Source organism: Vibrio xiamenensis (assembly GCF_900100015.1).
In the GTDB taxonomy this organism is placed as follows: domain Bacteria; phylum Pseudomonadota; class Gammaproteobacteria; order Enterobacterales; family Vibrionaceae; genus Vibrio; species Vibrio xiamenensis.
The window spans coordinates 1-373,410 of sequence record NZ_FNDD01000001.1 but is presented as its reverse complement, the minus strand read 5'-3'; the positions used below and the strand labels follow the sequence as shown (position 1 = coordinate 373,410).

Here is a 373,410-nt window from a genome sequence, read left to right as displayed (position 1 = left end):
ATACTTTCGGTGGGACTATCACAACCAAGTGAACGTGATCTGGCTGAATATTTAATTCCAAGACTTCACAATCTTTTATATTGCACAAAATGTAGATCGAGCGGTAAAGCTCCTTACCTACATTACCTTTCAAGATCTTAAATCTATACTTCGGCGTCCATACTATGTGGTATTTACAACGCCAATATACATGTGATGAACTTCTGTAGTCGCCCATGTTTTTAGTTTCCTCTTACTTGTGGTGAATAAGAGACTTACTTCTAACATGGGTATTCCTTCGGGCAATAGCCCCAAGGGACAATCACCACCGCCCTAGGCGGTGGTTTAGAGCTGACAATAAAAAGCCCAGCATTGCTGGGCTTTTTGTCATTAACCGATAGATTAACCAAGTAGACCAAGAGCCGCGTTTGGCGCCTGTTTCGCTTGAGCCAATACCGAGCTTGACGCTTGGCTTAGGATCTGCGCTTTGGTTAGTGCAGTCGTCTCTTTGGCGAAGTCGGTATCTTTGATACGGCTCTTCGACGCATTGACGTTTTCGTTAATGTTATCCAAGTTGTTGATCGCGTGGCCAAAACGGTTTTGGAACGCACCGAGTTCTGCACGGTGACTATCAACAAACTTAAGCGCTGCATCGACAACCGCAACCGATTGTTGTGCGCCGCCCACAGACGTTACATCTAGAGTATCAACGGTCACCGCAGAACCTTCACCGATACCTAATTCACCGGCTAGGCTACCACCAAATGTGGCGGTTCCATCGACTTTGTTGCTGTCTGTGAACAATTGCAACTTACCGTCTTCGTCGACTGACGCTTTCACCATATCGGTTTGACCGTTGATGTAAGTCGCGAGCTCTTCGATATCATCTCCTGCTTTCGCATTGATTGAGATGGTTTTCTCGCCGTCAAGTTTGTCGTTTAACGTGATAGTCAAATCGTTAGAACCAGACTGAACAGACCAATCTTTATCTTTGCCGTTTTCAGCTTTGTAGCTTGTACCACCCATCAATGCGTTATCACTACGCATATTATTGAGCGTAAGCATTACCGCTTCGCCGTTATCAGCACCGATTTGGAACGATTTAGTCGCGAACGTGCCGTTAAGTAGCTTGTTACCACCAAAAGATGTGGTTTCAGCGATACGGTTTAGTTCGTCGTTCAATGCGGTCACTTCTTCTTGAATCGCCACACGTTCAGACTTAGAGTTTGAACCGTTCGCCGATTGTAGTGAAAGATCGCGCATACGCTGTAGAATGTTAGTGGTTTCGTTCATCGCACCTTCAGCGGTCTGAGCCATTGAGACGCCATCATTCGCATTTCGTACTGCGACATCAAGACCACGGCTTTGGACGTTCAAACGGTTCGAGATTTGCAAACCTGCAGCATCATCCTTCGCGCTATTAATCTTAAAGCCTGAAGATAGACGTTCCATAGAAGCTTGCTGAGCACTGCTCGCACTATTTAAATAGCGTTGAGCGGTCATTGCTGAAACGTTTGTATTTACATTCACTGCCATAGTGATTCTCCTGTTGATTCTCCGACGAGTCGGAATTTATTTTGGTTTTCCGACGTCTCAGATCACCACGTTCTCTCAAAGTATCCTTATTAGCGACTCGGTTGAGATAAGCTTTAGAAGAATTATCGGCTGTAAAAGAAATCCTACGAATTTTCACCAATTAAATGAAGCGGCACACATATCACAACAATACCGCTAAAGTTTTCGCTCTTGCTGTCGGGGCAAGATTGTTAATAATCATCACAAGTTATTGCATGTTCTTAACAATAAGCGACACGTTTACCCATAATCTTGTTTTCAATCAGTATGCATGCCCTTTTAAAATGATAAAACGCCTCACTTCGAAGTCACACAGAGCGTAAGAATCATTAGCTCGACTTCATAACCAAACGGGCATCCAAACTCGCTTTGGCTAGGCGTTACACTAGAAAACATAATAAGGAATAAGGTATGGATTGGTATCTACTCGCGTTTAAGAATTATCTTGGCTTTCACGGCAGATCGAGACGTAAAGAGTTTTGGATGTTCGTGCTGTTCGATACTCTGATTCGCATCGTACTTGGATTGGTAGAGCACCGCTTGCAGATTAGCTTTTTAAGCCCTGTTTATAGCTTAGTAGTGTTCCTGCCTTACGTTGGCGTTTCGATGCGTCGCTTGCACGATACAGAGCGCAGTGGTTGGTGGTTGTTATTGAGCTTGATCCCGGTGATAGGAACATTAGTGCTGCTGTTCTTTATGGTTTTAGAGGGCACTCAAGGCGACAATGCCTACGGCTCGGCTCCTAAACATTTAGCCTAAACAACACAAAGCCCGCAGCACATGAAGTGATGCGGGCTCGAAAATCACCCTTGCAGGGTTTAAAGAACACAAACGAGTCATTCAGCCGTTTCTATTCTCGAAAAAAGAAAGCCCCTTTCCTTTGAGAGAACCGGGGCTAGGCGGTAGTTAAGCCAAATGTGGAGATCGAGAGAAATGACACATTTTAACTACCTAGGGGTCGCGAGGATTAATCTCGAAGTATAAAGCAGGTTTGAGAGAGAACTTTATACTCGATAATAACCAACTCGCTTGCCAAGAAACCTTTATTAACCTCACGTCTGAGACAACGTCAATAAAGGTTCTTTTACTACTGCAGCAACGTTAGTGCAGAGTTTGGCAACTGTTTTGCTTGGGCAAGAATCGATGTCCCTGCCTGTTGCAGAATTTGTGATTTCGTCATCGCAGTGGTTTCTTTGGCAAAGTCCGTATCACGGATTCGGCTATTTGAAGCTGCAACGTTTTCTTGGATGTTCGCCAAGTTATTAATACTGTGGTTCAAACGGTTTTGAATCGCACCAAGGTCGGCACGTTGTGAATCAACGTATTTCATTGCCGCGTCGATAACACCGACAGCATTTTGCGCGCCACCAACGGATAACACATCGATGTCCTGAACCGTGGTGTTCTTACCTGGGCCGCCTTCAAGGCCAAGCTCACTTGCCAAGCCACCTGAAATATTCAGCTCACCGCGAATATTTGGCTCAGCAACAAATACTTGTAACTGTCCTTTCTCATTGACTGACGCCTGAATCTTGTCATTTTGACCATTGATGTAAGTGGCTAACTCTTCCACGTCGTCGCCAGGTTTAGCGAGCAGATCAAAAGTGACTTCCTCACCTTCTTTGGTGGTGAATTCAAACTTCATATCTCTGGCATCAGGTGGTACCCCCCAATCTTTGTTCTTGCCGTTTTCGGCAACAAAGGATTGGCCACCCATTTGGAAATCGTCGGCACGAATACTGGTTAGCGCAACAATCATTGCCTCACCTGAGCTGGCACCGATTTGGAAAGAGGACTCACCAAACGAACCGTTAAGTAGACGGCGACCACCAAACGATGTGGTTTCTGCAATACGGTTCAATTCGTCTTGCAGTGCGGTCACTTCCTCATTCAACGCTTCACGCTCTGATGTTGAGTTGGTGCCGTTTGCCGATTGCAGCGCAAGGTCACGCATACGTTGCAGAATATTGGTCGATTCGTTCATCGCCCCTTCTGCGGTTTGCGCAATCGAAATACCATCGTTGGCGTTACGCATTGCCACATCAAGGCCTCGAGACTGCGCGGTTAAGCGGTTCGAGATTTGTAGGCCTGCCGCATCGTCTTTCGCACTGTTGATCCGCGCACCTGATGACAAACGTTCCATAGAGGTGTTTAAGTCACCAGTTGCTTTGTTTAGGTAACGTTGAGCGGTCATCGCTGAAACGTTGGTATTTACGTTAATGGTCATAGGTTGCTCTCCTAGTGAGTTCGCAAGTGCTTTGCGAAGCGGCCAGCTTAATCTCATTTGGAAGCACTGACCGAAATATGCCTTGCTTAAACCTAGCTATTGCCGGTTTACGAACTGTCTGTTCACACAAAGGTGGTTAATCAAGTTACGTATTACCTATATCAATATGCGTGCCAAGTTTTTAAAAATATTTTTTAACTTTAAATTTCAGTCACTTATAGATATTTAAAGTTATATTCCACACTGTATACATCTTTGCCAAACTATTCTTTTTAGCTATCGGCAACAGTGTTTGCCGCTTATTTTGCCGCCTATTTGCCAGCGGCATCCCTAATCATCTTTTGCCGCTCACACTCCGCACATATGGCAACAGCACATAAGGCAATGGAGTGTGGACTGCAATTAGATATAGTTGAAAAGGGTCAAGTCTTTGGTTTTACCAAATGCTTGTTGTGATGCTTGCAGTGCACGTGAATTCTCATTGAACTCAATCACCGCATCGGCATAGTCCAAATCTTCGAAGTTACTCTTGGATTTGGCCAAAGTGAGTTTGAAGTCTTCGTGTTGCTGCTCTTGAATATCAAGTGTACTTAAACGCGCACCGACATCAGAACGTGCTTTGTTTAAATGAATAAACGCCGCATGAAATTCTTCCGTCACCTGGTGCAGCTTGGCGGTGTTCGATAGATCCGATACTGAACCGTCGGTGTACTTCATCGCATCTTTGAACGTGTCAAAAATGCTAAACGTCTTTCTTGGCTCAAGCGAAATCTCATCGCCTTTGTTGATTTGACCTTTAACATGAATGGTCAAGCCTTCATATTGAATGCCTTTTTTCGGATCGAATACATCCGCATCAACGATCGAGCCATTACGCTCAAGTTGATAGCCGTATTTATGATCCGGCATATCGACAAACGTCACTTTATATGACGCATCATCATCGGCATCAGAGTTGGTCGCCCGTTCTAATAGCAATTCAGAAGCGCCTTTCAAATCGTAATTCGGTTCGTAATCGCCAAATGGGTTATCAATTTCCATAAACAGCTTGCTGCCTGGATCATTGATGGCCATTTCCATGCTATTGGCAATTTTCATCTTGCGCTGATAATCATCGCCTGCGTATTCAACGTTACCATCACGGTCGCGAAAGAACGGTTGGTTTTTCGGCTTAGTCCCGGCAAAGATGTAGTTGCCTGACTCATCCTGAACGTTAGCCAAACTTAAAAAGTTATTGGCAAGTTCTTCCATTTCACGTTTCTTAGCTTGACGGTCTTCGACCGATAACGAACCATTGATGGTTTCCATCACTGTTCGTTTTGCTTCATCCGCATAATCTTCAGCGTTAGCAATGATCACTTCATGGTGCTCAAGACGATTTCGCGTTAACACGATGGCGTCCATATACTGGCGAAGTTGCTCAGATTGCTGACCAATATTTTGAATGTAATGGGTCGCTAGCGGATCATCGGCCGCCTGCATCAACTTCTTACCAGACGCCAATTGAGCCTGATTGTGATGAATTTTACCTTCTTGACGACGCAAGTCATTTTGCACCGATTGATAGTTATGGAAGCTGGCAATACGATTCAACATGATTTATGCCTCCCTACTTCAATGCCAAAATGGTGTTAAACGTATCGTTGGCCGTCTGCATGATGCGCGAAGACGCCATATACGCTTGTTGAAATTTCATCATGTTGGCCGCTTCTTCATCGAGGTTAACGCCGGAAATCGATGCAATTCGTTCCTGAGCGGCCTGTTTTTCCAAGCGAGCCACATCGGTAAGACGCGACGCAGTCGACTTTCTCAACCCCATTTCAGTATTGAGGTCGTGGTAGACGTCTAAAATCGTCGACTCACCATTATTTAGCTTTTTATCTGTCTGAATATTCTGCATTTTGATCAAGTTGCCGTTATCACCTTCAGAGGGGACAAGGTTTGCCGTAAATTTGTCATTCGGCAATGCCCCTTTGGTGAGTTCAAAGGTGGTTCCTTGAACGGTCACCGGACCATCTGGCGGATAATCTTGTGGCTGCATCAGCACTTTGCCTTTTGGATCGGTCACGGCAAATTGTTTCCCATCCGGCGAAATCACCACGGCAAACTCGCGCAGGTCTCCGGCATCTTTAATATGGAACTGCGCTTTACCTTGGGCAAACGTGGTCGATGCTTCATAACTTTGTGCGGCAATCGCTTTGGGATCATTGGTGGCCATTTTCATCTGCGCTGCGCCAAGGCGAGTTGGACGAATCATCACCCGTTCGCCGTCCGCCAAATCTTCACGAATCTCGATACGTAGGCCATCAACCACAATATTGCCGTCTTCCATTGGCGCTTCAAAACGGTCGCCATTTGGTCGTGTGACATAGTAATCGCCGTCAACATATTGCAGGTCATATTCGCCGGCCACCATTTTTGAGGTGTTGTCGATATACACGCGCAGCTCGGCCTCAGAATTAGAGTGCGCAATCACCCTTGATTTGGTGGCAATGTCGGAGTTGATGTCGGTAAAGATATTGCCGCCGACTTCACCGTTAAGATCTAAGCCTTGTGATTGCAACACGTTCACTTCCTGAGAAAACGTGGTTGCCATTTTGCCGAGTTGATCCATCAGATACGGAATTTGCTTGTCTCGCATATCCAACATCGCACCGATTTTGCCGTCGATGTCTTTGCTGGTAATCGGCTTGATGCCCTTGCCTTCAATCATTGCCAAACGGCGCTGATGAACATCAGGATAACCATCGATCATTTTCAGCTCACTGGCTTCGGTACCCGACACCAAGGTGTGGCCGTTACCAATATGAACGTTGAAACCTTCAGCGTTTTTACGTGGCGTCACAGTCACTTTGGTGTACTCAGAAAGCTCGTTCACCAATTTTTCGTGTTTATCCATCAGGTCATTGTGAGGGCCTGGAGTACGCATCATTAAACGGTTTAAATCACGAATCTCAATCGCTAACTGGTTGATTCGCTTAATACCTAAATCCAACTTACGGTTGGTCACTTCGTATTGGCCACGAATGGTCTCTTGGAAGTCGTTCATGTTTTTGGTGATTAGGTCCGCTTTTTCAAGCACCACTTTACGTGCGCCGACATCATTTGGGCTGTCGGCTAATGACTTGACCGAATCAAACCATTCGTTGAGGTTTTCAGGAATTTTTTTCGACGCAACCGACGATAGCATGTTAGAGAGCATCTCTAGATTCTCTTCAACATCGACCTTACGTGCGTAGTGAGTCGTGGAGGTATCCAGCTCTTTGACGGCAAACTGATCCCACGAGCGGCGAACATTTTCCACATGCACACCCATACCAAACGTCTGACCACCATACTGACGCGGCATGTTTGTGCCTTGTATTACAGACTGGCGGCTATAACCTTCTGTATTAACATTAGAAATGTTATGACCTGTGGTGTTTAACTGTCTCTGAGACGTAAGCACACTTTGTGCACCTAAATTCAGAAGATCCGACGCCATACTGCCCCCGAAAACCTTTAAAAATCAGCTGTTACTGAATCACTAAAGTTAATTGAGCAATATGCGTGCCAAGGAGAGTTTTTTGTGGTGAAAGAAACAAAAAAGCTTGCTGAAAAGCAAGCTTGATGGATTACATGTTATCGATTTTCTGTTTCACTTTGAGTACTTTATCTGCATAGCTTGGGTCGGTTGCGTAACCTGCGCGATGAATCCCATGGATAAACTGCTCAGAATTGCCTTCATGACGAAGTGCGGTGGTGTATCTAGGGTTTTGCTTAAGAAAACGGACATAGTCGTTAAAGCTGTCTTGGTAGCTGTCATAAGAGCGAAATGCCGCTTTTTCTTGCACCGGAATACCTTGATGATATTCCAGGGTTTGCGTGGCCATCTTATCACCGCCCCAACGCTTGTCCGCCTTAATATTAAATAAGTTATTGCTGCTACCTTGGCTATTGTGAATCACTTTCTTACCCCAACCGGTTTCAAGTGCAGCTTGCGCTAGCAATAGCGAGGAATCGACACCAAGCGCTTTTGCCGCTTTTTCGGCATAAGGTTTCATCGATGCCACAAAAGCTTCTGGAGAATCAAAACGGCTTGGTTGTGCCGGTTGATTTTCCTCTACCGCTTGAGGGACATTTTGTGCCGCTTCAGATTCGGCATTTGCCGCTTTTGCGCGTCGGCCCGCATCGATTTTCTCCATCAACGCACCGAAATCTTTTTCACGCGCCGCAGCACTTGGGTTCTCAATCTTACCAGAACCAAGCTGTGCGACGATCATATCAGCTAGGCCCAAAGAGCCTGAAGCACTCAATTCACTGGCGCGCTGTTCATCCAACATTTGGCGAAAAAACTGCTGATTCTGGCTATCCATGAGACCCGATTCAAAGGTGGCATTGGCATCACGCATCGACTTAAACAACATGGTAGTAAAAATGGCTTCAAATTGCTTCGCTGCCGCTTTTAACGCTTCATGTTCTTTGTCTTTATCGCTGCCCACCGCTTGGCGACGCAGCGTATCTAAACTGGCAAGGTCGTGAATAAATCCAATATCGTTACCGTTATTCATGCCGCCTCCTTAAATAATGATCAGCTGACCTTCAATCGCGCCCGCTTGCTTAAGCGCTTGAAGAATCGCCATTAAATCCGAAGGTGCTGCGCCCACTTCGTTAACCGCACGAACCAGATCATCCAGCGTTAAGCCAGGTTCAAATTTGAACATTTTGCCTTTGGCTTCAGAAACTTCAATTTGTGAATTAGGTACAACCGTGGTCTGGCCGCCAGAAAATCCATTCGGTTGGCTGACATTCAAGTTTTCTTTGATTGCCACCGTCATGCCGCCGTGGGTTACCGCTGCCGGTTTCAAACGTACGTGCTTACCAACCACAATGGTGCCAGTGCGAGAGTTGACGATAATTTTTGCCGCGCCATCTGCCGGGTTGAACTCAAGGTTTTCTACTGCAGACAAAAAGGCGACGCGCTGACTGATATCACGAGGCGCACGTACTTTTACTGAGGTGGCATCGACCGGTGAAGCCATTTGCGGGCCAAGGAAGTTATTGATCGCATCAGCCATACGCTGCGCAGTGGTAAAATCGGATTCAAGAAGATTAAAAGTGATGTAATCACCACGGCTAAATGGGCTAGGAATCTCTTGCTCCACGATTGCGCCGTTGGAGATCATGCCTGCCGCTGGGTTGTTACCGACAATTTTCGAGCCATCGGCGCCGTTGGCACTAAAGCCGCTCACCACAAGGTTACCTTGGGCAATCGCGTACACTTTGCCGTCTAGACCTTTAAGCATGGTTTGCATTAAGGTGCCACCGCGCAAACTCTTCGCCGAGCCGACCGAAGAGACAGTCACATCAATAGTTTGACCTTGTTTCGAAAACGCTGGCAAGGTTGCTGTCACGATAACTGCGGCGACGTTTTTGGTTTTTGGCTTAGTGCCTGGCGGCAATTGAATGCCGAAATTACGTAGCATCGCGTTAAAGCTTTGATCAGTAAAGGGCGTAGACTCGCCGCTACCCGGCAATCCAGTCACCAAACCGTAACCGACCAATTGGTTACTTCTGACGCCTGCAACCTGCGAAACGTCTTTAATTCGCGCCGCATTCGCTTGGCAAGCAAGCACTAGCAGGCCAGTAAACAACAGAAGTAGCTTTTTCATGGTGGTAACCTTCACTCTCAAGTCGAGCGCCAAAAGCTCGACTTTATTAAACTCTATAGAGCGACATTAAAGAATCGTGCCAAGAATCCAGGTTCTTGCATATCTTGGTTGGTTCCAGTGCCTGAATATTGAATTCGAGCATTGGAAATACGGGTTGATGCGATGGTGTTGTCGTAATCGATATCTTGTGGACGGATGGTGCCGCTTAAGCGGATATACTCGTCACCAGTATTCAATGTTAACCATTTTTCACCGCGAATCAGCAAGTTACCATTAGCAAGCACTTCAATCACTTCGACCGAAATCGAGCCACTGATGCTGTTGCTTTGATTCGCTGCTGCACTGCCTGAGAAATTGTTGTCGTTTTTCAAACCGTAAGAGAAGTTATATTCTCCAACCGTCAAATCTTTACCACCAACACTTAACGGGTCCATCGATGCATCATTAGACTTAGACAAATCCGCATCGGAACTTTTCGCCGCTTTGGTCGCTTCGTCAAGGGTTACCGTAATAATGTCACCAATACCACGAGGCTTAGAATCGTCGTACAAACTGGTGGCTTTATCTGCATTAAACAGCGATCCAGTTTCTGCGGCGTAGTGCTCAGGTTGATGTTTAGGGTGAATCGGCGCCCAAGCCGGATCGTCAGCCACGGGATCTGTACGGCCACGTAGGGTATCAACAGTGCCTGTAGTATCTTGGCTAGTTTTATCCCCTTCCACCGCATCCACCGTCGTGGTGCCCTGCTCAACATTAGCAGTATCAACTGGCGGCTGTAACAGAGCACAACCTGACATCATGGATGCAAATACTAAGGCAAGTAAACGCTTCATAACCCTATCCTCAAAACACGCTTAGAGCTGCTGATTGACAAAACTCATCATTTTGTCGACCGCTGAGATCACTTTGGAATTCATTTCGTAGACTCGCTGAGCTTCGATCATATTTACCAGCTCTTCGGTCACGTTGACGTTAGACGTTTCCAACATCGATTGGCGAACTTCACCAAATCCATCTAGGCCAGGGACCCCTTCTTGTGGGTCACCACTTGCGCCAGTTGGCAAATACAAGTTCTGACCAATGGGTTCAAGGCCGCCAGGGTTGATGAAATCAACCGTGGTGATTTGCCCCAGTACTTGGTTATTTTGTTGGCCACGAATACGCACTGACACTTCACCATCATTACCAACGGTAATGCTGGTCGCATCATCAGGAATGGTGATTTCAGGTTGCAGTGGATAGCCCGAACCTGAAGTCACAATCACGCCTTCATCATTGACCGTGAACTGACCATTACGCGAGTAACCGATATTGCCATCAGGCATTAGGATCTGGAAGAAGCCATCACCTTCGATCATCATGTCCAAGCTGTTGTTGGTAGTCTGAGTATTACCTTGGGTATGGACCTTTTGGGTTGCGACAACCTTAGAACCTGCACCAAGCATCAAACCACTTGGTAACTCAGTGTTTTGCGACGACTGGCCGCCAGGTTGGTTAATATTCTGATAAAACAAATCTTCAAACACCGCGCGGCTCTTTTTAAAACCGACGGTGGAGGCGTTCGCCAAGTTGTTCGAAATCGTGGCGATGTTTGTTTGCTGGGCATCTAAACCCGTTTTACTTACCCATAATGCTGGTTGCATAATCTTCTCCTAAACCTTTATCAGCTCATACGAAGCAATGTGTCTGATGATTTATCCATCTCTTCAGCGGTTTTCATCATCTTGGTTTGCATTTCAAATTGACGTTGCAGGTCAATTAAGCTGGTCATTTCGCCGACAGCATTAACGTTACTGCCTTCGAGTGCACCAGTAAGCAACTTGACGTTCGCATCAGCATCGTAGGTTGCATTAGGATCTTTAGAACGGAATAAGCCGTTCGCATCTTTATACAGTGATTGATTTGGCGTGCGGGTCAGTTTGATTCGATCAACGATCTCCATTGCATCTGCCGGGGCTCCCATTGGCACAACCGAAATGGTTCCGTCATGGCCGATTTCCACTTTACTGATCGGGATCGGTAAAGTAATTGGGGCACCCGTTTCTCCGAGTACAAGATTGCCGTTGCCGCTGGTTAGTAAACCAGTAGGACCGATATTGAAGTTACCATTGCGGGTTAAACCTTCTTTACCTGTCTTATCCATCACCGAAATCCAGCCGTCACCTTCAATCGTGGCGTCAAGATCGCGGCCAGTGGTGATCACACTGCCTTGAGCAAAATTATGTCCCGGACGCTCGGTCATACTAAACACGCGGCTAGGTAAACCTTCGCCGTACGCTTGCATAGAACGAGCATGCTCAAGGTCGGCACGAAAACCCGTCGTACTAACGTTGGCAAGGTTGTTGGCTCTAAGTTGCATGGCTTGCATATTTTGCTTGGCGCCACTCATAGCCAGAAACAGTGCACGATCCATAATTTGCTCCTAAAATCATTCTTCGAAGCTAATAAAGCAAACTGTGTGCCAATATATTTTTTTGTTACAAATCAGATAATTATTAAAAAAACGAGAAGAGTGCTGAAGGGCTTGCCGCTAGATCGGCAAAGGCAAACCACCAGCTTTTGCCGCTGATGATTTGCCAGAAGATCGTTGATTAACGAATTTGCAGGATGTTTTGTTGTAGCTGGTTATGTACTTCAAGCGCACGCGAGTTTGCTTGGAAGTTACGCTGAGCGGAGATCAAGTCCACCAGCTCTTGAGTCATATCAATGTTCGATTGCTCAAGCGTACCGCTACTAATGGTGCCGTAAGAACCTTTGTTAGACTCACCCCAGATTTTATCACCAGAGTCTTGAGTCGCATCCCATTGGGTGCCACCTTTTTTATCCAAGCCTTGTTCATTGGCAACACGAACCAATGCCACACGGCCAAGAGTGACTGCTTCACCGTTTGAATAGGTACCTAACACACTCCCTTCTTCATCAACGTCAACTTTGGTCAAGAAACCAGTTGTCGCACCGTCTTCATCAAACTTAGTCAATTCAAACGGAGCGGCAAATTGGGTTGCCGAATCCAGTTGGAAGCCTAGCGTTTGACTGACGTCCGCACCGTTAAGGTTGATTGGATTGGTACCAGAACCCAGTGGCTCAGACACAATCGGGTTACCACTGTTTAAGCTTGCCAACGTACCATCATTGTTAAACTTCATGGTGATACCGGTTTGCCCGGTTGGCGAAACGGCATCACCACCAGCGATATTAATCGGCTTTTCACCTTCTTGGTCGGTTACTGTGTAGTACGTTTGCCAAGTGTTGGTCTGGGTTTGATCTTTCAGGTAATACGTCGTCATCTTGTACGACTGACCCATAGAGTCGTAAATCGTTGAAGATGTCGAACGGTTATAAGTTTCAGGATCTGTGTAGTCAAAAAGAGCAGGATCCTTAATATCACCGTTCGCTGGTAAGTTCACACCCACTTCAATGGTTGACGTTTGTTTAGGCTTACCAAATTCTGCCGGAATATTTATCGGTTGAGGCTCGTAAGAAAGCACTTCACCGGTATCTTTATTCACGTCATAACCCAACAAAAATTCATCGGTAGAGGTTACCATATAGTTGTTTTTATCTATATGGAACGCACCGTTACGTGTCAGCTCGTTTTGCTGCGGAGTTAGGCGATCCTTAGAGACCGCGAAGAATCCGGTGCCCGAGATACGCAAATCCATTGGGTTATTAGTATAAATACTTGAACCCTCATGGAATTGTTGCGCAACTTTCTGAGCTTGAACACCTTGTCCAGGGGTGGTTTTTGCGTGAGTAAACAGTGAATTTGAGTACACATCACCAAATTCAGCACGAGACTCTTTAAAACCAAACGTGTTGGCGTTCGCCAAGTTGTTACTAGTGGTATTCAAGTCTAATTGAGCAGCGGATAAGCCACTAAGTGAAATATAAGACATTCCAAATCTCCTATCTAGCTAGCGTGTTACGCTTTGCCAACTTCTAGTACTTCAGCAAGTCGAACTGGCGATTCAAAGCCAGCCAGATTGAGCAGTACGTTGCCATTGCCTTTGCCAAGTAGCACACTGTTTACGTTTGCATACGTTGATACAGGGAACTCTTTGCTCTCGCCATCAAGCAAACCCGAGGCTTTCACCTTGTATTTGCCTGCCGGCAATGGATTACCGTTTTGATCTTTGCCGTCCCATTCAACACGGGTATCACCGGCTGGTTTTGCACCTTCAGTAAAAGTACGCACCAACTGACCAGCTTCGTTTTCTACTCGAACAAACAAGTTGTCGAGTGCTTGCGGAAGCTTAACCATTGCGGCCATGCCCGCGTTGTCTTTCTTGATTCCTGCGGCACCAGGAACCAGAACATCGCGGCCAACCAGAGAAGACGCTTGTAACGCTTGGTTTGACGTCATCGACGTGTTCAAAGTCTCGAATTGATTGTTCATCTTTCCGATACCATCAACGGTCGCGAATGAAGCCATTTGCGCAATCATCTGGTCGTTTCCAACCGGCTTAAACGGGTCCTGTTGGGCCAATTGCTTGGTGAGCAGAGATAAGAAATCTTCTTGCTTAAGATCTTGCTTACCTGTGGTCTCATCGGGCTTTTTCTGGTCTTGCAGTTGTTTAAGCTGGTCGATATAGGACAAGCCGCTTTGACCAACGTTATTGATACCAGCCATACGCTATCTCCTACCCTATTGACCCATCTGCAGCGTACGCAGCAGCATTTGTTTACTGGCCTCTGCAATCTGAACGTTGGTTTGGTACGAACGTGATGCAGAGATCATATTTGCCATTTCTTCCATTACGTTAACGTTAGGTTTGTAGATATACCCTTCGTCATTCGCAAGTGGATGATCAGGGTTGTACTCCGCAGTTAGCGGTTTATCGCTTTCCACAATGCCCAATACTTTGACTGGAACATTGTCGTCACGGTTGTAGCGCGCTTTACTTAACTCAGCACCGAACACTGCATGGCGAGCTTTATAAGTATCTTTCGCAGAGCTTGCGATACTGTCAGCGTTGGCCAAGTTGCTCGAAGTGGTGTTTAGACGAACAGATTCAGCACTCATTGCAGAACCAGTTACATTGAATACATTAAATAAGCTCATCTAATTAATCCCCTTTGATTGCTTTCGTTAAGTTCTTGAATTTACCGCCCAAGAAATCAAGTGAAGCCTGGTGTCTGAGCTGGTTTTGCATAAACAAATTACGCTCTACATCGACATCCACCGTATTGCCGTCACCGGTATCCGGTTGAGTTGGAACTCGATATAGTACTTCCCCTGTCACATTGGTAGAGGCAGCAATATGCCGCCCATTGGTACGGCTAAGACCAATACTTGCCTCCGACGTTGCCGCCTGCAAAGCTTTCTGAAAGTCCATTCCTTTGGCTTTGAATCCAGGTGTGTTCGCTTGCGCAATGTTAGTTGAAATCAACTCACTATTGCGTTCACGCACGCCCACCGTGTATTGGTGGATACCTAAAGCATTGTCAAAAGAAATGGCCATAATTGCCTCTACACTATGAACTGACTGTTACTAACGATAACAAAGCAACTAGCGTGCCAATATATAAATGTCACATCAAATTGCTTTTGACTCGAGGAGTGGAGCAAATTCTGCGCCAACGGTAATTAAACGCTTTTGCTCCGAAGAGATTGGAATGTCTCATTGCTATATATAGCGCAGACCCAACAAAAAGCCCAGCAATGAGCTGGGCCTATGAATAGCGAAGAGTGGACTACTTTTTCAGTTTATAAATAATGCCTGGATTACAGCGTACCATCTCAAATCGGTCGGTTAAGCCAGTCAGTGACTCCGATGCACCCAGCAGTAAATAACCACCAGGGTTTAAGCTGCTCGCCATTTGATTGAGCACTTTCGATTTCATATCCGGTGAGAAATAGATCAAAACGTTGCGACAAAAAATAATGTCAAACTTACCAAGTAGTGCGTAGCTTTCCATTAAGTTTTGCGGGCGAAAACTGACTAAACGCTTAACGTTATCTTTCACTTTCATGCGGTTATCGCCGGCATCTTCAAAAAAAGTGCGGCGACGCTCAGGAGACAAACCACGCCCAAGCGCTAAGTTGTCGTATACACCAGCGCGGCACATTTCAAGCATATTGCTCGAGATATCGGTGGCGGTAATCGATACGTTAGGCAATAAACCCGGTTTCTTTTGCTGGGTTTCAAGAATCGTCATTGCCATAGAATACGGCTCTTGGCCCGAAGAACTTGCCGCTGACCAAATTTTAATAGGGCGCTTGCTTGCCGCTATTTCCGGCAACAGTTTGTCAGATAGCACGGTAAACGGGTAAGTATCACGAAACCATAAGGTTTCGTTCGTGGTCATCGCATCAACAGCGGCAACACGAAGATCGCGATTTCTGCCAGTCACCACATCTTTCAATAAATCAGACAACGATGCTAATTTAAATTTAGTCACAAGAGGACTAAGTCGGCTTCGAACAAGATATTGTTTACTGTCTCCCAGCACGATTCCGCACTGGGATTCCAAAAAGCGGCTGAAATCGCGATATTCTTGATCGCTTATTGTTATCGCTGTCATTGATATCTCTTTATTTGGTTAGTGCAGCTTTCACCGCATTCCCTAGCTCGTCCGGATTAAACTTCGCAATGAAGGAGTTAGCTCCAACACGTTCAACCATGGCTTGGTTGAAAACACCACTAAGTGAAGAGTGAAGAATAACATATAAATTCTTTAAATCCGCATTTCGTCGAATTTCTGCAGTCAGAGTATACCCATCCATCTCTGGCATTTCGATATCGGAAATGACCAACGAAATTTGATCGTAAATGCTTCCCTCTTCTGACATTTCAATCAGTTTGTTATAAGCCTCTTTACCATCTTTCACCGAAATGACTTCAAAGCCAATTCCGGTAATCGCTCGTTCAACTTGTTTACGTGCCACTGTTGAATCATCGGCAATCAAAATGCGGCGTACAATTGGCTTTTCAACTTCCGCTTTGGCGATCTCTTCACCAATGCTGCTGTCCATGGTTTCATCAACTGGCGCAATTTCTGCAAGGATTTTTTCAACGTCGAGTATTTCAACCAGCTCATTATCAATGTTGGTTACCGCTGTCAGGTAGTTCGATTTACCCGCCCCCTCTGGTGGCGGCAAAATTGCTTCCCAGCGCATATTGATAATACGCTCGACCGACGAGACCAAGAAAGCTTGAATGGTACGGTTAAACTCCGCGATCACGACGAAGCACTTATCGATGTCTGTGGTGGCACGACCGCCAACCGCGAGACTAAGATCGATAACAGACACAGTATGGCCGCGAATATGTGCCACCCCTTTAACTAAACGGTGTAGGTTTGGCATCGACGTTAATTTTGGGCATTGAAGAACTTCTTTGACTTTAAACACGTTAATTCCATAACGTTGTTGTCCCATTAGACGAAACGTCAATAGCTCTAAACGGTTTTGACCAACCAGTTGTGTGCGCTGATTTACGGAATCCATGATACCCGTCATAAGCTCATCTCCATGAAAACTTTCTTATAAAAAATGGTAACCTACCTTCAGTAATAAAATCAGAGACAAAGAATGATGTTGAACGAATCTATCTCTAAAATAACTTTCCAACCTAAGTGTAGAGCTTTCTATAAACTTTTTTCTAAGTGTATCGGATTTTTATTAATTTTCTTTAGTACTTGTGCGCTAAGCGCAACTGAAAATCAGATCCATGCGATCCAAACCGCGGCGCAAGATTACATATTAGACAATATTGATTGGCCAGAAGGCGGAACACTCGAGGCCAGTGCGAACGATCTTGACTCACGAATCTTAGCCACCGACTGCCCAACAGCGCTTGAAACATCCTCGTCGTCACTCAGTTCAAGTGCCAGCAGCATTACCGTTTTAGTCGAATGCCCAGCAGACAACTGGCGCATCTATGTGCCCGTTAAACTGACACGAACTGGGCCACAAGTCACCCTAGTCACCGCACTGAACCGAGGTCAGACCATAGGCCCTAACGACATCACCATCAGCATGGTCGATTTGCTGCGTCAACGGCGGCAAGGGTTTACCAGTGCCGAGTCCGTCATCGGCGCAAGAGTTAAGAAAAACCTTCGTCCAGGCGAAGTGTTAGAAAGCAACGATATATGCGTTGTGTGTCGTAATGAAACCGTCTTGATTAAAGCGAATAAGCTCGGCATGACGATCTCAACAAAAGGGGTCGCATTAAGTGATGGCGCCCAAGGTGAACAGATTAGAGTGAAAAATAGCAAATCCAATCGTATAATTGAGGCAAGAGTCACAGGGATTGGTGAAGTCACCGTTCAGTTTTGACGCAAAATAGGCGAGGATAATAATTAGTAAAAAAACACTAAAGTTATTCACATTTACGTCGATATTGACAGTACAGGTTTTTCACTCTTTTTGTTAAGAAGGCAATTATGGCAGGCATAGACAACATACGTAGCGGACAAACGTTGACAACCTCAACGCGCAATACGTCACGTACGACAGACAGTAACTCATCAAGCAACACTGAATCGGCGAAATCGACCTCTTCAGCAGCGCAAGATGCCGTTTCACTGAGCTCGCAAGGAAAGGCGATTGGTGAAATGCATAATCAAATGGCCTCTCAACCGGCTTTTGATAAAGCGAAAGTTGCGGCAATCAAAGAAGCGATTGCAAATGGCTCATACTCAGTTGATCCGGAAAAATTGGCTGATAACATGGTCAAATTCGAGAAAGAACTGGGCGGGTTATAACCGGATTTAATCTATGGCAGCGTTAAAAGATTTAGTTGAGTTTCAATTACAGAGCGCAAAATCGCTCTCTTTGCTTCTGGAAAAAGAAAAAGAAGCCATCACTCAACGTATCTCAAAAAACATCGAAGCCATAGCGCATGAAAAGATCACTTTGATCTCTCAATTACAAACCACTGACGAACGGATCAAACGCCATCCTGAAGTGAAAAACCTGACTGACGATCCTGAACTGAAAGTCTATGTTGATGAAATCCGTTCGGTTGTGCATGATTGCCAACAAGCCAACGACGTCAATGGTGAAGCGTTGAGAAATGCCCAATTGAGTTTTAATAAACTCAATAACCTAATGAAACAGAGCCAAGGCAAATTGGGAATGACCTATAACTCCGACGGCCAAACGCAGAATGTTTCAACCTTAGGTACAAATGTGAAAGCCTAAAAACGGCAAAAACATTCAATAAAAAAGCGGCAATCATTGCCGCTTTTTTATTATCAGAGAGATTAAGAGTTATCGATTCAAAACAAAATCAAAATAGCGTTTGCTGGCGCTTTTCAGGAACTTGCTGAACCTCACCGTAATCGCGTAAACGGTTCATTTTGTCGATGCTTAAACGCAGCTCGGTTACGTAACTATCGCCCACTTTATAACTTCTCACCACCTCAGCACCACGAATGACGCCATCCACAGCCCCCGAGGTTAATTCGGTACCTAAGCGCTGATCGCGTAAATCTGCTCGGCCACTTACACGCATGCCATACACTTGTTCCGCCAGCTCACGATAGGCATCGATTTTCGATGCGCGCATCGCACGGACTTGCTTCTCTTCATCGTTACTGCCTTTTTGCTCACTAATGCTGGCATAGCCAACAGAAGTCAACCAATCACCGGTTCGCATCGTAGTTAACGGCTGGCAACCCACCATAGCTAACGCAGCCGCCAGAAGTAATAGTATTCTCATCTCGGCTCCTATGGTCGCAAAATCACAGTGTAAGGTTGTGTCATGGTTGGATCCGAACGAATCAACACACCATCTTCAGTACGCATACTATTTAGCGTATCAAGATCGCGACCAATGCGATCCGCAGGTAAGAAACCTTGCGCTGAAGCCACTACGATTCTTGACTGCATACCGACCACTCGAGCATTAACCAGTACACCACCTTCTTGGCGCAGCATAGTACCGGTGAGTACATACTGAATATCCTGCTCTTTGGCGAGATCTTTCCAATCACGGCTAAAGGCGAAATCCCCTTGCTGAGTGACTTGAATAGAGCCTGTGGTTTTGTAGTCGACGACTTTAAAGCCGCGGCGTTGGAATTGATAAATAAACCCTTCCGAAACCGAATTGCCCAGCCAGTTAGTCGCATCCATATTTTGCAAATCGACAAACGATGTGACAGCAATTGGCGTGCGCGCCGATACACTGGTATTCGACACCATTAAGTCATCCGTCAGACTTTCGACGAAAAAGTCCAAAGTATGACGCGGACTCTGCATCAACATAAACTGCGAACCAGGATAGGCCGCTTTACCATTATAAATGGGAGCATAGGAACAAGCAGTAAGAAGCACTGCTGGCACTAAGGTTAGCCACTTTTTCATTCTCTTAATCTCCAGAAATTTCGGCATTTTTGCCCCACCCTTTTTCTCTCTGTAAAAAAGTGGAACACTCTTTGCTTTTCTAAATCTGCTACCACTTAGAAACGCATTGCCTAAATCAGCTAAGACAAAACTAGCAAAAACCGTACCCAACTGGTAAAGATGTCATGAAAAAACTGTTTGTTCCCTTATTATCAGCGTTTGTCTATTTAGCGAGTGCGCCCTTTAGCCAAGCGGCTTGGTACGAAGTGACGGGTACATCGACCGTCGTTTCATCAGAAGCCAAAGCACGCAGCGATGCGCTCGAAGATGCCATCTTTAAAGCGGTGAGTTTTGCCGGAGCCGATGTCGGCAGCATCAGCAATTTGCGCCAATTCCTGCAAGTCGGCCGTAAGGAATATCAATTCAGTAACCACGAAGTCCACTCAATTGTGATTGAACAAGAGCGCATTCGCGGCAACACCGTTGTGGTGACCGCACGTATTGATATCTACCCATCGGCAACAGGTTGCCACGTTAGCCAGTACAAAAAGACATTTTTGGTCGGCAACATTGATATCGCTTCGCCGCAACAGGCGGTGATGGGGCAAATCTACGATGTTGGTGATGACTTTGCTGAAGTCTTAAACCGCCAGCTTGATGTGGAATCCAGCAGCTTTATCTCGGTGGGCACGACCGATTTCGCAATAGATAAACGCTACCCAGAGCGATTAAAAATGATCGCCCAAGATAAAGGCGCGCAATACATCATCGGCGGTGTGATTAACGATTTAACCGCGACCATTGAGCAAAACGCGCTTTCGGAAGATGTTATTAATCGCCAATTTGCGCTTGAGATGACGGTCTTTGACGGCAAAACCGGCAATGCCGTTTATAACCGCAACTATCGAGAAGTCGCTCGATGGCCATTTGCAAAAACCAGTAAAGTCGATACTAAAAGTGCGCGTTTTTGGGCATCGACCTACGGCGATATGCTGTTAAAAGTCAGCCGTAACATCATGCTCGATTTAGAAGCCGAAGTATCGTGTAAAGTGACCTTACCCGAAGTGGTCGCCAAATGGGGCAAAACCATCACTATCGATTTAGGTCGTATTCACGGCGTGAAACTTGGCGATAAACTGCAGCTTTGGCACACAGGATCATTTATCGACCAACGCGGTATTCCACGTAATAAAGTCGCTCAGACCGATGTTACCCTCACCGTATCTCGCGTATATGAAAACGAAGCCGAAGTCACCGTTGATCAACCAGAACTGACTGGCGCCATTCAAATCGGCGATGTGATGCACAAACTATGACCGTTCGAACGCTCAAGACTTAACTTTAAACCAAAATTCAGTATGATAAGCCCATTGCTCCCATGGCACAGCTGGATAGCGCGGCCCCCTCCTAAGGGGCAGGTCACAGGTTCAAATCCTGTTGGGAGCGCCATATACAATAAGGGCTAAGCGGTTAATACCTGCTTAGCCCTTTTGCTGATTGAGATATCTATGTAGCAAATGTGTAGCATTTTAATTGATGCTACACGAATTTGTGTTCTAGATTAGTTTTGGACAGAAGTCATTTTCGGAAAATTGAACATTAGCAATACATGAATAACTATGGGTATGGAAAACTATTTCCGAACTCATGATTACGGTTGATTTAAAACACCGAGACCCCATATTCTCAAATTTCTAAGTGGTTCAGTTCTGGACGCAACTTAACACCCTGAGTTGTTCGGCGTAGTCGTCTTGGTCGTTATCATCAAGAGCTTCAATAATTTCCTCAATTGGTAATTCAGCCCCCTGAGAAACCAAATTTTTCAATTCGGTGAGGTGGTATTTATCAAACTCCCCTTCGCAAACGACAAAGTCCCAATCCATCCCTTCCATGGCAGATTCAGATGGGACGTAATCAGGGTACCATCTAATTAACCATTCAGGCTTAAGACGAAACAGCAAACCAAACAGGGAATAATCATCACGATGCCAGTTTGCCCAATAAATATTCTGATCAAATACCGTGTCTAAGGAGTGAATTTTTCCAAGCAGCGTCTTAATCGCATTTTGGTCGCTGAGCTCCACCCGGAAGGCTGTCTCAGACAAAATACAGGCACAAGCCGATACTAACGCCTGCTCTGAAAACACTTCATAATGGCCTAGCAGAAAATCCAGTAAACTAAACTCGCGATTGTGGTCACCAGCAAAGGTATTGGCAAGCAATGCATTATGGTCAATCTCCGCACCAATCGCCAGCAGCTCCCTGATTAACGGCAGGGAGTAGTCATTGGCTATATGCCAGATATCTTCACTGTCATCTATCACTAAACTTCCGTCTCGAGGGAATGTTTTTAGTAGCGATAAAATCTCGTGAGTCCGCCCGGCCTCAAGCTCCCATATGACTTTGTTGTGATCCAGCTGCTGGTAAATATCTAGGTCGCTGATCACATTGTGACGCCTAAGCTCTTCAAACATGGGAAGACAGCGTTTGTGCTTGGCGATATCATTCACCCAACGACTGACATTATTCGCTTTCAAAAAGGCAAAATGCTGATTCGAAAAATGATGTTCGACATCCCGCATATTTCGGATCAGCGTGCCGTCTGGGACTATATCCGCAAGAAGCAACAGAACATGTCCTACGTAGTCACAATGCGTTACCTTGGCCTTTACCTCGGGGTCAATCTTGCTCGCTTCTATCAAAGTAAACAAAGTATTGAAGTCTTCTATAGGGCCAACGCTTTGAAGCTCAATCATCAAGAGATTAGCACGATGATCACCAATACGGGTTTGCTTTGAGCGAACCGCAAGTCTCTTAACCAGCCACGAATATAGATCCAGATCAGAAATAGCGCCGCCTGCTCTCAGGTCGTTAATCATGCTGATACCATTATCTTCTTTCACTAACTGAGTTAACCAGGATGCAATTCCGTCTGCTTTGAGCATGCCAAAATTACCCTGTGCAAGTTTTTGTTTGATATCCATCATGTTTTTAATCACCACAACGCCTCCTTACATTACGTATTTAATTACGGGAGTAGTAACCAATGTTTTCGGTCACCGTACATTATTGCCATAAAGGATGGTAGCTAACGTTACACTGAGTATGCAGGAATCCCGTAATGATTTAGTAAAAATCGTCAAGTAAAGAAGTTTTTGGACAGTTTCAATTTAGAACATGAGGAAAGTTACCAATTTCCAGATAACTTTAGGTATTGTAAAGTGAGTCGAGAAAAGCAAGCGAGGTGGGTAAGGTTGCGCTAGTTGAAAGGTTTGATTGAAGTGCGCTCTAGTTTCGTCAAACAGCACAAACAAACCATAAATAGCTAAAGATAAATCTCCCTTACATTCCGTTCTAGCTGTATAAATATGAGTTCCAAGAGAGCCATACTACGCGTCAAGCTAATGCGCTATAAACCATCCTCACCAACTTGAGATTGATGAGAACTCGTAAAATCCAGCACCTCTAGTAGGCACTGCCACATGTTAAAATACGACAGTACTCAAAACAGTATTAATTCCGCTTAATTGTTACACTTACATCAAACGCATGATACCCAACGCTGATTACCGAATCTGGAATGATCACGCTAGTGAGTGCTCTCGAGTTGTTACTAAACGCCTCATCCCCAATGGTGGTCACCGAATCTGGAATGGTCACGCTGCCGAGCCAGTTATCAGCAAATGCTTTCTCGCTAATTGTGGTCACCGAATCTGGTAGGGTCACGCTGGTGAGCCTGTTGTTTTCAAACGCCCCATACTCAATGGTGGTCACCGAATCTGGAATGGTCACACTGGTGAGCTCGTTGTCACGAAACGCCTCATATCCAATAGTGGTCACTGAACCTGGAATAACAATCCCATGTCTTACTCCACCATAAGAAATGATTACCTTCTTGTTCTCAGAGCCATCACTATTACGAGCAAAAATAAATCCATCTGATGGTGCATCGTTAAAGGTGGATAGTCTATTATTATTAAATACACCACTACCAATGGTAGTCACAGAATTTGGCAGGGTCACGCTGGTGAGTCTGTTGTTTTCAAACGCCTCATCCCCAATGGTGATCACAGAATCTGGTATGGTCACGCTAGTGAGCTGATTTTCACGAAACGCAGAATCCCCAATGTAGATCACCGTATCTGGAATTGTCACGCTGGTGAGCTTGTTGGTACTAAACGCCTCATCCCCAATGGTGGTAACCGAATCTGGAATGGTCAAGTTGGTGAGCTTGTTGCCTCGAAACGCTCGATATCCAATAGTGGCCAATGAATCTGGCAGGGTCACGCTGGTGAGCTGATTTTCACGAAACGCAGAATCCCCAATGTAGATCACCGTATCTGGAAGGGTCACGCTGGTGAGTCTATTGTGATTAAACGCCTCATGCCCAATAGTGGTCACCGAATCAGGAAGGGTCACACTGGTGAGCTTGTTGTGACTAAACGCCCCATACCCAATAGTGGCCAGTGACTCTGGCAGGGTCACGTTGGTGAGCTTATTGCCATAAAACGCGTCACTCTCGATGAGTGTTACCGAATCTGGCAGAGTCACGCTGGTGAGCTTGTTGGATCGAAACGACGCACTCCCAATAGTGGTTACAGAATCTGGAATGGTCACGCTGGTGAGCTCGTTGTCACCAAACGCATCATACCCAATGGAGGTTACCGAATCTGGTAGGGTCACGCTGGTGAGTCTATTGTGATTAAACGCCAGATCCTCGATGGTTGTTACCGAATTTGGCAGGGTCAGTTTGGTGAGCTCGTTGCCATTAAACGCATACGCCCCAATAGTGGCCAGTGAATCTGGCAGAGTCAGGCTGGTGAGCTCGTTGCCTCGAAACGCATGGCTGCCAATGGTGATCAACGAATCTGGAAGAGTCACGCTGGTGAGTCTGTTGTATTCGAACGCCGACTTCCTGATGGTGGTCAACGAATCTGGAAGGGTCACGCTAGTGAGCTGATTGTCACGAAACGCAGAATCCCCAATGTAGATCACCGTATCTGGAAGGGTCAAGCTGGTGAGTCTGTTGTATTCGAACGCCCGCTCCCTAATGGTGGTCAACGAATCTGGAAGGGTCACGCTGGTGAGCTTGTTGGTACTAAACGTCTCAACCCCAATGGTGGTAACCGAATCTGGAATGGTCACGTTGGTGAGCTCGTTGCCTCGAAACGCATAGTTGCCAATGGTGGTCAACGAATCAGGAAAAGTCACGCTCGTAAGCTTATTTCTACGGAAGGCATTCTTCTCAATGGTGGTAACCGAATCTGGAATGATCACATCGGTCTCTTCACCTCTATACGCTACAACTATTGCTTTGTTGTCCGAACCATCAGGATTTCTAGCATATACCAACCCTTCCGTTGGATGTTCACAGCCAGTAAGAAGAGCTAGACCAATTAGACTAACAAGAAACCGGCCAGTTGATCTCGTGAATTGTTTTTTTGATAATGTCATTGTTACACTCGATTTAGATTATCATTCTCTTTTCTCTGCGAGCGCATAAAAAACGCTTACAAACAGTATCTACAACGACCTCAACCTGGCCTCAATTAAGCATCTTTTACAATTCTCGATCAAAAGGTTACAGTGGCTTTTTCGATCGTCTTCTATTACAAAACATTTGGCATTTTCTGTTTAACTTAACGTAGGCTCTTTTGGGGCTTCTGGTCTTTCTTCTGAAATGATAGGAGCAGAGTCGTATCTCGGGGAGTCAAGTTTACTGATGAATAAAAGGACGATAACAATATTTTCAATGATTTATCATCCCTAAAAGGACGTTAGGATGATTTCACTACCCAGAAGGTTACTTTGACTAGAAAAATGCCCACAATGAAGGCTTAAATTGCTTGGCTTGCATTCTATAGGATAACTTTTTATTGGGTAAAACTAATGCTCGATGTTGTAGATTATTTAACCTAACGCGTTTTGGGGCAAAACCTTGTTACCCCCAAGCATAAAAAACACCCCACTTGCCCCACTTTGTATGGTATTCAGTGGAGCAAGTGGGGTGAGGATTTTAGGATGCAGAGGTTAGATAGGAACGATAGTTGGAAAACAGTAACGATTGATACCGTCGAGCATTTTCTTTTCTAGAATACCCTCCTTGCTAAGTAGTGAAAGAGCCCTCCCTACCGTATTCGCTTTTGAATAATCGATATGTAAATACTCACAAATTTGCTTAGTGGTCATCCACTCTCTTGCTTTATCTTCACATGTCGTTATGTGCTCTAGAATAACCTTATACCAAGCGCCCTTATCAACGTATTTAGCCGACTCCTGAGCTACTAACGCTTGCTCTTTGGGTGAAAGCATCCAAGCGTAATTTTCAATTACAAGCAAGTGCTTTACCTCTAGCCAGAACTGCCGCAATTTTTCCGGTTCAACCAAAGAAAGTTCCCCTGTTGATTGATAACGCCAACCCAAAAGCTCGTTGAGCATATCCATATCAGCGGCACCTTCCAGTTCAATAACGGCATAACGTGAATTGCCCGTTTCATCTCTTAAGAAGTCCATACCATTCACGGTTGCTATCAAGTTAGTTTGGCGTGGCTTTTTAATATCATTTCTTGCATAGGGCGGACGAACCGTGTCGCAAGAGCGGCTAATAAATGCTTTTAATGCGCCTTGACAGTTTTTCGTTGAACGCTCTAATTCTCCCAGCTCGACAATCCAAGAGCGAATCACTGAAAGTACACTATCTTTGTTATCAGGATTGAGTTCAGCCCCTTCCAAAAATGCCCCAGGCATAACCGTCGCAATACGCTCAACAAAAGCGGTTTTCTTAAACGACTGCTCACCTTGTAGGACAGGTACCAGCTTAGATTTAAAGTTAGGTTTAATCAGTGATGCAACACACCCCACTAACCAGCGCTTTAATACGATGGAAGCAAGCTGTGGATGTTTCGCCTTAACGCAATTTAGCACCGCATCGACTCTTAACTTTCCATCCCAAACACCATCCAACCAATTAGCTATCGGGTGATAACTTATCTCGGCGGCAATTGCCGAGAAATGATCATCAATTGCCGCTTTAGGCACGCGGTGAATTGAAGCAAGTGAAATAAGTTCGCTGCGAATAATGTCAGGCGAGCCAATTCGTTCAGCACCCCGAAAAATATCTTGCTCAAGCGTCATTTGATTTACTCTAGCTTGGTAACCAGAGCACTCTAGGAGTGCTCTTAAGTTATCGGCAGTATTCAAAACGATAGGTTTTCCTGATTCCGAATATCGAAGATGAGGAAATTCAGGTGACAGGGATTGTTCAGCCATTAAAACCACCTCTAATCGGCAAGTGATCAAGTTTAGTGTGGTTCTCTAGCCAGCGATCCAAGTCTTCTTTTAAGTAACGAACCGCTCGGCCAATTTTAATAAATGGCGGGGCGACCGTTCTGTTACGGCGTTGCCCCTCCATTCGAGCTTGACGTAGAAAAGAACGGCTCATACCAATATAAGCGGCGGTCTCTTGTTCCGTGTATGCGCGTTTCTCAACGGTAGCGATAGACATATTATTGTTCCTCATTGTTGGTTGAGCTTTCATTCAACACGAAGAAACTTGTCTGTGCAGATTACCGTGCAGCTATACGTGAAGCTTTTTCCTCACCTCACTAAGTATGTTTTGAAAACGTCGATATGAGATTGATCTCGTTGTATCTCCGCGACCAAAATAATGCAGGTCGTCCGCTGTGATTTCAAAAATCAGTGCATCGCAATCGAATTGTCGGGTTTGCTGCGTAACATCCAGTTTGAGTAAGTGCCATATTTGGCGAGATTCATATTCGGGATAGTGTTGCAGAATGTCATAGACCATTTGCTTTATCGGATGAGTAAATAACAGGGGTTTAACCGAACCTAACCGAACATCAGTACTACTAGTAACCGAATCTAACGGTACAACAGCGTTAGAAGTAACGCTTGATACGCATTGGTCAACGCTATTGGTAACCGAACTTAATACTAAACCAGTGCTTTCGGTAACCGAAGGTAACGGTTGACCACTAGTACTCTTAACCGTTGCATTGAGTGTTGAGTTTTCGGTTTCTTCAACACTTTCAACCGAAACATAACGGTTGAAGTTAATGCAATTCGTACCAAAAGCACTCATTAACTCTTCTATATCAATTCTTAATTGCCCTACTTCAACCTTACATGACGCCACTTCAAGCTGCTGAAAGTGCGTTGAAGGATAACGCTTCCTCATCTCTGAAAAATCGGCTTGTGGAAAAGTCCGTGAAAACAGGTTAACCATACTTCCAGCCAGTTGCTCAACCGTTGAAGAAACCGTAATTCCAGCGTATGCAGCAAGCTCTTGCTTCGGTTGGATGGGAGCTATTTTTAGGTACTCGAAACCTGCAACCTCAACACTTGGAAATGCATCAGATATAGAACGCCAACGGCAAATCGATTTCGGCTCTAGAATGGTAAAAAACTTATTACTCTGAGGCGCAAGTGTTAAAGCAAATTTTTCGGACACCAGCGGGCTGAGCCTAACCATCCCTTTGTAATTAAAGATAGAAACTACTTTAAGTGAATCTTGGTACTGAGCGACCGCACCTAAATTCTTGGTATCGATGTAAGCACAGAAATGAATCTTATGGTGTTCTATCGCGTCTAATACTTCCCCTTTGGATAAACAGGTTTTATCCGGTATATCGTCTAATCGTAGAAATCTTCGCTGATGCTGAATCATTACTTCCCTGATAGGCTTTGATGTATATGGATGAACACAATTAAACACCAAAATACTGTACAAATAAACAGTAAAAATTTAACTTTATAGCTCGCTATAGTTACTGAGTATGAGATCAACACCAAAAACTGATGTTTCTTCAAAACCTTCAAAAACACTATAAATTACGGCAAGTTAACTACCACTACAGTCAGACTAAACTTTTATAACAATGCTAAAATCGAACGATATTTATCCATTAATGGTGCATCGATGACATCACAAAGCATTTTTCCTGTCGGTTCTATCGCGTATGAAAACGAGCAACACGACAAACCCAATACCGTAGAAGAAACTCAAAATACGGAAAGCTTCTTTCCCAAAACCTCAATGGCTTATGAAAGTGACGTAAAAGAAGGAAATATATGCCCTGCCGTAGGCGCGGGTCATAGAGCACCAAGGGTAAGAGACGGTGTAGTCAACTACTTTCAAAATGAAGTTTGCCAATATGATGAACATTTTGTAATCCAATGCTCAGAAACGAAAACTCCCTGCCAAGAATTCGCTTACGGAATTAAAACAGCATCAGGTTTAATCGAAGGAAAAACGTCTAGTGATGGAAAAACATCACTCGTCACAAGTGATAAGCAAGAAAGCGTAGAACTCGAATATCTATGCCAATTAAAAGTAGGACTACGATAATGGCTATAGCAACATCTAAAACGTCACCTCAAAGTAACACCATTGGCAAAATCTTCGATTGTGAAGTATTTCATATTGATCAAATTCCAGATGCGATGAGAAAGATGGGTTGGGAAGTCTCAGCCCGAATCATGGAACACTGGTTTAGCATATCTCCTGCGTATAAAATGAATATAGATGATAAGAGAGCCTATTTAACAGGAGATCCAAGATTAATACCCGAAAGTGTAGTCGATAAGTCAATAATAAAGATGCAATGGGCTTTACAGTTTGTGCAAATCCAAGATGGAATACAAAGTTTATCAAAAGAATGGAATAGTCCAAGCGGGATAAATGAACTACGAACAAAACTAAAAAATGCCGGTTGGAATGGAAATAATTCAGTCAGAATTGGTGATAGTAATGACACACTTGAATTAGAAGCTACTGCCCAAGTTAATCGTCTTAAGGTTGGTGATTATTTGGATGACCTAAATGATTGGTATGGAGCAATTGGAAATGCCACACTGAAAATAGTTGTTAGAGGTCAGACTCAAGTTAAAAATGATGGTTCAAGCATATTTTTAGTTGAAAAGTATGGATATTATATTAAAGATACGTATGACTTTTTATCTGCTAGAAAATGGAGCTTCTGGGGAGGTTCTGAACCTTTAGGAATCTGGAGTAAAAATGGAGCACTAAATAAAGTAGAGAGCGCAATCTACTTTGAATCCTATAGCCTTCTCCACTATGGATACTTAGCCAGAAAATTCTCTGGTTACGTACCAGTGTTTAATAGTGATTTTAGAAAATGGCAAGACAAGCATAATAGCGGTGGCGACTTTTTCGTTTTTTCAGATGTTTACTGGGTAACGGCACCAAGAGAACAAAATATCATAGCGATAGAATATAAATGACGGCAAAAAAAATCTTAATCACCTTAATTTCATTACCAGTGCTAGCCTACTGGCTAGTTCTTTCGCCAGTTATACCGAATAAAAATATTCATAAAGGTTACTATACATATAGTTACGATGGAAAATGGAAAATAGCGGTCTATGACGTATCACCAACCACTCCTATTTCATTAGTTCAATACATACAGGAAAAGCGATACATTGTATTATACAATAAAAACGATGAATACATCGGACAAAGCACACCATTCTGTTATCAGTCGTTATTTGACTATAATGTAGCATTTCCGGGTAGCAACCTTGACGACCTGACCTTCCTTCCTGATGAATGTGACTATAGTATTCCAGCCAAGAACCCAAGATGGTGGAGCAAAATCATTAAATTTAGATTGAGCTTATTATAGGTCTAACGCGCAATGTATCGAGTTATTTGGGCGTTTGTTGGTCCTGCGTTCATTCTTGGTTATGCATGGATATGCTCGACTTTCCTTCCCTTCCCAATAGGTTCTGTTGAAAAAGTTCTCTATGAACCTATTGGATACATTCCCGCCGTTCTATTTGGTGGTTTCTTTGGTTTAATCCCCATTTTTTATCACCGTTTGATCGAGGTTGCTTTTCTAAAAGAAAGTAAACCTGACAATAAGCTGCTAGCAGTATTATTTATTATCGGTTTAGTGGCAGGGCTAGTGATCAATCAGGCTAATTATTTCCTCGTCATTCAACCAAACCATATGATTGAGTGCCCGAAAGAGCTTGGTTATAAAAACAACCTTATGAGCTTCTTTGTAAACGACTTATCACTATGTAAAGAGCTATAAGCACTAACCAATAAGGTTAACTGCCGCCGCTTTATGCTCTGGCGCTAAGTGGGCATACCTTAGGGTCATTTTTAGATCGGAATGACCCAATAATTCTCGAACTGTATTTAAATCAACACCAGCCATTACCAGTTTGCTAGCAAAATGGTGGCGCAAATCATGGAAACGAAAATCCTCAATAGCAGCGTCACTGAGTAGCTTCATCCATGGCTTTTTAACATCTGTTAGCGGTTTGCCCTCACTGGAAACAAAAACGTATTCCGATAGAGGGTTTTGCTCTTTCCAATCAGAAAGCACATCAATCACTGTGTTATTCAAAGGGACGGTACGTGTCTTTTTGGATTTGGCATTCTCGGCTTTTACTGTTAGATAACCACGCTCAAGCACTACATCTTTCCATGTTAACCCCAACAGCTCGCCACGCCTTAAGCCCGTATTCATGGCTGTGATGACTAAAGGTTCCAGATAATCGACAAACCTGACATTCTCAAATGTCTCGAACAACGGCATATTTCTCTCTAAACGATGAAGATTTGCCGAAATGCGTTTGTTTCGAACCAATACATCCCGCTGCTTTACCGCGCCCAATAGAGCATTTTCTTCATCAATTGATAGATAGCGAATACGAGTATTGTCTTCTCGAATCAACTTGATGTTATGTAACTGGTGAGATTCAATAATCTCCCACTCTACCGCTCTTGTCAGCGCCGCTTTAAGCCGATTGATAGAGTAAGTCAACGTTGCGGGTGATCGCCCTAACTTACGTCTTTCTACGATCCATTGCTGGATATCCCACGAAGTAATTTCAGTGACATTACGATCAAGAAGGTGATGAAAACTACTGCGTATATTTCGGTAAGCTTTATGTGCCGTCTTAGGATTTTGCGAGATCAAATAAGGTAAATAGGTTTGCTCTAAGTAAGTGCCAAGCTTTAGGTTATTAGCAATCTCAGCTTTCTGAACTTCTTTTCTATCAAAGTGAACATCAATACCTTTTGCAACCAAGCCTGCCTTTTCTTTGGCTAAATCGCGAGCTTGTGCGGGAGTCATTGAAGAAGCTGCGCCTAATAAATAATTTCTCTGCTTTCCGTTGAACCGATAAAAGAAGTAATACTTAATAACGCCCTTAGGTGAGATACGCGCATGAAAACCACTGACTTCAGTATCATTAATTCTTTGGTCGTCGATAGACAGGCCCTTGATCGATGAAGCCGTAATTTTTTTCTTTAGCGCCATACACCCTCCATTTGTGTAGCAAATATGTAGCTAAAACATTGTACTTACGCATTAGACAATGAACAACAAAACACAACAATTAAATAAAAAATCATTTAAATACAATACATTAAATCACAACGAGATTCATCAACGTTCACTACCGAACACAATAAAAACGAACTCTTAAGGGGCAGGTCACGGGTTCAAATCCTGTTGGGAGCGCCATATACAACAAGGGCTAAGCGGTTAATACCTGCTTAGCCCTTGCTACATGTGTCCACATAATGACCATATAATTGAGGTTGCTCCCTTTTAAAAGGCCAGACATCAACACTGTAACTATCACCACCAAATCTGACACCCATTCAAAACCTTCTAAAACGCTATATATTAAGTCGAGTTACCTAGTATTACGGTCAGAAAGATTCCCCCAACGGTGTTAGCATCAAACTAAATTTATCCATTAGTGATTAAGCAAAGTTATCAGATTCGGATTAAGTATTTAGGCGCGAAGATGTTTAAACATATAACAGCAACCTTAATTTCATTACCAGTGCTAGCCTACTGGCTAGTTCTTTCGCCAGTTATACCGAATAAAAATATTCATAAAGGTCACTATACATATAGTTACGATGGAAAATGGCAAATGGCAGTATATAGGGTATCACCAACCACTCCTATTTCATTCATTCAGTACTTACAGGAGAAGAAATATATTGTTTTATACAATAAAAACGATGAATACATCGGACAAAGTACTCCATTCTGTTATCAATCGTTATTTGACTACAATGTAGTATTTCCGGGTAGCAGCCTTGACGATCTGTCCTTCCTTCCTGATGAATGTGACTATAATATTCCAGCCAAGAACCCAAAATGGTGGAGCAAAATCATTAAATTTAGGTTGAGCTTATTATAGGTCTAACGCGCAATGTATCGAATTATTTGGGCGTTTGTTGGTCCTGCATTCATTCTTGGTTATGCATGGATATGCTCGACATTCCTTCCCTTTCCAATCGCTTCTGTTGAAAAAGTTCTCTATGAACCTATTGGATACATTCCTGCAGTTCTATTTGGTGGCTTCTTTGGTTTAATCCCCATTTTTTATCACCGTTTGATCGAGGTTGCTTTTCTAAAAGAAAGTAAACCTAACAATAAACTGCTTGCGGTGTTATTTATTAGCGGTCTAGTGGCAGGGCTAGTTATTAATCAGGCTAATTATTTCCTCGTCATTCAACCAAATCATATGATTGAGTGCCCGAAAGAACTTGGTTATAAAAACAACCTGATGAGCTTCTTCGTAAACGACTTATCACTATGCAAAAAGCTATAAGCACTAACCAATAAGATTAACCGCTGTAGCTTTATGTTCTGACGCTAAGGGGCAGGTCACAGGTTCGAATCCTGTTGGGAGCGCCATATAATAACCATACAATTGAAGTTGCTCCCTCTTAAAAGCCCAGAAATCAGCACTGTAACTATCACCACCAAATCTGCCCCCACCCAAAACCTTCCAAAACTCTATATATTATGTCAAATTACCTAGTATTACGTTCAGAAAGATTCCTCCAACGGTGTTAGCATCAAAATAAATTTATCCATTAATGATGAAGCAAAGTTATCAGATTCGGATTGAGTCTTTAGGCGCGAAGATGTTTAAACATATAACAACAACCTTAATTTTATTACCAGTGCTAGCTTACTGGTTAATTTTATCACCAGTGATACCGAATAAAAATATTCATAAAGGTTACTATACATATAGTTACGATGGAAAATGGAAAATAGCGGTATATAACGTATCACCAACCACTCCTATTTCATTCGTTCAGTACTTACAGGAAAAACGATACATTGTATTATACAATAAAAACGATGAATACATCGGACAAAGTACTCCATTCTGTTATCAATCGTTATTTGACTATAATGTAATGTTTCCGGAGAGCGACCTTGACGATCTATTATTTCTTCCTAAAGAATGTGACTACAGCATCCCCGCGGTAAACCCCAGATGGTGGAGCAAAATCATTAAATATAGATTGAGCTTATTATAGGTCTAACGCGCAATGTATCGAGTTATTTGGCGTTTTTTGGTCCTGCATTCATTCTTGGTTATGCATGGATATGCTCGACATTCCTTCCCTTTCCAATCGCTTCTGTTGGAAAAGTTCTCTATGAACCTATTGGATACATTCCTGCAGTTCTATTTGGTGGTTTCTTTGGTTTAATCCCCATTTTTTATCACCGCTTGATCGAGGTTACTTTTCTAAAAGGCCAGACATCAGCACTGTAGCTATCACCACCAAATCTGACACCCATTCAAAACCTTCCAAAACGCTATATATTACTTCAAGTTACCTAGTATTACGGTCAGAAAGATTCCCTCAACGGTGTTAGCATCAAACTAAATTTATCCAATAATGATGAAGCAAAGTTATCAGATTCGGATTGAGTATCTAGGCGCGAAGATGTTTAAACATATAGCAGCAACCTTAATTTTATTACCAGTGCTAGCCTACTGGCTAGTTCTTTCGCCAGTAATACCGTATAAAAATATTCATAAAGGTTACTATACATATAGTTACGATGGGAAATGGAAAATAGCGGTATATGACGTATCATCAACCACTCCTATTTCATTCGTTCAGTACTTACAGGAGAAAAAATATATTGTTTTATACAATAAAAACGATGAATACATCGGACAAATTACTCCGCTCTGTTATCAGTCGCTATTTGACTATAATGTAATATTTCCGAATAGAAACCGTGATGACCTATTATTTCTTCCTAAAGAATGTGATTACAGCATCCCCGCGGTAAACCCCAGATGGTGGAGCAAAATCATTAAATTTAGGTTGAGCCTTTAATTTCATCATAAAATTAAATTAATTGCCGCTGCTTTATGCTCTGGATCTAAGTGGGGATACATTAGAATCATTTTCAGTTCGGAGTGACCCGATAACTCTCGAACCATATTTAAATCAACACCAGCAATTATGAGTTTGCTAGAAAAATGATAGCGAAAATAATGGAGACGAAAACATTTAATAGCAACATCACTGAGTAACTTCATCCATGGTTTATTAACGCCTATTAGCGCTTTGCCTCACTAAAAAAACATCTCTCGCTTGGAAATTTAGCTCTTTCCAATCAGAAAGGTCGGCAATCACTGTGTTATTCAAAGGGACGATACGTGTCTTTTTGGATTTTGTATTCTCGGCTTTTACGGTTAGATAATACTAGTGCTTCGAGTTACCACTAGAGGGTCTATCCCCTCCAATGATGGTTCAATCGGGTTTAAGTGCTATAAATATAGTGGAATAACGTGAAAATTTGGATTTGTAGTCAACATTATATTTTCCATAATTTTCAAAGTAGTGGATGTAATTTATTCTAGGTAATAGAACTATGTATGACCTATTTCCCCATTCAGTGACTGATATAGAGAATAGAACACTTTAACCAAAGCAGCTCTGTTACAATCGTAATTGGTGTATCTCTAGTCTCAGCTGGAGTATTATTTTGCACAGTGTCTCTTGGAACAGGTTGGTGGCTAGACACCGCCGACAATGAAGACTATATATCTGACAATTTGTTAAAAATGAAAGAGTCTATGCAATGATACTAAAACGCACATTGTTTATTAGTTTATTTCTATTCCTTCTCTATGGATTTCATCAAGCAGGATTCTACGAGGTTTTGTGGTCTCCATTTACGGAATTACCAGAAAAACTCCGAGTGTGGCCTTATATAAATTATGCTCTTTTGATGTTTTGTTTTGTCTTTTTTGTAGGGATTGTAATTATTGCCACTCATCAAACATTTTACACAATCAAAACGGGAGACATGATATCTCCCATGCATTCAAAAATGTATTTATATCTTATGTTCATTAGCATCGCGTTGGGAATAATGGCACTTATTCCAAGATACTATCTGAGCAACAAACTTGTTGACTCTCATTACGTACAATGCAAAACAGAATCATATACATCTAGGAAAAGTAGTTGGAATACTTACGCAAAAGATCTCACATTATGCATATCAAGCGCAGAATAAATTCAACATATACTCTGCGTTTAATGTAGTCAACCTAGCACCTATCTTTTCGATCATCAGACGTAACGACTTCAGAACAAACTCTCTTCATTTTAAATTGAAGTGTCAGATATAGTACGAACTAACTAACACACCTAAAGTTATCTTAGTCCCAATCTTCTCCCCAGTCATCGAAATCGATATAACTCAATATTTCTTTAACTAAGGGTAACTCTTCATCGTATGCCACTCGGACGGTTGGAGCGATATTTTCGTTCATAAAGCAATCGTGGTCAGAATCATGCTTTGACACATATTGAAGAAGCAGTGGTAGAAACTCAACATCGCCAGTTGAAGCTAACGCATTCGCTAAATGACAAAGTGAACTACCTTCCCCATTTGTTTCCCAAAGAGTCTCTTCATCACATTCGGTTTCGATATAATGACAATAATTAGCCAGAATTTGCTTCATCAAGCCAATATGCTCACCGATGTGTGCTTTGTAAAATGTTTTTTGTTCAATTATGTTGTGCTTAATATCGAGTAGCATAAAAGAGAAGGTATTTCCTCTTCGCGCAGATTCAATATCTTGTGACACAGTAAGCATCTGTTTGAAAGCTTGCTCTGGATCATCGACAAAAACAGCAACATTGGCGCCTATTTTTTCAGCAAGTCTAGCTTCTGGTAGCCAAGTTCGAGTAACTTCCGTTTTGGTATTAATCTCTTCTGATTGGCCATCAATGTGTAACAACAGTGTCTTATCAGCAAACGTGAGTAAAAGTTTATCTTCTTGCCAGTCGATCGCTTTTAACCAACTATATATGTGCGTAAGCTGATGGTAATAATCATCGATATCATCGTCTTTGCCGAATTGAATAATTTCAGCATCGACACCACAATGTTTAAGTTCAGAAGCTGTGTAAGTTCGGACAGGGAGCTTACGAATGATCTCCGACTTATCTATATCAAATAGGCATAGTTGAAAAACAAAAGTAGATTCATCGTCTTGGATAATGACAGGCATCTCATCCCAACACAGCATGACACCTAAATTCAGCTCCAAATTAAGGGCTGGTAAACAGAAGTCTTCATCATGGTTTCCGATATGGGGTAACTCGATGATTGATTCTTGCTTTGATAATAGATTTAAACGATAAAAACTATGCGGTTCTGGTTCTTTGTAACTAGAGCATATGTATAGCCAGAGCTCATTCGCGAGGGGACTAAAGGGACGACGAACGCATAAGTCATACCTATCTACGTAGACGTCATCACCATAAGGAAGACGATGTTCAGATAAGATAGATAAATTTTTAGAATCTAGGCGAACTAGCGTTGGTGTATCATAGTCATTTTTATCGATGAAAGTTACTTCAATCATAAAAAGTCCTAATCTCGCACCAATACTAATATATGCCTCTACCTTTTGGGTATGGGTCAAGGTTTGTGAAGGAATATGATAACGGCAAAATTTACCTTGCCAATCAGCTAAGTAAAGGTAATCGCCCCAAGTCTCTTTAAGTATCAGGCGGCTAAGTTGCGCTTGTAGATACCAGATAACAGTTTCATTACCATCACCATGAGTTTCAATAATTATTAGACCAGGGCTAAGATCTGCGCTGATTTTTTCAACACGATAACGGGATTTTTGCATCTTAATATATTTACTAAAGATAAAATTAGTTATAAATTAGCAAAAAACGGTCATACAGTGCAATATTTAAAGAGATAAAAATATTTATTGAAATAATTCAACAGAAAAACTCTATTAGCACTGATTTTGATTTTTAAGTACTTAATTTTAACCAAATACCAGATACAACAAGCTTTAAATATGGAATAAATGGCATTTTAGATAAATCCCATCACATGAATCATACTAACTCTTATTGATATAACTCCCGTAAAGATTCATAAAAATCTTATTACTGTGTAACTGTATCGAATAAATATTTTAGAAAATGGCAAGATAAACACAATTCAGGAAGAGATTTGGTATTATTCTACGATGTGTACGGGTTATCACCATTAAACGAGCATAAAGTTATTGAGATAGAATGTAAATGATAATGAAAAAAGTATTGTTAACCTTACTGTGTTTACCAGTGTTCGCCTACTGGCTTGTTTTGTCTCCAGTTATCCCAACAGAAAAATGAGTGTCGGTCACTATATATATAGTGAAGATGGAGAATGGAAATTACGAATATATAGGGTATCTGTATCTACTCCTGTATCATTTATTCAGTTCTGGCAAGAGAAGAAATATATTGTACTGTACAAAAAAAATGGCGAGTACATAGGACAAAGTACACCTTTCTGTTCTCAATCCTTTGATGATTACAATATATTATTTCCAGATAACTATCATAGTGATCTATGGTTTATGCCTGAAGAATGTGACTTTACTATTTATATCGACAAGCCTAAATGGTGGAGAAAAATCATTAAATTTAGGTTGAGCCTTTAGCTAATAAAATTAACTACTAGCACGGAGTGGACATAGATTACTTAGGTCATTTTTAGATCGGAATGATCCAATAACTCTCGAACAATGTTCAAGTCAACACCAGATATTACAGCTTACTAACAAAATAGTGGCGAAAATCATGTAAACGCAAATCCTCAATAACAGAGTCACTGAATAGCTTCATCCATAGATTTTTAACGTTAGTTAGTGATTCCTTACTGAAATTCCAATGAGAAAATACATTAACCAATACGTTATTCAAAGGGAATGTAACTCTCTATTTAAATTTGGCACTCCAACTTTTACGGTTAGATCACCACACTATCGCATCACATCTTTTCATGTTAATCCCAACAACTCGCCACGACGTAACCCCGTATTCATTACTGCGATGACTAGAGGCTCTGGATAACAGGAAAACCTGATGTTCATTCTCTTTCCAAATCAACTTGATGTTATGTAACTCATAAGGATATATAATCCTAACCCTGTCACTTGCGTCTGAACAGCTTTATTGAGAATAACTTTTTAGACCGTGGCCAATTTCAGTTGACCGCTGCAATGAGTCTTACTGTGAAGATTTCGATGTAATAACTTTTACCACAAATACATTGAAAATTAGTTGAAACCAAAATATCGTCCAATAATCGGAAGGTATATTCTGTTCACTATATTCATAAATAGGGTAGATGGCGTCAGCCAGCGTGATGAAAATAAACACCCCAGAAAAACACTTGATCGCGTTACTAGAAAAAAACTATACACCTTTATAATGGGCAAAAAGCATAACTATACAGATGTAACCAAGCAACGAGTTAAAAAACTCGATCACTCTTTCAACCGAGTTACCTACTTTGGACATTGCAGCGAGAGTCGAACCACCAATGATAAGAAACGAAAACAATACCAACGCTTGTTTTTTCATAAATACCTTTATTATGGGCAAATAAAAGGAAGGCATACCCCTCCTTTCTTCATGCTGGTAAGATCGACTCTATTCCTGCTTTCTATAACGCGTAATAAATGGAATACCATAACCGACAACCAGTAACAATGCCAAGCCATAAAACGCATAGACTTGTAGATAATAGAAACATATCCATGCTGCCGCAGCAAAACTGATCCCGAAAATCAGTAGTAATAACTTATCCATTAGCCAAACAGTCACATTCTTATTTCCAAAATTATAAAATCGTATATTACCAAAAATCCGAGTGATAACTTAATATTTAAACATTTCATGCCTACACATCACTAATTTTCCCAGCCAAGCAGTTAAAATCTGATTTTCTTAACCATTACCGGTCTCTCATCCAAGCAGCATTTTACCGATTTTTCACTTTATCGAAAACCAGTTCGGCAATGTCATTAATGATTTAGGAAATCCTAAGGATTGTAGACTACAGTAAGAAAATGCATTATCGAAAATTCCTTTTACATCGAATTTTATAATTAACCCTCCACCATCTAAAGTATACCTTTCATTTAAATTCATCAAATTAAATATCTAAAAAATAAATCACCCACCAATAACAATTACATTAAAAACACTAACAAACATTCCACAAAATCAATAAAAACCAGAATGTTACAAAATAAGCTTTATATCATGATATTTAATTAGTCATTGGAAAATTAATATAGATAATAAAAATTCGAATTAAAACTTATCAGAAACCTCAGAAAATGTATTTTATATACAAAAATACCCCCTATAGATAATATTGATATAAAACCATCAGACTCTATTGAACATAAGTTCTATATTTTATTTCTATGGAGTAGTTTCACCAAGATATAAGTCACTCCACCATAGATTAACACCATAAGTATAATACTGTTGAAAATGAACATGCTCGACATATACATAAACGAATCTTTTAGTTCAATGATTTCAGGGATAATACCGATAACAGGAACAAGTATCATCAAAACATAAAGCATTGGTTTGGAAAAATATTTTTTATCAAATGCGTAACTATAGAAGGCTAACAAATAAAGCAGTTCTACCAACGAGGTCAACCAATCAAATGGGCTTTGGTACATCTCTTTTAGAGCAATAGGGTCGCTGGTAGACATAACCCCTAAACAGCCAATAATAATGGCCACTGTCAAAAAGAACATAACCTTTCTCAAAACCATATCTACCGCCAGTATCCATGCATGATGTTATTTGATACATATATAAACGTATAATAAGATCAATGCTATCAACATATTTTCGCTCAAAAGTTTTGCGGAACTTCGCGTCTGACGAATCCTGTTCAATCGCTTTATGCATCCGCCGTCGAAACTAAGAATCGCTTAAAACTTTTTATTTCAATCGATTATTTAAATTTTCAACTAAGAAGTGAACGAGTTCGTTCGCGTTTATTTACCTAAAATCTTACCTTAGTTCTGGCAACTTACGCCTTTTCATAGACTAACCACTGATATTTCACCAGCCCTATCTTATATCAATCAATTGTATATAAACAGTATTCTTTCATTTTTATAAATTAAATCATCTCGTTACACTCAGCGAAGATACATTTTAATAAAACCAAGATAAGTAATGGGGACTAAAATCATCCATAATAATACATTATCTCACTAAAAATTTTCGATTAAGTCAGTAGTTATTAAAATGCGGCACTTATTCAAAAAAATACATTATGTTAATGATATACTAAAAAACACACAATAACGTTAATATTAAATCACATTGATGAACTCATTTATGATGAAGTAAAATCATCAAATTCGAATTGATTATTTAGGCATAAAGATGTTTAAACATATAACAGTAATCTTAATCTCATTACCCGTGCTAGCCTACTGGTTGATTTTTTCGCCAATCATACCAGAAAAAAAGCTGGATAAGGCATTTTATACATATAGTGACGATGGAAAATGGAAAATTGCGGAGTACAGAGTACAACCAACCACTCCTATTTCATTTATTCAGTACTGGCAGGAGAAAAAATACATTGTCCTATACAATAAAAACGATGAATACACCGGGCAGAGTACACCATTCTGTTATCAATCGTTATTTGACTACAATGTAGTATTTCCGGGTGACAACCTTGACAAAATGTCCTTCCTTCCTGATGAATGTGACTATAATATTCCCGCCAAGAACCCAAAATGGTGGAGCAAAATCATTAAATATAGGTTGAGCTTGTAATAGGTCTATAACACGCAATGTATCGAGTTATTTGGGCGTTTTTTGGTCCTGCATTGATTCTTGGTTATGCATGGATATGCTTGACATTTCCTCCCTTTTCTATGGGCTCTATTGAGAAAGTTCTCTATGAACCAATTGGATACATTCCCGCTTTTTATCACCGTTTGATCGAGGTTGCTTTTCTAAAAGGCCAGACCTCAGTACTGTAGCTATCACCACCAAATCTGACACCCATTCAAAACCTTCCAAAACGCTATATATTACGTCAAGTTACCTAGTATTACGGTCAGAAAGATTCCTTCAACGGTGTTAGCATCAAACTAAATTTATCTATTAATGATGAAGCAAAGTTATCAGATTCGGATCGAGTATTTAGGCGTGAAGATGTTTAAACATATAGCAGCAACCTTAATTTCATTACCAATGCTAGCCTACTGGTTAATTTTATCGCCAGTTATACCCAATTCTGAAAATCACCCCATCTACTATAAATATAGTGATGATGGGAGATGGAAAATTGCTATATATGATATAAGTGCAACAACACCTATATCATCCATACAATATCTTTTAAATAGAAGATACGTGGTTTTATATAAATCTGATGGAGAGTATATTGGTCAAAGTACCCCTTTCTGCTTTCAAAGTTTCTGGGGATTTAGCGCATTATTCCCAAATAACACACATAACTCTTTACTATTTATACCAGAATCTTGTGACTACACGATTCCAACGGATAAACCTGAATGGTGGAGTAAGATCATCAAATTTAGATTAAGTATTTAGGTGCATAGATGTTTAAAAAAATGATCCTGACTTCCCTGACTATACCGGTAACGGCATACTGGTTTTTATTATCACCTGTAACCCCAAGTATAAACGATGAACATACGTTTTATGTTTATAGTGATAATCGCAATTGGAAAGTTGGAATATATCGAGTATCACCAACAACACCTATTTCGTTAATACAATACTTTCTACAAAAAATATATAGTTCTCTATGATAAGGATAATAATTATATCACCCAAAGCCCCCCTTTCTGCTTACAGTCTTTTGAGGATTTCAACGTAGTATTTCCTATACATACAGATTTTATTAATACCAAGGATAATGTTTACTTTATACCTGAAGAATGCGTTTACACTCTATCAACAACCAAAAGCAATTGGTGGAGCAAAATTATTAAATTTAGGTTGAGCTTGTAATATATGACATTAAAAAGATTCATTATCGCTTTACTTTCAATACCACTACTCTCCTACTGGTTAATTTTATCTCCAGTGATACCCAATTCTGAAAATGATTACGCCTACTATACCTATAGTGATGATGGGAAATGGAAAATTGGTGAATTCCCGGTTTCAGCAACAACACCGATATCATTTATACAATTTCTTTTCAACAAAGAGTACATGGTTTTATATAACGACAAAGGTGAATATATCGGACAAAGCACGCCTTTCTGTACGCAGTCGGTTCTAGACCCAAATATTTTATTCCCAACGAAAAGTGATTTATTTGTTCGTTTTATTCCAGAGACATGTGACTTTAGCATCCCTGTAGAAAACCCCAGATGGTGGAGCAAAATCATTAAATTTAGATTGAGCTTATTATAGGTCTAACGAGCAATGTATCGAGTTATTTGGGCGTTTGTTAGTCCTGCATTCATTCTTGGTTATGCATGGTTATGCTTGACTTTCCTTCCCTTTCCAATGGATTCTGTTGAAAAAGTTCTCTATGAACCTATTGGATACATTCCTGCAGTTCTATTTGGTGGCTTCTTTGGTTTAATTCCCATTTTTTATCACCGTTTGATCGAGGTTGCTTTTCTAAAAGAAAGTAAACCTAACAATAAACTGCTAGCTGTATTATTTATTATCGGTTTAGTCGCAGGGCTAGTGATTAATCAGGCTAATTATTTCCTCGTCATTCAACCAAATCATATGATTGAGTGCCCGAAAGAGCTTGGTTATAAAAACAACCTTATGAGCTTCTTCGTAAACGACTTATCACTATGTAAAGAGCTATAAGCACTAACCAATAAGGTTAACTGCCGCCGCTTTATGCTCTGGCGCTAAGTGGGCAGGTCACAGGTTCGAATCCTGTTGGGAGCGCCATATACTACAAGGGCTAAGCGGTTAATACCTGCTTAGCCCTTGCTGCATATGCTCGCATAATGACCATACAATTGAAGTTGCTCTCTTTTAAAAGGCCAGACATCAGCAATCCCCCCAAAAAACTGACACCCATCCAAAACCTTCCAAAACACTATATATTACGTCAAGTTACCTAGTATTACGGTCAGAAAGATTCACTCAACGGTGTTAGCATCAAACTAAATTTATCCATTAATGATGAAGCAAAGTTATCAGATTCGGATTAAGTATTTAGGCACGAAGATGTTTAAACATATAGCAGCAACCTTAATTTCATTACCCGTGCTAGCCTACTGGTTAATTTTATCACCAGTTATACCTGATGCTAAAAGTGATAACGTTTACTATACATATAGTGACGATGGGAAATGGAAAATAGCAGTATATGACGTATCACCAACCACTCCTATTTCGTTAGTTCAGTACTTACAAGAGAAAAATTACATTGTTTTATACAATGAAAACGATGAATACATCGGACAAAGCACTCCATTCTGCTATCAGTCGTTATTTGACTATAATGTAGCATTTCCGGGTAGCAACCTTGACGACCTGACCTTCCTTCCTGATGAATGTGACTATAATATTCCAGCCAAGAACCCAAGATGGTGGAGCACAACTATTAAATTTAGGTTGAGCTTGTAATATATGACAATTAAAAGATTCATTATCGCTTTACTTTCAATACCACTACTCGCCTACTGGTTAATGTTTTCGCCAGTCATACCAGAAGAAAGTCTTGATAAGGCATTTTATACATATAGCGACGATGGAAAATGGAAAATTGCGGAGTATAGAGTATCATCGACTACCCCTATTTCATTTGTTCAGTACTGGCAGGAGAAAAAATACATTGTTTTATACAATAAAAACGATGAATACATCGGACAAAGTACACCATTCTGTTATCAACCGTTATTTGACTACAATGTAATATTTCCGGAGAGCGACCTAGACGTTCTCTTATTTGTCTCTAATGAATGTGACTACACCATCCCCGTAGTAAACCCCAGATGGTGGAGCAAGATCATTAAATTTAGGTTGAGCTTGTAAAATATGACATTTAAACGATTCATTATCGCTTTACTTTCAATACCACTAATCGCCTACTGGTTGATTCTGTCTCCTGTAATACCTAATTACACAGATGAATATACTTATCATTGGAACAGTAAAGATGGAAAATGGAAATTTTCTATCTATCATATTTCTGTAACCACTCCCATTTCATTCATTCAGTTCTGGCAAGAAAAAAAGTATCTTGTATTATACAATTCAAAAGATGAGTATATAGGACAAACGACTCCTTTTTGTCTGCAATCATTTATGGACTTTAATATTCTACTACCTAACAGAAGTCATAATTCAATATGGTTCCTTCCGGATGAATGTGACTATAGCATTCCTATAGATAAACCAAACTGGTGGAGCAGAATTATTAAATTTAGATTGAGCTTGTAAAATATGACATTTAAACGATTCATTATCGCTTTATTTTCAATACCACTACTCGCCTACTGGTTAATTTTATCTCCAGTAATACCGAATAAAAATATTCATGATCCGTACTATACATATAGTGAGGATAGAAAATGGAAAATAGCAGTATATGACGTATCACCAACCACTCCTATTTCTTTAGTTCAATACATACAGGAGAAAAATTACATCGTTTTATACAATGAAAATGATGAATACATCGGCCAAAGCACTCCATTCTGTTATCAATCGCTACTTGACTACAATGCAATATTTCCGGATAGCGACCTTGACGATCTATTATTTCTTCCTAAAGAATGTGACTACAGCATTCCAGAGGTAAAACCAAGATGGTGGAGCAGAATCATTAAATTTAGGTTGAGCTTGTAATATATGACATTGAAAAGATTCATTATCACTTTACTTTCAATACCACTACTCGCCTACTGGTTAATTTTATCCCCTGTTATCCCAAATTACGAGATGAGCTCTTTCCGTTATACATATAGTGAGGATGGGAAATGGAAGATTGGCTTATATGACGTTTCGGTAACAACACCTATTTCATTCGTACAATTTTGGCAAGAAAAAAAATATCTCGTCCTTTATAACTCAAAAGGAGATTATATAGGGCAGACCACACCTTTTTGTCTTCAGTATTTTGAAGAATTTGACATCTTGCCGCCTAACAGCAAACACAACTCAATGTGGTTTATGCCAGAAGCATGTGATTACAACATCCCCATAGATAAGCCCCGATGGTGGAGCAAAATCATCAAGTTCAGATTGAGCTTGTAGAAAACGACGGTTCTAACTCTCTCTTTCAAAGCTTCCCCGATCATTTTTACCCATATCTGCGCTTGTCATATCTGGTTTATGCTTTGGCACTGATCTTGAAACTGACCTAAGGAATTGGTCAACGTTTGTCGGTTAATGGAGTGATTGAGCCTGTGACATACAGCCGTCATTTGCTGAAAAACGCAGGAACTTGATAAATTTTACCAATTTCATATAGGGAAAAATTTCAGTGAAATAGGGATAATTTCGATGAAAAAGGCGCTAGATTGGTCTAACTACCACGATCAAGGCATGGGCGATGCGTATGCCGACATTCCCAAACATGGCGGTAACTTTGCGAAAGCCGTTTCGGTATGTATTCGTAGTGGCGTTTGTCAGCAACCCGACAACAAAGGCGTGATGTGTCCGAGCTTTCGGGTTACTGGTGACCCAAAACTCTCACCGGGCGGACGAGTACAACTATTAAAAGCGGTACTTAATCAAAGCGAAGATGCGATGCTTTCTGATCATTCGCTCGCCACCTCGCTTGAACACTGTGTATCTTGTAAAGGCTGTAAACGCGACTGTGAAAACAGCTTAGATATGGCTGCAATCAAAGCAGAATATCTAGCGCAAAAGCGTCGCTCTGGCCACCGCTCACTGCGTCAATGGTTGTTCGCCGAATTTCCCTATCTCGCCTATCGTTATCCAAGTTTGCGCCACATGATTGCATTTAGAAATCGCAGTTCAATACTAAAGCGAGTTTGCGCGAAGTTACTTAATATCAATCCCAATATCGATCTGCCCTTACCGGCAAAAGCGCCCTATCAAGATTCACGCTTGCAAGCCCAGCGTAATCACAGCGCGACACCAAAACGGCTAGACTCACGCGGAGTGGTTTTACTGATCGATAGCTTTACCGCCTTGTTTCATCCACATATCGTCACCGACGCGCTGAAAGTTCTGCATGCCGCTCACTATCACGTGATTACGCTTCATCCCACTTCACAGTCAAACGCACCTATTTTAGACAGTGGGCGCAGTCTATTTTCTCAAGGCTATACCGGACGAACCACCAAACAGGCACGCGCGCTGATCGACAAATTACAACCTTATCTGGCATTAAACTATCGAGTAGTTGGACTAGAGCCATCGACACTGTTGATGTTGCGTGATGAATTTTTAATGCTCAACTTAGGTGAGCAAGCCAAAACTCTGGCGCAAAATACGCTGTTGTTTGAAGAATTTGTGGCTCGGGAAAGCCATGTCGGTCGTTTGGCGCTGGATTTTACGCCTAGCGAAGGGCAGCAAGTCATGGTTCATGGTCATTGCCACCAGAAAGCGGTGGGCGCGCTTAAATCGATGCGTAAAGTGCTGCGCCTAATTCCCAATTTAAAGTTTGAATTTATCCAAGCCAGTTGCTGCGGCATGGCCGGCAGTTATGGTTTGGAAGCTGAGCATCACGAACTGTCGCGCAAAATGGCGCAACTTGAGCTGCTACCGGCATTGAATGCTCATCCCGATGCGACCATTGTGTGTAATGGCTTTTCGTGTAGTGAACAAATCTACGCGTTAACCGAGCGTAAACCGCTGCACCTTGCAACTCTGCTTGCCAGGCATTTAGTACACCAGTAATTGCCCCACCAGCCTACAGCCTCATTCTGAACCAGCGGTGCTCATGGCATTAGATAATTAACGCCATTATTTGCCATGCGAATGTTGCCTCTTGCTGCGACAACTTAACTTGCTGCGTTGCCAATCTCATTCATCACACCAATAAAAAAGCGCCGATTCTGCGCGTAATTTATCGCTCATTCTCAACTCTAAAACCGGTTGTGACCCCATTCAGAATTTAAAACCAAAGATTGCAAAAACAGAATGAAATACCATTAAATGGTGTTAGCTTGTTAGTCATACCAAAGAATGATTAAGAGCCAAATTGGGGCATAGCACTCAGTTGAGCTCACTCCAATGACTTTAACGAGAATCCGCTCATGACCCATAAACGACTATTTGATGAACTCACAATTGAAAGCATGGAAAGTGGTGATTTTATTTGCGCTGTCGACAAAAAGGAAAATCGGCTCTGGCCTATTGAGATCGATGCACTGTGGACGCAACCCAAAGGCAACAGCTACTTGTTTATGATCAAAGCCCATCACGGCGATGATTTCTTCTACCGTCAGGCATTTAAGACCGAACAAGAAGCGATGAATTACATGACAACCGTGAGCAGCTTAATGCACGAGCTCGGCCGAAAAAAAGTCGAGCGCCAACTAAGACGCTAAATGGCTGTTTATGCTTTACGTTCAGCTAAGCGATACGTGCATATAAACACTACATCTACTTGAGCAATACATTGACTTAAGCAGTACCTTTACGCCAATACAACACATAACTATATGGTCAGCATCTCAACAACTAAGCAGTGGTTCATACCTGCCGTTGCGGGTTTCATCATTAGCAGCAGTGCTTTTGCTAATTCGCAACCAACGCCAATCGATAAGCAAAATCGCCTGTATTTCGGCGTCGATTGGGTGACAAACAATCAGATCGCACTGGAAGCAAGCGGTACAACCATTGAGGAGGATAGCGAATTTGGTCATTTTGGATACAACCTTGCCCTTGGCTATGAACTCGCTTTGCATCGCGGAGTAAAACTCGGCGTCGAAGCGGAATATCGCTCTTTAGGCCAGGTGAGTTATCAAAATGTCTTAGATGTCGATGGCTCTGGCGTATTTATTAACGCCAAGCCAAGATTTATCGTCGACTATGATTGGGGCGATATGTATATCGCGCTATTAGCCGGCATGGGACGCCTAGAACTTGAAGCTGAATTGCCGGTAAGCGGTCTTTCGGGCTCTCAAACCGAATCGGCTTACCAGTTTGGTGCCGAGTTAGGCGTGGAACTTAACCAACAAATTCTTGTACATCTAGGTTATCGCGCCGCCTACGTTAGCGTTGGCGATCTTGATGTGACCGTCGATGGTGCTTACATCGGCGCGCGATATTTATTCTAATTCGATTCAGCCCATGGCATGAGGGATTTAGCTTAGCGTGAGATCCCTTATGTCATCACTATTACCATTTTCCATCACTGAGCGAATACCGTTATCACGTGCCGACGTGCTTGAATACATCTGACTGGTACCAATGATCTGATGATTCGCCGCTACTAAGTTGAAATATGGCTTGTCGTTCGTCGAGATTTCTTTGGCAAACTGCGCCTCTTGCTGCGAATTCACCTGTACCGATTCGATACCGTTTTGTGCGCCGCTTTTTGCTTCGTACATCTGACTAGATAGAATAATTTCGCCGTTGCCCGCTTTTAATACGAATTTAAATTTGTCATTGGTGCTTTTGTCGATTTCAAACCAACCTGCCATGATCGTTTCCTCAATATATTTTGCGTTACCGACACAGACGTCTATGTCGAAATAAATGACAGTTTGAAGTCTAAGTAGATAACTCAAATCAAAATTGAGAATTGCCCAACCTCTCTATGTGCTGGACTCGATAAATACTCGCCAATAATCAACAGGCTGGATAAAACACCCAGACAAAAAAAGGCTAAGCCGCTTGCGCGCTTAGCCAAAATACACAAAATATCAAAACACAGGAAAGAAAAGATCAGTAACCTACTACCGCGCCATCGGTACGCGACTCAGTGCCGCCGACCAGTACTTGGCTATCGGGGTCACGCAATATTGCTTGACCGCGACCAAAACTGCCGCGATCTGGAGCAATCGTGACGTCGTGACCAAAAGCTTGCAGCGATTGAACAATATGAGCTGGCATTTCTTGCTCAACCGTGACTTGATTGCCTTTAAGCCACTGCCAGCGTGGTGCATCCAACGCAGATTGCGGATTAAGCTCAAAATCGATTAAGTTCATCGCCACTTGCATATGTCCTTGCGGCTGCATAAAACCGCCCATCACTCCAAATGGCCCAACCGCTTTGCCACCTTGGCTAATAAAGCCAGGAATAATAGTGTGGTAAGTGCGCTTACGCGGCTGTAGATAATTAACATGGGTTTCATCGAGTGAAAACGTATGGCCGCGGTTTTGCAGACCAATGCCAGTGCCAGGAACCACCACACCAGAACCAAAGCCCATGTAGTTACTTTGAATAAACGACACCATGTTGCCTTGGTTGTCGGCAGTCGCGAGGTAGACAGTACCGCTGGCTTTGGGTTCGCCAGGACAATGCTGCTGCGCGTAACAAGTAATCAGTGCCGCGCGCTGCGCCGCATATTGGTCACAAAGCAAAGATTCAGTGCTGACTTTCATGTCGCGCTCATCGGTGATGTAGTGCAAGCCATCAGCAAAGGCGAGTTTCATCGCTTCAATCTGCTTGTGCATGTTTTCGGCATCATTATGTTTGACGGCATCAAACTGTTTCATGATATTAAGCGCCATCAACGCAATCATGCCTTGGCCATTTGGCGGAATTTCCCACACATCATAGCCACGGTAATCCGTTTTCACCGGTTCAACCCACTCGACTTGGTGCTCAGCCAAATCTTCATACGCCAAGTAGCCACCCGCTTGCTTGGAAGCCTCGGCCATTTTTTTAGCCAGTTCACCTTGATAGAACGCCTTGGCATTGGTTTCCCCAATCGCGCGTAAAGTGACTGCGTGATCGGGAGAGCGCCAAACGTCCCCAAGCTCAGGAGCACGGCCATTAGAAGTGAAGATTTTTAGCCACTCATCAAACACTTCGCCTTGCTCGCTTTCACGTTTCAACTTGGCAAATTTCACTGCCGCTTTGCCCCAGTTTTTAGCCAAAGTCGGGCTGAGCGGATAACCGTTTTCAGCGTATTCAATCGCCGGAGTTAAACATTCGAGTAAAGACAATTGACCCCAGCGCTCATTAAGCGCGGCCCAAGCAGACGGCGCGCCAGGTACCGTGACTGGCGTCCAACCGTAAGTCGGCATTTCACTCTCCCCAGCAGCACGCACTTTGTCAGCGCTGATCGCTTGTGGCGATAAACCGCTGGCATTTAAACCGTGCAGCTTGTCTTTAATCCAAACCAGCGCAAATGCGTCACCACCGATCCCATTAGAGGTTGGCTCGACCACAGTCAACGCCGCTGCCATCGCAATGGCGGCATCAACGGCGTTACCACCCTGTTGCAAAATTCGCAACCCAGCTTGTGAGGCCAGCGGCTGAGACGTCGCCACCATGCCATTGGTGCTGTACACCGCGTTACGCTGCGATGCATAAGGGTAAGAGGTTGAGTGAATTTTCATAAATTATCCTTCTTATTACTTTGGATCGAACGCATCACGAAGCGCATCGCCAAATAAATTGAATGCCATCACTATGATGAAAATGGCCATTCCCGGCCAAATCGCCATCCATGGCGCTTGTGTCAGGAAGCCTTTGGCGGCATTCAGCATACTGCCCCAGCTTGCAGCTGGCGGTTGCTGACCTAAGCCAAGAAACGACAAGCTCGATTCGGCAATAATCGCGCTCGCCAGTGATAAAGTGACTTGAATAAACAGTGGTGCCAAAATATTCGGCAGAATGTATTTGAGCAAAATACCAAAGTGGGAAACCCCAACCGAATTCGCCGCTTCGACGTATTCCATGTATTTCACTGACAATACTTGCCCACGCGTTAAACGAATAAATAGCGGCACATTGGCAATACCGATGGCGATCATGGCATTGGTCAGGTTAGCCCCCAGCGCTGCCGCCAGAGCTATCGCCAAAATCAGCGATGGCATCGCCATAATTGCTTCGGTGCAACGTGAAATCACCGCGTCAAAATAACCACCGAAATAGCCGGCTACCATGCCAAGTGGCACGCCGATAATGAAAGCGATAAACACCGAGAAGAAACCCGCCATCAAGGAGGCACGCGCGCCATAAAGCAAGCGGCTGTAAATGTCGCGGCCGATTTCATCGGTACCGAGCCAGTACTGCATTGACGGCGGTTTACGCACCGCCATCCAGTCGGTTTTGGTCGGGTCATAGTGCGCCAGTAGCGGCGCAAACACGGCAAGCAAAACGAAAATAACGATGACGCTCAGACCGATCCAACCAATCGGATTAGCGCGAAATTTTTTCCACGCTCGATTTTGTGACCATTTGGCCCACCAGCCCAATTTCGCGTCGCTGACGTTGGAATAAACAGCAGTGGTCATTAGTACACCTCTCTGTGGCGCAGTTTAGGATCAAGCACGTAATAAGCGATGTCGGCGACGATATTGCTGACGATGAACATCAACGCAGAGAACATCACCACACCTTGAACGACTGGAAAGTCACGGTTAAATACTGAGTCGACAATTAATTTGCCAAGCCCCGGAATGGTAAATACTTGCTCGGTTAATACCGCGCCGCCTAGCAGTTCGCCAAACTGAATGGTCGCCATGGTCACAACCGGGATCAGCGCGTTACGCAGCGCGTGTTTTAGATAAATGACTTTTCGCGATACCCCTTTAGCGCGGGCGGTGCGAATGAAATCAGCGGCCAACACTTCCAGCATGGCGCCGCGTGAGTGGCGAAACAGCGTCGCCGCTAACCCAGTGCCGAGCACGAATGCGGGCATAATCATGGTTTGTAGGTTTTGCACTAAGCTTTCGGTCGGCCCTACATAGCCTGAGGCAGGAAGCAGCCCCCAGCGTACCGAGACCAAAAGGATCATCATAAACCCGAGCCAAAAGTTAGGAATCGATTGGCCCGCCAGTGCGACTAAACTAGAAGAAAAGTCCCAGCCAGAATTTTTCTTAACCGCCGCAATCACACTCATTGGAATACTGATGACAATCGCAAACAGCATGGCAAAGATACTCAGCTCGATGGTCACAGGTAATTTTGTCAGCAGCAGCGAAGTCACCGATTCATCACTGCGAATCGAAGTGCCTAGATCGCCTTGCAACGCATCCCCCAACCAGTAAAGGTATTGGTTGATGATTGGCTCATTGAGGTGATAAGCATCGCGAATATAAGCAATCGCCTCTAGGCTGCGATCTTCCCCAGCCAGAATCAGCGCCGGGTCGCCAGGAATCAGTTTTTGCAAACCAAAAATAAACAGCGAGATCAAAAACAGAGTCGGTATCGCGGTATAAATACGCTTAAGAATAAATTTCAGCATAGGACTTTCCTTGTCTAAGAGGGAGCACACTCCCTCTTAAGCGGTAGAGCGGTTACTGCACATCACGAAGACGTGGCATGCCGTCTCCATACGGTTTGAAACCAGTGATGTCTTTCGATACACCCCATTGCCATTTCGGGTGGTAGAGATAAAGTTGAGGACGAGTCTCAAGCACTTTCTTCATTGCACTGGCGTAATATTGCTTACGTTTTTCAATATCCGCTTCGCTTTGCGCTTTAATCAGCAAGTCTTGAACTTCTTTATCATCAAAGCCGTTTTCGTTAAGCGGCGCGCCTTCGCCGTAAAACGAGTAGATGTTGCCATCTGGGTCAACACGGCCACTCCAACCAAGAATGTAGGCTTCGTATTCACCTTTGCTTTGCGCTTGCAGTGAGGTGGCGAATTCCATGGTTTTCAGCTTGATGTTGATACCAGCTTCAGCAGCCATGGCTTGAATCACCTGGCCAATCTGTGTGGCTTCAGTGGTATTGGCGATCATCAATTCGATGTTCACTGTTTTCAAACCCGCTTGTTTGAGCAAAGCTTTGGCTTTTTTGATGTCGCGTTTTGGCACTGGCAGGCCTGGCGCGTGGTATGGGCTGTCATTGCTCACCCATTGGTTGTCGACCAAATATTGGTTGGCAAACACCACTTGATTAATCACGTTACGGTCGATGGCGTACTCAAACGCTTCACGCACCAACGGATTTTTCACCGCCATGTCTTTATCTTTGTTCGCGCCGTAGCCAAGGTTAAAAGTAATACCGTTGTAACCGATGCCGGTCGCTTCCACTAGGCTAAGCTGTGAATCTGCCTTTACGCTGCCCACATCGCTTGGCGCGAGACGCTCTGCGATATCTAACTGGCCCGCTTTCAAGTTCGCCAAACGAATGGTGGAATCTGGCAATGGCAAAAAGGTCACTTTGTCGAAGTGATAATGATCCGCTTCCCAGTATTTGTCGAACTTGTCGAGCACGATGCGGTCTTGAGAAACGCGATTATCAAATTGGTATGGGCCGCTGCCAACTGGGTGATGGCTAAAGTTTTTACCTTCAGCTTGCGCCGCCTTTGGCGACACCATCATACCGGCGCGGTCCGCCAGCGCAGCAAGCAGTGGAATGTATGGCTGCTTGAGCAAAATTTTGACTGTGTATTCGTCAATCACTTCCACGCCAGACACCATGTTAAGCTCACCTTTACGACGTGAACCTTCGATGGTCATCGAACGATTGATGTTGTATTTCACCGCTTCAGCGTTAAATGGTGCGCCATCATGGAAGACCACGTCTTTACGCAGTTTCATCACCAAAGCTTTGTTGTTATCTACCCATTCCCAGCTGGTCGCCAGCATAGGTTTGAGGTTCATCTGCTGGTCGATGTCGATAAGCTTATCAAACAGCGAAGTGTAAACTTCACGACCCACCATAGTGCGGCTTAAGTCTGGATCAAGCGCATCTGGGTCGGCGTTCAACCCGATGGTGATGTCTTTAGCATTCGCTAACGGCGCAAGGAGCGCCATCAACAACAGCGTTGCTTTTTTCATTTTCATACTATGTCCTTATTGCGATGGTATTAACCTTCGTGGTGATTCCATGCTGCTCTTCACGATGAAGAGACGCATTTATCATGAATAAAGCTGATAGAGCCGACGTCGAGTCTGATAGTCATCAGACTCCAACTCATCGAGCTGAACGGGTATAAATTCAGGCACTTGCTTGTGCTGAAAACAGGCGACTTGATGGCTGCTCAGTGACTCACTAGCCGCAACTTTCGCCACTTGAGGATGCTCCTGCCCACAGCGCAAGCCAGCGTATTGACAGCGCGAACGGAAATAGCAGCCTTCAGGAAGTTGTTTCGGGTTGGGAATTTCGCCTTGCAAGGTTTTCAGCTGATTCGACCCCGGCACTGGATGGGGAATCGAACTCAGCAGCGCTTGGGTATACGGATGACGCGGATGATTGAACACCTCTTCGGTAGTGCCCATTTCAACGATCTGGCCGAGATACATCACGATCACGCGATCCGCCATATGCTCAATGACCGATAAATCATGAGAGATCAGCACCAAGGTCAATCCAAACTTGGCTTTAAGTTCGTTCATCAAGTTAATGACTTGCGCCTGAACTGACACATCTAATGCCGAGACTGGTTCGTCCCCGACAATCAAAGTCGGCTCACTCGCCAGTGCGCGCGCAATGGCGATACGCTGACGCTGACCACCACTGAACTCCTGCGGATAACTGTTAGCGTGAGTGCGCGCTAAACCTACAAGTTCAAGCAGTTCATACACCGCATCGTCCAATGCTTGGCCTTTGAGTTTTTGATGAATCTTGAGCGGCTCGGCCAGAGTTTTAAACACCGTCATACGCGGGTTTAACGAGGCAAACGGGTCTTGGAAAATCATTTGCAGCTCTTTACGCAGCGAGCGCATTTTTTGGCTGCTAAGCCCGGTTAAGCTCTCCCCTTGGTAGATCACATCACCAGAGGTTGGCGCGTGTAAATTCAGCAGCATACGACCTAATGTTGATTTGCCACACCCCGACTCACCAACAATCGCCAGCGTTTCGCCTTGTAGCACATCAAAGCTAACATTGTTGACCGCGTTGACCACATCCGCACCGCTTTTAAACTGTTTCACCAAACGTTTGGCAGACAGGATCACCGAAGGGGTAGTTTGCTCAGCCGACATGACGCATCTCCTTGCTGTCGTTGCTCTCATTGGGTAACGAGAAATGTTGCTCAAGCGGCGTAAACCAGCAGTGGCTCACATGGCTTGATTGATGGCTGACCGCAGGAGGCAAGCTCTCACATTTTTCACTGGCAAACGGGCAACGGGTTCTAAAGCGGCAACCGCTTGGCATCGCCGTCACCGCTGGAACCATGCCTTTGATGGTTTGCAATGTGTCGCGGCGCTCGCCGATGCGAGGAATCGAGTTTAAAAGACCGATCAGATAAGGATGCTGCGGGTCACGGAAGACTTCTTCCACCGGACCACTTTCGACCACACGACCGCCGTACATCACGATCACATCGTCAGCAATTTCAGCCACCACGCCAAGGTCATGAGTAATAAATAAAATCGAGGCTTGATGATTATCTTGCAGATCTTTCATCAACTTAAGAATTTGCGCTTGTACAGTGACGTCCAGTGCAGTGGTCGGCTCATCGGCAATCAGCAATTTCGGGTCATTAATCAGGGCCATCGCAATCATGATGCGCTGGCGCATGCCACCGGAGAGTTGAAACGGGTATTCGCTAAGACGGCCTTGCCCAGAAATGTTGACCTTTTCCAGTGTGCTGAGCACTTTCTGTTCCACTTGCTCAGCAGATAAGTCGCGATGATGGGTGCGCACCGCTTCAGCAAGTTGCTCGCCGATGGTCAGCACTGGATTGAGCGATGTCATCGGTTCTTGAAACACCATGGCCAATTGGTCACCACGTTTGGCTTCCATCTGGCTATCACTCAAAGCAAGAAGGTTTTCACCTTGGAAAAGGATTTCTCCGCTGGCTTGCAGCTGATTTTTCTTGGTCGACGACAAAGGATGCTGCAACCCCATAATGGTTAACGAGGTGATGCTTTTACCACAACCACTCTCTCCCACTAAGCAAGTCACTTTGCCTTCACGCAGTTGAAAACTGACGCCATCCAAAATACTGGCTTGTCCTTGGTGAGTATTGACGCTCAAGCGCAAATCACGCACTTCGAGCAGTGGCTCCTGTTCCATGTCGTCTCCTATCGCTATTCCGTTGCTAAATGATGACAAAAATCAAAATATCGATATTTTTATATATCGTCAACTTTTTATTTATATGCATATATATTTATTTTTATGATATATTCCCCACAATATTGATATTGATAAACAGTAGGTATCGCTATGAGTAATAGCAGCAGTGAACCGTTAACCACCTCAGAAATGATTTACCAAGCGCTCAAGCAAGACATCATTCGCGGCGTCTACCCTAGTGGTGAAAAGATCAAACTCGAAAGCATTAAAGAGCGTTATAACGTCAGTTATAGCCCATTGCGCGAAGCGCTATCGCGTTTGGCAGAAAGTCAGCTATTGATTAACTCTGGCCAACGCGGGTTTCGTGTTCCAGAGATGTCGCAAGACCAATTTGAAGACATTACCGAAACACGGATCAAACTTGAGTGCATGGCACTTGAGATGGCGATGACCAAAGGCGATATGGAGTGGGAAAGCCGCATCGTTGCCGCTTATCACCTGCTCAGCCAACAAGAAAAGTGCGTGCATGAACAAGGTGATACCTCGCAAGAGAGCCGTGACCGACTCGATACGGTGCATGAAGCTTTTCACCAAGCATTATTGTCAGGCTCACAATCTGAGTGGCTGCTGTTTTTTGTTAAAAGTTTAAATGCCCAGTTTGACCGCTATCGCCGCTACAGCGTGACCTTTCAATTTACGCAAAACAAAAGCGTCGCTTATCACCAAAAACTCAAAGACTTAGTGCTTGAGCGTAATATTCCTGAAGCAATCAAAGTGTTGGAAGAGCACATTCGCCATTCAGCCAAAGCAATTACAAATCAAGGCATCAACAACTAACACGTAACTTTAATAACCAATACTGAGCGTTAAACATAAAACGCTGCACCATCTAACTAACGCGGAATTTAGCGCGTTAATTTCACACCTTGGGAAGGGATACCATGACCACCTTAATTGATGTTTTTTGTGCGTTTTTTCGCATCGGCCTCTTTGGCTTTGGCGGCGGACCAACCATGATTCCGCTGGTTCACGCCGAAGTCGTCAATCGCTATCACTGGATGAGTGATGACGAATTTTCAAATGTGCTGGCGATTGGCAATACGCTGCCTGGCCCGATTGCCACCAAAATGGCCGGTTACATCGGCTATAAAGTGGCCGGCTATACCGGCATGTTACTGGCGGTGATTGCAGTGGCGGTACCGCTGGTGATTGTGATGGTCGCCGGGCTATCGCTGCTTAATCAATATCGCGATATGCCTTGGGTATCCGGCATGGCGAACGGAGTGATTCCGGTGGTGAGTTGGATGCTTGCCAAACTGACTTGGGATTTTTTCGCCAAAGGTTATAAAAGTTTGGGGATTACCACCGCTTGCATCATGAGTGTAGCGGCGTTCGCGCTCATCAACCTTGCGGGTATTCACCCGGGCATCATCATCGCGGGTATTTTACTCGCGGCCATGTTTAAGCCGGCTCAACCTGCCACTCAAACGGAATCGTAATCATGATTTACTTAGATATTTTTCTAGCGTTCTTTATTCCCAATATCGTGGGTTACGGCGGCGGTCCGGCGATCATTCCGCTGATTGAAGATCAAGTGGTTGGCAACTACCACTGGATGAGCACCACTCAGTTCTCAGAAGTTCTGGCGCTTGGTAATGCTTTGCCAAGCCCGATTGCGACCAAAATGGCCGGCTATATAGGCTATCAAGTCGGTGGCAGTTTAGGGGCGATAATTGCGCTGTTTGCGACGATTGCGCCGACGCTTATCATCATGTTGCTGGCGCTTAGGCTACTTTACCAATTCCGCGATTCACCAAAAGTCAAAGCCATGAGCCAATGGGTACTGCCGGTCGTTACCGTATTAATGGCGGTATTAACCTATAAATTATTTGCTCACGGTGTGACCAGTTTCCCTTACCACTTTGCGCTGCTATTCGTATTCGCTGCGGTTACCTTAGACAAATTAAAATGGCATCCGACCTTAGTCATCGCAATTAGCTTGGGCTATGGCGCTTTTTTGCTATAAAGCAAAATGGTATTTATAAATAACGTTACTTTGCCCCAATCTTTTATGATTGGGGCTTTTTCTTGACGCTACACAGACAAAGCTGACATTCCATTCATCTATTCTTTCCTTTTATAGCTATTTATCTAGCGCATTTATTAATAAGAATGTTGAAAAGCAAACAATGAAAAAGAGCAACCTGGTTACCAATACTGGCCATCGCTTTATTTCTAAAGCTAAGACTGCATTTAAGATACATATCCACACACCCGACGATACCGTTTTGCACCGTTCGGTAGGTTATATTCGCATTGGGGAAGAGAGAGGATTAAAAAAGGCCATCAAGCTTCGCAATGAACTTGGAAGCGAAATGTGGGGAAAATTTTGGCGCCGCCTGTTAAAAGATCCATATCTGATGACCCGTCTTCCACACTCTCTAGAGCCCAAGATTATCTATAAACCTCGCCCAACGAAAGATGACCCAAATGCCAAAGATGAATGTTATATCGCGGCATGGCGTAATTACGACGAAAACGGCAAGTTGATATATAAAAGTGTGGTGTGCTCTATCAAAAAGCATGGTCGCCTTGGAGCCTATACCAAAACCAAAAAAGCGTTATTAGAAGCGAATAAAGAGAATCTGGAGATCCTTGAATTCATGGGAAGGCTATCCAGTATCGATTTGAAATAGTCTTTATTAAATCGCTTTTGCTTCCTTTCTAAATAGACAAAGCCCTGACCAAATGGCCAGGGCTTTTAATTACCAACTGATGTTGTTTTTATTTTTTTATTTAATCAAGCGTTCGATTATTGTTGAACTTGGTAATCAAATTCAGGAACGATGATTTCTACACGACGGTTTTCAACACGACCTTCGTGAGTTGCGTTTGAAGCGATTGGGTTTTTCTCACCTTCGCCAGCAGTAGTGATACGTGAAGCATCGATACCTTTTGCAACTAGAGCGTTAGCAACTGCGTCTGCACGTTTTTCAGACATCACTTGGTTGTAAGCTTCAGTACCAGATGCATCTGTGTAACCGATAACTTGAACATTTGCTTGTGGGTAAGTGTTCAAGAAGTCAACTAGCTCGTCTAGTTGCTCTAGGCTGTCAGCTTTTAGTTCTGCGCTGTTTAGCTCGAAGCTACCAGTGCCAAGACGTTGGGTTTCGAAAGTCTTAGTGATAACTTCTGGTTCAGCTGGCTCTTCAACAACCACTGGCTCTTCTTCAACAACAACTGGTGCTGGTTCAGCAGTTTCGCCAAATTTGTAAACAACACCGATAGTTGCAGAGTTGCCCATTGCACGAACTTGGTCGTTGTTGATGTCAGTGATTGCTTGGTATTCTACGCGAACAGCTACGTGCTCGTGAGAATCAAATTCGATACCAGCAGCACCTAGGTATGAGTAGTCATCTTCGTCACCGTAGTTTACGAATGCGCCACCGAATTTACCGTAAAGAGAGATATCTTCAGTAATTGGTAGGTTTACTTTTGGTGCCAAAGTGTAAGCTTCTACTTTGTCGTTGTTTAGACCTTGGCCGTCAAATTTACCTAGGTAATCGTAACCCGCTTCGATTGATAGGAAATCCCACATTTCGTAACCGATGAACGCGCCAACTGTTGAATCATCTTTATCACAGTTAACTGTTGCACTTGTACATGCGTCATCTAACCAAGATTTACCTGCTTTAGCACCTACGTAAACTTCTGCCATTGCTGAAGTTGATGCTGCCATTAGAAGTGACGCTGAGATTACCGCTGCTAATTTTTTCATTTTGATTCCTCTGAAATCCGCTAACTGCTCGCGCAGTCAAAATCGTTGGGTTGGTTAGCACAGGAGTTCATTCCGACCTCGTTTATGATTAAGCCAACGAGCATGGTTACCGAACACCTAATTGTTTCACTTCCGTTTGATTTTCTTTTCCGACCTAGCCACTGCACTCAGCGGCTGACGGGGAAAACTATAATCAATTTTTGGCGACTTTGAAGACGAGAAATGTCAATAAAATGTCATGACAATTTAGTGACGAAGCTCAAAATTAGCGCTCAAGCCTTATGTGAAAAGGGTTGCAGAAAAAAATCATCAAATTGAACTTCACCGTCAAACCATTGTCGGCGTACGGTAATTCCAAAAAATAAGACCGAATGACGTAGGATTTAACCGATAAATTTCCAAAAAGGCAGCGGCAGAACATAAAAAAACCGCGACTTGAAGCCGCGGTTTTGTTCGAGAAAAGCAAATTTTTACTGTGCGTTTGCTTCACGCTCAGCGATGAAATCCAGCGCCATCTTAATACGTGAGATAACGCGATCTTTGCCAACTAGTTGCATAACAGCATCAACAGACGGTGATTGACCGCCACCCGTCACAGCGACGCGCAGTGGCATACCGATTTTACCCATGCCGATTTCCAGCTCTTCACACACTTGTGCAATCACAGTATGCAAACCTTCTGTGCTCCAATCGCTCACAGCTTCAATTTTGCTCAGTGCTAATTCAAGAGGCTCTTTCGCCACGCCGCGCAGATGTTTCTTCGCCGCGCCCGCTTCAAACTCAGCGAAATCTTCGTAGAAGTAACGAATTTGCTCCACCAACTCCACTAGCGTATTGCAACGCTCACCGACCAGTTTAATCACCTCAGTGATCGCTGGGCCATTTTCAGTGCTGAGTTTTTGGTTATCTAAATGCCACTCAAGATGTTTTGCCACGTACTCAGGATCAGAAGTCTTGATGTAGTGGTTGTTTAGCCAGTTGAGTTTATCGGTGTTAAACGCAGATGCCGATTTTGAAATCGCCGACAAGCTAAAGTGCTCAATCATCTCTTCGCGCGAGAACACTTCTTGGTCACCATGAGACCAACCTAGGCGCACTAAGTAGTTATTCAGTGCATTTGGCAAGTAACCTTCGTCGCGGTATTGCATCACAGACACAGCGCCGTGGCGTTTTGACAGCTTGGCACCATCATCACCAAGAATCATTGCACAGTGTGCAAACACAGGAACCGGAGCGCCCAGTGCTTCATAGATGTTGATTTGACGCGGCGTGTTGTTGATGTGGTCTTCACCACGAACCACGTGAGTGATGCCCATATCCCAGTCATCAACCACAACACAGAAGTTGTAGGTTGGCGAACCGTCGGTACGGCGAATGATCAAATCATCCATTTGCGAGTTACTGATTTCGATACGACCACGAATTTGGTCATCAAAAACCACACTGCCTTGTTTTGGATTGCGGAAACGAACTACACATGGGTCGCCATCTTTCGCTGCGTCATTGACTGCTTTAATTTTTGGATGGTTAGCATCGTAGCGTGGCATCTCTTTATTCGCTTCTTGCTCAGCGCGAATTTCATCCAACAACTCTTTTGATGCGTAACATTTGTAAGCTTTGTCTTCAGCCAGCAGCTTATCAACCATCTCGTTATAACGATCAAAACGTTTGGTTTGGTAGTATGGACCTTCATCCCAATCCAAACCCATCCAAGTCATACCCTCAAGAATGGCATCAACCGCCGCTTGAGTTGAACGCTCTAAATCTGTGTCTTCAATACGAAGTACAAATTCACCGCCTTGGTTCTTTGCAAATAACCAAGAGTAAAGCGCAGTACGCGCACCACCAACGTGAAGGTAGCCAGTTGGACTTGGAGCAAAACGAGTTTTAACCGTCATTATGATATTACCTTTGTTTGACACTGCCGCTTATTAAAGCAATAAGCGAGCGCTAAATTTTGGGCAGTATTCTATCACTCACAGCACGCAACTCCAACGCCACAAAACATCTTTCTATGGTACCAGTTTAGATTGTTGGCTTGATTTGGCTGTGTCTAAGTTTTGAAGAGCAGCCACCCTTGACCTTGACCTTGCGGTAAGGTTTAAGCTCTGCAGTAATTCAAGTTTTCATGGAGGTCATCAATATGGCAGCGATGAATATTCCACTGCGCGGGCTACATTGCATGGGCTGTGCACGTAAAGTAGAGAAAGCCCTTAACGCCGATCACCAGGTCGAGATTCATCAGTTAACGCCCGAGGCGGTAACCCTAGACAGCGATGTGAGTTTCCGCCAACTGGCGCAAAGCATTGAGCAAGTCGGTTACCACGCCGGGCATCACTACGAGTTGTCACTCAGCGGCCTGCACTGCGGCAATTGTGTCAATAAACTCAAAACTAAGTTGGATGAGCAAGACGATATCGGTGAATACCAAGTCTCCACCAGCGAGCTGAGTATCGATACCCTACTTTCTGAGCCGCAAGTGATTGAGTTGGTTGAAAGCGCCGGGTTTAGCGCCATAAGTAAAGATTCGCTCAACGATACTCCAAAAACCGAACACTATCAGTTCGCTCTGAGCGGCCTGCACTGCGGCAATTGTGTCAATAAACTCAAAGCTAAGTTGGATGAGCAAAGCGATATCGGTGAATACCAAGTCTCCACCAGCGAGCTGACTATCGATACCGCACTTTCTGAGCCGCAAGTGATTGCTCTGGTTGAAAGCGCCGGGTTTAGCGCCGTAAGCAGCAATTCGGTTAGTCAACCGATGGTCGCTGATAACCCTTCCGTTGAATCCACGCAGCAGCAAAGCGCAGAACACCAGAGCGAACAAACGCGCCCGCAACTGATTGGCTCCAACGACGAGCTATCTCAAGTAAGTGCTGACTTACAAACCGGCCATCTGCTGATTAAAGGCATGACTTGCGCCAGTTGCGTTTCTTCAGTAGAGAAAGCGCTGGCATCGGTGAATAACGTCGAAAAAGTCCAAGTCAATTTGGCCGAACAATCTGCACTGATTAAAACTCGCGTTGCCATCGAAGAGCTTGAGCAAGCGTTAACTTCGGCGGTTGAGAACGCGGGTTATCAAGCCAAAGTGGTTCACGACCCCGCCACTCAGCAACAGCAGCAACTTGAGCAGCAGCAAGCACTTAAAAAAGAGTATCGCCGCGGTGCGATTGCAGGCCTTGTCATCGGTATTCCCCTGATGTTGTGGGGCGTATTGGGCGGCAATATGATGATTCAAAGCGGCCAACAACAGATGATCTGGGGGCTGGTAGGCATGGTATGTTTGGCGCTGCTGGCTAGCGCAGGACGCAGCTTTTTCGCCAATGCCTGGCAAGCACTGAAGCATAAACGCGCCACCATGGATACTTTGGTGGCGCTCGGTACTGGCGCAGCTTGGCTGTATTCGATGGCGGTGGTGATTACGCCAAGTTGGTTCCCTGCCGCTTCCCGCCATGTGTATTTCGAAGCCAGTGCGATGATTATCGGCCTGATATCACTGGGCCACTATATTGAAGCCAAGGCGAAGGCGAACACCACTCGCTCGCTGCAATCACTGATCAACTTACAGCCTCAGCAAGCCACTTTGGTGACCGCAAGCGGCGATCAAACCATCGATGTTGCCGATATTGAACTGGGCATGAAACTGCGCATCAAACCAGGGCAGAAAGTACCTGTCGATGGCAAAGTGCTACAAGGCGAATCTTATGTCGACGAGTCGATGCTCACTGGCGAGCCGATTGCGGTGAATAAATCGCTCAATGACAGCGTTGCCACCGGCACGCTCAACCAAGACGGCAGCTTAGTTATCGAAGCCACTGGCATTGGCAGCGATACCATGTTGGCGCGCATCATTCAGTTGGTGCGCCAAGCGCAAAGCAGTAAACCTGCCATTGCTAAATTGGCTGACCAAATCTCCTCTGTATTCGTACCTGTGGTGGTTGCCATCGCCATTTTCTCGGCGCTGATTTGGGGCTGGCTCGGCCCTGAGCCCAAAGCCAGCTATATGTTAGTGATTGCAACCACGGTGCTGATCATCGCCTGCCCTTGCGCTCTGGGATTAGCAACACCACTTTCGGTAACGGTTGGCGTTGGCAAAGCGGCAGAGATGGGCATTTTGATTAAAGATGCAGACGTACTGCAATCGGCCAGCAAAATCGATACGGTGGTGTTTGATAAAACCGGTACGCTGACCGAAGGCAAACCGACGGTTAGGCAAGTATTTAGCTTTACCGATGACGAGGCGCATTTGCTGAGCATGGCTGCAGGTGTTGAGCAACATTCGGAACACCCACTGGCTAAAGCCATCACCCAATACTCTGCGCAGAACAAGATCGCGCCGTTAAATGTCAGTGACTTTAACAATCAACGTGGCCAAGGCGTAAGCGCCAACTATCAAGGCTCAGCGCTGCGCGTGGCGTCGATTCCCGCACTTGAGCAAGACAATATTGATCTCAGCGTCGCCAGAGAAGCACTACAAACCGCGAGCTCACAAGCGTGGACGCCGATTGGCGTGGTCCAAGACCAACAACTGATGGGGATCATCGCCATCGCCGACGGCTTAAAAGCCGAAGCCAAGCAAGCCATTCAAGCGCTTAACGCGATGAAGGTGCGCTCGGTGATGCTCACTGGCGACAACGATGCCGTGGCGCAAACCCTTGCCAAACAGCTCGGCATTTCTCAGGTCATTTCACAAGTATTGCCCGATGAAAAAGCTCAGCATATTGAAGCACTGCAAAAACAAGGCGCCAAAGTCGCGATGGTCGGTGACGGTGTCAACGACGCACCCGCGCTGGCGCTGGCGGACATTGGTATCGCAATGGGCAGTGGCAGCGATGTGGCGATCGACAGTGCGCAAATGACGTTACTCAACACCTCACCACTCGCGGTGGTCAAAGCAATTCAGCTCTCGCAAGCGACGGTAAAAAATATGCGCCAAAACTTACTCGGCGCGTTTATTTACAACTCACTGGGTATTCCGATTGCCGCTGGCGTGCTCTACCCGGCGTTTGGCTTTTTGCTCAGCCCCGTGGTTGCAGGCGCAGCAATGGCGCTGTCATCCATTACTGTGGTCAGTAACGCGAATCGCTTAAGACTGTTTGAGCCACAGCTAAAACATCATTAAATACACCATCGAGGGCATCATGAAACGATTTGCTATTTCCTTATCTCTGCTGGCATTTGCATCTGCAAGTGCTTTGGCCGAGGAGGTCATTAATCATAAATCCCCTTACTGCGGCTGTTGCAGTGAGTGGGCCAAACATATGCAGCAATCCGGCTTTACGGTCAAAGAAGTACCTCATCAAGACATGGCACCGATCAAGGCCAAACTTGGCGTGCCGAGTGATTTGGTGTCTTGCCACAGCGCTGAAATTAACGGTTATGTGTTTGAAGGCCATGTTCCAGCACAAGACATCAAAACCTTTTTGGCGTCACCACCTAAAGGCGCAAAAGGCTTAGCCGTGCCGGGGATGCCGATGGGTTCTCCAGGAATGGATTATGGTGATAACCGCCAAGCCTATTCCGTGATGATGTTTGATGAAAACGGTCATCATCAAGTGTTTAAGCACTATTCGGCAATGTAATTCAAAAGTTTAATTGCACACTTGCTAATCAAAGTCACCTAATTACCCACTTTTTCAGGGGCTTTGGTTAGCACATCTCTATCATAACCTTCCATTCATGGTATAAACTAGCTGGCGTGATTTATTTGCTATTGTTATTTTGCTGCTGTTGATTTTTATATTCTGCGCATGCAATCCCCAACCAAAGGGACTAATCCATGATACGTGTTGTCGCACTCATCCTCTGTTTGTTTTCCGCCGCTCTCAAAGCGCAACCCATGTACTGGATGGCTCAAAAAGGTGAATTAAAGCTGATGCTACTGGGCTCAGTCCATGTCGGAGACGATAGCCTTTACCCACTTCCCGATCCGATTAATCAATTCCTTACTCACAGTGATGGCCTGATCATCGAAACCGATGTACGCAAGTCTTCTGGAGTGAACTATCCCACTTCTGACGTCTCTGCCAGACAAGTCCTTAGCGAACAGCAAATTACCGAACTAAGCGGTATTGCCAAGCTGTTTGAACTCGATGCAAAAACGCTACTTGATGCTCCACCTTGGGCGGCAGCATTGAGCCTGCAGATGAAGCAGCTCGAATACTTGGGCTATCGCAGCGATGACGGCGTCGACTTGCGTTTGGTATATCGCGCGACCACCAAAGGCATTCCGGTACTCAGCCTTGAAACCTTGCAGTTTCAAGTCAATTTGTTAACCAGCCAGCAAGATGCGGGCAAAGAGATGCTGACCAGTTTTATTGATGAATTTGACGGTGCAGAGAAAGCGATCAAATGCCTGCTCACCAGTTGGAAAACCGGCGATATTAAAAGCTTAGAGAAGTTTGCCGAATTGTCTGAAATGTCGCCTGATTACGAACAACAGTTTATTACCCAGCGCAATCACGATTGGGCCAATAAGTTGGCCAACAAATTCGTTACGCAAAGTAAAGGTAACTATTTAGTTGTGGTGGGTATGTTGCATTTGGTTGGTCAAGATAACCTGCTTAGCCTACTACGCCAACAAGGCTTTGTTATCACCAAACTCAGCGAAGACGGCCAAGCCAACTGCCAGTTTGAATAACCTTATTTAGCACAGCTCATAGCCAATAAAGCCTCGACAATCTCGAGGCTTTTTTATTTGTGAACGCAGAAAAATAGAAAAGAGCATCGACTCTGGCCAACTGTTTCAGGCGCAACTGGCGAACTAGCCCTCGACCCGCTATATCCCGAATACAAATTTCTCGACGAGTAAACGTAAAAAGCCGCAGTATTGCTACTGCGGCTTTTTTAAATGTGGTCGGTGAAGAGGGATTCGATCGGACTGGCGTTCCAGCCCTCGACCCGCTATATCCCGAATACAGATTTTCGACGGGTAAACGTAAAAAAGCCGCAGTATTGCTGCGGCTTTTTTAAAAGTGGTCGGTGAAGAGGGATTCGAACCCCCGACCCTCTGGTCCCAAACCAGATGCGCTACCAAGCTGCGCTATTCACCGAAATCGTTGCAACATTCGCTGCCAACGGAGGCGTATAATACTGATTCTCACTATGAACGCAAGCCATTTACTGAAGTTTTTTATTTTTTCATTTCATTCGCTCAAAACTCCAGCACTTTTCCCAAAGTGTGACTGTAAACACAGGCTTGCAGCACCAAACGCATGCAATTGCGTAGCCTTGATCCAGATCAGAGTTCATTTTTTAACCAAGTCGTATTTTAGCCTTGTCTTCGATGATTTTGGACCAGAGATAGCGTCTTATTTATTGCCCTATTCGGTAATGCGTAGAGCAAGGTTGATGCAATGACCAACCACTAATAAGACGAGAATGTACAACGGGTTTCTCTTCAAAGTTCAAAATCATCAACGGCAAATCTCCTCACTAAATCGCTTAGCGTTCATTAGCGAATAATGAACTCTCGCTATGCACCGGATTAGATGACTTATCTAATCCGGTTTTTTATGGTTTAACACTTCACCACAGATTCAGCCCTGATATACTCACAATATTGTTGCCACTTGTTGAGAAGCCGTTATGTCTCAAGACGATGATTTTTCTCTCTTTCAAGAGATGATGGGGGATGTAAAACCGCTCCATCATGACACCGCCGAGCACCAAAAGTCTCATTCAGTAACGGAAGCCCAGCTCGCAAAACGCGAAGCGGCGATTTGGTTAAACGAAGATAATCCAGAATATCTCTCGACCGATCACGCAGAGATGATCAAACCTGAAGATGTGATCGAATTTAAACGTGATGGTGTGCAAGACGGCGTGTACCGCAAACTGCGCCTAGGCAAATACCCGATTCAAGCGCGCCTCGACTTGCACCGCAAGACCATCAAGCAAGCACGTGATGAGGTGGTGCGTTTCCTCAAGCAGTGCATTGAGATGGACATTCGCACCGTGGTTATTGTTCACGGCCGCGGTGAGAAATCCAATCCGCCAGCATTAATGAAAAGCTATGTCGCCGCATGGCTAGCACAGATAAAAGACGTGCAATGCGCGCACAGCACCCAACGTCATCACGGCGGCACTGGCGCTGTGTATGTGCTGCTTCGAAAAAGCAGCGATAAAAAACTTGAAAACCGCGAGCGTCATCAAAAACGCATGGGCTAGTGACGGGTTTGGTGCTAATATCCACGCCCCGATAAAAGCAGCTGTAGGCTGCTTTTTATGTCAACAGCCGTTGTGAAACGTAATAAAGAGCATGCTATGTCACAAGAATCAGCCAAACGTCTCAATAAATACATTAGCGAAACGGGCTTTTGTTCGCGTCGCGAAGCCGACAAACTGATCGAGCAAGGTCGCGTTACCATCAATGGTCGCATTCCAGAAATGGGCACCAAGGTGTTGCCTGAAGATGATGTGTGTGTCGATGGCAAGCCCGTTGCCAGCAAAGAAAAACCTATCTATATCGCCCTGAATAAACCCACCGGCATCACCTGCACCACCGAGCGTGATATTCCGGGTAATATCGTCGATTTTATCGGCCACAAAAAGCGCATTTTTCCTATTGGGCGTCTAGATAAACCGTCAGATGGTTTGATTTTTCTGACCAATGATGGCGACATCGTCAACAAAATTCTGCGCGCCGGTAACAACCACGAAAAAGAGTATGTGGTTCGCGTCGATAAACCAATCAGCGATGAATTCATTCAACGCATGAGCTCGGGTGTGCACATTCTTGATACCGTAACCCTGCCGTGTGAAGTCAAAAAAGAGACCAAATTCTCGTTTCGAATTGTGCTCACCCAAGGGTTAAATCGCCAGATTCGCCGTATGTGTGAAGCGCTTGGTTACGAAGTGTATAAACTGCGTCGAGTGCGCATTATGAACATCAGCCTGGATGGCATTCCTAACGGCGAATGGCGCTATCTCACCGATGCCGAAGTGGCTGAGATTTTGGCGATGTGTGAAGACTCAAGTGGCACCGAAGAAGCGTCTAAAACCGATGTGAAAGGGCGCAAAATTCGCAAAGCCACCGATGCGAAACTGTTTGACAGCCGCGAAGAAAATCAAAGCTCAACCGCCAGACGTAACAGCACTAAACGCACCTACAAAGGCAACAATGCCGAAGAGTTTCGCCACGCGCCTAACTCGAAAAAATCGCGCGGCGAGCAGCGCAATAGTGGTGGCAACAATAAATCCAAACCGGCCACCAAAGGCCGCGGTGGCAAACCGAATTCGCGTCCAGCCGATACCCAGCGCCCAGCCAACAAACCGCGCGTTGGCGGAACGTTGAGCTTGAAGAAATAACCCTGAACTCGTTGACACATCGTTAAGTCAACCATCGTCCAGATCAAAAAAGGGAGCCTAAGCTCCCTTTTGTCATCTTCGGTATCGGTGAATTATTTAGTACCGAAGATTTTATCACCAGCGTCACCGAGACCTGGGACGATGTAACCTTTATCGTTCAGCTTTTCATCGATTGCGGCGGTGTAAAGCTCAACGTCTGGGTGGGCTTTTTCTAACGCCTCAATCCCTTCTGGTGCAGCAACAAGAACCAACACTTTGATCTGCTGACAGCCTTGTTCTTTAAGAAGATCAATGGTTGCGATCATCGAACCGCCAGTGGCTAGCATAGGGTCAACCACGAGCGCGATACGCTCTTCGATGTTAGAAGTCAGCTTGTTAAAGTACGGTACAGGTTCAAGCGTCTCTTCGTCGCGGTAAATACCCACCACACTGATACGCGCACTCGGCATGTGCTCAAGTACACCGTCCATCATGCCAAGACCGGCACGTAGAATCGGCACAACCGTCACTTTCTTACCTTTAAGTTGGTCAACCTCTACCGGGCCATTCCAACCATCAATCGTGACTTTTTCGGTCTCAAAATCAGAAGTCGCTTCGTAAGTGAGCAAGCTACCAACTTCAGTGGCTAATTCACGAAAACGCTTAGTGCTGATATCACCCTCTCGCATAAGACCCAATTTGTGTTTTACTAGCGGGTGTTTTACTTCAACAACTTTCATTTTGTTCTCCGACAATAGGCAAAATTTAATCAAACCTGCTGATTATATACGATATCGCTGCAAATATCTTGAACTATCCCCGCCTCACTCGGCGATGAGACGAATTACCTTTTTAGTGCGCTAAAAACCCGCTGCCACGCTCGATATCAGCGCATATTCTTCGCTCAATTTTCACTACAAAGCGTACTTAAAAGCGCCAAAAACTAACGATTGCTGACACTCGCTGGGTACGAAACTTCCTTTTGACGAAAGGAGAATAAAAAAACTCGCGCAAACGTTTGCTCTTTAACTTTATACACTGTTAGAATAGCGCCGTTTTCATATCCACAGATAACCGAGGACTTCCCTGTGAGCGGTAATAACTCTTCACTTAGTTACAAAGATGCCGGCGTTGATATTGATGCAGGTAACGCGTTAGTCGACCGAATTAAAGGTGCTGTAAAACGCACTCGTCGCCCAGAGGTCATGGGTGGTTTAGGCGGATTTGGCGCCCTATGTGAAATCCCAACCAAATATAAGCACCCGGTACTGGTTTCAGGTACAGACGGCGTAGGAACCAAACTTCGCCTTGCATTGGATATGAAAAAACACGACACCATTGGTATCGACCTTGTCGCTATGTGTGTCAACGATTTGATCGTTCAAGGTGCAGAGCCACTGTTTTTCTTAGATTACTACGCAACAGGTAAACTGGATGTCGATACGGCTGCCAACGTGGTTTCAGGTATCGCAGAAGGCTGTATTCAATCTGGCTGTGCACTGATTGGCGGTGAAACTGCCGAAATGCCTGGTATGTACGAAGGCGAAGACTACGACGTTGCCGGCTTCTGTGTTGGCGTCGTTGAAAAAGAAAACATCATCGATGGCAGCAAAGTTCAAGCCGGCGACGCATTGATCGCCGTTGGCTCAAGCGGCCCACACTCAAATGGTTACTCTTTGATTCGTAAGATTCTAGAAGTGTCTAACGCGGATAAAAACGAGCAACTTGAAGGTCGCAGCATCGGTGAACACCTACTCGAACCGACAAAAATTTATATTAAATCTGCACTTAAAATGATTGCAGAACACGACATTCACGCAATTTCACACATCACTGGCGGCGGTTTCTGGGAAAACATTCCTCGCGTACTGCCAAAAGGTACCAAAGCGGTTATCGATGGTAGCAGTTGGGAATGGCCAGCGATTTTCAACTGGCTACAACAAAAAGGTAACGTCGATACACACGAGATGTACCGTACCTTCAACTGTGGTGTCGGCCTTATCGTTGCATTGCCAAAAGCGCAAGCAGACGCAGCCGTTGCTCTGCTAAAGCAAGAAGGTGAAAACGCTTGGGTTATCGGTGAGATTGCAACCGCACAAGATGAAGAAGAACAAGTAGAGATCAACTAAGCATGAAAAGTATTGTTGTTTTAGTTTCAGGAAATGGTTCCAACTTACAAGCCATCATTGATGCCTGTGAAACCAACATTAGCGATGGCAAGGTAACGGCTGTTTTTTCAAACAAGGCAACAGCTTATGCATTAGAAAGAGCCAAAAACGCTGGCGCGGCTGGCGTGGCTCTTGATCCAAAATCGTTCGATACTCGCGACGCATTTGACCACGAATTAATGCGTCAAATCGATGAGTTCAAACCTGACCTTATCGTGTTAGCCGGTTATATGCGAATTTTGAGTAATGAGTTCGTGCGCCACTACATGGGCCGTATGATCAACATTCACCCGTCGCTACTGCCCAAATATCCAGGTCTCAACACTTACCAACGTGCGATTCACGCGGGTGACGAAGAACATGGCACCAGCGTACATTTCGTGACTGAGCAGCTTGATGGCGGCCCGGTGATTCTGCAAGCCAAAGTGCCTATCTTTGATGAAGATACCGTCGAGACACTGACAGCAAAAGTTCAAACCCAAGAACACAAGATCTACCCTTTGGTGGTGAAATGGTTCGTTGAAGGGCGTCTTGAAATGAAAGAAGGTAAAGCGTTTCTGGATGGCGAATTGCTGGGCATTCATGGTCACGCTGGTGATTAACCACTGAGTTAAATTCGGCATAATCGCCGCAGTTAAATGGTTTCGAAAAGCGAGCTTGTTGCTCGCTTTTTTATTGCCTCAAAAACCTTATCGATATTAAAGCAATCATAGTTTTCGCTGCTTTGAACATCAAAATCTACCCCCCATACTTTGATAGTGACGGTGGTGATAATTCCACCAAGCAGTTCGCTTATTTGAGACAGAACAAGCTCACACTTTGTGTTTAACTAGAGCAATGTGTATATTTGAGAGTAGTTATCATTTAGTAGTAGGAATTATCCATGCAAGTATACGATTGTTGTGACCTTGTCCGTGAGTTGTACGCTCAGATTGGAAGTGGTGATCAAGGCTATGTCCCTAAAGCGATTGGCTGTGCGCTACGCGCGCTTAACGACATCGCATCTGACACCTCACTCCCTCAACCGACACGCGAGAAGGCCGCTTTTGCTGCTGCCAATCTATTAATTTCTGACTTTGAGGATAAGTAATGAATCTGGCCAATTTTGAAAAAATGGACCCAAATATGCTGATGAGCATAGTGAACATGAAGCTACGTGATAACTTCTCAGGTGACTTGGACAAACTGGTGAACTACTTTGACATCGACAAAGAATCATTGGAAACCAAGCTCAATAAAGCCGGTTACGACTTTCTCCCAGAAGCCGGACAGTTCCGCTAAGCGCATCAAACCTTAAAAACACAAAAGCCGTGGCAACTGCCACGGCTTTTATTTATCTACGAAAAGAGGTTTATCTGCTAATCAAGATTAACCTAGGTTCTTACGTGCGTTTTGGAACATACGCATCCAAGCACCGTTTTCGCCCCATCCTTCTGGATGCCAAGAGTTAGCCACTGTACGGAACACACGCTCAGGGTGTGGCATCATAATGGTTACGCGACCATCTTGAGTGGTTAAACCGGTGATAGCATTTGGCGAACCATTCGGGTTGTTTGGATATTGCTGAGTTGGGTTACCCAAGTTATCCACGTAGCGAATCGCCACCGTACCCGATTGCTCAAGCGCGGCAAGATGCTCGGCATCGCGCACTTCAACGCGGCCTTCACCATGTGATACCGCGATCGGCATACGCGAACCTTGCATGCCATCAAAAAATACCGAATCCGACTTTTGCACTTCAACTAAGCTAAAGCGCGCTTCAAAACGCTCAGATTCGTTGCGCACAAAGCGTGGCCATAAATCAGCACCAGGAATCAGTTCTTTCAAGTTGGACAGCATTTGACAGCCGTTACAGACACCAAGTGAGAATGTATTGTCACGGTTGAAGAAGCCTTCAAACTGGCTGCGAGCTTGTTCGTTAAACAGAATCGATTTCGCCCAACCTTCACCAGCGCCAAGTACGTCACCGTAAGAGAAGCCGCCACATGCAACCAGGCCGTGGTACTCATCAAGTACAGCTTTACCGGTTAGGATGTCGCTCATGTGAATATCCGTGGCTTCGAAGCCAGCGCGGTCAAACGCAGCAGCCATTTCAACGTGCGAGTTAACGCCTTGTTCACGCAGCACAGCCATCTTAGGTTTCGCACCTTTGGCAATATACGGCGCTGCCACATCTTCATTGACATCAAAGCTGAGTTTGACGTTCAAACCTGGGTCTGAATTGTCTTGCTTAGCCGCAAACTCTTGGTCCGCACAGCTTGGGTTATCACGCAGCGCCTGCATTTTATGCGTGGTTTCAGCCCAAATCGTGCGTAGCTCGCTGCGAGAACGTTCAATAACAACGTCGTTCGCAGCAGTAATAACAAAAGTATCGCTGTCGTTAACTTCACCGATGACGTGTGAACATGTCTCAAGACCATATTGCGCCAAGGTAGCATTCACTGCATCTAAATCGCTGTTGCGAACTTGAATCACAGCGCCAAGCTCTTCGTTAAATAGTGCCGCGAGGGTATCTTCGCCAAGCGCTTCAATATTAGCCTTAACACCACAGTGACCAGCAAACGCCATTTCAGCGAGCGTCACCAATAGACCGCCGTCACCTTTATCGTGGTATGCCAGCACTTGATCGCTTGCCACCAACGCTTGAACCGCATCAAAGAAGCCTTTTAGCTGCTCTGCGTTATCAACATCAGCCGGTTTGTCACCAAGCTGTTTGTAGACTTGCGCCAGCGCTGTCGCGCCAAGACGGTTCTTACCATTGCCTAAATCGATAAGCACTAGGCTGGTATCGCCTTTGTCAGTCAGCAGCTGCGGAGTAATGGTTTTACGCACATCTTCAACACGAGCAAACGCAGTGATGATCAGCGACAGTGGCGAAGTCACTTCTTTTTCAACGCCATCCTCTGACCATTTGGTCTTCATCGACATTGAGTCTTTACCTACTGGGATGGTCAAACCAAGCGCTGGACATAGCTCTTCACCCACCGCTTTTACTGCTTCATAAAGACCAGCATCTTCGCCTGGGTGGCCGGCTGGAGACATCCAGTTTGCCGACAGTTTAATACGTTTGATATCACCAATATTGGTTGCTGCAATGTTGGTTAACGCTTCACCAACCGCTAAACGCGCAGAGGCGCCGAAATCAAGCAGTGCCACAGGCGTACGTTCACCCATCGACATCGCTTCGCCGTGGTAAGTGTCATAACTTGCCGCAGTTACTGCGCAGTTGGCCACAGGAACCTGCCAAGGGCCAACCATTTGGTCACGCGCAACCAAACCCGTTACCGAGCGGTCACCAATGGTGATAAGGAAAGTTTTTTCTGCCACGGTTGGCAGACGCAATACGCGCTCAACCGCGTCGTTAAGCTCAATACCGTCACGATTAATCGCTGGGTTATTCACTTTTAGAGACGTCGCTTCACGATGCATTTTTGGTGTTTTGCCAAGCAGAATGTCCATTGGCATATCAATTGGTGTGTTATCAAAGTGCGAGTCTTCTAGCACTAAGTCACGCTCTTCGGTTGCGATACCCACGACCGCATACGGCGCACGTTCACGCTGACAGATAGCATCAAACACGTCCATTTGCTCAGGCGCAACAGCAAGCACATAGCGCTCTTGCGATTCGTTACACCAAATTTCAAGCGGGCTCATTCCTGGCTCATCGTTTGGTACATCACGCAGTTGGAAACGTCCACCACGTTCGCCATCATCCACCAGCTCAGGCAATGCGTTTGAAATACCGCCCGCACCGACATCGTGAATAAACGCAATTGGGTTATCGTTACCCATTTGCCAGCAGCGGTCGATAACTTCCTGACAGCGTCGCTCCATTTCTGGGTTTTCACGCTGCACAGAAGCAAAATCAAGATCTTCAGCCGATTGACCAGACGCCATAGAAGACGCCGCGCCGCCGCCAAGACCGATATTCATCGCAGGGCCACCTAACACAATCAGTTTGGCGCCAACCGGAATTTCTTTCTTCTGTACGTGCTCGTCACGAATGTTACCCATACCACCAGCGATCATAATCGGCTTGTGGTAGCCGCGAACTTCTTCGCCAGCGTGAGAGTTCACTTTCTCTTCGTAAGTACGGAAGTAACCAAGCAAGTTTGGACGACCAAACTCGTTGTTAAAGGCAGCGCCGCCAAGTGGGCCTTCCAGCATAATATCCAGCGCGTTAACGATGCGACCTGGTTTGCCAAAATCGGTTTCCCATGGTTGCTCGAAGTTTGGAATACGCAAGTTAGACACAGTAAAGCCAACCAAACCTGCTTTCGGTTTGCCGCCGATACCAGTTGCGCCTTCGTCTCGAATTTCACCGCCACTACCTGTGGATGCGCCCGGCCAAGGAGAAATGGCAGTTGGGTGGTTATGGGTTTCCACTTTCATCAAAATATGCGCGTCTTCTTGATGATATTGGTATTGACGCGACTGTGGATTTGGGAAGAAACGCCCCACTTTTGAACCTGTCATCACCGCAGCGTTATCTTTATATGCCGATAACACGTGATCTGGCGTGGTTTCAAAGGTATTTTTGATCATTTTGAACAATGATTTTTCTTGCGCGACGCCATCAATGGTCCAATCGGCATTAAAAATCTTATGACGGCAGTGCTCTGAGTTTGCTTGGGCAAACATCATTAGCTCGATGTCATTTGGGTTACGACCAAGCTTGGTGAAGTTCTCAACCAAGTAGTCAATTTCATCTTCTGCCAGTGCAAGGCCAAGGGAAACGTTTGCTTTTTCAAGCGCGCTACGGCCCCCGTTTAACACGTCAACTGGGGTCACAGGTGCAGGCTCTGCCTGAGTAAACAGTGCTGCAGCCGCATCGAATTCAGTAAATACCGTTTCCATCATGCGATCGTGAAGTAAGCCCTTCACAATTGACAGTTGCACGTCGCTTAAAGGAGAAGAAGATTCAAGGTAATAAGCCGTTCCGCGCTCGAGGCGCTTCACTTTGGTTAAGCCACAGTTGTTAGCAATATCAGTCGATTTTGAAGACCAAGGCGAGATAGTGCCTGGACGAGGCGTCACTAGAAGTAGCAAACCTTGCGGTTCGTGTTCTTCAATAGTTGGGCCGTAGGTTAGAAGTTTCTCTAACTTCTCTGATTCTGTTTGATCCAAATCAGCCGTTAGATGAGCAAAGTGCATAAACTCTGCGTAAATTCCCGTAATCGGGAGTGCTTGTTCACGACACAGTTCCAACAGTTTACTTACTCGGAACTCAGAAAGAGCTGGGGAGCCACGCAAAATTCTCATGTGCTTAGGTCTCTTATACGATTGATTAAGGTAATATTGGAATAAATTCAGTTAGTTATGAACAAAAAACCAAGAACTCATACCGATTTCACCTTGTATTTCGGGCGCATTATATCGGAATTATTTTTGTGATGTAACACCAAACGCAACCGTTTGCGTCATTTTTTTTGTCAAATTTGAATTGCGGCAGGTTCGGCTAACAGCTTGGACAATAAATCACCACAGAGAGAAGTCTTACTTGCGATGTGAACTGGCTCTGTTATAAATGCCCTACCGGATAGTGAGAATCTCTTGATGAATACCCATTACCAAAAATTTTTACGCTGCAGTCTGAGCATTTTTGCCACTTTACTTTTCCTGACGGGCTGCCAAATTGAATCGAACCCAAAAAGCGCTCTCGACAAGATTCGCGAACGCGGCGTATTGCACGTCGGTACCCTAAACAACCAACTCTCTTATTACATTGGTCCAGACGGCCCTGCCGGTCTTGATTACGAAATCGCGCGCGAGTTCGCCAACCAGCTTGGCGTTAAGCTGGAAATGAAACCCGCGTATCGTATCTCTAGCCTTTACCCTGCGCTGGAAACTGGCGAAATTGACCTAATCGCCGCTGGCCTTAGTCAGTCGGAAGATCGCGTGCGCCGCTTTCGCACCGGACCTGCGTATTACTATGTCAGCCAGCAATTAGTGTACAAAAAAGGCAATTGGCGGCCGAGAAACATTGAGCAGTTAGTGGCTAGCCTGCCTGAGCTAACCGCCGCTAACCAAGGCCACTCAGTACTGAATATCGTTGGCGACGCCCACTTTAATCGCACACTTTCAGCGATTCAGTTCCAAAACCCTGATTTTGAATACAAAATTTCTCCAAATGCCGATGTTAATGACTTACTCAAGCAAGTCTCTGAGGGCGATCTGATGTTTACCGTGGCGGATTCTGTGGAAGTGTCACTTTCCCAGCGCGTCTACCCTGACTTAGCCGTGGCGTTTGAACTCACCGAAGACCAACCCGTGTCTTGGTTTACTCGTCGCTCTGGTGACGAAAGCTTGTATGCTTTGATGATCGAATTCTTTGGTGATATGAAGCAATCTGGCCGCTTAGCCAGCCTTGAAGAGAAATATTTAGGCCATATCGGTACGTTTGATTATGTCGATACTCGCGCCTTTATTCGTTCACTTGAAACCCGTCTACCGAAATGGTCTCCGCTGTTTAAAGAGTATTCTGATGAATTTGACTGGCGTTTAATTGCCGCGTTGGCTTATCAAGAATCGCACTGGAACCCGCGCGCCAAATCACCAACCGGTGTACGTGGCATGATGATGTTGACGCTACCAACGGCGAAAAGTGTTGATGTGACTAACCGCCTTGACCCTGAGCAGTCAGTACGCGGCGGGGTTGAATATCTACGCCGCATGGTGGCACGTATTCCAGACAGCATTAACGAGCACGAAAAAATTTGGTTTGCTTTGGCATCCTATAACGTGGGTTACGGCCATATGATGGATGCGAGACGTCTGACCAAAAAACAAGGCGCCAACCCAGATTCCTGGGGCGATGTGAAAGATCGTCTGCCACTGCTGCGCCAACGTAAATACTTCAGTCAGACTCGTTATGGCTATGCACGAGGTGATGAAGCGCGTAACTATGTCGAAAACATTCGTCGCTATTATCAGAGCATAATTGGCCACGTCGAGCAGCAATCACCCGATAGCAGCGATGTGGACGTCAATGATCTTACCGTGATTACGCCTCCGCAAAGCGTTATCTCAGCTGCAGAAGCCGTCAGTGGCGCGCAAAGCCTGATTGAAGAAGAGTCACCGGAAGTGCCACTGGTCGATGAAGAAGCGCTTGATAGTGATGACCAAGATCTGGAAGAGAATGGTGAAGTTAATCCTGATGAAAAAGACACTCCAGTCTCACAACCGCAGCCAAACAGCCATGTATCGGGAAGTTAAAGGGAAATTTCACTAACTCGCCGATAACCTGCAAAAAAATGAGGGGAACATGCGTTCCCCTCTTGATATTCACAGCCAATATCCCTACATTATTCTGCGCCTAACCAATGGCGACAATTAGCCATAACAGCCTTTCTTTTAGAACACGATTCTGCGTCAAACTTCGATACCACTTAACTTAAATTCCATTGAGTGCTGAAGTGCGAGCGAAACACAACTAAGTTGAAAGGACGGGCTAAATCTAAGATGGCGCAAACACTAAACGCCATTTTACTGATTGGTTGAATATTACGTTGGAAACTGGGAGGAGCTCGATGAGAACTCGTCGTGTACAAGCAAAACGCTTGTATAAAACCGTCTCTGCTAACCGTCGTAAACGCAAGCTAGCCAATAATAAAAAGAAAATTATTTGGCGACACAGAGCCTTTATGCAGTTGTTAGCTTAAATTAAAGGAAAGTAAACACCAGCGCGGTGTTTACTGACCTTTATTATCCCGCTTGGCTTTAGCATCTAAATTCGATTGCACTTCACTTTCATCACTCGCTTGTTGCGCCTGACGAGCCGCTTTGATCTCTTTACGACGACGCTTAAAAAACGCTTGCAACTGCTCACGGCACTCTTGCTCAAGTAATCCTGCTTCCACGCTCGCATAATGAAATGCCGCATCGCTGGCAAACAAATTCAACACCGTACCGGCAGCGCCAGCCTTTAAATCCGGTGCACCGTAGACAATGCGTTTGACTCGGCTATGCAGCAAAGCGCCCGCGCACATTGGGCACGGCTCTAAAGTGACATATAAGGTCGTATCAAGCAGACGATAGTTTTGCAGCACTTGCCCCGCCTGGCGCAGAGCCTGCATTTCTGCATGCGCAGTGGCATCGTGGTGAGAAATAGACTGGTTCCATCCTTCGGCAATCACTTCACCATCACGCACTAACACCGCGCCAACCGGCACTTCGCCTTGTTGTTCGGCTTGCGCCGCAAGCGCCATGGCTCGGCGCATAAATTGGTGGTCTTGCTGGCTAAAGTTGACGTCAGACATGTGGCTATCAATTCAATCTATTTGGCGAAAGTTGACGCGAAGTATACCGTTTTCGCAGGTCTAGCTTAAGCGCTAAATCATCAGCGCCCTTTTAAGCCTTGAACTAAATGTTCCAGCAGCATTTTGGTCTTGTGGGGCAAAAAACTTTTCTCCGGATACAACGCCCAAATGCCCTCTTCTTTTTCACGAAACGGCAACAACAGTTCGACTAAGCTACCTTGCTGCAAATCTTGGTGAACATACACATCCGGCAACTGGGCAATCCCGACCCCTTTACGCGCCGCCATCGCGAGAAAATGACCGCTGTTACAGCGAAAACGGCCATCAACACGAATTTGGCGATGCAAACCTTTTTCACTAAAACGCCAATAGGGTTGCGAGCCGACCAAGCAGTGATGGGAGGCAAGCTCTGCCAGCGAGTGCGGTTGACCATATTGCGCTATGTATTCTGGGCTGGCACAAACATGCATTTGGCGCGTACCGAGTTTTTTAGCAACCAAATTGGAATCAGATAAATTGCCAAGGCGAATCGCCAAATCAAACCCACCTTCGACGATATCGAGCTGGCGATTGGTCAGTTCAATATCAAGTTCCAGATCACTGTGCTGAGCGGCAAAATCGGTCAGCAGTGGCGCCAACTCGTTTTCTCCAAAATAGACCGGCGCGGTAAGGCGAATTTTCCCTTTGACCGCCGATTGCAGCTCAGTTAACGCGCTGTTTGCGGTCTCAAGCCCAGACACCAATTGCTTACAATGGTGGTAATAAAGTTGGCCAGCTTCAGTAAGCGCGACTTTACGTGTAGTGCGTACAAACAATTTCACCCCAAGGTGGGTTTCTAACCGCCCGATCCGACGACTCACCTGCGCAACGGAAGTTGAAAGCTGCTGCGCCGCGCGCGTAAAACTCTCAAGCTCTGCCGCCGCAACAAATTCTGAAATGCCTTCCCACTGACTCAATTGGCCTCCGATTATTACAAATACGTAATAGTGTTTTGCTTTTGAGGCGTATTATAAAACGATAAAAAATAATTAAACTAGTCTTGTATTATTCAGCCAACAACACGAAGGAAATCCAATGACTGATAAATTCATCAAATCACGCGCGGCGGTGGCTTGGGGACCAAACCAACCTCTGAAAGTCGAAGAAGTCGACGTTATGCTGCCAAGAGCGGGCGAAGTTCTGGTACGAATCGTGGCAACTGGCGTTTGTCATACCGATGCATTTACCTTGTCTGGTGACGATCCTGAGGGTGTATTCCCGGCAATTCTTGGTCATGAAGGTGGCGGTATTGTCGAAATGGTTGGCGAAGGCGTCACCAGCGTTGAAGTTGGCGATCACGTGATCCCGCTTTACACCGCCGAATGTGGTGAGTGTAAGTTCTGTAAATCAGGTAAAACCAACCTATGTAGCGCAGTACGCGAGACGCAAGGTAAGGGCCTAATGCCGGATGGCACCACGCGTTTTTACAAAGATGGCGAACCCATTTTCCACTACATGGGTTGTTCAACCTTCTCTGAATACACAGTACTGCCTGAAATTTCACTGGCTAAAGTGAACAAATCAGCACCGCTTGAAGAGGTCTGCTTACTCGGCTGTGGCGTGACGACAGGTATGGGCGCTGTGCTAAAAACCGCGAAAGTGGAAAAAGGCGACAACGTGGCGATCTTTGGTTTGGGCGGCATTGGTCTGTCTGCCATCATTGGTGCGCGTATGGCAGGCGCAGGTCGCATCATTGGTATCGACATCAATGAGAGCAAGTTTGACCTCGCCAAACAGCTTGGTGCAACCGATGTCATCAACCCGAACGACTACGATAAGCCAATCCAAGAAGTGATTGTTGAAATGACCGACGGCGGCGTTGAGTATTCGTTTGAGTGTATCGGCAACGTCAACGTGATGCGCAGCGCGCTTGAGTGCTGTCACAAAGGTTGGGGCGAATCCGTGATCATCGGTGTCGCTGGTGCTGGCCAAGAAATTTCTACGCGTCCATTCCAATTGGTAACGGGTCGTGTATGGCGCGGCAGCGCATTTGGCGGCGTTAAAGGTCGCAGCGAACTGCCTGGTATTGTTGAGCAATACTTAGCTGGCGAATTTGGCCTGCAAGAGTTTATCACTCACCGCATGGGGCTAGAGAAAATCAACGACGCGTTTGACTTGATGCACGAAGGCAAAAGCATTCGCAGCGTCATCATGTTCGATCAGTAATTAGCCAACCGAAAAGGTCACAGACCAAAGGCCCGTTATACGGGCCTTTTTATCAAGGAGCCATGTATGAGTCTTGCTTTACATAGCCAAGCCAAAGTGTTTTCCGGCTGGCACAAACAATACACTCACACCTCAGATGTCCTCAATTGCGATATGCGCTTTGCGATTTTTCTTCCCGAAAGCGCCAGTTTTGATAGCCCAGTTCCGGTACTGTATTGGCTGTCTGGACTGACCTGCACTGACGAAAACTTCATGCAAAAAGCCGGTGCGTTTCAAAAAGCGGCCGAACTAGGCATTGCGATTGTCGCGCCAGATACCAGCCCACGCGGCGAAGGCGTGGCTGACGACCCTGAGCAAGCCTACGATTTTGGCCTCGGCGCAGGGTTTTACCTCGATGCCACTCAACCGCCATGGAATCAGCACTACCACATGTATTCTTATGTGACCAAAGAGCTGCCAAAACTGATTGAAGCGCATTTTCCTGTCACCCAAGTGAAGTCAATTTCTGGCCACAGTATGGGTGGTCATGGCGCGCTAAGTATCGGCCTGAAAAACCCGCAGCAATATCGCTCGATTTCAGCATTTTCGCCGATTGTGCATCCAAGCATTTGCCCTTGGGGCAACAAAGCCTTCAGCCACTACTTAGGCGATGATAAAGCCACTTGGCTGGCTTATGACAGCTGTGAACTACTGAAAAACAGCACACAATCTGTGCCAATTTTGATTGACCAAGGCGAAGCCGACAACTTCCTTGCTGAGCAGCTTAAAACTGAATATTTTGTCGCGATTGCTGAGCAAATGGATCGTGATATCGAAGTGCGCATGCAGCCCGGCTACGACCATAGTTACTTCTTTATTCAAACCTTTATCGCCGAGCATTTGGAATTCCACGCCCGTTACCTCAAATAGACGCGGCGATCCCAGATGATGCGATAAATGCAGCAAAAAAAGCTTTTGGTCACCAGTAGGCCAAAAGCTTTTTAAGGTTCAAACTCACTAAATTGCGACAGCAACGTTTGCGCTGAAATATGTTGCTGCGCGCCGTGCCTGTCCTGCCACCACGCCTCCATTTCAATCACTTTCAACGACCCTGACAGCGCGATTGTCGGTACGCTCCAACTTAACTTATAGACGGGATGAGTAGCATCTTGGCCATCTCGCACATCACTGGCAAAGTCGGCAACGCTGATAGATGACAGCGCCGTTGAAGCGCCGCGCGAGGTAAACCACTTAAGCTTGGCATCCATGACTCGAAGTGCCGCTTGGCTATGCTCAGCAAACTCAGCGCGCTTGGTTAACTCAGTTTGCATACGCATCATAGCCAGCCCAGATATCGCGATGAGCAGCATCGCAATCAAGACTTCAACCAAACTAAAACCGCCTGCTCGAACAGGGTTACGGCAATGGCTTCGGTCACGAAAATGGAAATTACCTTGTCTATTTGGCATACCAACTGCCCTCGCGCCACTTAGCATCAATCAGTCTTGATAACGGCGCATTCAGCAAATCTTTGTCTAACGTCACGGTTAAAGGCTCTGCGTATAACGACCAATAGCTCGGCGTGTCGAGCACCAAGCCACCACGCACATTCCACTCACCATTCGAAAAATACGCCACGTTATCAAGCGCAAGGCTTTCCTCACCGCTGACCAAACTTTCAAGCTGGGCGTATTGCTCTGCCGCCATCCGTTGCCAATCGTCAGCGACTTGGGCGTCAAATGCTGCGCTGTCTTCCACTAAGTGATAGAGCAAACCATAGAACTGACCATCACCGCTTAAAGAAATAACGCCGCCGTGCACGACTAAAATCACGCCATGTTCTGCGCCGCCAAGCGCTTGCGATGCTTGCTCAAGAGCAAAAAGATCATCGTTGTCCAAATGACAACTTCCGTACACCCAAATCAAGTTTTCGCCGCCTTGCAGCGCGGCTTCAATGCGCTCACCGCAGTCACTGACCAAGCTTGGTTCAGGCAAGGTTTGCGCGCTAAACAGCATATCACCACCGCTAGTCGTCAGTGGCGTGACGGCAATTTTGAAAAACTCACGCTGCGCCATGACCTCAAACCACTGCGCTCTTGGCACACCAAACAGCGATTCAAAGCTCGCTAAATTGGGCTCGTAGCGAATGTCTTGTTCTAGTTGAGTGGAAGTGGTACCTACCTCAAGATGCAAAGGCGTTGTAAGAGACAACTCGGTTTGATACTCACTGCCGCAGCTTTGCATTAACCCAAAACCAGTATACGGACTATCGATGTCACTTAAGCCAAGGTTTTGTACTTCACCATGCATGAAAAGCGCGCCGCGATAACGCAATATCGAACACGCCCACTCGCTATCATCAAGCGGTAAATGGGGCTCTGGGCTCACCACCAGCCCATTGGCTAAATACAGATGGGAGCTTGCCTGCACGGCACTCGGGTTGGACGGCGTCGCAAGCTGCAAGGTTTTACTTACAGTGGCAAAACTGGATTTCGCCACGATTGAAAAGACTTGATGACTCAGTTGAGTGACTTCAATTTGGCTTTGCCCCAGTACTTGGCATTCAGCTAAGCTCTCTTGCCACAATAACGGCGCCAATCTGGCAGCGCTAAATACACACTCAAGCGCGCCTTGCGCTTGCCAAAACTGCTGGCGAGCAGACACCTCATTGTTGGCGCGCTTGATTTGATACAACACGCTTTTATAACTGGCCAATGTCAGCAATAACGCCGCCGCCAGCAGCATACTGGTAATGAGTAGCGTCGCAATCCCCCTTTGCCCTCGCCTCATTGCCAATTGTCACTATGAATCTGCAGTGATAGTTGCTGCGTCACCTGCGGCCATTCGGTCAAAGCTGCGTTAAGGGAAAGCTCAACACTTTGGCGTTTAGCGTTCTCACCGACGAGCGATCCGCTTGTGACGCTAAAGCTGGTGATATTAATAAGATTGGGATCAAATAGCGCGTAACAATATCCACCAGATCCTGATGCGGCGGCGGATACCATGGTCAGCAGTTGTGCAGACGATTTCTCGCAAATTTTAAGGCTGTTGTGTGTGCTAGATAGCGCCTCTAGCCGATACACCACATGAAATAAGGGGTCACTTGTGGGCTCAGGTTGGCGATACACAAAACCTAAGGCGCCAGAGCTAACCGTGAGAATATCACTGGCCGCCGATAACTTGAGTGAGTACGCTATCTGACCGTTATAGCCCGCGCGTTCGGCATCTTCTTTCAGCTGCGCCATGGCTGAGCTTAGATTTTGACTCAGCATCAACTGACGACTGAGCGACAAAGCAGAATTTTGGCTACTGATAAACATACTGCCGATCACACCAATAACCAGCAAAGAGAGCAACGAAGCGACCAATAACTCGACTAGGGTGGCGCCGCGCTGAGCAAGCATCACGTGGCAATTAAGAGGCGCAGTTTGGGTAACCGTAAGCCGCACCGTGTTCTCCGCAAATTTTAATTCGGCTCGCACCGTAAGAGGTCGACAACTTCAGCGACTTAGTTTGCAAATTGACTTGATGAAACTCGATTGAACCATTGTTAATTTTGCCGCGTACACCATCAAACTTGATTTGGTCAGCAGCAAAGTTAGGAATGACTTCAATTTGCGCGTATGGCGCGCCAGAAAAACGCATTAGAACTTCACCATCTTCGTCTTGAGAATCGGTGAGCTGAATCTCCCATTGCCCTTGTGTAGCCTCAGAGTTGGGCATCACAAAATGCGCCCACAAGTCTTGGTTACGATAAATCGCTTCGGATTTGGCTTGGTAGAGAAAGCCTTGCAGTGAACTGGCTAAGCTGGTCATCTGCGCTTGGCCTGACAATGCAGAAAAGTTAGGCAATGACACGCTGAGTAAAATCGTCATCACCGCAATACTGATAAGTAATTCAAGTATGGTAAACCCACGACTCATTCCCAAAATCCTTTTCAAACAATGAGCTGTCTATAACTTTGATGCTTTAATCCTACCAGTAACTCGCAATCACGTCGCACATTCGCGTCGACAACTCGAATAATTTCGAAAAAATAGCTGCAAGGAAACAGTGATGAAGAACAAAGGTATGACCTTGGTCGAGTTAATTATAGCGGTGGCGATTATTGGTGTTCTCGCATCCCTTGCCTACCCCAATTACAGCCGCTACGTACTCGAAAACCATCGCAAAGCGGTGCAAACCGATATGGCTAGAATTCAACTCCAACTTGAGCAAAACTACTTAGCTGGCTATCAGCTCAGCGGCATTATCTCCTCTGGAGAGTGTATGATTTGTGCCGGCGATGCCAGTCGCTATCAGATTAGCGTTTCAGCCAGTACTCACAGTTACACCATTCTCGCCAATCCTAAAATCTCAAGTGGCCAGCATCTCGACCGCTGCGGCGAATCGAGCTACCAACAATTGACGCTCTCCCACAACGGATTATCCACACCGGATGAATGTTGGCGCTGAACATCGCGCGTAAAAAAGCCTGCTTAAAGCAGGCTTTTGGCTGACTCATCGTATCCGTTATGCGGGATTGGGCACCCAAGCACCTGTCACTTCTGGCTGAGGAAAGCCGCTAGTAAGCACACGTAAATAAGCGTCTTTTGGCGTGTTATCGCCTTGGCCTTGAATGCTGACAATATCTTGTGGGCAAGCGGAAAACGCCACATAGCAATCCATCTCGGCGCGCAGTGTTATATAATCACCAGGACGCGTCACTGTTGGCAAAGTGTTTAAGGTAATACCGTCTGGCTGGACTTGAATATTCATGAAAATATTCAACGACGCCAAATTACCATGTGGCAATGTCACGCCCAGTTCTTGCATCGCTTCATGCAAATTATCGTGGCAATTACGGTGTGGTTCAGTACAACCCAAAAGCTCATAACGTCTTGCATCACAAGCCGCCATAAACGAATCATGAACACCGGGAGAAGTGTCTTCAACCAAGGTTAGAATCGGATGGCGTTGGTCGGTAATAAAGCTATCTCCAACCACTGGATTTAAACGCTGATTCCACACCCGAGTCGCTTCCATACACATGTATTCGTTTATATCAGCGGCGTTATATGCCCAGCAGTCGACCACTTGAGTGCCATGCACATTCACTACTTGAACTGCTTCGCCTTTGGCTAAGCGCACCGCTTTGCCATAACGAGCAGGAATCGTCATTTCTTGACGACATACTATTTCATTACTCATTCCATTCTCCTAGGCGCCCGCGTTGAGATAGCGAGTCATACGAGACTCAGTACGACGGGCAAGCCAATCAATAAGGCTGTTTAAAATCCAATAAATGACCGCGACAGTGAGGTAAATTTCCAGCGGTGCATAGGTATCTGAGATGGCCTGTTTAGCGGCATACATAAACTCCTGCACGGAAATCACCGACAGCAGTGCCGAGTCTTTGATTAAGCCAATCAACAATCCGACCAATGGGGAAATCATCTGCGGCAAACATTGCGGCAACACCACTTTGCCAAGGGTTTGACGTCGACTCATGCCAAGTGAATGACACGCCTCCCACTGACCACGTGGCAAATTCATAATCGCTGCGCGAATGACTTGTGCAACATAAGGCGCGTAATAAAGCGTTAACGCCACAACCCCAACCGTTGGTGAGGACCAAACAACGTTGTATTCAGGAAGGACGAAATACAACACATAAAGCACAATCAGCAATGGCAAAGTTAGCGTGATATCCGAGTAGATTTGCGCAACTCGGCGCAGCCTTAATGGATTACGTAGCAGCACAAAGGCGATAAACGCGCCGAATAACAGCGTCAACGTGGCGGACAATAAACACAGCTGTAAGGTGTAAATAAACCCATCGGTTAACGTCGGCAGTGAGCTGATGACAGAAGACCAATCCATTCGCTTACCCTCTCTTCAACTCAAAATAACGAGCGCACTTAATTAGCGGAAATGCGATCAACATGTAGCCGAGTGCCACTATGGTCATCACCGTGCTAGCTTCATAAGTTCGCGCAATCACAATTTGCCCTGAATAAGTGAGCTCAGTCAGTGCCACAACCGAGGCCAGTGGCGTAGTTTTCAGTAGAATGGTGAATTCGTTGACCAGCATAGGTAAACTGGCGCGCAGTACTTGCGGCGTCGTGATATACCACCAAGTCATTCTGCGTGTTAACCCTAACGTTCGCGCGGCCTCAAGCTGACCTGCGGACACCATCGAGTGGTTAACGCGCAATATTTCACTCACATACGCGCCGCTATTAAGGCCAATGGCGATAACGGCGGCCAGCATTGGCTGACCACCAAGTCCAATCGTCGGCAGGGCAAAAAACACCACAAACAATTGCACAATCGCTGGCGTACCGCGCATAACACTGACATAACAGCGGCCTATAAAACGCCAGAAACGATAGGAACGAAGTTGTAAATAGCAGCCTAATTGCCCCATACATAAACTCAATAGCGAGGCCATCACCGTCAATTGCACCGTGAGCCATAATCCCTGACCAAGTTCAGGAAGCGCCGCTAGAACCTGTTCACTTATCCCCATCGTTGCCTCTATTACGCGTTAAAGTCGAATAAATCTTCGGCGACCGATAACTGCACTGCGCCAGGTTTGTCGTTGCCTTCAATGCCAGTGTTGCAAGTCGAAACGATAAACTGAGTATCGCTCACAACGCGGCACGTCAGGCTGTTTCCGGCCTTGGTTAAATTTGGCTGAGGAACAATATTGCCTTCACGGGTCAAATCGACATGCATAAATAGATTGATGGGATCCGGTAACTTAGGCACCGACATACCCAGTGCATTCAACTGCTCCTGCACCGATTCCACACACCCTTGCCCCTGATATCCATTTTCAGCAAGCCATGAAGTGGTCGAACCCGGAAGCAATAAATCATGACGTTTCACGTCGTCTTTACCCAGCACCATGACCGGACGACGACGATTGTTGACCATACGCATTCCCGAACCGAGCAAATAGCTATTACTAAACACACGGGTGTGGTGCACCGACAACCATTGATTCGGCTCCGCTAGACTAAAGCCAAATAAAGAGGCCACTGCACCATCTTCCAGCGCCGTGATGCGAAGTAATTGGCCACGTAGTACTTTAATCGTACCCGCCGTACCCGCCTCAACAGTCACCGACTCGGCCAACTCTCGGGCTCCAGTTTCGCTAAACGCTTCTCGCATTAACAACATGCTATTCTCCTGGTTCTAAATCGGTTGGTTATCAACGCGAACGTCAATAGGGGTCACTTGTAGGCCATTGCCTGGAATGATGTCTTGAGGACATGAAGAGACCGAGCACACCAAATCACACAAAGCTTCAAAAGTAATGGCATCGCCAGGCTTACTATTGGGGTCAGTGACTTCCATTTTGCCATCAGCGGTAACCGGACCGTTTTGAAACAAGTTAAACGGCTCAGGAAGGCTGTAATAGGTCACGCCAAACTCGCGCATTCCTTCAAGCAAGTTATCAACGCAGTTACGATGCCCTTCTACCGCGAAATCAATGCTAAAACGAGTACGGTCACAAGCCGGTACGTTGGCATCATGAATACCAATAGTATCGGAGACGATTTTCAACATCGGACGATTGTGACTCGACCACAGCTCATCTCCTGGTTTAAAAAACAGTGAGCGAAGATGCTGGCGAGTATGCACCGGCGATAACTTCTCATTGATATCATTGGCGTTCACCGCAACAAAATCTGCAGCTTGCTGCCCTTCACTATCAATCACGGTAATGTGCTGACCTTTACGCACGGTAAAGGTTTGGCCTTGACCAGCAGGTACATGAATATTCTGGCACATCAATTTTACTCCTCAGAAATAAAGTTATCGGCGGGTACGGTGAATGTCGCACCGAGGAACTGCTGCTGCAATTTGGCCAACTCACCACTTTCTTGCATTGCCAGAATGTGTTTACTAATTGCTTGGTTTAACGCTGTATCTTGTTTGCGAGTTGCCCATCCCATCCACTGTGTTGGGCCGAGTTCGCCAACTTTCTTAAGCCGATTTGGGTATTTGCTAAGCAGAGGAGCCAGCACAGAAATGTCATCCATCACAAAGTCAGCACGTTTGGTCATTAAAGTCGAAACAGTCTGATCGAGCGTATCAACACTGATGATGGTGATGGGCTTTTTGCCCGCTTTAGTAAGGGTTTGGTTAAACTGTTTGAGTAGTTTTTCTGGAACACTGGTGCTTTTCACTGCGCCGCGTAAACCGGATAAATCGTCGACCGAAAGCGTTTTAGTCGCGAGTTTTTGTGCCAGTTCAGCGCGCATCATGACACCATTGACGGTTTTGCTGTATGGAACTGTGAACGCGACTTTTTTCGCTCGTTCAGGCGTGTAGTTAAGTGAAGAGCCTTCCGCATCAAACGATCCAGAAATAAGCCCAGGTAAAATGCCACCAAAGGACATTTTCTGCATTTCCAGTTTAACGCCAAGCTCGCTGGCAAATGACTTCATGATCTCGACACTGTAGCCGACGATCTCACCACTGCTATTGGTAAACTCGTAAGGAGGGAACGTTGGGTCGATCCCCACTGTCATTTTTCCGCTACTTTTGATATCCGTAAGGGTATCCGCATTGGCGGTGGCGACCGCTCCAAGCGTTAACGCCGCCATCAGTAAGGTGGTGACTTTTTTCATCTCTAGATTCCTTTACTTGCATAAAACACCTCTAGAGATAGAGCAGTTATTGTGCCACAAATGAAAACCACTCGTTTAAATAACCACCAAAAACACAAAATTAACCTTTAAAATCAAATGGAAACATTTGTTTCAAAATTTATTTTTATTGTTTCACAATTTTCTTAATCAGTAAAAAGATACTCAGAAATAATGATAAATTGCACAATAAAGGGGAGTTTTGTGAGCCAAGTCGCACCAAACTAAAGCATGAATTAGCTCAATTCATCGATCCATTGATGCGTTAATTCAATTCGCGAGAGCAAATCTTTGCCACTTTTTTCAACTTTCTGGCCAACTAACGAGGTCAACAAGTTACACACCCCAGACAAGGATGCGGTACTGTCAAACATCATGCTACTTTCGGTGTGACAACGAAGAATCCACTTAGCATGCTTGACTGATTTACCAGACAACGAGTCAGTGATGTAAATCATCGGCACATCCAATTCACTCAACGCTCCCATCGCCGAATCTAGAATGGCCATGCGACGTCTTAACCCCACACAAATAGCAATATCTTGTGGATCCAAAGCGGCAAGATGCTCAGCCAACGAATCTCCCGTACGCGGAAGCAGACGTACATCCTGATGCAAATTGATCAGGTCACGATAAATCACCGTGGCGATAGCGTAGCTGTGACGCCAGCCCAAAACCACCACACGCCTTGCTTTAGCGATGGCCGACGCCATTTCGTCAAGCTGCTGGAGATCAATTAGCCGATAGGTATTGACTAAGTTCGCGATCTCTTTTTCTAGATGAGATTGCACGATGTGCTCGATGCTTGGAGAATCAGCCAATGGCTGGAGATAAAGCGGAGATCCACTGTTTTGCATCTCGCGCGCCTGACGACGAGCTTCGTCATAACTTTCATAGCCTAGGTGTCGAAAAAATCGCGATGTGGTGGCTTTGGAAACCCCGGCACTCTCAGCTAATTCTGTTGCCGTATTGGTCGCAAGTTTTCCCGGCGCTGCTAGTAGAACGTCAGCGAGTTGCTGCTCGTAGCTCGACAGCTTATCCCAGTCTTGGCGAATTCGATTCTCTAGTGAGAGTGATTTTTTAGGCATTTCTCGTTCCCCTACTACCTTATTTCCCTTGCCTTAAAATAAAACCCCACATAAAAGCAGAGCATGCTAAGCCTACACTACAATAACTGTGCCAGTCATCAGACACTTAATCAAAGCCAAAGCAAGGCTGGTATTTTACCAGACATAAAAAAAGTGGCCCTTGTTTACCACAAGGACCACTTGATAAGTCGTTATTAACGCTTGATTAGCTAGTTAAATCGTCAAAGAACTTCTTCACACCTTGGAAGAACCCTTCCGACTTGGGTTTATGCTTGGTTGCCGCATCACCGCCGCAGGACTCTTCAAATTCGCGCAGCAGTTCTTTTTGACGCGCGCTTAGGTTTACTGGAGTTTCAACGGCTAATTTCACAATCAAATCACCCACACCACCGCGAACGCCTTTCACACCTTTACCACGCATACGGAACATGCGACCGGTTTGAGTTTCAGCTGGAACTTTGAGGTTCACGCGGCCATCAAGGGTTGGCACTTCCACTTCACCGCCAAGTGCCGCCATTGAGAAACTCACTGGCACTTCACAGTGCAGGTTGTTACCGTCACGGTCGAAAATATGGTGCTCCTTAACATGGACTTGCACGTACAAGTCACCGGCTGGTGCGCCCATTTCCCCAGCTTCGCCTTCGCCAGAAAGACGAATGCGATCACCAGTATCAACGCCAGCTGGAATTTTAACGTTAAGGGTTTTGGTTTTCTGTTTGCGACCTTTACCGTGGCACACTTCGCAAGGATCTTTGATGATTTGACCCGAACCGTGACAGGTTGGACAAGTCTGTTGCACCGCGAAGAAACCTTGACGCATCTGAACTTGGCCATGGCCATGACAGGTAGGACAGGTTTGTGGCGATGAACCTTTCTTCGCACCGCTACCATTACATGAATCACAGTGAACCAGAGTCGGTACTTCGATCTCTTTTGACACACCACGAACCGCTTCTTCAAGCGTCAGTTCCATGTTGTAACGTAAATCGGCACCACGCTGAGCGCGCGCTTGACCGCCACCACGGCGTCCACCGCCGAAGATATCGCCAAACACATCACCAAAGATATCGCCGAAATCTGCACCGCCACCACTAAAGCCGCCGCCACCGAAACCACCGCCGCCTTGTTCAAATGCGGCGTGGCCATATTGGTCATAGGCTGCACGTTTTTGTGAGTCGGTCAGAATTTCATACGCTTCTTTTACTTCTTTAAATTTATCAGCCGCTTGCGCATCATCCGGATTACGGTCCGGGTGATACTTCATTGCAAGGCGTTTGTACGCCTTCTTAATATCACGCTCTGAGGTGTCACGGCTGACACCTAATACTTCGTAAAGATCACGTTTAGACATGTTGCTCGTCACCAATTGTTACTGCAAACGGCCCTGTGCCGCTTGGTGGTTATATATCGATATAGATAAAGGATCGCCTTAGCTATACGGACACGCTTTACACATAGACGGGCGTATGAGTTTCCCCAAACGCCCGCGCAAATGAAGCATTTCAATGTTATCTCTTCATTTAAGAAGTGCGGTAAGACTATTACTACCGACACTTCCTATATCAAATCAAGAGATCAAACCAAGAAATTATTTCTTGTCGTCTTTCACTTCTTCAAACTCGGCATCAACAACGTCGTCTTCTTGAGCTTGTTGTTGGCCTGCATCAGCGCCTTGAGCTTGCTGTGCTTGAGCTTGTTGCTGAGCGATTTCCATCAGTTTTTGAGCAGCAGCCATCAGAGCTTGAGTTTTCTCATCGATAGCAGCTTTGTCGTCGCCATTCTTCGCTGTTTCTAGCTCAGAAATTGCAGCTTCAATTTTCTCTTTCTCGTCTGCTGGTAGAGCATCGCCTGCTTCTTCCACTTGCTTACGAGTACCGTGGATCATTTGGTCAGCTTGGTTACGTGCAGTCACTAACTCTTCGAACTTTTTATCCGCTTCTTTGTTGGCTTCTGCTTCTTGAACCATTTTCTCGATTTCTTCGTCGCTTAGACCACCAGAAGCTTGGATAGTAATCTTCTGCTCTTTACCGGTGTTTTTGTCTTTCGCTGACACGTTCAGAATACCGTCGGCATCCAAGTCGAAAGTCACTTCGATTTGTGGCATACCGCGTGGCGCAGGCTGAATACCTTCTAGGTTAAATTGACCTAGAGATTTGTTGTACATCGCTTGCTTACGCTCACCTTGCAGAACGTGAATTGTTACTGCGCTTTGGTTGTCTTCAGCAGTCGAGAACACTTGGTTCGCTTTAGTTGGGATAGTGGTGTTCTTCTCGATAAGTTTGGTCATCACACCGCCCATGGTTTCAATACCAAATGACAGCGGAGTCACGTCAAGAAGAAGAACGTCTTTCACTTCACCAGCAAGTACGCCACCTTGAATTGCAGCACCAATCGCAACTGCTTCATCAGGGTTCACGTCTTTACGAGCATCTTTACCAAAGAATTCAGCAACTTTCGCTTGAACCATTGGCATACGAGTTTGACCACCCACTAGGATAACATCGGTGATGTCACCAACGGTTAGGTCAGCATCCGCTAGGGCAACTTTTAGTGGTTCTAGAGAACGTTGAACTAGGTCTTCAACTAGAGATTCTAGTTTCGCACGCGTTACTTTAACGTTCATGTGTTTAGGACCAGTTGCGTCCGCAGTCACGTATGGCAAGTTAACGTCAGTTTGAGAAGCAGATGAAAGCTCAATTTTGGCTTTTTCTGCCGCTTCTTTCACACGTTGCATTGCAAGTGGATCTGTTTTTAGGTCAATGCCTTGCTCTTTTTTGAACTCATCAACCAAGTAGTTGATCATGCGGTTATCAAAGTCTTCACCACCTAGGTGAGTGTCACCGTTGGTTGCTAGAACTTCAAACGTTTTCTCGCCTTCAACTTCATCGATTTCGATGATTGAGATATCAAATGTACCACCACCAAGGTCGTAAACTGCGATAGTGCGGTCGCCGCCTTTTTTATCCAAACCGTAAGCAAGTGCAGCCGCTGTTGGTTCGTTGATGATACGTTTAACTTCAAGACCTGCGATACGACCAGCATCTTTAGTTGCTTGACGCTGAGCATCGTTAAAGTAAGCAGGAACAGTGATAACTGCGCCAGTTACTTCTTCACCAAGGAAATCCTCAGCGGTTTTTTTCATTTTCTTCAGTACTTCAGCTGAAACCTGAGGAGCTGCCATTTTTTGGCCTTTCGCTTCTACCCAAGCATCACCGTTGTCGGCCTTAACGATTTTGTACGGCATGATTGAAATATCACGTTGTACTTCTTCGTCTTCAAAACGACGACCGATTAAACGCTTAATTGCAAATAGCGTGTTAGTTGGGTTGGTTACAGCTTGACGTTTTGCAGGCTGACCAACTAGCGTCTCACCATCTGTATATGCAATTACCGATGCTGTTGTACGCTCACCTTCAGCATTTTCAATAACGCGAGGTTTGTCGCCATCTAATACAGCAACACATGAGTTAGTAGTACCTAAGTCAATACCAATGATTTTACCCATCAGGCTATCTCCGAATAAATTCTATTTTCGTTTGGTTATATCCCCAATGTGGGGATGGAGAATTGGGATTCAACCCTGCTCACAAACAAAAACAATAATGTTTGCTTCTCTTATGCACCTTAGATAAGGGCGGCAAATGTGTTTTCAAGGGCGAATGAAAAAAAAGTTGAGGTTTTTATTCGTTTCGCTGTGTATTTGTACAAATCCGCTGTTTTCAACCATCAGGGTTAAAAACTCGGCGCAATAAAAAGGAGGCTACAAAGGCCCCCTTTATCTCTAACGAACACCCAAAAGCTTATTTAGATACCATTACCATGGCAGGACGAACCACTCGACCATTGAGCTCGTAACCTTTTTGCATCACGAACATCACGGTATTTGGCTCGTGATCTGGGCTTTCCTGAATCGACATGGCTTGATGAAGTTCAGGATTAAACGCTTCGCCTTCAGGGTTAATTTCTTTAAGGCCAAACTTAGTCACTACATCAATAAAGGTTTTGTGCGTTAACTCAACACCTTCAAGGATTGGCTTCACCAGTTCGTTTTCAGCATCTGCAGCTTGAATTGCGCGCTCGAGATTATCGATAACTGGTAATAGCTCTTCAGAGAACTTATTTAGCGCGTATTTGCGCGCTTTATCAATCTCTTGCTCAGAGCGACGACGCATGTTTTCTACTTCTGCGCGAGCGCGAAGTACACTGTCTTGTTGCTCTTTGACTTTCGCTTCGCTCGCCAGTAGCGCCGCTTCTAACTGAGCAATTTTGCCATCTACGTCATCGGATTCTTCATTCCAATCGATGTCCGCTTCCATACCTACAGCATCAACTTCCGCGTCTTGTTGCTCGGCTTGCTGCTGCAGCTCTTCTTCGTTCAATTTATTTTCTTCGTTGCTCATGAATATCTCCGAGAATTCAACCTTAAAGTGGTCATCACTGATACCTTCAGCGTCAAACACATAAAAATTCGCATAAATACGTAACTTGCCATTATTATGGGGATGACGAGACTCGATTCAAGCCCAATTAGTGCGGAAAAGTTATGAAAACACCTTTTGACACCATCGCCATCATAGGCAAGCCAAGAGATCAGCAAGCAATTCAAACTCATAAAGAGCTTTATTGCTGGTTATCCGAACAAGGCTATTCGGTGTTTATTGATGATAGATTGCGCGACATTCTGGCGGATATTCCGGCGGAACACTTCGCTAGTTTGCTCGAACTGGGCGAAAAGGCCGATTTAGCCATCGTAGTGGGTGGTGATGGCAACATGCTTGGCGCAGCTCGGGTACTTTCCCGTTTTGATATCTCAGTGATTGGCGTCAACCGCGGTAATTTAGGTTTCCTCACCGACCTCGACCCAGAAGAATTTCGCGTCACGCTGAAAAACGTGTTGCAGGGCGCATATATAGAAGAAGAGCGTTTTCTATTGGAAGCAGAAATTCATCGCCACGGACAAATCAAAAGCCACAATACTGCGCTAAATGAAGCTGTACTTCACCCTGGAAAAATCGCCCATATGATTGAATTTGAGGTGTACATCGATGACAGCTTTGCGTTTTCTCAACGCTCTGATGGCCTCATAGTATCAACGCCAACCGGTTCAACTGCGTATTCCCTTTCTGGTGGCGGTCCGATTTTATCGCCAAGTCTAAACGCAATTTCCTTAGTTCCGATGTTTCCACACACTCTGTCTAGCCGCCCGCTGGTAGTGGACGGTAATCGCAAAATAAAGCTGATTGTTTCTCCTTCTAATCGCGGCACTCAAGAGGTGAGCTGCGACGGACAGATCTCTCTTCCCGTTTCACCGGGAGACGAAATCCTTGTTTACCAAAGCCCTAATGTACTGCGCTTGATTCATCCTCAAGATTACAGCTACTACCATGTTTTGAGGAGTAAGCTCGGTTGGTCAAGTAAGCTGTTTTAGTACCAAAGATACTTTCGGCCTAGAGCGGTTTTCGGTCCCAAAAAATCAATCGAACAAAAAAAAAGCATTTAAGCATCTTTACTGTATAAAGAAACAGTATATACTGTCTTCTTATACAGTATTGTTTAATTATACAGGTGCAAAAATGCTGGCTCATCTTAGTGTTAATAATTTCGCTATAGTTAAGTCTTTACAACTTGAACTGCCTAAAGGCATGACCACAATTACCGGTGAAACCGGTGCAGGTAAATCAATTGCAATTGATGCTCTTGGCTTGTGTTTAGGCGGCCGCGCTGAAGCGGGAATGGTTCGCCCCGGTGAAGAAAAAACCGAGGTCAGCGCTGCATTTTTGCTCGATAACAATACCCATGCTACCCGCTGGTTAGAAGACAATGAACTGCTTGATGGCAGTGAATGTATTTTACGCCGTATCATCACTAAAGAAGGCCGTTCACGCGCCTTCATCAATGGTAGCCCCGTCCCTCTTTCACAACTTAAAGCCTTAGGTCAGTTGCTGGTGAACATTCACGGTCAGCACGCTCATCATCAACTGATGAAAGCTGAACATCAAATGTCGATGCTTGACCAATACGCAGGTCACCACAATTTGTTAGACGCGACCCGTAATGCTTATCAAAAGTGGCGCCAAGCGGATAATCAACTCAAGCAATTGCGCGAAAACAGCCAGCAAAACCAAGCTCAAAAACAGCTACTTGAATACCAAATCAAAGAACTCAATGAGCTGGCGATCGGTGAAGAAGAATTTGCCGAACTTGAGCAAGAACATAAACGTTTAGCCAACAGTGGTGAATTGGCCTCAACCTGCCAGCAAGTCATCGAACTGCTTTACGAAGGTGAAGACGTCAATGCGTTAGGCATTTTACAAACGGCAAGCCAATCCTTGATCGACATCGCTGAAATGGATAAATCGCTCAGTGAACTGCCTAACCTAGTCGCTGAAGCCATGATTCAAATTGAAGAAGCCAACAACGAACTGCGCAGTTACTTAGAAGGGATCGATGTTGATCCTGCGCGTATGGCGTTTGTCGAAGAACGTTTTTCAAAAGTAATGTCGGTTTCGCGCAAACACCATGTGATGCCAGAGGAACTGTTCCAACATCACCAAAACTTGCGTGAACAAATTGAACAACTGGATTGCTCTGACGAACGTCTGGATGCCATGGCCGCAGAAGTTGAAGGACATTACCAAGCATTCTTAGTCACCGCAGAGAAGTTGCACAAGTCGCGCAGCCGTTATGCCAAAGAGCTGAATAAGCTAATCACCAAGAGCATGCATGAACTGAGCATGGAAAAAGCGCAATTTTCCATTCAAGTCGACAATCAAAGTGACCACCCTACTCCACTTGGTACTGATTCGGTGTGTTTCTTAGTCTCGACCAACCCAGGCCAACCACTGCAAGCAATTTCTAAAGTTGCGTCTGGTGGTGAACTATCGCGAATTTCTTTGGCGATTCAAGTTATCACGGCTCAAAAAGTTGATACTCCAAGCCTTATCTTCGATGAAGTGGATGTCGGTATCAGTGGTCCAACCGCAGCGGTTGTCGGAAAAATGTTGCGTCAGTTGGGCGAATCAACACAAGTACTGTGTGTTACCCACTTGCCACAAGTAGCTGGCTGTGGTCATCAGCAGTTGTTTGTCGCTAAACAAACTAAGAAAGGCCATACCGAAACGCAAATGCATCGCCTTGACCAAGACCAACGAATTTCGGAACTGGCAAGATTACTTGGCGGCAGTGAGATTACAGAATCAACGCTGGCAAACGCCAAAGAGTTATTGATTGCAGCTTAGATTAAGTAGAAATATTCGCTCAACTTTGCAACCAAATTCAAAAATCATGGTCTGAAACAATTCAAAAGGTGGGCATGTTTTTACTTTAGTGCCCAGCTTGTTTATCATCACCGCAGTTTTATGATTTCTTAGCAACAGAATTTGAGTATGCAAATTAAAAAGTGGCTTGTCGCCCTACCACTCGCGATGACAATGCTTACGGGCTGTTCTCTATTAGAAAAGCTCGTGTATCGCATCGATATCAATCAAGGAAATTATGTTGAGCAACAAGCTGTAGAACAGCTCAAGTTTGGCATGACCAAGGAACAGGTTCGTTATGTGATGGGGTCACCAATGCTCATTGAAAATGGCTATCCGGATACTTGGTATTATATCTACCACCATACTGAAGGCCATCATGACTCGATTCAGAAAAACCTGGTTGTGAACTTTAACGATCAAGGTCAACTGGTTAACGTGAAAGGCGATTTTGACGCCAGCGATAAATTTTTCGAGCGCCTAAACTAGTTAGCAACCAGCAACAGTTATCTATTTTATCCAGATAATCGCTACGTGATAGAAAAAGGCTCGCTTAATGCGAGCCTTCTTTTTTACGTAAAGCGTTAGGTTTGCCACCGGTAACAGGATCCGCTGTCCCAGCCGCTTTGGCTTGCTCAGCCCGTTTACGCCGAATATCTTTAGGATCCGCAAGCAGCGGGCGATAAATCTCAATTCTGTCGTGATCGCGTACCGTCGCATCGAGTTTTACATTACGGCTAAACACGCCCACTTTATTCTTATCAAGGTCGATTTCTGGATACAGTTCCAAAACGCCAGATTGAGAAATAATTTCTTCGACTGTCATGGCCTTGTTGACCACTAAGGTGAATACTCGCTGTTCCTCAGGAAGCGCATAAACAACCTCAACATGAATCATGTCTGACTCAATACTCATAACACTGATATACCTGTTTCGCACGTTTAGTAAAAGCATTGACCATATTATTGGTCAACTCACTAAAAATCTTACCAAACGCAAGCTCAATCATTTTGCTTGAAAATTCAAACTCTAGTTTTAGCTCGACTTTACATGCCTGTTCATCCAGAGCAGTAAAATACCATCCACCGGTTAAGGTTTTAAACGGACCGTCGACTAAGTTCATGATAATCGCTTCACCAGCAATCAGCGTATTCGAAGTAGTAAAGGTTTTACTGATCCCCGCTTTTGATACATCAACCGATGCCACCATAGTTGAAGATGTCGATTCAAGGATCCTCGAACCAGAACAACCGGGTAAGAAATCGGGATACTTAGCGACATCGTTTACGAGATCAAACATCTGCTCAGCACTAAAAGAAACTAACGCAGAACGACTGACTTGTTTCATACAAACTCCTATTACTACAGCCCGATTCTCAAGCTTTGGTTAATTTTACTGTTATTCACGTTTTGCGCAAACAAAAGCATTTCCTAAGCCGCATTCGATCCGTATAATGCACCCACTATGGCAAAGAAGAATTCAAAACAAAAAGCGGGTAGCAATACCATCGCTCTCAATAAAAAAGCTCGTCACGAGTATTTCATCGAAGATGAATATGAGGCGGGTCTTGAGTTACAGGGCTGGGAAGTTAAATCACTTCGCCAAGGCAAAGCGAATATCGCTGAAAGCTATGTTTTCATGCGTGACGGAGAGGCTTTTATCAGCGGAATGACCATTACGCCGCTCACACAAGCGTCAACCCACGTGCTCTGTGAGCCGACGCGCGTGCGCAAACTCCTATTATCGCGCCGTGAACTCGATAACCTATTCGGTCGAATTAACCGTGAAGGCATGACGCTAACTGCACTATCACTTTACTGGTCGCGCTCTTGGGCAAAACTAAAGATTGGTGTGGCGAAAGGTAAAAAACTTCACGATAAGCGTACTGATCTCAAAGATAAAGATTGGCAACGCCAGAAAGCTCGCGTAATGAAGAGCTCACTGCGTTAATCTTAACCAAACGGTCGCATAGAGCTAGACAGCGTCAACTTATCTGGTACTATGCATCCACAACCTTGGGGCTGATTCAGGATTCGACGGGAATTTTGCAGTCTAAGGTGCATGCCGAGGTGCGGTAGGCCTCGTTAACAAACCGCAAAAAAATAGTCGCAAACGACGAAAACTACGCACTAGCAGCTTAATAACCTGCTCAGAGCCCTTCCTCCCTAGCTTCCGCTTGTAAGACGGGGAAATCAGGAAGGTCAAACCAAATCAAGCTGGCGTGGATTCCCCCACCTGAGGGATGAAGCGTAAGAGATAATTCAGGTTAGCTATTCGTTCGCGTGTCGGTTCGCAGGCGGTAGTGAAATTAAAGATCGACTAAGCATGTAGTACCGAAGATGAATGGTTTCCGGACGCGGGTTCAACTCCCGCCAGCTCCACCAATTCATAGTTTAAAGACGCCCTAGGGCGTCTTTTTTCTTGCCTTTAACAACATAAAATCAATAACTTAGCGTATTTTAACATTAATTAGCTTCCTAGGACTTCTTTGCTTTTTAGGTACATCAATAGGTACACTATCAAAGCTCAATCACTTTCAGAACTGATTAAAATAATCCAATAATCAACCTTCCAACGATGACTATATTTCTAGAATTGTAAATTATGTCTCATTACCTAGATAATTAAAAAATGTCTTTCTACTTAGCTAAGATAAAAATTTTATTTCTATAGTATCTTATGGTGACCAAGATAAAACTTCACGCCATCTTTAAAATTATCAATAAAAATCACATATCTAATCTAATAAATAAATAAGAGATATTAAAAAGATCAAAGGTAATTAATACCCACAGACAAAGTTAATATATTAGCTTAGATACTAATATATAACGCTCCACTCTGTCGCAACTTCCCTCCTATTTATAACTAAACCTATATATGAAAAGCGTTCCGGTGTCATGCTGCAACTTTAAGTTTCATATTCGAGACTCATGATATGTTGGAGATCACACTTCAAAAATCTATGGTATGTTACTCACAAAATTGTGCTCATTTTAGGAACAGATACATGAGCCATTTCTATCGAGATTTATTATCTACGATTCTCATAAATTTTACATAACATGTAGATAAAGAGTGTTTAAAACTTCCTATTTGCATCATTTTAGTAAAAGCATTCAGAAAAACGCATTGAGGGCGCGGTGAACCTTAGGGCGGTAGCGTGTATTCGGTAATTTGTTTCTTGGAAAATTTTCAAGATTTAGGACCTACCGCTTGAGAGTCATAAATACGAAATTAGTTAAATCATTAAGCTCTGATCTCGTTCATTTTAATGATGATTAAACAGAATGATTTTTTAAATCATCATAGTAAGGAAAATATACTTAAATGATAGGTAATATTTTAAAGTGGCAAACCATGTCAAAGGCCTTTATTTTCATAACCTCAATGGGCCAGGTTGCTATATTAGCTCGACTACTAGAATTATCTGATTTTGGTGTCGTTGCTATCGTTATGGTGGTCATCAATATCTCACAGATATTAGCTGATCTTGGCATGGCGAACTACCTTGTCCATCGTCAAAAAATCTCCGACACTTTAAACTCTACTGTGTTTTGGTTTTGTGCATCATCAGGCATATTACTTTTCGCATTTCTATGTGGAATAACTCCTTTTGTCTCTGATATGTACGATAACGCAGAAATAATGTCTTTATTGCCCTTGGCAGCGTTAACGTTTGTTCCTCTTTCTCTTTCAGCTCAACTCCAAGCTAGATATGTTTGTGATTTCAAACTCAATCAGTTAGCCAAATATGATATGGTCTCAAGGTTTGCAGGGACAGTAATGACCGTATCCACCGCTTATTTTGGCAGCGGAGCGGCTTCTATCTTCTACGGTTCCGTTTTCACAAGTTTTGTACGTTGCGCATTAATTTGGTTTTATGCCGATAAAAGCTGGTATCCAAAATTCACATTCTCTATGGAGGATGCGAGAGGAGCTTGGAAATACGGCATCTATCAGATTGGATCTCAGCTAATCAACCAAACCATCTTAAACTTAGATACCTTACTGCTTGGTTTCTATATTGATAGCAATCAACTGGGTGCGTTTAACCTTGCAAAACAATTAACCCGTAAACCGTCAGAATTCATACTGCCGATTGCAAGAAGTGTTAGCTTGCCTCTGTTTGCTTCATCTCAAACTGATATGGCGAAAATGAATTCTTTAGCAAGAAAGGCTCACACTTACGTTTCTGCAGTTTTGATTTTTCCATACGCAATAATGTGCCTTTTAAATGAGGAACTTATCTCATTTGTTTATGGTGCAGGGAAGATGGAAGTTGCTTACTTCATGATACCTCTTGCCTTGTTCTGGGGCTTCCGTTCTGTAGGCGGAGCGTTAGTCGGAGTGCTTACCCAGGGGTTGGGTAAGACCAAAATCGACTTTTACTGGAACTTGTTCGGATTATGTATATTCAGCCTTATGTACGCGATCATCGCTCGTTTCGGTGCATATCAATTAGCTTGGGCAAGTGCCATTCTTCAATTGGTATTAATGAATATCGTATTCCTGGTATTCTATAAAAGAATCATTCAGTTTAAATACCCATGGTATATTTTGCCAATATTGACATTTACGGTCATTTCAATTGTTTCAATTTATGCAGCCCATACCCTAACTAGCATGTTTGGTTCGGTTGTTATGAATAACAATTTCATTTATTTGGCTTTGGTATCTCTGATTTCAATCAGTATTTACTATATCGGCTGTTATATAACTTATAACAATTCCGCACCTATGCCTTCTCCAATGAAAATTTTTAAGAGAAAAAATCAAATCAAAAAGAAAGCACTGTAAGGTCAAAAAATGAAGATAGCTGTTTATTCAAATAACTTTCCAAACATATCTCAAACATTTGTTATTAATCAAATCATTGGATTAATTGATCTTGGTGCTGAAGTCGATGTCATCGCTAGTACCATTTTAGAAAACGCTGTCATGCACGACAGCGTTGATAAATATGGTCTTATGGAAAAAGTCATATGCCATAAAGTGTCGGACAAGCCGAAATTATCTCGATTTATATCAACGCTAAAAAACTCAATTAAACTACTATTTAAGGGACAAACAAAAAAACTGTTCAGTGTACTATCTGACGAATTGTTAACTAACGACCAAAAAGTAGACTTAATCTATTGGGCAAGTATTAGCCAAGCCCCCATCAAATATAACAATGTCATTTGTCATTTTGGAACAAACGGATATTACGTATGTAAGATGAGAGAAATAGGATTGATTGAGGGCCCTATTTCAACCGTGTTCCATGGGTATGAATTAAGCCGCTATAATGCTCTAAGAGATAACTCACGCCAATACAAAAAACTGTTTGAACTCGGTGATGTTATGCTCCCAATAAGTGAGTTATGGAAAAGCAAGTTAATTGAGCTAGGCTGTCGCCCTGACAAAATTAAGGTTCACAGAATGGGAATAGATGTGAACGATTTTCAGGTTAGAGATGTCAAATCAGAACTGTCAAATCCACTAAAAGTTATCCAAGTTGGACGTCTGACAGATAAAAAAGCGATTCTAGATTCAATACATGCGGTGATACTCGCTGCAAAAGAAATCGCGATCGATTTTACAGTCATTGGTGAGGGTGAGCTATACGAACAAGCAAAATCTCTCGTTGAGAGCTCAAATGCGAATGGCTTTATTCACCTGCTAGGCAGACAACCCCAACAAGTTGTTAAAGAAAAACTCGATGAATCGGATGTTTTTATTTTACCTAGTGTCAGGGCTAAAGATGGCGATATGGAAGGCGTTCCAGTTGCTCTAATGGAAGCCATGGCCAAAGGCTTAATAGTATTATCAACCTATCACTCAGGTATACCCGAATTAATCGAAAATGGCGTTTCTGGCTATCTAGTGCATGAGTCATCAGTAAATGAAATTACTGAAACTCTAGTAAAAATAAGATCTCTATCTAATGACAAAATTGAAAAGGTGAGATTAAACGCCAGAAACAAATGTGAAAAAGAATTTAATAACGCAGTTCTAAATCAGCAGCTTTTCGATTACTACAACTAATTAAATAGTAAAGTGATTTTATATTTAAAAGATATAATAACTTTGGAGCTTAGGTTTCAACAAGGTGATAAATTAAAATGAAGTATTCAATTATTATCCCCCACTTTAACGACTTCAAATCTCTAGAAAGACTATTAGATAGCATTCCAAAAAGAGAAGATATTGAAGTAATCGTCGTAGATGACAAAAGCACAGAGACATATGACTTAACCAATATAAAGTCTAAGTGTAACTTTTTGAATAATACTTCAGGAGTTAAAAGTGCTGGCACCTGCAGAAACTTAGGATTAGATATCGCCCAAGGAGAGTGGCTACTATTTGCAGATTCAGATGACATCTTCACTCCAAATGCATTTGAATATTTAGATGACGCATCAAAGCGAAACGATGATGTTATCTATTTTAAGTCGACCAGTTTAGTAGAAGGTAGCGAAGAGACTTCTGACAGAAACTTATATTTGTTAGATATGGTAGAAAATAACTTAAGAGATGGAGACCAATCGATTAGATATCGATATTACCCACCTTGGGGTAAATTAATCAGACATCAATTAGTTATAGATAATAATATACGATTCGATCAAGTTATGGCCTCTAATGATGTGATGTTTTCAGTAAAGACCGGATACTACGCAAAAACAATCTCATCTGTAGACAAAGCGATTTACTGTGTTATGCAAAGGGAAAATAGCTTAACAACAAAACCTTCTAAGAAGAATCAGAAGATCAGGCTTGTAGTCGATTTGAATCGCAACGACTTCTTGAATGAGCGCAACTTAAAGTATTATCAAACATCGGTAATATCGCTAATTTCAATGTATAAAGATGTGTTTTCTTTTGACACTTCAATGCGACTAATTAAATCATTTTTACTTTTCAAACAAAGAGTAATGCCAAACAACCTATACAACAAGTTAGTAAAATAATTTAGACACCATCAACCAAATCTCAAATCATCAGCTAACAAAACGTTTAACAAGAGTTTGCCTATTCATAACTAAAAATTACAATTTAAATCTAAAATATAGCCCATAGAAAATTTATAAATCTGAATAAAAGTTAAATTCAGAACCTGCAACTATATGTTATTATTGAGTTAACTATATGAAAAAAATACTAGTCGTCGGTAACCACTGCTGCTCAAATAGAGGTGATGCGGCAATTTTGAGAGGATTAATAGACTTTATTGATGATGAGTATCCAGAATACAGAATTGATATAACATCTCGTTATGCTGATGGGGCCAAATGGTTTTTTGACAACGACGTTTACCCTGATATATTAGCTAAAGAGAAGAATAGACCAAGATCAATACTAGGAAGATTAGAAAAGAGAATATCGAACAAATGGCTATTGCCTTTATATATTGACGGTAAGTTAAATAACAAAAAAATTACACCTAAACAATATTCTGAATTTGCTAGTTTTATAGAAAAGTATGACTTAATCATTCAAGTTGGAGGTTCATTTTTTGTTGATTTATATGGTATTGGTCAATTCGAAGCTGCCGCAGTAGCCATAAAAGAAAAGAAACCTATTCTTATGATTGGCCACAGTGTTGGGCCATTCAAAGATCTCAATGTAGCTAAAATAGCAAACAAAATCTTTGCTAAAACCGATTCTCTGATATTAAGAGAATCAGTCAGCGAAGAACACTTAGATGAAATCGGGCTAAATAAAAGTAATTATGTTTTAGGTAGTGATACTGCATGGTTAATTGATCCTGAAAAATACCCATCAGATATTGCTCACCTAGAAGCTAAATATATTAAAAATCGCCCAACTATCGCAATCACTATGCGAGACTTGGCTCCATTTGATGTCAGACTTGGTGTTTCACAGTCAGATTATGAGCAAAATATGGCCTCATTGTGTAGATTCTTAATCGATAGCGGCTACAATATCGTGGCAATGTCGACCTGTACCGGGTTTGACAGCTATCACCGTGACGACCGTATACCGGCTTTACGTGTCAAGCACTTGCTTGACGATTGTGAAAACTTCTCGGTTGTTATGGAAGAGCTTACCGATGTCGAGCTGGGTAATCTACTGTCTAAGTGTGTACTGACTATCGGAACAAGACTCCATAGCGCGATCCTGTCGATGCGATTTGGTACGCCAGCTTTTGCGATTTACTATGAGCACAAATCGCTGGGTATCCTGAATCAAGTTGGTATGGCTGAGTATTCTGTTGAAATCAAAGATATTGATACTGATGACTTTAAGTCGTTAGTGCTTGAAAAAATATCGAATATTGATTCTGAGAAAAAAACGATGCAGGAAAAACTGAGTATTGAATTTGAGCGTTGTAAAAATGTCATTAGACATGAATTTTCTAAAGTTCACAGCAGCCAATGTGAACAAGTAAAATTTGTTCAAACTGCCACCGCCTCAGTGTGACGTACTCAGTTCAGCACAATAGCACGCCGATATTATAGCCAATATATTGCTATCACTCGGTGAGTAAAAGGACGCCAATCGGCGTCTTTTTTATTTAATTCTTCCATTTCCTTCTTCACCAACCGTCTAAAAGCAAATCTCGCTGTCAGATTTACAAAAAACCTTACTATTCATAAATTCCATATATTCATTCAATTTCCTTTTCTATATAGTAATACTCCCATTCAACCTAAAGATGATGTTTTCACTGTTGGTTAGATGATTGTTAAAGGAAATTGGAGCATAAGGAAATCATGAAAAAATCTTCACTAGCACTTGTATTAGCGCTGCTTAGCAGCGGCTGTGCCACCACTCTCTCGACTTCTGAGTCAACGTCCGCTCTTCAGCCTAAAGTACTTATCGTGACTATGTTTGGCGGCGAAGCCAAACCTTGGTTAACCACCAATCGTTTTACTCATAGCTATTCTTTAGCAGGCTTAAGCTCTGAGTATCCAGAGCTTAAATGTAGCGATGATGATGTTTGTGTGGTGACAACCGCGATGGGCTTTGCCAATGCAGCAAGTACGATGAGCGCTATCGCTCTCAGTCCAAAATTAGATCTCACGAATACTTACTTCATCATTTCAGGTATCGGCGGTGTTGATCCCAATGATGCCACCTTAGGTTCAGCAAACTGGGCCCGTTATGTGATTGACGGCGGACTTATTCACGAAATCGACTCAAGACAAATTCCAAAAGATTGGCCATCTGGCGCATTGGCCCTTGGCGCAAGCAAACCGGGTGAAAAAGCCAAATGGAGCGCAGGAACTGAAGTTTACAAACTCAATGACGCTTTGGTAAAAAAAGCCTATAACCTGACTAAAGATGTCGAATTGGCCGATGGTGAACAAGCTCAGAAATATCGTAAGCAGTACCCAGCAGGTACGCCTGGCAGCCAAAAACCGACTGTCGCGATTTGCGATACACTGTCAAGCGACACCTATTGGCACGGCTCGATGATCGCTAAATCGATGCAAGACTACGCGTCAATGTTAACCAACGGCGAAGCCAACTACTGCACCACTCAAATGGAAGATAACGCCAGTTTAACTGCGCTCAAACGCGGCGCAGAGGCAGGCAAACTGGACTTTAGCCGCGTGCTTGTGATGCGCACGGGTTCCAACTTCGATCGCGAAGCGCCAAAACAAACGCCAGCCCAGTCGTTATCATCAAAATCCGGCGGATATATGCCAGCCGTGACCAACGCGTACCGCGTCTCTAACACCCTAGCTGAAAAGATTGTCAGCGATTGGGCTCAGTGGAAAGACGGCGTTCAATAGCGATTACTTCCCTCGCCCAAGCCGCTAGCTGATTCGTCCTAGCGGCTTGATTTCCTCGCCTTGAACACTCTGAAATCTCGTCCAATCGTGATTCAACACGCCCTTTATCACACTTTTATCACTTGCTACCAAAAGCTAAATAATCGCACCGAGATGAAAAGTGCAGCCATTGAAAACGGCATAGTATAAACGCGAATGACCTCTCAAGCTGGAAGCGTTTAGTATGCAAACCATGACGTCGAAAGCCCTTCCAATATTGACTCGTCATGAAACACCTGACAAGGAAGGGAGAAATCAACTATGCACACGCAATTAACGCGCTTTGCCCAGCGACCGCTTAGAGAGTTGCTCATCGCTGCCAGCCGTATCGCTCTGATTCTATTTATGGGATTCACTATCTCAGCCTGTAACGATTACGATGATACCTATCAGCTCACCATCTCTTCGGAAAATGGTAGCGTTAGCGTTTCACCAGAGGCCGACAGCTATGCGGCAGGCACAACAGTCACAATAACAGCCACTGCCGATAGCGGTTATATTTTTAGCGGTTGGAGCGGTGACAGTAGCGCCACTGACACCAGTATTACTCTGGTGATGAATGAAGATAAAACGCTCGAAGCCAACTACGATGTCGGCGTGGTAATCGAACTAGCCGAGGCCACTAACGGTCAATATACCGTAGAGCCGGAAGTCAGCTCTGGTGATACGGTTGCGTTTGGCACCGAATTTACCATCACTGCCACGCCCGATGACGGCTATATCCTCGATTCGGTATACAAAATGATGGAAGTCGTCAGCGGCTGGGAAGATTATGTCGATGAATCATTTAGCTCCCCATACACCATCACGACTGATGCCGATGACGCACGCTTTAAAATCTATGGGGGCGATTTAGATAAATACGTCATTGGTGCAGGGTTTGTCGCTGAAGACACTTGGGGAGAGCTACAAGAAACCCTGAATGTTGTCTATGCCACACCGGGAAGCAAGTCGCTTAAATACGATGTCTATGCGCCGCCGGGAGCAAGCGATTTACCAATCATCATCATTGTTCACGGCGGAGGCTGGAGTGTAAATAATGAAGACATTATGCGCGGCCAAGCACGTTACCTTGCCGAGAGTGGTCGTTATGTTGTCGCCAGTATTGATTATCGCTTGCTTACTGATCTTGATGATCCTGCGCCAACCAAAGCAGACATGATGGAAGATGTCTACGGCGCCATTGCCCACATTCAAGAAAATGCCGAAGTCTATGGTGGTGATCCAAGCCGTTTGATTCTGACCGGTGACAGCGCTGGCGGTCAATTATCGGCTAATACCGCCCTACTCGCCCCTTATATTGGTGATGGCGATTATACCGGAGAAATTGGCAGTTCTTACTTTTCGCCGAGTTATGTTCCTTCTGGCATGAGCGTTGAAGACCTAAAAACTCAAATCAGCGATTCGATTATTGCGGTTGCCCCAAGCTACGGTGCATTTGTTAGTAGTGATGGTATTGGTGAAATGGACCCAGCGGTCGAGCCGATGAGCAATATTCCAGATGCCAGCGAGCGAGTGTTGCCGCCTTACTATGTACAAGTTGGTTCAGAAGACACAACTGTCGGGACTGAGAACGTTCAGGCCTTTGCGACCGCTCTTGAAGATGCGGGTCAAGAGGTCACCTATGTCGAATATGAAGGCGCGAGCCATGCTTACTTTGACTGGAAACCAGCCCCAGATGTACAAGAAGTATTTAACACCGTCGGTAAACCTGCGCTGGATGACATGCTCACCTATCTCGATGCCATCGTCGACGCGCTTGATAGCGACGAATAACCTAACGAAGATTGCTGCATTTACAATCACAAAAGCCGAGCACTACACTCGGCTTTTTATCGCATGTGGCTGTTCAACTTTGATTAAGGTTGAATCAAACGAAATTCTGATTTGGTTAAAATCGCATCTTCAATATCCACTAGGCTTAAACGGTTATAGCCGTAAAAGTTAGGGGTAAAGTTTTCTCTGAGATCTTGCGCCGCTTCCACAATACCTTCACCCAGCATCAAGTTATCAACCAAGCGAGTCAATAACGTGCGCTGCTGAGGAGCAAGCTCTTGTTCAAATTCAGAGAAACCACTGATTGAAGTATAAAGGTTGCCAAATACGCCATCGGTATTCTCTTCAACGTAATAAGAAATTGAACGCGATAGAGACGCTCTTAAATCGGTCACATTTTCTTGCGCGCTGAATGGACGATTCAACAGTTGCTCTCCACCAGCAGAAAGTGAAGTATCAGGTGCAAATCCTGCTAATGGAAACACCAAGTAAGCCGCAATCGCCTCATCTTTAACCACTGCGGAAAGAATAAACCGATCATCGCGATAGTATTTAATCGTGTCTCCAGCGCTTGAGCGTTTGATGTAAATTGGCGCGCCAAATGTCTCATCTAACACTCCCGACGACCCTCGAATATAAATCTGCGATAACTTATCTTGGGAAGGAATATCGGTAAATTGCGACAGTGAAAAATCGTAAATTTTTTCGAGCGCATCCATACTGTCATTAAAACTGCCCAGTGCAATCGCAACTAAAGAAACCAGAGCAATCAGCTTGCCCCACTGCTCTTTGAGCGTTAGCCGAGTTCTCGAAGTAACGGGTTCGGCTTGTTGATTGAGCGATTCGATATTATCCATTACAACTCCTTAAACTCGGCAATCATATCGTGGGCAAAGGCTTTGATCGGCGCGATCACATCGCTAAGTTGTTCAAACTTCTCCTCGCCAAAAAATTCAATTAATGGTTCGTGGTATTGCACACTAATAACAATACCCGCTCCTAACACGATCAAAAAAATCAATCGAATCATTATGCTTCCTTACATGGCAATTTTGGGTTGGTATAAGGCAATACGAGAAGAGACTTTCTTGAGATAGTTCTTGGTCTCATCATAAGGTAAATGCGTAATTAGACGCTGATACACTTGCTCTGGGGTCATGGTATTAATCACTTTTGCAGCGATACGAATATTGGTCGAGCGATCAGAGTTAAACGCCTTGGCGACATTACCAGCCCCAGTGTTGTATGCCGCAATCGTGCAATACAAGCGGCTTTGCTCGTTGGTAATGCTCTTTAAATACTGGCTATCAAGAATGTGCAGGTATACCGTTCCCGCTTCAACATTGACCCCAGGACGATACAATTCCGCCTCAAGCATAGGTTCATCGCGATTATTGACTTTGCGGTTGACGTCACGACCCGCAGTGGTTGGCACAATTTGCATTAAACCAAACGCCGGAATATGCGACTTGGCTTGCGGGCGAAAAGCCGATTCACTGTGCATGATGGCCATCACCAATGCCGGATCAATCGACCATTTTTCACTCTCTTGCAACACCAATGGCTGATACTGATTCGCACGTTTAGATAAGCTGTTATTCGGTAAGCTTATTTTATAGCTCACCACCTTTTTAACCGCTGGCGTACTGCTGTTACTCAAAGCCGCTACTTTTATCGGCATCTTCGTTTCTGGCGTGTTTTCCGCTTGCGCTTCAACTTTCGCCACCTCAACTGGCGTTTTTTGTAACGGCGCTGTTTTTGCCAGCGAAGCATCTTGCTCCGCTTTAGCAGAAGTTGCTAAATCCTCGAGTGGTGCCTGCACTGTTTGTGGTTCTGAGGTATTCAGATTAGTCATGGATGCTGGTTCAACGAATGCTTCAAGCTGGGCGGTTTTGTCTGTAACGGCATCACTTTCGACCGGAAGTACAATCTTTTCTGACTCTGCACTTGCTAATTGTGGTTTAGCCTCAACCGCAATTTCTCTCGAGGCAACGGCAGGCGTCGACGTCTCTGCTTCAATAACCTTAGGAGCATGATTGGCATCTAACTGTGCAACCTTAGGCTCAACGATACCAAGCTCTTGACGTTTGTGCTCAAACAACTGAGTCATAGCCGCAATACGCTGTTTAGCTTCTTCGACCAACGCCATTTTCTTAGCATGAGCGCGCTGGTAGATAAACTTGTCGGGAATCCCGGTTTTCGCTGCAATCAAGCGCTCTGCTTGAATGTCGTATTCGTTCATCTGCTTTTGAGTCTGCTGCACAATAAAGGCTTTTTCGACACTCTGTTGCTGGAGAGAATAATCCACAACTTGCTGTGAAATTTCGGCATCGACTAAGCTATCTTGCAACGTGAGTTGCTGATGTTGTTTTAGCGTTTGCTGAATCTGCTCTTGTGTTGCTTGTGCATCAACCAACACGGATATCGTACTGGTGTTGTTTTCGTAGTCGACCACCTTGCGAACAGTATCGTCAGCGCTGTATTCAACTTCGAGGGTATTGTCAGAGACCTGAGCACTGCCCCAGGTACTAATCTGGCTATGACGAGTTTGATCCAGCTGTTTCGTGTATTGCTCTCGCCAAGATTCGTACTCGTCTAAACGAGCATTAATATAATTAACAAACTCTTGATAACGTTGTTCTTTAGACGGTTTTTGCGTCGCCTTTTTTAGCTCATCAAAAGCGTCATTACTCACAGAGGGCGGCGCAGATAAAAGGCCTGCGAGTGTCATCGCGACTAAATGTCGTTTGTGTAAGCGCATAGATATTCCTAGCCACAAAAAAAGAAGGAGAGCAACGCCTCCTTCTTTTTTGATTGATTACATTGCTTTGAGTGAATTCAGAGCATTAGTCAGATCTTCAGTGGCTTTCTCACCATTGAACTGATGCCATAACTTTTGCTCTTGGCTTGCTGCATCAACGACTTCATTGATATTGGCTTGATACGCTTGTTTATCCATACCAACCAAAACGTAAAGTCCACCAGCAGGGCTAACTTGGCTCACAATCAATTTGCTGTCCGTTAAACTGCGCGACACCACATTTTTGGTTACACTCTCAAATGTTTCGACAACATTCTCAATTGCGCCTTGTTCCGTTGAAGTGTTAACTGAACTCTCCACCGCTTGTTTAAACATATTGCTGACGTCGGTTTGGAATTGAGCCGCCAATTGCACGCGCGCATCATTCACGGCAACTTTGCGCATCACGCCAATGCCAGCGGCACTTTTCTTCGCGTAACCTAGCGCGCCTGCGGCGAGATCGGTGGGGATTACATCACAGACCCAAGCTGGCGCTTCTGAAGTCGGCGAATCCGGGAAGGTACATGGCGCGAATTGCTGCGCTTGTTCAACCGTTTGAGTACTTGAACATGCCGCCAATAGCGACAACGAAGTAACAGCTAATAGTGTTTTTTTCATCGCTTACAATCCCAATTGCTCGCCAAAACCTTTCGCTTGGCATTCTAAATCCAACAGACTAGTACACTTCTTAGGTACGATTTGCGCGACATCACCTTTACGAACTTTCAATGCGGTTTCTTCGTCGATACCAACCCAAGAATATTTCGCTTTGATGCCGTGGTTTGGAATATTCACAACCTCACCTTCACCAACAGCGAAAGTTTCTAGCTCACCCTCAGAGTTTTTCATAATGGTTGAGAATGCGACGGTATCGTTCGGTTGAACGTTCTTATCAGAACCAATTGCAATTTTTACCATATTGCCAGCTTCACATTGGCGCAGTTCAAGAATTGAAGCTTTAGCGGCAAGTAACGTTTTGATTTCGTTGTTATGTTCAGAGGCTTCTTCACCAGCTTTGCTGGCAAGGCCTTGGTATTGCGCTTCAGAAATTGGGCAGCTGGAGTTGCTAGTTTCAGTGGTAAAAGAGTGATCACCTGAAAGCTCAATGCGTTTAACTAAGCCCATATCCGGTAAGCTGACGACTTTGACAACCGCGGTCACATCAACTTCATACGAACATTTCGCTGGAACGTTAACCGTTTCGCCTTTTTTGTTTTTGTAGCTGTAAGCTTTATCATGGCTCTTAGATAAATCGCTGCTGGTGACCTCAGTCAGTACCGCGTAATCAGCGATTGGCACCCCTTTACTATTGTAACGGCCACTTTGCTCCGCTAGTTTGATTTCGCCTTTAAGTTTGTTCGCCAATTTACGGTCAACCAGATGGGTACCAGTACTGGTTACATGGCTTTCTAGTGAATTACGAATAACGGTTTGCAATTTACCTTTCGCTGAATCTTTAAACTCAAAATCCACCGGTAAAACAATAACTTTCTTATCTTCGTTTGACGTTGCTGGTACTTCTGCCGAAGCAATCGGAACCGTAGTATCCGGAGTACAAACCGCATCAGGTCCTGTACTAATACACCCGGAAAGCATGAATGAAACACCTAGCGCCACCGCTGATTTATTGAACATAATAGACAACTCCATATTGTTTTTTGTTATTAAAATCCAAGGGACTCCCATAGCCCTTGTTTATCGATAATTTCTGAAAAGTTTCTCTCTGCCGCTTCTTTCGATAAGGCATAATTAGAAATGGAATTGCCGCTAGAAATAATTTCCTTATTAGCTAATGTATTTCCTTTTCTTCCTTTAAAATTCAAAGTGGTGAATTTCGTTGATATATACGCATCACCAACTTTGCTCTGTCGAAGTTCAGAGTTAAGTTTCAAAACATGAGTCACAGACGAAGACTTCCTAAATGTCGTTTTCACTTTTTGATTAGAAAATTTGTCTGCTAACAATTCGGCACTTTTATTTTCAGATTTATCAATAACAAACTGAACAACAATATTTGATTGTACTTTTGATAATGTGGAAATTAATTTATCAAGCTCGGGAGCATTAGGAACGGCTGTTGGATTTAATGCGCGCAGCATCGCTTGACGCACCAAAACTTGCTGGGTTTGCGATTGTTGATTTTGGTTTTTTAACCACCAGATTAAAGGGTCTTGATGGGTAAGAGCATCAAGCTGAACTTTGGCTTGACGATCAATTTCTTGTATATCATTAATTAATTGATTTTTAACAACTTCACGGTCAACCTCAGCCTGTACATAATAGCCAATATCGTTATTTTCAACCTTGGTGTAGCGTACACCAGCAAAAGTCACCGAGGCCGTTTTACTATTCACTCGGTCATCAAAAAAAGAATGCGTTTTCGAACTAGTGTTTTGGCTTTGAACGAGCTCACGCGACGCTGAACTGGAGTTAATTTCAGTCCAAAGCTGAGCGTTAATCTGGCTGAGAGCGGCTTGTTTCGCTTGAGGTAGGTTTCTTCCTTCACCTACCGACTTAAGCACCAACTCATTACTCATTTGTGGTTGGTTATACCAATTAGGTGCCTGTGTCGATTGGCACGCGACTATCCCCATAAGAATAAATGGAATAGATAATAACGGTGTGTTTTTTATCATAAGGAATATTCGAACTTAGTTATTAGCCACATCAGAATGATGTACTATATGTCAGAATATTCCTAAAAAAATGACTTTATGAAACAAGATCACATTTATATGAAGATGATCTACTTTTTATTTGTCGTGCGTCATAAAAATACAACACAACTCCTCTAAATTTATAAATAAAACCAAATTAAACACAAAAATAATAATAAATTTAAAAACATAAAATATATAAAACGACAAACATTAAAAAGATAAACTTGAAATAATAAAAACGCCTTTACTAATTTTATAGTAAAGGCGTTTAACGATATTAATTATTTAATGGGTCTTAAGCATCCATATACTGACGCCAGCCACCAAACTGGGTTATTTCAGTGGCGCTGTTTAAGCCTGACGGCTCGCAAATAAATCCGCTCACCCATTCGCCGCAGGCGAGTTCAACTTTACCTAAACCCAATGGATGAGGAATTTGCGCCAGCAGTTTGCCTACATTGGCAACGGGGAGTTGCCATACTTCAACATCAATGGTCGAGTCTGAGGATTCATCTCGCACAAGTCCAGGGCGTGCAATACCCTCCCCGCCAAGTGCATAAAAGCGGTAATTGGCTGAAGTTCGAGTATGGCTTTTTAATACGCCGCCAAGCTCTAACAATTGGTGGTTGAGCGCGAGCCCTTGCATATGGGCACCGCACACCAACACATCCATGACATACTGCTGGGGCAGATACTTCCCAGTCGCACCAAGTGGCAAACCACTTTGTTGCTGCCACGCATCGGCCAGCGCAATTAAAGCGCTATCACTGTGCGCTGGAGCAAACAAAGTAAATCCAAATGGCAATCCAGATGGGCAGAAACTGCTTGGTATCGCGAGCGCCGCGTAATCCAATAAGTTCATAAAGTTGGTGTAATAGCCCAAGTTACTGTTGAGCGTGATGGGGTCAGCGTTAACGTCAGCGATAGTATAAGTACTGCCCGCCGTTGGAGTTATCACCACATCCACACAGGATAATCGCTCATCACAAATCACTTTGTACGCTTGAAGTTGGTACATGGCGTTAAAGGTATCGGCGGCAGAAATTGACTTCGCGCCACCAATAATAGTTTCAATCACCGGCAGACAGCGTGAACTATCTTGATCAAAAAACGCTTGGATGGCGGCGTAACGCTCAGCCACCCAAGGGCCTTGATATAAAAGCTTGGCCGCTTGCAAAAACGGCTCAAGGTCAAATTCCACCAGTTCAGCGCCAAGCGCAGCAAGCTTAGCCACCGCCGACTCAAAACCGGCCTGATACTCGGCGTTACCAAAAAACTCAAGCTGGCTGGCACTGGGGACGCCGACTTTTAATCCACTAAAAGCGTTTGGCACTTGGCTGCTACTTGGCAGATACGGACGCGCATAACAATCTTGGTTGTCATACACAGCAACCACTTTGTGCAAAATCGCCAAATCACTGGCCGCGCGCGTAAATAAGGTCACGCAATCTAGGCTTTTACACGCCGGGACCACACCGCTGCAGCTGAGCAAGCCTTTGGTTGGCTTGAGACCAAATAGGTTGTTAAACGCCGCTGGCACACGCCCCGACCCTGCGGTATCCGTACCGAGCGAAAAGAACACTTGATTGGTCGCAACACTCACCGCGCTACCCGCGCTTGAGCCGCCAGAAATATACTCTGGATTAAAACTGTTACGCGTTTCTCCCCATGGGCTGCGGGTACCGACTAGACCGGTCGCAAATTGGTCAAGGTTGGTTTTGCCAAGCGGCACTGCGCCAGCTTCAATCAGCAGCGCTACCACAAACGCGGATTCATCAGGCGCATAGCTGTATTCGCGGCAACCGGCAGTGGTATTAAGCCCGGCAAGATCGATATTGTCCTTGATAGCAAAAGGCACACCATAAAGCGGCAGATCCTCAACGCTAAATTGTTCAAGGTGAGATAAATAGTTTTCCAATTGCTGCTCAGAGATCAGTGAAATCCAGCTGTGATGCTCATCTTGCTTAGCCTGCTGCCACTTTTCACTAAGCAGGGTTCGCACTGAAACCGTACCGCTTTGATACGCCTGCAGTAACTGTTCTATGGTTAAAATGTCGTCCATGTTAAACCACTCCTTGGGGTTGTAATTCACTATTAATAATCATCAATGGCTGGCCGGCTTTGACTTGCGCGCCACGCTCAGCGCAGTGGATTTCGACCACACCATCACACGGAGCCACCACTTCTAATTCCATTTTCATTGCCTCTAAAATCATCACCACTTCACCAGCTTTGACCGTTTGGCCGGGCATTTTCACCATTTGCCAAACATTGCCAGCGACATGACTTTCAATCAGGGTTTGCGTTTCGCTCAGCTCAATTGCGGCGTCATCGACCTCTTGGCTTTCTTCGATGACAAAGTTCGCCTGCCCAGACTCAACCCAGCGCAAACGCTCAGCTTCAAACGCTTGCTGCTGACGCGTTTTACATTGCTCAATCTCTTGGTGATGATTTTCCAGTAGTGCTTGGTAATCACTGAGCGAGAAAGTGGTATGTTCTATTTTGAGTGGATATTGACCAAGCGGATGACGCTCGCGAATCTCTAGTAGTTCCTCGGCGCTAACTTCGTAGAATCGAATTTGGTCAAAGAAACGCAGTAGCCAAGGCTTTTCAAATTCGGCGGTTTGACGGTAGCGATTCCACATTTGCAACGTTCGACCGACGAACTGATAACCACCCGGCCCTTCCATGCCATATACGCACAGATATGCGCCGCCGATACCCACCGCGTTTTCGGGAGTCCAAGTCCGCGCTGGGTTGTATTTGGTGGTCACCAAACGGTGGCGCGGGTCAAGCGGCGTTGCCACCGGCGCGCCTAAATAAACATCGCCTAAGCCAAACACTAAATAGCTGGCATCAAAGACGATTTTTTTAACCTCATCGACACTGTCCAAACCGTTAATACGGCGAATAAACTCGATATTGTCCGGACACCAAGGCGCATCTTTACGCACCACTTCATCGTATTTGCGAATCGCCAAACGTGTGGCTTCATCGTCCCAAGACAGCGGTAGATGTACCACTCGCGCAGGCACTTCAAGCTCATCAATGTTGTCCATTTCAAGCTCTAAGCGCTCAAGCAGTGCAAGTAGCTGCTCGCGCGGCAGTTGCAAGTTGTTGTAGTGGATCTGTAGCGAGCGAATACCCGGTGTTAACTCAAAAATACCGTCAACCTTAAGCGCTTCAAGCTTGAGCATTAATGCGTGAACGCGAAAACGCAGCCGAATATCCAGCACTTGTGGGCCATACTCGACCAGCAAAAAGTCTTCACCGCTTGGCCGATACACCACTTGCTCGCCAACCTGCGTTGCAGCAAGAGTTTTGATGACTGGAGTGCTAAGCGCGCATGGCGCAAGCGGCGTTTCACACATATTAAGGCTGGCGATTTGGCCAAGCTGCGCTCGCTCAGCAAGCTCGGCCTGCTCTAAGCTCACCGGAATAAAGCGAATTTGGTCGCCCGCTTTGAGCTGACCCATTTTCCACAAATCGGCTTTGATGATGGTTGCTGGGCAGACAAAACCGCCAAGGCTTGGGCCGTCTGGGCCAAGGATGACAGGCATATCGCCAGTAAAATCGATCGTACCGACCGCATAAGCGTTGTCGTGAATATTGGAGGGATGCAGCCCGGCTTCACCGCCATCTTGGCGTGCCCAGTTGGGTTTCGGGCCAATCAAACGCACTCCGGTGCGGCTGGAGTTAAAGTGCACTTTCCAGCGCGCAGCAAAAAATTCGTTGATGTCTTGATCAGTAAAGAAATCCGGCGCGCCATGCGGACCATACATCACGCGAATTTCCCACTCAGAAGTGAGCGTTGGCAGCGTTGCGCTCAAGCCAACCCGTTTTTGCGATGCGCTTGGTTGGCTAAAATTCTGTTGACTGTAATTCTGTTGACTAAAATGCTGCTGGCTTAAATGCAGCACGTCGCCAGCGCAGATTGCGCGCCCAGCGTGGCCACCAAATTGCCCCAGCGTGAATGTGGATTTGCTGCCCAGATAATCTGGACATTGCAGCCCACCTTCCAATGTCAGGTACGCTCTTGCGCCAGCGCCAATCAGTTTACCAATACTGAGCACTTGGCCGGATTTGGCAAATGTCACCACGCCATGCGCAACAGGATCGCCATCCAGTTTTGCCTCAGTCAGAGCGCCGGTCAGCACAAAGCTCTTATCTTGGTTAAATTTAAGCGTCGGGCCGCTTAAGATCATCTCAAGCCCAGCGCTCTGCTCTGAGTTACCCAGCAGTTGGTTGCCGAGGCGAAAGCTCAGTGAATCCATTGGCCCCGAAGGTGGCACACCGATATTCCAATAACCTTTGCGCCCTGGATAATCTTGAATCGTGGTTTGCGTGCCGCCACTGATGACATCTAGACTGCACGGCTGATAAACAAAGCTGTTTAATGTTTGGGTGATAACCGTGGCATTTTGCACGGGTTCACTGGCAAGTAACTGCTGCAGGTACGCCTGATTATGTTCGATACCGTAGATGCTGGTGTGTGCTAATGCTTGCTGGAGTTTATCCAGCGCCTGTGCTCGGCTTGGCGCGTGAGTAATGATTTTAGCCAGCATAGGATCAAAAAATGGCGACACGTCAACGCCTGCTTCAATCCAATGTTCAATACGCAACCCATCGATTTGCGGCCACTGCACATGGCTGAGCAGCCCAGCGCAAGGCTGAAAAGCTTTGTTGGCATCTTCAGCATACAAACGCACCTGAATCGCGTGGCCGGACGGCTGATAACTGCGAGCAAAAATGCTTGGGTCGAGATTGCCAGCGGCAAGACGCACCATCCACTCAACCAAATCAACGCCAAACACTTCTTCGGTCACGCCATGTTCCACTTGCAAACGGGTATTCATCTCAAGGAAATAAAAGGCTTGGCTTTGTTGGTCAAACACAAACTCCACGGTGCCCGCGTTGCGATAGTGAACTTTCTTAGCCAGCGCAATTGCCGTAGCATGCAGATCGATGCGCGTCTGCTCATCTAAATTTGGCGCCGGCGTCTCTTCGATGACTTTTTGATTGCGGCGCTGCGCCGAGCAATCGCGCTCCCCTAGCGCCACTACCGCCCCACGGCCATCGCCAAAAATCTGCACTTCAATATGGCGCGCTTGCTGAATAAATTTCTCGACAAAGACTCCGCTGTTACTGAAATTGTTTTGGCTAAGGCGCTTAACTGAATCAAACGCTTGGCTTAGCTCACTGGCGTTAAAACAGCGCTGCATACCAATGCCGCCGCCGCCCGCCGTGCTTTTTAGCATCACCGGATAACCGATTCGCTCAGCTTCTTCGAGCGCATTTTCAAGGTCGGTCAGCAAGCCACTACCGGGAAGAAGTGGCACGCCAGCCGCCAGCGCTAGTTCGCGCGCGCTGTGTTTAAGGCCAAACTGACGCATCTGATCGGCAGTTGGGCCAATAAATTCAATATTTTTCTCGCTGCATCGCTCAACAAACTCGGGATTTTCACTCAAAAAACCGTAGCCGGGATGAATTGCCTGCGCGCCGCACTGGTTGGCAATATCAAGAATAAGCGTTTGATTAAGATAAGTATTGGCAGCAGCGCCAGCTCCTAAACTGTATGCTTCATCAGCCATTGCCACATGCAGGCTTTGCGCATCAGCCTGGCTATAAACGGCAACGCTGGTGATCCCCAGTTTTTTCAGCGTGCGAATCACTCGACAGGCAATCGCACCGCGGTTGGCGATCAGCACTTTATTGAAAAGTGGTTGCGACTGAGGTTGAGCACCTTGGCCTTGAGCGACCGCGTCACGGCTCAGCGCTTTATGACTAAGCGGATCATTGTTCAACTGTTTATTGTTAAGCATCGACGAATCCAATCCTTCGGGTCGTCCCGATTGTAGAAATTGAGCGCGATTGGGGTCGTCCCCTGCTCAATGATTGGCAAGTTACGCGTCCCACACAATGACTTCAACCGGTGTTGGGTTGTAGGCATTACAAGGGTTATTCAGTTGTGGGCAGTTGGAAATCAGCACAATCACATCCATCTTGGCAGTCAGCTCGACATATTTGCCCGCACCACTGATACCGTCTTCAAACGTCAGGCCGCCTTGCTCGGTAACCGGCACATTCATGAAGAAGTTAATATTGTGGGTAATATCGCGCTTGCTCATACCAAACTGTTCATTTTCCGCCACCGCGAGCAGCCAGCTATCACGACAAGCGTGCATGCATTTTTTTTCTAGCGAATAACGCACCGTATTACTTTCCGTGGCACAAGCACCGCCAAGAGTATCGTGGCGTCCGCAAGTATCGGCGACAATTTCCAGCATCTCGTTGCCTTGGTCCGACAAAATTTTTGTGCCGGCGGTGAGGTAGATGTTGCCCTGTTCGCGAATGGTGTCGATAGCGCTATAGCGTTCGCCGGGATCATTGGCGTTATAAAACAAGGTATCTGCGGCTTGGTTGCCTTCTAGATCCAAAATACGCACCGTCTGGCCTTGCTTAACCACTTGCATGTAATAATCACCAGCGGGAACCACATCACTGCGCAGTGCATCTTGTGGGTTTAATCGACTTTCAACAATCATGGTTATCTCCTTAATGCTGGCAATCGTTGTTAAGTAAACAATCGCTGTGAGTAGAATGAAGGTGGGTTAAATGCATGCGGCGGTTATTTTCAAACGCGCGGCCATTTTCTGGGCGCGAGGTTAAACACGCGTCATCAGCGCCAAGCGGCTGAGCTTCCAGCATTTGCAGTTCAACGGGTTTGAACGGGTATTCTGTGGCAGGATTCATCGGGTGTGGGCAAGTAGTTAGCACCACAAGCGTATCCATTTCAAAGCGCAGTTCGATGCAATCACCAGGTTTGCTGTGCTCTGTTTGATAGAGCAAATCACCGTTTTGCGCCGTTTTAACGCAGCTAAACAAGTTCAAGTTAGCGGCAAGATCGCGCTTACCCAAACCGTATTTGGCGACTTCCACCAGCAAGGCATCATAGCCATTTTGCTTCCATTGGTTACGGTCGTGCTGATAGTCGCGCGCGCCCCATTTACTCTCAACTTTGTGTTTGTTCGCCACGCCGCACACGGTATCGATCCACGCGGTGTCGTCGCGCACAATCGAGCAAAATACATGGCCCATATCCGAGTACAAACAGTGGCCTTGCGTCAGTTTAAAAGTGTGCTGGCCTTTGAGGGTATCTGGTGCGTTGTAGCGTTCCAGCAAGTTGACGGGGTTATAAAACAACATGCTGACGTTGGCGCCACCTTCAAGATCGATAAGGCGTAAAACATGGCCTTTTTTTACCGTCAGTGACCAGTGCGCAGCGCCGGGAATCACATCACTAAATATCGGTTGTTGAGAAGAGCTTACTTTTTGAAAATCCATAATTAAATCCTTTTGCTTAAGCTATTTTTTGCCGAAACACCGAATGAACATCGGCAAGCTTGTCGTGTTTATCCTCGTCATGGTTGCCGATAGCAATATCAAACGTCACTTGCGCGCCAAAGCGCTCAGGAGCTTGAGTGTCTTGGCGTACATGGTCAAACACCCATAAACGGTTACCAAGATGGAAACCTTCGCTGAGATCATGGGTGATCATAAACACCGTCAGTTGCTGCTCGCGCCACAGCTTTTTAATCAACACATGCATGTCTTTACGAATGCCGGGGTCGAGCGCGCCAAACGGTTCATCGAGAAGTAAAATGCGCGGTTTTTTAATCAAAGCTTGGGCAATGGATAGACGCTGGCGCATACCGCCAGACAGCTCATGCGGATATTTGTGCTGCGCTTGCGAAAGTCCAACTTCGTCTAGCATCATCAGCGCCTTATCGCGCGCCGCTTGCTTGCCTGCACCCACGCAGCGTCCAAATAGCGAACTGGTGAGTGAGTTGCTAGCAAACTCAAGTCCGAGCATGACGTTTTCAAGCGCGGTTAAATGAGGAAAGACGGAGTACTTTTGAAACACCACGCCGCGCTCAACGCTTGGCTCCGCACTTAATGGCTCACCATCAAGCAAAATCGCGCCGCGCGAGGGCTGCTCAGTACCGAGCAGCATATTAAGCAACGTGGTTTTACCGCAGCCAGATGCGCCAACAATACTAATAAAGTCACCGGGATAGACATCCAGATTGAGCCGCTCAAGCACAATGTTATCGCCGTACTCTTTCCATAACTGTTTGATTTCAATAAGAGGCTTGGTCGACATATTATTCTCCTTGCGCTTGGTGGTACCAAGGGCTGACTTTGCGTGATAGCTGTTTGAGCAGCCAATCCATGGCGTAAGCCAATATGGTGATCCACAACACGTAAGGCAAAATCACATCCATCGACATATAACGGCGCACCAGAAAGATTCGATAACCCAGACCTTCGGTCGCGACAATCGCCTCAGCAGCAATCAAAAACAGCCATGCGCTACCTAGAGTGAGTCGAATCGCATCAATCAGGCGCGGGAAAATCTGTGGCAACACCACTCGCACAATGATTTGCCAACTGTTGCCGCCGAGAGTTTGCGCTTTAATCAATTGCTCTTGCGGCAAACTTTGCGCGCGCAACTGAATATCGCGAATGATGATTGGGCAGATGCCGATAAAAATCAGCACCACTTTGGACAGTTCGCCAAGGCCGAAGCTAATAAACAAGATCGGCAAAATCGCCATCGGTGGAATCAAAGAAATCGCCGTCACCACGGGTGCCAGTGACGAGCGAACCAGCGGAATCATGCCGCTTGCCACCCCAACAGACAGCCCAATCAACGCGCTAAAACCCACGCCGAGCGCTAAGCGCTGCAAACTCGCTAGCGTGTCAACCCACATTAAGTACTCGCCGGTGCGTTTGCTGGGCGTTAACGCCATACGATCAATGGCATCCCAAAACGAGCTAAAGGCTGGCAGCAGTTTATCGGCAGCATTGGCCGCCAAACGGGCATCGGACGCACTGATGTAAACCACCAGCAAAATCACAAACGGCAGTAGCCCGAGCATCAATTTGCCGTACTGCGACGGCTGGCGGTTGATCAATTTGGTCATAGCCACTCCAATCGGTTGTCGTCGGTTCCCTGAACGCTTGCGATGCGCCTTTTCTCACTAGCAGAGCGCAAGCGATTCAGGGATTGCCTATTTACAGCTCGCCTTTGGCTGCCATGGTCATGTATTTGTCGGTAAAGCGCAGTTTGATGTTGCTTGGATTACCAAATACGCCCGATGGAGTTTCAATACCGATGAAAGATGCATCTGGCGCACCTTCGCCAAGCAAGCCGTGGTCAAAGGAAAACTCCGCCACTTTTTGCATGGTTTTCTTCAAATCACTACTTTGAGTGAACTTAACTGCTTCACTTGGGCTGTAGAACATTTTGGTGTCGTCAAGTTGAGCGTTAAAACCAGCCAAGTCGGTACCTTCAGCTTTCGCCATATAGGTTTTTGCTACATCGGCTTTGGCTTGGTCTTTAGACGCCATAATGCCCATAATTTCGTACCAAGCGCCGGTTAACGCTTTACCAAATGCAGGGTTGTCTTTGAGGGTTTGGCTATTCGCCACTAGCAAATCGATGATTTCGCCAGGTGTTTTTGATGAGTCAAACACTAAAGAAGTATTCGGCTGGGATTTGATTTCGGAGAGCATTGGGTTCCACGTTACCACGGACGAAACATCATCCGTGCTAAACGCAGAGACGATATCGGCATCTGAGGTGTTAACGACTTTAACGTCTTTCTCGCTCAAACCGATGCTTTCCAGCGCGCGCGCCATTAAGTAATGGGATACGCTGAGCTCAACCAAGTTAACGTTTTGGCCTTTGATGTCTTGAAGGGTTTTATCGCCTTTAAGCACAATACCGTCGTTACCATCAGAGAAGTCACCGACCACTACCGCCGTTGAATCCACGCCGCTGGCCGCAGGAATGGTAAGCGCATCCATATTGGTCATTACCGTTGCGTCAAATTGACCAGCGGTGTATTGGTTGATTGACTCAACGTAGTCATTGACCTGCACGACGTTAATATCAATGCCGTATTTGTCAGCCCATTTATCCAAAATTCCGGAATAGTCGGCGTAATCCCACGGCATCCAGCCGACATAAATCGACCAAGCTAAGGTGAATTCTTTTTTCTGTTCAGCGTGCGCTGCTGGAGTAAAGAGAGGAGAAATAACAAGGGTTGCCGCTAGGCTAATCGCAGATAACAGTTTTTTACTGCTTGTTTTTTTACTGCATTGATTGGTATTCGAGTTTGTGGAAAAGAAAAGTTGTTTAAATGGCTGCATAGACCACCTCCGCTGTGTGTCACTGGAATAAGTAAACGAGAGAGCATAACCAATGAAATTGGTTGGCCTCCCGGGCTTTTATCCCGCCGTGTGACCTCAGAAGAGGTTGACAACTCTTGGACCAGCGCTGCACATGCAGCCGGAACCCTAGATGTCTATTAATCAAATTGTATCAGTGGTGCTAACATCACTGAGTTATGCTCATCGCAACTAACTGCAAGTTAGAAAGCAATGTGTATGCCATCATTAAATCCCATTGATTTTTATTGAATTTATTACTTTTAACGGTATAAAAATAATTTTTTTGCACCAAGCTCAAACAAACCTGTCCCCATATTGATGCAATTCACGCCGCCGTCATTAGCGGTCTAGAAAACAAAAAAACCAGCCCATAGGCTGGTTTTTCTCTTGTTGACAAAGATGAGCTTAGATTAGAAATCGTAGCTGGCGGAGATAACCACCGTTCTTGGATTACCTAACACGAGGTAACCAGAACCTGGGTAGCCACCAGCCGAAGCCCAGTAGTCTTTGTCCAATACGTTTTCGACACGTGCTCGCAGAGTCACATCATGTTGATCAAGCTTCATTGAGTAACGCGCACCTAAGTCAAAACGAGTCCATGATGGCACTTTAAGCGTATTGGCCTCATCTGCGTATTGAGAGCCTGTATAAACAGTGCGCTGCTCCAATGTTAAACCTTCAACAAAGGGTGTTGCCCACTCAAGGTTAAGGTTGGCTTGTATTTCAGGTACAGAAATAGCCGTTTTTCCTTCGTTGCTGCCATCCGATGTTTTGCTCAACTCAGCATCGGTATACGTCACACCGCCCAAAACCTTAACGTTTTCAATCGGCATACCATATACCGTCAGTTCAGCACCTTGGTTAATCTGTTCGCCATCTTGTGTCACGGTATTATTGACCACTTGCTGGCTCGCTTTATTGGTTCTAAATAAGCTAAACGTACCGCCGTAATAGATGTTGTCATACTTAATCCCGGTTTCAACTTGAGTTGAGACGTAAGGATCAAGGGTTTTTCCTGAATTACTATAAGTACCGGAAACAGTAGTACCTGGAGTTAGCGCTTCTGCGTAATTCGCATACAAAGAAATTGAATCCGACGGTTTGTACACAATACCTGTGTAGGGAGAAATCGCTGAATCGTTGTATTTCGAGTCTGATGCACCAGTAGTATAGTCATAAGTATTGGTTTCCATTTGTTGGAAACGAGCACCCAAGGTGACCAATAAGTCATCGTTTAATAGTGAAAGCGTATCCGAGGCAGCGATACCAGAGAACTTATTTCGGTTAGTGACGAGTGGATTGTCTAAATCTCCTGCATAGGTGGTCGCATTTTTACTTTTCAGGGTGTAGTAAGAGCCAGAAAGCACTAAGGTGTGGCCAATAGGACCGGTTTCAAGTTGGTGACGTATACCTGTGTCCGCAGAGAAAATCTCATCTTCTCGAACATTTTCCCATGGTCCCCAAGTGGTATAGTTCGAGAAATCACTATCGGTCGCGTAGATGTACTCGAGTACATTGTGCTCTTTGCCTTTTCGAGCCCCTGTTGCAAGCCACACTGTGGTATCGGATGAAATGTCATACTCACCGCGGATAACACCAAAAAGTTGCTTTTCATCAGTATAAGTCCAGTCTGATACGAAATTTTCCGATGCATCTGGAGCTGAAGGAATGGCGGTTGCTGAGGTGGTTAATACACTCGCGCGTGGCGAATCAATGTGATGATCTTGATACCCGGCATCAGCAGAAAAACGGAAACGCTCACCGCTGTGGTCAAAACCAATTGAAATCACACCAAGCTCTCGGTCTTGATCTTCAACCGATGTTTCGCCATTGCGGCCCACTAAGTTAACCCGAATACCATTTTCTTGGTCATCACCAAAACGGCGACCGAAATCCAATGCTCCGTATGCTTGTCCACCGGTTTCTGTCCCTACCGTCACGCGAGTCAACGGATCTTTCTTCGCGCGCTTAGGTACGATATTGACAGAACCACCTATGGCACTTGCAGAATCAGAAACCGATGCGCCATTGAGAAAAGCACTTGCTCCGCGAGAAACTTCCACGCGCTCAATCATCTCTGCCGCAATAAATTGGCGAGGGACAATGCCATAGATTCCATTCAACGTCATATCATCTGAATAAACATTGAATCCACGAATCATGTAAAGCTCTTGAAAGTTACCAAAACCACGAGAGACACGTACAGTCGGATCATTTTGAAGTACATCAGCAACACTTTGTGCTTGCTGGTTTTCAATCAACTCTTGCGTGTAGTTGGTGCTGGAAAACGAGGTATCCATAGTATCTAGGTTACCCAACATACCCGCGCGACCCGTCGTCGCAACTTGGCCACCTTCGTAAGCATCACCCAACTCAACCTGCGAACCAATAACGGTCACAACCTCAGTTGTATCATCTTGTGAAGTGGAAGTGGTTGAGTCTTGTGCGAAAGACAATGTGGAATGTCCGACACTGAGCGCGGCGATCACGCTAAGTCCGACTTGAGAAAGGCGATACGGTGCCATATAAACCCCTGCTATAAACGATAAATTAATCAATAATTATTTTTTATGGCAGGAATGATATTGCTAATGATAACGATTTTCAATAATAAACAAGTGGAGTATTGACCGTAAATCAACAAATTAAGACAACTAATTAATTGTTTACATAGAATAAAAACAAAATATAAAACAATCTAAACGAGCTTTTACACCCGTTTAGATATCAAAATGACGCTTATTGAGCGTAAGACACACGCGACGTTATACGATTAAAAATCAGTAAGCCAAGAAAATACAGCGCACCGATAATCGCCACTAAGGTGCCGGCGGCAACTTGGTTTGGATACAGCAATACTTGGCCAAGCCAATCGGCCCACAGCATGGTCGCCCCACCAATTAAACTGCCTAGAATAAGCTGCTGCTTGGTTTGCTGCGCGCCCAGCATGCGAGCTAAATGCGGCGCGACTAATCCCACAAAAGACACCGGCCCCATCGTTGCGGTGACGACAGCGCACAGCATGGCGACCAAACCGAGCAGCAATAGCGACATCAGCGAAGTATTTAAACCACGTGCTTTGGCAAACGGTCGGCTAATCGACAGCAGTGTCAGTGCTCGCGATGCGGTCAAACTCAAACCAAACATCACCACCACTAACGCGCAAAGTAGTAAAGCTTGTGAGCCAGTCACGCGATAGGTAGACCCCGCCAACCACTGCAAAATGGTATAACTGTCTTGTGAACCTTTAGACAGGCAAAACTGAACAAAAGATTGCAACAAAGCACTGACTGCAATGCCGGTCAAAATGACGCTCGATGGCGCAAACTGCTGCTTTCTACCCAGTAAAATCAAGACAACGAGAACCGCCATACTGCCAACGAATGCGGCGCCCCACTGACTGGCGACCAGAGACTGACCAAAGAAAATGCTGGCAAATACTAGTGCAAAAGTGGCACCAGAAGAGACACCAAGAATATCCGGACTCGCCAGCGGGTTATAAATCAAACGCTGTAAAATGGTTCCTGCGAGCGCAAGACCAATTCCGGTAAACAGCGCAGTGACAGCGCGCGGCCAACGCAGCAACCACTGATATTCATTTGGCCATGCCCACTGCCAGCTGTTATCGCTTGGTTGAAAGCAGAAATAGACGCCAATCCCCACCAGCAACAGCAGCACTAAGCTACTGCCCATGACTGGGCTAACGCTAAAACGCGAACCTGGCAACGCCACCGCAATACCGTCTTGGGCTTTTAGTTGGCGGCGACTAAACCAAATAAGCGCAGGCGCGCCAATCGCAGCGGCGGTTACACCACTTGGCACTATCTGCCCAGCCCATAAGGTAAGTAACTGAGCCAAAATATCGGTCACCAAAAGCAGCAAAGCGCCAAAGATCAAACTGGCGATAAGCTCTAAGCGTGGCGTTCTGGTGCCCAAAGAGCGCACAATATTTGGCGTTAGTAAGCCAATAAATCCGATCAACCCAACAGCGGTGATCGATGCCGAAACCAGCCAGATCCCCACCACCATTAAAGCGAAAAATGCTGGAACCACCGACAGACCGCGCGCCTGCGCGCCATCATGGCCCAAACGCAGTAAGGTCAATACTCGCGGCGCGAATGTCAGCAGTAATACCAAGGGCGCCAATCGTGGCACAAGCCATTGAATGGTTTCCCACCCGTTTTGTGCCAAGTCTCCCGCGCCCCACATAAAAATGTTCTGCGCGTAATCTTGATGCAGTAATACGACTGCGCCCGCGATCGCTCCGAGCAAAATATTCACCACCATGCCAGAAATCACCATTGGCAGGCCAGTCATGTTATTGAGTCCGGTGATCAATAAAATCAATGCAAATGCCAGTAAAGAACCGGACATTGCCGCCATCGCGCTGTAATCGGTAATTGCCTCGGGCCACCAGATGCTGACGATAATCAGCGCCAACCAAGCCCCTGAAGAGGTGCCCATGGTTAATGGTGAAGTGAGAGAGTTTTGCGTGAGTTGCTGCATTAAGCTGCCGACCACGCCAAGAATGGCGCCGACAACAAGGGTAATCACCACTCGAGGCAGCTGCGCATAAGCAAAATTAAAATCATCAAATGATTGCGCGGCCTCTGGGCTAAGCGCTAAATGCCACTGGGAACTTAGCGCTAGAGGTTGATTCAATTGCAAGCTGGCGATCGCGGCAAGCAGCATCACCCCGACAGCCGTCGCTAAGGTTTTCCAACTCATGAGTTCGGCGCCACCTCAAGCAAAGCTTTGGTAATCGCCTCTGCGGTATATTGCAGTGACATGGCGCCGCCATAACTCCAAACCGATTCAACCGAATTCACTTTATGCATGCGCACAAAAGGCATTGCGCGCCACAACACTGATTTTTGCAGCTTTTTCTCTTCGTTAAATGGCAAAATGTACAGCACGTAGCCATCAACATTTTTCAGATCTGAGATCGGCTTTTGCACAATCCCCCACTTACTGGCAGGCAATGGCATCGCAGGCGTTAACCCTAAACGCTGAATCACATAGTCAGCCATCGATTTGTCGGTATAGATGAAGGTCGAGGTGGTATTGGCAAATCGCATCACTAGTGTCTTCGGCATGGTTTGACCAAACTTATCCTGCAGCTGAGCTTTAAGTTCGTCAAAGCGCTTATCCAACGCAGATAATTTTTGCTCTGCAACGGCCTGTTTACCAAAGACTTGTGCTAGTTGCTTAAACTGCTGTATCGCAACTTCGGCTTCGTCATCTTTGGCACTGAAGTTGGTATAAAACAGTACCGGGGCGATTTGTTTCAGACGTGGAATCAAATCTTGCTGAGATTTGGTCACCAAAATTACATCGGGCTTAAGCGCGGCAATCTTTTCTAAATTCGGCTCACCGCGAGTACCGACTGGTTGCGTGGCTGCTGGAATTGCCGGTTTCACCACCCAATCTTGATATGAGTCCATATCGGTACCAGCAACAGGGGTTACCCCTAATTCGACCACTTGCTCAAATAAATCCCAATCCAGAACCGCAGGGCGAGTCGGCATCGCGGGCAACATCTGCTCGCCAAGAGAATCAACCACTTTAAAACCATCAGCCTGAGCAGATAGAACCCAACAAAACGCCAAGACAAGGCTAGTGACGGCTTTTCCTAAAAACTTGACTGTTATGCGCATACAACCGCTACCTTGTTGTTGGATGAATTTGAAGAATCTGGATGGTCAATTAATTTGATTGGAGTCTGATACAGACTTGACAGTTTTTGTTCGTCCATTTGCTCACAAGCCGGACCAGAGAAAGCCACTTTACCTTGCTTAAGCGCGACGATATGGGTGGCGTAGCGCAGTGATAGATTGAGGTCGTGCAAAATCACTATCACGCCACAGCCTTGCTGTTTGTTGAGCTCTTCAAGCAATGCCATCAACTGATATTGGTGCTGAATGTCGAGCGCTGATGTCGGTTCATCTAAAATCAATACCGGAGACTCTTGAGCCAATAACATGGCAACCCAAGCACGTTGACGTTCACCACCAGAAAGCTCATCGACTAGCGTATCGGCAAAATCGCTGACCCCAGTCTTCGCCATTGCATTTTCAATCACCTCAGCATCTTCTTTGCGCCAACGCCCAAGCGCGCCGCGCCAAGGAAAACGGCCTAAACGTACTAATTCACGTACCGTTAGCCCCGCACTGGCTGGCAATTTTTGCGGTAAGAAAGCCACTTGTTTAGCCAGAGTTTTTGCATTGTAGTGGCTGATATTTTGCTGATTGAGCTCAATACCGCCTTGATCGGGGGCTTGCTGGCCCGAGATGAGGCTCATCAAAGTAGATTTTCCTGAACCGTTATGGCCGAGCACTACAGTGAGCTGATCCGTTGGAATCGAAAGCTGATCAATGTCCAAAATAGTTCGTTGGCCACGAACCATTTTGATTGCGGATAACTCAAACATGCACTGCCCCCTTTGGCTCTTCCAACTCTGAGTTGAGAACCATTTTAATTATCATTTCCAATTCAAGATTGGCTATTCTACTGATTATTGCGTTGATGAAAAGCCAATAAAACTAAAGCAACCATCGCTTATTGGTGTTTTTATCACCCAGAACAGCGTTATTAAATAACGCCAAACCCTTAGGAATTCTATAAATCATCTTTGATTACCCACGCTACGGGTGGGAATTTAAGCGACACAAACAACCAAGTCGGGTATTGAGACTTAATTGCAACACCATTGCCATGATGTGCGACAGGTTACGAGAAAAAACACTTCAACTGCTTAGCATTTGTTCACGACAAGTAAAACGGATAGCGAGCAGAGCTAGCCAGCCGAAACAATCCAGTAGGATAAGAGATAGATCGGCAGGAAACAGAAGCAATAAACCACATGGCAAAGCACTTTTTCCTAGTGTATAAATCGCCTCTAACAGAACGTCAAATGGTATAACTCCCACTAAAGAACGATTAAAAAACCAGCACACCACCCAAAAACTAAACTTTTAATAATCCTTTTGATTACACAAAAACCAGAAAATACCACCAAAATAGTTATTGAAATCAGCAATAAACATCCAAAAAACATAAAATATTCAAAAGAAATATTTGGATACACATCAGGCCGATTGAGCTAAGTCATTAGAAGCATTCAACTTATTTTCTAAAAATAATAAACTTCAATTTTTTCCAACAAGATCCATCAAATTTTGATATGGATTGAAATGTGATCTATCTCTAATATTGTCCGTAAGCACTGAGGTGCGACACACTTAAATAATGACAAATTGAGGTATTACCATGACTAAATTAGCCACTGCTATTTTTACTGCTGTTCTATCAACTACTTTCGCTGCTGGTGCACTAGCATCAGACATTCAAGTCAAAGCTGAGCACAACGGTCCATCAACTGTTTTTCGCGTAACAAAAGCTGGTGAGCCTTTAGCTAACTACCCTGTCGAGATTTCTGGTATTGATGCAGACCAAAACATGACCTCTGACAACGGTAGCGTTTACTTGCGCCCTGACGTGCTTTCGCCACGTAAAGTGACGTTGACTGTGATCGACGACAACGGCGAAAGCGTATCAGAATCAACCTTGGTTACTGTTGACCGATAAACACATGAAGTATTTTAAGGATTAAAATTCAAATGGATGTGAATTTCTCAACGCAAGATCACTAACAAGGCGGTTATTTGTACACAAATGGCCGTCTTATTTTTCGACTAACACAAACTTTACAAAGTACTCGTCCTAATCTTATTCCCGCCTCTCCTCACTCATTTTTTTCATCCCTCTTTGAGCACTGTTTTAGCTTTGAGAAACTCGACAATAAAAACCTGCTTATTTGATTAAATGCCTATATTTATCAAGGGTTAGGTACTAATTCGTGCCTTTTGTAATGCGTTCAATCTTTACACAGGTCTAACACTTGTAAGCGGGGTAAAACCTATATTTTTCGTCCCTAAAATTGGTGGCGAATCTTTCGCCAGAAATCGAATGACTTGTTTAACGACAACGAGTTATCACAACTGGTAGTCAGCATGGTATTAAGCAAAATCAATCAGCAAAATAACCTCATTTATTTGACTCTGGCACTGACTGCGTTGCTGATCAGTAGCGCAATTATGCCGATGCTCAGTGATGGCGTGCTGGATACCATGTTTAAGGCCTTTATCGCTATCACTCTTAGTGTGTGCTTATTTAGCCTACGTTTTGACAAACGCTGGTTTCGATTGCTGCTATCTGTGCTGGTGATCTGGCTGGCGTTATTTGTGCTGGGAACATTTGGCGCGCGAAGTTTTAGCGAGAGCATGATTTTGCCCCTCACCTTCCTATTTTTTCTCGGCACGTTTCGCGCAATAGCTCGCCAAGTACTGTTTAGTAACCAAGTGACCACCAATCAGATCATCGGTTCGGTTGCGTTATTTTTACTGCTGGGGCTAATGTGGGCACTCGCTTACCTGTTTTTGCTGCAGTTTTCGCCCCATGCCCTCTCTGGCATACCGGAGCAATCTTGGAGCGCCAATTTTTCAGCCGCTGCCTATTTTAGCTTTATTACTCTGACCACCCTCGGCTATGGCGACATTTTGCCAACAACACCGATAGCGCAAGTGATTGTCTATTTAGAAGCCATCACTGGCGTATTTTACATGGCAATCGTGGTGTCGAGCTTAGTCAGCACTCATATTGAACATCAAGGTAAAACAAATGGATAAGCAATCCGAACTTCGTCAAAACAAAGTTTTCGTCAACAACATGGTCGAATCGGCCATACGTATCGGCCTATTGGTTGTCTTACTGGTGTTCACCTATGACATCATCAAGCCGTTTATTATCCCTGTGCTTTGGGGCGCGATCATTGCCATTGCGTTACTGCCCGTCACCAACTGGCTTGAACCACGTTTGGGTGGTCGACGAGGATTAGCCGCTGGGTTAGTGGTGTTATTAGGGATACTGATTCTGATGTCACCATTCCTGACCGTCTCTGGGTCAGTCTATGATGGCGTCACGCATATCGCTGATGCTCTGCAAGAAGGAAATGTCGCCATTCCGCGCCCAACCCAAAAAGTGGCGGACATTCCGCTCATCGGTAATAAGCTATTTGAAGTGTGGCAGTTGTTTGCGACCAACATGGAACGCGCCATCACCAAATTCTTGCCAGAAATTAAAACTGTGGTTGGAACCCTAGCCACCATTTTAAGTAGCGCGGCAGCAAGCTTTGCTATGTTTATTATCGCTCTGATGATTTCCGGCGGCTTTATGGCGAAATCTGACACCGTATCGCAAACCCTACAGGTGGTCGCGGTACGCACGGTGGGCGAACAAGCCGAAGAGTGGACCACAATGATTGCCGCAACCATTCGTAGCGTTCTGGTTGGCGTGATCGGTGTGGCCTTTATTCAATCGATGATCATTGGCACATCGTTCTTTGTGTTTGGCGTCCCTGGCGCAGGTATTCTCACCTTGCTAGTGCTGATTTTATGTATCGCACAAATGCCGGCTTTGCTCGTTGTCGCTCCGGTCATGTTTTATGTTTACTCCACTGCAGACACTGTACCAACGGTGATTTTTGTCATTTGGTCTTTGATTGGTGGCTTATCCGATAACTTCCTTAAGCCTATGCTGATGGGACGAGGCGTCGATATTCCAATGCCAATCATTTTGGTCGGGGCGATTGGTGGCATGCTGTTTTCCGGTATCATCGGCCTGTTCTTAGGCGCGGTCATTCTTTCGATTTGGTATGAGCTGTTTATTCTTTGGCTCAACAAAGCTCCGGAAACCAAAGCCGCACTTGCCACTATCGTGAGTGAAGAAGAAGCAAGTGACTGATATTTAATATCCCACTCATTCGCTATAGGCCAGCCAACACGCTGGCCTTTTTATTTTCCGCCTTTCAAGCCATTTCCCTCACTATCCGTTCGGCCTAAAACGCTCATGCTCTTTTAGGATGAATCCGCTGAAATTTCACTCAAAAGCCAACAGTTAAACTGAACGTTTTATATACAGAGCATTTGCATTAATTCACTTATAAAGCGAATATTTATATTTAAATAAAGAAATATAAGCATTAACTAATAAAACCATCTAATCATAAGCTTAAATAAAGAATTTTGCGCCATTCATCACGAGAGAGTAGATAAACAGACAAAACCATTAACAACAGCATTACAAAAAGGGTAATATTCCGCTGCAATAACAAACACAACATACAAAAATAACAGGGAATATACTTATGCAATCATTCGTTGATTTTCTTAACGGAATCATCTGGAGCCCAGCACTGATTTATCTGTGCCTTGGCGCCGGACTATTCTATTCAATGATGACTCGTTTTGTACAAGTTCGTCACTTCTTTGAAATGTGGCGCTTGCTTTTATCGGGAAAAAGTTCAACTAAGGGCATCTCATCATTTCAAGCCTTAGCCGTCTCGCTGTCAGGCCGTGTCGGTACAGGTAACATCGCAGGTGTTGCTGCTGCCATCGGTTTTGGTGGCCCTGGTGCTATTTTCTGGATGTGGACCGTGGCGTTTTTAGGCGCAGCAACAGCTTATGCAGAATCAACGCTAGCGCAGATCTACAAAGAAGAAGACAAAGGCGAATTTCGCGGCGGTCCAGCCTACTACATAGAAAAAGCCATGGGCCAGAAATGGTATGCGTGGATCTTTGCTATCGCGACCATTTTCGCATGTGGCGTATTGCTACCAGGCGTACAATCAAACAGTATCGGTAACGCAGTAGAAGCGGCTTTTGGCTCTGGCGCAATGATTTCAACGGCGATCGGCACCTTTAGTTTCGCGAAAATTTTCACCGGCACCGTTATTTCGATCATTTTGGCGTTCATCATCTTTGGTGGCGTGAAGCGTATTGCCAACTTTACTCAAGTTGTGGTGCCATTTATGGCGCTGGCCTACATCGTAACCGCGTTTATCATCATTCTGCTCAACATCGCTGAACTACCACGCATCTTCGCGATGATCATTGATGATGCATTCACACCAATGGCAGGCTTTGGCGCAGCAATTGGTTGGGGCGTAAAACGTGGGGTTTACTCCAACGAAGCTGGTCAAGGTACCGGACCACACGCAGCAGCGGCAGCAAACGTTGACCACCCTGCACAGCAAGGTCTGGTGCAATCTTTCTCGATCTACATTGATACCTTGCTAGTTTGTTCAGCAACAGCATTTATGATTCTGATCACTGGCTCCTACAACGTGCAAGGTGAAGACGGTTTTATCATCCAAAACCTTGCAGCCAATATCGGCGCAAACGGACCTGTGTTCACTCAAATGGCGATCGAAAGTGCCCTACCTGGTGTTGGTAAGCTGTTCATCGCAGTCGCACTGTTCTTCTTCGCTTTCACCACCATTCTGGCGTACTACTACATTGCTGAAACCAACATTGCTTATATTCGCCGCACGGTAAAAGTTAACGGACTAGCGTTCTTACTCAAGCTAGTTATTATCACGGCAGTCTTCTACGGCACCATCAAAACCGCTAACTTGGCGTGGGCAATGGGTGATGTGGGTGTTGGCCTTATGGCTTGGCTCAATATCGTGGGTATTCTGATTCTGTTCTTTATGTCCAAGCCTGCCATTGTTGCGCTTAAAGATTATGAAGAGCAACAAAAGCAAGGTGTCACCGAATACACCTTCAACCCAGTTAAATTGGGCATCAAAGGCGCGAAATACTGGGAAGATAAGTACTTACGTCAAACTGGCCAAGCACCACAACAAGAGGCTACCCAGCAAGTCGAAGGCGACGCTGAGCGTGTTACTTATTAATACCTAGACGAATTAAATTCACAGATTAATCTCGAGATATAAAAAAGGGTTAGCCAATGGCTAACCCTTTCTCATTGATAGCGGTTTAACTATTTATCGCTTGGGTAGATCTGTTTCCAATCGTTTTTCATATCGGCAATCAACCAGCCTTTGCTTTGTGCTTCATCAAGTCCTTTATCAAGCTTGCCAACTGATGAGAAGCGATCGTACTTCCATTCACGCTTATCATCAGTGTGGTGAACATACATCGCAAGACGAGCACCGTCACCCGACATCGTCCATTGCAGCATCGCTAAATCACCGTCAGAGTTCCCAAACGCTGCCACCGGGCGACGACCAATCGCCTGATAGATCTCAACCGGTTTGACTTCTTTATCGTTATTCACGCTGACTTCAGGCAAACGCCACATCTGCATCTTGCCATCCACTTCACGCATCTCTGCCGAAAGACGAGTGCCAATCACCTGCTCTGGTGGAATATTGTAAACAGGCGTCACCCAAGCGCGCATAAATGCATTGCCGCCGCCCGAAACGATGTAGGTTTTAAAGCCATTACTGCGAAAATAATTCAACAGCTCCAGCATTGGCTGAAACACCATATCGGTATACGGTTTGCCGGTTAACGGATGTTTAGCGGTAGCAATCCACTCTTTCACTTGCTTGTCGAACTCATCACTGGTCATCCCGGTATGAGTTGCAGCGACAATTTTAAGCGCATCTTCGCCAGTGAGTTTGTCCAACTCATTATTCAACACCAGTGAAAAGGGTTTGGTGGTTTTCCACTCAGGGTGTGATGGTGCAAGTGCTTTTACTCGGTCAAAGGCAAACAAAATTTGAAAATACATCGGCTTCTCAGACCACAAGGTACCGTCGTTATCAAACGTCGCAACACGTTCATCAAGCGGCACATATTGGTCGGAGTGCTCATCGGTCACTTTATCCATAAACTGCAAAATTGCCGTTTTGGTCGGGCCATCATTCCAAGAAGGTAGTGGGTCACTGGTTTTTGCCAGTGCAAACTGAGATGCCATTACAGAAAGCATCGCAAACAGCAGAACGCTCTTTAGCGCATGTATGATTTTCATTCGGCAATTCCTGTGCTTAGCGAATTAGGAGGTTAGATGCGAGTGTAAAATAGAACCTCGAACGAAAAATTAGATAAGCGTGAATTGCATGCGGTTAGGGTGAAAAAGCGTAGATGATCTCAACAATAAAACGCGCAAACACTGCGTCAACGCCTCACAGTGACAGCATTAAACAAAAACCTACGCGCAAAAAAAGCGAGCCTAAGCTCGCTTTAAGTATTGATGCTGATAACACGTTGATACGCGCTATCGAAATGCAATTATGCAGTAACCGTTTGTGCGTTAACTGCAGCTGGCTTCTTAGCGCCAACAGGCAGAACGGTACGGCCAAATTCATTGTTTAGTACTTGCGCCATTGCAAAGTAGATCGCACTTGCACCACAGAAGATACCGACGATACCCGCAGTAAAGCCAATTGCACCGCTACCTGTAAAGTCACGAGCTGCAAGTAGCGCAAATAGAATGGTCAGTGAACCAAATACCACGCGCTTTGCCACTGGGTAGCAGAAAGTACCAATGAACATAAAGCCAGTGAAGATACCCCAAAGAGCTAAGTACCAACCCATGAAGTGTGCAGGGCTTGCAGGAAGACCCATGTATGGCATAACAATCAAGCCAACCAAAGTCAGCCAGAACAAGCCGTAAGAAGTAAACGCCGTAGTACCGAAAGTATCACCACGCTTAAAGCACATGATACCGACAATCACTTGGCTAAGGCCGCCGTAGAAGATACCCATTGCAAGGATCATTGAATCCATTGGGAAAAATCCAGCGTTGTGGATATTAAGTAGAATGGTAGTCATACCAAATCCCATAAGACCTAGCGGTGCTGGATTGGCCAGTTTAGTCGACATCGATTGAGCCCTTTTCAAAAATGTGGATAAAAATTACGCGCGAATTTTAATCAAGGTAAAAATAAAAGATAGCTCTCATTTTCAAAAACTAAGTTTTCACTTTTAAATAATTAAAAGCATAAAAACCACATAAAAAACTTTGTCGCTCAATCAATACAAAATCACTGAAAAAGCCTACAAACTCAATGAATTTTGATGTTTTTTAGCCACAAAAAAGCCTCGACTAGCGAGGCTTTTATTTATACGGTTAGGAAATTATTCCCACTCAATAGTCGCTGGTGGCTTACCAGAGATATCGTAAACCACACGTGAAATACCATCGACTTCGTTGATGATACGGTTCGATACACGACCTAAGAAATCGTATGGTAGGTGTGCCCAGTGCGCGGTCATAAAGTCGATGGTTTCCACTGCGCGCAGTGATACAACCCAATCGTATTTACGGCCATCACCCATTACGCCAACCGAACGTACAGGCAAGAACACAGTAAAGGCTTGCGATACTTTGTTGTACAAATCAGCAGCGTGAAGCTCTTCGATGAAGATCGCGTCAGCGCGACGCAATAGATCGCAGTACTCTTTCTTGATTTCGCCAAGTACACGTACACCTAGGCCAGGACCCGGGAACGGGTGGCGATAAAGCATGTTGTATGGCAAACCAAGTTCAAGACCAATCTTACGCACTTCATCTTTAAACAGTTCGCGTAGCGGTTCAACCAAGCCCATTTCCATATCGTCTGGCAGACCGCCAACGTTATGGTGTGACTTAATCACGTGCGCTTTACCAGTTTTTGATGCTGCAGATTCAATCACATCTGGATAGATAGTACCCTGAGCTAACCATTTCGCGTTCTCCAGTTTCTTCGATTCTTCATCGAACACTTCAACAAACACATGACCAATGGTTTTACGTTTGACTTCAGGGTCAGATTTGCCTTCAAGCGCTTTCAAGAAACGCTCTTCTGCATCCACGTGAACAATATTCAAACCGAATTTATCGCCGAACATGTCCATAACTTGCTCAGCTTCATTTAGACGTAGCAAGCCGTTATCAACGAATACACAGGTTAGGCGATCGCCAATCGCGCGGTGAACCAGCATTGCCACAACAGACGAGTCAACACCGCCTGACAGACCAAGAATCACTTCGTCATCGCCAACTTGCTCTTTAATACGAGCAACTGCATCTTCGATGATCGATTCTGAAGTCCAAAGACGCTCACAACCACAGACGCCAAGAACAAAGTTCTCCAGCATTTGTAAGCCTTGCTTAGTGTGAGTCACTTCTGGGTGGAACTGAACGCCGAAGTATTTTTTCTCTTCGTTGGCCATTGCCGCGTAAGGACAAGTGTCCGTTGAACCCACTTTGATGAAATCAGCCGGAATCTCAACCACTTTATCGCCGTGGCTCATCCATACATCTTGTACGCCTTCAAGATCTTTAAACAGCGAACATTCGTTTACTTGTACTTGCGCGTAACCAAATTCACGCTCGTTAGAACCAGCAACTTTACCGCCAAGCTGTTCAGCCATGGTTTGCATGCCGTAGCACACACCAAGTACAGGAACACCTGAGTCAAACACGTATTGAGGTGCACGAGGTGAGTTAAGTTCAGTGACACTTTCTGGACCGCCAGAAAGGATGATGCCGTCTGGATTGAATTCACGGATGTCCGCTTCTTCTACGTCCCAGCTCCAAAGTTCACAATACACACCGATTTCACGAACACGGCGAGCAACAAGCTGCGTATACTGAGAACCAAAATCAAGGATCAGAATACGTTGGTCATGAATATTTTTCGTCATTTTGGGCAATCTTATTAGCTAAGTGATGAAAACGGAGGCGAGTTTACCCGCCTCACTTTAAGGCTTCAAGAAAAAGCAAACGTTTACGTTGGCTTTATTCCTTAGCCCAAACGGTAGTTCGGTGCTTCTTTGGTAATCTGAACATCGTGGACATGCGACTCTTGCATGCCTGCGCCAGAAATACGTACGAACTCCGCTTTGGTGCGCATAATTTCAATCGTAGCAGAGCCAGTAAGACCCATGCTTGAGCGTAGACCACCCATTTGTTGGTGAACGATCTCTTTAAGACGACCTTTATAAGCGATACGACCTTCAATACCTTCAGGTACCAATTTGTCTGCCGCGTTATCGGTTTGGAAGTAACGGTCAGAAGAACCTTGAGACATAGCGCCAAGTGAACCCATGCCGCGGTATGATTTGTAAGAACGACCGTTGTAAAGAATAACTTCACCTGGTGCTTCTTCGGTACCAGCAAACATAGAGCCAACCATCACACAAGATGCGCCAGCAACGATCGCTTTACAAATATCGCCAGAGAAACGGATACCACCGTCAGCAATAACTGGAATATCAAATTCGTTTGCAACTTCAGCCGCATCCGCAATCGCAGTGATTTGTGGAACACCGACACCTGTAACGATACGAGTAGTACAGATAGAACCAGGGCCGATACCCACTTTAACAGCGCTCACGCCCGCTTCGATCAACGCTTTCGCGCCAGCGCCAGTTGCAACGTTACCACCGATGATATCAAGGTTTGGATACGCTGCGCGAGTATCACGGATACGTTGCAGCACGCCTTCTGAATGGCCGTGAGAAGAGTCGATTAACAGTACGTCAACGCCAGCTTCAACTAGAGCAGCAACGCGCTCTTCGTTACCAGCGCCTGCACCAACGGCAGCGCCAACACGAAGACGACCACGCTCATCTTTACATGCGTTTGGCTTACGTTCTGCTTTGTGGAAATCTTTTGCGGTGATCATACCGGTCAATTGGAATTCATCATTCACAACCAGTACTTTCTCAACGCGAGCTTCGTGCATTTTTTCCTGAACTTCTGCGCGAGTTGCCCCTTCATTTACTGAAGCGAGGCGCTCTTTTGGCGTCATCACTGAAGAGACTTTCTTGTTTAGGTCAGTCACAAAACGTACGTCACGACCAGTAATGATACCAACAAGCTCATTGCTTTCAGTGACAACAGGGAAACCTGCAAAGCCATGTTTTTCGGTAAGGGCTACCACATCCGCGATGGTCGCTTCAGGGTTAACGGTAACCGGATCAGTTACCACACCAGCTTCGAATTTCTTAACTTTACTGACTTCAGCCGCTTGTTGTTCAATCGACATGTTTTTATGAATGAAGCCAATACCACCTTCCTGAGCCAGTGCGATAGCAAGGCGAGCTTCAGTCACCGTGTCCATCGACGCAGAAATCATTGGAATATTCAGAGAAATATTTTTGGTCAGCCGAGTGCGAAGATCAGCTGTATTTGGGAGAACGGTGGAGTGTGCTGGTACGAGTAGGACGTCGTCGAAAGTCAGCGCTTCTTTGGCAATTCTTAACATTTGCAATATCTCACAACAAGAGTTTAAAAGAGTTAACCCAAGCTTTATCGTTTCGCATAATAAAGACATTTGGATTAGATATTGCGGTGGGATTATACGGCGAACGCAATCGCTTGGCTACACATTTTTGTAGATTTTATTTGCATTCTACCCCTTGATATGTATTATATTGCCGCTAATTTCCATACTCACGTCTTCGGAATTAGCCCATCATATTATGACCAATCAAAATATCTTCACCGTTTCGCGTTTAAATGCCGAAGTTCGCTTATTGCTAGAGAATGAAATGGGAATTGTTTGGTTGGTTGGCGAAATCTCCAACTTCTCTGCGCCGGTTTCTGGCCACTGGTACTTCACCCTCAAAGACAGCCTAGCACAGGTCAAATGTGCGATGTTCAAAGGCAATAATCGTCGTGTCACTTTTAAGCCCAAAGCGGGCAATCAAGTGTTAGTCAAAGCGCGCTTATCCTTGTACGAACCTCGTGGTGACTACCAGTTAATTGTCGAATCCATGCAACCGGAAGGTGACGGTCGACTGCAGCAGCAATTTGATGAGCTAAAGATGAAGTTGGCAGCAGAGGGTTTATTTGCCCAGGCGAGTAAGCGCCCTCTTCCAGAGCATCCACAACGTGTTGGCGTCATTACCTCCAAAACCGGTGCTGCGCTGTATGATATTTTAGATGTACTCAAGCGCCGCGATCCGAGTTTGCCCGTAGTTATCTACCCGACCATGGTTCAAGGTGAAGAAGCCGCAATTCAAATTGCTCAAGCGATTGGACGCGCTAACGCACGCAATGAGTGTGATGTGTTAATCGTTGGTCGTGGCGGTGGTTCACTAGAAGATTTGTGGTGCTTCAACAACGAAATCGTTGCCCGCACCATCGCCGCCAGCCAAATTCCAATTATCAGTGCTGTGGGTCATGAAGTGGATGTCACCATCGCCGACTTTGTCGCTGATATGCGCGCGCCAACACCTTCGGCGGCAGCAGAACTGGTCAGCCGTGACAATAGCCATAAACAACAGGCTTTTAGTCAACGACAACAGAATTTAACCAGCAGTGTATTGCACTATTTTTCTAAGCAGCAACATCGCCTAGACATGTTGTCGCATCGCTTGGAGCGCCAACATCCTAGTCAGCGCTTAATTCAACAAGCGCAGCAACTTGATGAACTGCAAATCCGTTTGTCACGTGCGATGAACCTGCGTATTGAACGGCAACGCCAAAAAATTCAGCGTCAGGAGCACGCGCTGCAACTGCACTCCCCTGTCCATCAGCTCAATCAGCAGCATAATCATCTAGAGCGTAGCCAGCATCGTCTGCAAGAAGCGATTAAGCGCCAATTGCTCAATCGTGAACATCAACTCGCTTTGGCCGCAGAAAAGCTTGATGCCGTCAGCCCACTGGCAACCCTCAAGCGTGGCTATTCAATCACCCAAGATAGCCAAGGTAATGTGATCACCGATGCGAGCCAGTTAAGCCGCGGAGACCACTTGGTTACTCGCCTAGCAAACGGTGAAGTACGCTCGACCGTCGACTGATGTATCGCAGCTACTCGCTTAGCGCAACAAATTCAAATTGCAGCCGAGATTTAGATTTCAGCTCATTACAGGTATTGCAGAAATAACTCGCCGCTCCGCACGCTTGCAGCTTTTCAAGTTCATGACCGCATTCTGGGCAATGAGCGATTTTACGATAGCGCTGGTCACATTGACGGCAAACATACCCCGAATCCCACTCAAGTTCTTGGTTGCAGCTTGGGCAAATGTTGTCACTCATGTTTTCTCTCCTCAATACAACTGACACGATCGTAAACGCGTGACCTTCTGCATCACATTGATCTTAATCACACTCACGTCATGATCACCTATTCAGCCGCTATAATTCCCAGTAACTTACACAGTAATGCCATCGCGCCAATTTTCACTCTTCGATTATTGAGATCAAAAAAGATCATTTCCAGATCGAATGCAAAAGACTCCGTGTTCAGCGATCACCCCTTAAAAGAATTTTTATATAACCACATACCGAAAGCATAAGTTACATGTGCTGTCTTTGGATTTTAAACAATATAAAAAACCAATTTTTATATTTTTAGGTAAGAAATTAGAATTTAATAAAAAGATCACTTAATGCGATGAGCCATTTACATGGGTGTGCATTTCGATAGTTTGGTCATCTATTCGCTTAAGTTCAACTTGGTACTCACCGAGCTCAGCAAGGGATTCAATGTGAGTGCCACCGCAAGGAATAATCGCTTTACCCTCAGTCCCCAAGTCACATTCCCAATAGCGTGAATCGGTCAAACACTCCCCTTCACAGCGCATATTGACTGCCGTACCTGATTCAACCCAAGACTTAAACTGCTGATTTAATTCGTTTTCAATCAATGGCAATTGTTCAAGCATCTCTGCTGTATTGAGGCCACGCTTACGTAGCGTCTTACCTAAACGGTAATTATCAATACAACAATCTGCGCTCACAAAGCTGGTTTGCTGAGCATAACTGTTGAAATCCCGGTGACCTAACGTGTCTTTTCTATCAGCATCTTTGCGCCAGAATGACTGTTCAAGTACTTTGTTGAGCGCCAAATAAGCAATGTGCCCAGCGCTATGACCGCGACTCAGTGCCTGTTGGTAGGGTTTCTCCACAGTCAATTCTACTTCATCACCTACTTTAATAGCACAATCTACTATTTCGATACGATGTACCACCAAAAACGCCCATCCCGGTGTATCTCTTTTTACACTGATCTGTTCACCGACTTGGAACGTCGCGCTGTCGGAGTGATAAGCACCAACCAGACAATCTGTGACCGAATAAGCTTGTGTACCTAAAGAGATGGTTCCTTTGTCTGCCGGATGATCAGGCCAAATATGGCTCACAGGATGAAATGGCGTAATATCGGTAACCACATCACAATAATTTGGCTGACGATCAATGTATTGAACCTTAGCATTGAGTTGCCACGTTTGGTGACAAAATCGAACTTGGGTCGGTGTGACTGTCATCGTAAATTCCTTTTTCTAAACATCATCTTATAAGCTACAAAAGTCAGCTGACATAAAAAAGCGCCCGGTAGAAACCAAGGCGCTTTTTTTTAATGCTAAGACTATTTCTTGCGGTTTTTCATCATGCTCATCAAGCGCTTACGCTTTCTGTCTTGAGACAATGTCGCTTTGGTGGTCTTTTTCTCAAACGGGTTTTCGCTGCTTTGGAACTGAATGCGAATTGGCGTACCCATGATATCTAATGACTTACGGTAATAGTTCATCAAATAACGTTTGTAAGAGTCTGGAAGCTCGTTAACCAAGTTACCATGAATGACAACGATTGGTGGGTTATACCCGCCCGCGTGGGCATATTTAAGCTTCACACGGCGACCACGTACCATCGGCGGCTGGTGATCTTCGGTTGCCATTTTCATGATTCGCGTCAGTACTGAAGTTCCAACGCGAGTGGTCGCAGATTTATACGCTTCTTGCACAGATTCAAACAAGTGCCCAACACCGGTACCGTGCAGCGCAGAGATAAAGTGAATACGAGCAAAATCAACAAAGCCTAAGCGGCGGTCGAGCTCTTTCTTCACATGCTCTTTTACATCGAAATCCAAACCATCCCACTTATTCACCGCAAGCACAATTGAGCGACCAGCGTTAAGTGCAAAACCAAGTAAGCTTAAGTCTTGGTCTGAAATGTTCTCACGGGCATCAATGATCAGCATCACCACGTTAGCGTCTTCGATCGCTTTTAGTGTTTTCACCACCGAGAATTTCTCAACAGTTTCGTTGATACGTTTACGGCGACGAACACCCGCTGTATCAATCAAAACGTATTCACGACCATCACGTTCCATTGGAATGTAAATCGAATCACGCGTTGTGCCCGGCATGTCATAGACGACCACACGCTCTTCACCCAAAATACGGTTGGTCAGCGTCGATTTACCGACGTTTGGACGGCCGATGATCGCCAGTTTAATCGGTTGATCTTGCAGACGCTGGAACTCTTGCTCCGCTTCTTCTTCGCTGTATTCAAGCTGTTCGTCTTCTTCAACTTCAATATCAGTGAGATCTTCCAACTGGCCAGTTTCTTTAAGGAACTGCACAGCAAATGGATTCAGCACACGGTCAATCAATGCACCTACACCACGGCCATGTGCCGCTGCGATTTGGTACATGGTTTCCATGCCAAGCTGCCAAAATTCGGCGCTTGCCGCATCAGAATCAATGCCATCAACTTTGTTGACCACCAAGTAGCTTGGCTTTTCAACTTTACGCAGGTGATTCGCAATCGCTTCATCAGCGACAGTCAAACCCGCACGGCCATCAACCAAAAACAGCACTACATCGGCTTCTTCGATCGCCGCCAGTGACTGTTTCGCCATTTCGGTTTCTACACCTTCTTCACTGCCATCAATACCGCCGGTATCAATCACAATAAATTCGTGTTCACCCAATTTCGCTTGGCCGTATTTACGATCTCGCGTTAGACCAGGAAAATCCGCCACAAGCGCATCACGAGTACGAGTTAGGCGGTTAAATAATGTCGATTTACCCACATTCGGACGCCCAACGAGGGCAACAACAGGTAACATAGCAACCTCTACAATATTTCTTTTATGTAGTTATAGGTAATCATAGAGCGCTTTGCTCTGTCTTTACCTATAACCACATGACTTAAATTTGACTCAATAAAACGGCTCCTAGCTGTTACCAACCAGGAGCCGAATGAGAATTGTATCACGTTATTATTTGTGGATCGTTAGTTTCTTTACTTCGCCATCGCGAGTTACCAAAACGTAACCACCGTCGACCTCAATTGGTGCGACTGCAAAACCGCTGTCATCAACCAATTGTTGCGAGACAAACTCACCAGTATCGCGCTCTAACCAGTGCAAGAAACCTTCGCTATCACCGACAACCAAGTAACCATCGATGATGGTTGGTGCAGTCAGTAAGCGGTTTTCCAGCTTATCGTTGGTCCAAATCTCAGTACCACTACGAGCGTCTACAGCGGCGAGATGATCGTTTTGGGTCACAACAAAGATGCGACTGCCATCTGTCGCCAGATCGTTTGCTGAAGAGTATTGGCGTTTCCATGCAGGCTTGCCTGAACGTAAATCGATCGCCGTTAATTGACCGTTATAACCCGTGATGTAAAGGATTGGCCCCATAACAAGCGGAGTGGCATCCACATCGACCAAGCGATCAATCTCAGTTGCGCCTTTTGGTGAGCCGATTGGCTGTTGCCAAATCAGTTGACCTTTATCGACAACAGCGGCAGCTAAACGTCCATTGGCCGTGCCCCAGAACACACCACCACCAGCAGCAACCGGTTGGCTGTCACCACGTAGCGTCAAATTCGGAACTTCGGTACTGATGGTCCATTTTTGCTGACCCGTTGCTTGGTCAAGGGCAACCAACATACCACGACTGGTATTCACGATAACCAGATTGCTGTCTGTGGTTGGCGCAGCTAGCACCTCACCTTCAACATTCGTGGTCCAAGAGACTTCACCTGACTCTGCATCTAACGCAACAACTTGACCGTTTTCGCTACCGATAAAGATCTTGTTATAGCCAGGAGTGATACCACCAGACAAACGTGCAGGAACATCTTGTTCAAGGTCACGTTGCCAAACGGTTTTACCATCTTCAGGATTTAATGCTTTCACAAGGCCGCTGCGACTTGCAACAAACACTTTATCGTAAGCGTAAGCAGGTTTTAGCTTTGAAAAATAACGGCCAACACCATCTGCGATAGAGGTTGTCCATAACTTTTCAGGTGTAAATTGATTGGTGACTGTCGGCACTGGGGCCATTACAACGGTGTCTTCTTCACTAGCACAGCCAGCAAGCGCACCCACAACAACAGCCGAAATCAGAGCCCGACGAAGCAATTTATTCATTCAATTATGCCTTTTTATTTGGCTAAATCATCCAGTTTCATTTGAAGAGCTTGGCTCGCGTCTTTATCTTGCTGAGCTTCAGTGTAGGCGATATATGCCGCATCTTTGTCGCCTTGGCGAAGTAAGATGTCACCACGAAGTTCTGCTACACGGCCTTGCCATGATTCATCTGTAATGGATTTAAGCGTATCAAGGGCAACTTGATAATCTTGCTTTTCAGCGTGCAAACGAGCGAGACGATAATTAATCACGGTCGACAACGCATCATCTTTGGTTGCGCCTTTAGCCCCTGAAAGTTGCTCGATGGCTTGGTCAAGTTGACCCGCTTCGACTTGAACTTTTGCTAGTTGTAATGCAGCCAATACCGAGTATTCGGTATCTTTGTTCGCATCAATAAAGCTTTGTACAGCCGATTGCGCATCTGCGCCTTGATTTTGAAGAGACGTCATAGTCGCTGTATAAGCTTTTGACGCAGCTTCTTGTGCTTCAATTACAGAATCTTGGTAGAAACGCCAGCCAAAAATGCCGCCCAAACAAATTACTAAGCCTGCAACAACGGGTTTACCGTTCTCTTTAAACCATTCTTTAATCTGTTCGACTTGCTGTTCTTCGGTATCGTAGAGTTCCACTTCCTGTCCTCTTAAATTCTAAAAAAATGGTGACGTCAACATCACCATTTAATATTTGGTTTTTGAACTTAAATCAGTTCTGCGAGTTTCGCTGCTACTTCACTTTGTGGGTATGTCGTTTGCTCACCACCAGCGAGGTCTTTAACCACGACAGTGCTTTCAGCAACTTCATTTTCACCCAAAACAAGAGCCACAGCCGCTCCGACTTTGTCGGCGCGCTTGAATTGTTTTTTAAAGTTACCGCCGCCGAAGTGATTCATCACTCGAAGACCAGGAACTTGTTCGCGCAACTGTTCGGCCAGTTTCATACCAGCCATCATTGTACCTTCTCCGGCTGTCACAACGTAGACATCAACGCTACGACGAACCTCGTTTAGCTCTAAAGTTTCAAGCATGAGAACCAAACGCTCTAATCCCATTGCAAAACCGACCGCTGGTGTTGCCTTACCGCCAAGCTGTTCAACCAGCCCATCGTAACGGCCACCACCACACACGGTACCTTGCGCACCTAGGCTTTCAGTAATCCATTCAAAAACAGTGCGGTTATAGTAATCGAGTCCACGTACCAAGCGTTCATTTACTGTGTATTCGATACCTGCAGCGCTAAGAAGTTCACACAAACCGGTAAAATGTTGTTTAGATTCATCGTCTAAGTAATCAGATAGACGCGGCGCATCACCCAGAATCGCTTGAACATCTGGGTTTTTGCTATCCAAAACACGCAACGGGTTGGTGTGCATACGGCGTTTGCTGTCTTCGTCAAGAACATCCATATGTTGCTCAAGGAACGCAATTAAAGCGGTACGATAATTTTGACGCGCTTCAAGCGAACCGATCGAATTGAGTTCTAAACGAACGTGTTTATCAATACCCAGTTCACGCCATAGACGAGCGGTCATCATGATAAGTTCAGCGTCAACATCCGGACCGTCAAGGCCAAACACCTCAACACCACACTGATGGAACTGACGATAACGACCTTTTTGTGGACGCTCATGACGGAACATTGGACCCATGTACCACAGGCGCTGTTCTTGGTTGTACAACAGACCGTTTTCAATTCCTGAACGCACGCAGCCTGCGGTGCCTTCAGGGCGCAATGTTAGGCTGTCGCCGTTGCGGTCTTCAAAAGTATACATCTCTTTCTCAACCACATCGGTCACTTCACCAATCGCACGGCTAAATAGATGAGTCATCTCAACGATTGGCATACGCACTTCATTGTAACCGTATGCGCTGATTACATTTTTAGCTGTGTTCTCTAGCTTCTGCCAAAGCGGAGATTGAGTTGGGAGGCAGTCGTTCATGCCTCGAATTGCTTGAATAGTTTTTGCCACAATACTTACCGAAATTCTGGTTGAGATGAATTAGTCTTTAACATCGATGTTGATACGGTTATTGTCGTCCATCATCGCTGCTTTGGCTCGAATTTTTGCTTCGAGTTGGTCGATCAAATCATTGTTATCGAAACGCTCTTTTTGGCGTTTGCCATCTTCGTAAAAAGCACTTTTCTTAGCGCTACCAGCCAGGCCAAGATGCGACACTTCCGCTTCACCAGGGCCATTAACTACGCAGCCAATGATCGACACATCCATCGGCGTCAAAATATCTTCAAGCCGCTGCTCGAGTGCATTTACGGTACCAATCACATCAAATTCTTGGCGTGAACAGCTTGGGCACGCGATAAAGTTAATGCCTCGTGAGCGAATACGCAGTGATTTCAAGATATCAAAACCGACTTTGATCTCTTCAACAGGGTTGGCCGCCAAAGAGATGCGTAGCGTATCGCCAATTCCCTCTGCCAGCAACATGCCTAAACCAACGGATGACTTGACCGCACCAGCTCGAGCACCACCCGCTTCGGTGATCCCAAGGTGGAGAGGCTGATCAATCTGTTTGGCGAGCAAGCGGTAAGAGTCAACCGCAAGGAAGACATCTGATGCTTTAACGCTGACTTTAAACTGATCAAAGTTCAGGCGATCAAGAATATCCACGTGACGCATTGCCGATTCAACGAGAGCTTCTGGCGTCGGTTCGCCGTATTTCATCTGGATGTCTTTTTCCAATGAACCGCCGTTTACGCCAATACGAATAGGAATATTTTTATCACGTGCGCAATCGACCACCGCGCGAATTCGGTCTTCTTTACCGATATTGCCAGGGTTGATGCGTAGACAGTCAACACCGTACTCCGCCACTTTCAGTGCGATACGGTAGTCAAAGTGAATATCTGCAACCAGCGGTACTTTGACTTGCTGTTTGATAAGTTTGAACGCTTCTGCCGCTTCCATGGTAGGAACGGAAACGCGGACGATATCAGCGCCCACGTTTTCAAGAGATCGAATTTGCGCAACCGTCGCTTCAACATCGGTTGTACGCGTATTGGTCATGGACTGCACCGCAATCGGTGCGCCATCACCAATAGGAACGTCGCCCACATAAATACGTTTAGATGGACGACGTTTAATCGGGGATTCGTGTTGCATAGTCTTTTCTAAGGTAAGGTGAATCTAGCTACTTTGCCGGAAGTATACCCAGAAAGGTCAACAGGTTCACTTGCTAATGTCATGGAGACGTTTTCTGGAGCGCCTAAAACGACACGATACGGCTTAGTGCCTAGCAATTCTACACTTTGACCGGCTTTTTTTACGCCTGTCGCTAAAGTTTTACCTGAAGCGTCTTTGACTTGAATCCAGCAATCGGCGTCAAACGACATCACGAGGTGATTTTCTGCCACCGCAGGGGTTGCTGGTTCAGCCGCTTCAGGCTCTGTAGGCTCTTGAATTTCTGCGACTTCGTCTGCTGGCTGTTCAGCATCTGCTGCTGGTTCTTCGGTTGAATCTTCTGCTGCAGAGGCTTGCGTTTCGATCTGTTGATCTTCGGCATCTTCCAATGCTTCAAGAGAGGTGAAATCGGTCGTGGTTGGTGACTCTTCGCCTGCAGCGCTTGCTGGCGTTTGAGTTTGCGCTGCGCTATTGAGTTTCTCAGCCGCTAAATCGTCATTCTTTTGGTTTTGCCACCACCATACCGAGGAGATACCAATAATAATGGCAAAAATCCCCCAAGTGAGTAGCATGATGCGACTGTCGTGCTTTTCTTTATTCGTTTTGCGAGAAAAGCTCTGCATTTCATGATCTTGCGGCTTAACACCACCGCTCACATCCAATGCCCCCAACACCTCAGTTTCATTTAAACCGACCGCTTTCGCATACGAGCGTAAATAACCACGAGTAAAAGTTGCAACTTGACCATCTTCAAAATTATTGTCTTCAATATTTTGAATGATGGCTAAACGCAGGCGAAGTCTGTCTGCAATTTGTTTTTGGCTAAGTCCTAATTGTTCACGTTTTTGTTTTAAAAGTGTACCTGGCTGCAGTAATGGAGAGGTTTCGTTCTGTTCTAGTTCGTTTTCAATACTCATAAGGAGTGATATCTCTTTAATTTGTAGCCAAACCTAATGCCACTTTTGTTTTTGTTCATTTAGTAGTGACACTCATTCAGGCGTAATGTTTGGAAATTGAATCATAAAGATCTGCCTATTTTGATGAAATCGTCTCAAATAGGATAAATCAATTAGTTAATTCAACATTCTAATAGATATTAGTCAATACACAACACGACGAAGCTTTAGAAATCGCAGACGGGTCAAGCTTTTTCCCAAAATTAACAAACGAGTGACCTCAACCTGTCGTCTTGCAAATAAAAAAGCCGAAGTTATTACTTCGGCCTTATGAATCAGGTCTTACTGCATCGCTTTGACCGGGATAGCTTCCCCTTTGGCAGCAGCGAGCATTTTTGTACGTTTGGTACGGTCGATAACATCACCCACAAGTTGACCACAAGCCGCATCAATATCATCCCCACGGGTCTTACGTACCGTGACGGTATGACCCAGTTGCATGAGCGTCTTTTGGAAACGGTCGATGCGAGAATTGCTCGGCTTTTTATATGGCGAACCTGGATATGGGTTAAATGGAATCAAGTTGATTTTACACGGCGTGTCTTTCATCAACTGAGCCAATTCGCGTGCGTGGTCCATGTCATCGTTAACATGATCAAGCAGCACATATTCGACAGTAACTTTGCCGCGGTTGGCATTGGAGGAGGCGATATAACGACGCACTGAAGCAAGAAAGTCTTCGATATCCCAACGGTCATTAATCGGCATGATTTCGCTACGCAACTTGTCGTTTGGCGCGTGTAAAGAAATCGCCAATGCGACATCAATCTTGCCAGTCATTTGGTCAAGACCAGAAACCACGCCTGAGGTAGAAACCGTCACGCGGCGTTTTGATAAACCAAACGCGTTGTCATCAAGCATTAATTCCAGTGCTGGGAGCAAGTTTTTCATGTTCAACAGCGGCTCGCCCATACCCATCATTACGACATTAGTAATTGGACGGCGACCGGTCTCTTTCTCAAGCCCGATTTCGCGAGCAGCGCGCCACAACTGGCCGATGATCTCTGAAACTTTTAAGTTACGGTTAAAGCCTTGCTGAGCGGTTGAGCAGAACTTACATTCCAGCGCACAGCCGACTTGCGATGAAATACACAAGGTCGCGCGGTCATCTTCAGGAATGTAGACGGTTTCCACGTCTTGATCGCCAACACGCATCGCCCATTTGATGGTGCCATCAGACGAATGCTGCGCTTCAGAGACAAACGGCGCTTTCACTTCACAGCGTTCGATCAGCTTAGCTTGCAACTTCTTATTGATGTTGGTCATTTTCTCGAAATCATCAACACCGAAATGGTAGATCCACTTCATGACTTGATCGGCACGAAACGCTTTTTCACCCAGCTCTTCAGCGAAAAACTCACGCAACCCCTTGCGATCAAAATCGAGTAGATTGATTTTCTCAGTGGTCATGAAACCTCACAAATGACGGAACAATAATTAAGGGCGCGAATTGTACAGCCTTTACTCAGTGACAACAAGAGGTGTAACACCCTGTAATTACTAAGGCATTAAAAACGCAGTGATTAAAGTTTATACAGTAAAAATTCTCTGTAAAGCGCAATAATAAGCGCGCTTCAAGTCTAGGCGGTTTGCTGTTTGATTTGCTCGACAATGGCTTTTAAGCCATTACCGCGCGATGGGCTTAAATGCGTAATTAACCCCAGTTGATCAAAGTAAGTGTCGATATCAAAGTGCTGAATTTGCTCGGCGGTTTTTCCATTGAACGCGGCCATCACCAATGCAATCAGCCCGCGTACGATACGCGCATCAGAATCTGCGCAAAAGAACCACTGCCCATCGACACATTCACTCACTAACCAAACACTGCTTTCACAACCCGCAACCGAGACTTGATCGCTTTTTAACTCGTTTGGCATGTTCGGCAATTGCTTACCCCACATGATGACTTGGCGATAACGCGCTTCCCAACCAGCCAATGGCTGCATGGTGGCAATCACATCGTCAGCACCAATCTGCTGACCAAACGGAGAACTTGGCAATGAACTCATAAATTAAGCTTTGGTGTGTTTTTGAATCAATTTTTCAATGATACGGGAAACGGCGACAAAACCAAATGTCGCGGTCACGACAGTAGCGGCGCCAAAACCGCTGGCACAATCCATGCGTTTTGGTCCTTCAGCGGTGGCTTTTACGCCGCACACACTACCATCCGCTTGCGGATATTTAAGCTGCTCGGTCGAAAACACGCAGTCAATGCCAAACTTACGCTGCGGATTGGTTGGAAAATTATGGTGACGACGCAAAGTGTCTTTGATTTTCTTGGCCAGCGGGTCTTGGATAGTTTTGGTCAGATCGGCGATTTTAATTTGCGTCGGGTCGGTTTGACCACCTGCCCCACCAGTAGTAATAACTTTGATTTTGTTACTGCGACAGTAGGCCAACAACGAAGCTTTCGCGCGCACGCTGTCAATCGCATCCAGCACATAATCATACTGTTTCGACAAATATTCGTGCTGATTGTCAGGGGTAATGAAGTCGTCAATCAAATTGACTTTACACTCTGGGTTAATCAGACGGATGCGCTCCGCCATGACTTCAATTTTACTCTGGCCAACACTGCCGCTCATCGCATGGATCTGACGATTGATATTGGTGACGCACACGTCGTCCATATCGATCAAGGTCAGTTCACCGATACCGCTGCGCGCCAGAGCTTCCACCGCCCAAGAGCCAACACCACCAATACCGATCACACATACATGAGCTGCGCGAAGAATCTCGACCTGCTGATCACCATACAAACGGCGAGTGCCGCCAAAACGCTGGTTATAGCTGTCAGAAGCTGGAGTCTCAAGTTCACGCATAATGATGTCCAATCGGTACAAAAACAAAGAGTGCGATTTATACGCACTCTTGGGGAAAATGTCTAGGTTTTGCCAAGCCAGGCTACTGTTTCTTTTCTGGCGGCATTGCCCAAGGCGCTTGGGTTGGTGAATTTTCTAGGCCCAACTTCCACACTCGGCCAAAATGCTTATAGTGGCCTGCATCAGTACCAGCACGCGGCCCCATACCATGGTAAAGATCGAGGTGATTTTGTTTCACCGCACCGCCAGTATCGAGCACGATAAGCAAACGCAGTTGGTGCGCGCCGCTCCAAGTGCCATCGGCGTTCAGTAGCGGTACTTCGGCAAGAATCGGGGTTCCCATTGGAAATACGCTTCTATCGCCCGCCACCGATGCCATTGGCAAAAGTGGAATACCCGCCGTGCCAGTCACCGGCGCGGCTGCGCGCGGCTCAAAGAACACAAACGATGGGTTTTGCTCAAGCAGTTCTTTTACCGTTTGCTCATCATGAGCCAGAACCCACTCTTTGATCGCTTTAAGCGACATATCTTCACGCGCGACTTCGCCGCGATCAATCAGCACCTTACCGATACTGATATACGCTTTGTTGTTTTTGCCCGAATAGGCGAAATACTCCAGAGTGTCATCTTCATAATGGACGAAACCGCTGCCCTGCACTTCCATAATAAAAGGGTCAATCATGTTAGCGGCATAGCCAAGTTCTAGTCCTTGGCCGGTTAAAGCACCGTCATAGATTTCTTGGCGTGTCGGGCAATCTTGGTCGCATTGCGGTTTAGCATACACTGGGTACTTAAACTGGCTATCAGCAGTATGACGTAACTCCATCACAGGGGAAAAGTAGCCGGTAAACAACACATTGCCTTTGCTGTCACCACCACCAAGTTGCGCCGCTTGCACGCCGTATTTTTCTAGCTCTTGCGGATCGCCACTTTCTAAAATCCAATCATTAAGTTTTTGATACAGAGGTTGATACATGCTCGCCATTGAAGGCGAGTTTTCAATCACTTGCTCGGCTTGATTGTAAAAAGTGCTGTAATCGCGGGGTTGGTTCGATTCAATCGACGTCACCGGATTCAAAATTTGTTGGAAGTCGCCATCTCGGTATTGTTGGGCACGTTCGGTTGGCTGCGCGCAACCAAATAATAACGCTAAGGTTGCGAAAGGAATGCATTTTTTGAACACAGGAATCATCCTCAATTTTAGTTGGCTGCAGGATGACAAACTCTGTTTCAAATCTCAATCACCAAAGGATCATTCATCGCCATTTTTGTGTTTTTCTGACAATTGAAAAACAGGCTGATAATAAGGCTCAGAGACCAGTTTCATCTCTGTGTTGGTATGGTCTTTCATTTTGTAACGAAGTGTTCGATTGCCAAAGGTATAGCTGATTTCGCTACCATTAAATCGAAAATGTGTTGCAACCACTCGGCCTTTGATGGTCACCCCATACTGATTCAATAAGATGCGCTCAGCAGAGTATGACGGCACGTTTTGTTCAACCCACACACCGTAAACACTAGAGTTAGGATTGAGTAGTGCGTTGAGCTTATCGGTGATATTGCCAAAGACAGAAATTAGAACCAAGGTACCAACGACAGCAATTGCCACCACTAAGCGCTCAACGCGTTTTCTTTGCGGGTTTCTCATGCCCTCATTTTCCTGATTTTCTGCTATTACTTTACTCACTAAGTCTTTCCTAAGTGTTGTCTCTATTTTCATACAGTCAATAAATCTACTTAGGACAAAAGTGCTCAACAATAACGGCAGTAGCAATTTGGCGTGCTAATTCCAAATTTAACTTGCTCTCGGGTGAATAAAATAGCACCATTTATACATACAAATTCAACCAACTAGGTATCTATCTTGTGAAAATCAGAAGCACTGCACTGGTCAAAGGCTTTCGTCAATCCGCGCCATACGTCAACGCTCACCGTGGCAAGACTATGGTCATCATGCTCGGCGGCGAAGCGGTAGCCGACAACAACTTTGCCAATATCATCAGCGACCTGTCTCTTCTTCATAGCTTAGGCGTGAAACTGGTTGTTGTGCACGGTGCTCGACCACAGATAAATGAACTACTGGAAGAACATAATTATTCAACTCCATACCATAAAGGCATTCGCATCACTGACGAAAAAGCACTTAATTTTGTCATGCAAGCAGCCGGTAGGTTGCAATTAGCCATTACCGCACAGCTGTCGATGAGCCTCAACAATACACCGATGGCGGGCACTCAACTCAATGTCGTCAGTGGTAACTTTGTGATTGCCCAACCCCTTGGTGTGGATGACGGTATCGACTATTGCCATAGCGGTAAGATTCGTCGTATTGATAGCCAAGGCATCAAAAGCATGCTTGATCACGGCTCGATTGTTTTGCTCGGTCCGATTGCCAGTTCCGTCACCGGAGAGTCGTTCAATCTGACCTCTGAAGAAGTGGCAACCCAAGTCGCCATTAAACTCAAAGCCGACAAGATCATTGGTTTTTGTTCTGAGCAAGGGATCATGAACGATGATGGCCACGTCGTCGCGGAGCTATTCCCACGTGAAGCCGAAAAAGTACTACAAAAGCTTGAGTCTCAATATGATGGCGATCTTGAGCAATCATCCGGTACGGTGCGCTTTATTCGCGCCGCCACCAGCGCTTGCTTATCTGGCGTGTCACGTGGGCACTTGGTCAGCTACAAGGAAGATGGCGCGTTAATTCAGGAGCTGTTCTCTTTTGATGGTATCGGTACTCAAATCGTGACCGCCAGCGCCGAGCAAGTGCGCCAAGCCGAGATCGATGATATCGGGGGGATTTTGGATCTGATTCGCCCCCTCGAAGAACAAGGTATTTTGGTGCGCCGCTCCCGTGAACAGCTCGAGCAAGAAATCACTCTATTCACCATCATCGAGAAAGACGGCTTAATTATTGGCTGCGCGGCGCTATATCCTTACAAAGAAGACAGCATGGCCGAAATGGCGTGTGTTGCGATTCATCCCGAATATCGTGACGGTGACCGTGGCGTGCTGCTGCTTAATCACATGAAGCAACAGTCGAAAGTACAAGGCATTGGCCGTATTTTTGTGCTCACCACTCACAGCCTGCATTGGTTTAGAGAACAGGGTTTTACTGAGATTGGCGTCGACGGTTTACCGATGAAAAAACAAAGTTTGTACAACTATCAACGCAAATCGAAAATTCTCACCCTAAAGGTGTAAGGTTAAAATTAATACTAATACTCTTGCATAATCAGGAAGTTAGTTTGGTTAAAAAATCACCTTTTATTTGTGATCTAGATCATATAAACTAAGCGACTGATTCCTAGGGAATATAGAGCAAAAACTCAGGTTGAGTTGGCTAGAACTGCAAGGATTGCTTTAAGCGATAACACATCACTAAGAGCAACGAATAAATGAAAACCATTATTTGTAATTCAATACAAAGTTTTTGGGACATGGCTGATAACGAACTTTTAAACGGGCAACATGTTCACTGTGTTTTTCCGGTTACCGATACTTTGAGAAGCTTCATTCTCAACTATCAAACCAAATACAGCATCGAAAAAATCTCATTTAGCAGCTTATTCAACACGGTCGGTTAATCCGACCGTGGGTCGTTTTGGCCACTGTAATTTTAACTTAGTCTATCGACCAATCCACTGGCACGCTCAGTACGAATTTTCACTCCGCGCTTCATCAACTGAATATCGGCATAAATCGCCAAGCGTTTTTTCGCTCGAGTAATGCCCGTATAGATAAGCTCTCGCGTCACCAGCGGCGTAAAGTCCGGCGGTAAAATCATCAAGGTAAAATCAAACTCACTGCCTTGTGATTTATGAATCGTCATCGCAAATGCAGTTTCATGTTCTGGCACTCGACTTGGCAACACAGACTTGATCGAACCATCCGACTGCTCGAAATACACTTTCAGTCTGCCGCCCTCACCGGGCTCGCGAATGCAAATGCCAATATCACCGTTGTACAACCCCAGACCATGATCATTACGAGTGACCATAATGGGTCTACCGTGATACCAAAGTTCATCTTGAGTGTGGATTAAACGCCGCGCAGCAAGCGCTTTCTCGATGCGCAGATTTAGCCCGCTCACACCAAAATCCCCTTCACGAATGGCGCACAATAAACGGCACTGGTTAAACCGATTCAACGCCTGTTTAGCGGCGTTTTCCAAACCGAGCTGCCCATTGTCTACACCAATAATTGGTAATTGTTCTGGCTTAAGGCATTCAAGATAGCGGCGATACTCCCCCACCAAAGTTTGAATCATTTGATTGTAATGCTGGCTATTGAGCGCGAAGTGCTCGATATCACTAAAGTCTTGCTGATAGACCGCATCAATTTTCGCACCGTCACCGGCATTCACCGCTTTGGCTAATTGGCCGATACCCGAACGTGCGTCAAAGCGATAACTTTTTTGCAGCACACATAAGCTATCGGCGATATGACTCGCGCCGCCTTGCTGGTAAGTTAAGCTTTGATAACCGGTCAGCTTAGCCAGACGTTCTCCTTGCTCTGCACTATAGCCAAGGGCGTGGAACGAACAAATGTCACCCAGTACCGCGCCCGCTTCTACAGAGGAGAGCTGATCTTTATCACCGAGCAGAATCAAGCGCCCGTGTTTAGGCAGCGCGTCGACCACTTTATACATCATCGACAAATCCACCATTGAGGCTTCGTCAATCACTAAAATATCCAAATGCAGCGGATTGTAATGATGATGACGAAACTCTGCGCTGCCGGGAATCACGCCCAACAAGCGGTGTAAAGTGCTCGATTCGGTCGGAATTTGCTGCTTGAGTTCAGGGCTGATTGGCAACGACTCCACCGCTTTACCAATCGATTCGGTCAACCTTGCTGCCGCTTTCCCCGTTGGCGCCACCAACTTAATGCTTGGCGTATCACCCATTTGCCGTGACTGCTCCACCAGCGCCGCCAGCAGTTTCGCCACCGTGGTGGTTTTGCCTGTCCCCGGCCCACCAGAAATCACCGCAAAACGTCGAGTCAGCGCCATAGCGGCCGCCACTTTTTGCCAGTTAACACAAACAGATGCAGGCACAAGTTGCTCAAGCGCCGTTAAGTCTTGGGCGCGCTGCGCGCTGGTGAGCACTTGATCAATCGCTTGCCAGTCCAGTTGATCACTGGCAACAACATCGAGCATATCGCACACCTTTTGCTGGCGAACAACCTGAGTATCCTTACCATCAACTTGGCCCTGTTTAAGGGCGCTAAACAGAAATGAGTAGTCGCGGGCAAACAGATGGTCGAGCAGTTCTGAAAGCTTTTGGACATCAGTAGGCTTTAAGCTCACAGGTGTCCCAAAGCTTAATAATCGCTCGGAAAGATGCAGTTCATAATGCCAATAACGATTTAAATACAATCGGTTACCATCAAACACCAAAGGCAGCGCTTGGTTACCATCCGCCGACACTAATGGCGACTGTTGCAGCTCTGCTGGCCAATCCTGTGTCAGCCAGGCGCTGCGTAATTCCAGCGCGGCATCAGCATACAACCCCAGCTTTTGCGCCGCATCGATAGCCTGCCCTTGTGAATCATGCAGTGGCAAACAGATATGCCCTTTGCCAAGCTCAGAGCTCAATAGCGCGGCAATAAACGCCAGCGGTTCACTCGCGCCCTGCTCAAGCATCCAACGCGCAAACTGGTAATCGAGTTGGCGTAAATTGCCCTTATCAGCCAATGTTTGTAAGCATTTTGACCAACCAAAATCACTCATAGTCCCAGCTCCATTTGGCCATTGGCGTTACTTTGCGGCGCGACTTCTTGGCCATCAATCAACTTATCCATTTCCGTTAAAAATGCCTCACTCGGTTTGGCGTTAAAAATACCGTGCTCGCTTTGCCCATCAATACCACGCAAAAACAGGTAATAGACACCGCCGAAATGGCGCTGGTAATCGTAATCGGCCAAACGGCTGCGCAGAAAACGGTGCAAGGCTAACGCGTAGATTTGGTACTGCAGATCGTAACGGTGCTCAGCCATCGCCGCGTTAAGCGCTTCGCCATGATAATGCTTAACGTCGTCGCCAAGATGATTCGACTTCCAATCCAGAACGTAATATTTGCCTTGATGAACAAAAACTAAGTCGATGAAACCTTTGAGCATCCCTTGCACAGTGTGAAAACCAAGGTCACCCGCTTTCGCCGATAAACTATCATGACGCTGCACCACGCGATTCAGCGCGCTACTTGTAAGTACTTGGATCGGCAGGAGAAACTCCATTTCAACCAACTTGTCTTGCGGCCCTTTTTGATTCAAACATAGCGATTGACCATCAAGTGGCGTGCTGAGCACGGTATCGACTAACGCTTCAAGAACCGCGAGCCAGTCGGCTTCTAACTGCTCTTGCTCAAGCAATTTGATTAAGATTTCACGGTTGGCAGGGCTTGAGGCAGGCTCTGTGAATTCGACCTGCTCAAACACGGTATGTAAAAAAGTGCCGGGACGAGCGCCTTTAGGAAAAGTAAAAATGCTTTTTTGCGGCTCAACAAGCTCAGCCTCGCCATGCTCGTCAGCAGAATCAATATCAAAGCCGCCAATTTCTAGGCTGGCATCATACTCATTATGATGGCCTTGTTTAATCAAACCGGAGTAACTGGTAATGCGCCAAAAACGGTCAATGCTGCTACTGAGCTCTTTCGCGATGAGCGCCTGTTGTGAATCCACTGGCGGCTGATATTTTTCATCGCTTAATGTCGGTGGTTCAACCTCGTCAACACAGTCAAGCTTTTCAGTGTGCTTACTTACCGAAGCCGCCAAATCCGCAATGCTCCCCTGCTGGCCGTTTTGCAATAAATAGCCCATCGCACTTAAATGCACACCAGTGGGTTCTTTACTTGAGCGCCCCAAACGAATCGGCGCTAAACCGATATAACAGCCATAAACGGCGCGAGTCAGCGCCACATAAATCAAGCGCAAATCTTCGGCTAAACGCTCTTTATCGGCTTGTTGTAACGAGGTGGAATCTGCCGCTAAATCCAAAACAATTCGATCGCTCGTTGGGTCGTAATATTTGGCTTCGCTCGCCTCGCGATAAGCGCATACGAACGGCAAAAACACCAAGTCATATTCCAAGCCCTTAGATTTGTGAATCGTGACGATTTGCACCAAATTTCGCTCCGATTCAAGGCGCTGAATTTCCTCATCGCTACCCCCTAAACCGTTTTGTGCATCGCTTAGCGATTGGGCAAGCCAGCGCAGCAAACCGTGGTCGCTTTCCAGTTCGGTACTGGCTTGCTGCAATAATTCGCCAAGATGCATAAAGTCGGTCAGTTGACGCTCGCTCTCTTCGGCCAGCCAACGTTCGGCGATATGGCGTTTGCTCAGCACGCTGCGCAGCATAGGTAGCACGCCGCGTGCTACCCACAGCTTGCGATACTCTTTAAACTCATCAACCGCATTTTCCCAGGCGTTTTCATCATTGTTGAGCGCATCCAACTGCTGAGCATTGAGAGCAAACAGTTCAGAAGCCAAACACGCACGCAGGGCGCGATCTTGCTCTGGGGTTAACACCGCTTGCAGTAAGCGCTGTACATCCTGAGCGATCGGACTTAAAAACACACTGTCTCGGTTGGACAAATACACGCTGGCAATGCCTTGCTCGGCAAGCGCCTGCTTCACCATGCGCCCTTCACTGCCGGTACGCACCAGCACAGCAATATCGCCAGCCTCAATGGGCTGACGCTTTTCGCCACTGCATAGCTGCGCCTTGCCTTGCAGTGAGGACGTTAAAATGTGTTGAATTTGGCTAGCGGTGGCTTGAGCCATCACTGTGGTGTATTCACCTTTGCCAAGCGGTTTTTCGACGTCAGTGGGCAGCCAATAAGTCAGCGCAGGTTGCTTTTGGTCACCGATGATCCAAAAGCGCTGGTCGGCATTGGGGCTCGCATTGACAGGATGAAAAGGAATGTCGTCATCATAAATAAATGGGCTGTCAGCCTTTTCGAATACCTGGTTCACCGCCGCGACCATCTCGGCACTTGAACGCCAGTTGGTGTCCAAGGTGTAATGGTCAACCACCTGATTACGCGCTTTGATGTAGGTAAAAATATCCGCGCCGCGAAATGCGTAAATCGCCTGCTTTGGGTCGCCGATCATAAATAGACCAGACTGCGGCGAATCGAGATACACGCGGCTAAAAATCGAATATTGCAGTGGATCGGTGTCTTGGAATTCGTCGATCATCGCCACCGGATACAGCTCGCGAATTCGGTTTACTAATTGCTGCTCTTGATCCATATCGATGGCGGCGGACAATTGCGACAACAGGTCATCAAACGATAGCCATTGCTTTTGCTGCTTAGCTCGCGCCAGCATACCGCGACACTCTTCAATCGCATGTGCCATCAACGGATTTTTCAGCGAGACTGGCTGATTGATAAATTGATCGATCTGTTCAAATACCGGATGTGTAGGCGCATCGCCGCTCGGCGTTTTATCGTTTAATACACTTTGGGCGAATTTTTGCAACGCATCAGGAATTTGGTAATCACGGGTTTCGCTTTGCGCCCAAAGATCAACGCTTTCCAGCCAATTCGGCAGCGATTTTTTACTGTAGCTGCGTTTATTGACATTCGACTGGGAAATCAGCGCCAGAAAATCACTGCTGTGCTGCTTCCAACTGTCTTTAAGGGTTTGAATTTGAGTGAGGTTGTCTTGATGTTGCTGATCAAGAGAGGTTTGCAAGGCTGGCGTTGATAAATGCAGCGGCGCACCGGTTAAGTAGCGGCCAATATCTTGTAGCAGCGCCTGCGGCGAAGACCATATTTGGCGGACTTCTGCGGCTAAATTGAGGCCAAGCGGATAAAAATGACGGCGCCAGTAATCGGCCACCACTTGCGATTTAAGATGGCTTTCATCAGTGACAAACTCGTTGTTAAAACGGCTGCCTGACTCAAACGCATTTTGCGTTAGCATGCGCTGACAAAAACCGTGAATGGTGTAGACCGCCGCTTCATCCATCTGCCGTTCCGCTTGCAGCAGAATCGAAGCCGCTTGAGCGTGATCGGTCACTTGTTCAAGCAGTGGTTTAATCACCGGATCGCGACTTTCGCCGCGAGCAAACGCTAAACGCGCATCGTGAATACGCGCGCGAATGCGATCTCTAAGCTCGGCGGTAGCCGCCTCAGTAAAGGTCACCACTAAAATTTGGTCTACCGTGAGTGGCACAGCATGGCGCTGCCCCTCTGCACCATGACCAAGCAACAGCCGCAGATACAATCCGGCAATGGTGAAGGTTTTCCCCGTTCCCGCCGACGCTTCGATTAAACGTGCGCCGTGAAGTGGAAATGTCATCATATTCAAGGCACTAGGCTTAGCCTGAGCTGTCATATCATTGAGACCTTTTTGTTGCGATACACTGTACGTATTGTGAGTTAGATCTGATTATTGAATAACTCATTACGTACTGAGATTGAATTTACCAAGTAGTGAGATCTGACTCACGGACGATTTTGGTGCAAGGCCTTACTATCCCCGCATCTTCGGTGGGCAAACAACCACCAACCCCGAATTATGGTCCCTCTGACCTATGGCCGCACAGCAAACGCCCTACACACAATAATGATTTTCTGGCGGCCATCATTCCCTTACGACTCATGACTACTTTGCACACCAGCGCCTTGTGCATAATCTTCAGCGGTTTTCATCGCCAATCGCGGCGTCTGCAATACTTGAGCAGCAAGTAAATGAACCCGCTGGGCAAGCTGTTCATCCCAACTCGGCCAAATACGCTGAATGTAGCTGTTGTTTCCTTCACCCGCGAATAGGTAACTGTCGTTAAACGTCTCCGCCATTTTCTTGAGCGATTTGTCTTTATCCTCAACCCACTTGCCACGACTAAAGCCCGCATCAATCGATGCAAGTGCGGTTTTAGGAAAATATTCCAGCGGCGTGGTCATGCCAGCAAAAAACAGACGCAACAACTCAGTGAGTAAAGAGTGGGCTTGCTGGGTATTGCCGAGCGGCGGATAGACAAAGTGTTCCACACCCTCTTTACGTGAATAGCCAAGCATGTGCGTCGGTTTATGCACTCCGCTCGCTGCCATACACAGATGATCAATCCATGCAGCCAACAGATCTTGCGCCCGCAATGAACCGGTGCGATAGCGAACCAACCCGGATTGATAATGTTGCGTCAGCCAACCGACCAATTGCACTGGTTTGCCATCGCCCTGCTGACTGTCATTAAGGAAATCAAATTGCAGGTTAACATCGATATCATCCAGAGGCGTCGCGGTGACAAAACTGAGTTCTTGCAGTAAATCGTGGGTTTGCACTTGGTTAGCGGCAAATTCGATTTCGCCAAACGCACCAAACGGCAACTTACCCTCGGCGCGTTGCTGTTCAACATAGTTTTTGGCAATGGCATCTAAGGCCTCTTGGCTGTGATCGCGACTGTGCAAAAATGCCTCAAGCAGGCCATCGCGTAGCTGGTAACTTTCTAATCCGCCCAGCGCAAACGGCTCATCGTCTTGCATCACAGGAAGTGGCGGTTCAAACACCACTTTCAAGCGGCGGTTGAAGAAATACTGCACCGGCAAGCGCCAAAATCGCTGTAGTTCAACCAAATCGAGCTCAACAGGAAAGCTGACATCACGCAGAAAATCATCAAGTGGCTGAGCAAATTCGCCACTTTTCATGCCGGCGCGATTGGCAGCGGGCAACCACTCTTTCGCATAACTCGGCTGCGGCAAGAGAAACGCATTCGGGCTAAATGGCGTCATCGCATGATGAGTCGTCAACACATCGAGAAGACGCTGGCCGGAATCATCGACTGCCAGAGCGTCATCCCCTTCTAAGCAGTAATTTTGCTGACAGTATTCCATCAGCTCAGTCACCAGCACCGACGGTACGCGCGGCGTATTGTCTTGAATCGAACGTCCCACGTAGCTGATGTAGAGCGACTGCTGCGCTGAGAGCAGCGCTTCCAAAAACAGGTAACGGTCATCATCTCGACGTGAGCGATCGCCAGGGCGAGTGCGTCCGGTCATCAAATCAAAACTTTCTGGCGGCATTGAACGCGGATAGACGCCATCGTTCATTCCCAGCAGACAAACCACTTTAAACGGAATCGAGCGCATCGGCATCAGAGTACAAAAATTGACTTGTCCGGCGAGAAAACGCTGACTTACTCGCGTACCGGAGAGTTTATTTTGCAGATACTGAGTGATGATCTCTGGAGAAATCGGCGCCTTAAAACCGGCATCATCAAGCTGCTCTTTTAGCTGAGTCAGAGTATCCACAATCGACTTCAGTGCCATTTCACCTTCAAGTTCGACAGCGAAGAAATCATCCAACAATCCGAGTAATAACTCGCGCCATTGCTCAATTTCTTGAGTGTTGGCAAACGCTCGGTGATAAAACGCCACTTTATCGATGAAACTGGCGAGCTTGCCAGCGAGCTCTGCGCCAAGCCCTTGCACTTCGTTATATGGGGCAATGTAGTCCCCTTGCTGGCGCTGAAACAGCCCGGCATCATTTGGCATCGCGTAGCCAAGTAGCATGCGCTCAATACCAAATTGCCAAGTGTTATGACGGTTGGCTGGCAGGTCAAATTCGGTGGCGGTGTGCTCATTCAGCCCCCAGCGAATCCCCGACTCTTCAACCCATTGCTTAGCCAGTAAAAACTCGCTGTCATCCAGTTCAAAGCGTTTCATGACCGCCGGAATTTCCAACAGCTCCAGTAACTCTGATGCCAAGCAGCGGCTTTGTGGCAGTGCCACCAACTGAAGAAAAGCGTTGAGAATCGGGCTTTCTTGCGCGGCGCTGCGATCGGAAATCGAATAAGGAATAAAACGTTCACCCGGGGCATTACCAAACACCGCCTGAATCGCTGGACTATAAGCGTTGATGTCCGCCACCATGACGATGATGTCACGCGGCTTTAACTCGGGGTCACGGTCAAACATCGCCAGCAATTGGTCGTGCAACACTTCCACTTCTCGCATTGGCGAGTGGCAAGCATGCAGAGTTAACGAGCGATCTGGCGCTGCGATCATCGGTTTGTGCTGACTTGATAACAGCTGATTATCGTTTTGGTGCTCTTCCAACGCCAAAATATCGGCTTGCAGATGATGCAGCAGGCTGTCGCGGTCGATATCAACAAACGCTTCGATTTCGCTTGATTCCAACTGCGACAATAAATACATGTTGTCGCGTCCAAGTTTGCCCATCGACGCCAGTAAGCTATTGCCTACCACATCGGTGTGCAGCTCATCACTGAGGTTATCTTCAACACTGCCTTTAAGCTGCTCGCTGTGACCATCAAACTCAGAGTGATTGTTTTGCCACACCAAATGCTGGCGATGTTTGGCGGCTAAGCGCGCCAAATATTTACGGTCGCGCACCTCGCCCCAGTAATAACGGCATGGGTTGGTAAACATTAGATGCACATCAACATGCTCGCCGATGGCTTTAAGTGCGTCCATATAACGTGGCGGCAGCGATGAAATACCAAACACGAACAAACGTTTAGGAAAATGCTCAGCTTGATCGATTCCGCTTTGTAACGCATCGATAAAGTGTTCGTACAAATTGGCGCGATGATACGGTGACTGGCCAAGCGCGACCGTGTGATCATACAGCGCTTGCCATAAAATCGGCTGCCATGGATGTTCATCACCAAGCTCGGCGACAGGCTGGCCACTTTCCCAACTGGCAATCCATTCCGGGCGATACACCAAATAGCCATCAAAAATATCCGCTATTTTCTCAGCTAACTGAAAAAGCTTGGCACTATGATTGTCGTCGGCGAGGTAACGCTCAAGAGGGGCAAATTCCGCACGCGGCAGCAAATCAGGGAGCACCTGCATCAACTTCCAAGTCATCGCCTCTTTGTTAAACGCGCTGCGGGTTGGCACATCGGGCAGAACTTGAGTAAACATCTGCCAAATGAAGGTGGCAGGTAACGGAAACTCAATATTGGCGGCAACGCCGAACTCTTTGGCTAACTCCATTTTTAGCCACTGTGACATTCCCGGGCTTTGCACCAGAATCTGCTCAGCTTCAAACGGGTTTTGCAATGGATTGAGACGAATCAATTCCACCAGCAGAGATTTGAGGATGTCGACTTGATTTGAGTGATAAACCGTAAACACAGTAGCCCAATGTCCATTTGCCAAAAGTAGCTCAAGGTTAGCATAGTGGCCGCCGTTTCCGGAGCAAAAACAGCGGTCTAATGTGTCAAAAGGTTAAGCAGCGCGCAGGGGTTTGGGCTATAAAATGAAACAGTACAAATAGCGTACGGTTACTTTTAAACACGACGCTGCATTTTCCAAGCTCCAACCTAAACTTGCGATACCAAGCACCGGCCCAGCCATTGGTGTGGAAGCCAAATTACGCTTGCATCATGTTCTTAAATATCTAATTATTCAGAACAATCGTTAAGTAAAGTTGAACACTATGGCCAGTAATATTTCGTTAAAGCAGCTCAATGTCTTTATGGCGATCACACAAAATAATACCTTAACCGCAGCGGCTGAAACTTTGTTTTTATCCAAAGCCGCGGTCAGTATGGCGCTGGGCGAACTGGAAAAGCAGATTGGTCATGCGCTGTTTGATCGAGTCAATAACCGTTTGATCCTCAATCAAGAAGGACAAAAACTGCTGCCACTTGCCGATGAGTTACTGCAACGCAGCGATGATATTCGCCATCTGTTTGATGAACAGCAAGGCTTGTCTGGGCAGCTGCATGTTGGTGCCAGTGACACCATAGGTAATCAAGTCGCGCCCTATTTGCTGAGTGACTTTCGCCGCCAAACCCTGCATTTATCGCAAAGCCTGTTTATTTCCAACTCTGCGCTGATCTGTCAAAAGCTGGTCGACTACGAGCTGGATATCGCTCTTATTGAAGGGAAAACGCTGCATCCCGAGCTGATTTCAACCCAGTTCAGCAGTGATGAAATGTGCATCGTCTGTAGCCCAAGTCACCCGCTCGCTCAGCAATCCTCGGTTTCGATTGGCGCGCTGGAACAGAGCCAATGGATACTACGCGAACCCGGCTCTGGCACTCGGGAATTTTTCCTTCGCACCGTTGCGCCGCGACTTGAACACTGGCATGAAGCGTTTGAGCTCAACACCACCGAAGCGATCATCAATAGCGTCAGTGCCGGACTTGGGCTGGCGTGTTTATCCCAATTAGCGGCGCAAGCGGCGCTCAATGATGGGCGCTTAACTCAACTGCATTTTCCCCTTGATATGAAGCGTCGCTATTGGTTACTGGTGCATAAAGAAAAATATCAAAGTCCACTGCTCAAACAGTTTATTCAGTTTTGCCACCAATGGCAGCGCACAGATTGAGCATTCGACGTCAGACGGTTCTCATAATTCAGACTTCAACTGGACAGCGGCCTGCGAAAACTGTATAAAAAGACAGTGATTAACGTAACGAATTCAAACACAGAGGATGCACCATGGCTGTAATCGTCAAGTACGTGGTAGAACGTAACGGAGAAGAAAAAATGACTTTTACCTCAAAAGCGGAAGCAGATGCTTACGATAAGATGCTGGATATGGCAGATGAGCTTTTTGGCTTGTTAGGTAAAAGCGAACTGATCGAAGACGAAGCTAAGCAAGAAGATTTGGCCATGTTCCTCGCTCAAAATAAAGAAGAATTGTTGTTCGCACTCGGCGCTAAACGTCGCCCAGCGCCAAAGAAAGCGAAGAAAGTTGCTGCGGTTGAAGACGCTGAGCAACAAGAAGACGCGGCGTAACTCGCACTGCCGCGTGATGATATTAAGCCCTCAAATGAGGGCTTTTTTATTGCGCATTTTTAACTTTTTATTGCGCATTTTTAACTTTGCTAAGCGCTATGATAAGCAAGATATCCCCCTCCACAATCGGCTACAATGATGCGAATCCAATCCAAGGTGCAAAGCATGAATTATCAAATTGAAGTCTGTATTGATAACTTAGAATCGCTGTATTTGGCGATCGCAGGCGGCGCAACTCGCATCGAACTGTGCTCATCACTGACACTGGGTGGTTTAACGCCAAGTTTTGGCATGATGCAACAAGCGGCCAAGCAATCGAGCGTACCGATTTACGCCATGATTCGCCCGCGCCAAGGCGATTTTCTCTATGACGACGACGATATTGCAATGATGGCAAGTGACATCCAAGCCGCAGCAACAGCAAACTTACAAGGCGTGGTGTTAGGGCTGTTAACCGCCGATGGCGAAATTGACGTCGTGCGTGCCAAGCCATTGATTGATTTGGCTCATCAACTGGGTCTTGGTGTCACGTTTCATCGCGCGATTGATCAAAGCCGTGATGCGCTTAAGTCTTTAGAGCAAGTGATTGAACTGGGTTGTGAGCGAGTACTGACTTCGGGCTTAGCCGCGGATGTCGTCTCTGGGATTGAGACGCTTAAGCAGATGCAAAGCTTGGCGGCTGGGCGAATCACCATTATGGCGGGCGCTGGACTTAACGCGCAAAACGTTGCGCAAATTGTCACTCAATGCGCTATTCGCGAGGTACATTTATCGGGGAAAACCTCTCGCCCTTCTTTGATGAACAAGGCGGCAAACCAAGCCCATATGGGCAGCAAAAACGTCAATGATTTCGTCGTCCCTATCACCAGCAGCGCAGCAATTCAGTCTGTGGTCGATGCGCTTCAAGCGCTAAAATAGCATCCATCAAAAACGCCGAGCAAGCTCGGCGTTGGGTGTTTATTCACTCATCATCGATGTGTGTGTCATCAGGATTTTAATGCATCATCAATCGTTTGATGGCCACTTAAATGGCGAACATCTTTACCCTTCACAAAGTAAATAATGTATTCACAGATGTTCTGACAGCGATCGCCAACCCGCTCTATGGCACGTGCAGACCACATCACTTGCAAAATATGTGGAATATTTTTCGGGTCATCGGCCATAAAGGACATTAGCTGGCGAATCACCGCTTCATATTCGGCGTCGATTTTATCATCCAGCTTATACACATGAGCGGCAGCATCGACATCCATACGCGCAAACGCATCGAGAACTTGATGCAACATGCTGATGGCTTGGCGGCACAAAGGTTCGAGCGAAATATTAAATTCACGGTCTTGGGTCGCAGGGCTTTCAATCGCAACGTAGGCGATTTTGGTTGCTACATCGCCGATGCGCTCGAGGTCAGTAATGGTTTTGATGATCGCGATAATAAGGCGCAAATCTTTGGCGGTCGGCTGGCGCTTAGCGATAATTCGCGTACAGGCTTCATCAATCGACACTTCCATGCTGTTGACTTTATGATCATCACGCACCACTTTTCTGGCCAGCTCGACATCGTCTTTGTGCAGAGCTTGCATGGCAAACGACAATTGCTGTTCGACCAACCCACCCATGGTCAATACATGGGTACGAATCGATTCCAATTCGACGTTAAATTGTCCAGAAATGTGACGACCAAAATTCATTCTACTTCGCGACTCCTTCGGTATATGACTTGCGTTTGGCTAACCTTATCCTTGATCAACCATACCGCCCTGTAATGTAGTCTTCTGTCTGTTTTTTCAATGGCGAGGTGAAAATTGAGTCAGTATCTGAGTACTCGATCAACTTTCCCATATGAATAAAGGCGGTGTGGTCACTGACTCGCGCCGCTTGTTGCATGTTGTGAGTAACGATCACCACGGTGTATTTGGTTTTAAGATCGTTGATCAACTCTTCAATGGTCAAGGTTGATATCGGATCCAGCGCCGATGTCGGTTCATCGAGCAGCAGCACCTCTGGCTCAATCGCAATCGCTCTGGCTATCACCAAACGTTGCTGCTGACCACCCGATAAACCAAACGCATTTTCATGCAGACGGTCTTTCACTTCGTCCCAAAGCGCCGCTGCGCGCAGCGAACGTTCCACCGCATCATCAAGCGCTCGGCTGTTCTTTATTCCTTGTAAGCGTAAGCCATAAACTACGTTTTCGTAGATCGATTTAGGAAATGGATTCGGTCTTTGGAATACCATACCCACTCGACGTCTTAAGGTGGCGACATCGACCGTCGGATCATAAACATTTTTGCCGTGCAGTTTGACTTCACCCTCGACATGACACCCTTCAACCAAATCGTTCATGCGATTAATACAGCGCAGCAAGGTCGATTTACCACAACCTGACGGACCGATAAACGCCGTCACTTGGCCTTTAGGAATGCGCATGGAGATATCCGTCAGTGCCCGACTGCTTTTGTAAAACAGATTCAAATGCTCAATCGCAATCGCGGTCTGGTCATCAGTTAAATTATTAACGTCTAATAGGGCGCCGTAGCCCAATGCTTGATTGACAGAAAACATGGTTAATCTTGCCCTAAAGTTCGGTATTTCTCGCGCAAGTTATTGCGAATACTAATGGCGGTTAGGTTAAGGCTAATAATCACCGTCACCAGCAAAAACGAGGTGGCGTAAACCAGCGGTCTCGCCGCTTCAATATTAGTGGTTTGAAAGCCAACATCGTAAATATGAAAACCTAAATGCATGAATTTACGTTCTAAATGCAAATATGGAAATTGCCCATCCACGGGTAAGTTCGACGCCAATTTCACTACCCCTACCAGCATTAATGGAGCCACTTCTCCAGCGGCGCGTGCCACCGCAAGAATCAACCCGGTAATGATCGCCGGACTTGCCATCGGCAACACAATTCGCCACATGGTTTCAAACTGGGTCGCACCGAGCGCAAGTGATCCATGGCGTACCGACGACGGAATGCGAGTTAAACCCTCTTCGGTTGAAACAATAACCACTGGCAATGTCAGCACTGCCAGTGTCAATGCTGACCAAAGTAGCCCTGGCGTACCGAAGGTCGGCGCAGGTAAACGCTCGGCGTAAAAAATCTGATCGATACTGCTTCCTAAGGTATAGACGAAAAAGCCCAGACCAAACACGCCGTAGACAATCGATGGCACACCTGCAAGGTTGATGACCGCAACGCGAATAATGCGTGTCAGCAGCGTATTACGCGCGTATTCATGCAGATAAATCGCAGCGATCACGCCAAGCGGCATCACGATGATCGACATGATCAGCACTAGCAGCACAGTGCCAAACATCGCCGGAAAAACACCGCCTTCGGAGTTGGATTCACGCGGCGCGTCAGATAAGAATTTCCACACCTGTTTGCCCCAATGGGCGAACTTATCCATGGTCGACATTTGGTTGGGAAACCAGATATCGAGAATGTTTTCCAGCGTAATCTCAACTCGCTGCCCAGACATGTCTTTGACCACCAGAACCTGATTTTGCAGTTGGTGACGTAATCCATCGACCTGCGCTTCGACTTTAATCAACTGCTCAGTCTGAGTTGAAAACTCTTTCTGATAGCGAGTCAAAAACGCCTCATCGAGCTTATTGTTGAGTTCGCGGCGACGTTTTTCTAAACGCAAATTTTCCAGCTTGTTACTAACAACTTCAATATCTTCAGTGATCAATCGGTCGATTTCACTGCGCACCACCTCGGCATACGCCAAGCCGGAAGTCATCGCTTGACGAATGTCTTTTTCGACATTGCCGTTGGCATCACGATATTCAATCGGCTGGCCGTAAAAATCGCCGTCTCGATTACGCTCAATCACCGCCCAATTGGCTGGCGTAGTGACTTGATGAACTTGAAACTCCAGCAGCGAAATGAAATCCGAAGTATAGAGCTCACGGTTGGCAACTTTAATACTTAAACGGCTGACCAAGCCTTTGTCTTCAACATCTTGCGGCAATTTGACTTTCATCTCGCGCAGATGGCTTATCGGCACATCTTCTTTGGCGTACAGCTGACCAATCAAAATGTCACCATCTTGTGTTTGCCACTGGTAAAGAGGTGCAGGCCAGAAGAAAGACAATCCCTTCCAGCCTATCAGCAGAATCAACCCCATGACCGATAGCAAACTAATGCTGACGGCACCACCTGTCAGCCAGATCCAAGGCGCGCCGGATTTCAACCAATTAGACACAATAACGCGCTCCAACATTCAAAGAGAGTTCACTACAACGCACGGTATTTCTCTCTCAATCGTTGCCGAACCCACTCCGCCAATGAGTTAACGGCAAAGGTAAACATCAACAATAACAGTGCGGCAAAAAACAGAATGCGAAAATGCGAACTGCCAACTTCAGACTCGGGCATTTCGACCGCAATCGTGGCGGACAGCGTGCGCATACCTTCCAAAATATTCCAGTCCATGATTGGCGTATTGCCGGTGGCCATTAACACGATCATGGTTTCACCAACCGCGCGGCCAAGCCCCATCATAATCGCCGAAAAAATACCTGGACTTGCGGTAAGAAGAACCACCCGAGTTAGCGTTTGCCATGGCGTGGCGCCAAGAGCTAAAGAGCCATCAGAGAGATGTTTCGGCACCGAAAAAATCGCATCTTCAGCAATGGTAAAAATGGTTGGAATGACCGCAAACCCCATGGCAAACCCGACCACCAGCGCATTACGCTGATCAAAGTTGATGCCGTGCTCAGCCAAAAATACCCGCACATCACCGCTGAAAAACGCGTACTCAATATCGCCACTATGAATCACAATCAAAGCGGTCATGATTAAAATGACTGGCATCAACACCGCTGCATGCCAACCTCTGGGTAAACGGTTTAACCACGCGTTAGGCAGCAAGCGCCAAATACCACCGATGACGATGGTTGAAAGTGGCAGTAGCAACAACAAAGCCACCACCGCAGAGAGGTGGTTTTCAACAAAAGGCGCAAACCATAATCCGGCCAGAAAACCGATGATCACCGTTGGCAACGCTTCCATCAGCTCAATCGATGGCTTAACCACGCGGCGCATTTTCGGGTTCATAAAATACGCGGTATATATCGCGCCAAGCACCGCAATAGGAACCGCAAACAACATCGCAAACAGCGCAGCTTTAAAGGTACCAAAGGCGATTGGCACAATACTAAATTTGGCTTCAAACTGTTCGCTCGCCGATGAGGTCTGCCACACGTATTCTGGCTCTGGATAACCTTCATACCAGACTTTTTGCCACAACGACGACAACGACACTTCCGGGAACGGATTATCAATGTAGGCAACGTTCAGTTTGCTGTCGGAGAACGTCAGCAAATACTCTTCATTGCTCGACATCGCCGCGATGTCCGGTGCTTTTTGGTAAGCACGTTTGAATATCACCAACTTTTCACTGGTGGTGTAATGACTTTGTACCGTGCCGTTGGAATAAAAAGTGTAAAAACCTTTGCGATAGGTATCTGGCAACAGCAATTGAATGTTGGAAGCCAAAGAAAACTCGCGAATCTGAGTAAGCTTACGCTCACCGTGCTTAAGCACATCAAACCATTGTGCAACCAAACCATCGCTGTACGTCACCAAAAGTGAATACGCCCCAGCAAGCAAGCTGATATTGCTAACGTTGTGCTCGCCATTTCCGCGGCTCAAATCAACAACTTCGCGCACTTGGTAACGGTCGGCGACACGTTTGGCGACAACCAGATCGCTGCCTGATAGCGCGTATAAGGTTAAGCCATCCGGCGTGATTAATAGCTGCTTAAGAAGCGCGATTGGCGATTCAAAACTAAAGCTGTGAAAGTCTTGAGATTGATCTTGCCACTTAAGCCGCACACGCTGATCGTCATACCAAGCGGCAAATGTCAGTTGGCCGTTATTGAGTGCAAACACGAACTTCTCAAGCGTGCGCCCAGCCACCTGCATCGACATCGCTTGTGGCGGCGTAAGCTGCTCAACACTTGGCGAAAACTGCCGAGATTGCTGATGAATCACGCTGCTTAAGCGTGGATGAAACAGCTGCACATCCCCCTGTTTGGATGCAAAACCATACCAACCTTGCGCGGCTGGCGTTTGACTGAATAAGTCATGACTGCCAGGGATCTGCTGGGTTTTTAACGGTGTGCTGGCAACGCCAGTTAAAGGCCAAAATTGCACTTCGCCTTGCGGTGAAATGACGAACGCGTTTTCACCATAATCGTCAACGCCGATAGCAACAGGCGCAGACGTTGAAATCGCTCGCTTAGCTTGGCTGGGCGTCAATGACGCATCGCCAAACAGCGGAAGTACCATGATGATGAGATAGATGAAGATCAGCAGCAGCGCACCTAGCACACCGACTCCGCCCATAGACACAGCAATTCGCACCAGCCGATCTTTGATTAACCGCTTGCGATCTTTTTCCTGCAAAGAAAAGTTGGCTTGTGCCATGAAACTGCGTTACCTCAACAATACTGTAAGAATGCACACCCTGTCTTATACCTGAGATTCAATAAACCTGAGACAGACAAGGTGAAAAACTGCCTAGAATATATTATGTCGGTTAAATGACAAATATATTACAGATAACAATAACCGACTGAAACTAGTGACATAATTTTGAAATATATTTGTCATACATTGCTCTTAATTTGATATCTCTATTCCAAAAAATTTATAAAACCCTGGAGGGCAATCCTCCTTGACAGCGGTAGGCAAGGAACGGCATGAACACTGAAAAACTCTATGTAGAAAAAGAGCTTAGCTGGCTATCATTTAACGAACGTGTCTTGCAAGAGGCGGCAGACAAAACTGTCCCTCTTATTGAGCGTATTCGTTTTCTTGGTATTTTCTCCAGCAATCTCGACGAATTCTATAAAGTTCGTTTTGCCGATGTGAAACGCCGCATCATGATTAGCCAAGAAAGTGGTGGCAGTAATAGCGCCAAGCATTTGCTGGGAAAAATGCAGTCAAAGGCATTTAAACTCAACGAACGCTTCGATGAACTTTATGCCGAACTGATTCGTGAAATGGCGCGGCGGCGAATTTTTTTAGTCAACGAAACCCAAATCAACGACTACCAACAAGAGTGGATTCGTAATTATTTTCGCCACGAAGTGATTCCTCACATCACGCCATTACTGCTCAACAAAGACACTGATGTACTGCAGTTTTTAAAAGACGAATACGCCTATATCGCCGTCGATATGAAGCAGCAAGACACGTCCAAATACGCGCTGGTCGAAATTCCAACCGATCACCTACCCCGTTTTGTAATGGTGCCAGAGCCGAAAGGCAAACGGCGTAAAACCATTATTTTGCTCGATAACATCATTCGCTACTGCTTAGACGAACTATTTAGCGGCTTTTTTGATTATCAAGAGCTCAACGGTTACGCGATCAAAATGACGCGCGACGCAGAGTACGATTTAAGTAATGAGGTGGAGCACAGTCTGCTCGAGCAGATGTCGGAAGGCCTTAGTCAGCGCTTAACTGCGATGCCGGTGCGCTTTATTTACGAACGCGAAATGCCCAGCGAAATGCTTAACTTTCTGTGCGAGAAACTGCAGATCTCTCACTACGACAGTTTGATCCCCGGCGGCCGTTACCACAACTTTAAAGACTTCATTGGCTTTCCCAATGTGGGTCGCGACTATTTGGAAAACCGACCATTGATTCCACTGCGCTGCAGTGATTTTGTCGGTTACGCCAACACTTTTGACGCCATAAAAGCGCGTGATATTTTGCTCCACTACCCGTACCACACCTTTGAGCACATTACCGAGCTCGTGCGTCAGGCCTCATTTGACCCTAAAGTGCTCGGTATCAAGATTAACATCTATCGCGTCGCCAAAGATTCACGCTTGATGAACTCGCTGATTGATGCGGCGCACAATGGTAAAAAAGTCACCGTAGTGGTTGAGCTGCAAGCGCGTTTTGATGAAGAAGCCAATATTGAGTGGTCACGGATTTTAACCGAAGCGGGTGTGCACGTTATCTTTGGCGCGCCGGGACTGAAAATTCACTCCAAACTGCTGCTGATAAGCCGCCGCGAGGATGAACAAATTAGGCGTTATGCCCATATCGGCACCGGTAACTTTCATGAAAAAACCGCGCGTATTTATACCGATTTTTCATTGCTGACCGCTAACCATGAAATCACCACCGAAGTGCGCAATGTGTTTAACTACATTGAAAACCCCTACCAACCGGTGCATTTCAATCATTTAATCGTCTCGCCGCGTAACTCACGCACTCAACTGTATCATTTAATTGATGCCGAAACCTCCAATGCTCAAGCCGGTAAAAAAGCCGCTATCACCTTGAAAGTGAATAACTTGGTCGATAAAGGGCTGATCAACAAGCTCTATCGCGCCAGCAGCGCGGGAGTGAAAATAAAAATGGTGGTTCGCGGCATGTGTTCGTTGGTGCCGGGCATTGAAGGCATCAGCGAAAATATCAAGATCATCAGTATTGTCGACCGCTTCCTTGAGCATCCACGCGTATTTATTGCTCACAATAATGGCGATCCGATCGTATATATCTCATCGGCTGACTGGATGACGCGTAACATTGATTATCGAATCGAAGTCGCAGCTCCGATACGCGACCCGCTTCTAAAGCAGCGTATTATTGATATCATCAACTTACACTTTATTGATACCGTCAAAGCTCGCTATATCGATAAAGAGATGAGCAACCAATACGTTCCTCGCGGTAACCGAAAGAAAGTACGCTCACAAATGGCCATCTACGACTATCTTAAACAGGTAGAGAAACAAACCTTAAAACTCAGAGAGCAATCCGCAGCGCATGACATCTGAATCTGAACCTCGTGATATCGCCGCCATTGATTTGGGATCAAACAGTTTCCATATGGTGGTCGCCCGCATTGTTGGTCAAGACCTGCAACTGATCAGTCGCCACAAACAGCGAGTTCGCCTCGCTTCCGGTCTTGATGCACAAAATAATCTCGATAACGCCTCGATGGAGCGCGGCCTTGAATGCCTAGCGATGTTCGCGGAACGGCTTCAAGGCTTTGACCCGGAGAACGTGCGTATTGCCGCGACTCACACTCTGCGCCAAGCCAACAACACGCATATTTTCTTGCAGCGAGCCCAAGAAGTCTTGCCGTTTGCCATTGAGATCATTCCTGGCGTCGAAGAAGGACGGCTTATCTATTCCGGAGTGGCGCATACTCAGCCAGAATCGGATTCCAAACTGGTGATTGATATCGGCGGCGGCAGCACCGAAATCGTCATCGGCAGCGGGTTTGAAGCAGAGATCGTCAACAGCAAACAGATGGGTTGCGTCAGTTATACCAACCGCTTTTTTGCCAATGAAAAGCTATCCAAGAAAAACTTTGCCAAAGCATCACTCGCCGCTGAGCAAAAACTCGAACCGCTGGCTCAACAATATCGCAAGCGCGGCTGGGACATCGCATTTGGTTCTTCCGGTACCGCCAAAGCAATTCGTGATGTAATGATAGGGCTTGGTCATGACGATGGCTTAATTACCGCCAAACGCCTTGATGAGTTAGTCGATAAACTGTGCGAATGGTCGACCATCGATGAGATCAATCTCGACGGTCTCACCGACGACAGAAAACCGGTGTTTGCCGCTGGCGTTGCGATTTTGCAAGCCATCTTTAGCCGCTTAAAAATCGATACCCTGCACTTTTCAGAAGGGGCGCTGCGCGAAGGTTTACTGTATGAAATGGAGGACCGCTTTAAGCGCACCGACATTCGTATGCGCACCACTGAAGCGCTGGCGAATAAACACTTTGTCGACCTAGAACACGCCGCCAAAATCAAAGGCCAAGCGCGCGAGTTCTTTGAACAAGTGCATAAGAAAATTGGCATCGGCAAAAAGAACGAACTGTCTGCCCTTCTAGAATGGAGCGCGCTGCTACACGAAGTCGGCCTAAGTATTAGCTTCCAAGCGTTCCATCGCCACTCAGCGTATATTTTGCAGCATACCAATATGCCGGGCTTTAACCGTGAGCAGCAACGAGTGCTTTCAACTCTGGTACGTTTTCAGCGCAAATCATTGAAACTCAAAGAGATGGAAGATTTCTCTCTGTACAAGAAGAAAGACATCATCAATTTGATTCGCATTTTACGCTTAGCGATTTTGCTCAACGGCCAACGCAATGACGATCCACTTCCTGAGCTGAGTTTAGATGTTGATGGCGATAAGTGGAGCTTGAGCTGCCCTGATGAACATTGGTTGGAAAACAACAAGCTGTTAGCGGCTGACTTACAAACCGAGCAAGAGTATTGGTGCAGCGCCGATTGGCAACTGAAATTCTAATTTAACAGTCAATTTCATTTAACAATCAGTCCAATTTAGTAATCAGTCCAATTTAACAATCAGTTTAATTTTACAATCAGTTAAAGTCGGCTATTCAATGCCGACTTTGGCCAATTCCTCGCGAGCAAAATCCCCAGATACCGAGACATAACCGTCTTTTTCCACCAGCTTTTGTCCCTGCTGGGAAAAAATAAAGCGAATAAATTCCCGTTGAATCGGCATCAATGGCTGGTTGGGATGTTTGTTAACGTACACGTATAAATAACGCGCCAGCGGATAACGCCCAGAAAGAATATTGCTCCGCGTCGCTTGCACATAATCGTTGCCCGACTGAGCAATCGGCAATAATTTCACGCCAGTGACTTTATAGCCAACCCCTGAATAGCCAATGCTATTGATCGAAGACGCCACCGACTGAACCACAGACGCCGACCCCGGCTGCTCATTGACGTTGGCTTTAAAATCGCCGCCACATAGAGCGTGTTTTTTAAAATAGCCATACGTACCGGACACCGAGTTACGACCAAACATTTGAATGCTGCGTTTTGCCCACTGATGTTCAACGCCAAGCTGTGACCAACGCGTAATCGAGTGCGTCGCGCCGCAGCGCAAAGTTGAAGAAAACAGGCTATCGAGCTGTGAGAAATTGAGCCCTTGTATCGGATTATCGCGATGCACAAACACGCCAATTGCATCAATTGCCACTCGCAGCGCCACTGGCTTGTAGCCATGTTCGCGCTCAAAAGATTCAATTTCGCGATGCTTCATTGGCCGACTCATCGGCCCAAACTGGGCAGTCCCTTCGGTAAGCGCTGGCGGCGCAGTGGAAGAACCGGAGGCTTGAACTTGACCATTAACACTTGGGTAGAGACGTTGAAACTCTTCCACCCACAGAGTCGTCATACCGGCTAGAGTATCTGAACCCACACTGGTTAAACTGCCAGAAATACCTGGCACCTTTTGATAAATCGGCAACAATTTGGCTTGCGCAACATGAGGCAACACTGCACCGAGCATCCAACTGACTGCCAATGTTTTCCACCTCATGCTACTCACCTTTGGAAATCAAGCGTGCGGGTAACACAAAAGAGAATTGGCTGCCAACCCCCACTTCACTGTGGATTTCCAGATGCGAATCATGGTGTGAAAGCGCATGTTTGACGATCGCCAGTCCAAGACCACTGCCACCAGTATCGCGAGAGCGGGCTTTGTCGACGCGATAAAAACGCTCGGTGAGACGATGAATGTGCTGCGGTTCGATTCCCTCGCCGCTGTCTTGTACTTCCAGACACGCACCTTGAGGGGATCTAAACCAACGCACATCCACTTTCGCGCCAGGCGGGGTGTATTTCACCGCGTTGTACACCAAGTTGGAAATGGCACTGCGCAATTGATCTTCATCAGCCAACACTTTGAGTGAGTCATCGACTTCAAAATGAATTTGATGCTTATCGTCGCCACTTAAACTGAGCGCTTCTTTTTCCAACACCTCCAGCATGCTTGGTACATCAACCACCTCTTCAAGCTCATGCATTGGCGCCGCTTCAATCTTAGATAGCGTCAGCAATTGATTGACTAGGCTATTCATACGGTTGAGCTGCTCGGTCATCACGCCATGAGCTTTTGACCACATCGGCCCGACGACCATATCCGGATCTTCGGTCATTTCCAGATAGCCTTGCAGCACCGTCATCGGTGTGCGCAGTTCATGAGAGACGTTGGCGAAGAAGTTACGTCGCATGCCTTCAAGCTGTTTAACCTGAGTGACATCGCGCACCACCATCAAGTGTTCACCTTCGGTGTAAGGCACAATTCGCAATTCCAGCGAACGCTCAACATTAAGTGGCGAGCGCATTTCAAGCGGCTGAGAATAATCTTGTTTGCGAATGTACTTAATAAAGTCTGGAGTACGAATTAAGTTTGAAATCGGTTGCCCCGCATCGTCGGGCCAACGAAAACCAAGTAGATGCTGCGCCAAGCGGTTACACCACACGATGTTGCCTTCGCTACGAAACACCACCACCGCATCGGGAAGCGATTCCGCACCGTTACGGAAACGGCGAATCAGATTGGTGAGTTCTTTACGTTTGCGACGTTGGCGCTGCTGCAGGCGATAAATGCCGTTGAACAAATGTTCCCAATTACCGCTGCCAGAAGGTGGTGTAAGACGTTTTTCATCCCACAACCAAGCCGACAATCGTACTTGATTACTTAAGTGCCAAACGAGTTGGATCACCGTTGCGGCCAACAATAGCCACGGCATATAACCAAATAACCAACCGACGATTACCCAAGGGGTGTAAAAAAAAGCCAGCTCCCAGGCCAGCCTTTTCCAAGTTAACCTTTCAACCACTTACCTCTCCATTGATGGTTAAGCTTTTGTCGAGAAACGATAGCCTGCACCGCGTACTGTTTGAATCAGTTTATGATGCCCAGCGGACTCTAACGCTTTACGCAGGCGACGAATATGTACATCGACGGTGCGATCTTCAACGTAGACATTGGTGCCCCACACATTGTTCAGCAGTTGCTCGCGGCTATACACGCGCTCTTGGTGAGTCATAAAGAAGTGCAGCATTTTGAATTCGGTTGGCCCCATATCTAACGGCGTATCATTGGCTGTGACGCGGTGAGAAACCGGGTCAAGCTTTAAGCCTTGTACGTCAATCACATCTTCAAGGGCGGTTGGCGTGACGCGACGAATGACGGCTTTGAGACGGGCGACCAATTCTTTGGGTGAAAAAGGTTTGGTGATGTAGTCATCCGCGCCCACTTCAAGGCCGCGAACTTTATCTTCTTCTTCACCACGAGCAGTAAGCATCACAACCGGAATGTTGCGAGTCAGCTCTTCACGTTTCATGTGTTTAATAAAGTTGATACCGCTGCCACCTGGCAACATCCAATCAAGCAAAACCAAATCAGGGAAAGGTTCAGCAAGTTTCGTCACAGCCGTATCGTAATCTTCCGCTTCAACGGCGTGATAACCTTTCTGTTCAAGAACAAAGCAAAGCATCTCGCGAATTGGCGCTTCATCTTCAACGACCAGAATCCTTCTAGACATAATTGGGGAACCTTTTTAAGTTACGTTTTCTGACTTTGTTATCAGATATAAGCCTTTATTAACACTACGCATTATTACTAGTGATTATGACACTTTTGTGACCTTTGCAAACAAATTTTCATATAACTTTCGCCTTTTATGCCATTAAATTTCATATCGGCAGATGCTTTGTCTGCGAACCTTTTTAGCCCACCAACAAGTTTGAGTGTTGAGCCCAGAATTTGAAATTCCATTAACACTTAAGCGGCAAAATTGCCTATGATTGCGCATTCGTATTTCGCAATGAGAAGAATTATGTGGTTTAAGAATTGTCTGGTTTATCGTTTTAACCGTGAAATTGAATTCAACGCTGAGCAACTAGAAACCCAGTTGCAAGAGTTTCGCTTTACCCCGTGCGGTAGCCAAGACAAACAAAAATTCGGCTGGGTAACTGCCATGGGCAAACATGGCGATATGATGACGCACGTTTCAGAAAACCGCATCCTTATCTGCGCTAAGAAAGAAGAAAAAATGCTTCCGGCTCAAGTCATTAAAGAGTCTCTAGCCAGCAAAGTCGATGCGATGGAAGAGCAGGAAGGTCGTCCGCTGAAAAAAACCGAAAAAGACAACCTCAAAGAAGACATCATCATGGATTTGCTGCCACGCGCATTTAGCCGCAGCAGCCACAGCTATGTGCTGATCATGCCTGAGCAAGGCTTCATTTTGGTTGACGCTGGCAGCTTTAAAAAGGCCGAGGAAGTGTTGGCGCTACTGCGTAAAACTATGGGTAGCTTGCCAGTTGTCCCTGCCATTCCTGAAATTGCGATTGAAACGACGCTAACGCAATGGATCAAAACCGGTAATACTGCAACCGGCTTTACCATGCTCGATGAAGCCGAATTGAAATCTGTGCTTGAAGATGGCGGCGTTATTCGTTGTAAGAAGCAAGAGCTGACCGCTGACGAGATCATCAGCCACATTGATGCTGACAAAGTCGTGACTAAGCTGGCGCTGAGCTGGGAAGAGCGTTTAGAGTTTATGATCACTGAAGATGGCAGCATCAAGCGTCTGAAATTCTCTGATGACCTACGCGATCAAAACGAAGACATTCCACGTGAAGATCAAGCTGCGCGCTTTGACGCTGACTTCTCGTTGATGTGCGGTGAATTTAGCGCATTTCTACCAAGTTTGTATGAAGCGCTCGGTGGTTTACCGGCACAAAGTGAGTAATCGCTTACCATTACCAAAGCCCGCGATTGCGGGCTTTTTTACGCCTGTCGCTTGCCATTCGCTATTCCCATAAAAAGACTAAGCGTTTATTTCTAGTCACCGCTCACATTTTCGCGTAAAATTTGCGCCCTTCTAATCCCATAAGGTGGGGTTAGCCTGACTTGTGATCAGATTAAGAGAAACAGCAATGACAACCAATACTCCTTTTGTGCCTGAGCTTTTATCTCCGGCAGGTAGCCTTAAAAACATGCGTTACGCTTTCGCCTACGGTGCGGATGCAGTTTACGCCGGTCAACCTCGTTACAGCCTGCGCGTACGTAACAACGAATTCAATCACGAAAACCTGCAAATCGGTATCGATGAAGCCCATGCGCTGGGTAAGAAATTCTACGTTGTGTGCAACATTCAGCCACACAACTCAAAGCTCAAAACCTTCATCCGCGACCTCAAACCTGTGGTCGATATGGGCCCTGATGCGCTGATCATGTCAGATCCAGGCCTTATCATGATGGTTCGTGAAGCCTTCCCTGATATGTCGATTCACCTGTCAGTGCAAGCGAACGCTGTCAACTGGGCGACGGTAAAATTCTGGGCCGCTAATGGCGTTGAACGCGTGATCGTCTCACGTGAATTATCACTCGAAGAGATCGAAGAAATTCGCGAGCACTGCCCTGAAACAGAACTGGAAGTGTTCGTACACGGCGCACTATGCATGGCTTACTCAGGCCGTTGCCTGCTGTCTGGCTACATCAACAAACGTGACCCGAACCAAGGCACTTGTACCAACGCGTGCCGCTGGGAATACAAAGTTGAAAAAGGCAAAGAAGACGACGCGGGTCAAATCGTTGAACAGTTTGATCCGGCAGCAGCTCAAGCGATTGAAGTGCAAGAAGAACGTCCAGATAACACTATCGGCCTTGGCAAGCCAAGCGACGAAGTGGTGTTGCTGTCTGAAAGCCACCGCCCAGAAGAAAAAATGGCGGCGTTTGAAGACGAACACGGTACTTACATTATGAACTCCAAAGATCTGCGTGCCATCCAACACGTTGATCGTTTGACCAAAATGGGCGTGCACTCACTGAAAATCGAAGGTCGTACTAAGTCGTTCTACTACTGTGCACGTACTGCGCAAGTTTATCGCCAAGCGATCGATGATGCTGTGGCGGGTAAACCGTTTGACGAGAGCTTGATGACCACACTTGAGAGCCTGGCTCACCGCGGTTATACCGAAGGTTTCTTGCGTCGTCACACTCACGATAGTTACCAGAACTACGACTACGGTTATTCCGTGTCTGACGCGCAGCAATTTGTCGGTGAATTTACCGGCAAACGCCGTGGCGATTTAGCCGAAGTTGAAGTGAAGAACAAGTTTGTGCTCGGCGACAGCCTTGAGCTTATGACGCCAAAAGGCAATGTTGTCTTCACTCTTGAAGCGATGGAGAACCGCAAATCACAGCCAGTTGACGATGCCAAAGGCAACGGTCACTTTGTGTTTATTCCTGTGCCACAAGAGATGGATTTAAGCTACGCGCTACTGATGCGTAACCTAAACTCAGGCCAAGACACGCGTAACCCAACAGGCAAATAATTATGGCGTTGTTGATTACCGATAAGTGTACTAACTGCGATATGTGCGATCCGGAATGCCCAAACGGCGCGATTTCAATGGGAGACTCCATTTTTGAAATCGACCCTAACCTGTGTACTGAGTGCAAAGGGCATTACGAAAAGCCGACCTGTCAGTCGGTGTGCCCAATCAGTAAATGCATTATCACTGACCCAAATCACATTGAAACCGAAGAGCAACTTCTGGAAAAATTTGTGATTATTCAAGGCCTCGCCTAATGGTCAATCAGCAAAGCTGAATACGTAAAAAGCGCCGCAAGGCGCTTTTTTTATGCTCGTGATTAAGTTCGCTATGCCATCAATCAGCCGTGCACGCGATCCAGCAGCGCTTGACACATTGATGGCAATACTGGCTCCGTTTTTTTCGGTTGTTCTACCGCTTTTGGTTGCTCAGACTCAGGTTTCGGTCGCCAACTGGCAAGCTCAGAGCCGCAACCGTCCCCTCTTGGTGGCGGCGCTTGATCATGACACAAAAAGTCACCTTTCGGGCAGGTTAAACGAACGTGAAAGTGATAATTATGCCCCCACCACGGGCGCACTTTTCGCAGCCATAAACGCGCTTTACCGCGACTGCGCTCTTCCATACACAACTGCTCTTTAATCACTGGGTGAACAAAAATTCGCGCCACTTCAGGTGAGCTCGCCGCCATCTTAATCAATTCAAAATGACGATTGTCCCAACGCTCCGAGCGCATTTGATAGCCTTGCATATCAACAACGCTATACGGCGTCGGTAACTTAAGTTGATCGTCACTAAGCGGAGTATTGGCAAGACGCAGCCAAATATCGACATCGAGCCCCGATTGATGGCTAGCATGGCCGGAGGAAAAACGTCCGCCTTGCGGTAGCGCCATATCACCGATCAGCAATTGAGTACCACGTTCACTCTGCATCTGCTTGGCAAGGCGTTCAACAAATGCCACCGTATTAGGATGGCCGTAATAGCGATGATTTTGCGGGCGCAAAACTTGATAACCGTCGCCGTCAAGTGGCAATGCGACTCCGCCAGCAAGGCAACCATTGGCGTAGCCGCCAATGGCTTGCGGCGCATCGTCGGAAGGCGATGTCATGTGCTCCCACGGCGTATCCGCTGCCTGAGCGCTAAAGATACCTCCGCTCATACTTAATAAAAAGGACCCTAATACCAAACCGATGTGTCGCGCCCTTTTCATTCACCCTTCCTTCTTGCTAGTAGTGTTGGCCGTTATCGTAGTAATCGTTCGGTTGCAGCGCAGTAAAAATCACCGCAACGTCAGTGTCTGCACCAATCGCGCTTCGCACTTGGCGAGTAATGATTTCAGCCACCGCATCTTTGGTTTCTTGGCCGCGATCAAACCACAACACTTCAACAAACGGATAGGCTTGAGTGACCTCGCCTTCATGGTAGAAAGTAGTGTAGAGATATTCAAAGGTGAAGTCTTCCCGAGGGCACTGCATATGTCCTTCAAGCTCATCAATGAGAGGCTTGGACAACATTTGAACCAGCTGCGGCTCAACAGCGCGAAAACGAAGATGTGGCATGGTCGGCTTCCTTTATGTTTTTGAGTTTTATCGCTGGCAACGCGATAGCTAAGGCAAATAGTAACAATCACGTATTGACGCGAGAAGAGGCAATAAAAAATAAGGCTCTAAAAACAGAGCCTTATTACAAATATCTATGTATCACCAAACTTAGTCACTGCTGGCTTGCAGCAAGATATGCGATTTGTATTTAAATAGATTTTGCTGCGCTGAGTGATCTTTAAAACTACTTAGCATTGGAATTGCATCCTGAAATGACGAAACGGATGGTTCCAAACGAGCATTTAGATCTTGATGGTTGTATAAAAACGCATCATTCAGTGTTGAGCCATTTTGAGCGAGTAGAGAAAGATAAATCTTTTGCGTCGAACCACTAACTAAAATACTCGAAACTTCCTCATTACTACCATCAAATGAGAAGATTGGCACCTGATCGCTATAATCGGAATAAATAACCTGATTAACCGAACCACTATCAGGTTTATTTGAGATTTCGACACGTTGTATTGCCTTGCTAAAATCGGGAGCATCTGTCGCGATATCAATGCAACTGCCATAAGCCGATAAACTACATGAGGCGATACTCAAAGTCACTGAATCCGAAGTGACTACATCACTGATTGTACTCGTAGCGTCTTCTTCAATTCCTGGATTTGACATGACATCTGCATAACTAAAGCTCCAGTCACCATATGTCCCTTCAAGATTAAGGTAATAGTTACTGTCGCCAACTGCCGTTGCATAACCATACGTACCATCGGCACTTGTCGTAAGCGGTTGCCACAATACTGCTCCTGTCGTTGATTTATACACGTGGATATTGGCTTGACTTAATGTGACGGTTGAAGTGTCAGGAAGAGTCCAATCTAACGTGTCGTCTACATCAGTAAGTTCGACCGATGTTGTGGCTGATATGTCTGATAATGATAGGAACTTGTATCCCACCAAGCTATCAATATCATCACCATTTTTACTATATTCAACACCCAATACAGCCTTATCTTGTGGTGCGTAGAATGAGATACCGCCATCAGCCACATAGTAAAGGCTGCTGTAATAATTAGTCAGATCATCCAGATCCTGTCCATAAGTATTAAAACCGTATAAATCACTGGTTCCTATAGGAAGGAAATTACCGCTTTCACTGCCGTAAGTAGTATTGCCGCCAGTGATACAGCTAGTTGATGCGCTGCTATAGTTACCACCGGTATAAGATCCACCAGCGTACATCGAAAAAGTATCTGGCAATAAGTCTTTACTGTACGTTGATATTTGATAACTGTTGCCGTCAGTCTTTACTACAAAGCTCACGTAGCCGCCTGAAGGAACCTCAGATTGTTTGATGCGGTAAAAGTTTGCCGTTCCCCAGTCACTCTTTGTGTAGGTTGATACCACAGAACCATCACTGTCATGGACCACGATCGAATATCCCGTAAGTGGACTTGCCGTGTACCCAATAACTTTATATGTCGGAATTTCTGGCGTTTCAGATTCTGAATCGTAGTCATAGTCATAAACTCGACAGTTACCCTTACCGTTTTGGTCTTTAGCAACAGAATCTAGGTATACAAAGTTAGCTTTAAAGTAAGAAACAGAAGGTGTGCTGCCACCACCGCCTCCACCGCCGCCGCCACAACCGGTCAACACTAAGGCAACGGTACTCGCCAATAAAGTCGGTTTGATCATCATAAGCCTCAAATTAAATGCATGTTCAAAAAGTTTAACCGTATGACTTATAGCAATTTCGGCGCCAACAATTTAACTTTGGTTCCAGTTTCATGAAAAATGAGAACTAATCCTTAATTCGATATCGCTATCTGTCGTATAGCAGATACAAAAAAGCCGCGGTAATCACCGCGGCTTTGGGAATGAATGCTGACCAGTGCCTATGGCATTTCGTCAAATTCAGCGCCTTCTTTTTCCACTTGAGGTGGCATCAGGTGCTCTTTGGTAATACCCAGTTTCAATGCCAATGCTGATGCAACATAGATAGATGAGTAAGTACCGACTGTGATACCTAGAAGCAAGGCAGTTGCGAAACCGTGAATCATAGCGCCGCCTTGAGCGAACAGCGCGATAACCACAAACAAAGTCGTACCTGAAGTAATCAAAGTACGGCTCAGCGTTTGGGTAATCGAGTTGTTCATGATCTCAGCCGGCTCACCTTTACGCATTTTGCGGAAGTTTTCACGAATCCGGTCAAACACCACTATGGTATCGTTGAGCGAGTAACCGACTACCGTCAGCAGCGCCGCAACGATCGTGAGGTCAACTTCAATTTGCATGAAAGAGAATACGCCCAAGGTAATGATAACGTCGTGCGCCAGTGCCAATACCGCACCTGCTGCCAAACGCCATTCAAAACGCATTGAAACATAAATCAAAATACACAAAAGCGAGACCAGAATCGCTAAGCCGCCAGCTTCCGTAAGCTCGTCACCAACGTTTGGACCGACGAACTCAATACGACGCATCTCAACGCTTTTACCTGTGCCTTCTTTAATCGCACCAATGATTTGGTTGCCAAGCTTTTCGCCTTCCACATTTTCACGTGGACGCAGACGAACCATAACATCGCGCGCAGAACCGAAGTTCTGTACCGTTGCATCGCCAAAGCCTTTAGCGCCAAGTGCGCCGCGGATATCTTCTAGCTGCGCCGGTTGATCAAAGCGAACTTCAATCAGAGTACCGCCCGTGAAATCCAAACCCCAGTTCAACCATTTGGTCGAAAGAGTGAAAATCGAGGCAGCGATCATCAACAAAGAGAAGATGAAAGCAAACTTAGACCAACGCATGAAGTCGATCATTTTGCCCGGTTTTAGAATCTGAAACATAATAATTCCTAGCCTTAGATCGACAGTTTATCGATGCGTTTGCCACCGTAAATGAGGTTCACCACACAACGGGTGCCCACAATCGCGGTAAACATCGAAGTTAAGATACCGATAGACAGCGTGACTGCGAAACCTTTGATCGCGCCAGTACCGACAGCAAACAGGATGATCGCAGTAATCAATGTCGTAATGTTCGCATCCGCAATGGTGCTGAATGCGTTCGCATAACCTTGGTGAATCGCTTGTTGTGGGTTACGCCCCTCACGCAGCTCTTCACGAATACGCTCGAAGATCAGTACGTTCGCATCGACCGCCATACCTACGGTTAATACGATACCGGCGATACCTGGCAGCGTCATGGTCGCACCTGGAATCATCGACATCACACCAATGATCAACACTAAGTTCGCCATCAATGCCATGTTGGCAATCAGGCCAAACTTGCGGTAGTAAAGCAGAGTAAACAGCATAACCGCCACCATACCCCATACACAGGCTTGAATACCCATATCGATGTTTTGTTGCCCCATTGATGGACCAATGGTGCGTTCTTCAACAATCGAGATTGGCGCAATCAAAGCACCGGCACGAAGTAGCAATGCAAGGTTGTGCGCTTCAGAAACAGAGTCGATACCTGTGATACGGAAGCTGCGACCAAGAGCAGACTGAATGGTCGCTTGGTTGATCACTTCTTCGTGTTTCGACAGAATCACTTTGCCTTCTTTGTTGCGCTTGCCGCTGTCTTTGTATTCCGCAAACACCGTCGCCATTAGCTTACCGATGTTCTTTTTCGAAAACGCGGCCATCTTGTTACCACCTTCACTATCGAGCGAGATGTTAACTTGTGGACGACCGTATTCATCAGTGCTTGAGCTAGCATCGGTAATGCTTGAACCACCAAGAATAACGCGTTTTTTCAGCACAACAGGGCGACCATCGCGGTCTTGCTTGATTTCGCTCCCCGCAGGCGCATGGCCGTTAACCGCAGCAGAAAGGTCGGCTTTCGAGTCAACTTCACGGAATTCAAGCGTTGCCGTTGCGCCCAAAATTTCTTTCGCACGCGCAGTGTCTTGAACACCTGGCAGTTCAACCACGATGCGGCTTGCACCTTGGCGCTGAACCAGTGGCTCAGCCACACCCAGTTCGTTCACACGGTTACGCAAAATAGTAATGTTTTGCTCAACGGCGTAGTTACGGATTTCTTGTAGGCGCTGCTCAGTAAAGTGGGCAATCAAACCAACGCGACCTGAGGTAGAAACTTCTTCAAACGTCATGTCTGCGTGTTTCTTGACCAGAATCGCTTTGGCTTCTTCAAGTTGTTTTTTATCACGTAGCACCACTTCGACAGCATCGCTGCCAGAAGGACGAATCGCACGGTAGCGAATACGCTCATCACGTAGTTCACTTCTAAAGGCTTCTTCTTGCTGGCTGACCAGTTTTTCCATCGCGGCGTCCATATCCACTTCCATTAAGAAGTGAACACCACCACGTAGGTCAAGACCGAGTTTCATCGGCGCAGCGCCAATGGCTTCAAGCCAGTTTGGAGTAGAAGGTGCTAGGTTGAGTGCCACAATGGTGTTTTCACCAAGGGCTTCGCTAATCACATCACGGGCACTGATTTGAGTGTCGGTGTCAGTAAAGCGAATCAGAATCGATCCATTTTCAAGAGCAATGGATTTATGAGAAAGGCTCTTTTCATCAAGAGCTTTGGTGACAGCATCCAGCGTTGACATATCTACAGAGGCGCCACGCGCCCCTGTAACTTGAATTGCCGGATCTTCACCGTAGAGATTTGGAAGTGCATATAATGCGGCAATAGCGATGGCAAACACCACCATCAAATACTTCCACAACGGATAACGGTTTAGCACAGCGAGGATCCTCTAGCTGTTTTATAGAGATTTAAGCGTACCTTTAGGTAACACTGCAGTAACGAAGTCTTTTTTGATTACAACTGCATTGTTAGCGTTTAGCTCAATCGTTAGGTAATCGTTGTCTTCTGCGATTTTAGTGATTTTACCCACTAGACCGCCAGTGGTGAGAACTTCATCGCCTTTAGACATGGAAGCCATCAGGTTTTTGTGTTCTTTAACGCGCTTAGCTTGTGGACGGTAAATCATGAAGTAGAAGATCACGGCAAACATACCTAGCATGATCAACATTTCAAAACCACCACCTGGTGCAGCACCCTCAGCCGCTGCATGAGCTTGAGAAATAAACATTAAAACATCCTCTATTATTTATTGATAATCCAACAAGTTGGGGGTTAGCGCGTTAGTTTCAATCTCAAATATGAGTAATAGAGATCGAACTCTCAAAAATAACGCGCTATCGGTTAATTATTTGCCTAACGGCGACACTTCTCGGCCACGGCGTTCATAGAACTCAGTGACAAAATCATCGAAGCGATCTTCATCAATGGCCTGACGAATACTTTCCATCAAACGCTGGTAGTAGCGCAGGTTATGAATCGTATTGAGGCGAGCCCCTAGAATCTCATTACAGCGATCTAGATGGTGCAGATATGACTTAGAGTAATTTTTGCAAGTGTAACAGTCACAGTGCGGATCCAGTGGAGAAGTATCGGTTTTATGTACCGCATTACGGATCTTGATCACACCGCCAGTCACGAATAGGTGACCATTACGCGCGTTACGAGTTGGCATTACGCAGTCAAACATGTCGATACCGCGGCGCACACCTTCAACTAAGTCTTCTGGTTTGCCTACGCCCATCAAGTAACGAGGCTTGTCTTCTGGTAATTGCGGGCAAGTGTGTTCAAGAATACGGTGCATGTCTTCTTTCGGCTCACCAACCGCCAAACCACCAACGGCATAGCCATCAAAGCCAATTTCAGTCAGGCCTTTTACCGACACGTCACGTAAGTCTTCGTAAACGCCGCCTTGGACAATACCAAACAAGTTATTTGGGTTTTCCAATTTATCGAAATGATCACGTGAACGCTGAGCCCAACGCAGTGACATTTCCATCGATTTTTTCGCTTCATCGTGTGTCGCTGGGTACGGCGTACACTCATCGAAAATCATGACGATGTCAGAACCTAAATCTTTTTGAATCTCCATGGATTTTTCAGCATCCATAAAGATTTTATCGCCGTTGACTGGGTTGCGGAAATGCACCCCTTCTTCGGTAATTTTACGAATATCACCCAAGCTAAATACTTGGAAGCCGCCTGAATCGGTCAGAATCGGACCTTGCCAGTTCATAAAGTCGTGTAGGTCGCCGTGCATTTTCATCACTTCTTGACCTGGGCGTAGCCACAGGTGGAAAGTGTTGCCAAGCAGGATTTCTGCACCCGTCGCTTTGACTTCTTCTGGCGTCATACCTTTGACTGTACCGTAGGTACCCACTGGCATAAACGCAGGCGTTTGCACTGTGCCACGCTCAAACGTCAGTTGGCCGCGGCGCGCATTGCCATTCTTTTTATTCAGGTTAAATTGTAACTTCACGAAGCCTCCAATGTCAGAGAAACAGTCTGACAGTCAATTTTGTGAGCCTATCGGCTTATGGCCAATGGCTCGATGGAGAGCGGTCGCATACTCCTTGCGAAGAAAGGCAATGCCTCTCCCTAGCCTACTGCTAGCACTCGTAATAATTTGATCCAGTAAAACGCTTAGCTAATGCGCCTAGTTAGTGCGCTTAGTAATAAACATCGCATCGCCGTAACTAAAGAAGCGATACTTCTGCTCTACCGCGTGATGGTACGCCGCCATGGTGTGATCGTAACCTGCAAACGCACTCACTAGCATTATCAGTGTTGATTCTGGCAAGTGAAAGTTGGTGATCAAGCAATCAACCAGCTGGTACTCATAACCCGGGTAGATGAAAATTTCTGTGTCATCAAAAAATGGCACCAGTTCCGTCCCATTTTTCAGCGCGTTTTGCGCCGCGCTCTCTAGCGAACGAACCGACGTGGTACCAACAGCAATAATGCGTCCGCCGCGCGCTTTGGTGGCGTTAATCGCATCCACTACTTCTTGTGGTACTTCCACATATTCCGCATGCATGTGGTGATCGTTGATATTCTCAACGCGAACCGGTTGGAACGTACCAGCACCAACGTGCAGGGTCACGTACGCAAATTCGACACCTTTGGCTTTAATTTGTTCAAGCAATGCATCATCAAAATGCAGCCCTGCGGTTGGCGCCGCAACTGCGCCTGGCTTTTGGTTATAAACCGTTTGATAGCGCTCTTTATCGGCATCTTCATCAGGGCGGTCGATGTATGGCGGCAAAGGCATGTGGCCAACATGATTAAGAATGTCGAGCACCGGTTTATCGCTGCTAAAACGCAGCTCAAACAGCGCATCGTGGCGCGCGACCATTTCGGCCTGATATTCGTCATTTTCGCCAATCAGAATCATCGAACCCGGTTTTGGCGATTTAGAGCAGCGCACGTGAGCAAGAATTGAGTGCTCATCAAGCATGCGTTCAACCAACACTTCCAACTTACCGCCAGACGCTTTACGACCAAACAAGCGCGCAGGAATCACGCGAGTGTTGTTAAATACCATCAAATCGCCAGGCTGAACTTGGTCCAACACATCTTTAAACGTCCCGTCGACCAGTTGGCCGCTATTGCCATTCAATTGCAGTAAACGGCTCGCAGTACGTTCAGGTTGAGGGTAACGAGCAATCAGCTCATCAGGGAGTTCAAAGTGGAAATCTGAAACTTGCATTGTTATTAATCTTGTTTGGTTACGATAAGTGGGTCTGACAAAAGCGCCAGACAAGGTTGAGCGATACTTTTTCGCAGCCGACTAGTATAGGCGTGCCGCTTACAATAGCAAGAATCCACTGCAGATTTATTGTCAGCCAAATGGAAAATTGACCCACCTCAATCAAGGCGGATTTTCACTGCCTAATTGGCAGCAAAAAAGAACCAAGTCCCATTCTTACTCCCACTTCACGGCTATATTAAAGAAAAACAAAGAAGCACGTAGGAGTCTGCCATGATCAAAGTCGAAGACATGATGACCCGTAATCCACACACGTTATTACGCTCTCATACTTTAGAAGACGCCAAGCACAAAATGCACGACTTGGAAATTCGTCATATCCCCATTATTGATGCCGATAGAAAACTGCTCGGAATTGTGACCCATCGTGATGTGTTGGCTGCGCAAGAATCGAGCTTACACAAACTGCCACAAAGCCAGTCCTACACGTTGAGCACGCCGCTTGGTGAAGTAATGCGCAGCAAACTGATGACGGTCACACCGCAAGCGGGGCTCAAAGAGAGCGCCGTGTATATGCAAAAACATAAAATCGGCTGCTTGCCGGTGGTCGAGAACGGCGAATTAGTCGGCATCATTACTGACAGCGATTTTGTCGCCATTGCGATTAACTTATTGGAATTACAAGAAGAAGTGGAACCTGAAGAGGATACGTTAGATTTCTAATCACGCGGCTGCCGTGGTGCAGCCCGTGCAATTGCTTGTCAGTTAATTGCCATTCCCCTATCGGATATCTCTGAAGGTATACTCAGATGCGCCGTTAATTACGCGCCCTCAATACCTACACAAATAAAACCTTTAAAATCAAAATCTTAAATCACAAACAAAAACCCATCTTTTTGGTCACTCAAGCCGAACACGATAAAATTCCAGCCCATATTCAAACACTCATTTTTCAACCTTGATGGATGGCTATCGTGCTATGTTAAACAGAATTCCCAAAGTCTCGTATAAGATCTACCTGATCATCTTCGTGGCGACTCTTTCCACTTTGACCATTTCCGCGATCGCTTGGTTTGGTATCCAATCGATTCAGCGCAACTTTGAGCACTTTCAAGCCGTCAATCTTGACGCGTTGAGTGCTTCAGACATTCAAGAGAGCTTACTCAACTCTCGCATTCAAGCACTGACCTTTCGCTCCACATCACTTGAGAGCGATTACGATATCTCGCAAACCTCTTTAGATGAGACACATCAACGTCTGGTCGACCTTATCGACTCAAGTCAAAACCCTTCGCTTAAAGCCATCTTTACTCGAGTCGATCAAGATATTACGTCTTATAAAAATAAACTGGCTGAAGTTCACTCCTTAATGATTGAACGTAACCGATTGGTTGACCAGCAAAATCAATTAACGAATAACATCGACAACACCATTCAAAGCTTGGCGGATATCGTCGAAGACAGCACTCAGCAACACATCGATTATGTCGTGAAAGTTCGAGCCCTGTTTAACAACACGATACAAGAAGCAACCCTGTACTTGGTGCAAAATTCAGAAAAAAACTATCAAGATTTTCAGGTCAATGTCCAAACGCTCACTCGACATCTCAGCAATTCCAGTAACCAAGACTGGAGCTTTAAACGCAATCTCAATCAGCTTACGGAATATGTGAAAACGCTGGTTGGCGTAGTCGATGGAATTCACAGCACGATTGCGGCGCGCAATGTTATCTGGAATTCAGACTTAGCCGGGCTTGGCACCTCGATTACCGATCAGTTGCAGAGTATTAAAGCCGATTCATTTACAACCCAACATCGCCTAGAGGCGCAGGTGGCTTCAATTGCCGACAGCGCACTGCTAACAGTACTGATTGCCTGGGCCGTATCGCTGCCAGTCATTTTGCTACTGTGCCACTTTATTACCAAGAACATCACCACGCCGCTGTCGCAAGCCAAAGATAAAATTGAAAGCATGGCACGTGGTGAGTTGACCCAACAAAACCTCGATATTCATGGCAAGGATGAAGTCGCACAGATGCAGAGCTCCTTAGCGCAAATGGAGTTAAAGTTCTCGGCCACCATTCAGGAAATTGCCCAGTGCAGCGACCTGCTCGCTTCGGCTTCTGAAGAGCTTTCTTCAATTAATAACGAAGTGCTGCGCGGCGCGATGAATCAACAGCAAGAGACAGACCAAGTGGCCACCGCCATGAATGAAATGTCTGCCGCTATCAGCGAAGTGGCGCAAGGTGCCAATACCGCCTCTCTGGAAACCGAATCTGCCACTCAAGATGCTGCGCAAGGCAACGATGTGATGCAAAACGCCATGGAGAAAATCAGCGCACTGGCCACTCAAATGGGCGACTTAAGCTCTGAGATTTCAACCTTGCGTACCGGCACCGAACAAGTCAGCGAAGTGATGAATGTGATTCAAAAAATTGCCGAGCAAACCAACTTACTGGCGCTCAATGCCGCCATTGAAGCCGCGCGCGCTGGTGAGCAAGGACGTGGCTTTGCCGTGGTTGCTGATGAAGTACGCCAACTGGCGCAGCAAACCCAAAAAGCGGTCGAGCAGATTGCAGGGCAAATTACCACGCTGCAAACCAACACCATTCAAGTTGTGGAATCGATCGACGCCAGCCAAATTATTTTGCAGCAAACTGTCGAGCAATCCGATTCGGCGCGCACCGCATTCGCCACCATTAATGACAGCGTATCGAAAACCAACAATCTCAATACTCAAATTGCCACCGCGACCGAAGAGCAAAGTTCCACTGCCGAGATGATCAGCGAAAGCATCACAACCGTTCGAGATAACGTTGACCAAACCGTGGCGATGATTACCGACAGCAATCAAGCCTCACAAGAGTTAGCCAGAATGTCGACCACATTGGCAGAACAAGTGAGCTTCTTTAAAGTGAGCTAATCTAAATCATGCCTTGGCTCTTGGGTGCTAGGCATGATTCAAACGACAAAAAGGCAGCCAATTGGCTGCCTTTGCTATAACGAGTAAACCCGATTTAACTCAGTTGGTGCAACATTAAACTGCCTAAAACCACCTTAAACTCAGTAGACCCATGAACTCAAAGCGTGAACGATGATATTGATTAAGAGTTCGCATCAAGTGTTCCATGCACTCGTACTGATTTAAATCCCGCACCGCCCTCGCCTTTACGCTGACCTTTTTCTTCATAGAGCTGCTCGTCTGCTCTAAGTAACGCTGACTTAATGCTTTCTGAATCGCGCTTTTCAACCACCCCGGTGCTGATACTAACGCTGACTTGATAAGGGTGAATCACATTATCGGCGATCAGGTTCTTCAAGTTTTCAGCCAAAACATTTGCGCGTTGCAGTTGGCAGCCTGGCAAAACCACCACAAATTCATCCCCACCACTGCGAATCAAGAAATCGGAACTGCGGAAGGTCTTTTTCATGCCATTGGCAATATGTTGAATCGCCAAATCTCCCACCGCATGGCCGTGAGTATCATTGATCTCTTTAAGGCGATTGCCATCAATCACAATGACGCTCGCGCCTTTTTCTGCCACCTCATTGAGAAACGCTTCATCTTTGAAGATCTTACGATTATACAGCGATGTTAATTCATCGCGATTGGCCGCAATCATCGCTTGCTGAAGTTTTAAGTGGCGCAGTTTGGATTCTTCCCATTTCCAAACAATTAAGCTAATAAGTAAGAAAATGACCCCAAACAGCCAACAGTTATGCAGAAATACACGAATAAAAGAGAGCCTTAAAATGAATTTACTTCGGTTATCTGCCACATACTCTTTAGAGTAAGCAAAATTTTTAAATGGGTAGTTAATATCTTCTAATACGTTGTTTTTGTAACTGCCAGAGCGGTAAGTCAGCATGCTTTTGCTTGCCACCAAACTGTCAGGCAGATGAACGTCAACCACAAAATCGCCAATGATTTTGCCTTCGTTGTACACCGGACTGACAATCGAAATTGTCGGTCTTCCGGTGTACAGATCGTCATAAATCGGCGAAATGATCAGTCGATCTCTCAGTTGATAGTCTTTTGAATAAATAGAGCACGACTCATGTAATAAGCAGCGCTCTTTAGATAGGATATTCGAGGAAGCCGGAAAGTTAGGCAGATCCTCGCCAGAAATAATACTGCCGCCCAAATACGAGCGATAGTACATAAACACTTCATCGGATGAAAACAGGGATGGAATGTATTTTTGCGATATCTTCATTAAATCAGCAATGATATTATCGCTGTGAGACGCGACGTACCCGTCGTTATCGGTATAAGTAAACACATCGTAACTCGACACATTTTCATGCACCGTCATCACTGGCAGTTCCGTCTCGGATTCAGCAAGCATCGCCATCATCAATATTTTTTGCTTATTGAGTTCAATAACCCGTGTGAGCGAGTCAAAATCTCTCGATAACATCGAAATACTGCGTTCTGTCGAAGACGTGCTGTAAACGTAGTAAAGAAACATGCTTAAAAATAACGATTTCAATACCACTTTGGACACCTTGTAAAAGGTGCTCAAGTTGCAGCGATTTTTAGATAAAAACATCAATCAATCCAACTCAATTTGATTTAAAACCTCAACCGACACAGGTTTACCTGTGAAGTATCCTTGGCAAACATCAACGCCATAGCTCTGCATTAATGCCCATGTATCGCTATCTTCGACCCCTTCAGAAACCAACTTAACATCCATACTTTTTGATAACGTACACATCGATTTAATAATCGATTTCTTCTTTTCGTTTTGATAACAGTTCGATACAAAGCGTCGATCAATCTTAATTTCGGTAAACGGCAACTGAGACAGCTTCAAATAAGAGGAATTGCCGGTACCAAAATCATCAATTGCAAGACCAACCCCATTGATCCTTAAACGCGATATATTGGTCACTAGCTCGACCGAGTCGGTATAAATACCGGTTTCAGTGAGCTCAATGGTCAACATTTTCGGTTCAACGCCAAACTCACGGCACAGTTGCAGCAGTTCATCGGTAAACCCTTGTTGCTCTAGCTCTTTTTGCGTGACGTTGATTGACACCTTGCAGCTAATTAAACCTTTCGACAGATCGTAAAGCGCATTACGCAGCACCACGCGATACAGTTCATACTCGAGCTCAGCTTCAAGCATCATAGGAAGAAAAGCATTGGGATACAAAATGCCAAGCTTAGGGTGAATCCAACGAGCAAGCGCTTCCACACCACTCATCTGATTGGTGGCATAATCAATTTGCGGCTGATAGTGATTTTTTATCTCACCGTTTTTCAGTGCGAATTTAAAATCATCTAGCGTGACATGTTTCTGTTTATCGCTATTTAATATTTTTTCGTAGATAGACTTATCATCGAGTATCTTTTGAATACTCTCATGACTGGCTGGCTTTTTTATTTCATAAACATGAGAAAAACCAAGCTTTAAACTCATGTGCTTCACTGTTGAAATTAAATTCTCATCAGCGCCACTTAAAATAACCAGTACGCCTTTATATTGATATTTAGATAAATTTTTTATTAATTCCACACCATCCATATCTGGCATGATTAAATCACAAAAAATAATATCGACATGTCGATTATTAATTGCTTCCACCGCGTCCTTGCCACTCATACAACTAATCAGGTTGGTAATACCAAGATGTTTTAATTGGACGCCCATCGCTGCTAGTTGCAGTTGATGATCGTCGACAATCATAATAGTTAAATTTTGCATCAGCTTCTGTATTGTTGTTTGCGGTCATTAAAATCAATTGGAGTAAGCTCTAATTATGTACGGATAAATTCGACATGTAGAGTAATAACTCTAAAATTAAAGTCAAATAAAACCGTGGTGACCAATTTATAATATCTTGAGAAAAATAAGCTTGATGACTTCTTAGACAAACCTTTAGCCTATATTAGACTTTTCTTACGTGTTGAGAGATAAGCCCCTACTCATTTAATAAAATATTGTCGATCTAATAAAATAAAGCGGCTTACGCCGCTTTATTTGGTTACGTTTTTTGACAATTTAATTGGTTATCAAAATTGCTCTTCTTCGGTGGAACCGGTTAATGCAGTCACCGATGACTGCCCACCTTGAATGGTATTGGTCATTTTGTCGAAATACCCCGTTCCCACCTCTTGTTGGTGAGCGACAAAGGTGTAACCTTTTTCGGCAGCGGCAAATTCTGGGCGCTGAACTTTTTCAACATAGTGACGCATCCCCTCACCTTGTGCATAAGCGTGGGCAAGTTCAAACATGTTGAACCACATGTTGTGAATGCCCGCCAGAGTGATGAATTGGTATTTATAACCCATATCTGCAAGCTCTTGTTGGAACTTAGCGATGGTGTCGGCATCGAGGTTTTTTTCCCAGTTAAAGGATGGCGAGCAGTTATACGCGAGCAGTTGCTCTGGATACTCGGCATGAATTGCCTCGGCAAATTTACGCGCTTCTTCCAAGCACGGTTTTGCCGTTTCACACCACACCAAATCCGCATACGGTGCATAAGCAAGTCCGCGGGCGATGGCTTGATCTATCCCTGCGCGTACACGATAGAAACCTTCTGCGGTACGTTCGCCAACAATAAAGTCTTTATCGTACGGATCGCAATCAGACGTTAGCAAGTCTGCAGCATTGGCATCAGTACGTGCAATCACTAGGGTTGTGGTACCGGCCACATCTGCGGCTAAACGCGCGGCAATCAGTTTTTGTACCGCTTCTTGGGTTGGCACCAACACCTTGCCACCCATATGGCCACACTTTTTCACCGAGGCCAGTTGGTCTTCAAAATGTACCCCAGCCGCGCCCGATTCAATCATCGATTTCATCAGCTCATAGGCGTTGAGTACACCGCCAAATCCGGCTTCCGCATCGGCGACAATCGGTAGAAAATAATCGATGCCATTTTCATCTTGCGGAGTCACTCCCGCAGCCCACTGAATCTGGTCAGCGCGACGAAAGGCGTTGTTAATACGTTTGACCACCGAAGGCACCGAATCAACCGGGTACAACGACTGATCCGGATACATAGTGGAGGCAGTATTGTTGTCGGCCGCGACTTGCCATCCCGAAAGGTAAATAGCTTCAATCCCCGCTTTGGCTTGCTGCACCGCTTGCCCGCCGGTTAAAGCGCCCAAACAGTTGACGTAGCCTTTTTTGGCCTGGCCGTTGACTAAGCTCCAAAGCTTGTCAGCGCCTTTTTGGGCGATGGTATTGGCTGGAATCATCGAGCCACGCAGCTCAACGACTTCTTCAGCGCCATAGGTGCGCTTGACGTTTTTCCAGCGTGGATTGGTCGCCCAATCTTTCTCTAAAGCTTCAATTTGTTGACGGCGAGTTAAGGTCATGGTCAATCCCTCTTATTATGTGCGCGTGCGCAGTTTCTTCCTTTGATAGGCAGTACTTCCCTCTCCGCCTAGCAAACGTTCACGTTATTAATGGATGTATATGGATTAAGTAATCGATATTGATAAGTTAAAATTGTTGGTCTGCTACAGGGCTTTCTTCTGTGCTATACAAGGTAGTCATAACCTGGAATCGTAAGAAAATCGCATAATTGGTCGCTTGTGGTCAGTTCGCTCATCAGCTTGGCCGCTTGATCAAAGCGTCCTGCGTTAAATCGTGCCGCGCCCAACTCTTGCTTCACCACTTGAATTTCTTCATCTAAATACTGCTGAAATAGTGCTTTAGTGACGACCGCGCCGTTATCTAGCGTTTTACAATGTTGAATCCATTGCCAGATGGAAGCGCGAGAGATCTCTGCGGTTGCGGCATCTTCCATCAAACCGTAGATCGGTACACAGCCATTGCCACCAATCCAGGCTTCGATGTATTGCAGCGCGACGCGAATGTTATGACGCATGCCTTGTTCGGTTCTTGCGCCGCCGCAGGGTTCGAGCAGTTGCGCAGCTGATATCGGCTCATCCTGCTGACGACTGACATCCAACTGATGAGTTCGCGCCCCTAATACTTGGTCAAATACCGCTTTGGCTGTATCAGCAAGCCCAGGGTGAGCAACCCAAGTTCCATCGTGGCCGTTAGTCGCTTCAAGCAGTTTGTCGTGATGAATTTTGTCGAGCACTTGCTGATTTTGCTCAGGATCTTTAGCTGGAATAAACGCCGCCATGCCCCCCATCGCAAATGCACCGCGGCGATGACAGGTTTTGATAAGCAGCCGAGAATAAGCGCTAAGAAACGGCTTATCCATGGTCACAATCTGGCGATCAGGCAACACGCGATCAGGATGTTTTTTCAACGTTTTGATATAACTGAAAATGTAATCCCAGCGCCCGCAATTGAGCCCAACAATGTGCTCTTTAAGTGCAAATAGAATTTCATCCATTTCAAACACAGCAGGCAGAGTTTCAATCAATACCGTGGCTTTGATGGTTCCGGTATCGAGGCCAAAATAGTCTTCAGTAAAGTGAAACACGTCGCTCCACCACTGAGCCTCACGGTGTGATTGCAATTTGGGTAGGTAAAAATATGGACCGCTGCCTTTCTTTAGCAAGGCGTCGTAGTTATTGAAAAAGTACAACGCAAAATCAAACAGCGAACCGGGAATGGCTTGCTTGGCAAACGTCACATGTTTCTCTTTAAGGTGCAAGCCGCGAACTCGGCAAATAAGCACCGCAGGATCGGGATTCAAGCGGTAGACTTTGCCATTTTCAGGATTGGTATACTCGATATCACCATTCACCGCATCACGAAGGTTGATTTGCCCGTCCAGCACTTGATTCCAGCCCGGCGACATCGAATCTTCAAAGTCCGCCATAAAGACTTTCACGTTAGCATTCAGCGCATTAATCACCATTTTGCGATCCGTTGGGCCAGTAATTTCTACTCTTCGATCAAGCAGGTCGTCAGGAATACCGAGAATCTTCCAACTGCCCTCACGAATCTCGCGAGTGTGAGGGAGAAAATCCGGAAGCTGACCGCTGTCGATGCGTTGCTGCTGACCTTCTCGAGCACCAAGCAATGCATCCAATGCAGGGGAAAATTGTTCGCATAATTTGGCTAAAAAGCGCTGTGCTGCGAGAGGAAAAATGGCACTTTGAGCCGTGCTCATCGGATGGGTAATGTGTAGCAATTCTACAGCATCACTGGGTGAGTTGCGTCGAATTGGCGTAACAGTTTCATTGAGTGGTGCAAGCATAACTCTTCTTCCTTGACGGTATCTCGGAGAAGGTTTAGAGCATCAAAGTTACATTTGTAACTATAAAACCACATAACAACTTTAAAATATGTGTTGGCCCTAGCCTCTCTATTAATTAAATTTCGCAGATATTATTATTGGCAGTTCAATTAAGTAATTATCAAAAAGCCTTTAAATAACATATACCAGCGAAATTAAATTCGAAATAGAAAAACCGCAATAACACTAAATTCAAAGTTTTATTCGGCAGTAAAATTACACTTAACCCTCAACCTTAAGATGTAAGTATTTACGTAATTTAATTACAGTAAAATTTGCAATGTCGAAATAATAAAAACCAGATCAACATCGTTCCCTTGCCAATCAAAGTTTATATACATCAATAAGATAAAAATAAAAAAGCCCACACTTAATGCGCAGGCTATTCGCTTCGATTGTAAAATTAACATTGTGAAGTTTTACTATTTAATGAAAGCTTCACCCAAATATGTTGTGTAAAATTTTACAAGTCAAAAAACACCAACAGTGTAATTATCTATACAACAGCAGAGAAATTGCTAAAAATTAGAATAATTCACTAGTCAGTAGTCATAAGCAGGCTTCACAACAGTTCGGCAACCAAATCTGCAAGCTGTTGGAAGGTGTTTAAACGTGAGGAACTTGGTCGCCAAACCAAGCCAATATTGCGATAGGCTTTTTGCCCTGGCGGCTCTACCACCAGCAAATTCTGGTTATCAAGTAAGCCGTGCTCAATCGCCATTTGCGGAATAAAAGTCGTACCGAGACCATTCGCCACCATTTGAACTAAGGTATGTAAACTGGTCGCGGTAAACGGGTTGATTTTTTCTTTACCAGTTAATTCACAAGCCGAGACGGCATGTTCAGTCAAGCAGTGTTCACGTTCGAGCAGAAATACCGACTCATCGGGCAGATCATCGTATTTGATGGGGACACGAATACCATCAGCTTGATGACGACTGATCACCATTTTAAATGGATCACGCCCCACAATGCAGCTTTCCATGCCATCGATATCCACCGGTAGCGCCAGAATCAACACATCGAGTTCGCCATGACGTAGCGCACTCAGTAGATTGGTCGTGGTGTCTTCACGCAGCAATAAATGCAGTGCTGGAAAACGAATATTGACCTCTTGAACCAAATCGCAAAGCAGAAAGGGAGCGATGGTTGGTATACACCCGACTTTTAACTGCCCTTCCATTTGATTAGCCTGGCAGGTGCGACCCAGTTCAACCAGATCTTGCCCCATCGCCAGAAGATGCCTACCTTGCTGAACGACTTTTTCGCCGGTTAAAGTAAATACCAGAGGACTTTTCTTATCTTTTTTCTCATAAAGAGGACAGCCAATCAGCGCTTCTAAGGTCTGAATACCTTTACTTAATGTGGACTGACTCACATAACAGCGAGCGGCTGCTTCATTAAAGTGGCGGGTTTCGTGCAAGGTAACTAAGTAGTGTAACTGCTTCAAACTAGGCCACTTATTCATAATATTCCATTCATTTCTTAGGGTTTTATAACTCGCACCGAACAAAATTCACTCATCGCTTTATTCGATTAAGTTAATCTATTTATTTCGCTTTTTTCTATACTAACGCCTGTAATATAGTTTGTCTCGTATCAACACGGACCGGGCTCAATTTTGGATTGGAGCCTGACTAATTACTATTGATTTAGGAGCAATAAAAAATGGTACTAGTAGGTCGTCAAGCCCCTGATTTCACTTCTGGAGCAGTTCTAGGTAACGGTGAAATCGTCGATAACTTCAACCTAAAAGAGTTTACTAAAGGTAAGAAAGCCGTTGTATTTTTCTACCCACTAGACTTCACATTCGTTTGCCCATCAGAAATCATTGCCTTTGATGAGCGTCTAGCTGACTTCCAAGCGAAAGGTGCTGAAGTAATCGGTATTTCTATCGACTCAGTTTTCTCTCACAATGCATGGCGTAACACTGCAATCGAAAACGGCGGTATCGGTCAAGTTAAATACCCATTGGTTGCAGATACTACTCACGACATCGTTAAAGCATACGACGTTGTTGATCCAAACGGCCCTGGCATCGCGCTACGTGGTTCGTTCCTAATTGACGAAGAAGGTGTTGTTCGTCACCAAGTGATCAACGATGGCCCTCTTGGTCGTAACATCGACGAAATGCTACGCATGGTTGACGCACTAAACTTCCACCAAACTCACGGTGAAGTGTGTCCAGCGCAATGGGAAGAAGGTAAAGCAGGTATGAAAGCGTCTCCAGACGGCGTTGCTGCATTCCTATCTGAGCACTCAGCTGACCTAGCGAAAAAATAAACCACTTTCCACCTCGCTCAACAGGTGAATGGTTGGATATAACATAAAGCGTATAAACGCATCGCCAATCAGTTGAAAGTAAAGTATTCAAAGCCCAAGACTGCGGTCTTGGGCTTTTTTATTGGCTCGATGGTGCGTTATTTCTGTATTTCTGAATAGAAAAATATATCTCTTAAAAGACAAAACATATCGTCTTACAGACTTTCTGCTCATTTGCTCTTTTATCTCAAACACCCTGTCATTATGATGGCTCTCAACATAAAGAATATCCGCCGCGCGGCGGCTCATGCCCAATTTAAATGGAGATAGAATATGGCTTACTTTTCTTTGGCCTTTGGTAGCGCAACTAAAAACCGTGATGGCAAAATCATCGAAGCGTTTTTCCCAACCCCAATCCTCAATCCAAGCGATGAGTTGGTAAAAGCGCTTGCTGAAGTGGTTGATTACCAACAAGGTAACCAAGCTATTGAAGTGCAAGCCGCGCAAAGCGCCGCACTAAGCGAAGTTTTTGCCGCTCATCAACAACCAGCAAGCGCATCATTCGCTGCTAAGGCCGCCAATTCGGCGCAGCCGCTAGTCCTTGTGATTCTTGAAAATGACGAGCAACCTCAATCTGTTGCGGAAGGCTTTCTGAAGTTACAACTGATTTCTAACCGCCTCGTTAAACCTCACGGTACGGTACTTGATGGCATCTTTGGTCTACTGCACAACATCGCATGGACCAACGAAGGCCCAATCGATCTACCAGAACTGGCCGATCGTCAAATCGAAGCTCGTCTTGCTGGCCGTGCACTGAGTGTCGATTGCGTGGACAAATTCCCTAAAATGGTTGACTACGTGGTGCCAACTGGCGTGCGTATCGCCGACACGTCTCGCGTGCGTCTTGGTGCTCACGTAGGTGAAGGCACAACAGTTATGCACGAAGGCTTTATCAACTTTAACGCCGGCACCACTGGCGTCAGCATGGTTGAAGGTCGTATTTCAGCGGGCGTGATGGTCGGTGATGGTTCAGATATCGGTGGCGGTGCGTCGATCATGGGTACGCTATCTGGCGGCGGTAAAGTCGTTATCTCTATCGGTGAAAACTCACTACTTGGTGCAAATGCTGGTCTTGGCTTCCCACTTGGTGACCGCTGCACGGTTGAATCAGGCTTATATGTGACGGCAGGTACTAAGGTTCGCATGCTGGATTCTGATGGCAACGAAGTTGAAATCATCAAAGCCCGCGATCTTGCCGGTGTTTCTGACCTACTGTTCCGCCGCAACTCGGTAACTGGTCAAATTGAATGCCTAGCGAACAAAACGGCGGTTGAGCTTAACAGTGAATTGCACAGCAACAACTAATACGCTCTACGCATAGCCATTAAAGCCTCAACTTCGGTTGAGGCTTTTTGGTTCTAGCGATAGATGAAAGGTTATAACGCTGCACTTTTCTTTTGTGTCAAAAGCGATTAGTTTGAGATGAAACAGGTAGGGAGAACCCAATGACGACTTACATCTTTGGCTATGGAAGCCTAATGAATTCTGCATCTAGACAACTTACAGGCCAAACGGCAGCAGCGATTCCCGCCAATGTAAAAGGCTTAGTACGCTATTGGAGTAAAATCGACGACTCTTATACCCTTTCACCACTGGTTGTCACCCAAGGTGATGGCGAAGTCAACGGAGTGTTGCTCGCGATTGATGATTCTGCGCTGGCCGATTTTGATTATCGCGAACGCGGCTATCACCGCATTGAAGTCGCGCTTGAACATATCGACTGCCAAACTCCTCTTGATGAACAAGATTGTGTCTGGGTCTACGTCAAAGATGCCCCGGAGCCACCATGCAGTTTAGCCCCGATCATGCAAACTTACGTCGATACGGTTCTTTCCGGTTGCCTTGAAGTTTCCGAGCAATTTGCCCGTCAATTTGTTGAGCAAACCATCGGCTGGCATTTTCCGCGCGAAAATGATCGCCACGCGCCAAAATATGGCAATTTTGCCGGGGTTGAATCAAGTCATCAACATCAAGTCGATAACCTGCTCGCCTTCATCAAGGCCTGAGGATTCCTAGCGGCTAGTTCGGCGCAATGACCTTATGTATCAAGTCTCGAATCCAAATGTTGCGCAAATCTTGGCGTTGTGACTTGAGGTAAAACATCTGAATATCGAAATCTTCGATCATCACTGGGGTCGGCAGCGCTTTTAACCCCTGGGTAAATTCAGGATGACGGGCAAAACGTTTCGGCAGAGTACAAATCAGTTTTCTGCCTTTAATCAAACGCCAAATCGTGAGGAAATTACGCGAGACCACGCTGACTCGCCGAATTGCCCCTAATGCTTCCAAGCTATCATCAAGTTGAGTCTGCAGCGCGCCATCCGGGCTCACCACCGCGTGCTCGACACTGACAAACTGCTTTAAGGTAATGGAAGTCGTGAAAGGCAACTGTTGCGGGTCGAACAAACTCAAATGCTGCTCGGTATAAAGCTTGTCGTATTGAAAACGGACGTTCGGCACCTTTATGCTGCCAATCAACACATCCAGCTGTTCGTTCTCGGTCAGTTCAACATAATTACTGCGATTTACGTGATAAAAACTGATTTGCGACTCCGGAGATGAGCGCTTTATCTGGTCATAAAGTTCAGGAGCAAACAGTTGCTCGGCATAATCGGTTAACCCAATTCGCCATACACCATCGTACAGCTCGGCAGAGAATGCTCTTTTGGAGAGAAGTTCGGTTCTCACTGTGGCAAGAATGCTATCCACCCAACCCGCCATTTCTTGCGCGCGCTGAGTCGGCTCCATACGCGCACCAACCCGTTCAAACAGAGGGTCGCCAAATAATCCGCGCATTCTTTGCAGCGTATGACTCATCGCAGATTGACTGACACTGCATGCTTGAGCCGCCATACTGACACTACGAGTACGATATAAGGCTTGAAATGCGACCAGCAAATTGAGGTCGACGTTTTTCCAGTTAAATGCATTCATGCTGACCTACCTTATTCATACTTAGTATTAATACTATTAATTTGAATAATAGATAATCATTGCATAGAGTATTCCTGCCACTTTATTCCATACGATAACCTAATCATGTTTTCCATCTTTAAGATTTTCTTTGCTTTGGGCTGGGTCAGTTTTGGTGGACCCGCTGCGCACATTGGTTACTTTCGCCACTATTTTGTTGAAAACAAACAATGGCTCAGCGAAAAAGAGTACGCGGATTTTGTCGCATTAAGTCAATTTCTACCTGGACCTGGGTCTAGTCAGGTGGGGTTTGCGATCGGTTATCATCGCGGTGGATTAGTTGGTGCAGTCAGTGCTTTTTTAGGCTTTACCCTTCCTTCGGTGATCTTAATGCTAGTGTTGGCCGCATTGAGTCATCATTTTATCGATGCTCCACTATTCGACAAATTGGTTCACGGACTCAAACTGCTTGCGGTGGTCGTGGTTGCTGATGCCGCGCTTGGCATGTATAAAAATTTTTGCCGTTCCAATATCACCATCATGTTATGTGTTATCAGTGCGGTCTTACTGCTTATCTTCCCATCTATGACGATGCAAATAACGGTATTAATCGGCGCAGCGATAACCGGAATTCAGTTTATCGCGTCCAAGGAACCTCAAGCCAAATTGCGCTTTAAGCCTAACTATTTCGCCTTAGTGATATTTATTCTGTTACTTATCCTTCCGGTCATTTTCGCGCCCCATTTCGTTGCCGCGCAAATATTCAATGATTTCTACCAGACAGGCAGTTTGGTGTTTGGTGGCGGACATGTCGTGCTGCCACTACTGCAAAATACATTAGGTGAACAATTAAGCGGCGATGCGTTCATTACTGGCTATTCAGCAGCGCAGGCTGTGCCTGGCCCCATGTTTAGCCTAGCGACATTTTTGGGCTACCAGTTATCCTCTCAATCGCCATTACTAGGCGCCTTAACCGCAACTGTAGCGGTTTTTCTGCCGGGATTTTTACTGTTGTTAGTGGTGCTGAAAGATTGGGCGTCACTGGCTCAGCACAACAAAGTCTCGGGAGCACTACAAGGGGTCAACGCCGCCGTGGTTGGGCTGTTAATCGCAGCGCTTTATCAGCCGATATTTGTTAGTGCTGTCTCTACCCCTCTAGACATGGCGCTAATAGTGATAGGTTGGTATTTACTCAAACACCTCAAGTTACCGATCTTAGCCTTGGTGACGTTTTACTTAGTCTCTGGTTTGGTATTACTGTGACAACATTGAATGAAAACAGGGGAGCTATGCTCCCCTGTTTTTATGCGTTTATCTGGTCACTTACTGCCCCGGCTCTTCTTTGACGAGTGCCAGCGCGCGTTCCAAATTCTCATTGGCCACTTTATAGTAGCTTGGCTTCATATTGATCGCTTGCTGCAAATAGGGAATCGCTTGATCCGGTTTTCCCTGAATCATCAATATATAACCGACATTATTGAGTGCCTCTGGAGTATCCATCTGCTTTTTGAATACGCCTAGACCACGTCTTACTTCACCTTTGGCTAAATAAATCAGAGCCAAATTGTTTAAGGCTTTACTGTTGTCTGGTGATTTGTCTAATGCTGCCAAAGTGAAACGCTGAGCGGTGGTGTAATCCCCGGACATGTAGTAGGAATAGCCCAAATTCATCAATGTCTTGACGGAGTCACCATCGACCATCAAAGCCTTGCTATACCATGCTTGAGCAACATCGTGTTGAGTCGCCACATCCTCTAATACTCCAAGCGCCATTAACGCTTCTGCTGGTGATTGATTATCAACCAATAACGCCAATACCTGCTCTTTGTTCTGTGAATCACTGGCTTGCAACCTAATTTTACTGTTCAACCTCACTTGATCGGCATTAACAGCACGTAACATATATTCTCGACCTTGCTGAGTGTTACCGGCCTTGCTGTATTCCACACCTAGTTGCGTTAATACCTGGATGTTGTTGGGGTTGTAATCCAACGCCAATAAATAAGCTTTTTCAGCAAGGGCGATATTACCCCGCGATTGGTGAATACGGCCGATGTTATACAGAGACTTATCTTGAAAGCGCGCGGTCGGAAATGAAAGAGAACGTATGTATTCATACAGTGCCAGATCATAATTATTATTTCGAAGCGCAACATCACCTCGTGAAATCGCTTCGGTTTCATTGAGAGGAGGCACATCACTAGACAGAGTATCAATCGGTCGCCCTTCATATAGACTGGCATCAAAAGTGTTTTGCACGGGCTCTGAACTCGAACACCCGCCTAGTCCAATCATTCCACAAAACAGAACGGTTTTAAGATAATGATGCATAGCAAATTCCTTATTTTCCGAGCGTTGCAGAAAGGCTCAGCATGGCGGGTCCAATGGCAACGATAAAGAAGCATGGCCAAATAAAAATCAGCAAAGGAAAAATCATTTTGGTCGGAATTTTGGCGGCTATTTCTTCTACTTCTTGATTACGTTTATCACGAAAATCTTCGGTATATTCGCGAAGTGTTTGTGACAAGCTCCCACCAATTCGCGATGCGTGGGCGAGCATACTCACGAGTCCTTTAATCTCAACCACACCTGTCCTTTTGATCAAATCATCAAACGCATCCGACATATCAATGCCGGCTTTGATTTTGGCGCACACAGTATCGAGTTCATCCGCAAAGTCAGGATGAGAAATGGTCAGCTCATCCGCAACGCGGCGCAGTGCGGCACTAAAACCAAGCCCTGATTCGGTACAAACGACAAGCAAATCGAGCGCATCTGGCACCCCACCTCGAATACGAGATTGACGTTTCGCGATGATTTTACGCAGTAGGATATTAGGTAGGAATAGTCCAGCGGCAATCGCCCCCACAATCAATAGCGGGATTTTTCCCTCAATCGATGGGTTTAAGAAATAGACGGTCGCACCAATCGCCACACCTAACGCCAATGAACAACCTTTCAGGGCATAAAATGTCGTCAACGCACTCGCATCATGATATCCCGCATGCATTAATTGATGACGAATACTTTCCCGCTCTTTAACATTTTTCGGCGTCATCACCGGCGCTAACGATTCTAGCGTATGATCTAAGCGCTTAGATTTCCTGATTTGAGCTGGTTCTTGGCTAGTTTTGATTTGCTCTAATTTCACTTTAAGTGGCGAACGACGTCCAAACACTAATAGCACAACGGCTAACAACATGAGAGTGCTTGAAATAAGGATCATCCCCAAGAACACCATTCGACCGTCGAGTTGCAAGCTGTCTAGCCAATTTAGCAATATGTCCATATCACACCTCGAAATTGATAATTTTTCGAATCCAAAGCGACCCAATAAATAAAGAAACTATGCCGCCGGCGACTAAATTGGGGCCACGTGGATCGGTATATAAATTTGCCGCGTATTTTTCATTCGTCATCCAGATAAAGAAAAACAGCACAAATGGAGAAAGAACAAGAATCCAAGCCGACAAGCGACTTTCGGCGGAAATCGACTTAATCTTGCGCTGCAATTTAAATCGTGAGCGAAGAATTCGAGACACTTTTTCCAGGTTTTCGGAAAGATTACCGCCGGTTTCTTTTTGCAATAATACTGCACTCGAGAACGCCAGCATCGCCACCGTCGGCGTACGTTCCGCCATCTGCATGATCGCTAAACGCATGTCATAACCGTAATTAAGCAAGTTAAAGGTATTTTTGAATTCAACACCTATTGGGTCTGGCATTTCATCCCCGACTTCCTTAAAAGCCTGAGTAATCGGCTGACCGGCTTGCAACATACGGCGCATAATATCTAGCGCGTCGGGAAGCTGCTCTTCAAATTGAGCTAAACGACCAGAAATACGTTGCTGAAGCCAGAAATGGACTGAAACCCAAATACACACGAATGCGATAATCGGCAAATAGAAAGGCTGCCCTAAAATAATTAATATCACCGCCACTGAAGAACTGATGATTAAAGTCAGCGTGAGCATTTGCGACAATGTCCAATCGAGCCCAGACAGTTCAATGGTTTTTTTCAATGATGAAAACCATTTAATTTTCACCAAACGCCTATCCATTGGAGAAAGACTTTTCAGGTAATGCTCATTAAGAAGGGAGCGAGCTTCTTCATCTAAATTGGTTTGCGTCTCTTTTAGTCGTTCAGACAACTGTTTATGTTTCGCCTTGCTCCCCGCGGCAGGTAAAATCAGCGCTTGTGAAATAAACACCACCGCAAAAAATAGCAGTACAAAAAACAGTGTGGCATCTTGCGGCATAACGAATCTCCTTACTGGTAGGTTTCGTTAAAAATATCGAAGGGCAAGTGCATCCCGCGCTTACTCAATTGGTCATGACAGGCAGGAATAACGCCCGTCGCCGTGTAATAGCCAATAACATTGCCGTCTTCATCCATCCCTTGACGTTGAAAGCGAAAAATTTCTGACATGGTAATGATCTCTCCTTCCATGCCGTTAATCTCGGAAATGCTGACCATACGGCGCTTACCATCTTCTTGGCGATCCATCTGAACCACAAGATGAATCGCAGAGGCTATTTGCGCTCTCAGGTTTTTGGTCGACATATTCCAACCAGCCATTGCGAACATATTCTCGACACGGCTCAGCGCATCACGTGGCGTATTAGCGTGAATGGTTGCCAACGAACCATCATGGCCGGTATTCATTGCCGCTAACATATCCACCGCTTCACTACCACGAACCTCCCCCAGCACAATTCTGTCAGGGCGCATACGCAGTGAGTTTTTAACCAAATCGCGCTGAGTGATTTCCCCTTTTCCTTCTAAGTTTGCAGGGCGCGTTTCCAAGCGAACAACATGGGGTTGCTGAAGCTGAAGCTCCGCGGAATCTTCGATGGTAATAATGCGATCATCGGACGGAATAAAACCGGAGAAAATATTTAGCGTGGTGGTTTTTCCAGAACCGGTACCACCAGCAATAAGAATATTGAGCTCACCTTTTACCGCGGCTTCTACAAATTGCGCCATCTGAGGAGACAAGGAGTTGTAGCCCAATAGATTTTCCATGGTGAGCTTGTCGACAGCAAAGCGACGTATCGACACCGATGCGCCATCAAGCGCTAAAGGTGGAATGATCGCATTCACACGAGAACCGTCAGCCAAGCGAGCATCAACCATGGGTGACGCTTCATCAATACGACGGCCAACCTGGCTAACAATACGATCAATAATATTTCTAAGATGGCGACCATCTAAAAAAGTGTAAGGTGTTCGTTCTAATTTTCCTCGGCGTTCAACGTAAACGCTTTTAGGACCATTCACCAGAATATCGGACACGGTAGGATCGTGAAGTAACGGCTCAAGTGGACCAAGGCCAAATACTTCGTCTTCGATTTGTTGGATCACTCGGCGGCGACCTTCCGCACTTAGCGCATGAGCTTGATCTTCGGCCATCAACTGGACTATCGCATCGTGAAGATCTTTCTTAGCGCGATCTTTCTCTAAACTCGCTAAAAGCCCTAAATCCAAGGTTTCAAGCAAGCGCTGATGGTAATAGTGTTTAGTCGCAAGTTCCTGCTCGAGTTGTTTCCTCGCTTCATCAACCGCTTTTTCTTTCGCATCAGATTCCATTCGCTTACGTTGCTGGACAGCTTGGATATCCGCCTGAGGATCTCTAGCCGGATGACTCTCAACATCACTGACAGCAACTTTTTGCTCTCTTTGAGTCGCTTCATCAACCTTTTCCTGCAATTCAGGATTGATATTTTTTCGTTTAAATAGCATGACTCCTGATCCTTGTTATTAGGTGAATAGGCGTTTTAGCCAACTCGATTTTTCTTCAGCTTCAGGAATAAGCGCATGAGTAAAATCAATGACAGCTTTTGCCAGCGGACCACTTTTTTTCGCCTCTACAAACGGGCGACCGAGGTTGGCACTTTCAACTGCGGCTTTAAAATCGTTAGGAATCATGTGGAGCACAAGACCTGGCAAGGTTTCTTCGATATCTTTGAGTTTGATGGACTGACGCTTTTCGTAACGATTGACCACCATTTCCATTTGTTCTTTTGCAAGACCAAATTCAAAGGTCAACAACTTCACGAGCCGAGAGGTATTTTTGATTGCGACTAAGTTTTGTTGAGTCACTAAAAAAACTTTGCTCGCCGGACTGATTACAGAGGTAAACATGCGATCTAAACCTCTTGATAAATCAACAACAACGTAAGGGTAGTAATCACGCAAAATGGGCAAGAGCTTGCTGAATTTATGCGCTTTTTCGTAATTATCGTAACTGTTTTCCGGTTTAAAACTCAGCATGTGCAAGCCAGATTTATGTTTGGTGACATACCCTCCGAGCGACATTTCATCGAGGTCAGCGACATTAGCTATCGCATCCGCGATACCATATGCAGAGTTGGTATTAAGATAATCGTTGATGACACCAAACTGTAAGTCTAAATCTAAAAGCAACACTTTCTCAGGGTGCACTTTTGCCAATTCCATTGCCGTATTTACCGCGAGCATTGAAGCCCCGGCTCCACCTTTGGTGTTCAAAAATACGTACAACTCACCAATGCTGCGGTTAGCCAATTTCTCTTCAACCACATTCTTGAACATCGGTATCAGCTCCGATAATTCAACTTTGTCTGAAATGAAATCCGCAGCACCGATTTTCAGCGCAATTTTAAGTGCACCATTGTCGTTTTCATTGCCAAAGACAATTAAAGAAGCCTCATGGGCATCTTGATCCGAAGGCGCCTCATAGTGTTGAAGCTCCATCACTTTTTGCGCCCAGTTCGGCCCTGTTTCCACAAATATCAGATCTGGAGGAGTGAAATGTGTAAGGTTTGCAACCACTAAACTATGGAATGAAATAGTTTCAAAACTGATATTGGGGCACTTTGCCAACTCTTGGCTAATATGCAGATGAAAGCGATCACTGGAGTAAAATACCCAGATAGTTAAATTGGTTTTTAAACGAAAACCGCCGCTGTCATTTCTGGTTAGTTTTACCGCTTCACCCATTTCTTCTCCTTAGCATTCTGTATAGTCAGAGGTTGTATCGTCACCATCAGCTCTTAGATAACCAAGGTTCTCTCGAGGTCTTACCGTTTCATAATTAGGTATTGATACCCCTTCTCCTAAAAAGCTTAGAACACCAGAAAATTGATAGACAAAATTAGTGACTCTTGCTCTCACATAATAAATTTTAGAATACGTATCCTTTTCTGCGTCATCTGAAGACACATCAATATCAACAACAGCTCCGTTTTGGTCTAAATAGTCGATGCTAAGATTGCTGGAACTAAAACCTCCAGCCAGTGGCGTAGGTACTACCAACGCTGGAATGTTGTCGCGTTCTTTTACTCGACATACCACGCCAAGCCTTGCAGCAATTCGTGTTGCTTCATTGATCAATTGCAGCGAATACATATAGCGCCCTACTTCAAACACACCAAAGATGATCATCAGTAACACCGTTGACACTAAAGTAAATTCAATAATGCTAAGACCTGCCTGGTGTTTCGATGCATTTCTCATGGCAGAGTCCTCATCACGGCGGAAGTATCGAGCGGGAAATAGAGATCTAAACTGGTCGGTAAAAAAGAAGAAATCGGCGAATAACTGTAATCCACGCTCACAGTGACGTAGCCACTACTATGAGCGACCGAAACATCATCAACCGATAGGCCTTCCACAAGGACACTATCGCCATCAGTAGGAGCGGATTTGCCATACACAACAATGTTTTTAATTTTGCTCACATCAGCGATTTGGTCATAACTGGACGTACCCTGAATATCGCTAGTTGCGTAACGAACGCCATTGTGCACAAGTTTATTCAAGGTATTAAAGGTAATAAATGCCTGACCAAACTCAGTCACTGCTAATAAAATAGTCAGCAACAAAGGCAACACAATCAAAAATTCGACTGCAGCAATCCCCCTTTGAGATGACAAAACTTTCATCATGAATCCTCCGAGTAAGGGTCTTCATATAGAACGATTTTGTATGGACCATCGCTATTAGGATTGTTACCAGAAAGCCCTCCTGTTACTTCACACTCTTCGACAAACTCGCCATAAACAGCAGATTGCCCACTATTATTAGTCGGCGCTTGTTGCAACATAAAAAAACATCCCACCGCCACAATCTCATAGCTATTCGTTCCACCACTGACATCATCACAATCTAAGATAGGAATAGGTAACATTCGCCGATTAGGTTGACCATTTAACGGGCAATCGGTACTGCCTTTAGTACACGGCAGGGAAGCCAAATAATCGGCATAACGCCAATCATCATCTCCATAAACGACGTTACCATCTGCATCTAGGCTTGCGGGTGTGTCTGGCTCTTTGGTGTATTCATCTGGTGGGTAATCATCGGCGCTTACGCCACCACCGCTATAGTCACCAAAACGTGTATTTAAACCTTGACCAACTGGGCCTGCGCTGACCCCAGGTTTTGTGTCAACAGACTCTCCTATGGTCACTGGATACTCATAACTCCCCGCTAATGCAGAACGTACCGTATCAGCGCCAGAGCCAAAGTCGAGCAATTGATAATTACCCGGCCCCATTTCAGACAAGCTGCCATCACCAAGTTTTAACGCATAGATTTGCTCTTTATTGTAACCATAGAGATCCCCCTCACTTCCTTTGCATACCGCCATAGGTACAACATTGGAAAACACAATACCCGGACTTGGGCCCGCGACGGCACTCGCCTTTAACACCTTATTGATGCCGAACAAATCAATAAAAAAGTCTTCGAGTGCGTAATTAGTCACTGATACACGTGCGTAAGAGTCTTTGCTGCTGTCGTAACTCGCATCAGGGAATACTTTCGGGTTATTGGAGATTTGAACGGTAATCGTCGCACTAGAAAAATCGAGTTTGCTATTACCACTGGCGTTCGACATTTGGGTAATCGTCTCAATCGCTGCCGCTTCAGCATCCGCCGCGCTGCCCTCATCATCTAAAACAATGGCGGCCGCTAACGCTGCCGAGTCGACAGAGTTCTGCAGCCGAGTTTTGTTCATCAAAGCATGGTTAACGTCGATTGCGAGTGCTGTGATACCGATCAGTGACAGCATTGACATCGTCACTAAGACTAAAACTAAACCTGCTTGGCGGCGGACCGTCTTGGGTTGGTTTGGATTGAAGCCCATACCATATCCTTAGATTTACTCAGTAAACCCTTCTAAGAATTGACTATCAGTGCCAGAGAGATCTTTGCTCTGTTTTCCGGTATAGATCTGATAGGCACCTTCCATTCGTTCACCGCTCCCTGTTGGGATATATCCTATATTTTCTTGCGTTGCATTTGGGTTGAAGGTTTGCTCTGCTCTCAACTCAGCGTTATACATACCCAAGCGATGTTGATTCGATGCGCAAGCCGATAGCCCTAGAACCAAGCACACAAAAACTAGTGGTTTAAGTAAATAACTCATCTGTCTGCTCCTATAAGCTATGACCAAAAGTGCCTTCAGTTCCGCCTTTACTGCCACTCAGGTACTGGCTCTCTTCGCGCATTGGTTTTTGCTTGGGATGCGGAGCCAAATAGGCACCGCGTCCTAACAAGTAATATTCAAGATCGTTGGGTTCAACAAAAGCATCGGTTGGAAGGTTAATACGACGACGGTCGATAGGCTTAGCCAACCTAGGAGTGACTAAAATCACCAGTTCCGTCTCTCCAGACACATACTCTTGGCTATTAAATAGTTGGCCGATAATAGGGATATCGCTAAAACCAGGCATTTCAGCTATCACATCACGAACATTTTCACTTAATAGCCCTGCGATACCAATAGTTTGCCCATCAGCCAGTTCTAACGTTGACGAAGCGCTACGACGAGTAATGGGCGGAATAACATAGGTGCTGTTGGTTGTACTCGGCGTTAAAGTTAACGAACTACTATTGGCGATTTCGCTGACGTCTACTGCTAAGTTGAGATTGATTTTTTTGTCACTCAGGACGGTGGGAATAAACTTAAGCCCCACCCCATATTCTTTATACTCAATGGTGATGCCATCTTTATCAGGCACAGGAATAGGAAATTCACCACCAGCCAAGAACTCGGCTTTTGCACCACTAATCGCAGTTAGATTGGGTTCTGCCAAGACTTTTGCAGTGCCGTTTTGTTTGGCAATATCGAGCGCAAAGCCAAATAAGGTGTCGCTGTCGATAAAAGAGCCAAGAATCCCAGTATTCGAAACGCTGGATGTATCAAATATCGGCGTGACAATTCCTAACGCTGTATCTATAGAAGCTCCCGAAGACGATCCGCCCCAAGAGAAACTACCGTTCTGTTCAAAAAAGTGAAAGTTGGCGTCAAACTTTCTCACTAAACTGCGTTGCACCTCTGCAACCGTAACTTCTAGCATTACTTGCTGCGCGCCACCTATCGTCATAAGGTTAATAACCCCGGTTTGCCCAACCTGCTCACTTAGCGATTCGGTTTGCTTGTCTGCTGCTTGCCCCGATGCATAAGTCTCCGCGACACGCAGGGCAATGTTCATTGCTGACTGACTGCTGATTTGCCCACTTAAAATCAATCGCTGTTGAGCGCTGTGAACCTTGATGACTTCATCAGGTAAAAACTCATACAGTTTGGCTTTGAGACTATTCAAATCGTGGGTTACTTGAATATTAATTGATTCGATCAAACGTCCGTTACGATCCCATGCCATTAGATTCGTCGAACCAAGCTTCTTACCGATTAAAAACAGTTCATCGGATTTCAGCATCACAATATCTAACACACTTGGATCACCCAAAGAGACTCGTTTAGCTTTCCCCACCAAGGTTACATGAGTCGATTTATGATGCGGTACAGTAACGATTTTTCCTGTCTGAGTAGCGGCAACACTGGGTAATGACAAGATAAACAAAGCAGACATTAGAATAATTATTTTCTTCATGTTTCACCTCAATCCGAGACTCGAATACTGGAAGATTCAGTACCTTTAATGATGGTGACACTTGGAGCCACATATCTACGCACTACAGGTTGTGGCTTTTCATGAGGGTTACGCAGGGTAAGTTGGATTTCACCGCGACTGCGTGCAGACAATAATTTCTCCGCATCAGTTGGCGACACTTCCAAAGTGACAGCGCGAACGATAATCGGCTTGTTTTCATCGGTTTTTGCTGTTTGGTCAACGGCAAGTACCTTAATGTCTTTGAGTACGGTTCGAGTCGACGCCGATGTTTTACTGTATTGAATCGTATTGAGTACATCGACACGGTTACCCGGCAATAAAAAACCGGCAACGCCTATGACGTCATTAACACGTATCGTCACAGCCCGCTTATTCTCAGGAATCAACGCCGCTAACGTTGCCCCTTCACCAGGCTGAGTCACACGATTGATAGTGATGATGTCGTCTGGAAAGATGGTATTTTCCGCTATAAGACCTAATACATCATCTTCACTGGTGAACTGAGTCTCCGTCCTCCAGTCTTTCTCTAGCAACTTACTTTTTAAATGCTGTGCTTCGATCACCGTTCCTGCGACAATTTCTCGCGCGGCAACAATCACCGGCTCTCGCTCGACAACTTCAACTTCAACTTGTGGTTGAACTTGGTTGTCCATCCATTTCTTGGCAAAAAAAACCGCCCCTAAGCCAAAAATTATCGATAGAAAAAACAGCAAAATGACTTGGTTACGACTCATCGTTCACCTCCGCCTTTACCGTCAGCAGTGAAATACACTTCCCAAGAACGATTGAGGACTTCAGGCGTGATAACCGGTTCGGATTGCTCGAAAGCAATAATATCGCGACTGATACCAACAATATCTTTAGGTAAACAAGGGTAAAAACCGACACTGTGTTGACGATGTAATGAAAATAATGCGTCAAATGTATTTGGCGCTATTTGTAACTGACGCCCCTGAGAAAGTTTTTCCCACAGAGCTCTATATTCAGATTCAAGTAACGGTTGAAATTGAATTTTGTAACCAAGCCGACGTAAAAAAGCCGGATCACTAATTTTTTCAGGATTTAAGTTAGTAGAAAAAGCCAGAGTTAAAATAAATGGAATCGTAATTTGCTGACCATTTGGCAGTGATAAGTGATCAAAAAAATACTCCATTGGCACTATCCAGCGGTTTAATAGCGTTGCGACAGGCATAGGTTGACGACCAAGGTCATCAATGATGAAAATTCCGTTATTTGCCATCATTTGCAGTGGTGCCATCCAAACACGATTATGCTCAGAGTGGTTGACTTCTAACATATCCATGGTGAGTTCACCCCCAACCTGAATACTTGGTCGCTCGCACAGTACCCAACGTTTGTCATATTGAGACTTAAACGCCAAACTCTGAGATTCTTGCTCAGCGACTTTTTTATGATGTTGCCCCGAAAAGACCTTGATGATATTGCCTGCGGCATACACAGAGTAAGGAACGTAAACGGAAGTATTTAATGAATTAAGCAGCCTTGTCGCCACAAAGGTTTTGCCTGTACCCGCATCGCCGTAAAGAAGTAGAGCCCGGCCAGAATTGATCGCCGGCCCTAGCACAGAAATTAAACGCTCAGCGCCGTAAACGTCGTTAAGTGCAACCGTCACATCATTTCGAGTGACCAATTTGGCTCTCACATCCTGCGCCTTGACCATGGCATCATAATCAGTAAGCGAAACAGGCACTGGCCCTAAATAAGCGTCTTTAACAAAAGCATTATCGGCTTCTTGCATGCCTTGTTCTGACAGCGCGTAAACAATATTACCTGATGTCTGTCCAAAAGCACCTGACTCGGCTTGGAACACTTCAACAAGGGATTTCTTGCGTAGCGTTGCGATAATATCTTCGACCAAGTGGCTGTTAATACACATCAGCTTAGTCAACTGGAGTAAACTGGATTTAGGGTAAGCCGCAATCTGCTTAATCAAAAGATTTTCAACCACGGCCCTTGGAACCCCTAAATGTTCAAAAGAGGTCGGGACTTGAGGAGCCTGCGCTTGAGGAGTCAAAAGTTCTCTATGTCGGCTATCAGTTGGGGCAGAAACCATTGAGAACTCCTTGTTAAACTTGATTAAAATACTGGTGTAAAGCCAAACCGATGACGACAATAGGTGCAAATGGCATCGTAAGCTTGCCGCAAGTACTGTTTCCCAAAACACCAGAAGCAGAAAAGTGAAAAGTAGATAAATAAGACATAGGTGTAATAAAACCTTTAACTTGCGAGCGACCAGCTACGTTTAAAAAATAATAAAAAAAGCCAACAACCACTGCAGATAAAAATATGAACTGAACTGTAACAAATGCATTGTTCCACCCACACCATAAGCCAACGACCCCCATCAACTTTACATCTCCTGGAGACATGACATTCATAAAATAAAGAAGAAGGAAAAAGAAAAAGAACAAAAAACAACCCAAAAACAAATCAATTACATAAAAAAAATCATGTTCTGAAACAAACTTTTCAAACAATACAGTGATAATCAAAGTGATCAAAAATTGATTGGGAATTCGGTGTTCCCTTGCATCGATAACGGCAATAAAGAACAAGATTGACCAAAACATATAGTCTAGGGTAACCAAAATCATAATGTTCTCGCCAAAATATGAATAATTGTATGTCCCTCCTTTTACAAACACCATAAAAGGAGGGTTCTAGTCAGGCTCGGCCAAAAATAAGTTTTGATGCTAACTCAGCACCGCTTCAAGCTTCGTTTGTAAAAGCGTTCCCCAATTAGTAAACAATACGCCCAAGGCAATAACTAGAAGCCCTGCGCCCACAACGTACTCAACTACAGTTAGCCCTTCTTCATCCTTCATAAAGGATTGAATTGAATTGATTAATTTATTCATGATAACTCTCCTTAACCAGCAATAACTCACATCGCCTTTCTCAAATCTATAACTAAAAAGGACTAACGGTTAGTATTCTTTTATCCAGAAATGGTACTTTTTTGTTGTATTTTTTTAGAAAAAAAAACGCTTAATAATGTTTTAAACATTAAAAAATAAAATATCAGTGGTTTTATAAATAACTTAATCACTGTTATTAATTAGCTTTTTAGAAAATTTGCGTACGACAACTTTCGTTACGGCGGATAAATACTTAGTATCACTTTTAATACTTGACTTTTTTTGACACACATATTGATTTGAAGTGACTCACAAGTTACCCATCAACTAATGACAATACAGTTATTTGCGCAAATGATAATTAAACTCAATAACAAGTTGAAATAGTGTGAACTTGTTCTAACCTTTCGATCATGAACTTTAGTGTGACGGAAATACGATGAACGTCTTGCATCAAGGATACTGGATAGGTCAATCTCTCTCTTATGTCCCAAAAGACACCCTTTTTCATATCGAACATTACTTTCAAATCAAAGAGTTTGGATTTGATGTTTCGGTACTTAGCGACCCGGAGATCCAGTTCTGCTTTTTCTTCCATGAAAGTGAGCATGAAAACGCACTGCTCAATACATCGATCAAAATCTGTGACCACTTAAGAAAAAAACTCATCATTCTGCATAACGGTTTCGTAGAAGAAAAAAACTTAGTTAGCGACTCAGTACTCAACAGTTATAACCTTAAGCAAGGGGATATTCTGACTTGGATAGAAAAACTCAGTACTCAGCTGTTTTATCATTTCAGCCATTTCGCTAATCAAGAATCTCCTCTAACCCAGCAAAACAGGCAGGAATATGCATTAGCCGAAGAGCTGAATTCTGATTTGGTTGAAATACTCGGGTATATAGAAAAAAACTTATCCAGAACGATAAGAGAAGAAGATGTCGCAGAGTACTGCCATTACTCAGTCAGTTATTTTTCTAAAGTATTTCACAATGCCATTGGCATGACATTTCGAGATTACGTCATTCAAAAACGTATTGGTCTCGCAAAGCAACTTTTAAAAGAAGATAAAAAGACCAAAGTGGCATTCATCGCATTTCAATGTGGCTATAAAGATGTCTCTTACTTCACGCGCATCTTCAAAAAGAAAACCGGCGTCACTCCAGCCAATTATCGTCATTCAACCTAACCTCGTTTACCTCTCTCTTTTCGTAATCGGTTCTTTCCTAAGCAATTACATGCATGTTAGAGTTAACAATAAATTAACAAATAAACAATAAATATAACAAGTGGAGCGCCTTATGATTTTGCCAAATGAAAACCATAAAGTTTCGTGTACTCTTCCCCCGCCTAACGAATTGATCCTTAAGTGGGCAAAAGAAAAGCCAAATGACGTCTATCTAAAACAAAGCGTTAACGGTGAATTTGTTGAGTGGACTTTTTCTGATGTGGCAGACAGTGCGCTTCGTTTGGTCAGTGCCTTGCGTTCTTTAGGCTTACAGCCTGGAGACAAAGTAGCGCTCATATCAAAGAACTGCGCAGAGTGGTTTGTTACTGATCTCGCATTGATGTTGGGTGATTATGTCAGCGTGCCAATTTTCCCAACAGCGAGCGATGAAACCATTGATTACTGTCTGAAACACAGTGCGAGTAAAGCTATTATTGTCGGTAAACTGGATAGTATCGACGCCACTCAAAGCGCGCTGAAAAGCAATTCAGACATTTTGTCTATTGGCTATTCTTACGATTCAGCGCCCAAGGCTCAATATAACTTTGATCAACTGATCTCCGAGCACTCACCTAGCCAAGAACGCCCACAACACAGCGACAATAAAATTATGTCTCTGGTATATACCTCTGGAACCTCAGGTAAACCCAAAGGCGCCATGTTAAGCTACGGTGCTTTCTCGTGGTCGGTGCAACAACTTGTCAGCCTTATTGGCCTAAAAGATGATGACCGCTTGTTCTCCTACCTTCCCCTTGCTCACATCACTGAGCGAGTCTACGTCTTTGGTACTTCAATTACCGGCGCTGTTCCAACTGCATTTTCTGAGTCATTGGAAACGTTTCTTGAGGACGTTAAGAGGCATCAACCAACGTTCTTTATCTCTGTGCCTAGGTTATGGACTCTATTTCAACAACGTATTCAAGACAAATTGCCGCAGCGAAAACTGAATATTTTACTCAAACTGCCAATCATCAATCGCATCGTGAAGAAGAAGATTGCCGAAGGTCTTGGACTTACTCGAGCCAGAATTTTAGGTTGTGGCTCTGCGCCAGTTTCTCCAGCGTTACTCAAATGGTACCACTCGGTTGGCCTTAATATTACCGAGGCTTGGGGAATGACGGAATCTTACGCTTACAGCACCATTAATTACCCTTTTAACCCGAACAAAATCGGTACCGTCGGAAACGCGGGGCCTGGCGTCAATATTAAAATCGCTGCAGATGGCGAGATTTTAGTGAACAGCAAAGGCGTCTTTTCCGGTTACTATCATAACGATGAAGCCACCAAAGAATCCTTTAACAATGAAGGTTGGCTTCATACTGGCGATATAGGTTCACTCGATCAAGATGGATATCTGACCATTCAAGGACGTAAAAAAGACACCTTTAAAACTGCGAAAGGAAAATTTGTCTCGCCAGTGCCGATTGAGAAAAAACTGTTTGAGTACAGTCGTGTCGAGATGATGTGCCTTATTGGCCTAGGCTTACCTGCCCCTATTCTTCTCGTTGTCCCGCACCAGTTCAAAAACTTTGATCGCGTTCGTTATGAGAAAACCACACGTAAAATCATTAATCGTATGAACTCCGAACTGGAATCTCATGAACAGATCAAAGGGGTTTTGATGATCAAAGAGCCGTGGAGCATTGAGAATGGCATTTTGACTCCAACACTCAAAATCAAGCGTCATGTTCTCGAGCAAAAATACCATCAAATCGGACAAGAGTGGCCGAAAGGTCAATTGGTGGTGTGGGAAGATTAATCGCTGGTTTCGATTGTTAACCGTTAAGGAGTGCTCAGCACTCCTTTTTTATTAGCTGAAATTATAAAAACTCGGAGTAATGTTTGCTCTTTACACGCCCCTCATCGACTCCTAAATCTCGCGCCATATGCTGACTAACATTGGTCAAATCACTTCGCCCCAACAAGCATAAGCTTTTAAATTTTATATTTAATTTACTGACATACACCCTAATATGGTGAATAAATGACATTCGTAATACCTTGAATCTAAATCCGATATCGCTATTATCAAAACAACGCCTACAGGTTACGAACGACCTTTTATTACACATACTATAAGCTCAAGTTATGGACAATCGCTTACGACACCTCTCTGCACTACGCTATTTTGAATCTGCAGCTCGGCATAAAAGTTACAGTAAAGCAGCTGAAGAGCTTTTCATTACTCAAGCCGCCATAAGTCAAAAGCTCCGCCAACTTGAGAATCATATCGGCTGTAAATTGTTTGTGCGTCGCGGTAGAGAAATGCATCTTACCGATAAAGGACAGATGCTTTATCAGCATATCGATGATGGATTCAGACATATTATTACCGGTCTAAATCGCATTCAAAATGAGCCTCTTGAAGGCTTACTCAACCTCAGTGCACCACGCTCGTTTTCGACACGATGGTTAATGCCAAGACTGTGGAAATTCACCATGGAATACCCGCATATTCCGATTCGTATGACCACCGTTCGCAATATAGATATTCGCCATACCGAAACAGATATTTTGATCTGGCAGGGACAAGAGAATGTTACTGAACTGGGGCTCGAGCAAGAGCTGTTGTTTGAAGAAGCGATTTATCCTTACTGCTCTCCCCAGCTTGCTGAATCAATCCAATTCACCCATCCAGAGCAGTTACTACGTTGCTGGCTGATTGACTTCCATTCTGCTGCATTTAGCTGGGAGCAATGGTTTCAGAGTGCCAATGTCAAAACTGCAAGGGATAACATTCAATGGATGGAAGTGGGAACCTTTGATATGGCCATTAATGCGGTGGTGGCAGGTCACGGAGCTTGCTTAGCGACAGAAAGCATATCTGCCGATTTCGTCGAACGCGGCTTATTGGTGAAACCGTTTGATATAGGGCTACAACCGGGTATTCGCTACTCATTAATAAGCGATCCTAATTCTTCCCGAGCCCTTAGAATTGAGGCATTTAAAGCATGGTTAAACCGAGAACTGCATAATCAATAGCGTTCTATCTCAACCTAGTACTATTATTGCCAGAACCATTTCTTTGCTTCTTGTTTAGCGATATTCGATTCGATACCAATATCACGCAACTGTTGTACGGAAAGTTGGGATAATTGGTGACGTGTTCTTGAGTTTTGACGCCACTGTTTAAGTTTAGCTAAACTAACCTTAATAACTCGATTAAATACATTGTGTAATTGATGACCTTGTCTTAGTACTAATTCAGCCATGATTTTCTCCTATACCTGTCTCGTTCTCAGGGCAATAATCAACCAACACCACCTATTCGACAAACGATAGATTCTATTCTTCAGTTAAGGAAAACTAATGTGAGCCAACGTCTTCCACCATTACAAGGTGTGTATTACTTTTATATGGCCGCGCAGCAAGGAAGCTTTAAGCTCGCCGCCCACAAACTGTTCGTGACACCCGCCGCTGTGAGTCAACAGATACGTCAATTGGAAGAGTGGTTAGGGGTCGATCTTTTCACCCGCCATCATAGAGAGATCCGACTCACTCATGAAGGTCAAACACTGTATCGACAAGCAGAAAAAGGCTTTTCCTACATTCAGGATGGGATACGACTCATCAACCAAGATCCAACACCGAACCAGCTATCTATCTCTACGGTCCCCTCATTCGCCCAGCACTGGTTGGTACCGAGAATCCGTCAGTTTCGTCAGCAATACCCTGATCTCGCAATGCTCATCGAGCCAAGCGATGACATTGTTACGTTTCAAAACTCCAGCATTGATTTGTGTATTCGCTACGGACGCGGTGACTACGAAAACCTTGAGTCGGTGTGGTTGATGGATGAAGTGCTCTATCCGGTTTGTCACCCGCTATACCAAAAAGAAAAGCAAATTTATCAATTGGAAGATCTCAATAAAGCGGAGCTGTTAGAAGATATTTGGCCGGACCTCGACTGGCATATTTGGCTAGATAACGTTGGTATCGTGCATAACAACCCTTCAACTATGCGCTATAACGGCTCTCTGTATGTTCTCGAAGGCGCTCTATCGCTACAAGGTGTGGCCTTGGTCAAGCACTCGATTGTGCAGCGTTATTTGAGCGAGGGAAAGCTGGTAAGGATTGGAGATATGGCGATTAAGCCCAACTATAGCTACTACGCTTGCGCGCCGAAAGGTTACTTACAACGTGAAAAAGTGGTGAAATTTATTGAGTGGCTAAAAGGAGAAATAGCGCAGTTTCAAAGTGTTGTCCCACAAGAATTTACCATTTTGGACGCAAAATATGCGAGCAAAACCTGTAGCCAGACCCCATAAAAAAAGCCCCACATTGTGGGGCTTTTTATCAAGCTTTGTCTAACAACTACATTACTTCTTAGCGTTACGCTCTTTAACTTCAGCGATAACTTGTTCAGCAACGTTTGCTGGACATGGTGAGTAGTGCGCGAACTCCATAGAGAACTGACCACGACCTGAAGTGATAGTACGTAGGTGACCGATGTAGCCAAACATTTCTGATAGAGGAACGTCAGCTTTAATACGAACACCAGTAGCACCAGCTTGTTGGTCTTTGATCATACCACGACGACGGTTAAGGTCACCGATTACGTCACCAACGTTGTCATCTGGAGTGAACACGTCAACTTTCATGATAGGCTCAAGAAGTTGTGCACCCGCTTTAGGCATAGATTGGCGGAATGCGCCTTTCGCTGCGATTTCGTAAGCGATTGCTGAAGAGTCAACTGCGTGGAAGCCACCGTCGAACAGTTCAACTTCAACGTCAAGCGTTGGGAATCCAGCAAGAACACCGTGATCCATCATGCTTGCGAAGCCTTTTTCTACTGCAGGCCAGAATTCTTTAGGTACGTTACCACCAACAACGGTTGATTTGAACGTGAAGCCAGAGTTTGGCTCACCTGGTTTGATGCGGTAATCGATCTTACCGAACTGACCAGAACCACCAGACTGTTTCTTGTGCGTGTAGCTGTCTTCAACTGCTTGAGTGATAGTTTCACGGTAAGCAACTTGAGGAGCACCTACTTCTAGTTCAACACCGTAAGTACGTTTTAGGATGTCAACTTTGATGTCTAGGTGAAGTTCGCCCATACCTTTAAGGATGGTTTCGCCTGAATCTTCGTCGGTTTCAACTTGGAAAGATGGATCTTCTGCAACCATTTTACCGATCGCGATACCCATTTTCTCAGTAGAACCTTTATCTTTAGGCGCAACAGCGATTGAGATTACTGGTTCTGGGAAGATCATTGGTTCTAGAGTACATTCGTGCTTTGGATCACATAGAGTGTGACCAGTTTGAACGTTCTTCATACCAACAACAGCGATGATGTCGCCCGCTTGAGCTTCAGTGATCTCGTTACGGTCGTCAGCCTGCATTTCACACATACGGCCAATACGCTCAGTTTTACCTGTCGCAGAGTTAAGGATGGTGTCACCCTTCTTCAGACGACCAGAGTAAATACGGATGAAGGTTAGTGCACCGAAACGGTCATCCATGATCTTAAACGCAAGCGCTTTAAGTGGTTGATCTGCATCAACGATTGCTTTTTCGCCAGTTGGTTCACCAGTCGCAGGATCAGTCAGATCTTGTGGGTCAACTTCTGTTGGAGAAGGTAGGTAATCTACAACAGCGTCTAGTACTAGTTGAACACCTTTGTTCTTAAACGCAGAACCACAGAAGGTTGGGAAGAATGCTAGATCACGAGTACCTTTACGGATACAACGTTTTAGGTCTTCAATAGAAGGCTCTTCGCCGTCCATGTAAGCCATCATTAGATCGTCATCTTGCTCAACTGCAGTTTCGATTAGCATCTCACGGTATTCTTCTACCTGATCAGCCATGTCTGCTGGAACTTCTTTGATTTCGTAGTTTTCTGGAAGACCAGAGTCATCCCATACGTAAGCTTGACGAGTTAGTACGTCAACAACACCTACGAAGTCGTCTTCACGACCGATTGGTAGAGTCATTACTAGTGGGTTAGCAGCTAGTACGTTCTTCACTTGATCAACAACGTTGAAGAAGTCAGCACCCATACGGTCTAGTTTGTTAACGAAAATGATACGAGAAACTTCAGATTCGTTCGCGTAACGCCAGTTAGTTTCTGACTGAGGTTCAACACCGCCAGAACCACAGAATACACCGATACCGCCATCAAGAACTTTCAGAGAACGGTATACTTCTACTGTAAAGTCAACGTGTCCAGGAGTATCGATAACGTTTAGACGGTGGTTTTTCCACTCACATGTAACAGCAGCTGACTGGATAGTAATACCGCGCTCAGCTTCTTGTTCCATAAAGTCAGTTGTAGACTCACCATCATGTACTTCACCGGTTTTGTGGATTTTACCAGTAAGCTTTAGAATACGCTCAGTGGTAGTGGTCTTACCCGCGTCAACGTGCGCGAAAATACCAATGTTTCTGTATTTCGATAAATCTGCCATTGTCTTACTCTGTTTATAAGGTATAAATTGCGCGCAGAGTATATCACAATCTAAAAAGACTGATACCCTTGCGAGCTGTTCGTATAAAAAATATTTAGGGACAACGCCCCACCCCCAGAAAATCATAGTCGATATCAGGGTTGAGCGTTTAATTACCTAAGCTTAGGCTCTATTGTGACACACTTTGATGGCGAATATTACAATTCGTCAAATATTACAACTTTTACAACTCATCAAAGGCTTCAATCGCTTCCGACAGTTTTTTAACCCCATGAATCTGCATTCCTGCAATTCCACCTTTGGGCATATTCGCTATCGGTACGATGGCTTTTTTAAAGCCGTGTTTAAACGCTTCGTTTAACCGTTCTTGTCCACTTGGAACCGGGCGAATCTCCCCAGCAAGGCCAACTTCGCCGAACACCACCACATCTTTGGGGAGTGGGCGGTCGCGAAAACTCGACAATAACGCCATCAACAATGCCAAATCGACACTGGTCTCGGTGACTTTCACCCCGCCGACCACGTTAACAAACACATCTTGGTCGGCCATTTGTAAACCGCCATGTTTATGCAGCACGGCTAATAATAGTGATAAACGGTTTTGCTCAAGTCCGACGGCAACACGACGCGGGTTAGCCAGTTGCGAATAATCCACTAACGCTTGAATTTCCACCAGCAAAGGACGCGTACCTTCCCACACCACCATCACCGAACTGCCCGACGTGTCTTCTTCGCCACGGGACAAGAAAATCGCCGATGGATTACTGACTTCTCTAAGCCCTTGGCCTGTCATTGCGAACACACCAAGTTCATTCACTGCGCCGAAGCGGTTTTTGTGGCTACGCAAAGTGCGAAAACGGCTGTCGGTTCCGCCATCAAGCAATACTGAGCAGTCGATAATGTGTTCCAGCACTTTAGGGCCAGCAAGTGTGCCATCTTTAGTGACGTGACCAACGATAAATACCGCGACATTATTTTGTTTGGCATAACGAGTTAGCGCGGTTGCCGCTTCACGAACTTGCGCCACACTACCTGGCGAAGACTGAACATCCGACACGTGCATCACCTGAATCGAGTCGATGACCATAATGCGTGGCTGCTCTTTTTCAGCAATTTGGCAGATGCGGTCAACATTGGTTTCAGAGAGCATCTTTAAATGATCTTTTGGCAATCCCAAACGCGAGGCGCGCATCGCAACCTGCTGCAATGATTCCTCACCCGTGACATACAGCGTCGGCATTTGTGACGAGAGCAAACACATGGTTTGCAGCAGCAAAGTAGATTTACCCGCGCCCGGATTACCGCCAATCAAAATCGCTGCGCCCGGCACAATCCCGCCACCGAGTACGCGGTCAAGCTCTTTAAAACCACTGCTAAAGCGCGGCACTTCCTGCAAATCGATTTCAGCCAAAGTCTGCACTTTGGTCTCAGTACTGTTACCGGCGTACCCCGTCAAACGCTCATTGCGTGCGACCGTTGGTGATGCAGCAATTCGCACCTCAGTAATGGTATTCCACGCACCACACGCGTTACATTGACCTTGCCAACGCGGAAAATCTGCCCCGCAATCATTACACACATATGCCCGCTTTGCCTTTGCCATACTACCTCGATTAAGTTCCACTCTGTGACGGCGCTATCTTTTTATAAGGAATTTAAAGTTGATCACGCGTTCCAAATAACTAAAGATTATCGCATCCTAGTCGATAACCCAGTTGGTGATGTTAACGCGATTTTTGTTCATCAACCCTAATAAATGAGAGTGAGTACTCTACCAGAAAATATGCAGCAATCCGAAATACTCTCCTTAGCCGAACGACTGATTCCCGCCTATCGCTCAGAAGATTTTAACTATCTTCTTAACCAGCTAACGGACGGTGAGCCTCCATCGCTTAAAATTTTGTTAAAGATGGAGTTAAACCGCATCATGGCGCCTTGCCAGAAAACCATCGACCTTCGTGGTCGAGTACAAGGCGAATGCCGAGAATACGAACTCGATGGTTTAAAACACTGGCTTGATGACGTGGCATTCAATGCCTACCACAAAAACACCCGCAAATTCGGCGGCTATACCGAAGGTGTTTGGGAAGCGCTGTCAAACACGCGCAATAATTTTCGTGTCATGCAAAAGCGTGGCAAGCCTATCGGCCAAGAAGTGGTCGCCAAAGATAACCAGTACCATGTTGAACCCATTGTGCTGGGCTACGATTTAAAACGTAAAGAAAACCGCCTCAAGGTCAGCTCGCAAGTCGATATCACTCTTCCTCGTTCCCAATTTGTTCACGGCTTGACGCTCGACATTTCGCCTTCCGGCGCAAAAATCAAAGTGCCGAGTGCGTTTGACTATAAGCTCGGCGATGCCATTACGGTACGTTTTAGCGAACTGGCTAAAACCTCTGAAGTTACCGGCCTGCAATCTGCATTGGAATACCGCATTTTGGCGGTGGATGATTCTTATGATAATGATGCAGTTAAATTTCTGCGCTTACTTAAGCTTGGTGATGACACCGTCATTGACCAACTGATCCAAGAATCACTGCGCAATGAGAATCAACGAACCAAACACGATAACCAAGACAAAGTAATTCGTGCCCGCACCCGTGGCTTTGAGCATATTTTTCTTAAGCACACGTGTAACCTGCCGCTATTTTTCAGTGGTGGTGAGCTCAAATTAGCGCTGATGACCGAAAACAATCAGCCGATCTGGCAATATTGGCATGATGAGCGTAATCAACAGTCGCTGACCAACTTGTTGCATCCCAAACGCATGTCGCTGCTCACCAAACCGGGGATGACAACATCAAACAACGTGATTTATGCCTTTACTCACGATCATCAAGAGAAGACGCTGTTCTTTTCTATGTTGATGCCTGAAGCGACCCGTGAGCAGCGCCAGCTGTTTTGGCATATCGGGGCGAAAAAGCCGAGCTGGAAAGCGTTTCGTTTACACGTGTTTGAACTCAAAAAAGACGAATGCGCCGAGCTTGCTAAACATGGTCAAGAGCTGGGAATCGACACTTCAACGCTAACCCATTGCGGTATTTTGCAAGAGATCACCGATGACACCAGCGCGCGTGACTACTTATTAAGTGAGAAACCTAAGCTTGCCAGTAGCGAACTCAATGCATTTCGCCACCCTCGTAACGCCACTCATGCGCCAAGGTGCCTGTATTTTGATGCTAAGTCGCGGCGCAAAGAGCCACGCTATCCGCTGCAAACACCTATCGAACTCAACTTCGGCGGTAAAACCATTGCTGGTAAAAGTTTGGACTTTTCCAAACGCGGGTTAAACCTGAACTTAGACGAGCCGTGCCAGCTAAAAAGCGGCGACGAGTGCCAAATCGATTTCCTAGAGCTCAAGCTGTACGACAAAAGACTGCCACTCGATGAAGTGCCTTATCGGGTGATACGTGTCGGTCCAAATGGTAAACAGCTGCAACTGGTCATGATTGAAGACAGTAAAACCATGAAGACCATTGGTTTTTTCAACACTTTACTGGAGCGCAATCAAGCCAAGCTCAAACCCAAGCAAGAGATTTTACCCAGCAACACTTTGCTTGAAGGCTTACACAATTTGCTACTCGACAAAATGGTTTGTGCGCCACTGTTTGTTGATAAACCGGGCGCCAATTTGAATCCAAAAGTGATTGGCGTTAACTACCCGTTATTGCCACATTTAGCGCTATTTGCGCAATTGGGCGGTGATGACAAACTGTCGTTGAATCCGATATATAAAGGTCACACCAATACGCTACTCGCCAAACCGATGAAACGGATTGATGGCGCCGAGCCTCAATACTTCGAAATCTACATTTGCGCGTATAAGTTCGGTAAACGAGTGCAATCGGTGGATGCGAAGTTGCGTGAAGAGTTTGGTCATATCAAAGAGCGTATTGAGTTTATCAAGAACGCCTTATCGGTTGGCGATTTCTTTGCACTGCGGATCTGCAGTACTCCAGTCTTTGACCCGATGACGGCGCTGATTCGCAAAGATATGGAAGAGTTGGCTTTGATTAGCTTGCCGCAAGCAACCAAAGTGGAAAAAGAGCTCAGCACCATTGCCGGTTACAGCGAAATCACCGACATCACGGAAGAAGTCTTGATTCGACTTGAGCTGACCCGTTAGTCAGCAGTAGAAATAAAAAAGAGCGAGAAATCTCGCTCTTTTTATTCGTTGATACGCTTATTTAGGCTTATGTTGCCAGCTTAGTTTCTGGTGTTTGGCTAACATGGCGGACAAAATACACACAACCCCACCTAACCCAACATGGTTAATCGCAACCTGAGCCTCGGCTTCTACTTTTGGCTTAGCGCGGTAAGCAATGCCAAGCCCTGCCGCTTTCATCATGACTAGATCATTGGCACCGTCGCCAATTGCGATGGTGTTATGAATTTCAATATCATGTTGCTCAGCCAAAGCCTGCAGAATGTCGGCCTTGATCTGCGCAGTCACAACCTCACCATTCACTTTACCGGTGAGTTTACCATCGACAATGTCCAACTGATTAGATTGAGCAAAATCGAGCTTCAAAGTGTCTTTCAAATAATCAGAGAAATAGGTAAACCCGCCTGAAGCAATCGCGGTCTTCCAACCAAATTGCTGCAAGGTTGCGATCATCACTTCAAGGTCTGGCATAAAAGGCAGCACTTCACGTACCGTTTCTAAAATAGACTCATCGGCGCCTGCCAACTTACCGACCCGTTGACGCAAACTCTGCTCAAAATCGAGCTCGCCTTGCATAGCACGTTCAGTTACGGCAGCGACTTCTTCACCCACTCCAGCAAGTTTGGCGATCTCGTCGATACATTCGATCTGAATCGCGGTTGAATCCATATCCATCACGATCAAGCCAGGTTTAGACAGATCCGGCACTTCTGTCAAACGCGCATAATCGAGCTGTAAATTTTTTAGTATCTCTTCATGTTGCGGCGTAAGCTCTCCCGCCATCAAAGCCACTTCATAGCCCCCAACTTTCCAGCTATCGACGATGGGATTGAAATATCCTAAGAAAAAGTCGATATCTTCAAAGTAACGTGGCGATAAATACTCCCCATATACGATCCAATTGGCATTTTTTCGTTGATGTTGAGTCGAAGTTAGTATTTCAGGCAGACGTGATAAAAGAGTTGTATGTCGGCGTATTGGTAACGTCTTTAACTTATCCATGTTGTTATCCTCACAAAATCCCTCACACGTTACCCTATTGCAATTTAGTTAGGCAAGTCTCAATATGGGCGATGTCTCAATAAGCTTGAAATTAGGTTACCGTATGAACACCTCTTTGTTTTCTTTTCGCGTTGTTTTACGAATTATCGTGACGTTATTACTGCTCGCTATGGTTGTGGTTATCGGTATTAACAGCGTGAAGATCACTAAAGGTAATGAAGAGATTCAAGCCAACCAGCTCGAGACACTAACCAAAGTCTTGATCTCTCAAGCATCGCTATCAGCCAGTGAAATGATCGCTCAGCAAGATCAAGAGCGGTTACTTAAGCTCACCAACCAATTAGCCGAAGATAACCTAGTATTTGATGCTGCAATTTATGATGCTGAGGGTGTGCGTCTTGCTTCAAGCGATAACGCCAAATCGGTACGTGAAATTCTTGGCTTAGATACCCCACTAGAAACCGCGCGCATTGGTAAACAGCAGTTGGTCGAGCCTGTGATGTACGATGGCAATATCATCGGTTATGTACGAATTACCTTTGAGACGGGTCGCCTGACCGCATTCTCTGATCACTACTATCGTAAGAGTGACCGTTATATGTACACCATGGTTGGAATGAGCTTTATCGGTGGCGTGCTATTAATGTTGATCATTCGCCGCCGCCCGAAACAGAGTGGACCAAACCTACTGCTGCAAAATGTTGCCGAAGTGGAGTAACAAGCAGAGAAGCAGAGTAACAAGCAGACTTGGTAGAGAAAACGAACATAAAAAAACCTCAGCATCGGCTGAGGTTTTTTGTTTTTGGTGGCTTACTTGTCGTCAAGCAGCACAGAATCAAGGGCGATTTCAATCATGTCGTTGAAGGTGTTTTGACGCTCTTCCGACGTAGTTTGCTCACCGGTTTTGATGTGGTCAGATACAGTACAAATGGTTAGTGCTTTCGCGCCGTATTCAGCAGCCACACCGTAGATACCTGCCGCTTCCATTTCCACACCGACGATGCCGTATTTGTCCATAACATCGAACATTTCAGGATCTGGCGTGTAGAACAGCTCAGCAGAGAACAAGTTACCTACTTTGACGTTGATGCCACGTGCCGTTGCCGCTTCTTCCGCTGCTTTCACCATTTTGTAATCCGCGATCGCGGCAAAGTCGTGACCTTTAAAACGAATGCGGTTCACTTTTGAATCGGTACAAGCGCCCATACCAATCACAACATCACGAACTTTGATATCTTCGCTCACAGCACCACAGCTACCAACACGGATGATTTTCTTCACCCCGTAGTCTTTAATAAGCTCAGTCGCGTAGATTGAACATGATGGAATACCCATACCGTGGCCCATAACGGAAATTTTGCGACCTTTATAAGTACCAGTGAAACCGAACATATTGCGAACGTCACAAACTTTTACCACATTCTCAAGGAAAGTTTCTGCGATGTACTGAGCGCGTAGTGGGTCACCTGGCATCAGAACTACATCAGCAAATGCACCCGCTTCGGCGTTAATGTGTGGAGTGGCCATTATTTATTTCCTTCTCATAACTTAGGCTAAAAATGGACCTGAAATCAGGCCCCAACCAGAATCTTTAATTATAGAAAACTCTTACCGTAATCCATTGGCGATATCGCGAAATAACTTGCGAGGCTCTGACCAATGTCGGCAAAGGTGTCGCGGCGACCGAGTGACCCAGCGGGGACTTGGTGGCCATAAACTAAAATCGGGATATGCTCGCGAGTATGATCGCTGCCCGGCCAAGTTGGATCGCAGCCGTGATCCGCGGTTAGGATCAGCACATCATCGTGTTCCATGATCTCAAGTAGCTCAGGTAGACGCTGGTCAAAATACTCCAGTGCGGCTGCATAACCCGCCACATCGCGGCGATGGCCGTACGCGGAATCAAAATCAACGAAGTTAGTAAACACAATCGTGTTGTCACCGGCCGCTTTCACCTGTTCAAGGGTGGCATCAAACAGCGCTTCTATCCCGTTCGCTTTGACTTTATCGGTAATTCCGCAATGGGCGTAAATATCCGCAATTTTGCCAATCGACACCACTTTGCCTTGTTTTTCTTCAACCAATTTTTGCAATACCGTTGCCGATGGCGGCTCAACCGACAGATCACGGCGGTTACCGGTACGCTCAAATTCCCCGGCTTTTGCACCGATGAATGGACGAGCAATGACGCGGCCAATATTGTAGTCGGCGAGCTCTTCACGAGCAATTTGGCACAGTTCAAGTAAGCGGTCTAAACCAAACGTCTCTTCATGACAGGCAATTTGGAAGACCGAATCTGCTGAAGTGTAAAAGATCGGTTTGCCGGTCTCCATATGCAACTCACCGAGATCGTCCAAAACTTGTGTGCCTGAAGCATGGCAGTTGCCCAGAAAGCCGTCCAAGCCAGCGCGAGCTAAAATGCGGTCAGTCAGCTCGGTTGGAAAGCTATTTTGTTTATCGGTGAAATAGCCCCAATCAAATAGCACAGGCACACCAGCGATTTCCCAGTGACCTGACGGGGTGTCTTTGCCCGATGACAGCTCAGCGGCATGCGCGTAAGCCCCCATAATCTCCGCTTCTTCGCTTAAGCCGTCAGCCAGCCTGCCCGTCGACTCTTTATGCGCCATAGCTAAACCTAACTTAGACAGGTTCGGCAAGCGCAGCGCGCCTTGGCGCTTATCGTTGTCTGCTAAACCCTGAGCGCAGCGCTGGGCGATATGGCCTAACGTATCTGCGCCGACATCACCAAATTGCTCTGCGTCTTGTGTTGCCCCGATCCCAAACGAGTCGAGGACTAAAATAAATGCTCTTTTCATTGCCTGTTCCCAGTTAGGCCAGCACTGCAGTACTGACCAAATCTTTATGCTTATAAATCTTCAATGCGAATTTTACGGTAAACGTTCGGTGTTGGTTGATAATGTTCACCAATTTCAATTGCGCTCAGCAGTTCATCTGCTGCTTGTTGCCACTGCTGCTCGCTACGGGCATGAATCATCGCCAGTGGCTTAGTGTCATCGGCGCGTTCACCAAGACGAATAAATTGATCGAAGCCAACCGCATGATCAATCGGGTCCGAAGCATTGCGACGTCCGCCGCCCATGCCAACAACGGCCATGCCAATAGCACGCGTATCCATCGCACATACCACACCACTTTGGTTGGCAAAAACGGGCTTAATTAGTGGCGCGTTTTCTAAATAGGTTGAATAGTTTTCGACAAAGTCCGCCGGCCCGCCTAGCCCTGCGACCATCAAACCAAAATGTTTCGCCGCAGCGCCGTTGTCGAGAACGGTTTGCAGCTTAACTCGCGCGTCTTGTTCATCACTAGCAAGCTTGCCGAGCACCAACATTTCAGCACACAGCGCCATGGTGACTTCAAACAAACGTGGGTTGCGATATTCACCGGTTAGAAACTGCACCGCTTCACGCACTTCAAGCGCGTTACCTGCAGACGATGCCAACACTTGGTTCATGTCGGTTAAGATTGCCGTGGTATTGGTGCCCGCGCCATTGGCAACAGCGACAATGGATTTGGCTAACTGCTCTGATTGTTCATAAGTGGGTAAGAAGGCGCCGGAGCCAACTTTGACGTCCATAACTAAGGACTCAAGGCCTGCAGCGAGCTTCTTGGATAAAATGGAAGACGTAATCAGAGAGAGATTGTCGACGGTCGCGGTAATATCACGCACCGCATAAACGCGTTTGTCGGCTGGTGCCAAATTGCCAGTTTGACCAATAATAGCCACCCCTGCTTGTTTGGTCACTTCACCAAAGGTCTGGTTGTCTGGTGCCACATTGTAACCCGGAATCGATTCCAGTTTATCGAGTGTGCCGCCTGTGTGACCAAGCCCGCGCCCTGAAATCATAGGAACAAAACCGCCGCACGCCGCTACCATAGGGCCAAGCATCAATGAGGTGACATCCCCCACTCCACCAGTCGAGTGTTTGTCAACAATCGGGCCGCCAAAGTTCATCTCGCTCCAGTCGATCACAATGCCTGAATCACGCATGGCGCAAGTTAACGCGATGCGCTCGTCCATTGAAAGTTCGTGGAAACAAATGGTCATAGCAAACGCCGCAATTTGGCTGTCGGTAATCGATTCATCGGCTACGCCTTGAATGAAGAATTGAATTTCTTCTGCGCTCAGTGCCTGCCCTTCGCGTTTTTTACGGATAATTTCCTGTGGTAAAAACATAACTGCCCCCCAAGCGTCATCACGCCATGGTAGAAAACAAAAAAGGAAAAGCGGGGAACGCGGAATGCGCCCCCGATAAATCGATTAGTACGCGCTTGGATCTGCGACTTGATCTGACACTTCGAGCGTGTTCAGAAGATTGGTCAATAGGCTTGACGCACCAAAGCGGTAATGACGCGCATCCACCCAGTTGTCACCGAGAATTTCATCCGCCATCGCAAGGTATTGCGCTGCGTCTTCAGCCGTGCGAACACCACCTGCAGGCTTAAAGCCAACTTTATCAGCAACGTTTAGGTCGCGAATGACTTCAAGCATCATACGTGCGCATTCAGGTGTCGCGTTGACAGGCACTTTACCCGTTGAGGTTTTGATAAAGTCAGCACCGGCTTCAATCGCAATTTGTGAAGCTTTCTTGATAAGCGCTTGTTCTTTCAGTTCGCCCGTTTCGATAATTACTTTAAGCAGGATATCACCACAGGCCTGTTTGCACTGTTTAACCAGCTCAAAACCCACTTTGTCATCACCTGCAATCAACGCGCGATATGGGAAAACCACATCCACTTCATCCGCGCCGTAAGCGACTGCGGCTTTGGTTTCAGCCACGGCAATCTCGATATCGTCATTACCGTGAGGGAAGTTAGTTACTGTAGCAATACGTACGTCTGGCGTACCTTGCTCACGCAAAGTCTTCTTAGCAATAGGAATAAAGCGAGGGTAAATACAGATAGCTGCGGTATTGCCAACGGCGGTTTTCGCATCGTGGCACAGTTGAATCACTTTCGCGTCAGTGTCATCGTCATTTAACGTGGTTAAATCCATCAATTTCAATGCGCGTAACGCAGCTGCTTTTAAATCGCTCATTTCTCTCTCCGATCAATATTCAAAAAATAACAGCTTAGCCTCAAAGCTAAGCGGTGTTTTTGAACGGACTTGGTTCCTTGAAGACTCGATACATGCAGCAAACCATGTATCAATTGCTATCCTTGTCACCGCACAGTACCAGTTTGGTCTATGGCACAACAATCTGTGATTGCGGCGTTTAAGGTGGCGAGATCGCCACTGTTGCGTCGCTTTCTACTCCATGTATCAAGGCAACGACTTTCGAAATTAGCTCAGTCTCGATTTCGTTTCTATAGAGTATAGGTTTTTAGCGAAAACCGATCATTGGCTATAGAGCGCAAACGGTTTGGATCTCAAAAAATATTCACTCAGTGAACACCCATTAGAAATTCAGTGAATAATTCGGCCAACTCCAGCATTTCTCTTGGCCTTAAAGCATTTCCATAGGCTCTAAAACAAAAATGCCCCGCAGCAGAAAATGCTACGGGGCAATGTAAATTACGTGGCGTCTATACGCAAGCAGTCCTAATTACAGAGCTGATAAGCTTAGACAGAAGCCAGCAATGGTCGCTGCCATCAAGTTAGATAGCGTACCAGCAACAACGGCTTTGATACCCATGCGAGCGATATCGTGACGACGTGTTGGTGCCAAGCTCCCTAGGCCGCCAAGTAGAATTGCGATTGAAGATAGGTTCGCAAAACCACACAGAGCAAACGAGATGATTGCCACTGTCTTCTCAGACATCACTTGACCAGTGCTTGCGATAACTTGCGCATTGTCACCGATGTATGGCGTGAAGTTTAGGTAAGCAACAAATTCGTTAACAACGATCTTCTGACCGATGAATGAACCTGCTGTGGTCGCTTCAGCCCACGGCACACCAATCAGGAATGCAAGTGGTGAGAAGATCCAACCTAGAATCATTTCTAGCGTTAGCTCAGGCATACCGAACCAGTCGCCCACACCGCCAAGAATACCGTTGATTAAAGCAATCAGACCGATAAAGGCGATAAGCATTGCGCCCACGTTTAGCGCAAGTTGCAGACCAGAAGCCGCACCGCCTGCCGCTGCGTCAATAACGTTAGCTGGTTTGTCATCACCACCGTCCAACGCTTCAGCGATGTCTTCATGTGGTTTATCCGTTTCTGGATAAAGGATTTTAGCAAACAGTAGACCACCAGGTGCTGCCATAAATGACGCTGCAACCAAGTATTCTAGAGGCACACCCATAGAGGCATAACCTGCTAGCACGCCACCAGCAACTGAAGCAAGACCACCACACATCACAGCGAACAGCTCAGATTGTGTCATGCGAGGAACAAACGGACGAACCACAAGAGGTGCTTCTGTTTGACCTACGAAAATGTTAGCTGCTGCAGACATAGATTCCGCACGTGATGTACCAAGAGCTTTTTGCAGGCCGCCACCAAGAATCTTGATAACCCACTGCATGATGCCAAGGTAGTAAAGCACAGAAATCAGTGATGAGAAGAAGATCAGTGTTGGAAGAACACGGAATGCGAAGATGAAACCGCCGCCGCCGAACACTTCAAACATCTTGCCAGAAACAAGACCACCGAATAGGAAAGATGCACCGTCGTTACCGTAGTTGATAACGTTAGAAACACCATTCGAGACACCGTTCAATAGGTCACGGCCCCAAGGTACGTAAAGTACAAATGCACCGAGAATGAATTGGATGGCGAATGCGCCACCTACGGTTCTAAAATTAATAGCTTTGCGGTTTGAAGAAAGTGCGTATGCGATAGCAAGCAACACAATCATACCGACTAGGCTCATAAACAGGCTCATAGTTTATGATTTCCTTATAGTTGTTTGTTGGCGTGTAAAACACTGGTTTATTAAAGCGGGGCGATTATACGTATTCGATACATAAAAAGTAATGACCGCATCACGAATTACTAAGCAATATATAGTTGATTCATTTCTAATTGAGAATTTCGTCACAATTAATGCCTTGAAAGGCTAATTTTTTAACAAAACAAAAATCAAAAACAAACAAATAAAAAACATTTCATTTTTAACTAAGCAAACGTTTACGTACAACATAATGTAAATACGAAAACGTTTTTTACCGACACGTTCATGACATTTACCCCATTTATTGTTCTAAATCATGAATTATAGATTGAATACACCTTGAGCGTTTGGTCACATTTCGAACAGGGTAAAATGCAACGCCAAAACCACGCTTTTGATAAGAGAGTAATAAACACTTTATAATGATCCCGGCAAATCAAACCTAAGTCACATTAATTAATAAAAGCCTCTTAGGTGAGGTGAAATTGTTATGCATATAGATGTTTAGTTTTTATTTATTTTCAGAAAAACTAAAGAAATGGATCACATTTCTACCATTTGCAAATTTGACAAAAACCACAAAATAGAGCAAAAATTCGACAAATTTTGCATTTAGTCACCTGCAAACCTGTAAAAATGTGATTTGATGTGAAGTGCTCGATTTTTTTTTAACCAGTAATCGATAAACTGAACCGTTATTTAATTGTTAATCGCCTAATCTGTTCAGACGATTAACGTTCTTAGTCACACATTATTAAAAGGATTTAAATGTGAAAAAATTCCTTATTAAACTCTCTGCGTTAACCCTTGCTATGTCTTCAGCTGCTGTATTTGCTGAGACAAAACCAGCCGTTATCTACGATACCGCGGGTAAGTTCGACAAATCATTTAACGAAGCCGTTTACCAAAACGGTGTTAAGTCGATGGAAGCAGATGGCTACAAAGTTCGTGAATTTGAACCACAAAACGAAGCTCAACGTGAGCAAGGCTTACGTCGTTTAGCAAGCCGTGGGTTTAGCCCAATTGTTGCCGTTGGCTTTAATATGGCGTCAGCGGTTGAGAAAGTCGCAACCGAATACCCAGATATCCACTTCACCATTCTTGATATGGTGGTTGATAAGCCAAACGTTCAGTCTATTGTGTTTAAAGAGCAAGAAGGTTCATTCTTGGTCGGCGCACTTGCTGCGAAAGCATCAAAGACTGGCACCATCGGTTTCGTTGGCGGCATGGACATTCCTCTAATTCGTAAATTTGAATGTGGCTACGAGCAAGGCGCGAAATACGCAAACTCCAACATCACTGTTCTACAAAACATGACTGGTTCAACACCAGCAGCGTTTGCTGATCCAGCAAAAGGCTCTGAGCTTGCAAAATCTCAGTTCTCTAAAGGCGCAGACGTAATCTACGCAGCAGCAGGCGGTACAGGTCTTGGTGTTTACCAAGCTGCTAAAGATGCGGGCAAATACGCGATCGGTGTGGATTCAAACCAAAACCACCTTCAACCAGGCACTATGCTAACTTCAATGGTGAAACTGGTCGGTAAAGCGGCAAAAGAATCTTGGATGGCAGACATGAACGGCACTTGGAAACCAGGTGTTAAAGCACTAGGCCTAAAAGAGAACGCAGTTGACTGGGCACTGGATGACAACAACAAGTCTCTGATCAGCGCGGATATGAAGTCTTACATGGATACCATCAAGGCAGACATCATCTCTGGCAAGATCAAAGTTCACGACTACATGTCTGATAACACTTGTAACTACTAATACTGTACTTTCTGCGTCATTGTTACTTGAGCTCAAAATTGTTACTTGAACTCAAAATTGTAACTTGAGCTCAAAGACGCAGATTTCACGGTTCGATATCGCGATAACTCTTTTCTCTGATGGTGCTGGTTTCTTCGAAGGAACTAAGTTCTGTCGGACTGGATTGTCGCGATATAACCCTCTCGTCCGTCTAAGTAAGTTTAGGAAGTATTCACGTGACCGAACGTCAAGACTACGCCATCGAACTTAACAAGATCGATAAGCGTTTTGGGGCTGTTCACGCCAACAACGCAATTGATCTTCAAGTTCCCAAAGGCACTATTCACGGAATTATTGGCGAAAACGGCGCTGGTAAATCCACTCTTATGAGCATCATTTATGGCTTCTACCAACCCGACTCCGGTAGCATGCTGGTCAATGGTCAAAGCTACAACCCCAATAACTCCCAAGATGCGATTCGCAGCGGCATTGGCATGGTGCATCAACACTTTATGCTGGTCGACACTTTTACCGTGCTTGAAAACATTATCCTTGGCGCCGAAAAAGAGTGGAAACTCGACAACAGCTTAGCCGAGGCTCGCCGCCGACTACTGCAAATCGAACAAGATTATGGTTTGGAAGTCCCGTTGGATGCCCTTGTTGGCGATCTGCCGGTTGGACTTCAGCAACGTGTTGAAATCCTTAAAGCTTTGTATCGCAATGCTAATATTCTGATCCTTGATGAACCCACCGGAGTTCTGACTCCGCAGGAGGCGGATCACCTATTTGCGATTCTGGATAAACTGCGCGCCCAAGGCACGACAGTAATGATCATCACTCACAAACTTCGTGAAGTGTTAGCGATCACCGACAATATTTCCGTCATGCGTCAAGGCCAAATGGTCGAACACCTTCCGACCGCTAATGCCACCAAAGAACAGTTGGCTGAATTGATGGTTGGCCGTAAAGTTCGCCTAAAAGTCGATAAGCAAGAGGCGACACCGAGCCAAGAACGCATTCGCGTCGAAAACCTCAGCTACGTCGATGAGAGCGGCGTGAAACGAGTGAAAGACATCAGCTTTAGTGTACGCGCCGGTGAATTGGTAGCGATCGCTGGAGTTTCAGGTAACGGTCAGTCGGAAATTCTCAGCTTGCTTTCTGGCATCTTGCCGCCAAGTTCTGGCAGCATCGATCTCAACGGTCATACTATTTCTGCGCAGCAGACCACCAATCCACGAGCAGTCCGTGCAATGGGTGTAGGTCACATTCCAGAAGACCGCCATAAGCAAGGCCTGATCAACAAATTCCAAGCCAAAGAAGCCTACATTCTTGGCTATCACCATTTAGACAAATACAACAAAGGCGTACTGCAAAATCATCAAGCGATCGACGAACTGTGTCAATCGAGCATGGATAAGTGGGACGTACGCCCAAATGATATTCATCTTAAAACAGCGAATTTCTCGGGTGGTAACCAGCAAAAACTGGTCATTGCACGAGAGATGGAAGAAGACCCTGATGTGCTATTGATTGGACAACCGACTCGCGGCGTCGATATCGGGGCCATCGAGTACATCCACCAGCAAATCATCGCCAGCCGCGATGCCGGCAAAGCGGTACTGCTGGTTTCCGTGGAACTGGATGAAATCCTCACCCTTGCAGATCGTATTATCGTGGTCTTTGATGGCGCGATCGTCGGTGAACTCGATGCTTCTCAAGCCGATGAGCGAACACTTGGCCTGATGATGGCTAACATCGTTCCCGATCATATTAAGCAAGCGACCACTCAAGGAGATGTGGCATGAGTCAGGCAAAAGTGCCCGCGTGGGTAACGATCGGGCTGCTTCCAGCCATTAACGTAATGGTTGCGTTTTTGGTTTCAGGGCTGCTGTTTCTGTATATCGAAATCAATCCACTTGATGCTATTGAAGTCATGTGGTCCGGCGCTTTTGGCTATGCTGAAGGCTTTGGCTATACCCTTTACTACACCACAGGTTTTATCTTTACTGGTTTGGCGGTCGCGGTCGCATACCACGCAGGCCTGTTTAATATCGGGGTGGAAGGACAATCCTATATTGGCGGTTTAGGCGTTGGCTTAATCTGTTTAACCTTAGGCGAATACGCACCTTGGTACGTGGTGTTCCCTATCGCGGTCATCGTTGGCGGTTTGTTTGGCTCTGCGTGGGCATTTATTCCTGCCTATCTGCAAGCTAAACGCGGCTCGCATATCGTGATCACCACCATCATGTTCAACTTTATTGCCGCATCATTAATGGCGTATTTGCTGGTCGATATCCTCAAACCAGAAAATACCATGGCGACAGAGAGTCGAGTGTTTGCCGCTGGCAGCTGGCTGCCAAAAATGGATGAAATCCTGGCGCTGTTTGGTATACAGATTGCGCCAAGCCCACTTAACCTAAGCTTTATCTTCGCGCTATTGTGCTGCGTGTTTGTCTGGCTATTTATTTGGAAATCACGCTGGGGCTATGAAATTCGCGCGATTGGCGCCAACCCATCGGCGGCCTCTTATGCCGGTATCAACTACGTTAAAATCATCATTTTGACCATGGTCCTTTCAGGTATGTTGGCTGGATTCTTTGGCATCAACGTGCTGCAAGGTGAACTGCATCAAATCAAGCTCAACTTTGTCGAAGGCTTTGGCTTTACTGGTATTGCGGTTGCGCTGATGGGTCGTAACCATCCAGTTGGCGTGCTGTTAGCCAGCTTGCTGTTTGGTTTCCTCTACCAAGGTGGAGCGGAGTTGAGTTTTGAATATGGCGTTGACCGCAACATCGTTGTGGTACTACAAGGCTTAGTGATTCTGTTCTCTGGCGCACTGGAGCACATGTTTAGACCGCGTCTTGAGCAGCTCTACCTCAAGTTATTTGCCAGCAAGCCAAAAGCACAAGGAGTGGCTTAAGATGTTTGAAACCATAATTTTGATGCTTGATGCGACCGTGCGTATGTCGACGCCGCTGATTTTAGCCGCACTTGCGGGCATGTTCAGTGAGCGCTCTGGTGTGGTCAACATTGCTTTGGAAGGCAAATTGCTATCGGCAGCATTCGCTGGCGCCGCAACCGCTCACATAACGGGTTCGGCCTGGATGGGTGTTCTGGCTGGCTGCGCGGTGTCAGTGCTACTCGCCCTGCTCCACGGGTTTGCATCGATCACTCACCGCGGTGACCAAGTGGTCAGCGGTATGGCGATCAACATTCTCGCAGCAGGTTTGACCATCACGCTGGGCCGTTACTGGTTCCATCAAGGTGGCCAAACACCAGCACTAAGCGGCGCAGCGCGCTTTGCACCGATTAACTTACCTGGCGCAGAAGCGGTGCAAGACATACCTGTGATTGGCCTGCTCTACTCAGAACTTATCAGCGGACACTCAGTAATTGAGTATCTGGCATTTTTTATAGTGCCTTTAGCTTGGTATGTTCTGTTTAAAACTCGCTTCGGTTTGCGTTTACGCGCAGTGGGTGAATCGCCAGCGGCAGTCGATACTGCGGGGATTTCAGTGGTCGGCATGCGCTACAGCGCGATGGTGATCTGTGGGCTACTCGTTGGTCTGGGCGGCGTGTATTTGTCGGTTGGTCAAACGGCGCAGTTCATTCCTAATATGAGCGCGGGTAAAGGTTATATGGCACTGGCAGCGCTTATCTTTGGTAAGTGGCGACCATTTACCGCTATGGCGGCGTGTCTGCTGTTTGGTTTCTTGGATGCGCTCGCCATTCGTCTGCAAGGTGTTAGCATCGGTGATGTGGCAATTCCAGTTCAAGCAATTGAAGCCTTGCCATACCTGCTAACGGTATTCTTGCTCGCCGGATTCATCGGCAAAGCCATAGCTCCGAAAGCGATTGGTGTACCTTACACCAAAGAGCGCGAATAATAATTTCGTGATTCAGTATCGTTAATTAAAAACCAAGGCGGCCAATGGCCGCCTTTATTTTTTGTCCCGAGCACGGTTTAGTTATTATCATCCAGCGCAAATAACTGATGGCTATTATGCCACAGCTGCTCAGCGAGCAATTCTGGTGGTGAATTACGAAGCGTTGCCAACTCATGCAACACACGCGGTAAATATTTGCTGTGGTTGGGCTGGCCTTGTAAGCCATGCATCGGCATATCTGGAGCATCGGTTTCAAGCACGAGACTGCTGGCAGGTAAAGCAGCAACGGCGCGGCGAGTTTTATTGGCTCTTGAGTAAGTAATCACCCCACCGACACCGATTTTAAACCCCGCATCAATAAAGGCTTTAGCTTGCTGTTCACTGCCGGAAAAACCGTGCCAAACCCCGCCTTGCGTAAAGCGAGCCTGCTTGAGCAGTTTGATGATTTGACTGTCTGATTTGCGGCTATGCAGAATCAGCGGCAACTGATACGCCTGCGCCAATTCAATCTGCTTAAGAAACATTTGCTGCTGCAGGTTTTTATCAACCTCAATCGCCCAATCCAAACCGGTTTCACCCACCGCGACACAGCGCGGACTGCGCTTATCGAGAAGATCAATTAGCAAATTTAAACTCGCAGCCGACTCTGAGCGTAAAAAATACGGATGAAAACCGAGTGCGTAATACACACCGGAGTAATCACTGAGCGATGCTAGGCGCGACCAATTTTCAGGGCCAATGGCTGGAATGACAAAGCGCTCAACACCTTGCTGCAACGCAGCTTGATGATGAGCGCTAAATTCTGCCGCAAAGACTGAAAAGTCAAAGTGACAGTGAGTATCAAACAGCCGCACTTAATCTTGGCTCTTGTCGCACGGCGGATCTTGCCGATACGGAACACAACTGCGTTTTTGCCCTGGCGCCAAGCCCATCGACTGACACCAAGCATCATAACGAGCTAGCCAAGATTTCAGCCGTTGCCACATGTTAGGCTTGCTCTTCACGTTTAAACACCAAATCGGTTGGCGTGGATTCCGCTTCACAGAAGTAATAACCCGCAGTATCAAACTTGGTTAAATCAGCCACACTTTGAATGCGATTTTCGATAATGTAACGCGCCATCATGCCGCGCGCTTTCTTAGCGTAAAAACTGATGACTTTATACTGGCCATTCTTGCAGTCTTTAAAAATCGGCGTGATGATCTGTGCATCCAAGCTTTTCGGCTTGACCGCTTTAAAATATTCATTCGATGCAAGGTTAACCAGCACGTTATCGCCTTGCTCTTCGATGGCTTGATTAAGCTTATCGGTGATGATGTTGCCCCAAAATTGGTAGAGGTTGCTCCCTTTTGGGTTGCCAAGCTTAGTTCCCATCTCCAAACGATACGGTTGCATTAGGTCAAGTGGCTTAAGTAGCCCATAAAGCCCAGACAACATACGCAGATGTTTTTGCGCGTAGTCGAAATCTTGTTCGGACAATGTTTCAGCATCTAAACCGGTATAGACATCACCTTTAAACGCCAAGATGGCCTGACGCGCGTTGTCGGGTGTAAAGGTTTCACTCCACTGCTCAAATCGAGCCACATTGAGCGCAGCAATCTTGTCGCTCACTTTCATGAGCGATGAAATATCGGCAGGTGTCAGTTGACGACACACCTCAATCAGCTCTTTTGAGTATTGAGTCAACTCAGGCTGGGTGTATTTTTCAATCGCTAGTGGCGATTCGTAGTCGAGCGTCTTCGCAGGTGATACAACAATCAGCATGATGGTTTCTCTTCACTTTATCCTTTAATCGTTATGTTGTTAGAGTACAAAAAAAGCCATGCATTGTCTGCATGGCTTTGATAATCATGTCGATAGATTCAAGCTATGAGTGGCTATTTTTATCCCAAATGCCCTCTTCGAGCTGTGATTTCAGCTCAGGGAATTTTTCTGGGTCAAAGGTTGGCAACTTACCGGCTTTCAGTTGCTGGTTGTAATCTTTTGCCAGCTTAATCACAATTCCGGAGAGCAGCAGTATTGCCACCAGATTGACAATCGCCATCAAGCCCATCGATACATCGGCCAAAGACCAAACCACAGGCAAAGACGCCATAGCGCCAAACATCACCATACCGAGGAACACCAAGCGAAATAGCTTAATGCCAGCTTTATGGTTGTGCTCAAGGAACACTAAGTTGGTTTCGGCATATGAGTAGTTGGCGATGATCGAAGTAAATGCGAAGAAGAAAATCGCGACGGCAACAAACACACCACCCCAATCGCCAACCTGTGAACTCAGTGCCGCTTGAGTCAGTTCTATCCCGGTAACTTCACCGTGAGGCACGTATTCGCCCGACATCAGAATGATCGCGACCGTTGATGAACAGATCACTATGGTATCCATAAATACGCCCAGCATCTGCACGTAACCTTGCGAAGCAGGGTGCGGCGGATACGGCGTTGCAGACGCAGCAGCGTTTGGCGCAGAACCCATACCGGCTTCGTTTGAGAACAGACCTCGTTTCACACCATTGATCATCGCCTGAGCTACTGCGTAGCCAAGGCCGCCCGCAGCCGCTTCTTGGAAACCAAACGCGCTTTTGAAAATCAATGCTAATACCGCAGGGAGTTTTTCAATGTTGGCAAACAGAATCACCAGAGCCAATACCAAGTAAGCCAACGCCATGATAGGAACAATCAGCTCAGCGGTTTTGGCAATACGCTTAATACCACCAAAGATAACCACAGCCGAAAGCAAGACCACACAAATACCAACGTAGTGTTGCTCCCAACCAAATGCGTTGTGCATCGCGTTGGCAATTGAGTTCGCTTGCACAGCATTGAATACTAGACCAAACGCAATGATCAGTAATACCGAGAACAACATCCCCATCCAGCGCATGCCAAGACCTTTCTCGATGTAGTATGCAGGCCCACCGCGGTAGTTACCTTCATCATCTTTGGTCTTATACAACTGTGCCAAGGTACTTTCTGCAAACGACGTCGACATACCAAGCATGGCAATCATCCACATCCAAAAGATGGCACCAGGGCCACCAGCCGTCAGCGCCACAGCAACGCCCGCCATGTTCCCGGTACCGACGCGCGCAGCAAGACTGGTACAAAGGGCTTGAAAAGAAGAGATTCCAGAGTTGTCAGCTTTACGACTATTTTTCAGCACTTTAAACATATGAGTGAAGTGGCGAAACTGAATAAACCCTAAACGGCAGGTGAAGTAAATCCCAACGCCCACCAGTAGATAAACCAGAATAGAGCCCCAAAGTAGGCTATTCATTAAGTTGATAATATCTGTCATAAGATCCTCGTAGTGAGTTTATCCCGACCTTTGCGTCCTAGCCGTCCCTCAAACTGCGCCACTAAGTGTCAATCAGGCTTAGTCGTTATTATTGAATATTTTGGCAATTTGAATATGTAAAACATCGCTTCATGCGTCCATTTTACGTATCGGTGATTTTTGACCGGCGCGATAATGCAGTGCCTAACCATAAAAATCAATATGCATCATATTGCTATAAAGCATTATTTTTCACTAATAAATCACCTTAAATTAACAGATTAAATCACAAACAAGCTACATAAATAGCACGTTAATACAACAGTGACGTTAAACACTTTTACTCGAGTAATGAAAACCAAAGGTTGAGTGCCAAGCCTTAAGCTGATTAGTTCAGCAACAAGTTCACCTAACCTGAGATTTCGCGCTTTTAATGAGTGACATTAAACCCAAATCGATCTCAAGAAATCGAGAATTTCTCCTCTTTCTTACCACAGAGTATTAACATCACAAATTCCTTCAATTCGAACTTTCGTTGAGCTGAGTGGTGTTTTTTTGTTCGTTCACATGAACATCTGAGTGAAGCGGTACACGTTTTGCATAAAAACTTCATGGAAATGCAACAAATGAGAAATCAATCAAGGATACGATTTTCGTAGAGTGGTATTTAACAATTCCCTGCGGGGAGTGACGAAATAACAAGAGGTGGCTTATGGAAGGCTTAAATTTTGATGAAATCATGGATACGGAATTTCCAAGACTGCGTTCAACTCGTTCTAAACCTGTAAAACGAAAATGGCGTGAGATAGAGGCCATTAAAGACCGCCAACGATTACAAAAGGAGCTAATGGATATGGATATTGGCTTTGAAGATATCGACAAGCTAGAGTTTTAATAATAAAAGGCGCCCGATATTATCGCGGCGCCTTTTATTTTTTAGTAACTCTTTATTTTACAGCGAATTAGCTCGATATTTTTCGTGCTTAAACGCACTCATCTTCAGTTTGGCGAACACGCTCAGCAAGCTGTTTGTAATGCTCAGCAATGGTATCACCAAACACCGGGTCGTCTTCACTGACGTTCCACAATCCTTCCACAACTTGCCAATCTGATGCGTTAAATACTCGTTCTATTAACGGCAAAATTGACTGTTCTTCCATGTCAAGATGTTGCTTTTGTGCGGTAATGAAGGTCTCTAGCTGCTCCATAAACACATGTTGCGGCACCACCGCATCTTGCAAAATCATATCAAGAGTATTGAGAAAGCCATGGGTTTTAGTCGAAAGATGTTGATGCTCTAACTCTAAGTTTTCTATGTCGCTTTCCCGACCATAATTTTCTAAATAGTACAAATAGAGAATGTCTTCTTTAGGGTGATGAACCCGTTCTGAGTGATGCGCTAAATAGTCGACAATGTCGTGAACCAAACTATAGTTGATGGGCATTTCTTGCTTTAATAAGTTAAGTTTACGGCGCAGAATCGCTAATAAGCGAACCATGTAGCCGTGCTCTCTGCGAATACGCTCGATCATCATAGTGCCTCTCCTTAAACACCTTACTTTAAGTAAGTGTATATGAGAGTCATGACTCTTGCTTAAGACGTGAGTAAAAATTCATCACCTTCTGATTTAGGTCAATTAATGACCTGTGGCAGATGCCAATCAATTGCCGCTTTTCCTTGATTTAGAAGTAACTGATTAGTTTGAGAAAAGTGACGACATCCAAGAAAACCGCGATGCGCCGACAGTGGCGATGGATGAGGTGCGGTCAATACATGATGCTTGTTACGGTCAATAAACTGACCTTTCTTCTGAGCATGAGAACCCCAAAGAAGAAACACCACACCTTGCTGATGCTGGTTTAGCGCTTCGATCACTTTATCCGTAAAGGTTTCCCAGCCGGTTTTAGCATGAGAATGCGCTTTGCCCTGCTCAACGGTTAATACCGTATTGAGCATTAGAACACCTTGCTCTGCCCAGTGCTGAAGGTAGCCATGACTTGGAATCGTAAAACCTTCAATATCCTGAGCGAGCTCTTTATAGATATTGACTAAAGAAGGCGGCGTTTTGATTCCAGGTAATACCGAGAAGCACAACCCATGCGCTTGAGACGGCCCATGATATGGGTCTTGCCCAAGGATCACGACTTTGACTTGATGAAATTCCGTGGCGCGAAAAGCGTTAAACACATCTTTTTCCGGCGGAAAGATCACCTTGCCAGCTTGTCTTTGTGATTCAACAAATGTCAGAGTGTCGACAAAGTAACTTTGTCGCTTTTCTTCCCCAATAACGTCATGCCATGTCAGTGTCTGTTCCATTGCTACTACCCTTTCAATTTGAATCAGAGTATTTTCGCAAAAACACACAATAGAACAAGTCGTTTAATTGCTAAACTGGCAAACGCTTAGTCTTGTTGAAACAAGTAGATAAACGCTGGAATCAAAAGCAGTTCTGGTTAGCGAGTCTGAGGCGTTCGGTGATGCCCTCGGCCATTAATTGGACGGTTAGGGACAGGGAAACGTGCAGTTCTTACGCTATTGATGACTTGAGTATTTAACATGGCATCCTCCTTTCACAACCTACTTCTCGATGCTCATTAAATGCTATGAAAGAAAGATGCCAACTTATCTAATCTGTGAGATTTTTGCAGTGTGTTGTTCTTATTCTGGCGATCTCATCAGGCCATATTTCTGGGTTAATGGTCTCTAAAATCAATGGAATATTGTCAAAACGGGGATCTTTAGCAATATATTCGAAGCATGCCCAACCGATCTCACCCTCACCCAGAGAGTGGTGACGATCAATACGTGATCCAACGCCACCTTTTGAATCATTTACATGCATTGCACGTAAATAGTGCATACCGACCACACGATCGAATTCTTCAAATACCTCTTCACAGCTTTGTTCAGTGCGAAGGTCATAGCCAGCGGCAAAGGTATGGCAAGTATCAAGACACACACCAACACGCTGTTTATCCTCAACTTGGTCGATGATCTCCGCCAAATGTTCAAAGCGCCAGCCAAGGTTAGTGCCTTGTCCTGCAGTGTTTTCAATCACCGCAATCACATCTGGCACTCTTTGATGCGCTAAGTTGATCGATTCAGCGATCCTTGCTAAGCACTCTTGCTCGGGAATCTGTTTGAGATGACTGCCCGGATGAAAATTCAGCAGCGTCAGCCCTAATTGAAAACAGCGCTCAAATTCATCAATAAATGCGGCTCGGGATTTTTGTAGTTTTTCTTCATCTGGAGCACCTAAATTGATCAAGTAAGAGTCATGGGGAAGGATATGTTCGGTGCGAAAGCCATATTTCTTACAGTTGTGTTTGAAACGCTGGATTACATCAGGATCAAGAGGTTTAGCAACCCACTGGCGCTGATTCTTAGTGAACAGAGCAAATGCGTTAGCGCCGATTTCATGAGCACGAATTGGAGCTTGATCCACCCCACCAGCGGCAGAAACATGAGCACCAATATACTTATTGCCAACATTTGTCTGGTTACCCAAAGTGGATGGCGGGCTTAAATTCGCTGAAGTTGAATTCATTTTTCCTCTAAATTTGTCACATAACCTTAATAAACAAGGTCAATTAATTACTCAATCTTGTTGTAATTTTACTACAAAAGTTTAATTAAAATATTTTTTAATTCATAAAATAAAGTTTAAGTTGCTATTTTTAAAAGAAAAAATACCATTACAAATCAAAATAACCTTAAAAATAAAAATGTTTTAAGTTGTCTTTTGACTCAAATCAATATTAAAATAGTGGTTATTCGCTACACGCTCAAACGTGTGGTTACAATTCCAAAAAGTTAACACCAATAACACCACTCTGTGGTCTAGGAGATTGTGATGATCCAAGGTATTCAAATTACTAAAGCAGCTAACGATGATCTACTCAACACTATTTGGCTACTTGACAACGAAGCTAACGAAGCGCGTTGCGTTGCCGCTACTAAAGGTTTTGAGACTGATCAAGTGATTTCAATTAGTGATCTTGGCGACTACGAAAGCCGTTCAGTTAACATTGAAACCCAGCCGTTAATCGAAGGTGGTCAACACCTAAACGTTAACGTATTAAAACGTGAAACTCTGGAAGATGCAGTAGCAAACCCAGAAAAATACCCACAACTGACTATTCGTGTATCAGGTTATGCGGTGCGTTTTAACTCACTGACTCCAGAGCAACAACGTGATGTTATCGCTCGTACTTTTACCGAGTCGCTATAACGGTTAAGCCTTTCTCTGACAAGCAATTTGTCATTCGGCTACAGCCTAAAAACAGTTCTTTAAACGGCGCGTTCAGCGCCGTTTTTTTATTGCCAAACGACCCTGACCCACACCATTTAAGCCTGCGCATTTTTACTGTTTTATCACATTAAATAAAGTTTTTTATTTACTTAAATAGAAAACTCGCTAAGTTAATAAACAAATAACTTTATTTAATCAGAATAACCATGACACAACTTCGCCCTCATACTTTGCAATTGCTCTCCCAAAGTCAGCACTTTGCGCCTCAATATCAGCATGGTTTAACCAACCACCTTTCAATGACATTGGTGGCTTTAGAGTATTGCCAAGCTTCAGAGCAACAGCTCAGCGAATTTTATCAGCACTACACGGCGCGCCTTGAATCCCTAGACGATAATTCGATTCGTCATACTCAGAGACGCTATCTTGAAGCTCAAGCACAATATTTAGCCGAACTAGAAGAGCAAGGCACTGACGCAGCATTGAAACGCCATATCAGCGAACTTATTCGCGGTATTTCCGCGGCTGGCTTTCACGGCATCATTCGTCTCGCTTACGCTGTTTTATCACAGCAGCATGAGCAAATCGCCGCGGCTCTGGCGTACTGGCAGTGTGAATATCAGTCTCTAGGGCCGCTAGAAAGCATCTCAAATTACCGCGCCGAGCAACATATCGCCAAGATTGAGGAGGCATTTTCAGCCCAACCAGAAATCGAAGGCCTCATCGCGGACGCAATGTTGGAGACATACCAGTCTGAGCCGTACGCTCCGTTTCGCGCGCTACCAGATACCCTGACTTTTGAGCAAGTGGCGCAAATCACACTTGAGCACTACGCTCGTAGCGACGATTTTAATCTGCTTCATGGTGTCACGGGGTTACATGCGTTGACGCTATTGCTGCCTTATATCAGCGATCATCAGCAAGCGCTTAACTACTTCTGGCAGGCATACTGCGCCGTGTTCGCTAGCAGTGACTTGGCTCAACAGCAAAACTGTAAGCCAACCACCAAAACTTGGCCTGAGCTATTGCAACAAGCCAGTCAAAGTCACAACGACCACACCATCAAACTTGCACTGAGTTGCAGGGATCTCGATACCATTTTTGCCAATCCACTGTATAAACACGCACTGGCCACTCGCCTAGCTAAGGAAAGCGCATGAACGCCTACGTTGAACACGCCAATATTACCGTCAAGAACCTTGATGCAACGGTGAAATTTCTCTCCACTGCAATCCCTGAATTCCAAGTTCGGCATCGAGGATTTAATACCAAACGTTGGTGCCACATCGGCACCCAGCAAAGCTATATCGCCGTGCAAGAAATTGAACCTAAACCGCTGCAGCATGTATCACGAACGCCTTATTTTGATCTTGGCGTCAACCATGTCGGTTTAGTGGTTGAGGACGTTGCCCAAATTGAGCAGCGGTTAACGGCAGCCGGTTATCGCAAAAACATGTATGAAGACGAAGGCTATCGTAAACGCCTGTATTTTTTTGATGGCGATGGCTTGGAATGGGAATTTATCGAGTATTTAACCACGAACTTAGAGGAGAGAAACCGTTATGGGCACTAAACAGATTGGCGTGGTGTTTTACTCCAAAACTGGCGCAACCCGGTTATTGGCGCAGCACATTAGCGAGGGAATCCAAAGCGTTGGCGCCAACGCTCAAATATTTGAAATTGAGAGCCAGAGTATTATTGCTGGGCGTTATCAAAATACCCCACTTTTTGAACAATTAACCAAGTGCGACGCATTAATTTTTGGTTGTCCAACCTACATGGGCTCACCCGCCGCTCAGTTCAAAGCCTTTATGGATGCCAGTAGCGACTGTTACGTACAAAAAGCATGGCAGAATAAACTCGCCGCGGGCTTCACTAGTGGTGGTAGTCAAAACGGCGAACAGCAACAAACCCTATTGGCAATGTTCGCCTTAGCGTGTCAGCACGGCATGCTTTGGGCCGGCCTTGACGTATCACAGTTCAGCGATGATCTAGGCTTAAACCGCACAGGTTCAAGCTTAGGCTTGGTTGCCAGCCCTGAGCCGGGCGACCCACAGCTAGTCGCGACCAATGACTTACAGACTGCTTTCTATTTCGGCCAGCGAATCGCAAAATTAGCTGGTTAAGCGGATGACTGAATAAATAACGCTGGTCAAGCGATGAAAGATCGCGATACTTACTATATTGTTTCCCAACTTTCACGGATGACCCTATGCTACTTGAAGGCTTAGAAACGCTATTAGTTTTAAGCAAAGAAAAAACCATGAGTCGCACCGGTAGCGTGTTATACATTAGCCCTTCAGCGGTGAGTAAACGTATTGCGAATTTGGAAAGGCGACTTGGAAAGCGCTTGATTGAACCCAGTGGCAGACATGTCAAACTCACCGCTGCGGGTTCTCAGCTGATTGATAATATCGCCCCAAGCTTTAATGAGTTACAGGGGCTGATATTTGATCAACAAGCCCTGCTTGATCATACGCCAATTCGTATCGACTGCTCAGAGACTCTAGTGGCCGGATATTTGAGCCATGCGTTTAGTGATTACGCCAAACGCGATCCTTATATCAAGATCACCACCAACCATACACCGAGAATTGTTGAGCATGTGCAATCTGGCCAAGCGACACTTGGGGTTTGCGCCGGTCATATTCCCGCGCATCATGGCCTGAAAGCGATACATCTGTTAGATGAACCCTTTTATGTCGTAAGTCGAAATGCACTTGATGCCCTGCCCGAGCATGTCATCACCAACGATCTGAACAATTCCTCCAACACCTATCAGCTGACTGTGCTCAATCAACTTGGTATCGAACCACTGATGGAGATGGACTCATATGCAGCAGCGGCGCAACTTGCCTTAGCGGGTGTCGCACCCGCTATCGTGCCGCTCTCGATGGTCAACACCCTCAACATTCCAGCTCAGCACTGCTTTGAATTTGCTGAGCTGCATGGTCTATTTCGGCCAATTCATATCTGTTTACGCCCGAATGCTTATCAAAATCCGCGTATCAGAGCATTGATAACAGCCATTGAGAGTGCTGTTCCCAAAGAAGCTTTAACGCCATCGACATCGACATAACAATCACTAACGGGCGAATCCATTTTTGCCCTTTCGTCACCACTACCCGCGCGCCAAATCTTGCGCCAATAAAGCCGCCAACCGCCATGATTAATCCCAGTTTCCAGATCGGCAATCCAGCTAAAATAAACGATAACAGCGCAGCGATATTTGAGGTGAAGTTGAGAATTTTGGTCTTGGCGGTTGCCTCGACGAGAGTCAATTGTGCAATTGCGACAAAACATAGCGCGAAAATGGAGCCAGTACCCGGACCTAAAAAGCCATCGTAAAAACCCACACCACCACCGACACACAAAGCAAACATTGCATCAGGTAGCGATGCTTTTCCTTTGACATCTTTCGCCGCGGGCATCAATAGAAAGTAAATCGAAATCGCCACCAGCAGCAGAGGAATCAAGCTGGTTAAAATATTGGTATCGATGTACTGCACCGATTTAGCACCAGCTGCTGAGCCAATAAAGGTACACGCGATAGCAAGCTTCATTTCGCTGAGTTTCACGACTCCGCGACGCACGAAATACCAGCTGGCAGAAAAACTGCCAAACGAACTTTGTAATTTATTGGTGGCCAGCGCTTGCGTTGGTGGAATGCCCGCCGCCAACAGTGCTGGAAGGGTAATTAAGCCACCACCACCCGCCATAGCATCGATAAATCCAGCAATCCCAGCCACCGCAAACAGCAGCAGTAAAATATCAAAAGAGAGTTCCATAACCTTCCTACATCCAAATGGCTCTGAATCGAAAATACCACCGTTACTTGAAAGCGGTTAACGAAAGCTAAGACAGCAACCTTTTCCATATTTTCATCAATGAGAACAAATGACTACATGCATAAAAAAACCCGCTCAAAGAGCGGGTAATGAGGTTGTCAGATAAGCTTCTCGCTTACTGTCGTTATTGACCAATCATTTTGCTTGGTCTTGTTGTACTTTTGCGTGTAGCTCTTGTACTGAAGTGACACTCGCCGTCGCATCTGAAGTGTGCGCCATACACGTAGCGAACGCTGCATTAAGCGTGGTGGTGTAGTTCACTTTCTCAGCCAAAGCGCCGCGACGCAGAACTTTCGAATCTTCAATCGCTTGACGGCCTGCCGCCGTATTCACGATGTAGGTATATTCGTTGTTCTTGATACGGTCAAGAATGTGCGGACGACCTTCGTGTACTTTGTTAACCAAGCGAGGGTTAATACCCGCTTCGCCTAGAATCACAGCAGTACCATGGGTCGCATCCAGTTGGTAACCCAGTTTCACCAGTTTAGAAGCTAGGTCAACCACTCGCTCTTTATCGCCTTCGCGCACAGAAAGCAGTGCACGACCACCTTCAGGATATACCGCGCCGCAACCAAGTTCTGCTTTCGCATACGCTTCAGCAAAGGTTGCCCCTACGCCCATCACTTCGCCGGTTGAGCGCATTTCAGGACCAAGTAGAGGGTCAACACCTGGGAACTTGTTAAACGGTAGCACCACTTCTTTAACTGAGTAGTAAGGAGGAATAATCTCTTTAGTAAAGCCTTGTGACTCTAGAGATTGACCCGCCATTACACGCGCAGCGATCTTAGCCAGCGGCGCGCCAGTTGCTTTTGATACAAACGGTACTGTACGTGCAGCGCGAGGGTTTACTTCGATGAGGTAAACTTCGTTGTCTTTGACCGCAAACTGAGTATTCATCAGGCCGCGAACACCCAATTCAAATGCCAGTTTCTCAACTTGCTCACGCATCTTGTCTTGGATTTCCTGGCTTAGCGTGTAAGCCGGAAGCGAACATGCTGAGTCACCTGAGTGAACACCGGCTTGCTCGATGTGCTCCATGATACCGCCGATAACCACGCGCTCACCGTCACAGATAGCATCGATATCCACTTCAGTTGCGTCATCAAGGAAGCGATCAAGTAGTACTGGTGATTCGTTCGATACGCTAACGGCTTCGTTAAAGTAACGGCGCAGGTCTTGTTCGTCATAGACGATTTCCATCGCACGGCCGCCCAATACATAAGATGGACGCACAACCAATGGGAAACCAATTTCTTTTGATTTCTCAATTGCTTGTTCCATCGCTGTCACGGTTGCGTTTTGCGGTTGCAAAAGACCTAGACGCTCAACCGCTGCTTGGAAACGCTCACGGTCTTCCGCGCGGTCAATCGCATCAGGGCTAGTACCAATGATTGGCACACCCGCCGCTTCCAATGCACGCGCTAGTTTCAATGGTGTTTGACCACCGTATTGAACGATAACGCCTTTTGGCTTTTCAACGCGTACGATAGACAACACATCTTCAAGCGTAACCGGTTCAAAGTACAAACGGTCTGAAGTGTCGTAGTCGGTTGAAACGGTTTCTGGGTTACAGTTCACCATGATGGTTTCGTAACCGTCTTCGCGCAGTGCTAGTGACGCGTGTACACAGCAGTAGTCGAACTCGATACCTTGACCAATACGGTTTGGACCACCGCCCAATACCATGATTTTGTCTTTATCGGTTGGGTTTGCTTCACACTCGTCATCGTAAGATGAGTACATGTAAGCGGTATCCGATGAGAATTCAGCCGCACAGGTATCTACGCGTTTGTAGACTGGGTGAATACCGAATTGGTCACGTAGACGACGAATTTCGTTTTCAGACACGCCAAGCAGTTTAGACAGACGTGCATCCGCAAAACCTTTGCGCTTCATTTTACGCAGCACATCTTCGCTCAAACCAGCGAAACCACCCGCTTTCACTTCCTCTTCCAACTTCACCAATTCTTCGATTTGCACCAAGAACCAGCGGTCGATATTGGTTAGGTTAAAGATACCGTCAACAGACAGACCAGCACGGAAAGCATCAGCGATATACCAAATACGCTCTGCGCCCGCTTCTTTTAGTTCGTAGCGGATTTTCGATAGCGCGTCTGGAGATTCCAGATCCACCATCTCATCCAAACCGCTCGCACCCACTTCAAGGCCGCGTAGCGCTTTTTGTAATGATTCTTGTTGGTTACGACCAATTGCCATTACCTCACCGACAGATTTCATCTGAGTAGTAAGACGATCGTTAGCACCAGCAAATTTTTCAAAGTTAAAGCGTGGAATCTTAGTCACGACGTAGTCGATGGTTGGCTCAAATGACGCTGGAGTCGCGCCGCCAGTGATGTCGTTCATCAACTCATCAAGAGTGAAACCAACCGCCAATTTCGCCGCAACTTTTGCAATCGGGAAACCCGTTGCTTTCGATGCCAAGGCAGAAGAGCGTGATACGCGCGGGTTCATTTCGATGATAACCATACGGCCATCTTTCGGGTTGATACCAAACTGCACGTTCGAACCACCGGTTTCAACACCGATTTCACGCAGTACCGCAAGCGATGCGTTACGCATCAGTTGGTACTCTTTGTCGGTCAGCGTTTGCGCTGGCGCAACAGTGATAGAGTCACCAGTGTGAATCCCCATTGGGTCGAAGTTTTCAATTGCACACACGATAATACAGTTATCGTTTTTGTCGCGAACCACTTCCATTTCGTACTCTTTCCAACCAATCAACGACTCATCGATAAGCAGTTCATTGGTTGGTGATAGGTCAAGACCACGAGTACAAATTTCATCGAACTCTTCCTTGTTATACGCGATACCACCACCGGTACCACCCATAGTGAAAGAAGGGCGAATAATACATGGGAAGCCAACCATATCGAGGACTTTGTACGCCTCTTCCATGGTTTTTGCCGTGTCAGCACGCGGACACTCAAGACCGATAGACTTCATCGCTTTATCAAAACGAGAACGGTCTTCGGCCTTATCGATAGCGTCAGCTGTTGCGCCAATCATCTCAACGCCAAACTCAGCAAGCACGCCGTGTTTTTCTAAATCAAGCGCACAGTTAAGCGCAGTTTGACCACCCATGGTCGGCAAAATTGCGTCTGGACGCTCTTTTTCAATGATGTTGCGTACCACTTGCCAGTTAATTGGCTCGATGTACGTGGCATCCGCCATCTCTGGGTCAGTCATGATGGTGGCTGGATTAGAGTTAACCAGAATAACGCGGTAACCCTCTTCACGCAGCGCTTTACACGCTTGAGCACCTGAGTAGTCAAACTCACAGGCCTGACCGATAACGATAGGTCCAGCACCTAAGATAAGAATGCTTTTAATGTCATTACGTTTTGGCATTGCTACTACTCCGGAATTAAGCGCTGTGTTGTTTAATCAAGTCAATAAAGTGGTCAAAAAGCGGCGCAGCATCGTGTGGACCTGGGCTGGCTTCTGGGTGACCTTGGAAGCTGAATGCTGGTTTGTCTGTACGGTGAATGCCTTGCAGTGACCCATCAAACAGCGATACGTGTGTCGCGCGTAGATTGTCTGGCAAAGTCGCTTCATCCGCAGCAAAACCGTGGTTTTGTGACGTAATCATCACCACACCGCGGTCGAGATCTTTGACTGGGTGGTTAGCTCCGTGGTGACCAAACTTCATCTTCACTGTTTGTGCACCGGACGCCAAAGCCAAAATTTGGTGGCCAAGACAGATACCAAATACCGGAATATTTTTATCTAGGAAGGTTTTGGTCGCTTCAATCGCGTAAGTACATGGTTCTGGGTCACCAGGGCCATTTGACAAGAAAATGCCATCTGGGTTTAGTGCCAACACCTCTTCTGCTGAAGTTTGAGCTGGAACGACAGTCAAGCGGCAGCCACGGTCAACCAACATACGTAGGATGTTGCGTTTGGCGCCAAAGTCGTAAGCAACAACATGGTAAGGGAGTTCGGCAGCGGTTTTCGCTTCGGGTAAGCCACCTTCTAGCGTCCATGAACCTTGTTGCCATTGATAAGTTTCTTGAGTGGTCACTTCTTTCGCCAGGTCCATACCTTTTAGGCCTGGGAATTCTTGCGCTTTAGTCAGTGCGAGCGCTTGGTCTAAGTTATCGCCAGCCATAATGCAGCCGTTCTGAGCACCTTTTTCACGCAGAATACGCGTTAGCTTGCGGGTATCGATATCCGCGATACCGACGATATTTTGCGATTGAAGGTAACTAGAAAGGGTTTGTTCACTACGGAAGTTAGAAGCGATAAGAGGAAGATCGCGAATCACAAGGCCTTGGGCGTGGATTGAAGAGGATTCTTCATCTTCGGTATTAGTACCGGTATTGCCAATGTGAGGATAAGTAAGAGTGACGATTTGTTGGGAATAGGAAGGATCAGTGAGGATTTCTTGGTACCCCGTCATCGAGGTATTAAAAACAACTTCACCAACGGATATACCATCTGCTCCAATGGAAACACCGTGGAACACTGTCCCATCTTCTAGGACTAACAGTGCTGATTTACTCAAGACAACCTCCAGAATAAAAATGCATAAAATATAAATTAAATTGCAAACTTGCCTTCCTTAACACGAACACTGCTCGAATTCATGGGGTGTAGACAAATTGGCGGTATTCTAATGACGCCATTACAAACTGTCAACATGGTTCAAAAAATAAATTTACCTTTTAAATAGCTAAAGAACTGATTAATCGCATAAGGCTTAAAAAACCAACTTTACTTACGATAAAAGGTCAAAAATTAGCACCTTTAATCTTTAAGGGGTTAATTTTGCCTTCTAGCACGACGTTTTATATCTTGCTGGTCAAGCAAACGTTACGCACTCGCCTTTATTATGTTCTTTTACCCACTTTGAGTGATTTTTTATTTATAACACTCAAAATAGATAGCCAAATTGTACCAAAAGGTAAAAACAGACCAATTAGAAACCCGTTCCCCATTTTACCGTAAAAAAAAAGCGCCGAGCAAGCTCGACGCATAATTATCCATTTACAGTTCATTCAGCCCGAGCACATCGGTCATGGTATAAAAACCGCTCGAATGGCCATCTAACCACACCGCAGCTTTCACCGCGCCATTGGCAAATGTCATCCTATCAGTGGCTTTATGCGTGATTTCCACACGCTCGCCAATATCGGCAAACATTGCGGTGTGTTCACCGACGATGTCACCCGCTCGAATCGTCGCAAAGCCGATCTCTTCACGTTTACGTTCGCCAGTAATGCCTTCACGTGCATAAACAGCCACATCACTCAATTTATTACCCATGGCCCCAGCGATCGCTTCGCCCATACCGATAGCAGTACCTGACGGAGCATCAACTTTATGGCGGTGATGGGCTTCAATCACTTCGATATCGCAGTAGTCACCCATCACTTTAGCGGCTTTCTCTAGCAGCTTGAAGACAAGATTGACGCCAACACTGTAGTTAGGCGCCATTACCACAGCAACACTTTGCGCATATTCATCGATACGTTGACGCTCTTGCTCACTAAAGCCTGTCGTGCCAATCACAATTTTCTTTTGGTACTTTTTGCACAGTTCAAGATTGGCAAGCGTACTTGCTGGCGCGGTAAAGTCGATGATCACATCGTAATCGTCAACATGTTTTTCAAGGTCATCAACCACAGCAATGCTAAGCTTTCGTTCACCACATAGTTCGCCAATATCAACGCCTACCAGTGATGACTCAGGGCGTTCAGAGCCCGCACCTAATTCGGCTTGAGGATGATGCAACGTCGCCTTAACTAGGTTACGCCCCATTCGTCCTGCTGCTCCTGCAATCGCAATTCTAACCATTGCTGTATCTCCATCTTTTGCAATGAAATTTTCACTGCATTTTGTCTCATTGATTCCAATAAATTAACAATATTCGGCTCGAACCACCAGCATTTAAGCGAACTCAGTCACAACCCGCTCAAGGATCGGCACATTAGCTTCGGGAAACGCGTACTCAGGGAGTTGTTTAATATCAACCCAGCATCCTTGTTGTCCTTCGCGACCATACGGTTCACCTGAAAATTCGGTTACTAACATAAAATCAAATGTCAGCGATTTATCTGGGTAGTCGTATTCAAGATGTTCAAAGCTTTGCTGTTGGAGAACTTCAATCCCCACTTCCTCATTTAGCTCACGCGCCATCGCTTGCTCGATGCTCTCCCCAGATTCCACTTTGCCGCCAGGAAATTCCCAGTAGCCGCCTTTGTGTTTATCATCCGGGCGTTTGGTTATATAAACTTGAGACTGCTGGGGATTAAAAATAATCGCTGCTACGATGTGAATACGCTTCATTGATTTCACCTTGTTGGTATCGCTCGAGTGGAACAGATTCGAATGTAAAAAAAGAGTCGCGACTGCGACTCTTTTTGTTTTCAACCTTACCATTTAATCACGAGATCTGACCATGGCAATTTTTGTATTTTTTACCACTACCACATGGGCAAGGCTCGTTGCGACCGACTTTACGTTCTTCACGCACCATAGGCTGGTGATCGTCGCCTTGATTGTCGTCGTCACCCAAACCATCTGCCGAAGCATGTTGTGCTTGCGCAAGGCGAGCGGCGGCTTCAGCTTGAGCTTGACGCTCGGCTTCCATACGCTCAACTTCTTCTTGTTGCTGAACACGAACTTTCGACAGAATAGTAATCACATCGGTCTTCAGTGCATCAAGCATACCTTCAAACAGTTCAAACGACTCACGCTTGTATTCCTGTTTCGGATTCTTCTGTGCGTAGCCGCGTAAGTGGATACCTTGGCGAAGATGATCCATTGCCGCTAGGTGCTCTTTCCACAAAGTATCAAGCGTTTGCAACATCACCGATTTCTCGAAGTTACGTAGCACTTCGCTACCAACCACTTCTTCTTTGGCTTTGTAAACTTCAACCGCAGCATCAATCACTTTTTCACGCAGCGCTTCTTCGTAAAGCTTGTCGTCTTCTTTTAGCCATTGCTGAACCGGTAGATCGAGGTCGAAGTCGTTTTTCAAACGCTCTTCAAGACCTTCAACATCCCACATATCTTCAAGCGATTGCGGTGGAATGTATTCGTCAATAACTGCAGTCAGAACATCAACGCGGTTTTGCTCAAGCATTTCGCTGATATCGTCAACGTTCATCAACTCATCACGCAATTCGTAAACCACTTTACGTTGATCGTTCGCCACGTCATCGTATTCCAATAGCTGCTTACGAATATCAAAGTTACGACCTTCGACTTTACGTTGCGCTTTCTCAATTGAGCGCGAAAGCATCTTCGATTCAATCGCTTCACCTTCATCCATACCGCTTTGAATCAAGCTCGCCATACGATCAGAAGTGAAGATACGTAATAGCGTATCTTCCATAGAAAGATAGAAACGTGAAGAACCGGCATCACCTTGACGACCAGAACGACCACGTAACTGGTTATCGATACGACGTGACTCATGACGTTCAGTACCAATAATGTGTAGACCGCCAGACTCAAGCACTTGATCGTGGATTTGACGCCACTCAGCTTTGATCGCATCAATCTGTTCTTGAGTTGGGTTGTCCATTGACTCAACTTTGCTCTGCCAGCTACCACCAAGCACAATATCGGTACCACGACCTGCCATGTTGGTTGCAATAGTTACCGCACCAGGCATACCCGCTTCCGCAACGATTTCCGCTTCTTTTTCGTGGAATTTTGCGTTCAGTACATTGTGCTTAACTTTGGCTTTCTTCAGGGCGTTCGATAGCAGCTCTGATTTTTCAATCGAGACCGTACCAACCAGCACGGGTTGACCTTTTTCTACGCGCTCTTTGATGTCTTCAATGATTGCAGCAAATTTCTCTGCTTCAGTGCGGTACACCACATCTGGCATATCATTACGAACCATAGGACGGTTGGTTGGAATAACCACGGTTTCCAAGCCGTAAATTTGCTGGAATTCGAAAGCTTCAGTATCCGCAGTACCTGTCATGCCCGACAGTTTTTCGTACAAACGGAAGAAGTTTTGGAAAGTGATCGAAGCTAAAGTTTGGTTTTCGTTTTGAATCTTAACGCCTTCTTTAGCTTCAACCGCTTGGTGTAAACCTTCTGACCAACGACGACCATGCATTGTACGACCAGTGTGTTCATCAACGATCACGACTTCGCCGTCGTCAGTAACAATGTAATCAACGTTACGTTCAAACAGTACATGAGCACGTAGCGCTGCATTTACATGGTGAAGCAAACTGATATTGGCTGGCGAGTAAAGTGTATCGCCCTCTTCCATCAAACCATTTTTAATTAAGAGTTCTTCAACAAACTCTTGACCATTTTCGGTGAGGTAGACTTGTTTTGATTTCTCATCAACCGTGTAGTGGCCGTCGCCACGGTACTCTTCAGAATCTTCTTTATCTTGCTTTTCAAGGTTAGGGATCAGAGTGTTGATACGAGTATAAAGATCAGAACTGTCTTCGGCTGGGCCAGAGATGATAAGCGGAGTACGAGCTTCATCGATCAAAATCGAGTCAACTTCATCGACCACAGCAAAGAAGCGAGCGCGCTGAACACGGTCTTCAGCACGAAACGCCATGTTGTCTCTTAGATAGTCAAAACCAAATTCGTTGTTGGTTCCGTATAAGATGTCAGCTAAATAGGCTTGTTTCTTTTCCTGAGGCGGCATATTTGGCACGTTAACGCCAACGGTCATACCTAGGAATTCAAATAATGGGCGGTTGGTCTCGGCATCACGAGCAGCCAAGTAATCGTTCACGGTAACGACGTGAACACCTTTACCAGGAAGTGCATTCAAGTAAGCAGGAAGCGTTGCGGTAAGGGTTTTACCTTCACCTGTGCGCATCTCTGCGATTTGACCAGCGTTCAATACCATGCCGCCAATCAACTGCACATCAAAGTGACGCATGCCATACACACGTTTTGATGCTTCGCGTACTGTCGCAAACGCTTCAGGAAGAAGTTGGTCTAAAGTTTCACCTTGCTCTAGGCGTTGGCGGAATTCAACTGTCTTCGCTTTTAGCTCTTCATCTGAAAGCGCTTCGAAGGTTGGCTCGTAATTATTTATTTCTTTAACAATTTTTCTAAGGCGGCGTAATGTACGATCATTGCGACTGCCAATTACTTTTGTCAGTAGCTTAGCTATCATTTGTTATGAATCTCTCTTTACTACGATCGGTTGCGATCTGATCTCAATGCCTTCAGTCTCTACCAGTTTTTAACTAAGAATACTGAGTTAAGTCATTTATCGATGTGATATGGTGACGATAACTTTCATTTTCAAGGCTTCAGGTTATAAGTGGGCATTAGTGTAAGGAATTTTTACACGAACGACCAACAACAAAGTCATTTGTTTGAACCACTTTTAATTTTTTTTATCAATAATTGGTGTGCTAGGGATAATCTGTCGTTGCTCGCCATGATCAGTTACACTAATCAAAACAGTGCACTAAGGTTTTTCATGAGAGATCATCGCCCGACATTAGGCAACGATATTATTTCACAATCGCGATTTGCCGAACTGCAACAGCAGGCTTCAGAGATCTTAAAATTAAATCAAGATCTGCGGAAGATCTTGCCACGCGGAACGGAAGATCATTGCCGGGCGGCGAATATTCGCGACGGCCAATTGATTTTAGAAACCGCCAGCGCCGCGATCAAAATGAAGATCGACTACGATCGTCTGCATATCTTAAATCAGTTGAGAACGCTCGGTTATGCACGCTTGATTGCCGTCACTGTGGTGATCAACCCCAGACTCTATGAACAGAAGAAGTCAAAAGACCAGCAGTCAGCTCCGCGCCGCGACCCAATTTCACAAAATGCTGCCGACTATTTGACGATGATCGCCGAGAACGCCTCACCGAAAGTTAAGAAACGTCTTGAACAACTCGCCAAATTGGCGCAACCAAAGGACAACTAAAGTGCACAAAAAAACCAGGCCTAAGCCTGGTTTTTAGTCATTCTAGCGTTTATGCAAGAACCATCGTTGGATCTGCAAATGCAACTGGAGACGTCGCGTCTTCTTCGAAGGTTGCCCATTCCCAAGCGTCTTGCGTCGCAAGGACTTTACGCAGCAACTGGTTGTTTAGACCGTGACCAGATTTAAATGCGCGGAACTCACCTAAAATCGGGTGACCACACATGTATAAATCACCGATAGCATCCAACACTTTGTGAGTCACAAACTCGTTTTCAAAGCGTAGACCTTCTTCATTAAGAATTCGGTAATCATCCAGTACGATAGCATTATCGAAACTACCACCTAATACAAGATTCTGTGATTGTAAGTATTCGATATCACGCATAAAACCGAATGTACGTGCACGTGAAATCTCTTTAACAAAACCTTGCGTAGAGAAGTCAAAGCGCAAGTGTTGCTCATCCGCTTCAATTGCAGGGTGGTTAAATTCGATTTCAAAATCCATACGGAAACCGTTGTATGGTACGAACTCAGCCCATTTATCGCCATCTTCAAAACGAACGGGTTTCTTGATACGAATAAAACGCTTAAGTGCATTTTGCTCTTCAATACCCGCTTGTTGCAGTAAGAAAACGAATGGACTTGCGCTGCCGTCCATAATTGGAATTTCAGGCGCATCCACCTCGATGATCACGTTATCTACACCCATACCTGACAGCGCAGAGCTCAAGTGCTCAACAGTCGAGATACGGATACCGTCATCATTGACCAATGCAGTACATAGCATTGTATCTCGAACAGCGGCCGGGTCAGCTGGAAAATCAACTGGCGGGTTCATGTCTGTACGACGATAAATGATACCAGTATTTGCAGCAGCAGGGCGAAGAGTCAGCGTGACTTTACGACCAGAGTGGAGACCCACACCAGTTGTTTTCACTATTTCTTTCAGAGTTCTTTGTCTGATCATCTGCTTGCCTCTTATTTAGTGCTACAAATCACGGTCAACGAGATTCATTGACCGCGGATCGTACCACAAATTTGAACCTTGTCAAATTCTGATGAAATTTTAGTCAGCTTGACGGCGCAAAAATGCAGGAATATCTAAATAGCCACTCTCTTTGTCAGCTTTAGGGGCTGCACTCTGATTTCCTGCTGAACCTGACGCCGTCGAAGTCGATGGCGAAGATTGAGCCGTCGTCTGAGTTCTTTCTTGCAAAGGTTGTGCCACTTTCTCTTCAACTTTTACCGTCGCTGCTGGCTGCTGTACCGCTGCAGTTTGCTGTACTGGCGCAACTTTCGATTTGCCACCAGCAACCAAAGTGATATCCGGTTTTCTCTCGTTGCCAATACCTGTAGCAACGACAGTTACGCGAATTTCATCAGCCATATCTGGATCGAGCGATGTACCAATAACCACAGTCGCGTTATCGGAAGCAAAGGCTTTAACGGTATTACCAACGGTTTCAAACTCGTCAAGACGCATGTCTAAACCAGCGGTAATATTAACTAACACGCCGCGCGCACCAGCTAAATCGATATCTTCCAAAAGTGGACTCGAGATCGCCATTTCAGCCGCTTCTTCTGCACGGTCCTCACCTTTCGCAACACCGCTACCCATCATTGCATGACCCATCTCTGACATCACGGTACGTACGTCCGCAAAGTCGACGTTGATCATGCCAGGGCGAGTGATGAGTTCAGCGATACCTTGCACCGCATTTTTCAGCACATCGTTTGCGCTCGCAAATGCTTCCAGTAAGGTAATGCCACGTCCTAGAACTTTGAGTAGCTTTTCGTTCGGGATAGTGATCAGAGAGTCAACATGCTTAGACAGCTCTTCAATACCTTGTTCAGCAAACGCTAAACGCTTCTTTCCTTCGAAGCTGAACGGTTTAGTGACAACAGCAACAGTTAAAACGCCAAGCTCTTTAGCGACTTCTGCAATCACTGGAGCGGCACCTGTACCTGTACCACCACCCATACCAGCTGCGATAAATACCATATCGGCACCGGTGAGATATTCTTTAATGCGATCTTTATCTTCAAGAGCGGCATCACGGCCAACTTGTGGATTCGCACCAGCTCCTAAGCCTTTAGTGATGTCACCACCAATTTGAATGACACTACTAACGCTGGTTTTGCGTAACGCTTGCGCGTCGGTGTTGACGCTGATGAATTCCACACCTTCGATGGATTCACGCACCATGTGTTCTACGGCGTTACCGCCACCGCCACCTACTCCAACGACTTTAATTACTGCATCGTCAGACATTTCCATCATCGGTTCAAACATGTGTTATCTCCGTTTTTCCTGCTGCTCAGGTTAAAACTCTTTTTGTATCCAGTTACGTAAGCGTTCGAACCAATTCGACGTTGCGAGACGTTTTGGTTCGCTATATTCAGTCTCATCATTGATCTGACTGTCTCTTGCGTAATGAAGTAAACCAACTGCCGTAGAATGATACGGCTCTTTAACGTAATCTGTTAGCCCGCTCACCTCGAGAGGCTTGCCGACTCGAACTTGATTGCGGAAAACGCGTTCCGCACACTCAACCAAACCTTCAATCTGAGCAGCGCCTCCAGTGAGGACTACACCTGCTGCAAGATGGTGTTTAATACCCTCTTCACGCAGTTTCTCTTGAACAGTATCGATAGTTTGGTTAACTAAACCCATTAACTCAGTGTAGCGAGGTTCAATCACCTCCGACAAGGTTTGTCTTTGCAAACTTCTCGAAGGGCGGCCTCCAACACTAGGGACATTAACAGTATCGTCCTTGCTAACTAACTCACTCAGCGCGCAACCGTATTTGACTTTAATCTCTTCGGCGTCGCTAAGGGGTGTACCGAATGCAAATGCAATGTCACTAGTAACCGCATTTCCCGCATAAGAAAACACTTCTGTATGACGCAGTGCGCCGCCGGTCCAAATGGCAACATCCATTGTACCAGCACCGATATCAACAACACATACGCCCAGTTCACGCTCATCTTCGGTGATAACCGCATTACTTGCCGCTAAACCGGAATAGACCAGTTGATCCACACGAAGACCGCAGCGCTCAACTGCTTTAATAATGTTTCTCGCCATATCGTTATGGCAAGAAATAAGATGCACGCTGACTTCCATGCGCACACCTGATAAACCTAGCGGATTTTTAATCCCTTCTTGGTAATCGATGGTAAATTCTTGCGGAATAACATGCAGAATTCGCTGTTCATCACCAATTTTAATTGATTTCGCGGTATGAATCGCGCGATCCATGTCTTCTTGTGAGACCTCCTCATCAGAGATAGTTCCCATCCCTTTTTCAATTCGACTGGCAATATGTTTACCAGAAAGGGAAATAAAGACTTGGCTGATCTGGCACTCTGCCATCAACTCTGCTTGGTCAATGGCGCGCTGAACCGATTTTACGACCGACTCTAAATCATTAACACCGCCCTTATCCATACCACGAGAAGGACTAGTACCGGCACCAATAATATTGATTTGTCCATCTGGTAATATTTCACCTACTAACGCTGAAACGCTCGCAGTACCTATATCAAGGCCGACTATAATGTTGTCATCAGCGGTCTTAGTCATCAGAATTCTCTTGTTCTAACTCTTGCTCTGGAAACCAACCCACCGCGGCTCCCGTGTCATACCTAAGGTCAATATAACTGACTTTTTCGGTGTCATTACCTAAACGACGATATAAAGCAAAAAATCGCGCAATACGCTCATTGAGTGACTCTTTGCCTAATTCTAAGCGAATGCCATTATCTAATATAATTTGCCAAGCGCGGCGTTCATTTAGCACTAAAGAGGTTATTTTTAATCCAATCTGCTTAAATTGCGGCGTCATCTCTCGCCACACAGAAAGCACCTGCTTACTGGTGCCTTTTGGACCGTATAGTTTAACGTAGTCGCCTTTAAGTCGACCAATATCACCGTTAAACACTACCCCTTTGTCATTTATTAATTCATTGCCATTCCAAATTGCAGCCGCGTGATATTCGGTTAAAAATATTTTTATTGTATCCGGCCACTGTTTGCGAATCGACGCATGTTCAACCCAAGGTACTTGCTGTACTGCATTCTGCAGCACATTAATATCTTGGGACATAAATGTACCAATATGATCAAGCCGCCCGATAACCTTTTGAATATCTTGGGCAGCTACATAATCTAGTTCGCCTTGTAACACGATCTTCGATAATGGAAGACGTTGGTCATCCCACATCCAAGAAAGTGTTGAATAGATGATAGAGCCAATCAATACTGCCACTATCAGCAAAAACGTTCCGCCAATAGCGTGCTCTTTCACCACCGGAGAGTCCGAGATTCGACGACCTTCATTTAAAGCACTTTTAATCAAAGTCCGTTATTCCTACACTCCACGGGCAATTTTGTTTCACTTCTATTTAATCGCAATAGAGGAAAAAATACTTGCTTTAACCTTCGGATTATACTGAGGTCAATAAAAGTATCAAATATTGAAAGTGAGAAATGTCTCCGTAAGTTAAATAAAGAATTTGAGCAACCGCTCACTTACGCTTTCTCACTCTTTAGCATTTGTTCAATATTCAATTTTAGACTGGCCAGATGCTTGGCTACTTTGCCAACATCGCCAGCCCCTTGAGTAAGTACTAAGTCACCGTCTTGTAAAACATTTGCCAAGACTGACGGCAGAGCACTGCCATCTGGGACAAATATCGGATCGATTTTACCACGACCACGAATAGTACGACATAACGCACGCCCATCCGCCCCCGCAATCGGCTTCTCTCCCGCAGGATAGACGTCCAACATCAGCAAAACGTCGACTTGTTCTAAAACATTGGCAAAGTCATCATAAAGATCACGCGTTCGACTATAGCGGTGAGGCTGGAAAATCATCACCAAACGCTTTTCAGACCAACCATTACGTGCCGCTTTAATCGTGACATCCACTTCCGTTGGGTGATGACCATAGTCATCCACCAGCATGGCTTTGCCTTTACCAGTTTCAAATTCACCAAGGTGGTCAAATCGGCGACCTGTGCCTTGAGTTGCTGCCATCGCGGCTAAAATCGCGTCATCGCTAATGTCATCTTCTGTTGCAACAGCGATTGCCGCAGAAGCATTTAATGCGTTATGGCGACCAGGAATATTCAGCGTAATATCGAGATTCGAACGGCCACTGCGCACGACAGTAAACTGACCTTGCTGGCCGATTTGACGGTAGTTCTCAATCCGCACATCTGCATCTTCAGAAAAACCGTATGTAATCACCTGGCGGCTAACTTTCGGAATTAATTCACGAACCACAGGATCATCGATACACAAAATAGCCTGACCATAAAATGGCAGGTTATGGAGAAAATCGATAAACGTCTGTTTCAGAGTATCGAAGTCGCCGCCATACGTGTCCATATGGTCGGCTTCAATGTTAGTGACGATGCTGACCATAGGTTGCAGGTATAAAAACGACGCATCGCTTTCATCGGCTTCGGCAATCAAAATGCGACTCGAGCCTAGGCGCGCGTTAGTGCCAGCGCTCTTCACCAAACCGCCGTTAACAAACGTCGGATCTAAGCCTGCCTCAGAATAAATTTGCGTGACCAACGCGGTCGTGGTGGTTTTACCATGAGTCCCCGCAACGGCAATACCGTGGCGAAAACGCATTAATTCCGCCAACATTTCAGCGCGGCGAACCACAGGAATTCGCGCGCGTCGCGCGGCAATGATTTCCGGGTTTTCTTCGTTAATCGCGGTAGACACCACCACCACACTAGCGTTTTTAACGTTTTGTTCTTGGTGGCCAAGATAAATTTGCGCGCCTTTTTCAGCTAAACGCTCGGTTACTGGGTTGGCAGCCAGATCTGAACCTGAAATTTGATAGCCTTCATTTAGCAACACTTCGGCAATTCCGCTCATGCCTGCGCCGCCAATACCAATAAAATGGATTGATTTAACGCGGCGCATCTCAGGCACCATGGCGCGAATTTGAGTTAAGTTCTGTTTGTGTTCAATGGTCATCAAATTTTCTCATTTATTGCTGATCGCGACGATAGCGTCAGCGACAACTTTATCGGCGTTTAACTTCGCGGCGTGTCTTGCGTTCATCGCCATGGTCATCAGTTCGCTGCGGGTTAAGCCCAAGAGTTGCTCAGCGAGCTTTTTCGCGCTGAGATCAGGTTGCTCAATCATTAATGCGGCGCCACATTCTACCAGATGATCTGCATTGAGTGCTTGTTGGCGATCTTTATGCATAAACGGGACAAAGATCGCGCCAACACCGGCTGCAGCTACCTCTGAAACCGTCAATGCCCCAGAGCGGCAAACCAGAATATCAGCCCACGCATAAGCGTCAGCAACATCATTAATGAATTCAACCACATCTACGTGATTGACGTTTGCACTTTGGTATTCTGCATTAACGGATTGAGCGTTATTTTTACCCGCTTGATGGCGAATTTCAAAACCATCACCCAGCAGCGCTGCGGTTTGTGGCAAAGTCTGATTGAGGATTCGCGCTCCTTGGCTGCCCCCCATAACCAGAATGCGAATTGGCCCTTCTCGGCCAGCCATACGCACTTGCGGCTCTTCCAAGTTCACCACATCTGAACGCACTGGGTTGCCGACCACTTCAGCATGCTGAAATGCGCCAGGAAAGGCTTGAAAGACTTTGTTGGCAATTTTGGCAAGCCAGCGATTGGTTAACCCTGCAACCGCATTTTGCTCATGCAGCACCACAGGAATGCCTAAAGTCCAAGCGGCGATGCCGCCAGGGCCACTGACATAACCGCCCATACCGAGAACCGCATCAGGCTGCCACGTTTTGAGATGTTTGCGCGCTTGGCTAATGGCGTTAATAATTTGAAATGGCGCTTTAACCAGCTTCATCAAGCTCTGACCACGAAGTCCTTTAACGCGGATAAAATCGATCTCAATACCGTGCTGCGGTACAAGATCCGCTTCCATACGATCTTCAGTGCCCAGCCAGCGAATCTCCCAACCTTGGGATTGCAATTGTTTGGCGACCGCAAGCCCCGGGAAAACGTGTCCGCCGGTCCCGCCTGCCATCACCATTAAACGTTTATTGTTTTTCGTCATTCAGTTCTGTCGTTATTTGTGTTTGTTCTGGAATGTTTTGCTCGGCGATATCAAGTGCATTGGCTTCGCCGTGAAGCTGTTTCAGTCGGCATTCATGGTCAATACGCAGCAAGATTGACACCGCCACCGACATAATAATCAAACTGGAGCCACCGTAACTAATCAGCGGCAATGTCAAACCTTTGGTCGGAACAATACCCGCAGCAGCGCCCACATTAACTAAGGTCTGGAACGCAAACCAGATGCCAATCCCAAAAGCGAGATAACCACCGAAATTCAAGCCGTTCTCAAACGCCTTTTTACCGATCAAAATCGCTTTCAACACTAAGCTGAAAATCAGCACCAGCACCAAGGTTACCCCGACGAATCCGAGCTCTTCAGCCACAACCGCGAACACAAAGTCAGTGTGCGCTTCCGGTAAGTATTCCAATTTCTGAATCGAGTTGCCAAGCCCTTGACCAAACCACTCACCACGGCCAAATGCCATCAGCGATTGAGTCAGCTGATAACCGCTACCAAATGGGTCTTCCCATGGGTCAAGGAACGAGGTAACGCGGCGCATACGATAGGGCTCAATTAAAATCAGTCCGACCACTGCGGCGATACCAGCCACCATTAACGCCAAGAATTGAGTCAATTTAGCGCCAGCAATAAACAGCATGCCAAACAGAGTCACCAGCATTACGATCACTGTGCCCAAGTCGGGCTGCATCAGTAATAAACCCGCTAAAGTGGCAAACACCATGATCGGTTTGATAAAGCCGCCAAAGAAAGTTTGTCGCACTTCATCATTTTTACGCACCAGATAACCGGACATAAAAATAAACAGTGACAGTTTGGCTACCTCAGCAGGCTGTAAGTTAAACAGCCCGAGTGGAATCCAACGCGAAGCACCATTCACCGAGTGCCCACCGACTAACACCACCACCAACAAAACCACAGAAACACCAAGCATGGCGGTACTGTATTTCATCCAGCGATTGAGCGGCACTTGCAAAATCACCCCGGATGCTGCCAGCGCTAAAGTTAAGAAAATCGCATGGCGAAACATAAAGTGAAACGGTTGATGAGTCAGCCGCGAACTGATTGGAAACGAGGCGGAAGTCACCATCACCAAACCAATCAGCATCAAACCAAGGGAAATCCACACTAACTGGCGGTCAAACAACACCTGAGGTGAGGGTCGAGTCACCCAAGATTTAAAGTGAGTGATGGAATCACGAACGGCCATTCAAACTACCTAATCAAGCTAAAATGCGTACTGCTGCGCGAGCGCTGCAAACGCATCGCCTCGAGCCATAAAATTACTGAACTGGTCAAAACTGGCACATGCTGGCGAGAGCATCACCATATCTCCGGATTTGAGTCGCGGCGCAATATCGGCGATCACGTCTTGCATGGTGTCATAGTGCTTGGCTGATGGATGAAGCGGCATAAATTGCTCTGCATCGCGACCAAAGCAGCACAGTTCAACCGGTAACGGCGCAAGTGCTGGTTTTAGATCAGAAAAATCGGCGCCTTTACCCACACCACCCACCAGCAAATACAAACTGCCGCCACACTCAAGCCCATACAATGCAGCTAGCGTGCTCGCAACATTGGTTGCTTTGGAATCATTGATCCATTTAATACCTTGATTATCAGCAACAACTTGGCAGCGATGTGTCAGTCCACTGTAATTTCTTAGCGTGGTCAGCGCTTTTTTGTAATCAATCCCGGCGCTGTCCAATAACGCTAATACCACCAGCACATTGGCTAGGTTATGACGGCCAACCAAAGTCAGCTCAGAACTTGGCATGATCGGCGTATTACGCTGGGCTAACCATTCCGCGCCTTGATGAGTCACCAACCCAAAATCGGCCTTAGGATCGAGGCCAAATGACACCAAAACTTTACCGACTTGGTCTGGATAAGTCGCCTCATCTTGCAAGTTCACGACGCAGTATTTGGCGTTGTCAAAGATCCGCAGCTTGGCTTGGCGATAATCTTCCATGCCGTGATAGCGGTCCATATGGTCTTCAGATAAGTTCAAAAATGCCGCAGCCACCAGTTCCAGACTTGATGTGGTTTCAAGCTGAAAACTCGACAGTTCCAACACATAAAGATCATTGTCTTGGTCGATTAGCTCAAGTGCTGGTACACCAATGTTACCGCCGACTCCGACCTTTAACCCGCAGGCTTTGGCCATTTCGCCAGTTAAATCAGTCACGGTACTTTTGCCATTCGAGCCGGTAATCGCAATCACTGGCTTTTCAACATGCCAAGCAAACAGCTCAATATCACCAACCACCGGAACACCCGCTTCGATAGCCAATTGCAGCTCTGGTGTTGCAAGCGCAATACCGGGGTTAACCACGATGAGATCGGCGTCATTCAGCCAAGCTTGTTGCCAGCCGCCGCAATGCAGCTGAACATCATTTGGCAGCTTTTCCGCACCTGGCGGCGTACTGCGAGTATCAATAACCTTGATTGACGTCGAGGGCTGATGACGCTTGAGGTAATTCACGACCGATAGCCCCGTAATGCCCAATCCGACTACAACAACTTGATGTATGTGTTGCCAACCCTTCGCAGTCATCGAAAACTCCTAAAATGATCAGAGCCGAGTCATAGACTCGGCCGAAAAATAAAACTGTGTACTGTTCAAGACTTAGCGGACTTTGAGCGTCGCTAAACCAAATAGCACCAACACAATGGAGATAATCCAGAAACGCACGATAACCCGTGGCTCTGGCCAGCCTTTCAATTCGTAGTGATGGTGAATTGGCGCCATTCTGAAGATACGTTGACCACGCAGTTTGTATGAGCCAACTTGCAGAATCACCGACAGCGTTTCCATGACAAACACACCGCCCATGATCACCAATACGAATTCTTGGCGAACCAATACCGCGATAGTGCCAAGCGCGCCGCCCAATGCTAAGGAGCCAACATCGCCCATAAACACTTGAGCTGGATAGGTGTTAAACCACAAGAATCCAAGCCCAGCACCGACCATTGCCGTACAGAACACCACTAACTCAGAGGTGTATGGAATATATGGAATGTGCAAATAGTTGGCGAAGTTAACGTTACCGGTTGCCCAAGCAATCGCCGCAAACCCCGCAGAAACCAACACAGTTGGCATGATAGCCAAACCATCCAAACCGTCGGTAAGGTTAACCGCGTTACTGGTACCCACAATCACAAAATAGGTCAGCACAATATACATCAAGCCCAGTTGCGGCATGATGTCTTTGAAAAATGGCACCACCAGTTGTGTCGCGGCGGTATCTTTGCCGTGAACGTACAAAGCAAACGCGACGACCAAAGCAATCGCCGACTGCCAGAAGTATTTCCAGCGCGCGATCAAGCCATCGGTGTTCTTACGCACGACTTTACGATAGTCATCGACAAAACCCACCACGCCATAGCCAAGTAATACTGCAAGCACAGCCCAGACATAAGGGTTAGAAAGATCGGTCCACAGCAATACCGTGATTGCGATCGAGGCGAGAATCATGATTCCGCCCATGGTCGGGGTTCCGCGTTTGCTATAGTGGGATTCTGGCCCATCGTTACGCACGACTTGGCCAATTTGCAAAAGTTGTAAACGCTTAATTAGGCGAGGTCCCATCCACAAAGAGAGTGCGAGTGCGGTGAGAATGCTGAGAATGGCTCGAAAAGACAAATACTCAAACAATCGAAAGAAAGAAAAGTATGGCTGTAGCAGTTCGGCAAGCCAAATAATCATTAATAGTTCTCCTTAAGCGCAGCGACGACTTTACTCATTCCCGCACTGTTTGCGCCTTTTACGAGCAAAGTGTGCTGAGTATCTTGAGATTCGTTTAATTGCTGCAGAATAAAATCCACCATGCTTTGGTGGTTATTAAAATGCGTTCCTTGGCATGCATCGCAGATCGCTCGCGCGTCTTCGCCGTAGGTCAATACATGCTCGAAATGGAATGGGGCAGCATGTTCCCCGACTTGACGGTGAAGTGCAAGACTTTCCTCGCCAAGCTCGGCCATATTGCCCAAAACCAACCAACGTTGCCCCTGATAATTCGCCAACAAGTCTATGGCTGCTTTCATGGCTGGTACGCTGGCATTATAACTGTCATCGATAAGAGTGATGCTATCGCTAAGCTTCACCACTTCAACGCGCCCTTTTACGTTCTGCAATTGACCAAGACCGTTTTTGACCATGTCGAGGCTAGCGCCCATCTCTAGCGCCAGTGCCGTTGCGGCCAATGCATTAGCCACATTGTGTTTACCTGCGATGGCTAGTTGAATCGACACTTCGCCAATAGGGGTGTGCAGCACAAAGAACGCCTCACCTTGCGCGTTGAGCACAACATCCGACGCGAAATAATCGGCATTCACATCGGCAAGGGAAAAGGTTTTCACTCGCTTATCGGCTAACACATCACTCCAATAAGAGCCGCCATTGCTTTGCGAATTGACGACGGCGACAGAGCCAGGTTCCAGCCCTTGGTAGATTTCACCTTTGGCTTGCTTAACGCCATCAATACTGCCAAAACCTTCTAAATGTGCAGCGGCGACATTATTCACTAGCGCCACTTGCGGCTTAACCAGTTTAGTCGTGTAGGCAATCTCACCAATATGGTTAGCGCCTAATTCCAGTACCGCAAAACTATCTTGCGGCGTAGAACGCAACAGCGTAAGCGGCACACCAATATCATTATTGAAGTTGCCAGCGGTATACAGCACTTGGCCTTGGGCCGACAAAATACTGGCAACCATCTCTTTGACTGTGGTTTTGCCACAGCTACCGGTAATCGCCACCGTCGGTGTTTGACAGCGCTGATGAACATAAGCGCCTATTTGTCCAAGCGCCAACTTGGTATCTTCAACGAGGATTTGCGGCGCAGTAACATCGTTAAGGATTCGACTCACCAGCAGCACTTTGGCGCCAGCTTCTAGAGCCGTTGCTGCCATATCATGACCGTCAAAGCGCTCACCGATAAGCGCAACAAACAGCGCGCCGACTTCTAGGGTTCGAGTATCGGTTGATACCGAATCAATTTCTTCATCTTGGCCAATTAATTGGCCCTCAACAACCGAGGCAATCTCACTCAGTTTTAATGTGATCACAACGCTACCTCCAACAGCTGAGCAGCACTCTCGCGATCAGAGTAGTGCACGGTTTGACTTCCAATTACTTGATAATCCTCGTGACCTTTCCCTGCAAGTAAAACAATGTCGTTTTCTGACGCTTGTTCAAGAGCAAAAGCCAATGCGCGAAATCTGTCGTGCTCAACCGCCGCTTTTTGCGGCGAGGTCAAGCCGTTTTGCATATCGGTAATGATGGTGTTTGGGTCTTCACTGCGCGGGTTGTCATCGGTCAAAATCACTTGGTCGGCCAGACGTTCCGCGATTTGTGCCATCATCGGGCGTTTACCCGCATCGCGATCGCCGCCACAGCCGAAAATCGCCCATAGTTGCCCTTGGCAATGCACGCGCAATGCTGACAACGCTTTTTCAAGCGCATCTGGCGTATGTGCGTAGTCAACCACGACTTTGGCTTTGCCCGTTTGTTGGAATAATTCCATTCGTCCAATCACAGGTTTTAATTGACCAGCACAATCAATCAGGTCGGATTTATTGAACCCCAAGGCCAGTAAAGTCGTCAATGCTAATAATAAATTACTAGCGTTAAATTGACCTATGAGCGGTGCGGTCAACTTCCCGTCACCAAATCGACCAGAAAATGACAAACTGATGCCCTGCTCACTGTAGGTCACATCCGTTGCATAAACGTGCTTTGCAGAGTCGGATTGCGGCTGCAGCGACACACCAATCGCTTGAGGTAATTGGCTAATCCATTGCGCGCCAACTTGATCGTCGATGTTTAATACCGCTTGCTGGCAATCATGCTCAGTAAACAAGCTCATCTTGGCTTTGGCATACTCTTGCATCGTGCCGTGATAATCCAAGTGGTCGCGACTTAAATTGGAAAAAATGCCAACTTGAAACGGTAAGTTACGAACTCGCCCTTGAACCAGACCATGAGAAGAGACTTCAAGTGCAGTGAACTGTGCACCTTGCTGCTCTAGTTCGCTTAAAGTCTGCTGAATTTCAATCGCATTCCCGGTGGTATTGGCGGCTTGCTGGAGATTGGCTAAAAAGCCATTACCCGTGGTTCCCATAACCGCGGCGCGGCGCCCAAGTAATTCAAGCCATTGAGCAATCAATTGGCTGATGGTGGTTTTACCGTTGGTGCCGGTCACGGCAATCAGTTGATTAGACGCCAGCGGATACAGACGCATCGCTAGCGCTGAAAGATGTTGATTGAGGTCGTTGAGATAGAGAATCGGTACATCACTTGGCTGGTGCATTATGATATCGCCATGGGCGTGCTGCTCATCGGCTTGAGCAATCACCGCGCTGGCACCAGACTGGGTCGCAGCGGAAATAAACTGACGTCCATCCATCGCATGGCCTTGAATGGCAACAAAAACCGTGCCCGGAGTGACTTTTCGACTGTCGAGTTGTAACTCGCGAACGGGTAATTGAGCGACCGCATGGGCGGAAATATCACACCAAGGTGAGACGAGCTCACCTAGGGTCATCACTTGAGCTTGTGTCATGTCTCTATCTCTTAATTAAAGCGGTTCTCATCAGGGGCAACGTTGAGAATTTGGAGCGTGCCTTTCATAATTTCAGAGAACACTGGGCCGGCAACCGAACCGCCGTAGTACAAGTCACCTTGCGGCTCATTCACCACCACCACCAAAGCAACCCGTGGGTCACTGACCGGCGCGAGACCTGCGGTCAGCGCGACGTATTCATCACTGTAGCCACCCGCATCGGCTTTGCGCGATGTACCAGTTTTAGCCGCAATACGATAGCCTGGCACCGCAGCTTGAGTAGCGGTACCACCTGGCTGAGTAACGGTTTCCAACATTTTCAATACTTTTTCCGCGTTATCATGGTTAAACACCTGGCGCGATAAGTCTTCTTTGTTGTTTTCAATAATGTGAATCGGTTGATATTTACCTAAGTTGCCCAAGGTTGCGTAAGCGTGCACTAACTGAAGCGGCGTTACCGAAATACCGTAACCAAATGCCAAAGTTGCAATTTCAAACTTAGACCAGCGGCGGCGATTAGGGAAAATACCCGTAGTTTCACCGACTAAGTTCAAACCCGACACTTCGCCAAATCCGACCGAGCTGTACATTCCGAGTAATGAATCAAGCGGCATCCCTAACGCGAGATGAGCCACGCCGATGTTACTGGATTTCTTAAGAATTTTAGTTAATGACGCCTTTCCGACAACAGAGGAATCACGCACCGTACTACCACCAATACGCATGCGGCCATTACCGGTATCGATAATGGTATTTTCATCGGCGGTCCCATTATCAAGAGCGGCTTGCACCACAAAAGGTTTGATGGTTGAACCAGGTTCGATTGCGTCAGTAATGACTCGGTTACGCATCTTAAACGATTGTAAATCTGAGCGATTATTCGGGTTATAAGACGGCGCATTCACCATGGCTAACACCGCGCCAGTTTTGACATCTAAAATGACCGCCGAACCCGAGGTAGCACGATAATCCGCAACCGCTTGTTTGATAGCGCGGTAGGCGATGGCTTGAATGCGCTGATCAATCGTCAGCTCAAGCGGCTTACCCTCTTCACGCTCTTCAAGTGAGATGTTTTCCACCACCCGTCCGTAACGGTCTTTACGAATAATGCGTTTGCCCGCTTCACCTGTGAGCCATTTGTCGTAGCTGCGCTCAACGCCTTCTAAACCGTGACCGTCTATCCCGGTCACGCCCACAAGGTGAGCACTGACTTCTCCCGCAGGATAGTAACGCTTAGATTCGGATTTCAGCCCAATCCCCGGCAATTTTAGTTCGCGAATGTAATTCGACATCGCAGCACTAACCTGACGCTGCAAATAAATAAAACGCCGCGATTTGTTTTCACGAATTTTATTAATCAAATCATCACGTTTGAGGCCAAGCACATCAGCCAGTGCGTGCCAGCGATCGATATCGTCAAGGCCGCCCTGTTTGAAAATCGTCGCAGGATCTGCCCATACCGCATCGACCGGCACACTGACCGCGAGTGGTTCGCCGTTACGATCGGAAATGATGCCGCGTGCTGAATGCAATGTTTTGGCGCGCACTGAGCGCAAGTCGCCCTGTTTAATCAGGTTGTCGGGTTGGATAATTTGGATGTAGGCAATTCGGCCAATCAGCAGAGCAAAGGCGCTGAACACGAAGAGTAAAATCAGATAAAAGCGCCACTGAATAAGGATGGGTGCCGCGGTATTTGACTTGCTTGAATGGGTCGATTTAGTCGATTTGGAATTCGGTTTGGGCGTTTTTTTCTTGGTTGTCATTTGAGCGTAATCACCACTTCTTTGTCCGCATCAGGACGTTTCATCTCCAGCTCATCTTTGGCAATATTTTGCACGCGACTATGCTCTGACAGTGCGGTTTCTTCTAATAACAAGTTGCGCCATTCACCATCCAAGCGGTCCCGTTCGCTTAATGCTTGATCTTTTTCAGACACCGCATCGCGAGTATGGTGCGTCATAAACACCACTCCCATCGCCGATGCAAAAATCAAAACCAGCAAAATCAGAGGAATACGACCTGCAGTAAACAGATCGCGAACGATTAACTTAGCGAGATTGGGGCTTGGTTGGCTCATAAATCAGAGTTTTTCAGCGATACGTAATACCGAGCTGCGAGAACGAGGGTTCATCTCAATTTCTTGATCAGTCGGTTTGATAGCTTTACCTATGGTGGTTAAATTCGCACTACCTAGCGCTTGAATTTGCGCTTCGGTCATCGGAATACCATGGGGCACTTGTGGCCCTTTGCTTTCTTTGCGCATAAAACGCTTCACCATACGATCTTCCAGTGAATGGAAGCTGATCACCGACAAACGGCCTTCAGGCGCGAGCACTCCCGCAGCGCCAACTAGGGCTTTATCGATCTCTTCAAGTTCACTGTTGATGTAAATGCGAAACGCTTGAAATGAGCGTGTCGCTGGATGTTTTTTCTCTTTAAAACTTTTTGGCGCTGCATCTGAAATCAGCTTTGCCAGTTGCGAGGTGCGAGTCAGTGGCTCGTTTTCTTCGTTGGCGCAATATTCACTAATAGCGCGCGCGATACGCCTTGCGTGTTTGTCTTCGCCAAATTCGCGAATCACCCAAGTAATATCATCGATATCCGCTTTTGCCAGCCACTCAGAAACCGGAATCCCTGAGGTTGGATCCATGCGCATATCCAGTGGGCCGTCTTTCATAAAGCTAAATCCACGCTCAGCGTCATCAAGCTGTGGCGACGAGACACCTAAATCAAACAGCACGCCATCGACTTTACCTTCGAGCTGATACTGTTTGGCATATTCTGCGATACCAGAAAAAGGCCCGTGAATAATGGTGAAACGAGGGTCAGTAATTTTCTTCGCTTCTTCAATCGCTTGCGGATCTCTATCGATGCTATAGAGACGACCATTTTCACCCAATTTCGACAAAATCGTTCGGCTGTGTCCACCTCGGCCAAAAGTACCATCAATGTATACGCCGTCGGGTTTGATGTTTAATCCGTCAATCGATTCATTGAGCAGGACCGATATGTGTTTGAATGATTCAGTCATTGAGTATCTCGTCTAAACTATCGCTGCAAGCGCTCGATCACATCAGTGTACCGATTTGTCGTATAATCGCCACCTCTAGCGACTAGTAACACGTGATATTGCGCTAAGTTTATTGCTTACAAAAATATTTACGTCAGTAAAAAGCAAAAAACCCATCATAACGGCTTGTTACGATGGGAGAGTTAACTATTAACCATATGCAAAGCTATAACAGAATAAAAACACAACTTAGAGTGATTAGAACCTGTGTGCCTCGATTTGGATAGTAGGAGATTTTACATAATTAACTGCATACTTTAAATCATAAAAGCAAATATAAGCATCACCCACTATCCGACCACCAAACCTAAAAACATATTTGGGTTTCGATGCTTAATGACATAAACAAAATACAATCATTTACCTCCCATGCATTTACGCAACGAATAACTACATAATTACTTACAAAACATAAAGATACCAAGCAAAACTAAAGTCACAATCAGCACAAAAAAATCTGAACTTATTTCGTATAAATAGAAAATATCCTCATTACACACTAATGAGGAAAACAATGAACAACATTTCTACCGCCGTAATATTAACTAGTGCTCTACTTTCTACCGGCGCATACGCAAACTCTGATACTCTCAAAGAAGTTAAAAAATATTCTATATCAGGAGCATATGCCCAAAGTACACTATCAATGTACGGCGAAGATGCAGATGAAAATCCGTCTGGTATTAATATCAAATTCAGAGCACGAGCAAACGAAACTTTCGGTTTCATAGGCTCATTCACGTATACCAATCTCTCAGAATCAGCTTATTCTGGATATGAAAGTGCAAATATTGAACTTGATTACACATCCTACTTATTTGGTCCTACATATAGAGCAAATAAATACTTCAGTGCATACGCTTTAATTGGCTTTGCTTCTGGGACCGCAAATGTCCGTTACTCAGGATACGGCTATAACCTTAGTGGTTCTGAAAGTGATTCAAACATTGCTGTAGGTGCAGGTGTACAATTTGATATCACAGATAGATTTGCGTTAGATGCGTCATATGAATATACCGAGTTTAATGATTTAGAAGTTGCAACTTTGTCTTTGGGTGCTGCATATCGCTTCTAGATATCGAGCTTAAAAAACAAAAAACCGCCTTAAGGCGGTTTTTTGTTTTTTAAATTGGAGGAGCCGACCTGTAAGCCGGGTTCTGTTCCGCTTGCACGGCGGTAGCCATTCCTCTAGGCCAGCAATCGCTCACTGGCTCCAGCAACCTACCCGCCTCCTTACGCGAGCAACGCAATGTGGAGGCCTATTTGGTCTTGCTCCGGGTGGAGTTTACCTTGCTACGCACTGTTACCAGACGCACGGTGCGCTCTTACCGCACCCTTTCACCCTTACCTGTGCCCCTTTCGAAAAAGATAGGCCATCGGCGGTTTTCTCTCTGCTGCACTTGTCGTAGGCTTGCGCCCCCCAGGCGTTACCTGGCACCCTGCTCTATGGAGCCCGGACTTTCCTCCCCCTTATCAGTCTCCCAAAGGACATCAATAAGGCAGCGACTACCCGGTCAGCTCCGTGGCGGATTGTATAGATAAGCGCTGGCAGTGTCTAGGCAGTTTCGGCATTCCCACGTAATTTGACGCCATCTGGTTAAACTATAAGCACTCAAGATAAGAAAGCTGCGACTGAGAGCTTAAAAATCGGCGAAAGCTGGCTTAATCGAGATTGTCGAGACCCCATTTGTACAGCGCATTTTTCTTAAGGTTGTAGATTTCAGCGGTAAGTGCAGCGGCTTTTTTAAGCGGCAATTCTTTGACAATAATGCCTAAAGTGCGAATGGCCTCATCTGGCAAAGTGTCGGCTTCGGAAGAACGGTGGCCGTGAACCAGTAAAACCATTTCACCGCGCTGTTGGTTGTCGTCGCTGTTGACCCACTCGATTAACTCGCCCAAAGGCAGAGATTGAATCGTCTCAAAGGTTTTAGTTAACTCACGAGCCAACACCACTTGACGATCTGCGCCTAAAATATCCAGCATATCTTGCAATGAATCGGTAATCCGGTGTGGCGACTCGTAGAAAATACAGGTACGCTCTACTTTCGCAATTTCGAGAAACTTATCTTTGCGTCCTTTGCTTTTGGGCGGTAAAAAGCCTTCAAAGCTGAAGCTGTCTGACGGAAGTCCTGAGGCACTTAATGCGGTGATCACCGCACACGCACCAGGTAATGGCACAACTTTGACGCCCGCATGACGACATTGGCTGACTAAATGGTACCCTGGATCACTGATCAGCGGCGTGCCAGCATCGGAAACCAATGCAATGGACGCGCCCTGAAGAAGTTTTTCCACCAAAACTTGTGCCTTTTGCTGCTCGTTGTGATCATGCAAAGCGAAGGTTTTGGTCTGAATATTGAAGTGAGAAAGCAGTTTGCCAGTATGGCGAGTGTCCTCAGCGGCAATCATGTCGACATTAGACAACACTTCCAAGGCGCGTTGGGTAATATCCCCCAAATTGCCAATTGGTGTCGGAACAATGTACAAAGTTGGAACCTCGGCAGGCAATGTTTTGTTATCTGTCATTTGTTTAGCTTCACTTCAACGATTAATATAGAAACAATTTTACACTTAATAGCGAAAAGAACTCATGGCCATGAAACACCATAAGAGACTCAGTGTACCACGCATCTTAACGCCTGTAGCATTAGCGATCACCTTAGCCGCTTGTTCAACCGGGCCATCAACCCCAACCTCGGTTGATATCACTCTTGAACCAACACAAACGGCAGAAAGCTACCTAATGCAAGCCGATAGCAGCGAAGGCGCGCTTCAAGTGGATTGGTTGATCATGGCGTACAAAGCGTCTGTCGAGGCCAATGACTTTACTCAAGCCGACAATCTATCGCGTCGCTTATCGCGTACTCAGATGACTCAACGTCAACAAGCGCAGTGGCAATTAATTCGCGCGCAGCAATATATCAATCAAGGTAACGATGCCCAAGCGCTTAGCTCGTTAAATTTTGATAGCAACTGGTCATTGGAAAATGCGCAATGGCAAGAGTATTACCAACTTCGCGCCACGCTATACGCGAAGAGTGAAAACTACTTTGAGGTTGCTCGCCAATTATCTGGACTGCAGACGTTCGCGCCCGTTGCCGAGCGCCAATCACTTTCAGAAAATATCTGGAAAAATCTCAACCAGTACGATGAAACTCAACTTAGTTCGCTAAGATCAAACAGCGATGATGCCGTGTTTGACGGTTGGGTACAGCTTGCGATGTACAATAAGTCATTGGCGAGCGATATTCCGCAATTGCGTAATTCGTTTAAAAACTGGCTCGATGAAAATCCGCAGCACCCAGCGGCTTTATACACACCCAAATCGATCGACGAAATTCTGCAGTTGAAAATCGTTAAGCCAGTGAACACCGCACTCTTACTGCCGCTGTCTGGCAAGTTTGCACCGCAGGCAAAATTGATTCGTGACGGCTTTGTACTGGAAATGATGAACGATCACGACCGTGACGAAAACGCCACCTTGACCGTTATCGATACCAACGCATCGACTGCGCAGGATATTGAAAACACTATCCTTGAAAAGAACATCGATTTTATCGTTGGCCCACTTATCAAAGAAAATGTTGAGAAACTGCAAGCAGCTCAATCGCACTTCAGCACGCCAATTCCGACTCTGGCTCTGAATATTCCAGAGGAGCTCGAGGCCGGTATCAACACTTGCTATCTTGCGCTATCACCAGAGCAAGAAGTTGCTCAAGCGGCCATTCACTTGTATGACAAAGGCTATCGCTACCCACTGATTTTGGCGCCAAACGGTCACTTAGGTAACCGTGTCGTTGAAGCGTTTGAAAAAGAGTGGAAAGAGCATAGCGATAATAAGGTGGCGGTAAGCCTATTTGGTGACAAACGTCAGCTGCAACGTAACATCAATAACATTTTTGGCCTACAAGACAGCCAGCAGCACATTGCCCAAATGCAATCGCTGCTTAATATTCCGCTAGAAACCCAGCCGCGTAGCCGCCGTGATATTGACTCGGTCTACATTGTGGCAAACAGTGCTGAACTAACGCTGATCAAACCGTTTATTGAAGTAGCAATTAACCCAGATACTAAGCCACCGAAACTGTTCTCTAACTCACGTAGCAACACCGGACAAACTCAATATGAAGATTTGTCTGGCGTGGCATACAGTGATCTACCGATTCTGATCAATCCAGATCCAGAATTGGCAGCGCAAATGAAAGAGTTGTGGCCAAAAGACTCAAACGCAGAGAAACGCCTGCAAGCTTTGGGGATGGATGCTTACCGCTTAATGGATGAATTGCCACAGATGAAAGTCGTGGCTGGCTATACCGTAAAAGGCGAAACCGGTGTGCTGAGCATTGATGACAACTGTGTGATCAATCGCGAGCTCAGCTGGACGGAGCATGAAGCTCTTTAATCGCCGAGCAACCGGACAAGCATACGAAGCCGCAGCCGAAAAGTATTTACAAGGTTGCGGCTTAGTCATAATTGAGAGAAACTTTCAGGTTCGAGGGGGAGAACTCGACTTAATCATGCGCGACGGCGAAACCATCGTCTTCGTCGAAGTCAGATATCGTCAAAGCCAGCGTTATGGACATGCGGCTGAAACAGTCACTCCCTCCAAAATGAACAAACTCGTTAAAGCAGCCAATCTCTGGCTGATGAAGCAAGGACTTTCCGTCTATTCCACGGATTTTCGATTCGATCTGGTTGCAATCCATCAACAAGGCGAGCAGATTGAATGGATAAAAAATGTGATTACTCAAGGATAACCGATGCTCGAAAGCATTAAAGACAGTTTTAAAGAAAGTATTCAAATTCAAATCGCCGCTGCTGAAGCGCTTCCAGATGCGATTACCCATGCCGCTCAAGCCATGGTCAGTAGCTTACTCAAAGGCAATAAAATTCTCTGCTGTGGTAACGGTGGATCATCTTCCAATGCACAGCAATACGTTTCTTGCCTGTTGAACCGCTTTGAAACCGAACGCCCTAGCCTGCCCGCCATGGCGTTGACCGCGGACATCACCACGTTAACCGCGGTGGCTAACGACTACCACTATCAAGAAATTTTCTCTAAGCAAGTGCGTGCGTTTGGTCAACCAGGCGATATTTTACTGGCGATTTCGACCAGTGGTAATAGCAAAAACATCATCAAAGCCATGGAAGCTGCGGTAACTCGTGACATGACCATCATCGCTCTGACCGGTAAAGATGGCGGTGAAATGGCTGGATTGCTGGGTGAAAATGATGTTGAGATTCGTATTCCATCGCACCGCACAGCCAGAATCCATGAGGTTCATATGGTCACATTGCACTGCTTGTGCGATTTGATTGATCAGGTTTTATTTCCAACTCACGAAGAGTAACGCTATGAAACTCGCTAAAATTCTACTGATTTTATGTTCTCCATTACTGCTTGGCGGCTGTGCTGGAGTCTTGTTCGCAGGCGCAGCTACTACCGCAAACATAGTAACCGATCCGCGAACGACTCAAGAGATTTGGGACGATAACAACATTGAATTGCAAATAGCGGGAATCGCCAATAAGGCTCCTTTTGCCGAGAAAACTCGCATTACTGCCAGCTCCTATAACGGTGTCGTGATTTTAATCGGCCAATCCTCTGAGCAAGATTTACTCAGCGAATTCGAACAAAAAGCTCGTAAAGTCAAAGGGGTGAAAAAGGTTTATAACGAAGTACATATCAAAGAGCCCATCTCTTTGGGGGAAATTAGCCATGACAGCTGGTTAACCACTAAAGTGAAATCGTCTTTACTGGCCAACTCAGAGCTGACTGGCATCAAAATCAAAGTGATCACTGAAGATAGCGAAGTGTTCTTGCTCGGTTATGTATCTCATAAGCATGCCGATATGGCCGCCGATATTGCGCGGAATATTTCCGGTGTTAAGCGAGTAGTCAAAGCCTTTCAATATGGTGACGAGTAACCACACCATTAAATGGTAAACACAAAAAAAGCAGCGTTAACGCTGCTTTTTTATTAATGCTATTTAACCACTCGAAGGCTAGGTTTGCCTTTAGGTCGCGGTGGGTCTTCTGGTTCAGAAGTTTCACTGGTTACGTCAGAATCTTGCGCAATTTCGCTATCTGAAGTCTGCTCAACTTCCTGTTCTTCAAACACACCTTGGTAAGCTTCTTCTGGCTCAAACATCGTACCCGCACCATTTTCACGCGCGTAAATCGCTTGGACAGCGTAAAGCGGTACGATAACTGAGTGTGGGCGTCCACCAAAGCGAGCGTTAAAGCTCACGGCTTCGTTGCCCAATTCTAAATTACCAACAGCACGTGGCACGATATTTAGAATGATTTGCCCATCTTGAACAAACTCGAGTGGAACGCGTACTCCCGGAAGAGTCGCATCCACAACCAGATGAGGTGTTAAATCGTTATCCACCAACCACTCGTAAAATGCGCGCAGCATATACGGACGGCGTGGCGTCATTTGGGATATATCCATGGAACTCGTCAAATCAATCTTAACGAACTAAACGCATTTCACGCTCAGCTTCAGTTAACGAAGCAAGGAATGAATCACGTTCAAATACACGGTTCATATATACTTTCAGTTCTTTTGAACCAGGACCAATCAGTTCGATACCTAATACAGGTAGACGCCATAATAGCGGCGCTAAGTAACAATCGATTAGGCTGAATTCTTCACTCATGAAGTATTCGTATTCAGCAAAAACTGGCCCAAGAGTCAGAAGATCATTGCGCAACTTGTTACGTGCTGATTCCGCTTCATCTGGCGTACCTTTAACAATTTTATCTGCTAAAGAATACCAGTTAGTTTCAATACGATAGATCATCAGACGGCTATTACCACGCGCAACCGGATACACAGGCATCAAGGGTGGATGTGGGAAACGCTCATCAAGGTATTCCATGATGATCTTAGAATCGTAAAGCGCGAGCTCGCGATCAACAAGCGTTGGTACTGTCTTGTAAGGGTTAAGCTCAACTAATTCAGTTGGCAGGTTAGACTCATCTACGAGCTCAACTTCAACACTTACACCTTTCTCAGCCAGAACAATACGAACCTGATGGCTATACATATCAGATGCACTTGAAAATAGAGTCATCACAGAACGTTTATTGGCAGCTACAGCCATGGAGCCCTCCAGCACACTTACAGATAAAAAAACAATGGAGGCTAAGCCTCCATTGTCTAAATAGATTTAGGAAATTAGCACGGTATAATAGCACAATTAGTGCACATCACGCCAATATTCTTTCTTAAGAAACACCACCACTACAGTGAAAATCACTAGGAAGGCCATTACCCACCATCCTAGAGCATGACGCTCTAACTTCACTGGATCACCAGAATACTCTAGGAAGTTAACCAGATCGCGAACCGCATTATCGTACTCTTCACGGTTAAGTTCCCCGCGGCCATTGGTCTCGGTGCGAACAACCACTTTGTGCTCTTCACCATCGACAATTTTTGTTTCGTACACTGGGTGAGGAATGCCTTGCAGTTCTTCTAATACGTGCGGCATACCTACGCTTGGGAAAATAATGTTATTCACCCCAAATGGACGCGAAGGATCGGCATAAAAAGAACGTAAATAGGTATACAACCAATCGACACCGCGCACACGAGCCACCAAGGTCAAATCAGGTGGCGGAGCACCAAACCACTTAGCGGCAGACTTATCAGGAATCGCATTTTCCATCAAGCTGCCAACCTTAGCTTTAGGATCAAAGATCAAATTCTCTTTCATCAGATCTAGGGGAATTCCAAGATCGTTGGCAACACGTTCATAACGTTGATATTGGGTTGAATGGCAACCAAAACAGTAATTCATAAACAGTTTGGCGCCATTTTGCAGTGAGGCTTTATCGGACAAATCATTATTGGCTTGGTCCAAATGTACCTTCGCACCTGCCGCCATCACCAGTGATGGTAACAGAGCAAATAAGATTACAATCCATTTCTTCATTTGAATGTCACCCTCTCCGGCAATGGCTTAGTTTTTTCGTTTTTACTGTAGAAGAACAATAAAACGAAGAACATGAAATAACCCAAACTGAAAATCCGCGCCAACAAGGTGTAAGTTGGTGTCGCAGGTAACGCACCCAATATTCCAAGTGCAATAAAGCAGATGGTGAACTGGATGATATTGAATAAATGGAACTTACTGCGGTAACGATAAGAACGAACCTTACAGCGATCAAGCCAAGGAAGAACGAACAGTACCGCGATGGAAAGCCCCATGGCGATAACACCAATCAGCTTATCAGGTACTGCGCGTAGAATGGCGTAAAATGGCGTGAAGTACCAAACAGGCGCAATATGCTCAGGAGTTTTTAGGGGATTAGCCGCTTCAAAGTTTGGCGGCTCTAAGAAGTACCCGCCCATTTCTGGATTAAAGAACAGCACGTAGCAGAACAAGAATAAGAAACCCGCGACACCGACCAAATCTTTCACCGTTCCATAAGGATGGAAAGGAATCGAATCGATAATGTCATATTTCTTGGTGTAGTAGTCGTGGAACTTGAACTGAGGTTGATACCCCTCGCCTTTGCTACCTTTGGGTAATTTCGTCTCAATACCGTCTGGGTTATTTGACCCTACCTCATGCAGCGCTAAAACATGCAGCACAATTAACAGTAACAATACGATCGGCAGAGCAATAACGTGTAATGCAAAGAAGCGGTTTAGCGTCGCGCCAGAAATTACGTAATCACCACGGATCCACAGCGTAAGATCATCTCCAATCACCGGAATCGCGCCAAACAAAGAGATGATAACTTGAGCACCCCAGTAAGACATTTGCCCCCAAGGTAATAGATACCCCATGAAAGCTTCTGCCATCAATACGAGGAAAATCAGCATCCCAAATATCCACAGCAGCTCGCGAGGCTTTTGATAAGAACCATAGATTAGGCCGCGGAACATATGTAGATAGACGACAATGAAAAACGCCGAAGCGCCAGTCGAGTGCATATAGCGCAGCAGCCAGCCATACTCAACATCACGCATGATATATTCGACAGAAGCGAATGCCCCTTCACCAGAAGGAACGTAGTTCATCGTTAACCAGATACCAGTAAGCAACTGATTAACTAAAACCAGCATCGCCAATGAACCAAATAGATACCAAAAATTAAAGTTTTTCGGCATTGGGTATTCAGAGAGGTGCTTTTTGTAGGCATTCATTGCCGGTAGGCGTTTTTCAACCCAATCAAGTAGCGCTTGCATTATGCTTCTCCCTCTTCATCAACACCGATAATGATTCGCGAATCACTCAAGTACATGTGCTTAGGAATGACGAGATTTAATGGTGCGGGAACGCCTTGAAATACCCGACCTGCCATATCAAATTTTGAACCATGACACGGACAGAAGAATCCGGATTTCACACCTTGAACTTGCTCACTGAAACTGTCGGGTAAATAAGTAGGAGAACAACCAAGATGGGTACAAATACCAACGGCAACAAAATATTCAGGTTTGATTGAGCGGTAGCCGTTTTGAGCATAGTCAGGCTGTTGGGCTTCTTGTGAGGAGGGGTCGCGAAGTTGATCGCTGATGGAACCGAGGCCATCGAGAATAGCTTGAGGTCGGCGGACAATCCAAACTGGCTTACCTCGCCATTCAACTCGAATCAGTTGACCTTCTTCCAGTTTACCAATATCCACTTCGACCGGCGCACCAGCGGCTTTGGCTCTCGCACTTGGATTCCAAGATTTTATAAAGGGTACGGCGACCGCGGCTGCTCCCAAGCCACCAACAACCGCAGTTGTGGCGGTCAAGAAACGTCTGCGACCGTTATTTAAAGGCGCATTGCTCATCCAAACATTCTCCCATCTGCCTTTATCGAAACGTCCAATTTTCGCTTAAAGACATGGCTACAAAATTGCGGATTTAATTGTATTTATTTGATTAAAGAGCATAAATAAAACCCTACTTTTTGACAAGATAAAGCTACTTTTTAATAACATTTGTAGGGTAAAGCGCCTATGTCGTCACAAAAGGTATAAAAGTAAAAATTAACCCAATACGTAACCGACATGAGAGATGTGATCGAGGAGACAAAAACAAAAAAGCCTGGCATGAAGCCAGGCTTTGGAACCACAAAAGTTGTTCTGAAAACAGAAACAAACTTCGCGAATTTTCTCGAAAGAAAATTAACGCTTAGAGAATTGTGGACGACGACGTGCTTTACGTAGACCAACTTTCTTACGTTCAACGCGACGAGCGTCACGAGTAACGTAGCCAGCTGCACGTAGAGCAGGACGTAGAGATTCATCGTATTCCATTAGAGCACGAGTGATACCGTGACGGATTGCACCCGCTTGACCAGAGATACCACCACCTTTAACAGTGATGTATAGGTCTAGTTTCTCAACCATCTCAACTAGCTCTAGAGGTTGTTTAACAACCATACGAGAAGTTGGACGACCGAAGTACTCATCAAGGCTACGCTTGTTGATTACGATGTTGCCGCTGCCTGGTTTGATGAAAACACGTGCAGCTGAGCTTTTGCGACGGCCAGTGCCGTAGTATTGATTCTCTGCCATTTTCGAAATCCTCGATTAGATGTCTAGTACTTGTGGTTGTTGAGCAGCATGGTTGTGCTCAGCGCCAGCGTAAACTTTAAGCTTACGGTACATAGCACGGCCTAGAGGACCACGTGGAAGCATACCTTTAACCGCTAGTTCAAGAACCATTTCAGGTTTACGATCGATCAACTTTTCAAAAGTGATAGATTTTAGACCACCAGGGAACTCTGAGTGACGGTAGTAAACTTTGTTTTTAGCTTTGTTACCAGTTACAGCAACTTTCTCCGCGTTTACAACGATGATGTAATCACCAGTGTCAACGTGTGGAGTGTATTCAGCTTTATGTTTGCCACGTAGGCGAGATGCAATTTCACTTGCTAGACGGCCAAGAGTTTTACCTTCAGCGTCTACAACGTACCAGTCGCGTTTTACAGTTTCTGGTTTAGCAACGAAAGTTTTCATGCTAATAATAACCCGTTAATATTTGAATTTACACTTAAGGAGCATAACGCTCCCACTGACTAAGAGCCCCAGACATCACCCCTTCGAGTGGATGGCACTCTCGACCTAAATTTCCGAAGAAACCGGTCTGCAGTAACGGTGGGTCGCAGGATTATAGAGAAGTCGGATCAAAAAATCACCCCTTTTTGCGCCAAATCACAAACTTTTTTGTATTTTTTTTCACCGCCACAGCGAGCCTCAGCCTAAATGTTCACGGGCCAAATATTCACGGCTCTGCATTTCTATCAAACGCGACTGACAACGTTGAAATTCAAAGCTTAACTGCCCTTCCGTATAAAGCTCTTCTAGTGCCACTTGCGCTGAGATAATTAAAGTCACGTGACGTTCGTAAAATTCATCGACCAAAGCAATAAAGCGTCTTGCCGCATCATCGGTTAAGCGGCCCATTTGCTGAACTTCTGCCAACAAGACCGTGTGATATAAACGCGACATCTCGATGTAATCGTTTTGACTGCGAGCCGTTTGGCATAACTGAGCAAACGTCGCATACAACAAACCATCAACGGATTTGATGACGGGGATGTGACGATGATTAATCTCAATACTATCAAACTCTGGTTTGCCCACATCGGCGAGTTGCTGGTAGTAATGAGTTAAATTTTCGCTCGCTTGTTCATCAAGTGGATAATGATAGATTTCCGCTTGCTCAAGAGTTCTCAGGCGATAATCAATGCCACTGTCGACATTGATTACCTGACAGTTTTTCTCTATCAACTCGATCGCGGGTAGAAAACGGCTGCGCTGCAAACCATTACGATACAGCTCTTGCGGCGGAATGTTCGAGGTCGCAACTAAAATCACCCCTCTTTTAAACAGCGCTTGAAACAAGGTGCCCAGAATCATTGCATCGGTAATGTCAGAGACAAAAAATTCATCAAAGCAAATGATATCGGCTTCCGCTTTAAACGTATCAGCAATCGACTCTAAGGGATCACTCACGTCTGATAATTGCTTCAACTCGCTATGAACTCGGTACATAAAACGATGAAAGTGGACGCGCATTTTTTTCTCAAGCGGTAGCGCATCAAAAAAGCAGTCCATCAAATAGGTTTTACCGCGCCCCACTCCGCCCCAAAAGTACAAGCCTTGTGGAGGAGGCGTTGTGGCCTCCGGTTTAGTAAACCATTTTTTCCAGCGACTCACAGATGCAACAGGCTGTTGTGTATACTCAATACATTGATGATAGAGACGCTCTAATGCTTCGACAGCACGTTGTTGCGCATTATCCTTTTGAAAACCGGGCAATTTTAAGTCCGATTGGTATTTTTCTAATGGCGTCATGACTTACATACCTACAGTAGATAAAGAAAAATATGCTAGCGACAGCACGTCTATTTTTCTTTATTGGCTATGGTTGTCATAGTACCATGTGAACTCAACATGTGTAACCAATTGGTAAAAAACATGTTAAATAACAATGATAAGGAGCAACTATGCCTTGGATTTATGCAGTTTTAGGTTTAGTGATTGGAGCGATTTTGGGCATTGTGATCTCTCGTCTCACAACACCAAACTATAAAAAGCAGAAGAGTACCCAGAAAGAGTTGGATAGCACTAAATTCCAGTTAGAGCAGCAACGACAAGAGCTGGCGGACCATTTTGCTCAGACAGCAGAATTACTAGACACACTTGGTAAGGACTACACCAAACTTTACCAACACATGGTTAAAACTTCCGGTGAGTTGCTTCCTGAACAACCGGAACAAGATAACCCGTTCTCGAAAAAAATCGCCGAATACACTGTGCCTTCTGAAGAAAAATCAGAGTACTTAGATGAGGTGCTTGATGAAGCGCCAAAAGATTATGCCAATGGCTCTACAGGACTACTCAAAGAGCAAGAAAAGCAAATCCTCCACTCTGATGAAGTTGTCACAGCTAAAGCGTCCTAAAAAACGAACTTAAGATTTAACGTGAACTTTGCAAAGGTTTTTGAGTCATAACTTTCGTCGGTGCTTATTGAATTCTAATTTTCTGAGCAAATATTAGAAACAAAGCATTAACTGTATAGGAGTTATCAGATGAAAAAACCTTTGCTTGCTTTAACCGTCCTATCCCTAAGCTTAAGTTCTATTCTTGCCCCTCTTCCAGCGTCAGCGGCTCTTCCGCTTACCGTTAATGGAGAGCAGGTGCCGAGCTTAGCGCCAATGCTAGAAAAAGTGACTCCCGCGGTCGTCAGCATTGCTGTTGAAGGTACGCAAGTCTCAAAACGCCAAATTCCAGAACAATTCCGTTTCTTCTTTGGCCCAGATTTCCCGACAGAACAACTGCAAGAACGCCCATTCAAAGGGTTAGGTTCTGGTGTGGTGATTAACGCCGATAAAGGCTACGTAGTCACCAACTACCACGTTATTAACGGTGCAGAAAAAATTCGCGTCCAGCTCCACGATGGTCGTGAATACAAAGCCGAGCTTATCGGTGGCGATCAAATGTCAGACATCGCCTTGCTAAAACTCGAAAAAGCAGAAAACCTCACTCAAATTAAGATTGCCGATTCGGACAAATTACGTGTGGGTGATTTTGCCGTGGCTATCGGTAACCCATTTGGTCTCGGCCAAACCGTGACCTCAGGGATTGTGTCTGCGCTTGGTCGTAGTGGCCTGAATATCGAAAACTTCGAAAACTTCATTCAAACTGATGCGGCGATTAACAGCGGTAACTCAGGTGGCGCGCTGGTAAACCTAAATGGCGAACTGGTCGGTATTAACACCGCGATCTTAGGCCCAAATGGCGGTAACATCGGCATCGGCTTTGCGATTCCATCCAACATGATGAAAAACTTAACCGAACAAATTATTGAGTTTGGTGAAGTGAAACGCGGCATGCTAGGCGTTCAAGGTAGTGAAATCACTAACGAACTTGCCCAAGCGATGAATTACAAGTCGAGCAAAGGTGCGTTTGTTAGCCAAGTTATGCCTGATAGCGCAGCCGATAAAGCAGGCTTAAAAGCCGGCGATATTATCGTATCGGTCAATGGAAAGAGCATTGATACCTTTGGCGAACTGCGAGCGAAAGTCGCCACCCTAGGTGCAGGTAAAAAAGTCAAACTTGGTGTGATTCGCGATGGCGATAACAAAGAGTTTGAAGTCACCCTTGGTGAACAAACCGATGTTAAGACCACTGCAGATAAACTTCATGAAGGGTTAGCGGGCGCTGAGCTCACCAATACCACAGCAAGTGATCGCATTGAAGGTGTCAAAGTTGCCTCGGTAGAAAAAGGCTCAATGGCTGAATCCTACCAACTTAAAAAAGGCGACATCATTATTGGTCTAAACCGCCAACGCGTGAAAAACCTCGCTGAACTGCGCAAGATGTTAGAGAAAAAACCAAGCATTTTGGCACTGAATATTCAACGTGGAGACAGAACCATTTATCTGGTTGTTCGTTAATCACCTACGGACTAAATTCAGTAAAATAAAGTTCTGAATAAAGGGCAGCGTAATATTTCGCTGTCCTTTTGTTATTTTTGAATCTAATGCTATTCTTCAGCATTCATTAAATCATCCGTATTATTTGAGGAAGGTATGTTTAATTTTCTTCTGCGATCTGTGTTACTAGGCTTGGCCACCGCAGCCGTATTACTGTTATCTGTACCTTCCCTTCGCTCCCATATTATGCCGTCGGCAGTATCTAGTAGTGGGAAAGATTACGACTCGCTGCAGATATCCTTTAATACCGCTGTGCGCCGAGCGTCGCCTGCTGTGGTTAACATCTATAGCCGCAAATACACTGAAAATGACCGCACTGAGCTCAAAACTCAAGGCTTGGGTTCTGGTGTTATTGTCAGCGACAAAGGCTATATCATTACTAACTATCACGTTGTCGCTCAAGCGGATCAAATTATCGTTGCGCTACAAGATGGTCGAGCGGCGGCTGCGCACCTTGTAGGTAAAGATCGCCGCACCGACATCGCAGTGCTGCGCGTTGAAGGCACCAATCTGCCGGTCATTCCACTCAACCCCAATTACAACCCTAAAGTCGGCGATGTGGTGCTGGCGATTGGTAACCCATACAACCTTGGGCAAACCACCACTTTTGGTATTATTTCCGCAACTGGCCGCTCTTCCATCAGCGCGGATGGTCGCCAAGCTTTCATTCAAACAGATGCGGCGATCAACGAAGGTAACTCTGGCGGAGCCCTAGTCAATACACGCGGAGAATTGGTCGGTATCAATACCGCTTCATTCCAACAAGCGACCGAACTTGAAACTTACGGCATTTCGTTTGCGATTCCATTTAAGCTAGCGAATAAAATCATGGAAAAAATCATTGCCGATGGTCGCGTAATACGCGGTTATATAGGTATTGATGGCCAAGATATCAGCGCCATGGCGGAACGTATTTTAGGTAATGAACATCTAGGCGGCATTGAAGTTATGGGCGTTGATCCTAATGGCCCGGCGGCAAAAGCAGGATTCCAAGAGAAAGACATCATTCTAAAAATTGATGGTGAAAAAGTGCATGGTCGCCAAAGCGTGATGGATTTGGTCACCGATTTACGCCCAGGCACCACGGTTGATGTTCTCGTGCTGCGTAAAGGCAAACAGATCACTCTCACCGTGACGGTTGGTGAAGATCCTAGAAATTAACGCCAACATTTAAATGGTCTGAATTTCAAATATAAAAAAGCCCCTAAGTTAGGGGCTTTTTTGCATCACAACGATTCTGTAATCAGTGTATTACTATTCTTGCTCGTCAGAACTTGAGTTCGGTAATTCCACTTCAATATTGGTCACACGCTGTAAGCCTCTTGGTAGCAAACTACCGCGACGGCCACGCTCACCACGGAAGTTATCTAGATCCGATGGTTTAAGCCCAAGCTTACGTTTACCCGCATACAAGGTCACGGAACTGCCTTGCGGCAAAGCAAGCAGATGCGACACAACTTCTTCGCGTTCTTTCGCTTTTGCGGCAGGAATGTTAATGATCTTATTACCCTTACCTTTACCTAATTGGGGTAAATCTTTCAGCGGGAACAGCAACATACGGCCTTGGTTAGTGATTGCCAGAATCTCGTCTTGGTCGATATTCGCAATCGGATTTGGCGTCATCACTTCTGAGTTTTGTGGCAGAGTCACTAGCGCTTTACCGCTACGGTTTTTCGACAACAGATCGCTACCTTTACACACAAAACCGTAACCCGCATCTGAACCAACTAACCACAGTTGATCTTCTTCACCCATGACCACGTGGCGAATCGAACTGCCTTCATTAAGGTTCAAACGGCCAGTGATTGGCTCACCTTGACTACGCGCCGATGGTAAAGAGTGTGACTCTAGTGAGTAACTACGACCGTCACTGCCCAAGAATACCGCAGGCAAGTTGCTCTTACCTCGCGCATGGCAAAGGTACTGGTCACCGGATTTATAACTCAGGCTAGTTGGGTCAACATCGTAACCTTTGGCGTGGCGAATCCAGCCTTTTTCAGACAACACAACCGTGATTGGTTCACTTGGAATCAGGTCACGTTCAGTCATCGCTTTGGCTTCTTCACGCTCAACCAAAGGTGAGCGGCGATCGTCGCCGAATTTCTCAGCGTCCGCTTTGATCTCTTTCTTGAGCAGAGTATTGAGGCGTTTTTCAGAGCCAAGCAGCTGCTCAAGTTTCGCACGCTCTTTTTCCAGTTCGTCTTGCTCGCCGCGGATTTTCATCTCTTCAAGTTTGGCCAAGTTACGCAAACGCGTATCCAAAATGGCATCAGCTTGAATGTCAGTAATACCAAAGCGCGCCATTAATACCGCTTTTGGCTCGTCTTCATTACGAATGATTTCAATCACTTCATCCAGGTTAAGGTAAGCCACCAGCAAACCTTCCAAGATGTGTAAACGCGCCAGTACTTTATCAAGACGATATTGCAAACGGCGACGAACCGTTGCACGGCGAAACTCAATCCACTCGCTTAGGATCTGAACTAAACCTTTAACTTGAGGTCGATTATCCAGACCAATCATGTTGAGGTTAACGCGGTAGTTACGCTCGAGCTCAGTTGATGCAAACAAGTGATTCATCAACAAGTCACAATCAACACGGTTAGAGCGTGCAACGATAACGATACGAGTTGGGTTTTCGTGGTCAGACTCATCACGTAAGTCTTCAACCATAGGCAGCTTTTTCGCGCGCATTTGTGCAGCGATCTGCTCAAGTAGCTTCGCGCCTGACACTTGATGCGGCAATGCAGTAATCACCACATCGTTGCCTTCTTTATGCCAAACTGCACGCATTTTCACGCTACCGCGACCAGTGCGATAAATTTTCTCTAAATCACTTTGCGGCGAAATAATCTCAGCTTCTGTTGGGTAATCTGGCCCTTTCACAAAACCCATGATTTCGCCAAGTTCCGCTTTAGGATTATCAATCAAATGCACAGTAGCATCGGCCACTTCACGCACGTTGTGTGGCGGAATATCGGTCGCCATACCCACAGCAATACCGGTCACGCCGTTAAGCAAAATGTGTGGTAAGCGTGATGGCAACATTTGTGGCTCTTTCATCGTGCCATCAAAGTTAGGTTGCCATTCCACCGTACCTTGACCGAGCTCCCCGAGAAGAACTTCAGCAAATTTAGATAATTTTGCTTCGGTATAACGCATTGCAGCGAACGATTTCGGATCGTCCGGAGCCCCCCAGTTCCCTTGACCATCTACCAGCGGATAACGATATGAGAACGGCTGCGCCATTAGTACCATAGCTTCATAACAAGCCGAATCACCATGTGGGTGATATTTACCTAGCACGTCACCAACGGTACGTGCGGATTTTTTGTATTTCGCGGCCGCCGAAAGACCCAGCTCCGACATCGCATAAATAATACGTCGCTGAACCGGTTTTAAGCCATCACCAATATATGGCAAGGCACGGTCCATAATGACGTACATGGAATAATTTAAATAAGCGTCTTCCGTAAACTTGCGCAGTGGTAACTGCTCAACGCCGTCGTAGACTATCTCGTTTGACATCTATTGTACCTCTGCCATATCACCGTACTGTTGTAGCCAGTTACGGCGGTCATCCGCGCGTTTTTTACCTAGTAGCATGTCCATCATTTCGTTGGTGGCTTCATCGTCATCGATGGTTAATTGCACCAAACGACGGGTATTCGGATCCATGGTGGTTTCACGCAATTGAAGCGGATTCATCTCACCCAGACCTTTGAATCGCTGCACGTTGATTTTGGCTTTTTTCTTGCTCAAACGTTCGATAATGCCCTCTTTCTCGCCATCATCAAGCGCATAAAACACCTCTTTACCACAATCGATACGATACAAAGGCGGCATCGCCACGTGAACGTGACCAGCCGCAACAAGCGCTGGGAAATGACGGGTAAATAGCGCACACAGCAACGTCGCGATGTGCAAACCATCCGAGTCCGCATCGGCAAGAATACACACTTTACCGTAGCGCAAACCGCTCAGATCGTCGCTGTCAGGGTCAATCCCCAAAGCAATAGAAATGTTATGTACTTCTTGAGATGCGAGCACTTGGTCTGCCGAAACTTCCCAAGTGTTTAGAATTTTACCACGCAGCGGCATGATGGCTTGAAACTCGCGATCGCGGGCCTGTTTCGCACTACCACCTGCCGAATCACCTTCCACTAAGAAAAGTTCGGTGCGGCTAAGATCTTGTTGTGAACAGTCGGTCAATTTACCCGGCAGTGCTGGGCCTGATGCAATTTTCTTACGCACCACTTTCTTGGCCGCACGCATACGGCGGTGAGCGTTAGAAATACACACTTCCGCCAGTAACTCGGCCAGTTGTGGTTTTTCATTGAGCCACAAACTGAACGCATCTTTAACCACACCGGAAACAAACGCCGCCGCTTGACGCGAAGACAGACGTTCCTTGGTTTGACCGGCAAACTGCGGATCTTGCATTTTCACTGACAGAACGTAAGAACAGCGGTCAAAGACGTCATCACCAGTTAATTTCACCCCGCGAGGAAGTAGATTACGGAACTCACAGAATTCACGCATCGCATCCAAGAGGCCTTGACGTAAGCCGTTCACATGCGTACCGCCTTGTGCGGTCGGAATCAAGTTAACATAGCTTTCAGTGATCATATCGCCGCCTTCTGGCTGCCAGATCACTGCCCAAGTCACAGCTTCCGTTTCAGCCAAGAATTCGCCAGTAAACGGCTCATCCGGTAATACCGGAAACTCTTTCACACCTTCAATCAGATAGTCTTTCAGACCATCTTCATAAAACCAGCGGTGCTCTTTACCGTTGACTCTATCGCTAAAGGTAATTTCAAGGCCAGGACACAATACCGCTTTGGCGCGTAAATTGTTGGCTAGGCGAGTCACAGAGAAATTCGCCGAGTCGAAATATTTGGCCTCAGGCCAGAAATGGACACTGGTACCACGATTACGACGACCACAGGTGCCTGTTACGGTAAGGTCAGAAACTTTGTCGCCATGCTCAAAAGCAATATCGTAAATCTGACCATCACGGCGAACAGTGACTTCAACGCGTTTAGACAGCGCGTTTACAACTGAGATCCCCACACCGTGCAGACCGCCTGAAAATTGATAGTTCTTGTTGGAGAACTTACCCCCTGCGTGCAACTTACACAGAATAAGCTCCACCCCAGACACTTTCTCTTCTGGGTGAATATCGACAGGCATGCCTCGACCGTCATCTATTACTTCAAGAGACTGGTCTTCATGCAGGATTACTTGCACCTTACTTGCATGACCGGCTAGCGCTTCATCGACGCTGTTATCGATGACTTCTTGACCTAAGTGGTTAGGTCGCGCGGTATCCGTGTACATACCAGGACGGCGGCGTACTGGTTCTAAGCCATTAAGAACCTCAATGGCTCCAGCATTATATTGTTCAGTCATAATACGGATTATCGTCGTAGAAACAAAAATGGTTACTTTGCAGGTCGTTTATGAAGTTTTTTTAGGTATCGCTTAAAAAATGACACAAAAGTGCTGAGTCTTTCAGCATTGCCCGCTGCGAAAGTATAGGTGAAACATAGTCTGGAAGAGACTGGCTGATGTCAAGAGAGAGACGCGAGTAACTCACAAAATTATGACTTTTCCCTCAAGGCTCTTCAAAGTTGGAGGAATTGAATAATGGATTGCGGATAGCGTTCGAAATCGACAAAACTGTGGTCGCCTCCCGCTTCCACGGTTTGTTTCGCGTCACATAATTTCTCAACCGCTTGGCGGTAATCCAGTACCTCATCGTCTTGCTGTTGCAGTAGCCACAGACTTTGCGGATGAGTAATTTGCGCGACATCCAGCGCTTTCAATTCGTCCATGTGCTCAATTTTGAGCTCATAGTGTTCGTTGGTATATGGATTTACTTGCGACCCAAGATAATCAACTAATAAATCATAAGGTCGAATTGCCGGATTCACCACCACCGCAGGAACTGCAAATAGGTGATTCAACCAAATGGACATATATCCGCCCAAGGAGCTACCGACTAATCCAATTCGGTAATCCTGCTGGTGCTCTAAAATCAATTGCTTCAATTGCTGAGCAGCGGCGGCTGGATAAGGGGCAAGCGTTGGTACCATCACTTTAATATCTGGGCGGTGCTGAGCACAATATTGTGCCATTACCTGCGCCTTGTGCGACTTGGCAGAGCTATTAAAGCCGTGGACATAAATCAGTAACGATGGCTTCACGCTTAGTAGCCTGCGGAAGTAAAGTCAGGTTGAAAACAGCCAGATTCCAAACGATTCACTTCGGTTGCTAAGCTGCCGTCATCAAACAGTTCAAGTTCGCGCCAACCCGGAGATTGCGGATCTAACGCAAAATCGTTTGAATTAGGTTTAAATTGCACGCAGGTTGAAGGCGTCGCCATCACTCGCACACCATGGTGCAGTTTGTCCATATCTTGATGAACGTGACCACATAAAATCGCTTTGACATTGCTGTGCTTTTCGACAACCTGCCAAAAGTCTTGCGCATCTTTGAGCGTATGTTGATCGAGCCATTGGCTACCCACTAAAAGCGGGTGGTGATGCAACAGTACTAAAGTGTGCTTTTGCGGATGTGCACTGAGTTTGTCGTCAAGCAGCGCCAGTTGCTGATCACTTAAACGACCATGCGGCACACCGACGACTTGAGAGTCCAGCAGCACCATCTGCCAATGCTCGCCAAGTAACACATGTTCTACTGGCTGAATTTGCTTAGAAGGTAGCACCGAGCCCATATTAGGCTTGTAATCATGGTTACCAGGCAGCCAGAAACACGGCTTCTCCAACGGAGCGATGCCTTGCTCGAATTTCTGATACGACGCTTCGCTGTGATCTTGTGAGATATCACCGGTGGCCAAAATGGCATCAAATGCAACGTTTCTGTCCATGATAGCCGAGACCACAGAGAGAAAACTGTCATGAGTATTGACGCTAAGCAGGCTGCCATCAGCGGGTGCAAAAAGATGGGTATCCGTGATTTGCAACAGCTTGATACTGCGATTTTCTGTTGAGCTTGACGATACTTTCAAAACTAAAACCTGACTAAATACCTAAAGATGTTCGGCTGATGCCGTGTCTTAAACAAAAGGAAAGCCAATCGCCGAGAAATCGATTTAATTGAGCTTTTTCGTCTTTTTGAACCATTTTATCGTTTGGATATTCGTAACGAGCTTGAACTCGCTTAAGGTGTTCACTACTGCACACTTCCGCCACTCGAGCATCGTGATAGAGCCTGACAGACATTTTCGGCAATGGAAAGACAGCAACGTCATCACTTTGACAAATATCCACCAAAGTTGTGTACTTTGTGACCTCTCCCACTTCTAGCTGATAAGCCATATTTGCCGCTTGGTAGCAGCGCACATCACCAACACTAGGCTGGTTTGGCAGCAACGCACGTAATTTGGCATAGTTGGTTTCGTATGTACGCATAAGCTCTGCGAAATCAACGTGATATGGTTTTTTAAATGCTACTTCAGCCATTGTGTTCTCAGTCGCTCGTAGTTGAGTTGTAACCATTGCAAAGCAATAATCGACGCCCCGTTTTCAAATGTGCCATCCAGCACCCATTGGTAAGCCTGCTCACGACTTACCACATGAACTCGAATGTCTTCCCCTTCATAGTCTAACCCATGAATACCACTTGCAAGGCTAGCGTCTACCTCACCGACAAAAACATCCAGTTGCTCAGAGCAGCCCCCCGAAGAAGGATAGTAAGAAGTAATGTTCTCAACCTGCCCTACTTGTATGCCTGCTTCTTCCATCGCTTCGCGGCGAACCACTTGCTCTGGGGATTCTTGAGTATCAATAATGCCCGCAACGATCTCCATTTGCCAAGGATTACGATGTTCAAGTGCTCCAATTCGAATCTGCTCGATGATAACCACTTGATCGCGAACGGCATCATAAGGCAGTAGCGCTGCAGCATGGCCGCGTACGAAAAGCTCTCGTTCAACTTCTTGGCTCCAACCTCCGGCGAAAAGCTTATGCTTAAAGCGGTACTTGACCATCTTAAAGAAGCCACTAAACACTGTCTCTTTTGAGATAATTTCAACATCTTGCGACGTAAACTTCTCTGCTTGCGGGTCGGACGGTTGCATTTGATACCTCACTGAGTGAATCTTACAGTCTACTTAGATACACGCTTGACTGCCAAGGATTCGCTCAACTTTTTATATATTTTTTATAAGAATATTTAAATTCATCACAATAATTTTATCTATTTGACTGAGAAATATATTGTACAACTGGTCAACTAAATGTAAAAATTTACAAAGTTTTGAGTAAATTCACAGCGATTTGAGTTAAACTCTCGACAAACCGACAACTTATAAGCATTAGGCAGGAATAGGACCTATGAAAAAACTGCTTCCTCTCGTGATTAGCGCTGCAATTAGCGGCCTTTGCACGACTTCAGCATTTGCAGATACGCTCGCCGAAATCTATAGCCAAGCAAAAGATAATGATCCTACGCTCCTTAACGCAGCCGCACAGCGCGATTCTGCTTTTGAAGCGATCAATTCGAGCCGCAGCACTTTGTTGCCTCAAATTAACTTAACTGCCAGCTATGATTACACTGGTGCCAATTACGAAAATGCGCTTGGCAACCACACTATGGACAGCAACCGTTTAACTGCAGGCGTCGGCTTTTCACAAGAATTATATAATCGCGCTAGTTGGATAAGTTTAGACACTGCTGAAAAAACCGCACGCCGCGCTGATTCAGCTTACGCCGCAAACCAGCAAGAATTGATTCTACGCGTCTCACAAGCATACTTTGATGTACTGAAGTCCAAAGAAAGTCTTGAATTTGTGCGCGCAGAGAAGAAAGCCGTTGCCCGTCAGTTAGAACAAACTAAACAACGTTTTGAAGTTGGTCTGTCTGCCATTACCGACGTTCATGACGCACAAGCACAATATGACACCGTACTCGCTGATGAAGTCCTAGCAGAAAACGAACTCGCCAACAGCTACGAAGGACTGCGTGAAATTACAGGTCGTTCACACGCAAACTTAAGTGAATTGGATACCAAACGCTTCTCAGCAAGCCGTCCGGATGAAACCGTACAACGCTTAGTTGATCAAGCTCAGCAAAAGAACTTGTCTCTACTGACTGCGCGTATTGAGCAAGACATCGCACGCGACAATATTTCTCTTGCCAGTTCTGGTCACCTGCCAACTTTGACTTTAGACGGCGGTTACAGCTACTTCCAAGAACATAACGACGAAAACTCATACCACAACGAAGATATCGGCAGCCTTAATCTGGGTATTAACTTGTCAGTACCTTTGTATACCGGTGGCAAAATCACCTCGCTAACCAAACAAGCTGAGTATGACTATGTTGCAGCGAGCCAAGATTTAGAGAAAACCTACCGCACTGTGGTAAAAGATGTTCGCGCCTACAACAACAATATCGTCGCTTCGATTGGTGCGATTCGTGCTTATGAACAAACCGTGGTTTCAGCTAAATCAGCGCTAGAAGCAACCGAAGCTGGTTTTGATGTTGGTACGCGTACCATCGTTGACGTACTGGATTCAACTCGTCGTCTTTATGATGCAAACCGTAGCTTAGCTAATGCGCGCTACGACTACATCATCAGTGTACTGCAACTGCGCCAAGCCGTTGGTACCTTAAGCGAGCAAGACATTTTAGATATCAGTGCCAGCTTAAAACCAGTGACCAACTCATAAATTTGGCGTGAATTTCTGGTTTCGTTAATAAAAAACCGCTGTTATAAAACAGCGGTTTTTTTGTGGCTTGGGCTTAGTAATGTTTAATCATTACCCTTTGCCGCCTTTAATCGCATTGATGATTTCTGAGGTAGAACAGCCATCTTCAAAGTTAAGCACTTTGACTTCACCGCCATTGGCGATGACCTCTTTACCACCCGCGATTTGATCTGGGGTGTAATCGCCACCTTTGACCAACAAATCCGGCAGTACCGCAGCAATCAAACGTTGCGGAGTATCTTCGCCAAATGGTACAACCCAATCAACAGCGCCAAGCCCAGCCAAGACTGCCATGCGGCGATCGGTTGGATTCACAGGGCGGCCCGGGCCTTTTAAACGCTTGACGGATTCATCAGTATTCACCGCGACAATCAAGCGATCGCCAAGTTGAGCGGCGTGATTTAAGTAAGAGACATGACCGGCGTGCAGAATGTCGAAACAACCATTGGTCATCACTACTTTCTCGCCTTTGGCCTGAGCTTGTTTTACCGCTTCAATCAGTTTGTTTTCGCTGATGACACCAAAATCGGTATCGCGACTACCGTGCACCGCTTCCGCCAGTTCAATCGCTGATAGAGTTGATGTACCCAACTTACCGACCACCACACCTGCAGCGGCGTTCGCCAAAGCACACGCTTCTTCAAGCGGCTTTCCTGCCGAAACCGAAGCTGCAAGCACCGAAATGACGGTATCGCCAGCACCAGTCACGTCGAAAACTTCTTTCGCCAACGTAGGTAAGTTAAACGGCTTTTGGCCTTTGCGCAGCAGCGTCATACCGTGTTCACTGCGAGTCACCAATAGTGCTTCAAAATCGTATTGCTCAATCAGAGCGAGCCCTTTCTCAACCAGTTCTTGCTCTGATTTGACGCGCCCAACCACCAGTTCAAATTCAGCCATGTTTGGCGTCAATAACGTCGCTCCGCGATAGCGCTCGAAATCGGCCCCTTTCGGGTCAATAAATACCGGCACTTTCGCTGCGCGCGCACGCTGAATATACTGTTGAACGTGCTCAAGAGCCCCTTTACCGTAATCCGATAACACCACGGCACGCACATTTGGCAATGCACTGTCCATGCGGCTAAGAATCAGCTCAGGGTCGGTGTTTTCAAATTCGTCTTCAAAATCCAGACGAATTAACTGCTGACCACGGCTCAAGACGCGGAGTTTGGTAATGGTTGGATAATCACTCAGACCGACGAAATCACAATGAACGCCAAGTGATGACAAGGTTTCGTTCAACACTGCGGCAGGTTCGTCTACCCCAGTCAAACCAACAATGTGTGCATGCCCACCAAGAGAAGCGATATTCATAGCCACGTTAGCAGCACCGCCCGGACGTTCATCATTGTGTTCTACTTTAACTACAGGAACCGGCGCTTCAGGTGAAATACGGCCCGTTGGACCATACCAATAGCGATCAAGCATAACATCGCCGACAATAAGGACACCTGAGTCACTGTAATCAGGTAGAATTGGTTTCATTGTGGATCTCCAAATTATTGTTCTGCGCGAAGTTTAGCACAGCCAATAAGAAGCCAAAACTCCCCAAAACCACCGTCACAGCGTTATTCGAGCCACTGTTGCCAAAGTTTTGTCACCAGATCACGTTCTGCCACCAACTTCTCTTCATCGACATCCGCTTCTAAGTTCAGCAGATTGCGGTGATGGATTTGATCTCGAATTGTCGTATAGGCATCGGTGATCCCTTTCGCCTCTTCTGGAGTCAGAATCTTCTCATTCATCAAAGACTCAAAGATTCGCACATTATCTGACCAACGAGTGAGCTTGGGTTTGTCATGGCTAAACATCAACACCAAATACTGAGCTAAGAACTCAATGTCGGTAATGCCCCCAGCATCTTGTTTAAGCATGAAACGACCGGCTTTTTTACCGCCTAGATGCTGCTGCATCTTAAGCCGCATATCGACCACTTCTTTTTTCAGTTCCTCTTGGTCGCGTGCCATGGTCAAAACCTTATGACGAGTGGCTTGGAAACTGTCAAACAGCGGCTGATCGCCATAAATAATTCGTGCTCGCACCAGCGCTTGATGCTCCCAAGTCCAGGCTTCTTCCATCTGATATTCATCAAACGCATCCGCGGGGCTGACCAGTAGTCCTGATGCCCCTGATGGGCGTAGTCGGGTATCCGCTTCGTAAAGAATGCCGGAGGTAGTTCGCGTTGAGAAAATATGAATAATGCGCTGGGCCAGACGCAGATAGAATTGGCGACCATCAATGACTTTGAGGCCATCGGTCATCACATCTACCGGGCAATCGTGCATGAACACCAAATCCAAATCAGAATTGTAGCCAAGCTCCCAACCACCGAGTTTCCCGTAGCCAATCACCGCAAAACCACGACCGCCACGATCTTTAAGGTGCGTCGGCTCGCCGTATTTTTCACTCAGCTGATTCCACGCCATACTGACCACCGCATCGACGGTCACTTCAGCCAAACGAGTCAAGTGGTCACTCACTTTCATTACCGGAAGCGCCCCAGCAATATCAGCCGCAGCAATACGCAGCATCGCGATTTGCTTGAATTGCCTCAAGCCCTCCATCTGCTGCTCCATATCATCTTCTGGAATACGAGCTAGGTAGTCACGAAGCTCAACTTGATAGTCGTCAAGTTGAGTTGGGTTGTATAGATGCTGGGGATCGATCAACTCATCGAGCAAAATTGGGAAACGTGCCAATTGCTCTGAAATCATGGGGCTGGCAATACACAAGCGTACTAGTTGCGCCAACGCGCCGCGGTGCTCATCGAGCAGTTCCAAATAAGTGGTACGCGTGGCAATTTGATAAATCAAATTCAGTACACGCGGCAAACCAAACACCGCATCTTTGTGCTCAAAGACCGCTTTAAATATCTTGGGCATTAAGCGATTGAGCACTTCACGACCACGTGGTCCGAGAGTTTTTTTGGCTAAGTCGCGCTTAAAGTTACGAATAATTTCGGCGCAGCGCACTGGCTCTTGAACATGCATATCAACCAAAATGACTTCGATAACTTCCTCTTTCTGCGCCATATCCCACAGCTCATGAAAGTGGATTTCGACATCGTGGGCATCTTCTTCGTCATCGCCGATCAAGCCATTAAAAATATCGTGTACCGCTTGCATTTGCTTTTGAATTTCCGCCACCAGCTCTGGCCAAGATTCGTAACGCATCGCCAAAGCGAGTTGCTGCTGTTCGAGTTCGTTGTCAGGTAAAGTTTGCGTCTGTTTATCTGCCATCGCTTGCAACAAGTTTTCTACTTGACGCAGGAAACAGTAAGAGCTGCGCAATTGCGACACTTCACTAAACGGCAATAAATTCAAATCGCGAATGGCTTTAAGCACTTCGAGCAAGCTTTTGCGTCTTAGACTGGGTTCGCGACCACCACGAATCAACTGGAAAGATTGGGCGATAAATTCGATTTCACGAATGCCGCCAGCTCCCAGTTTGATGTTGTTGGTCAAACCACGGCGACGCAGTTCACTGCTGATCATCGACTTCATGCGGCGCAGCGATTGAATAGCACTGAAATCGATATAACGACGGAAAATAAACGGCAATAATAGACGGCGTAATTCATCGTACTGGGCGTACATTTCACTGCCCATAACGCGCGCTTTGATCATCGCATAGCGCTCCCAATCACGCCCTTGCTCTTGGTAGTAATCTTCTAGAGCAGCATAGCTCATCACCAGCGGACCACTGTCTCCGAATGGGCGCAAGCGCATATCGACGCGATAACAAAAGCCATCAAAGGTTTGCAGATCGAGCGCTTTAATAATGCGCTGTCCTAAACGAGTAAAAAACTGCGCATTGGACAAGCTACGACGAGCGCCTTGAGTTTCACCATTCTCCGGGTAGGTGAAAATCAAATCGATATCCGACGAAAAATTCAGCTCGCCACCACCCAGCTTGCCCATACCGATGATCAGCATCGGCTGCGCAATACCTTGACTGTTACACGGCGTTCCGAACTCACGGCAGCAAAGATCATATTGCCAAGAATAGGCTTCAAAAATCAGCGCCTCTGCCAACTCAGAGAGATGCTTTAGACTCTCTTCCAAACTCCAACTGTGCATAAAATCGCGCCATGCAATATAGACCATTTCGCGATTACGAAATTGTCTTAGCGCCTGCATGCCTTCCTGCTCGTTCTTACAATTTTTGAGCTGGTTTTTGATTTGAATTCGATACTCTTCCCAACGACGTTGAAACTCAAGCATATGAGGTAGACGCTGGCGAAGTAAACTGTCTCTTTCTAGTGTGGCGGTGACAAACTGGCTCATACCGGCGATAAAACGCAGCTCATCTAAACGATTAGATGGCCAATGCAGCATCTCTTCACATTGAAGAATCGGTTCTAGTGCCGATTCGGAGACTTGAGCTAATGAAGCAGGCAATTGCATGTGGATTCCTTGTGCTGACACAACATGTTGACAATAGAATTACTCTATACAAAGTTGCAGAAATAAAAAACGCCCACTTGGCATTTGTGGGCGTTGATATAAAGAGTTAGACACTTTTATCAAAAGCTATACGCCTTTGAACATTAATCAACCTTAAACGAGGTGATTTTCTTGTCTAATGCCTCTGCGTTAATTTGCATAGTTTGTGACGTTTCAAGTAACTCCCCCACCACGCTAACAGATGCTTCCACCAACTCACGCACATTGGTGAGGTTCTGGTTCATCTCTTCAGCGACACTGCTTTGTTGCCCAGCAGCCGAAGCAATTTGGAAATTCATGTCATTAATTTGATTCACTTGGCTCACGATACCCTGCAGTTCGTTGCCTGCGTTAGTCACTAAATCAACGCCATCCGCCGCTTCGACAACGCTTTTTTCCATCAGTTGTACGGCTGAGCCAGCGCTGGTCTGTAAGTGTGAGATCATATCTTGGATTTCGATGGTCGCTTCTTGAGTACGTTGAGCAAGATTACGCACTTCATCTGCCACCACCGCAAAACCGCGGCCAGCCTCGCCGGCGCGCGCAGCTTCAATCGCAGCGTTCAGTGCCAGCAAATTGGTTTGCTCAGAGATACCTTGAATGGTGCCAACAACACTGCCAATCGACTCAACTCGCTCTTCGACTTGATTTACCGCTTCTGCTGATGCAGCAATATCGGCTGATAGCTCGCGAATTTTCGCAACCGTATCAAGCACGAAGCGCTGGCCGCTTTCTGCTTGACCCGAAGCATTCTCCGTTAAAGAGGAAGCATTTTGTGCATGTTCAGCAACGGTTTGTACCGTCGAAGACATTTCGCTCATCGCGGTCGCCAGTAGATCGATCTCTTTAAATTCTTCCTGCGCCGACTCTTTGGTTTCCGACATGCTGATGGTCATTACTTCGGTCAACTCAAATAATTCTTGCGAGGCACTGACTTGCATTTTGATCATGTCGCTGAGCTGGCGACGAGTCTTTTCCAGCTCACGAGCAACATCGCCATATTCATCTTTACACAGCATTTCAATCGGTACAGAAAGATCGCGCTGAGCCATGGTTTTGATCGAGTCGCTGATATAATTGGTTTGGCGCAGCATAATCCGCGCAGTAAAGAGCAACAGCACCACAAACACCACGATTAAAATCGCGGTTTGCCACACCACTTGAACCAAGTAAGCGTCGTAATGTTGCTGAGCAACTTCGGTATTTTGCGTTGCGGCTAGGAGAGACTTATAAAAGGTATTCGCGTCCCACAGCTGCTTTGCCACGATAAGCAGTGTGCTGAACACCATAAGTAGAATCATTTTCGGGACCAAGCGAATGTCGGTAATCACTTTCTCCCATGGCTTAAACGACATGACTGCCATTATTCGTTCTCCCTTTGTTCGGATTGACTTGCTTTATAATTATTAAAATGGGTAATTCTAAAGTAACAGACGAAGTGTTGAGCTTCTAATCTCAAAGATAATATCAGCAATTTCAAGTCACTAATGCGCGCTCAATCACCAGTCAAAGATTTACAAACCAAGAATCATTCGCAGTTGCTGGCGTGATACTGATATGAACCTAGGTTATCGACCAAATAGAGATGAACTGAAGTAAGATCACGACAATTATTTCGCCGCATGCCGAAGAAACAAAAAAGAAGCCCAAGGGCTTCTTTTTTAAGATGATATTGAGATGCAGCGTGTCACTATTCACGCCAATATGGCTGCGCCTCAACACTGATTTGGCGAGTTTGCTCCATCGCGTGAAGAATCGAGGTTTCTTGGCGGGTTAACCAGCGCTCAAGCTGCTCTTTCTCGCCATCTTCCAACTGCTCTTTTAAGTTTTCAAGCGGTTTGAGCATCAGTAACTCTTCAATCCCTTCGAGCAAATCCGCCCACGGCAAACGAAAACCGTTGCGCTCATCGAGATTGTATAAGCTGGCAAAACTGATCCCAGTGTAGAGATTTCTCATCAAACGATATTGCTGATCGATATACTCTTGGCTGTTGAGCACTTTTTCAGGCGGAAACGCTTCGATCAATTCAGCCCAAGTGCGATCCAGTTGTTTGGCCGCAAAATGTTGTACATTCAGCGCCATTTTTTCACGCGCTTTATCGTCTAAAAATGGCTGCCAACCGCGAGTGAGCACCCAACGGCTAAGATCCAACAACACGCCCGCGTAACGAGCGGAAGTGAGAAAAGCGATGATCTCTTCACGATCCGGTAATTCTTGCTGTAGTTCAGTTAATTGCGCGATCAAGAATTTCTTGGCATCAAGTTTACGCAATGCATGGCCTTTGTCTTCCAGCAGATCGTCAAGGTGATCGTAATCATGCAGCCACTCTAGCTCTTGCTCCAACCACTTGAGTTCTTGGCGCAAAATTGCGCTAGCGCGGCGTGGTACCACACTGCCGTACACCGCTAGAATTTGGCGTACAAAGCTGATGGCGTTACTGATTTGATGCAAAGCGAGAATGTTCTCTTGCTCAACATACAACTGCTCGTGGTATTGCCAATGATTAAGAGCATGTTCCAGAGAGTTGATAAAACAGGATTCTACCGAGTCGTCTTTACTGGTTTTCACCAGCGGTAGCTTTTTCACCTGATCCGCTTCAAGCTTCATTGCCAGGCGGTAACCGCGCGCCGCTTTACTCAAGTTCCCTAGGCGCATACCGCCTTGATCACACAGAGTGCGCGCCAATGAAAACAGCGCATCAGTTTGACCCGATTTGAGCTCAAGCTCCACTTCGCAAATCGGCTCCGCGTCTTCTCCAGCGACAACTGCACCTTGGTCAAAAGCGACTTCAATTTGGCTGCCATCTGGCATGCCAACCAGCCATTGCTCGCGGGTGAAATTGGTTGAAAATAGTGGGCTAAGTTCAGATTGCAGTTCCTCAAGAGACTTGCCTTCCGGCCAAATGTCTTCAGGGTGCAATGCGATGTTTGGCTCATTACAGGTGTGTTCAGCGTTGTATTCCGGACGTTGATGCAAGCCCGCAACCACGCGACCTGCCGTTTTCACCGTCTGAACAAACACATCATCAAAACGACGAATGCGCAGCCCAATATCGTGCTGACGCAACCAGTTGTCGGGCGTATCAAAGTAGGTATTTCCTAGCTCGCGACAACTGTGCTGAAGTACTTTTGCTTCGGCTATCTTGCTTAGCAAAGTTTCTGAAAAATCGGGAGAAACAAAAAACTTCAGTTCTATTTCGGTTTCCATAGTTTTACCTTTAAACACAGATACCCACAGGATATTGCCTAATCCTAAAGTCAGCAAGAAAGAAATCCCAACATTTATACACTGAGTTGTAGCTTCACGACGCTAAGTGTGTCACTTTCGCGTCAGATCGCTCAAAAAACATCTGCGCTCTGTTACGATTTGTTATCCCGTTACCGCCTAACTATGATTCAAGGGCGAAACACGCTTTGCCGTGACCTCAAATGAAATCACTAATTGTGACGACAAAGTTAATGAGAGGTCGCCCACAAATACAACTTGGCTATATCTGCACTAAAAAAGTTTTAATCGGCGATTTTATGCGTTACCATGCGCGCCTTTATAGCCAGTGTTCAACATTTCACCATGAGTGGTGACTGTTTTTTTAGGGTTATATTAATTAGGTTGAATTACCATGCCAGTAAATACAATCATGGGGTTATTTGCAAAGTCCCCGATTAAGCCTTTGCAACGCCACGTAGTGTGCGTAAATGAATGCTGCTCTCACCTGATTAACTTCTTTGAAGTGTGTGCTCAGGGCGATTGGGAAAAAGCATCGGAAATTCGTGCGCAAATTTCTCATCTAGAGAAAGAAGCGGACGTATTAAAACGAGAAATTCGTCTTAAACTTCCTCGTGGTCTATTTATGCCCGTTGACCGCAGTGACATGTTGGAGCTGCTGACTCAACAAGATAAATTGGCCAACCTTGCCAAAGACATCGCTGGTCGTGTCTATGGTCGTCAACTGACCATTCCTGAGTCTCTTCAAGAAAACTTTATTGCTTACGTGAAACGTTGCCTTGATGCAGCGAACCAAGCTCAAAAAGTCATTAATGAACTGGATGAACTTCTGGAAACCGGATTTAAAGGTCGCGAAGTAACACTTGTGGCTGAAATGATTCATCAATTAGATGTCATCGAAGATGATACGGATGCACTGCAAATTCGACTACGCCAACAACTGATGGCTATTGAAGCGCATATGAATCCAATCGATGTGATGTTTTTGTACAAAATTTTTGAGTGGGTTGGCGGAATCGCTGATCAAGCGCAACGAGTCGGTGCTCGACTTGAATTAATGTTGTCACGCTCATAATTCAGTTAATCAAATAACGAAGAGCAATTATCGGCTGCCCGATTTAAGCGTCAACACATTCATACGCTTTGGGCAGTTTCGTGTCTAAATATTTGCTCCGCTGGTTATCAACAACTAGGTATTACGATGGATGTCCTCGCTAATTACGGCACTGTCCTGATCATTATTGCGGCCCTTTTTGGATTTTTAATGGCGATCGGTATCGGTGCCAACGACGTAGCTAACGCTATGGGTACCTCAGTCGGCTCAAAAGCCATTACGGTCAAACAAGCAATCATTATTGCAATGATTTTTGAGTTTGCTGGGGCCTACTTGGCAGGCGGTGAAGTAACCGACACAATCCGTAAAGGGGTAATTGAAACCTCTCTGTTCACATCTCAACCTGATGTACTGGTTTATGGCATGATGTCAGCGCTGCTTGCAGCGGGCACCTGGTTGCTACTAGCTTCATACATGGGTTGGCCAGTTTCCACGACTCACTCAATCATCGGCGCTATCATCGGTTTCGCTTGTGTTTCTGTGGGTACCGAAGCCGTGGACTGGGGCAGCGTAAAAGGCATCGTCGGAAGCTGGATTATCACCCCGGTGATTTCAGGTTTCTTTGCCTACCTAATTTTTGTCAGCGCCCAACGCCTGATATTTGATACCGAAAATCCACTGACTAACGCTAAGCGTTTTGTACCGGTATACATGTTCATCACCACTATGGTCATCGCCCTAGTAACCATCAAGAAAGGCCTTAGCCACGTTGGTTTACACTTGACCAGTGGCGAAGCTTGGATGTGGTCAGTAGCGGTATCTGCATTAGTCATGATTGGCGGCTACATCTACATTCAAAAACGCTTTACTGCTCGGGAAGACGACCACAGTTTTGCTGGCGTAGAGAGCATTTTCAGCGTACTAATGGTGATTACTGCGTGTGCGATGGCATTTGCTCACGGCTCGAACGACGTTGCTAACGCGATCGGTCCACTGTCTGCTGTGGTTTCTAGTGTTAGCCACATGGGTCAAATCGCTGAGAAGAGTGAAATCGCTTGGTGGATCTTGCCACTTGGTGGCTTTGGTATCGTCGTTGGTCTTGCCACTATGGGTCATAAAGTAATGGCAACCGTAGGTACTGGTATTACAGAACTGACACCAAGCCGTGGCTTTGCCGCTCAGTTGGCAACTGCATCAACGGTAGTATTGGCATCAGGTACTGGCCTGCCAATTTCAACCACCCAAACTCTGGTTGGTGCCGTGCTAGGTGTCGGTTTTGCGCGTGGTATCGCTGCGCTTAACCTAGGTGTTGTACGTAACATTGTGGCATCTTGGATTGTAACTTTACCGGCAGGTGCCCTGCTTGCGGTTGTGTTCTTCTACGCAATCCAAGGTATTTTTGCCTAATAAAACAGTCAGTACTGTGTTAGCACACTGTTATTATTGACTCAAAAACACAGAAAGGGAGGCTTAGCCTCCCTTCTTAGTTGCAGACAGCTCAGAAAGTTCTTAGTATTTGTTTCACACAAAAGAAATGGTTCATAACTACAAAACTGTTAAAGGATTTACCGTGAAAAAACTGTTTTGCATGGTTCTCGTCTCTATGCTGGCTATGCCTGCCGCATTTGCTCAAGACCGCTATATCGCAGACAAATTGTTTACTTACATGCACTCTGGCCCTAGCAACAAATACCGAATCATCGGTAGCGTGGACGCAGGTGAAAAAGTAAACCTACTTGAAAGCAATAAAGAAACGGGCTTTAGCCACATCGTTGATGCGAAAGGTCGCCAAGGTTGGGTGCAGACTGAATTTGTCACCTCACAAGAAAGCATGGCGCTGCGTTTACCACGCTTGGAAAAAGAGCTAGCAGATGTGAAAAACAAGCTAGCCAACGCTCGTTCAACCTCAGACAGCGAAAAAGCTGGTATGGCTGAATCATTGGAAATGCGCAATAAGCAGATCTCTGAGCTAGAGCAGAACTACTCAGAAATCAGTAATCAGCTGACCGATTCTCAAGAAGAAGTGCGTAAATTGCGTGCCAAGCTGGATACTCAAAAAGACGACCTACTGCTGAAATACTTTATGTACGGTGGTGGTGTTGCGGGTGGCGGTTTGCTATTTGGTTTGATTCTTCCTTCAATCATGCCGCGCCGTAAGCGTAAAAACTCAGGTTGGGCGTAATCCTTTACTTGAATAAACGATTCGCTTGAAACGAATAGAAAAAGGCCACCGAATTCGGTGGCCTTTCGTTTATCCATCACAAAGACTTAACCTTTCCAGTCATATAACGCAGGCACAAAAATCATCTCGTCTCGAAAACGAATCAGACTGCCTTTCGCCCGTATTTCCACCAGCTTAACGCCCGCAGCGATCTCCTCGCCCGGCTTGTATTCAGTGCCATTCACTTTCACCCAGCGCTTTTTCTCGTTGTTTGAATACACGTGAGTCTGAAAATTCATTGCCGGTAAACGCCCCTCTAACTCATCAGCATGCTTAGCGAGATTAATCCAGTCGCGGCGCTCCAATGAATTGGAAGATGACTCAAGACTCGAATCATCTTGGTTAAGTGCCGAATGGACTTTGCGCGCTAAGTCCGGCGGTAGAGCCGATAAATCCACGCCTTCTAACATACCTTGCTCTTTATCCGAAAGTTCTTCAATTGATGACTTAGGCTTAGCAGCGTCTTCAGCGCCACTTGGCTGCGCTTTAGTGGATGTTTTGACCACTTCCGCTGCGGCAACCTCTGGTTCAGACACTTCATCACTTGCTGACATCACAGGTTGTAGCAGACCAAAGTTCGGCGCCGGGCGAATTTGGTATTCGATTGGCTGCTCAACCACAGGCGCCGGTTGTTCGCTGAGTGCTTGCTGCACCTTTATCGCATGCTGCCATGTGCTTACGCCTTGCCATGCGGCTACCGCGAGAGCAGGAAGCGCGATTACGCCGATCCAAACCATATTCGATCGAGCGCTATTCACCTGCTGCGGTGATGAGGCGAGCGGTTTAAAGGTACTCATTTGATAGCCGTGCTCGGACTTCTCAAGAGCCTTGAGAACATTCGACATGATGACCTTCTCCTCGTGGTAATAACAGTGGCGCATCCACTTGCGTCATAAGCGATAAGCGTTCGAGTGTACGCTGCCCAGCAATGCCATCCACATACAGCTTTTGCCAACGCTGAAACAGTTCCACTTTGTGCTTAACTTGCTGATCATAGTGATCAGAATTGGTTGATGGCTCACCAAGAATGGTCGAAAGACATTGGTCAAGTTCTGCAACATCCGCACTGACCATGCCAGGCTTGAGCATTTTTGGCCAATGGCTGCGCCAGATGTAGTAATACTCGCCTTGCCAAAACTGCTCTAGAGACTCACGGTCGAGTTCGACACGCTGCTGATCAAACAGCAGCTCAACTTTGTCGCCATCTAAACGGTATAACACCGCATATTCAGGTTGGCCGTTCACTTCCAACGCCAGCAGCGCCGGAATATTGAGATTTTTTAGCTGGTTTAAGTCACCGTCACTTTGGTGGTCACAGTGAAATTCACTCTCGGAATCCTGATGGCAAAAGCTGTCCATCACCGAGGCATCATAGCCCCACACTTTGTATAGCTCGCTAATCCCCTGCTCAAGAAGGCGTCCTGAACTCATAATATTGAGCAGCTCTTTGGGCACTTTAGTCACTTCAACCGCAGGTTTTTGCTGCTGCGGATAGTGCTGCTCAGCGTATTGCTTGGCATAAGGCTCTACAGCACTTGGAGTCCAAACATACGCCGCAAAGGCAAGTCCAGTGCCAAGCAGTATGCTCAACGCGCCAATCCAGCGTCTGTCTAACTGAGTCTTCTGAGTATTAGGCGTCAGGTTAAAACTGGTTTGAAATGACATCACGTGTTGGCACGCCGCGATAACAGTATCATGCGAAGGCTTCTGTTCACCTTTTGCGTATGCATCGTTAAAGGTTGCATCGCAAACTAGGTTGACCAAACGCGGAATACCTTGAGTCTGCTGCGCGATGTACTTCATTGATTTTGCAGAAAGTAAGCCAACGTCACCGCCCGCACGTTCAAGACGAAACTCAATGTATTTAATCGTGTCATCGACGCTGAGCGGCAATAAATGATAACGACCGGTAATGCGCTGAGCTAACTGGCGCAGCTGAGGCATCTGCAACTTCTGCTGCAGTTCAGGCTGGCCGATAAGCAGAACTTTGAGTAGCTTGCGACTGTCGGTTTCAAGGTTAGTCAGTAGTCTTAACTGTTCAAGAACTTCAGCAGCCAGATGCTGAGCTTCGTCGATCACCAGCAGCGTCTGCAAACCTCGAGTATGGTTATCAAGCAAGAATTGATACAGAGCATGATTAAGGACTTTAAGCGAATCAGACGCTTGGTATGCGACATTAAATTCATCGCAAATCGCCTGCAGCAATTCGATGGAAGAGAACGTTGGGTTAAGGATTAACCCCGCGCGAGTATTTTCATCCAGCGATTTCAACATGGTACGAGCAATGGTGGTTTTTCCGGTTCCCACTTCACCTGTCAACATGGCAAATCCGCCACCTTCTCCTAGACCAGATTGCAGGTGGCGAATGGCTTCCTGATGGCGAGGGCTAAGATAAAGGTAGCGAGAATTTGGAACGATGGAAAAAGGCAGCTCTACAAAACCAAAAAAATCCTTATACATGCTCTCATCTCTGTCATTACAATGGTATGCAAAGTACCATTCGCGTCACTGAACGCCAATGCCATTTTTGAATTTTAAGGTTGATTCGTGAAAATATATCTCGTTGGTGGCGCGGTTCGCGACCAATTATTGAATTTAGAGGTTTACGACCAAGATTGGGTCGTGGTTGGCAGTACGCCGCAGCAAATGCTCGACGCTGGATTCACTGCGGTGGGAAAAGACTTTCCGGTATTTTTGCATCCCAAAAACAAGCAAGAACATGCGTTAGCTCGCACCGAACGTAAAAGCGGTGTTGGGTACACCGGATTTGACTGCTACTTCGCCCCAGATGTCACTCTAGAAGACGATTTATTACGTCGTGACTTAACCATCAACGCCATGGCGCAAGACGAACAAGGCCATTTGGTTGATCCTTATGGCGGCCAGCAAGATATTGAAAACCGTATTTTGCGCCATGTATCGGCAGCGTTTGTAGAAGATCCACTTCGCGTATTAAGAGTGGCACGCTTTGCCGCTAAACTCGCCCACCTTGGATTCAAAATTGCACCCGAAACCTTAACGCTGATGAAGCAACTAAGTGAATCTGGCGAACTGGCCCATTTAACTGCAGAGCGCGTGTGGCAGGAGTGGCACAAATCCTTATCAACTCAAAACCCACACGTGTTTTTGGATGTTTTGCATCAGTGTGGCGCACTGAGTGTCGTCTTACCTGAAATCGATGCCTTGTTTGGCGTCCCGCAACCAGAAAAATGGCACCCAGAAATCGACACGGGTATTCACACTTTGATGGTCGCCGAGCAAGCCGCCAAACTGTCTAGCTCAATCAGTGTGCGCTTCGCGGCGCAAGTCCATGATTTAGGCAAAGGCATTACCCCAAAAGAGGAGTGGCCTAGCCATAAAATGCATTGCCATACCGGCGTGAAATTGATTCAAAGCTTGTGTGAGCGCGTCAAAGTTCCGAATGAATGTAAAGAATTGGCGCTGCTGGTCTGTGAACAGCACTCAAACGTGCATAGAGCCGCTGAATTGAAACCGGCGACCAAGCTCAAGATACTCAACAAACTTGATGCCTGGCGCAAGCCACAGCGCTTTTTTGACGTGTTATTATGCTGCCAAGCCGACCATGCAGGCCGTCTTGGGCTAGAGCACCAACCTTACCCACAAAAAGCCCTGTTTGAACAAGCGTATCAAGCCGCACTGGAAATCGATGTGCAGCAAGTGATCCAAGATGGTTTTCAAGGCAAAGCCATTCGTGAAGAGCTCGACAGAAGACGCATTCAAGCTATTGCCGCTCTATACTGACCGTCACAAAGATCCTTATCGCACGAGCTCTGAGACACAACAGAGCGCGCTTACCTAGGCTTCCTCGAATAAAAAAATACCCCGCTAAAGCGGGGTATTTAAAAGAACTATAAAGCGAAGCTGATATTAAGCTTGGCCTTTCACTTCTTTAAGACCGTTGAAAGGAGCGCGCTCACCTAGAGCTTCCTCGATACGGATAAGTTGGTTGTACTTAGCAACACGGTCAGAACGGCTCATAGAACCAGTTTTGATTTGGCCTGCAGCAGTACCAACAGCTAGGTCAGCGATAGTTGCATCTTCAGTTTCACCAGAACGGTGAGAGATAACTGCAGTGTAACCCGCGTCTTTAGCCATCTTGATTGCAGCTAGAGTCTCAGTTAGAGAACCGATTTGGTTGAACTTGATAAGGATAGAGTTAGCAACGCCTTTCTCGATACCTTGAGCAAGAATCTTAGTGTTAGTAACGAATAGGTCGTCACCAACTAGCTGAATTTTGCCGCCAAGAAGTTCAGTTTGGTGCTTGAAGCCATCCCAGTCAGATTCGTCAAGACCGTCTTCGATAGATACGATTGGGTATTGAGCAACTAGGCCTTCTAGGTAGTGGTTAAATTCTTCAGAAGTGAAGATTTTACCTTCGCCTTTCATGTTGTAGTTGCCAGCTTCTTTGTCGTAGAACTCAGATGCTGCACAGTCCATAGCTAGAGTTACGTCTTTACCTAGAACGTAGCCAGCTTGCTCAACAGCTTCTTTGATTGCTGCTAGTGCTGCTGCGTTAGACTCAAGGTTAGGAGCGAAACCACCTTCGTCACCAACAGCAGTGTTAAGACCTTTAGCTTTAAGAACTTTAGCTAGGTTGTGGAATACTTCTGCACCGATACGTAGTGCTTCTTTAAGAGTTTTCGCGCCAACTGGTTGGATCATGAACTCTTGGATGTCTACGTTGTTGTCAGCGTGCTCACCACCGTTGATGATGTTCATCATTGGTAGAGGCATAGAGAATTGACCTGGAGTGCCGTTTAGCTCAGCGATGTGCTCGTATAGAGGCATGCCTTTCGCAGCAGCAGCAGCTTTTGCGTTAGCTAGAGAAACAGCAAGGATTGCGTTTGCACCGAATTTAGATTTGTTTTCAGTGCCGTCTAGGTCGATCATAACTTGGTCGATGTCAGCTTGTGCTTTTGCATCTTTGCCAACAAGTGCTTCAGCGATTGCGCCGTTTACAGCTTCAACTGCTTTAAGAACACCTTTACCTAGGAAACGTGATTTGTCACCGTCACGTAGCTCAAGAGCTTCGCGAGAACCAGTAGAAGCGCCAGATGGAGCTGCCGCCATACCTACGAAACCGCCTTCTAGGTGTACTTCAGCTTCAACAGTTGGGTTACCACGTGAGTCGATGATTTCACGACCTAGAACTTTAACGATCTTAGACATTAATGTTTCCTCTCGTTTCAATATAAATGTCAAAATTAAAGGGCAGTAGCACTTCTTAAAGCTACTGCCCGTATCCTTTTATTTCTCTTCGCTGCGTTGGTATTCACCCGCGGCTTTCACAAAGCCAGCAAACAGTGGATGACCGTCACGAGGCGTTGAGGTGAACTCTGGGTGGAACTGAGCCGCCACAAACCATGGATGATCTGGGTTTTCAATCATTTCTACCAGTTTCTTATCTGCTGATAGACCTGAAACCTTCAGACCCGCTTTTTCAATTTGCGGACGAAGCACGTTGTTCACTTCATAACGGTGACGATGACGTTCATGGATCGTATCGCTGCCGTAAAGTTCACGAGCTTTTGTACCTTTCTCTAGGTGACATAATTGCGAACCTAGACGCATTGTACCACCAAGATCTGACGCTTCAGTACGCTCTTCTACGTTACCTTCGCCATCGGTCCACTCTGTAATCAGACCAACAACAGGGTACTTGGTGTCTTTATTAAATTCGGTTGAGTGCGCGCCTTCCATACCCGCGACATTGCGCGCGTATTCAATTAACGCTACTTGCATACCTAAGCAAATACCTAAATATGGAATCTTATTTTCACGTGCGTATTGCGCCGCGCGGATTTTGCCTTCGATACCACGGTCGCCGAAACCACCTGGTACTAGAATAGCATCCACACCTTCTAAAACGTCAATACCTCGCGTTTCTACATCCTGAGAATCGATGTATTTAATGTTGACGCTTAGGCGATTTTTCAAGCCAGCATGCTTGAGAGCTTCGTTGACTGACTTGTATGCATCAGGCAGCTCAATGTATTTACCGACCATACCGATGGTCACTTCACCTGTTGGGTTGGCTTCTTCGTAAATAACCTGTTCCCACTCAGACAAATCCGCTTCCGGTGTGTTAATACCAAAACGAGCACACACAAGATCATCCAAGCCTTGAGAGCGGATAAGTTGCGGAATCTTGTAGATTGAATCGACGTCTTTCATTGAAATAACGGCTTTTTCTGGCACGTTACAGAACAACGCGATTTTCTTACGCTCGTTGGCTGGAATCATACGGTCGCTACGGCAAACCAGAATGTCTGGTTGAATACCGATAGACAGTAACTCTTTCACCGAGTGCTGAGTTGGCTTGGTTTTCACTTCGCCAGCCGCCGCTAGATATGGTACTAAAGTTAAGTGCATAAACATCGCACGTTCACGGCCAAGTTCAACCGCAAGCTGACGAATCGCTTCCATAAATGGTAGTGACTCGATATCCCCCACAGTACCACCAATTTCAACGATCGCGACGTCTTGTCCTTCAGCGCCAGCGATAACACGATCTTTGATCGCATTGGTAATGTGAGGAATAACCTGAATGGTTGCGCCTAAGTAATCGCCACGGCGTTCTTTACGTAGAACGTCCGCATAAACACGACCGGCAGTGAAGTTGTTACGTTTTGACATCTTGGTACGAATGAAACGTTCGTAGTGACCAAGGTCTAGGTCAGTTTCTGCGCCATCTTCTGTGACGAACACTTCACCATGTTGAATTGGGCTCATTGTGCCTGGATCAACGTTGATGTAAGGGTCAAGCTTCATCATGGTAACTTTAAGACCACGAGCTTCTAGAATCGCTGCCAGTGATGCAGCGGCAATACCTTTACCTAGAGAGGATACGACCCCGCCAGTAACAAAAATGTAATTTGTCGTCATGTTTAACCTGAAATTGGTTGAATGAGGGAAATGGATTTCTTCTGGACGGGACGAAATTGTACCAGAAGCCCTTAACCGCCACAACGTGAAATATATCACACCGGTGTATTTCTTTTTTGCTTCAAATCAAAGCCGATACAGAGAGGGCTAAACCTTTGATTGAGGCATTTTTCCACTCCCAAACATTAAGCGACCTATTTGGACGAAAAATGTTTCTCTTGGCGTTTAATTTGTTCCCAAAATGCATCGAGCTCAGCAAGCGAAAAATCGGTTAATGGCCGTTGTTGCAAAGCTGCCAATTGTTCAACACCTTTGAAACGACGCGCAAATTTGGCATTGGCACGCCCAAGTGCGACTTCGGGATTTTTGCCCAGGTGACGGGTCATATTCACAACAGCGAACAGCAAATCTCCGAGCTCGAGCTCTAGAGCATCGTCATCCATCGGGACCATCAACGCTTCTTGTTGGACTTCTTCTATCTCTTCATGCACCTTATCAACCACAGGGCCAAGTGAGTCCCAATCAAAGCCATATTGCGCGCATTTTTTCTGCATTTTGGTGGCTCGCAACAGCGCGGGAAGCGAGTTTGGTATTGAGTCTAGAATACTTTGCTCAGCTTCGCCTCTTAGCGCTTTCTCTGCCGCTTTCTGCTTTTGCCAGTTCTCAACCAGTTGCTGCTCGGTTGAAAAATTTTCATCACCAAAAACATGCGGATGGCGGCGAGTCAGTTTTTCATTGACGGTTTCGACTACGTCTTGAAAATCAAACAACTCTTGCTCTTTGGCGAGCTGACTATAAAAGATCACCTGAAACAGCAGATCGCCAAGCTCTTCTTTGAGGTTTTGCCAATCGCGTTGATGAATGGCGTCGACCACTTCGTAGGTTTCTTCGATGGTATGCGGCACCACAGAATCAAAGGTCTGCTTGATGTCCCACGGGCAACCTGTTTCTGGGTCGCGAAGCTGGCGCATGATTTGCTGTAACTGTTCGATGGGATGGCTCATGGTGCGCAATTCCTTTTAATATTCTTAACCGAATGTAGCGATAAAAATAAAAAGGTGAGCGGCGTAACCACTCACCTTCCCTAATTGTACTGCCGAGTGGCAAAGCTTACGTGAGACGTTTTACTGTCATCACATCACGAATCTGCTCGACGCGTTTGGCGATTCTTGGCAACACTTCGACATTATTCACTTCAAGGTCAAAATCCATGATGGTCATCTGACGACGATAATCGACGCGACTCTTCATGCTGGCGATCTTGATCTTTTCATTGGCCAATAACGTGGTGATGTCTTTAAGCAATCCGCCTCGCTCCATCGCTTCCACGCGCATAGTCAATATATACGAGCCAACGAAACCACTGCCCCACACGGTATCAATGATGCGCTCTGGCGCGTGATGGCGTAATTCATCCAACTGCTCACAATCAACGCGATGCACCGAAATGCCACGACCTTGGGTAATATAACCGCAGATTTCATCACCAGGAATTGGCTGGCAGCAACGAGCAAGATGGGTCATCAGGTTATCAACCCCTTCCACCACAACCGCATCTTTTTTCGGTCGACTGGTAACGCGATGTTCAGATTCTTGAAGTTTTTCCAGCGCTTGCTGATCTTCTTCTTCCGCGGTTGGCTTATTAACTAACGCATTGATATGGTTAATTATCTGGTTAATACGCAGATCACCACTGCCAACCCCGACATACAGCTCATCGGCCGAATTAACGTTAAAGCGTTTTAGCGCGTACTGCTCGGCATCTTTTAAGGTAGCGCCGATTTTTGCCAATTCACTTTCAAGGATTTCACGCCCTGCTTCGAGGTTTTTCTCGCGGCTCTGTTTACGGAACCAAGCGTTGATCTTGGCGCGAGCTCGACCTGAGTGAACAAATCCGAGCGATGGGTTTAACCAATCGCGTGACGGGTTCGGCTCTTTAGAAGTAATGATCTCGACTTGGTCACCCATGTGCAGTTTGTGCGTGAACGGCACAATACGCCCGCCGACTTTGGCACCGATACAGCGGTGACCGACTTCCGAGTGAATGTGATAAGCGAAATCGAGTGGCGTAGCACCCATAGGTAAATCCACCACGTCGCCGCGCGGCGTAAACGCATAAACGCGATCATCAAACACTTGGCTACGCAGTTCATCCAGCATTTCACCGGAATCGGACATCTCTTCTTGCCAATCAAGCAGCTTACGCAGCCAAGTAATTTTCTCATCATAGCCGCTACGACTGCTGGCACCTTCTTTGTATTTCCAGTGCGCAGCAACACCAAGCTCCGATTCTTCATGCATCTGCTTGGTACGAATTTGAATCTCGATGGTTTTGCCTTCCGGGCCAAGGATCACAGTGTGAATCGATTGGTAACCATTGGGTTTGGGGTTAGCTACGTAATCGTCAAACTCGCTCGGTAAGTGTTTAAATTGCGTGTGCACCACACCCAGTGCGGCGTAACAATCTTGCAGTTTGTCGGCAATGATACGCACCGCGCGCACATCAAACAGTTCATCAAACGCCAAGTTTTTCTTCTGCATCTTGCGCCAGATACTGTAGATATGTTTCGGACGTCCGGTCACTTCTGCATTGATGCCGCACTCTTTCATCTCTTTAGACAGTGAATCGACAAAGTCTTTGATGTATTGCTCGCGTACAATGCGGCGCTCAGAAAGCTGCTTGGCTATCTGTTTGTAAGTGTCAGGATGTCGATAACGAAAAGCGTAATCTTCAATTTCCCACTTTAACTGACCGATACCAAGACGGTTCGCCAGTGGCGCGTAGATATTGGCACACTCTTTTGCTGCCGCGCGGCGCACTTCGTCGGGCGCTTTCTTTACTTCGATAAGGTTGCAGATTCGCTCGGCGAGCTTAATCACCACGCAGCGAAAATCATCGACCATAGCGAGCAACATGCGGCGCACGTTATCGACTTGCTCGGAGGCTTCACCGCCCTCTTTGGTCACATTCAATTGACCGATAGCCGCCATCTCTTCGACGCCTTCGATCAATTTCAAAATTTCTTTACTGTATTTTTCTTCTAGCTGATCTTGTGGATACGCACCGGTAGACACCAAAGGAAACAGCAACGCGGCCTCTAGCGTGGCTTTGTCCATCGATAGCGTAATCAGAATTTCGATCATTTCACGTCCACGCCACAACAATAACGTGGCTTGCTCATGACCCTCTAGCACGGTTTCACACTGACGATAGACGTCAGTCAGAGCGCGAGAGATCTTGGCGTCCTGACCAAGACTCGCGATCCATTTTTCCAGCTCAAACTGTTCGTTTTGATTCAAATGTGCGCTTCGTACCGCAACCATTTTTCTATCCTGTTATATTTTTTATGTGTGGACGCACTCGCTCCTGAGCGCAATCACTTTATTTTACAAACAGCGCCATTGATTCCAAATGGCTAGTATGCGGAAACATGTCCAGCATACAGAGGCGCTGTAAACGGAAACCTTGACTCAGCAAACTCTGACTATCTCTAGCTAGGGTAGCAGGATTACATGAAACATAAACCACTCGCGAGGCGCCAAGCGCCGCCAGTTGGTCAACAATGCCCGCCGCGCCGGCGCGAGCTGGGTCAAGTAAGATTTTATTGAACTTCTGCTTCGCCCAAGCTTGAGTAGTCAGCGGCTGCTCAAGGTCGGCGTGATAAAACTGGGCGTTATCCAGTTGATTAAGCTTGGCATTGGCACGCGCTTTAAGCACCATTTCATCGACGCCTTCAACACCCACCACAGCCTCAACTTGCTTGGCCAACGGCAAGGTAAAATTACCAAGCCCACAAAACAGATCCAGCACTTGGTCTTGTTTGGTCAGTGCCAACCAATCTAACGCTTTGCCAACCATATCGCGATTCACACTTTGATTGACCTGAATAAAGTGGGTTGGTTCAAACGCCATTTCAACGCCGGTTTCTTGATAACTTGGCGCATCACCGTGAATACGAACTAATTCATCACTTTGTGGCATTAGATACAAAGTAAGTTGTTGCTCACTGGCTAAGTCTTGCAGTAATTGAGCATCTTTGTTTTTTAGGGGGCGAGTATGCCTGACCAGCAGCACACGTGCGTTGTCCCCCTTCACGATTTCGACATGCCCCAATGAGGTCGGATCTGCAAACTGATTCAAGCAAGCATGAATGTGCGGCAGTAACTGATTTAAAGACGGCTCAAGCACAGGGCAATTCTGCACCGAGACAATTTGCTTACTGGCTTTTTGGCGAAAACCGATTTGCAGTTGCGAGGCTTTTTTGTCAAACCACACACTCAAACGCGCGCGGCGGCGATAGCCAAGCTCTGGGCTGGCGACAAATTCATCCAACTCAATATCTTGCTTGGCAAATTTTGCCATTAGCTGTTTTAGCGCGCGCTGTTTATATTCTCGCTGCGCTTTAAGTTCAAGGTGCTGCATATTACAGCCACCGCACTGGCTAAAATGCGGACAAAATGGCTCAATACGCTGAGCACTGGCATTTACCAGCTTAATCATGCGCCCACGAGCATACTTACTTTTACTTTCAGTAAGTTGAGTAACAACTTGCTCGCTAGGCAGCGCACCTTCGATAAACAGTGGCTTGTTGTCCAAATACGCAATCCCAGCGCCATGATGATCCAGATTTTCAATCGTAACGGATTGATGTTTAGTATTAAGTTGGGTCTTTTTCTTGGGTTGGAAAAAACGCGCCATGCTATTGCCTATCTATGATTACGCTACTATTTGCTGCTTAAGAATCACTATTTCTCTGCGCAGTCGTTGTGTGAGCCGCTCGAGTTGATTATGCTTATTGTTTCGACGGCTTTGGCACCAAAGTTATTACCAACTAGCCGGTGCTAGGGGCTATTTTCCCATATCCACACCGTGATGTTTAGATAATAATGACCAGATATGGCTTACGTGCCCGTGTAATTACTCTGACTTTAGCGCCGACGTTGATCATCGGTTTGTTATTAAGTGCTTTTTTCTCGTTTAATCGTTATCACGATTTAGAGAAGCAAATGATCGATTCCGGCCTCAGTATTATTGAGCCACTGGCGATCGCGAGCGAAAATGGCCTGAAAAACAACAGCCGTGAACAGGTACGCCGCATCATCAGTTATGCACACCGGAAAAATTCCAAGCTAGTGCGCAGTATCGCGGTGTTTGACTACAACCATGAGCTGTTTGTTACCTCCAACTTTCACCCCAATTTTGCCTCGCTGACTTATCCCAAAGACAAGCCGATTCCATTATTGGTCTCATCAGATTTACACGACAACACGCTGATTTTACGTGCCCCAGTGCTGGCTGAGTCCGGCGTTATTGCCACTCCGCAAGGTCAAGCTGCAGGTCAAGCACTCGGCTATATCGCCATTGAAATGGACCTCTCATCACTGCGCTTGCAGCAATACCAAGAGATTTTCTCGGCGTTTTTGGTGCTACTGACGGGTTTGGGTTTGTCGGCGATATTTGCCATGCGCTTGATGCATGATGTCACCCGCCCTATCACCCACATGAAAAACATGGTCGACCGCATTCGCCGCGGACACCTTGATGTGCGAATTGAAGGCAAGATGCATGGCGAGCTGGATTCGCTGAAAAACGGTATCAACGCCATGGCGGTTTCGCTGTCTGAATACCATGTTGAGATGCAGCACAGCATCGACCAAGCGACATCAGATTTGCGTGAAACGCTTGAACAGCTTGAAATCCAAAACGTCGAGTTAGACATCGCCAAAAAACGCGCCCAAGAAGCGGCGCGAGTGAAATCTGAATTCCTCGCCAACATGTCACATGAGCTGCGCACGCCACTTAATGGTGTGATTGGCTTTACTCGCCAAATGCTCAAAACCCAGTTGACCAATAGCCAAACAGATTATCTTCAAACCATTGAAAAATCGGCAAACAACCTGCTCAGCATCATCAACGACATTCTCGATTTCTCCAAACTTGAAGCCGGTAAACTGGCGCTGGAAAACATTCCGTTTGAGTTTGAAGAAACCTTAGAAGAAGTGGTCAGCCTGCAAGCCACCAGCGCCCATGAAAAAGGCCTTGAAATCACCCTCAACATCGACCCAGAAATTCCTACTGGATTGGTCGGTGACCCGCTGCGTATTCAGCAAGTGCTCACCAACTTGGTGGGGAACTCTATCAAATTTACCGAGCGCGGCAATATTGATATCAGTGTCGAACTGCGTTCGCGCAAAGACGACATTGTTGAGCTGCAATTTATGGTGCGCGACACCGGCATCGGTATTTCCGAGCGTCAACAAGCGCAGTTGTTCCAAGCCTTTAGCCAGGCCGACGCCAGCATTTCTCGTCGCTATGGCGGCACAGGTCTTGGCCTCGTCATTACCCAGAAACTGGTCAGCCAAATGGGCGGAGAAATCAGCTTAACCAGCCGTTTACACCAAGGCTCGACGTTCTGGTTAACCTTGAGTCTACACGCGACGCATATGCCGGTCAGCGATCATGTTGATACCGATTTACTCAGCCAGCGCACCATCTTGTTGATTGAATCGAATATGCAAGTGGCGACCATCACTCAAAAAATGTTGCTCAAGGCCGGACTGCAAGTGACTAGCCGTTCAAGCTTGCCTGACAGCGTTGAGAAATTCGACTACGTACTACTCAACTTAGCCGCCAATCGCAGCAATGATCAGCACGAAGTCGAACAGTGGGTTGAACACGCGATGCAGTGCGCGCCGCACGTGGTGGTCGGCACGCCAAGCACCGCGTTAGCGCTCTCTGACCATTTGCTGCAAAAATATCAAGTGCACTGCATTACCAAACCGCTATCGCGTAAAAAGCTGATGCAAACTCTGGTCGCCAACCAAGATCACCTACCGGAATTACCGCCGCTCCCTGTGGTCAGCAGTGAAAAACTGCCGCTTAAAGTCATGGCGGTAGACGACAACCCTGCAAACTTGAAATTAATCAGCGCGCTACTGCATGAACACGTTGAAAGCGTCACCACCTGCACCAACGGTATGGATTCGGTCAACCTTGCTGAGAGCCGCCATTTCGACATTATTTTGATGGACATTCAGATGCCGCATATGGATGGTGTCACCGCGTGTCGTAAGATCAAAAAGACTGAATTAAACGCCAACACACCCGTCATTGCAGTCACCGCGCATGCGCTGGCTGGTGAACGTGACCGTCTGCTTAAAGCCGGCATGGATGATTATCTGACCAAGCCAATTGAAGAACACGTATTGCAACAAGTGTTGATGCATTGGAACCCGTACGCCGACCAAAATGAATTTGGCAAACTCGAGTTGGTGCATCATGAACCAGAGCAAGATACGGCAAATAGCGAGCAAAGTTATCGCAACATCATTATCGATTGGCAAATGGCGCTCAAGCAATCGGCCAACAAACCCGATTTAGCCAAAGAGATGCTGCAGATGCTGGTCGACTATATTCCAGAAGTGAATCAAATTGCCGAGCAAGCTTTAAATGGCGAAAGTAGCCGTGAAGATTTGGTTCATCATGTCCACAAACTGCATGGCAGCAGCTCATATTGCGGTGTCCCGCGCTTGAAGAAAGTGTGTGAAACCCTAGAGAAAGGACTGCGCTCTGATGCCGCTTTAGCGGATTTAGAGCCAGAGCTGTTTGAGCTACAAGATGAAATGGAAAAGGTCACTGCCAGCGCAGTGCCCTATCTGCAAGACGTAACGTCACTGCAAGATCAAGATTCGTAAATCACTGTCGCCACCGCGTAGTGGCGTTCATCGGATATCGATAAATGAATCGCTTGAATCGCGCGAGCTGCTGCCAGCTCGCGCGCTTTGTTTTCTAGCGTCAGTATCGGTTTGCCATGCTCATCATTGGTGATGATAAAATCTTGAAACGTCACGCCTTGAGCAATTCCCGTTCCGAGCGCTTTGGAAGCCGCTTCTTTGGCGGCAAAACGTTTGGCCAGAAAACGCCCTGGCTGTTTACGTTCGCGATATGTCACAAGCTCAGCAGTGGTTAATATACGCTCTGCAAACGCATCGCCGCTGCGAGCGAGCACTTTCTCAATTCGCTCGATTTCAGCAATATCGGTGCCGATACCTACAATTGCCATGTTATTGGCGCGCCGCGACCATCGCTGCTTTCATGTCAGCAACGGCTTTTTCTAATCCATCAAACACCGCGCGGCCAATGATCGAATGGCCAATGTTGAGTTCGTAAATTTCTGGAATTGCAGCAATTGGGGCAACGTTGTGATAAGTCAGACCGTGCCCAGCATTCACGCAAATGCCTAAATCGCTGGCGTAAGTGGCACCCGCGGCGATTTTTTTCAATTCAGCTTGGCGATCTGAGTCGTTTTCAGCATCCGCATAATGCCCTGTATGCAGCTCAATAAAAGGAGCGCCACACGCTTTGGCAGCATCAATTTGCTCGCGGTCAGCATCGATAAACAGCGAAACTTTGATTCCGGCTTGAGTCAGTTTTTCAGTAGCGGCTTTGACTTTGTCTAAATGACCTTTGACATCAAGGCCGCCTTCGGTAGTGAGCTCTTCACGCTTTTCTGGCACTAAACAAACGTACTCAGGCATGGTTTGCAATGCAATTTCAACCATTTCATCGGTCACTGCCATTTCCAAGTTCATACGCGTTTGAATGGTTTCACGCAGAATTCTGACATCGCGATCTTTGATGTGGCGACGATCTTCGCGCAGATGCACAGTGATTCCATCTGCTCCTGCTCGTTCTGCAATTTCTGCCGCATGAACCGGATCAGGGTACTTAGTGCCACGTGCGTTACGCAGCGTCGCGATATGATCGATGTTTACCCCTAAGTAAATTGAGCTCATGTTCCAATACTCCTTGCTCTGGGATTGTTGAGGATAGATACAAACAATTCCCGACTTTTTAATGGTTTGCCGCCAAGATAAGGCTTAAGTGCTATGCGTGTAAAGCGTTTGGCAGCTCTGAGTTGTTCTTTGGTGACAAAGCGCCGCTCACTGATTGCAATCAGCTCATTGCCGTAAAAGGTTAAGTTGTCGTTACGCACCGAAGCGATAAAGCCTTTTTGCTCACGATAACGATAGGTCATATTCGGGTCGACAGGCTCGCCAGTACCAGCGCAGTGAAGAAAATCGACGCCGTAACCCATCGCTGAAAGTAACGCGAGTTCAAAACGGCGCAGCGCCGGCTCTGGGTTATCGCATTGCGCCAGTTCGGTTAAGGCATGCAGATAGTCATGAAACAGCCCCGGCATTGGCACTTCGGCCATCAACACTCGGCCAAGCAATTCGTTGACATACATGCCGGAGTAAAGGGTGATGCCAGCAAGTGGCAAGCCTAAGCTGATGGGCTCAGCTTGGCGCAGCGTTTTCATCGAGCTGTTGCCCGACCATTTGAGTAATAACGGAGTGAACGGCTGCAAAGCACCTTTTAACGACGAACGCTTACTACGCGCGCCTTTAGAGATTAACGTAATGCGGCCATGTTCTTCGCTGAACACATCCAAAATCAAACTTGATTCGCTGTAAGGCCGACGATGCAACACAAAGCATCGCTGTAAACCGTCACTCAATAGCCGATCCTTTCAGATACCAAAAGAGAGAGTTAATACTCTCTCTTTTATGGGTAGAACTCAATTTCTGCTCACCACATGCATGGAAAAATTCATCCGCTGATGTGCGTGATTATAAGTCGTCGATATAACCCAGTGAACGCAATGCTCGCTCATCATCCGCCCAGCCCGATTTCACTTTCACCCAGGTTTCTAAATACACTTTGCGGCCAAACAGCTCTTCCATATCAAGGCGAGCTTCACGACCAATGGTTTTGATCTTATCACCGCCTTTGCCAATCACCATTTTTTTCTGGCCATTGCGTTCAACCAAAATCAGCGCATTGATATGAAAACCGTCGGTTTCTGGGTTGTAATCGAAACGCTCAATTTCCACAGTCACGGAATAAGGCAATTCTTCACCGGTAAAACGCATCAGTTTTTCACGTACGATTTCCGACGCCATAAAACGTTGGGAACGATCAGTCACGTACTCTTCTGGGAAGTGATGCGTTGCCTTTGGCAAGTGCTCACGCACATGCTTACGGATCACATCGATGTTTTTGCCTTGTTTGGCCGAAATCGGCACCACATCGACAAACTCCATCTTCTTCGACAGCTCATGCATGTGAGTCATCACGTCGTTGCGGTCTTTAACGTTGTCGACTTTGTTGACGCACAAAACCACTGGGAAGTTGGATTTTTGTAGCTTGGTCAACACCATTTCATCGTCGTTGGTCCAATGGGTACCATCGACCAGAAACAGCACTAAATTGACATCACTGAGTGAAGAGTTCGCCGCGCGGTTCATCAAACGGTTGATGGCGCGTTTTTCTTCGATGTGCAGCCCCGGAGTATCGACATAAATCGCTTGATAGTCGCCTTCGGTCTCAACACCCATAATACGGTGACGAGTGGTTTGCGGCTTGCGTGAAGTGATGGAAATCTTCTGTCCGAGGATATGGTTAAGCAGCGTTGATTTACCCACGTTCGGACGACCAACAATGGCAATAAAGCCACAGTGTTGGTTCTCTGGAGATGGAGTGTCGCCTTTTGATGCGAAGAACGCATCAATATCAAATTCGTTATCAGCCATTGGATAATTGCTCTAATGCTAGTTCAGCCGCAGCTTGTTCAGCTTTACGACGACTGGTCCCTTTACCAATAACAGGCTTTCCAATTCCTGCCACTTCACACTCAACCGTGAACTCTTGGTTGTGTGCTTCACCTTTAATTTTAGACACTGTGTAGACAGGAAGAGGTTTTCTTCTGCCTTGCAGGAATTCTTGCAGGCGCGTTTTAGGATCTTTCTGTGAGACTCCAGGTTGAATACTCTCAAGACGGGTTTGATACCAACTTAAAATAATGCCACGAACCACTTCGATATCGCTATCTAAGTAGATGGCACCAATAATGGCTTCGACCGCATCAGCGAGAATAGAATCACGGCGAAAACCACCGCTTTTCAGTTCACCTGGACCTAATTTTAAGTGATCTCCTAGTTCGAACTCGCGACCGAGTTCTGCCAGCGTATTACCGCGCACCAGAGTTGCACGCATACGGCTCATGTCCCCTTCATTTACTTTCGGGAAACGATGATAGAGATCGTCAGCAATGACAAAACTTAAAATTGAATCGCCCAGAAATTCAAGACGCTCGTTGTGTTTTCCGTTGGCGCTGCGATGTGTCAGCGCCAAATTGAAAAGATCGATATCTCTAAATTGATAGCCGATCTTTCTTTGCAGTTTTGCTATTAGAGTAGTCATACTCTCTCTTTGTGTTCTTGTCCGCAGCGTTGTTTATACTGCAGATCAGTTAATACCACCGATGCGATTGAATCTCACACCTGTTGGAATCCATGAAGGCAGAATACTACTTGGGTCGCGATCAAATTCAAAACTGATCCAAATCGCCACAGCTTTACCGACAAAGTTCCCTTCTGGCACAAAGCCCCAATAACGACTATCGGCACTGTTGTCACGATTGTCGCCCATCATGAAGTAGTGGCCTTCAGGCACTACCCACTCATTGACACCACCACGAGGTCGATATGCACTCACGCGATCTCGGCGTATCGGGTTGATCAAAATATGGTGTTCTACATCGCCAAGGTGCTCTTGCATCTCAGTCAAAGGAATACCATCTTGGAAAAATTCGCTCTGCTCGACATTTGACAATTTCACTGGCTTACAAGTGTCGGTGCCTTTGGCTTGAACGCAGATTTGTTTGTCGCTGCTGTAACGCACGATATCGCCTGGTAAACCAACCACACGTTTAATGTAGTCAACACTTGGATCAACTGGGTATTTGAATACCGCGATATCACCACGTTGAGGTTTACCGGTTGCCACTAGCTCAGTGCGCCAAACCGGATCTTTAAGACCGTAAGCGTATTTTTCAACTAAGATGAAATCGCCAATCAGCAGCGTCGGCATCATAGAGCCAGACGGAATCTGAAACGGTTCAAAAATAAATGAACGCAAAATCAGTACAAAGGCAATGACAGGGAAAATCGACACACTGTTCTCAACCCACCAAGGCTGAGGCGCAATTTTCGCTTTGGTCGCTTCGTCTAACTCTTGAGTTTGACCGACCATCTCGACAACTTTTTGCTCGCGCTTTTTACGCCAAACCAACTTGTCCAGTACCCAAACGATACCTGTGACAATAGTGACGACGACTAAAATCAGTGAAAATAAGTTTGCCATTAACTTCCCTTACATTAAAAAGTGAAAGAGCCGTAGCTCTTTCACTTAACCTTATTGGTGCTGAAAATACTCAACAACGCTTAGTCTTTACCTACATGAAGAATGGCTAGGAACGCTTCTTGAGGCAGCTCTACGTTACCGATCTGCTTCATACGTTTCTTACCTTCTTTCTGTTTCTTCAACAGTTTCTTCTTACGGCTAACGTCACCGCCGTAACATTTCGCGATTACGTTCTTACGTAACTGCTTCACGGTTGAACGTGCGATGATGTGGTTGCCGATCGCAGCTTGAATCGCGATATCAAACATTTGGCGAGGAATGAATTCTTTCATCTTCTCAACCAACAAACGACCACGAGATTGAGCGTGATCTTTATGCGTGATCAGCGCCAAGGCATCAACGCGATCGCCGTTAAGCAATACATCAACACGTACCATGTCAGAAGCTTCAAAGCGTTGGAAGTTGTAATCCAACGACGCGTAGCCACGTGAGGTTGATTTCAAACGGTCAAAGAAGTCGAGAACCACTTCCGCCATTGGAATATCGTAAGTGACGGCAACTTGGTTACCGTGGTAAACCATATCCACCTGCACACCGCGTTTTTCAACACACAGTGTAATCACGTTACCAAGGTATTCAGATGGCACCAAAATATTACAACGTGCGATTGGCTCACGAATTTCTTCGATATCATTGATGGCAGGCAGTTTGGCCGGGCTATCAACGTACATCACGCTGCTGTCGGTTTTTTCAACTTCGTAAACAACCGTTGGCGCCGTGGTGATCAAATCAAGGTCGTATTCACGTTCTAAACGCTCTTGAATGATTTCCATGTGCAGCATACCAAGGAAGCCACAACGGAAACCAAAACCCAGTGCCGCAGAGGTTTCTGGTTCGTAAAATAACGACGCATCGTTAAGGCTTAACTTGCCTAACGCATCACGGAAGTTTTCGTAATCATCTGATGATACTGGGAATAGACCGGCATACACTTGCGGCTTCACTTTTTGGAAACCAGGTAACGGTTTTTCACAACCATTTTTCGCCATGGTCAAGGTATCGCCAACTGGTGCGCCAAGGATATCTTTGATACCACACACTACCCAGCCCACTTCACCGGTATTCAAACCGTTGGTGTCGACTTGTTTCGGGGTAAAGATACCAATGCGGTCTACGCCCCAAACTTGACCAGTGCTCATGACTTTGATCTTGTCGTTTTTCTTTAGCGAACCATTTTTGATTCGCACCAAAGAGACCACGCCAAGGTAATTATCAAACCAAGAGTCGATGATCAGCGCTTGCAGCGGTGCGTCTGGATCGCCTTCTGGGGCTGGAATTGATGCAACAATGTTCTCTAGTACATCATCAACGCCTAAGCCAGTCTTGGCTGAGCAGCGCGTTGCTTCCATCGCATCGATACCGACGATCTCTTCGATCTCTTCAGCAACTCGCTCTGGGTCTGCCGCAGGTAAGTCGATTTTGTTTAGAATTGGAACCACTTCCAAATCCATTTCAATAGCGGTGTAACAGTTGGCCAGCGTTTGCGCCTCAACACCTTGACCAGCATCGACCACCAGCAGCGCACCTTCACAGGCAGCAAGCGAGCGAGACACTTCGTATGAGAAGTCAACGTGTCCTGGAGTGTCGATAAAGTTTAATTGATAGGTTTCACCGTCTTTAGCCGTGTAGTTGAGTGTCACACTCTGGGCTTTGATAGTGATGCCACGCTCACGCTCAAGATCCATGGAGTCAAGAACTTGCTGCTCCATTTCACGATCGGATAAACCACCACAAACTTGGATAAGGCGATCAGATAAGGTTGATTTACCGTGGTCGATGTGGGCGATAATCGAAAAGTTACGAATGTGCTTCATAGATTTGGGGTGACTAAACTCTTGTTAACGAGGAATAAGAATGCCGTCTAAAATGACGGCAGACAATTAAGTTGGCAGATTCTACCCAATTTCTGACCAGTTCGCACTAGCTAATTGGCTCTCCCAAGACTCTCACTAATACGACATCCTGACCAGATTGCGCTTCGAGTGTGCGTGCTAATCGCTTCGCTACCATCATACCCAAACCAACAAACAGTGCTGAGCTAGCAATAATCACGCCTTCACCACCAGAAAATAGCGGCGCTAACCACCATTGACCAATCACCGCACCGAGAATCATCGCCACCAGCGGCACGATGTACACCACCATAGCGGATAAAATTAAGCTGCGTTCTGGAAAGCCAATTTCAACAATTTGGCCAATTTTGACCAGTTTATTGGTTTGCAAAGTCCAGTTTAGAGCTTTGCTACCTACTGCTTTAGAGACAATGCCAGTGCCGCAGCTTTTCTGCGAGGCGCAGCTACTGCAACTGGTTTTCTGTTCACAACTGAGCTCGACTTCAAAGCCGTCGGATTGTGTGGTGACCGCTGACACGGTCGCTAAAGCTGTCATCATTGTTGCGCTTCCTGTGCGGTAAAGGTCACCGACTGAGCAATACGCTTAGCTGTCGCCGGTGGAATATCGCCAACAACAGAGATCTCATTCTGACCTTTGATAAAGCTATGGAAAGTACGACGGCCTTGACGTGCAATCTGGCCGACGGAGTCATCGTCCTTATTAGAGACATAAACTGAGAAGTTAAACAAGCCATCGGTGTACATTTGGCTTTCAACCAGTCGGTCTGTTACGGCCATACGATAACGGTTGAGTTCTAATGCCTCAAAGCCTTTTGGAATCCAACCGACATGCCAAAAGGTCGATTCTAAGTTCCCTTTCGGCAGAGACAATACTTCAGGCAGACGAACTTTCTTCAGCGCACTTAGTACTTCCGCTACACGTTGACTCACTGAGTATGAGACTGTGCGGTACTGTTCGAGAATTTCACCATCGCGATCGAGTAAATCAGCGCGCAGTGGCAATTTGGTTTTCTCATCAACCCACAGCACATACGAATAACGTAAGCCATCTTTGGGTACTACACGCAGTACCTGACAAGCACTGCCCGCTTCTCGAGCACGCCCAACGCGGATGAAGTCGTAATATTTGCCTAACTCTTTCACATCAGAGTTCAACAGCGGAATGGTTGGCGCAACCATAAAGCCCGATTCGATGGTAAAGGGTTCAACGCTAGGCTCGATATAACTGACTTCTTTGCCGCGGCGGATCACTTCTCGCACCGGGCCGCTTAAATAGACCAAGTGAGCGAGTTGCTCTTTTTGATCGTCAATGGCGTGTCGATACAGTATTGGTTCAATACTGTTTTTCTTGATAAGGATGTAAGAGAGTTCATAACTGAGTTGCTGACTTGCATCATGCATTTGAAGCAACAAAGCCTCTGCAGGCACTTCGTCTGCAAAGGCTACTGTTGTATTCAAACTGAGCAGTGTCAGCACACCGATCAGAAACTTTTTCATTCAACTACCGCTTCGGGGTCAACCATTTGATGCTCAGTGTCGCCACTGTTTAATCTCAATTGCAGTTCGTAATCTTGCAACATCGCACTAATGCGGCGGCGCTGCTCTTGAACATTGACTTCATTTACCTGACGCTCAACCGACTCACGAGTCAAACTCACAGGCTCAGCACTGCCGGCAAAAGGAACGGTTTGCAGAACAGGCAGCTTATCATTGCTACCGTCAGGCGCCGTGCCGTCACCACCATATTGCTGAACGCCCACAATCACAGCCAAAGTGACACAAGCAGCGACTGCTACTTGACCAAACTGGGTCAGCCACGTCGGCAATTGACGACGCGCTTTTTGCGGCTCTGGTTGTGATTCCGTGATGGCATCACGCAGATGAGTGACATTGGCGCGATCAACCAAGCTATGAGCAGGTTCATTCTCCAGTGCCAATGCGACACTTTCAGCGATATTCCACTCCAGATTTGCTGGAGCTTCACCGCGCATAACATCACCAATTAAATGGTAATCTTTCCAAACCTGCAGACTTTCTTGGTCTTGTGATAGCTCTGAAATTAAAGCTTTATCGACCAACTCTCCATCCATGAGTGCTGAAAGTTTTTCTTTGTCAGCCATTATTTTCACCATAGTTATTACCGGTTTTAGCGTTGCATCAAGGGTTGAATCTTCTTTTCAACCGCTTCACGAGCGCGGAAGATACGCGAACGTACCGTTCCAACAGGGCAATCCATCACCGCTGCTATTTCCTCGTAACTCAAGCCATCAAGCTCGCGCAACGTCATTGCGGTTTTTAAATCATCAGGCAGTGCTTCGATGGCACTGAAAACTACACGTTTCAATTCTTTGGACAACGTTAAGTTCTCAGGGTTCGAAATTTCTTTCAGTGCACTGCCTGTTTCGTAATATTCAGCATCTTCTGCGTCTACATCACTCGCAGGCGGCCTACGACTTTGTGCAACAAGATGATTTTTAGCGGTGTTCACAGCAATTCGATATAACCAAGTATAGAATGCACTCTCTCCACGAAAACTCGGGATCGCTCGGTACGCTTTAATAAAGGCTTCCTGTGCCACATCTGGCACGTCACCTGGATTATTCACGTATCGAGAAATGAGGTTGCAAACTTTGTTTTGATAGCGCAAAACCAAAAGATTAAACGCTTGTTTATCGCCGCCCTGAACTCGCTCAATTAATACCTGATCGGTCAACTGCTCGTTCATTCGAGCGTATACTCCTATCGTTATAAACCCCTATCTTCTCAGATATGGGTATTCATTATGCAAAATGTAGTATTGACACCACTGCTTACTTGAGCACTATTGTGACAAAACAATACGGATAAAGTTCAATCATTCTTGCTAACTTTTAAAAGAATATTTGCAAGAAATTTCAAAATAAAATGACAAAGTGATGTAACTCATACTTCTCTGTCTCGATTTTGGGGACGAAAGTAGTGAAAAGCAATGTTATTTACTAAGAATTGCAAATTCAGCGATGCTATGATTGAGCAAATTGAATGGGATAAGAGTACTCAAACTCTACTTTAGTTCGGGAATTTAAAAGTTTTATGAACGCAAACCGAGAACATCAATGCGATGTGTTAGTAATTGGTAGTGGCGCTGCAGGTTTAACCTTAGCATTACGAGTAGCCAACCACTGTGATGTGATTGTGCTCAGTAAAGGTCCACGTAGCGAAGGCGCAACTTACTATGCACAGGGAGGAATTGCTGCCGTTTTCGACGAATCAGACAGCATTGAATCTCACGTCCAAGATACCCTGATTGCCGGCGCAGGGATTTGTGAGCGAGACACCGTGGAATACATTGCTCAAAACGCCAAGGAGTGCGTGCAATGGCTCATCGATGGCGGTGTACCTTTTGACCGCGAAGAAAATGATGACGACGAACATCCACGTTACCATTTGACGCGCGAAGGTGGACACAGCCATCGCCGCATTCTGCACGCAGCCGATGCCACTGGCATGGCCATGCAAACTTCGCTGCAAGATAACGTTCATAATCACCCGAACATAAAAATGTTTGAGCGCTACAACGCTCTGGATTTAATTACCGAAGACAAAATTGGCGGCGATCGCAAGAAAGTCATCGGTGCTTATATTTGGAACCGCAATGACGAGCACGTCGAAGCGGTACGCGCCAAATTTGTTATCGTTGCCACTGGCGGCGCGTCAAAAGTGTATCAATACACGTCTAACCCTGACGTGTCTTCAGGCGATGGTATTGCCATGTCGTGGCGTGCCGGTTGCCGCGTGGCAAACCTAGAATTTAACCAATTCCATCCGACTTGTTTGTATCACCCAGAAGCGCGTAACTTTCTTCTGACAGAAGCTCTGCGCGGTGAAGGTGCGTATTTACTGCGCCCAGACGGTTCACGCTTTATGTTGGATTTTGACCAGCGCGCCGAACTTGCGCCGCGAGACATCGTCGCTCGTGCTATCGATTATGAGATGAAACGCCTAGGCGCCGATTGCATGTATCTCGATATCAGCCATAAACCGGCAGATTTTATCGAAAAACATTTTCCAACCATTCACTCTCGCTTGATGGAGCTTGGCATTGACATGACCAAAGAGCCAATTCCGATCGTACCCGCCGCGCACTATACCTGCGGCGGTGTGATGGTGAATCGCCACGGTCAAACCGATCTAGAGCAGTTGTATGCCATCGGTGAAGTGAGCTACACCGGTTTGCACGGCGCGAACCGTATGGCTTCGAACTCATTACTCGAGTGCGTGGTATACGCATGGGCGGCGGCCAAAGACATTCTGGCCAAGTTGGATTCAGCCACATTGCCATCAGAACTGCCGGCTTGGGACGAAAGCCAAGTCAGCAGCTCAGACGAAGAAGTGATCATTCAACATAACTGGCACGAACTGCGCCTATTTATGTGGGATTACATGGGTATCGTGCGTACTGACAAACGCCTAGAGCGCGCGCTGCGTCGTATTCAATTGCTGCAGCAAGAAACTCATGAATATTACAGTAACTTCCGCGTTTCAAATAACTTACTGGAACTGCGTAATCTGCTCCAAGTCGCCGAACTGATGGTGCGCTGCGCGATGCAACGCAAAGAAAGCCGTGGCTTGCACTACACTTTGGATTATCCGAATTTGCTCGAAAACAGCGGCCCAACCATATTGACGCCAGAACAGTTCTAATTCGAGCCTCAACAGACAAACGCCCTCAACGACCAGCCATCGTTGAGGGCGTTTTTTGTGTGCGTAGCATCACTAAAAGATGGCGATAATCGGCGTCACAAACACTATCTCGCCAGATACACACTTTCTCTCCAGACTTGAGCTCAAAGATAACTAACCAGGTATGAAAACTGACATCACAGCGCTGATAATAATATTGATGTTTGCCGATTCGAAATTGGTTTGAATCCAAGTCAATCACGCCGTGAAGTGGCGTCGGTAAAAGCTTGCGCTGAAATAAAACGGAAATAAACAAACAAAGTAAGCAGACACTTACAATCAGAGGAAAACCATTAATAGTGAGAACACTGATTGCCAATTGCAGAATCACCCATTGTACAATCAGTGCTTGAAAGGAAGGTGTCGCGTATAAATTAACGGACCTTGCTGAGGTTGTGCGCGACAATTTTATCGACCATAGCAGCGTGGCTGAGGTTTTCACTGCGACCATGGCCCATGATCCAAGTGAACAAGTCAGGGTCATCGCACTCAAGCAAAGAAACAAAATGCTGCTGCTCCGCTTCTGTCAGCGAATCAAAGCACTCTTCATAAAATGGCATAATCACCACATCCAATTCCAACATTCCTCGGCGACATGCCCATTTGATGCGCGCTTTCTCTTCCGCGGTGTACATTATTGTTATCCCTCACCTGTAGGTTGTTTCGCCGCAGTGTAACAAGCAAAATACCTGTCAGCCACTATCTCAGTCACACTAACGAGCAAGCTAACAAAATTACGTGTAACAACTTAGGCTTGTTTATTTCCATCGTTAACCATTAACATAGTCTGATAAGCACAACAACGACTCGGTAACTCAATATGAATTGGTCGAACACGTTTTCTCCTCTGTCACTTTCATCATCAGCCCCATTACCAAAACTGATGCTCACTCACCTTGAATCGTGGGCAGTAATCAGCGCAGTGGGCGATGACAAAATCTCTTATCTACAAGGTCAGCTCACTTGCGATCTGGTTTCTCTCGATAAACAACAAGCGACATTTGGCGCCCACTGTGATGCAAAAGGGAAAGTGTGGAGTGCGTTTCGCGCCTTCTATCATCGTGACGGTTTAGCCATGTTTCAGCCCAAATCAGCGCTGGAAAAAGAGCTTGCTGAGCTTAAAAAATATGCCATTTTCTCAAAAGTAACACTCGAAGCTAGCCAAGATATTGCGCTGGGCGTGATCGGCGAACAAGCTAGCGAATTCATCGCCGAGTTTGCCAACCCCGATCAGCAAGTCAGCGCTTTTGAACATGGCACTGCGGTCAAAATTGATTCGCAGCGCTGGTTACTTTTAGTGTCTGGCGAATTCGCCAACAGCTTAGTCAACGACAGCCAAGCTGAGTTGGTCAGCGAAAGTATTTGGACACGTTTAGATATTGAAAATGCTGTGCCGATTGTTCATGAAAAACAGCAAAATGAGCACATTCCTCAGGCATTGAACCTGCAAGCTTTGGGAGGTATTTGCTTTACCAAAGGCTGCTACACCGGGCAAGAAACCGTAGCCAGAGCAAAATATCGTGGCATTAACAAACGAGCGCTGTTCAGTTTGGCAGGTAATACACTAGAAAATATCGACAATTTTTGTGAGCAGGAACTTGAACGCTCCGTGGGTGAAAATTGGCGCAGTGCAGGCACAATTATGGCTGGATATCAGTTTAACGATGGGCATGCTATCGCGTTGGCGGTATTGCCAAATAATCTCGAACCAGACACTCAGTTTCGGTTAAAAGCGCAACCTGAAACTCAATGGTCAATTCAGCCACTACCCTATTCCTTGGACGATGAATAATCCCTTCTCAACACCGCTAACTGAATATTTAGACCAACAGCAGGTGGCTTACCGCCTGCTGCCCCATCAAACTCCAGCGACCACAATTGAAGATGCGGCCATGCAAAGGGGCATTCAAGCTCAGCAAATGGTCAAATCGATTTTGCTTCGTGACATGGGCGATCTGTACGCGCTCGCGTGCGTGCCTGGCAACCAATCGGTTGATCCTAAGAAAGCCCGTGCAGTTTTAAACTGTCGCCGTATGACTTGCGTAAACTTGGCGGATGTTCCCACCATTACTGGCTATCAAATCGGCTGCGTCGCACCACTTCTTTTACTTAAATCCATGCCGATTTTGATGGACCCAGAGCTGACCACTCACGACGAAGTGACTATCAGCAGCGGCAGCAACATGGCTGGAATCGCACTAAAGCCCAGCGATTTAATCCAATTATGCCAACCCATTTTGGTGGATCTGTGTAAATCCTGAGAATGCGTTACATCACATTACATAATTAATGAGATATTGCACTCATTAACCAAACAAATTATTGTAAATTTTTATTCATATTAAAAGCATAAGTAGTCACGTGAATGTTTTTGCTTTATGCTGGCGGTGTTGGTTAAAGTTCAAACAAATAAAGTTGTATTGTTTAATGTGTCGACGCGTGCTGAACATGATCTTAGCCGCCAAGCGATACGGTTCCTTCTCCAACAGAAAAGTGAATCCACTGATTGTTTCAGGACATCCACTTTTTGTGTAATGCATCTGTGACTATTCGCCCGCCACTGTGCGGGCTTTTTTTATCACGGACATGACAGCTGACTGTCACAATAAAAAAAACTTCGACTATTCTTAAAACGGTAACAAAAGTTCGGCTAAATAAGCTCGGCAACAGAGTTATGGCGAACAAAATTAGAATAAAAATGAGGAAAGAGTCACATGAAGTTGGATATTTGACTGCTTTTTTGCACACAGCAGCAAAAATATCCAAACGGAACACCATTTACTGCATATTACCCCACTAGTGTCACACCTTTTCGATATGGGGCTCTATATAATGTGCAGCGCTTGAAAAAATAAGGATAAAAATATGAGACTGTTTAAGCGCTATACGCCAAGTATGATTGCTAAACACGTAAGTCGACTGTTTAAAGGTAGAATTTACATCTACGGCATTGGCAAATTTGAATTCGATAACGGTAAACTGATCCTCCCTGAGCAAGCTGAAAAGCGTCACTATCAGGCAGTGAAAGAGGTCAACCAAGAAATTATGAAGTTACGCTGCGCTTATGCGTAACCTCGGTCAGCTTTAGCATCTGGTCGGTTTGGCAACGCGATTAGTGATGAAGCTTGATAAATTTAGCAACACAATCGGCTTAAAAAAAAGGTTGGCGTTAAGCCAACCTTTTTTTATCTGTGTTTTTATCATTCCTGAGCTAAACCTGCGCTGCCGACGATTGTTTAGCCAAGTCAGGCAGTTCGCCCTTTAAGCCAAGTGCGCGCTTCATGATTTCATCTTTCGCCCCAGGCAATTGCCCCACCAGCTTCATTCCAATCCCTCGAAACAGTTTCTTAGCCGGATTGTTGCCGTCAAAAAGATCTTTAAATCCTTGCATCGCCGCAATCATTTTCGCCGCTTCCGATTTGCGCCAACGCTCATAACTGCGTAAATGACGACGAGCACCGATATCTTCGCCATGTTGCCATAATCTCATGACTTCTTGGGCGAGGCTCGCTGCATCAAGTAAACCAAGGTTAACCCCTTGGCCTGCCAAAGGATGAATGGTGTGCGCCGCATCGCCAACTAAGGCGATTCGCTCTTGAACAAAATCACGCGCATAGCGCATCTTAAGCGGATACGCTTGGCGCTCTCCGACCACTTCACAAATACCAAGACGAGTATCAAACTCAGCCGCCAGCACTTTATTAAATTCAGCCTCAGCCAATGCTGTTAAACGCTCAGCTCGATTTGGTGATGTCGACCAAACGATAGAACTGAGATGTGAATCTTCCAGTGGCAAAAATGCCAGCGGCCCTTGAGATGTAAAAATTTGCCGTGCGATTTTGTCGTGTGGTTCTTGAGTGCGAACCGTTGCGACCACAGCGCTATGGCCGTAATCCCAATGAGTGAGAGGAATATCAAGCTGACGTCTGACCCAAGAGTTTGCGCCATCAGCACCAACCACCAATTTGGCAGTAAGCGATTGTCCATTATCGAGCGTTAACCAAGCTTCGCTCTCCCCCAGCGCCAAGGTTTGGCACTGGGCCGGGATATACAGATTCACATTGGCTTGTTTTTCCACTTGCTCAAGCAAAGCGAGCTGAATCACGCGATTTTCAACGATGTGGCCTAAATCAGGTTGCGCCAATTGATGGGCATTGAATTCAATACGAGCAAAGCTATCTTGCTCCCACACTTCCATTGCCGAGTAAGGCGCAGCACGACGTTGAATCACGCCATTCCAAGCACCTAAATTACGCAAAATGGTTTCACTTGAGCGACTCAGCGCTGAGACTCGAACATCGGGAATGACGCCCAAATCAGAATCAGGGACATGCGCTTCAATAACCGCAATGCGCAAATCTGTGTCTTTAAATGCCGCAGCCAGAGCAAGGCCGACCATGCCGCCACCAACAATCGCGATATCAACGCTTTGCATCATGATGATTGTTCCTAATGGTATTAACGCTCAACCAGGCCAAGCGTTCGTTGTAAAAGCGGCGCTTTAACGGCAGAAATGCCATTCATCGCCATTAATCCTAAATTTCGCCCAATACGCAGCGATAAGTAATCGTTGGAAAACACATGTACCAGAGCCGACGTTAATGTGATAGTGGCTTGGCGATCTTGTTCTCTGCGCAAGCGAAAACGGTTCAACATCACGTAGCTGCCCGGGTCACCTTGAGAGTCGGCAATTTCCTGCGCCAAACTCGCCACATCACGAATACCCAGATTAAACCCTTGCCCTGCGATCGGGTGTAAAGTCTGCGCCGCATTACCCACTATCGCGAAACGGTGCGAAATGTTTTGTGGTCGATAACGTAAGATTAATGGATAACTGGCTCGCTGCCCTACTTTTTCAATCTTACCTAACCGCCAGCCAAAACGTTGCTGTAAGTGCTCAATAAATTGTTCATCTGGCATCGACTTAACAGCTTTCGCTTGCTCTGGAGGTAAACACCACACCAAAGACATGCGTCCTTCACTCATCGGCAATAACGCAATCGGGCCTTGCTCGGTGAAGCGCTCATAAGCGCGACCTTGATGAGGCTTGTCAGTCACCACATTTGAAATCACCGCAACCTGTTCAAAATCGTGCTCATGCATCTCCAAGCCGATTTTCTCACAGCAAGTTGAAACAGCGCCATCGGCCGCGACAAGCAAACTCGAACCAATTTGGCGACCACTTTGCAATCGAATGGTTACTTCATCCTGACTACGCTCGATATCTGCCACGCTATCAGGGCAAATCAATTCAATGTTGGCAGACTGCGCAATTTTTTGCGCAAATATGCGCCCAACATCGGCAAGCTCTACCACATATCCCAGCGCCAACACGCCCACTTCTGCAGCGCTAATCTCAGTAATCCCAAGGTGGGAACGATCTGAAACATGAATGTCGTTAATCGGCGTCGCTACAGGCGCAATGTCTTGCCATAAATCGAAATTTTTCAGCAGTTGTACGGTGCCATAAGAGAGTGCGATCGAACGCGAATCAAACCCAGGATGAGCTTGATGGTTGGTTTCAAACGGTTCAACAATAGCAATCGACAGCGACGTTTGACAGCGATGTTGAATCGCCAAAGCTAACGTCATTCCTGCCATTGCGCCGCCAGCGATTACGATATCGAACTTATCCATGGGCAGCGCTCTTTAATGAATCGTCGGAGGTGTAGTTTGCTCTGGGCGCAGACCAAATTCAGCATGAATCGTTAACACACACGCTTTAACGTGCTCAACAACTTGCAGCAACAAATCACCTTGTTCCTCTAAGTCATCGTCTTCATCGATGCCGAGCTTGGTAATTTCTTCTAAATCGGCGAGCGCTTCTTTGCTCTCTTTCGAGGCTTTTTTGACATCAGCGCCAATCAAACCAAGCCCTGAAATAAAATGATTAACCCAATCCGATACAGCGTCTGCTTGAACAAAAATATCGCTATCTTCATCTGGCAATAACAATGACAGCTCAAAATCATCTGCGTTTAACTCTTTGGCGCTGAAGGTCAACATGGTTTGTGCCAGTTGCTTAGCCGCTTGCGGCCAAGCCATACCATCATTGGTGTAGTCAAACAGAACTGGCTGCCAGGATGATTCTTTAATATTCAACCCTCCACTGAGCATGCCACTAAGTAAGCCATGCAGCTCGGCAGGTGTCACCGCCAAACTTGCGCTTTTGAGTGTCGTCTCTACATCTTGGTAATCGGGAAGTGTGGTTTCGCTCATCACTGTATCCATTTAACAAAAAGATAGCTAATTCTAACACTTCGCTTCGCAAGCGGAAATGTTCGCTCGCCCGATGTTGCACAGCTTTTAATCAAATTGTCCAATTACTGGTTCATTACTAATGGTTTTATACAGAACGCGGGTGAAAAGCTTGAATCTTAAAGTGGCTTTTCCTATAGTTTCCACCTCGGTGTTCATCCATCTTGATCACCCAAATTAGGTGTTGAGAATTCTTATGAGCAATCAAGCGGTAGAAGTCGAAATTTTAGGAAAATTAACGCGCGTCAATTGCCCTGCTGGGCAAGAAGAGTCGTTAATTAAAGCAGCCCAAGATTTAAACTCCCGTATTGAAGAAATGACGGCTAAGACTAAAGTTACCAATGAAGTCCAACTGTTAACGATTGCCGCTTTGAACGTCTGTTATGAGTTGCAGTCGCGCTCTCAAGAAGTACAGCAAAAGCAAGATAACTTAACCGAAAAAATGGAACAGCTTAGTGCGTCACTTGATGATATACTCACTCAAGTAGCACAAAGAAAATCATAACTTTCGCGACAAGATTCAAAATTTACCCTGGAGTGTTCGCCAGAGGATTACGTCCCTGAGCCGATAAGCAATACCAAAGGATTAGTAATTGATGGCTATTGAGCAAGCTCGGCTCGTACCGAGAAGCCTACGGTTGTCTTGCCAATCCGCCCTGAACCAGCTGGTTCATGGGTCAAAATTCCTCAACGGCACTCTGGGGTATCTCTCATTCGATACCCAATCCAACGGGCTTTACTATGGCTCAAACCAGACGACAGTTCCGCCAAACCATTCGCCAGCTTCGTCAGCAGCTATCTGATGAAGAACAACGTCAAGCTGCCGAGCAGTTGATCCAGCAATGCCAATCCTTACCTGAAATCGCCGCCAGTCAGCACATTGCGTTATATCTTGCCAATGACGGTGAAATTGACACCATGCCTTTGATCTCATGGCTATGGCAACAAGGTAAACAAGTCTATTTGCCAGTGTTACACCCGTTTTCTGAGGGGCATCTGCTGTTTTTGCACTTCGATGCCAACACGCCAATGACGGCGAATAAATTTCGCATTCAAGAACCCAAACTGGACCAAACCAAAGTCAAACCCGTTAATCAACTCGATTTGGTGTTTACACCGCTGGTTGGGTTTGATTCCCAAGGTCATCGCCTTGGTATGGGCGGGGGCTATTATGATCGTACCTTTGCCAACTGGTTTGCAACGGGTATCGGTCCGACACCGATTGGCCTGGCGCACAACTGCCAGCATGTTGAACAACTGCCAACCGAGAACTGGGATGTTCCGCTGCCGAAAATAGTGACACCACAGCGCATATGGCAATGGGAATTACTCAACTAACTCGCTATAATTCGCGCCAATTATTGTTGCAAGTAGTGTGTCAATTCAGGAGATGAGCATGACTCAAGATGAAATGAAAAAAGAAGCTGGCTGGGCAGCCCTTAAATACGTTGAAAAAGACAGCATTGTCGGCGTCGGCACCGGTTCCACTGTTAATCACTTCATCGATGCTCTTGGCACTATGAAAGATGAAATCAAAGGCGCAGTCTCAAGTTCTGACGCTTCGACCGAAAAACTGCAAGGTTTAGGTATTGAAGTATTTAGCTGTAACGATGTGATGTCGCTAGATATTTATGTCGATGGCGCTGATGAAATAAACCCAGCACGCGAAATGATCAAAGGTGGCGGCGCTGCATTAACTCGCGAAAAAATCGTCGCGGCCATTTCGAAAAAATTCATCTGCATTGTTGATGACACCAAAGCCGTTGACGTACTCGGCCAATTCCCTCTTCCAGTCGAAGTGATTCCAATGGCACGCTCTTACGTCGCACGTGAACTAGTGAAGCTTGGTGGCGACCCCGCTTACCGTGAAGGCGTAGTCACCGACAACGGCAACGTGATTTTAGATGTGCATAACCTCAGCATCACAGAACCGAAAAAACTTGAGCAACAAATCAATGCTATCGCCGGCGTTGTCACTGTCGGCCTGTTTGCCGAACGCGGTGCGGATGTCGTTATCACTGGTACACCTAATGGTGCAAAAATCGAGGAATAATCTCGATTAAATATCGACATTTTTGTTACTTCATTACAACTGGCGCCAATAGGCGCCATTTTTTATTTTCTTCCGTGGAAAAATTATGCCTTATTCCGTAATTTTCTTACCCAAACTAAAAAATTTTTGATAAGTTATTGGTCAGAAGACGCACAAGGAAAACGTTTGCGTAACCATTCTGCTTGGGTTTAACTTAGCTTTATCCGCAGTTTTTCTCAATGTGCGCCAAACAAGCCCATATTTCCATTTTAAGGACGAACATAATGGCCAAAGTTTCACTGGAAAAAGATAAGATTAAGATTCTGCTTCTTGAAGGCCTTCACCCTTCATCAGTTGAAGTTCTTCAAGCTGCCGGCTACACCAACATCGAATACCACAAAGGCTCACTTGCCGAAGACGAGCTTTTAGAAGCGGTAAAAGATGTTCACTTCATCGGTATTCGCTCCCGCACGAATTTGACCGAAGAAGTATTTGAAGCCGCAAATAAATTGGTCGCAGTGGGCTGTTTCTGTATTGGTACCAACCAAGTCGACTTAAACGCAGCAACCAAACGTGGTATTCCAGTCTTCAACGCACCCTTTTCTAACACTCGTAGTGTGGCAGAGTTGGTACTTGGCCAAATTCTTCTATTGCTACGTGGTGTTCCTGAAAAGAATGCTCTTGCTCACCGTGGTATTTGGAAAAAAAGTGCCGACCACTCATTTGAAGCTCGCGGTAAGAGCCTAGGTATCATAGGTTATGGTCACATCGGTACTCAGTTGAGCATCATTGCTGAAAACTTGGGGATGCGCGTTTACTACTACGATATCGAAAACAAGCTTTCATTAGGTAATGCACAGCAAGTTCATACTATGAGTGAACTGCTCAACAAATGTGACGTCATTTCGCTGCACGTGCCTGAAACCGCTGAAACGAAAAACATGATGGGCGAAGCAGAATTTGCGCGCATGAAACCAGGGTCAATCTTCATTAACGCCGCGCGCGGTACCGTAGTTGATATTCCAGCACTTTGTCACGCATTGGAGTCAGGACATCTTTCTGGCGCAGCCATTGACGTGTTCCCAGTCGAGCCGAAAACTAACGCTGACCCGTTTGAATCACCACTGATCAAATTTGATAACGTAATTCTGACTCCGCACGTCGGCGGTTCAACTCAAGAAGCGCAAGAAAACATCGGTATTGAAGTCGCTGGCAAACTGGCGAAATACTCAGATAATGGCTCAACCCTATCTAGCGTCAATTTCCCTGAAGTATCGCTACCACAACATCGTGAATGCTCTCGTCTACTGCATATTCACGAAAACCGTCCGGGCATACTAAACAAGATCAACACGATTTTCGCCGAAGATCATATCAACATCGCCGCTCAATACCTGCAAACTTCACCAGAAATTGGTTATGTTGTCATTGATGTTGAAACCGAACGCTCTCATGAAGCGCTTAAGAAATTGAAAGGCATCGAAGGCACATTGCGTGCACGTATCCTGCACTAAGCTTTGATTTTCACAAGCACAAAAAAGCCACCGATTCGGTGGCTTTTTTATATCTCAGCGTTAAGGCTATTTACGCTTTAAGCGCCCGTTCACCACGAGCGATACCGACAATCCCGCTGCGCGCGACTTCAATCACTTCGGTGATATCCGATAAAGTGGTGATGAACGCATCGAGTTTATCACTGGTTCCGGCAATTTGAATGGTGTACTGCGACGCCGTGACGTCAACGATCTGGCCACGGAAAATATCCGACATTCGCGCGACTTCTGCGCGCGCATAACCGCTGGCTTTCAGCTTCACCAGCATCAGTTCGCGTTCGATGTAATCGCTTTCGGTGACTTCTTGAACTTTCAGCACATCAATCAGTTTATGCAATTGCTTTTGAATCTGTTCAAGTTGCATCTCATCACTGGTTGTCGTGACATTCAAACGCGAGAGCGTATCGTCATCGGTCGGAGATACATTAAGCGACTCGATGTTGTAACCGCGCTGGGAGAACAAGCCAACAACGCGAGACAAGGCACCGGGTTGGTTTTCCATTAACAACGAAATAATGTGTCTCATCTTAAGTTCTCTCCGTTTTGCTTAGCCACATTTTATCCATACCCTCGCCTTTGATCTGCATTGGGTACACATGCTCAGTTTCATCCACATTGATATCGACAAACACTAAGCGGTCTTTCATGTCTAACGCCTTTTGCAGGCCCGCTTCCAGCTCATTTGGTGAGGAAATTCGAATTCCCACATGCCCATAAGCTTCAGCAATCGCTGCAAAATCCGGTACAGAACTCATGTATGAGTTTGAGTGTCGGCCTTGGTAAATAATGTCTTGCCACTGTTTTACCATGCCTAAGAAACGGTTGTTTAAGTTAATGATTTTCACTGGAATATCGTACTGAAGTGCAGTCGATAGTTCCTGAATATTCATCTGAATACTGCCATCGCCGGTCACGACGATCACTTCTTCCTGTGGCTTAGCGAATTTCACCCCCATGCCAGCAGGCAAACCAAAGCCCATGGTGCCAAGACCACCGGAGTTAATCCAACGGCGCGGTTTGTTGAATGGATAGTACAGTGCTGCAAACATTTGATGCTGACCCACATCGGACGCGACATAGGCATCGCCATTGGTCAACTTATGCAGCATTTGAATCACTTGCTGTGGCTTGATGCGCTCTTCAGAAGTTTCGAAAGCCAAGCATTGACGATCACGCCACACTTGAATGTCTTGCCACCATTGCTGTATTGCTTGCTCATCATTATTACCGCCCTGCTCCACCAGCAATTTCAGCATGCTATCCAGCACTTTTTCAGCAGAGCCAACAATCGGCAGATCAACGCGAACGTTTTTGGAAATCGAAGAGGGATCGATATCGATGTGCATCACTTTGGCATTCGGACAATACTTTTCAAGGTTATTGGTGGTACGGTCATCAAAACGCACCCCAATACCAAAAATCAGATCCGCGTTATGCATGGCCATATTGGCTTCGTAAGTACCATGCATACCAAGCATGCCTAACGCATTTTTATGTGTGCCAGGAAAAGCGCCCAGCCCCATCAAAGTGCTGACAACCGGCAAATTCAAGGTTTCGGCAAGCTTAGTCACTTGCTGATCCGCTTCTGAAATTACCGCACCGCCACCGATGTACAATACTGGCTTCTTGGCGTCCAGCAGTGCGCGTAGCGCTTTCTTAATCTGCCCCTTATGACCACTTGTGGTCGGCTTATAAGAGCGCATAGAAATAGTTTGCGGGTAGCTAAACGGCAATTTAATTTGTGGGTTAAGAACATCCTTAGGCAAATCAATCACCACCGGACCAGGTCGCCCAGTCGTCGCGATGTAGAACGCTTTTTTGATAGTTTCAGGAATATCTTCAGCTCTCTTGACTAAAAAGCTGTGTTTAACCACCGGGCGAGAAACGCCGACGATATCGCACTCTTGGAACGCATCATTACCGATGAGGTTGTTTGGCACGTTACCCGAGATAACAATCATCGGAATCGAATCCATATACGCCGTCGCGATACCAGTAATGGTATTGGTCGCGCCAGGACCTGAACACACCAGCACCACACCCGGTTTTCCGGTCGCGCGGGCGTAGCCATCGGCCATATGCGTTGCGGCTTGTTCATGACGAACGAGGACGTGTTTGATGTGGTCGGTTTTGGCATGAAGTGCATCATAAATATCTAATACCGAACCACCGGGATAACCAAAGATTTGCTCTACGCTTTCTTCGATCAAAGACTGGACTACCATTTCGGCGCCAGACAACATTGCTGCCATATTGTTCTCCTTGCCAATCACGAAAAGTAAGGTCAACTTCCCGCTGGCTATACATAGTTAGGGCTTATTCGTAGCCTAATTCGAAATGATTCATTTCGGCTCTATGTCTTAAGCGAAGTCGTAACTGCGCATAAGTGCATGGGCACAATGTAACGCGGAACTTACCAGTGATCCATTGGGATCTCGATCACCTTTTTAACAAGATGCTATTTTGAGGGGCAAACACAGAGGATATGACTGTTCAAAAACATTAATTTAGCGATAAACCAAGATATATGGACAAAAAAAAGCCAAAAAATATGATAAAAATTCCACTGAACAATGCATTCGTGGTTGAGCATGCTGTTTTTGAATCAATCAAAAACACAAACAGCCACAACAAAGGTTTGTTATGGCTGTTTCGCTAATAACGCTGTGAGCAATGTATGACGTTATTGCGACTTCTTGTCGCTATCGTCATACATCTCTTCTATTTCATCCTGATACTTATCGTTGATGACTTTACGTCTGAGTTTCAATGTTGGCGTCAGTTCACCATCATCCATCGAGAACGCTTTCGGCAACAATTTGAATTTTTTGACTTGCTCAAACTTCGCCAATTCTTTTTGCAGATTAGCCACACGTTGTTCAAACATTTCAACAACTTGATGGTTTTTAATCAGCTCTAGGCGATCGTGATATTTAATGTTCAACTCTTTGGCATACTCTTCCAAACTGTCGAAACATGGCACGATCAGCGCCGAAACAAACTTACGGGTATCGGCAATGACCGCCACCTGTTCGATGAAGTGATCTTTACCAATCGCCCCTTCAATCATCTGCGGAGCAATGTATTTGCCACCGGATGTTTTCATCAGTTCTTTGATGCGATCAGTAATGAACAGGTTGCCATTTTCATCAATATGCCCTGCATCGCCAGTTTTCAAGAAGCCATGCGCATCAAACGCCTGCGCGGATTCTTCAGGCATTTTGTAGTAGCCACGCATCACCATAGGTCCACGAACTAAAATCTCATTGCCTTCACCGATTTTAACCTGGGCCCCCGGCATCGACATACCAATTGAGTCCGGATCGAAGCACTTATCGTCCCAGCAAGAAACCGTTGCTGTGGTTTCTGTCATGCCGTAGCCGAGCTTAACGTTGACGCCAATGGCATGGAAAAAACGCCCTATGGTTTCGTCAAGTTTGGCACCGCCACATGGCATAAAGTTGATACGCCCACCAAGCAACGCACGCATCTTCGACAGCACCAATTTATTGGCTAACTTGTAGCTGCGTTTAAGCAACCAAGACGGTTTTTGCTGAGCTTGATGACACGCCGCCATTTTGGCGCCCATGTTCACCGCCCAAGTAAACAACACTTTTTTATGCAATGGCGACTTAGCGACCCGCTCATGGATTGCCGAGAAAATCTTCTCATAGAAACGCGGAACTGCCGACATCACCGTCGGACGCACTTCAGTTAGCGCTTCACGCACCTGACGAGTATCTTGCAAGTAACTGATACTGGCACCGCGATACAGCACGTAAAAGCTCCATGCGCGCTCAAATACATGGGAAAGCGGTAGGAAACACAAAGACATATCGTCCGGCGTTACGGTTAGACGCTGATCATGGCCCTGTAACTGCGCCGCAATGTTGGCGTAATCGAGCATCACACCTTTTGGCTGACCTGTGGTTCCCGAGGTATAGATCAGGGTAAATAAGTCATCTAGGTTGACCGCTTCAATCAAGGTGTCGAGCTGCTGGGAAGGCACATCTCTTCCCTTGGCAATAAAGTCTTCCCAGTAAATCGCATGTTCGGCAGCGCCTAGATCAATTTCTGGTGACATCGCCACCAGCCATTCAAGATCTGGGCACTGGTCAAAAATCTTCAACGCAGCATCAAACTGTGCCTGCTCACCAACGAACAGCACTTTGACGTCGGCATTTTGCAGAATATAAGCAGATTGATCGGCAGTATTGGTTGGATAGATAGGAACGGTGATTGCTCGAACCTGCATAGCGGCAAAATCGGCAATCGACCAACGCGGCATATTATGCGAAAAAATGCCGATTTTATCTTGAACATTAATGCCGTGAGCGAGCAGCGCTAACGACGCGGCATCGATTTGTTGACCAAATTCTTGCCAGCTAATGCCTTGCCAGTTATCACCAACTTTGTGTTGTAGCGCAATGCGGTTACCGCCTTTGGCGACCTGTTCGCGAATTTTACTGACAATATGAAAATCTAAATGAGCCATCTCTTTTACCTTTAGGCTTACATCTGTAAGCTATTTGAGCGCACAAGTGTACCTTCAAGCAAACAAAAGGCAACTGACGGGCGTCAAAGTTGAGGAAAAATGAGTAATAAAAAACCTTGAATAGCGACCACTATCCAAGGTTTCATCTTGCAGCTAGAGTTTGCGATTAGTGCTGTGCAACCACTTCGCCACAAATCATCATCAACTGGTCGCGTAGCCAGATGTGACCTTTGTCTTTTTCACTTGATTCATGCCAGCTCAAGTAGCCGCTGATTTTCGCATTGGTATAAGGCAGTGGCAGAATTTGTAGCTGCTCTTTGTTAACTGCATTTTCGACCATCCAACGTGGCGCAATCGTCACAAGTTCAGATTGGCTCACAACGTACAGCACGTTGCTTAGGCTGGTACCTTCATAGTAGCTCTTAACGTCAAGGTCGCGGTACGCCAATTCTGAGAATGAACGCTGACCGTGAACATGTGACAATTTAGCATGACGCTCTTCAACCAGATCAGGAGCAGTAATGCTGCCTTGAATGCGTGGGTGAGATTTCGCTGCAACCACAACAAGCTCATCTTGGAAGATTTCAGTGCTTGAGTAACCTTGCTCATCAAAACGCGCGTAATCGATCACAAAGTCGATTTCTTGGTAACGTAAACGCTCAGCTAGGTTGCGTGAGAATTCTGCATCAAGATGCAGCTGAACGTTTGGTGCAACACTGTGAATCGTTGACATGATGCGCGGTGCAAAACGCATATCACAAGGGCTGCAGATCGCCATTTTAAATAGACGCGTTGAAGTGTCTGGCGTAAAGATAGAACTTGGCAGCTCATTACGGATCAGTTGCAGTGCTTGACGCACAGGTCCGAATAATTGACGAGCGCGCTGGGTTGGCTGAATACCACGACCTTGACGCATAAATAACTCGTCGTTAAACATTACTTTCAAACGAGCAACTGCATTACTAACTGCTGGTTGAGACATACCTAGATTGTGTGCCGCACGAGTGATGTTTTGCTCCTGCATTACAGCATCAAATACGGTTAGTAGATTCAAATCTACACCACGTAATGTACTCTCCATTCGATAGCTAGAAATCGCACTCATCGATTCTTTTTTGTCTAACATTGATAAAACGCCTCTGTATTCGTCAAACCTAATAAGGATAATTTTTAAAAAATAGGAATAGATAACCGGAGATTCTTATATTTGTGTTTTAGATGAATCTTGGAACAGCGCTACTATCTGCGAATCAATAAGCCCTTATCAATAGCATTGATATTTAATCAGTATTTTTTACCCCCATTTCGAGAAAAGTCCTACAAAACAAACTGTTAATTCGAATATAAAAAACTCTAAAAACATTTAACCCCACTTTCTGTCATGTTTATTGAGAACAATGAAAGCGATTTATGGGAAATTTCCTACACATTCATCAGACGAATGAATTTTCACTTGTGAATGCATTACCTCACAAGTGAATACAAAATCCTATCTGTGAGGTAATGAATCGTGGGGAAATGATTGGTGAGAAAGTTAGGAGAAAGAGACGTACTCAGGAAAATGGACTTTATCCCAAAGACGGTGACAAAGGTCTTTTGAGCAATGCCATTCACCACTCAAAATCCAGTCGACAATCGCTTCAGCCACGTTGGGATAATGCACCTTTTCGGCATGTTTTTCGTCGAGCCAACTGCGCACTGCGGCAGCATCGAGATACTCCATCGAACTCGCCAATCCAAGATGTTCAAGCGTAGCGACATTGGTCAGCTGTTCAAACTGACCGGTAAGAGGCTTGAGCAGCAATTTTTTACCCAGCGTCAGCGCCTCAGAAGGCAGCTCAAAACCGCCATTGCCAATAACGCCACTGCAACTGGCAAGATGGCGTTGAAACTCAGACTGGCTAAGCGGGCGAAACTCAATATTGTTGTCACTATATACTTGCTCAACATCCGGGTGATAGCAGATAAACGCTTGGCTGGTAAAACGCAGCAGCAAATCGGCGATGGCATCGAGCGGCTCAAAAGGCAGATACACCAATACAAATGGCTCATAGCGAATATTGTTGGCGTCGGTATGAATGATTGGCGGAAGCAAGGGTTGGTCAAAATGGTACCAATGCAGCCCAATCGAATGCTGTGTCGGCGCAAAATACTGCAACACTTGTTTATCCAACCAATTGGCTCCTTTAATTGGAATCGGGTAGCGGAAAGCATTTTGGTGGCTGATTCCGATGGTTGGTACGCCCTGCCGCTTGGCCGCCCAAGCGCTCACCGGTTCAAAATCGTTTAACACTAAGTCATATTGACTAAGATCGAGCTCAGAGATTTCACGGCGAAAACTCAACAAATTATTATTAAAGGCAGTTTGTAAGTAGTTCACTTTGCCTTTATTGACGCAAAACGTCAGACCACGACGAGTATGGTATTGACCAAATGGCTCCATCGAAAAATATCGATCAGCCCGGCGACCTGAGAACAGAAACTCCACATCAACTTGCTTATTACTTAGCACCGATTGCATTGCGCGCGCTCGTGCTATATGTCCATTTCCCGTTCCTTGAACGCCGTACAATATCTTCAAATGTTATGCTCCCATAATCGCAATCGCCGAAGTGGCGCAGCTCATTCCCAGCAGCGCACCAATCAACACATCAGTAAAAAAATGCACGCCAAGAAGAATTCTCGCCGTTGCAATTAAACTCGCCCAGCTCAAAGCCAAAATTTGGGTATCGGGATAAAAATGCCCTAACAAGTTTGCCATTAAGAAAGCGGCGGCGGTGTGACCAGAAGGCAGGCTGTAGCGGTCAGAAGGGGTAATAAAAGAAGGCAATAATTCCGATAGCTCTTGCGGACGGCGACGTTTAAACAGGTTTTTACTCGCCCAATACAGTGGCAGCTCAAGTGCAAAGCTTAATAACCCGGTAAGCAAAAACATCAGCCCCAAGGTGTCATCAATAAGCCAAGCCAGCAGGCCTATCACCGCATAAAGATGACCATCTCCGGTGTGGGATATGGCTTGGCTAACCCTGGCAAAGGGCAGACTAAATCTATGGCGCAAACAAAACTGTGAAAAAGCAAAATCAAACTTAGCAATAGGTTCTATAGTACGCATCACCGACTCCTTTTCTGACGGATTAAGCTTCACGTTAAAGAGCCAAAATGACAGTTCGGTGAAGTTTTATTGGTGAATTGATGAAGATCCCAGCAGTTTGAACTGCACCCAAATGCAGCATACAGAAAGGCCAATCTGATCAAGGCATGGAGAGTGTCGGAACCGTCTATCGCGATCCGCGCAGCGGCAAACTGATTTTGATTGGTCAATAAACGTGTGCTCATTCGAGATGCTGAATGGTAAATTGTCTGTTCAAACACGCTTCAAGAACGAAGTTGCCTCTATTTGAATAAAAAATCGACTTTAGGGTTGACCTCAACCATAGAGTGCGGTACTAATCTGTTAACTTAATTTTGTGGAAAGCTTAACAATGACAGCTCGTTTTTCTCTCCTGCTCAGCCTCCTCCTTATCGTGAAAACATCGCGCGGGTAGGTTGTGGAAGAAAAATAAACCACACAAGAATTTTAAAGCCCGCACTTGATGCGGGCTTTTTTGTATCTCAGCAAACACAACATGACATAACACGCACCACACAACATCTAAAAAGGAAGCCAACATGAACGACCAAGTCATTATATTCGACACCACATTGCGGGATGGCGAACAGGCATTGCCAGCAAGCTTGACGGTTAAAGAAAAACTGCAAATTGCCTATGCCTTAGAAAGACTGGGCGTTGATGTGATTGAAGCGGGCTTTCCGGTTTCTTCGCCAGGCGACTTCCAATCCGTGCAAACCATTGCCAAAAACATTAAAAATAGCCGTGTGTGTGCCCTTTCACGAGCCGTTGTGAAAGACATTGATGCCGCCGCCGAAGCGTTAAAAGTTGCTGACCAGTTCCGAATTCACACCTTCCTTGCCACGTCTACGATTCACGTCGAAGACAAGTTACGTCGCAGCTACGATGATGTGGTTGAAATGGCGGTCAGAGCGGTGAAACATGCACGTAACTACACCGACGATGTTGAGTTTTCATGTGAAGATGCTGGCCGTACACCGATTGACAATTTGTGCCGTATGGTTGAAGCGGCCATTAACGCGGGTGCAACCACGATCAACATTCCTGACACAGTTGGCTACACCATTCCTAGTGAATTTGGTGGCATCATTCAAACCCTGTTCAACCGCGTACCTAACATCGATAAAGCGATCATTTCCGTTCACTGTCATGACGACTTGGGTATGTCGGTCGCCAACTCCATGGCTGCCGTTCAAGCCGGTGCTCGCCAGGTAGAAGGTACCATCAATGGTATTGGCGAACGTGCGGGTAACTGTTCGTTAGAAGAAATCGCCATGATCATCAAAACGCGCGAAGAGTTCTTGGGCGTCCACACTGGCATTAAGCATGATGAAATTCATCGCACCAGTAAATTGGTCAGCCAGCTATGTAACATGCCGATTCAAAGCAACAAAGCGATTGTCGGCGCTAACGCATTTAGCCACTCATCAGGCATTCACCAAGATGGTATGTTGAAAAACAAGAATACCTACGAAATCATGACACCTGAGTCGATCGGTCTTAAAAATCAAGCCTTGAATCTAACCAGCCGTAGTGGCCGCGCCGCGGTTAAAAATCACATGACTACCATGGGTTATAAGGAAGAAGAGTACAACTTAGACGCTTTGTACGAAGACTTCCTAAAATTGGCCGACCGCAAAGGTCAAGTGTTTGATTATGACTTAGAAGCCTTGATGCACTTCTCAAACTTGCGCGAAGAAGATGATTTCTACAAATTGAACTACTTAAGCGTACAATCTGGTAGCGTCATGGCGACCACCAGTATTAAGCTACAGTGCGGCGAAGAAGAGCGCAGCGAAGCGGCAGTCGGTAACGGTCCTGTTGATGCGCTATACCAATGCATCTACCGCGTGACAGGCTATGACATCGTGCTGGATAAATTCGACCTAACTGCTAAGGGCGAAGGTGAAGACGGTTTAGGTCAAGCCGATATCATTGCCAACTACAAAGGACGTAAATATCATGGCACTGGCATGTCGACAGACATTGTTGAAGCATCAGGCCAAGCGTTACTTCACGTGATCAATAGCATCCACCGCGCGGATCAAATCGAAGCCATTAAACAAAAGAAAATCGCTGCGGTTTAAATAAGAATATTGTCCTCGAGCAACGCCTCGAGGACACAATTAGAATCGAGTAACACAACACTCTCAAAAAAATTAAAGGAAGAACATGACAGACAAGACGTACAAGATCGCGGTATTGCCCGGCGACGGAATTGGCCCAGAGGTCATGGCACAAGCCCATAAAGTATTGGATGCGATCGAAACCAAACACCAGTTGAGCTTTAGCCGAGAAGAGCACGATGTGGGTGGCATTGCGATTGATAATCATGGCACGCCACTTCCACAGAGCACAGTCAAAGCATGTGAAGAATCCGATGCAGTATTGTTTGGCTCGGTAGGCGGTCCGAAATGGGAACATCTTCCACCCAATGACCAACCAGAGCGCGGCGCGCTACTTCCTCTTCGTAAACACTTCCAACTGTTTTGTAACCTACGTCCTGCACAGATCCACCAAGGCCTAGAAGCTTTCTCTCCTCTGCGTGCAGATATTTCAGAGCGCGGTTTTGATATCGTCGTTGTTCGTGAGCTGACTGGTGGCATTTACTTTGGTCAACCAAAAGGTCGTGAAGGCGAAGGCGCTAACGAAAAAGCGTTTGATACTGAGGTTTATCACCGTTTCGAGATTGAACGCATTGCCAAAATCGCATTTGAATCGGCACGTTTACGCCGCAAGAAAGTCTGCTCTATTGATAAGGCTAACGTTCTGCAAAGCTCAATTTTATGGCGTGAAGTGGTTGAAGAAATTGCTAAAGGCTACCCAGATGTTGAACTAACACACATGTACATCGATAACGCAACCATGCAGCTCATCAAAGATCCTGCCCAGTTTGATGTTATGTTGTGCTCCAACATCTTTGGCGACATCATCTCGGATGAATGCGCAATGATCACGGGCTCAATGGGCATGCTACCTTCAGCTTCGCTCAATGAAAGCAAGTTCGGTCTATACGAGCCTGCGGGCGGTAGCGCACCGGATATCGCCGGCAAAAATATCGCCAACCCAGTCGCGCAAATTCTCTCTGCAGCTCTAATGCTACGTTACAGCTTAGGTGAAGAAGCGGCGGCGCAAGATATTGAAAATGCAGTATCCAAAGCTTTATCCGCTGGCGAGCTTACCGGTGACTTAGCTGGTGATAAAACGCCACTTAGCACTTCAGAAATGGGCGATAAGATCGCCGCGTATATTCTAAATTCATAATAAATTTAATCCGCTCTTTGTTGTAAGCATCAATGGCAGTGTCCGTTCCACCATCGAAAGTAAAGCAGCAAAGAGCTGGAATACAGGAAGCAAACATGGGCAAAACATTATATGAAAAGGTCTACGACGCGCACGTCGCAGTCGCTGCCGAAGGTGAAAACCCAATTCTATATATCGACCGTCACTTGGTGCATGAAGTAACGTCACCGCAAGCATTTGATGGTCTGCGTGAAAAAGGCCGTAAAGTGCGTCAAGTGGGCAAAACGTTCGCGACCATGGACCACAACGTGTCGACCACCACCAAGGACATTAACGCCTCGGGTGAAATGGCGCGTATTCAAATGGAAACGCTGAAACAAAACTGTGAAGAATTTGGCGTCACGCTTTACGACATCAACCATAAATATCAAGGTATTGTCCACGTAATGGGCCCAGAGCTTGGTATTACCCTACCGGGCATGACGATTGTTTGTGGTGACTCACACACCGCCACTCACGGCGCATTTGGTTCGCTTGCATTTGGTATCGGTACTTCCGAAGTTGAGCACGTTCTCGCGACACAAACGCTAAAACAAGCTCGTGCCAAAACCATGAAAATTGAAGTCAAAGGCAAAGTGGCACCTGGCATCACCGCGAAAGACATCGTGCTAGCCATCATTGGTAAAACCACGGCCGCTGGCGGTACTGGCTATGTGGTAGAGTTCTGCGGCGAAGCAATTCGAGACCTTTCCATGGAAGGCCGTATGACTGTGTGTAACATGGCAATCGAATTGGGCGCTAAAGCGGGCTTAATCGCCCCTGATGAAACCACATTTGAATACATCAAAGGCCGTAAATTCTCACCAACTGGCGCAGATTTTGACGCTGCGGTTGAGTACTGGAAAACCCTACGCACCGATGACGATGCGCAGTTTGATGCGGTAGTGACTCTAGAAGCCAGCGAAATCAAACCGCAAGTCACTTGGGGGACAAACCCGGGCCAAGTGATTGCCGTTGACGCACCAATTCCATCGCCAGAAAGCTTTAACGATCCGGTTGAGAAAGCCTCTGCACAAAAAGCCTTAGCTTATATGGGATTAGAAGCTGGAAAATCCCTTTCTGAATACAACGTCGATAAAGTGTTTGTCGGTTCATGTACTAACTCACGTATTGAAGATATGCGCGCAGCAGCAGCTGTAGCAAAAGGTCGCAAAGTGGCCTCACACGTTCAAGCGCTGATTGTTCCAGGTTCTGAGCAAGTAAAAGCGCAAGCTGAAGCTGAAGGCTTGGACATCATCTTTAAAGAAGCCGGATTCGAATGGCGTTTGCCAGGTTGTTCGATGTGTTTGGCAATGAACAACGACCGCTTAGGTCCTCACGAGCGCTGCGCATCCACTTCAAACCGCAACTTTGAAGGCCGCCAAGGTCGTGATGGTCGTACCCACTTAGTAAGCCCTGCAATGGCAGCCGCAGCAGCGATTGCTGGCCACTTTGTCGATATTCGTGAATTGGATTAAGGAGAACGAAAATGTCAGGTTTTAAACAACATAAAGGCTTAGTCGTTCCTTTAGATGCTGCAAACGTTGATACCGATGCAATCATTCCTAAGCAGTTTCTACAAAAAGTATCTCGCTTGGGTTTTGGTAAGCACCTTTTCCACGATTGGCGCTTTCTTGACGATGCAGGCCAGCAACCAAACCCAGAGTTCGTGCTTAATGCACCTCGCTATAAAGGCGCATCAATTTTACTTGCGCGTGAAAACTTTGGCTGTGGTTCATCACGTGAGCACGCACCTTGGGCGCTTGCCGATTACGGCATCAAAGCGATGATCGCACCGAGTTTCGCGGATATTTTCTATGGCAACTCGATCAACAACCAAATGGTCCCTGTTCGTTTAACGGAACAAGAAGTCGATGAGATTTTTCAGTTTGTCGAAGCCAATCAAGGCGCAGAGGTTGAAGTCGATTTAGAAGCGATGAAAGTCCGTGCAAACGGTAAAGAGTATGGATTTGAAATCGATGAATTCCGTCGCCACTGTTTGCTTAACGGATTAGATAACATCGGTTTAACGCTGCAACACGAAGATAAAATTGCCGACTACGAAGCAAACATTCCTTCGTTTTTAGCTTAATCAGTCGATAAACATCGAATATTAGAGGTTGGCATAATGCCAACCTTTTTTTATGTTTACATCTTGCGCTATCATCAAATCTCAGCGAAAAGGATTTCGACATGCAAAAAACGCTTTTCATTAGCTTAGCGCTACTGAGCTCAACCGCCTTCGCCGCGCCCAAATCCGAGCTTTGGTCTTATTGGCAACAAAGTGATGAACAAAACCCGCAGATGTTATCTCATGAGCTTTGGCAACAAGTGCTAAGCCATAATCTCTCTATCTCAGGGCAAAACACACTCTTCGACTATAAAAACATCTCGCCTCAAGATCGAAATACTCTAACTCGCTATATTCAAAACCAGATAGCCATTGATCCGAGAAACTACAACCAAGCCGAGCAATTTTCGTATTGGGTCAATTTGTATAACGCGTTGACGGTCGAACTTATTCTGGAAAACTATCCAGTCAAGTCGATCACTAAATTAGGCAGTTGGTTCAGTTTTGGTCCGTGGGATGAAACCATTACCACTATCAACGGTAAGGCGTTGACGCTCAATGATATTGAACACAGAATCTTGCGCCCAATATGGCAAGATGTTCGAATTCACTACGCGGTGAATTGCGCAAGTCTTGGCTGCCCAAATCTTCAACCTTTTGCCTACACCAGTGAAAACACTCAAGCCATGTTAGAACATGCGGCTAGCGAGTTTATCAATAGTGATAAGGGTGTTGACGTCAAAGCAGACCAACTACAATTGTCATCTATCTATGATTGGTATCGCGAAGATTTTGGTAACGAACAACAATTATTAGAACACCTCAGCAGCTATCGCCCCCAGTTGAAAAACTTCAAAGGTACAATCCACTACCAATATGACTGGAGCCTAAACCAAAAATAACGAGTGCATCTTAAGCTTCACGCGAAATAAGGTACCCACTCTTTCTTTACCATATTCCAGATACGAAAAAGCCCCGACTTTTCAGTCGAGGCCTTAGAAATTAAGCCTAGCGATGTTCTACTCTCACATGGGGAAGCCCCACACTACCATCGACGCTATTTCGTTTCACTTCTGAGTTCGGCATGGAATCAGGTGGGTCCAAAACGCTATGGTCGCTAAGCAAATTTTGTGTGTTACTCAAAGAGTAACTGGTGCTGATACCCAGACTCGAACTGGGGACCTCATCCTTACCAAGGATGCGCTCTACCACCTGAGCTATATCAGCAAACTAATCGGTGGACTAAAAAAAGCCCGCGGTCTAAACGGGCTCTTTTTATTTGGTTTTTAGACAATTTATCTAAAATCCGAAAATTAAAGCCTGGCGATGTCCTACTCTCACATGGGGAAACCCCACACTACCATCGGCGCTAATTCGTTTCACTTCTGAGTTCGGCATGGAATCAGGTGGGTCCAAATCGCTATGGTCGCCAAGCAAA

General features: G+C 45.9%; 332 protein-coding genes, 3 tRNA genes, 2 rRNA genes, 3 other RNA genes, 3 pseudogenes and 1 riboswitch. Of the genes and pseudogenes, 125 read left to right on the top strand and 218 right to left on the bottom strand.

What is annotated here, in order from left to right; genetic code table 11:
- Both tnpA and BLS03_RS01675 read right to left on the bottom strand, forming a co-directional pair.
- The coding region (gene tnpA, locus BLS03_RS01680) for an IS200/IS605 family transposase (RefSeq protein ID WP_143015583.1) at positions 1–217 on the bottom strand (217 nt) is incomplete at its 3' end.
- Positions 218–381: 164 nt separating this feature from the next.
- On the bottom strand, positions 382–1,515 hold the full coding sequence (locus tag BLS03_RS01675; protein ID WP_093268758.1) for a flagellin: 1,134 nt from the start codon (positions 1,513–1,515) through the stop codon (positions 382–384).
- A gap of 450 nt (positions 1,516–1,965) precedes the next feature.
- Here BLS03_RS01675 and BLS03_RS01670 point away from each other — a divergent pair, with 450 nt between their 5' ends.
- Positions 1,966–2,313, top strand: coding sequence for a DUF805 domain-containing protein (locus tag BLS03_RS01670; protein WP_093268756.1), 348 nt, complete (start codon positions 1,966–1,968; stop codon positions 2,311–2,313).
- Positions 2,314–2,641: 328 nt separating this feature from the next.
- Here the strand turns inward: BLS03_RS01670 and BLS03_RS01665 are convergent, their stop codons facing one another.
- The 14 genes from BLS03_RS01665 to BLS03_RS01600 all read right to left on the bottom strand — a co-directional run bounded on the left by BLS03_RS01665 (position 2,642) and on the right by BLS03_RS01600 (position 16,894).
- Positions 2,642–3,781: a flagellin gene (locus tag BLS03_RS01665; protein ID WP_093268753.1), complete on the bottom strand. Its 1,140-nt coding sequence runs from the start codon at positions 3,779–3,781 to the stop codon at positions 2,642–2,644.
- 402 nt (positions 3,782–4,183) lie between these two features.
- Complete coding sequence (flgL, locus tag BLS03_RS01660) at positions 4,184–5,377, bottom strand: flagellar hook-associated protein FlgL (RefSeq protein ID WP_093268750.1); 1,194 nt, start codon at positions 5,375–5,377, stop codon at positions 4,184–4,186.
- 13 nt (positions 5,378–5,390) lie between these two features.
- Entirely contained in the window at positions 5,391–7,265 is a 1,875-nt protein-coding gene (flgK, locus tag BLS03_RS01655) for a flagellar hook-associated protein FlgK (protein ID WP_093268748.1), read from the bottom strand.
- 130 nt (positions 7,266–7,395) lie between these two features.
- The gene (gene flgJ / locus BLS03_RS01650; protein WP_093268746.1) at positions 7,396–8,331 is read right to left on the bottom strand and encodes a flagellar assembly peptidoglycan hydrolase FlgJ; all 936 of its coding nucleotides are present in this window, start codon (positions 8,329–8,331) and stop codon (positions 7,396–7,398) included.
- 9 nt (positions 8,332–8,340) lie between these two features.
- Positions 8,341–9,432 (bottom strand): flagellar basal body P-ring protein FlgI, encoded by a 1,092-nt coding sequence (locus tag BLS03_RS01645; protein ID WP_093268743.1) that lies wholly within the window; start codon positions 9,430–9,432, stop codon positions 8,341–8,343.
- Positions 9,433–9,485: 53 nt separating this feature from the next.
- Positions 9,486–10,265, bottom strand: a complete 780-nt coding sequence (gene flgH / locus BLS03_RS01640; protein ID WP_093268741.1) for a flagellar basal body L-ring protein FlgH — start codon at positions 10,263–10,265, stop codon at positions 9,486–9,488.
- A 21-nt stretch (positions 10,266–10,286) separates the two neighbouring features.
- Positions 10,287–11,075 (bottom strand): flagellar basal-body rod protein FlgG, encoded by a 789-nt coding sequence (gene flgG, locus BLS03_RS01635; RefSeq protein WP_093268738.1) that lies wholly within the window; start codon positions 11,073–11,075, stop codon positions 10,287–10,289.
- Positions 11,076–11,095: 20 nt separating this feature from the next.
- Positions 11,096–11,845 carry a flagellar basal body rod protein FlgF gene (locus BLS03_RS01630; RefSeq protein ID WP_093268736.1) on the bottom strand — a complete coding sequence of 250 codons (750 nt, stop codon included), beginning with the start codon at positions 11,843–11,845 and terminating at the stop codon, positions 11,096–11,098.
- A gap of 178 nt (positions 11,846–12,023) precedes the next feature.
- Positions 12,024–13,328, bottom strand: coding sequence for a flagellar hook protein FlgE (gene flgE / locus BLS03_RS01625; RefSeq protein WP_093268733.1), 1,305 nt, complete (start codon positions 13,326–13,328; stop codon positions 12,024–12,026).
- A gap of 26 nt (positions 13,329–13,354) precedes the next feature.
- Positions 13,355–14,062 carry a flagellar hook assembly protein FlgD gene (locus tag BLS03_RS01620; protein WP_093268731.1) on the bottom strand — a complete coding sequence of 236 codons (708 nt, stop codon included), beginning with the start codon at positions 14,060–14,062 and terminating at the stop codon, positions 13,355–13,357.
- Positions 14,063–14,077: 15 nt separating this feature from the next.
- Positions 14,078–14,494 carry a flagellar basal body rod protein FlgC gene (flgC, locus tag BLS03_RS01615; RefSeq protein ID WP_093268728.1) on the bottom strand — a complete coding sequence of 139 codons (417 nt, stop codon included), beginning with the start codon at positions 14,492–14,494 and terminating at the stop codon, positions 14,078–14,080.
- A 4-nt stretch (positions 14,495–14,498) separates the two neighbouring features.
- Positions 14,499–14,894 (bottom strand): flagellar basal body rod protein FlgB, encoded by a 396-nt coding sequence (gene flgB / locus BLS03_RS01610; RefSeq protein ID WP_093268726.1) that lies wholly within the window; start codon positions 14,892–14,894, stop codon positions 14,499–14,501.
- Positions 14,895–15,126: 232 nt separating this feature from the next.
- Positions 15,127–15,957 carry a CheR family methyltransferase gene (locus tag BLS03_RS01605; RefSeq protein ID WP_093268723.1) on the bottom strand — a complete coding sequence of 277 codons (831 nt, stop codon included), beginning with the start codon at positions 15,955–15,957 and terminating at the stop codon, positions 15,127–15,129.
- 10 nt (positions 15,958–15,967) lie between these two features.
- The gene (locus tag BLS03_RS01600; RefSeq protein ID WP_093268719.1) at positions 15,968–16,894 is read right to left on the bottom strand and encodes a chemotaxis protein CheV; all 927 of its coding nucleotides are present in this window, start codon (positions 16,892–16,894) and stop codon (positions 15,968–15,970) included.
- Positions 16,895–16,966: 72 nt separating this feature from the next.
- Here BLS03_RS01600 and flgA point away from each other — a divergent pair, with 72 nt between their 5' ends.
- The 3 genes from flgA (at position 16,967) to BLS03_RS01585 (ending at position 18,580) form a co-directional block, all read left to right on the top strand.
- Entirely contained in the window at positions 16,967–17,713 is a 747-nt protein-coding gene (flgA, locus tag BLS03_RS01595; protein ID WP_093268717.1) for a flagellar basal body P-ring formation chaperone FlgA, read from the top strand.
- Between the two features lie 107 nt (positions 17,714–17,820).
- Positions 17,821–18,141: a flagellar biosynthesis anti-sigma factor FlgM gene (gene flgM, locus BLS03_RS01590; protein ID WP_093268714.1), complete on the top strand. Its 321-nt coding sequence runs from the start codon at positions 17,821–17,823 to the stop codon at positions 18,139–18,141.
- 13 nt (positions 18,142–18,154) lie between these two features.
- Positions 18,155–18,580 carry a flagella synthesis protein FlgN gene (locus BLS03_RS01585; protein WP_093268712.1) on the top strand — a complete coding sequence of 142 codons (426 nt, stop codon included), beginning with the start codon at positions 18,155–18,157 and terminating at the stop codon, positions 18,578–18,580.
- 88 nt (positions 18,581–18,668) lie between these two features.
- Here BLS03_RS01585 and flgP read toward each other — a convergent pair whose 3' ends face one another.
- Together flgP and BLS03_RS01575 are read right to left on the bottom strand one after the other, a co-directional pair.
- Positions 18,669–19,100: a flagellar assembly lipoprotein FlgP gene (gene flgP, locus BLS03_RS01580; RefSeq protein WP_093268709.1), complete on the bottom strand. Its 432-nt coding sequence runs from the start codon at positions 19,098–19,100 to the stop codon at positions 18,669–18,671.
- An 8-nt stretch (positions 19,101–19,108) separates the two neighbouring features.
- Entirely contained in the window at positions 19,109–19,744 is a 636-nt protein-coding gene (locus BLS03_RS01575; protein ID WP_093268706.1) for a FlgO family outer membrane protein, read from the bottom strand.
- 164 nt (positions 19,745–19,908) lie between these two features.
- Here BLS03_RS01575 and BLS03_RS01570 point away from each other — a divergent pair, with 164 nt between their 5' ends.
- Together BLS03_RS01570 and BLS03_RS01565 are read left to right on the top strand one after the other, a co-directional pair.
- The gene (locus tag BLS03_RS01570) at positions 19,909–21,039 is read left to right on the top strand and encodes a flagellar assembly protein FlgT (protein WP_093268704.1); all 1,131 of its coding nucleotides are present in this window, start codon (positions 19,909–19,911) and stop codon (positions 21,037–21,039) included.
- 56 nt (positions 21,040–21,095) lie between these two features.
- Positions 21,096–21,172 (top strand) — tRNA-Arg (locus BLS03_RS01565).
- Positions 21,173–21,426: 254 nt separating this feature from the next.
- Here BLS03_RS01565 and BLS03_RS01560 read toward each other — a convergent pair.
- The 5 genes from BLS03_RS01560 to BLS03_RS01540 all read right to left on the bottom strand — a co-directional run bounded on the left by BLS03_RS01560 (position 21,427) and on the right by BLS03_RS01540 (position 28,409).
- A complete protein-coding gene (locus BLS03_RS01560; protein ID WP_093268701.1) occupies positions 21,427–22,725 on the bottom strand; it encodes a hypothetical protein in 1,299 nt (432 codons plus the stop codon).
- 511 nt (positions 22,726–23,236) lie between these two features.
- A complete protein-coding gene (locus BLS03_RS01555) occupies positions 23,237–25,000 on the bottom strand; it encodes a leucine-rich repeat domain-containing protein (RefSeq protein WP_176765496.1) in 1,764 nt (587 codons plus the stop codon).
- Between the two features lie 753 nt (positions 25,001–25,753).
- The gene (locus BLS03_RS01550; protein ID WP_093268696.1) at positions 25,754–26,992 is read right to left on the bottom strand and encodes a VapE domain-containing protein; all 1,239 of its coding nucleotides are present in this window, start codon (positions 26,990–26,992) and stop codon (positions 25,754–25,756) included.
- Positions 26,985–27,227: a helix-turn-helix transcriptional regulator gene (locus BLS03_RS01545; protein WP_093268693.1), complete on the bottom strand. Its 243-nt coding sequence runs from the start codon at positions 27,225–27,227 to the stop codon at positions 26,985–26,987. The genes BLS03_RS01550 and BLS03_RS01545 overlap by 8 nt, the downstream gene beginning before the upstream one ends.
- Before the next feature lie 72 nt (positions 27,228–27,299).
- Positions 27,300–28,409, bottom strand: a complete 1,110-nt coding sequence (locus tag BLS03_RS01540) for a hypothetical protein (RefSeq protein ID WP_093268691.1) — start codon at positions 28,407–28,409, stop codon at positions 27,300–27,302.
- 252 nt (positions 28,410–28,661) lie between these two features.
- On the opposite strand from BLS03_RS01540, the gene BLS03_RS01535 reads away from it, so the two are divergent.
- The 4 genes from BLS03_RS01535 to BLS03_RS01520 are packed head-to-tail and all read left to right on the top strand — an operon-like array spanning position 28,662 to position 30,804.
- Positions 28,662–29,090 carry a hypothetical protein gene (locus BLS03_RS01535; RefSeq protein ID WP_093268688.1) on the top strand — a complete coding sequence of 143 codons (429 nt, stop codon included), beginning with the start codon at positions 28,662–28,664 and terminating at the stop codon, positions 29,088–29,090.
- A complete protein-coding gene (locus BLS03_RS01530; protein WP_093268686.1) occupies positions 29,090–29,986 on the top strand; it encodes a DUF6402 family protein in 897 nt (298 codons plus the stop codon). The genes BLS03_RS01535 and BLS03_RS01530 overlap by 1 nt, the downstream gene beginning before the upstream one ends.
- The gene (locus BLS03_RS01525; RefSeq protein WP_093268683.1) at positions 29,983–30,390 is read left to right on the top strand and encodes a DUF6201 family protein; all 408 of its coding nucleotides are present in this window, start codon (positions 29,983–29,985) and stop codon (positions 30,388–30,390) included. The genes BLS03_RS01530 and BLS03_RS01525 overlap by 4 nt, the downstream gene beginning before the upstream one ends.
- Positions 30,391–30,402: 12 nt before the next feature.
- Positions 30,403–30,804, top strand: a complete 402-nt coding sequence (locus BLS03_RS01520; protein ID WP_093268681.1) for a hypothetical protein — start codon at positions 30,403–30,405, stop codon at positions 30,802–30,804.
- Positions 30,805–30,807: 3 nt separating this feature from the next.
- On the opposite strand, the gene BLS03_RS01515 is transcribed toward BLS03_RS01520, so the two are convergent.
- Complete coding sequence (locus BLS03_RS01515; RefSeq protein WP_093268678.1) at positions 30,808–32,040, bottom strand: site-specific integrase; 1,233 nt, start codon at positions 32,038–32,040, stop codon at positions 30,808–30,810.
- A gap of 496 nt (positions 32,041–32,536) precedes the next feature.
- Here BLS03_RS01515 and BLS03_RS01510 point away from each other — a divergent pair, with 496 nt between their 5' ends.
- The 4 genes from BLS03_RS01510 to BLS03_RS26150 all read left to right on the top strand — a co-directional run bounded on the left by BLS03_RS01510 (position 32,537) and on the right by BLS03_RS26150 (position 34,895).
- Positions 32,537–32,941: a DUF6201 family protein gene (locus BLS03_RS01510; protein WP_093268675.1), complete on the top strand. Its 405-nt coding sequence runs from the start codon at positions 32,537–32,539 to the stop codon at positions 32,939–32,941.
- Between the two features lie 12 nt (positions 32,942–32,953).
- The gene (locus BLS03_RS01505) at positions 32,954–33,355 is read left to right on the top strand and encodes a hypothetical protein (RefSeq protein WP_093268673.1); all 402 of its coding nucleotides are present in this window, start codon (positions 32,954–32,956) and stop codon (positions 33,353–33,355) included.
- Positions 33,356–33,626: 271 nt separating this feature from the next.
- Positions 33,627–34,079: a DUF6201 family protein gene (locus tag BLS03_RS26155; protein ID WP_093268670.1), complete on the top strand. Its 453-nt coding sequence runs from the start codon at positions 33,627–33,629 to the stop codon at positions 34,077–34,079.
- Positions 34,080–34,445: 366 nt separating this feature from the next.
- Positions 34,446–34,895, top strand: a complete 450-nt coding sequence (locus BLS03_RS26150; RefSeq protein WP_093268668.1) for a DUF6201 family protein — start codon at positions 34,446–34,448, stop codon at positions 34,893–34,895.
- Between the two features lie 5 nt (positions 34,896–34,900).
- Here BLS03_RS26150 and BLS03_RS26145 read toward each other — a convergent pair whose 3' ends face one another.
- Positions 34,901–35,101 (bottom strand): tyrosine-type recombinase/integrase, encoded by a 201-nt coding sequence (locus BLS03_RS26145; RefSeq protein ID WP_093268665.1) that lies wholly within the window; start codon positions 35,099–35,101, stop codon positions 34,901–34,903.
- A gap of 545 nt (positions 35,102–35,646) precedes the next feature.
- Here BLS03_RS26145 and BLS03_RS26140 point away from each other — a divergent pair.
- On the top strand, positions 35,647–36,087 hold the full coding sequence (locus BLS03_RS26140) for a DUF1240 domain-containing protein (RefSeq protein ID WP_093268663.1): 441 nt from the start codon (positions 35,647–35,649) through the stop codon (positions 36,085–36,087).
- Between the two features lie 145 nt (positions 36,088–36,232).
- Here BLS03_RS26140 and BLS03_RS01480 read toward each other — a convergent pair whose 3' ends face one another.
- Complete coding sequence (locus tag BLS03_RS01480) at positions 36,233–37,720, bottom strand: hypothetical protein (protein ID WP_093268660.1); 1,488 nt, start codon at positions 37,718–37,720, stop codon at positions 36,233–36,235.
- A gap of 284 nt (positions 37,721–38,004) precedes the next feature.
- On the opposite strand from BLS03_RS01480, the pseudogene BLS03_RS26135 reads away from it, so the two are divergent.
- Together BLS03_RS26135 and BLS03_RS26130 are read left to right on the top strand one after the other, a co-directional pair.
- A pseudogene (locus tag BLS03_RS26135) lies at positions 38,005–38,133 on the top strand (DUF6402 family protein); the annotation flags it as partial.
- Positions 38,134–38,161: 28 nt separating this feature from the next.
- Positions 38,162–38,533 (top strand): DUF6201 family protein, encoded by a 372-nt coding sequence (locus tag BLS03_RS26130; protein ID WP_425445089.1) that lies wholly within the window; start codon positions 38,162–38,164, stop codon positions 38,531–38,533.
- A 994-nt stretch (positions 38,534–39,527) separates the two neighbouring features.
- Here the strand turns inward: BLS03_RS26130 and BLS03_RS25585 are convergent.
- Entirely contained in the window at positions 39,528–39,701 is a 174-nt protein-coding gene (locus BLS03_RS25585; RefSeq protein WP_176765495.1) for a hypothetical protein, read from the bottom strand.
- Positions 39,702–40,294: 593 nt separating this feature from the next.
- Positions 40,295–40,648: a hypothetical protein gene (locus BLS03_RS01470; RefSeq protein ID WP_143015581.1), complete on the bottom strand. Its 354-nt coding sequence runs from the start codon at positions 40,646–40,648 to the stop codon at positions 40,295–40,297.
- 652 nt (positions 40,649–41,300) lie between these two features.
- Here BLS03_RS01470 and BLS03_RS01465 point away from each other — a divergent pair.
- The 13 genes and pseudogenes from BLS03_RS01465 (at position 41,301) to BLS03_RS01420 (ending at position 49,138) form a co-directional block, all read left to right on the top strand.
- Complete coding sequence (locus tag BLS03_RS01465) at positions 41,301–41,702, top strand: DUF6201 family protein (RefSeq protein ID WP_093268653.1); 402 nt, start codon at positions 41,301–41,303, stop codon at positions 41,700–41,702.
- A gap of 384 nt (positions 41,703–42,086) precedes the next feature.
- Entirely contained in the window at positions 42,087–42,488 is a 402-nt protein-coding gene (locus tag BLS03_RS25330) for a DUF6201 family protein (protein ID WP_143015580.1), read from the top strand.
- A gap of 8 nt (positions 42,489–42,496) precedes the next feature.
- Positions 42,497–42,911, top strand: a pseudogene (locus BLS03_RS26125) (DUF6201 family protein).
- Positions 42,912–42,914: 3 nt separating this feature from the next.
- On the top strand, positions 42,915–43,322 hold the full coding sequence (locus tag BLS03_RS01460; protein WP_093268650.1) for a DUF6201 family protein: 408 nt from the start codon (positions 42,915–42,917) through the stop codon (positions 43,320–43,322).
- 12 nt (positions 43,323–43,334) lie between these two features.
- Complete coding sequence (locus BLS03_RS01455) at positions 43,335–43,736, top strand: hypothetical protein (RefSeq protein WP_093268648.1); 402 nt, start codon at positions 43,335–43,337, stop codon at positions 43,734–43,736.
- Positions 43,737–44,105: 369 nt separating this feature from the next.
- Complete coding sequence (locus BLS03_RS01450) at positions 44,106–44,507, top strand: DUF6201 family protein (RefSeq protein WP_143015579.1); 402 nt, start codon at positions 44,106–44,108, stop codon at positions 44,505–44,507.
- A 3-nt stretch (positions 44,508–44,510) separates the two neighbouring features.
- Entirely contained in the window at positions 44,511–44,915 is a 405-nt protein-coding gene (locus BLS03_RS26120) for a DUF6201 family protein (RefSeq protein WP_093268643.1), read from the top strand.
- Positions 44,916–44,918: 3 nt separating this feature from the next.
- A complete protein-coding gene (locus BLS03_RS26115; RefSeq protein ID WP_093268640.1) occupies positions 44,919–45,323 on the top strand; it encodes a DUF6201 family protein in 405 nt (134 codons plus the stop codon).
- Positions 45,324–45,326: 3 nt separating this feature from the next.
- Complete coding sequence (locus tag BLS03_RS01435; protein WP_093268638.1) at positions 45,327–45,731, top strand: DUF6201 family protein; 405 nt, start codon at positions 45,327–45,329, stop codon at positions 45,729–45,731.
- 3 nt (positions 45,732–45,734) lie between these two features.
- The gene (locus tag BLS03_RS26110; RefSeq protein WP_425445088.1) at positions 45,735–46,139 is read left to right on the top strand and encodes a DUF6201 family protein; all 405 of its coding nucleotides are present in this window, start codon (positions 45,735–45,737) and stop codon (positions 46,137–46,139) included.
- 249 nt (positions 46,140–46,388) lie between these two features.
- Positions 46,389–47,753 carry a (Fe-S)-binding protein gene (locus BLS03_RS01430; RefSeq protein ID WP_093268635.1) on the top strand — a complete coding sequence of 455 codons (1,365 nt, stop codon included), beginning with the start codon at positions 46,389–46,391 and terminating at the stop codon, positions 47,751–47,753.
- A gap of 359 nt (positions 47,754–48,112) precedes the next feature.
- On the top strand, positions 48,113–48,406 hold the full coding sequence (locus BLS03_RS01425) for a hypothetical protein (RefSeq protein ID WP_093268632.1): 294 nt from the start codon (positions 48,113–48,115) through the stop codon (positions 48,404–48,406).
- A gap of 114 nt (positions 48,407–48,520) precedes the next feature.
- A complete protein-coding gene (locus tag BLS03_RS01420; RefSeq protein ID WP_093268630.1) occupies positions 48,521–49,138 on the top strand; it encodes an outer membrane beta-barrel protein in 618 nt (205 codons plus the stop codon).
- A 27-nt stretch (positions 49,139–49,165) separates the two neighbouring features.
- On the opposite strand, the gene BLS03_RS01415 is transcribed toward BLS03_RS01420, so the two are convergent.
- The 7 genes from BLS03_RS01415 to BLS03_RS01385 form a co-directional block, all read right to left on the bottom strand.
- Positions 49,166–49,504 carry a YegP family protein gene (locus tag BLS03_RS01415; RefSeq protein ID WP_093268628.1) on the bottom strand — a complete coding sequence of 113 codons (339 nt, stop codon included), beginning with the start codon at positions 49,502–49,504 and terminating at the stop codon, positions 49,166–49,168.
- Positions 49,505–49,748: 244 nt separating this feature from the next.
- Complete coding sequence (ggt, locus tag BLS03_RS01410) at positions 49,749–51,371, bottom strand: gamma-glutamyltransferase (protein ID WP_093268626.1); 1,623 nt, start codon at positions 51,369–51,371, stop codon at positions 49,749–49,751.
- Positions 51,372–51,386: 15 nt separating this feature from the next.
- Positions 51,387–52,271: an ABC transporter permease gene (locus tag BLS03_RS01405; RefSeq protein ID WP_093268623.1), complete on the bottom strand. Its 885-nt coding sequence runs from the start codon at positions 52,269–52,271 to the stop codon at positions 51,387–51,389.
- The gene (locus tag BLS03_RS01400) at positions 52,271–53,224 is read right to left on the bottom strand and encodes an ABC transporter permease (RefSeq protein ID WP_093268622.1); all 954 of its coding nucleotides are present in this window, start codon (positions 53,222–53,224) and stop codon (positions 52,271–52,273) included. The genes BLS03_RS01405 and BLS03_RS01400 overlap by 1 nt, the downstream gene beginning before the upstream one ends.
- 52 nt (positions 53,225–53,276) lie before the next feature.
- Complete coding sequence (locus BLS03_RS01395) at positions 53,277–54,773, bottom strand: ABC transporter substrate-binding protein (protein WP_218121975.1); 1,497 nt, start codon at positions 54,771–54,773, stop codon at positions 53,277–53,279.
- 75 nt (positions 54,774–54,848) lie between these two features.
- Entirely contained in the window at positions 54,849–55,913 is a 1,065-nt protein-coding gene (locus BLS03_RS01390; protein WP_093268619.1) for an ABC transporter ATP-binding protein, read from the bottom strand.
- Positions 55,903–56,949, bottom strand: coding sequence for an ABC transporter ATP-binding protein (locus tag BLS03_RS01385; RefSeq protein WP_093268617.1), 1,047 nt, complete (start codon positions 56,947–56,949; stop codon positions 55,903–55,905). The genes BLS03_RS01390 and BLS03_RS01385 overlap by 11 nt, the downstream gene beginning before the upstream one ends.
- Before the next feature lie 153 nt (positions 56,950–57,102).
- Here BLS03_RS01385 and BLS03_RS01380 point away from each other — a divergent pair, with 153 nt between their 5' ends.
- From BLS03_RS01380 to BLS03_RS01365, 4 genes are all read left to right on the top strand, one after another.
- Positions 57,103–57,789 (top strand): GntR family transcriptional regulator, encoded by a 687-nt coding sequence (locus BLS03_RS01380; protein ID WP_093268615.1) that lies wholly within the window; start codon positions 57,103–57,105, stop codon positions 57,787–57,789.
- A 104-nt stretch (positions 57,790–57,893) separates the two neighbouring features.
- Positions 57,894–58,451, top strand: coding sequence for a chromate transporter (locus tag BLS03_RS01375; RefSeq protein WP_093268612.1), 558 nt, complete (start codon positions 57,894–57,896; stop codon positions 58,449–58,451).
- A gap of 2 nt (positions 58,452–58,453) precedes the next feature.
- On the top strand, positions 58,454–58,978 hold the full coding sequence (locus BLS03_RS01370; RefSeq protein WP_093268609.1) for a chromate transporter: 525 nt from the start codon (positions 58,454–58,456) through the stop codon (positions 58,976–58,978).
- A gap of 163 nt (positions 58,979–59,141) precedes the next feature.
- The gene (locus BLS03_RS01365; protein WP_093268607.1) at positions 59,142–59,648 is read left to right on the top strand and encodes a Fe3+-citrate ABC transporter substrate-binding protein; all 507 of its coding nucleotides are present in this window, start codon (positions 59,142–59,144) and stop codon (positions 59,646–59,648) included.
- Between the two features lie 116 nt (positions 59,649–59,764).
- Here BLS03_RS01365 and BLS03_RS01360 read toward each other — a convergent pair whose 3' ends face one another.
- Both BLS03_RS01360 and gltX read right to left on the bottom strand, forming a co-directional pair.
- Positions 59,765–60,730, bottom strand: a complete 966-nt coding sequence (locus BLS03_RS01360; RefSeq protein ID WP_093268604.1) for an OmpA family protein — start codon at positions 60,728–60,730, stop codon at positions 59,765–59,767.
- 470 nt (positions 60,731–61,200) lie between these two features.
- Complete coding sequence (gene gltX, locus BLS03_RS01355; RefSeq protein ID WP_093268602.1) at positions 61,201–62,628, bottom strand: glutamate--tRNA ligase; 1,428 nt, start codon at positions 62,626–62,628, stop codon at positions 61,201–61,203.
- Positions 62,629–62,873: 245 nt separating this feature from the next.
- Here gltX and BLS03_RS01350 point away from each other — a divergent pair, with 245 nt between their 5' ends.
- From BLS03_RS01350 to BLS03_RS01340, 3 genes are all read left to right on the top strand, one after another.
- Positions 62,874–65,852, top strand: coding sequence for a heavy metal translocating P-type ATPase (locus BLS03_RS01350; protein ID WP_245696519.1), 2,979 nt, complete (start codon positions 62,874–62,876; stop codon positions 65,850–65,852).
- 19 nt (positions 65,853–65,871) lie between these two features.
- Positions 65,872–66,312, top strand: a complete 441-nt coding sequence (locus tag BLS03_RS01345) for a DUF411 domain-containing protein (RefSeq protein ID WP_093268599.1) — start codon at positions 65,872–65,874, stop codon at positions 66,310–66,312.
- Positions 66,313–66,509: 197 nt separating this feature from the next.
- On the top strand, positions 66,510–67,370 hold the full coding sequence (locus tag BLS03_RS01340; protein ID WP_093268597.1) for a TraB/GumN family protein: 861 nt from the start codon (positions 66,510–66,512) through the stop codon (positions 67,368–67,370).
- Between the two features lie 335 nt (positions 67,371–67,705).
- Here BLS03_RS01340 and BLS03_RS01335 read toward each other — a convergent pair.
- Positions 67,706–67,782: transfer RNA gene (locus BLS03_RS01335), tRNA-Pro, on the bottom strand.
- 535 nt (positions 67,783–68,317) lie between these two features.
- Here BLS03_RS01335 and smrA point away from each other — a divergent pair.
- Entirely contained in the window at positions 68,318–68,899 is a 582-nt protein-coding gene (smrA, locus tag BLS03_RS01330; protein WP_093268594.1) for a DNA endonuclease SmrA, read from the top strand.
- 96 nt (positions 68,900–68,995) lie between these two features.
- On the top strand, positions 68,996–70,039 hold the full coding sequence (gene rluF, locus BLS03_RS01325; protein ID WP_093268784.1) for a 23S rRNA pseudouridine(2604) synthase RluF: 1,044 nt from the start codon (positions 68,996–68,998) through the stop codon (positions 70,037–70,039).
- A gap of 92 nt (positions 70,040–70,131) precedes the next feature.
- Here rluF and upp read toward each other — a convergent pair whose 3' ends face one another.
- Positions 70,132–70,758, bottom strand: coding sequence for a uracil phosphoribosyltransferase (gene upp, locus BLS03_RS01320; RefSeq protein WP_093268591.1), 627 nt, complete (start codon positions 70,756–70,758; stop codon positions 70,132–70,134).
- A 348-nt stretch (positions 70,759–71,106) separates the two neighbouring features.
- On the opposite strand from upp, the gene purM reads away from it, so the two are divergent.
- The 4 genes from purM (at position 71,107) to BLS03_RS01300 (ending at position 73,467) form a co-directional block, all read left to right on the top strand.
- Positions 71,107–72,147 (top strand): phosphoribosylformylglycinamidine cyclo-ligase, encoded by a 1,041-nt coding sequence (gene purM / locus BLS03_RS01315; protein ID WP_093268588.1) that lies wholly within the window; start codon positions 71,107–71,109, stop codon positions 72,145–72,147.
- 2 nt (positions 72,148–72,149) lie between these two features.
- Entirely contained in the window at positions 72,150–72,788 is a 639-nt protein-coding gene (gene purN / locus BLS03_RS01310) for a phosphoribosylglycinamide formyltransferase (protein WP_093268586.1), read from the top strand.
- Between the two features lie 281 nt (positions 72,789–73,069).
- Positions 73,070–73,276: a YaeP family protein gene (locus tag BLS03_RS01305; RefSeq protein WP_093268583.1), complete on the top strand. Its 207-nt coding sequence runs from the start codon at positions 73,070–73,072 to the stop codon at positions 73,274–73,276.
- On the top strand, positions 73,276–73,467 hold the full coding sequence (locus BLS03_RS01300) for a DUF4250 domain-containing protein (protein WP_093268580.1): 192 nt from the start codon (positions 73,276–73,278) through the stop codon (positions 73,465–73,467). The genes BLS03_RS01305 and BLS03_RS01300 overlap by 1 nt, the downstream gene beginning before the upstream one ends.
- 87 nt (positions 73,468–73,554) lie before the next feature.
- Here BLS03_RS01300 and purL read toward each other — a convergent pair whose 3' ends face one another.
- Positions 73,555–77,448, bottom strand: coding sequence for a phosphoribosylformylglycinamidine synthase (purL, locus tag BLS03_RS01295; protein WP_093268576.1), 3,894 nt, complete (start codon positions 77,446–77,448; stop codon positions 73,555–73,557).
- Between the two features lie 294 nt (positions 77,449–77,742).
- Between purL and mltF the strand changes: the two are divergent.
- Both mltF and BLS03_RS26005 read left to right on the top strand, forming a co-directional pair.
- Positions 77,743–79,191: pseudogene (gene mltF / locus BLS03_RS01290) on the top strand (membrane-bound lytic murein transglycosylase MltF); the annotation flags it as partial.
- A gap of 524 nt (positions 79,192–79,715) precedes the next feature.
- Positions 79,716–79,847 carry a hypothetical protein gene (locus BLS03_RS26005; RefSeq protein WP_281241225.1) on the top strand — a complete coding sequence of 44 codons (132 nt, stop codon included), beginning with the start codon at positions 79,716–79,718 and terminating at the stop codon, positions 79,845–79,847.
- 30 nt (positions 79,848–79,877) lie between these two features.
- Here BLS03_RS26005 and tadA read toward each other — a convergent pair whose 3' ends face one another.
- Positions 79,878–80,444, bottom strand: coding sequence for a tRNA adenosine(34) deaminase TadA (gene tadA, locus BLS03_RS01285; RefSeq protein ID WP_093268572.1), 567 nt, complete (start codon positions 80,442–80,444; stop codon positions 79,878–79,880).
- 80 nt (positions 80,445–80,524) lie between these two features.
- Positions 80,525–81,400 (bottom strand): LysR family transcriptional regulator, encoded by an 876-nt coding sequence (locus BLS03_RS01280; RefSeq protein WP_093268570.1) that lies wholly within the window; start codon positions 81,398–81,400, stop codon positions 80,525–80,527.
- A gap of 118 nt (positions 81,401–81,518) precedes the next feature.
- Here BLS03_RS01280 and BLS03_RS01275 point away from each other — a divergent pair, with 118 nt between their 5' ends.
- Both BLS03_RS01275 and fghA read left to right on the top strand, forming a co-directional pair.
- Positions 81,519–82,649 carry an S-(hydroxymethyl)glutathione dehydrogenase/class III alcohol dehydrogenase gene (locus tag BLS03_RS01275; RefSeq protein WP_093268567.1) on the top strand — a complete coding sequence of 377 codons (1,131 nt, stop codon included), beginning with the start codon at positions 81,519–81,521 and terminating at the stop codon, positions 82,647–82,649.
- A gap of 66 nt (positions 82,650–82,715) precedes the next feature.
- Positions 82,716–83,558, top strand: a complete 843-nt coding sequence (gene fghA / locus BLS03_RS01270) for an S-formylglutathione hydrolase (RefSeq protein ID WP_093268565.1) — start codon at positions 82,716–82,718, stop codon at positions 83,556–83,558.
- A 71-nt stretch (positions 83,559–83,629) separates the two neighbouring features.
- Here the strand turns inward: fghA and BLS03_RS01265 are convergent, their stop codons facing one another.
- Genes BLS03_RS01265 through BLS03_RS01250 form a run of 4 tightly spaced genes read right to left on the bottom strand, consistent with a single transcriptional unit; the run spans position 83,630 to position 86,552 of the window.
- The gene (locus tag BLS03_RS01265) at positions 83,630–84,097 is read right to left on the bottom strand and encodes a type IV pilus modification PilV family protein (protein WP_143015578.1); all 468 of its coding nucleotides are present in this window, start codon (positions 84,095–84,097) and stop codon (positions 83,630–83,632) included.
- The gene (locus BLS03_RS01260; protein ID WP_143015577.1) at positions 84,087–85,418 is read right to left on the bottom strand and encodes a hypothetical protein; all 1,332 of its coding nucleotides are present in this window, start codon (positions 85,416–85,418) and stop codon (positions 84,087–84,089) included. The genes BLS03_RS01265 and BLS03_RS01260 overlap by 11 nt, the downstream gene beginning before the upstream one ends.
- Complete coding sequence (locus tag BLS03_RS01255; RefSeq protein ID WP_143015576.1) at positions 85,415–86,077, bottom strand: PilW family protein; 663 nt, start codon at positions 86,075–86,077, stop codon at positions 85,415–85,417. The genes BLS03_RS01260 and BLS03_RS01255 overlap by 4 nt, the downstream gene beginning before the upstream one ends.
- On the bottom strand, positions 86,043–86,552 hold the full coding sequence (locus tag BLS03_RS01250; RefSeq protein WP_093268557.1) for a GspH/FimT family pseudopilin: 510 nt from the start codon (positions 86,550–86,552) through the stop codon (positions 86,043–86,045). The genes BLS03_RS01255 and BLS03_RS01250 overlap by 35 nt, the downstream gene beginning before the upstream one ends.
- A 133-nt stretch (positions 86,553–86,685) precedes the next feature.
- Between BLS03_RS01250 and BLS03_RS01245 the strand changes: the two genes are divergently transcribed.
- The gene (locus tag BLS03_RS01245) at positions 86,686–87,084 is read left to right on the top strand and encodes a type IV pilin protein (protein WP_093268555.1); all 399 of its coding nucleotides are present in this window, start codon (positions 86,686–86,688) and stop codon (positions 87,082–87,084) included.
- Positions 87,085–87,141: 57 nt separating this feature from the next.
- Here the strand turns inward: BLS03_RS01245 and BLS03_RS01240 are convergent, their stop codons facing one another.
- The 10 genes from BLS03_RS01240 to grpE all read right to left on the bottom strand — a co-directional run bounded on the left by BLS03_RS01240 (position 87,142) and on the right by grpE (position 96,759).
- Positions 87,142–87,819 carry a DUF1989 domain-containing protein gene (locus BLS03_RS01240; RefSeq protein ID WP_093268553.1) on the bottom strand — a complete coding sequence of 226 codons (678 nt, stop codon included), beginning with the start codon at positions 87,817–87,819 and terminating at the stop codon, positions 87,142–87,144.
- A gap of 9 nt (positions 87,820–87,828) precedes the next feature.
- A complete protein-coding gene (locus BLS03_RS01235; RefSeq protein WP_093268550.1) occupies positions 87,829–88,491 on the bottom strand; it encodes an amino acid ABC transporter permease in 663 nt (220 codons plus the stop codon).
- A gap of 4 nt (positions 88,492–88,495) precedes the next feature.
- Positions 88,496–89,140 (bottom strand): amino acid ABC transporter permease, encoded by a 645-nt coding sequence (locus BLS03_RS01230; protein WP_093268548.1) that lies wholly within the window; start codon positions 89,138–89,140, stop codon positions 88,496–88,498.
- An 11-nt stretch (positions 89,141–89,151) separates the two neighbouring features.
- Positions 89,152–89,796 carry an urea carboxylase-associated family protein gene (locus tag BLS03_RS01225; RefSeq protein ID WP_093268545.1) on the bottom strand — a complete coding sequence of 215 codons (645 nt, stop codon included), beginning with the start codon at positions 89,794–89,796 and terminating at the stop codon, positions 89,152–89,154.
- Positions 89,797–89,811: 15 nt separating this feature from the next.
- Entirely contained in the window at positions 89,812–90,411 is a 600-nt protein-coding gene (locus BLS03_RS01220) for a DUF1989 domain-containing protein (protein ID WP_093268543.1), read from the bottom strand.
- A 5-nt stretch (positions 90,412–90,416) separates the two neighbouring features.
- Positions 90,417–91,253 (bottom strand): transporter substrate-binding domain-containing protein, encoded by an 837-nt coding sequence (locus BLS03_RS01215; RefSeq protein WP_093268539.1) that lies wholly within the window; start codon positions 91,251–91,253, stop codon positions 90,417–90,419.
- Positions 91,254–91,507: 254 nt separating this feature from the next.
- Positions 91,508–92,359 carry a MurR/RpiR family transcriptional regulator gene (locus tag BLS03_RS01210; protein WP_093268534.1) on the bottom strand — a complete coding sequence of 284 codons (852 nt, stop codon included), beginning with the start codon at positions 92,357–92,359 and terminating at the stop codon, positions 91,508–91,510.
- 205 nt (positions 92,360–92,564) lie between these two features.
- Complete coding sequence (gene dnaJ, locus BLS03_RS01205) at positions 92,565–93,710, bottom strand: molecular chaperone DnaJ (protein ID WP_093268531.1); 1,146 nt, start codon at positions 93,708–93,710, stop codon at positions 92,565–92,567.
- Positions 93,711–93,947: 237 nt separating this feature from the next.
- Positions 93,948–95,864: a molecular chaperone DnaK gene (gene dnaK / locus BLS03_RS01200; protein WP_093268529.1), complete on the bottom strand. Its 1,917-nt coding sequence runs from the start codon at positions 95,862–95,864 to the stop codon at positions 93,948–93,950.
- Positions 95,865–96,159: 295 nt separating this feature from the next.
- Positions 96,160–96,759, bottom strand: coding sequence for a nucleotide exchange factor GrpE (gene grpE, locus BLS03_RS01195; RefSeq protein ID WP_093268526.1), 600 nt, complete (start codon positions 96,757–96,759; stop codon positions 96,160–96,162).
- A gap of 143 nt (positions 96,760–96,902) precedes the next feature.
- Between grpE and nadK the strand changes: the two genes are divergently transcribed.
- The 3 genes from nadK to bamE all read left to right on the top strand — a co-directional run bounded on the left by nadK (position 96,903) and on the right by bamE (position 100,104).
- Positions 96,903–97,787, top strand: coding sequence for an NAD(+) kinase (nadK, locus tag BLS03_RS01190; protein ID WP_093268525.1), 885 nt, complete (start codon positions 96,903–96,905; stop codon positions 97,785–97,787).
- Positions 97,788–97,932: 145 nt separating this feature from the next.
- Positions 97,933–99,597 (top strand): DNA repair protein RecN, encoded by a 1,665-nt coding sequence (gene recN, locus BLS03_RS01185; protein ID WP_093268522.1) that lies wholly within the window; start codon positions 97,933–97,935, stop codon positions 99,595–99,597.
- A 147-nt stretch (positions 99,598–99,744) separates the two neighbouring features.
- Positions 99,745–100,104, top strand: coding sequence for an outer membrane protein assembly factor BamE (gene bamE, locus BLS03_RS01180; RefSeq protein ID WP_093268520.1), 360 nt, complete (start codon positions 99,745–99,747; stop codon positions 100,102–100,104).
- Between the two features lie 64 nt (positions 100,105–100,168).
- On the opposite strand, the gene BLS03_RS01175 is transcribed toward bamE, so the two are convergent.
- The gene (locus tag BLS03_RS01175; RefSeq protein WP_093268517.1) at positions 100,169–100,531 is read right to left on the bottom strand and encodes an RnfH family protein; all 363 of its coding nucleotides are present in this window, start codon (positions 100,529–100,531) and stop codon (positions 100,169–100,171) included.
- The gene (locus BLS03_RS01170) at positions 100,521–100,964 is read right to left on the bottom strand and encodes an SRPBCC family protein (protein WP_093268515.1); all 444 of its coding nucleotides are present in this window, start codon (positions 100,962–100,964) and stop codon (positions 100,521–100,523) included. The genes BLS03_RS01175 and BLS03_RS01170 overlap by 11 nt, the downstream gene beginning before the upstream one ends.
- Positions 100,965–101,081: 117 nt before the next feature.
- Between BLS03_RS01170 and smpB the strand changes: the two genes are divergently transcribed.
- The 8 genes from smpB to BLS03_RS01130 all read left to right on the top strand — a co-directional run bounded on the left by smpB (position 101,082) and on the right by BLS03_RS01130 (position 111,181).
- Positions 101,082–101,567: an SsrA-binding protein SmpB gene (smpB, locus tag BLS03_RS01165; protein WP_093268512.1), complete on the top strand. Its 486-nt coding sequence runs from the start codon at positions 101,082–101,084 to the stop codon at positions 101,565–101,567.
- Between the two features lie 67 nt (positions 101,568–101,634).
- Positions 101,635–102,001, top strand: a transfer-messenger RNA (tmRNA) gene (gene ssrA / locus BLS03_RS01160).
- Positions 102,002–102,947: 946 nt separating this feature from the next.
- The gene (locus BLS03_RS01155) at positions 102,948–104,417 is read left to right on the top strand and encodes a lipopolysaccharide biosynthesis protein (RefSeq protein ID WP_093268510.1); all 1,470 of its coding nucleotides are present in this window, start codon (positions 102,948–102,950) and stop codon (positions 104,415–104,417) included.
- 9 nt (positions 104,418–104,426) lie between these two features.
- The gene (locus BLS03_RS01150; RefSeq protein ID WP_093268507.1) at positions 104,427–105,647 is read left to right on the top strand and encodes a glycosyltransferase; all 1,221 of its coding nucleotides are present in this window, start codon (positions 104,427–104,429) and stop codon (positions 105,645–105,647) included.
- A 77-nt stretch (positions 105,648–105,724) separates the two neighbouring features.
- On the top strand, positions 105,725–106,573 hold the full coding sequence (locus tag BLS03_RS01145; RefSeq protein ID WP_093268505.1) for a glycosyltransferase family 2 protein: 849 nt from the start codon (positions 105,725–105,727) through the stop codon (positions 106,571–106,573).
- A 178-nt stretch (positions 106,574–106,751) separates the two neighbouring features.
- Positions 106,752–108,047, top strand: coding sequence for a colanic acid biosynthesis pyruvyl transferase WcaK (gene wcaK / locus BLS03_RS01140; RefSeq protein ID WP_093268502.1), 1,296 nt, complete (start codon positions 106,752–106,754; stop codon positions 108,045–108,047).
- A gap of 293 nt (positions 108,048–108,340) precedes the next feature.
- Entirely contained in the window at positions 108,341–109,366 is a 1,026-nt protein-coding gene (locus BLS03_RS01135; RefSeq protein WP_093268500.1) for a purine-nucleoside phosphorylase, read from the top strand.
- Between the two features lie 300 nt (positions 109,367–109,666).
- A complete protein-coding gene (locus BLS03_RS01130) occupies positions 109,667–111,181 on the top strand; it encodes an alpha/beta hydrolase fold domain-containing protein (RefSeq protein ID WP_093268495.1) in 1,515 nt (504 codons plus the stop codon).
- 83 nt (positions 111,182–111,264) lie between these two features.
- On the opposite strand, the gene BLS03_RS01125 is transcribed toward BLS03_RS01130, so the two are convergent.
- From BLS03_RS01125 to BLS03_RS01050, 17 genes are all read right to left on the bottom strand, one after another.
- Positions 111,265–112,038 (bottom strand): ETEC_3214 domain-containing protein, encoded by a 774-nt coding sequence (locus BLS03_RS01125; protein WP_093268493.1) that lies wholly within the window; start codon positions 112,036–112,038, stop codon positions 111,265–111,267.
- The gene (locus tag BLS03_RS25580; RefSeq protein ID WP_176765494.1) at positions 112,038–112,211 is read right to left on the bottom strand and encodes a hypothetical protein; all 174 of its coding nucleotides are present in this window, start codon (positions 112,209–112,211) and stop codon (positions 112,038–112,040) included. Before BLS03_RS25580 ends, BLS03_RS01125 begins: the two co-directional genes overlap by 1 nt.
- 9 nt (positions 112,212–112,220) lie before the next feature.
- Positions 112,221–113,942: a transglycosylase SLT domain-containing protein gene (locus BLS03_RS01120; protein ID WP_093268490.1), complete on the bottom strand. Its 1,722-nt coding sequence runs from the start codon at positions 113,940–113,942 to the stop codon at positions 112,221–112,223.
- A 57-nt stretch (positions 113,943–113,999) separates the two neighbouring features.
- Positions 114,000–114,599: an LPP20 family lipoprotein gene (locus tag BLS03_RS01115; RefSeq protein ID WP_093268488.1), complete on the bottom strand. Its 600-nt coding sequence runs from the start codon at positions 114,597–114,599 to the stop codon at positions 114,000–114,002.
- A gap of 3 nt (positions 114,600–114,602) precedes the next feature.
- Positions 114,603–115,616, bottom strand: a complete 1,014-nt coding sequence (locus BLS03_RS01110; protein WP_093268485.1) for a hypothetical protein — start codon at positions 115,614–115,616, stop codon at positions 114,603–114,605.
- Between the two features lie 29 nt (positions 115,617–115,645).
- A complete protein-coding gene (locus BLS03_RS01105; protein ID WP_093268482.1) occupies positions 115,646–116,617 on the bottom strand; it encodes an LPP20 family lipoprotein in 972 nt (323 codons plus the stop codon).
- Positions 116,618–116,936: 319 nt separating this feature from the next.
- Positions 116,937–118,703, bottom strand: coding sequence for an allophanate hydrolase (gene atzF, locus BLS03_RS01100; protein WP_093268480.1), 1,767 nt, complete (start codon positions 118,701–118,703; stop codon positions 116,937–116,939).
- Between the two features lies 1 nt (position 118,704).
- Positions 118,705–122,463, bottom strand: coding sequence for an urea carboxylase (uca, locus tag BLS03_RS01095; protein ID WP_093268477.1), 3,759 nt, complete (start codon positions 122,461–122,463; stop codon positions 118,705–118,707).
- An 81-nt stretch (positions 122,464–122,544) separates the two neighbouring features.
- Positions 122,545–123,186, bottom strand: coding sequence for an urea amidolyase associated protein UAAP2 (locus BLS03_RS01090; RefSeq protein ID WP_093268475.1), 642 nt, complete (start codon positions 123,184–123,186; stop codon positions 122,545–122,547).
- Between the two features lie 10 nt (positions 123,187–123,196).
- Positions 123,197–123,985, bottom strand: a complete 789-nt coding sequence (locus BLS03_RS01085; RefSeq protein ID WP_093268472.1) for an urea amidolyase associated protein UAAP1 — start codon at positions 123,983–123,985, stop codon at positions 123,197–123,199.
- Positions 123,986–124,001: 16 nt separating this feature from the next.
- A complete protein-coding gene (locus BLS03_RS01080; RefSeq protein ID WP_093268469.1) occupies positions 124,002–124,805 on the bottom strand; it encodes an ABC transporter ATP-binding protein in 804 nt (267 codons plus the stop codon).
- Between the two features lies 1 nt (position 124,806).
- Positions 124,807–125,628 (bottom strand): ABC transporter permease, encoded by an 822-nt coding sequence (locus BLS03_RS01075; RefSeq protein ID WP_093268467.1) that lies wholly within the window; start codon positions 125,626–125,628, stop codon positions 124,807–124,809.
- 91 nt (positions 125,629–125,719) lie between these two features.
- Positions 125,720–126,859: a putative urea ABC transporter substrate-binding protein gene (locus BLS03_RS01070; protein WP_093268464.1), complete on the bottom strand. Its 1,140-nt coding sequence runs from the start codon at positions 126,857–126,859 to the stop codon at positions 125,720–125,722.
- A gap of 65 nt (positions 126,860–126,924) precedes the next feature.
- Positions 126,925–127,021, bottom strand: a riboswitch (guanidine-I (ykkC/yxkD leader).
- Between the two features lie 269 nt (positions 127,022–127,290).
- The gene (locus tag BLS03_RS01065; RefSeq protein WP_093268463.1) at positions 127,291–129,405 is read right to left on the bottom strand and encodes a TonB-dependent receptor; all 2,115 of its coding nucleotides are present in this window, start codon (positions 129,403–129,405) and stop codon (positions 127,291–127,293) included.
- Between the two features lie 214 nt (positions 129,406–129,619).
- The gene (fhuB, locus tag BLS03_RS01060) at positions 129,620–131,608 is read right to left on the bottom strand and encodes a Fe(3+)-hydroxamate ABC transporter permease FhuB (protein WP_093268460.1); all 1,989 of its coding nucleotides are present in this window, start codon (positions 131,606–131,608) and stop codon (positions 129,620–129,622) included.
- The gene (locus tag BLS03_RS01055) at positions 131,605–132,537 is read right to left on the bottom strand and encodes an iron-siderophore ABC transporter substrate-binding protein (RefSeq protein WP_093268458.1); all 933 of its coding nucleotides are present in this window, start codon (positions 132,535–132,537) and stop codon (positions 131,605–131,607) included. Before BLS03_RS01055 ends, fhuB begins: the two co-directional genes overlap by 4 nt.
- A complete protein-coding gene (locus BLS03_RS01050) occupies positions 132,528–133,310 on the bottom strand; it encodes an ABC transporter ATP-binding protein (RefSeq protein ID WP_093268455.1) in 783 nt (260 codons plus the stop codon). The genes BLS03_RS01055 and BLS03_RS01050 overlap by 10 nt, the downstream gene beginning before the upstream one ends.
- An 839-nt stretch (positions 133,311–134,149) precedes the next feature.
- On the opposite strand from BLS03_RS01050, the gene BLS03_RS01045 reads away from it, so the two are divergent.
- The 4 genes from BLS03_RS01045 to BLS03_RS01030 all read left to right on the top strand — a co-directional run bounded on the left by BLS03_RS01045 (position 134,150) and on the right by BLS03_RS01030 (position 138,632).
- Positions 134,150–134,467, top strand: coding sequence for a hypothetical protein (locus tag BLS03_RS01045; RefSeq protein ID WP_093268453.1), 318 nt, complete (start codon positions 134,150–134,152; stop codon positions 134,465–134,467).
- Between the two features lie 413 nt (positions 134,468–134,880).
- Positions 134,881–135,567 (top strand): potassium channel family protein, encoded by a 687-nt coding sequence (locus BLS03_RS01040; protein WP_425445090.1) that lies wholly within the window; start codon positions 134,881–134,883, stop codon positions 135,565–135,567.
- Complete coding sequence (locus tag BLS03_RS01035; protein WP_093268450.1) at positions 135,560–136,681, top strand: AI-2E family transporter; 1,122 nt, start codon at positions 135,560–135,562, stop codon at positions 136,679–136,681. The genes BLS03_RS01040 and BLS03_RS01035 overlap by 8 nt, the downstream gene beginning before the upstream one ends.
- A 403-nt stretch (positions 136,682–137,084) precedes the next feature.
- Entirely contained in the window at positions 137,085–138,632 is a 1,548-nt protein-coding gene (locus BLS03_RS01030; protein ID WP_093268449.1) for an alanine/glycine:cation symporter family protein, read from the top strand.
- Positions 138,633–138,721: 89 nt separating this feature from the next.
- Here the strand turns inward: BLS03_RS01030 and BLS03_RS01025 are convergent, their stop codons facing one another.
- From BLS03_RS01025 to guaB, 4 genes are all read right to left on the bottom strand, one after another.
- The gene (locus BLS03_RS01025) at positions 138,722–139,717 is read right to left on the bottom strand and encodes an HAD family hydrolase (protein ID WP_093268446.1); all 996 of its coding nucleotides are present in this window, start codon (positions 139,715–139,717) and stop codon (positions 138,722–138,724) included.
- 260 nt (positions 139,718–139,977) lie between these two features.
- Positions 139,978–140,571: an acetate uptake transporter gene (locus tag BLS03_RS01020; RefSeq protein WP_093268444.1), complete on the bottom strand. Its 594-nt coding sequence runs from the start codon at positions 140,569–140,571 to the stop codon at positions 139,978–139,980.
- A gap of 255 nt (positions 140,572–140,826) precedes the next feature.
- On the bottom strand, positions 140,827–142,377 hold the full coding sequence (gene guaA / locus BLS03_RS01015) for a glutamine-hydrolyzing GMP synthase (protein ID WP_093268441.1): 1,551 nt from the start codon (positions 142,375–142,377) through the stop codon (positions 140,827–140,829).
- 101 nt (positions 142,378–142,478) lie between these two features.
- Positions 142,479–143,942 (bottom strand): IMP dehydrogenase, encoded by a 1,464-nt coding sequence (guaB, locus tag BLS03_RS01010; protein WP_093268439.1) that lies wholly within the window; start codon positions 143,940–143,942, stop codon positions 142,479–142,481.
- A gap of 217 nt (positions 143,943–144,159) precedes the next feature.
- Between guaB and xseA the strand changes: the two genes are divergently transcribed.
- Positions 144,160–145,482, top strand: a complete 1,323-nt coding sequence (gene xseA, locus BLS03_RS01005) for an exodeoxyribonuclease VII large subunit (protein WP_093268437.1) — start codon at positions 144,160–144,162, stop codon at positions 145,480–145,482.
- 10 nt (positions 145,483–145,492) lie between these two features.
- Here the strand turns inward: xseA and BLS03_RS01000 are convergent, their stop codons facing one another.
- The 13 genes from BLS03_RS01000 to BLS03_RS00940 all read right to left on the bottom strand — a co-directional run bounded on the left by BLS03_RS01000 (position 145,493) and on the right by BLS03_RS00940 (position 158,453).
- A complete protein-coding gene (locus BLS03_RS01000) occupies positions 145,493–145,720 on the bottom strand; it encodes a zinc ribbon domain-containing protein (protein WP_093268435.1) in 228 nt (75 codons plus the stop codon).
- A 350-nt stretch (positions 145,721–146,070) separates the two neighbouring features.
- Complete coding sequence (locus tag BLS03_RS00995) at positions 146,071–146,952, bottom strand: metal-dependent hydrolase (protein WP_093268432.1); 882 nt, start codon at positions 146,950–146,952, stop codon at positions 146,071–146,073.
- A gap of 101 nt (positions 146,953–147,053) precedes the next feature.
- Positions 147,054–148,538, bottom strand: coding sequence for a ribosome biogenesis GTPase Der (gene der / locus BLS03_RS00990; protein ID WP_093268430.1), 1,485 nt, complete (start codon positions 148,536–148,538; stop codon positions 147,054–147,056).
- A gap of 153 nt (positions 148,539–148,691) precedes the next feature.
- Positions 148,692–149,852, bottom strand: coding sequence for an outer membrane protein assembly factor BamB (gene bamB / locus BLS03_RS00985; protein ID WP_093268428.1), 1,161 nt, complete (start codon positions 149,850–149,852; stop codon positions 148,692–148,694).
- Positions 149,853–149,866: 14 nt separating this feature from the next.
- Positions 149,867–150,481, bottom strand: a complete 615-nt coding sequence (locus BLS03_RS00980; protein WP_093268426.1) for a YfgM family protein — start codon at positions 150,479–150,481, stop codon at positions 149,867–149,869.
- A gap of 68 nt (positions 150,482–150,549) precedes the next feature.
- Positions 150,550–151,818: a histidine--tRNA ligase gene (gene hisS, locus BLS03_RS00975; protein ID WP_093268424.1), complete on the bottom strand. Its 1,269-nt coding sequence runs from the start codon at positions 151,816–151,818 to the stop codon at positions 150,550–150,552.
- 30 nt (positions 151,819–151,848) lie between these two features.
- The gene (gene ispG, locus BLS03_RS00970) at positions 151,849–152,967 is read right to left on the bottom strand and encodes a flavodoxin-dependent (E)-4-hydroxy-3-methylbut-2-enyl-diphosphate synthase (protein ID WP_093268421.1); all 1,119 of its coding nucleotides are present in this window, start codon (positions 152,965–152,967) and stop codon (positions 151,849–151,851) included.
- 8 nt (positions 152,968–152,975) lie between these two features.
- Entirely contained in the window at positions 152,976–153,902 is a 927-nt protein-coding gene (locus BLS03_RS00965; RefSeq protein ID WP_093268419.1) for a RodZ domain-containing protein, read from the bottom strand.
- A 321-nt stretch (positions 153,903–154,223) separates the two neighbouring features.
- Positions 154,224–155,351, bottom strand: a complete 1,128-nt coding sequence (gene rlmN, locus BLS03_RS00960) for a dual-specificity RNA methyltransferase RlmN (RefSeq protein ID WP_093268416.1) — start codon at positions 155,349–155,351, stop codon at positions 154,224–154,226.
- 170 nt (positions 155,352–155,521) lie between these two features.
- Complete coding sequence (gene csdE, locus BLS03_RS00955) at positions 155,522–155,950, bottom strand: cysteine desulfurase sulfur acceptor subunit CsdE (RefSeq protein ID WP_093268413.1); 429 nt, start codon at positions 155,948–155,950, stop codon at positions 155,522–155,524.
- Between the two features lie 3 nt (positions 155,951–155,953).
- On the bottom strand, positions 155,954–156,766 hold the full coding sequence (tcdA, locus tag BLS03_RS00950; RefSeq protein WP_093268411.1) for a tRNA cyclic N6-threonylcarbamoyladenosine(37) synthase TcdA: 813 nt from the start codon (positions 156,764–156,766) through the stop codon (positions 155,954–155,956).
- Between the two features lie 82 nt (positions 156,767–156,848).
- On the bottom strand, positions 156,849–157,958 hold the full coding sequence (gene mltA, locus BLS03_RS00945) for a murein transglycosylase A (protein WP_425445087.1): 1,110 nt from the start codon (positions 157,956–157,958) through the stop codon (positions 156,849–156,851).
- Positions 157,959–158,018: 60 nt separating this feature from the next.
- The gene (locus BLS03_RS00940) at positions 158,019–158,453 is read right to left on the bottom strand and encodes a DUF2850 domain-containing protein (protein ID WP_245696517.1); all 435 of its coding nucleotides are present in this window, start codon (positions 158,451–158,453) and stop codon (positions 158,019–158,021) included.
- Between the two features lie 179 nt (positions 158,454–158,632).
- On the opposite strand from BLS03_RS00940, the gene argA reads away from it, so the two are divergent.
- Positions 158,633–159,970, top strand: a complete 1,338-nt coding sequence (argA, locus tag BLS03_RS00935) for an amino-acid N-acetyltransferase (RefSeq protein ID WP_093268406.1) — start codon at positions 158,633–158,635, stop codon at positions 159,968–159,970.
- Between the two features lie 194 nt (positions 159,971–160,164).
- Complete coding sequence (locus BLS03_RS25865) at positions 160,165–160,353, top strand: hypothetical protein (protein ID WP_093268403.1); 189 nt, start codon at positions 160,165–160,167, stop codon at positions 160,351–160,353.
- A gap of 32 nt (positions 160,354–160,385) precedes the next feature.
- Here the strand turns inward: BLS03_RS25865 and recD are convergent, their stop codons facing one another.
- From recD to recC, 3 genes are all read right to left on the bottom strand, one after another.
- Positions 160,386–162,500 (bottom strand): exodeoxyribonuclease V subunit alpha, encoded by a 2,115-nt coding sequence (gene recD, locus BLS03_RS00925; protein ID WP_093268400.1) that lies wholly within the window; start codon positions 162,498–162,500, stop codon positions 160,386–160,388.
- Positions 162,497–166,114, bottom strand: coding sequence for an exodeoxyribonuclease V subunit beta (gene recB / locus BLS03_RS00920; protein ID WP_093268398.1), 3,618 nt, complete (start codon positions 166,112–166,114; stop codon positions 162,497–162,499). The genes recD and recB overlap by 4 nt, the downstream gene beginning before the upstream one ends.
- Positions 166,115–166,371: 257 nt before the next feature.
- Positions 166,372–169,881, bottom strand: a complete 3,510-nt coding sequence (recC, locus tag BLS03_RS00915) for an exodeoxyribonuclease V subunit gamma (RefSeq protein ID WP_093268396.1) — start codon at positions 169,879–169,881, stop codon at positions 166,372–166,374.
- Positions 169,882–170,185: 304 nt separating this feature from the next.
- Here recC and BLS03_RS00910 point away from each other — a divergent pair, with 304 nt between their 5' ends.
- The 3 genes from BLS03_RS00910 to BLS03_RS00900 all read left to right on the top strand — a co-directional run bounded on the left by BLS03_RS00910 (position 170,186) and on the right by BLS03_RS00900 (position 172,413).
- Positions 170,186–171,082, top strand: a complete 897-nt coding sequence (locus tag BLS03_RS00910; protein ID WP_093268394.1) for a LysR family transcriptional regulator — start codon at positions 170,186–170,188, stop codon at positions 171,080–171,082.
- A gap of 113 nt (positions 171,083–171,195) precedes the next feature.
- The gene (locus BLS03_RS00905) at positions 171,196–171,495 is read left to right on the top strand and encodes a YebG family protein (RefSeq protein ID WP_093268392.1); all 300 of its coding nucleotides are present in this window, start codon (positions 171,196–171,198) and stop codon (positions 171,493–171,495) included.
- Positions 171,496–171,660: 165 nt separating this feature from the next.
- Positions 171,661–172,413, top strand: a complete 753-nt coding sequence (locus BLS03_RS00900) for a copper homeostasis protein CutC (RefSeq protein ID WP_093268389.1) — start codon at positions 171,661–171,663, stop codon at positions 172,411–172,413.
- Between the two features lie 68 nt (positions 172,414–172,481).
- Here the strand turns inward: BLS03_RS00900 and phoU are convergent, their stop codons facing one another.
- From phoU to BLS03_RS00880, 4 genes are read right to left on the bottom strand one after another with little or no spacing between them, the layout of a single operon-like run.
- Positions 172,482–173,186 (bottom strand): phosphate signaling complex protein PhoU, encoded by a 705-nt coding sequence (gene phoU, locus BLS03_RS00895; protein ID WP_093268387.1) that lies wholly within the window; start codon positions 173,184–173,186, stop codon positions 172,482–172,484.
- A 55-nt stretch (positions 173,187–173,241) separates the two neighbouring features.
- Positions 173,242–174,060, bottom strand: coding sequence for a phosphate ABC transporter ATP-binding protein PstB (pstB, locus tag BLS03_RS00890; protein WP_093268384.1), 819 nt, complete (start codon positions 174,058–174,060; stop codon positions 173,242–173,244).
- A 2-nt stretch (positions 174,061–174,062) separates the two neighbouring features.
- A complete protein-coding gene (gene pstA / locus BLS03_RS00885) occupies positions 174,063–175,709 on the bottom strand; it encodes a phosphate ABC transporter permease PstA (protein ID WP_093268773.1) in 1,647 nt (548 codons plus the stop codon).
- 32 nt (positions 175,710–175,741) lie between these two features.
- A complete protein-coding gene (locus BLS03_RS00880; protein WP_093268381.1) occupies positions 175,742–177,937 on the bottom strand; it encodes an ABC transporter permease subunit in 2,196 nt (731 codons plus the stop codon).
- A 275-nt stretch (positions 177,938–178,212) separates the two neighbouring features.
- Here BLS03_RS00880 and ppk1 point away from each other — a divergent pair, with 275 nt between their 5' ends.
- Together ppk1 and ppx are read left to right on the top strand one after the other, a co-directional pair.
- On the top strand, positions 178,213–180,309 hold the full coding sequence (ppk1, locus tag BLS03_RS00875; RefSeq protein WP_093268379.1) for a polyphosphate kinase 1: 2,097 nt from the start codon (positions 178,213–178,215) through the stop codon (positions 180,307–180,309).
- Positions 180,299–181,798, top strand: coding sequence for an exopolyphosphatase (gene ppx, locus BLS03_RS00870; protein ID WP_093268376.1), 1,500 nt, complete (start codon positions 180,299–180,301; stop codon positions 181,796–181,798). The genes ppk1 and ppx overlap by 11 nt, the downstream gene beginning before the upstream one ends.
- 90 nt (positions 181,799–181,888) lie before the next feature.
- On the opposite strand, the gene BLS03_RS00865 is transcribed toward ppx, so the two are convergent.
- Genes BLS03_RS00865 through phoB form a run of 3 tightly spaced genes read right to left on the bottom strand, consistent with a single transcriptional unit; the run spans position 181,889 to position 184,859 of the window.
- Positions 181,889–182,815 carry a PstS family phosphate ABC transporter substrate-binding protein gene (locus tag BLS03_RS00865; RefSeq protein ID WP_245696528.1) on the bottom strand — a complete coding sequence of 309 codons (927 nt, stop codon included), beginning with the start codon at positions 182,813–182,815 and terminating at the stop codon, positions 181,889–181,891.
- A 31-nt stretch (positions 182,816–182,846) separates the two neighbouring features.
- Complete coding sequence (gene phoR, locus BLS03_RS00860; RefSeq protein ID WP_093268371.1) at positions 182,847–184,151, bottom strand: phosphate regulon sensor histidine kinase PhoR; 1,305 nt, start codon at positions 184,149–184,151, stop codon at positions 182,847–182,849.
- Positions 184,152–184,169: 18 nt separating this feature from the next.
- The gene (gene phoB, locus BLS03_RS00855; protein WP_093268369.1) at positions 184,170–184,859 is read right to left on the bottom strand and encodes a phosphate regulon transcriptional regulator PhoB; all 690 of its coding nucleotides are present in this window, start codon (positions 184,857–184,859) and stop codon (positions 184,170–184,172) included.
- A gap of 294 nt (positions 184,860–185,153) precedes the next feature.
- Here phoB and rdgC point away from each other — a divergent pair, with 294 nt between their 5' ends.
- The 3 genes from rdgC to BLS03_RS00840 all read left to right on the top strand — a co-directional run bounded on the left by rdgC (position 185,154) and on the right by BLS03_RS00840 (position 187,913).
- Positions 185,154–186,068, top strand: coding sequence for a recombination-associated protein RdgC (gene rdgC / locus BLS03_RS00850; protein WP_093268366.1), 915 nt, complete (start codon positions 185,154–185,156; stop codon positions 186,066–186,068).
- A 187-nt stretch (positions 186,069–186,255) separates the two neighbouring features.
- The gene (gene trhP, locus BLS03_RS00845; protein WP_093268363.1) at positions 186,256–187,656 is read left to right on the top strand and encodes a prephenate-dependent tRNA uridine(34) hydroxylase TrhP; all 1,401 of its coding nucleotides are present in this window, start codon (positions 186,256–186,258) and stop codon (positions 187,654–187,656) included.
- Between the two features lie 2 nt (positions 187,657–187,658).
- Positions 187,659–187,913: a YfhL family 4Fe-4S dicluster ferredoxin gene (locus BLS03_RS00840; RefSeq protein ID WP_093268361.1), complete on the top strand. Its 255-nt coding sequence runs from the start codon at positions 187,659–187,661 to the stop codon at positions 187,911–187,913.
- An 83-nt stretch (positions 187,914–187,996) separates the two neighbouring features.
- Here the strand turns inward: BLS03_RS00840 and mepA are convergent, their stop codons facing one another.
- From mepA to queA, 8 genes are all read right to left on the bottom strand, one after another.
- The gene (gene mepA / locus BLS03_RS00835) at positions 187,997–188,815 is read right to left on the bottom strand and encodes a penicillin-insensitive murein endopeptidase (protein ID WP_093268770.1); all 819 of its coding nucleotides are present in this window, start codon (positions 188,813–188,815) and stop codon (positions 187,997–187,999) included.
- 67 nt (positions 188,816–188,882) lie between these two features.
- The gene (locus tag BLS03_RS00830; protein ID WP_093268358.1) at positions 188,883–189,215 is read right to left on the bottom strand and encodes a DUF1904 domain-containing protein; all 333 of its coding nucleotides are present in this window, start codon (positions 189,213–189,215) and stop codon (positions 188,883–188,885) included.
- A 150-nt stretch (positions 189,216–189,365) separates the two neighbouring features.
- Positions 189,366–190,904, bottom strand: coding sequence for a hypothetical protein (locus tag BLS03_RS00825; RefSeq protein WP_143015575.1), 1,539 nt, complete (start codon positions 190,902–190,904; stop codon positions 189,366–189,368).
- Between the two features lie 197 nt (positions 190,905–191,101).
- Complete coding sequence (secF, locus tag BLS03_RS00820) at positions 191,102–192,049, bottom strand: protein translocase subunit SecF (RefSeq protein ID WP_093268353.1); 948 nt, start codon at positions 192,047–192,049, stop codon at positions 191,102–191,104.
- A 14-nt stretch (positions 192,050–192,063) separates the two neighbouring features.
- A complete protein-coding gene (gene secD, locus BLS03_RS00815) occupies positions 192,064–193,920 on the bottom strand; it encodes a protein translocase subunit SecD (protein ID WP_093268350.1) in 1,857 nt (618 codons plus the stop codon).
- Between the two features lie 21 nt (positions 193,921–193,941).
- Positions 193,942–194,271 (bottom strand): preprotein translocase subunit YajC, encoded by a 330-nt coding sequence (yajC, locus tag BLS03_RS00810; protein WP_093268347.1) that lies wholly within the window; start codon positions 194,269–194,271, stop codon positions 193,942–193,944.
- A 117-nt stretch (positions 194,272–194,388) separates the two neighbouring features.
- Positions 194,389–195,519, bottom strand: a complete 1,131-nt coding sequence (tgt, locus tag BLS03_RS00805; protein ID WP_093268345.1) for a tRNA guanosine(34) transglycosylase Tgt — start codon at positions 195,517–195,519, stop codon at positions 194,389–194,391.
- Positions 195,520–195,696: 177 nt separating this feature from the next.
- Complete coding sequence (queA, locus tag BLS03_RS00800) at positions 195,697–196,749, bottom strand: tRNA preQ1(34) S-adenosylmethionine ribosyltransferase-isomerase QueA (RefSeq protein WP_093268342.1); 1,053 nt, start codon at positions 196,747–196,749, stop codon at positions 195,697–195,699.
- Between the two features lie 273 nt (positions 196,750–197,022).
- On the opposite strand from queA, the gene BLS03_RS00795 reads away from it, so the two are divergent.
- Together BLS03_RS00795 and BLS03_RS00790 are read left to right on the top strand one after the other, a co-directional pair.
- Positions 197,023–197,472 (top strand): CBS domain-containing protein, encoded by a 450-nt coding sequence (locus BLS03_RS00795; protein ID WP_093268339.1) that lies wholly within the window; start codon positions 197,023–197,025, stop codon positions 197,470–197,472.
- 256 nt (positions 197,473–197,728) lie between these two features.
- Positions 197,729–199,672: a methyl-accepting chemotaxis protein gene (locus tag BLS03_RS00790; protein WP_176765493.1), complete on the top strand. Its 1,944-nt coding sequence runs from the start codon at positions 197,729–197,731 to the stop codon at positions 199,670–199,672.
- A gap of 181 nt (positions 199,673–199,853) precedes the next feature.
- On the opposite strand, the gene BLS03_RS00785 is transcribed toward BLS03_RS00790, so the two are convergent.
- The 5 genes from BLS03_RS00785 to BLS03_RS00765 all read right to left on the bottom strand — a co-directional run bounded on the left by BLS03_RS00785 (position 199,854) and on the right by BLS03_RS00765 (position 207,397).
- The gene (locus tag BLS03_RS00785) at positions 199,854–201,302 is read right to left on the bottom strand and encodes a sensor domain-containing diguanylate cyclase (RefSeq protein ID WP_093268334.1); all 1,449 of its coding nucleotides are present in this window, start codon (positions 201,300–201,302) and stop codon (positions 199,854–199,856) included.
- A 3-nt stretch (positions 201,303–201,305) separates the two neighbouring features.
- A complete protein-coding gene (locus BLS03_RS00780) occupies positions 201,306–202,463 on the bottom strand; it encodes an EAL domain-containing response regulator (protein WP_093268332.1) in 1,158 nt (385 codons plus the stop codon).
- Between the two features lie 308 nt (positions 202,464–202,771).
- Positions 202,772–204,082, bottom strand: coding sequence for an isocitrate lyase (gene aceA, locus BLS03_RS00775; RefSeq protein ID WP_093268329.1), 1,311 nt, complete (start codon positions 204,080–204,082; stop codon positions 202,772–202,774).
- A 164-nt stretch (positions 204,083–204,246) separates the two neighbouring features.
- Positions 204,247–205,890, bottom strand: a complete 1,644-nt coding sequence (gene aceB, locus BLS03_RS00770) for a malate synthase A (protein ID WP_093268326.1) — start codon at positions 205,888–205,890, stop codon at positions 204,247–204,249.
- 601 nt (positions 205,891–206,491) lie between these two features.
- A complete protein-coding gene (locus tag BLS03_RS00765) occupies positions 206,492–207,397 on the bottom strand; it encodes a hydrogen peroxide-inducible genes activator (RefSeq protein WP_093268324.1) in 906 nt (301 codons plus the stop codon).
- Positions 207,398–207,597: 200 nt separating this feature from the next.
- Between BLS03_RS00765 and BLS03_RS00760 the strand changes: the two genes are divergently transcribed.
- The 3 genes from BLS03_RS00760 to BLS03_RS00750 all read left to right on the top strand — a co-directional run bounded on the left by BLS03_RS00760 (position 207,598) and on the right by BLS03_RS00750 (position 210,257).
- Complete coding sequence (locus BLS03_RS00760) at positions 207,598–208,212, top strand: peroxiredoxin (protein ID WP_093268321.1); 615 nt, start codon at positions 207,598–207,600, stop codon at positions 208,210–208,212.
- A gap of 312 nt (positions 208,213–208,524) precedes the next feature.
- Positions 208,525–209,556 carry a 2,3,4,5-tetrahydropyridine-2,6-dicarboxylate N-succinyltransferase gene (dapD, locus tag BLS03_RS00755; RefSeq protein WP_093268319.1) on the top strand — a complete coding sequence of 344 codons (1,032 nt, stop codon included), beginning with the start codon at positions 208,525–208,527 and terminating at the stop codon, positions 209,554–209,556.
- A gap of 140 nt (positions 209,557–209,696) precedes the next feature.
- Entirely contained in the window at positions 209,697–210,257 is a 561-nt protein-coding gene (locus BLS03_RS00750; protein ID WP_093268316.1) for a gamma-glutamylcyclotransferase family protein, read from the top strand.
- A gap of 13 nt (positions 210,258–210,270) precedes the next feature.
- Here BLS03_RS00750 and BLS03_RS00745 read toward each other — a convergent pair whose 3' ends face one another.
- Positions 210,271–211,185, bottom strand: a complete 915-nt coding sequence (locus tag BLS03_RS00745) for a LysR family transcriptional regulator (protein WP_093268314.1) — start codon at positions 211,183–211,185, stop codon at positions 210,271–210,273.
- A gap of 105 nt (positions 211,186–211,290) precedes the next feature.
- Here BLS03_RS00745 and chrA point away from each other — a divergent pair, with 105 nt between their 5' ends.
- Positions 211,291–212,427, top strand: coding sequence for a chromate efflux transporter (gene chrA, locus BLS03_RS00740; RefSeq protein WP_093268311.1), 1,137 nt, complete (start codon positions 211,291–211,293; stop codon positions 212,425–212,427).
- 60 nt (positions 212,428–212,487) lie between these two features.
- Here chrA and BLS03_RS00735 read toward each other — a convergent pair whose 3' ends face one another.
- The 14 genes from BLS03_RS00735 to BLS03_RS00670 form a co-directional block, all read right to left on the bottom strand.
- Positions 212,488–213,495 carry a tetratricopeptide repeat protein gene (locus BLS03_RS00735; protein ID WP_093268309.1) on the bottom strand — a complete coding sequence of 336 codons (1,008 nt, stop codon included), beginning with the start codon at positions 213,493–213,495 and terminating at the stop codon, positions 212,488–212,490.
- A 10-nt stretch (positions 213,496–213,505) separates the two neighbouring features.
- Positions 213,506–214,453, bottom strand: a complete 948-nt coding sequence (locus tag BLS03_RS00730) for a type II secretion system F family protein (protein ID WP_093268306.1) — start codon at positions 214,451–214,453, stop codon at positions 213,506–213,508.
- Between the two features lies 1 nt (position 214,454).
- Positions 214,455–215,423 (bottom strand): type II secretion system F family protein, encoded by a 969-nt coding sequence (locus BLS03_RS00725; protein ID WP_093268304.1) that lies wholly within the window; start codon positions 215,421–215,423, stop codon positions 214,455–214,457.
- Between the two features lie 11 nt (positions 215,424–215,434).
- A complete protein-coding gene (locus BLS03_RS00720; RefSeq protein ID WP_093268301.1) occupies positions 215,435–216,907 on the bottom strand; it encodes a TadA family conjugal transfer-associated ATPase in 1,473 nt (490 codons plus the stop codon).
- An 18-nt stretch (positions 216,908–216,925) separates the two neighbouring features.
- Positions 216,926–218,146 (bottom strand): CpaE/TadZ family protein, encoded by a 1,221-nt coding sequence (locus tag BLS03_RS00715; RefSeq protein WP_093268299.1) that lies wholly within the window; start codon positions 218,144–218,146, stop codon positions 216,926–216,928.
- A 9-nt stretch (positions 218,147–218,155) separates the two neighbouring features.
- A complete protein-coding gene (locus BLS03_RS00710) occupies positions 218,156–218,662 on the bottom strand; it encodes a TadE/TadG family type IV pilus assembly protein (RefSeq protein WP_093268296.1) in 507 nt (168 codons plus the stop codon).
- Entirely contained in the window at positions 218,659–219,093 is a 435-nt protein-coding gene (locus tag BLS03_RS00705) for a TadE/TadG family type IV pilus assembly protein (protein ID WP_093268294.1), read from the bottom strand. The genes BLS03_RS00710 and BLS03_RS00705 overlap by 4 nt, the downstream gene beginning before the upstream one ends.
- Positions 219,090–220,295: a pilus assembly protein TadG-related protein gene (locus tag BLS03_RS00700; RefSeq protein ID WP_093268291.1), complete on the bottom strand. Its 1,206-nt coding sequence runs from the start codon at positions 220,293–220,295 to the stop codon at positions 219,090–219,092. Before BLS03_RS00700 ends, BLS03_RS00705 begins: the two co-directional genes overlap by 4 nt.
- 15 nt (positions 220,296–220,310) lie before the next feature.
- Positions 220,311–220,577, bottom strand: a complete 267-nt coding sequence (locus BLS03_RS00695; protein WP_093268289.1) for a hypothetical protein — start codon at positions 220,575–220,577, stop codon at positions 220,311–220,313.
- A 10-nt stretch (positions 220,578–220,587) separates the two neighbouring features.
- Positions 220,588–222,048: a type II and III secretion system protein family protein gene (locus BLS03_RS00690; protein ID WP_093268286.1), complete on the bottom strand. Its 1,461-nt coding sequence runs from the start codon at positions 222,046–222,048 to the stop codon at positions 220,588–220,590.
- An 8-nt stretch (positions 222,049–222,056) separates the two neighbouring features.
- The gene (gene cpaB / locus BLS03_RS00685) at positions 222,057–222,803 is read right to left on the bottom strand and encodes a Flp pilus assembly protein CpaB (protein ID WP_093268283.1); all 747 of its coding nucleotides are present in this window, start codon (positions 222,801–222,803) and stop codon (positions 222,057–222,059) included.
- Positions 222,800–224,143 carry an AAA family ATPase gene (locus tag BLS03_RS00680; protein WP_093268281.1) on the bottom strand — a complete coding sequence of 448 codons (1,344 nt, stop codon included), beginning with the start codon at positions 224,141–224,143 and terminating at the stop codon, positions 222,800–222,802. Before BLS03_RS00680 ends, cpaB begins: the two co-directional genes overlap by 4 nt.
- Before the next feature lie 13 nt (positions 224,144–224,156).
- Complete coding sequence (locus BLS03_RS00675; protein ID WP_176765492.1) at positions 224,157–224,684, bottom strand: prepilin peptidase; 528 nt, start codon at positions 224,682–224,684, stop codon at positions 224,157–224,159.
- Between the two features lie 99 nt (positions 224,685–224,783).
- The gene (locus BLS03_RS00670; protein ID WP_093268276.1) at positions 224,784–224,948 is read right to left on the bottom strand and encodes a Flp family type IVb pilin; all 165 of its coding nucleotides are present in this window, start codon (positions 224,946–224,948) and stop codon (positions 224,784–224,786) included.
- A 439-nt stretch (positions 224,949–225,387) separates the two neighbouring features.
- On the opposite strand from BLS03_RS00670, the gene BLS03_RS00665 reads away from it, so the two are divergent.
- From BLS03_RS00665 to BLS03_RS00655, 3 genes are all read left to right on the top strand, one after another.
- Entirely contained in the window at positions 225,388–226,137 is a 750-nt protein-coding gene (locus BLS03_RS00665) for a helix-turn-helix domain-containing protein (protein ID WP_093268274.1), read from the top strand.
- A gap of 112 nt (positions 226,138–226,249) precedes the next feature.
- Complete coding sequence (locus BLS03_RS00660; RefSeq protein ID WP_093268271.1) at positions 226,250–227,935, top strand: AMP-binding protein; 1,686 nt, start codon at positions 226,250–226,252, stop codon at positions 227,933–227,935.
- Between the two features lie 329 nt (positions 227,936–228,264).
- Positions 228,265–229,158 (top strand): LysR substrate-binding domain-containing protein, encoded by an 894-nt coding sequence (locus BLS03_RS00655; RefSeq protein ID WP_093268269.1) that lies wholly within the window; start codon positions 228,265–228,267, stop codon positions 229,156–229,158.
- Between the two features lie 23 nt (positions 229,159–229,181).
- On the opposite strand, the gene BLS03_RS00650 is transcribed toward BLS03_RS00655, so the two are convergent.
- The gene (locus BLS03_RS00650) at positions 229,182–229,388 is read right to left on the bottom strand and encodes a DUF1127 domain-containing protein (RefSeq protein ID WP_093268266.1); all 207 of its coding nucleotides are present in this window, start codon (positions 229,386–229,388) and stop codon (positions 229,182–229,184) included.
- 99 nt (positions 229,389–229,487) lie between these two features.
- Here BLS03_RS00650 and BLS03_RS00645 point away from each other — a divergent pair, with 99 nt between their 5' ends.
- Positions 229,488–230,444 carry a LysR substrate-binding domain-containing protein gene (locus tag BLS03_RS00645; RefSeq protein WP_093268264.1) on the top strand — a complete coding sequence of 319 codons (957 nt, stop codon included), beginning with the start codon at positions 229,488–229,490 and terminating at the stop codon, positions 230,442–230,444.
- Between the two features lie 51 nt (positions 230,445–230,495).
- Here the strand turns inward: BLS03_RS00645 and fusA are convergent, their stop codons facing one another.
- Both fusA and radA read right to left on the bottom strand, forming a co-directional pair.
- Positions 230,496–232,583 (bottom strand): elongation factor G, encoded by a 2,088-nt coding sequence (fusA, locus tag BLS03_RS00640; RefSeq protein WP_093268261.1) that lies wholly within the window; start codon positions 232,581–232,583, stop codon positions 230,496–230,498.
- Positions 232,584–232,806: 223 nt separating this feature from the next.
- Positions 232,807–234,186: a DNA repair protein RadA gene (gene radA / locus BLS03_RS00635; RefSeq protein ID WP_093268259.1), complete on the bottom strand. Its 1,380-nt coding sequence runs from the start codon at positions 234,184–234,186 to the stop codon at positions 232,807–232,809.
- 180 nt (positions 234,187–234,366) lie between these two features.
- Between radA and BLS03_RS00630 the strand changes: the two genes are divergently transcribed.
- Positions 234,367–236,709 carry a PilZ domain-containing protein gene (locus BLS03_RS00630; protein WP_093268256.1) on the top strand — a complete coding sequence of 781 codons (2,343 nt, stop codon included), beginning with the start codon at positions 234,367–234,369 and terminating at the stop codon, positions 236,707–236,709.
- Between the two features lie 57 nt (positions 236,710–236,766).
- On the opposite strand, the gene serB is transcribed toward BLS03_RS00630, so the two are convergent.
- Positions 236,767–237,750, bottom strand: coding sequence for a phosphoserine phosphatase (gene serB, locus BLS03_RS00625; RefSeq protein WP_093268255.1), 984 nt, complete (start codon positions 237,748–237,750; stop codon positions 236,767–236,769).
- Positions 237,751–237,853: 103 nt separating this feature from the next.
- On the opposite strand from serB, the gene BLS03_RS00620 reads away from it, so the two are divergent.
- Positions 237,854–238,468, top strand: coding sequence for a YtjB family periplasmic protein (locus BLS03_RS00620; protein ID WP_093268767.1), 615 nt, complete (start codon positions 237,854–237,856; stop codon positions 238,466–238,468).
- 92 nt (positions 238,469–238,560) lie between these two features.
- On the opposite strand, the gene deoD is transcribed toward BLS03_RS00620, so the two are convergent.
- The 5 genes from deoD to BLS03_RS00595 all read right to left on the bottom strand — a co-directional run bounded on the left by deoD (position 238,561) and on the right by BLS03_RS00595 (position 244,598).
- Positions 238,561–239,277 (bottom strand): purine-nucleoside phosphorylase, encoded by a 717-nt coding sequence (gene deoD, locus BLS03_RS00615; RefSeq protein ID WP_093268252.1) that lies wholly within the window; start codon positions 239,275–239,277, stop codon positions 238,561–238,563.
- A gap of 68 nt (positions 239,278–239,345) precedes the next feature.
- On the bottom strand, positions 239,346–240,566 hold the full coding sequence (locus BLS03_RS00610) for a phosphopentomutase (RefSeq protein WP_093268250.1): 1,221 nt from the start codon (positions 240,564–240,566) through the stop codon (positions 239,346–239,348).
- A gap of 50 nt (positions 240,567–240,616) precedes the next feature.
- Positions 240,617–241,945: a thymidine phosphorylase gene (gene deoA, locus BLS03_RS00605; protein ID WP_093268247.1), complete on the bottom strand. Its 1,329-nt coding sequence runs from the start codon at positions 241,943–241,945 to the stop codon at positions 240,617–240,619.
- A gap of 84 nt (positions 241,946–242,029) precedes the next feature.
- A complete protein-coding gene (deoC, locus tag BLS03_RS00600) occupies positions 242,030–242,806 on the bottom strand; it encodes a deoxyribose-phosphate aldolase (RefSeq protein WP_093268246.1) in 777 nt (258 codons plus the stop codon).
- Positions 242,807–243,314: 508 nt separating this feature from the next.
- Positions 243,315–244,598, bottom strand: coding sequence for a NupC/NupG family nucleoside CNT transporter (locus tag BLS03_RS00595; RefSeq protein WP_093268243.1), 1,284 nt, complete (start codon positions 244,596–244,598; stop codon positions 243,315–243,317).
- A gap of 779 nt (positions 244,599–245,377) precedes the next feature.
- Here BLS03_RS00595 and BLS03_RS00590 point away from each other — a divergent pair.
- From BLS03_RS00590 to BLS03_RS00575, 4 genes are all read left to right on the top strand, one after another.
- Complete coding sequence (locus tag BLS03_RS00590) at positions 245,378–246,373, top strand: BMP family lipoprotein (protein ID WP_245696514.1); 996 nt, start codon at positions 245,378–245,380, stop codon at positions 246,371–246,373.
- A gap of 215 nt (positions 246,374–246,588) precedes the next feature.
- Complete coding sequence (locus BLS03_RS00585; RefSeq protein WP_093268240.1) at positions 246,589–248,157, top strand: ABC transporter ATP-binding protein; 1,569 nt, start codon at positions 246,589–246,591, stop codon at positions 248,155–248,157.
- On the top strand, positions 248,154–249,272 hold the full coding sequence (locus BLS03_RS00580; RefSeq protein WP_093268238.1) for an ABC transporter permease: 1,119 nt from the start codon (positions 248,154–248,156) through the stop codon (positions 249,270–249,272). The genes BLS03_RS00585 and BLS03_RS00580 overlap by 4 nt, the downstream gene beginning before the upstream one ends.
- Before the next feature lies 1 nt (position 249,273).
- Positions 249,274–250,239 carry an ABC transporter permease gene (locus BLS03_RS00575; protein ID WP_093268235.1) on the top strand — a complete coding sequence of 322 codons (966 nt, stop codon included), beginning with the start codon at positions 249,274–249,276 and terminating at the stop codon, positions 250,237–250,239.
- A 77-nt stretch (positions 250,240–250,316) separates the two neighbouring features.
- Here the strand turns inward: BLS03_RS00575 and BLS03_RS00570 are convergent, their stop codons facing one another.
- From BLS03_RS00570 to BLS03_RS00560, 4 genes are all read right to left on the bottom strand, one after another.
- Entirely contained in the window at positions 250,317–251,093 is a 777-nt protein-coding gene (locus BLS03_RS00570) for a TatD family hydrolase (protein WP_093268232.1), read from the bottom strand.
- Complete coding sequence (locus tag BLS03_RS25575) at positions 251,094–251,225, bottom strand: DUF5363 family protein (RefSeq protein WP_176765491.1); 132 nt, start codon at positions 251,223–251,225, stop codon at positions 251,094–251,096.
- A gap of 1 nt (position 251,226) precedes the next feature.
- Complete coding sequence (gene yaaA / locus BLS03_RS00565; protein ID WP_093268230.1) at positions 251,227–252,003, bottom strand: peroxide stress protein YaaA; 777 nt, start codon at positions 252,001–252,003, stop codon at positions 251,227–251,229.
- 103 nt (positions 252,004–252,106) lie between these two features.
- Positions 252,107–253,537, bottom strand: a complete 1,431-nt coding sequence (locus BLS03_RS00560; RefSeq protein WP_093268228.1) for an alanine/glycine:cation symporter family protein — start codon at positions 253,535–253,537, stop codon at positions 252,107–252,109.
- Positions 253,538–254,228: 691 nt separating this feature from the next.
- Between BLS03_RS00560 and BLS03_RS00555 the strand changes: the two genes are divergently transcribed.
- Entirely contained in the window at positions 254,229–254,411 is a 183-nt protein-coding gene (locus BLS03_RS00555) for a DUF3545 family protein (protein WP_093268226.1), read from the top strand.
- An 88-nt stretch (positions 254,412–254,499) separates the two neighbouring features.
- Here BLS03_RS00555 and BLS03_RS00550 read toward each other — a convergent pair whose 3' ends face one another.
- The 3 genes from BLS03_RS00550 to nfo all read right to left on the bottom strand — a co-directional run bounded on the left by BLS03_RS00550 (position 254,500) and on the right by nfo (position 257,064).
- Entirely contained in the window at positions 254,500–255,051 is a 552-nt protein-coding gene (locus BLS03_RS00550) for a hemerythrin domain-containing protein (RefSeq protein ID WP_093268223.1), read from the bottom strand.
- Between the two features lie 98 nt (positions 255,052–255,149).
- Positions 255,150–255,833, bottom strand: a complete 684-nt coding sequence (gene ung / locus BLS03_RS00545) for a uracil-DNA glycosylase (protein WP_093268220.1) — start codon at positions 255,831–255,833, stop codon at positions 255,150–255,152.
- Between the two features lie 310 nt (positions 255,834–256,143).
- Positions 256,144–257,064: a deoxyribonuclease IV gene (gene nfo, locus BLS03_RS00540; RefSeq protein WP_093268218.1), complete on the bottom strand. Its 921-nt coding sequence runs from the start codon at positions 257,062–257,064 to the stop codon at positions 256,144–256,146.
- Between the two features lie 306 nt (positions 257,065–257,370).
- On the opposite strand from nfo, the gene grcA reads away from it, so the two are divergent.
- The 5 genes from grcA (at position 257,371) to BLS03_RS00515 (ending at position 260,848) form a co-directional block, all read left to right on the top strand.
- Complete coding sequence (gene grcA, locus BLS03_RS00535; RefSeq protein WP_093268215.1) at positions 257,371–257,748, top strand: autonomous glycyl radical cofactor GrcA; 378 nt, start codon at positions 257,371–257,373, stop codon at positions 257,746–257,748.
- Positions 257,749–257,975: 227 nt separating this feature from the next.
- Positions 257,976–258,929 carry a questin oxidase family protein gene (locus BLS03_RS00530; RefSeq protein WP_093268213.1) on the top strand — a complete coding sequence of 318 codons (954 nt, stop codon included), beginning with the start codon at positions 257,976–257,978 and terminating at the stop codon, positions 258,927–258,929.
- Positions 258,926–259,342 (top strand): VOC family protein, encoded by a 417-nt coding sequence (locus BLS03_RS00525; protein ID WP_093268210.1) that lies wholly within the window; start codon positions 258,926–258,928, stop codon positions 259,340–259,342. The genes BLS03_RS00530 and BLS03_RS00525 overlap by 4 nt, the downstream gene beginning before the upstream one ends.
- A complete protein-coding gene (locus tag BLS03_RS00520) occupies positions 259,332–259,895 on the top strand; it encodes a flavodoxin family protein (RefSeq protein ID WP_093268208.1) in 564 nt (187 codons plus the stop codon). The genes BLS03_RS00525 and BLS03_RS00520 overlap by 11 nt, the downstream gene beginning before the upstream one ends.
- An 86-nt stretch (positions 259,896–259,981) precedes the next feature.
- Positions 259,982–260,848 (top strand): LysR family transcriptional regulator, encoded by an 867-nt coding sequence (locus tag BLS03_RS00515; protein WP_093268205.1) that lies wholly within the window; start codon positions 259,982–259,984, stop codon positions 260,846–260,848.
- Here BLS03_RS00515 and BLS03_RS00510 read toward each other — a convergent pair.
- From BLS03_RS00510 to secA, 6 genes are all read right to left on the bottom strand, one after another.
- A complete protein-coding gene (locus BLS03_RS00510; protein ID WP_093268203.1) occupies positions 260,778–261,557 on the bottom strand; it encodes a TSUP family transporter in 780 nt (259 codons plus the stop codon). The two genes, BLS03_RS00515 and BLS03_RS00510, sit on opposite strands and share 71 nt — an antisense overlap.
- 195 nt (positions 261,558–261,752) lie before the next feature.
- Positions 261,753–264,986, bottom strand: coding sequence for a carbamoyl-phosphate synthase large subunit (carB, locus tag BLS03_RS00505; protein WP_093268200.1), 3,234 nt, complete (start codon positions 264,984–264,986; stop codon positions 261,753–261,755).
- Positions 264,987–265,002: 16 nt separating this feature from the next.
- On the bottom strand, positions 265,003–266,142 hold the full coding sequence (gene carA / locus BLS03_RS00500) for a glutamine-hydrolyzing carbamoyl-phosphate synthase small subunit (protein ID WP_093268198.1): 1,140 nt from the start codon (positions 266,140–266,142) through the stop codon (positions 265,003–265,005).
- A 482-nt stretch (positions 266,143–266,624) separates the two neighbouring features.
- The gene (gene dapB, locus BLS03_RS00495; RefSeq protein ID WP_093268196.1) at positions 266,625–267,434 is read right to left on the bottom strand and encodes a 4-hydroxy-tetrahydrodipicolinate reductase; all 810 of its coding nucleotides are present in this window, start codon (positions 267,432–267,434) and stop codon (positions 266,625–266,627) included.
- Positions 267,435–267,527: 93 nt separating this feature from the next.
- Positions 267,528–267,926 carry an 8-oxo-dGTP diphosphatase MutT gene (gene mutT / locus BLS03_RS00490; RefSeq protein ID WP_093268194.1) on the bottom strand — a complete coding sequence of 133 codons (399 nt, stop codon included), beginning with the start codon at positions 267,924–267,926 and terminating at the stop codon, positions 267,528–267,530.
- Positions 267,927–268,023: 97 nt separating this feature from the next.
- Positions 268,024–270,747: a preprotein translocase subunit SecA gene (gene secA / locus BLS03_RS00485; protein WP_093268191.1), complete on the bottom strand. Its 2,724-nt coding sequence runs from the start codon at positions 270,745–270,747 to the stop codon at positions 268,024–268,026.
- A gap of 312 nt (positions 270,748–271,059) precedes the next feature.
- Here secA and BLS03_RS00480 point away from each other — a divergent pair, with 312 nt between their 5' ends.
- On the top strand, positions 271,060–271,521 hold the full coding sequence (locus tag BLS03_RS00480) for a DUF721 domain-containing protein (RefSeq protein WP_093268189.1): 462 nt from the start codon (positions 271,060–271,062) through the stop codon (positions 271,519–271,521).
- Between the two features lie 49 nt (positions 271,522–271,570).
- Here BLS03_RS00480 and lpxC read toward each other — a convergent pair whose 3' ends face one another.
- The 14 genes from lpxC to rsmH all read right to left on the bottom strand — a co-directional run bounded on the left by lpxC (position 271,571) and on the right by rsmH (position 288,223).
- The gene (gene lpxC / locus BLS03_RS00475; RefSeq protein WP_093268186.1) at positions 271,571–272,488 is read right to left on the bottom strand and encodes a UDP-3-O-acyl-N-acetylglucosamine deacetylase; all 918 of its coding nucleotides are present in this window, start codon (positions 272,486–272,488) and stop codon (positions 271,571–271,573) included.
- A 99-nt stretch (positions 272,489–272,587) separates the two neighbouring features.
- Positions 272,588–273,814, bottom strand: a complete 1,227-nt coding sequence (gene ftsZ / locus BLS03_RS00470) for a cell division protein FtsZ (RefSeq protein ID WP_093268184.1) — start codon at positions 273,812–273,814, stop codon at positions 272,588–272,590.
- Positions 273,815–273,844: 30 nt separating this feature from the next.
- Positions 273,845–275,107 carry a cell division protein FtsA gene (gene ftsA / locus BLS03_RS00465; RefSeq protein ID WP_093268181.1) on the bottom strand — a complete coding sequence of 421 codons (1,263 nt, stop codon included), beginning with the start codon at positions 275,105–275,107 and terminating at the stop codon, positions 273,845–273,847.
- Positions 275,100–275,882, bottom strand: coding sequence for a cell division protein FtsQ/DivIB (locus BLS03_RS00460; RefSeq protein WP_093268179.1), 783 nt, complete (start codon positions 275,880–275,882; stop codon positions 275,100–275,102). Before BLS03_RS00460 ends, ftsA begins: the two co-directional genes overlap by 8 nt.
- Before the next feature lie 173 nt (positions 275,883–276,055).
- Positions 276,056–277,525, bottom strand: a complete 1,470-nt coding sequence (murC, locus tag BLS03_RS00455; RefSeq protein ID WP_093268177.1) for a UDP-N-acetylmuramate--L-alanine ligase — start codon at positions 277,523–277,525, stop codon at positions 276,056–276,058.
- A 9-nt stretch (positions 277,526–277,534) separates the two neighbouring features.
- Positions 277,535–278,602: an undecaprenyldiphospho-muramoylpentapeptide beta-N-acetylglucosaminyltransferase gene (gene murG, locus BLS03_RS00450; RefSeq protein ID WP_093268174.1), complete on the bottom strand. Its 1,068-nt coding sequence runs from the start codon at positions 278,600–278,602 to the stop codon at positions 277,535–277,537.
- A complete protein-coding gene (gene ftsW / locus BLS03_RS00445; protein WP_093268171.1) occupies positions 278,586–279,833 on the bottom strand; it encodes a cell division protein FtsW in 1,248 nt (415 codons plus the stop codon). The genes murG and ftsW overlap by 17 nt, the downstream gene beginning before the upstream one ends.
- Positions 279,834–279,851: 18 nt before the next feature.
- Positions 279,852–281,180 (bottom strand): UDP-N-acetylmuramoyl-L-alanine--D-glutamate ligase, encoded by a 1,329-nt coding sequence (murD, locus tag BLS03_RS00440; RefSeq protein WP_093268169.1) that lies wholly within the window; start codon positions 281,178–281,180, stop codon positions 279,852–279,854.
- 72 nt (positions 281,181–281,252) lie between these two features.
- A complete protein-coding gene (gene mraY, locus BLS03_RS00435) occupies positions 281,253–282,335 on the bottom strand; it encodes a phospho-N-acetylmuramoyl-pentapeptide-transferase (protein ID WP_093268167.1) in 1,083 nt (360 codons plus the stop codon).
- The gene (locus BLS03_RS00430) at positions 282,335–283,696 is read right to left on the bottom strand and encodes a UDP-N-acetylmuramoyl-tripeptide--D-alanyl-D-alanine ligase (RefSeq protein ID WP_093268164.1); all 1,362 of its coding nucleotides are present in this window, start codon (positions 283,694–283,696) and stop codon (positions 282,335–282,337) included. Before BLS03_RS00430 ends, mraY begins: the two co-directional genes overlap by 1 nt.
- The gene (gene murE / locus BLS03_RS00425) at positions 283,693–285,192 is read right to left on the bottom strand and encodes a UDP-N-acetylmuramoyl-L-alanyl-D-glutamate--2,6-diaminopimelate ligase (protein ID WP_093268162.1); all 1,500 of its coding nucleotides are present in this window, start codon (positions 285,190–285,192) and stop codon (positions 283,693–283,695) included. The genes BLS03_RS00430 and murE overlap by 4 nt, the downstream gene beginning before the upstream one ends.
- 11 nt (positions 285,193–285,203) lie before the next feature.
- Positions 285,204–286,955, bottom strand: coding sequence for a penicillin-binding transpeptidase domain-containing protein (locus BLS03_RS00420; protein ID WP_093268159.1), 1,752 nt, complete (start codon positions 286,953–286,955; stop codon positions 285,204–285,206).
- Entirely contained in the window at positions 286,952–287,269 is a 318-nt protein-coding gene (gene ftsL, locus BLS03_RS00415; RefSeq protein ID WP_093268156.1) for a cell division protein FtsL, read from the bottom strand. Before ftsL ends, BLS03_RS00420 begins: the two co-directional genes overlap by 4 nt.
- A gap of 3 nt (positions 287,270–287,272) precedes the next feature.
- Positions 287,273–288,223 carry a 16S rRNA (cytosine(1402)-N(4))-methyltransferase RsmH gene (gene rsmH / locus BLS03_RS00410; RefSeq protein WP_093268154.1) on the bottom strand — a complete coding sequence of 317 codons (951 nt, stop codon included), beginning with the start codon at positions 288,221–288,223 and terminating at the stop codon, positions 287,273–287,275.
- A gap of 553 nt (positions 288,224–288,776) precedes the next feature.
- Here rsmH and BLS03_RS00405 point away from each other — a divergent pair.
- Entirely contained in the window at positions 288,777–289,337 is a 561-nt protein-coding gene (locus tag BLS03_RS00405; RefSeq protein ID WP_176765490.1) for an Ail/Lom family outer membrane beta-barrel protein, read from the top strand.
- A gap of 55 nt (positions 289,338–289,392) precedes the next feature.
- Here BLS03_RS00405 and rnpB read toward each other — a convergent pair.
- Both rnpB and rsmI read right to left on the bottom strand, forming a co-directional pair.
- Positions 289,393–289,784: RNase P RNA component class A (gene rnpB, locus BLS03_RS00400), an RNA gene on the bottom strand.
- A 140-nt stretch (positions 289,785–289,924) separates the two neighbouring features.
- Entirely contained in the window at positions 289,925–290,788 is an 864-nt protein-coding gene (rsmI, locus tag BLS03_RS00395; RefSeq protein ID WP_093268149.1) for a 16S rRNA (cytidine(1402)-2'-O)-methyltransferase, read from the bottom strand.
- 70 nt (positions 290,789–290,858) lie between these two features.
- On the opposite strand from rsmI, the gene BLS03_RS00390 reads away from it, so the two are divergent.
- The 4 genes from BLS03_RS00390 to dolP are packed head-to-tail and all read left to right on the top strand — an operon-like array spanning position 290,859 to position 294,190.
- Positions 290,859–292,664: a penicillin-binding protein activator gene (locus tag BLS03_RS00390; RefSeq protein ID WP_093268146.1), complete on the top strand. Its 1,806-nt coding sequence runs from the start codon at positions 290,859–290,861 to the stop codon at positions 292,662–292,664.
- The gene (locus BLS03_RS00385; RefSeq protein WP_093268144.1) at positions 292,651–293,019 is read left to right on the top strand and encodes a YraN family protein; all 369 of its coding nucleotides are present in this window, start codon (positions 292,651–292,653) and stop codon (positions 293,017–293,019) included. Before BLS03_RS00390 ends, BLS03_RS00385 begins: the two co-directional genes overlap by 14 nt.
- A gap of 3 nt (positions 293,020–293,022) precedes the next feature.
- Entirely contained in the window at positions 293,023–293,613 is a 591-nt protein-coding gene (locus BLS03_RS00380) for a phosphoheptose isomerase (RefSeq protein WP_093268141.1), read from the top strand.
- Positions 293,614–293,617: 4 nt separating this feature from the next.
- Positions 293,618–294,190, top strand: coding sequence for a division/outer membrane stress-associated lipid-binding lipoprotein (dolP, locus tag BLS03_RS00375; RefSeq protein ID WP_093268139.1), 573 nt, complete (start codon positions 293,618–293,620; stop codon positions 294,188–294,190).
- A gap of 59 nt (positions 294,191–294,249) precedes the next feature.
- On the opposite strand, the gene sspB is transcribed toward dolP, so the two are convergent.
- From sspB to zapE, 8 genes are all read right to left on the bottom strand, one after another.
- Complete coding sequence (gene sspB / locus BLS03_RS00370; protein WP_093268136.1) at positions 294,250–294,720, bottom strand: ClpXP protease specificity-enhancing factor; 471 nt, start codon at positions 294,718–294,720, stop codon at positions 294,250–294,252.
- Between the two features lie 19 nt (positions 294,721–294,739).
- The gene (gene sspA / locus BLS03_RS00365; RefSeq protein WP_093268134.1) at positions 294,740–295,375 is read right to left on the bottom strand and encodes a stringent starvation protein SspA; all 636 of its coding nucleotides are present in this window, start codon (positions 295,373–295,375) and stop codon (positions 294,740–294,742) included.
- Positions 295,376–295,471: 96 nt separating this feature from the next.
- The gene (locus tag BLS03_RS00360; protein WP_093268132.1) at positions 295,472–296,209 is read right to left on the bottom strand and encodes a cytochrome c1; all 738 of its coding nucleotides are present in this window, start codon (positions 296,207–296,209) and stop codon (positions 295,472–295,474) included.
- The gene (locus BLS03_RS00355; RefSeq protein WP_093268130.1) at positions 296,206–297,471 is read right to left on the bottom strand and encodes a cytochrome b; all 1,266 of its coding nucleotides are present in this window, start codon (positions 297,469–297,471) and stop codon (positions 296,206–296,208) included. Before BLS03_RS00355 ends, BLS03_RS00360 begins: the two co-directional genes overlap by 4 nt.
- On the bottom strand, positions 297,471–298,064 hold the full coding sequence (gene petA / locus BLS03_RS00350; RefSeq protein WP_093268128.1) for a ubiquinol-cytochrome c reductase iron-sulfur subunit: 594 nt from the start codon (positions 298,062–298,064) through the stop codon (positions 297,471–297,473). The genes BLS03_RS00355 and petA overlap by 1 nt, the downstream gene beginning before the upstream one ends.
- 336 nt (positions 298,065–298,400) lie before the next feature.
- Complete coding sequence (rpsI, locus tag BLS03_RS00345; RefSeq protein WP_093268125.1) at positions 298,401–298,793, bottom strand: 30S ribosomal protein S9; 393 nt, start codon at positions 298,791–298,793, stop codon at positions 298,401–298,403.
- Between the two features lie 15 nt (positions 298,794–298,808).
- Positions 298,809–299,237, bottom strand: a complete 429-nt coding sequence (gene rplM / locus BLS03_RS00340; RefSeq protein WP_093268122.1) for a 50S ribosomal protein L13 — start codon at positions 299,235–299,237, stop codon at positions 298,809–298,811.
- Positions 299,238–299,474: 237 nt separating this feature from the next.
- Positions 299,475–300,578, bottom strand: a complete 1,104-nt coding sequence (zapE, locus tag BLS03_RS00335) for a cell division protein ZapE (RefSeq protein WP_093268120.1) — start codon at positions 300,576–300,578, stop codon at positions 299,475–299,477.
- 152 nt (positions 300,579–300,730) lie between these two features.
- On the opposite strand from zapE, the gene zapG reads away from it, so the two are divergent.
- From zapG to degS, 3 genes are all read left to right on the top strand, one after another.
- Complete coding sequence (zapG, locus tag BLS03_RS00330) at positions 300,731–301,186, top strand: Z-ring associated protein ZapG (RefSeq protein WP_093268117.1); 456 nt, start codon at positions 300,731–300,733, stop codon at positions 301,184–301,186.
- A 129-nt stretch (positions 301,187–301,315) separates the two neighbouring features.
- Positions 301,316–302,683, top strand: a complete 1,368-nt coding sequence (locus BLS03_RS00325) for a DegQ family serine endoprotease (protein ID WP_093268115.1) — start codon at positions 301,316–301,318, stop codon at positions 302,681–302,683.
- A 135-nt stretch (positions 302,684–302,818) separates the two neighbouring features.
- The gene (gene degS / locus BLS03_RS00320; protein WP_093268112.1) at positions 302,819–303,883 is read left to right on the top strand and encodes an outer membrane-stress sensor serine endopeptidase DegS; all 1,065 of its coding nucleotides are present in this window, start codon (positions 302,819–302,821) and stop codon (positions 303,881–303,883) included.
- Positions 303,884–303,976: 93 nt separating this feature from the next.
- Here degS and parC read toward each other — a convergent pair whose 3' ends face one another.
- The 6 genes from parC to nudF form a co-directional block, all read right to left on the bottom strand.
- Positions 303,977–306,250 (bottom strand): DNA topoisomerase IV subunit A, encoded by a 2,274-nt coding sequence (gene parC, locus BLS03_RS00315; protein WP_093268110.1) that lies wholly within the window; start codon positions 306,248–306,250, stop codon positions 303,977–303,979.
- Positions 306,251–308,134: a DNA topoisomerase IV subunit B gene (gene parE, locus BLS03_RS00310; protein ID WP_093268107.1), complete on the bottom strand. Its 1,884-nt coding sequence runs from the start codon at positions 308,132–308,134 to the stop codon at positions 306,251–306,253.
- Between the two features lie 215 nt (positions 308,135–308,349).
- Complete coding sequence (gene yqiA, locus BLS03_RS00305; RefSeq protein ID WP_093268105.1) at positions 308,350–308,931, bottom strand: esterase YqiA; 582 nt, start codon at positions 308,929–308,931, stop codon at positions 308,350–308,352.
- Positions 308,932–308,933: 2 nt separating this feature from the next.
- Entirely contained in the window at positions 308,934–309,755 is an 822-nt protein-coding gene (cpdA, locus tag BLS03_RS00300; RefSeq protein WP_093268102.1) for a 3',5'-cyclic-AMP phosphodiesterase, read from the bottom strand.
- Positions 309,756–309,768: 13 nt separating this feature from the next.
- Positions 309,769–310,209, bottom strand: coding sequence for a DUF1249 family protein (locus tag BLS03_RS00295; protein WP_093268100.1), 441 nt, complete (start codon positions 310,207–310,209; stop codon positions 309,769–309,771).
- Positions 310,197–310,826, bottom strand: coding sequence for an ADP-ribose diphosphatase (nudF, locus tag BLS03_RS00290; protein WP_093268097.1), 630 nt, complete (start codon positions 310,824–310,826; stop codon positions 310,197–310,199). The genes BLS03_RS00295 and nudF overlap by 13 nt, the downstream gene beginning before the upstream one ends.
- A 256-nt stretch (positions 310,827–311,082) precedes the next feature.
- On the opposite strand from nudF, the gene tolC reads away from it, so the two are divergent.
- The gene (gene tolC, locus BLS03_RS00285) at positions 311,083–312,420 is read left to right on the top strand and encodes an outer membrane channel protein TolC (RefSeq protein WP_093268094.1); all 1,338 of its coding nucleotides are present in this window, start codon (positions 311,083–311,085) and stop codon (positions 312,418–312,420) included.
- A 90-nt stretch (positions 312,421–312,510) separates the two neighbouring features.
- Here the strand turns inward: tolC and hldE are convergent, their stop codons facing one another.
- The 4 genes from hldE to BLS03_RS00265 all read right to left on the bottom strand — a co-directional run bounded on the left by hldE (position 312,511) and on the right by BLS03_RS00265 (position 320,109).
- Entirely contained in the window at positions 312,511–313,941 is a 1,431-nt protein-coding gene (hldE, locus tag BLS03_RS00280; RefSeq protein WP_093268092.1) for a bifunctional D-glycero-beta-D-manno-heptose-7-phosphate kinase/D-glycero-beta-D-manno-heptose 1-phosphate adenylyltransferase HldE, read from the bottom strand.
- 83 nt (positions 313,942–314,024) lie between these two features.
- Complete coding sequence (gene glnE / locus BLS03_RS00275) at positions 314,025–316,862, bottom strand: bifunctional [glutamate--ammonia ligase]-adenylyl-L-tyrosine phosphorylase/[glutamate--ammonia-ligase] adenylyltransferase (RefSeq protein ID WP_093268089.1); 2,838 nt, start codon at positions 316,860–316,862, stop codon at positions 314,025–314,027.
- 143 nt (positions 316,863–317,005) lie between these two features.
- A complete protein-coding gene (locus tag BLS03_RS00270) occupies positions 317,006–318,265 on the bottom strand; it encodes a methyl-accepting chemotaxis protein (protein WP_093268087.1) in 1,260 nt (419 codons plus the stop codon).
- A gap of 326 nt (positions 318,266–318,591) precedes the next feature.
- Positions 318,592–320,109, bottom strand: a complete 1,518-nt coding sequence (locus tag BLS03_RS00265) for a CYTH and CHAD domain-containing protein (protein ID WP_093268084.1) — start codon at positions 320,107–320,109, stop codon at positions 318,592–318,594.
- Between the two features lie 412 nt (positions 320,110–320,521).
- Here BLS03_RS00265 and BLS03_RS00260 point away from each other — a divergent pair, with 412 nt between their 5' ends.
- The 3 genes from BLS03_RS00260 to BLS03_RS00250 all read left to right on the top strand — a co-directional run bounded on the left by BLS03_RS00260 (position 320,522) and on the right by BLS03_RS00250 (position 323,363).
- Positions 320,522–321,202: a TIGR00153 family protein gene (locus tag BLS03_RS00260; protein WP_093268082.1), complete on the top strand. Its 681-nt coding sequence runs from the start codon at positions 320,522–320,524 to the stop codon at positions 321,200–321,202.
- Between the two features lie 126 nt (positions 321,203–321,328).
- On the top strand, positions 321,329–322,588 hold the full coding sequence (locus BLS03_RS00255; protein ID WP_093268079.1) for an inorganic phosphate transporter: 1,260 nt from the start codon (positions 321,329–321,331) through the stop codon (positions 322,586–322,588).
- 163 nt (positions 322,589–322,751) lie between these two features.
- Complete coding sequence (locus BLS03_RS00250; RefSeq protein ID WP_093268761.1) at positions 322,752–323,363, top strand: TIGR04211 family SH3 domain-containing protein; 612 nt, start codon at positions 322,752–322,754, stop codon at positions 323,361–323,363.
- Positions 323,364–323,449: 86 nt separating this feature from the next.
- Here the strand turns inward: BLS03_RS00250 and BLS03_RS00245 are convergent, their stop codons facing one another.
- Both BLS03_RS00245 and BLS03_RS00240 read right to left on the bottom strand, forming a co-directional pair.
- Complete coding sequence (locus BLS03_RS00245; protein ID WP_176765489.1) at positions 323,450–324,247, bottom strand: general secretion pathway protein GspB; 798 nt, start codon at positions 324,245–324,247, stop codon at positions 323,450–323,452.
- Entirely contained in the window at positions 324,222–325,862 is a 1,641-nt protein-coding gene (locus BLS03_RS00240) for an ExeA family protein (protein ID WP_093268074.1), read from the bottom strand. The genes BLS03_RS00245 and BLS03_RS00240 overlap by 26 nt, the downstream gene beginning before the upstream one ends.
- An 87-nt stretch (positions 325,863–325,949) precedes the next feature.
- Here BLS03_RS00240 and BLS03_RS00235 point away from each other — a divergent pair, with 87 nt between their 5' ends.
- A complete protein-coding gene (locus BLS03_RS00235; protein WP_093268071.1) occupies positions 325,950–327,164 on the top strand; it encodes a multifunctional CCA addition/repair protein in 1,215 nt (404 codons plus the stop codon).
- Between the two features lie 126 nt (positions 327,165–327,290).
- Here BLS03_RS00235 and eno read toward each other — a convergent pair whose 3' ends face one another.
- From eno to rlmD, 5 genes are all read right to left on the bottom strand, one after another.
- Positions 327,291–328,592 carry a phosphopyruvate hydratase gene (eno, locus tag BLS03_RS00230; RefSeq protein ID WP_093268068.1) on the bottom strand — a complete coding sequence of 434 codons (1,302 nt, stop codon included), beginning with the start codon at positions 328,590–328,592 and terminating at the stop codon, positions 327,291–327,293.
- Between the two features lie 78 nt (positions 328,593–328,670).
- Positions 328,671–330,308, bottom strand: coding sequence for a CTP synthase (locus BLS03_RS00225; RefSeq protein ID WP_093268066.1), 1,638 nt, complete (start codon positions 330,306–330,308; stop codon positions 328,671–328,673).
- Between the two features lie 194 nt (positions 330,309–330,502).
- Positions 330,503–331,312: a nucleoside triphosphate pyrophosphohydrolase gene (mazG, locus tag BLS03_RS00220; protein ID WP_093268063.1), complete on the bottom strand. Its 810-nt coding sequence runs from the start codon at positions 331,310–331,312 to the stop codon at positions 330,503–330,505.
- A gap of 106 nt (positions 331,313–331,418) precedes the next feature.
- On the bottom strand, positions 331,419–333,632 hold the full coding sequence (gene relA / locus BLS03_RS00215; RefSeq protein WP_093268059.1) for a GTP diphosphokinase: 2,214 nt from the start codon (positions 333,630–333,632) through the stop codon (positions 331,419–331,421).
- A gap of 58 nt (positions 333,633–333,690) precedes the next feature.
- Positions 333,691–335,007 carry a 23S rRNA (uracil(1939)-C(5))-methyltransferase RlmD gene (gene rlmD / locus BLS03_RS00210; RefSeq protein WP_093268056.1) on the bottom strand — a complete coding sequence of 439 codons (1,317 nt, stop codon included), beginning with the start codon at positions 335,005–335,007 and terminating at the stop codon, positions 333,691–333,693.
- 188 nt (positions 335,008–335,195) lie between these two features.
- Between rlmD and barA the strand changes: the two genes are divergently transcribed.
- Entirely contained in the window at positions 335,196–338,003 is a 2,808-nt protein-coding gene (gene barA, locus BLS03_RS00205; RefSeq protein WP_093268052.1) for a two-component sensor histidine kinase BarA, read from the top strand.
- Here the strand turns inward: barA and acpS are convergent.
- The 11 genes from acpS to rpoE all read right to left on the bottom strand — a co-directional run bounded on the left by acpS (position 337,991) and on the right by rpoE (position 347,154).
- The gene (acpS, locus tag BLS03_RS00200; protein ID WP_093268050.1) at positions 337,991–338,371 is read right to left on the bottom strand and encodes a holo-ACP synthase; all 381 of its coding nucleotides are present in this window, start codon (positions 338,369–338,371) and stop codon (positions 337,991–337,993) included. The genes barA and acpS overlap by 13 nt on opposite strands.
- A 1-nt stretch (position 338,372) precedes the next feature.
- Positions 338,373–339,104: a pyridoxine 5'-phosphate synthase gene (pdxJ, locus tag BLS03_RS00195; RefSeq protein ID WP_093268047.1), complete on the bottom strand. Its 732-nt coding sequence runs from the start codon at positions 339,102–339,104 to the stop codon at positions 338,373–338,375.
- A complete protein-coding gene (gene recO / locus BLS03_RS00190; RefSeq protein ID WP_093268044.1) occupies positions 339,101–339,829 on the bottom strand; it encodes a DNA repair protein RecO in 729 nt (242 codons plus the stop codon). The genes pdxJ and recO overlap by 4 nt, the downstream gene beginning before the upstream one ends.
- Positions 339,830–339,941: 112 nt before the next feature.
- Entirely contained in the window at positions 339,942–340,904 is a 963-nt protein-coding gene (gene era, locus BLS03_RS00185; RefSeq protein WP_093268042.1) for a GTPase Era, read from the bottom strand.
- A complete protein-coding gene (gene rnc / locus BLS03_RS00180) occupies positions 340,897–341,574 on the bottom strand; it encodes a ribonuclease III (RefSeq protein ID WP_093268039.1) in 678 nt (225 codons plus the stop codon). The genes era and rnc overlap by 8 nt, the downstream gene beginning before the upstream one ends.
- Before the next feature lie 45 nt (positions 341,575–341,619).
- The gene (gene lepB, locus BLS03_RS00175; protein WP_093268036.1) at positions 341,620–342,516 is read right to left on the bottom strand and encodes a signal peptidase I; all 897 of its coding nucleotides are present in this window, start codon (positions 342,514–342,516) and stop codon (positions 341,620–341,622) included.
- Between the two features lie 80 nt (positions 342,517–342,596).
- Positions 342,597–344,390, bottom strand: coding sequence for a translation elongation factor 4 (gene lepA / locus BLS03_RS00170; RefSeq protein WP_093268033.1), 1,794 nt, complete (start codon positions 344,388–344,390; stop codon positions 342,597–342,599).
- Between the two features lie 106 nt (positions 344,391–344,496).
- Positions 344,497–344,967, bottom strand: a complete 471-nt coding sequence (locus BLS03_RS00165; protein ID WP_093268030.1) for a SoxR reducing system RseC family protein — start codon at positions 344,965–344,967, stop codon at positions 344,497–344,499.
- Entirely contained in the window at positions 344,964–345,926 is a 963-nt protein-coding gene (rseB, locus tag BLS03_RS00160; protein ID WP_093268027.1) for a sigma-E factor regulatory protein RseB, read from the bottom strand. The genes BLS03_RS00165 and rseB overlap by 4 nt, the downstream gene beginning before the upstream one ends.
- Positions 345,923–346,549 (bottom strand): sigma-E factor negative regulatory protein, encoded by a 627-nt coding sequence (locus BLS03_RS00155; protein ID WP_176765488.1) that lies wholly within the window; start codon positions 346,547–346,549, stop codon positions 345,923–345,925. The genes rseB and BLS03_RS00155 overlap by 4 nt, the downstream gene beginning before the upstream one ends.
- A 26-nt stretch (positions 346,550–346,575) precedes the next feature.
- On the bottom strand, positions 346,576–347,154 hold the full coding sequence (rpoE, locus tag BLS03_RS00150; RefSeq protein WP_093268021.1) for an RNA polymerase sigma factor RpoE: 579 nt from the start codon (positions 347,152–347,154) through the stop codon (positions 346,576–346,578).
- Between the two features lie 347 nt (positions 347,155–347,501).
- Here rpoE and nadB point away from each other — a divergent pair, with 347 nt between their 5' ends.
- Positions 347,502–349,112 carry an L-aspartate oxidase gene (gene nadB / locus BLS03_RS00145; protein WP_093268018.1) on the top strand — a complete coding sequence of 537 codons (1,611 nt, stop codon included), beginning with the start codon at positions 347,502–347,504 and terminating at the stop codon, positions 349,110–349,112.
- A 25-nt stretch (positions 349,113–349,137) separates the two neighbouring features.
- Here the strand turns inward: nadB and BLS03_RS26105 are convergent, their stop codons facing one another.
- Together BLS03_RS26105 and BLS03_RS00135 are read right to left on the bottom strand one after the other, a co-directional pair.
- Positions 349,138–349,602 (bottom strand): protein YgfX, encoded by a 465-nt coding sequence (locus BLS03_RS26105; protein WP_425445086.1) that lies wholly within the window; start codon positions 349,600–349,602, stop codon positions 349,138–349,140.
- Complete coding sequence (locus tag BLS03_RS00135; RefSeq protein WP_093268013.1) at positions 349,526–349,786, bottom strand: FAD assembly factor SdhE; 261 nt, start codon at positions 349,784–349,786, stop codon at positions 349,526–349,528. The genes BLS03_RS26105 and BLS03_RS00135 overlap by 77 nt, the downstream gene beginning before the upstream one ends.
- Positions 349,787–349,971: 185 nt before the next feature.
- On the opposite strand from BLS03_RS00135, the gene ygfZ reads away from it, so the two are divergent.
- The 3 genes from ygfZ to BLS03_RS00120 all read left to right on the top strand — a co-directional run bounded on the left by ygfZ (position 349,972) and on the right by BLS03_RS00120 (position 352,223).
- Positions 349,972–350,943, top strand: a complete 972-nt coding sequence (gene ygfZ / locus BLS03_RS00130; RefSeq protein ID WP_093268010.1) for a tRNA-modifying protein YgfZ — start codon at positions 349,972–349,974, stop codon at positions 350,941–350,943.
- Positions 350,936–351,412, top strand: a complete 477-nt coding sequence (locus BLS03_RS00125) for an aminoacyl-tRNA deacylase (RefSeq protein ID WP_093268007.1) — start codon at positions 350,936–350,938, stop codon at positions 351,410–351,412. The genes ygfZ and BLS03_RS00125 overlap by 8 nt, the downstream gene beginning before the upstream one ends.
- 604 nt (positions 351,413–352,016) lie before the next feature.
- The gene (locus tag BLS03_RS00120) at positions 352,017–352,223 is read left to right on the top strand and encodes a DUF1107 domain-containing protein (protein WP_093268004.1); all 207 of its coding nucleotides are present in this window, start codon (positions 352,017–352,019) and stop codon (positions 352,221–352,223) included.
- Positions 352,224–352,362: 139 nt separating this feature from the next.
- On the opposite strand, the gene BLS03_RS00115 is transcribed toward BLS03_RS00120, so the two are convergent.
- Genes BLS03_RS00115 through BLS03_RS00105 form a run of 3 tightly spaced genes read right to left on the bottom strand, consistent with a single transcriptional unit; the run spans position 352,363 to position 355,370 of the window.
- Positions 352,363–353,589, bottom strand: a complete 1,227-nt coding sequence (locus tag BLS03_RS00115) for an FAD-dependent 2-octaprenylphenol hydroxylase (RefSeq protein ID WP_093268002.1) — start codon at positions 353,587–353,589, stop codon at positions 352,363–352,365.
- A 20-nt stretch (positions 353,590–353,609) separates the two neighbouring features.
- The gene (ubiH, locus tag BLS03_RS00110) at positions 353,610–354,788 is read right to left on the bottom strand and encodes a 2-octaprenyl-6-methoxyphenyl hydroxylase (protein WP_093267999.1); all 1,179 of its coding nucleotides are present in this window, start codon (positions 354,786–354,788) and stop codon (positions 353,610–353,612) included.
- A gap of 12 nt (positions 354,789–354,800) precedes the next feature.
- Entirely contained in the window at positions 354,801–355,370 is a 570-nt protein-coding gene (locus tag BLS03_RS00105; protein WP_093267996.1) for a YecA/YgfB family protein, read from the bottom strand.
- Between the two features lie 235 nt (positions 355,371–355,605).
- Here BLS03_RS00105 and BLS03_RS00100 point away from each other — a divergent pair, with 235 nt between their 5' ends.
- The 5 genes from BLS03_RS00100 (at position 355,606) to serA (ending at position 358,955) form a co-directional block, all read left to right on the top strand.
- Entirely contained in the window at positions 355,606–355,914 is a 309-nt protein-coding gene (locus tag BLS03_RS00100) for a cell division protein ZapA (protein WP_093267994.1), read from the top strand.
- Between the two features lie 21 nt (positions 355,915–355,935).
- Positions 355,936–356,118, top strand: a non-coding RNA gene (gene ssrS, locus BLS03_RS00095) — 6S RNA.
- Between the two features lie 32 nt (positions 356,119–356,150).
- Positions 356,151–356,747: a 5-formyltetrahydrofolate cyclo-ligase gene (locus tag BLS03_RS00090; protein ID WP_093267991.1), complete on the top strand. Its 597-nt coding sequence runs from the start codon at positions 356,151–356,153 to the stop codon at positions 356,745–356,747.
- Positions 356,748–356,805: 58 nt separating this feature from the next.
- On the top strand, positions 356,806–357,462 hold the full coding sequence (gene rpiA, locus BLS03_RS00085; RefSeq protein WP_093267988.1) for a ribose-5-phosphate isomerase RpiA: 657 nt from the start codon (positions 356,806–356,808) through the stop codon (positions 357,460–357,462).
- Positions 357,463–357,725: 263 nt separating this feature from the next.
- Complete coding sequence (gene serA / locus BLS03_RS00080) at positions 357,726–358,955, top strand: phosphoglycerate dehydrogenase (RefSeq protein ID WP_093267986.1); 1,230 nt, start codon at positions 357,726–357,728, stop codon at positions 358,953–358,955.
- A gap of 70 nt (positions 358,956–359,025) precedes the next feature.
- On the opposite strand, the gene ilvN is transcribed toward serA, so the two are convergent.
- The 6 genes from ilvN to BLS03_RS00050 all read right to left on the bottom strand — a co-directional run bounded on the left by ilvN (position 359,026) and on the right by BLS03_RS00050 (position 366,601).
- On the bottom strand, positions 359,026–359,520 hold the full coding sequence (gene ilvN / locus BLS03_RS00075) for an acetolactate synthase small subunit (protein WP_093267983.1): 495 nt from the start codon (positions 359,518–359,520) through the stop codon (positions 359,026–359,028).
- Between the two features lies 1 nt (position 359,521).
- The gene (locus BLS03_RS00070) at positions 359,522–361,246 is read right to left on the bottom strand and encodes an acetolactate synthase 3 large subunit (RefSeq protein ID WP_093267981.1); all 1,725 of its coding nucleotides are present in this window, start codon (positions 361,244–361,246) and stop codon (positions 359,522–359,524) included.
- A 431-nt stretch (positions 361,247–361,677) separates the two neighbouring features.
- Positions 361,678–363,489, bottom strand: a complete 1,812-nt coding sequence (locus tag BLS03_RS00065) for an AMP-dependent synthetase/ligase (protein ID WP_093267978.1) — start codon at positions 363,487–363,489, stop codon at positions 361,678–361,680.
- A gap of 166 nt (positions 363,490–363,655) precedes the next feature.
- A complete protein-coding gene (gene leuO, locus BLS03_RS00060; RefSeq protein ID WP_093267976.1) occupies positions 363,656–364,615 on the bottom strand; it encodes a transcriptional regulator LeuO in 960 nt (319 codons plus the stop codon).
- A gap of 408 nt (positions 364,616–365,023) precedes the next feature.
- On the bottom strand, positions 365,024–366,070 hold the full coding sequence (locus tag BLS03_RS00055; protein WP_093267973.1) for an MJ1255/VC2487 family glycosyltransferase: 1,047 nt from the start codon (positions 366,068–366,070) through the stop codon (positions 365,024–365,026).
- A gap of 3 nt (positions 366,071–366,073) precedes the next feature.
- A complete protein-coding gene (locus tag BLS03_RS00050) occupies positions 366,074–366,601 on the bottom strand; it encodes a phosphatase PAP2 family protein (RefSeq protein WP_093267971.1) in 528 nt (175 codons plus the stop codon).
- Between the two features lie 557 nt (positions 366,602–367,158).
- On the opposite strand from BLS03_RS00050, the gene leuA reads away from it, so the two are divergent.
- The 5 genes from leuA to BLS03_RS00020 all read left to right on the top strand — a co-directional run bounded on the left by leuA (position 367,159) and on the right by BLS03_RS00020 (position 372,874).
- Positions 367,159–368,706: a 2-isopropylmalate synthase gene (leuA, locus tag BLS03_RS00040; RefSeq protein ID WP_093267968.1), complete on the top strand. Its 1,548-nt coding sequence runs from the start codon at positions 367,159–367,161 to the stop codon at positions 368,704–368,706.
- A gap of 85 nt (positions 368,707–368,791) precedes the next feature.
- Positions 368,792–369,883 (top strand): 3-isopropylmalate dehydrogenase, encoded by a 1,092-nt coding sequence (gene leuB / locus BLS03_RS00035; protein WP_093267965.1) that lies wholly within the window; start codon positions 368,792–368,794, stop codon positions 369,881–369,883.
- Between the two features lie 95 nt (positions 369,884–369,978).
- Positions 369,979–371,379 carry a 3-isopropylmalate dehydratase large subunit gene (gene leuC / locus BLS03_RS00030; RefSeq protein ID WP_093267961.1) on the top strand — a complete coding sequence of 467 codons (1,401 nt, stop codon included), beginning with the start codon at positions 369,979–369,981 and terminating at the stop codon, positions 371,377–371,379.
- Positions 371,380–371,390: 11 nt separating this feature from the next.
- The gene (gene leuD / locus BLS03_RS00025; RefSeq protein ID WP_093267958.1) at positions 371,391–371,993 is read left to right on the top strand and encodes a 3-isopropylmalate dehydratase small subunit; all 603 of its coding nucleotides are present in this window, start codon (positions 371,391–371,393) and stop codon (positions 371,991–371,993) included.
- Between the two features lie 101 nt (positions 371,994–372,094).
- The gene (locus BLS03_RS00020) at positions 372,095–372,874 is read left to right on the top strand and encodes a DUF547 domain-containing protein (protein ID WP_093267955.1); all 780 of its coding nucleotides are present in this window, start codon (positions 372,095–372,097) and stop codon (positions 372,872–372,874) included.
- A gap of 104 nt (positions 372,875–372,978) precedes the next feature.
- Here the strand turns inward: BLS03_RS00020 and rrf (BLS03_RS00015) are convergent.
- The 3 genes from rrf (BLS03_RS00015) to rrf (BLS03_RS00005) form a co-directional block, all read right to left on the bottom strand.
- Positions 372,979–373,094, bottom strand: a 5S ribosomal RNA gene (gene rrf / locus BLS03_RS00015).
- A 29-nt stretch (positions 373,095–373,123) separates the two neighbouring features.
- Positions 373,124–373,199 (bottom strand) — tRNA-Thr (locus BLS03_RS00010).
- A gap of 91 nt (positions 373,200–373,290) precedes the next feature.
- Positions 373,291–373,406, bottom strand: a 5S ribosomal RNA gene (gene rrf / locus BLS03_RS00005).
- Between the last annotated feature and the right edge of the window lie 4 nt (positions 373,407–373,410).

Coding starts and splice junctions, on each gene's coding strand:
- BLS03_RS01430 (WP_093268635.1), top strand. CDS start 46,389: ATGAAAAAGGCGCTAGATTGGTCTAACTACCACGATCAAGGCATGGGC.
- BLS03_RS00790 (WP_176765493.1), top strand. CDS start 197,729: ATGTTAAACAGAATTCCCAAAGTCTCGTATAAGATCTACCTGATCATC.
- BLS03_RS01505 (WP_093268673.1), top strand. CDS start 32,954: ATGTATCGAATTATTTGGGCGTTTGTTGGTCCTGCATTCATTCTTGGT.
- BLS03_RS00550 (WP_093268223.1), bottom strand. CDS start 255,051: ATGATGATCGAGCGTATTCGCAGAGAGCACGGCTACATGGTTCGCTTA.
- BLS03_RS00100 (WP_093267994.1), top strand. CDS start 355,606: ATGAGCAATCAAGCGGTAGAAGTCGAAATTTTAGGAAAATTAACGCGC.
- BLS03_RS00780 (WP_093268332.1), bottom strand. CDS start 202,463: ATGCAAAATTTAACTATTATGATTGTCGACGATCATCAACTGCAACTA.
- BLS03_RS00655 (WP_093268269.1), top strand. CDS start 228,265: ATGGACAATCGCTTACGACACCTCTCTGCACTACGCTATTTTGAATCT.
- xseA (WP_093268437.1), top strand. CDS start 144,160: ATGACCAATCAAAATATCTTCACCGTTTCGCGTTTAAATGCCGAAGTT.
- BLS03_RS01225 (WP_093268545.1), bottom strand. CDS start 89,796: ATGTTGTTAATGCGAGAAGCGTTTAGCGAAACTGGAGCCCGAGAGTTG.
- BLS03_RS00070 (WP_093267981.1), bottom strand. CDS start 361,246: ATGGCAGCAATGTTGTCTGGCGCCGAAATGGTAGTCCAGTCTTTGATC.
- yaaA (WP_093268230.1), bottom strand. CDS start 252,003: ATGCTGATTGTTGTATCACCTGCGAAGACGCTCGACTACGAATCGCCA.
- BLS03_RS00580 (WP_093268238.1), top strand. CDS start 248,154: ATGAGTCAGGCAAAAGTGCCCGCGTGGGTAACGATCGGGCTGCTTCCA.
- BLS03_RS01035 (WP_093268450.1), top strand. CDS start 135,560: ATGGATAAGCAATCCGAACTTCGTCAAAACAAAGTTTTCGTCAACAAC.
- degS (WP_093268112.1), top strand. CDS start 302,819: ATGTTTAATTTTCTTCTGCGATCTGTGTTACTAGGCTTGGCCACCGCA.
- mltA (WP_425445087.1), bottom strand. CDS start 157,958: ATGATTCCTGTGTTCAAAAAATGCATTCCTTTCGCAACCTTAGCGTTA.
- BLS03_RS26110 (WP_425445088.1), top strand. CDS start 45,735: ATGACATTGAAAAGATTCATTATCACTTTACTTTCAATACCACTACTC.
- BLS03_RS00785 (WP_093268334.1), bottom strand. CDS start 201,302: ATGTTTTTATCTAAAAATCGCTGCAACTTGAGCACCTTTTACAAGGTG.
- zapE (WP_093268120.1), bottom strand. CDS start 300,578: ATGACGCCATTAGAAAAATACCAATCGGACTTAAAATTGCCCGGTTTT.
- BLS03_RS01245 (WP_093268555.1), top strand. CDS start 86,686: ATGAAGAACAAAGGTATGACCTTGGTCGAGTTAATTATAGCGGTGGCG.
- hldE (WP_093268092.1), bottom strand. CDS start 313,941: ATGAAACCAATTCTACCTGATTACAGTGACTCAGGTGTCCTTATTGTC.
- BLS03_RS26115 (WP_093268640.1), top strand. CDS start 44,919: ATGACATTTAAACGATTCATTATCGCTTTACTTTCAATACCACTAATC.
- lepB (WP_093268036.1), bottom strand. CDS start 342,516: ATGGCAAACTTATTTTCACTGATTTTAGTCGTCGTCACTATTGTCACA.
- BLS03_RS01220 (WP_093268543.1), bottom strand. CDS start 90,411: ATGTGCCAGAATATTCATGTACCTGCTGGTCAAGGCCAAACCTTTACC.
- guaA (WP_093268441.1), bottom strand. CDS start 142,377: ATGACGAAAAATATTCATGACCAACGTATTCTGATCCTTGATTTTGGT.
- BLS03_RS00880 (WP_093268381.1), bottom strand. CDS start 177,937: ATGGCACAAGCCAACTTTTCTTTGCAGGAAAAAGATCGCAAGCGGTTA.
- BLS03_RS00050 (WP_093267971.1), bottom strand. CDS start 366,601: ATGCGTACTATAGAACCTATTGCTAAGTTTGATTTTGCTTTTTCACAG.
- BLS03_RS01630 (WP_093268736.1), bottom strand. CDS start 11,845: ATGGATCGTGCACTGTTTCTGGCTATGAGTGGCGCCAAGCAAAATATG.
- BLS03_RS01545 (WP_093268693.1), bottom strand. CDS start 27,227: ATGTCTATCGCTACCGTTGAGAAACGCGCATACACGGAACAAGAGACC.
- BLS03_RS01050 (WP_093268455.1), bottom strand. CDS start 133,310: ATGTTTGAGTTATCCGCAATCAAAATGGTTCGTGGCCAACGAACTATT.
- rplM (WP_093268122.1), bottom strand. CDS start 299,237: ATGAAAACTTTCGTTGCTAAACCAGAAACTGTAAAACGCGACTGGTAC.
- smpB (WP_093268512.1), top strand. CDS start 101,082: ATGGCAAAGAAGAATTCAAAACAAAAAGCGGGTAGCAATACCATCGCT.
- zapG (WP_093268117.1), top strand. CDS start 300,731: ATGCCTTGGATTTATGCAGTTTTAGGTTTAGTGATTGGAGCGATTTTG.
- mraY (WP_093268167.1), bottom strand. CDS start 282,335: ATGATTATTTGGCTTGCCGAACTGCTACAGCCATACTTTTCTTTCTTT.
- BLS03_RS00295 (WP_093268100.1), bottom strand. CDS start 310,209: ATGGCTGAAGTAGCATTTAAAAAACCATATCACGTTGATTTCGCAGAG.
- BLS03_RS26105 (WP_425445086.1), bottom strand. CDS start 349,602: ATGGTCGCAGTGAAAACCTCAGCCACGCTGCTATGGTCGATAAAATTG.
- flgK (WP_093268748.1), bottom strand. CDS start 7,265: ATGGCGTCGGATCTTCTGAATTTAGGTGCACAAAGTGTGCTTACGTCT.
- BLS03_RS01365 (WP_093268607.1), top strand. CDS start 59,142: ATGAAAAAGAGCAACCTGGTTACCAATACTGGCCATCGCTTTATTTCT.
- leuA (WP_093267968.1), top strand. CDS start 367,159: ATGAACGACCAAGTCATTATATTCGACACCACATTGCGGGATGGCGAA.
- BLS03_RS00750 (WP_093268316.1), top strand. CDS start 209,697: ATGACGACTTACATCTTTGGCTATGGAAGCCTAATGAATTCTGCATCT.
- fghA (WP_093268565.1), top strand. CDS start 82,716: ATGAGTCTTGCTTTACATAGCCAAGCCAAAGTGTTTTCCGGCTGGCAC.
- BLS03_RS00355 (WP_093268130.1), bottom strand. CDS start 297,471: ATGCAAGCGCTACTTGATTGGGTTGAAAAACGCCTACCGGCAATGAAT.
- BLS03_RS26120 (WP_093268643.1), top strand. CDS start 44,511: ATGACAATTAAAAGATTCATTATCGCTTTACTTTCAATACCACTACTC.
- BLS03_RS00900 (WP_093268389.1), top strand. CDS start 171,661: ATGAATTATCAAATTGAAGTCTGTATTGATAACTTAGAATCGCTGTAT.
- ygfZ (WP_093268010.1), top strand. CDS start 349,972: ATGAATTGGTCGAACACGTTTTCTCCTCTGTCACTTTCATCATCAGCC.
- bamE (WP_093268520.1), top strand. CDS start 99,745: ATGCAAATTAAAAAGTGGCTTGTCGCCCTACCACTCGCGATGACAATG.
- BLS03_RS00715 (WP_093268299.1), bottom strand. CDS start 218,146: ATGGGTGAAGCGGTAAAACTAACCAGAAATGACAGCGGCGGTTTTCGT.
- BLS03_RS00905 (WP_093268392.1), top strand. CDS start 171,196: ATGGCTGTAATCGTCAAGTACGTGGTAGAACGTAACGGAGAAGAAAAA.
- glnE (WP_093268089.1), bottom strand. CDS start 316,862: ATGCAATTGCCTGCTTCATTAGCTCAAGTCTCCGAATCGGCACTAGAA.
- nudF (WP_093268097.1), bottom strand. CDS start 310,826: ATGCAACCGTCCGACCCGCAAGCAGAGAAGTTTACGTCGCAAGATGTT.
- BLS03_RS00120 (WP_093268004.1), top strand. CDS start 352,017: ATGAGACTGTTTAAGCGCTATACGCCAAGTATGATTGCTAAACACGTA.
- BLS03_RS00675 (WP_176765492.1), bottom strand. CDS start 224,684: ATGATTTTGGTTACCCTAGACTATATGTTTTGGTCAATCTTGTTCTTT.
- recB (WP_093268398.1), bottom strand. CDS start 166,114: ATGACAGCTCAGGCTAAGCCTAGTGCCTTGAATATGATGACATTTCCA.
- ispG (WP_093268421.1), bottom strand. CDS start 152,967: ATGCAACACGAATCCCCGATTAAACGTCGTCCATCTAAACGTATTTAT.
- rpsI (WP_093268125.1), bottom strand. CDS start 298,793: ATGGCAGAGAATCAATACTACGGCACTGGCCGTCGCAAAAGCTCAGCT.
- BLS03_RS00560 (WP_093268228.1), bottom strand. CDS start 253,537: ATGACAGATATTATCAACTTAATGAATAGCCTACTTTGGGGCTCTATT.
- BLS03_RS00135 (WP_093268013.1), bottom strand. CDS start 349,786: ATGTACACCGCGGAAGAGAAAGCGCGCATCAAATGGGCATGTCGCCGA.
- rpoE (WP_093268021.1), bottom strand. CDS start 347,154: ATGAACGAGCAGTTGACCGATCAGGTATTAATTGAGCGAGTTCAGGGC.
- tolC (WP_093268094.1), top strand. CDS start 311,083: ATGAAAAAACTGCTTCCTCTCGTGATTAGCGCTGCAATTAGCGGCCTT.
- ppk1 (WP_093268379.1), top strand. CDS start 178,213: ATGAACACTGAAAAACTCTATGTAGAAAAAGAGCTTAGCTGGCTATCA.
- BLS03_RS01125 (WP_093268493.1), bottom strand. CDS start 112,038: ATGGATAATATCGAATCGCTCAATCAACAAGCCGAACCCGTTACTTCG.
- BLS03_RS00065 (WP_093267978.1), bottom strand. CDS start 363,489: ATGGCTCATTTAGATTTTCATATTGTCAGTAAAATTCGCGAACAGGTC.
- flgM (WP_093268714.1), top strand. CDS start 17,821: ATGGCAGGCATAGACAACATACGTAGCGGACAAACGTTGACAACCTCA.
- ung (WP_093268220.1), bottom strand. CDS start 255,833: ATGGAACAGACACTGACATGGCATGACGTTATTGGGGAAGAAAAGCGA.
- BLS03_RS00695 (WP_093268289.1), bottom strand. CDS start 220,577: ATGAGTTATTTACTTAAACCACTAGTTTTTGTGTGCTTGGTTCTAGGG.
- parC (WP_093268110.1), bottom strand. CDS start 306,250: ATGTCAAACGAGATAGTCTACGACGGCGTTGAGCAGTTACCACTGCGC.
- BLS03_RS01000 (WP_093268435.1), bottom strand. CDS start 145,720: ATGAGTGACAACATTTGCCCAAGCTGCAACCAAGAACTTGAGTGGGAT.
- lepA (WP_093268033.1), bottom strand. CDS start 344,390: ATGAAGCACATTCGTAACTTTTCGATTATCGCCCACATCGACCACGGT.
- dapD (WP_093268319.1), top strand. CDS start 208,525: ATGGCTTACTTTTCTTTGGCCTTTGGTAGCGCAACTAAAAACCGTGAT.
- murC (WP_093268177.1), bottom strand. CDS start 277,525: ATGACCATTGAACACAAACAGAACTTAACTCAAATTCGCGCCATGGTG.
- csdE (WP_093268413.1), bottom strand. CDS start 155,950: ATGAGTTCATTGCCAAGTTCTCCGTTTGGTCAGCAGATTGGTGCTGAC.
- BLS03_RS00530 (WP_093268213.1), top strand. CDS start 257,976: ATGACACAACTTCGCCCTCATACTTTGCAATTGCTCTCCCAAAGTCAG.
- BLS03_RS00265 (WP_093268084.1), bottom strand. CDS start 320,109: ATGGAAACCGAAATAGAACTGAAGTTTTTTGTTTCTCCCGATTTTTCA.
- BLS03_RS00910 (WP_093268394.1), top strand. CDS start 170,186: ATGGCCAGTAATATTTCGTTAAAGCAGCTCAATGTCTTTATGGCGATC.
- BLS03_RS26150 (WP_093268668.1), top strand. CDS start 34,446: ATGATGAAGCAAAGTTATCAGATTCGGATTGAGTATCTAGGCGCGAAG.
- BLS03_RS01235 (WP_093268550.1), bottom strand. CDS start 88,491: ATGGATTGGTCTTCTGTCATCAGCTCACTGCCGACGTTAACCGATGGG.
- gltX (WP_093268602.1), bottom strand. CDS start 62,628: ATGACGGTTAAAACTCGTTTTGCTCCAAGTCCAACTGGCTACCTTCAC.
- BLS03_RS01020 (WP_093268444.1), bottom strand. CDS start 140,571: ATGTCGACTAAACTGGCCAATCCAGCACCGCTAGGTCTTATGGGATTT.
- BLS03_RS01400 (WP_093268622.1), bottom strand. CDS start 53,224: ATGCTGAAATTTATTCTTAAGCGTATTTATACCGCGATACCGACTCTG.
- phoB (WP_093268369.1), bottom strand. CDS start 184,859: ATGTCTAGAAGGATTCTGGTCGTTGAAGATGAAGCGCCAATTCGCGAG.
- ppx (WP_093268376.1), top strand. CDS start 180,299: ATGACATCTGAATCTGAACCTCGTGATATCGCCGCCATTGATTTGGGA.
- lpxC (WP_093268186.1), bottom strand. CDS start 272,488: ATGATCAGACAAAGAACTCTGAAAGAAATAGTGAAAACAACTGGTGTG.
- BLS03_RS01675 (WP_093268758.1), bottom strand. CDS start 1,515: ATGGCAGTGAATGTAAATACAAACGTTTCAGCAATGACCGCTCAACGC.
- guaB (WP_093268439.1), bottom strand. CDS start 143,942: ATGTTAAGAATTGCCAAAGAAGCGCTGACTTTCGACGACGTCCTACTC.
- BLS03_RS26140 (WP_093268663.1), top strand. CDS start 35,647: ATGATACTAAAACGCACATTGTTTATTAGTTTATTTCTATTCCTTCTC.
- BLS03_RS00595 (WP_093268243.1), bottom strand. CDS start 244,598: ATGAGCCTGTTTATGAGCCTAGTCGGTATGATTGTGTTGCTTGCTATC.
- BLS03_RS00155 (WP_176765488.1), bottom strand. CDS start 346,549: ATGGCTGACAAAGAAAAACTTTCAGCACTCATGGATGGAGAGTTGGTC.
- flgC (WP_093268728.1), bottom strand. CDS start 14,494: ATGAGCTTATTTAATGTATTCAATGTAACTGGTTCTGCAATGAGTGCT.
- BLS03_RS25330 (WP_143015580.1), top strand. CDS start 42,087: ATGTTTAAACATATAGCAGCAACCTTAATTTCATTACCAATGCTAGCC.
- BLS03_RS01170 (WP_093268515.1), bottom strand. CDS start 100,964: ATGAAACAAGTCAGTCGTTCTGCGTTAGTTTCTTTTAGTGCTGAGCAG.
- uca (WP_093268477.1), bottom strand. CDS start 122,463: ATGCTTAACAATAAACAGTTGAACAATGATCCGCTTAGTCATAAAGCG.
- relA (WP_093268059.1), bottom strand. CDS start 333,632: ATGGTTGCGGTACGAAGCGCACATTTGAATCAAAACGAACAGTTTGAG.
- BLS03_RS01525 (WP_093268683.1), top strand. CDS start 29,983: ATGACGGCAAAAAAAATCTTAATCACCTTAATTTCATTACCAGTGCTA.
- rlmD (WP_093268056.1), bottom strand. CDS start 335,007: ATGGCGCGTTTTTTCCAACCCAAGAAAAAGACCCAACTTAATACTAAA.
- BLS03_RS00745 (WP_093268314.1), bottom strand. CDS start 211,185: ATGAATGCATTTAACTGGAAAAACGTCGACCTCAATTTGCTGGTCGCA.
- BLS03_RS01465 (WP_093268653.1), top strand. CDS start 41,301: ATGTTTAAACATATAACAGTAATCTTAATCTCATTACCCGTGCTAGCC.
- BLS03_RS00115 (WP_093268002.1), bottom strand. CDS start 353,589: ATGATGCAAAGCGTTGATATCGCGATTGTTGGTGGCGGCATGGTCGGC.
- leuB (WP_093267965.1), top strand. CDS start 368,792: ATGACAGACAAGACGTACAAGATCGCGGTATTGCCCGGCGACGGAATT.
- BLS03_RS01120 (WP_093268490.1), bottom strand. CDS start 113,942: ATGCGCTTACACAAACGACATTTAGTCGCGATGACACTCGCAGGCCTT.
- BLS03_RS00825 (WP_143015575.1), bottom strand. CDS start 190,904: ATGATGATCAAACCGACTTTATTGGCGAGTACCGTTGCCTTAGTGTTG.
- BLS03_RS01480 (WP_093268660.1), bottom strand. CDS start 37,720: ATGCAAAAATCCCGTTATCGTGTTGAAAAAATCAGCGCAGATCTTAGC.
- BLS03_RS00125 (WP_093268007.1), top strand. CDS start 350,936: ATGAATAATCCCTTCTCAACACCGCTAACTGAATATTTAGACCAACAG.
- sspB (WP_093268136.1), bottom strand. CDS start 294,720: ATGGATATATCCCAAATGACGCCACGCCGTCCGTATATGCTGCGCGCA.
- BLS03_RS00720 (WP_093268301.1), bottom strand. CDS start 216,907: ATGCTATTTAAACGAAAAAATATCAATCCTGAATTGCAGGAAAAGGTT.
- murG (WP_093268174.1), bottom strand. CDS start 278,602: ATGACGAAAAACAATAAACGTTTAATGGTGATGGCAGGCGGGACCGGC.
- BLS03_RS01605 (WP_093268723.1), bottom strand. CDS start 15,957: ATGACAGCGATAACAATAAGCGATCAAGAATATCGCGATTTCAGCCGC.
- BLS03_RS01515 (WP_093268678.1), bottom strand. CDS start 32,040: ATGGCGCTAAAGAAAAAAATTACGGCTTCATCGATCAAGGGCCTGTCT.
- BLS03_RS00225 (WP_093268066.1), bottom strand. CDS start 330,308: ATGACGACAAATTACATTTTTGTTACTGGCGGGGTCGTATCCTCTCTA.
- ftsL (WP_093268156.1), bottom strand. CDS start 287,269: ATGAGCCAACCAAGCCCCAATCTCGCTAAGTTAATCGTTCGCGATCTG.
- recN (WP_093268522.1), top strand. CDS start 97,933: ATGCTGGCTCATCTTAGTGTTAATAATTTCGCTATAGTTAAGTCTTTA.
- mazG (WP_093268063.1), bottom strand. CDS start 331,312: ATGAGCCATCCCATCGAACAGTTACAGCAAATCATGCGCCAGCTTCGC.
- murD (WP_093268169.1), bottom strand. CDS start 281,180: ATGACTGCGAAGGGTTGGCAACACATACATCAAGTTGTTGTAGTCGGA.
- wcaK (WP_093268502.1), top strand. CDS start 106,752: ATGAAAAAAATACTAGTCGTCGGTAACCACTGCTGCTCAAATAGAGGT.
- dnaK (WP_093268529.1), bottom strand. CDS start 95,864: ATGGGTAAAATCATTGGTATTGACTTAGGTACTACTAACTCATGTGTT.
- BLS03_RS01025 (WP_093268446.1), bottom strand. CDS start 139,717: ATGAAAATCATACATGCGCTAAAGAGCGTTCTGCTGTTTGCGATGCTT.
- BLS03_RS01350 (WP_245696519.1), top strand. CDS start 62,874: ATGGCAGCGATGAATATTCCACTGCGCGGGCTACATTGCATGGGCTGT.
- BLS03_RS00705 (WP_093268294.1), bottom strand. CDS start 219,093: ATGATGAAAGTTTTGTCATCTCAAAGGGGGATTGCTGCAGTCGAATTT.
- cpaB (WP_093268283.1), bottom strand. CDS start 222,803: ATGAGTCGTAACCAAGTCATTTTGCTGTTTTTTCTATCGATAATTTTT.
- BLS03_RS01435 (WP_093268638.1), top strand. CDS start 45,327: ATGACATTTAAACGATTCATTATCGCTTTATTTTCAATACCACTACTC.
- BLS03_RS01090 (WP_093268475.1), bottom strand. CDS start 123,186: ATGATTGTTGAAAGTCGATTAAACCCACAAGATGCACTGCGCAGTGAT.
- BLS03_RS01340 (WP_093268597.1), top strand. CDS start 66,510: ATGATACGTGTTGTCGCACTCATCCTCTGTTTGTTTTCCGCCGCTCTC.
- trhP (WP_093268363.1), top strand. CDS start 186,256: ATGACAACCAATACTCCTTTTGTGCCTGAGCTTTTATCTCCGGCAGGT.
- sspA (WP_093268134.1), bottom strand. CDS start 295,375: ATGGCTGTAGCTGCCAATAAACGTTCTGTGATGACTCTATTTTCAAGT.
- bamB (WP_093268428.1), bottom strand. CDS start 149,852: ATGAATAAATTGCTTCGTCGGGCTCTGATTTCGGCTGTTGTTGTGGGT.
- deoD (WP_093268252.1), bottom strand. CDS start 239,277: ATGGCCACTCCACACATTAACGCCGAAGCGGGTGCATTTGCTGATGTA.
- mutT (WP_093268194.1), bottom strand. CDS start 267,926: ATGAAGCGTATTCACATCGTAGCAGCGATTATTTTTAATCCCCAGCAG.
- flgP (WP_093268709.1), bottom strand. CDS start 19,100: ATGAGAATACTATTACTTCTGGCGGCTGCGTTAGCTATGGTGGGTTGC.
- BLS03_RS01155 (WP_093268510.1), top strand. CDS start 102,948: ATGATAGGTAATATTTTAAAGTGGCAAACCATGTCAAAGGCCTTTATT.
- BLS03_RS26145 (WP_093268665.1), bottom strand. CDS start 35,101: ATGAAGTTACTCAGTGATGTTGCTATTAAATGTTTTCGTCTCCATTAT.
- BLS03_RS00840 (WP_093268361.1), top strand. CDS start 187,659: ATGGCGTTGTTGATTACCGATAAGTGTACTAACTGCGATATGTGCGAT.
- ftsA (WP_093268181.1), bottom strand. CDS start 275,107: ATGACTAAGACCGCTGATGACAACATTATAGTCGGCCTTGATATAGGT.
- leuD (WP_093267958.1), top strand. CDS start 371,391: ATGTCAGGTTTTAAACAACATAAAGGCTTAGTCGTTCCTTTAGATGCT.
- BLS03_RS01250 (WP_093268557.1), bottom strand. CDS start 86,552: ATGAGTCGTGGGTTTACCATACTTGAATTACTTATCAGTATTGCGGTG.
- yajC (WP_093268347.1), bottom strand. CDS start 194,271: ATGTTTATTTCTCAAGCTCATGCAGCGGCTGAGGGTGCTGCACCAGGT.
- rlmN (WP_093268416.1), bottom strand. CDS start 155,351: ATGACCACTGAGAAAATCAATCTACTCGATTTTGATCGCAAGGGGTTG.
- nadK (WP_093268525.1), top strand. CDS start 96,903: ATGAAAACACCTTTTGACACCATCGCCATCATAGGCAAGCCAAGAGAT.
- carB (WP_093268200.1), bottom strand. CDS start 264,986: ATGCCAAAACGTAATGACATTAAAAGCATTCTTATCTTAGGTGCTGGA.
- BLS03_RS00735 (WP_093268309.1), bottom strand. CDS start 213,495: ATGCATCATTATCTTAAAACCGTTCTGTTTTGTGGAATGATTGGACTA.
- BLS03_RS00630 (WP_093268256.1), top strand. CDS start 234,367: ATGCAGCAATCCGAAATACTCTCCTTAGCCGAACGACTGATTCCCGCC.
- BLS03_RS00165 (WP_093268030.1), bottom strand. CDS start 344,967: ATGATGACAGCTTTAGCGACCGTGTCAGCGGTCACCACACAATCCGAC.
- BLS03_RS00255 (WP_093268079.1), top strand. CDS start 321,329: ATGGATGTCCTCGCTAATTACGGCACTGTCCTGATCATTATTGCGGCC.
- BLS03_RS01080 (WP_093268469.1), bottom strand. CDS start 124,805: ATGTCGACCAAGCCTCTTATTGAAATCAAACAGTTATGGAAAGAGTAC.
- BLS03_RS00380 (WP_093268141.1), top strand. CDS start 293,023: ATGCTCGAAAGCATTAAAGACAGTTTTAAAGAAAGTATTCAAATTCAA.
- chrA (WP_093268311.1), top strand. CDS start 211,291: ATGTTTTCCATCTTTAAGATTTTCTTTGCTTTGGGCTGGGTCAGTTTT.
- BLS03_RS00865 (WP_245696528.1), bottom strand. CDS start 182,815: ATGCTCGGTGCAGTGTTGCCTCATGTTGCGCAAGCCAAATTGTTGCCG.
- BLS03_RS01520 (WP_093268681.1), top strand. CDS start 30,403: ATGTATCGAGTTATTTGGGCGTTTGTTGGTCCTGCGTTCATTCTTGGT.
- BLS03_RS01135 (WP_093268500.1), top strand. CDS start 108,341: ATGAAAAAATCTTCACTAGCACTTGTATTAGCGCTGCTTAGCAGCGGC.
- BLS03_RS01390 (WP_093268619.1), bottom strand. CDS start 55,913: ATGTCGGCTGAGCAAACTACCCCTTCGGTGATCCTGTCTGCCAAACGT.
- rluF (WP_093268784.1), top strand. CDS start 68,996: ATGTCACAAGAATCAGCCAAACGTCTCAATAAATACATTAGCGAAACG.
- deoA (WP_093268247.1), bottom strand. CDS start 241,945: ATGTTTTTACCACAGGAAATTATCCGTAAAAAACGCGAAGGGCAGGCA.
- BLS03_RS00795 (WP_093268339.1), top strand. CDS start 197,023: ATGATCAAAGTCGAAGACATGATGACCCGTAATCCACACACGTTATTA.
- BLS03_RS01455 (WP_093268648.1), top strand. CDS start 43,335: ATGTATCGAGTTATTTGGGCGTTTGTTAGTCCTGCATTCATTCTTGGT.
- BLS03_RS01405 (WP_093268623.1), bottom strand. CDS start 52,271: ATGACCACTGCTGTTTATTCCAACGTCAGCGACGCGAAATTGGGCTGG.
- mepA (WP_093268770.1), bottom strand. CDS start 188,815: ATGAGCGGAGGTATCTTTAGCGCTCAGGCAGCGGATACGCCGTGGGAG.
- BLS03_RS00525 (WP_093268210.1), top strand. CDS start 258,926: ATGAACGCCTACGTTGAACACGCCAATATTACCGTCAAGAACCTTGAT.
- BLS03_RS00660 (WP_093268271.1), top strand. CDS start 226,250: ATGATTTTGCCAAATGAAAACCATAAAGTTTCGTGTACTCTTCCCCCG.
- BLS03_RS00670 (WP_093268276.1), bottom strand. CDS start 224,948: ATGAATAAATTAATCAATTCAATTCAATCCTTTATGAAGGATGAAGAA.
- BLS03_RS01175 (WP_093268517.1), bottom strand. CDS start 100,531: ATGAGTATTGAGTCAGACATGATTCATGTTGAGGTTGTTTATGCGCTT.
- recD (WP_093268400.1), bottom strand. CDS start 162,500: ATGAGTGATTTTGGTTGGTCAAAATGCTTACAAACATTGGCTGATAAG.
- smrA (WP_093268594.1), top strand. CDS start 68,318: ATGTCTCAAGACGATGATTTTTCTCTCTTTCAAGAGATGATGGGGGAT.
- BLS03_RS00105 (WP_093267996.1), bottom strand. CDS start 355,370: ATGAGCGAAACCACACTTCCCGATTACCAAGATGTAGAGACGACACTC.
- BLS03_RS01045 (WP_093268453.1), top strand. CDS start 134,150: ATGACTAAATTAGCCACTGCTATTTTTACTGCTGTTCTATCAACTACT.
- aceA (WP_093268329.1), bottom strand. CDS start 204,082: ATGACCTTAACTCGCCGTCAACAAATTGAAGCTTTAGAGAAAGATTGG.
- BLS03_RS01275 (WP_093268567.1), top strand. CDS start 81,519: ATGACTGATAAATTCATCAAATCACGCGCGGCGGTGGCTTGGGGACCA.
- BLS03_RS00995 (WP_093268432.1), bottom strand. CDS start 146,952: ATGACAGTCACACCGACCCAAGTTCGATTTTGTCACCAAACGTGGCAA.
- BLS03_RS01600 (WP_093268719.1), bottom strand. CDS start 16,894: ATGACGGGTATCATGGATTCCGTAAATCAGCGCACACAACTGGTTGGT.
- eno (WP_093268068.1), bottom strand. CDS start 328,592: ATGTCTAAGATCGTTAAAGTTCTAGGTCGTGAAATCATCGACTCACGT.
- BLS03_RS00830 (WP_093268358.1), bottom strand. CDS start 189,215: ATGCCACATCTTCGTTTTCGCGCTGTTGAGCCGCAGCTGGTTCAAATG.
- BLS03_RS01415 (WP_093268628.1), bottom strand. CDS start 49,504: ATGGCAGGTTGGTTTGAAATCGACAAAAGCACCAATGACAAATTTAAA.
- BLS03_RS00245 (WP_176765489.1), bottom strand. CDS start 324,247: ATGTCGAATGTTCTCAAGGCTCTTGAGAAGTCCGAGCACGGCTATCAA.
- BLS03_RS01115 (WP_093268488.1), bottom strand. CDS start 114,599: ATGAAAAAAACACTATTAGCTGTTACTTCGTTGTCGCTATTGGCGGCA.
- rnc (WP_093268039.1), bottom strand. CDS start 341,574: ATGACTACTCTAATAGCAAAACTGCAAAGAAAGATCGGCTATCAATTT.
- BLS03_RS01105 (WP_093268482.1), bottom strand. CDS start 116,617: ATGATAAAAAACACACCGTTATTATCTATTCCATTTATTCTTATGGGG.
- flgG (WP_093268738.1), bottom strand. CDS start 11,075: ATGCAACCAGCATTATGGGTAAGTAAAACGGGTTTAGATGCCCAGCAA.
- BLS03_RS01240 (WP_093268553.1), bottom strand. CDS start 87,819: ATGAGTAATGAAATAGTATGTCGTCAAGAAATGACGATTCCTGCTCGT.
- pdxJ (WP_093268047.1), bottom strand. CDS start 339,104: ATGAGCTCAATTTACTTAGGGGTAAACATCGATCATATCGCGACGCTG.
- BLS03_RS00725 (WP_093268304.1), bottom strand. CDS start 215,423: ATGCCGCAAGATGCCACACTGTTTTTTGTACTGCTATTTTTTGCGGTG.
- BLS03_RS01665 (WP_093268753.1), bottom strand. CDS start 3,781: ATGACCATTAACGTAAATACCAACGTTTCAGCGATGACCGCTCAACGT.
- BLS03_RS01110 (WP_093268485.1), bottom strand. CDS start 115,616: ATGTTCAATAAATCAGCGGTGGCGCTAGGTGTTTCATTCATGCTTTCC.
- BLS03_RS00325 (WP_093268115.1), top strand. CDS start 301,316: ATGAAAAAACCTTTGCTTGCTTTAACCGTCCTATCCCTAAGCTTAAGT.
- BLS03_RS00700 (WP_093268291.1), bottom strand. CDS start 220,295: ATGGGCTTCAATCCAAACCAACCCAAGACGGTCCGCCGCCAAGCAGGT.
- BLS03_RS01070 (WP_093268464.1), bottom strand. CDS start 126,859: ATGCAGCCATTTAAACAACTTTTCTTTTCCACAAACTCGAATACCAAT.
- BLS03_RS25575 (WP_176765491.1), bottom strand. CDS start 251,225: ATGTGGCAACGGCTGAAATCTTGGCTAGCTCGTTATGATGCTTGGTGT.
- BLS03_RS01055 (WP_093268458.1), bottom strand. CDS start 132,537: ATGCGCATAACAGTCAAGTTTTTAGGAAAAGCCGTCACTAGCCTTGTC.
- BLS03_RS00520 (WP_093268208.1), top strand. CDS start 259,332: ATGGGCACTAAACAGATTGGCGTGGTGTTTTACTCCAAAACTGGCGCA.
- BLS03_RS00385 (WP_093268144.1), top strand. CDS start 292,651: ATGAAGCTCTTTAATCGCCGAGCAACCGGACAAGCATACGAAGCCGCA.
- BLS03_RS01375 (WP_093268612.1), top strand. CDS start 57,894: ATGACCACCTTAATTGATGTTTTTTGTGCGTTTTTTCGCATCGGCCTC.
- BLS03_RS01370 (WP_093268609.1), top strand. CDS start 58,454: ATGATTTACTTAGATATTTTTCTAGCGTTCTTTATTCCCAATATCGTG.
- grcA (WP_093268215.1), top strand. CDS start 257,371: ATGATCCAAGGTATTCAAATTACTAAAGCAGCTAACGATGATCTACTC.
- BLS03_RS01450 (WP_143015579.1), top strand. CDS start 44,106: ATGTTTAAACATATAGCAGCAACCTTAATTTCATTACCCGTGCTAGCC.
- acpS (WP_093268050.1), bottom strand. CDS start 338,371: ATGGCAATTGTAGGTATCGGCACCGATATTGCTGAAATCGAGCGAATT.
- BLS03_RS01460 (WP_093268650.1), top strand. CDS start 42,915: ATGACATTAAAAAGATTCATTATCGCTTTACTTTCAATACCACTACTC.
- BLS03_RS01210 (WP_093268534.1), bottom strand. CDS start 92,359: ATGCCTAAAAAATCACTCTCACTAGAGAATCGAATTCGCCAAGACTGG.
- BLS03_RS00360 (WP_093268132.1), bottom strand. CDS start 296,209: ATGAAGAAATGGATTGTAATCTTATTTGCTCTGTTACCATCACTGGTG.
- atzF (WP_093268480.1), bottom strand. CDS start 118,703: ATGGACGACATTTTAACCATAGAACAGTTACTGCAGGCGTATCAAAGC.
- secA (WP_093268191.1), bottom strand. CDS start 270,747: ATGATAGCTAAGCTACTGACAAAAGTAATTGGCAGTCGCAATGATCGT.
- flgA (WP_093268717.1), top strand. CDS start 16,967: ATGATGTTGAACGAATCTATCTCTAAAATAACTTTCCAACCTAAGTGT.
- ggt (WP_093268626.1), bottom strand. CDS start 51,371: ATGAAAATTCACTCAACCTCTTACCCTTATGCATCGCAGCGTAACGCG.
- secF (WP_093268353.1), bottom strand. CDS start 192,049: ATGTTTCAGATTCTAAAACCGGGCAAAATGATCGACTTCATGCGTTGG.
- rdgC (WP_093268366.1), top strand. CDS start 185,154: ATGTGGTTTAAGAATTGTCTGGTTTATCGTTTTAACCGTGAAATTGAA.
- BLS03_RS26005 (WP_281241225.1), top strand. CDS start 79,716: ATGAGAACTCGTCGTGTACAAGCAAAACGCTTGTATAAAACCGTCTCT.
- flgL (WP_093268750.1), bottom strand. CDS start 5,377: ATGTTGAATCGTATTGCCAGCTTCCATAACTATCAATCGGTGCAAAAT.
- grpE (WP_093268526.1), bottom strand. CDS start 96,759: ATGAGCAACGAAGAAAATAAATTGAACGAAGAAGAGCTGCAGCAGCAA.
- nfo (WP_093268218.1), bottom strand. CDS start 257,064: ATGAATTCAACTTCAGCGAATTTAAGCCCGCCATCCACTTTGGGTAAC.
- BLS03_RS01395 (WP_218121975.1), bottom strand. CDS start 54,773: ATGAAAATGAAAAAAGCAACGCTGTTGTTGATGGCGCTCCTTGCGCCG.
- rpiA (WP_093267988.1), top strand. CDS start 356,806: ATGACTCAAGATGAAATGAAAAAAGAAGCTGGCTGGGCAGCCCTTAAA.
- BLS03_RS00270 (WP_093268087.1), bottom strand. CDS start 318,265: ATGGCAGTCATGTCGTTTAAGCCATGGGAGAAAGTGATTACCGACATT.
- BLS03_RS00480 (WP_093268189.1), top strand. CDS start 271,060: ATGAGAGATCATCGCCCGACATTAGGCAACGATATTATTTCACAATCG.
- rsmI (WP_093268149.1), bottom strand. CDS start 290,788: ATGACAGATAACAAAACATTGCCTGCCGAGGTTCCAACTTTGTACATT.
- barA (WP_093268052.1), top strand. CDS start 335,196: ATGACCAGATATGGCTTACGTGCCCGTGTAATTACTCTGACTTTAGCG.
- BLS03_RS01385 (WP_093268617.1), bottom strand. CDS start 56,949: ATGGAACAGGAGCCACTGCTCGAAGTGCGTGATTTGCGCTTGAGCGTC.
- murE (WP_093268162.1), bottom strand. CDS start 285,192: ATGACACAAGCTCAAGTGATGACCCTAGGTGAGCTCGTCTCACCTTGG.
- BLS03_RS00020 (WP_093267955.1), top strand. CDS start 372,095: ATGCAAAAAACGCTTTTCATTAGCTTAGCGCTACTGAGCTCAACCGCC.
- BLS03_RS25580 (WP_176765494.1), bottom strand. CDS start 112,211: ATGATTCGATTGATTTTTTTGATCGTGTTAGGAGCGGGTATTGTTATT.
- serB (WP_093268255.1), bottom strand. CDS start 237,750: ATGGATAAGTTAAAGACGTTACCAATACGCCGACATACAACTCTTTTA.
- BLS03_RS01540 (WP_093268691.1), bottom strand. CDS start 28,409: ATGATTCAGCATCAGCGAAGATTTCTACGATTAGACGATATACCGGAT.
- BLS03_RS25865 (WP_093268403.1), top strand. CDS start 160,165: ATGAAAACCATTATTTGTAATTCAATACAAAGTTTTTGGGACATGGCT.
- BLS03_RS00650 (WP_093268266.1), bottom strand. CDS start 229,388: ATGGCTGAATTAGTACTAAGACAAGGTCATCAATTACACAATGTATTT.
- BLS03_RS01510 (WP_093268675.1), top strand. CDS start 32,537: ATGTTTAAACATATAACAGCAACCTTAATTTCATTACCAGTGCTAGCC.
- tcdA (WP_093268411.1), bottom strand. CDS start 156,766: ATGCGTGAACTTGAGACTCCAGCTTCTGACAGCTATAACCAGCGTTTT.
- BLS03_RS01570 (WP_093268704.1), top strand. CDS start 19,909: ATGAAAAAACTGTTTGTTCCCTTATTATCAGCGTTTGTCTATTTAGCG.
- BLS03_RS01065 (WP_093268463.1), bottom strand. CDS start 129,405: ATGGCACCGTATCGCCTTTCTCAAGTCGGACTTAGCGTGATCGCCGCG.
- BLS03_RS01360 (WP_093268604.1), bottom strand. CDS start 60,730: ATGAAAAAATTAGCAGCGGTAATCTCAGCGTCACTTCTAATGGCAGCA.
- BLS03_RS00510 (WP_093268203.1), bottom strand. CDS start 261,557: ATGGAACTCTCTTTTGATATTTTACTGCTGCTGTTTGCGGTGGCTGGG.
- BLS03_RS01420 (WP_093268630.1), top strand. CDS start 48,521: ATGGTCAGCATCTCAACAACTAAGCAGTGGTTCATACCTGCCGTTGCG.
- purN (WP_093268586.1), top strand. CDS start 72,150: ATGAAAAGTATTGTTGTTTTAGTTTCAGGAAATGGTTCCAACTTACAA.
- BLS03_RS01230 (WP_093268548.1), bottom strand. CDS start 89,140: ATGGGGATAAGTGAACAGGTTCTAGCGGCGCTTCCTGAACTTGGTCAG.
- purL (WP_093268576.1), bottom strand. CDS start 77,448: ATGAGAATTTTGCGTGGCTCCCCAGCTCTTTCTGAGTTCCGAGTAAGT.
- ftsZ (WP_093268184.1), bottom strand. CDS start 273,814: ATGTTTGAACCGATGATGGAAATGTCTGACGATGCAGTAATTAAAGTC.
- era (WP_093268042.1), bottom strand. CDS start 340,904: ATGGCTGATAACGAATTTGATATTGATGCGTTCTTCGCATCAAAAGGC.
- BLS03_RS00420 (WP_093268159.1), bottom strand. CDS start 286,955: ATGACAACCAAGAAAAAAACGCCCAAACCGAATTCCAAATCGACTAAA.
- fhuB (WP_093268460.1), bottom strand. CDS start 131,608: ATGAGTTGGAAAACCTTAGCGACGGCTGTCGGGGTGATGCTGCTTGCC.
- flgB (WP_093268726.1), bottom strand. CDS start 14,894: ATGGCCATTTCTTTTGACAATGCTTTAGGTATCCACCAATACACGGTG.
- BLS03_RS01085 (WP_093268472.1), bottom strand. CDS start 123,985: ATGGATTTTCAAAAAGTAAGCTCTTCTCAACAACCGATATTTAGTGAT.
- ilvN (WP_093267983.1), bottom strand. CDS start 359,520: ATGAGACACATTATTTCGTTGTTAATGGAAAACCAACCCGGTGCCTTG.
- BLS03_RS01145 (WP_093268505.1), top strand. CDS start 105,725: ATGAAGTATTCAATTATTATCCCCCACTTTAACGACTTCAAATCTCTA.
- BLS03_RS01550 (WP_093268696.1), bottom strand. CDS start 26,992: ATGGCTGAACAATCCCTGTCACCTGAATTTCCTCATCTTCGATATTCG.
- BLS03_RS01645 (WP_093268743.1), bottom strand. CDS start 9,432: ATGAAAAAGCTACTTCTGTTGTTTACTGGCCTGCTAGTGCTTGCTTGC.
- BLS03_RS01530 (WP_093268686.1), top strand. CDS start 29,090: ATGGCTATAGCAACATCTAAAACGTCACCTCAAAGTAACACCATTGGC.
- BLS03_RS26155 (WP_093268670.1), top strand. CDS start 33,627: ATGATGAAGCAAAGTTATCAGATTCGGATTGAGTCTTTAGGCGCGAAG.
- BLS03_RS00730 (WP_093268306.1), bottom strand. CDS start 214,453: ATGGACATATTGCTAAATTGGCTAGACAGCTTGCAACTCGACGGTCGA.
- BLS03_RS01130 (WP_093268495.1), top strand. CDS start 109,667: ATGCACACGCAATTAACGCGCTTTGCCCAGCGACCGCTTAGAGAGTTG.
- BLS03_RS01345 (WP_093268599.1), top strand. CDS start 65,872: ATGAAACGATTTGCTATTTCCTTATCTCTGCTGGCATTTGCATCTGCA.
- BLS03_RS01620 (WP_093268731.1), bottom strand. CDS start 14,062: ATGGCTGGTATCAATAACGTTGGTCAAAGCGGCTTGTCCTATATCGAC.
- BLS03_RS00405 (WP_176765490.1), top strand. CDS start 288,777: ATGAACAACATTTCTACCGCCGTAATATTAACTAGTGCTCTACTTTCT.
- flgE (WP_093268733.1), bottom strand. CDS start 13,328: ATGTCTTATATTTCACTTAGTGGCTTATCCGCTGCTCAATTAGACTTG.
- flgJ (WP_093268746.1), bottom strand. CDS start 8,331: ATGAATAACGGTAACGATATTGGATTTATTCACGACCTTGCCAGTTTA.
- BLS03_RS00610 (WP_093268250.1), bottom strand. CDS start 240,566: ATGAAAAGAGCATTTATTTTAGTCCTCGACTCGTTTGGGATCGGGGCA.
- BLS03_RS01425 (WP_093268632.1), top strand. CDS start 48,113: ATGACCCATAAACGACTATTTGATGAACTCACAATTGAAAGCATGGAA.
- BLS03_RS01260 (WP_143015577.1), bottom strand. CDS start 85,418: ATGAGGCGAGGGCAAAGGGGGATTGCGACGCTACTCATTACCAGTATG.
- BLS03_RS01215 (WP_093268539.1), bottom strand. CDS start 91,253: ATGAAAAAAGTCACCACCTTACTGATGGCGGCGTTAACGCTTGGAGCG.
- ftsW (WP_093268171.1), bottom strand. CDS start 279,833: ATGGCCGTTCGTGATTCCATCACTCACTTTAAATCTTGGGTGACTCGA.
- rsmH (WP_093268154.1), bottom strand. CDS start 288,223: ATGACTGAATCATTCAAACACATATCGGTCCTGCTCAATGAATCGATT.
- pstB (WP_093268384.1), bottom strand. CDS start 174,060: ATGTTTTCTGTCAATCAAGCATTGGGCTACGGCGCCCTATTAGACGTT.
- BLS03_RS01305 (WP_093268583.1), top strand. CDS start 73,070: ATGCAAGTATACGATTGTTGTGACCTTGTCCGTGAGTTGTACGCTCAG.
- der (WP_093268430.1), bottom strand. CDS start 148,538: ATGTTACCTGTTGTTGCCCTCGTTGGGCGTCCGAATGTGGGTAAATCG.
- rseB (WP_093268027.1), bottom strand. CDS start 345,926: ATGAAAAAGTTTCTGATCGGTGTGCTGACACTGCTCAGTTTGAATACA.
- dolP (WP_093268139.1), top strand. CDS start 293,618: ATGAAACTCGCTAAAATTCTACTGATTTTATGTTCTCCATTACTGCTT.
- BLS03_RS01150 (WP_093268507.1), top strand. CDS start 104,427: ATGAAGATAGCTGTTTATTCAAATAACTTTCCAAACATATCTCAAACA.
- queA (WP_093268342.1), bottom strand. CDS start 196,749: ATGCAAGTTTCAGATTTCCACTTTGAACTCCCTGATGAGCTGATTGCT.
- BLS03_RS00710 (WP_093268296.1), bottom strand. CDS start 218,662: ATGAGAAATGCATCGAAACACCAGGCAGGTCTTAGCATTATTGAATTT.
- BLS03_RS00575 (WP_093268235.1), top strand. CDS start 249,274: ATGTTTGAAACCATAATTTTGATGCTTGATGCGACCGTGCGTATGTCG.
- phoU (WP_093268387.1), bottom strand. CDS start 173,186: ATGAATTTTGGTCGTCACATTTCTGGACAATTTAACGTCGAATTGGAA.
- dnaJ (WP_093268531.1), bottom strand. CDS start 93,710: ATGTCTAAACGTGATCTTTACGAAGTATTAGGTGTCAGCCGTGACACC.
- BLS03_RS00760 (WP_093268321.1), top strand. CDS start 207,598: ATGGTACTAGTAGGTCGTCAAGCCCCTGATTTCACTTCTGGAGCAGTT.
- aceB (WP_093268326.1), bottom strand. CDS start 205,890: ATGCTTGCACCACTCAATGAAACTGTTACGCCAATTCGACGCAACTCA.
- BLS03_RS01670 (WP_093268756.1), top strand. CDS start 1,966: ATGGATTGGTATCTACTCGCGTTTAAGAATTATCTTGGCTTTCACGGC.
- serA (WP_093267986.1), top strand. CDS start 357,726: ATGGCCAAAGTTTCACTGGAAAAAGATAAGATTAAGATTCTGCTTCTT.
- BLS03_RS00240 (WP_093268074.1), bottom strand. CDS start 325,862: ATGTATAAGGATTTTTTTGGTTTTGTAGAGCTGCCTTTTTCCATCGTT.
- BLS03_RS00260 (WP_093268082.1), top strand. CDS start 320,522: ATGCCAGTAAATACAATCATGGGGTTATTTGCAAAGTCCCCGATTAAG.
- BLS03_RS00690 (WP_093268286.1), bottom strand. CDS start 222,048: ATGAAGAAAATAATTATTCTAATGTCTGCTTTGTTTATCTTGTCATTA.
- parE (WP_093268107.1), bottom strand. CDS start 308,134: ATGACTGAACAATATAATGCTGGAGCCATTGAGGTTCTTAATGGCTTA.
- dapB (WP_093268196.1), bottom strand. CDS start 267,434: ATGGTTAGAATTGCGATTGCAGGAGCAGCAGGACGAATGGGGCGTAAC.
- BLS03_RS00665 (WP_093268274.1), top strand. CDS start 225,388: ATGAACGTCTTGCATCAAGGATACTGGATAGGTCAATCTCTCTCTTAT.
- radA (WP_093268259.1), bottom strand. CDS start 234,186: ATGGCAAAGGCAAAGCGGGCATATGTGTGTAATGATTGCGGGGCAGAT.
- leuC (WP_093267961.1), top strand. CDS start 369,979: ATGGGCAAAACATTATATGAAAAGGTCTACGACGCGCACGTCGCAGTC.
- flgH (WP_093268741.1), bottom strand. CDS start 10,265: ATGAAGCGTTTACTTGCCTTAGTATTTGCATCCATGATGTCAGGTTGT.
- BLS03_RS01300 (WP_093268580.1), top strand. CDS start 73,276: ATGAATCTGGCCAATTTTGAAAAAATGGACCCAAATATGCTGATGAGC.
- BLS03_RS01585 (WP_093268712.1), top strand. CDS start 18,155: ATGGCAGCGTTAAAAGATTTAGTTGAGTTTCAATTACAGAGCGCAAAA.
- BLS03_RS00765 (WP_093268324.1), bottom strand. CDS start 207,397: ATGAATAAGTGGCCTAGTTTGAAGCAGTTACACTACTTAGTTACCTTG.
- petA (WP_093268128.1), bottom strand. CDS start 298,064: ATGAGCAATGCGCCTTTAAATAACGGTCGCAGACGTTTCTTGACCGCC.
- tadA (WP_093268572.1), bottom strand. CDS start 80,444: ATGTCTGACGTCAACTTTAGCCAGCAAGACCACCAATTTATGCGCCGA.
- BLS03_RS01575 (WP_093268706.1), bottom strand. CDS start 19,744: ATGAAAAAGTGGCTAACCTTAGTGCCAGCAGTGCTTCTTACTGCTTGT.
- ubiH (WP_093267999.1), bottom strand. CDS start 354,788: ATGGATAAGTTCGATATCGTAATCGCTGGCGGCGCAATGGCAGGAATG.
- BLS03_RS00555 (WP_093268226.1), top strand. CDS start 254,229: ATGGAAGGCTTAAATTTTGATGAAATCATGGATACGGAATTTCCAAGA.
- BLS03_RS00390 (WP_093268146.1), top strand. CDS start 290,859: ATGAAACACCATAAGAGACTCAGTGTACCACGCATCTTAACGCCTGTA.
- BLS03_RS00620 (WP_093268767.1), top strand. CDS start 237,854: ATGAACACCTCTTTGTTTTCTTTTCGCGTTGTTTTACGAATTATCGTG.
- BLS03_RS00680 (WP_093268281.1), bottom strand. CDS start 224,143: ATGGTTTCTGCCCCAACTGATAGCCGACATAGAGAACTTTTGACTCCT.
- BLS03_RS00090 (WP_093267991.1), top strand. CDS start 356,151: ATGGCTCAAACCAGACGACAGTTCCGCCAAACCATTCGCCAGCTTCGT.
- leuO (WP_093267976.1), bottom strand. CDS start 364,615: ATGTTAGACAAAAAAGAATCGATGAGTGCGATTTCTAGCTATCGAATG.
- BLS03_RS01030 (WP_093268449.1), top strand. CDS start 137,085: ATGCAATCATTCGTTGATTTTCTTAACGGAATCATCTGGAGCCCAGCA.
- fusA (WP_093268261.1), bottom strand. CDS start 232,583: ATGGCAGATTTATCGAAATACAGAAACATTGGTATTTTCGCGCACGTT.
- BLS03_RS01075 (WP_093268467.1), bottom strand. CDS start 125,628: ATGACCAAATTGATCAACCGCCAGCCGTCGCAGTACGGCAAATTGATG.
- upp (WP_093268591.1), bottom strand. CDS start 70,758: ATGAAAGTTGTTGAAGTAAAACACCCGCTAGTAAAACACAAATTGGGT.
- deoC (WP_093268246.1), bottom strand. CDS start 242,806: ATGAGCGATTTAAAAGCAGCTGCGTTACGCGCATTGAAATTGATGGAT.
- nadB (WP_093268018.1), top strand. CDS start 347,502: ATGAACGCAAACCGAGAACATCAATGCGATGTGTTAGTAATTGGTAGT.
- BLS03_RS00965 (WP_093268419.1), bottom strand. CDS start 153,902: ATGAGTATTGAAAACGAACTAGAACAGAACGAAACCTCTCCATTACTG.
- BLS03_RS01265 (WP_143015578.1), bottom strand. CDS start 84,097: ATGCCAAATAGACAAGGTAATTTCCATTTTCGTGACCGAAGCCATTGC.
- BLS03_RS00515 (WP_093268205.1), top strand. CDS start 259,982: ATGCTACTTGAAGGCTTAGAAACGCTATTAGTTTTAAGCAAAGAAAAA.
- BLS03_RS01380 (WP_093268615.1), top strand. CDS start 57,103: ATGAGTAATAGCAGCAGTGAACCGTTAACCACCTCAGAAATGATTTAC.
- BLS03_RS01535 (WP_093268688.1), top strand. CDS start 28,662: ATGACATCACAAAGCATTTTTCCTGTCGGTTCTATCGCGTATGAAAAC.